At 64.6% G+C, this 454,540-nt stretch carries 413 protein-coding genes, 5 tRNA genes, 1 other RNA gene, 5 pseudogenes and 1 riboswitch (2 of these 425 running past the window's edge); of the genes and pseudogenes, 224 read left to right on the forward strand and 200 right to left on the reverse strand.

The genetic code is table 11. The features are described 5' to 3' along the window. The 3 genes from FNA67_RS02535 to FNA67_RS02545 all read left to right on the forward strand — a co-directional run. Nucleotides 1–330: the 3' portion of an FAD:protein FMN transferase gene (locus tag FNA67_RS02535; RefSeq protein ID WP_147654943.1), read on the forward strand. 411 nt of this gene lie to the left of the window's left edge; the window shows 330 of its 741 coding nt (coding positions 412–741); its start codon lies beyond the left edge, outside the window; its stop codon occupies nucleotides 328–330. After that, nucleotides 327–1,838: an RnfABCDGE type electron transport complex subunit D gene (locus tag FNA67_RS02540; protein WP_147654944.1), complete on the forward strand. Its 1,512-nt coding sequence runs from the start codon at nucleotides 327–329 to the stop codon at nucleotides 1,836–1,838. Before FNA67_RS02535 ends, FNA67_RS02540 begins: the two co-directional genes overlap by 4 nt. A 76-nt stretch (nucleotides 1,839–1,914) precedes the next feature. Then, entirely contained in the window at nucleotides 1,915–2,775 is an 861-nt protein-coding gene (locus FNA67_RS02545) for a DMT family transporter (RefSeq protein WP_147654945.1), read from the forward strand. 6 nt (nucleotides 2,776–2,781) lie between these two features. On the opposite strand, the gene FNA67_RS02550 is transcribed toward FNA67_RS02545, so the two are convergent. The 5 genes from FNA67_RS02550 to FNA67_RS02570 form a co-directional block, all read right to left on the reverse strand. After that, complete coding sequence (locus tag FNA67_RS02550; protein ID WP_147654946.1) at nucleotides 2,782–3,117, reverse strand: Rdx family protein; 336 nt, start codon at nucleotides 3,115–3,117, stop codon at nucleotides 2,782–2,784. A 394-nt stretch (nucleotides 3,118–3,511) separates the two neighbouring features. Next, entirely contained in the window at nucleotides 3,512–4,138 is a 627-nt protein-coding gene (locus tag FNA67_RS02555; RefSeq protein ID WP_147654947.1) for a hypothetical protein, read from the reverse strand. A gap of 193 nt (nucleotides 4,139–4,331) precedes the next feature. Continuing rightward, complete coding sequence (locus FNA67_RS02560; RefSeq protein ID WP_147654948.1) at nucleotides 4,332–4,571, reverse strand: type II toxin-antitoxin system Phd/YefM family antitoxin; 240 nt, start codon at nucleotides 4,569–4,571, stop codon at nucleotides 4,332–4,334. Nucleotides 4,572–4,624: 53 nt separating this feature from the next. Then, nucleotides 4,625–5,821: a helix-turn-helix domain-containing protein gene (locus tag FNA67_RS02565; RefSeq protein ID WP_147654949.1), complete on the reverse strand. Its 1,197-nt coding sequence runs from the start codon at nucleotides 5,819–5,821 to the stop codon at nucleotides 4,625–4,627. A gap of 29 nt (nucleotides 5,822–5,850) precedes the next feature. Then, nucleotides 5,851–6,561 (reverse strand): hypothetical protein, encoded by a 711-nt coding sequence (locus FNA67_RS02570; protein WP_147654950.1) that lies wholly within the window; start codon nucleotides 6,559–6,561, stop codon nucleotides 5,851–5,853. A gap of 139 nt (nucleotides 6,562–6,700) precedes the next feature. Here FNA67_RS02570 and FNA67_RS02575 point away from each other — a divergent pair, with 139 nt between their 5' ends. Continuing rightward, complete coding sequence (locus FNA67_RS02575; RefSeq protein ID WP_147654951.1) at nucleotides 6,701–7,255, forward strand: dihydrofolate reductase family protein; 555 nt, start codon at nucleotides 6,701–6,703, stop codon at nucleotides 7,253–7,255. A gap of 27 nt (nucleotides 7,256–7,282) precedes the next feature. On the opposite strand, the gene lepA is transcribed toward FNA67_RS02575, so the two are convergent. Next, nucleotides 7,283–9,088 carry a translation elongation factor 4 gene (lepA, locus tag FNA67_RS02580; protein ID WP_147654952.1) on the reverse strand — a complete coding sequence of 602 codons (1,806 nt, stop codon included), beginning with the start codon at nucleotides 9,086–9,088 and terminating at the stop codon, nucleotides 7,283–7,285. A gap of 187 nt (nucleotides 9,089–9,275) precedes the next feature. Here lepA and FNA67_RS02585 point away from each other — a divergent pair, with 187 nt between their 5' ends. The 4 genes from FNA67_RS02585 (at nucleotide 9,276) to FNA67_RS02600 (ending at nucleotide 12,821) form a co-directional block, all read left to right on the forward strand. Further along, nucleotides 9,276–10,208: a LysR family transcriptional regulator gene (locus FNA67_RS02585; protein ID WP_147654953.1), complete on the forward strand. Its 933-nt coding sequence runs from the start codon at nucleotides 9,276–9,278 to the stop codon at nucleotides 10,206–10,208. 27 nt (nucleotides 10,209–10,235) lie between these two features. Next, a complete protein-coding gene (locus tag FNA67_RS02590; RefSeq protein ID WP_147654954.1) occupies nucleotides 10,236–11,015 on the forward strand; it encodes a DUF6228 family protein in 780 nt (259 codons plus the stop codon). A 323-nt stretch (nucleotides 11,016–11,338) separates the two neighbouring features. Beyond that, a complete protein-coding gene (locus FNA67_RS02595; RefSeq protein WP_147654955.1) occupies nucleotides 11,339–12,280 on the forward strand; it encodes an aldo/keto reductase in 942 nt (313 codons plus the stop codon). 1 nt (nucleotide 12,281) lies between these two features. Beyond that, nucleotides 12,282–12,821, forward strand: a complete 540-nt coding sequence (locus FNA67_RS02600; protein ID WP_049707595.1) for a hypothetical protein — start codon at nucleotides 12,282–12,284, stop codon at nucleotides 12,819–12,821. Here the strand turns inward: FNA67_RS02600 and FNA67_RS02605 are convergent. The 4 genes from FNA67_RS02605 to FNA67_RS02620 all read right to left on the reverse strand — a co-directional run bounded on the left by FNA67_RS02605 (nucleotide 12,806) and on the right by FNA67_RS02620 (nucleotide 16,221). Continuing rightward, nucleotides 12,806–13,546 (reverse strand): SDR family NAD(P)-dependent oxidoreductase, encoded by a 741-nt coding sequence (locus FNA67_RS02605; RefSeq protein WP_049707596.1) that lies wholly within the window; start codon nucleotides 13,544–13,546, stop codon nucleotides 12,806–12,808. The genes FNA67_RS02600 and FNA67_RS02605 overlap by 16 nt on opposite strands. 159 nt (nucleotides 13,547–13,705) lie before the next feature. Next, on the reverse strand, nucleotides 13,706–14,203 hold the full coding sequence (locus tag FNA67_RS02610) for a 2,4'-dihydroxyacetophenone dioxygenase family protein (protein ID WP_170267186.1): 498 nt from the start codon (nucleotides 14,201–14,203) through the stop codon (nucleotides 13,706–13,708). A 56-nt stretch (nucleotides 14,204–14,259) separates the two neighbouring features. Then, nucleotides 14,260–15,198, reverse strand: a complete 939-nt coding sequence (locus tag FNA67_RS02615) for a Gfo/Idh/MocA family protein (RefSeq protein WP_147654956.1) — start codon at nucleotides 15,196–15,198, stop codon at nucleotides 14,260–14,262. Between the two features lie 219 nt (nucleotides 15,199–15,417). After that, the gene (locus tag FNA67_RS02620; RefSeq protein ID WP_147654957.1) at nucleotides 15,418–16,221 is read right to left on the reverse strand and encodes an AraC family transcriptional regulator; all 804 of its coding nucleotides are present in this window, start codon (nucleotides 16,219–16,221) and stop codon (nucleotides 15,418–15,420) included. 153 nt (nucleotides 16,222–16,374) lie between these two features. Between FNA67_RS02620 and FNA67_RS02625 the strand changes: the two genes are divergently transcribed. Next, nucleotides 16,375–17,550 (forward strand): MFS transporter, encoded by a 1,176-nt coding sequence (locus FNA67_RS02625; protein WP_244616615.1) that lies wholly within the window; start codon nucleotides 16,375–16,377, stop codon nucleotides 17,548–17,550. A gap of 15 nt (nucleotides 17,551–17,565) precedes the next feature. Here the strand turns inward: FNA67_RS02625 and FNA67_RS02630 are convergent, their stop codons facing one another. Both FNA67_RS02630 and FNA67_RS02635 read right to left on the reverse strand, forming a co-directional pair. Continuing rightward, complete coding sequence (locus tag FNA67_RS02630) at nucleotides 17,566–17,928, reverse strand: VOC family protein (RefSeq protein ID WP_147654958.1); 363 nt, start codon at nucleotides 17,926–17,928, stop codon at nucleotides 17,566–17,568. Nucleotides 17,929–17,939: 11 nt separating this feature from the next. Continuing rightward, nucleotides 17,940–19,193: a glycerate kinase type-2 family protein gene (locus FNA67_RS02635; RefSeq protein ID WP_147654959.1), complete on the reverse strand. Its 1,254-nt coding sequence runs from the start codon at nucleotides 19,191–19,193 to the stop codon at nucleotides 17,940–17,942. Nucleotides 19,194–19,315: 122 nt separating this feature from the next. Between FNA67_RS02635 and FNA67_RS02640 the strand changes: the two genes are divergently transcribed. Genes FNA67_RS02640 through FNA67_RS02645 form a run of 3 tightly spaced genes read left to right on the forward strand, consistent with a single transcriptional unit; the run spans nucleotide 19,316 to nucleotide 20,417 of the window. Then, on the forward strand, nucleotides 19,316–20,014 hold the full coding sequence (locus tag FNA67_RS02640) for a DUF1045 domain-containing protein (protein ID WP_170267187.1): 699 nt from the start codon (nucleotides 19,316–19,318) through the stop codon (nucleotides 20,012–20,014). A gap of 54 nt (nucleotides 20,015–20,068) precedes the next feature. Further along, a complete protein-coding gene (locus tag FNA67_RS21815) occupies nucleotides 20,069–20,215 on the forward strand; it encodes a hypothetical protein (protein WP_049707604.1) in 147 nt (48 codons plus the stop codon). Continuing rightward, on the forward strand, nucleotides 20,208–20,417 hold the full coding sequence (locus FNA67_RS02645) for a hypothetical protein (protein ID WP_147654963.1): 210 nt from the start codon (nucleotides 20,208–20,210) through the stop codon (nucleotides 20,415–20,417). The genes FNA67_RS21815 and FNA67_RS02645 overlap by 8 nt, the downstream gene beginning before the upstream one ends. Before the next feature lie 14 nt (nucleotides 20,418–20,431). On the opposite strand, the gene FNA67_RS02650 is transcribed toward FNA67_RS02645, so the two are convergent. Then, nucleotides 20,432–20,824, reverse strand: coding sequence for a VOC family protein (locus FNA67_RS02650; protein ID WP_147654964.1), 393 nt, complete (start codon nucleotides 20,822–20,824; stop codon nucleotides 20,432–20,434). A gap of 190 nt (nucleotides 20,825–21,014) precedes the next feature. On the opposite strand from FNA67_RS02650, the gene FNA67_RS02655 reads away from it, so the two are divergent. From FNA67_RS02655 to FNA67_RS02675, 5 genes are all read left to right on the forward strand, one after another. Continuing rightward, entirely contained in the window at nucleotides 21,015–22,610 is a 1,596-nt protein-coding gene (locus FNA67_RS02655; protein ID WP_147654965.1) for an ABC transporter substrate-binding protein, read from the forward strand. 126 nt (nucleotides 22,611–22,736) lie between these two features. Continuing rightward, nucleotides 22,737–23,744, forward strand: coding sequence for an ABC transporter permease subunit (locus FNA67_RS02660; RefSeq protein WP_049707608.1), 1,008 nt, complete (start codon nucleotides 22,737–22,739; stop codon nucleotides 23,742–23,744). 3 nt (nucleotides 23,745–23,747) lie between these two features. Further along, nucleotides 23,748–24,677: an ABC transporter permease subunit gene (locus tag FNA67_RS02665; protein ID WP_049707609.1), complete on the forward strand. Its 930-nt coding sequence runs from the start codon at nucleotides 23,748–23,750 to the stop codon at nucleotides 24,675–24,677. Nucleotides 24,678–24,683: 6 nt separating this feature from the next. Further along, the gene (locus FNA67_RS02670) at nucleotides 24,684–25,520 is read left to right on the forward strand and encodes an ABC transporter ATP-binding protein (protein ID WP_053168176.1); all 837 of its coding nucleotides are present in this window, start codon (nucleotides 24,684–24,686) and stop codon (nucleotides 25,518–25,520) included. After that, nucleotides 25,520–26,350, forward strand: a complete 831-nt coding sequence (locus FNA67_RS02675; RefSeq protein ID WP_147654966.1) for an ABC transporter ATP-binding protein — start codon at nucleotides 25,520–25,522, stop codon at nucleotides 26,348–26,350. Before FNA67_RS02670 ends, FNA67_RS02675 begins: the two co-directional genes overlap by 1 nt. A 724-nt stretch (nucleotides 26,351–27,074) precedes the next feature. Here FNA67_RS02675 and FNA67_RS02680 read toward each other — a convergent pair. Next, the gene (locus FNA67_RS02680) at nucleotides 27,075–29,258 is read right to left on the reverse strand and encodes a heavy metal translocating P-type ATPase (RefSeq protein WP_147654967.1); all 2,184 of its coding nucleotides are present in this window, start codon (nucleotides 29,256–29,258) and stop codon (nucleotides 27,075–27,077) included. A 138-nt stretch (nucleotides 29,259–29,396) separates the two neighbouring features. Here FNA67_RS02680 and FNA67_RS02685 point away from each other — a divergent pair, with 138 nt between their 5' ends. The 10 genes from FNA67_RS02685 (at nucleotide 29,397) to trxA (FNA67_RS02730) (ending at nucleotide 44,525) form a co-directional block, all read left to right on the forward strand. Further along, entirely contained in the window at nucleotides 29,397–31,208 is a 1,812-nt protein-coding gene (locus FNA67_RS02685; RefSeq protein WP_049707612.1) for an ABC-F family ATP-binding cassette domain-containing protein, read from the forward strand. Between the two features lie 73 nt (nucleotides 31,209–31,281). Further along, nucleotides 31,282–31,686, forward strand: a complete 405-nt coding sequence (locus tag FNA67_RS02690) for a DUF1810 domain-containing protein (protein ID WP_244616444.1) — start codon at nucleotides 31,282–31,284, stop codon at nucleotides 31,684–31,686. Nucleotides 31,687–31,961: 275 nt separating this feature from the next. Next, nucleotides 31,962–34,370 carry a sensor histidine kinase gene (locus FNA67_RS02695; protein WP_170267188.1) on the forward strand — a complete coding sequence of 803 codons (2,409 nt, stop codon included), beginning with the start codon at nucleotides 31,962–31,964 and terminating at the stop codon, nucleotides 34,368–34,370. Nucleotides 34,371–34,373: 3 nt separating this feature from the next. Then, nucleotides 34,374–34,820: a tRNA (adenosine(37)-N6)-threonylcarbamoyltransferase complex ATPase subunit type 1 TsaE gene (gene tsaE, locus FNA67_RS02700; RefSeq protein ID WP_049707615.1), complete on the forward strand. Its 447-nt coding sequence runs from the start codon at nucleotides 34,374–34,376 to the stop codon at nucleotides 34,818–34,820. 55 nt (nucleotides 34,821–34,875) lie between these two features. Continuing rightward, nucleotides 34,876–35,571, forward strand: a complete 696-nt coding sequence (locus FNA67_RS02705; protein WP_147654972.1) for a nucleotidyltransferase family protein — start codon at nucleotides 34,876–34,878, stop codon at nucleotides 35,569–35,571. Beyond that, nucleotides 35,568–38,534, forward strand: coding sequence for a double-strand break repair protein AddB (gene addB / locus FNA67_RS02710; RefSeq protein ID WP_147654974.1), 2,967 nt, complete (start codon nucleotides 35,568–35,570; stop codon nucleotides 38,532–38,534). The genes FNA67_RS02705 and addB overlap by 4 nt, the downstream gene beginning before the upstream one ends. After that, nucleotides 38,531–41,944 carry a double-strand break repair helicase AddA gene (gene addA / locus FNA67_RS02715; RefSeq protein WP_170267189.1) on the forward strand — a complete coding sequence of 1,138 codons (3,414 nt, stop codon included), beginning with the start codon at nucleotides 38,531–38,533 and terminating at the stop codon, nucleotides 41,942–41,944. The genes addB and addA overlap by 4 nt, the downstream gene beginning before the upstream one ends. Before the next feature lie 77 nt (nucleotides 41,945–42,021). Continuing rightward, nucleotides 42,022–42,348, forward strand: coding sequence for a thioredoxin (gene trxA, locus FNA67_RS02720; RefSeq protein WP_049707619.1), 327 nt, complete (start codon nucleotides 42,022–42,024; stop codon nucleotides 42,346–42,348). 122 nt (nucleotides 42,349–42,470) lie between these two features. Continuing rightward, on the forward strand, nucleotides 42,471–44,141 hold the full coding sequence (locus FNA67_RS02725; RefSeq protein ID WP_147654976.1) for a glycoside hydrolase family 3 protein: 1,671 nt from the start codon (nucleotides 42,471–42,473) through the stop codon (nucleotides 44,139–44,141). A gap of 60 nt (nucleotides 44,142–44,201) precedes the next feature. After that, nucleotides 44,202–44,525: a thioredoxin gene (trxA, locus tag FNA67_RS02730; protein ID WP_049707621.1), complete on the forward strand. Its 324-nt coding sequence runs from the start codon at nucleotides 44,202–44,204 to the stop codon at nucleotides 44,523–44,525. A 101-nt stretch (nucleotides 44,526–44,626) separates the two neighbouring features. Here trxA (FNA67_RS02730) and FNA67_RS02735 read toward each other — a convergent pair whose 3' ends face one another. The 10 genes from FNA67_RS02735 to rpmH all read right to left on the reverse strand — a co-directional run bounded on the left by FNA67_RS02735 (nucleotide 44,627) and on the right by rpmH (nucleotide 52,680). After that, complete coding sequence (locus FNA67_RS02735) at nucleotides 44,627–45,919, reverse strand: bifunctional folylpolyglutamate synthase/dihydrofolate synthase (RefSeq protein ID WP_147654977.1); 1,293 nt, start codon at nucleotides 45,917–45,919, stop codon at nucleotides 44,627–44,629. A gap of 187 nt (nucleotides 45,920–46,106) precedes the next feature. After that, nucleotides 46,107–46,706 (reverse strand): recombination mediator RecR, encoded by a 600-nt coding sequence (gene recR / locus FNA67_RS02740; protein ID WP_147654978.1) that lies wholly within the window; start codon nucleotides 46,704–46,706, stop codon nucleotides 46,107–46,109. A 7-nt stretch (nucleotides 46,707–46,713) separates the two neighbouring features. After that, on the reverse strand, nucleotides 46,714–47,037 hold the full coding sequence (locus tag FNA67_RS02745) for a YbaB/EbfC family nucleoid-associated protein (protein WP_049707624.1): 324 nt from the start codon (nucleotides 47,035–47,037) through the stop codon (nucleotides 46,714–46,716). Further along, nucleotides 47,037–48,776 carry a DNA polymerase III subunit gamma/tau gene (locus tag FNA67_RS02750; RefSeq protein WP_147654979.1) on the reverse strand — a complete coding sequence of 580 codons (1,740 nt, stop codon included), beginning with the start codon at nucleotides 48,774–48,776 and terminating at the stop codon, nucleotides 47,037–47,039. Before FNA67_RS02750 ends, FNA67_RS02745 begins: the two co-directional genes overlap by 1 nt. Nucleotides 48,777–48,839: 63 nt before the next feature. Next, an RNA gene (gene ffs / locus FNA67_RS02755) (signal recognition particle sRNA small type) lies at nucleotides 48,840–48,935 on the reverse strand. Nucleotides 48,936–48,975: 40 nt separating this feature from the next. After that, the gene (locus tag FNA67_RS02760; RefSeq protein ID WP_147654980.1) at nucleotides 48,976–49,503 is read right to left on the reverse strand and encodes an AAA family ATPase; all 528 of its coding nucleotides are present in this window, start codon (nucleotides 49,501–49,503) and stop codon (nucleotides 48,976–48,978) included. 139 nt (nucleotides 49,504–49,642) lie between these two features. Further along, entirely contained in the window at nucleotides 49,643–50,290 is a 648-nt protein-coding gene (gene yihA, locus FNA67_RS02765; RefSeq protein ID WP_049707627.1) for a ribosome biogenesis GTP-binding protein YihA/YsxC, read from the reverse strand. Between the two features lie 7 nt (nucleotides 50,291–50,297). Further along, a complete protein-coding gene (gene yidC / locus FNA67_RS02770; RefSeq protein WP_049707628.1) occupies nucleotides 50,298–52,139 on the reverse strand; it encodes a membrane protein insertase YidC in 1,842 nt (613 codons plus the stop codon). Then, nucleotides 52,139–52,543: a ribonuclease P protein component gene (rnpA, locus tag FNA67_RS02775; protein ID WP_082202375.1), complete on the reverse strand. Its 405-nt coding sequence runs from the start codon at nucleotides 52,541–52,543 to the stop codon at nucleotides 52,139–52,141. Before rnpA ends, yidC begins: the two co-directional genes overlap by 1 nt. Nucleotides 52,544–52,545: 2 nt before the next feature. Then, the gene (gene rpmH / locus FNA67_RS02780; protein WP_049707629.1) at nucleotides 52,546–52,680 is read right to left on the reverse strand and encodes a 50S ribosomal protein L34; all 135 of its coding nucleotides are present in this window, start codon (nucleotides 52,678–52,680) and stop codon (nucleotides 52,546–52,548) included. A 383-nt stretch (nucleotides 52,681–53,063) separates the two neighbouring features. On the opposite strand from rpmH, the gene FNA67_RS02785 reads away from it, so the two are divergent. The 3 genes from FNA67_RS02785 to FNA67_RS02795 all read left to right on the forward strand — a co-directional run bounded on the left by FNA67_RS02785 (nucleotide 53,064) and on the right by FNA67_RS02795 (nucleotide 56,184). Beyond that, nucleotides 53,064–54,497 (forward strand): dihydrolipoyl dehydrogenase family protein, encoded by a 1,434-nt coding sequence (locus tag FNA67_RS02785; RefSeq protein ID WP_147654981.1) that lies wholly within the window; start codon nucleotides 53,064–53,066, stop codon nucleotides 54,495–54,497. A 48-nt stretch (nucleotides 54,498–54,545) separates the two neighbouring features. Continuing rightward, nucleotides 54,546–55,955, forward strand: a complete 1,410-nt coding sequence (locus FNA67_RS02790) for a sensor histidine kinase (protein ID WP_170267190.1) — start codon at nucleotides 54,546–54,548, stop codon at nucleotides 55,953–55,955. 152 nt (nucleotides 55,956–56,107) lie between these two features. Then, nucleotides 56,108–56,184, forward strand: a tRNA-Arg gene (locus FNA67_RS02795). 511 nt (nucleotides 56,185–56,695) lie between these two features. Here the strand turns inward: FNA67_RS02795 and FNA67_RS22445 are convergent. From FNA67_RS22445 to FNA67_RS02810, 3 genes and pseudogenes are all read right to left on the reverse strand, one after another. Next, nucleotides 56,696–57,712, reverse strand: a pseudogene (locus tag FNA67_RS22445) (recombinase family protein); the annotation flags it as partial. Further along, nucleotides 57,705–58,061, reverse strand: a complete 357-nt coding sequence (locus FNA67_RS22195) for a hypothetical protein (protein ID WP_244616447.1) — start codon at nucleotides 58,059–58,061, stop codon at nucleotides 57,705–57,707. The pseudogene FNA67_RS22445 and the gene FNA67_RS22195, both read right to left, overlap by 8 nt. 385 nt (nucleotides 58,062–58,446) lie before the next feature. Continuing rightward, nucleotides 58,447–59,457, reverse strand: coding sequence for a hypothetical protein (locus FNA67_RS02810; RefSeq protein WP_147654983.1), 1,011 nt, complete (start codon nucleotides 59,455–59,457; stop codon nucleotides 58,447–58,449). A gap of 295 nt (nucleotides 59,458–59,752) precedes the next feature. Here FNA67_RS02810 and FNA67_RS02815 point away from each other — a divergent pair, with 295 nt between their 5' ends. Next, complete coding sequence (locus FNA67_RS02815; RefSeq protein WP_147654984.1) at nucleotides 59,753–59,992, forward strand: hypothetical protein; 240 nt, start codon at nucleotides 59,753–59,755, stop codon at nucleotides 59,990–59,992. Nucleotides 59,993–60,024: 32 nt separating this feature from the next. Here the strand turns inward: FNA67_RS02815 and FNA67_RS02820 are convergent, their stop codons facing one another. The 3 genes from FNA67_RS02820 to FNA67_RS02830 all read right to left on the reverse strand — a co-directional run bounded on the left by FNA67_RS02820 (nucleotide 60,025) and on the right by FNA67_RS02830 (nucleotide 65,434). Next, entirely contained in the window at nucleotides 60,025–61,212 is a 1,188-nt protein-coding gene (locus FNA67_RS02820; RefSeq protein WP_147654985.1) for a hypothetical protein, read from the reverse strand. Between the two features lie 414 nt (nucleotides 61,213–61,626). Further along, nucleotides 61,627–64,209, reverse strand: coding sequence for a S8 family peptidase (locus tag FNA67_RS02825; protein ID WP_147654986.1), 2,583 nt, complete (start codon nucleotides 64,207–64,209; stop codon nucleotides 61,627–61,629). After that, on the reverse strand, nucleotides 64,202–65,434 hold the full coding sequence (locus FNA67_RS02830; RefSeq protein WP_147654987.1) for an AAA family ATPase: 1,233 nt from the start codon (nucleotides 65,432–65,434) through the stop codon (nucleotides 64,202–64,204). Before FNA67_RS02830 ends, FNA67_RS02825 begins: the two co-directional genes overlap by 8 nt. Nucleotides 65,435–66,028: 594 nt before the next feature. Here FNA67_RS02830 and FNA67_RS02835 point away from each other — a divergent pair. The 8 genes from FNA67_RS02835 to FNA67_RS02870 all read left to right on the forward strand — a co-directional run bounded on the left by FNA67_RS02835 (nucleotide 66,029) and on the right by FNA67_RS02870 (nucleotide 76,257). Beyond that, nucleotides 66,029–66,673 (forward strand): hypothetical protein, encoded by a 645-nt coding sequence (locus tag FNA67_RS02835; protein ID WP_147654988.1) that lies wholly within the window; start codon nucleotides 66,029–66,031, stop codon nucleotides 66,671–66,673. A gap of 2 nt (nucleotides 66,674–66,675) precedes the next feature. Beyond that, nucleotides 66,676–67,017 (forward strand): gamma-glutamylcyclotransferase family protein, encoded by a 342-nt coding sequence (locus FNA67_RS02840; protein ID WP_147654990.1) that lies wholly within the window; start codon nucleotides 66,676–66,678, stop codon nucleotides 67,015–67,017. A 118-nt stretch (nucleotides 67,018–67,135) separates the two neighbouring features. Next, the gene (locus tag FNA67_RS02845; protein ID WP_147654991.1) at nucleotides 67,136–68,692 is read left to right on the forward strand and encodes a DNA cytosine methyltransferase; all 1,557 of its coding nucleotides are present in this window, start codon (nucleotides 67,136–67,138) and stop codon (nucleotides 68,690–68,692) included. After that, complete coding sequence (locus FNA67_RS02850; protein ID WP_147654992.1) at nucleotides 68,692–69,108, forward strand: very short patch repair endonuclease; 417 nt, start codon at nucleotides 68,692–68,694, stop codon at nucleotides 69,106–69,108. The genes FNA67_RS02845 and FNA67_RS02850 overlap by 1 nt, the downstream gene beginning before the upstream one ends. Next, a complete protein-coding gene (locus tag FNA67_RS02855) occupies nucleotides 69,108–70,586 on the forward strand; it encodes an ATP-binding protein (protein ID WP_147654993.1) in 1,479 nt (492 codons plus the stop codon). Before FNA67_RS02850 ends, FNA67_RS02855 begins: the two co-directional genes overlap by 1 nt. Beyond that, nucleotides 70,583–73,231, forward strand: a complete 2,649-nt coding sequence (locus FNA67_RS02860) for a Z1 domain-containing protein (RefSeq protein ID WP_147654994.1) — start codon at nucleotides 70,583–70,585, stop codon at nucleotides 73,229–73,231. The genes FNA67_RS02855 and FNA67_RS02860 overlap by 4 nt, the downstream gene beginning before the upstream one ends. Continuing rightward, nucleotides 73,224–74,201 (forward strand): PD-(D/E)XK motif protein, encoded by a 978-nt coding sequence (locus tag FNA67_RS02865; protein ID WP_147654996.1) that lies wholly within the window; start codon nucleotides 73,224–73,226, stop codon nucleotides 74,199–74,201. The genes FNA67_RS02860 and FNA67_RS02865 overlap by 8 nt, the downstream gene beginning before the upstream one ends. Next, nucleotides 74,194–76,257 (forward strand): AIPR family protein, encoded by a 2,064-nt coding sequence (locus FNA67_RS02870; protein ID WP_147654997.1) that lies wholly within the window; start codon nucleotides 74,194–74,196, stop codon nucleotides 76,255–76,257. Before FNA67_RS02865 ends, FNA67_RS02870 begins: the two co-directional genes overlap by 8 nt. A gap of 17 nt (nucleotides 76,258–76,274) precedes the next feature. On the opposite strand, the gene FNA67_RS02875 is transcribed toward FNA67_RS02870, so the two are convergent. Further along, nucleotides 76,275–77,084, reverse strand: coding sequence for a dCTP deaminase domain-containing protein (locus tag FNA67_RS02875; protein ID WP_147654998.1), 810 nt, complete (start codon nucleotides 77,082–77,084; stop codon nucleotides 76,275–76,277). Between the two features lie 75 nt (nucleotides 77,085–77,159). On the opposite strand from FNA67_RS02875, the gene FNA67_RS02880 reads away from it, so the two are divergent. The 4 genes from FNA67_RS02880 (at nucleotide 77,160) to FNA67_RS02895 (ending at nucleotide 79,449) form a co-directional block, all read left to right on the forward strand. Further along, the gene (locus tag FNA67_RS02880; protein WP_147655000.1) at nucleotides 77,160–77,663 is read left to right on the forward strand and encodes a deaminase; all 504 of its coding nucleotides are present in this window, start codon (nucleotides 77,160–77,162) and stop codon (nucleotides 77,661–77,663) included. A gap of 89 nt (nucleotides 77,664–77,752) precedes the next feature. Next, nucleotides 77,753–77,826: transfer RNA gene (locus FNA67_RS02885), tRNA-Gly, on the forward strand. A 62-nt stretch (nucleotides 77,827–77,888) separates the two neighbouring features. After that, on the forward strand, nucleotides 77,889–78,266 hold the full coding sequence (locus FNA67_RS22200; RefSeq protein WP_244616452.1) for a helix-turn-helix domain-containing protein: 378 nt from the start codon (nucleotides 77,889–77,891) through the stop codon (nucleotides 78,264–78,266). Between the two features lie 307 nt (nucleotides 78,267–78,573). Next, nucleotides 78,574–79,449 (forward strand): ArdC family protein, encoded by an 876-nt coding sequence (locus FNA67_RS02895; protein WP_147655001.1) that lies wholly within the window; start codon nucleotides 78,574–78,576, stop codon nucleotides 79,447–79,449. 69 nt (nucleotides 79,450–79,518) lie between these two features. On the opposite strand, the gene FNA67_RS02900 is transcribed toward FNA67_RS02895, so the two are convergent. After that, a complete protein-coding gene (locus FNA67_RS02900) occupies nucleotides 79,519–79,728 on the reverse strand; it encodes a hypothetical protein (protein ID WP_147655002.1) in 210 nt (69 codons plus the stop codon). Nucleotides 79,729–79,806: 78 nt separating this feature from the next. Next, a complete protein-coding gene (locus FNA67_RS02905) occupies nucleotides 79,807–80,064 on the reverse strand; it encodes a hypothetical protein (protein WP_147655003.1) in 258 nt (85 codons plus the stop codon). A 290-nt stretch (nucleotides 80,065–80,354) separates the two neighbouring features. Between FNA67_RS02905 and FNA67_RS02910 the strand changes: the two genes are divergently transcribed. Further along, nucleotides 80,355–81,029, forward strand: a complete 675-nt coding sequence (locus tag FNA67_RS02910) for a tyrosine-type recombinase/integrase (protein ID WP_147655005.1) — start codon at nucleotides 80,355–80,357, stop codon at nucleotides 81,027–81,029. On the opposite strand, the gene FNA67_RS02915 is transcribed toward FNA67_RS02910, so the two are convergent. The 4 genes from FNA67_RS02915 to FNA67_RS02930 are packed head-to-tail and all read right to left on the reverse strand — an operon-like array spanning nucleotide 80,959 to nucleotide 84,888. After that, nucleotides 80,959–81,525: a hypothetical protein gene (locus FNA67_RS02915; protein ID WP_147655006.1), complete on the reverse strand. Its 567-nt coding sequence runs from the start codon at nucleotides 81,523–81,525 to the stop codon at nucleotides 80,959–80,961. The genes FNA67_RS02910 and FNA67_RS02915 overlap by 71 nt on opposite strands. After that, complete coding sequence (locus FNA67_RS02920; RefSeq protein ID WP_147655007.1) at nucleotides 81,518–82,897, reverse strand: type IV secretory system conjugative DNA transfer family protein; 1,380 nt, start codon at nucleotides 82,895–82,897, stop codon at nucleotides 81,518–81,520. The genes FNA67_RS02915 and FNA67_RS02920 overlap by 8 nt, the downstream gene beginning before the upstream one ends. Nucleotides 82,898–82,900: 3 nt before the next feature. Then, nucleotides 82,901–84,511: a relaxase/mobilization nuclease domain-containing protein gene (locus FNA67_RS02925; protein ID WP_147655008.1), complete on the reverse strand. Its 1,611-nt coding sequence runs from the start codon at nucleotides 84,509–84,511 to the stop codon at nucleotides 82,901–82,903. Next, nucleotides 84,508–84,888 carry a hypothetical protein gene (locus FNA67_RS02930; protein ID WP_147655010.1) on the reverse strand — a complete coding sequence of 127 codons (381 nt, stop codon included), beginning with the start codon at nucleotides 84,886–84,888 and terminating at the stop codon, nucleotides 84,508–84,510. Before FNA67_RS02930 ends, FNA67_RS02925 begins: the two co-directional genes overlap by 4 nt. Nucleotides 84,889–85,521: 633 nt before the next feature. On the opposite strand from FNA67_RS02930, the gene FNA67_RS22450 reads away from it, so the two are divergent. Together FNA67_RS22450 and FNA67_RS02940 are read left to right on the forward strand one after the other, a co-directional pair. Beyond that, complete coding sequence (locus tag FNA67_RS22450) at nucleotides 85,522–85,773, forward strand: LysR substrate-binding domain-containing protein (RefSeq protein ID WP_170267191.1); 252 nt, start codon at nucleotides 85,522–85,524, stop codon at nucleotides 85,771–85,773. 77 nt (nucleotides 85,774–85,850) lie between these two features. Then, entirely contained in the window at nucleotides 85,851–86,231 is a 381-nt protein-coding gene (locus FNA67_RS02940; RefSeq protein WP_147655013.1) for a nuclear transport factor 2 family protein, read from the forward strand. 70 nt (nucleotides 86,232–86,301) lie between these two features. Here the strand turns inward: FNA67_RS02940 and FNA67_RS02945 are convergent, their stop codons facing one another. The 7 genes from FNA67_RS02945 to FNA67_RS02975 form a co-directional block, all read right to left on the reverse strand. Further along, the gene (locus FNA67_RS02945) at nucleotides 86,302–87,276 is read right to left on the reverse strand and encodes an iron-siderophore ABC transporter substrate-binding protein (protein WP_170267192.1); all 975 of its coding nucleotides are present in this window, start codon (nucleotides 87,274–87,276) and stop codon (nucleotides 86,302–86,304) included. A gap of 25 nt (nucleotides 87,277–87,301) precedes the next feature. Continuing rightward, a complete protein-coding gene (locus FNA67_RS02950) occupies nucleotides 87,302–88,276 on the reverse strand; it encodes an ABC transporter substrate-binding protein (protein WP_147655017.1) in 975 nt (324 codons plus the stop codon). Next, on the reverse strand, nucleotides 88,276–89,124 hold the full coding sequence (locus FNA67_RS02955; RefSeq protein ID WP_147655019.1) for an ABC transporter ATP-binding protein: 849 nt from the start codon (nucleotides 89,122–89,124) through the stop codon (nucleotides 88,276–88,278). The genes FNA67_RS02950 and FNA67_RS02955 overlap by 1 nt, the downstream gene beginning before the upstream one ends. Beyond that, on the reverse strand, nucleotides 89,121–90,191 hold the full coding sequence (locus tag FNA67_RS02960; protein WP_147655021.1) for a FecCD family ABC transporter permease: 1,071 nt from the start codon (nucleotides 90,189–90,191) through the stop codon (nucleotides 89,121–89,123). The genes FNA67_RS02955 and FNA67_RS02960 overlap by 4 nt, the downstream gene beginning before the upstream one ends. Continuing rightward, the gene (locus FNA67_RS02965) at nucleotides 90,188–91,243 is read right to left on the reverse strand and encodes an iron chelate uptake ABC transporter family permease subunit (RefSeq protein WP_174851667.1); all 1,056 of its coding nucleotides are present in this window, start codon (nucleotides 91,241–91,243) and stop codon (nucleotides 90,188–90,190) included. Before FNA67_RS02965 ends, FNA67_RS02960 begins: the two co-directional genes overlap by 4 nt. After that, nucleotides 91,240–92,127, reverse strand: a complete 888-nt coding sequence (locus FNA67_RS02970) for a siderophore-interacting protein (RefSeq protein ID WP_147655023.1) — start codon at nucleotides 92,125–92,127, stop codon at nucleotides 91,240–91,242. The genes FNA67_RS02965 and FNA67_RS02970 overlap by 4 nt, the downstream gene beginning before the upstream one ends. Nucleotides 92,128–92,365: 238 nt before the next feature. Further along, nucleotides 92,366–93,970 carry a phytoene desaturase family protein gene (locus FNA67_RS02975; RefSeq protein ID WP_147655025.1) on the reverse strand — a complete coding sequence of 535 codons (1,605 nt, stop codon included), beginning with the start codon at nucleotides 93,968–93,970 and terminating at the stop codon, nucleotides 92,366–92,368. Nucleotides 93,971–94,161: 191 nt separating this feature from the next. Between FNA67_RS02975 and FNA67_RS02980 the strand changes: the two genes are divergently transcribed. The 3 genes from FNA67_RS02980 to FNA67_RS02990 are packed head-to-tail and all read left to right on the forward strand — an operon-like array spanning nucleotide 94,162 to nucleotide 97,135. Next, nucleotides 94,162–94,953: a cyclase family protein gene (locus FNA67_RS02980; RefSeq protein WP_147655026.1), complete on the forward strand. Its 792-nt coding sequence runs from the start codon at nucleotides 94,162–94,164 to the stop codon at nucleotides 94,951–94,953. Nucleotides 94,954–94,979: 26 nt separating this feature from the next. Next, the gene (locus FNA67_RS02985; RefSeq protein ID WP_147655027.1) at nucleotides 94,980–96,560 is read left to right on the forward strand and encodes a phytoene desaturase family protein; all 1,581 of its coding nucleotides are present in this window, start codon (nucleotides 94,980–94,982) and stop codon (nucleotides 96,558–96,560) included. Between the two features lie 32 nt (nucleotides 96,561–96,592). Then, on the forward strand, nucleotides 96,593–97,135 hold the full coding sequence (locus tag FNA67_RS02990; protein WP_049707643.1) for a MarR family winged helix-turn-helix transcriptional regulator: 543 nt from the start codon (nucleotides 96,593–96,595) through the stop codon (nucleotides 97,133–97,135). Nucleotides 97,136–97,267: 132 nt separating this feature from the next. On the opposite strand, the gene FNA67_RS02995 is transcribed toward FNA67_RS02990, so the two are convergent. Beyond that, nucleotides 97,268–98,812: an indolepyruvate oxidoreductase subunit beta family protein gene (locus FNA67_RS02995; RefSeq protein WP_147655028.1), complete on the reverse strand. Its 1,545-nt coding sequence runs from the start codon at nucleotides 98,810–98,812 to the stop codon at nucleotides 97,268–97,270. Between the two features lie 5 nt (nucleotides 98,813–98,817). Continuing rightward, nucleotides 98,818–100,971: an indolepyruvate ferredoxin oxidoreductase subunit alpha gene (locus tag FNA67_RS03000; protein ID WP_147655029.1), complete on the reverse strand. Its 2,154-nt coding sequence runs from the start codon at nucleotides 100,969–100,971 to the stop codon at nucleotides 98,818–98,820. Nucleotides 100,972–101,359: 388 nt separating this feature from the next. Here FNA67_RS03000 and FNA67_RS03005 point away from each other — a divergent pair, with 388 nt between their 5' ends. The 5 genes from FNA67_RS03005 (at nucleotide 101,360) to FNA67_RS03025 (ending at nucleotide 106,601) form a co-directional block, all read left to right on the forward strand. Further along, nucleotides 101,360–102,892 (forward strand): ABC transporter substrate-binding protein, encoded by a 1,533-nt coding sequence (locus tag FNA67_RS03005; protein ID WP_147655030.1) that lies wholly within the window; start codon nucleotides 101,360–101,362, stop codon nucleotides 102,890–102,892. A 111-nt stretch (nucleotides 102,893–103,003) separates the two neighbouring features. Beyond that, nucleotides 103,004–104,008, forward strand: coding sequence for an ABC transporter permease (locus tag FNA67_RS03010; RefSeq protein ID WP_147655031.1), 1,005 nt, complete (start codon nucleotides 103,004–103,006; stop codon nucleotides 104,006–104,008). A 10-nt stretch (nucleotides 104,009–104,018) separates the two neighbouring features. Then, on the forward strand, nucleotides 104,019–104,903 hold the full coding sequence (locus FNA67_RS03015) for an ABC transporter permease (protein ID WP_082202381.1): 885 nt from the start codon (nucleotides 104,019–104,021) through the stop codon (nucleotides 104,901–104,903). Continuing rightward, nucleotides 104,900–105,781 carry an ABC transporter ATP-binding protein gene (locus FNA67_RS03020; RefSeq protein WP_147655032.1) on the forward strand — a complete coding sequence of 294 codons (882 nt, stop codon included), beginning with the start codon at nucleotides 104,900–104,902 and terminating at the stop codon, nucleotides 105,779–105,781. The genes FNA67_RS03015 and FNA67_RS03020 overlap by 4 nt, the downstream gene beginning before the upstream one ends. Continuing rightward, the gene (locus tag FNA67_RS03025) at nucleotides 105,774–106,601 is read left to right on the forward strand and encodes an ATP-binding cassette domain-containing protein (protein ID WP_147655033.1); all 828 of its coding nucleotides are present in this window, start codon (nucleotides 105,774–105,776) and stop codon (nucleotides 106,599–106,601) included. Before FNA67_RS03020 ends, FNA67_RS03025 begins: the two co-directional genes overlap by 8 nt. Before the next feature lie 351 nt (nucleotides 106,602–106,952). Here FNA67_RS03025 and FNA67_RS03030 read toward each other — a convergent pair whose 3' ends face one another. Continuing rightward, the gene (locus tag FNA67_RS03030; protein WP_082202383.1) at nucleotides 106,953–107,435 is read right to left on the reverse strand and encodes an acyl-CoA thioesterase; all 483 of its coding nucleotides are present in this window, start codon (nucleotides 107,433–107,435) and stop codon (nucleotides 106,953–106,955) included. 195 nt (nucleotides 107,436–107,630) lie between these two features. On the opposite strand from FNA67_RS03030, the gene FNA67_RS03035 reads away from it, so the two are divergent. Beyond that, complete coding sequence (locus tag FNA67_RS03035) at nucleotides 107,631–108,140, forward strand: MarR family winged helix-turn-helix transcriptional regulator (protein WP_147655034.1); 510 nt, start codon at nucleotides 107,631–107,633, stop codon at nucleotides 108,138–108,140. A 139-nt stretch (nucleotides 108,141–108,279) separates the two neighbouring features. Here the strand turns inward: FNA67_RS03035 and FNA67_RS03040 are convergent, their stop codons facing one another. The 4 genes from FNA67_RS03040 to FNA67_RS03055 form a co-directional block, all read right to left on the reverse strand. Next, entirely contained in the window at nucleotides 108,280–109,035 is a 756-nt protein-coding gene (locus FNA67_RS03040) for a maleate cis-trans isomerase family protein (protein WP_371874363.1), read from the reverse strand. 25 nt (nucleotides 109,036–109,060) lie between these two features. Next, nucleotides 109,061–110,077: a carbon-nitrogen hydrolase family protein gene (locus FNA67_RS03045; RefSeq protein WP_147655035.1), complete on the reverse strand. Its 1,017-nt coding sequence runs from the start codon at nucleotides 110,075–110,077 to the stop codon at nucleotides 109,061–109,063. A gap of 38 nt (nucleotides 110,078–110,115) precedes the next feature. Next, nucleotides 110,116–111,027, reverse strand: coding sequence for a fumarylacetoacetate hydrolase family protein (locus FNA67_RS03050; protein WP_147655036.1), 912 nt, complete (start codon nucleotides 111,025–111,027; stop codon nucleotides 110,116–110,118). Between the two features lie 106 nt (nucleotides 111,028–111,133). Further along, entirely contained in the window at nucleotides 111,134–112,255 is a 1,122-nt protein-coding gene (locus tag FNA67_RS03055) for a cupin domain-containing protein (protein WP_049707653.1), read from the reverse strand. Between the two features lie 145 nt (nucleotides 112,256–112,400). On the opposite strand from FNA67_RS03055, the gene FNA67_RS03060 reads away from it, so the two are divergent. Continuing rightward, nucleotides 112,401–113,111: an FCD domain-containing protein gene (locus FNA67_RS03060; RefSeq protein WP_210246424.1), complete on the forward strand. Its 711-nt coding sequence runs from the start codon at nucleotides 112,401–112,403 to the stop codon at nucleotides 113,109–113,111. A gap of 5 nt (nucleotides 113,112–113,116) precedes the next feature. Here FNA67_RS03060 and FNA67_RS03065 read toward each other — a convergent pair whose 3' ends face one another. The 4 genes from FNA67_RS03065 to FNA67_RS03080 all read right to left on the reverse strand — a co-directional run bounded on the left by FNA67_RS03065 (nucleotide 113,117) and on the right by FNA67_RS03080 (nucleotide 116,077). Next, nucleotides 113,117–113,737 carry a flavin reductase family protein gene (locus tag FNA67_RS03065; RefSeq protein ID WP_147655038.1) on the reverse strand — a complete coding sequence of 207 codons (621 nt, stop codon included), beginning with the start codon at nucleotides 113,735–113,737 and terminating at the stop codon, nucleotides 113,117–113,119. Between the two features lie 62 nt (nucleotides 113,738–113,799). Then, nucleotides 113,800–114,306, reverse strand: coding sequence for a flavin reductase family protein (locus FNA67_RS03070; protein WP_147655039.1), 507 nt, complete (start codon nucleotides 114,304–114,306; stop codon nucleotides 113,800–113,802). Continuing rightward, complete coding sequence (locus FNA67_RS03075; RefSeq protein WP_147655040.1) at nucleotides 114,306–114,845, reverse strand: flavin reductase family protein; 540 nt, start codon at nucleotides 114,843–114,845, stop codon at nucleotides 114,306–114,308. The genes FNA67_RS03070 and FNA67_RS03075 overlap by 1 nt, the downstream gene beginning before the upstream one ends. A 119-nt stretch (nucleotides 114,846–114,964) precedes the next feature. Further along, nucleotides 114,965–116,077, reverse strand: coding sequence for an LLM class flavin-dependent oxidoreductase (locus tag FNA67_RS03080; RefSeq protein WP_049707658.1), 1,113 nt, complete (start codon nucleotides 116,075–116,077; stop codon nucleotides 114,965–114,967). Between the two features lie 155 nt (nucleotides 116,078–116,232). On the opposite strand from FNA67_RS03080, the gene FNA67_RS03085 reads away from it, so the two are divergent. Then, a complete protein-coding gene (locus FNA67_RS03085; RefSeq protein WP_244616453.1) occupies nucleotides 116,233–116,754 on the forward strand; it encodes a winged helix DNA-binding protein in 522 nt (173 codons plus the stop codon). Nucleotides 116,755–116,895: 141 nt separating this feature from the next. Continuing rightward, nucleotides 116,896–119,241, forward strand: coding sequence for an oxidoreductase (locus FNA67_RS03090; protein ID WP_147655041.1), 2,346 nt, complete (start codon nucleotides 116,896–116,898; stop codon nucleotides 119,239–119,241). Nucleotides 119,242–119,310: 69 nt separating this feature from the next. On the opposite strand, the gene FNA67_RS03095 is transcribed toward FNA67_RS03090, so the two are convergent. The 4 genes from FNA67_RS03095 to FNA67_RS03110 all read right to left on the reverse strand — a co-directional run bounded on the left by FNA67_RS03095 (nucleotide 119,311) and on the right by FNA67_RS03110 (nucleotide 124,857). Further along, nucleotides 119,311–120,267 (reverse strand): ABC transporter permease, encoded by a 957-nt coding sequence (locus tag FNA67_RS03095; RefSeq protein ID WP_147655042.1) that lies wholly within the window; start codon nucleotides 120,265–120,267, stop codon nucleotides 119,311–119,313. Then, a complete protein-coding gene (locus FNA67_RS03100; RefSeq protein ID WP_147655043.1) occupies nucleotides 120,264–121,202 on the reverse strand; it encodes an ABC transporter permease in 939 nt (312 codons plus the stop codon). Before FNA67_RS03100 ends, FNA67_RS03095 begins: the two co-directional genes overlap by 4 nt. Next, nucleotides 121,199–123,031: a dipeptide ABC transporter ATP-binding protein gene (locus tag FNA67_RS03105; protein WP_147655044.1), complete on the reverse strand. Its 1,833-nt coding sequence runs from the start codon at nucleotides 123,029–123,031 to the stop codon at nucleotides 121,199–121,201. The genes FNA67_RS03100 and FNA67_RS03105 overlap by 4 nt, the downstream gene beginning before the upstream one ends. An 86-nt stretch (nucleotides 123,032–123,117) precedes the next feature. Further along, complete coding sequence (locus FNA67_RS03110; RefSeq protein ID WP_244616454.1) at nucleotides 123,118–124,857, reverse strand: ABC transporter substrate-binding protein; 1,740 nt, start codon at nucleotides 124,855–124,857, stop codon at nucleotides 123,118–123,120. A gap of 380 nt (nucleotides 124,858–125,237) precedes the next feature. Between FNA67_RS03110 and FNA67_RS03115 the strand changes: the two genes are divergently transcribed. The 3 genes from FNA67_RS03115 to FNA67_RS03125 all read left to right on the forward strand — a co-directional run bounded on the left by FNA67_RS03115 (nucleotide 125,238) and on the right by FNA67_RS03125 (nucleotide 128,100). Then, the gene (locus tag FNA67_RS03115; RefSeq protein WP_147655045.1) at nucleotides 125,238–126,482 is read left to right on the forward strand and encodes a metal-dependent hydrolase family protein; all 1,245 of its coding nucleotides are present in this window, start codon (nucleotides 125,238–125,240) and stop codon (nucleotides 126,480–126,482) included. A gap of 20 nt (nucleotides 126,483–126,502) precedes the next feature. Next, a complete protein-coding gene (locus FNA67_RS03120; protein WP_147655046.1) occupies nucleotides 126,503–126,886 on the forward strand; it encodes a RidA family protein in 384 nt (127 codons plus the stop codon). 92 nt (nucleotides 126,887–126,978) lie between these two features. After that, entirely contained in the window at nucleotides 126,979–128,100 is a 1,122-nt protein-coding gene (locus tag FNA67_RS03125; RefSeq protein ID WP_244616455.1) for a pyridoxal phosphate-dependent aminotransferase, read from the forward strand. Nucleotides 128,101–128,105: 5 nt separating this feature from the next. Here the strand turns inward: FNA67_RS03125 and FNA67_RS03130 are convergent, their stop codons facing one another. Beyond that, nucleotides 128,106–128,831, reverse strand: a complete 726-nt coding sequence (locus FNA67_RS03130) for a GntR family transcriptional regulator (RefSeq protein WP_049707668.1) — start codon at nucleotides 128,829–128,831, stop codon at nucleotides 128,106–128,108. A gap of 122 nt (nucleotides 128,832–128,953) precedes the next feature. Between FNA67_RS03130 and FNA67_RS03135 the strand changes: the two genes are divergently transcribed. Together FNA67_RS03135 and FNA67_RS03140 are read left to right on the forward strand one after the other, a co-directional pair. Beyond that, entirely contained in the window at nucleotides 128,954–130,261 is a 1,308-nt protein-coding gene (locus FNA67_RS03135; protein WP_147655048.1) for an NAD(P)/FAD-dependent oxidoreductase, read from the forward strand. 33 nt (nucleotides 130,262–130,294) lie between these two features. After that, entirely contained in the window at nucleotides 130,295–132,364 is a 2,070-nt protein-coding gene (locus tag FNA67_RS03140; protein WP_147655049.1) for a S9 family peptidase, read from the forward strand. Nucleotides 132,365–132,412: 48 nt separating this feature from the next. Here FNA67_RS03140 and FNA67_RS03145 read toward each other — a convergent pair whose 3' ends face one another. Then, nucleotides 132,413–134,134 (reverse strand): M28 family peptidase, encoded by a 1,722-nt coding sequence (locus tag FNA67_RS03145; protein ID WP_147655050.1) that lies wholly within the window; start codon nucleotides 134,132–134,134, stop codon nucleotides 132,413–132,415. A gap of 228 nt (nucleotides 134,135–134,362) precedes the next feature. Between FNA67_RS03145 and FNA67_RS03150 the strand changes: the two genes are divergently transcribed. Genes FNA67_RS03150 through FNA67_RS03165 form a run of 4 tightly spaced genes read left to right on the forward strand, consistent with a single transcriptional unit; the run spans nucleotide 134,363 to nucleotide 140,358 of the window. Next, entirely contained in the window at nucleotides 134,363–135,079 is a 717-nt protein-coding gene (locus FNA67_RS03150) for a GntR family transcriptional regulator (RefSeq protein ID WP_049707672.1), read from the forward strand. 59 nt (nucleotides 135,080–135,138) lie between these two features. Beyond that, nucleotides 135,139–136,968 (forward strand): hydantoinase B/oxoprolinase family protein, encoded by a 1,830-nt coding sequence (locus tag FNA67_RS03155; RefSeq protein WP_210246425.1) that lies wholly within the window; start codon nucleotides 135,139–135,141, stop codon nucleotides 136,966–136,968. Between the two features lies 1 nt (nucleotide 136,969). Further along, nucleotides 136,970–139,003 carry a hydantoinase/oxoprolinase family protein gene (locus FNA67_RS03160; protein ID WP_210246426.1) on the forward strand — a complete coding sequence of 678 codons (2,034 nt, stop codon included), beginning with the start codon at nucleotides 136,970–136,972 and terminating at the stop codon, nucleotides 139,001–139,003. Further along, nucleotides 139,000–140,358 (forward strand): M20/M25/M40 family metallo-hydrolase, encoded by a 1,359-nt coding sequence (locus FNA67_RS03165; RefSeq protein WP_147655052.1) that lies wholly within the window; start codon nucleotides 139,000–139,002, stop codon nucleotides 140,356–140,358. Before FNA67_RS03160 ends, FNA67_RS03165 begins: the two co-directional genes overlap by 4 nt. Nucleotides 140,359–140,415: 57 nt before the next feature. Here FNA67_RS03165 and FNA67_RS03170 read toward each other — a convergent pair whose 3' ends face one another. Then, on the reverse strand, nucleotides 140,416–141,396 hold the full coding sequence (locus FNA67_RS03170; RefSeq protein ID WP_147655053.1) for an ABC transporter ATP-binding protein: 981 nt from the start codon (nucleotides 141,394–141,396) through the stop codon (nucleotides 140,416–140,418). Next, nucleotides 141,386–142,384, reverse strand: coding sequence for an ABC transporter ATP-binding protein (locus tag FNA67_RS03175; protein ID WP_147655054.1), 999 nt, complete (start codon nucleotides 142,382–142,384; stop codon nucleotides 141,386–141,388). The genes FNA67_RS03170 and FNA67_RS03175 overlap by 11 nt, the downstream gene beginning before the upstream one ends. Nucleotides 142,385–142,479: 95 nt before the next feature. Here FNA67_RS03175 and FNA67_RS03180 point away from each other — a divergent pair, with 95 nt between their 5' ends. The 11 genes from FNA67_RS03180 to FNA67_RS03230 all read left to right on the forward strand — a co-directional run bounded on the left by FNA67_RS03180 (nucleotide 142,480) and on the right by FNA67_RS03230 (nucleotide 154,220). Then, nucleotides 142,480–144,093, forward strand: coding sequence for an ABC transporter substrate-binding protein (locus FNA67_RS03180; RefSeq protein WP_210246427.1), 1,614 nt, complete (start codon nucleotides 142,480–142,482; stop codon nucleotides 144,091–144,093). A 6-nt stretch (nucleotides 144,094–144,099) separates the two neighbouring features. After that, nucleotides 144,100–145,062, forward strand: a complete 963-nt coding sequence (locus tag FNA67_RS03185) for an ABC transporter permease (RefSeq protein WP_049707679.1) — start codon at nucleotides 144,100–144,102, stop codon at nucleotides 145,060–145,062. A gap of 2 nt (nucleotides 145,063–145,064) precedes the next feature. Further along, the gene (locus FNA67_RS03190; protein ID WP_049707680.1) at nucleotides 145,065–145,967 is read left to right on the forward strand and encodes an ABC transporter permease; all 903 of its coding nucleotides are present in this window, start codon (nucleotides 145,065–145,067) and stop codon (nucleotides 145,965–145,967) included. A gap of 3 nt (nucleotides 145,968–145,970) precedes the next feature. Further along, the gene (locus tag FNA67_RS03195) at nucleotides 145,971–147,134 is read left to right on the forward strand and encodes a M24 family metallopeptidase (protein ID WP_147655055.1); all 1,164 of its coding nucleotides are present in this window, start codon (nucleotides 145,971–145,973) and stop codon (nucleotides 147,132–147,134) included. A 23-nt stretch (nucleotides 147,135–147,157) separates the two neighbouring features. Continuing rightward, nucleotides 147,158–148,006 (forward strand): alpha/beta fold hydrolase, encoded by an 849-nt coding sequence (locus FNA67_RS03200; protein WP_049707682.1) that lies wholly within the window; start codon nucleotides 147,158–147,160, stop codon nucleotides 148,004–148,006. Between the two features lie 195 nt (nucleotides 148,007–148,201). Next, nucleotides 148,202–149,242, forward strand: a complete 1,041-nt coding sequence (locus tag FNA67_RS03205; protein WP_049707683.1) for an ABC transporter substrate-binding protein — start codon at nucleotides 148,202–148,204, stop codon at nucleotides 149,240–149,242. Between the two features lie 79 nt (nucleotides 149,243–149,321). Next, nucleotides 149,322–150,146 (forward strand): ABC transporter permease, encoded by an 825-nt coding sequence (locus FNA67_RS03210; protein ID WP_049707684.1) that lies wholly within the window; start codon nucleotides 149,322–149,324, stop codon nucleotides 150,144–150,146. Beyond that, nucleotides 150,146–150,934 carry an ABC transporter permease gene (locus FNA67_RS03215; protein ID WP_174851668.1) on the forward strand — a complete coding sequence of 263 codons (789 nt, stop codon included), beginning with the start codon at nucleotides 150,146–150,148 and terminating at the stop codon, nucleotides 150,932–150,934. Before FNA67_RS03210 ends, FNA67_RS03215 begins: the two co-directional genes overlap by 1 nt. A gap of 9 nt (nucleotides 150,935–150,943) precedes the next feature. Next, nucleotides 150,944–152,005 (forward strand): ABC transporter ATP-binding protein, encoded by a 1,062-nt coding sequence (locus tag FNA67_RS03220; protein ID WP_147655056.1) that lies wholly within the window; start codon nucleotides 150,944–150,946, stop codon nucleotides 152,003–152,005. Beyond that, nucleotides 152,002–153,327, forward strand: coding sequence for an amidohydrolase family protein (locus FNA67_RS03225; protein WP_147655057.1), 1,326 nt, complete (start codon nucleotides 152,002–152,004; stop codon nucleotides 153,325–153,327). Before FNA67_RS03220 ends, FNA67_RS03225 begins: the two co-directional genes overlap by 4 nt. Beyond that, entirely contained in the window at nucleotides 153,324–154,220 is an 897-nt protein-coding gene (locus FNA67_RS03230) for a nucleoside hydrolase (protein ID WP_147655058.1), read from the forward strand. The genes FNA67_RS03225 and FNA67_RS03230 overlap by 4 nt, the downstream gene beginning before the upstream one ends. Here the strand turns inward: FNA67_RS03230 and FNA67_RS03235 are convergent. Then, the gene (locus FNA67_RS03235; RefSeq protein ID WP_147655059.1) at nucleotides 154,217–155,392 is read right to left on the reverse strand and encodes a M20 aminoacylase family protein; all 1,176 of its coding nucleotides are present in this window, start codon (nucleotides 155,390–155,392) and stop codon (nucleotides 154,217–154,219) included. The two genes, FNA67_RS03230 and FNA67_RS03235, sit on opposite strands and share 4 nt — an antisense overlap. A gap of 82 nt (nucleotides 155,393–155,474) precedes the next feature. Here FNA67_RS03235 and FNA67_RS03240 point away from each other — a divergent pair, with 82 nt between their 5' ends. The 10 genes from FNA67_RS03240 to FNA67_RS03285 all read left to right on the forward strand — a co-directional run bounded on the left by FNA67_RS03240 (nucleotide 155,475) and on the right by FNA67_RS03285 (nucleotide 166,176). Further along, the gene (locus tag FNA67_RS03240) at nucleotides 155,475–156,155 is read left to right on the forward strand and encodes a phosphoribosyltransferase (protein WP_147658129.1); all 681 of its coding nucleotides are present in this window, start codon (nucleotides 155,475–155,477) and stop codon (nucleotides 156,153–156,155) included. A gap of 433 nt (nucleotides 156,156–156,588) precedes the next feature. Continuing rightward, a complete protein-coding gene (locus tag FNA67_RS03245; protein WP_147655060.1) occupies nucleotides 156,589–156,921 on the forward strand; it encodes an STAS domain-containing protein in 333 nt (110 codons plus the stop codon). Continuing rightward, the gene (locus FNA67_RS03250) at nucleotides 156,918–157,286 is read left to right on the forward strand and encodes a response regulator (RefSeq protein WP_147655061.1); all 369 of its coding nucleotides are present in this window, start codon (nucleotides 156,918–156,920) and stop codon (nucleotides 157,284–157,286) included. The genes FNA67_RS03245 and FNA67_RS03250 overlap by 4 nt, the downstream gene beginning before the upstream one ends. Then, the gene (locus FNA67_RS03255) at nucleotides 157,283–159,286 is read left to right on the forward strand and encodes a chemotaxis protein CheA (protein WP_147655062.1); all 2,004 of its coding nucleotides are present in this window, start codon (nucleotides 157,283–157,285) and stop codon (nucleotides 159,284–159,286) included. The genes FNA67_RS03250 and FNA67_RS03255 overlap by 4 nt, the downstream gene beginning before the upstream one ends. Next, on the forward strand, nucleotides 159,283–159,783 hold the full coding sequence (locus FNA67_RS03260; RefSeq protein WP_049707693.1) for a chemotaxis protein CheW: 501 nt from the start codon (nucleotides 159,283–159,285) through the stop codon (nucleotides 159,781–159,783). The genes FNA67_RS03255 and FNA67_RS03260 overlap by 4 nt, the downstream gene beginning before the upstream one ends. Further along, nucleotides 159,780–161,879 (forward strand): HAMP domain-containing methyl-accepting chemotaxis protein, encoded by a 2,100-nt coding sequence (locus FNA67_RS03265; RefSeq protein ID WP_053168188.1) that lies wholly within the window; start codon nucleotides 159,780–159,782, stop codon nucleotides 161,877–161,879. The genes FNA67_RS03260 and FNA67_RS03265 overlap by 4 nt, the downstream gene beginning before the upstream one ends. Before the next feature lie 13 nt (nucleotides 161,880–161,892). Next, nucleotides 161,893–162,357 carry a chemotaxis protein CheW gene (locus FNA67_RS03270; RefSeq protein WP_049707694.1) on the forward strand — a complete coding sequence of 155 codons (465 nt, stop codon included), beginning with the start codon at nucleotides 161,893–161,895 and terminating at the stop codon, nucleotides 162,355–162,357. A 38-nt stretch (nucleotides 162,358–162,395) separates the two neighbouring features. Beyond that, the gene (locus FNA67_RS03275) at nucleotides 162,396–163,280 is read left to right on the forward strand and encodes a CheR family methyltransferase (protein WP_147655063.1); all 885 of its coding nucleotides are present in this window, start codon (nucleotides 162,396–162,398) and stop codon (nucleotides 163,278–163,280) included. A gap of 8 nt (nucleotides 163,281–163,288) precedes the next feature. After that, nucleotides 163,289–164,410: a protein-glutamate methylesterase/protein-glutamine glutaminase gene (locus FNA67_RS03280; RefSeq protein ID WP_147655064.1), complete on the forward strand. Its 1,122-nt coding sequence runs from the start codon at nucleotides 163,289–163,291 to the stop codon at nucleotides 164,408–164,410. Continuing rightward, entirely contained in the window at nucleotides 164,407–166,176 is a 1,770-nt protein-coding gene (locus FNA67_RS03285; protein ID WP_147655065.1) for a hypothetical protein, read from the forward strand. The genes FNA67_RS03280 and FNA67_RS03285 overlap by 4 nt, the downstream gene beginning before the upstream one ends. Nucleotides 166,177–166,179: 3 nt before the next feature. Here the strand turns inward: FNA67_RS03285 and FNA67_RS03290 are convergent, their stop codons facing one another. The 4 genes from FNA67_RS03290 to FNA67_RS03305 form a co-directional block, all read right to left on the reverse strand. Then, the gene (locus tag FNA67_RS03290) at nucleotides 166,180–166,650 is read right to left on the reverse strand and encodes an SRPBCC domain-containing protein (protein ID WP_049707698.1); all 471 of its coding nucleotides are present in this window, start codon (nucleotides 166,648–166,650) and stop codon (nucleotides 166,180–166,182) included. After that, nucleotides 166,647–166,964 carry an ArsR/SmtB family transcription factor gene (locus FNA67_RS03295; protein ID WP_049708300.1) on the reverse strand — a complete coding sequence of 106 codons (318 nt, stop codon included), beginning with the start codon at nucleotides 166,962–166,964 and terminating at the stop codon, nucleotides 166,647–166,649. Before FNA67_RS03295 ends, FNA67_RS03290 begins: the two co-directional genes overlap by 4 nt. A 47-nt stretch (nucleotides 166,965–167,011) precedes the next feature. Then, nucleotides 167,012–167,692 (reverse strand): glutathione S-transferase family protein, encoded by a 681-nt coding sequence (locus FNA67_RS03300; RefSeq protein ID WP_147655066.1) that lies wholly within the window; start codon nucleotides 167,690–167,692, stop codon nucleotides 167,012–167,014. A gap of 88 nt (nucleotides 167,693–167,780) precedes the next feature. After that, nucleotides 167,781–168,443 (reverse strand): TetR/AcrR family transcriptional regulator, encoded by a 663-nt coding sequence (locus tag FNA67_RS03305; protein ID WP_147655067.1) that lies wholly within the window; start codon nucleotides 168,441–168,443, stop codon nucleotides 167,781–167,783. A gap of 92 nt (nucleotides 168,444–168,535) precedes the next feature. On the opposite strand from FNA67_RS03305, the gene FNA67_RS03310 reads away from it, so the two are divergent. From FNA67_RS03310 to FNA67_RS03320, 3 genes are all read left to right on the forward strand, one after another. Next, nucleotides 168,536–168,916 (forward strand): VOC family protein, encoded by a 381-nt coding sequence (locus FNA67_RS03310; RefSeq protein ID WP_049707701.1) that lies wholly within the window; start codon nucleotides 168,536–168,538, stop codon nucleotides 168,914–168,916. After that, nucleotides 168,913–169,752 (forward strand): alpha/beta fold hydrolase, encoded by an 840-nt coding sequence (locus tag FNA67_RS03315; protein ID WP_147655068.1) that lies wholly within the window; start codon nucleotides 168,913–168,915, stop codon nucleotides 169,750–169,752. Before FNA67_RS03310 ends, FNA67_RS03315 begins: the two co-directional genes overlap by 4 nt. Nucleotides 169,753–169,854: 102 nt before the next feature. Next, on the forward strand, nucleotides 169,855–170,454 hold the full coding sequence (locus tag FNA67_RS03320) for a hypothetical protein (RefSeq protein ID WP_147655069.1): 600 nt from the start codon (nucleotides 169,855–169,857) through the stop codon (nucleotides 170,452–170,454). Here the strand turns inward: FNA67_RS03320 and FNA67_RS03325 are convergent, their stop codons facing one another. The 3 genes from FNA67_RS03325 to FNA67_RS03335 are packed head-to-tail and all read right to left on the reverse strand — an operon-like array spanning nucleotide 170,455 to nucleotide 173,137. Further along, nucleotides 170,455–171,255 carry a substrate-binding periplasmic protein gene (locus FNA67_RS03325; RefSeq protein WP_049707704.1) on the reverse strand — a complete coding sequence of 267 codons (801 nt, stop codon included), beginning with the start codon at nucleotides 171,253–171,255 and terminating at the stop codon, nucleotides 170,455–170,457. Next, nucleotides 171,252–172,130, reverse strand: coding sequence for an ABC transporter permease (locus FNA67_RS03330; RefSeq protein ID WP_082202388.1), 879 nt, complete (start codon nucleotides 172,128–172,130; stop codon nucleotides 171,252–171,254). The genes FNA67_RS03325 and FNA67_RS03330 overlap by 4 nt, the downstream gene beginning before the upstream one ends. Then, complete coding sequence (locus tag FNA67_RS03335) at nucleotides 172,127–173,137, reverse strand: ABC transporter ATP-binding protein (RefSeq protein WP_147655070.1); 1,011 nt, start codon at nucleotides 173,135–173,137, stop codon at nucleotides 172,127–172,129. Before FNA67_RS03335 ends, FNA67_RS03330 begins: the two co-directional genes overlap by 4 nt. Before the next feature lie 292 nt (nucleotides 173,138–173,429). Here FNA67_RS03335 and FNA67_RS03340 point away from each other — a divergent pair, with 292 nt between their 5' ends. Beyond that, nucleotides 173,430–173,858, forward strand: a complete 429-nt coding sequence (locus FNA67_RS03340) for a cytochrome c (protein WP_147655071.1) — start codon at nucleotides 173,430–173,432, stop codon at nucleotides 173,856–173,858. A gap of 54 nt (nucleotides 173,859–173,912) precedes the next feature. Here the strand turns inward: FNA67_RS03340 and FNA67_RS03345 are convergent, their stop codons facing one another. The 15 genes from FNA67_RS03345 to FNA67_RS03415 all read right to left on the reverse strand — a co-directional run bounded on the left by FNA67_RS03345 (nucleotide 173,913) and on the right by FNA67_RS03415 (nucleotide 193,770). Beyond that, a complete protein-coding gene (locus FNA67_RS03345) occupies nucleotides 173,913–174,779 on the reverse strand; it encodes a DUF58 domain-containing protein (RefSeq protein WP_147655072.1) in 867 nt (288 codons plus the stop codon). After that, a complete protein-coding gene (locus tag FNA67_RS03350) occupies nucleotides 174,776–175,801 on the reverse strand; it encodes an AAA family ATPase (protein ID WP_082202390.1) in 1,026 nt (341 codons plus the stop codon). Before FNA67_RS03350 ends, FNA67_RS03345 begins: the two co-directional genes overlap by 4 nt. 28 nt (nucleotides 175,802–175,829) lie before the next feature. Further along, nucleotides 175,830–179,897 carry a VWA domain-containing protein gene (locus FNA67_RS03355; protein ID WP_170267193.1) on the reverse strand — a complete coding sequence of 1,356 codons (4,068 nt, stop codon included), beginning with the start codon at nucleotides 179,895–179,897 and terminating at the stop codon, nucleotides 175,830–175,832. Nucleotides 179,898–179,899: 2 nt separating this feature from the next. Then, complete coding sequence (locus tag FNA67_RS03360) at nucleotides 179,900–181,201, reverse strand: hypothetical protein (RefSeq protein ID WP_170267194.1); 1,302 nt, start codon at nucleotides 181,199–181,201, stop codon at nucleotides 179,900–179,902. A 144-nt stretch (nucleotides 181,202–181,345) separates the two neighbouring features. Continuing rightward, nucleotides 181,346–182,206: a substrate-binding periplasmic protein gene (locus tag FNA67_RS03365; protein ID WP_147655075.1), complete on the reverse strand. Its 861-nt coding sequence runs from the start codon at nucleotides 182,204–182,206 to the stop codon at nucleotides 181,346–181,348. Nucleotides 182,207–182,291: 85 nt separating this feature from the next. Then, on the reverse strand, nucleotides 182,292–184,115 hold the full coding sequence (locus FNA67_RS03370; protein WP_082202394.1) for a pyrroloquinoline quinone-dependent dehydrogenase: 1,824 nt from the start codon (nucleotides 184,113–184,115) through the stop codon (nucleotides 182,292–182,294). A gap of 214 nt (nucleotides 184,116–184,329) precedes the next feature. Further along, complete coding sequence (locus tag FNA67_RS03375) at nucleotides 184,330–184,524, reverse strand: hypothetical protein (RefSeq protein WP_049707710.1); 195 nt, start codon at nucleotides 184,522–184,524, stop codon at nucleotides 184,330–184,332. 139 nt (nucleotides 184,525–184,663) lie between these two features. Further along, nucleotides 184,664–186,268 carry a L,D-transpeptidase family protein gene (locus tag FNA67_RS03380; RefSeq protein ID WP_170267195.1) on the reverse strand — a complete coding sequence of 535 codons (1,605 nt, stop codon included), beginning with the start codon at nucleotides 186,266–186,268 and terminating at the stop codon, nucleotides 184,664–184,666. A 16-nt stretch (nucleotides 186,269–186,284) separates the two neighbouring features. Then, nucleotides 186,285–187,295 carry an amino acid ABC transporter substrate-binding protein gene (locus tag FNA67_RS03385; RefSeq protein WP_147655077.1) on the reverse strand — a complete coding sequence of 337 codons (1,011 nt, stop codon included), beginning with the start codon at nucleotides 187,293–187,295 and terminating at the stop codon, nucleotides 186,285–186,287. Nucleotides 187,296–187,428: 133 nt separating this feature from the next. Further along, nucleotides 187,429–189,018, reverse strand: a complete 1,590-nt coding sequence (locus FNA67_RS03390; protein ID WP_147655078.1) for a peptide ABC transporter substrate-binding protein — start codon at nucleotides 189,016–189,018, stop codon at nucleotides 187,429–187,431. A gap of 38 nt (nucleotides 189,019–189,056) precedes the next feature. Continuing rightward, complete coding sequence (locus FNA67_RS03395; protein ID WP_147655079.1) at nucleotides 189,057–190,067, reverse strand: ABC transporter ATP-binding protein; 1,011 nt, start codon at nucleotides 190,065–190,067, stop codon at nucleotides 189,057–189,059. Beyond that, nucleotides 190,064–191,068, reverse strand: a complete 1,005-nt coding sequence (locus FNA67_RS03400; protein WP_147655080.1) for an ABC transporter ATP-binding protein — start codon at nucleotides 191,066–191,068, stop codon at nucleotides 190,064–190,066. Before FNA67_RS03400 ends, FNA67_RS03395 begins: the two co-directional genes overlap by 4 nt. Next, on the reverse strand, nucleotides 191,065–192,216 hold the full coding sequence (locus FNA67_RS03405) for an ABC transporter permease (RefSeq protein ID WP_210246428.1): 1,152 nt from the start codon (nucleotides 192,214–192,216) through the stop codon (nucleotides 191,065–191,067). Before FNA67_RS03405 ends, FNA67_RS03400 begins: the two co-directional genes overlap by 4 nt. Beyond that, entirely contained in the window at nucleotides 192,213–193,142 is a 930-nt protein-coding gene (locus FNA67_RS03410) for an ABC transporter permease (protein ID WP_049707714.1), read from the reverse strand. Before FNA67_RS03410 ends, FNA67_RS03405 begins: the two co-directional genes overlap by 4 nt. 133 nt (nucleotides 193,143–193,275) lie before the next feature. Continuing rightward, on the reverse strand, nucleotides 193,276–193,770 hold the full coding sequence (locus FNA67_RS03415) for a GAF domain-containing protein (protein ID WP_053168193.1): 495 nt from the start codon (nucleotides 193,768–193,770) through the stop codon (nucleotides 193,276–193,278). A 228-nt stretch (nucleotides 193,771–193,998) separates the two neighbouring features. Between FNA67_RS03415 and FNA67_RS03420 the strand changes: the two genes are divergently transcribed. From FNA67_RS03420 to FNA67_RS03450, 7 genes are all read left to right on the forward strand, one after another. Next, entirely contained in the window at nucleotides 193,999–195,198 is a 1,200-nt protein-coding gene (locus FNA67_RS03420) for an aminotransferase class V-fold PLP-dependent enzyme (protein ID WP_210246429.1), read from the forward strand. Nucleotides 195,199–195,295: 97 nt separating this feature from the next. Continuing rightward, nucleotides 195,296–197,116 (forward strand): DNA helicase RecQ, encoded by a 1,821-nt coding sequence (gene recQ, locus FNA67_RS03425; protein ID WP_049707716.1) that lies wholly within the window; start codon nucleotides 195,296–195,298, stop codon nucleotides 197,114–197,116. A gap of 43 nt (nucleotides 197,117–197,159) precedes the next feature. After that, nucleotides 197,160–198,785 carry an acyl-CoA dehydrogenase family protein gene (locus FNA67_RS03430; protein ID WP_147655082.1) on the forward strand — a complete coding sequence of 542 codons (1,626 nt, stop codon included), beginning with the start codon at nucleotides 197,160–197,162 and terminating at the stop codon, nucleotides 198,783–198,785. A gap of 46 nt (nucleotides 198,786–198,831) precedes the next feature. Continuing rightward, the gene (locus tag FNA67_RS03435; protein WP_147655083.1) at nucleotides 198,832–199,680 is read left to right on the forward strand and encodes a sugar phosphate isomerase/epimerase family protein; all 849 of its coding nucleotides are present in this window, start codon (nucleotides 198,832–198,834) and stop codon (nucleotides 199,678–199,680) included. Further along, entirely contained in the window at nucleotides 199,677–200,444 is a 768-nt protein-coding gene (locus FNA67_RS03440) for an SDR family NAD(P)-dependent oxidoreductase (protein WP_147655084.1), read from the forward strand. Before FNA67_RS03435 ends, FNA67_RS03440 begins: the two co-directional genes overlap by 4 nt. A 12-nt stretch (nucleotides 200,445–200,456) precedes the next feature. Continuing rightward, on the forward strand, nucleotides 200,457–201,437 hold the full coding sequence (locus FNA67_RS03445) for a sugar phosphate isomerase/epimerase family protein (protein WP_147655085.1): 981 nt from the start codon (nucleotides 200,457–200,459) through the stop codon (nucleotides 201,435–201,437). Between the two features lie 2 nt (nucleotides 201,438–201,439). Beyond that, on the forward strand, nucleotides 201,440–202,249 hold the full coding sequence (locus tag FNA67_RS03450; RefSeq protein WP_147655086.1) for an SDR family NAD(P)-dependent oxidoreductase: 810 nt from the start codon (nucleotides 201,440–201,442) through the stop codon (nucleotides 202,247–202,249). Here the strand turns inward: FNA67_RS03450 and FNA67_RS03455 are convergent. From FNA67_RS03455 to FNA67_RS03465, 3 genes are read right to left on the reverse strand one after another with little or no spacing between them, the layout of a single operon-like run. Next, a complete protein-coding gene (locus tag FNA67_RS03455; RefSeq protein WP_049707722.1) occupies nucleotides 202,237–203,283 on the reverse strand; it encodes a response regulator in 1,047 nt (348 codons plus the stop codon). The genes FNA67_RS03450 and FNA67_RS03455 overlap by 13 nt on opposite strands. Further along, on the reverse strand, nucleotides 203,280–205,088 hold the full coding sequence (locus FNA67_RS03460) for a sensor histidine kinase (protein ID WP_147655087.1): 1,809 nt from the start codon (nucleotides 205,086–205,088) through the stop codon (nucleotides 203,280–203,282). The genes FNA67_RS03455 and FNA67_RS03460 overlap by 4 nt, the downstream gene beginning before the upstream one ends. Further along, nucleotides 205,085–205,615, reverse strand: coding sequence for a putative pterin-binding protein (locus tag FNA67_RS03465; protein WP_210246430.1), 531 nt, complete (start codon nucleotides 205,613–205,615; stop codon nucleotides 205,085–205,087). The genes FNA67_RS03460 and FNA67_RS03465 overlap by 4 nt, the downstream gene beginning before the upstream one ends. Before the next feature lie 273 nt (nucleotides 205,616–205,888). Between FNA67_RS03465 and FNA67_RS03470 the strand changes: the two are divergent. Beyond that, nucleotides 205,889–206,350: pseudogene (locus FNA67_RS03470) on the forward strand (autotransporter outer membrane beta-barrel domain-containing protein); the annotation flags it as partial. A 79-nt stretch (nucleotides 206,351–206,429) separates the two neighbouring features. Then, on the forward strand, nucleotides 206,430–207,329 hold the full coding sequence (locus FNA67_RS03475; protein WP_147655089.1) for an alpha/beta hydrolase family protein: 900 nt from the start codon (nucleotides 206,430–206,432) through the stop codon (nucleotides 207,327–207,329). On the opposite strand, the gene FNA67_RS03480 is transcribed toward FNA67_RS03475, so the two are convergent. Further along, nucleotides 207,326–208,387, reverse strand: a complete 1,062-nt coding sequence (locus tag FNA67_RS03480) for a D-TA family PLP-dependent enzyme (RefSeq protein ID WP_147655090.1) — start codon at nucleotides 208,385–208,387, stop codon at nucleotides 207,326–207,328. The genes FNA67_RS03475 and FNA67_RS03480 overlap by 4 nt on opposite strands. Beyond that, nucleotides 208,384–209,169 (reverse strand): SDR family oxidoreductase, encoded by a 786-nt coding sequence (locus tag FNA67_RS03485; protein WP_145976870.1) that lies wholly within the window; start codon nucleotides 209,167–209,169, stop codon nucleotides 208,384–208,386. The genes FNA67_RS03480 and FNA67_RS03485 overlap by 4 nt, the downstream gene beginning before the upstream one ends. A 166-nt stretch (nucleotides 209,170–209,335) precedes the next feature. Between FNA67_RS03485 and FNA67_RS03490 the strand changes: the two genes are divergently transcribed. From FNA67_RS03490 to FNA67_RS03505, 4 genes are all read left to right on the forward strand, one after another. Next, complete coding sequence (locus tag FNA67_RS03490) at nucleotides 209,336–209,704, forward strand: RidA family protein (protein ID WP_049707728.1); 369 nt, start codon at nucleotides 209,336–209,338, stop codon at nucleotides 209,702–209,704. 248 nt (nucleotides 209,705–209,952) lie between these two features. Continuing rightward, complete coding sequence (locus FNA67_RS03495) at nucleotides 209,953–210,345, forward strand: hypothetical protein (RefSeq protein WP_147655091.1); 393 nt, start codon at nucleotides 209,953–209,955, stop codon at nucleotides 210,343–210,345. Nucleotides 210,346–210,401: 56 nt separating this feature from the next. Continuing rightward, nucleotides 210,402–210,998, forward strand: coding sequence for a QcrA and Rieske domain-containing protein (locus FNA67_RS03500; protein ID WP_049707730.1), 597 nt, complete (start codon nucleotides 210,402–210,404; stop codon nucleotides 210,996–210,998). Nucleotides 210,999–211,147: 149 nt separating this feature from the next. Continuing rightward, nucleotides 211,148–212,950: a pyrroloquinoline quinone-dependent dehydrogenase gene (locus FNA67_RS03505; protein WP_082202400.1), complete on the forward strand. Its 1,803-nt coding sequence runs from the start codon at nucleotides 211,148–211,150 to the stop codon at nucleotides 212,948–212,950. A 65-nt stretch (nucleotides 212,951–213,015) separates the two neighbouring features. Here FNA67_RS03505 and FNA67_RS03510 read toward each other — a convergent pair whose 3' ends face one another. Then, nucleotides 213,016–213,549 (reverse strand): thermonuclease family protein, encoded by a 534-nt coding sequence (locus tag FNA67_RS03510; RefSeq protein WP_170267196.1) that lies wholly within the window; start codon nucleotides 213,547–213,549, stop codon nucleotides 213,016–213,018. A gap of 23 nt (nucleotides 213,550–213,572) precedes the next feature. Between FNA67_RS03510 and FNA67_RS03515 the strand changes: the two genes are divergently transcribed. Both FNA67_RS03515 and FNA67_RS03520 read left to right on the forward strand, forming a co-directional pair. Beyond that, the gene (locus tag FNA67_RS03515; RefSeq protein WP_170267197.1) at nucleotides 213,573–214,379 is read left to right on the forward strand and encodes a hypothetical protein; all 807 of its coding nucleotides are present in this window, start codon (nucleotides 213,573–213,575) and stop codon (nucleotides 214,377–214,379) included. Continuing rightward, on the forward strand, nucleotides 214,376–215,131 hold the full coding sequence (locus FNA67_RS03520; RefSeq protein ID WP_147655093.1) for a pentapeptide repeat-containing protein: 756 nt from the start codon (nucleotides 214,376–214,378) through the stop codon (nucleotides 215,129–215,131). Before FNA67_RS03515 ends, FNA67_RS03520 begins: the two co-directional genes overlap by 4 nt. Here FNA67_RS03520 and otnI read toward each other — a convergent pair. Together otnI and FNA67_RS03530 are read right to left on the reverse strand one after the other, a co-directional pair. Beyond that, entirely contained in the window at nucleotides 215,128–215,916 is a 789-nt protein-coding gene (otnI, locus tag FNA67_RS03525; RefSeq protein ID WP_147655094.1) for a 2-oxo-tetronate isomerase, read from the reverse strand. The genes FNA67_RS03520 and otnI overlap by 4 nt on opposite strands. 53 nt (nucleotides 215,917–215,969) lie before the next feature. After that, nucleotides 215,970–217,553, reverse strand: a complete 1,584-nt coding sequence (locus tag FNA67_RS03530) for an aminotransferase class V-fold PLP-dependent enzyme (RefSeq protein ID WP_147655095.1) — start codon at nucleotides 217,551–217,553, stop codon at nucleotides 215,970–215,972. 263 nt (nucleotides 217,554–217,816) lie between these two features. Between FNA67_RS03530 and FNA67_RS03535 the strand changes: the two genes are divergently transcribed. Further along, nucleotides 217,817–218,794: an aldo/keto reductase gene (locus FNA67_RS03535; protein WP_147655096.1), complete on the forward strand. Its 978-nt coding sequence runs from the start codon at nucleotides 217,817–217,819 to the stop codon at nucleotides 218,792–218,794. Here the strand turns inward: FNA67_RS03535 and FNA67_RS03540 are convergent. The 6 genes from FNA67_RS03540 to FNA67_RS03565 all read right to left on the reverse strand — a co-directional run bounded on the left by FNA67_RS03540 (nucleotide 218,791) and on the right by FNA67_RS03565 (nucleotide 225,248). Next, nucleotides 218,791–219,873, reverse strand: a complete 1,083-nt coding sequence (locus tag FNA67_RS03540) for an ABC transporter ATP-binding protein (protein ID WP_049707738.1) — start codon at nucleotides 219,871–219,873, stop codon at nucleotides 218,791–218,793. The genes FNA67_RS03535 and FNA67_RS03540 overlap by 4 nt on opposite strands. Further along, nucleotides 219,870–220,964: a Gfo/Idh/MocA family protein gene (locus FNA67_RS03545; protein WP_049707739.1), complete on the reverse strand. Its 1,095-nt coding sequence runs from the start codon at nucleotides 220,962–220,964 to the stop codon at nucleotides 219,870–219,872. Before FNA67_RS03545 ends, FNA67_RS03540 begins: the two co-directional genes overlap by 4 nt. Then, nucleotides 220,961–221,965, reverse strand: coding sequence for a Gfo/Idh/MocA family protein (locus FNA67_RS03550; RefSeq protein WP_147655097.1), 1,005 nt, complete (start codon nucleotides 221,963–221,965; stop codon nucleotides 220,961–220,963). The genes FNA67_RS03545 and FNA67_RS03550 overlap by 4 nt, the downstream gene beginning before the upstream one ends. A gap of 157 nt (nucleotides 221,966–222,122) precedes the next feature. Then, the gene (locus FNA67_RS03555) at nucleotides 222,123–222,893 is read right to left on the reverse strand and encodes a carbohydrate ABC transporter permease (protein ID WP_244616621.1); all 771 of its coding nucleotides are present in this window, start codon (nucleotides 222,891–222,893) and stop codon (nucleotides 222,123–222,125) included. A gap of 106 nt (nucleotides 222,894–222,999) precedes the next feature. Continuing rightward, nucleotides 223,000–223,926 carry a carbohydrate ABC transporter permease gene (locus tag FNA67_RS03560; RefSeq protein ID WP_049708311.1) on the reverse strand — a complete coding sequence of 309 codons (927 nt, stop codon included), beginning with the start codon at nucleotides 223,924–223,926 and terminating at the stop codon, nucleotides 223,000–223,002. A 32-nt stretch (nucleotides 223,927–223,958) separates the two neighbouring features. Beyond that, nucleotides 223,959–225,248, reverse strand: coding sequence for an ABC transporter substrate-binding protein (locus tag FNA67_RS03565; protein WP_049707741.1), 1,290 nt, complete (start codon nucleotides 225,246–225,248; stop codon nucleotides 223,959–223,961). A 391-nt stretch (nucleotides 225,249–225,639) separates the two neighbouring features. Here FNA67_RS03565 and FNA67_RS03570 point away from each other — a divergent pair, with 391 nt between their 5' ends. After that, a complete protein-coding gene (locus FNA67_RS03570; RefSeq protein ID WP_147655098.1) occupies nucleotides 225,640–226,578 on the forward strand; it encodes a LysR family transcriptional regulator in 939 nt (312 codons plus the stop codon). Nucleotides 226,579–226,769: 191 nt separating this feature from the next. On the opposite strand, the gene FNA67_RS03575 is transcribed toward FNA67_RS03570, so the two are convergent. Next, nucleotides 226,770–227,465, reverse strand: a complete 696-nt coding sequence (locus tag FNA67_RS03575) for a TetR/AcrR family transcriptional regulator (protein WP_049707743.1) — start codon at nucleotides 227,463–227,465, stop codon at nucleotides 226,770–226,772. 116 nt (nucleotides 227,466–227,581) lie between these two features. Here FNA67_RS03575 and FNA67_RS03580 point away from each other — a divergent pair, with 116 nt between their 5' ends. From FNA67_RS03580 to FNA67_RS03590, 3 genes are all read left to right on the forward strand, one after another. Further along, entirely contained in the window at nucleotides 227,582–228,733 is a 1,152-nt protein-coding gene (locus tag FNA67_RS03580) for a Gfo/Idh/MocA family protein (protein ID WP_147655099.1), read from the forward strand. 153 nt (nucleotides 228,734–228,886) lie between these two features. Continuing rightward, nucleotides 228,887–230,053 (forward strand): dihydrodipicolinate synthase family protein, encoded by a 1,167-nt coding sequence (locus FNA67_RS03585; protein WP_147655100.1) that lies wholly within the window; start codon nucleotides 228,887–228,889, stop codon nucleotides 230,051–230,053. Continuing rightward, nucleotides 230,053–230,877: a sugar phosphate isomerase/epimerase family protein gene (locus tag FNA67_RS03590; RefSeq protein WP_147655101.1), complete on the forward strand. Its 825-nt coding sequence runs from the start codon at nucleotides 230,053–230,055 to the stop codon at nucleotides 230,875–230,877. The genes FNA67_RS03585 and FNA67_RS03590 overlap by 1 nt, the downstream gene beginning before the upstream one ends. Before the next feature lie 311 nt (nucleotides 230,878–231,188). On the opposite strand, the gene FNA67_RS03595 is transcribed toward FNA67_RS03590, so the two are convergent. Both FNA67_RS03595 and FNA67_RS03600 read right to left on the reverse strand, forming a co-directional pair. After that, nucleotides 231,189–231,929: a sugar isomerase domain-containing protein gene (locus FNA67_RS03595; RefSeq protein WP_170267198.1), complete on the reverse strand. Its 741-nt coding sequence runs from the start codon at nucleotides 231,927–231,929 to the stop codon at nucleotides 231,189–231,191. A gap of 23 nt (nucleotides 231,930–231,952) precedes the next feature. Next, nucleotides 231,953–232,687: a GntR family transcriptional regulator gene (locus tag FNA67_RS03600; protein WP_145976873.1), complete on the reverse strand. Its 735-nt coding sequence runs from the start codon at nucleotides 232,685–232,687 to the stop codon at nucleotides 231,953–231,955. 262 nt (nucleotides 232,688–232,949) lie between these two features. Between FNA67_RS03600 and FNA67_RS03605 the strand changes: the two genes are divergently transcribed. From FNA67_RS03605 to FNA67_RS03640, 8 genes are all read left to right on the forward strand, one after another. Further along, nucleotides 232,950–233,585 (forward strand): GNAT family N-acetyltransferase, encoded by a 636-nt coding sequence (locus FNA67_RS03605; protein WP_147655103.1) that lies wholly within the window; start codon nucleotides 232,950–232,952, stop codon nucleotides 233,583–233,585. Between the two features lie 105 nt (nucleotides 233,586–233,690). Then, nucleotides 233,691–234,968 carry an acetylornithine deacetylase/succinyl-diaminopimelate desuccinylase family protein gene (locus tag FNA67_RS03610; RefSeq protein WP_210246460.1) on the forward strand — a complete coding sequence of 426 codons (1,278 nt, stop codon included), beginning with the start codon at nucleotides 233,691–233,693 and terminating at the stop codon, nucleotides 234,966–234,968. 69 nt (nucleotides 234,969–235,037) lie between these two features. Continuing rightward, nucleotides 235,038–236,531 carry an ABC transporter substrate-binding protein gene (locus FNA67_RS03615; protein ID WP_147655104.1) on the forward strand — a complete coding sequence of 498 codons (1,494 nt, stop codon included), beginning with the start codon at nucleotides 235,038–235,040 and terminating at the stop codon, nucleotides 236,529–236,531. 214 nt (nucleotides 236,532–236,745) lie between these two features. Next, nucleotides 236,746–237,693 (forward strand): ABC transporter permease, encoded by a 948-nt coding sequence (locus FNA67_RS03620; protein ID WP_049707751.1) that lies wholly within the window; start codon nucleotides 236,746–236,748, stop codon nucleotides 237,691–237,693. Then, nucleotides 237,690–238,571: an ABC transporter permease gene (locus FNA67_RS03625; protein ID WP_082202405.1), complete on the forward strand. Its 882-nt coding sequence runs from the start codon at nucleotides 237,690–237,692 to the stop codon at nucleotides 238,569–238,571. Before FNA67_RS03620 ends, FNA67_RS03625 begins: the two co-directional genes overlap by 4 nt. Beyond that, on the forward strand, nucleotides 238,568–240,181 hold the full coding sequence (locus FNA67_RS03630; RefSeq protein ID WP_147655105.1) for an ABC transporter ATP-binding protein: 1,614 nt from the start codon (nucleotides 238,568–238,570) through the stop codon (nucleotides 240,179–240,181). Before FNA67_RS03625 ends, FNA67_RS03630 begins: the two co-directional genes overlap by 4 nt. Before the next feature lie 147 nt (nucleotides 240,182–240,328). Continuing rightward, on the forward strand, nucleotides 240,329–241,786 hold the full coding sequence (locus tag FNA67_RS03635) for an aldehyde dehydrogenase family protein (RefSeq protein ID WP_147655106.1): 1,458 nt from the start codon (nucleotides 240,329–240,331) through the stop codon (nucleotides 241,784–241,786). Between the two features lie 155 nt (nucleotides 241,787–241,941). Next, the gene (locus FNA67_RS03640; protein ID WP_147655107.1) at nucleotides 241,942–242,682 is read left to right on the forward strand and encodes an SDR family oxidoreductase; all 741 of its coding nucleotides are present in this window, start codon (nucleotides 241,942–241,944) and stop codon (nucleotides 242,680–242,682) included. A gap of 176 nt (nucleotides 242,683–242,858) precedes the next feature. On the opposite strand, the gene FNA67_RS03645 is transcribed toward FNA67_RS03640, so the two are convergent. Further along, nucleotides 242,859–243,644 carry an alpha/beta fold hydrolase gene (locus FNA67_RS03645; RefSeq protein WP_147655108.1) on the reverse strand — a complete coding sequence of 262 codons (786 nt, stop codon included), beginning with the start codon at nucleotides 243,642–243,644 and terminating at the stop codon, nucleotides 242,859–242,861. Nucleotides 243,645–243,733: 89 nt separating this feature from the next. Between FNA67_RS03645 and FNA67_RS03650 the strand changes: the two genes are divergently transcribed. Both FNA67_RS03650 and FNA67_RS03655 read left to right on the forward strand, forming a co-directional pair. Further along, nucleotides 243,734–245,089: a tetratricopeptide repeat protein gene (locus FNA67_RS03650; protein ID WP_147655109.1), complete on the forward strand. Its 1,356-nt coding sequence runs from the start codon at nucleotides 243,734–243,736 to the stop codon at nucleotides 245,087–245,089. 26 nt (nucleotides 245,090–245,115) lie between these two features. Further along, nucleotides 245,116–246,126 (forward strand): P1 family peptidase, encoded by a 1,011-nt coding sequence (locus tag FNA67_RS03655; protein ID WP_147655110.1) that lies wholly within the window; start codon nucleotides 245,116–245,118, stop codon nucleotides 246,124–246,126. Nucleotides 246,127–246,296: 170 nt separating this feature from the next. Here the strand turns inward: FNA67_RS03655 and FNA67_RS03660 are convergent, their stop codons facing one another. From FNA67_RS03660 to FNA67_RS03670, 3 genes are all read right to left on the reverse strand, one after another. Continuing rightward, complete coding sequence (locus tag FNA67_RS03660) at nucleotides 246,297–246,848, reverse strand: DUF924 family protein (RefSeq protein ID WP_049707756.1); 552 nt, start codon at nucleotides 246,846–246,848, stop codon at nucleotides 246,297–246,299. Further along, on the reverse strand, nucleotides 246,845–247,843 hold the full coding sequence (locus FNA67_RS03665) for a zinc-binding alcohol dehydrogenase family protein (protein ID WP_147655111.1): 999 nt from the start codon (nucleotides 247,841–247,843) through the stop codon (nucleotides 246,845–246,847). The genes FNA67_RS03660 and FNA67_RS03665 overlap by 4 nt, the downstream gene beginning before the upstream one ends. A 125-nt stretch (nucleotides 247,844–247,968) precedes the next feature. Continuing rightward, a complete protein-coding gene (locus tag FNA67_RS03670) occupies nucleotides 247,969–248,886 on the reverse strand; it encodes a VOC family protein (protein ID WP_147655112.1) in 918 nt (305 codons plus the stop codon). A 186-nt stretch (nucleotides 248,887–249,072) separates the two neighbouring features. On the opposite strand from FNA67_RS03670, the gene FNA67_RS03675 reads away from it, so the two are divergent. Then, on the forward strand, nucleotides 249,073–249,399 hold the full coding sequence (locus FNA67_RS03675) for a YARHG domain-containing protein (RefSeq protein ID WP_082202406.1): 327 nt from the start codon (nucleotides 249,073–249,075) through the stop codon (nucleotides 249,397–249,399). Nucleotides 249,400–249,402: 3 nt separating this feature from the next. Here FNA67_RS03675 and pncB read toward each other — a convergent pair whose 3' ends face one another. Then, complete coding sequence (pncB, locus tag FNA67_RS03680) at nucleotides 249,403–250,707, reverse strand: nicotinate phosphoribosyltransferase (protein ID WP_049708317.1); 1,305 nt, start codon at nucleotides 250,705–250,707, stop codon at nucleotides 249,403–249,405. 107 nt (nucleotides 250,708–250,814) lie between these two features. Then, the gene (locus FNA67_RS03685) at nucleotides 250,815–251,723 is read right to left on the reverse strand and encodes a helix-turn-helix domain-containing protein (protein ID WP_174851669.1); all 909 of its coding nucleotides are present in this window, start codon (nucleotides 251,721–251,723) and stop codon (nucleotides 250,815–250,817) included. 77 nt (nucleotides 251,724–251,800) lie between these two features. On the opposite strand from FNA67_RS03685, the gene FNA67_RS03690 reads away from it, so the two are divergent. The 7 genes from FNA67_RS03690 (at nucleotide 251,801) to FNA67_RS03720 (ending at nucleotide 259,589) form a co-directional block, all read left to right on the forward strand. Beyond that, nucleotides 251,801–253,072 carry an ABC transporter substrate-binding protein gene (locus tag FNA67_RS03690; RefSeq protein WP_049707760.1) on the forward strand — a complete coding sequence of 424 codons (1,272 nt, stop codon included), beginning with the start codon at nucleotides 251,801–251,803 and terminating at the stop codon, nucleotides 253,070–253,072. A gap of 107 nt (nucleotides 253,073–253,179) precedes the next feature. Continuing rightward, on the forward strand, nucleotides 253,180–254,070 hold the full coding sequence (locus FNA67_RS03695) for a carbohydrate ABC transporter permease (protein ID WP_049707761.1): 891 nt from the start codon (nucleotides 253,180–253,182) through the stop codon (nucleotides 254,068–254,070). Then, nucleotides 254,067–254,879, forward strand: coding sequence for a carbohydrate ABC transporter permease (locus FNA67_RS03700; protein ID WP_147655114.1), 813 nt, complete (start codon nucleotides 254,067–254,069; stop codon nucleotides 254,877–254,879). The genes FNA67_RS03695 and FNA67_RS03700 overlap by 4 nt, the downstream gene beginning before the upstream one ends. Before the next feature lie 12 nt (nucleotides 254,880–254,891). Beyond that, on the forward strand, nucleotides 254,892–255,977 hold the full coding sequence (locus FNA67_RS03705) for an ABC transporter ATP-binding protein (protein ID WP_147655115.1): 1,086 nt from the start codon (nucleotides 254,892–254,894) through the stop codon (nucleotides 255,975–255,977). 45 nt (nucleotides 255,978–256,022) lie between these two features. Then, complete coding sequence (locus FNA67_RS03710) at nucleotides 256,023–258,026, forward strand: aldo/keto reductase (RefSeq protein WP_147655116.1); 2,004 nt, start codon at nucleotides 256,023–256,025, stop codon at nucleotides 258,024–258,026. A 271-nt stretch (nucleotides 258,027–258,297) separates the two neighbouring features. Further along, complete coding sequence (locus tag FNA67_RS03715) at nucleotides 258,298–258,756, forward strand: L-2-amino-thiazoline-4-carboxylic acid hydrolase (protein WP_049707765.1); 459 nt, start codon at nucleotides 258,298–258,300, stop codon at nucleotides 258,754–258,756. A 53-nt stretch (nucleotides 258,757–258,809) separates the two neighbouring features. Next, a complete protein-coding gene (locus FNA67_RS03720) occupies nucleotides 258,810–259,589 on the forward strand; it encodes an SDR family oxidoreductase (protein ID WP_049707766.1) in 780 nt (259 codons plus the stop codon). On the opposite strand, the gene FNA67_RS03725 is transcribed toward FNA67_RS03720, so the two are convergent. The 6 genes from FNA67_RS03725 to FNA67_RS03750 form a co-directional block, all read right to left on the reverse strand. Beyond that, entirely contained in the window at nucleotides 259,586–260,494 is a 909-nt protein-coding gene (locus FNA67_RS03725; protein WP_082202408.1) for a sugar kinase, read from the reverse strand. The genes FNA67_RS03720 and FNA67_RS03725 overlap by 4 nt on opposite strands. 152 nt (nucleotides 260,495–260,646) lie before the next feature. Beyond that, nucleotides 260,647–261,804: an iron-containing alcohol dehydrogenase gene (locus tag FNA67_RS03730; protein WP_147655118.1), complete on the reverse strand. Its 1,158-nt coding sequence runs from the start codon at nucleotides 261,802–261,804 to the stop codon at nucleotides 260,647–260,649. Nucleotides 261,805–261,814: 10 nt separating this feature from the next. Then, nucleotides 261,815–263,197, reverse strand: a complete 1,383-nt coding sequence (locus tag FNA67_RS03735) for an aldehyde dehydrogenase family protein (protein ID WP_147655119.1) — start codon at nucleotides 263,195–263,197, stop codon at nucleotides 261,815–261,817. A gap of 80 nt (nucleotides 263,198–263,277) precedes the next feature. Continuing rightward, a complete protein-coding gene (locus FNA67_RS03740; protein WP_049707770.1) occupies nucleotides 263,278–264,642 on the reverse strand; it encodes a glutamine synthetase family protein in 1,365 nt (454 codons plus the stop codon). Nucleotides 264,643–264,724: 82 nt separating this feature from the next. Next, nucleotides 264,725–266,245 (reverse strand): amino acid permease, encoded by a 1,521-nt coding sequence (locus FNA67_RS03745; protein ID WP_049707771.1) that lies wholly within the window; start codon nucleotides 266,243–266,245, stop codon nucleotides 264,725–264,727. Beyond that, a complete protein-coding gene (locus FNA67_RS03750) occupies nucleotides 266,238–267,053 on the reverse strand; it encodes an N-formylglutamate amidohydrolase (RefSeq protein ID WP_147655120.1) in 816 nt (271 codons plus the stop codon). The genes FNA67_RS03745 and FNA67_RS03750 overlap by 8 nt, the downstream gene beginning before the upstream one ends. A 107-nt stretch (nucleotides 267,054–267,160) precedes the next feature. Between FNA67_RS03750 and FNA67_RS03755 the strand changes: the two genes are divergently transcribed. After that, nucleotides 267,161–267,997, forward strand: coding sequence for a MurR/RpiR family transcriptional regulator (locus FNA67_RS03755; protein WP_244616457.1), 837 nt, complete (start codon nucleotides 267,161–267,163; stop codon nucleotides 267,995–267,997). A gap of 50 nt (nucleotides 267,998–268,047) precedes the next feature. Here the strand turns inward: FNA67_RS03755 and phoB are convergent, their stop codons facing one another. From phoB to FNA67_RS03790, 7 genes are all read right to left on the reverse strand, one after another. Continuing rightward, on the reverse strand, nucleotides 268,048–268,749 hold the full coding sequence (phoB, locus tag FNA67_RS03760; protein WP_049707774.1) for a phosphate regulon transcriptional regulator PhoB: 702 nt from the start codon (nucleotides 268,747–268,749) through the stop codon (nucleotides 268,048–268,050). Between the two features lie 42 nt (nucleotides 268,750–268,791). Beyond that, the gene (gene phoU / locus FNA67_RS03765) at nucleotides 268,792–269,502 is read right to left on the reverse strand and encodes a phosphate signaling complex protein PhoU (RefSeq protein WP_049707775.1); all 711 of its coding nucleotides are present in this window, start codon (nucleotides 269,500–269,502) and stop codon (nucleotides 268,792–268,794) included. 10 nt (nucleotides 269,503–269,512) lie between these two features. Beyond that, complete coding sequence (gene pstB, locus FNA67_RS03770) at nucleotides 269,513–270,319, reverse strand: phosphate ABC transporter ATP-binding protein PstB (protein WP_049707776.1); 807 nt, start codon at nucleotides 270,317–270,319, stop codon at nucleotides 269,513–269,515. 9 nt (nucleotides 270,320–270,328) lie between these two features. Then, nucleotides 270,329–271,648, reverse strand: a complete 1,320-nt coding sequence (pstA, locus tag FNA67_RS03775) for a phosphate ABC transporter permease PstA (RefSeq protein WP_147655122.1) — start codon at nucleotides 271,646–271,648, stop codon at nucleotides 270,329–270,331. Continuing rightward, nucleotides 271,645–273,102 carry a phosphate ABC transporter permease subunit PstC gene (gene pstC / locus FNA67_RS03780; RefSeq protein ID WP_147655123.1) on the reverse strand — a complete coding sequence of 486 codons (1,458 nt, stop codon included), beginning with the start codon at nucleotides 273,100–273,102 and terminating at the stop codon, nucleotides 271,645–271,647. Before pstC ends, pstA begins: the two co-directional genes overlap by 4 nt. A gap of 91 nt (nucleotides 273,103–273,193) precedes the next feature. Continuing rightward, complete coding sequence (locus FNA67_RS03785) at nucleotides 273,194–274,219, reverse strand: substrate-binding domain-containing protein (protein WP_049707779.1); 1,026 nt, start codon at nucleotides 274,217–274,219, stop codon at nucleotides 273,194–273,196. A gap of 272 nt (nucleotides 274,220–274,491) precedes the next feature. Continuing rightward, nucleotides 274,492–275,763: a sensor histidine kinase gene (locus tag FNA67_RS03790; RefSeq protein ID WP_147655124.1), complete on the reverse strand. Its 1,272-nt coding sequence runs from the start codon at nucleotides 275,761–275,763 to the stop codon at nucleotides 274,492–274,494. Between the two features lie 84 nt (nucleotides 275,764–275,847). Here FNA67_RS03790 and ppk2 point away from each other — a divergent pair, with 84 nt between their 5' ends. Then, nucleotides 275,848–276,705, forward strand: a complete 858-nt coding sequence (gene ppk2, locus FNA67_RS03795) for a polyphosphate kinase 2 (RefSeq protein ID WP_244616459.1) — start codon at nucleotides 275,848–275,850, stop codon at nucleotides 276,703–276,705. A gap of 173 nt (nucleotides 276,706–276,878) precedes the next feature. On the opposite strand, the gene FNA67_RS03800 is transcribed toward ppk2, so the two are convergent. After that, entirely contained in the window at nucleotides 276,879–277,424 is a 546-nt protein-coding gene (locus FNA67_RS03800; protein WP_147655125.1) for a GcrA family cell cycle regulator, read from the reverse strand. A 377-nt stretch (nucleotides 277,425–277,801) separates the two neighbouring features. On the opposite strand from FNA67_RS03800, the gene FNA67_RS03805 reads away from it, so the two are divergent. From FNA67_RS03805 to FNA67_RS03815, 3 genes are read left to right on the forward strand one after another with little or no spacing between them, the layout of a single operon-like run. After that, on the forward strand, nucleotides 277,802–279,001 hold the full coding sequence (locus FNA67_RS03805; protein ID WP_147655126.1) for an aspartate aminotransferase family protein: 1,200 nt from the start codon (nucleotides 277,802–277,804) through the stop codon (nucleotides 278,999–279,001). A 49-nt stretch (nucleotides 279,002–279,050) separates the two neighbouring features. Further along, the gene (argF, locus tag FNA67_RS03810; RefSeq protein WP_147655127.1) at nucleotides 279,051–279,977 is read left to right on the forward strand and encodes an ornithine carbamoyltransferase; all 927 of its coding nucleotides are present in this window, start codon (nucleotides 279,051–279,053) and stop codon (nucleotides 279,975–279,977) included. After that, nucleotides 279,950–280,966, forward strand: a complete 1,017-nt coding sequence (locus FNA67_RS03815; protein ID WP_371874383.1) for an Hsp33 family molecular chaperone — start codon at nucleotides 279,950–279,952, stop codon at nucleotides 280,964–280,966. Before argF ends, FNA67_RS03815 begins: the two co-directional genes overlap by 28 nt. An 83-nt stretch (nucleotides 280,967–281,049) precedes the next feature. On the opposite strand, the gene FNA67_RS03820 is transcribed toward FNA67_RS03815, so the two are convergent. The 3 genes from FNA67_RS03820 to metZ form a co-directional block, all read right to left on the reverse strand. Further along, on the reverse strand, nucleotides 281,050–282,996 hold the full coding sequence (locus FNA67_RS03820) for a MacB family efflux pump subunit (RefSeq protein WP_049707783.1): 1,947 nt from the start codon (nucleotides 282,994–282,996) through the stop codon (nucleotides 281,050–281,052). Nucleotides 282,997–282,999: 3 nt separating this feature from the next. Continuing rightward, nucleotides 283,000–284,223, reverse strand: coding sequence for an efflux RND transporter periplasmic adaptor subunit (locus FNA67_RS03825; RefSeq protein ID WP_170267199.1), 1,224 nt, complete (start codon nucleotides 284,221–284,223; stop codon nucleotides 283,000–283,002). A gap of 184 nt (nucleotides 284,224–284,407) precedes the next feature. Then, entirely contained in the window at nucleotides 284,408–285,613 is a 1,206-nt protein-coding gene (gene metZ, locus FNA67_RS03830) for an O-succinylhomoserine sulfhydrylase (protein ID WP_147655130.1), read from the reverse strand. A 38-nt stretch (nucleotides 285,614–285,651) separates the two neighbouring features. Continuing rightward, nucleotides 285,652–285,730, reverse strand: a riboswitch (SAM riboswitch). A gap of 205 nt (nucleotides 285,731–285,935) precedes the next feature. Here metZ and FNA67_RS03835 point away from each other — a divergent pair. Both FNA67_RS03835 and FNA67_RS03840 read left to right on the forward strand, forming a co-directional pair. After that, nucleotides 285,936–287,051, forward strand: a complete 1,116-nt coding sequence (locus FNA67_RS03835; protein WP_082202411.1) for a 2'-deoxycytidine 5'-triphosphate deaminase — start codon at nucleotides 285,936–285,938, stop codon at nucleotides 287,049–287,051. Nucleotides 287,052–287,199: 148 nt separating this feature from the next. Then, on the forward strand, nucleotides 287,200–288,267 hold the full coding sequence (locus FNA67_RS03840; protein WP_049707785.1) for an NAD(P)-dependent alcohol dehydrogenase: 1,068 nt from the start codon (nucleotides 287,200–287,202) through the stop codon (nucleotides 288,265–288,267). Nucleotides 288,268–288,317: 50 nt separating this feature from the next. Here the strand turns inward: FNA67_RS03840 and FNA67_RS03845 are convergent, their stop codons facing one another. After that, nucleotides 288,318–289,205 (reverse strand): AraC family transcriptional regulator, encoded by an 888-nt coding sequence (locus FNA67_RS03845; RefSeq protein WP_170267200.1) that lies wholly within the window; start codon nucleotides 289,203–289,205, stop codon nucleotides 288,318–288,320. Between the two features lie 221 nt (nucleotides 289,206–289,426). On the opposite strand from FNA67_RS03845, the gene FNA67_RS03850 reads away from it, so the two are divergent. Then, the gene (locus tag FNA67_RS03850) at nucleotides 289,427–289,744 is read left to right on the forward strand and encodes a cupredoxin domain-containing protein (protein ID WP_147655132.1); all 318 of its coding nucleotides are present in this window, start codon (nucleotides 289,427–289,429) and stop codon (nucleotides 289,742–289,744) included. Between the two features lie 134 nt (nucleotides 289,745–289,878). On the opposite strand, the gene FNA67_RS03855 is transcribed toward FNA67_RS03850, so the two are convergent. The 4 genes from FNA67_RS03855 to FNA67_RS03870 all read right to left on the reverse strand — a co-directional run bounded on the left by FNA67_RS03855 (nucleotide 289,879) and on the right by FNA67_RS03870 (nucleotide 294,482). Continuing rightward, the gene (locus FNA67_RS03855; protein ID WP_147655133.1) at nucleotides 289,879–290,790 is read right to left on the reverse strand and encodes an aminoglycoside phosphotransferase family protein; all 912 of its coding nucleotides are present in this window, start codon (nucleotides 290,788–290,790) and stop codon (nucleotides 289,879–289,881) included. Between the two features lie 260 nt (nucleotides 290,791–291,050). Next, nucleotides 291,051–291,617, reverse strand: a complete 567-nt coding sequence (locus tag FNA67_RS03860; protein WP_147655134.1) for a hypothetical protein — start codon at nucleotides 291,615–291,617, stop codon at nucleotides 291,051–291,053. 1,011 nt (nucleotides 291,618–292,628) lie between these two features. After that, the gene (locus FNA67_RS03865; RefSeq protein ID WP_342211038.1) at nucleotides 292,629–293,414 is read right to left on the reverse strand and encodes a class I SAM-dependent methyltransferase; all 786 of its coding nucleotides are present in this window, start codon (nucleotides 293,412–293,414) and stop codon (nucleotides 292,629–292,631) included. A 153-nt stretch (nucleotides 293,415–293,567) separates the two neighbouring features. Continuing rightward, nucleotides 293,568–294,482, reverse strand: coding sequence for a transcriptional regulator GcvA (locus FNA67_RS03870; protein ID WP_147655135.1), 915 nt, complete (start codon nucleotides 294,480–294,482; stop codon nucleotides 293,568–293,570). A gap of 131 nt (nucleotides 294,483–294,613) precedes the next feature. Here FNA67_RS03870 and FNA67_RS03875 point away from each other — a divergent pair, with 131 nt between their 5' ends. From FNA67_RS03875 to FNA67_RS03900, 6 genes are all read left to right on the forward strand, one after another. Then, on the forward strand, nucleotides 294,614–294,856 hold the full coding sequence (locus tag FNA67_RS03875; protein ID WP_147655136.1) for a hypothetical protein: 243 nt from the start codon (nucleotides 294,614–294,616) through the stop codon (nucleotides 294,854–294,856). A 29-nt stretch (nucleotides 294,857–294,885) separates the two neighbouring features. Further along, nucleotides 294,886–295,341, forward strand: a complete 456-nt coding sequence (locus FNA67_RS03880; RefSeq protein WP_147655137.1) for a VOC family protein — start codon at nucleotides 294,886–294,888, stop codon at nucleotides 295,339–295,341. A 47-nt stretch (nucleotides 295,342–295,388) separates the two neighbouring features. After that, a complete protein-coding gene (locus FNA67_RS03885) occupies nucleotides 295,389–296,120 on the forward strand; it encodes an SDR family oxidoreductase (RefSeq protein ID WP_147655138.1) in 732 nt (243 codons plus the stop codon). Between the two features lie 31 nt (nucleotides 296,121–296,151). Beyond that, nucleotides 296,152–296,484, forward strand: coding sequence for a YciI family protein (locus FNA67_RS03890; RefSeq protein ID WP_147655139.1), 333 nt, complete (start codon nucleotides 296,152–296,154; stop codon nucleotides 296,482–296,484). A 72-nt stretch (nucleotides 296,485–296,556) separates the two neighbouring features. Continuing rightward, a complete protein-coding gene (locus tag FNA67_RS22455) occupies nucleotides 296,557–296,859 on the forward strand; it encodes a TM2 domain-containing protein (protein WP_210246461.1) in 303 nt (100 codons plus the stop codon). 68 nt (nucleotides 296,860–296,927) lie between these two features. After that, the gene (locus FNA67_RS03900) at nucleotides 296,928–297,983 is read left to right on the forward strand and encodes an ADP-ribosylglycohydrolase family protein (RefSeq protein WP_147655140.1); all 1,056 of its coding nucleotides are present in this window, start codon (nucleotides 296,928–296,930) and stop codon (nucleotides 297,981–297,983) included. 101 nt (nucleotides 297,984–298,084) lie between these two features. Here FNA67_RS03900 and FNA67_RS03905 read toward each other — a convergent pair whose 3' ends face one another. Together FNA67_RS03905 and FNA67_RS03910 are read right to left on the reverse strand one after the other, a co-directional pair. After that, the gene (locus FNA67_RS03905) at nucleotides 298,085–298,531 is read right to left on the reverse strand and encodes a carboxymuconolactone decarboxylase family protein (RefSeq protein ID WP_147655141.1); all 447 of its coding nucleotides are present in this window, start codon (nucleotides 298,529–298,531) and stop codon (nucleotides 298,085–298,087) included. A gap of 145 nt (nucleotides 298,532–298,676) precedes the next feature. Next, entirely contained in the window at nucleotides 298,677–299,294 is a 618-nt protein-coding gene (locus FNA67_RS03910) for an RrF2 family transcriptional regulator (protein WP_147655142.1), read from the reverse strand. A 54-nt stretch (nucleotides 299,295–299,348) separates the two neighbouring features. Here FNA67_RS03910 and pdxR point away from each other — a divergent pair, with 54 nt between their 5' ends. After that, the gene (gene pdxR / locus FNA67_RS03915; RefSeq protein ID WP_210246431.1) at nucleotides 299,349–300,797 is read left to right on the forward strand and encodes a MocR-like pyridoxine biosynthesis transcription factor PdxR; all 1,449 of its coding nucleotides are present in this window, start codon (nucleotides 299,349–299,351) and stop codon (nucleotides 300,795–300,797) included. A 90-nt stretch (nucleotides 300,798–300,887) separates the two neighbouring features. Here the strand turns inward: pdxR and FNA67_RS03920 are convergent, their stop codons facing one another. The 7 genes from FNA67_RS03920 to FNA67_RS03950 form a co-directional block, all read right to left on the reverse strand. Beyond that, the gene (locus tag FNA67_RS03920) at nucleotides 300,888–301,139 is read right to left on the reverse strand and encodes a hypothetical protein (RefSeq protein ID WP_147655144.1); all 252 of its coding nucleotides are present in this window, start codon (nucleotides 301,137–301,139) and stop codon (nucleotides 300,888–300,890) included. 167 nt (nucleotides 301,140–301,306) lie between these two features. Continuing rightward, a complete protein-coding gene (locus FNA67_RS03925) occupies nucleotides 301,307–301,825 on the reverse strand; it encodes an SDR family oxidoreductase (RefSeq protein ID WP_147655145.1) in 519 nt (172 codons plus the stop codon). A 101-nt stretch (nucleotides 301,826–301,926) separates the two neighbouring features. Then, nucleotides 301,927–302,094, reverse strand: a complete 168-nt coding sequence (locus FNA67_RS22090; protein WP_210246432.1) for a hypothetical protein — start codon at nucleotides 302,092–302,094, stop codon at nucleotides 301,927–301,929. A gap of 290 nt (nucleotides 302,095–302,384) precedes the next feature. After that, the gene (locus FNA67_RS03935) at nucleotides 302,385–303,722 is read right to left on the reverse strand and encodes a hypothetical protein (protein ID WP_147655146.1); all 1,338 of its coding nucleotides are present in this window, start codon (nucleotides 303,720–303,722) and stop codon (nucleotides 302,385–302,387) included. Between the two features lie 30 nt (nucleotides 303,723–303,752). Continuing rightward, nucleotides 303,753–305,489, reverse strand: coding sequence for a putative bifunctional diguanylate cyclase/phosphodiesterase (locus tag FNA67_RS03940; protein ID WP_147655147.1), 1,737 nt, complete (start codon nucleotides 305,487–305,489; stop codon nucleotides 303,753–303,755). A gap of 53 nt (nucleotides 305,490–305,542) precedes the next feature. Beyond that, the gene (locus FNA67_RS03945) at nucleotides 305,543–306,541 is read right to left on the reverse strand and encodes a GlxA family transcriptional regulator (RefSeq protein ID WP_147655148.1); all 999 of its coding nucleotides are present in this window, start codon (nucleotides 306,539–306,541) and stop codon (nucleotides 305,543–305,545) included. Nucleotides 306,542–306,777: 236 nt separating this feature from the next. Next, the gene (locus FNA67_RS03950; RefSeq protein WP_147655149.1) at nucleotides 306,778–307,536 is read right to left on the reverse strand and encodes an aminoglycoside adenylyltransferase domain-containing protein; all 759 of its coding nucleotides are present in this window, start codon (nucleotides 307,534–307,536) and stop codon (nucleotides 306,778–306,780) included. 340 nt (nucleotides 307,537–307,876) lie between these two features. Between FNA67_RS03950 and FNA67_RS03955 the strand changes: the two genes are divergently transcribed. Next, a tRNA-Gly gene (locus FNA67_RS03955) sits at nucleotides 307,877–307,950 on the forward strand. Between the two features lie 61 nt (nucleotides 307,951–308,011). Here FNA67_RS03955 and FNA67_RS03960 read toward each other — a convergent pair. The 5 genes from FNA67_RS03960 to FNA67_RS03980 form a co-directional block, all read right to left on the reverse strand. After that, the gene (locus FNA67_RS03960) at nucleotides 308,012–309,562 is read right to left on the reverse strand and encodes an MDR family MFS transporter (protein ID WP_049707789.1); all 1,551 of its coding nucleotides are present in this window, start codon (nucleotides 309,560–309,562) and stop codon (nucleotides 308,012–308,014) included. A 1-nt stretch (nucleotide 309,563) separates the two neighbouring features. Next, a complete protein-coding gene (locus FNA67_RS03965) occupies nucleotides 309,564–310,703 on the reverse strand; it encodes an HlyD family secretion protein (protein ID WP_049707790.1) in 1,140 nt (379 codons plus the stop codon). Then, nucleotides 310,703–311,161 (reverse strand): MarR family winged helix-turn-helix transcriptional regulator, encoded by a 459-nt coding sequence (locus FNA67_RS03970; RefSeq protein WP_082202413.1) that lies wholly within the window; start codon nucleotides 311,159–311,161, stop codon nucleotides 310,703–310,705. The genes FNA67_RS03965 and FNA67_RS03970 overlap by 1 nt, the downstream gene beginning before the upstream one ends. Nucleotides 311,162–311,341: 180 nt before the next feature. Beyond that, nucleotides 311,342–312,061: a LuxR family transcriptional regulator gene (locus FNA67_RS03975; protein WP_147655150.1), complete on the reverse strand. Its 720-nt coding sequence runs from the start codon at nucleotides 312,059–312,061 to the stop codon at nucleotides 311,342–311,344. A gap of 121 nt (nucleotides 312,062–312,182) precedes the next feature. Further along, nucleotides 312,183–314,027: a glycosyltransferase gene (locus tag FNA67_RS03980; RefSeq protein ID WP_147655151.1), complete on the reverse strand. Its 1,845-nt coding sequence runs from the start codon at nucleotides 314,025–314,027 to the stop codon at nucleotides 312,183–312,185. A 151-nt stretch (nucleotides 314,028–314,178) separates the two neighbouring features. Between FNA67_RS03980 and FNA67_RS03985 the strand changes: the two genes are divergently transcribed. Further along, a complete protein-coding gene (locus FNA67_RS03985; RefSeq protein WP_049707793.1) occupies nucleotides 314,179–314,994 on the forward strand; it encodes a transporter substrate-binding domain-containing protein in 816 nt (271 codons plus the stop codon). 103 nt (nucleotides 314,995–315,097) lie between these two features. On the opposite strand, the gene FNA67_RS03990 is transcribed toward FNA67_RS03985, so the two are convergent. Then, the gene (locus FNA67_RS03990) at nucleotides 315,098–316,714 is read right to left on the reverse strand and encodes a lysine--tRNA ligase (protein WP_147655152.1); all 1,617 of its coding nucleotides are present in this window, start codon (nucleotides 316,712–316,714) and stop codon (nucleotides 315,098–315,100) included. A gap of 151 nt (nucleotides 316,715–316,865) precedes the next feature. Between FNA67_RS03990 and FNA67_RS03995 the strand changes: the two genes are divergently transcribed. Then, the gene (locus FNA67_RS03995) at nucleotides 316,866–317,276 is read left to right on the forward strand and encodes a tellurite resistance TerB family protein (protein ID WP_147655153.1); all 411 of its coding nucleotides are present in this window, start codon (nucleotides 316,866–316,868) and stop codon (nucleotides 317,274–317,276) included. A gap of 6 nt (nucleotides 317,277–317,282) precedes the next feature. On the opposite strand, the gene FNA67_RS04000 is transcribed toward FNA67_RS03995, so the two are convergent. Beyond that, on the reverse strand, nucleotides 317,283–317,927 hold the full coding sequence (locus FNA67_RS04000; RefSeq protein WP_049707796.1) for a S24 family peptidase: 645 nt from the start codon (nucleotides 317,925–317,927) through the stop codon (nucleotides 317,283–317,285). 143 nt (nucleotides 317,928–318,070) lie between these two features. Between FNA67_RS04000 and FNA67_RS04005 the strand changes: the two genes are divergently transcribed. Both FNA67_RS04005 and FNA67_RS04010 read left to right on the forward strand, forming a co-directional pair. Next, entirely contained in the window at nucleotides 318,071–318,424 is a 354-nt protein-coding gene (locus tag FNA67_RS04005) for a DUF952 domain-containing protein (protein WP_147655154.1), read from the forward strand. Beyond that, nucleotides 318,421–319,530 carry a quinone-dependent dihydroorotate dehydrogenase gene (locus FNA67_RS04010; protein WP_053168203.1) on the forward strand — a complete coding sequence of 370 codons (1,110 nt, stop codon included), beginning with the start codon at nucleotides 318,421–318,423 and terminating at the stop codon, nucleotides 319,528–319,530. Before FNA67_RS04005 ends, FNA67_RS04010 begins: the two co-directional genes overlap by 4 nt. A 6-nt stretch (nucleotides 319,531–319,536) precedes the next feature. On the opposite strand, the gene FNA67_RS04015 is transcribed toward FNA67_RS04010, so the two are convergent. Continuing rightward, nucleotides 319,537–320,880 carry an MATE family efflux transporter gene (locus tag FNA67_RS04015; protein WP_147655155.1) on the reverse strand — a complete coding sequence of 448 codons (1,344 nt, stop codon included), beginning with the start codon at nucleotides 320,878–320,880 and terminating at the stop codon, nucleotides 319,537–319,539. Nucleotides 320,881–320,883: 3 nt separating this feature from the next. After that, the gene (locus tag FNA67_RS04020) at nucleotides 320,884–321,555 is read right to left on the reverse strand and encodes a nucleoside/nucleotide kinase family protein (RefSeq protein WP_170267201.1); all 672 of its coding nucleotides are present in this window, start codon (nucleotides 321,553–321,555) and stop codon (nucleotides 320,884–320,886) included. 89 nt (nucleotides 321,556–321,644) lie between these two features. On the opposite strand from FNA67_RS04020, the gene FNA67_RS04025 reads away from it, so the two are divergent. From FNA67_RS04025 to FNA67_RS04040, 4 genes are all read left to right on the forward strand, one after another. Then, nucleotides 321,645–324,131 carry a ligase-associated DNA damage response DEXH box helicase gene (locus FNA67_RS04025; RefSeq protein ID WP_244616623.1) on the forward strand — a complete coding sequence of 829 codons (2,487 nt, stop codon included), beginning with the start codon at nucleotides 321,645–321,647 and terminating at the stop codon, nucleotides 324,129–324,131. Next, on the forward strand, nucleotides 324,128–324,847 hold the full coding sequence (pdeM, locus tag FNA67_RS04030) for a ligase-associated DNA damage response endonuclease PdeM (protein ID WP_170267202.1): 720 nt from the start codon (nucleotides 324,128–324,130) through the stop codon (nucleotides 324,845–324,847). Before FNA67_RS04025 ends, pdeM begins: the two co-directional genes overlap by 4 nt. Nucleotides 324,848–324,851: 4 nt before the next feature. Next, a complete protein-coding gene (locus FNA67_RS04035) occupies nucleotides 324,852–325,202 on the forward strand; it encodes a glyoxalase superfamily protein (RefSeq protein WP_147655159.1) in 351 nt (116 codons plus the stop codon). Nucleotides 325,203–325,607: 405 nt separating this feature from the next. Continuing rightward, complete coding sequence (locus FNA67_RS04040) at nucleotides 325,608–326,180, forward strand: NADPH-dependent FMN reductase (protein WP_147655160.1); 573 nt, start codon at nucleotides 325,608–325,610, stop codon at nucleotides 326,178–326,180. Here the strand turns inward: FNA67_RS04040 and FNA67_RS04045 are convergent. The 3 genes from FNA67_RS04045 to FNA67_RS04055 form a co-directional block, all read right to left on the reverse strand. Beyond that, on the reverse strand, nucleotides 326,177–326,932 hold the full coding sequence (locus FNA67_RS04045) for a TIGR02186 family protein (protein WP_049703980.1): 756 nt from the start codon (nucleotides 326,930–326,932) through the stop codon (nucleotides 326,177–326,179). The two genes, FNA67_RS04040 and FNA67_RS04045, sit on opposite strands and share 4 nt — an antisense overlap. Beyond that, nucleotides 326,932–327,864 (reverse strand): sulfite exporter TauE/SafE family protein, encoded by a 933-nt coding sequence (locus tag FNA67_RS04050; protein ID WP_049703981.1) that lies wholly within the window; start codon nucleotides 327,862–327,864, stop codon nucleotides 326,932–326,934. Before FNA67_RS04050 ends, FNA67_RS04045 begins: the two co-directional genes overlap by 1 nt. A 135-nt stretch (nucleotides 327,865–327,999) precedes the next feature. Beyond that, complete coding sequence (locus FNA67_RS04055; RefSeq protein ID WP_147655161.1) at nucleotides 328,000–331,473, reverse strand: peptidoglycan-binding protein; 3,474 nt, start codon at nucleotides 331,471–331,473, stop codon at nucleotides 328,000–328,002. Between the two features lie 235 nt (nucleotides 331,474–331,708). On the opposite strand from FNA67_RS04055, the gene FNA67_RS04060 reads away from it, so the two are divergent. Continuing rightward, nucleotides 331,709–332,377 (forward strand): response regulator, encoded by a 669-nt coding sequence (locus FNA67_RS04060; protein ID WP_049703983.1) that lies wholly within the window; start codon nucleotides 331,709–331,711, stop codon nucleotides 332,375–332,377. Here FNA67_RS04060 and FNA67_RS04065 read toward each other — a convergent pair. Next, nucleotides 332,338–333,978 (reverse strand): ATP-binding response regulator, encoded by a 1,641-nt coding sequence (locus FNA67_RS04065; protein ID WP_049703984.1) that lies wholly within the window; start codon nucleotides 333,976–333,978, stop codon nucleotides 332,338–332,340. The genes FNA67_RS04060 and FNA67_RS04065 overlap by 40 nt on opposite strands. 215 nt (nucleotides 333,979–334,193) lie before the next feature. Here FNA67_RS04065 and mscL point away from each other — a divergent pair. Both mscL and FNA67_RS04075 read left to right on the forward strand, forming a co-directional pair. Then, nucleotides 334,194–334,619: pseudogene (gene mscL, locus FNA67_RS04070) on the forward strand (large conductance mechanosensitive channel protein MscL); the annotation flags it as partial. Between the two features lie 420 nt (nucleotides 334,620–335,039). Further along, the gene (locus tag FNA67_RS04075) at nucleotides 335,040–335,675 is read left to right on the forward strand and encodes a response regulator transcription factor (protein ID WP_049703985.1); all 636 of its coding nucleotides are present in this window, start codon (nucleotides 335,040–335,042) and stop codon (nucleotides 335,673–335,675) included. 52 nt (nucleotides 335,676–335,727) lie between these two features. Here FNA67_RS04075 and hemA read toward each other — a convergent pair whose 3' ends face one another. After that, nucleotides 335,728–337,008 (reverse strand): 5-aminolevulinate synthase, encoded by a 1,281-nt coding sequence (hemA, locus tag FNA67_RS04080; protein WP_147655164.1) that lies wholly within the window; start codon nucleotides 337,006–337,008, stop codon nucleotides 335,728–335,730. Between the two features lie 296 nt (nucleotides 337,009–337,304). Here hemA and FNA67_RS04085 point away from each other — a divergent pair, with 296 nt between their 5' ends. After that, nucleotides 337,305–338,789, forward strand: a complete 1,485-nt coding sequence (locus FNA67_RS04085; protein WP_049703987.1) for a methyl-accepting chemotaxis protein — start codon at nucleotides 337,305–337,307, stop codon at nucleotides 338,787–338,789. A gap of 70 nt (nucleotides 338,790–338,859) precedes the next feature. Here the strand turns inward: FNA67_RS04085 and FNA67_RS04090 are convergent, their stop codons facing one another. Continuing rightward, complete coding sequence (locus FNA67_RS04090; RefSeq protein ID WP_147655165.1) at nucleotides 338,860–339,759, reverse strand: helix-turn-helix domain-containing protein; 900 nt, start codon at nucleotides 339,757–339,759, stop codon at nucleotides 338,860–338,862. Nucleotides 339,760–339,870: 111 nt separating this feature from the next. Between FNA67_RS04090 and melA (FNA67_RS04095) the strand changes: the two genes are divergently transcribed. Next, on the forward strand, nucleotides 339,871–341,325 hold the full coding sequence (melA, locus tag FNA67_RS04095) for an alpha-glucosidase/alpha-galactosidase (RefSeq protein ID WP_049703989.1): 1,455 nt from the start codon (nucleotides 339,871–339,873) through the stop codon (nucleotides 341,323–341,325). Between the two features lie 63 nt (nucleotides 341,326–341,388). Here the strand turns inward: melA (FNA67_RS04095) and FNA67_RS04100 are convergent. Further along, nucleotides 341,389–342,419 (reverse strand): annotated as a pseudogene (locus FNA67_RS04100) (aldo/keto reductase). Between the two features lie 215 nt (nucleotides 342,420–342,634). Between FNA67_RS04100 and FNA67_RS04105 the strand changes: the two are divergent. After that, nucleotides 342,635–343,405 (forward strand): SDR family NAD(P)-dependent oxidoreductase, encoded by a 771-nt coding sequence (locus FNA67_RS04105; protein WP_049703991.1) that lies wholly within the window; start codon nucleotides 342,635–342,637, stop codon nucleotides 343,403–343,405. A gap of 73 nt (nucleotides 343,406–343,478) precedes the next feature. Then, complete coding sequence (locus tag FNA67_RS04110; RefSeq protein ID WP_049703992.1) at nucleotides 343,479–344,147, forward strand: OmpA family protein; 669 nt, start codon at nucleotides 343,479–343,481, stop codon at nucleotides 344,145–344,147. Between the two features lie 59 nt (nucleotides 344,148–344,206). Here the strand turns inward: FNA67_RS04110 and FNA67_RS04115 are convergent, their stop codons facing one another. The 7 genes from FNA67_RS04115 to FNA67_RS04145 all read right to left on the reverse strand — a co-directional run bounded on the left by FNA67_RS04115 (nucleotide 344,207) and on the right by FNA67_RS04145 (nucleotide 348,218). Then, a complete protein-coding gene (locus FNA67_RS04115; protein ID WP_049703993.1) occupies nucleotides 344,207–344,500 on the reverse strand; it encodes a hypothetical protein in 294 nt (97 codons plus the stop codon). 61 nt (nucleotides 344,501–344,561) lie between these two features. Then, nucleotides 344,562–344,765 (reverse strand): hypothetical protein, encoded by a 204-nt coding sequence (locus FNA67_RS04120; protein ID WP_147655166.1) that lies wholly within the window; start codon nucleotides 344,763–344,765, stop codon nucleotides 344,562–344,564. Continuing rightward, nucleotides 344,765–345,007: a hypothetical protein gene (locus FNA67_RS04125; RefSeq protein WP_147655167.1), complete on the reverse strand. Its 243-nt coding sequence runs from the start codon at nucleotides 345,005–345,007 to the stop codon at nucleotides 344,765–344,767. Before FNA67_RS04125 ends, FNA67_RS04120 begins: the two co-directional genes overlap by 1 nt. A gap of 76 nt (nucleotides 345,008–345,083) precedes the next feature. Beyond that, complete coding sequence (locus FNA67_RS04130; protein WP_147655168.1) at nucleotides 345,084–345,743, reverse strand: L,D-transpeptidase; 660 nt, start codon at nucleotides 345,741–345,743, stop codon at nucleotides 345,084–345,086. 163 nt (nucleotides 345,744–345,906) lie between these two features. Then, entirely contained in the window at nucleotides 345,907–346,170 is a 264-nt protein-coding gene (locus FNA67_RS04135) for a spike base protein, RCAP_Rcc01079 family (RefSeq protein ID WP_147655169.1), read from the reverse strand. A gap of 40 nt (nucleotides 346,171–346,210) precedes the next feature. Next, nucleotides 346,211–347,875: a tyrosine-protein kinase domain-containing protein gene (locus FNA67_RS04140; protein ID WP_049703998.1), complete on the reverse strand. Its 1,665-nt coding sequence runs from the start codon at nucleotides 347,873–347,875 to the stop codon at nucleotides 346,211–346,213. Between the two features lie 64 nt (nucleotides 347,876–347,939). After that, nucleotides 347,940–348,218, reverse strand: coding sequence for a hypothetical protein (locus FNA67_RS04145; protein WP_147655170.1), 279 nt, complete (start codon nucleotides 348,216–348,218; stop codon nucleotides 347,940–347,942). 405 nt (nucleotides 348,219–348,623) lie between these two features. Here FNA67_RS04145 and FNA67_RS04150 point away from each other — a divergent pair, with 405 nt between their 5' ends. The 3 genes from FNA67_RS04150 to FNA67_RS04160 all read left to right on the forward strand — a co-directional run bounded on the left by FNA67_RS04150 (nucleotide 348,624) and on the right by FNA67_RS04160 (nucleotide 352,114). Continuing rightward, on the forward strand, nucleotides 348,624–349,982 hold the full coding sequence (locus tag FNA67_RS04150; protein ID WP_147655171.1) for an ATP-binding protein: 1,359 nt from the start codon (nucleotides 348,624–348,626) through the stop codon (nucleotides 349,980–349,982). Between the two features lies 1 nt (nucleotide 349,983). After that, complete coding sequence (locus FNA67_RS04155) at nucleotides 349,984–350,937, forward strand: O-methyltransferase (protein WP_147655172.1); 954 nt, start codon at nucleotides 349,984–349,986, stop codon at nucleotides 350,935–350,937. Between the two features lie 472 nt (nucleotides 350,938–351,409). Beyond that, a complete protein-coding gene (locus FNA67_RS04160; RefSeq protein ID WP_147655173.1) occupies nucleotides 351,410–352,114 on the forward strand; it encodes a recombinase family protein in 705 nt (234 codons plus the stop codon). 90 nt (nucleotides 352,115–352,204) lie between these two features. Here the strand turns inward: FNA67_RS04160 and FNA67_RS04165 are convergent, their stop codons facing one another. Genes FNA67_RS04165 through FNA67_RS04175 form a run of 3 tightly spaced genes read right to left on the reverse strand, consistent with a single transcriptional unit; the run spans nucleotide 352,205 to nucleotide 354,861 of the window. Continuing rightward, on the reverse strand, nucleotides 352,205–353,458 hold the full coding sequence (locus tag FNA67_RS04165) for a DNA cytosine methyltransferase (protein WP_147655174.1): 1,254 nt from the start codon (nucleotides 353,456–353,458) through the stop codon (nucleotides 352,205–352,207). Between the two features lie 31 nt (nucleotides 353,459–353,489). Further along, complete coding sequence (locus FNA67_RS04170; RefSeq protein ID WP_147655175.1) at nucleotides 353,490–353,918, reverse strand: very short patch repair endonuclease; 429 nt, start codon at nucleotides 353,916–353,918, stop codon at nucleotides 353,490–353,492. 7 nt (nucleotides 353,919–353,925) lie between these two features. Further along, nucleotides 353,926–354,861, reverse strand: coding sequence for a hypothetical protein (locus tag FNA67_RS04175; protein WP_147655176.1), 936 nt, complete (start codon nucleotides 354,859–354,861; stop codon nucleotides 353,926–353,928). A gap of 266 nt (nucleotides 354,862–355,127) precedes the next feature. On the opposite strand from FNA67_RS04175, the gene FNA67_RS04180 reads away from it, so the two are divergent. The 4 genes from FNA67_RS04180 to FNA67_RS04195 all read left to right on the forward strand — a co-directional run bounded on the left by FNA67_RS04180 (nucleotide 355,128) and on the right by FNA67_RS04195 (nucleotide 357,954). Next, nucleotides 355,128–355,370 (forward strand): hypothetical protein, encoded by a 243-nt coding sequence (locus FNA67_RS04180; protein WP_147655177.1) that lies wholly within the window; start codon nucleotides 355,128–355,130, stop codon nucleotides 355,368–355,370. Nucleotides 355,371–355,419: 49 nt separating this feature from the next. Beyond that, nucleotides 355,420–355,935, forward strand: a complete 516-nt coding sequence (locus FNA67_RS04185; protein WP_147655178.1) for a ribonuclease H family protein — start codon at nucleotides 355,420–355,422, stop codon at nucleotides 355,933–355,935. 212 nt (nucleotides 355,936–356,147) lie between these two features. After that, nucleotides 356,148–356,570: a hypothetical protein gene (locus tag FNA67_RS04190; protein ID WP_147655179.1), complete on the forward strand. Its 423-nt coding sequence runs from the start codon at nucleotides 356,148–356,150 to the stop codon at nucleotides 356,568–356,570. Between the two features lie 97 nt (nucleotides 356,571–356,667). Next, nucleotides 356,668–357,954: a hypothetical protein gene (locus FNA67_RS04195; RefSeq protein WP_147655180.1), complete on the forward strand. Its 1,287-nt coding sequence runs from the start codon at nucleotides 356,668–356,670 to the stop codon at nucleotides 357,952–357,954. A gap of 6 nt (nucleotides 357,955–357,960) precedes the next feature. On the opposite strand, the gene FNA67_RS04200 is transcribed toward FNA67_RS04195, so the two are convergent. From FNA67_RS04200 to FNA67_RS04210, 3 genes are all read right to left on the reverse strand, one after another. Beyond that, nucleotides 357,961–358,380 carry a hypothetical protein gene (locus FNA67_RS04200; protein WP_170267203.1) on the reverse strand — a complete coding sequence of 140 codons (420 nt, stop codon included), beginning with the start codon at nucleotides 358,378–358,380 and terminating at the stop codon, nucleotides 357,961–357,963. Nucleotides 358,381–359,262: 882 nt separating this feature from the next. Then, nucleotides 359,263–361,047, reverse strand: a complete 1,785-nt coding sequence (locus FNA67_RS04205) for a site-specific integrase (RefSeq protein WP_147655182.1) — start codon at nucleotides 361,045–361,047, stop codon at nucleotides 359,263–359,265. A 79-nt stretch (nucleotides 361,048–361,126) separates the two neighbouring features. Then, nucleotides 361,127–361,201 (reverse strand) — tRNA-Thr (locus FNA67_RS04210). Nucleotides 361,202–361,609: 408 nt separating this feature from the next. Here FNA67_RS04210 and murA point away from each other — a divergent pair. From murA to yacG, 11 genes and pseudogenes are all read left to right on the forward strand, one after another. Continuing rightward, on the forward strand, nucleotides 361,610–362,902 hold the full coding sequence (gene murA, locus FNA67_RS04215) for a UDP-N-acetylglucosamine 1-carboxyvinyltransferase (RefSeq protein ID WP_049704000.1): 1,293 nt from the start codon (nucleotides 361,610–361,612) through the stop codon (nucleotides 362,900–362,902). 535 nt (nucleotides 362,903–363,437) lie between these two features. Then, nucleotides 363,438–364,229, forward strand: a complete 792-nt coding sequence (locus FNA67_RS04220; RefSeq protein WP_147655183.1) for a hypothetical protein — start codon at nucleotides 363,438–363,440, stop codon at nucleotides 364,227–364,229. Between the two features lie 55 nt (nucleotides 364,230–364,284). Beyond that, nucleotides 364,285–364,710 (forward strand): DUF3010 family protein, encoded by a 426-nt coding sequence (locus FNA67_RS04225; RefSeq protein ID WP_147655184.1) that lies wholly within the window; start codon nucleotides 364,285–364,287, stop codon nucleotides 364,708–364,710. A gap of 4 nt (nucleotides 364,711–364,714) precedes the next feature. Then, nucleotides 364,715–365,800, forward strand: a complete 1,086-nt coding sequence (locus tag FNA67_RS04230) for a serine/threonine protein kinase (protein WP_147655185.1) — start codon at nucleotides 364,715–364,717, stop codon at nucleotides 365,798–365,800. 193 nt (nucleotides 365,801–365,993) lie between these two features. After that, complete coding sequence (locus FNA67_RS04235) at nucleotides 365,994–366,422, forward strand: DUF2948 family protein (RefSeq protein WP_049704003.1); 429 nt, start codon at nucleotides 365,994–365,996, stop codon at nucleotides 366,420–366,422. A gap of 16 nt (nucleotides 366,423–366,438) precedes the next feature. Then, complete coding sequence (gene hisD / locus FNA67_RS04240; RefSeq protein ID WP_147655186.1) at nucleotides 366,439–367,731, forward strand: histidinol dehydrogenase; 1,293 nt, start codon at nucleotides 366,439–366,441, stop codon at nucleotides 367,729–367,731. Nucleotides 367,732–367,747: 16 nt separating this feature from the next. Next, a pseudogene (locus tag FNA67_RS22460) lies at nucleotides 367,748–368,215 on the forward strand (UPF0262 family protein); the annotation flags it as partial. 57 nt (nucleotides 368,216–368,272) lie between these two features. Beyond that, nucleotides 368,273–368,713 carry an arsenate reductase ArsC gene (locus tag FNA67_RS22465; protein ID WP_170267393.1) on the forward strand — a complete coding sequence of 147 codons (441 nt, stop codon included), beginning with the start codon at nucleotides 368,273–368,275 and terminating at the stop codon, nucleotides 368,711–368,713. Between the two features lie 75 nt (nucleotides 368,714–368,788). Then, nucleotides 368,789–369,007, forward strand: coding sequence for a translation initiation factor IF-1 (gene infA / locus FNA67_RS04250; protein ID WP_049704005.1), 219 nt, complete (start codon nucleotides 368,789–368,791; stop codon nucleotides 369,005–369,007). Nucleotides 369,008–369,019: 12 nt separating this feature from the next. Next, the gene (locus FNA67_RS04255; protein ID WP_049704006.1) at nucleotides 369,020–369,658 is read left to right on the forward strand and encodes a Maf-like protein; all 639 of its coding nucleotides are present in this window, start codon (nucleotides 369,020–369,022) and stop codon (nucleotides 369,656–369,658) included. A gap of 7 nt (nucleotides 369,659–369,665) precedes the next feature. Further along, nucleotides 369,666–369,866 (forward strand): DNA gyrase inhibitor YacG, encoded by a 201-nt coding sequence (gene yacG, locus FNA67_RS04260; RefSeq protein ID WP_049704007.1) that lies wholly within the window; start codon nucleotides 369,666–369,668, stop codon nucleotides 369,864–369,866. A gap of 497 nt (nucleotides 369,867–370,363) precedes the next feature. Here the strand turns inward: yacG and FNA67_RS04265 are convergent, their stop codons facing one another. Continuing rightward, on the reverse strand, nucleotides 370,364–371,125 hold the full coding sequence (locus FNA67_RS04265) for an SDR family NAD(P)-dependent oxidoreductase (RefSeq protein WP_147655187.1): 762 nt from the start codon (nucleotides 371,123–371,125) through the stop codon (nucleotides 370,364–370,366). Nucleotides 371,126–371,305: 180 nt separating this feature from the next. On the opposite strand from FNA67_RS04265, the gene FNA67_RS04270 reads away from it, so the two are divergent. From FNA67_RS04270 to FNA67_RS04285, 4 genes are all read left to right on the forward strand, one after another. Then, a tRNA-Phe gene (locus tag FNA67_RS04270) sits at nucleotides 371,306–371,381 on the forward strand. A 150-nt stretch (nucleotides 371,382–371,531) separates the two neighbouring features. Further along, nucleotides 371,532–372,215, forward strand: a complete 684-nt coding sequence (locus FNA67_RS22095) for a hypothetical protein (protein ID WP_210246433.1) — start codon at nucleotides 371,532–371,534, stop codon at nucleotides 372,213–372,215. A 116-nt stretch (nucleotides 372,216–372,331) separates the two neighbouring features. Beyond that, the gene (locus FNA67_RS04280) at nucleotides 372,332–372,784 is read left to right on the forward strand and encodes a hypothetical protein (protein ID WP_049704009.1); all 453 of its coding nucleotides are present in this window, start codon (nucleotides 372,332–372,334) and stop codon (nucleotides 372,782–372,784) included. Between the two features lie 50 nt (nucleotides 372,785–372,834). Further along, the gene (locus FNA67_RS04285) at nucleotides 372,835–373,971 is read left to right on the forward strand and encodes a succinylglutamate desuccinylase/aspartoacylase family protein (protein WP_174851693.1); all 1,137 of its coding nucleotides are present in this window, start codon (nucleotides 372,835–372,837) and stop codon (nucleotides 373,969–373,971) included. A gap of 51 nt (nucleotides 373,972–374,022) precedes the next feature. Here FNA67_RS04285 and FNA67_RS04290 read toward each other — a convergent pair whose 3' ends face one another. The 8 genes from FNA67_RS04290 to FNA67_RS04325 form a co-directional block, all read right to left on the reverse strand. Next, on the reverse strand, nucleotides 374,023–374,514 hold the full coding sequence (locus tag FNA67_RS04290) for a YciE/YciF ferroxidase family protein (RefSeq protein WP_049704011.1): 492 nt from the start codon (nucleotides 374,512–374,514) through the stop codon (nucleotides 374,023–374,025). 103 nt (nucleotides 374,515–374,617) lie between these two features. Further along, on the reverse strand, nucleotides 374,618–376,252 hold the full coding sequence (locus FNA67_RS04295) for an amidohydrolase (RefSeq protein WP_147655189.1): 1,635 nt from the start codon (nucleotides 376,250–376,252) through the stop codon (nucleotides 374,618–374,620). Between the two features lie 102 nt (nucleotides 376,253–376,354). Further along, the gene (locus FNA67_RS04300; RefSeq protein WP_147655190.1) at nucleotides 376,355–376,810 is read right to left on the reverse strand and encodes a methyltransferase family protein; all 456 of its coding nucleotides are present in this window, start codon (nucleotides 376,808–376,810) and stop codon (nucleotides 376,355–376,357) included. Nucleotides 376,811–377,069: 259 nt separating this feature from the next. Continuing rightward, nucleotides 377,070–377,273: a CsbD family protein gene (locus FNA67_RS04305; protein ID WP_049704014.1), complete on the reverse strand. Its 204-nt coding sequence runs from the start codon at nucleotides 377,271–377,273 to the stop codon at nucleotides 377,070–377,072. Nucleotides 377,274–377,352: 79 nt separating this feature from the next. Then, nucleotides 377,353–379,644 (reverse strand): glycoside hydrolase family 15 protein, encoded by a 2,292-nt coding sequence (locus FNA67_RS04310; protein WP_147655191.1) that lies wholly within the window; start codon nucleotides 379,642–379,644, stop codon nucleotides 377,353–377,355. Between the two features lie 2 nt (nucleotides 379,645–379,646). Then, nucleotides 379,647–380,432, reverse strand: coding sequence for an SDR family oxidoreductase (locus tag FNA67_RS04315; protein WP_147655192.1), 786 nt, complete (start codon nucleotides 380,430–380,432; stop codon nucleotides 379,647–379,649). Between the two features lie 146 nt (nucleotides 380,433–380,578). Further along, nucleotides 380,579–380,824: a hypothetical protein gene (locus FNA67_RS04320; RefSeq protein WP_049704017.1), complete on the reverse strand. Its 246-nt coding sequence runs from the start codon at nucleotides 380,822–380,824 to the stop codon at nucleotides 380,579–380,581. A gap of 282 nt (nucleotides 380,825–381,106) precedes the next feature. Further along, nucleotides 381,107–382,135 (reverse strand): LacI family transcriptional regulator, encoded by a 1,029-nt coding sequence (locus tag FNA67_RS04325; RefSeq protein ID WP_170267204.1) that lies wholly within the window; start codon nucleotides 382,133–382,135, stop codon nucleotides 381,107–381,109. Nucleotides 382,136–382,426: 291 nt separating this feature from the next. Here FNA67_RS04325 and FNA67_RS04330 point away from each other — a divergent pair, with 291 nt between their 5' ends. The 11 genes from FNA67_RS04330 to FNA67_RS04380 all read left to right on the forward strand — a co-directional run bounded on the left by FNA67_RS04330 (nucleotide 382,427) and on the right by FNA67_RS04380 (nucleotide 397,240). Next, the gene (locus FNA67_RS04330) at nucleotides 382,427–383,749 is read left to right on the forward strand and encodes an extracellular solute-binding protein (protein WP_049704019.1); all 1,323 of its coding nucleotides are present in this window, start codon (nucleotides 382,427–382,429) and stop codon (nucleotides 383,747–383,749) included. A 156-nt stretch (nucleotides 383,750–383,905) separates the two neighbouring features. Next, nucleotides 383,906–384,796, forward strand: coding sequence for a carbohydrate ABC transporter permease (locus tag FNA67_RS04335; RefSeq protein ID WP_147655193.1), 891 nt, complete (start codon nucleotides 383,906–383,908; stop codon nucleotides 384,794–384,796). Further along, on the forward strand, nucleotides 384,796–385,611 hold the full coding sequence (locus FNA67_RS04340) for a carbohydrate ABC transporter permease (protein ID WP_049704021.1): 816 nt from the start codon (nucleotides 384,796–384,798) through the stop codon (nucleotides 385,609–385,611). Before FNA67_RS04335 ends, FNA67_RS04340 begins: the two co-directional genes overlap by 1 nt. A 6-nt stretch (nucleotides 385,612–385,617) precedes the next feature. Beyond that, on the forward strand, nucleotides 385,618–388,803 hold the full coding sequence (locus FNA67_RS04345; RefSeq protein WP_147655194.1) for an alpha-mannosidase: 3,186 nt from the start codon (nucleotides 385,618–385,620) through the stop codon (nucleotides 388,801–388,803). Nucleotides 388,804–388,815: 12 nt separating this feature from the next. Next, on the forward strand, nucleotides 388,816–389,871 hold the full coding sequence (locus FNA67_RS04350; RefSeq protein ID WP_147655195.1) for an ABC transporter ATP-binding protein: 1,056 nt from the start codon (nucleotides 388,816–388,818) through the stop codon (nucleotides 389,869–389,871). Between the two features lie 325 nt (nucleotides 389,872–390,196). Further along, on the forward strand, nucleotides 390,197–390,814 hold the full coding sequence (locus tag FNA67_RS04355; protein WP_210246434.1) for a LysE family translocator: 618 nt from the start codon (nucleotides 390,197–390,199) through the stop codon (nucleotides 390,812–390,814). Nucleotides 390,815–391,132: 318 nt separating this feature from the next. Continuing rightward, entirely contained in the window at nucleotides 391,133–392,116 is a 984-nt protein-coding gene (locus tag FNA67_RS04360) for a BMP family protein (RefSeq protein ID WP_147655196.1), read from the forward strand. Next, complete coding sequence (locus FNA67_RS04365; protein WP_210246435.1) at nucleotides 392,113–393,663, forward strand: ABC transporter ATP-binding protein; 1,551 nt, start codon at nucleotides 392,113–392,115, stop codon at nucleotides 393,661–393,663. Before FNA67_RS04360 ends, FNA67_RS04365 begins: the two co-directional genes overlap by 4 nt. Continuing rightward, a complete protein-coding gene (locus FNA67_RS04370) occupies nucleotides 393,663–394,718 on the forward strand; it encodes an ABC transporter permease (protein ID WP_147655197.1) in 1,056 nt (351 codons plus the stop codon). Before FNA67_RS04365 ends, FNA67_RS04370 begins: the two co-directional genes overlap by 1 nt. Next, on the forward strand, nucleotides 394,715–395,665 hold the full coding sequence (locus tag FNA67_RS04375) for an ABC transporter permease (RefSeq protein ID WP_147655198.1): 951 nt from the start codon (nucleotides 394,715–394,717) through the stop codon (nucleotides 395,663–395,665). The genes FNA67_RS04370 and FNA67_RS04375 overlap by 4 nt, the downstream gene beginning before the upstream one ends. Nucleotides 395,666–395,881: 216 nt before the next feature. Then, entirely contained in the window at nucleotides 395,882–397,240 is a 1,359-nt protein-coding gene (locus FNA67_RS04380) for a hypothetical protein (RefSeq protein WP_147655199.1), read from the forward strand. A gap of 24 nt (nucleotides 397,241–397,264) precedes the next feature. On the opposite strand, the gene csgH is transcribed toward FNA67_RS04380, so the two are convergent. From csgH to FNA67_RS04395, 3 genes are all read right to left on the reverse strand, one after another. Then, nucleotides 397,265–397,555, reverse strand: a complete 291-nt coding sequence (gene csgH, locus FNA67_RS04385; RefSeq protein WP_049704030.1) for a curli-like amyloid fiber formation chaperone CsgH — start codon at nucleotides 397,553–397,555, stop codon at nucleotides 397,265–397,267. Nucleotides 397,556–397,743: 188 nt separating this feature from the next. Then, nucleotides 397,744–398,094, reverse strand: a complete 351-nt coding sequence (locus tag FNA67_RS04390) for a hypothetical protein (RefSeq protein WP_049704031.1) — start codon at nucleotides 398,092–398,094, stop codon at nucleotides 397,744–397,746. A gap of 90 nt (nucleotides 398,095–398,184) precedes the next feature. Next, nucleotides 398,185–398,610 carry a hypothetical protein gene (locus FNA67_RS04395; protein WP_049704032.1) on the reverse strand — a complete coding sequence of 142 codons (426 nt, stop codon included), beginning with the start codon at nucleotides 398,608–398,610 and terminating at the stop codon, nucleotides 398,185–398,187. A gap of 429 nt (nucleotides 398,611–399,039) precedes the next feature. Between FNA67_RS04395 and FNA67_RS04400 the strand changes: the two genes are divergently transcribed. The 3 genes from FNA67_RS04400 (at nucleotide 399,040) to FNA67_RS04410 (ending at nucleotide 402,192) form a co-directional block, all read left to right on the forward strand. Continuing rightward, nucleotides 399,040–400,272, forward strand: coding sequence for a helix-turn-helix transcriptional regulator (locus FNA67_RS04400; protein WP_145976660.1), 1,233 nt, complete (start codon nucleotides 399,040–399,042; stop codon nucleotides 400,270–400,272). 243 nt (nucleotides 400,273–400,515) lie between these two features. After that, nucleotides 400,516–401,250 carry a Crp/Fnr family transcriptional regulator gene (locus FNA67_RS04405; RefSeq protein ID WP_049704034.1) on the forward strand — a complete coding sequence of 245 codons (735 nt, stop codon included), beginning with the start codon at nucleotides 400,516–400,518 and terminating at the stop codon, nucleotides 401,248–401,250. Between the two features lie 69 nt (nucleotides 401,251–401,319). Then, nucleotides 401,320–402,192 (forward strand): NAD(P)-dependent oxidoreductase, encoded by an 873-nt coding sequence (locus FNA67_RS04410; protein WP_147655200.1) that lies wholly within the window; start codon nucleotides 401,320–401,322, stop codon nucleotides 402,190–402,192. A gap of 56 nt (nucleotides 402,193–402,248) precedes the next feature. On the opposite strand, the gene FNA67_RS21825 is transcribed toward FNA67_RS04410, so the two are convergent. Together FNA67_RS21825 and FNA67_RS04415 are read right to left on the reverse strand one after the other, a co-directional pair. Then, entirely contained in the window at nucleotides 402,249–402,410 is a 162-nt protein-coding gene (locus FNA67_RS21825) for a hypothetical protein (protein ID WP_170267205.1), read from the reverse strand. 101 nt (nucleotides 402,411–402,511) lie between these two features. Continuing rightward, complete coding sequence (locus FNA67_RS04415; RefSeq protein ID WP_049704036.1) at nucleotides 402,512–403,441, reverse strand: helix-turn-helix domain-containing protein; 930 nt, start codon at nucleotides 403,439–403,441, stop codon at nucleotides 402,512–402,514. A gap of 160 nt (nucleotides 403,442–403,601) precedes the next feature. On the opposite strand from FNA67_RS04415, the gene FNA67_RS04420 reads away from it, so the two are divergent. The 6 genes from FNA67_RS04420 to FNA67_RS04445 all read left to right on the forward strand — a co-directional run bounded on the left by FNA67_RS04420 (nucleotide 403,602) and on the right by FNA67_RS04445 (nucleotide 412,170). Further along, entirely contained in the window at nucleotides 403,602–405,695 is a 2,094-nt protein-coding gene (locus FNA67_RS04420) for an ABC transporter substrate-binding protein (protein WP_049704037.1), read from the forward strand. Nucleotides 405,696–405,773: 78 nt separating this feature from the next. Then, nucleotides 405,774–406,784 (forward strand): ABC transporter permease, encoded by a 1,011-nt coding sequence (locus FNA67_RS04425; RefSeq protein ID WP_049707804.1) that lies wholly within the window; start codon nucleotides 405,774–405,776, stop codon nucleotides 406,782–406,784. Continuing rightward, nucleotides 406,781–407,977, forward strand: a complete 1,197-nt coding sequence (locus FNA67_RS04430) for an ABC transporter permease (protein WP_082201829.1) — start codon at nucleotides 406,781–406,783, stop codon at nucleotides 407,975–407,977. The genes FNA67_RS04425 and FNA67_RS04430 overlap by 4 nt, the downstream gene beginning before the upstream one ends. Nucleotides 407,978–407,989: 12 nt before the next feature. Continuing rightward, a complete protein-coding gene (locus FNA67_RS04435) occupies nucleotides 407,990–409,651 on the forward strand; it encodes an ABC transporter ATP-binding protein (RefSeq protein WP_049704038.1) in 1,662 nt (553 codons plus the stop codon). A 35-nt stretch (nucleotides 409,652–409,686) separates the two neighbouring features. Beyond that, nucleotides 409,687–411,051, forward strand: a complete 1,365-nt coding sequence (melA, locus tag FNA67_RS04440) for an alpha-glucosidase/alpha-galactosidase (protein ID WP_049704039.1) — start codon at nucleotides 409,687–409,689, stop codon at nucleotides 411,049–411,051. 267 nt (nucleotides 411,052–411,318) lie between these two features. After that, entirely contained in the window at nucleotides 411,319–412,170 is an 852-nt protein-coding gene (locus FNA67_RS04445) for an aminoglycoside phosphotransferase family protein (protein WP_049704040.1), read from the forward strand. A 7-nt stretch (nucleotides 412,171–412,177) separates the two neighbouring features. On the opposite strand, the gene FNA67_RS04450 is transcribed toward FNA67_RS04445, so the two are convergent. Beyond that, the gene (locus FNA67_RS04450; protein ID WP_170267206.1) at nucleotides 412,178–413,002 is read right to left on the reverse strand and encodes a helix-turn-helix domain-containing protein; all 825 of its coding nucleotides are present in this window, start codon (nucleotides 413,000–413,002) and stop codon (nucleotides 412,178–412,180) included. A 60-nt stretch (nucleotides 413,003–413,062) separates the two neighbouring features. On the opposite strand from FNA67_RS04450, the gene FNA67_RS21830 reads away from it, so the two are divergent. Further along, nucleotides 413,063–413,455: a DUF3224 domain-containing protein gene (locus tag FNA67_RS21830; RefSeq protein ID WP_053167641.1), complete on the forward strand. Its 393-nt coding sequence runs from the start codon at nucleotides 413,063–413,065 to the stop codon at nucleotides 413,453–413,455. On the opposite strand, the gene FNA67_RS04460 is transcribed toward FNA67_RS21830, so the two are convergent. Beyond that, nucleotides 413,452–414,993, reverse strand: a complete 1,542-nt coding sequence (locus FNA67_RS04460) for a tryptophan halogenase family protein (protein WP_147655203.1) — start codon at nucleotides 414,991–414,993, stop codon at nucleotides 413,452–413,454. The genes FNA67_RS21830 and FNA67_RS04460 overlap by 4 nt on opposite strands. A 144-nt stretch (nucleotides 414,994–415,137) precedes the next feature. Between FNA67_RS04460 and FNA67_RS04465 the strand changes: the two genes are divergently transcribed. Further along, nucleotides 415,138–415,653, forward strand: a complete 516-nt coding sequence (locus FNA67_RS04465) for a CAP domain-containing protein (RefSeq protein ID WP_147655204.1) — start codon at nucleotides 415,138–415,140, stop codon at nucleotides 415,651–415,653. A 74-nt stretch (nucleotides 415,654–415,727) separates the two neighbouring features. Here the strand turns inward: FNA67_RS04465 and glpK are convergent, their stop codons facing one another. Both glpK and glpD read right to left on the reverse strand, forming a co-directional pair. Continuing rightward, nucleotides 415,728–417,215 (reverse strand): glycerol kinase GlpK, encoded by a 1,488-nt coding sequence (glpK, locus tag FNA67_RS04470; protein ID WP_147655205.1) that lies wholly within the window; start codon nucleotides 417,213–417,215, stop codon nucleotides 415,728–415,730. An 11-nt stretch (nucleotides 417,216–417,226) separates the two neighbouring features. Continuing rightward, entirely contained in the window at nucleotides 417,227–418,753 is a 1,527-nt protein-coding gene (gene glpD / locus FNA67_RS04475) for a glycerol-3-phosphate dehydrogenase (protein WP_147655206.1), read from the reverse strand. 179 nt (nucleotides 418,754–418,932) lie between these two features. Here glpD and FNA67_RS04480 point away from each other — a divergent pair, with 179 nt between their 5' ends. From FNA67_RS04480 to FNA67_RS04500, 5 genes are all read left to right on the forward strand, one after another. Continuing rightward, nucleotides 418,933–420,231, forward strand: a complete 1,299-nt coding sequence (locus tag FNA67_RS04480; protein WP_170267207.1) for a DUF3422 domain-containing protein — start codon at nucleotides 418,933–418,935, stop codon at nucleotides 420,229–420,231. Between the two features lie 89 nt (nucleotides 420,232–420,320). Beyond that, nucleotides 420,321–420,620 (forward strand): hypothetical protein, encoded by a 300-nt coding sequence (locus FNA67_RS04485; protein ID WP_147655208.1) that lies wholly within the window; start codon nucleotides 420,321–420,323, stop codon nucleotides 420,618–420,620. A 112-nt stretch (nucleotides 420,621–420,732) separates the two neighbouring features. After that, nucleotides 420,733–421,050 carry a PepSY domain-containing protein gene (locus FNA67_RS04490; protein WP_147655209.1) on the forward strand — a complete coding sequence of 106 codons (318 nt, stop codon included), beginning with the start codon at nucleotides 420,733–420,735 and terminating at the stop codon, nucleotides 421,048–421,050. A 139-nt stretch (nucleotides 421,051–421,189) separates the two neighbouring features. Next, nucleotides 421,190–421,480 carry a PepSY domain-containing protein gene (locus tag FNA67_RS04495; protein ID WP_049704048.1) on the forward strand — a complete coding sequence of 97 codons (291 nt, stop codon included), beginning with the start codon at nucleotides 421,190–421,192 and terminating at the stop codon, nucleotides 421,478–421,480. A gap of 2 nt (nucleotides 421,481–421,482) precedes the next feature. Further along, nucleotides 421,483–421,755, forward strand: a complete 273-nt coding sequence (locus FNA67_RS04500) for a PepSY domain-containing protein (protein WP_049704049.1) — start codon at nucleotides 421,483–421,485, stop codon at nucleotides 421,753–421,755. On the opposite strand, the gene FNA67_RS04505 is transcribed toward FNA67_RS04500, so the two are convergent. After that, nucleotides 421,752–423,401: an alpha-glucosidase gene (locus FNA67_RS04505; protein ID WP_147655210.1), complete on the reverse strand. Its 1,650-nt coding sequence runs from the start codon at nucleotides 423,399–423,401 to the stop codon at nucleotides 421,752–421,754. The genes FNA67_RS04500 and FNA67_RS04505 overlap by 4 nt on opposite strands. A gap of 132 nt (nucleotides 423,402–423,533) precedes the next feature. Between FNA67_RS04505 and FNA67_RS04510 the strand changes: the two genes are divergently transcribed. Further along, nucleotides 423,534–423,872 carry a cupin domain-containing protein gene (locus tag FNA67_RS04510; RefSeq protein ID WP_147655211.1) on the forward strand — a complete coding sequence of 113 codons (339 nt, stop codon included), beginning with the start codon at nucleotides 423,534–423,536 and terminating at the stop codon, nucleotides 423,870–423,872. A gap of 2 nt (nucleotides 423,873–423,874) precedes the next feature. Here the strand turns inward: FNA67_RS04510 and FNA67_RS04515 are convergent, their stop codons facing one another. The 4 genes from FNA67_RS04515 to FNA67_RS04530 all read right to left on the reverse strand — a co-directional run bounded on the left by FNA67_RS04515 (nucleotide 423,875) and on the right by FNA67_RS04530 (nucleotide 428,104). Continuing rightward, a complete protein-coding gene (locus FNA67_RS04515) occupies nucleotides 423,875–424,810 on the reverse strand; it encodes a 2-hydroxyacid dehydrogenase (protein ID WP_147655212.1) in 936 nt (311 codons plus the stop codon). Between the two features lie 21 nt (nucleotides 424,811–424,831). Then, nucleotides 424,832–425,767, reverse strand: coding sequence for an AEC family transporter (locus tag FNA67_RS04520; RefSeq protein WP_147655213.1), 936 nt, complete (start codon nucleotides 425,765–425,767; stop codon nucleotides 424,832–424,834). Between the two features lie 64 nt (nucleotides 425,768–425,831). Next, entirely contained in the window at nucleotides 425,832–426,890 is a 1,059-nt protein-coding gene (locus tag FNA67_RS04525) for an AbrB family transcriptional regulator (protein WP_147655214.1), read from the reverse strand. Nucleotides 426,891–426,931: 41 nt separating this feature from the next. Further along, complete coding sequence (locus FNA67_RS04530; RefSeq protein ID WP_147655215.1) at nucleotides 426,932–428,104, reverse strand: M20 aminoacylase family protein; 1,173 nt, start codon at nucleotides 428,102–428,104, stop codon at nucleotides 426,932–426,934. Nucleotides 428,105–428,284: 180 nt separating this feature from the next. Between FNA67_RS04530 and FNA67_RS04535 the strand changes: the two genes are divergently transcribed. The 10 genes from FNA67_RS04535 to FNA67_RS04580 all read left to right on the forward strand — a co-directional run bounded on the left by FNA67_RS04535 (nucleotide 428,285) and on the right by FNA67_RS04580 (nucleotide 439,395). Beyond that, nucleotides 428,285–429,043 (forward strand): electron transfer flavoprotein subunit beta/FixA family protein, encoded by a 759-nt coding sequence (locus FNA67_RS04535; protein ID WP_147655216.1) that lies wholly within the window; start codon nucleotides 428,285–428,287, stop codon nucleotides 429,041–429,043. Continuing rightward, the gene (locus FNA67_RS04540; protein ID WP_147655217.1) at nucleotides 429,043–429,990 is read left to right on the forward strand and encodes an electron transfer flavoprotein subunit alpha/FixB family protein; all 948 of its coding nucleotides are present in this window, start codon (nucleotides 429,043–429,045) and stop codon (nucleotides 429,988–429,990) included. The genes FNA67_RS04535 and FNA67_RS04540 overlap by 1 nt, the downstream gene beginning before the upstream one ends. Nucleotides 429,991–430,134: 144 nt before the next feature. Beyond that, on the forward strand, nucleotides 430,135–431,319 hold the full coding sequence (locus FNA67_RS04545; RefSeq protein ID WP_147655218.1) for an amino acid aminotransferase: 1,185 nt from the start codon (nucleotides 430,135–430,137) through the stop codon (nucleotides 431,317–431,319). 93 nt (nucleotides 431,320–431,412) lie between these two features. Continuing rightward, entirely contained in the window at nucleotides 431,413–432,066 is a 654-nt protein-coding gene (fsa, locus tag FNA67_RS04550; protein WP_049704059.1) for a fructose-6-phosphate aldolase, read from the forward strand. Beyond that, entirely contained in the window at nucleotides 432,067–433,155 is a 1,089-nt protein-coding gene (locus tag FNA67_RS04555; protein WP_145976661.1) for an Mrp/NBP35 family ATP-binding protein, read from the forward strand. Between the two features lie 123 nt (nucleotides 433,156–433,278). After that, nucleotides 433,279–434,586, forward strand: coding sequence for a GH1 family beta-glucosidase (locus tag FNA67_RS04560; RefSeq protein WP_147655219.1), 1,308 nt, complete (start codon nucleotides 433,279–433,281; stop codon nucleotides 434,584–434,586). 48 nt (nucleotides 434,587–434,634) lie between these two features. Beyond that, a complete protein-coding gene (locus tag FNA67_RS04565; protein WP_147655220.1) occupies nucleotides 434,635–435,456 on the forward strand; it encodes a class I SAM-dependent methyltransferase in 822 nt (273 codons plus the stop codon). Nucleotides 435,457–435,658: 202 nt separating this feature from the next. Beyond that, nucleotides 435,659–437,029 (forward strand): ABC transporter substrate-binding protein, encoded by a 1,371-nt coding sequence (locus FNA67_RS04570; RefSeq protein WP_049704062.1) that lies wholly within the window; start codon nucleotides 435,659–435,661, stop codon nucleotides 437,027–437,029. Between the two features lie 159 nt (nucleotides 437,030–437,188). Next, nucleotides 437,189–438,199: a carbohydrate ABC transporter permease gene (locus FNA67_RS04575; protein WP_049707809.1), complete on the forward strand. Its 1,011-nt coding sequence runs from the start codon at nucleotides 437,189–437,191 to the stop codon at nucleotides 438,197–438,199. Nucleotides 438,200–438,297: 98 nt separating this feature from the next. Continuing rightward, nucleotides 438,298–439,395, forward strand: coding sequence for a carbohydrate ABC transporter permease (locus FNA67_RS04580; protein WP_244616627.1), 1,098 nt, complete (start codon nucleotides 438,298–438,300; stop codon nucleotides 439,393–439,395). Nucleotides 439,396–440,142: 747 nt separating this feature from the next. Here FNA67_RS04580 and FNA67_RS04585 read toward each other — a convergent pair. Then, complete coding sequence (locus FNA67_RS04585; protein ID WP_049704063.1) at nucleotides 440,143–441,246, reverse strand: LacI family DNA-binding transcriptional regulator; 1,104 nt, start codon at nucleotides 441,244–441,246, stop codon at nucleotides 440,143–440,145. A gap of 195 nt (nucleotides 441,247–441,441) precedes the next feature. Here FNA67_RS04585 and bglA point away from each other — a divergent pair, with 195 nt between their 5' ends. From bglA to FNA67_RS04600, 3 genes are all read left to right on the forward strand, one after another. Further along, nucleotides 441,442–443,097: a beta-galactosidase BglA gene (gene bglA, locus FNA67_RS04590; RefSeq protein ID WP_147658136.1), complete on the forward strand. Its 1,656-nt coding sequence runs from the start codon at nucleotides 441,442–441,444 to the stop codon at nucleotides 443,095–443,097. Between the two features lie 73 nt (nucleotides 443,098–443,170). Next, nucleotides 443,171–444,181 carry an ABC transporter ATP-binding protein gene (locus FNA67_RS04595; RefSeq protein ID WP_049704064.1) on the forward strand — a complete coding sequence of 337 codons (1,011 nt, stop codon included), beginning with the start codon at nucleotides 443,171–443,173 and terminating at the stop codon, nucleotides 444,179–444,181. Nucleotides 444,182–444,245: 64 nt separating this feature from the next. Next, a complete protein-coding gene (locus FNA67_RS04600) occupies nucleotides 444,246–445,298 on the forward strand; it encodes a dipeptidase (RefSeq protein WP_147655222.1) in 1,053 nt (350 codons plus the stop codon). On the opposite strand, the gene FNA67_RS22375 is transcribed toward FNA67_RS04600, so the two are convergent. The 7 genes from FNA67_RS22375 to FNA67_RS04635 form a co-directional block, all read right to left on the reverse strand. Further along, complete coding sequence (locus FNA67_RS22375) at nucleotides 445,299–447,002, reverse strand: dipeptide ABC transporter ATP-binding protein (RefSeq protein ID WP_170267208.1); 1,704 nt, start codon at nucleotides 447,000–447,002, stop codon at nucleotides 445,299–445,301. Continuing rightward, the gene (locus FNA67_RS04610; RefSeq protein WP_147655224.1) at nucleotides 446,989–447,828 is read right to left on the reverse strand and encodes an ABC transporter permease; all 840 of its coding nucleotides are present in this window, start codon (nucleotides 447,826–447,828) and stop codon (nucleotides 446,989–446,991) included. Before FNA67_RS04610 ends, FNA67_RS22375 begins: the two co-directional genes overlap by 14 nt. Continuing rightward, nucleotides 447,825–448,778, reverse strand: coding sequence for an ABC transporter permease (locus FNA67_RS04615; RefSeq protein WP_147655225.1), 954 nt, complete (start codon nucleotides 448,776–448,778; stop codon nucleotides 447,825–447,827). The genes FNA67_RS04610 and FNA67_RS04615 overlap by 4 nt, the downstream gene beginning before the upstream one ends. Before the next feature lie 312 nt (nucleotides 448,779–449,090). Next, complete coding sequence (locus tag FNA67_RS04620) at nucleotides 449,091–450,572, reverse strand: ABC transporter substrate-binding protein (protein ID WP_308499095.1); 1,482 nt, start codon at nucleotides 450,570–450,572, stop codon at nucleotides 449,091–449,093. 71 nt (nucleotides 450,573–450,643) lie between these two features. Beyond that, nucleotides 450,644–452,248 (reverse strand): ABC transporter permease, encoded by a 1,605-nt coding sequence (locus FNA67_RS04625; protein ID WP_082201835.1) that lies wholly within the window; start codon nucleotides 452,246–452,248, stop codon nucleotides 450,644–450,646. A gap of 62 nt (nucleotides 452,249–452,310) precedes the next feature. Further along, the gene (locus FNA67_RS04630; RefSeq protein ID WP_147655227.1) at nucleotides 452,311–453,339 is read right to left on the reverse strand and encodes an extracellular solute-binding protein; all 1,029 of its coding nucleotides are present in this window, start codon (nucleotides 453,337–453,339) and stop codon (nucleotides 452,311–452,313) included. 77 nt (nucleotides 453,340–453,416) lie between these two features. Then, a protein-coding gene (locus FNA67_RS04635; RefSeq protein WP_147655228.1) for a sensor histidine kinase crosses the window boundary here: on the reverse strand, nucleotides 453,417–454,540 show its 3' portion. The gene runs 1,711 nt beyond the window's last position; the window shows 1,124 of its 2,835 coding nt (coding positions 1,712–2,835); its start codon lies beyond the right edge, outside the window — the gene reads right to left on this strand; the stop codon is at nucleotides 453,417–453,419.

Raw genomic sequence — 454,540 nt, forward strand, 5'->3', positions numbered from 1 at the left:
TGGAGCGTCGGCATTCGCCATCCGTTCGAGCCGGACCGGATCGTCAAGGTGCTTTACCCGCGCGGCAAGGGGGTCGCGACGTCGGGCAACTATGTGCGCGGCGACCATATCTACGATCCCCATTCGGGCACCCGCCCGGCCGACGAGATCGTCAGCCTCACGGTGATCGGGCCCGACGTGCTCGAGGCCGACCGCTTCGCCACCGCCGCCTTCGCCATGGGGCGCGCCGGCATCGGCTTCATCGAGAACCTGCCCGGCTTTGAGGCGTATCTCATCGACCGGCAGGGCGTGGCCACCATGACCAGCCGTTTCAAGGATTTCACGTCATGATCAAGGCAATCGACTATTTCCTGGATCGCACCACCATGTACCGGCTGGTGCTCTACTACCTGGCGGGCCTGGTCGGCCTCGCCTTCGTGCTGGGCCTGTTCAAGCTCGGCCAGAACGATCCGAGCGCGCTCGCCTTCTCGCTGCTGCTGGTGGGAAGCGTCAGCTTCCTGGGCAACTGGGTTTTCGCGCGCACTTTCAACGCCCCCGCCAATACCGACTCGATCTGGATCACCGCCCTCATCGTCGTGCTGATCATGGATCCGGTGATGGCCACCGACCTCGCCGGTGTCGGCGCCCTCGTCTTCGCCGCCGTCTGGGCCGTCGCCTCCAAGTATATCTTCGCCTTCGGCAAGAAGCACATCTTCAACCCCGCCGCCTTCGGCGTGCTGCTGCCGGGCCTCCTGCTCGACCACCCGGCGACCTGGTGGGTGGCCGGCAACGGCCTGATGTTGCCCTTCGTCCTCGTCGGCGGCATCCTGATCGTGCGCAAGCTGCGCCGCACGGACCTGGTCCTCGCCTTCATCGCCGCCACGCTCGCGACCTCGCTGGCCACCGCCGCGCCCGACGCCTACCTGATGACGATCCGCGAAACCCTCATCCACTCCCCGCTCTTCTTCTTCGCCTTCGTCATGCTGACCGAACCCCTGACGGCGCCTACCGGCAAGGCCCTTCGCATCGTCTTCGCGGTGATCGTCGGCTTCTTTTCGGCGCCCAACGTGCATTTCGGCTCGTTCTACCTCACGCCCGAAATGGCGCTCCTCATCGGCAACGCCTTCGCCTTCCTCGTCAGCCCCAAGCATCGCTACGTCCTCACCCTGCAGCGCATCGAGCGCTCGGCGGCCAACTGCTACGACTTCATCTTCTCCCCCGACCGCCGCTTCGCCTTCGAGGCGGGCCAGTACATGGACTGGACGCTCGGCCTCAAGCATGCCGACGATCGCGGCAACCGGCGCCAGCTCACCATCGCCTCGGCGCCCACCGAAGAGGATGTGCGCATCGGGGTGCGCTTCTATCGCGAACCCTCGACCTTCAAGCAGGGCCTGGCCGCGCTCAAGCCCGGCGACACCATCGTCGCCTCCCAGCTCTCGGGCGCCTTTACCCTGCCGCGAGACACCTCGCGAAAGCTGGTCTTCATCGCCGGCGGCATCGGCATCACCCCCTTCCGCTCGATGCTGCAATACATGCTCGACCGCGGCGAGAAGCGCCCCGTGATCGTGCTCTACGGCAATGGCCGGTTCGAGGACATCGCCTATGGCGACGTGCTCGAGCGCGCCCGCACCGAGCTGGGCATCCCCACCACCTATGCGGTGGCCGAGGGCGCCGAGCCGGGCATGTATTCGGGCTTCATCGACGAAGCCCTGATCCGCCGCGAGGTGCCCGATTTCGCCGAGCGGACCTTTTATCTCTCCGGCCCCCGGGCCATGGTGCTCGCCTTCGAAAAGACCCTGCTGTGGATGGGCGTGCATCACCGCCACATCAAGACCGACTTCTTCCCCGGCTTCGCCTGAAGCCCCGCTCCGGTTCTCCTTTGGATCGACCCGACCCCCGGCTATGATCGCCGGGGGTTGCCCGTGGGAGGATAAGATGTCGCGTGTGGGTCTGTGGACTGCGCTGGCCATGATCGCCTTCGCCGCCAACTCCGTCCTGGCCCGCCTGGCGCTGGGGGCACGCTCGATCGACGCCCTCGGCTATACCGGCATCCGCCTGGCCGCCGGCGCCCTGACCCTGCTGGCCCTTCACGCCCTGCGCGAGCGACGCCGGGGCGCCCGCCCCACCATCGCGGGCAACTGGAGCGGCGCCGGCGCGCTCTTCGGCTACGCCATCGCCTTCTCCCTCGCCTACCTGCTCCTGGGCGCGGGCAACGGCGCCCTCATCCTCTTCGCCACAGTGCAGCTGACGATGCTCGGCTGGGGTATTATGCGCGGGGATCTGCCCGGGGGGATTGAATGGCTGGGGATCGCCATTGCCTTCGGGGCGCTGGTTTACCTCGTCTCCCCCGGCCTCGTGGCGCCAGACCCCCTCGGCAGCCTGCTGATGGTTTTGGCGGGCATCTGCTGGGCCATCTATTCGCTGCTGGGGCGCGGTTCCGCCGATCCGCTGGCCGACACCGCCGGCAATTTCGTGCGCACCCTGCCTCTGGCGCTGGTGCTATTGGTCGCCGGATGCCTCGCGGCCGTCCCCGAGCCGGCCGGAATTGCCTATGCGGTGGCCTCGGGCGCCCTGGCTTCGGGCCTGGGCTACGCCCTCTGGTATGCGGCCCTGCCGCACCTGGCGCGCAGCCGGGCCGCCATCGTTCAGCTCACCGTGCCCGCCATCGCCGCGCTCGGCGGCGTCGTGCTGCTGGGCGAGGCGCTGACGCCGCGCCTCCTCATCGCCAGCGTCGCGATCCTGGGCGGAGTGGCGCTGGCGGTGGTCGCCGGACAGCGCCGCAAGCGGGCGGCCTGAGGGCCGCTACCGGCCGACCCGGTCGATATGGCCGAGGTCCCGGCTCGGATCGATGCGGTCGCGCACGATCTGCTTGAGTGCCTTCACGTCGGGGAAGCCGCCATCGCGCTTGCGTTCCCAGACGAGCTCGCCATCGAGGCGAATCTCGAAGATGCCGCCGGTCCCCGGGATCAGCGACACCTCGCCCATTTCGAGCGCGAAGGTGGAAAGCACCTCCTGGGCCATCCAGGCCGAGCGCAACAGCCAGCTGCACTGGGTGCAATAGGTGATGGTCAGCTTCGGCTTGGGCAGCCCCGTGCTTTCGCTCAGCGCGGCGGCCTGGGGCGGGTTCTGGTCGGTCATGGCGTGGTCCGGGACGTCTGGGTGTTCGTCCGCGACCCTACTCCAATGCCGCCCGGCGGTCAGTCCGCCGCCCATCGAAATTCCCCCGCTTTCGCGCAGCACCGAACCCCGCCCGGCGCGGAGCGGGGCGGTGGATCGGCAGGTGGAGCGGGCCCCGAGGCGACATTCGCCTCGATGGTTTTAGAATAGATGAGACGATCGCCGCCTCGGGGCGCCGGGGTTTTGAGGACCTGGCGATCGAATGCCCCGTTCCGGCCGGCTTGATCGTCGAGCCCCGGATTCGAGCAGCGTCCCATGGACCCATGCAGGAGAAGCGACGCCCCCGCACGCCCGGCTGTTCCTTGCGCCGCTGGTCGCTCTGCAGTCCGCCCCGTGCGCAAGCAATGGCACCAGTCTAGTCGAGCCCGTGAATGCGGGGATAAGTCCGCGGCTCCTGGCTCTCCCCGTCGCCATCGGCGTCCGCTTCGGCGGCCTTTTGGGCGTTGAGCCGCTCCATCCGCGCCGCGCGCTGGCTCTCCCTGAAGCGCTTCTCCCGATCGGTAAAGGCAAGCGACTGTATCAGCTTGACCAGTCCCTCCGTGACTTCCGCCGTTGGACCCCCGGCGCTCTGCTGCGCGGCGACGTGCGGATAGGTGACCGCAATCCTGGGCGCCAGCCGGCGCACCGGAAACGTCTCACGGACGGCGCGCCACATCCGCGCACCGATGGCCGGATCCCAGCCGGTATTTTGCGCCTCATAGGCCTCCAGATGCGCCAGCGCCTGCCCGAGCTGGGTCAGGAGCCCACCCCAATCGGGCGCCGCCTCCGGCAGTTTTTCACGCGTCGCGCGCGGCAGGAACACGCGGGCCTCGGCAAGGATGGCCTCGGCCTGGGCGCGGGTGATTTCGCTGGCGGGTTTTGCGGGATGGCGATGAGCCGTGGCCGCCACCTGGTCGAGGAGGGTTTTGAGACGAAGCCAGAGGGCTTCGTGGCGCTCGGCGAGAGCGTAGGTGACACGGGGCAGGCGGCGGGAAACGGACATGGGGCTCTCCTTGGTGTGGTGGTGGAGAGTTTGGGGCGTGGTGGCGGGGAGGGGATAAGGTGCGGCGAGGTTGCGACTCCCATCGCTCCTCCCCGGCGAAGACCCGGGGTCCGGGATGGCGCCACTCATGGGAGCGAAGCGATGGGCCCCGGCTCTGCGGCCCGGGAAGAGCGGAGGGGGAGGTAGGGGCGTGTTATCTGGCCAACGCTCTGTAGACCGCACCGCGTTTTGCAACAGTGCCCTTGAGGAGTTCCTCGACGCGCCGGCTCACATTGGGGCGGTCGATCAACTGTCGAAGTCGCTCGTACTCGGCGACGGAGACCACCACGGCGACATCGCGCCCGTGCCTTTGAATATGCACGGGCTCCTGCTGGGCCTCATTGAGGAGCTGTCCGAACTTGTTCCTGGCGGCGGTGGCAGTGATGGTGGGCATGGGGGAACTCCGCGATAGCCATTCTTATCCGACGGCGCTTGCTCATAGATTGCCTATCTCCTCGGAAACTGCAGGACCTCACCAGTACTACCCAGGCGCGAGGGCGACCGTGAGTCCGAGGTTCTTAGTTGAACTATCTCACCTTCCCTTTGAAGAAACCAACCTGATGGCAGCGAAGAAAGGTTCTCTATATCGGCAGCAGACATGGTGAATTCGAGGGATAGCAGGTCTTTTTTTGTTCTCACGCCCGAGGACACAATTAGATTCAGTGCATCTTTCAACGCCCTTGGAGGAGTTATCGCCCATTCCTGATCGAGAGGTTCTCCTCGATTCCAGCCTTTTGCTGAATAAAGTTTATAAAGATTGGTTGCGTGATCTTTTGGTATCATTTCCAGATCAGTTAGGCGGCGAATTTGGGCTTTAATAGACACCCTCCATCGCTCTTTTAGATAAAGAAATGAAGAAAGCGATAGAGAGTTTACTTCATATGGGTAGGTTGTGGATGGCATCAAGAACGCGCTCGCGAGGCGAAACGCCTGATCTTCAATCTCTTTTAGATTTTCTTCGAAATCCTCTGCCGAGACATTCTTATGCAGCACAGCATGAGCAAGCTCATGGGCGCCGTCCATCTGGCGGCGCGGAAAAGACATCTTGTCTGTAGCTAGCAAGATGTGTGGACGTACTTCTGATGAGGACCAACTGCAAAGGCCGTCAAGTCGTGACGTCCCCATCTCTATCGTGCCGACGATAATTCCAATTCGTTCAAGCAGCGGTACGATATCGCCGCAGGGCCCTTCGCCGACTCCCCAATAACGTCGAAGCTCCAAGGCGATGCTCTCAATGTCATCTTCTCTTAGTTGGCGCCATGATGCGCCGCCAAGTACATCGGGAATGTCGACCTCTGGGAAATCCACGTAGTGCTGGAGAGTCGAGCTAATCTCCTGCAACCAATTCATCTGAGCGCTTTGATAGCGAAGGTCCTGTACCGATGTAGACGTCAACTGCCGATGAAACATAGGCCGATCGGATTCGAAGGCTGGGCGCAAGAAATACTCTCGCCTGACCCCCAAAACGTGGGCAAGTGCAGAAAGGGCATCGGCGTCGGGTGCAATCTCTCCCTTCTCCCACCTGCTAACGCTACTTGACGCTACCTGCAGAAGCTCAGCTAATTGCTTCTGTGTCTTGATACGACGCGCGGCCCGGGCTTCTTGAAGCCGAGCCGGCACAAAGCCAAAGGTTCCGACGCGCATTGTGTACCTACCTACCCCGGGGAGGGGTGTTATTTAGTTCCCGTGTCTTCGTCAGGGCCGGCGGCCTCTGGGGGGACAAACGGAATTACTCGATCCCTAAGCTTCACCCCGCTCTCCGCGGCGTTGCTCGGCGGCAAGCCGTGGGCCTCCGGCGTTTCGTCTTTACCGGCCTTTAGGAATTTGTCGAGAGGCTCATAAAACAGGTAGCTGTCGTACTCGGCATCAATCACGCCAACAGCAATTTCCTCGATCCGACCTCCGCGAGCGCGATCCCTAGAGAAGAGCAGGAGGGCGAAAAGGTCGCCGATTTTCGGCCCATGATCGTCTAAGTCCAGCCTCGGCGTGAGATAATAGTTCAAGTTCACTGCCGCAGATCGAGATTTGTTCTTTGAGGGCAGGGTTCCAGGTTCGGGCATGGCGGCCAAACCAAGAATGATGCCTTGACCATCAATCTCACGCCGCAAGAACGGCTGAAAGACCTTAAGGTCGGTCCGTGGGATAATTCCCCCTTCCAGCAGGGTCCAACCCTGCTCCAAGCAGGCATCCTCAAACGCTTCTTCAAGCATGCGGAAGCGTAGCTGCCCTTCGCCGCCGCGAGCCCGCCGCTTGTCCTTAAGGCCGCAATGATCCCTGACGACTTCAAACGCCTTCAAGGCGCCAGCATGCAGTCGGTCTTCTATTCCAAGGAGAAGGTTCTTGGTAAGCGCCGGAGTGAGCCGGCGCCTGATATGCACGGTCATGTAGCGAATCCTTCGCAGATTGCGAGAGAGCCGATTTTGATCAGAAATTTTTGCGTAAAGCAAGGTCTGTCTGCGAAACGCGCCACGGCCACCGCCGCTGCACCTTCCCTTCCACCCCCGCCCATGCCATCTTCCCCCGATGGCCCCGCTCCGTTACTCCATAAATCTCACGCTCGACGGCTGCTGCGATCATCGGACCATTGAGCCGGACGAAGAGTTGCATCGTCGCGCGGCCGCGACGATTGCGCGGGCGGATGGGCTGCTGTTCGGGCGGATCACTTACGGGATGATGGAATCGGCCTGGCGGCTTTCGGGCGGGCGGCCGGACTGGATGGTCGACTGGATGATGCCGTTCGCCCAAACCATCGATGCGGCCAGGAAGTATGTGGTGTCGAGCACCCTGACCGAAGTGGACTGGAATGCCGAGCTCGTGCCCGCGGGCAGGCTTGAGGAGACTGTTCGGGAGCTCAAGCAGAAGTCGAGAACGGGCCTCTTTGTCGGGGGCGTCATGCTGCCGATGGCGCTGGCGGAGCTGGGACTGATCGACGAGTACGAGTTCGTCGTCCACCCCAGGATCATGGGGCACGGGCCGGCGCTGTTCGCGGGGATGTCAAAACCCCTCGATCTCAAGCTCGTGGATCGGCTGGAATACGGCTCGGGCGCGGTGGCGATGCGGTATGTGCCGAAGCGCTAGGCCCGGCGGGCGGAGGGCCTAAAGCCCTCACTCATCCCCCATCTTGAGCGCCTTGATAAACGCTTCCTGGGGGATTTCCACGCTGCCGAACTGGCGCATGCGCTTCTTGCCGGCCTTCTGCTTTTCGAGCAGCTTGCGCTTGCGCGTGGCGTCGCCGCCGTAGCACTTGGCGGTCACGTCCTTGCGCATGGCGCGCACGGTTTCGCGCGCGATGATCTTGCCGCCGATGGCCGCCTGGATCGGGATGACGAAGAGGTGCGGCGGGATCAGCTCCTTGAGCTTTTCGCACATCTGCCGTCCGCGCGACTCGGCGGCCGAGCGGTGCACCAGCATCGAGAGGGCATCCACCGGCTCGGCGTTGACGAGGATCGAGAGTTTTACCAGGTCACCCTCGCGGTAGTCGGCGAGGTTGTAGTCAAAGCTCGCATAGCCCTTCGAGATCGACTTGAGCCGATCGTAGAAATCGAACACCACCTCGTTGAGCGGCAGGTCGTACTCGACCATGGCGCGATTGCCCACATAGGAGAGGTTGCGCTGCACGCCGCGCCGGTCCTGGCAGAGTTTGAGGATCGCGCCCAGATATTCGTCGGGCGTCAGGATCGTCGCCTTGATCCAGGGCTCGCGGATTTCCTTGATCTTCATCACGTCCGGCAGATCGGCCGGATTGTGCAGGTGGATCATCTCGCCGCTGTTCATCTCGACCTCGTAGACCACCGAAGGCGCGGTGGCGATGAGATCGAGGTCGAACTCGCGGCTCAGGCGCTCCTGGATGATCTCGAGGTGCAAGAGGCCCAGGAAACCGCAGCGGAAGCCGAAGCCGAGGGCTGCCGAGGTTTCCATTTCGAACGAGAAGCTGGCGTCGTTGAGCCGGAGCTTGCCCATGGCGGCGCGCAGCTCGTCAAAGTCCGAGGCGTCCACGGGGAAGAGGCCGCAGAACACCACCGGCTGGGCCGGGCGGAAGCCGGGCAGCGGCTCGGCGGTGGGCTTCTTGTCGTCGGTGATGGTGTCGCCGACATTGGTATCGGCCACTTCCTTGATCGAGGCGGTGAACATGCCGATCTCGCCGGGCCCGAGCTCGGGCACTTCGATGAGCTTGGGCGTGAACACGCCGACCTTGTCGAGCTCGTAGACCGCGCCCGAGGCCATCATGCGGATCTTCTGGCCCTTCTTGATGGTGCCGTCGATGACGCGGATGAGGACCACGACACCGAGATAGGCGTCGTACCAGGAATCGACCAGCAGCGCCTTGAGCGGCGCGCTGACCTCGCCCTTGGGCGCCGGCAGGCGGGTGACGATGGCTTCGAGCACGGTGTCGATGCCCAGGCCCGTCTTGGCCGAGATCTCGAGCGCGTCCGAGGCATCGATGCCGATGACGTCCTCGATCTGCTGTTTTACGCGCGGGATGTCGGCGGCGGGCAGGTCGACCTTGTTGAGGACCGGCACGATCTCGTGGTTGGCGTCGAGCGCGTGGTAGACATTGGCCAGCGTCTGCGCCTCGACGCCTTGGGAGGCGTCCACGACGAGGAGCGAACCCTCGACGGCGGCCATGGAGCGCGACACTTCATAGGCGAAGTCGACGTGGCCGGGCGTGTCGATGAGGTTGAGGATATAGTCCTCGCCATCCTGGGCCCGGTACTTGAGGCGCACGGTCTGCGCCTTGATGGTGATGCCGCGCTCGCGCTCGATATCCATCGAATCGAGCACCTGCTCCTTCATTTCACGCGCTTCCAGCCCGCCCGTCATCTGGATCAGGCGGTCGGCGAGGGTCGATTTGCCATGGTCGATATGGGCGACGATGGAGAAATTGCGGATGTTCTTGAGCGGCACGGTCATGTGCGCGCTGATAGCAGGAAAGAAAGGGCCGCGCAAAGATGGTTTATGGCCCGTTAAGCGCGGAATTGCGCTCCATGCGCGCCGGTCACGCCCGCCTTGCGGCGCGCGCGGATTTTGCATCAAGATATGCGATGCTAAAGTGCGCCATGCGCCGGTTGGCGGCGCCTCGCATAAGTCTGGTTTATCCATGGACCTTGATCAGCTCAAAACCTTCGACCGCATCGCGCGCGACCTCAGTTTCACCAGGGCGGCGGCCGCGCTCAACGTCACCCAGGCCACGGTCTCCATGCGCATGCGCGCGCTCGAGGACCTTCTGGGCACCACGCTCTTCCATCGGGGTCGGCAGGTGACGCTGACCGACCAGGGCATGACGTTCCTGCCCTATGCGCGCAGGATCCTGGGTACGGCGCAGGAGGGGCGCGAGGCGTTGCGGCGGGTCGAGCGCGGGCGGGTGACGCTGGGTTCGCTGCGCACCATGGTCGCCCCGCTGATCACCGAGCCGCTGCTGCGCTTCCAGGAGGTCTACCCTGGCATCGACGTGGTGGTGACCGAGGGGCGCCACACCCAGATCATCGCCATGCTGCACGAGCGCGAGGTGGAGCTGGGCATCGTCTGCTGGCCCAATATCGACCCGCTGTGTCTCGATCTTGAGCCGCTGGTGGTGATGCGCGAGCGGGCGCCACTGGTGGTGTCGGCCGAGGTGGCCGAAAGGCTCGGGCCCAGGCCGGGCATCGAGGACGTGCTGGCCATCGTGCCGCAGGTGATTTCGCTGTTCTGGTGGCAGGTGGAACCGGACCAGGCCTCGGCACTGTGCCGCCGGGCGCGATCAAGCGTGGAACTCCCGGTCGAGCCGGCGCTGCGGCTGGTCGAGCGCGGCGAGGGCGTGGGGTATTTTCTGGACTCCTCGGTGCGCGAGGGGATCGCGGCGGGAAAACTCAAGGAGATTTCGCCGCCCGAGTTCGGGGAACTCTACCGCGACACGGCGCTGGTGGTGCGCTCGAAAGCCGTGCTGGAGCGGCCGATGCTGCGCGATTTTGCGCTGGAATTGGCCAAAGATTTCAGGTGCATGGGGCGGGTGATCGAGGATAGGCTTGTGGAGGATGTCGAGCGGGCGGCGTAAAGCTCGCAGGCAACATTGGAGGGGGCAATGGAAGTCGTACTTGGCAGCGAGGGCGGTAAGCTGCGGTTTGAGCAGGTGGAGACAAACACCGAGTTCACCTGCTTACTCGTGCGTCTCGACGATGGCGACTTCAGTGGATCTACGAACATCTGGGAGGGACGGGAAGTGCGGCCTACATTGGCCCCGTTCTTCGAAGAGCTGGCTCGCAATTGGCGAGGGTGGGCTGGTGTGCTGGAGTGGGAGGATATCGACCACCACCTGACGCTGAAGGCCAAACACGACGGCAGGGGGCGCGTATTGATGGCCGTGTCGTTGCGGCCCGATTTCGGTGAATTTGACCGCGAGTTACGCGGTGGCATCGTCCTTGATGCAGGGCAGCTCGATGCGATCGCTGCCGAACTCGGCAATCTCGTGCCGCAGCAGCAACAGCTGCTCATTGGCGTTGGGAGCGGCAAGCTCATATTCGGTTCGCCGACCTTGGAGGATGACACGACCGTTGTCGGGGTGACCTACCTCAACGGCACTATTTCCGGCACAGCGAATATCTGGGATGAACTCTATTGCATTCCTCCCGGTGGCCGGCCTCACGAGTTTTTCAGGGCGCTGGCAGATGATTGGCGTGGCTGGGAGGGCGAGCGCGTTTGGAGAGACACCTCAGGGAATTCCGTCTGGCGCGCGAGGAATGACGGTGTCAGTCGCGTCAGCCTGGCTTCTAGACTCGCCCGTCGATCTGAAGATCTCCGGAGGGCTGTATATCGAACTAGGTCAGTTGTCTCGCATTGCCGACCGAATGGAAGTGCTGTTTGACCGGCCGGATTGGGCCAACCTCGGGCCGAACGCCAAGAAAAGCTGAAACTCACTTGCATATTGCGGGATTCCATCAAGGCTCTTCCCCGGCGGAGGCCGGGGTTCAGCGATGGGTTGCGCGCGTGTGGGACCTCCAATAGGCCCCCGCTTTCGCCGGAGTGTCGGAGCGGTGCACAGCGACCGCTCGGCTCCCCCCCAATTCCAATCTCCATCGTATTTTAGCGATGGATTTTCCACTCCCCTGCTTGGCAAGGCGCCCCTGACCGGCTTAGCCTGACCGTCTCTCCAACTCCCCTCAACCACACGACTATTCGGAGACTTACATGACCAAGCGCCGCCTCGGCCGCTCTGAGCTGTTCATCGATCCCCTGGTGCTGGGCACCAATGTGTTCGGGTGGACGGCGGACGAGAAGACTTCGTTCGATATCCTGGATGCCTTCGTGGGTGAGGGGTTTACCGCCATCGACACCGCCGATGCCTATTCGCGCTGGGTGCCGGGCAATGACAGTGAATCGGAAAGGATCATCGGTCGCTGGCTCAAGGCGCGCGGGAACCGCGACAAGGTGCTGATCTTCACCAAGGTCGGCTCGGACATGGGCCAGGGCAAGCGCGACCTTTCGGCCAAGTGGATCGCCGAGGCGGTCGAGAACTCGCTCAAGCGCCTGCAAACCGACTATATCGACCTCTACCAGAGCCATTGGCCCGACCCGACGGTCACCCAGGAAGAAACGCTTTCCGCCTATGACAAGCTCATCAAGGCGGGCAAGGTTCGCTATATCGGCGCCTCCAACTACGACAAGGCTCTGCTCACCGAAGCGCTCAAGCTCGCCGACGAGCTGGGCCTGCCGCGCTACGAGACACTGCAGAACGAATACAACCTCGTCACCCGCGACAAGTACGAGGGCGAAGTGCAGAACCTGCTGATCAAGAACGGGCTTTCGGCCATCACCTATTACGGGCTGGCGGCGGGGTTCCTCTCCGGAAAGTACCGCAAGCCCGAAGACCTGGTCGGGGCGCGCTCGGGTTCGGTGCAGCGCTATTTCAACGACAAGGGCCTGAAGGTGCTGGCGGCGATGGACGATGTGTCCGGGCGCACCGGAGCGGCCCTGGCCGAGATCGCGCTGGCCTGGGTGGCGGCGCAGCCGGGCGTCGCGGCGCCGCTGGCGTCGGCAACCTCGACGACGCAGCTGCAGAGCCTCGTGCGCGGGGCGCGGCTGACGCTGGCGGCCGAGGACGTAAAGCTCCTCAACGACGCAGGCAAGTAAGATGCCGAGCCGGCTTCTCGCCTGGGTGGTACTGGTGCTGATGAGTACTGCTGCCGCCGCGGGCGAGGAGCCGGGCTGGCATTTTTCGCCGCTGGCCGGAGAAGGAGACCGCGCGGCCATGGGCTGTACGCTCGATACGACGAGCGTGAGCTATACCTGCCTTGTCGTCCGGTGCGCCGATGACTTTTCGGTGGCGCTGCATCTGCACACCAGCCGCGCGGGCGGCCCGGCAGGGCGCTGGGAACTGACGTTCGACCGGCAGACCTTTCCGACGATCGCGGTGCCCGATGCCTCGCCCTATGGGGCGCGGATCGAGGGTGACGTCGCCGGGATCATCGAGGCGATCGAGCAGGGCGCGACCGGTTACATCGAGCCGGTCGAGGGCGCGCGGGGCAACAGCTCGCGGCTGCCGCTAAAGGCCTCGCTGCTGACGATCCGGCAGGCACTCTATTTCTGCGCGCCGCGCACGGAAGCGGGGCAGGAAACGCCGCCCGATATCGTGCCGCCGATGCCGCGCGAGCGCCCTCACACCGAAAGATAGCCGCCGTCCACGGGCAGGATGGCGCCGGTGATGAAGCCGGCGAGCGGGGAGCAGAGGAAGAGCGCGGCGCCGGTCAGGTCGTCGGGCCGGCCCCAGCGGCCCATCGGCGTGCGCCCGAGAATGGCGCTGTTGCGGGCATGGTCCTCGCGCAGGGCATTGGTGAGCGGGGTCTCGATCCAGCCGGGCGCGATGGCGTTGACGCGGATTTCTTCGGGCGCATAGGCGATGGCGAGCGAGCGGGTGAGCTGGGCTATGCCGCCCTTGGAGGCGGAATAGCCGGGCACGAGACTGCCGCCGAGGAAGGACAGCACCGAGGCCGTGTTGAGGATGGCGCCGCCCCGTCGCGCCAGGAGCGGGCGGCAGGCCGTGCAGAGGCGCATCGTGCCGGTGAGGTTGACGTCGACCACCTCGGCGAAGACGTCCGGATCGTGCTCGTCGCCGCGCCGGATGATGCCGGCGCAGTTGACGAGCACGTCGAGGCTTTCGAGCTTGTTGACGAATTCGTCGATGGCGAGGTCTTCGCGCACGTCGAGTTCGGCGAAGTCGATGAAGGGTTTTTCGGCCTGGGCGGCCGCGAGTTCGGACTTACCGACGCCAGTGGCGAAGACCTTCGCGCCCGCATCGGCGAAAGCGCCGGCTATGGCCAGCCCAATCCCGGACGTGCCGCCGGAAACGAGAACGGTCTTGCCGTCGAAATAGTCCAGTGCCCAGGTGCCGGTAGTCATGGTGTCCTCGTTAGCGTTTGAGTCTGGGGCTGCCCCTCACCCGGCCTGTCGGCCACCCTCTCCCCGACGGGGCGAGGGCGTTGAGGCACGATCGAGCGACAAATCCCCTCGCCCCCTCGGGGAGAGGGTGCCCGAAGGGCGGGTGAGGGGACGCCACAATCACCGCACGAACTGGTCCACATAATCGGCGCCCAGTCCCACGTTCACATAATGTCGTCGGCACATGTCGATCTTGGTGAAGACGTCTTCGAGGCCGACCTGGCGGTTGTTCTCGTCGAGGTAGATCATGCAGCCGGAGATGTTGAAGAAGGTGATCATCTCCTCGCAGTCCTCGGGGACGGTGAGGGTGTGGATCTCGCCGGGCGGCTCGAAGACGTAGGAGCCCGTCTCGGCCACCCAGTCGTGTTCGAGATAGTGCCAGCGGCCCTTGATGACGTAGCCGTGGACGGGCGAGGGATGGAGGTGGCGCGAGAGGATGCCGGCGCGGCGGACGCGCAGGAGGTTGCACCACTGACCCTGGCGGGTGTTGAGCATAAGGGGGCGGAACCAGACGCCTTCGGCCTGGGGCACCCAGACACGCTCGTCGGAAGGCACGGCCACGACGGCGATCTCGGGGACCGCCAGCGGATGGGTCGAGCCCTTCATGTTGTCGTACATTGACAATTCCTCCCCGGAGCCTGCCGGGGAGGTTAAGCCGGAGAGCCGGTCTCAGTCTACCAGTGGAACTCGTCCACGTTGTAGCGCGAGGCGAGCAGGAACGCGTCGGCGGTGAGGCGCAGGGGCGCGTCTTCGACTTCGCTCTTGCCCTTCTTCAGGAGCTCGGCGAAGTGCTCGTAGATGCGCTCGTATTCCTCGGACGGGGCTTCGACCTTGGTCTTGCCGTTGACCTTGAGGACGGTGCCGCCCTTTTCGAGCTTGAGCTCGTTCCCATCGAGCGTCTGGATGGTAATGGTCCAGATCTCCCCCGATTCCTCGAGCCAGTTGAAGCCCGCGCTCATTTCCGGCTGGTGCGGCTCGCTGGACTTGAAGACGATCTCGGCATCCACCGGGCTCTGCCGGTTGGACGGGAATTTCAGCACCGCGCTTTTGACGAAGACCGGGAACGGCATGATCTTGGTGAAGATCGAGAGCGCGTTGATGCCCGGATCGCAGACGCCGAAGCCGCCGGCTTCCCACACCCAGTCCTGGCCCGGATGCCACTTGCGCACGCTCTCGCGCCAGTCGATGCGGACGGAAGCCACGCCCTGCTTCCTGAGGATCGACTTGGCCTTGTCGACGGCCGCGTTATAGCGCGAGTGCCAGGTCTGGAAGAGCACGAGGTTCTTCTTCTTGGCGTAGGCGCGCAGGTCGTCGAGTTCGGAAATGGTGGGGGTCGGCGGCTTTTCCATCAGCACGTCCTTGCCGTGGTCGAGCGCCTCGCGGACGATGGCGTGGCGGACGGAGGGCGGCGTGCAGACGGCGACGAGGTTGACCTCGGGCATGGCGCGGTAGAGCTCGGCGGCGGTCTTGAACACCGGGACATCGCCGTGGCCGATGCCGCGCGTCGAGACGCAGGCGGCGAGCTCGAAATCCTTGCTCTTGTCGATCACCGGCAGGTGCTGGTCCTGCGAGATCTTGCCGATGCCGATAACCGCGATCTTCCGTTTTGCCAAAGCATCCTCCCCTGGAAAGGCGGGGGTATGAAACAGGCTGCGTGTAACGATGCAAGGGGAATGTTGGCGGGGGATGGGGGATTTTGGGCGGGGCGGGGATGGGGCTCACCCCCACCCTCGGTCCCTCCCCACAAGGGGGAGGGATGCGATGGCGCGCGATCGTGGCGGTAGGGCTCCCTCCCTCCCGTGGGGTGGGGACGAGGGTGGGGGCGCGCGCCCTTAGCCGCTGCCGAAATACCCGCGCGGCGGGGAGCCGAGCATGCGCTTGAACATGGTGGTGAAGGCGGCGACGCTGTCATAGCCGAGGTCGAGCGCCACGCTCGTTACCGCTTCGCCGGCGGCCAGGCGCGGCAGGGCGGTGAAGAGGCAGGCCTGCTGGCGCCAGGTGGAGAGGCTCAGACCCGTTTCGCGCCGGAAGGCGCGGGTGAAGGTGCGCCGGCTCATGGCAAGCCGGTCGGCCCAGTCGTCGATGACCAGGTGCGGCGAGGGGTTGTCGATGAAGCGCCGGCAGAGGGCGATGAGCCGTGGATCGGCGGGGAAAGGCAGGCCGAGCGGCGCTTCGGGAAGGCGGGGGATGGAATCGAGGAGCAGCGCCATCACCATGCCGGCGCGGGCATCGTCCGGGCGACCATAGGGCTGCATGTTGGCTTCGACGACGAGGGCCCGCGTGAGATCGTCGAGCGCGACCACCCGCAACGCTTCGGGAAGGCCCGGCACGGCCCGGGGCTGGACATAGACCGAGAGCATGTTGACGCCGCCGAGCATTTCGACGGCGTGCTCGACCTCGGGCGGAATCCACATGGCGTGGCCGGGCGGCACCATCCAGCGGCCGATGGCCGAGGTGACCATGACGACGCCTGTGCGGGCGTAAAGGAGCTGCGCGCGCGAATGGTGGTGCGGCTTCACCCGGTAGCCGGACGGGTAATGCGTGGGGATGGCGAAGACGGGCCCCGACGCCGCCTCGATGGTGGCGATGCGCGAGGCGTGGAGGGCCTCGAGGTCCTTTTGCTGGGATTTCGTCATGCCGTGGCCCACTCGCGAAGATAATCGACCAGAGCACGAAAGCAGGACGCGCGCAATCGGCCTAAGGAGAGCGCTCGAATTGAGGAGTTTCCAATCGTGGCCGATACCACCGCGACTGCCCGGGAGACGGGCGCCCCACCCGCAGCCAACCCCATGAGCGAGACGGCCTTCGCCGTCATCATGGCGGTCAGCCTCGGCCATCTTCTCAACGACACCATGCAGTCGCTCATTCCCGCGCTCTATCCCATGCTCAAGGATAGCTACGGGCTCGACTTCACCCAGATCGGCATCCTGGGCTTCGTCTTCCAGGTGACGGCATCCCTGCTGCAGCCGGTGGTGGGCATCTATACCGACAAGCGCCCGCTGCCCTATTCGCTCTCGATCGGCATGGGCTTCACGCTCATCGGGCTGGTCTTCCTCGCCTTCGCCAACGCCTATTGGCTGCTGCTGGTGGGCGCGAGCTTCGTGGGCCTGGGCTCATCGGTCTTCCATCCGGAAGCCTCGCGCGTGGCGCGGCTGGCGTCGGGCGGGCGGCACGGGCTGGCGCAATCGCTCTTCCAGGTGGGCGGCAATATCGGTTCGGCCATCGGTCCGCTGCTCGCCGCCTTCATCGTGCTGCCGCGCGGACAGGTGAGCGTTTCCTGGTTCTCGGGCGTGGCGCTGGTGGGCATGCTCGTCCTTTACGGCGTGGGCCGCTGGTACGCCGCGCACCGGGCGGCCAATGCCGGGCGCAAGCCACCGGCCCCGGCGCTGGTGCTGCCGCGCCCGGTGGTGATCCGCACCATCGCCATTCTCGTGCTGCTCACGCTCTCCAAGCACCTCTACATGACCAGCATATCGAGCTTTTATACGTTCTACGTCATCGACCGCTTCGGGGTTTCGGTCCAGGACGCGCAGATCCTGCTCTTCGTCTTCCTTGCGGCCGTCGCCATCGGCACGGTCGCCGGCGGGCCTGTGATGGACCGGTTCGGGACGCGCTTCACCATCTGGTTCTCGATCCTGGGCGCGCTGCCGTTCACCCTGGTCCTGCCCTATGTCGACTTCACCTGGACGGTGATCCTGACATTCGTCATCGGCGTGATCCTGGCCTCGGCCTTCTCGGCCATCGTCGTCTTCGCCCAGGAACTGGTGCCGGGCCGGGTGGGCATGGTCGCCGGGCTCTTCTTCGGCCTTGCCTTCGGCATCGGCGGCATCGGCGCGGCGGTGCTGGGGATCGTGGCGGACCGCTCCAGCATCGAGTTCGTCTTCAAGCTGTGCTCGTTCCTGCCGTTCCTGGGCCTGCTGACCGTCTTCCTGCCGCCCATCGGCAAGGGACGAGCCCGCGCCTAAGGCCAGATGGCGGCCCTATTCGGGGCCGCCTTCGCTCGCCGGCTCCCAGAGCTCGATCGGATTACCCTCCGGATCGATGATGCGCGCGAAGCGCCCGACCTCCGGGCTCGCGTCCCACTCGGCCCGCGTCTCGATGGCGATGCCCCTGGCCTTGAGCCGGGCGATGAGCCCGTCGAGGTCCGAAACGCGGAAATTGATCATCCACTGCCGGTCGGCGGGAAAGTAGTCGGAACTGGCGTCGAACGGGGCAAAGACGGTCATGCCCGCCTGCTGCTGCCAGAAGTTGGTGACCCCCAGATGCGTCTCGTACCATTCGGCGAGCGCCTTTGGGTCCCTGGCCCTGAAAAACACCCCGCCGATCCCGTTGACCCCGGTCATGCCGGCCTCCCCTAGCGCACGATGATGGCGCGAAAATCGTTGACATTGGTGCCGGTCGGACCGCTGACCAGCAGGTCGCCGATGGCCGCGAAAGCCGAATAGGCGTCGTTGTCGGCGAGCGCCGCCAGCGGGTCGATGCCCGCCGCACGCATGCGCGTGGCGCTGGTGCCGTCGGCAAAGGCCCCGGCATTGTCCTCCGACCCGTCGATACCGTCGGTATCGGCAGCCAGCGCCGATATGCCCGCGACCCCATCGATGGCGATGGCCAAAGCCAGCAGGAACTCGGCGTTGCGCCCGCCCCGGCCATTGCCTCGCAGGGTCACCGTGGTCTCGCCGCCCGAAAGCATGGCGACCGGCGCCGTGAACGGACGGTTGCGCGACTTGACCTCGCGGGCGATGGCGGCATGGACCTGGGCCACGTCGCGCGCCTCCCCTTCGATGGCGTCCGAAAGGATCACCGGATTGACGGCAGCCTGCCGGGCGCGCCGGGCCGCCGCCTCGAGCGAGAGGGACGCGGAGGCGATGACGTTCACGCTGTTGCGCGCGAGGCGCGGATCGTCGGGGCGCGGGGAGGGGTTGTCGGTCGAGGCCAGCAGGGCCTGCGCCTCTTCGGGCAGGGCGATCCGATAGACATTGACCAGCTTGCGCACCATTTCGCGGGTGGTGGCGAGGGGCACGGTGGGACCGGAGGCAACGAGCGCCGGGTCGTCCCCGGGTACGTCAGAGACCACCAGCGTCGCCACGCGCGCCGGATAGGCCAGGGCCGCCAGGCGCCCGCCCTTGACCAGCGAGAGCTCGTTGCGGATGGCGTTCATCACCCCGATGGGCGCCCCCGACGCCAGAAGGGACTGGTTGACCGCCTGCTCGGTTTCGAAGGTCAGGCCGGCGGCCGGGGCGGGCAACAGCGCCGAGCCGCCCCCCGAGATCAGCGCCACGACCAGATCATCGGGAGAGAGCCCCGAGAGCCTCTCGATGACCCGGCGCGCCGCCAGGAACCCGGCATTGTCCGGCACCGGGTGGGCGGCCTCCACGATCTCGATGCGATCGCAGGGCGTGCCATAGCCGTAGCGGGTTACCACCAGCCCATCGATGGGGCCCTCCCAGGCCTCTTCGAACGCCCGTGCCATCTGCGCGGAGGCCTTGCCCGCCCCGATGACGATGGTGCGTCCCTTGGGCCTGGGGGGAAGGTGCGCCTTCACCGCCGGACCCGGCTGGGCCGCGGCCACGGCCGCCTTGAACAAATCCTCGAGCAGGGCGCGGTCCATTGTCTCTATCGTCTGGTTGGCGATGCCTCACCATGTCGCGGCTTTCGACGCATTGTCCAGTTGTCAAATCGCTGACATCAAAGTCTTCTACCGCCAGCGCAAAATTCCTGGACCGCCTCCCCATGACCGAACGCTACGCCATCTATTTCGCACCCGCCGTCAATGAACCGCTCTGGCGGCTTGCCTGCGAATGGCTCGGCCGCGACCCGGCCGGTGACGGCATTCGCCATCGCCCGCCCGGGATCGACGCGCCCCAGCTCGATTCGCTCACCATCTCGGCGCGCCGCTACGGTTTCCACGCCACCATCAAGGCGCCGATGCGCCTGGCCGAGGGCACCAACCGGGCCGAGCTGGAAGCGGCCATCCAGGCTTTCGCCCTCAGCCACGAGGTCTTCGAGGTCGGCGTTCCGGTGCTGCGCCTGATCGATGGCTTCCTGGCCCTGGTGCTCGAGCCGCAGCCGCACCGGCTCACCGACTTCGCCGGCACCTGCGTAACGCTCTTTGACCGCTTCCGCGCCCCCATGAGCGAGGAAGATCGGGCCGCGCGCGTCGGCAAGGGGCTCTCCGAGCGGCAGGTGACGCTGCTCGACCAGTACGGCTACCCTTACGTGCTCGAGCAGTTTCTTTTCCACATGACGCTCTCGGACCGGCTGCCTACAACCTGGCGCGGCCCGCTCAAGGACCTGGCCACCGACTGGTTCGCCCCGGTCCTGATCAAGCCGCTGGTCATCGACCGGCTCGCCCTGTTCCACCAGCCCGAAGCGGGGGCGCCATTTGCGCGCGTCGCCGACTTTCCGCTCACCACCGCGCACGAGATCTGAAACCTTCCAGCAAGTTCAAGCGTTTGCCCTCAGAACTCAATCCTGGGGCAATCCATGAGCAGAACCACCCTTTATGCCTTGATCGCGGTCCTTGTTGCTGTGGTCGTCGCTTTGGGCGTCTATATCTACCAGCAGCAGAACCGTCCGGGCGTCGAGATCCGGATGGACGAAAACGGATTATCGGTACAGGGCAATGGCTGAAACGGTCGGACTGGAAGCGGTGGAAGCCGCGCTCACGGGTGAACTCAATCGCCAGGCGGCGCTGCGCGGCGAGCCGCTGATCGTCGGCCTCATCGACGTCGCGGCGCTGGCCAAGGCCGTTGTCGGCGCGCTGGGCCTGCAAACCAACCCGCCCAACGAAGGGCTGATGCCCGAGGAACTGGACGCCAGCAACGACGGCTGACGGATCGCGCCGGCCTAGCCTTTCGGCTCGAGCAGGTCCCACTTGTTCCCGTAAAGATCCTCGAAGACAGCCACGCTGCCATAGGCCTCGTGACGCGGCTCTTCGAGGAAGCGGACGCCCGCGGCGCGAAAGGCCGCGTAGTCGCGCGCGAAATCGTCGGTGGTGAGGAAAAAGCCGACCCGGCCGCCGGTCTGGTTGCCGATGGCGGCCAGTTGGTCGTCCCCGTTGGCCTGGGCCAGAAGCAACTGCGCGCCGCGTCCACCCCTCGGCGCCACCACCACCCAGCGCTTGCCTTCGCCCATGTCGGTATCGGCCACGAGCGCGAATCCGAGCTTGTCGCGGTAGAAAACGATGGCTTCGTCAAAGTCCCTGACGACGAGGGCAACCGTGGCTATTGTCTGGTTCATTCTCACGCAACCGATTTACTAAGCTTTCTGAGAACACTCTATCGCGCGCTAAATCATTCTACCGTCATAAAATTGACCAACTGGAAAAACTCCCCCATTGCACCTTGCGGCAAAAAACGCTTTGTTGGCCGCCAAGCCGCGAGGGCAACGAAAAAGCTCGCGGCGCAAATATCAGGATTGGGAGATCCTTATGCGTTTGATGAAAACCCTGTTGGCAGCAACGGCACTCGTGGCTGTCACCGCTGGCGTGTCCGAAGCCAAAACCCTTGTGTTCTGCTCGGAAGCCTCGCCCGCCCATTTCGATCCCGGCCCGCTCACGGGCGGTAACGATTTCGACGCGTCTTCGCGCACCATCTACAACCGTCTGGTCGAGTTCGAGCATGGCGGCACCGCCGTCCAGCCCGGCCTGGCCGAAAAGTGGGAAACCTCGGCCGACGGCAAGGAAATCACCTTCCACCTGCGTCCGGGCGTCAAGTTCCACACCACGTCCTACTTCACGCCCACGCGTGACATGAACGCCGACGACGTCATCTTCTCGTTCGAGCGTCAGATGAAGGAAGACAATCCCTGGTACGCATACCTGCCCGGTATGACCTGGGATTACTTCCAGGGCATGGACATGCCCAAGTACATCAAGGAGATCCAGAAGGTCGACGACCTGACGGTCAAGTTCGTGCTGAACGAACCAAATGCTCCGATGATCGCGAACCTGGGCATGGACTTCGCTTCGATCGTCTCGAAGGAATATGCCGACAAGCTCGCCGCCGAAAACAACATGGCTGCGTTCTCGACCCAGCCGGTCGGCACCGGCCCGTTCCAGTTCGTCGACTACCAGCTCGATTCGACCATCCGCTACCAGGCTTTCGCCGACTATTGGGGCGGCAAGCAGCCGATCGACGACCTGATCTTCGCCATCACCACCGATCCGAGCGTGCGCGCTCAGAAGCTCAAGGCCGGTGAATGCGATATCATGGCCTACCCGGCTCCGGCCGACGTGGCCGGCCTGCAGGCCGACCCGAACCTGGTCGTCGCCGAGCAGGAAGGCCTCAACATCGGCTACATGTCCTACAACGTGACCGAGCCGCCGTTCGACAAGGTCGAGGTCCGCAAGGCTCTCAACCACGCCATCAACAAGAAGGCGATCATCGACGCGGTCTACCAGGGCGCCGGCCAGGTTGCGATCAACCTGATCCCGCCGACCATGTGGTCCTACAACAAGGACGTGAAGGACGACGAGTACGATCCCGAACTGGCCAAGAAGCTCCTGGCCGAAGCGGGCGTCACCGACCTGACCACGGACCTGTGGGCCATGCCGGTCTCGCGTCCCTACAACCCGAACGCCCAGCGCGTCGCCGAAATGATCCAGGCCGACTGGGCCGCTGTCGGCGTCAAGGCCAACATCGTCTCGTACGAGTGGACCGAATACCGCGAGCGCGGCAAGCAGAAGGACCGCAAGGGCCCGTTCCAGATCGGCTGGACCGGTGACAACGGCGATCCGGACAACTTCTTTGCCACCCTGTTCTCGTGCTCGGCCATTGGCGTGTCGAACTACTCGAGCTGGTGCGACAAGGACTTCGAAGATCTGATCCAGAAGGCCAAGGTCACTGCCGACCAGGCCGAGCGCACCAAGCTCTACGAAGAAGCCCAGGTTCGCTTCAAGGATCAGGCTCCGGCCCTGACCCTCGCCCACTCGAAGGTGTTCATGCCGATGAACAAGCGCGTCCAGAACTTCAAGATGGACCCGCTCGGCATCCACCGCTTCGACGGCGTGGACGTCACCGAGTAAGCCTTTGGATGGCGCCAGAAAAACTGGCGCCATCTGGCTTATTGCGCGACAATCAGCTCAGAAGCCTCATTCCGGGAGGACCGGAGTGAGGCTTCGAGCCATAAAATGAGGCTCTGGAACAGAGCAATGCTCACCTTCATTCTCCGCAGACTGGCCTATCTGGTGCCGACCGTGATCGGCATCTCGATCTGCGCCTTCGCCTTCGTGCGCCTGCTCCCGGGCGACCCGATCCTGGCCATGGCCGGCGAACACGGCGTCACCCCCGAGCGCTACGAAATCCTCAAGGAACAGTTCGGCTACAACGCCCCGATCTGGCAGCAGTATTTCCAGTATCTGGGCAATGTCCTCACCGGCAATTTCGGCGTGTCGCTCTCGACCAAGCGCCCGGTCTGGAACGAGTTCCTGACGCTGTTCCCCGCGACGCTCGAACTGGCGTTCTTCGCCATGATGTTCGCCGTGATCATCGGCATTCCGGCCGGCATCTTCGCGGCCATCAAGCGCGGCTCCTGGTTCGACCAGATCACCATGGGCATCGCGCTCACCGGCTATTCGATGCCGATCTTCTGGTGGGGCCTGCTGCTCATCATCTTCTTTTCGGGCACCCTGGGCTGGACGCCGGTTTCAGGACGCATCGCCCTCAACTTCTTCTTCAAGCCGATTACCGGCTTCATGACCATCGACAGCCTGCTCTACGGCAACTGGCCGGCCTTCGTCTCGGCCCTGCGCCACCTCATCCTGCCGGCCATCGTGCTGGGCACGATCCCGCTGGCGGTGATCGCCCGCCAGACCCGTTCCGCCATGCTCGAGGTGCTGGGCGAGGACTATATCCGCACCGCCCGCGCCAAGGGCCTGCCGCCCAGCCGCGTGACCAATGTCCATGCCCTGCGCAATGCCCTCATCCCCGTGGTGACCACGATCGGCCTCCAGGTCGGCATGCTCATGGCCGGCGCCATCCTCACCGAGACCATCTTCTCCTGGCCCGGCGTCGGCAAGTGGATGATCGATTCCATCTCCAAGCGCGACTACGTGGTGGTCCAGTCCGGCCTGCTGCTCATCGCGCTCATCGTGATGGCCGTGAACCTTCTGGTGGACGTGCTCTACGCCGTCATCAATCCGCGTATCAGGGTGCAGTAGGCCATGACCGAAACCACGACTACCGCAACGACCAAAGCGCCCCCGGCCAAGGCCAACGAACCCAACCCGCGTTGGGCCGCCCTCGCCGAATTCTGGCACTACTTCTCCATGAACAAGGGGGCCGTGATCGGCCTCGTCGTCTTCGTCCTCCTGGTTCTGATCGCCATCTTCGCGCCGCTCCTGGCGCCCCATTCGCCCGACCAGCAGTTCCGCGACGCCATCCTCGCGCCGCCGATGTGGCAGGAGGGCGGCCGTCCCGAATTCATCCTGGGCACCGACCAGGTGGGCCGCGACATGCTTTCGCGCCTCATCTACGGCTCGCGCTATTCGCTCTTCATCGGCTTCTTCGTCGTCATCGGCGCGCTGATCGTGGGCGTGGTGCTGGGCGTCCTCGCCGGCTACTTCCGCGGCTGGGTGGACGTGGCCATCATGCGCGTGATGGACATCATCCTCGCCTTCCCCTCGCTGCTGCTGGCGCTGGTGCTGGTGGCGATCCTGGGGCCGGGGCTCTTCAACGCCATGATCGCCATCGCCCTCGTGCTGCAACCGCACTTCGCGCGGTTGACGCGCGCGGCGGTGATGGCCGAGAGCAACCGCGAATACGTCACCGCCGCCAGGGTTTCGGGCGCCAGCCACTTCCGGCTGATGATGAAGACCATCCTGCCCAACTGCCTTGCCCCGCTGATCGTCCAGGCGACGCTTTCGTTCTCGAACGCGATCCTGGAAGCGGCGGCCCTCGGGTTCCTGGGCATGGGCGCGCAGCCACCGACGCCCGAATGGGGCACGATGCTGGCCTCCGCCCGCGAATTCATCATTCGCGCCCCCTGGGTCGTGACCTTCCCGGGCCTGGCCATCCTCATCACCGTGCTTGCCATCAACCTGGTCGGCGACGGCCTGCGCGATGCGCTCGACCCGAAACTGAAACGGAGCTGACGCAACATGGCTCTGCTTGAAATCAAGAACCTCTCGGTGGGCTTCGACACCTCGGTGGGCCTGTTCATGGCCGTCCAGGGCATCGACCTCACCATCGACTCGCGCGAAGTACTCGCCATCGTCGGCGAATCCGGCTCGGGCAAGTCGGTGGCCATGCTGGCGGTGATGGGGCTCCTGCCCAACACCGCCACCGTCACCGCCGACAAGATGACCTTCGAAGGGCGCGACCTGCTCACCATGTCCGATTCCGAACGGCGCAAGATCGTCGGCAAGGATATCGCCATGATCTTCCAGGAGCCGATCGCCAGCCTCAACCCGTGCTTTACGGTCGGCTTCCAGATCATGGAAACGCTGCGCCAGCACACCAGCCTGGGCAAGAAGCAGCGGCACGAGCGCGCGGTGGAACTTTTGCGCCTGGTCGGCATCAACGATGCCGCCGAGCGCCTGAGCGCCTATCCGCACCAGATGTCGGGCGGCCAGTGCCAGCGCGTGATGATCGCCATCGCCATCGCCTGCAACCCGAAACTGCTGATCGCGGACGAGCCCACCACCGCGCTCGACGTGACCATCCAGAAGCAGATCCTCGATCTGCTCATGAAGCTCCAGGAACGCCATGGCATGGGGCTGATCATGATCACCCACGACATGGGCGTGGTCGCCGAAACCGCCGACCGCGTCATCGTCCAGTACAAGGGCCGCAAGATGGAAGAGGCCGACGTGCTGACGCTCTTCGAGAATCCCAAGAGCAACTATACCCGGGCGCTGCTCTCGGCCCTGCCCGAGAACGCCACGGGCGATCGCCTGCCCACCGTCGCCGACTTCCACATGGAAGGGAGCCCGTGATGAGCGAGATCGTTCTCGAAACCCGCCACGTCACCCGCGACTATCACGTCTCGGGCGGCCTGTTCCGGCCCGAAAAGGTCATCCACGCCGTCAAGGACGCCAACTTCAAGCTCGAAAAGGGCAAGACGCTGGCCATCGTCGGGGAATCGGGTTCGGGCAAGTCCACGCTCGCCCGTATCCTCACGCTCATCGACCCGGCGACCTCGGGCGAATTGCTGATCGAAGGCCAGCCGGTCGACATCACCAAGGGGCTCTCCAAGGAGATGCGCCGCAAGGTGCAGATCATCTTCCAGAACCCCTATGGCTCGCTCAACCCGCGCCAGAAGATCGGCGACGTGCTGGCCGAACCGCTGCTGATCAACACCAGCATGCCGGCCGCCGAGCGACGCGAGAAGGCCATGCAGATGCTGCTCAAGGTTGGCCTCGGCCCCGAGCACTTCAACCGCTACCCGCACATGTTCTCGGGCGGGCAGCGCCAGCGCATCGCCATCGCCCGTTCGCTCATGCTCAACCCCAAGCTGCTGGTGCTGGACGAGCCCGTCTCCGCGCTCGACCTTTCGGTGCAGGCGCAGATCCTCAACCTGCTGGCGGACCTCCAGGACGAGTTCGGGCTGACCTATGTGTTCATCAGCCATGACCTCTCGGTGGTGCGCTACATCGCCGACGAGGTGATGGTGATGTACCTGGGAGAGGTGGTGGAATACGGCACGCGCGACGCGGTGTTCGACAATCCGCAGCACAGCTACACCAAGACCCTGTTCGCGGCCACGCCCAAGGCGGACGTGGAAAGCATCAAGGCCCGCCTGGCGAGAAAGCGCGCCGCGGCCTAGGGGCCGCGCGCGAAAGCGTGCTCGCGTGGGGGGCGATTGTTGCTGCCCCGCGCGCAGCGCTAGCTTGTCCGAAGGCAAGTTCGTCCTCCCCCCGGCCCACCGGTTACCCATCATACGTGGAGCCCTTCGCTGGCCCCCGGCCTTTGTCGGGAGGAGCGGTGGTGTGCGGCCGCGAGAAGCTGGCTTGAGTGCGCGTGGCGTGCGGGATGGTACCCCATCGCTTCCCTCCCCCTTGTGGGGAGGGATTGAGGGTGGGGGTGGCCTTGAATTCGGCGCCCGTTGCTCCCCCACCCTTGTTCCCTCCCCACAAGGGGGAGGGAGACCTGCTGGCTCTTGCCAGCGGAAGTCTGGAATGACGCGATGGCGCCCTATCGCCTCACTGCTCCTATGGGAGGGATTGGGGGTAAACCCTGGACTCGGCGGTGGTGCTCTCCAGCACAAGGCCCGTTCATCAGAACGACGGTTGTCCTCCCCCGCGAAGGCCGGCGCCCGAGAAGCTGGCTTGAGGGTGCCTGGCGTGCAGGATGGTACCCCAGCGCTTCCCTCCCCCTTGTGGGGAGGGATTGAGGGTGGGGGTGGGCCTCGAATTCGGCGCCCGTTGCTCCCCCACCCTTGTTCCCTCCCCACAAGGGGAGGGAGACCTGCTGGCTCTAGCCAACGGAAGTCTGGAATGACGCGATGGTGCCGCCTCTCTCCCCACAAGCCTGCGGGCCGAATGCGGGTGCTACTTGCCTTTCCAGCCGAGCAGCCGCAGGGCGTTGGCGGTTACCAGGACCGTGGCGCCGGTGTCGGCGAGGATGGCGATCCAGAGGCCGGTGATGCCGAGGACGCTCGTGACCAGGAACACGGCCTTCAGGCCCAGTGCGACAGTGATGTTCTGGCCGATGTTGCTCATGGTGGCGCGGGAGAGGCCGATCATGTTGACGACGTCGGTTAGGCGGCTGCGCAGCAGGGCGCCGTCGGCGGTTTCGAGGGCCACGTCGGTGCCCGAACCCATGGCGATGCCGGTCGCCGCGGCGGCGAGGGCAGGGGCGTCGTTGATGCCGTCTCCGACCATCATGACGCCCTCGCCCAGGGCCTTGATGGCGCTCACCTTGTCCTGCGGCATGAGCTCGGCGCGATAATCCATGTCCAGTGCCCCGGCGATGGCGGCGCCGGTGCGGGCGTTGTCGCCCGTCAGCATCACCGATTTGACGTTCATGGCCCGGAGTGCGCCGATCGTCGAAGGGGCGTCCTCGCGCGGTTCGTCCCGCAGGGCGACAAGGCCGATGATCGTGCCGTTGCGCTTGACCGCCGAAACCGTCTTGCCCTCGGCTTCAAGCCGCAGCGCTTCGGGGAGCGAGGCCTCCTCGCGCGTCGCGCCGACGAAAATCTCGGCCCCCTCGACATTGGCGGAGACGCCCTTGCCGGCCATCGCGGTTTCGTCGCGGCCCGGGGGGATGTTCAGCCCCAAAGACGTCGCGTGCGCGACGATGGCCTGCGCCAGCGGATGGCTCGAGCCGGCCTCGACCGCCGCGGCCAGCCGCAGCACCTCGTCCTGGCTGCCTGCGAGCGCGACCACGTCCGTGACCCTGGGTTCGCCCCGGGTCAGCGTGCCGGTCTTGTCGAAGGCCACGGTCCGCGTCTTGGCGACGGTCTCGATGACGATGCCACCCTTGAGCAGCAAGCCTTGGCGTGCCCCGGCGGCAAGTGCCGAGGCGATGGAGGCCGGAACCGAGATCACCAGCGCGCACGGGCACCCGATGAGCAGCAGGGTGAGGCCGCGATAGAGCCAGGTCCACCAGTCCCCGAGCCCGACGAGCGGCGGGACGAGCGTGACCAGGATCGCAACGCCCACGATGGCCGGCATGTACCAGCGCGAGAACCGGTCGATGAACCGCTCGGTGGGCGCGCGCGCCTCATGGGCCTCTTCCACCAGCTTGACGATGCGCGAGATGGTGTTGTCGGCGGCCGCCTTTTCAACCCGGATCCGCAGCGCCGCCTGGGTGTTGATCGAACCGGCGAAGACCTCGTCGCCCTCCGTGCGGGTGACGGGCACCGATTCCCCGGTAACCGGCGACTGGTCGACGCCCGAGGTGCCGGACACCACGATGCCGTCGGCGGGAATGCGATCGCCAGGCCGCACCAGCACGGTCTGGCCGATGCGTAGCGCCGAGGCCTCGACCTGGCGGGTCGCCCCGTTCTCCTCGATGAGCGCCGTCTTGGGCACGAGTTCGCCAAGCGCCTTGATGGAGGCGCGCGCCTGCGCCGCCGCCGCGCCCTCGAGCACTTCGCCCACTGCAAAGAGGAAGACGACGAGCGCCGCCTCCTCGGCGGCCCCGATGACCAGGGCGCCCGTGGCGGCGATGGTCATGAGCATTTCGATGGTGAAGGGCGAGCCCGCCCGCGCCGCCTGGAAGGCGCGCAGGGCAATCGGGGCCACCCCGATCAGCGTGGCGATGACGAAGGCCCAATAGGAGATGTCCGGCAAGGCGAGCTTGGCCGCCCACGCAAGAAGGTAGAGCGCGCCCGTGCCGATGACGAGCTGGCCCTTGCGGGTCTGCCACCAGGCCTTGTCGCGATCCCCCGGCTCCTCGCCATGCACATGGCCGACGGCGCCGTGATCGTGGTCGTGATCATGATCATGGTCGTGCTCCCCCTCGGCGTGGTCATGCCGGGGCGCGGTGGGCGCGGCGCCGGTGAAGGGCCGGGCGGCATAGCCGAGCTGGGAAATCTGCTTCTCGATGGCCTCGGGCGCGGCGCCGCCTTCGGCCAGCTTGAGCGAGAGCTTCTCGGTCGTGTGGGTGATCGCGACCTCCGATACGCCCGGCATGCGCTCGAGCGCGGTGCGGATCTTGGCCGCGCAACTGGCACAATCCATGCCTTCCACGCGCCAGTTCAGCGTCCGGGTTTCGGTTCCCTGGTCCATAACGGCCTCGACAAATCCATCTCGTCGAGTCTGGCGTACAACCTCCAGCCGCTAGAGCTTCAAGTGGTTTTTTCGCGAAAGTTGATCTCGCCCGCCCCCCGTGGTTTATGCGGCCCGAACCAGTCGGAAACTCCCCCCATGGCAGCAGCGCCTATCCTCGCGCTTCAGGATATCAAACTCACGCTCGGCTCGACGCTCCTGCTCGATGGCGCCGAACTCTCGGTGACGCCCGGCGACAAGATCGCGCTGGTCGGCCGCAACGGGTCGGGCAAGTCGACGCTCCTCAAGATCGCAGCCGGCGAGATCGAGGCCGATTCCGGCCTGCGTTTCGTCCAGCCGGGCGTCACGGTGCGCTATCTGCCCCAGGAGCCGGATCTTTCCGCCTTTGCGAGCACGCTCGCCTATGTCGAGGCGGGGCTGACCGAGGGCGACGATCACTATCGCGCCCAGTACCTGCTCGAGCAACTCGGGCTCACCGGCAGGGAAGAGCCGAAAAACCTCTCGGGCGGCGAGGCGCGCCGCGCCGCGCTGGCGCGGGTGCTGGCGCCCGAGCCCGATATCCTGTTGCTGGACGAGCCCACCAACCACCTCGACCTGCCGGCCATCGAATGGCTGGAAGAGGAAATCTCCTCGCTGCGTTCGGCCATCGTGCTCATCAGCCACGACCGGCGATTCCTGGCTGATCTCACCAAGGCCACCGTCTGGCTCGACCGCGGCATCACCCGCCGCCTCAACCAGGGTTTCTCGGGCTTCGAGACGTGGCGAGACAGCGTGCTCGAGGAAGAGGAACAGGCCCGCCACAAGCTCGACCGCCAGATCGTGCGCGAAGAGCACTGGCTGACCTATGGCGTCACCGCCCGCCGCAAGCGCAACGTGCGCCGGCTCGAAAACCTCTCGAACCTGCGCCAGCAACGCAAGGAAGGCCGCCGCGCCACGGGCGAGGTCAAGATGACCGTCTCGGAGGGCACGACCTCGGGCGCGCTGGTGGTGGATGCCGACACCATCTCCAAGAGTTTCGGCGACCGCCCGATCGTCAAGGACTTCACCACCCGGGTCATCCGCGGCGACCGCGTCGGCATCGTCGGCCCAAACGGGGCCGGCAAGACCACGCTGATCAAACTGCTGACGGGCGAACTGGCCCCCGATTCCGGCCGCGTGAAGCTCGGCTCGAGCCTCGAGCTCGCCACGCTCGACCAGGGCCGCAAGGGGCTTGCGCCCGAGACCACCCTCAAGGACGCCCTCACCCAGGGCGGCTCGGATACGCTCATCATCAACGGGCAGCCCAAGCACGTCATGGGCTATATGAAGGACTTCCTCTTCACGCCCGAACAGGCGCGCACCGCCGTCTCCAAGCTCTCGGGTGGCGAGCGCGGCCGCCTGACGCTGGCGCGGGCCCTGGCGCTGCCCTCCAACGTCCTGGTGCTGGACGAGCCGACCAACGATCTCGACCTCGAAACCCTCGACCTGCTCCAGGAATTGCTCGCCGACTATCCCGGCACCGTCGTCGTGGTCAGCCACGACCGCGACTTCCTCGACCGCGTCTCGACCTCGGTGATCGTGGCCGAAGGCAATGGCGAGTGGAACGAATATGCCGGCGGCTACTCGGACATGGTCGCCCAGCGCGGCTATGGGGTGCGCAAGCCCGAAGCCAAGGCAGCGCCCGCCAAGCCAAAGCCTGCCCAGCAAGTTCCTGCCGCTGCCCCGGCTGCCAAGCGCAAGCTTTCCTTCAAGGAAAAGCACGCGCTCGAAACCCTGCCGGCGCAGATCAAGAAACTCGAAAACGAGATCGCCAGGCTCCAGGAAGCGCTGGCCGACCCGGGGCTATACGCCAAGTCCCCCGAGGAGTTCGAAAAGAAGAGCGCCGCGCTCGGCAAGGCCGATGCGGAGCGTGCCGCGGCCGAGGAGCAGTGGCTCGAACTCGAAATCCTGCGCGAGGAACTGGAGGGGTAGGGCGGCCCCGGCGGGGCGGTGACAACGTCCCGCCAATCAGGCACTCTGGCGGCGAGCCAGGAGGATGGCGCGCATGCTCGAGCATTTCGTCGTCGCGCAGGAGCCAGTCTACGAGACCGTGCGGGCCGAGCTTCGCGCCGGCCACAAGCGCACGCACTGGATGTGGTTCATATTCCCCCAGCTTGCGGGCCTGGGCACCTCGGTGATGGCCCAGAAGTTCGGCATCGCCTCGCTCGATCAGGCGAACGACTACGTCATTCACCCCGTTCTGGGGCCGCGGCTGATCGAATGCACCAACATGGTCAACCGTCACCTGGGAATGCGCGCCGAGGACATCTTCGGGGAGATCGATGCCCTCAAATTTTGTTCATCCATGACTTTGTTTGCGGTGGCCTCGCCCGAGCATCCGGTGTTCGAAACGGCCATCAATGCCTTTTGCAACGGGCGGTTCGATCCGTTGACGCTCGCCCGGCTCTGACTGCTTCGCGACCCTGGCAAGCCCCGATTAGCAAAACTCTTGTCACACAGACTCTTTTTCCCGATTCCCCACCCCGGTATTGTGAAGTGATTCGGTGGTCATGGGTCACGGCCGCCGGAAGCGCGCATCATTGGCGCGTTGGGCAGTAGCAGGCGTTCTCCAGGGTTGTTGCGGTCCTGGAGCGATCAGCAAAGCGTTCTTTTAAGAGGTAGGGCATGGTGCCGGAAGATTTCCGGAAACGTCGGGGATTCGCATTGAGAGCAGCGCCGCTCCTAGTGGCTGCCCCCATAGCAATCTTCGCCGCCACGCCAGCCCTCGCCCAGGCCGGCAACGCCTATACGGCCAGCGCCCTTGTCGGCGCCCTGCCGCTGGCCATCGCCATAGGCGCTGGGGCCTTCGCGCTCATGGCCATGGTGGCCCTGCGCAACACCAAGCGCGACAACCGGCTCAACCAGAGCCGCACCTCCGAACAGATTTCGGGCCTGCGCGCGCTCGTCGATGAATACGAGGCCCTGCTTGCCGGCACGCGCGAGCTCACCGTGCTCTGGAGCGAAGCCGCGTCCGAACCGAAGTTCCTCGGCCAGGCCGCCGCCGTGCTGCCGCCCGGCCGTCGCGCTGAAACCGTTCTCAACCTCCATTCCTGGCTGCCCCCCGAAGAGGCGGCGACGCTCGCCAAAGTCCTCGAGGCCCTGCGGGTCGATGGGCAGGGGTTCGACATGGGCGTTACCAGCTCGGACGGCCGCCAGTTGCGGGCCACCGGCTGGGTTTTGGGCGGCGCCGTTGCCGTGCGGCTGCGCCCGACGCTCCTGCAGCGCCAGACCGCCGCCGCCCTCGACGACAAGACGTTGCGCGCCGACATCTCGAGCGCCCGCGCCATCTTCGCGCTCATGCCGTGCCCGGCCTTCGTGCGCGACGCCAGCAACAAGCTGGCCTATGCCAACCCGGCCTATCTCCAGCTCGCCCGCACGCTCGGCAAGCCCGTCGGCGACGGGGAGATTCCCGAACTGCTCGACAGCGTCGGGCTGGGGGACAAGCCGCAATCGCGCACCGTCTCGTTTCCGACGGCGGGCGGCGGCTACGAACTGGTGGAGTTCCCGCTCACCGGCGGTCGCGCCGGCTATTTCGAGCCGCACAAGCCGGCGGTCGCCCCGGCACTGGGCGAAGGCTTCGAGCCCGGCGTCAGCCAGCTCAGCGCCGTCATGGAAGTGCTCTCCACGCCCATCGCCATCTTCAACGCGGCGCGCGAACTGGTGCAGTTCAACGGCGCCTATGCCGAGCTTTTCAACCTCAACCCCAAATGGCTCAAGCTGGGCATGGACGAGCGCTCGATCCTCGACCGCCTGCGAACCGAGGGCATGCTGCCCAACGAACCCGACTATCACAAATGGCGCGCCAAGCACCTGACCTCCTACCAGCTCACCGAGCCGACCGAGCGCGAACCCTGGCACCTGCCGGACGGGCGCACTATCCAGGTCATCGCCGCCCCGGCCGGCCCCAAGGGCGGCGTCATCTATGTCTTTGACGACATCACCGCGCGGCTGCGGCTCGAAAGCCTCAACAAGTCGCTCTCCAGCGTTCAGCGCGAAACCCTCAACGCCCTCTCCGAAGGGGTGGCGGTGTTCGGCACCAATGGCCGCCTGACGCTTTCCAACCCGCAGCTTTCCAAGCTCTGGAAGCTGCCGATGAACGAGCTGGGCACTAACCCGCATATCGACCAGATCGCCGAGGCCTGCGGCAAGGTCATGCCCGAGGATGGGATTTCGATCTGGCGCGACCTCAAGCGCCGCATCATCGACCTCAACCCCATGCGTGCCGACACCACGGGGCGCATCGCGCGCGCCGACGGGTGCCTCATCGACTATGCCGTGACGCGCCTGCCCGACGGGCAGACCATGATGACCTTCATGGACGTCACCGACAGCGCCAATTACAGCCGCGTGCTCAAGGAGCGCAACGACGCCCTGGTGACCGCCGACCGGCTCAAGGACGCGTTCGTCCAGAACGTCTCGTACGAACTGCGTTCCCCGCTCACCAACATCATCGGCTTCGCCGACCTGCTCTCGTCCCAGGACATGGGGCCGCTCAACGACAAGCAGCGCGCCTATACCGATTATATCCGCGCTTCGAGCGTGACTTTGGGCGTGCTCATCGACAACATCCTCGACCTCGCCACGGTCGATGCCGGCATCGCCGAACTGCGGCTCGATGCCGTGGACATCCAGACCCTGGTCGAAAAGGCGCGGGCCGGGCTCGCGGCCACCTTCCCCGAGATCAACGGCGAGCGCCAGCTCAAGCTGGCGGTGGAGGTGCCCGAGGGCATCGCGCCGATCAAGGCGGACGCCACCCGCCTCGTGCAGGTGCTCTATAACCTGCTTTCGAACGCGGCACGCTTCTCCGAGCCGGGCGGGGAAATCCGCCTCCTGGTCCAGGAACGCGGCGAGCGCCTCCTGTTCATCGTCGAAGACGACGGGGCGCCCATGACCGAGGAAATGAAGGCGGCCATGCTCGACCCCGTGCACAGCTCGGGACGCCAGCGCGGCGCCGGGCTTGGCCTTGCCATCGTGCGCACCTTCGTCAATCTCCATGGCGGCACCATCACCATGGAAAAGCGCGAACCGCGCGGCAATCGTGTCGTGGTCAACCTGCCGCGCGACGCCGCCGCGCTTGCCGGCGCCGCCGAATAGGCCATGGTGTTCCTGCCCGACGATGCGGCGACGGCGCAACTGGGAGCGGCGCTCGCCGCGCTCCTGCGCCGCGGCGATCTCGTGGTGCTGGAAGGCGACCTTGGAGCCGGCAAGACCGCGCTCGCCCGGGCCATCATCCGCACGCTGATGGGCGATCCGCGCATGGACGTGCCTTCGCCGAGCTTCGCCCTGGTCCAGCCCTACGAGGGCAAGGGCCTTTCGGTCATCCATGCCGATCTCTACCGGCTGGCGGCGGCGGGCGACGTGAGCGAACTCGGGCTGCTCGACGATCCGGACGCCATCGTCATCGTCGAATGGGCGGAGCGCTCGCCCGAAATCGAGGCAGAGGCGAGCGTGCGCGTCGAGCTTTCCGTCCCGCACTCGGGCGAGGGGCGCGAGGCATCCGTCACCTTCGGCGACGAGCGGAGCCTCGAGAAACCGAACGGCTGATCGTGCCTGCCGAACTCCGCTGGACTTCCCCCTCCGGGCACGGTCAAATCCGGCCATGACCCGACTCAAACCCGATGTGATGCTGCTTGCCGCGGGCTACGGCAAACGCATGCTCCCGCTCACCGAAACCACGCCCAAGCCGCTGATCGAAGTGGCTGGACAGAGGCTGCTCGACCGGGTCATCGCCAATGCGCGCGACGAGGACCTCGACCGGTTCGTGATCAACGCCCACCACCTGGCGCCCCAGATCGAGGCCGCCGCCCGCGAGCGCGGGCTGACCGTGTCGAACGAGCCCGAGCTTCTCAACACCGGCGGCGGCGTGCGGCAGGCCCTCCCTTTGCTGGCCACCGACCCTATCCTCATCATGAATACCGATGCCTTCTGGCCCGAGGGCTCGGACGCGCCGATCGGGCGGATGATCGACCTTTTCGCCGAGAAACGACCCGAGATGGTGCTGCTCTGCGTGCAGCCCCGGCGCGCCCACGGCTTCCGCCGCAGCCACGATTTCTGCCTGGCGCCCGATGCGCACGTCACTCTCGATCGCGGCCAGCCGGTGATCTATGGCGGTGTCGCGCTGGTGGCGCGCTCGGTCTTCGAGGGGGCACCCGAAGGCGCGTTCTCGCTGGCGGCGCTTTTCGACCGTAACCTCGAGCGCAACCACCTCTATGGGGTAGTTCTCGATGCGCCCTGGTTCCATGTCGGAGACGTCCAGGGACTGGCCGAAGCCGACCATCTGCTGGCTTCGGCATGAGCCAGCCGAAAGTCTATTCCATCGCCCCCGATACGCCGTTCCTGCCGACCCTGGCCGAACGCATTCTCGATGGCACCCTGCTGGGCGACTGGCCGCGCGGCGAGGACAACCCCTTCTGGCTTTCAGATATCACCATCGTGCTGCCGACGCGGCGCGCCCAGCTTGCGCTCGCCCGGGCCTTTGCCGAGCGCGGCCATGGCTTGATGCCCGACATCCGCACCTTCGGCGGGGAAGCGCCCGAAGAGGAGCCGTTCCTGCCCCCGATCGAGGCCGATCCGCTCCCCCAGCCGGTGTCGCGCCTCGAGCGCCGCCTGATCCTGGCTCGCCTCATCGAAGCCTGGTCCAGGACCGAGCAGGGGGCCCAGACGCTCTCCACCCCGCCCAACGCCGCCGAAATCCTGGCGCTCGCCGACAGCCTGGGACAGGTGGTGGACGATCTCAATACCGAGCAGGTGCCGGCTTCGGCGCTCAAGGCGCTGGCGCCTGACGAACTGGCCGAGAACTGGCAGCGCGTGCTCGGCTTCCTCAACATCGCGCTCGAAGCCTGGCCGGCGATCCTGGATGGGCGCGGCAAGGCCGATGCCAGCGCCATCCGCAACCTGCGGCTCGAACGCCAGGCCGCGACGGCGCCGCTCGTCTTCGGCGAACGCCCGGTGATCGCCGCCGGCTCCACCGGCTCGATCCCGGCCACCGCGCACCTGCTGGGCGCCTTGAGCCGGCTGCCGCGCGGGGCCCTGGTGCTGCCCGGCCTCGATCCCGACCTCGACTACGAGGCCCTGCTCAGGACCGAGGAAGCTCCGCACGGCCATCCGCAATACGGGCTGGCGCAGTTGCTGCGCCGTCTTGGGACGCCGCCATCGACGGTCGTCGAGCTCGGGCGGCCCGGCGTGCGGGCCGAGGTCATCCGGCAATCCCTGGCGCTGGCGAACGGCACTGCCCGCTGGGCGCAGACCCGCGCTGCGCTACTGCCGCGCATGGCCGAGGCGGTCAAGGGCATCACGATCCTGGGCGCGCGGACGGCCGATGAGGAAGCGCGCGCCATTGCGTTGGCGGCGCGCGGCGCCCTGATGGCGCACAAAAGCGTAGGCATCGTCTCGCCCGACCGTAACCTGGCGCGCCGGATCGCGGCCGAACTGCTGCGCTTCGAGCTAGAAGTGGACGACGCCGCCGGCTCCCCCCTCTTCCACGCGCCCGCCGGACGACTGGTGCGACAGATTCTCAGCCTTGCCGCCAACGGCTTTGCACCCGTGGACCTGGTGGCGCTGCTGCGCAGTCGCGCCACGGTGCTGGGGCTCGAGCGGGCCCAGGTGGCGCGCCTCGCCGACATTCTCGAAACGCGGGTGCTGCGCGGCCGGCGTCCGGGTCCGGGGCTCGCCGGCATCCGGGCGCTCGTCGCCGAACGGCGCGAGGAGGAGCGGCTGGCCCCGCTCCTCGATGCCCTCGAGACGGCCATCGCCCCGGTCTGCGCCCTGCTCGAAAGCGACACGCGCTTTTCGGCCGCGCTCCTGGCGCGCACGCTGGCCGAGGCCTTCGCCCGGGTGGCCGCGCCCGGCCCGATGCCGGGGCGCAGCGAACTGGAAGCCTGGGCCGAAGAACTCGGCGGACGCGAGGGCGAGGGGCCGCTGTTGCCCGCAACCGGACTCGACCAGGTGCTCTATAAGCTCATGGCCGGCTTCGAAGTGCGCAATGCCCAGCCACGGCGCGACGACATCTCCATCTGGGGGCAACTGGAAGCGCGCCTGCAAAGCCCGGACCTGCTGATCCTGGCCGGCGTCAACGAGGACATCTGGCCGGAAACTGCCGATCCCGGCCCGTGGCTGAGCCGCGGCATGCGCCTGGCGGCGGGACTGGAACCGCCCGAGCGCAAGCAGGGGCTGGCCGCCCACGACTTCGAGATGGCGTTGGGCAATGGCGAAGTCATCGTCGCCTATGCGCAACGCATGGGAACCAGCCCCGCCTTGCCCTCGCGCCTGCTCCAGCGGCTCGAAGCCTTCATCGGCGAGGACGCCAAGGCGCTGCGCGAGAAGGGCCGGGTATGGCTGGAAGCGGCACGCTCGCTCGATACGGTGGTGAGCCCGCGCGGTGCGCTGCGTCCCATGCCCCGTCCGCCCGCAGCGGCACGGCCGCGCCGGCTCTCGGTGACGGAAATCGAAACCCTTTTCCGCTCGCCCTACGACATCTACGCCAAGCATGTGCTCGGGCTGCGCCGCCTCGACCCCCTGGGCGAGGAGGTGGGGGTGCGCGAGCGCGGTACCATGATCCACGAGGTCTTCGCCCGCTTCATCATCGAAGGACACGATATCCACGCCGCCGGAGCGCTCGCAACGCTCAACGCCATGGCGCGGGAAGCGTTTTCAGGGCTCGAGGCGGTGGCAGAGCGCCGCGATATCTGGCTGCGCCGGTTCGAGCATGCGGCCCGCGATTTCCTGGCCTTCGAGCGCGACCGCGACGGGCGCATCGCATCGCGCCATGCCGAGGTTTCCGGCGAATGGACGTTCACCCTCCTCGACAATTTCCGCCTCGTGGGCATCGCCGACCGGCTGGACGTGCTCAAGGACGGCACGCTCGAGATCATCGATTTCAAGACCGGCTCGGTTCCCACACCGGCTGACATGCGCAATTTCGACGCCCCGCAACTGCTGCTCGAAGCGGCGATGGCGCGGGAAGGGGCGTTCGAGGGCATGGAGCCGCGCGAGAGCAGCGCCCTCATCTATATGAAGATCGCGGCCGGCCCCGAAGCCTTCAAGCCCACCGACTTCAAGCCGGGCCAGGGCTTTTCGCTCATGGGCGCGGCCGACGAGGTGGGGCGGCGCTTGCAGCGCCACGTCACCGAATTCCTGCTTTCCGATGCCCGGCCCATGGCCGCCCGCATCCGCCCGGACGTGACGCGCCGCTATCGCGGCACCTATGACCACCTGGCGCGCAACGAGGAATGGACGCTGCTCGAGGGGGACGAGGAATGAGCCGGCAGGTCAAGGTCTCGACCCTCACGCGCGACCGCCAGCGGCTGGCGGCGGACCCATCGGCCTCCATCTGGGTGGCGGCCAATGCCGGCTCGGGCAAGACCTATGTGCTCACCCAGCGCGTGCTGCGGCTGCTGCTTTCGGGCGTGACGCCCGAATCCATCCTGTGCCTCACCTATACCAAGGCGGCAGCCGCCGAGATGCGGGCGCGCGTTTCGGACCGGCTGGCCAGTTGGGCGGTGGCCGAAGAAGCCAAGCTGCGGACCGAACTGAGCGAACTCGAGAGCGGTCCGGTGACCCCCGAGCGGCTGGAGCGGGCGCGCACGCTCTTCGCCCATGCGCTCGAAACGCCGGGCGGGCTCAAGATCGTCACCATCCACGCCTTCTGCGAAAGCGTGCTGCACCGTTTCCCGCTCGAAGCGGGGGTGCCCTTCGACTTCGCGGTGGTCGAGGACGAGGAGCGATTGCAGATGGTGCTGGCGGCGCGCGAGAGCGTGCTTTCGGACGGGCTCAAGGGCCACCCCGAGATCGCCGGCGCGGTCGCGACGCTTTTCGAGCTGATGACCGACCATGCCATCGGGCAGGCCATCGAGGTGGCGCTGGCCGATGGCCGCAAGCTGCGCCGGGTCCTCGCCGACCGCCCGCTGGCCAAGACGCGCCTGCGCGAGTTGACGCGCTTTGACGGGGAGGGGAGCGAGACGATCCTCGCCCGCATCGTCGACGGGCAACTGATCGGCCCCGAGGATGTCCAGCGCGTCTTCTCGATTACGCCCCCCAAGGGCGGAAAAGCCTTCGAGGACGAGCTCGCCCGTACCGACCTCGCCAACGTTTCGGCCAACCATCTCATCGGCCTTTATCTCACCGACAAAGGTCTGGTGCCGCAGCGCTTTCCCAAGGCCGACATCAAGAAGAAGGCGCCCGATCTCGCCGCGCGGCTGCTGGCCGAGGCTGAGCGCATCGAGGCGCTCAACGCCCGACTGACCCATGCGCTGCTCATCGAGCGCTCCGAAGCCCTGCTCGACGTTCTCGGGGCCATCTCCGACCGCTACGAGGCCGACAAGCGCGCCCGCTCGCTGCTCGATTTCGACGACCTTATCGAACGGCTGGGGACGCTGTTCCGCGACGGGCGGCAATCGGCCTGGGTGCGCTACAAGCTCGATGCCGGCATCACGCATATGCTGGTGGACGAGAGCCAGGACACAAATGCCGACCAGTGGCAGGTGATCGAGGCCATCACCGACGAGTTCTTTGCCGGCGAGGGCGCGGTCGAGCGGCCGCGCACGGTCTTTGCGGTGGGCGACGAGAAGCAGTCGATCTATTCCTTCCAGGGCGCCAACCCGCTGCTTTTCGGGGAAACAGGGCGCCGCTACGAACGCAAGGCGCGCGACGCCGGCAAGAGCTTCGAGCGCGTACCGCTCCAGACCAGTTTCCGCACGCTGCGCAATATTCTCCTCGCGGTGGACAAGGTCTTCGCGCGCGACGACATTCGTCGCGCCGTGCTGGCCCCCGAGGGCGAGCCGCACCACGATACCGCACGGCCGGACCTGGGTGGGCGCGTCACGCTCTGGCCCCCGGTCGCGCCGCCTGAGGACAAGACCGACGCTTCCGAATGGGCGCTCGAAGTGCCCCCGCGCGTCGAGCAGGATGCCGCCCGGCAGGTCGCCGAGCGCATGGCGCGCGAGATCCGCGGCTGGATCGACAACGGGCGGCCGCTGGGCACGCGCGGGCGGACGGTGACCGCGGACGACGTGCTCATCCTCGTGCAGTCGCGCAACGCGCTCTTCCGCGAGATCATCCGCGCCCTGGTGCAGCGGGGACTGCCCACGCCCGGCGCCGACCGCCTGGCAGTCACCACCCATATCGCCGTGCTCGACCTGCTGGCGCTGGGCGACGTCGTGCTCAACCCGGCCGACGACCTGCAACTGGCCGCACTTCTGCGCTCTCCGCTCTTCGATATTTCGGAAGACGCCCTCTACACCATCGCCCACGAGCGTGAGGGTACGCTCTGGGCGGCGCTAGAGGCCTCCCCGCTCGAACAGGCGCGCGCGGCCTATGGCATGCTCCACCGCTGGCGCGGGCGAGCCGACTTCGACCGTCCGTTCGAGTTCTATTCGCGCATTCTCTACGCCGAAGGCGGACTGCGCCTCTTCCACCGCCGCTTCGGCGGCGAGGTAGACGACGTCTTTGCCGAATTCCTCGACCTGGCGCTTTCCCACGAACAAGGAGGCCAGCCGTCCCTGCAGGGCTTTGTCGCCTCGCTGCGCCTGCGCGACATCGCCATCAAGCGCGAACTGGCCGAAAGCGGCGGGGGCGTGCGGGTGATGACGGTGCACGGGGCCAAGGGCCTGGAAGCCCCGATCGTGATCCTCGCCGACGCCACCAGCAAGCCGGACACCAAGCAGACCACCAAGCCGGTCTATGTCGTGCACGAGGGTGCCGGTCCGCTTCTCATCCACGCGCCGTCCTCCGACCAGCACGTGCGCGAAACCATGGCGCTGCGCGACGCCGACGAAGCCAACCTCAAGGCCGAATACTGGCGCAAGCTCTACGTCGCAATGACCCGCGCCGAGGACGAACTCTACGTCACCGGCGCCCTGACCAAGAACGGCAAGATCGAGGGCTCCTGGTATGAAGCCATCGAGGGGGCACTGGTTGCCGAGGCGGCCAGGGACGACGCCACCGGCACGCTCGCTTTTCCGGCCGAGGCGCCGCCCGTGGCGAATGTCAGGGGCTGGAAGGCGAGCCAGCCGCAATTCCCGCTGCCCTTCGCGCTGCCCCAACTGCCCGAACACCGGGACAGGGTGGTGGTCACCCCGTCCTCGGCCTACGAGCCGGCCGACATCGACCGCTCGTTCCGGACGACCCTCGAAGAGGCGGTGGATGCCGAGACCGCCCGCCGCTCGGGCATCGCCCTGCACGCCCTGCTCCAGCACCTGGTGCGGGTCGCACCGGGCGAACGAGACCGCGTGCTCGAAAAGGCGCTGCCGGCCCTGCTGCCCGGGGCGCCCGAGCTGCATGGCGAACTGGCCGCGCGCGCCCAGGCCATCCTCACGCGCCCCGAACTGGCGCATTTGTTCGGCCCCAACAGTCGTGCCGAGGTGCCATTCCTCGTCAAGGCGCGGCGCAATTCCACACCCATCTGGCTGGCCGGACGCATGGACCGGATCGTGGTCGAAAACGGCAAAGTCCTTGTGGTGGATTACAAATCCGACGCGCAGCCGCCGGCCGATCCCGATTCTGTCCACAGCGGCTACAAGACCCAGCTCGGCCTCTATGCGCTGGTTGCAGACCAGCTGTTCCCGGGCCATAATGTCGAAGCAGCGATCCTGTGGACAAGGTTGGAATCATTAATGATTCTTCCACGTCCCTTACTGGCGAAACCCGTCTCGGCTTTCACCTTGGAGCGATGAAGCTTGAACCAGGTATGGACTCTTCCTAGCTTTTGGGCTCAAACACGCGTCGCTTTTCAACCTAAAGGCAACCTCTAATGACCACACACGTTTCCGACGCCAACTTCGGCGAGGAAGTCCTTAACTCCAAAGAGCCCGTGCTCGTAGATTTCTGGGCTGAGTGGTGCGGGCCCTGCCGCGCGATCGCACCGGTCCTTGATGAACTCTCTTCCGAACTCGCCGGCAAGGTGAAGATCGTCAAGCTCAATATCGACGAGAATCCCTCGACGACCGTCAAGTACGGTGTCCGCTCGATCCCCACGATGATCCTCTTCAAGGACGGCGAAGCCGCTGACATGAAGATTGGCGCCGGGACCCCGAAGGCGGGCCTTTCCAAGTGGCTCGAGAGCCACGCCGCAGCCTGATCAGCAATCACGGCGCGTAAGAATTCGAAAACGCCATCGGCCCGGCCGGTGGCGTTTTTGTTTGCCTTGCCGACAGCCAGCGGCCACTCTCGCTGCCAGATTGATCCTGGGGGGAGAATCGATTGGTCAGCGTCAACCTGCGTGCAGCGCCGTTCAACCTCGATGACGAGGCCGTGGCCTGGGTGGAAAGCACCCTCGAGGGCCTGACGCCCGAGGAGCGGATCGGTCAGCTCTTCGTGCTCATTTCCATGGGCGAGCCGAACGAGGCGCTGGCCCAGCTCGAGCGCCTCCAGCCCGGCGGCATCACGCGCTTTTATGGTCCCGATCTCGAGACCGAGATCGGCTTTGCGCGCGCCTTCATCTCCTCGGCCAAGGTGCCGCCGCTGCTGAGCGCGGACCTCGAGGGCAGCCGGATGAGCCTGCCGTTCGGCACGCCGGTGCCCAATCCGCTCGGGCTCGCCGCGGTGGACGATCTTCAGGCGACCTCTGCCATCAGCTCGATCATGGCGCGCGAGGCGCGTGAAATGGGCCTTAACTGGTCGTTCACGCCGGTCATCGACATCAACAAGGCCTTCCGCTCGGCCATCGTGGGCACGCGCTCCTATGGCAGCGAAGTGGACCGCATCGAGCGCCATGCCCTGGCCCAGATCGCCGCCTTCCAGCACGAGGGCGTCGCCGCAACGGTCAAGCACTGGCCGGGCGAGGGGTATGACGACCGCGACCAGCACCTGGTGACGACCATCAATCCGCTCAACGTCGAGGAGTGGGAGAAGACCTTCGGCCGGCTTTATCGCGCCGCCATCGATGCCGGCGTGCTTTCGGTGATGTCGGCCCATATCGCCTTTCCGGCGTTCGTCCGCTCGATCGATCCCGATGCAGGCATCGAGGCCTACCGGCCAGCCTCGATCAGCAAGATCCTCAACCAGACGCTGCTGCGCGAGCGCCTGGGCTTTAACGGCCTCATCGTCTCCGATGCCACGCCCATGGGCGGCCTCGGCGCCTATTCGAGCCGGGACGAGCATCTGGCCGAACTGATCGCTAATGGCTGCGACGTGATCCTCTTCTCGGACGATCCGGATGCCGATTTCGCCCGCATCCGCAAGGCGCTTGCCGAAGGAACGCTGCCCCAGGCCCGCTTCGAGGATGCCTTGCGCCGGATCCTCGGACTCAAGGCGCGCCTTGGGCTCCACAAGCCGCATCGCATTCCGGATCTCGATCACGCCCGCGCCAACCTCGCGACCCCGCAGAGCCTCAAGGCGGCAGCGGAGGCGACGGCGCGCGTGCCGACGCTGGTCAAGGATACCCAGAAGCTCCTGCCGCTCGATCCGGCCCGCCACAAGCGGGTTCTCGTCTATTCCGGCGGCATCGTGCAGCCGCTCGCCCCCGCGCCCTTTGCCTTTTCGGTTCCTGACCTGCTCCGGGCCGAGGGTTTTGACGTGACGGTCTTCGAGCGCGGCTCGGACCTCGAACCCACCGATTTCGACCTGGTACTCTATCTTTTCGGGGACGAGACCCTGCTGACCCGCTCGAGCATCTTCATCGACTGGATGAAGCTGACCGGGCGCCTGCATGGCGCCATGTCGCGCCCCTGGCATGATGTCCCCACGCTGATGATCTCGTTCGGCTATCCGTACCTGCTCTACGATGCGCCGCGCGTGCCCACCTATATCAATGCCTATGGCACCTATGAGGGCATGCAGAAGGCGGTGGTCGAGGCCATTCTCGGGCGCGCGCCCTTTGCGGGCACCAATCCGGTCGATCCATTTTGTGGCCTGGAAGACGCGCGCTACTAGATGTTGCGGTCGTGGTCGACTCGGAGTAGCTTCCATCGGCTATCAACGATGGAAGCTACGATGTCTCTTGCCGTCAACGACTCCAATTTCGATGCCGAAGTCCTCAACGCCAGCGAGCCGGTGCTGGTCGATTTCTGGGCCGAGTGGTGCCCGCCCTGCAAGGCCATGGACCCGATCCTGGATGCGCTGAGCGTCGAGATGGCCGGCAAGGTCAAGATCGTCAAGCTCGACGTCGAGAACAATCCGCGCATCACCTCGCGCTACAATGTGCGCGCCATGCCCACCATGATCGTCTTCAAGGGCGGCGAGCCCGCCGACGCCAAGATTGGCGCGGGGCAATCCCGCGTGCAGCTGGTCAAGTGGCTGGAATCGCACGCTCATTGAGGGTGGTTTTGTCGGGCGTGACCCGCACGATCCAGCAGGTCTCCCTCCCCACAGGGGGGAGGGAAGCGGTAGAACTCCATCTCCGTAAAGCAGCGCTCCGCTTAAACCGGCGGCGTGCCGTTGAGGGCCAGCACGTGGCCGGCCAGATGCAGTGAGCCGCAGATCACCACCCGCGCATTCTTGATCTCGGCGGCCGCCTCGAGCGCCGCCTTGACCCCGCGCTTGGGGCTGGCCTTGAGCCCGAGGCTCCGGGCCAGGTCCGCCAGCGTCGAGGCTTTCCAGGCGGCTCGGTCGCCGGGGATCGGAACGGTGAACACCGCCACCGGCGTATCGCCGAAATGCCTGAGGTAGCCCGCCGCGTCCTTGTTGGCAAAGGTGCCCATGATCAGCACCAGCGGCCTCGGGTTGCGCGCATCCATGGCGCGCAGTGAATCGGCGAGTACACCGCCGCCCGCCTCGTTGTGCCCGCCATCGAGCCAGAGCTCCTGGCCCGGCGAGAGCGGGGCGGAGAGCTTGCCCTTGACTGGAGCGAGCCGCGCCGGCCAGTCCACGCTCTTTAGGCACTCGGCGACATCGGCATCACTGACCGGCAGGCCGAAATGACGGGCTGCCGCGATGGCGACGGCGGCGTTGCCGATCTGGTGGGTGCCGGCCAGACGGGGCAGGGGCAGGTCGAGAAGGCCGCTTTCATCCTGGTAGACGAGCCGCCCGTTCTGTTCGAACCCGTCGAAATCCTGGCCGGCGACAAAGGGCGTGACCCCGAGCTTTCGGGCTTCCGCCTCGATTGCGGCGAGTCCGGCATCGGTCTGCCGGGCGATCACGGCCCTGGCCCCGCGCTTGAGGATGCCGGCCTTTTCCCTGGCGATGCCGGCGACCTCCGGGCCAAGGTACTCGACATGGTCCACCGAGACGGGCGTGATAATGGTGCCCAGTGGGTGGTCGATGACATTGGTGGCGTCGTAGCGGCCGCCCATGCCCACCTCGAGCAGCAGGTAGTCGGCGGGCTCTTCGGCGAAGAGATAGAGCGCCGCGGCGGTGGTGATCTCGAAATAGGTGATCGCCTCGCCCTTGTTGACGCGCTCGCAATGTTCGAGTGCCGCGTTGAGGCGGCGATTGGAGACGAGCTTGCCGGCCAGCCGGATGCGCTCGCGGAAATGCACCAGATGCGGGGAGGTATAGACATGCACCTTCTTGCCCGAGGCTTCGAGCATGGCGCGCAGGGTCGCCACGGTCGAGCCCTTGCCGTTGGTGCCCGCCACATGGATCACCGGCGGCAGCCTGTCCTGCGGACGGCCGAGATCCTCGAGCAGCCGCAGGATGCGGTCCAGCGTCAGGTCGATGAGCTTGGGATGGAGCGCCAGGAGGCGCGAGAGAATGGCGTCGGTGCGGGACAAGGAGGGCTCCCGGGAATCAGGGACTTGGAAAATAGGCCATTGGCCGATGCGGGGCTACTGGGCAGAAGGGAGGGTGTCGCTCCAATGTGTCTTATCCGGCGAAGGCCGGGTCACATCGCAGTTTCGAGGCGCTCGCAGCAATCACGGGGCCCCGGACGCGACGAGGGGAACGAAGGCCGTGGGGCCGCTAGATCGCCGTGCGCGCTTTCAGCGCCTGGCTGAGCGTGCCCTCGTCCAGATAGTCGAGCTCCCCGCCCACCGGCACGCCATGGGCGAGGCGGGTCACCTTGACGCCGGACCCGGCCAGCCGGTCGGTGATATAGTGCGCCGTCGTCTGGCCTTCGACCGTAGCGTTGACCGCCAGCACGATTTCGGAGAACTCGGGCGCACGCCGGACGAGGGCATCGATCGAAAGATCCTCCGGGCCCACGCCATCGAGCGGGGACAGCACACCGCCCAGCACGTGATACTTGACCATGCCAACCCCGGCGCGTTCGAGCGCCCAGAGGTCCGAGACGTCTTCGACCACGATCAGCAACCCGCCCTCGGCGCGGCGCGGATCGGCGCAGATGCCGCAGGGCGAGCGCGTATCGATATTGCCGCACACCTCGCACACCCGCACCGCATCGACGGCCCGGTCCAGTGCCGCCGACAGCGGCACCATGAGGGCTTCCTTCTTCTTGATGAGCTGCAGCACCGCCCGTCGCGCCGAGCGCGGGCCGAGGCCCGGCAGGCGCGCCATGAGCTGGATGAGCTGCTCGATCTCGGGACCGCCCGAAGTGGCCATCAAATCCTCAGAACGGGAACTTCATGCCCGGAGGCAGCGGCAGACCGGCCGTGACTTCCTGCATGCGGCTGTTCATCTCGACCTCGGCCTTGCTCTTGGCATCGGCGTGGGCGGCCACGATCAGGTCCTCGAGGATCTCGCCCTCGTCGGCCTTGAGCAGGGACGGATCGATCTTGAGGCCCTTGAGCTCGCCCTTGCCCGAGAGCGAGACCTTGACCAGTCCCCCGCCCGACTGACCTTCCACGACCAGATTACCCAGCTCGGCCTGCATCTGCTGCATCTTGGCCTGCATTTCCTGGGCCTTCTTCATCATGTTCAGGAAGTCTGCCATCAATCGTCCTCGTCGGGTTCGGGTAGGGGATGTTCGGTTATGCCAAGCGGTATTTCGTCACGAACCTGGACGTTGACAACCTTGGCGCCCGGAAATGTTTCGAGAATGGCCTGAACCAGCGGGTCGTCATGGGCGTCGGCCACCTGCCGGGCGCGACGCTCCTCGCGCTCCTGGCGAATGGTGAGCCCCTCGACCTTGCTGGTGGAAACCGTCACGAGCCAGGGCTTGCCCGTCCAGGTCTTGAGCCGGGCGGCCAGCGTCTGCACGACGGTGGGGTTGGCTGTTTCGGTGAGCGCGATCTCGATGCGGCCCTCGTTGAACGAGACCGGTCGCATGTCGCTTTCAAGCGCATGCTTGAGGAGAATGTCGCGCTTCTCGCCGGCCAGCGCCACCAGTTCCGCATAGCTGCGCGGATTAGGCATCGCCGGCGCGGCCACCGCCTGGGGAACGTTGTCGTAGACCGGGGCGGGGTTCTCGTAGTTCGGCGCCGGGCTCTCCACACGCAGCGCCTGCGCCCCGCCGCCATTGCCGCCGCCGCGTGGCAGCGAAGGAGGCGCTGAGGGTGCCGAAGCCATGGGCTGGCGCGCCAGCTTGCTCAGCAGCTCGTCGGGCGAGGGCAGGTCGGCCGCGTAGGCCAGCCGCACGAGCACCATCTCGGCGGCCTGGAGCGCATTGCCGGCCTTGGAGACCTCCTCGTAACCCTTGAAGAGAATCTGCCAGGCGCGCGTCAGCGCCCGCATGCCGAGCTTTCCGGCGAGCTCGGAGCCGCGCTTGCGCTCGTCGGGCGTCAGCGACACGTCGTCGGCCGCCGCCGGCACGATCTTGATGCGGGTCACCAGGTGCGTGAAATCGGCGAGGTCGGTGACGATCGTCTGCGGATCGGCGCCGGCATTGTAGAGCGCCTTGACCGCTTCCAGCGCCTCGGCGATGCGGCCGGCCATGAGGTCTTCGAACAGGTCGATGGTCTTGGCACGATCGCCCAGCCCCAGCATGGCCTTGACCGTGTCCGCCGTCACCTTGCCGTCGCCATGGGCGATGCCCTGGTCGAGCAGGGACAGGCAGTCGCGCGCCGAGCCTTCGCCGGCACGCACGATCATGGCCAGCGCGTCCTCCTCGAACGGCACGCCTTCCTTTTCGAGGATGCCGGCAAGATAGGGCGTCATGACCTCGGGCGGAATGCGCCGCAGGTCGAACCGCATGCACCGCGACAGGATCGTCACCGGCACCTTGCGGATTTCGGTGGTCGCGAAGATGAACTTCACATAGGGCGGCGGCTCTTCGAGCGTCTTGAGCAGCCCGTTGAAGGCCGCGGTCGAGAGCATGTGCACTTCGTCGATGATATAGACCTTGTAGGGCGCCGAAACCGGGCCGTACTTCACCGAGTCGATGATCTCGCGAATATCGTTGATCGAGGTATTGGAGGCGGCGTCCATCTCGACGACGTCCACATGCCGCCCCTCGATGATGGCGCGGTCATGCACGCCCTCGCGATCGAGATCGAGCGTGGGGTGCCGGCCGGTCTCGTCTTCATAGTTGAAGGCGCGCGCCAGGATGCGGGCGGTCGTCGTCTTGCCCACGCCGCGCACGCCGGTGAGGATGAAGGCGTGGTGGATGCGGTTGGACTTGAAGGCGTTGCCCAGCGTCTGGACCATCGCGTCCTGGCCGATGAGCGTGGAAAAGCTCGACGGTCGGTACTTGCGTGCCAGAACGAGATAGGGGGATGAATCTGTGGTCGCCATGCCCAGCCGTTAAACCGTAATCCAGGGGAAATTGCCAGTGGCCTTAGCCGACTATGGGGCATGAGTAGGAGGCTGGCAACGACCCGTGAAGGTCTCGTTGGGGCTGCTTCCTTCCGGACCTGACCCGGTTGGCGAGGAACACGTCCGCGCCAACCTCCCGATGGCCTATATGGAAGAGGATTGGGGCAAAGGCAAGACCCTAGGCCGAACCAATCCGGCCGAGGAGGCTCTGCAGCCGGCTCTCGATGCTTTCGGGTTCCAGATAGAAGAGCTCGAACCCCTGCTCGCGATAGACCGCCTCGTGCATGGCTTCGAAGGCGCGCGCCTCCTCCAGGCTGATGCGCCGTGCCTCTGTGTGGGTTATGAAGCCGAGGAGGCGCGGAAAGAACACCAGAGGCTCGAACTGCGCCCTGGCCTCTTCGACCGCCTCCGCTAGCGCCACCGAGACCGGGTGCCCAAGCCAGCGCGCCAGTGCCAGCGTGCAAATGGCCGACCGATCATGGAACTGCGTGTCCCCGCCGGCGCGCGCAAGCCGCTGGCGCTGCAGCCGCGCGATCCTGGCGGTGAAGTCCTGCTCCGTCCAGGGTTCGGCGATTCCCTGGGCCTGATCGAGGGCGATGAGATCGGTCGCCGCTTCGTTGACCACGTCGTGCCCTTGCCATTCGAGGGCGCGGATGAGCACGGTCTTGCCGGCGCCCGGAGCGCCGGTAAGGATGTATTTGGGCATGGAACTCTCCCTTGGTGCCCTGATGATCGAGGTGGAAAACGGCGAGGGCGGCTGAGCCGCGCTATAGCACGGCTTTCCAGCCCTCTGGTCAGTCAGCGGGGGAAGGAGATCGGGGAGGGGTGGCGCTCGTTGCGGGCGCCTAGCTTTCCAGGAGCGCTGCGATCTCGGTGCGCAGGAGCTGGATACCGTCGCCCTTCTGGGACGAGGTGATGATGAGCTCGGGGTGCGCGGCGGGGCGCTTGGCGATCGCGGCCTTGGTGGCGGCGATGTTCTTCTCGAGCTCCCGGGCGGTAAGCTTGTCCGCCTTGGTCAGCACAACCTGATAGCTCACCGCGGCGCGGTCAAGCTCGTTCATGACGGTGAGGTCGTGGGCCTTGGGGCCGTGACGGGAATCGACCAGCACATAGACGCGCCGCAGCGTGGCGCGCCCGGTGAGATAGGCGTGGATCAGCCGCGTCCAGGCAGCGACCTTGTCCTTGGGCGCCTGGGCGAAACCGTAGCCGGGCATATCCACGATACGTAGCGGCTTGTCGGTCGATTCGAAGATGTTGAGTTCCTGCGTGCGACCCGGCGTGTTGGACGTCCGGGCCAGCGCCGAGGTGCCGGCAAGCGCGTTGATCAGGGAAGACTTGCCCACGTTCGAGCGACCCGCAAAGGCGATCTCGACGCGATCCATCTCCGGCAGGTCGGCGATGCGCACCGCGCCTTTGACGAAAGTGAAAGGCCGGGCGAACAGCAGTCGCCCGGTCTCGATGGTTTCCGGTGGGAAGTCGGAGAGCTCAGCCAATTCGGCCTCAACTCTTCTCGTTGGCGGGCTTGCGCTTGAACGTCGACATGATGTTGCCGAGCAGGTTCACCTCGGCGCCATGGCGCTTCATGATGAACCATTGCTGGGTGACCGAGAGCGTGTTGTTCCACGCCCAGTAGATCACCAGGCCCGCCGGGAACGTGCCGAGCATGAAGGTGAAGATCACCGGCATCCAGTTGAAGATCATCGCCTGCGTCGGATCGGGCGGCGGCGGGTTGAGCTTCATCTGCACCCACATGGTGATGCCCATGATGACCGGCCAGATGCCCAGGTGCAGGAACGAGCCCAGGAGCGGCAGCGCGGTCGGGTCCCATGGGATGAGGCCGAACAGGGTGAAGATATTGGTGGGGTCGGGCGCCGAGAGGTCGCGAATCCAGCCGAAGAACGGGGCATGGCGCATCTCGAGCGAGATGAAGATAACCGTATAGAGCGAGAAGAAGACCGGGATCTGGATCAGGATCGGCCAGCAGCCCGAGAGCGGGTTGATCTTCTCTTTCTTGTAGAGCTCCATCATCGCCTGCTGCTGCTGCACGCGATCGTCCTTGAAGCGCTCCTGGATCGCCTTCATCTCCGGCTGCACGCGCCGCATCGCCGCCATCGAGGCGTAGGAGCGGTTGGCCAGCGGGAAGAACAGCGCCTTGACGATGACCGTCACGGCCAGGATCGCCAGGCCGAAATTGCCGATGATCTGGTAGAGGAAGCGCAGCAGGTAGAACATCGGCTTGGTCAGGAAGTGGAACCAGCCCCAGTCGATGAGCAGTTCGAGCCGGTCGAACTTGTAGGTGGATTCGTAGTTGGCGATGACCGCCTCTTCCTTGGCGCCGGCGAACACGAACGACTTGTCGCTGGCCGTGGCGCCGGGCGCGATGACCTCGGGCTGCTGGTCCACGAAGCTCGTCTGGTAGATGTCCAGGTTCCCCGGGTTGGTCCAGGAGAAGCGCGCGCTGATGGGCGTGGTGATATCGGGCATGACCACGGTCGCCCAGTACTTGTCACCGAAGCCGAGCCAGCCACCGGTCGCCGAAGCGTCGATCTGCTGCTCGTGCTGCATGTCCGAGTACTTCTTGGAGATGAGGTTGTAGGACCCCAGGACTCCGTAAGGACCCTCGTGCTGGATGAAGAAGTTCTGAACCTTAGGCGTGCCGTGCCGCGCCACGCGCGAGAACGGGAAGAGCGTCACCGGCGTCGTGCCGTGGTTCTCCACGGTCTGGGTGACGGTAAAGAGATAACGCTCGTCCACCGCGAAGGTGCGGCGGAAGGTGAGACCTTCGCCATTGTCCCACTTGATGGTGAGCGGAGTCTTCTCGGTGAGCGTGGCCGCATCGCCTTCCACGGTCCAGACCGAGGAGGCATCGGGAACCTTGACGCTCCCCGCAGTCTGGGGAACCCAGCCCTGCTCGACGAAATAGGCATGCTCGACCCCTGCCGGGGTGAGGAGCGTGATGATCGGGCTGTTGGGGTCGACCGTCTCGCGGTAATTCTTGAGGTGCAGGTCGTCCAGGCGCCCGCCAGTGAGGTTGACCGAGCCTTCGAGCGACGCGGTCTCAATCTTGGCGCGCTGCGTGGCAGCGATGGCCGCGTCACGCGTCGCGAACGTGGTGCCCACTGCGTTGTCCGTTGCCGTGGGCGTCGTGCCCGGCGTGGCGTTGGCGGCGTTGCCATTCGGATGCGCCAGCCCGGGGTCGGCCTGCTTGGCCTGCTGGGCGGCGATTTCGGCCTGGCGCTGGGCGCGCTCGAGCTGGGGGCCGGCCACGAAGTATTGCCACCCGAAGAGGACAACCACGCTCAGGACGATGGCCAGGATCACGTTGCGATTATTTTCGAACATTATCTCGAATTCCGAAGGCCACCGGCCTTGTTGGGTCGCGCCTTGTCGGCATGCACTTTGATAAGGAGGGCGGAGAGGTCCTGGACCATCTGCCCGAACGGCTCGCTCAGCGCTTCGCGGCGGCCTACTAGCACATAGTCGTGTTGCGGCTGGAAGTCACCAGCGGAGGCTCTAACAACTTCTCGAAGTCGGCGCTTGATGCGATTGCGCTCGGGGGAGTTGCCGACCTTCTTGGTCACGGTGAACCCCACGCCCGGCGCCATGTCGTCGCTGGCGATCGCCTGCAACGCAAAAGCACGGCGCCCGGCGCGATTGCCCCGGGCTGCCCGTAAAAATTGGGAGCGTTTGTTGAGCCGGCGCAAGGAGAGTCCGGCCTCAGACTTGGCCGTGTCCGGCCCGGTCATGCTTAGGCCGACAGCTTCTTGCGGCCTTCGGCGCGGCGCATGTTCAGGATCTTGCGGCCATTCTTGGTGGCCATGCGGGCGCGGAAGCCGTGGCGGCGCTTACGCACAAGCTTGCTCGGCTGATAAGTACGTTTCATGTCGTCAGACCACGCCGGGCGCGGTTCCTCTAATATTCAGGTGCGCAAGAAAAACGCCACAATCCCGGAAAACTCCGGGTAGCGGCAGGTTGGCCGGGCTTATAGGAAAAACTCCGGGCCAAGTCAACGCGGGGCGCGCCGGATTCTGGCGCCAGTTTACCGCACCATGTCGCGACCCCCGGCAACCGGAGGGCGCCAGCGCCTCGCACCCTGTGTCTGGATAGGCGTTTGCGGGGTCCATTGGAAGGGGGCTCGCGCCCGGGCATTGCCGGAGAGGCCTTGTTTGCAGTGGCAAATTCGGGATCCGCCAATGGCTCGGGCGCCGCCCTTGTGCTAAGCCTGCCGCCAACGCCCCGCCACGACTTTTCTTTCAAAAGGTTTCCATGGCCGACTTCGCGACCCCCGATCTTTGCATCATCGGCGGAGGCACTGCCGGTCTTGCGGCAGCAGAGGCCGCCCGAGCGCGCGGCGCGAGCGTCATCCTGATCGAGCGGGCTGCACTGGGCGGGGAGGGGCTTTATTCGGGCGGCGCTGCCGCCAGGGCGCTGTCGGCCTCGGCCGCGCGCGCCCACGCCATGCGCACCGCCGCGCCGTTCGGCGTTGCCGATGCCGAAGCCAAGGTGAGCTTCCGGCAGGTTCACGACCACGTCCAATCGGTCGTCGCCCGACTTTCGCCAGAAGCGACCGCCGAGCGCCTCGCCGCGCTGGGTGTCGATATCGTCGCCGCCGAGGGAGCATTCCTCGATTCCCGCACCCTCAAGGCCGGCGAGCGCCTCGTCCGCGCCACCACGTTCCTCATCGCCACCGGCAGCCGCACCCTCGTCCCCGACATCGCGGGGCTGGCCGACGTTCCCTTTTTCACCACCGAAACCATCTTCGACAATACCCGCAAGCTCAGCCACCTGGTGATCGTGGGCGAAGGCCACGCCGCGCTCGAACTGGCGCAGGCCTATCGGCGCCTCGGCTCGGACGTGACAGTGCTTTCCCCCGCCGCGGCGTTGCCGGATGCCGATCCGGAACTTTCCGACCTCGCCCTGCGCCGGCTGCGCGAAGAGGGCGTGGCCATCATCGAGCACGCTGGCATCTCCGTGCAGGCGCGCAGCCAGGGCATCGGCGTGGTTGTGCGGACCGGCGAGCGCGAGGATCGGCTCGACGCTTCCCATATTCTGGTGGCCGGCAAGCGCCTGCCCAATCTGGATGGCCTCGGGCTGGAAAAGGCCCGCATCCGCCGCGACAAGGCCGATGCCACCCGTCTCGAGCTCACCCCGGCGCTGCGGACGAGCAATCCGCGTGTCTTTGCCATTGGAGATGCGGCCGGGGGTCGCCAGTTCGGCCACGCGGCCAGCGAGCAGGCGCGGCTGGTCGTCGATCACGCCGTTTTTGGCCTGCCGGGCGCCTACCACCCCGAGGCGATTCCCCTGGTGGCCTTTACCGACCCCGAGATCGCCGAGGTCGGCATGACCGAGGCAGCCGCCAAGGCGCGGCTCAAGACGCGCTACCGCATCCTGCGCGCCTCGTTCACCGAAAGCCACCGCGCCCGCGCCGACCGCTGTGCCCATGGTCTGGTCAAGCTTGTCATCGCCTCGGATGGCCGCATTCTGGGTGCTGGCATCGTCGGGCCGGGCGCAGGCGAACTCATTGCCCTTTTTGCGTTGGCCATGGCCGGCAAACTCTCCGCCCGCGACCTGGCCACGTTCGTCGCGCCGTACCCGACCTATGCGGAAATCGCCAACCGGCTGGGCCGTGCCTACATCAAGGACGACAAGCCCAGCCCCTGGCTGCGGCGACGCGCAGCGTTCAAGCGCTTGTTACCGTAAGCGCGCTGCACTACATAATACATTGAAATGGCAGCCGAACCCCGCGCAATGCCGGGCCCTTTTTCCGGCCTATCGGTCAAGCTCATCACGATCATCGTCGCGGTGATCCTGACGGCCGGCATCGTCATCTACCTGCCTCTTGTCGCCAATTACCGCGATAGCTGGCTGGCCGACCGGCTGCGCATCGGCATCGTGGCGGCGCGCGTCCTCGATGCCGTGCCCGACGTGATGGCGCTCCCCCAGACCCTGACCGACCGTCTGCTCAACTCGGCCGGCGCCAAGGCGATCGTCTATCGCCGTGGCGGTCAAAGCCAGCTCCTGAGCGTGGAAGGGGTGGAAATGCCCAAGGAGGTCGTGACCGCCGACATGCGGCTCGACGATCCCGTGACGCGTATCCTGGGGGCGCTCGACACGCTCTTCGCCGGCAACGGGCGAACCCTGCGCATCGTGGGCGACAGCGACGGCTCGGCGGATGGCGTGGTGGAGGTCCTCATGTCCGAGACCCCGCTCCGGCTCGGCATGCTGGCCTATTCGCGCAACATCGCGCTGCTCTCGCTGATCATCGCCGCCATCACCGCCATTGCGCTCTACGTCTTCGTCAGCCGCACCTTCATCGCGCCCATCCGACGCATCACCGCCAACATGGTGGCCTACCGGCAGGCGCCGGAAAACGCCAACCTCATCATCGCGCCCGAGCCGCGCAAGGACGAGGTCGGCATCGCCGAGCGCGAGCTGGCCGCGATGCAGACCGACCTCTTCACCATGCTGCGCCAGCGCCGCCACCTCGCCGATCTCGGGCTCGCGGTGGCCAAGATCAACCATGACCTGCGCAACACCCTGACTTCGGCGCAACTGCTCTCCGACCAGGTGGCTACGCTCGACGACCCCAAGGTGCAGCGCCTGGCGCCGCGCCTGGTGACCACGCTCGACAAGGCCATCGGCTTTGCCCAGTCCGTGCTCGACTATGGCCGCCAGAGCGCCACCCCGCCCAAGCCGGGCCCCGTGGACATGCGTCTCCTCGTCGAGGAATCGGGCATAGAAGCCGGCCTGATGGGGCATCCGGACGTGCGATTCTCCAACGGCATTCCGGACGGCCTCGTGATCAACGCCGATGCCGACCAGCTCGGCCGTGTGCTGGTGAACCTGCTCAAGAACGCCCGGCAGGCGCTGGAGGCCAATACGGGCGCGAGCCATCCCCCCGAGATCACAGTGACCTTCTCGGAGGCGCCGGACGAGCTGATCTTTACCGTTGCCGACAATGGTCCCGGCCTGCCGCCGCGCGCCAAGGAGAATCTCTTCATCGCCTTCGAGGGCTCGGCCCGCGCCGGCGGCACGGGCCTTGGCCTGGCCATCGCGCGCGAGCTTGTGGAAGCCCACGGTGGAAAACTCCTCTTCGTCGATCAGCCGCAGGGCGCGCGTTTCGACATCATCCTGCCCGCAACCGCCCGGCTTTCCTGATTTCCCCGCCGGCTGCCCCGGGCGCCAATCCTCCGCCTTGTCATTTTCGTGACGAAGGGCGCTTGCAAACCGAAAAGACCCCATGTATGGGTTGCCCCGCTTTCACGGCGAAGCGCAATTGCCCGCCGTGATCTGCCGTGAAAACGGCCTGCGCGCCCGTAGCTCAGCTGGATAGAGCACCAGACTACGAATCTGGGGGTCAGGAGTTCGAATCTCTTCGGGCGCGCCATTTCTCCTGAGACACCATTTCCCACACTTAGAACGTTGCCTAAAACCTTGAACGGCAAGGACAAGGTGGGCGTTCTAACACCATCTTTTCGGTGATATTTCGGGCGATCCCCAAAAACGAGTTTCATCACCATTCTGCGGTCCTCCAGCCGACCAGAACTCCAGAGAATCCAAGGGTTTGAGATAAAGTCGAGCGCCGTTCTAAGTGTCTCCTCGAAACTTAGCTTAGGACGGCCGACATTCTGAAGCTTCTCGGCTATCAGCCGACGTTTCGCCTGCAGCTCCTCGACCTGATCTTCAAAGGCTTTGATCACCGCAGGCAGACTCACGACGAGAATCTTGTCGAGCGTCCTCGCAACCTCCTGGTCGATAGCCTTCATCTCCTTCCGAAGCGACTCCGCTTCGGTTTCGGTGCTTGCGATGCGAAGGTCCCACAGGTCCTTGAAGATGCGACGCGCAACGCGGAACACGGCAGCGTGAGGCGTCACCGACTTCAGCAATGTCTCAAAGTCGCCTTCGATCCTCTGCCTACGAATGGACTTGCCGTAGCTGTCACAGCCTCGCTTAGGGCAAAGATAGTACGGGTGGCGCCTGTCCGCTCCCTTGGTCCAGCAGGCCGTCAGCGGCGTCCCACAGTCAGCGCACAGCACGAAGCCACGAAGCGGAAAATCTTCATCGAGATTTCTGCGTCGCGGAGTGTACGTGGCTCCGCTCATACGGGCCTGAATCCGGGTGAAGGTCTCGAAGCTGATCAGCGCATCGTGCCGCCCCTTCGTCTGAGGGATCTTCCACTTCGGCGATTCCACGTATCCAGCATAGAGACAGTTTGCGAGCATCTGGCTCACGCGACTATGCCGCACGACTCCGGTCGCATCTTTCGGGAATAGTGGGTTGTCCTGCAGAAAGCGCATGACGTCGGCCTGCGTCTCAAAGCGACCATCGGCGTAGCCCTGCAGGGCCTCGCGGACGATGCTGGCGGCGGGCTCCACGCGCTCCAGCATCTTCCCCTCGCCTGGCATCGGTCGGTACCTGTAGCCCGCAGGAGCCGCGAAAACTGCGTAGCCGTTCTGCAAGCGCGCCTTCATACGATTGACCGTGCGCTCTGCATTCTCCCTGCTCTCATATTGCGAAAACTCGACCTGGATACCTTCCCTGAAATCCGAGGCGGCATCATTGCCGTACTGCATGCCCGGTGAAGCGATCTTGCAGCCCAGCTCCGTTATCGCTCGGCGCAGAAGCCAATATACCTCGCGGTTGCGGGCCAGCCTCGAAACAGCGTCCCACACCACCGTGAGGTGTCGCCGCTTATTCTTCTTCAGGAAGGCGAGCATTTCATCCATGCCCTGCCGGCCGGCAACCTTGCCAGTCATGTCGTCCGAGAAGACGGCGACAACCGTCAGTCCAAGCGACGCTGCGTACTCGCGGCATCGCGTCTCCTGCCCCACGAGTCCCTGACCTTCGGTCTTTTGCCTCACGTGTGAAACACGGCAGTATATCACGCACTCAAGGCACTCGGCTTCGTCACTCACTCTGTCCTCCTTCCGAAGGACCGATCCCGCCTTCGTGTTGTTGTGGAAGCAATTGTAGCCCCGCAGGATTCGGGGTCGATGCTTCGGTGAAAGCTTCAAGAAGTTGTCCGCAAATTCCGACGTCAACGCCGTGGCGTACGCAGAATTCCATCATAGCGGTGACGACAAAGAGGAAGTTGAGCTTTTGTTCTTCAGAGAGAGGAAATTCCTCGATCTCGTTGAGGTAGACCGTCAGGTCCAGTCCGAAGGCTTTCGACGGTGCATCGATCGTCCCAAGCTGGCACGCGAATTCTAGGTGGGCCGACCCGACAGTGGCATCGCGATGGTCGCGACCGGCTTGCTTGTCCATTCCTCTATTCCCTGTTTGCGTCCTTCCTTGTTGTTGAACAAAACGTGAACAACAAGGTAGCACTGTTATCGTGATGCGGTCAAATTTCGACTACCTGATCTTTGAGGTTGGGTGGCCGACCCACCAGTGCACTTCTCGGCGAAACTGCTCATCCGACCGGTACTTGGCCGCGAACGCGCCTAAGGTTGGCGACACGGTGCAAGCGGCAGCTGGTCCGCGGACGAGGCCGACAGCGACCAATGTATCGAATTGCTCGCGGCTATAGCCGAGTTCCTCTGCCGCCGCGGCGGCTATCAGGTAGAGGTAAGGCGAACAAGACATGCTGATCTCCACTCGACGTGGAGATTCAGTAGCACGGCAAATTGTCAGTGATAATATTGGTGGTTCATTTTGTCTTCGGGCTGGGTTTCCCAGACCGTCGGCGATGGTCATGTTTAACCACAGCCTGTGCAATTTTCACGATCTCGTCCCACGGCGTATCAGGGCCAATCGAGCGAACCCGGCGCTCCAGCGGCGACATTCCAGGCAGCAAATCCTTGACACGATCCACTGGATGTTCGCCGATCCACTTCTTGTAGGCTCCGATCAACTCGGGATCGTGCAGGTCAATAATGTCCTCGGTCAGACGCCCAGTCGCCAGAGCGTCTGACCATTCTTGGCGTATGAATGCGGACGCGCTTAGAAACCCTTTGCCACGGCGCTCTTCCTTGGTTCGCATCACCCAGCGCCGCGCAGCTATCGGGACTTCAGCTTCGTCCTCTGGACTCACGATGATGCCTGCCAATTGCTCGGCTGGCATATGCTCTCGCACCGCTCGCTCCAGCTCTTTTATTGCTGGTTCGATTTTTCGCAGCACGTCCCGGGGCGCCGCATGCAGAGCCTGGGATAGAAAGTATCGTCTTAAATTTAGTGTCAGATTATCGTCTAGTCTATTCGAGAATAATTTCCCGGAATAAGCATCCTCCGCATAGTAACCGAATTGAGAGTACATAAGGATTTGGTTCTTATGCCAGAAAATTCTGCCCTCTCGACTATAAGGTCTCGGGCACAACCCTCTTTCGATGTCGCGAAGCACCCAGCGCGCTGTAGCCAGCCCACTCGGGCTGAGCTTGCCGAAGGTCACGTTCAAATTCTGAATAACCGTGCCGACGCTTAGGATGGAGTGGCCGATTTCGTGTGGTTCAACCAGGGCAAACTCTGCGAGTTCAAGAAGGAACGCTTCCGCGTCCGGGAAACCAACGTTCTTCAATGGCTCCGACTGCCCTACTCTTAGGGCCTCTAGCAAGTCTGCCAAGTCTTGGTTGTAGCTATCAGCTGCCCGTAGCGCGGCGACCTTTTCATCGCGTCGCTCGATCTCCTCTCGCATGCTGAACTTCGTTGAACTGTACGTCGTCATGTTCGGCGCTTCCGACTCTCGCTCCGCAAAACTGGGCCCACCACAAATGGCTAGCAGCTATTGCTGTTCATGTCCGCATCGCGGGATAGCTTTCGTCACGCTGTCTCGCGTTGCTTGCGAGAGACATTCAGCCGACTACGAGCACACCTAGTGGGCTGCGGCTGCCGGTCAATGGACTGCCCGCTCCATTCGGCTGCGTTGCAGCCTCCCGTGTTGTCCATGACCGCCAGCCTGATGCAGCCCACCTGGGAGCGCGTATCGGCCGGATGGTCCAGCCGCAACAAGGAGACTTCTAATGACCAACGCAATCGAAAAACCGCTCTACCGCCTCACCTTCTCCCGCATCACCGGCAGAGATGCCGACGGCAAGGACGTGCTGGCCCGCCCCAAAGAAATCGGCGCGGCATGGGCACGGAAGGGCGACAAGAAAGGCGCGATCCTCGCGCTGGATCTGATCCCTACGGACCTCGTGAACCGGAACGGCGTCCTGTTCCTGGTGCCGGTCGATGCCGGCGACGAAGCGACCGCTGACTGAAGCATCCGCCCGCCGGGGAACCGGCGGGCGTTTCACGCGGGCAGCTTCATCCGCGGATACGCCAACAACAGCGCTTCCTTGTGCTCCTCGGTCATGCCGGCAGTCAGGCCCTCCAGCCACGCAATGAATGCGTCCCAATTGGTCCGGCTGAAGATTCTCACGCCATAACGCTGTTCGAGGCCGACCTGGTCGGCGATCTCAGCCATTGGCGCGTCCATCAGGAATGCGTCGCAGTAAGGTGCGTAGGTGCTGATGTGTTTCACGTCGTAGTAGAAGCCGGACAGACGCTGGATGCTCTTCTCGCGGTTCGCATATGCGCCGCCTTTGACCATGGCCTTTAGCGTCGCATACATCCGCGCCTGAATGTCGTGATACGGCGTGGCCGCGAAGTGCGCCGAGTAGAGGAACTTCATCACCTGCTCCAGGGCGTCGGGTGGCGTCACATCCTTCCCGAAGTGGCCCATCAGGTTCTGCACGACCTGCGATATGATGGGTGAGTCCACGATCGCCATCCAGTCGCCCGCCCCGATGCGGCCAAGATATGTGCGGTAGGCGTCGATGTAGCCCTTGGCGGCGGCGCCGTGCTCCAGCGCTACATTCTGGTCGAATGTACTGGTGCTGGTACGCCAGCCTGGAAAGAGGTCGACAAGACCCTCGATGGCCTTCGCCTTGAGGGATCTGATCAGGTCGATGTCCCCTATGTACCGGCCTACCTCTATCCGCAGGTATCCGTCCCAGACGTCCAGCTTGTCCCTGAAGGCCTGATCGCGCGAAACCTTAAATGTAGTGCCTTCGCCCTTGCGGTAAGCGGCGAAGGCCTCGTGAAGCTGGTTCTGCTCCACGTCATACGCCGGTGAAAACTCATAGCCGCGCGACGTGGCCTTGATGAAGTCGAACAGCTCCTTGCTGTCCTTCCACTGGTGCGTCTCGTCCTCGTGCACGCTGGAATATGGCACCACCAGCAGCTGCCATGAGCAAAGCTTCCGAATGAGTTCTGCCGCCGCGACAAAGTTCGGCTCGTTCCCGCGCACCGCGTGGCTGAAGAAGAACTGGTCGAGGTACAGGACCTGCTTCTTCACAGGCGGGAGTGGGCGCCTTTCCTTGTACGAGCACCTGCCGCAACCGAGCGAAACCACCGTGTTGTACACGTCGATATTGCCGAAGGTGTTCTTCCCACCACAGCCTGGGCAGTCTCCGAGTATGTAAGTGACAAGGGCCATGGCCGCCTCCCCCAACAGGCACGATACTCCTGGCTGCGCTGCGCAGGAAGTCAGTGCACATCGGCTACGCCGACCGGGCTGTCGTGAACGGAGCCAAGCTTGAACCTGTCTCCGAACTCTGAGCTTCCATCCCTTGCGCAGGCTCGCCTTCCGAGAATTGTCGGACACCAACGACGGGTAATTGCCAGCGTGAACTAGAAGGCTGAAGCGCCAGTGGCGGAACCGGAAAGGTGCAAAACAGAGGCATGAACCGCGGCAGAACACGGAAAAAGAGAAAACCTGCGGTGCGCGCAAGATGTGTGCTGTCTTACAGATGCACTCTTGGCAAGGGGGCGCTGCGCACCCCCGTTGCATCCCCCAGCAGTGACACGCACTGGCACCACCCGCAAGCAGGAACACTGCCCCGACCCATTACTATGCGCCGCGAGAACGCACGCGCTGTGCGACGGTGATGTCGGCGAGCCGGAGGCCACGGCGAAGTATTTCTGCCCGCACCTCTTCATAGACGGGCGCGGCAGCACTCGGGTCCGAGATGGTCATAAGGAGCGAAAAGCGGACTCCCGCCTGAGGGAATATGGCGCCAGCTCGCGTTAGTGCCTTCAGCGAAAGGCGCCACTCACTCGCTGATCCGCAGCCACGAGGCATGTTTTTCTCGTAGCGCTTTATCGGGGTCCATTTCAGGCCGCTCTCCAGCAGGTAGCGCTCCGTGTATTCCAGATGCTCGGGCAACTGGCTGTCACAGTGATTGAGCATCGGTTGCGGATCGATAATGATCTCGCCCTTGGCGTTGATCTTCTCTTCCAGTTGGTAGAGTTGGGCCTGCAACTGCACACGCTGACACTCCGCGTCGAAGGCGGCATCGATGGGCGGTGTATGGGCAAGTGTGACATCGACTCTGCCACGGCATTTTCCAGTCGATGACGTAAGCGACCGGGGCCAGGTGAAGACGAACGACAGTTCGCGGCGTGGCGGAAGAATGTCGGAGAATACCAGGGTGATGCTATGCGGATCGTCGCTCAACGCCCGTTCGGCCTGCACAGGCACGCCGAAGCCCACAAAGTCACGCGCCACGGCGCGTAAAGGTTTTGCCTTCAGGATTTTGGGCCTTTGTGCCTTGTGGACGCTAAGCGCAAGCAGTGTTTCTCGCGCGGCGCGTCCCTCAAGGCGATGGTCCAAGGTCGCCAGGCTGGCAGTGGTCAGCGGTGTTGCATAACTAGTGCCGCTACCATCCGTGATCGCGCCTGTCGGCGTGATTGAGTAGAGACCACTGGTGTTCCCAGAACGCGATAAAGAACCGCCGTAATGCGCCAATTCTGGCTTTCGTGCACCTCCTGGACCGGGGCCTCTGCGAGAGTAGGCAGTCGGCACATCCGGCGTTACACCAAAAACGCCTTCAGGATTTAGTGCTCCCACCGTGAGACCGTATAAGTGCTCACCGGGTGCGGTTATGCGCTCTTCCGCAATTGCACGAGTCGCTAACATGGTAAGCGCATCTTCCGGCGCTTCCGGCCATTCGGGTCTCGCCTCAAGCCCCCGCAAGTTTCCTGCGGCGACGACAAAGATCACATCGTGCGCAAGTGCGATGCGGTCGAGGCTTGCCGCAAAGCTGCTATAACCGAGACCTTTCCTTATGCCCGGCGCTCCCAAGCTCATGTTGAAGATGCGGACGCCACTCTCGGATTTTGCTCGCTGAACTTCGGCCTCGAGCTGGTCAAAAAACTCGTCCGGAGTCTCGTAGTACTGACTTAGCATACCGCGGCGGGGCATAACGGTGATGTCAAAATGCCGACAAGGAACGGCCTCCAAGCTCGCGGCGAGCATCGGATTTAGGCTAGGGCCGCCGGCCAGCAGTCCTGCGATAAACGTGCCGTGGTCTTCGTCACGGTCGCCAGGCGTAATCGGTCCAGAGCCGCCCGCTCGCCAAGGCGACAGTTGGGCAACGTTGGCGACGCCAGCGTCCACCACGCCAACAACTGGGTAGGTTTCACTGCCCACGGGTGCGGGGATCTTCGCCTGTGCGTCGTCCACATTCGATGTTGCGGGACTCGCTTCGAGGCGCAACGGGAGTTCAATGCGCCTTACGAGCGCCTCTGATGCCAGGACATCGAGCAGTTGCTGATGGCGTGTCGCAGTTCTGTCGGGAACACCAATCCGAGCGCGAACAGGGGCGGTGTCGCCGTAATCAACAACATCGACTTCTGAACCGTCGTCACCTTCAGAACTCTGCCGCAAAGTGGGCAGTATGATCTGCGATGGTCCACCCACACGAAGGTCTACGCTTAGGGTTAGGCCAGGACTGGAGAACTCTACGCTTCTATCGCTAAAGGGAACGGCTATCACGCCGCCCAACTCCTCTAGTCGCTCCCGGAACCTGCTAATCATGCTCGTGACCGCAATGGGCGTAACGTCGACATTCGGACGGAATAATTCCACTACGTATCCGCCGATGACGTTCTCCGTCTCCAGCCATGAGATGGCGTCACGCGCTGAAAAGTCGAGCCGATCGGCCGCTATGGGAAGGCGAACTTCCTCGATAGCTCCGACCTCGCTGCGATAAGCGGTTACTCTCTCCTCGAACTCTCCGGTCTCTTCGTTCTCTACTAGGCGCGGCTCAATCTCTGCCTTTGCCTGAACTAGCGCCGCCAGCTCCTGAAGTGCCTCGGGTGTCGCTTGAAAATACATCTGGCCGATTGAGGCGCCGCCGATTAGCGCGAAGCGATGCTGGGCGGTGAACAGTGCACCAAGAGGACGGTAACTCTTGCCAAGCCCTTCCTCTCGCATCTGCACCATGACGAAGCCTGCTGGGTCGCCCCTTCCAGCCAGTTCTTTTCCGGCTTGCTCGATCTCCTTGACGATCTTCGCCTTATGCTTCTGGAAGCCAGCGTTGTCTCCAGCAAAGAAGTCCTTCTTTGGTCCGCGCGGTTTCGTCGGCTGAACCTGAATGAGCCGCTGCGTGTCCAGAAAAACCTGTATCGGACGTGTAAGAGGATCAGCCACCGCTTGCCCTGCCTTCGTCGTTGTTTGCTACGTTCCGTCTCCGGCGCGATATCGTACTCTGCGACATACCTACGAGCAGTCCGGCCTCACGCTGCGTTAGGCCCGCTTCCGTCACCAGTTCGGCAGCAAGATCGTCGTTCGTGCCCAACAGGAGACGCCTGCGCTCCTCACCGAATAGCTGCCCACTCAACATGGCCTGCCTGCGAAGCGCTGCCAGAAGCCCACGTCGACGGGAGCCGTTGCTTCCACCGGCCTCCTGCATGACGAGGAATCTCTTGCCACCGCTAATCAGTGTTTCGAGGTCAGCCCCGCTCATCCCTTCGGTCATCCACACAAGCATCTTCATTTCTGCGTCACCCAAAACGAGTGGCTGCAGGAAGCGCGACAACAGGGAATGACGGGCCTCGGCGTCGGGAGGCAGTATTTCGATGCGGCCCTCGAAACGGCGCCAGACAGCAGGGTCAAGAAGATGCTCGTGGTTCGTGGCCGCCAAAGTGAAGCCACGCCGACCTCTCGCATCAAGACACTGAAGAAGTGCGTTCACGACGCGCTTGATCTCACCAACTTCCTGCGAGTCGTCCCGGGCCTTTGCTATCGCATCGAATTCATCCAGGAAAAGAATGCAGCGATACCGATCCGCGAAATCGAAGAGCGCGCCAATGTTCCGGGCCGTCGTCCCAAGAAATGACGACACCAGGCCGTCGAGCCTTGCTTCGACGATGGGCAGCCCAAGCTTCGCGCCGATGTAGCGCGCCACCATCGTCTTACCCACACCAGGCTTGCCATACAGCAAGCAGCGCATGTTCGGCTGCACGCCCAACGCAGCCAATTCTTCGGTACGCCCCCACTCTCCGACAAGGTCATCGAGCGCGTCAGCAAGCACGGGCGCAAGAACTGGCACTAGTCCGGCATTGTCCTCAGGGAACACGATCCGGGCGAGCGGCGTCGCTGTTTCGCGATCATGCGGAAGGGGCGTCGCCCTTCCCAGCTTCTCGCCGGGAAGTATCGGTGACGGGGCGGCCGTGGCCCGCATCTGCTCCAATGCCATTGGAGCAACTTCCTGGCGCTTCGCCTCGCGTGTGAGCAGGCGTCCCAATCTGTCTGCCTGATCCGGTGCCGATTTCTCCAATGCCTGTACGAGGCGCTGAATCTGATGGCGGGCGCGCTCGGAGTCTCCGCTTGCGGCGGTCCTGGCAAGAGCAAGCACGATGTCAAATTGGTCCATTGGTATTCTCTCCTATATACTATATATGCACGAACTAAAGGAACGATGCAAGAATAAACGCATCTGATGCATCCTGCGGTGACATTATGCATGCGACCCCTTTAAGGTGTGCTAACCGCATCGGGGCGCGCGGCGCGCCTAGGCCTCGATGGCGCCTCGCAAGCTGGCAGCTCTGGAGACGCACAGGTGTCGTTAAACCAAGGGGTTCGGCGGGCCCTCCTCCGGACCTCCTCCGGCAGGACGGCAGTACAGGGCAGTACGGTCGCATGACTGGCAGGACAGCGCAGGACTGTCGGACCGCCCGCAACCTTTTGATAACTCTACGCTAATTGGACCGCTTCGGCATGGATATGCCCAGGGTCCTGTCCAGATGACCGCGTCTGTGTCATCTTTCGCCGCCGGATGCGCTACGTTCACGCCACTGATGGGTGATCCAGACACGACTAAGCCTTTGTTTTCATTGACGTCACGTTCTATGTTCGTTGGGCATTCGGTGTTTCGCCCTTCCAAAAGGCGAGGCAACTCCGGATAATGACCGGATGCAGGCCGGGGGGTCCAAACCCCCGGCCACCCAACCATCGAAAGGACGAGGCCATGGCTGCGAAGAATACAACCGTTACGGAAGGCGAGCTTGCATTACGCGAAAACATCTTTCCGGGGGCCGACAAGCGGCTCTGGGAAAAGACCCGGGATCAGGGCTTCATCACGATCCCGAAGACCATGCCGTACATCGTGATGATGCTCAACGAGATGTCGGAGAAGGGAAAGCCCCTTGGCGACATCTACCAAATTCTGTGGACCTACACCTGGAACAACAACGGCTTCATCCGCCTCGGGAACATGCGCGATCTGGCGTTTGTCGCAGGCTTCAAAGGTGAACGTGGCGAGCGTACCCTGCGCGAGCGTCTGCGCTCTCTGGAGGTGCTGGGCTTCATAGAACTTAAGCCTCACGGGAATAACCCCACAGGCTTCGCGTTCATTCCGAACCCCCACCCTGTGATCCTCGCACTTCACAAAGCTCACGCGGAGGCCGACTCGGCCAAGAAGGCGAAGCTTCCACCGCTGCGCGAAGAAACCTTCATGGCCTTTCTGGTCCGTGCAACCGACATCAAAGCGGTCGATGTTGCCCGTGTTCTGAAAGAGCAGAACGAACCACCCAAAGGGGCTGCCGAAGCGCCTGCGAAAACCAAGGTGACGTTCAAGATCAAGCCGAAGCCGGTGAAGAAAGCGGCGGCCTGACCATGAGTCAGATCGTCCACTTCGCCTACCGCTCGAACATGTTCACGCCGCGCCTGCGCTTCCGCATACTCGGCTGCGTACCGGTTGGGCGCGCGTCGCTGTCTGGCCACCGCCTTGCCTACCACAAGCTTAGCAAGAAGGACGGTTTAGGGAAGTGCAGCGCCGCGAGTTCCGACGCGCCTGACGTGGTGCACGGCGTCCTGTTCCACATCCCGGAGGATCAACTGCCCGATCTTCACCGCGCCGAGGGCAGAGGCCACGCTATGATGAAGAACCCATGGTGGCGATCCTCTGCGCCTCAGCGCATAAAACGGCAGCCCCTCATGGACCGCCTGTTGTCATAAGATAGTATTGAACGAACTGGTCTTTCATCATCTGAAAAGCTAGTCTGCACATCAGGGGGATTATCAGTCTGCCGGATTCGGAACGATCAGCATCTGCTGTCGGCACGCTGCTTTTGACATGAAAAAGATCACTGCACCACATCTGCTCGTAGACGTGTTCGCCGGGCCGGGAGGACTCGGAGAGGGCTTTCTATCGTACGCCCGACAATCGGATCAGCGGGCTTTCCGCGGGGCGCTGTCCATTGAAAAGGACGAGAGTGCGCACCGCACGTTGACCCTGCGGCATTTCCTGCATGCCTTCCCGCACGGAGCCCTGCCGGATGACTACTACACCTTTCTCAAAGGCGGCCTCACTCTTGAGGACCTGTACGCCAATCATCCGGATGAGCACCGCCATGCTGTTCACACAGCGCGACAGGTGACACTCGGTCCGGATTCACGTTCCGCCGTCAAATCTCTGGTCAGGACCCGTCTTAAACGCCGCGCCCGCTGGGCGCTCGTCGGAGGACCGCCCTGTCAGGCCTATTCGCTCGTAGGCCGCTCACGCATGAGCAATGACCCCGAGTTCGAGCAGGATGAGCGGCACTTCCTCTACCGGGAGTATCTGACTGTCATCGCCGATCACCGGCCCCCGGTCTTTGTCATGGAGAATGTCAAAGGTCTGCTGTCCGCATCGGTGGGCGGCAAGCCCATGATCAGCCGCATCCTGGCCGACCTGCGCAGTCCGCGCGCGGCGATCTCAGGGCGTGTCGCGTCCGCCCCCGAGTACCGTCTCTACTCACTGGTGGAGCCTGATCAGGCCGATGAACATGCCGATCCGCGTATGTTCTTAGTGCGCGCTGAGGATCACGGGGTACCTCAGGCCCGGCACCGCATGTTTATTGTCGGGATCAGGGCCGACCTCGATCTGAGGCCGAGCCTCCTCGAAAGAAGCAACGGCCCGACAGTACGTGAAATGATCGGCGATCTTCCCCCGATCCGCAGCACGCTTTCGCGCGAAACGGACAGTCTGCATTCATGGCGCAGCGCCGTCTCCTCAATCAGCACGCGCGATGTGGTGAAGCACCTCAACGGCTCAACCTACACGCCGCTTGTGCACAGCGCGATTGAGATCAACCTGGCAAAGCTTCAGGGGCCGGAGAGCAGTTCAGCACAGCACTTCATCCCGAGACCCGGTCGTCGCTCCCGCGCGCTTTCCATCGTCCACGATCCGGAGCTTGACGTTCTGACAGGCCATGAAGCCCGCTCGCACATGGCCTCCGACCTCAGGAGGTACATGTACGCTGCCGTCTTTGCCGAAGCCACCGGCCGAAGCCCGAAGCTCGCGGACTTTCCGCCGTCGCTTCTTCCCTCGCACGGCAATGTCGACAAGGGTGTTGCCGGCGAAATGTTCTCCGACCGCTTCCGTGTCCAGTTGCCCGACGCGCCGTCGACCACAATCACCTCACACATCTCGAAGGACGGACACTATTTCATCCACTTCGATCCTCTGCAGTGCCGCAGCCTGACCGTGCGAGAGGCGGCAAGACTTCAGACCTTTCCCGACAACTACTTCTTCCTCGGAAACCGAACCCAGCAGTACCACCAGGTCGGCAACGCGGTGCCCCCCCTGCTCGCCCGACAGATCGCGGCCATCGTTGCGGAGCTGCTCGACGCCGTACCTGAGGAGGACTGATGGACAGCCTGTCTCCCGAGCACCGCAGCTGGAACATGTCGCGCATCCGTGGCGGCGACACCAAACCCGAACTCCGCCTGCGATCACTGCTCCATCGGGCAGGCTACCGATTCCGACTGCATGCGAAGGACCTGCCCGGAAAACCGGATATCGTCCTGCCGCGCTTCCGGACGGCGATCTTCGTCAACGGCTGCTTCTGGCACCGCCACCCGGGCTGTCGTTTCGCAACCACACCTTCGACTCGCCCCGAGTTCTGGCAGACCAAGTTCAACGGCAACGTGGAACGCGACGCGCGCAACCAGGCCACGCTGGAAGCTGCCGGATGGCAGGTGATGGTTGTGTGGGAATGCGAACTCAAATCCGGGCCAGAAGCGGTTCTTGAACGCGTCCGCAGCGCGCTAAGGGAGGTGGCCTGATGGCGAGACCTCACCACCTACCGCCCAGCGCCGCCAGCCTGTCGGCGTCACTCCGCGACCTCGGATATTCCCTTGAGACTGCGGTGGCGGACCTCGTCGACAACAGCATCTCTGCGGAAGCGACCGACATCCACATCCTGTGCGATCTCAGCCGGAGCAGTCCGGTCCTTGTCATTGCGGACAACGGCTATGGGATGTCCGAGGAACAGGTTATCGCAGCCATGCGTCATGGTGCGACCGATCCCCGGAAGCAGCGCGGCCCGAAGGATCTGGGGCGCTTCGGGCTCGGCCTGAAGACCGCGTCGTTCTCGCAGTGCCGTCGCCTCACGGTTGCAAGCTGCAGAAACGGCGTCCGGGTGGCAGCCGAGTGGAACCTCAGGCAGGTCGAAGACGACGATGACTGGTTTATCTCCGTACTCGACCAGGACGATATCGCCGGGCTGCCCTTTATCGACGAGCTCGCCGACACGGGCACTCTTGTCATCTGGCGCGATCTGGACCGCCTGTTCGAGGACGAAACCGGCCGCAGACGGGACGAGATCGTCAACGAGAAGCTGGTCGTGGTCGACCGGCATCTCGCGCTCGTCTTTCACCGGTTCCTTTCGGGCGAGGTCAAAGGCCGGAAGAAGCTCGCCATCAGCCTCAACGGGCACTCCATCGCGCCCTTCGACCCATTCTGTCGGAAAAACAGCGCGACACAGGTTCTACCGGAGGAAACGGTGTGGATCGGCGATGTCCCCGTGCTGATGCAGCCCTACATCCTGCCTCATCACAGCCGCCTCACTGCGAGCGAGTACGACTACTATCAGGACCGCAGTGACTTCATCTCCAATCAGGGTGCCTATGTATACCGCAGCGGGCGGCTGATGGCGTGGGGAGACTGGTTCCGTCTTGTGCCGAAGGGCGAAGCCACCAAACTCGCCCGCGTCCAGATCGATTTTCCGAACAATCTGGACGAAGCCTGGACCATCGACATCAAGAAGTCCCGTGCCCGCCCGCCGCACGCGGTGCGCGAAAGGCTGCGCCAGATCATCGCCAAGATCACCGCACGCAGCGTGACCGTCCATCGCGGGCGCGGTCAGAGGCTCTTCCAGGAAAGCCGCGCGCCGCTGTGGGAACGCTACGCCGACGAGACAGGCATCCGCTTCGCCGTGAACATGCAGCATCCCCTGATTGTGTCCCTTTCGGCACGCATGCCGGCCGACGATGCGGCGGCCCTAGGCACCCTGCTCGAATCCATCGCGGCGTCGCTTCCGATCGAGATGATCTACTCCGACTACTCGACGTCTCCCCGCGAGGTGACACGGGTGGTGCCGGATGAAACACAGACGCTTGAACGTCTGAAAGGCCTGCACAGGGCGATCTATGGCGAGGGTCCCGGTGATGCCGCGGCGTTTCTGGACATCGTCCGTTCAACCCATCTGTTCGACGGTCAGCTTGAGACGGCCGAGAAATACGTCAGGGAGGCGTTTCAATGAGCACAGGTCCTGCAGAGGAAAAGAACATCGCAACGGCACTGATCTCGGGCCTGGGCAATCTCGCGGAGACTCCCACCCGCGAGCAGGTCGAGGAAAAGGCCAGGCAGATTGCGGCCATCTTCGGATATACGGGTGATCTGCGCAATATCATCACCGAGGCAATGATCTCGGTAGACACCCGCATGGGTGCCGGCGTGTCGCTTGTCGATGTCACGGCAAAGCACGATGACCAGTGGGTCCACAAGCGTGACAACATTGCCTGGACCTACACGAAAGCCTACGAGAATTTCCTCCGAATGGACGGCTGGCCGCCGCGCATGGTCCAGTCCCTGAGCGATGTCACGGGACGCGTCCTCGGACATCTTCAGGACCCAGCGAGCGAAGGGACCACGTGGAACCGCCGCGGCCTCGTCATCGGGCATGTGCAGTCCGGTAAAACCGCTAATTACACGGGTCTCATCGCCCGCGCCGCCGACGCAGGGTACAAGTTCATCATCGTCATCGCGGGCATCCACAACAACCTGCGGCGCCAGACGCAGGAGCGCATCGACGAGGCATTCATCGGTCGCTCAAGTGATCCGGAGGACCGGCACGACATCGGCGTGGGCCTTGAGAAAGGGTATCCTCATCCGGCCACCCTCACCAACGTAAACGAGGACTTCAACAAGAATACCGCGGCCAAGAGCGGCTGGAAACTCAACGACTTCAGCAAGCCGATCATCCTGATCATCAAGAAGAACGTGACGACCCTGACTGCACTTCACAAGTGGCTCAGGGAGCTCAACGCCTCAGGTGACGGCCGCATCTCCGATGTGCCGATGCTGCTGATCGACGACGAGGCTGACAATGCCTCAATCAACACCAATCGCGAAGACCTCAACCCGACCCAGACCAACGCGATGATCCGCCGCATTCTCGGGCTGTTCGCGAAGTCATGCTATGTCGGCTACACCGCCACGCCCTTCGCCAACATCTTCATCAACCCCGATGCGTATGACGACGATGTTCGTGAGGAGCTGTTTCCGCGCGACTTCATCTACTGCCTCGACGCGCCGACCACTTATTTCGGGGCGGAGAAGGTCTTCCTCAATGAAACGACCAGCCAGTCCATTGTCCGGCCCATCACGGACTGCGAGGAGCTGATCCCCTACAGCCATAAACGTGACGATCCCGTCGTGGAACTGCCGCCAAGCCTGTACCGCGCCCTCGACGAATTCATCGTGGCCCGCGCGATCCGCAATCTGCGCGGCCAGACGGCAAAGCACTGCTCGATGATGATCAACGTCTCGCGCTTCGTCCCCGTTCAGAAGACGGTGCGCGACTTCATCTCCCTGCGTGAAAAGGCAATCCGCGAAGCCGTCCGCGCCAACTACGCGATGCCGGAGGCCGTATCGTCTGCAAACGGGTATATGCAGTCGCTGAAGACCGCGTATGACCGCGAATACAGCAGCTGCGGCTTCAGCTGGAGTGAGGTCCGCACGGCCCTCAACGGCGTGTTCGATCACCTCCACACCTTCGTCATCAACAGCAAGAGCGACGAGGTTCTGGACTACAGTCGTTACGAGAAGGAAGGCGTCGGCCTCACGGCAATCGCAATCGGCGGTCTCAGCCTTTCGCGCGGCCTCACCATCGAGGGGCTGACAGTCAGCTACATGTACCGCAACACCAAGATGTACGACACGCTGATGCAGATGGGACGCTGGTTCGGCTACCGTCCGGGCTTCGAGGACCTGTGCCGCGTGCACCTCTCTCCGGACTCGATCAACTGGTACTCCCATATCGCGAACGCGGCCGAGGAGCTCACCCTCCAGGTCAAGCGCATGCGCCGCGACGGCCTCAGCCCGCGCCAGTTCGGTCTCTATGTGATGGCACACCCCGACAGCCTGCTGATCACGGCGGCAAACAAAATGCGGACGGGCGAGAAAGTCACCGTCCGTCAGAACTTCAGCGGGCGCATGCTGGAAAGCTACATTGTGTCCACCGACCGGAAGGTCAACGAGGAAAACTTCGGCCTGATCAGCCGCGCCTCCGAAGACAGTTTCGGCGGCACTTCGACGGACGATACCGGCAAAGGTCGTATCTTCCGGGACGTGCCGGTCGAGCGTATCGAGGATTTCCTCCTCGCCTTCCAGGCCCACAGTCAGTTCGCAGACCGCAAGGCCGACATCGTGGCCTATCTGCGTACCCTCGCCGACAGGCACCCCGTGGCGGACGTTCTCATGATTTCCCCGGCGGGCACCGGGGCCAGCGCAGGACTCAATCCCCAGATCCGAGCGGCCGAGGATGTCCAGGGTACCGCCTGGCGGCTGGCGAAGGACCGCGTCGCCTCACGCGGCGACGAGAAACTCGGCCTCAGCAGCTCTGAGCAGGATGCCGCCGAGGCCCTCGCCCAGTCCGAGGAAACGCCAGTCGCGGCTTCAGACACACATTACCGGGAAGTGAGGAACAAGCCGCTCCTCATGCTGCACAATCTGCAGCCGCGAACTCCCCTGAAGAGCGGTGCCACAGCGGTTGCGGCATTCGGCGTGAGCTTCCCGCCCGGCCACTACGAGACTGAAATCGAAGTGGTCGCAAACCGGGTGTGGCTGGAACGGATGCAGGGTCCGGAGGACGATCCCGAAAACGACGAGGACTACGATGCCTGAGGCTTCACCATGGGATGGGATCAGTGTCCCTGCGCATACCGACTACACCGTGCGGCAGGTACCGGGGCCGACGGCTGTTCCGTGCTTCTGGGGTCGTGACCGCAGCGGCGCATGCCTGTTCATCCTCGATCTCGACGGTGATCACACGGACCAGTACCGGAAGAACACCACCACCATCAACGGAATCGACGTCGACCTCCGTGGTGAAGCAGGCAGACAGCGGCTTGTGCTGACACTTGAAGAGCAGATCGACCGCGACCTGTTCGGGGGGCTGTGCAGCACACTGATCGCGGCGCTCGGCAACGCCTCTGATGCCCCGACCTCGCTTGCGGTTGCCCTTGCCCACATACGCAGGTGGAAGACGTTCCTGTCGGGTCGTGCCGCCCATCACCTCACGCCGGAGCAGGTACGCGGCCTGTTCGCGGAGCTTGTCTTCCTCGAGGAAATGCTCGATCGCGGCGGCACTGCGCCGGCGGCGGTTCAGGCCTGGCTGGGTCCGGAAATGTCGCATCAGGACTTCATCTTCGGCAACACGGCGGTCGAGATCAAATCCCTTTCGGGCACCGAGCGGAGCACCGTCCGCATATCCTCCGAAGACCAGCTTGAATCGCTGAACGACAATCTGTTCCTGCGCGTCTACCGCCTCAGCGATCTGCCCGACGCCGCGGGCGCCAGATCGCTCAACGATCAGGTGGTGCGGATACAGGCGCGGCTGGCCGCACCTGAACAGATCGAGTCATTCGACCGCAAGCTGGTGCTTCACCGTTACGCGCCGCTTCCGGAATACGACGCTCCCCTGCTCGTCGTAAGTGCGGTCCGCACGTTCAGGGTGGCGGGTGACAACTTCCCGAGGCTCGCCCGTTCGGGTCTGCCGGAGGGCGTCGCCCGCGTTGCCTACGATATCCGCATCGAAGCCCTGGCGCCGTTTGAATGCGACAATGATCTGGTCTTCGGAGGCGGCAATGGATGAGACACTCGAGGAGTTCTTCCACGACTTCCGTCAGGAAATGCTGGCCGACGCGGAAGCGAACAGCACCTATCAGCTCGAATCCTTCATGGAGTCCGTCTCACGCGAGCTTATCGAGACCGGGTTCGTCGAGGGCTACGAACACTGCCACTACCGTGCTCCGCGCGGCATGCGTGTCGACGGCTACTGGTTCAATGACGAGGGTGCACTCGATCTGTTTGTCACTGACTTCGACTGCCGCCGCTCGCTGGAGACACTGACCCAGACAGAGGTCGGCCAGATATTCAAACGACTGGTCAACTTCTTCGAGGCAAGTCTCGACGGCACGCTGGAGCCGGACGTCACCACGCCGGAATATGGTCTTGTACGGCAGATCGCCGACCGCCGCGCGATGATCCGTCAGGTCAACTTCTATCTGACGTCCGAGCGGGTTCTCAGTGACCGTTTCGAGGCGATCCCCGACGGAAACTTCGGCACGGTCAGAGCGACGTATCACATCTGGGACATCGCCCGTTTCCAGCGCCAGAGAAGTTCGCGGGGCCACAAGGAGCCGCTCGACATCAACTTTGTCGAGATGTTCGGACACGGCATCAACTGCCTTCCTGCCAATCTCGGGTCCGACACCTATCAGTCCTTTCTGATTGTCATTCCTGCCACGATCCTCGCGGCACTCTATGACCGCTACAGCGCCCGTCTGCTGGAACAGAACGTGCGGACTTTCCTTCAGGCCAGAGCCCAGGTGAACAAGGGCATCCGGGCGACAATCCTGAACGAGCCCCACATGTTCTTTGCCTACAACAACGGCATTACCGCCACAGCGCAGCATGTGGAAACCGTCAACTCCGCAACAGGCCTGCAGATTGTCCGAATGACGGACCTTCAGATCGTGAACGGCGGCCAGACCACAGCCTCGCTGTTCCATACAATGCGCCGCGACAAGGCCGATCTGTCCTCCATCTTCGTACAGATGAAGCTTTCCGTTATCGACAGTGAGGAGAGCGAAGCAATTGTGCCGCGTATTTCCGAATATGCAAACACCCAGAACCGGGTGAATGCGGCCGACTTCTTCTCCAACCATCCATTCCATGTCCGCATGGCGGAATTTTCACGCCGGATATGGGCGCCGCCCAGGCAGGGCGCGCCGCGCGAAACGAAATGGTTCTACGAACGGGCACGCGGTCAGTACCTGGACGCACAGGCGAAGCAGACTGCGGGCGAGCAGAAGCGGTTCAAGGCCGAATATCCAAAGCCCCAGATGTTCACCAAGACGGATCTCGCCAAATTCGAGAACGTGTTCGACGACCATCCGCGATGGGTCAACCTCGGCAGTCAGAAGAACTTCGCCCGCTACGCGGCCCGCATCGGACGGGAGTGGGAAAAGGGATCGGACGGATTCAACGAGTTCTACTTCAAACGCGCGATTGCGAGAGCCATCCTGTTCCGGACCACCGAAGCCATGGTCTCGGCGCAGCCCTGGTACAACGGCGGTCACCGCGCAAACATCGTGGCCTACACACTATCCATGGCGGGTGAGATCACAGCCAGACGCGGGCTGACCCTCCCATATCTCCGCATCTGGAATGCTCAGGCCGTGGACGATACACTGGCCGAAGCGCTCAGCATCATCAGCACCGAAGTGAACAGCAACATAACGGCTCCCCCTCAGGGCATTTCCGACGTGTCGGAATGGGCGAAGAAGGAGGGTTGCTGGACCCGTCTTCAGGCGGAAGCAGACCGCATTGCAGCGCTTCTTCCCGAAGAATTCTGGGAAGGCCTGCCGACACCGGATGACCAGCAGTCGGATCGCAGAGAAGCCAGGAAAGTCCAGAAGGTCGACAACGGCATAGAAATCCAGAAGCAGATATTCCAGGTGCCGAAAGCTCACTGGTCCCACATTCTGAAGGAAGGGACGATCCGGAAATTTCTGACGCCCAAGGAAAGCGACATCCTGCGGATCGCCGAGCAGATTCCGCTCAAGATCCCTACCGACAAGCAGAGCATCATTCTTGCGGGTATCCTCGACAAGGCCCGCCTCGAGGGGATCGTCCTTCCCGATTAGGTGAATGCTCAGCGTCGCTACTGGCCTGTGGCCGGGGCGGCTGACGATGCGGGTACTTCGGAATCTTCCGGAACTACAGCTGTCTGCGCTGCCGGCGCAGCCGCTGCGCGCGTACTCGCCGTCGCAGCCTCGAGCCCATCTATGCGGGCCTGAAGTGCCGCGAGCTTCGCCGTCATCTCAGTAACCGACGCCGGGGGGAACAGTCCGTCAAAGGCCCTGGAAAGCGGCGGCGCCATCACCTGGATAGCAGCAAAGAGGATGGCCGTGGCGCCGAACCACGCCAGTCCAACGTTCCGCATTTTCTCCATGACGGTGTCCGCCGCTTTTGATGCAATGTTTTCGCTGTCGAGAAAGGTCGACGGGAAATGCGCGGCCGCAAGCCCCTGTACCTCCCTCAGATACTGATCCAGCGGTGGCGCCCTTCTCGGTGTGAGGACGGCGCCATGCTGGAAAAGCGTTACCCGTAGAAAGGGCATACCGGTGTGGATCATATGATCGACACGGCTGAAATTAAGGAGCGTTGTTGCGATCGGCCCGTCCCAGCCAGGATCGACGATGCCCACGGTCAACGCCCAGATGCCTTCCCGCGTGAGCCCGGTCTTGTATGTCACATGACCGGTGACATCCTGTGGTAGGTTGAACACCTCAGCCGACGCAACCTGCACCATGGCGCCCGGCTTCAGCACGAACGGACCGTTTATCTCTTTCCCAGCGGAATCATAGATATGCCCGACAGACAGATCAAAGCTCGACCCCTGCGCAACCGGAAGGGTACCCGCCTTGAAATACAGTACGGGATCAAGTGCCGTGCCACTGATAATGCTCATCCTACCTCCATTCCGGATTGATTTGTCTTATTTATCAGATGAACTACCATATAACTACAAAAAGAAGGCGACTGCATGACTATAACTGAATCAGACCACAGAAACATCGCATTACTCTCGCATGTGACCGCCGACAGCCACGACCCCGACCGTCCTGTCGGAGTCATCATAGCCGATGATGCAGGCGTCCCAGTCGCTCAGGGGACAAATGCGCCACCCTCTTCTTATGGATATTCGCGCGAAAGCACGCACGCCGCCATATCGGCCGATCCGAAATGGAAATACTTCATGATGGAACATGCGGAGCGGAATGCGATCCTGGGCGCCCTTGCGAACGGGACACCACTGCAGGGAACCACCCTGTACGGGACGCTCTTCCCGTGTGCCGACTGTGCGAGGGCTATTGCGGCGGCGGGCATCGCACGCGTTGTTGTTCCCGCACCGGGCCTTCATCCGGCAAGAGATGAAAAGTGGCGGGACCACTACAGATATGCCCGAGACGTGCTGGCGCTTTCCGGGGTAGCCGTCGACTTCTACTCTCCTTCCGAAGCGCCTGTTCCAGCTTCCCGCGAAGGCTGACTAAGCGCGGATCAGAACCGTCCAAGACAGGCGCTGATGGTGGTATTTGTTTGAAATAACAATTAATTGCCTATAATAATAGACCCGTTGCGGGTATAGCTTAGTGGTAAAGCACCAGCCTTCCAAGCTGGCTATGAGGGTTCGATTCCCTTTACCCGCTCCAGTCCTCCACTTGAAACTTACGGATCACCGGCAATTTTCTTCCTTATACTTAAGGAGGCTGGAATGCAGGCATATCTACTTAGAAACTTGAGCGAGCTAGCGCAGCGGCGCGCAATGCTCATGCGCGAGGAGGCGCAGCTATGGGACATTCTCTCCCGCGACCTCACACGTGAGGCGAAACGCATGGAGGAGATTCCGGCCCGAAGGCCACCCTCCAGTGCTCCCAATCCGCTCCCACCGAACCCCACATCAGCCTCCCAGCCGAAACTGATGGTTGGCATCGCCGAGGCCGCGCGCATCATGGGCATCGGTCGGAGCAAGCTTTACACCGAGATCAGTGAGGCCCGCCTTAAAGTCCGAAAGGCTGGGAAAAGGACGCTCATCGCGGTGGCCGACATCGAGGCATGGTGCCGGGACCTTCCCAATACAGGTGACGTCTAAAAGCACGACAGGGCGCGCCCTTCGGGCCGGGCTCTCGCATGCGGAGCCCCGCTTTGCTTTGTCTCCGCCCTGCGGGCTTCCATCCCTCGCGCGATTCTTCTCTGCCCGCTTGATGCGGGCGGCTTGGGGCTCCGCCCCAGGCGCGGAGCAAGGGTTTCCCCGATCTTCGGCCTAGGGCCTGCAGATGCTTCGCCCCTTCGGGCGGGTGATCCCTCTCCCTTGCTCCTTGCACCCCCGCTGCTCGCCGCGAGGCAAGGGTTCAGGCGGCGCTTTGGCCGCTGGAACCCCAGCTCTCAAGGAGAAAACTATGAAAGGGCAAGACCTACATTCAGAGATTACCCGTCAACTCATTGCAGCCATCGAAGCCAATCCCGGCGAACCACAACTGCCATGGAGGCGCGGAGGGAGTGCCCTGTTCATTCCATCAAACGCGCTCACCGGTAACGCCTACCGGGGGATCAACATCGTGAGCCTGTGGGCCGCAGCTGCTACGCACAGCTACTCGCTGCCAGTGTGGGCGACCTATCGCCAGTGGGCCGACAAAGGCTGTCAGGTACGGAAGGACGAGCGCTCATCGCTGGTCGTCTTCTACAAGGAGTTCCGGGTAGAGCCGGACAAAGACATCCAAGGCGATGATGGCAGGCGCAGGCTTGCCCGCGCGTCCTACGTCTTCAATGCCGATCAGGTGGACGGCTTTGCTAGGCCGGAGCCTATTGCAACCCTTGGGCCCATAGAGCGGTTGGCGCAAGCTGATGCGTTCACGTCAGCTACGAAGGCAGACATTCGGCACGGTGGTGAAAGCGCGTACTACTCGACGGGCACGGATCATATCAAGATGCCCGACGAGGGGCTGTTCACCGGGACCGCATCAAGCGGCCGGACAGAAAGCTACTACAGCACGCTGTTGCACGAGCTGGTTCATTGGTCCGGCGCCAAACACCGTCTTGATCGCAACATGGGCAAGCGTTTTGGCGATCAGGAATATGCAGCGGAAGAGCTGGTAGCGGAACTAGGCGCTGCCTTCCTTTGCGGGGAGCTTGGCATCAGCCAGACGCCGCGCCAGGATCACGCACAGTATCTCGCGAACTGGCTCACGCTGTTTAAGAAGGATGACCGGGCAATCTTTCGTGCCGCGGCACGCGCCTCTGAGGCGGCGTCTTTTCTGTCAGGGCAGGCTGGATAGAGACAGCAGCCCGGTGCTGAAAAAAATCGCGTCCCCGGCTCCGGCCGGGGACGCTCGTCGCTTCGCGAACTACATGAACGGCAGCACAACGCGCGCCGCCGCGATGACGGAAACCACCGTGCCTAGCAGGCCGAGGATATAAGGCAGACGGTCGTTCGCCCGTCTCCCCGTGTTGTAGGACCGGATGCCTGCCAGCACGCCTGCGATGGCGACGGGAAGCCCAATGATAAGGGCGAGCAGCATCGAGAAAGCGGGTACCGCCGGGACCAGAAACGCCACTGCGGCGCTCACGCATGACAATATCCCAGCCGCAAGGCCGGGCCGCTTTCCGGATCGTTCGTCGGCGACTGGCGCCATCTACAATGCACCAGCCATGCCGATGGCATTGATGAAGCTCAGCGTGAAAACTGCCGCTCCGGCCAGTTTCAGCACCCAGCCGCCCAGGAAGCCCAGAGGGCCGCCGATGCCGTCGTGCCCGTCATGAGTGGTGAACACGCCGCCCCCATAAGTCCCGCCCGGAAGGAAGCCGGTAAAGGCAAAGCCGACTATGACCAGGGCGAAGCCGAGCAGGACGCCCCACCACCCGAGGCCGCCGACCCACATCCAATCTTTCATCTGTTTCTCCTGCAATGGCGCCAGAAGGCGCCCCTTGAATCAAAATGGCTTCGGGCACTTGCGCCCCCGAAGCCGGTGATCTGAACAAGTCCAGGAAATGGGCAGGACAGAATTGCGTAGAGTGTCCTGCAGCCAGCAAACGCGGGCGTTATGGTTGTCACTTCGCTGATGCGGTGATACGGTTTTGGCACTGAACGTAGGCGGAAAGAGCTGGATATCCGGCATCCGCCGTGGGCTGAACAGAATACGCAATACGGTCGCGTATTCGGCAGCAACAACAGCCGAAATCGATGACCGTTTTGAAGCGCGCGGTGCGCGCGACAATCTCGCTTTACTCACGCGACGGACGACGTAAATACCTCACGCCCGCCGAGCGCGAGGCATTTGTCTCAGCTGCGTGGCAATGTCCGCGTGAGGACGTTGGGACGCTGTGCCTGCTGATCGCGTTCACAGGCTGTCGCATAAGCGAGGCGCTCGCGCTCCGCGCCTGGTCCATCAACCTCGACGAGCGGTTCGTCGCTCTCAAATCCCTGAAAAAGCGCGGCGACATCGTCGTGCGCGAGATACCGCTTCCTGATGAACTGATCGCCCGCCTAACTGTCGTGCATCGGCTGGGATCAGTCGATCACGATACGCGTCTATGGAGATGGACGCGCGGACGAGCCTGGCTTCTCATCAAGCAGGTGATGGTGGCCGCCGCCGTCTCGCCAGGACCACACCAGACCGCCAAGGGGCTCCGGCACGCCTTCGGCATTCATGCCATCAGGTCCGGGGTACCTATCAACATGGTGCAGCGGTGGCTTGGCCATGCCAGCCTTGCCACCACTGCGATCTATCTCGGTGCGATCGGCGCCGAGGAGCGGGAACTTGCGGCCCGGATGTGGACCGCTCAAACTACGCCGCCGCGTTTCGCACATAGTTCGGATCAGCTGCCTCCTGACGCAGGTCGCCAAGAGCTTCGGTGAGCTGGACCGCCGCCCCGAACGCACTTTCCTCCGGGCAGTTATGCGACAACAGGACGATCGAGCCCCGCTTCGAGATCAGGACGACCTCGAACAACCTTCTTCCGCCACTCTGCGTCTGCTGCTGTGGACGGCTTTCGATACTCACGATCCGGTCGTGAGTGCCCTTGATCTCCGTCTCCCAGGGGCGCCACGGCGTCCCGCAGGGCGTGCCGATCGACCCGTTTGCGTACAAGACCATTGCACGCTGCTTGCCCGGTAGAGCGTACGACAACAGAAGACCGGCCAAGGCGCCGCCTGCGCCGAGCGCCATCATGAAGGTGCCGCCACCCATCAGGGAGACGACGTAGCCGATGCCGGTGCTCCCGGCCCCGGCGATGAACAACTTCCAGCCGATCAGCTCGACGAACGGTCGCGCTTCGTGCCAGCCGACATGTATCCAATCGATGCGTCCGTCTTCATCCTGGCTGACGGTCCTTCCCACTTCAAACCTATCCATAGTGATCCATCCTTTCGATGAAGACGGGTGGCTTGTGAGGTGTGATGATCAGTTGCCGATTAGTCTCCCGCGCAAAGGCGCGCATGATTTCATCGGGCTCGAGGAGTCGCGTTGTCCGCAGCGTCTCGCGCACCCCGCTGTCGCCGGCGCTCATGGCCTGGCTTGAAGTGCGGACGGAGTGGCGCTCGACTACCTGCGTCTGCCCGAGACGCTTCGACACATACTCAGCAGTCGTCAGGTCGTTGACCGCAAAGATCTGCAGCGTTCCGGCATTGCTCAGGAAGGTCTCCCAGGAATTGGGATAGGCCATTTTCAGTTGGTTCAGGTCCTGGACGATCGGCCATAGGCGAGCACCGGCGCCACCAAGCAGGCCAATGGCCATCTCGATGCTGCGCATGTGTCCAAGCGCCGCGAATTCCTCAAGCATGAACAGGACAGGCAGGTTTCCGCGAGGGACCGGGTGGCGCTCAACCGCAGCAAGGGCCGACTGCACCAGCATGCGAAGCCACCGAAAATGAGTGGCAAGCAGCATGCCGGGCAACACGGCATAGATCGTGATGCCGCCCTTCGGCAGATCAGCCAGCGAAAAGTCGCTCACATCACTGATGCGTCGGATATCATCGAGCGGAGCCGTCTGTTCCTGTGCGGTGGACAGGATGCTCGCGAACTCGCGTTCCGCGTCCCTCGCCTTGGCAAGAAATGACGATCCGGCGTTCGACACGACTTCGTCATAGTCGCCGGTAAGCACCATTCGCTCGAAGATGCTGGTCAGTTCACTGGACTGCAGGAGCTTGCGCAGCTTGCGTAGCGTCGCCTTGCCCTCGGTGGCCAGCGTGAACAGGACGATCGAGCGCACGAGGTTGCGTGCGCTGTCGGTCCAGTGCGGGTCTTTGTCGTTGGCCACGATGATCGCATCGCCGGCCAAGGCAGCGTCCGGGGCGATCAGGCGGGGCTTTCCGTACCCCAGCTCGCTGAACGGATTGTAGGCCGCCGATGTCACCCCGTGGTCCGCAAGGACATCGAACGGGTCGAGGACGAAGACCCGTTGTCCCAAGTCGCGACGCGCCTGGGCCGTGTGGAGCGCAAGCTCTCCCTTTGGGTCGGTCACAAAAACCGAGCCCGGGTATCTGGCCAGGTTGTGCAGGAGCACTGTCGATGTTTTGCCCGCACGCGACTTGGCTGCAATGAACGCGTGACTGTCGTCATCGAAGCCGATGAGACGATCCCGCTTGCGGCCGAGCAACAGCCGTCCGGGCCGCCAAGTCCATTCATCATACTCGTCAACATTGCCCCACGTCGCGGAGGGCAGCCACTCAGCTCGACCTTTTGTTCCCGAGCCGCGTGGGGGGAATGCTTCAGCATTCATATTCATCGCTTAGAGCTCCAGTGCCAGTTGGTGAGGTCTGTTTTCGCGGGCGTTACGACCGCGATCTTCTTTCAGCGCTTCGAGGGTCGCGGCGCGCCGCATCAGCGTCATGCGCTCTGCCATCTGGCGCGCGCGCGTTTTCTCGATGGCGTTATTGAGTGCGCGAAGCTCTTCGAGCTGAATGTCCAGTTGCCGCTGGACCTTGCGGCGGAACCGCATGTACTCGTCCCAGGACTCGTTGGCGTTCTGCTCGCGAATGAACGGCATCTGGTTGGTGAGGTGCAGGAGCGCACCTTGCTGCCAGTCCTTGAGCCTCATCACCCGCGCCCTGTTGGATGTGGACCTCTGCTGCCTGTGAGTATTGGTCAGCTGGAGACGCTCCGTGCGCTGTGCTCGCACGATACGACGGTGGTCCCACCGCATCTGCGCCAGCTCCCTTCGGTGCCTCCTGCGCATCTGCTTGTCCGCCCACTCGGCGGCAGGCTCCATGGCCCGTTGCGCAGCCGCGATGCCGGGCTGCAACGCCACCGCCGCAGCAGCCTTGACCTCGCCTCTCAACTTTCCCACCGCGTCGTTGACGCCGGGCAGGCTGTCCAAGCCGCGCCCGAAATGCCCGAGTGAATAATCCCGCCTCATTCCCAGCAGGTTGTCGACGCCGTAGTGAGTGCCTTCGCGGGTCACAGCAACAAGGCCACCACGTGGATGCATTGCCAGCGAGAAGCCACGTTCTTCTATCTTGCGACGAAAGGCATTCAGGTCGTCCGAGACTTCAAACGTGCCCCTCACAGCCGCACGTACGGAGTCTCTGTGGCTTGGACTCGCGTCCGCTGCCCGCGCCACACGGGCCCAACGAATGTCTTCAAGAGTGGGAAGCCTGTCGGCGCGACCAAGTCGCGCTTGCAGGTCCTTAGGTTTCACACCGGTGAAGCGAGAAACCGAGAACGGTTTGCCGTGGATATCGACTGCAACAAATCCGCGCCGGTCGCCCTTGGCGAGGGTGAATCCGATCTCGGACATAGCATGACTAAAGCTGGCCAGATCGACTGACCCGCTCCATGCGTCTTGGAACAGCCTCTTGATGTCCCGCGGATCGATACCTAACCGCTTTGCCTGCTGGGCCTCGACATGATCGAAATTGAGCGGATTGCTCTTGCCCTTCGCCTTGTGGCCTTCGGGAAGCTCCCAACCATGTTCGAGGTAGAGTTCCTTCGACAGTTCCACGAGCTTGCGCTTGTAGAACGACACAGGAATTGCCTTCAGCTGGCGGGCGTCGATGCGTGACCACACCACATGCGCGTGCCGATGGCCGTTCTTATCATGAAAGGCTACGGCACGCGGCTGAGCGCCTAGACCAAGGCGTTCTCCCGCTTTGTCGATCGCCGACATGAAGTCGTCAATCGTCGCGGTCTGATCCTTCGGCGGGCTTACGATCAGCGTGAAGAGGTACTTCTCGCAACGGGTGCCCTTCGCGATGGCAGCAATTTCCGCCATCGCTTCTGTCAGGTTGTGGGAAGCGAACCCGCGCAGTTCGGCCACTTCCACATGCTCATTCTCGCCAGCGGCCTGAAGGTACTGCCCAAGTTGGACCGAGCCGCTTCGCTCCTTGCCCTTGAGGATCACCTTTCTTGCACCCAGGTGCTGTTCAGCGAATTGAACAGGCCAGAGAGGATTTCCTCCTCTGACCGGTGCTTCGGCGCCACCGCTCCTGTCCCGAGCCCGAGCATCAGCTCGTTCCGCATCTCCCTGACATCATCACATGCCTGACGTAGCCGGTATGTGGTCTCCCCGTCGGCCAGCAGGTTGCCGCTCTCGGCCTCGCCCGCCAGTCGGTCGAGGTTTGGCGCGAGCCGGCTCGCTCCCAGGGTCGCCAGCAGGTGTGAGAGCATCTTGCGGTCGGCAATGGCCAGCCCTGTACCGGCAGTTGCGGATGCATCCGCCCCCTCGAACAGGACGTGTTTCACGTAGGCCGACACCGTCTTGCTGCCCGCTCGTGCCACCAATGCACTATGCTCAGCAGGCGTTAGCCGGACCGAAAGTAGCCTCGTTCTTGCTATGGGGTTGGACATGGGCCACCTTTGGTGAGCGACTGGTGACGCTCCAAGGTGGTGTTCCAGGTGGCTAGCACCTCGAACAGTTCCGCCGTTTCAGTCGGCGAAAAGTTCAAAGTTGCGCCGCTCGGGCGCGCCATTTCTTCCGCAAAAACGGGCACGATTGCCTGGGCGGAATCCTCTTCATTAAACGGCTTTCGAGAGCTGGTCCTTGGGGTCCGTAGATGTGGATCATGGCCGGTTTCGATCGTGGCTTGCTGACGGTTTGCCGCCGCTCAAGCGCGGCACTTGCATCCGAAACCCGGGTAGAACGGCCATGCGTTTGGACGACCGCAGTGGCCCGCAGTCGTCCAGCCTTTGGGCTCCTGTGCAGCGGCGACTGGTTCAGGTCGCGTCGCGCGTGGACATGAAGCGCAATATCTTCTCCGCGACGTCCCCGGCGCAGTCCTCCTGCAGGAAATGTCCGGCGTCGAGGCCGTCCCGAGGAACTAGGCGCGCACGAGTGCATTCGAGGCCTGCTGCGCCGCCCCCAAAACGGTCCGGCGCCTTGTCGGTCCTGGCGGCGCAGTCGTGGAGGCTCCTGTGTCGGGGCGCTTTGAGTGCGGCGACGTGCGCGCTCAGGCTGATGCGGGCTACGGCGGCTTCGGGATCGGGCTGCGCCCATCCGGCGAAGTCACGAGGGCGGTGGATGCCGGGACGCTGGTTCGGGTCCTGCCCCGGTGGCAGTTAGCGCCACTCTCCGTCCATGCTCTGCTCTCGCCACAGCGATCGCGCAATGCCCGCGTCGAGGCAGTACTGGAGCTCCTGCACACCACGATCGACCGACTGGCCTGAGCACGCGGCTCGCCTTTTCCGTACTCCCTGCCGTCAGATGCCCTATACTCAGGTGTCCGACCTGAGTGGAGGGACACATGGATATTCGTCTGACGCTCAAGGAGCTCTGCGAAGCCTTCAATAAACACGATCTCGATCGCATCATGGCGTTCTTTGCCGAGGATTGCGTCCTCGAGATGCCTCGGGGAAAGGATCCCTGGGGGTCTCGTTTCCAGGGCAAGCACGATGTTCGGCAGGCGCTGGCCACGCGCTTCGAAGGACTGCCTGACGTCCATTACGGCGATGACGTGCATTTCGTGGACGAAGCGGCCGAAACCGGAATTTCCAAATGGACCCTCACCGGCACGGCCCGCGATGGCACCAGGACCGAGGTCCATGGCTGCGACTTCTACGCGTTTCGCGACGGCAAGGTAATCGGCAAGGATTCCTACTGGAAGATCGTGGAACGGGCGGCCTGATATTTCGGCCGTCGGGCTCCCGCGCCGAAACAGGAAGGGGCAGCTTTCGCTGCCCCTACTGCCCGTATGATTACTTCTGCATGACCGCCGCCAGTTCGGGCACGAAGCGGTCCAACATCCAGGGGATGCTCAGAGGCGAGGGAGCCGAGGTGGCCATGACGAAGCTCTTGTCCTTGAGGCGCAGCATGCGGCCCTCGGCCACGGGCTTGAAGCGCTGCACCAGTTCGTTGGCATAGAGCGCGTCGGACGCCTCGTCGCCTTCATCGAGCGAGATGAGGACATCGGCATCGAGAGTGTCGAGCTGCTCGTAGCTCACGGTGGTGTAGTAGCTGTCGGTCGGCAGGGCCGCGACGCCCGGCGAGGGCTTGAGGCCGAGCTGGGTCACCATCACCACGCGCGGATCGGCGGTGGAATAGACGTTCATACCCGCCCCGCCGACCCAAAGCGCGCCGAAGGTGAAGGACTTGCCCGCAAACTCGGGATGGGCGGCGGCCGCTGCGGCGAGCCTTTCGTCGATGGAAGCGATGAGGGTTTCGGCCTGAGCCGGCTTGCCCAGGGCCCGGCCGGCGACGCGGGTGATCTCCTGCCAGCTGCCGGCCCAGGGTTTATCAGCATAGGCGACCGTCGGCGCGATGGCCGAGAGCCGATCGTACTGCTCCTGGGTGATGCCGCTATAGGGCGCGAGGATGAGGTCGGGCGCGACGGCGAGCACATCCTCATAGGGGACTTCGGTGTCGAAATTGATGATCCTGGGGGCCGCCTTGCCGCTGGCCGCGATGGCATCGGCTGTCCAGGGCAGGACGCCATTGGCGTTGCCGCCCCACTTCTGCTCGGGGATTGCCACCGGCACCTCGCCCAGCGCCAGCACGGCGTCCTGGGTGGTCCAGCCGATGGTCACGATCCGCTCGGGTTTCTTTTCGATCACGGTCTTGCCGTAGACGTGCTCGAGGGTCACCGGAAAGGCGCCCTCCTGCGCCTGGGCGGCGAGAGGCAGCAGGGCCACGAGGGCCAATGCGAATGCGCCAAAGGCGCGGCGGGTCAGCATGTTTTCGCTCCGTTCAAGAGAGTCGTTATTGAGCCGTGGTGTCCGGGTCGCCATCGAGGGCCGCCGCGAGCATCGGGGCGAACTGGTCGACGACGTAGTCGATGGAAAGCGGGGTCTGGAACCAGAGAGCCGCGGCCAGCGGGCCATCGGGATCCGGCCAGACCGAGCGACCCTCCCGGGCGAGGCGCAGGCCCTGGTAGACGGGCAGCGCCTCGATTTCGGCGCGCTTGCCCTCCGGCCAGATGACCACGTCGAGATCGATCATCCTGGCCTGCTCGAGGCTGAGATAGACCCAGCCCGCATCGTCCGCGAGGGCGTCGAGTTCGGCCGGGAAGGTGAAGCCGAGGCTGGTGAGGAAACGCGACGTAGGCAGGTCTGCGCTCCAGAGTGCGATCTGGCCTTCGCGGAACGCGGCCATCGTGGCCGACTTGCCGGCGAATTCGGGGTGCCGGGTCGCGACGGCGGCGGTCTTGGCTTCAAGGCTGGCGATGATGTCTTCGGCCTTGGCGGTGCCGCCCGAAGTTGCCCGGTCGATCTGGCGGAGCTGTTCCTGCCACGGGGTGCCCCAGAGCGGAAATTCCTTGGGCTGGAGGACGACCGGGGCGATCTGGGAGAGCTTGCGGTAGTTCTCTTCGCTGATGTCGGTGAAGATCGCGACGATCAGGTCAGGATTCTGCGCCAGCACCCACTCGATGTTGAGTTCGCGCGGGCCGACGGCCGGCTCGGCCTTGAGCGCGGCGCGTTCGTCTTCGGCCCAGGGCCAGGTGGCGTAGGGCTGCTTGCCCCACCATTCGGTGACGCCGACCAGCGCCAGCCCGAGGGCATAGACGAAGTCCTGGTCGTTCAGGCCGAGGGTAATGATCCGCCTGGGCGGAGCCTGGATGACCGTATCGCCATAAAGGTGCGGAACGGTAACCGGAAATTGCTGGGCGGACGCGGGAGGGGCGATCGCCAGCACGAGTGCCGCGAATGCCGCGGCAACGAGGCCTTTGGGTGTCATTACGCTTTCTCTGCGATGGCATGGACCTCGCCCGCGCCGCGCGGAACCACGAGCGGGGTGTGCGAGATCGGGTCTTCGATTACGAGGCAGGGCAGGCCGAAAACGGCCTCCACCAGTTCCGCGGTGACGATGCCGGTGGGTTGGCCTTCGGCCATCACGCGGCCCTCGCGCATGGCGATGAGGTGGGTGGCATAGCGACAGGCCTGGTTGAGGTCGTGAAGCACCGCGACGATGGTTTTGCCTTCATCGCGGTTGAGACGCCTGAGCAGTTCGAGCAGTTCGATCTGGTGGGCGATGTCGAGGAAGGTGGTCGGCTCGTCGAGCAGCAGGAGCGGCGTTTCCTGGGCGAGGACCATCGCCACCCAGACCCGCTGGCGCTGGCCGCCCGAAAGCTCGTCCACAAGACGCCCCGACAGGTCGGTGACCTTGGTGGCCTCCATCGCGCCGATCACCGCCGCTTCGTCGTCCTTCGACCATTGCTGGAGGAACTTCTGGTGCGGATAGCGGCCGCGGGCGACGAGGTCGGCTACCGTGATCCCGTCAGGCGCCAGCGAGGTTTGCGGCAGAAGGCCAAGTTTGCGGGCAACATCCCTGGCCGGATAGGACTGTATCGAGCGGCCGTCGAGAAGGACTTCGCCCGATGCCGGGCGCAGCAGGCGCGAGAGGGCGCGCAGCAGTGTCGACTTACCGCAGGCATTGGGGCCCACGATGACGGTGAACGAGCCATCGGGAATGGCGACGCTCAGGTTCTCGGCGATAAGGCGCCGGTCATAGCCGATAGTCGCGGCGCGCGCCTCGATGCGTGCGGGGGATGGCCTGGATGGTGCTGGCTTGATCTTGTTCATCATGGCTGGCGCCTGGCCTCGCGCATGAGGAGCCAGGCAAAGTAGAGGCCGCCCAGGCACACGGTGACGATACCCACGGGGAGCTGGCTCGGAGCGAAGGCGCGTTGGGCGAGGACGTCGGAAGCGGCAAGAAGCAACGCGCCCATCGCCGCGGCCGGCAGGAGCGCAACGCCGGCCGAACCGGCGAGGCGCCGCGCGATCTGCGGAGCGGCGAGCGCGACAAAGGCGATGGGGCCGGCAATGCCGGTGGCGATGGCGGTGAGCGCTACGCCCACCATCATGAGCCCTAGTCGCGTACGCTCCACGCTGACGCCGTGTGCGCGGGAGGCGTCGTCGCCCAGTTCGAGCTGGCGCATGGGGCGGGAAAGCAGGAGCACGAAGGGCATTACCAGCGCGAGCACGATGCTCGCTTGCAGCAGCCGATCGAGTCCTAGCCCGTTGAGCGAGCCCGAACCCCAGATTGACGCCATCATGGCGACCTTGAGATCGGCCCGCAGCATCAGCCAGGTGTTGAGCGAGGTGAGCATGGCGCTGACGCCGATGCCGACGACGATGAGACGAAAACCCTGCACGCCGCTCCGCCAGGAAAGCCCGTAGACCACGATCGCAGTCAGGAGCCCTCCGACCAGCGCGCCTCCGGCAACGGCATAGAAGCTGCCGCCGAGGAGCGTGATGACAATGAGGGCGCCCGTGTATGAGCCGGCGTTGAAGCCGATGATGTCGGGGCTGCCCAGTGGATTGCGGGTAAGCGACTGGAAGATGGCGCCGGAAACACCCAGCGCAGCCCCCAGAAGCAGTGCGAGAGCGGCCCGGGGCAGGCGCCACTCGACCACCACCATGTGCGCCTTGGGGGAGGCCTGGCCGAAGAGAGCGCCGATGACCTCGCCGACCGGCACCGCGAACTCGCCGCTGGCCAGGGCAAAGAGGCTCACCGCCAACGCCATGGTCACAAGCGCGAGCGTTACGACGAGCGCCTGCAGATCCAGCCGTTGGGTGATGCGTCCGTCCAGGAGGCGCACGATGCCGAACGGACGCCCGAATAACATGGTGGTGCTCGCAGGCGTCGTCATAGGCCGCTCGCCCCGCCGCGACGGGCCAGGATGATCAGCACCGGGGCGCCGATGAATGCGGTGACGATCCCGACCTGGAGCTCTCCCGGTGGCATGACCACACGGCCGACGATGTCGGCACAGAGCAGCAGGATGGGGGCAAGGACAAGCGTAAAGAGGATGATCCAGCGCTGGTCGGGACCCACGATCCAGCGTGCCACATGCGAGATCATGAGGCCGACGAAGGTGATCGGGCCAGCCGCCGCCGTGGCGGAACCGGCGAGGAGCGTCACGGCGACCACGACGATGGCGCGGGTGCGCAGGATGCTGGTGCCCAGCGATGCCGCCAGGTCGTCGCCAAGCGCGATGGCGTTGAGCGGACGGGCCACCAGGAGCGCCAGCAGGCCGCCGGCCAGCATGAAGGGCAGCGAGACGGTAAGGTTATCGAGCCTGGGCGTCACCAGCGAACCGGCAGCCCAGAAGCGCATGCGGTCGAAGGTCGCCGGGTCCAGGATCGCGAAACCCGACGAGATGCCGGTAAGCACGGCGCCGATGGCGATGCCGGAAAGGGTCAGCCGCGCCGGCGTCGCCGCGCCTCGGCCGACCGAACCGATGGCGTAGACGAGTACCGTGGCGCCAAGCGCTCCGGCAAAGGCGAACCAGATATAGGACTGGATGGTCGCAATCCCGAAGATGCCGACACCCAGCGAAACGGCGAAGGTCGCGCCGGCATTGACGCCGAGAATGCCCGGGTCCGCCAGTGGATTGCGCGTCAGGGCCTGGATCAGGGCTCCCGAAAGCCCGAGCGCTGCGCCGACCGACAGTCCGAGCAGTGTGCGCGGCACGCGCAGCGTCATGATGATGGCGTGGTCGTCGCTGCCCGCATAGGAAAACAGCGCCTCGAGAACGGTCGGGAAAGGGATGTTGCGCGAGCCCACGGCAATGCTGGTGAGGCAAACGAGAGCGAGCGCGACGATGACGACGATGAGGAGGGCGAAACGCCTGCCGTTGCTCTCGGCAAGGCCGGAAGGCCTCGTCCCATCATCGCGTCGCGCTGCGGCGAGGCTGGTCACAGGCCGAACTTCTCGAGTGTTGCCTCGACTTCGTCGGTCACTTCCTCGCCATCGCGCCCGGAGCCCCAGAGCGCGTCGATCTTCTTCTTGACGGCCGGGTCGAGCGCTTCCCAGCGCGCGTTCCAGTCGGTGCGCTTGTCGGTCCAGTAGCCGGTGGCGGAATATCGCGCCGAGGGCCAACTGAGTTCGTGGCGCAGGTATTTGCGCACGGCCCGCACCGCCTTCATCTCGGCGGCCACCCAGACATAGACGGATTTGTCGGCAGGAACGGCCACCGCGCGCACCGCTTCGGGTATTTGTGTCGGTCCGACGCCATTGCCGGCTCCATGGAGCCAGATGACCTTGAGGTTTGCCCGGGTCTCGAAACGCTGCTCGTGGCTGGCATCGGGCACTTCGGCAATGACGCTGACCTCCACATGCGGGGCCAGTTGCTCGACCAGTCGGCCAACGGCAGGGAGCCCCGTGGCGTCGCAGGCGAGCAGCAGCCAGTTCATATCGGCGGGCGCGTCATAGATGGGGTGCGGTTCGCGGATGACGATGGTGTCGCCAATTTTGGCCGACTGCGCCCATGCGCTGGCCTGGCCATGGTCGTGAACCACAAAGTCGAGATCGATCTCGCCGGGCCGGGCCTTGCGGATGGTGTAGCATTCGCAATGAGCCGGCGTCTTGCCCTCGGGGTACTTCCAGTGCCCCTTCTCGTCGATCTCGGGAAGAACGACGTCGCCGGTGTCGCTGTCGGGGAAGAAGAGCCGGATGTATTCGTCGCCAACCCCGGTAGAAACCAGGTTCTTGAGACCTTGGCCACCAAGGGTGATCCGCACCATGCCGGGCGTGACCATTTGCCGGTTGAGCACCGTGCCAGTGAGCAGCTTGAGTGGCGCCATTCGCCCGCGTCCATTTTTCCATGCGCCGTCAATGGGTTGACTGACGAGCAATCAACCCGGTGCATGGCCGGCGCGAAACTTCCTTGGTCTCGCACAGCTACAAATTATGATTATTAAAGTCAACTAATTTACGAGGACGGAACGGCCTTTGCCGACAACTTCCCTCGAACCACCAGGGGGCCGACATTTGAGCGGGGCGTCTTCCGCTCAAATGCGCCGAGACTTTCGCGCTACCCGCCTACTTGCCGGCCAGGGCCTTGCCGAGCATGAAGCCCGAGCCGGCTCCGGTGCCGGCGCCGGGCCAGGTCGAGGCGCCGACCATGTAGAGGTTGCGAACCGGGGTCTTGTGGCGCGACCAGCCGCCGGCCGGGCGGAAGAGGAAATTCTGGTCGAGGTGGTGGCTGCCCGACAGGCTGTCGCCGTGGACGAGGTTGGGATTGGCGCGTTCGAGGTCGAGCGGGGAGAGTATGTGGGTGCCCTCGATCTTGCCGCGCAGGCCCGGGGCGTAGCGCTCGATGATCGAGAGGATGCGCTCGGCATAGGCCTCCTTGGCGCTGTCCCAGTCGCGCGCCGTGATGACGCCTTCCGCGTCGCCCTTGATGTCATAGGGCACGACGCGCGCCTGTACCCAGAGCACATGCTTGCCGGCGGGCGCGCGCGAAGGGTCGAGCGCCGTGGGCTGGCCGACAACGAGCGCGGGCTCGGAGGGCAGGAGGCCCGAGGTCGCCTGCTGGTAGGCGCGTGACATCATCTGATAGTCGGGGGCGAGGTGTACGTAGGCGAAGCGCCGGAGCTCGGGGCTGGCCGTCCAGTCCGGCAGGTCCGAGAGCGCCAGGTGCAGCATCATGGTGCCGGGACCCGGGCGGAAATTCCGCACGGCGCTGGAGAGCGTTGTCGCGCCCGCCGACTGGCCGAGAAGCTTGTTGGCGAGGATTTGCGGGTGGACGTTGGCGATGACGGCGCGGCTAGCCGTTAGGCGGCTGCCGTCATCGAGTTCGACGGCGCTGGCGCGGCCGCTTTCCTCGACGATCCGGGTGACGGCGCGGCCGAAATGGATCTCTCCGCCCAGGGCGGTGAGGTAGGCCGACATGGCCTTGATGATGGTGTCGGCGCCGCCCTTGCCGATGACCATGCCGAAATTCTGGTTGGCCATGGATTCGAGATAGGGGAATACCGCCCCGCCGGCGATGTCGGGGCCGAAATCGAGATGGAGGCCCCAGGCCGCCATCAGCGCGCGCACCTGCTGGCTTTCGAAATTGGCGTCGAGATAAGCGCGTGGCGAGGAGATCAGGAGCTTGACCATGTCGCGCACCCAGGCATAGCCCTTCTTGCGCAAGGCCTTGACGAGCAATTGCACGACCTCGAACGAGGGCATGGGCGTGCCCATGACGCCGCCGATATAGGCGGCTTCCTCGGGGAAGGCCTGCGCCATCCTGCGCCATTGGGCGGCGTCGGCCTTCGAGAAGGCCTCGATGCGGGCGGTGGTGGCGTCAAGGTCGGTGCTGACGCCCAGCCATTTGCCGTCCGGAAAGGCCGAGGCGAAGCTGTCGGAGACCGGGACGAAGTCGAGGCCGTGGCGGAGGAGGCCTTCCTTGTGGGCGGCGAAGAAGGCCGAGCCGGCGAACATGGAAAGGTTCATGGCGAAGAGGTCGTGGCGGTAGCCGGGAAGCGTGACTTCCTCGGTCCGGACCGCGCCGCCGGCAGAATTGGCGCGTTCGACCACGGCGACTTTCCAGCCCTTGCTGGCCAGATGAACGGCGGCCGCCAGGCCGTTGTGACCGGCGCCTACCACGATGGCATCGTACGACAAATTTCCCTCCGAAATGCCCCAGGATGCGGGCATCCGCGCTGCTCCCCGCAGCGATTTCGCCCGCAATCAATAAATATGCATCTTGCGATATTTTGAACCTAAAGTATCGTGCACTTAACCGCAACGCGGCTGGAACGCATATTTGCACATGCATGAGAGTGTTCTAGCGTTGGGCTAAAGGGAGGCCCTCGGGCCTCAACAGGGACCTGAAGGAGAATTTGTACATGACTGCCATCCAGGCATTGGCTTCCGTCGCCACCGCCCTCGCCTCCGGCGACGTCCAGATCGTCGACCTGACGGCGCCGCTCGGCCCCAATACGCCGGTGCTCTACCTGCCGCCGGATTTCGCCAAGAACACCCCCAGCTTCAAGATGCACGAGATCTCCAAGTATGACAGCAACGGCCCGTGGTGGGCCTGGGGCTGGATGGAGCTTGGCGAGCATACGGGCACCCATTTCGACGCGCCGATCCACTGGGTTTCGGGCAAGGACGTCCCCAACAACACCACCGATACCCTGGAGCCGCAGACGTTCGTCGCGCCGGTCGTGGTCATCGATTGCCACGCGGAAGTTGCCAAGGATGCCGACTTCCTGCTGACCGCCGACATGGTGAGGGCCTGGGAAGCCAAGCACGGCGAGATCAAGAAGGGCAGCTGGGTGCTGATGCGCTCGGACTGGTACCACCGGAACGGCTCGACCGAGACTTTCCTCAATGCCGACGAGAACGGCTCGCACACGCCCGGCCCGAGCGTGGACTGCATCGAATACCTGGTTTCCAAGGAAGTGCTGGGCTGGGGCAGCGAATGCGTGGGCACCGACTGGGGCAATGCCGCCACGCTCAACCCGCCGTTCCCGGCACACTCGCTGATGCTGGGCGCGGGCGGCTATGGCTTGGCCAGCCTCATCAACCTCGACAAGCTGCCGGCCACCGGCGCGCTGCTGGTCGTTGCGCCGCTCAAGATCGTCGGCGGCACCGGCAGCCCGGTCCGCGCCTTCGCTCTGGCGCCGCGCGCCTGAGCGGACTGACTTAGGGGGGACGAGGGATGGCCGACGCCGACTACATCATCGTGGGGAGCGGCATCAATGCCCTCGTCGCCGCTGCAATGCTGGGCAAGAAGGGCCGCAAGGTCCTTCTGCTCGAACGGAACGATGTGGCCGGCGGCTGCATCCGCACCGAGGAAATTACCGAGCCGGGCTTCATCCACGACGTGATGGCCACGACTTTCGTGCTGTTCACCACCTCGCCGGCCTTCGGCGTGCTGGGCGCGGACCTGGCCCGGCACGGCCTCGAATTCGCCAATAGCGACGATCCCACCGGCGTGCTGTTCCCGGACGGGCGCAGCCTCGTGCTGTCGCGCGACCGCGCCAGGAACGTGGAAGCGTTCTCGAAGGCCCATCCCGAGGATGGTCCGGCCTTCGCCCGAGAAATGGGACGGTTCGGCGAGAATGCCGATTTCGTCTTCGGCCTGCTGGGCGGACGGCTGTGGTCGCTCGACATGATCAAGGTGGTCGGCAGGCAGGCGATGAAGCGCGGCCTGCGCGGGCTCGCCGCCTTTTTCGGGGAGGCGCTGGTGTCGGCGCGGCCCTATCTCGAGACGCGCTACAAGTCCGAGGAAATGCGCGGGCTCTTCGCGCCCTGGGTGCTCCATTGCGGACTTAACCCCGACAATTCCTATTCGGGCGAAATGCTCAAGGTCATCGGCTTCGCCATGGAGGCCGCCGGGGCGCCGATCGTCAAGGGTGGGGCGCGCAACGCGGTCAAGGCCTTCGAGGCGCTGATCGGCGAGCAGGGCGGCTCGATCCGAACCGGCGCCGATGTCGAGCGGATCGTGCTGGACGATGCCGGTCGCGCCATGGGCGTACGGCTGGCCGATGGCGACCTCTTGACGGCGCGGCGCGGGGTCATCGCCTCGGTGACGCCGAACCAGCTCTACGAGCGCCTGCTGGGCGGCGAGAAGCTGCCGGCCGCGGTCAGCGAGGGCGTCGCCAATTACCGCTACGGCAAGGGCGACATGCAGATCCACTACGCCCTCAAGGCGCCGCCGAAATGGCGCAGCCCGGGGCTGGAGAAGACGGCGCTCATCCATTTGACGCTTGGTCTGGATGGCGTCTCCAAGGCAGCCAACGAGGCCGAGCGCGGCATGCTGCCGGAAGTGCCCACGATCTGCGTGGGCCAGCCGACTGCGCTCGACCCCTCGCGGGCCCCGGAAGGCAAGGCCATCCTCTGGCTGCAGCTGCCCGAGGCACCGCGCTTCATCAAGGGCGACGCTGCCGGGGAGATCGCAGCGCCCGCCGACGGGCGATGGAGCGAAGACGTGCGCGAGAAATTCGCCGACCGCGTCGAGGCGATCCTGCGCAGCCATATCGAGAATTTCGACGAGGCGGTGATCAGGCGGAAGGTCTATTCGCCGGCAGACCTTGAGGCCATGAACGTCAACCTGGTCGGTGGCGACCCCTATGGCGGCTATTGCGGCATAGACCAGTTCTTCATCTGGCGACCCTTGAAGAGCTCGGTCAACCACACTACCCATGTCCCCGGCCTCTACCATATCGGGGCGTCCAGCCATCCGGGTCCGGGCCTGGGGGGTGGATCGGGCTTCCTGCTGGGCAAGGCGCTAAGCTAGCGCCACTCCATCTCCGACACGTGGAGGCAAGTGTGACCGACAAGTATTTCCTGGGAACGTCCCGCGAGGCCTCGGACAATAACCGTCTGCCGAGCCTGGGCGAGATCGGCCTTTCCCGCTTCGCGCCGCATCTGATCAATCGCCTGTCGGCCAGCTACAATGCGAACCTGCAGGAAGTGCTCAAGCCGCACGACATGACGACGGCCAAGATGCGGGCGCTGTCGCTCCTGACCATCGCGGCGGGGCTCACGGTCAACGAGCTTTCCTACCTGGCCGTGGTCGAGCAATCGACGATGAGCCGCACGCTGGATTCGCTCGAGGAGCAGGGCTATGTGCGCCGGCAATCGCGGCCCGACGACATGCGGGTGCGCGAGATCCACATCACTGAGGAAGGGCGTACGGCGTTCCAGGCGTTCTGGCCCACGCTCTTCGGGATGTTTTCGCAGTTGTTCGAAGACGTGAGCGCAGAGGAATACGACGCCTTCGTCACCACGCTCCACAAGGTACTGCGCAATATGGACAAGCACGGAATTTCCGCGCCTACGCCAGGAGGGCGAGGCGGGGAGGGGAAGTAGGCGGCGCTGGATTCGAGTGCCACCCCTGACGCTGCAATCCCAATTCCTACCAAAATGTGGGCGATGTCGGACTATCGTGCCGGCAGCTTCCCTCTCCCTTGCGGGGAGAGGACACGGCACGCCCCAACCAATCTAGTTCGCAAAACTCCGGATCGTCGCCAGCGCCCCATCCAGCGCTTTGCCCTTTTCATCGTGAAGCGCGGCCTGGACCAGGCGCTTGAGCCAGGCGCCGCCGTCTTCGCGCGCCTCGAGCATGGGCACGGCGCTCAGCACGCGGTCGAACTTGGCTTCGCCGCGGCTATGGGTGTCCGAATAGCCCTTGATGAGGCGGCGGGTGCCGATGACCGAGGTGGCCAGGTCGTAGTTGACCGGCAGCAGGCGGGTGGCGGTGTCGAGCCAGGCGGCGACATGGGCCATTTCGCGCTTGTGGCGCAGCATGGTGCGGCGCATGGGCTTGAGGGCGGAAACCATGTAGAGGCCGGCGAACCAGAACACAGTGCCCGTGCGCACGCGCCGGCCCTTGTTCACGAAGCGGTCCATGAAGGCGTAGAGGCCCTTGCGGTCCTCGATGAACTGGCCGAGCGCGGCGGGCATGGTGCCGCACACTTCCTCCATGCGCGGATGCATGTATTCGGTGGTGTAGACCAACTGGTCCTTGCCGGCGCCGACTTCCTTGCGCACGCGCTCGAAACGCGAGGCGCGGGTCTTGAGGTCGGCGACGCGGACGACGTCGTCATAGGCCATGGCATTGGCCAGGTATTTGGCGACTTCCTGGCTGAAGGCTAGGCCGTGGGCCTCGCCATTGGCCTTGCGGTCGAGCGCCAGCAGGTCGCGGGCGCGGTCGAGATATTCGTTGGCGTAGCGCACGTCCTGGAAATCGACGAGCTTCTTGATGCCGGCGAAGAGCATGGGGCCGAGCGCAGCGGGGAACTCGGAATGGATGCGGCCGAGGAGAGCGTCGAGCTGGGGCTGGCCGACCGAACGCGGCGGCTCGGGCAGATCCTTTTCGGGCTTCTTGGCAACCTTGTCGGGCTTGCCCTCGGTGGCGCGGTCGAGAGCGGCGCCGAAGGCGCGCAGGCTCGCTTCGATGCCCTTGCCACCGGCCTTGATGGCGCCTTCGAAGGCCTCGCGGCCGAAGGGCAGGGTGCCCGAGCCGGCAAGGGCGCCGAACATGGCGGAGGAAATCACCGAGCCGTTCTTTTCGGCGAGCGTCTGCATGTCGAAGACGATGGTCCGCTTTGCAGCGACGCCGAAGGCTTCGACAACCAGTTGCGGGTCGGCGGTGCCGTCGCCCGGCATCTCCTTTTCGCCCACGGCGTAGGAGCGGTGGGTGGAGGCGATGAGCGTGGTCTTGTCGGGGGTGACGATGCCGCGCAGCATCGAGCGCCCGGCTTCCATGAACTCGGCGGCGAGGACGATGTCGACGTCGCCGGGAGTCGGCATGAGCGAAAGGACGGGCAACTTGCCGTCCTTGGGGGCCAGCATTTCGACGTAATAGATGGTGGCGCCGGTGCGCTGGGCGACGCCGGGGACCGAGGTCGACTGGGCGATCCAGCCCTGCTGTTCGGCCATGGCGACGATCCAGTCGGCAAGCACGCCGCCGCCCTGTCCGCCCATGGCGAGAATGGCGATGGAGATGGGCTTGTCGAAGGCGGGTGCGGAAAGGGTGCTGGCCATGTCGATCACGCGAAAGCGATGCGGCGCGCCTGACGGCGGCGCTGGAAGAAGCCGATCACGGCATTGCGGACGCGCGCCATGAAGAGATCGGTCTTGGAGGGGTTGTAGATGATGTCCGCCCGGTAGAAGGAGGGGCAGAGCACAGCGGCCTCGGAGACCTCCCCGCAATTGCCGCAGCCGACGCAGGAATTGTCGATGGCCACGATCGGATCGTCGCGCAGCGGGTCGTTGGTGTGCTTGAGCGAAAGCGAAGGGCAGCCCGAGAGGCGAATGCAGGCGTGGTCGCCCGTGCAGGTATCCTCGTCCACCCCGAAGCGTTCGCGCACCATGCGCTTGCCGTCCTTGACGCCCTTGGAGAAGAGCGGCTTTTCGCGGCGCTGCTTGTTGAGCATGCACTCGGAGGAAGCGACGATGATCTTGGGGCCTTCCTCGTCCGAGGTCAGCGCTTCCTTCAAGGTGTCGCGCATCTTGCCGACATCGTAGGTGCGGTCGATCTGGCGCACCCATTTGGCGCCGATGCCCTTGACGGCCTTGGTGATGGAATTGTTGGTCGAGCGCAGCGGATTGAGGGCGCGCGAGGACAGGATGTCCTGCCCGCCGGTGGCGGAGGAATAGTAATTGTCCACCACCATGATGACGCCGTTGTGCTTGTTGTAGACGGCGTTGCCCACGGAAGTCGAAAGGCCGTTGTGCCAGAAGCCGCCATCGCCCATCACCGCGATGGAGCGCTTTTCGGCGTCGACGTTGAAGGCGGAGGCCGAGGCGGGCCCGAGGCCGTAGCCCATGGTGGAGCCGCCGATATTGAAAGGCGGCAGGATCGAGAAGAGGTGGCAACCGATATCGGCCGAGACATGGTGCTCGCCCAGTTCCTGCTCGACCAGCTTCATGGCGGCGAAGATCGGGCGCTCGGGGCACCCGGTGCAGAAGCCGGCGGGGCGGGCGGGCACGACATCGGCCAACGCCTTGACCTTGGGGTCGGCAAGGACGGCGTCGGCGCTCGGCAGGGGCGGGCGGTTGCCCAGATATTGCGGGGCATGTTCGCCCAGGAACTTCTCGACGCCCTTCATGAGGACGGCGGCGGTGTAGTCGCCGCGGATCGGCAGGGTGCCCTTGCCGGCGAGGACGGTCTGGATATCCCGGCGGCGCAGAGCCGTGGCGACGGCCTGCTCGAGATATTCCGGGTGCCCTTCCTCGACCATGAGCACGGCCTGCTTGCCGGCGCAGAAGGCCACCACCTCGTCATCGACGAGCGGGTAGGTGACGTTGAGGACGTAAAGCGGGATGGCCGAATTGCCGTAGGAATCGGCAAGGCCGAGCAGTTGCAGGCCACGGATGACGCTGTTGTACATGCCGCCCTGCAGGATAATGCCCACCGGGCCTTCCTCGGGGCCGAAGTGCTCGTTGAGCTTCCTGTCCTTGATGAACTGCAGCGCGGCGGGCCAGCGCTTCTCGATCTTGTCGCGGTCGTGAATGGTGATCGATTGCGGCGGCAGCACGATGCGGTCGAGCTCGCGCACCGGATTCTCGAGCGCTTCCTTGATGGTGTGTTTCGGCTTCTGGTTGTCCTTGGCGACGAACTGGCCGTGGACATGGCAGGCGCGGATGCGGACCTGGAGCATGACCGGGGTGTTGGAGGCTTCGGAAAGCTCAAACCCGTCCTCGACGGACTTGACGATGGATTCGAGGTTGGGGCGCGGGTCGAGCAGCCACATCTGCGACTTCATCGCGAAGGCGTGCGAGCGCTCCTGGGGAATGGATGAGCCCTCGCCGTAATCCTCCCCAAGGATGATGAGCGCGCCGCCGACGACGCCCGAGGAGGCGAGATTGGTGAGTGCGTCCGAGGCGACATTGGTGCCGGCGGTGGACTTCCAGGTGACAGCGCCGCGCAGCGGATACATCACCGAGGCCGAAAGCATGGCGGCGGCGGCGGCCTCCGAGGCCGAGGATTCAAAGTGAACGCCCAGATCGTCGAGCACGGGCTTGGCGTCGGAGAGGACGTCCATCAGGTGCGAGATCGGCGAGCCCTGGTAGCCGCCGACATAGGCAACGCCAGATTGCAGCAGCGCCTTGGTGATGGCGAGGATGCCCTCGCCGCGAAACAATTCGCCTTCGCTGAGCTTCAAGTCCTCGACTTCACGCGCAAACGACCGCTCAGCCATGGCTGACGTCTCCCCTCTAAGCAATGTCAAAGCTACCGGATTTTCCCTCGGCCGGTAGATTTATGCATTTGCATAGTTATCCAATCGCAGCGCGGAGTCAATCTGCGACTTAGGGATTAGGGCGTGGAAGTGCAACCTCAAGATGGCGAATAGACGACTCTCAAACTCTGGATTGCCTAGGGTAACTTGCGCCTTTGTTAAGCAAGGTGCCGCACTTAGCAGCAAACGCGCGGGCGGCGGCCGGGCGCGCGCCGGCACATTTCCACCGAAAGCTTCAGCCCTAAAATATCATCTAGATGCATGAGCAAGGATATGTTTAAGTATAAAATATCCGGGGTAGCGCGTTCCGGGATCCGGGGAATCGAAAAGCGCAAAGAGAGGGAACTACATGACTATCTCACGTCGTAACTTTTTGGCGGGGAGCGCCGCGGGCGTGATCGGCGCGATCCTGGCCGGCCAGATGCCGGCCTTCGCGCAGGACAGCGACACGCTCACCATTGCCTTCAACGTCAACCTGCCGGGCTTCGACCCGACGACCGGCGCTTCGGCCGTCAACCCGACCGTGCAGGCCATCTACCGCTCGGTCTTCGACCAGTATATCGGCCAGCGCCCGAACCTGGAGTTCGAGCCGGGCCTGCTCACCGCCTGGGGCTGGAACGAGGACAATACCAAGGTCTTCATGGACGTGCGCGAGAATGCCACCTGGCATGACGGCTCGCCCTTCACGCCCGAAGACGTCAAGTGGTCGATCGAGCGCGCCGCCGATCCGGCGACCGGCAACCCGGTCTCGTTCGTCTGGGCCTCGATCAAGAACCTCACCATCGACGGCAACCGCATCACCGCGGACATGCCGGTCTACGAACCGACCTTCTTCAAGTGGATGGCGTTCCTGACCGGCTACGTCATGCCCAAGGCCTATTACGAAAAGGTCGGCGCCGAGGAATTCAACCGCAAGCCCGTCGGCACCGGCCCCTACATGGTCGACCAGTACGAGGCCAATGCCTTCCTGCGCCTCAAGCGCAACCCGAACTACTGGGGCATCAAGCCGGTCTTCGAAACCGTCGTCTTCAAGTTCGTGACCGACGCCACCAGCCGCGTCGCCGAAATTGAGAGCGGCTCGTCCGACCTCACGCTCGACATTTCCTACGAGGATTTCGACCGCCTCAAGGAGAAGCCGGGTCTGGCCGGTGTCGCCACCCCGATCTCGGACGTGGGTATGATCTTCATCACCAACATCGATCCGATGCTGGACAAGAACGTGCGCCTGGCGGCAATCCACGCCATCGACAAGCAGGCGATCGTGGACCGTCTGCTGCGCGGCTACGGCGTGCCGCTCGACACGCTGCAGACGCCCGAATACCTGGCGTTCGACCCGACCATCAAGCTCGCCTACGACCCCGAGCTTTCCAAGAAGCTCCTGGCCGACAGCGGTTTCTCGACCGACAATCCGGTCAAGTTCACCATTCAGACCACCCGCGGTTTCAAGCCCAAGGATTACGAGATGATCCAGGCGATCGTGGGGATGTGGCGCAAGGTGGGCATCGAGGCCGAGATCGAAGTCTACGAGATCGCCAAGCACTACGAACTGCGCGCCGCCCACCAGTTGGCTCCCGCCGCCTTCTACAACTGGGGCAATGCCATCGCGGACCCGCTGACCTCGACCGGCCATTCCATGTTCGGCCCCTCGCCGAACTCGGCCTGGAAGACGGAAGACCTGGACGCCAAGATGATCCCGCTCATGACCGAGCAGGACGAGGAAAAGCGCATCGCCGGCTGGCGCGAAGTGGACAAGTACATCGCCGAGCAGGGCTATGTGATCCCGCTGCTCCAGTACGTGCAGCCGATCGTCTACAAGTCCTCGCTGGCCGTGCTCCCGAACGTCTCGGGCGCCATGCAGCCGACGCTGGTCGCCAAGGCCTGATCGCGCGATAAAGGGGTCGGGCCGGCAGGCCCGACCCTTCGGCGCCGATCCCGGACGGGGAACCGGATCGAGCGCTTCCAACCTTAGTGCAGCAGAGGGAGCGTGCGACCGATGATTTCGGCCATTCTCAAGCGCGTCGCGATGGGGGCCATAACCCTGCTCGGCGTCGCAATCGTAGTTTTCGTCCTGCTGCGGGTCGCCCCCGGCAACCCGATCGCCATGATGATCGGACCGGGCGCCAGCGAATCCGACATCCTGGCGCTCAAGGCCAAATACGGGCTCGACCAGTCGCTGTTCATGCAGTTCTGGATCTGGCTGACCAATTTCCTGCAAGGCGATTTCGGCACCTCGATCTCGCGGCAGGTGAGCGTGATCTCGCTGCTTTCCGAGCGCCTGCCGGCGACGCTGGAGCTGGCCATCGCCGCCCTCGTCATCGCGGTGCTGCTGGGCGGCCTGATGGCGGTGCTCAGCACGCTTTTGCGCAAGAGCTGGGGCGCCTCGGCGCTCGACGGGGCAAACAGTCTGCTCCTCACCGTGCCGGAATTCGTCTGGGCGCTGGCCTTCGTGCTGCTGCTCGGCGTCGCCTTCCCGATCCTGCCGCTTTCGGGCCGGAACGATCCGGCGGCGGGGACGGTGTTCGTCACCAATTTCTACCTTATCGAAGCCATTCTCACCGGCCGCTGGAGCGTGGCGTGGGACGTGTTCTCGCACATGCTCATGCCGGTCTTTGCCCTCGCCCTGCCGCTGGCGGCCATCATAGCGCGCGTGCTCAAGGAAGCGCTCGGCGAAGCCATGATGCAGGACTACGTGGTGCTGGCCCGGGTCAAGGGCATGAGCGAGCGCCGCCTGGTGCTGGGCGAGGCGCTGCGCAACGCGGTGGGGCCGACGCTGGCGCTGACCGGCGTGCAGTTCACCTTCCTCATCGGCGGCACCGTCATCATCGAGAAGATCTTTTCCTATCCCGGGCTCGGCAACATGGCGATCGATGCGGTCATCAACCGCGACTTTCCGCTGATCCAGGGCCTGATCCTGATGTTCGGCGTGCTGTTCATTCTCATCAACCTGGCGGTTGACCTGCTGGTCGTCGCCCTCAATCCGAGGCTGAGCCGTGGCTGACGCTGTGCACATGACCAATCCGGTGGCGGCGCCGACCCGGCGCGCCTTCGGGCCGACGCTGCGGGCCCTGCTGCGCGATCCCAAAGTCATCATCGGCGGCGGCTTCATCCTGGTGCTGATCGTCCTCGCCATCTTCGCGCCCTGGATCGCTCCGCACGATCCGCTCGAGCAGGACCTGATGCTGGGGCTCTATCCGCCGTCCTGGATGCAGGGGGCAGAGCCCGGCTACTGGCTGGGCACCGACGATCTGGGCCGCGACGTGCTCTCGCGCTTCATCTTCGGCACGCGCATCGCGCTCACCGTCGCCTTCTCGGCCGCCATCATCGCGGCCGCCGTGGGCACGCTTGTCGGGCTTCTCGCCGGCTATTTCGGCGGTTGGGTGGATGCGGTGGTCTCGCGCCTCATCGAGATCTGGATGGCGTTTCCGGCCGTGCTGCTCTCGATCCTCATCGTCGCCATCCTGGGCTCGGGCGTGCATTCGGTGATCTTTGCCATCGCCATCATCGACTGGACGCGCTTCGCTCGCGTGGTGCGCGCCGAGACACAGGCGCAGCGCAATGCCGATTACGTGACGGCGGGCCGGGTGCTGGGCTTCAACGACTTCAGAATCCTCGCCGGGGAAATCCTTCCCAACGTGCTCTGGACCGTGCTCGGTCTCTTCACGCTCGAATTGGGCCTGGCCGTCGTCATCGAGGCCATTCTCTCGTTCGTGGGACTTTCGGTGTCGTCCGACACCCCGACCTGGGGCGGCATGATCGCGCAGGGCCGCACCATCATCTACCAGGCCTGGTGGGTGTTCGCGCTGCCGCTGGTCGGTCTGTTTGCCACCGTCCTTGCCTTCAACCAGCTCGGCGAGGGACTGCGCCGCACGCTCGACCCGGTGATGCAGCGATGAGCAAGCCACTTCTCACCATTTCAAACCTTTCGGCGGTGTCGCGCCGCGACAACAAGCCGATCCTGCGCGACGTCTCGCTCAGCCTCGACAATGGCCGCATCCAGGGGCTGGTGGGGGAGAGCGGGGCGGGCAAGTCCACGATCTCCAAGGCGATCCTGGGCATCCTCGCCTCGAGCGTCACCATCACCGGCGGCAGCGTCATGCTCGATGGCCACGATCTCATCAACATGCCCGAGCGCGAAAAACGCCGCTTCGTGGGCTCGCAGATCGCGCTCATCCCGCAGGATCCGCTGACGGCGCTCAATCCGGGGCGCAAGATCGGCGACCAGCTCACCGACGGGCTCAGGATGTGGAAGGGGCTGAGCGGGAAGGCCGCCGCGGCGCGGGGGCTCGAACTCCTCGACCAGGTGGCGATCCGCGATCCGAAGCGCGTCATGGAGAGCTTTCCGCACCAGCTTTCGGGCGGCATGCGCCAGCGCGTGCTGATCGCCTCGGCCTTCGCGCTGCAGCCACGCCTGCTCATTGCGGACGAACCGACCACGGCGCTCGACGTCACTGTGCAGAAGCAGGTGCTCAAGCTCCTCAAGACCATGCAGGCCGAACACGGCACCGCCGTGCTGTTCGTGACCCATGACCTCGGCGTCGTCGCCCAGCTCTGCGACGAGGTGACCTTGCTGTTCCAGGGCAAGGTGATGGAGCAGGGCGTGGCCGAGCAGATCTTCTCGGCGCCGCGCCATGCCTATACGCGGGCGCTCATCGCGGCCAGCCCGCGCTACGACAATCCGTCGGCGGGGCTGCACCCCATCGACGACGCGGTGATCGCGGCCTGCCGCGCCGAGGTCGCCAGCTTCGACAATCAGGGGGCACGCCATGGCTGACAATCTTCTGGTCGAGACGCGCGACCTGGTGGTGGAATTCGGGCAGAAGCGCTCGTTCCTCGGCCGCGCCCCCCAGCCGCTTCGCGTGCTCAAGGGCGTCAATGTAGGCATAGGGCGGGGCGAGATCGTCGGCATCGTCGGCGAATCCGGTTCGGGCAAGACGACGCTGGGCCGTTCGCTGCTCGGGCTCCAGGCGGCGACGGGCGGCCAGGTGCTGTTCGATGGCAAGCCGCTGGCGGACTTCCCGGGTGGAGAGATCGCGCTGCGCCGGCAGATGCAGATGATCTTCCAGGACCCGATGTCCTCGCTCAATCCGCGCCAGACCATCGCAACCATCCTCTCCAAGCCCATCCTTCTGCACGGCATCGCGCCCGACAAGGCGTCGGCGTTAGCCAGGATCGCAGAGGTACTCGATCGCGTCGGCCTGCCGCAGGCCGTGCTGACGCGCTATCCGCACGAACTCTCGGGCGGGCAGCGCCAGCGCGTCGGAATCGCCCGCGCGGTAATGTTGCGGCCCAGCTTCGTGCTCGCGGACGAGATCGTCTCAGGGCAGGACGTTTCAACCCAGGCGCGCGTCCTGCAACTGCTGCGGGAGTTGTGCGCCGAGATCGGCCTTTCGATGGCGTTCATCAGCCACGATCTTTCGGTCATCCGCGCCCTTTGCCACCGCGTCTACGTGCTCAATGGCGGCGTTGTGGTGGAAGAGGGCGAGTGCGAAAAGGTCTTCGCCAACCCCCAGCACGCCTATACCCGCGCGCTGATCGACGCGATCCCCCTGCCGGTGGTTTCCCAGGACTGGCTGGAAACCACCGCCGCCTGACGACACCAAGCAGATGAGCGAGGCTCGATCGCATTGGTCGCCTCGCGCAGAACGGACCGAACGGCGGGGGCACGTTCGGTCCGTTCGTTTTTTGGGAGTTTGGGTTTGGCGTCGGCTCGTGGGTCCCGGATGCCATTCGAGCCGAGCCGAGCTAGGCCCAAATCGGGCCCGACGGTTGGGGCCGCCCCTCACCCGGCGCTGCGCGCCACCCTCTCCCCGAGGGGGCGAGGGTTGGGGCACTGGCCGGGCCACAGCGAAAACCCTCGCCCCGTCGGGGAGAGGGTGCCCGGCAGGGCGGTGAGGGGGCGAGACTTGTCCGCCTCCCAAGAGGGGAGAGGTGTATGGAGCGCGCTATTGCGCAGCGACCGCGACAAAGCCTTCCTGGGCGGCTTCGTAGCGGACCAGGGCGGTCTTGATGTCGTCGGGCATGCCGATGGGCTTGTGGGTTTCCAGCGAGGTGGTCACCGCCACGAATTCGCCGCGCACCGCTTCCTTGCCGCCCTTCATGGCGTGAAGGTTGAGCGTATAGGAGGCGTTGCCGACGCGTTTGACGATGACGAAGACTTCAAGGCGTTCGCCCATCAGCACAGGGATGAAGAAGTCGGAGGCAGCGTGGGCGTAACCCATGCCGATGCGACGATCGCGGATGATGGCGTGGTAGTCGATGCGCAGGTGCTCGGAGAACCAGTCCTCCATCACCGTGTTGAAGATGTCGAAGAAGTTGGGGGTGTAGACGATGCCGGCCGGGTCGCACTGGCCGAAATGGATCGGCACGATCTTGCTCCAGGTGCTGGTGGGAAGCTGGTCCTGGGTGATGGGGACGGCACGGCTCATAACGCTAACGACTCCGGTAGGCTCTCTGCCTGATTTCTCTCATCTTTGGCATATTACTTCAAGTCTAAACTATTTAGAAAACAGGGTGCAACTTGACCCGCGCTGTTGCGTTAGCTCGGGCAAGGCGAGAAATTGTTGAAGCTTCAAGCGAACCCGCCTACCTGACCTTCAGCCCAACCTTTGCGGAATGCCCTCATGGCCAGCGCCGACGACCAGTGGATCGATGCAGAAACCAAGATCGTGGATGCTCCCGCCGACCATCACGATCCGCTGCGGCTGTGGCTGCGCCTGTTCTCTGCCTCGCGCATCGTGGAAGCGGAGGTCCGCCGGCGCCTGACGAGGGAATTCGACATTACGCTGCCGCGCTTCGACCTGCTCTCCCAGCTTTTCCGCGTGGATGACGGACTGGTGCTCGGCGAAATCTCCAAGCGCCTGATGGTGTCCGCGGGCAATATCACGGCGATCGTGGATCGCCTGGCCAGCGAGGGCTACATCACGCGCACGCCCGACCCCAAGGACCGGCGCGTGCAGATCATCCGCATGACGGCCGAAGGGCGGGCGTATTTTGCCCGGATGGCGGCGGCTCATGAGGCGTGGATCGGCGAGATGTTCGCGGACCTGAGCGCGGAGGATACCCGGGCGCTGCTGGGGTTGCTGGGCAAGGCCAAGGTTTCGGCGCGCAAGGCGTTGCAGGACGGGGAATAGGCCGGCGGCTTGTGCTCTGGGCTATCCCCCCACCCCTTGTTCCCTCCCCACACGGGGGAGGGAGACCTGCTGGCTCGATCGTGCCCCATCGCCTCTCTCCCCCTTTTGGGGGGAAAGAGGGTGGGGGTGAGCCAAAGACTCAGTACTTGCCCGAGAGCAGTGCCCCGGCATTGGGAATGCGGGTTTCGAGGTTGAGGCTCTTGAGCATCTGGTAGGTGGTGGCGATCGAGGCGGAGAGCACGGGGATGCCGGCTTCCTGTTCGACCTGGGCGATGGCCGGCAGGGACGGCATCTGCACGCAGGCCGAGAGCACCAGGGCGTCAACGCCGGTGAGGTCGAGGCGCTTGTAGATTTCGAGGAGGTTCTTCGGGTCCTGGATGCCGACTTCCAGATTGTCGGGGATTTCGAGCGCGACGAAATCCTTCACCGCAATCCCTTCGGCCTCGATGTAGTCGACCACGAGTTGGGTCAGCGGCTTGAGGTAGGGGCAGACGACGGCGATCTTCTTGGCGCCCAGCGTATGCAGGCCCTCGACCAGCGCGCCGGCGCTGGTGACCACGGGAGCGTCGGCGCCGTTATCGGTAGTGACCTGGCGCAGGCGGGACTGGGAGGTGCGGTGGTAGCCGTGGCCCATGCTCATGATGGCGACGAGGCAGGCATAGCCGAGCACGTCGACGCGGGCGTCCGAGAGTTCGGCGGCGCAGCGGTCGCTGTCGCGATCCATGGCCTCGAGCTCTTCCTTGACCACCTTCTTCATGCGCATGCGCGAGGAGTGGAAGGTGAAGCGCTCGGGAAAATCGAGCATGCGCGCGTTGAGCAGCGCCGGAATCTCGGTTTCCATCGTGGTGTTGGACGACGGCACGATCTGGCCGATGCGGTAATTGAGCTTAGACAAGTTGGAGTGCTCCGGAAAAGAAGGATCAGGCTTCGTCGGGCGCGGGGTCGCCATTGGCCAGCCGCCAGTCGGCGGCGGGTTCGCCGGCCCAGGAGACGCGGGAATTGGCGCGGCGGTTGACCCTGAGGTCAAAGACGTCGAAGCGGTTATAGTGGCCGGTAATGTCGTGCATCTGCTTGGGCTGGATGCACTTGTTGAGGTCGATCTCGGCGTAGACGATGCCTTCCTCGTCCACGAGCCCTTCGCCGACCACGCGGCCATCGGGACCGAGAATGCCCGAGAAGGCGCTGCTCTTGCGTTCGAGCAGCGGGCGGGCTTCCGGGTGATTGACGGTCACCGCCTCGATGATCTCCTCGGAGATGGTCGAGCAGGCGACGACGGTGAAGACCTTACCCTCGAAACTATGCGCGGCAGCGCGCAGCTTGATGGCTTCGGCCATGTCGTAGTCGGGCGGGGCGACGGGCAGCGAGATGTAGCTGGCCACGTGCACCATCTCGCCCTGGGCGAGAAGGGTGAAGCGGGCCAGCGTATTGGTGTTCTCACCGCAGGCGAGCGAGCCGAGGCGGCCGATATCGGTATCGAGCACCTGGAGCGTCGAACCGTCACCGCCCGCCCAGGTGAGCTTTTCGGCCCAGGTGGGCACGAGCTTGCGGTGGCGATTGAGGATGGCGCCGTCCGAGCCGATGGTGACCAGGGTGTTGTAGATGGTGCCGTGGCTCTCACGGGTGCGCTCGTTGACGCCGATCACCACGTTGACCTTGCATTCGCGCGCGGTAGCGGCGATGGCGGCGATCTCGGGGCCGGGGATCTCGACCGAGGCTTCGTAGATCTTCTGGAACCAGGGGCCGCCCTCGATGGGCGACATGATCCAGCTCCAATAGGGATAGGCCGAGATGAAGACTTCGGGGAAGGCGACGAGCCTTGCCCCGTTGGCGGCCGCCTCGCGGATGAGGGCGCAGGCCTTTTCGGTCGTGGCCGCCGGGTTCATGAACACCGGAGCGGTCTGGACCGCGGCGGCGGTGAATTTGGGGAAGAGACCCATCTTGAGCGTCCTTATGCTGTGCGAGGCGGCGGGTTCAATCAGACGGCGACGATCGGGTGGCGCAGCTTGCCAAGGCCATCGACGCCGGCTTCGACCACGTCACCGGGCCAGAGCCATTCCTGCGGCGAGCGGCCGGCGCCGACGCCATCGGGAGTGCCGGTGGCGATGATATCGCCCGGCTCGAGCGTCATGCCCTGGCTGATGTCCGAGATCAGGGTCGGCACCTTGAACAGCATATGCTTGGTGTTGGACGACTGCTTGGTGACGCCGTTGACCGTGAGCCAAAGGTCGAGGTCATGCGGGTTCGGCACTTCGTCGGCGGTGACGATGCAGGGGCCCATAGGCGCGTAGGTGTCCTGGCCCTTGGAGACGATCCACTGGCCGGCGCGGCGACAATCGCGGGCCGAGAAGTCGATCAGGACGGTGTAGCCGAAGACGTAGTCGAGGGCGTCGGCTTCCTCGACGCGCTTGGCCTTGCGGCCCATGATCACGGCCAGTTCGACTTCCCAGTCGAGCTGCTGGGTGATCTTGGCGTTGTGTTCGATCGCGTCACCCGGGCCGCAGACGGCGGTGGGGGGCTTGGAGAAGATCACCGGCTGCTTGGGCAGGTCCTTGGAGGTGTCGAGCGAGCGCGCGGATTCGGCGACGTGCTCCACGTAGTTGAGGCCGATGCCGAAGATGTTTTTGCGCGGGCGCGGGATCGGGGCCAGGAGCTTCACGTTGGAGGCGTAGAACGCCGTGCCGACGGGGAACTCGCCTTCGCTGTCCTCGATGAGCTGACGGGTGGTGTCGAGCGCAGCGGGTCCCAGATCGATGAAGGTGAGCATGTCGTTGGGCAGCTCGATTTCATAGGCGGCGCCCAGCGCTTCGATGTCGATGACCAGGTCGCCGACGAGCGCACCAAGGCGGCCGGCGGCGGCGGGGCCGCTGCGGTAAGTAACGAGACGCATGTTCAATTGGACCTTGTGTTAGCCGGGGCGGGCGTCGCTTGCCCGGATGTCCCCGTTGATGTCTAGGGCACTTCCCGCGTGGGGAAGCGCCCATGGATAGAGGTGATTAGGCTTCGACCTTCTGGTGGCCGTCATTGTCGCCGAAGGCCTGTTCACGATAGAGGCCCAGCGCGTTCATCACCGGGAAGTCGTTGAAGGCGAATAGGCACGCATCGTCGCTGGACGAGCCGTTGGCATGCTCGTGGAAGGCCCAGGACGGGACGCAGAAGATGTCCTTCTCCTTCCAGTCGAAGCGCTGGCCGCCAATGATCGAATAACCCGAGCCCTTGGCTACCTGGTAGATGACGTTGCCGGTATGGCGGTGGGCCTTGGTCTTCTCGCCGGCACGCAGCAACTGCATGGACGCGCCGAGCGTGAGCATGACGGGGCCGTTGTTGCGCGGGTTGACGTAGTTCATCAGGATGCCGTCGTACGGCGAGCCGTCGGTGACCTTGGAATACTTGACCAGCGCCTCGTAGGTCGGACCCCACTCATACTTGTAGAGCGGCGAATAGGCCTTGTCCCAGGAGACCTGGGGCTGCAGGCCCGGGGCGCCGAAGGTGTACTTGGTGTCGTCCACCGCATAGCCGACCTTCTGGTGCATGTCCGGATGGACGGCATAGAAGTTGGCTTCGAGCGTGTTGACCAGCGGGATGTCGAGGCAATCCTGCCAGATGCAGGTGGTGCCCTCCGGGTCGATGCCGTGTTCGTGCCAGGTGCCGTTGGGGGTGAGAACGAGGTCGTTGGCGCCCAGGGTCATCTTGTGGCCGTCAACGATCGTATAGGCGCCGCGACCTTCCATGATGAAGCGCATGGCGGAGGTCGAGTGGGCGTGGGCCGAGGCGGTTTCGCCGGCCTTCATCACCTGCAGGCCCGAATAGATGCCGCCCACGCAGGCGGCGCGGTCACCGGCGCCGGGATTGTTCAGGTAGATCACGCGGCGGCCGGCCTTTTCAGGCGTCACCAGGTCGATGGCGCGCAGGACGTGGCTGCGCATCTTGTCGTAGGGCCAGAGCACGGGGCTGTAGCGCGACACCGGCTCCCAGGGCTCGATCTTGTTGGCCACGGTCCAGAGCGCGCCGGCCTTGAGGGTCTCGAGTTCCTCGTAATAGGCGAGCAGTTCGGCGGTGTCTTCCACGTCCGAACGACCGGCGACGGCCTCGCGGTGGTTCTCTCTAGCAGCGGTCATAAGCTGATCTCCCTTACTGGACCTTGGCATCGAAGAATAATGGTTGGCTTTCGAACGTCAACAGGATTTTATAAAATCCATCGACTTGCGCAAATTTCGTGCAATCGGGTAAAACCCAGGTGCCCCAATAGCGACGCGAATGAGCATGCCCAGTACCGACGCGCTGCGTGACGACGACGCCTCCCTTGCCGATCGGGCCTATCGCCTGATCCAGGACGACATTCTCAACGGCGTGTTTTCGCCGGGCGAACCCCTGCGTCTGGCTGCCCTCAAGGATCGGTACGGATTGAGCTTTTCCCCGCTCCGCGAGGCGCTGACGCGACTCGCAGGCGACCGGCTGACCGAGCTCGCCTCGCTGCGCGGTTTCCGCGTGGCGTCGGTCTCGCTCGACGAAATGTGGGACCTGATCGAGACGCGCACGCTGGTCGAATCGGAGGCGCTGCGGCGCTCGATCGCCAAGGGCGACGTCGATTGGGAGGCGCGCGTGGTCGCCAGTTTCCATGCACTGAGCAAGGCCATCGAGCTGCACGTGGCGGTCGAAGGGCAGTTCGACCAGGCGCTCGAGGATCGGCACCAATCCTTCCACCACGCCCTGATCTCGGCCTGCGGCTCGCAATCGCTGCTGCACATTGCCGGCCAGCTCTATACGCGGACCGAGCGCTATCGCCGTCCGGCACTTTCGGGCGAACTTCGTGGCGCGGGTGGCCCACGCGACGTGATGAAGGAACACGCCGAGCTGATGGATGCGACCCTCAAGCGGGATGCCGGCCTGGCGGTCGCGCGCCTCGACGAACACTATCGGCGCACCGGCGAATTGATAGAGGTTGGTCTGCGCAGCGCCGCTGCGGCCGAATAGGCCGCTCAGCGCGGGCGGATCATCTCGAAATAGCCCTCGGGCAGGATCTCGAAGAAGTCGCCACGCCCGCCCGCGCGCAGGATCGGCCGGGCGGAAAGCGTGTCGTAGACGCCGTCCTTGATGAGCGAGCGTTCGATATAGGCCGCCACCACTTCCCCGAACGTCACCCAGGTCGTGACCGGCGCGCCGGCAGCCGTCTGCAATTGCACGATCTGGGTAACCTTGCACTCGAAGACCACCGGGGCCTCGGCGACATGGGGAACCTTCACCAGGCGCGAAGGGGCCGGGGTGAGCCCCGACAGTGCAAATTCGTCCACGTCCGGAGCCACCATGGCCGACGTCATGTTCATGGCTTCGGCCAGAGGACGGGTAGCAAGGTTCCAGCAGAACTCCCCGGTCTCGCGCACATTGGCCAGCGTGTCCTTGGGACCCACCGTGGCAAAGCCGACGATCGGGGGCACGTAGTTGAAGGCGTTGAAGAAGCTGAAGGGCGCCAGGTTGAGGTGCCCCGCTGCGTTCATCGAGGAGACCCAGCCGATCGGGCGCGGCCCGACGATTGCGTTGAATGGATCGTGCTTGAGCCCATGGCCGCTGGCGGGTTCGTAATAATGATAGTCGCGGGGCATCGTCGGTGCCGCCTCCAGTTACGCCTGGGGGCGCTCTTAGCAGGTCCTTGCTCGGGCGTCTGCTAATTGTCCGATGCCACCCAGCCACCGAACCCACCCTTGAAATAGACCAGCGGATCGCCGTCGCCCGCGCGCGCCGCCACCGCCCGCCCGAGACAGATGGCGACCTTGTCGCGCTCGATGATCTCCACGAGTTCGCAATCGAAGGCGCCGATGGCGTCGTTGAGCACGGGCGAGCCGGTCTTGAGTTCACCCCAGTATTCGCCCTCGAAACGATCGGCGCCCTTGAGGCCGCTCCTGGGATGGAAGCGGTCGTGGACAGGGCGGTCGATGCTGGCGAGGAAGTTGATGGCGAAAGCCCCGGTGTCCCGGATGACCGAGAGGGCCGAGGTCGACTGGTCGACCGAGACCAGGAGCGTCGGCGGGGCGGCGCTGACATGAGCAGCGGAAAGGGCGATGAGGCCGGCACGGTTCTCGCCGCGGCCGGCAGTCACCAGCGTCATGCCGATGGCGCGCGACCCGAGGACACGCCAGAAGGCGCCCTGATCGAGTTCGGAAAAGTCCTGCATCAGTCCTGCTTGCCTCCGACCTGATCATAGATGCCGTTGCCATAGACGAGGGCAGGTGCATCCGGACGCACACGCAGCTCGATGACCTTGGCGATGATGATGGAATGGGTGTGCCTGTCGATGCGCTCTTCGAGCTCGCAGTCGAAGGCGACTAGGGCATCGGCAAGTATGGGGGCGCCGGTCGCGAGCGTCAGCCAGTCGGCGTTGGCGTAGCGTGCTGGGCCCTTGGCGCCGTCGCGGCCGGCAAAGCGGTCGGCTATGTGTTGTTGCTCCCCGGTAAGGGCATTGATGCCGAAGCGCTTGTATCTGTCGAGCAGCGGCCAGGCAGAGGCCGAGCGGTTGACGCAGAACAGCATGCGGGGTGGCTCGGCCGAAAGCGAGATCACCGAGGTGGCTGTGAGCCCGGACCGCTCCTCGCCCTCGCCGACGGTGATGACGCAGACACTGCCCACGAAGCCGCGCATGGCGCGCTTGAACTCGTCGTTGGGTACCTCCCAGTCGACCAGGTCGCGAATGTTGAACAACTCATCAAGAACCATGACGCCCTCCGCGTGCAGGTTCGGAAACCGGCCCCCTCAGGCCATGTTCCCGCAGGGTTGAATTCGGAATATGGGGACCGGGCGCGGAACCGGCGTGCCGCGCCCGGCCAAGGATCGCGCTATTGCCGTACGAACGGCTTGCGCAGGCCCTTGTCCTCGAGGATCGGCAGCACGTTGTCGCGGAAGTACGGGAACTCCTTGTTCCAGTCGAGGAACGCGATGGTCGTGCCGGAGAACCCCGCCTCGGCGAGATCGACGAAGCCCTGCGCCACCTGCTCGGGCGTGCCGATCAGCGGGTAGGCGCCGTGGCCGGAGGCCATGCGGTCGCGGATGAGCTTCAAGAGGTCGTGCGGGAACGACTGGGCGTGTGCGAACTGCAGGTTGACCAGATTGTCGACCGCTTCCCAATCCGAGTTCTCGTAGAAGTAGTTGTAATGGTCCTGCGCTTCCTTTTCGGTCGGCGCGCAGGAGACCAGGGCGATGGTGAGGATGCCCACGTCGCGCCCGGCAGCGGCGGACTGCTCTTTGAGTTTGACGATTTCCGCCTTGGAGCGCGCCAGGTCAATTGCCGGGGTGAAGAGGAAATTGGCGTTGCGCACCGCGAACTCGCGGCCTTCCGAGGAACCGGCGGCGTTCAGGATCGGCACGTTCACCTGCGGCTTGGGATCGGAGTGGACGGCCTTGAGCTTGAAATACTCGCCTTCCCAATCGAAGGTGCCGTCATGGCTCCAGAGCTTCTTAATGACGTCGAACCATTCCTGCGCATAGCCGTAGCGCGAGATGTGGTCTTCGGGGAGGTTGAGGCCGAGCGCCTCGTATTCCGGCTTGTTCCAGCCCGCTACGATATTGAGGCCGGCGCGGCCCTTGGAGATGGCGTCGAGCGTGGCGATCTGCTTGGCGACGACAACGGGCAGGTTGGCGACGGTGTGGATGGTCGAGAAAACCGTCAGGTTCTGGGTATTGGCCAGCAGGCCAGCCGCCCAAGTCATGGTCTCGAGCACGTGGCCGTGGAAATTGGTCTCGCCGCCATAGCCGATCCAGCGGGCGATGGGGAGCATGAAGTCGATGCCGGCTTCATCGAGCATCTTGGCGAGGGTGAGGTTGCTCTCCCAGCTTGCATCCCAGCGGTCGGGGACCTTGGTGACGGACATGCCGCCCGAGCAGTTGCTGGCGAACGAGCCGAGCAGGAATTGATCTCGTTCCAGAATCGGGGGATTCTTCTTTGTTGTCATATCGTTCTCCCTCCAAGAAGAATTTTATGATAGAAAGTCTATCGTAAAGTCCATTGGATCGCAATGCGACTTTGGGCGAGAAGCGGACGACTTCGCGGAGATACAGATTGGCGCGGCGCGATACCGGCAAGAAAAGCCCTTTAGAATCAGAGGCTTTGTTTCATCCTTGGCACCTGGCGCGCGACACGCATGAGTCGGCGCTCGCGGAGCTCGAGATTTCCATCATGGCGGCGTTCGAGAGTTTCGGGCGCTGGCAGTCGGCCTGCCTGTCGGCGGTAACGGATTTCGCCGCGACCGGCCCGGAGAATGCGCTGCTGCACATGATCCGCATGGACGACCGTCCCAAGAACATCCACGACCTCGCCGCGATCGGAAACCGCACCGACATCGCCAATATCCAGTACAGCCTGCGCAAGCTCATCAAGGCGGGGCTGGTGACGCGAAAGGGCAGCGGCCGCTCGGGCGTGCTCTACGAGGTGACCGATCTCGGCCGGCGGGTCACGGACGACTATGCCGATGTGCGACAGGACGAGATGATCCAGCAATATGTCGCCGATCCGGCGCTGGAGGCGGACGTGCGCAAGGCGCGCGACACCCTGATGAAGGTGTCCGAGATCTACGAACGCGCCGCCCGCGCCGCCGATGCCCGGCGGTTAGGCGTGACCCGCGGTACGTAAGACGCGGTTTTTCCTGCAGTTTCACGCGCCCGGCCCGCAAGGTCCGGGCGCTTTGTTTTTTGTGGCAAGAAACGGCTTGATCGGATTTTAGTTTAGACCTAAAGTAATTTGCAACGACCTATCCTGGAGCGAGTCTCGAGCATGAAGATCACCATTGTCGGCGGCGGTCCCGGCGGCCTCTATTTCGCGCTCCTCACCAAGCTGGCGCGGCCGGACTGGGTCATCGAGATCTACGAGCAGAACCAGCCGCTCGACAGTTTTGGGTTCGGCGTGGTGTTTTCCGACGAGACGCTGGAAGAATTCCTGTCGCGCGATCCCAAATCCTACGAGCGCATCCGCGACGAGTTCTCTTACTGGGACGACATCGGCATCCACTACAAGGGCAACGAGATCCGCTGCTCGGGCAACGGCTTCTGCGGCCTGTCGCGCAAGAACCTGCTCAGGACGCTCCAGGAGCGCTGTGCCGAAGAGGGCGTGGTGCTGACCTTCGGAGAGCGGATCGATGCGTCCCAGGTCAAGGCGCGCTTTGCCGATTCCGACATCATCGTGGCCGCGGACGGCATCAACTCGCCCATCCGTGAGCATTACAAGGAATTCTTCAAGCCGACGCTCGAGTGGAAGTCCAACCGCTTCGTGTGGATGGGCTCGACCCGGCCGATGGACGAGTTCAACTATTTCTTCAAGGAAACCGAGCACGGCGTCATCTGCGCCCATACCTACGAATACGAGGAAGGCCGCTCGACCTGGATCTTCGAAATGGACGAAGCCTGCTGGCAGGGCCACGGCTTCGTCGAGACCGACGAGGAAGGCTCGCGCGCCAAGCTCGAAGCCATCTATGCGGACGAGCTCGAAGGTCACCCGCTGCTGCTCAACCGGTCGCACTGGCGCAAGTTCCCGCGCATCTTCTGCGAGAACTGGTACCACGAGAACATCGTGATCTTGGGCGACGCCAAGGCTTCGGCGCATTTTTCGATCGGCTCGGGCACCAAGCTCGCCATGGAATGCGGCATCGCGCTTTCGGACGCTGTGGTGGCGCATGCCGAGAAGGGCGTGGAGCAGGCGTTCGAGGCCTATGACAAGGCGCGCCGCGCCCAGTGCCAGATCACCCAGCACAATGCCGACGTTTCGCTGGCCTGGTTCGAGCACATGAACCGCTCCTTCGACATGGACCCGATGCAGTTCGCCATGGTGGTGATGTGCCGGGCCAAGGCCATCACCTACGATAACCTGCAGGTGCGCGATCCCAATTTCATTCGCGAGGTGGACGACGCCTTCTATGCGCGCCTCAAGGCCGAAGGCGGCGGCGATTTCACCGAGACGCGCCCGACCGCGATGTTCACGCCCTACAGGATCGGCGAGCTGGAGCTGGCCAATCGCGTGGTGATGTCGCCGATGGGGCAATACTCGGCCGACGAGGCGGGCAACCTCACCGACTGGCACTTCGCTCATTACATGTCGCACGCTTTGGGCGGCGTCGGGCTGATGCTGGTGGAAACCACCGCTCCAAGCCCCGAGGCTCGCATCACCGCCAATTGCCCGGGCCTGTGGACGGACGAGCACGAGGCGCAATGGAAGCGCGTCGTCGATTTCGCCCATGAACGCTCCGACACCAAGGTCGGACTGCAACTGGGCCATGCCGGTCGCAAGGGCTCGACCCAGCGCGGCTGGGAGAAGCCTTTCCATCCGCTGGCGGAAGGCAATTGGCCGCTGGTCTCGGCCTCGGCGCTGCCCTGGATCGATGGCGTGAGCGCGGTGCCGCGCGAACTGGATCGCGCCGGGATGGACGCCGTCATCGCCGATTTCGTGCAGGCGACCGAGCGCGCGGCGCGCGCCGGGTTCGACCTGCTCGAACTGCAGGCGGCGCATGGTTTCCTCCTCGCCTCGTTCCTCTCCCCGCTTACCAACAAGCGCACGGACGAGTATGGCGGCTCGATCGAGAACCGCCTGCGCTTCCCGCTTGAAGTGTTCAGCGCCATCCGCGCCGCCTGGCCCAAGGAGCGGCCGATGTCGGTGCGCATCTCGGCCTCGGACTGGGTCGAGGGCGGCACCAGCGAGGAAGACACCTTCGCCATCGCCCGGGACTTCCAGGCAGCCGGTTGCGATATCATCGATGTTTCGAGTGGTGGCACCGTTTCCAGCCAGCCGCCGCTGCGCGGGCGCATGTACAACATGCACCTCTCGGAGGCGATCCGGAACGTCACCAAGGTGTCGACCATCCTCGTTGGCGGCGTCACCGAACCCGGTCAGGTCAACACGATCCTGCACACGCGCCGCGCCGATCTCGTGGCGCTCGCCCGGACCCTGCTCTGGAGCCCCTATTTTGTGCGGCAGGCGCAGGCCTGGTACGGCGCCAACGGCCAGCGCTGGCCCGAGCAATACCTACGCAGCCGCGACGTCGCCTTCGGCGAGGTCGGCAAGAGCCGCGCCAAGCAGGTATCGGCCCAGCGCAAGCTGCGGCCCGCGCGGCACATGAAGCAGAACGCGTGATCCGTAAGGCTTATGGACGGCGGCGACCGCCGTCCATACTCGGGTCGTGTTGAATGCGCCGAGTGGCGCCTAGACCCGCACGCGCGGATCGAGGAGCAGGTAGAGGAAGTCGACGACAAGGTTGGCGACCACGATGAAGAAGCCGGCCAGCATCACGACCCCGATGATCACGGGACGATCCTGGGTCTGCACCGACTGCACCGCCAGTGAACCGATGCCCTGAAGTCCGAAGACCTGCTCGGTAACCAGCGCGCCGCCGAGCAGGGCCGCGATGTCGGCACCCAGTTGCGTGGTGAGCGGGGTAAAGATCGAACGCACGCCGTGCTTGTAGATCACCTTGCGCTCCGAGAGACCCTTGGCCCGCGCGGTACGGATGTAATCCTCGCCCAGCACCTCGAGCATCTGCCCGCGCGTGAGCCGAGCGTAGATCGCCGCCGATGTCAGTGCCAGCGTGAACCAGGGCAGCAGCATGTGCCAGGCCCATTGGGCGGGATTGGCGAGGAAGGGCTTGTATCCGCCGGGCGGAAACAGGGTAAGTCCGGCCTGTCGCGGCAGGAAATAGAGGAAATAGAGCGCTGCCATCCCGAGTACGAACGAGGGAAAGCTGATCCCGATGAGGATAAAGCCCTGCCCGACGCGGTCGCGGAGGCTTCCCGGGTACCGAGCCGACATGATGCCGATCGGAATGCCGAGGCAAAGCCACATGATGACCGCCCCGATGCACAGCGAGATCGTCGCCGGCATGCGGTTCTGGATCAGCTGGATGACCGGCTGCTGGTTTCGGTAGGAGAAGCCGAGGTCGCCCGTCAGGCTGCGGCCCAGAAAACTGAAATACTGCTCGATCACCGGACGGTCGAGGCCGAGGTTTTCGCGCACCATGGCGACCTGCGCCTCGGTGGCGCGCTCGCCGGCAACCAGCCGGGCTGGATCGCCGGGCGCCACGAAGAATAGCGTGAAGACGAAGCCGCTAAGCAGCAGCAACACCAGCGCGGCAAAGCCGATGCGACTTGCAATGAAGCGGATCATGACGCGGCCGGGGCCTTCTGTTTGGAACGTTTGCGAAGGGCGCGCCTGGAGCTGTTTGGGTCCAGGGCATCGCGCAGGGCGTCGCCGAGGATGTTGAAGGAAAGCGTCGTGAGCAGCAGCGCCAGGCCCGGGAACAGCACCAGCCACCAGGCGAACATGTAGATCGAGTTGTTTGCAGCGTCGGCGAGCATGCCGCCCCAACTGGGTGCCGGTGGCACGATGCCCAGCCCGAGGAAGGAAAGCGTGGCCTCGAAGATGATGGAACTGGGGACCATCATGGTCGTGTAGATGATGATCGGCACGGTGAGGTTGGGCAGGATGTCCGTCACCATGATCGAAAGATGTCCCGCGCCCAGTGACCGCGCCGCGACGACGAACTCGCGTTCCCGGAGCGAAAGCACCTGCCCCCGAATGACGCGCCCCATGGTCGTCCACGAGAAGAAGACGATGACCGCGACGCTGAGCGGCACGCTGGGGCCGAACACGGCCACCAGCGAGAGCATGCACAGGAGCACGGGAATGCTCATGACCAGGTCCATGAAGCGGCCGAGAACCACATCGACCCAGCCGCCGAAATACCCCGACACCAGCCCGACCGTGACCCCGATCAGCGCCGCAAGAAGCGATGCGACGACGCCGATCGCCAGGGAAATGCGCGCCCCGTAGGCTAGGCGCACAAAGACATCGCGCCCCAGTTGGTCGGCGCCGAAGAAGAAGTCCGCATTGGGGCCTACCGGCAGGCCCGTGGGGGTCAGCGCCGTGTCGCGGAACTGGTCGATCGGGGAGTGTCCTGTCCAGGCCGCGATGCCGTCAGCGCCGACGGCGAACGCCACGAGCAGGAGGATGAAGCAAAGCGATATCAGCCCGGCCTTGTCCGAAAGCAGGCGGCGCATGGTGAGATCGAACGAGCTGCGTTGCTGGACTGGCTGGTTCATGCGCCGATCTCCAGGGCTGCCGGTCGGGCGCTTCGAAAGTCCGGGTCGGCGGCGGCGAGCAGCTCGCGCGTATAGGGGTGCTGGGGCATGTTGTAGAGGGTCTGGGTGTCCGCATGCTCGACGATCTGTCCGGACTTCATGACCACGATCTGCGAGCTGACGTGGCGCACGACCGCCAGGTCATGGGAGATGAAGAGATAGGAGAGCCCCAACTCGCTTTGCAGGCGCGCAATCAGGTTGAGGATCTGCGCCTGGATGGAAACGTCGAGCGCCGAAACCGGCTCATCGAAGATGATGAGCGAGGGATTGAGCGCCAGGGCGCGGGCAATGCCGATACGCTGCCGCTGGCCGCCCGAGAACTCGGAGGGAAACCGGTTATAATGCTCTGGGTTGAGGCCGACGATTTCCATGAGCTCGCGCACGCGTCGCTTGCGGTCGGCGCCACTGGCGATGTTCTGGATGCGGAACGGATCGCCGATGATGGATCCCACCCTGCGGCGCGGATTGAGCGAACCGAAGGGGTTCTGGAACACCATCTGCACGCGCTTGCGCATCTCGACCCACTGCCGGCGGTCGAGCCCGGTTATGCTCTCGCCCTCGATGACGACATCGCCCGATGTCGGCGGCAAGAGACCGGCGATGATGCGCGCCAGGGTGGACTTGCCACAACCGCTCTCACCCACGATGCCCAGCGTCGTGCCCCGGGCAAGGTCGAAGCTTATGCCCTTGAGGACTTCCACGCCGGGCGTAGCCCCGAAAAGATTACGCCCGCCATAGGTGAGATGCACATCCCTGACGCTGACGATGGGCGGCGCGTCCGGAGCTGGCTGCAAGTCTTGGATCGGCTCCGCCGGAACCGAGGGCGCAACGCTGGCCGCCTTTGTCTCCAGCCAGCAGAGCGAACGCGTTTCATCGTCGAACTCGCGCAGGGGCGGGCGCTTCTGTCCGCAGATTTCCATCGCGCTCTGGCAGCGGGCGGCGAACGCGCAGCCGACCTGTTCGGCAAGCAGGCTCGGCGGCTGGCCGGGGATCGAGGGGAGCGGGCCGCGGGTTTCCTGGGTCGGGGATGACCGCAGGAGACCCAGCGTGTAGGGATGAGCCGGCGCCTTGAGCACAGCCTCGCCCGGCCCTAGCTCCATACGGTTGCCCGCATACATGACCATGGCGTGATCGGCGATGGAGGACAGCAGCTCGAGATCGTGCGTCACCATGATGATCGCCGTACCCAGTTCGCGCCGCATCTGGTTGAGGAGCGCAAGGATCTGCGCCTGCACGGTGACATCGAGCGCCGTGGTCGGCTCGTCCGCTATCAGCAGCGCAGGGCGCAGCACGATGGCCATGGCGATCATGACGCGCTGGCGCATGCCGCCGGAGAACTGGTGAGGAAAGTCGAAAACGCGCTTCTCGGGGGAGTGGATGCCCACCCGGCCCAGGATATCGATCGCCTCCTCGAGCGCGGCGCGTTCGCTGATCCTGCGATGGGCGCGGATAGCTTCGGTGATCTGGCGACCGACGCTGTAGAAGGGATGGAGGCTCGAAAGCGGATCCTGGGAGATCATCGCGATCCGGTCCCCGCGAAGCTTCTGCATCTGGCGGGGCGTCAGCTCGAGCAGGTTCTTGCCTTCGAAGAGGATTTCCCCGCTGATGCGGGCCCCGGGCATGAGCCCGAGTATGGCCTGGGACAGAACGCTCTTGCCCGACCCGGATTCGCCGGCGATGCCGAACAGCTGTTCCGGCTCGACGCTGAACGAGACGTCCCGCACCGCATGCACGTCGCCGTCACCCGTCGGAATATCGATGTGCAGGTTGCGGACGGTGAGTAGGGGCATGGCCGGAACGCTAATGGGACATTCTATTAGTTGGACCGGAAATCCCGTCGGGACGTCCGGTCCTTTGGTTGGATAGACGCAATCTATCAGCGGTTCAGCCAGACATTGGTCCAGTCGCCGTTCCCGCCCGCAGCGAAGGGCAGGAAGTTCTCGACGGCCGTGCCGTGGTAGAGAACCGTAGTCAGCGACACCAGGGGCACGGTGGGAGCGTCGGCAACCACCATCTCATCCACTTGCTGCCAGAGCTTTTCGGATTCGGCCAGATCGGTCGTGGTCAGCGCGCGCGCGGCGACTTCACTGGCGGCGTCGTTGTTGTAGTCCGAGAAGTTGAACGTGCCGTGGGTGCCGTCATAGGTGTATTGCGGCTGGTAGATGGAGCGCGCTGCGCCACCCGGCCAATCCGGCGACCAACCCGACGGCACCAGGTCCCACACGCCATTGAGCGCGTTGTCGAAGTTGGTGATCAGTCGCGCATAGAAGTCCGAAGCCGGGGTCGGCACGAGTTCGATCGTGAAGCCCGCCTTCTGCAGGCTGGCCTGCAGCACCTGGGCGACAGCCGGGTCGATGCCGAGGTTCCGGAACGGCATCTTGAGGGTGAGGCCATCGGGATAGCCGGCTTCGGCGAGAAGCGCGCGGGCCTTTTCCGGGTCACCCTGGTTGTTCGGGGTCGGGTAGGGTGAGAAGTCGTGGTTGCCCAGGATGCCGAGCGGGAAGATGCCGTTGAGCGGCGTCGCGAACTCGGGTCCACCGTATTGCTGGACCACCGCGGCCTTGTCGATCGCGTAGTTGAGGGCCTGGCGAACCTTGGGGTTGCGCAGCGCGCCGTCATTGTTGTTCGAGACCGTGTTGATCCAGATCATCTTGGAGGCGCCCTCGGCCAGGGTCGAGAGCTTCTCGTCGCCCTGCATCTTGAGCATCTGCACGGTTACGGGCGGCACCGGGATATCGAACAGCATGTCGCCGTCGCCCGACTGCAGCTGCTGCATGGCCGCGTCGGCCTGGACGCCGGCAACCACCTCGATGGCATCGACATAAGCCTTGCGCAGCGGATCGTTCTCGGCCTTCCAAACCGGGTTGCGAACCAGGCGCACCATGGAATCGGGAACGTAGGATTCGATGGTGTAGGGCGCCGCGGAAATGAAGTTCTGGCGGTATTCCGGGCTATCGGGGAGATAGTCCAGCACTTCGACCGGCGCCGGCGAGGTGACGGGCAGGGTCAGAAGGTAAATGAAGTCATTGGCCGCGCGGGTGAGCTGGAAGACGACCGTATCGTCGGACGGCGTCTCGATGCCCTTGATGTCGCCCTGCTCGATATAGGCCTTCATCGTGTCGACCTTGGCGTCGACCTTGGCGAAGCCGGCGCAGAAATCGGCGAAGCCGACAATCATGTCCTCGAAATAGCTGGCCGATGGCGAGGGCAGGAACGGGTTGCACAGGCGCATGAAGCCGCGCTCGATGTCGGCCGACGTCACCTGGCGCGCGCCGCCAGGGGCATTCCAATCCACGCCCTGGCGCAGCTTGAAGGTATAGGTGAGCCCGTCATTGGTGGGCGTGGGCACGCTCTCGGCCAGGTCGGCCTGGGGCGCGATCTGCTCGTGCGGATCTTCCGAAGCGGCAAAGCTGATGAGTTGGCGCGTCACGGCGCGAAAGAAGCTGCCGGTGACGGCGGTCGCGGGCGGCACCGTATCGAAGCGGTCCACCTCGGCGGTGCCCAGGACCCGCAGGGTGCCGCCAGTTTTGGCCTCCTGCGCCTGCAGCGCCGTTGAGCTCATAAGCGACAGCGACAAGAGCCCCAGCATTATGGCGGCAGATGCGCGAACTTTCATTGGTTAAATCCCTTTCCGCTTGTGCGGCTGTTCCCTCGGATGACTGCTCCTTCCCAGGCCGAGCTTTTAACCCCTGAACGTTCCCGGAAAGTTGGTGAGCATTTGATCAAGCCTTGCAAACATTAGGGGCGTGATCCGGTTTCTGTCAACGCTCTATGATCGCTCCGTCCAAAATCCCCCGGCGGCCTGCACCTTCGGGGTTTCCGGGGTTTGGGTGCACCTGGGCGCCGGTTGCCTTCCAGCCCTCTCTGAGCAATGTGCCTGATGAGATTTTTTGATCAAATCTCTTTACAGCCTTCGTGGGCCTCGCCTAAACATTGGGCATCGAAGGCGGTTTTCGACGCCGCAGAGAACACTCATCCACATACAGGGGCAGAACCATGGCCGCAGTCCTTTTCTCCAACGCCACCGTATTCGACGGAGTGAGCGAGGAGGCGGTGCCGGGCATGAATGTCCTGGTCGTTGACGGTCGTATCGCCGAAGTCTCCGAGCAGCCGATTTCCGCCAGGGGAGCGGTCGAGTACGATCTCGATGGTCGCACGCTGCTCCCTGGTCTCATCGATGCGCACGCCCACGTGTTCGCCATCAACCTGGTCGAAGAGCGCAACCGCAATATCGCACTCACTGAGATGACCGCACGCGCCGTGCCCCGCATTCGCAAGATGCTGGATCGCGGTTTCACCGGCGTGCGTGACGTGGCCGGCGGCGATGTGGGTATCCGCAACGCCATTGAGCAGGGCTTCATTCCCGGCCCGCGTCTTTTCGTCGGCGGTCCGGCCCTGAGCCAGATCGGCGGCCACGGCGATCACCGCAGCCTCACCGACGACCGGCTCGATATCGACGTCAATTCGAGCGCCTTCACCTTCACCTGCCGGATCGTGGACGGCATCGAGAACATCCGTAGCGTCGTGCGCAACGAACTGCGCAAGGGCGCCGACCATATCAAGGTGCTGGCCTCCGGCGGCGTCGGCTCCCCGGCCGATGCCATCGAGGCGCTCCAGTTCACCGAAGAGGAAATCCGCGTCGTGGTGCAGGAGGCGGCGGTGCGCGGCAAGTATGTATGCGCCCATGCCTATGAAAGCGCCGCCATCGCGCACTCGATCCGTGCCGGTGTCCGCACCATCGAGCACGCCAATCTCATCAACGCCGAGACGGCTGCCATGGTCGCCGCCGCCGGCGCCTATGTGGTGCCCACGCTGGTCGCCTATGAGGTCACGGCCCAGCACGGCGAAGAGCTTGGCCTTTCGCCCTACGTCATGGCCAAGCTCAACATGGTCAACGATGCCGGCATCGCCATGCTCGGCCTGTGCACCGATGCCGGCGTCAAGCTCGGCTTCGGCACTGACCTGATGGGCGAGATGGAATTCGCGCAACTGCAGGAATTCACCATCCGTGGGCGCGTGCAGCGCCCGGTGGACGTCATCCGTTCGGCCACCTCGGTCAATGCCGAGATCGTGCAGATGGCCGGTGAGCTCGGCGTCATCGCGCCCGGCGCCATCGCCGACATCATCGTGGTCGATGGCGATCCGCTCAAGGATATCGCCATCCTCGCCGAGCCAGAGAAGAACCTGCGCCTGATCATGAAGGACGGTGCTGTCTACAAGACCGACCTGGTTGCAAAGTGAGCGGCGGGGAGGAGCGGGGGATGACGCGGCGTTCGATCTATTCGGGTTCCCGCTTCGAGGAACTGGCGGGTTATGCCCGCGCCGTCGTCGACGGCGAGTTCATCTTCATTTCCGGCACCTCGGGAAGCGATCCCGCCACCGGGCAATTCCCTGCCGGAGCAGAAGACCAGGCCCGCAATGCCCTGACCATTATCGGCAAGACCCTGGCGGACGCCGATGCCGGGTTTGAGCACGTGGTGTCGGTGCGTGTCTACCTGGCCGACCGCGCCGACGTCGTGCCGGTCTCCAAACTGCTCGGATCCACTTTCTCCGACCCACGGCCGACCAACACCACGATCATCTGCGGCTTCCCGGTCGAAGAGATCAAGGTCGAGTTCGAAATGGTCGCTCTCAGGCGGCGCTGACCCGCCCTCCGAGCCTAGCCAGAAGCACACAGGACGTTACGATGCGGCGCGTCGCAAAGCGAATTTCGGAAACTCCGGCCAAAAGTTTTGGCATGTATGAACGCGCCGCGCGCGCGGAAGCTACCGGCAGCCAGCCCATCCGCATGGAGTTCGGCCGCCCGTTCGCCGATACGCCCGAGCATATCAAGCAGGCCACCATCGAGGCCATCGCCGCCGGCCATGTGCACTATTCCCACCCCGCCGGCCTGCCCGAGCTGCGCGAAGCGGCGGCGATCAAGCTGCGCGAGCGCAACCGTCTGCCCGACGTGACCGCGGACGATGTGCTTGTCACCAACGGCATGTCGCACGCCGCGTTCATTACCTTCATGGCGCTGCTCGACCCCGAGGACGAGGTCATTCTGCTTTCGCCCTACTATCCCCAGCACCTGGGCAAAATCGAATTGACCGGCGGGCGGCCGGTGGTAGTCGACTTGGATGCGAGCGACGGTTACAGCATCGATCATGGCGCCATCGCTGCCGCGATCACGCCGCGCACCCGCGCCATCCTTCTGGTCAACCCCGCCAATCCGACCGGACGCGTCTATACGCATGCCGAGCTGCGCGGCCTGGCTGACCTCGCCATCGCGCACGACCTCGTGGTGGTCTCCGATGAAATCTATGAGGACGTGATCTTCGACGGCCTGCCCCACATTAGCATCGGCGCGCTGGAGGGCATGTCGGACCGCACGGTCTCCATGTATGCCTTCACCAAGTCCCACGCCATGGACGGCTGGCGGGTCGGTTATCTCACCGCTCCCCGTTGGCTGCTGCCGGCCCTGATGAAGGTCTCGACCAACGACATCACCCACGTGAATACCTTCGTCCAATACGGCGCCAAGGCCGCCATAGAAGGGCCCCAGGAAGTGCTCGAGCACCTGCTGGCCGAGGACAGGGAAAAGCGCGACTTCACGGTGGCGAGCCTCAACCAGATGCCGGGCGTGCGCTGCGCCTCGCCCCAGGCCGCGACCTTTGCCTTTCCCGATGTCTCGTCTCTAGGGATCCCCTCCCAGGAACTGGCCGAGCGGATACTCGACCAGGCCGGCGTTGCGGTGGAGGCAGGCAGCTTCCATGGCCATGCGGGCGAAGGGCACCTGCGCATCAGCTTCGGCTCGGTTTCGATGCCCGAGCTCGAAAACGCCATGCAGCGCCTCGCCCGTTTCTTCAATGCCCTATGATGGGCTCAGCCGTCATTGGCGGGCGAGCACAGCGGCACCAGCAGCGCCTGGGTCTCGCGAATGTCGGCCTTGATCTGCTCGACCGCCTCGGCCTGGTCGCCTTCCTTGAGCGCCGCGATCAGCCGCTGATGGTGGTCGCCGTAGACCTCGAACTTGCCGGCTGCCAGCTCGGGCTCGATATGGTTGGTCAGCATGCGCAGATAGGGGCCGAAGCGCAGCCAGAGCGTGTCGATCAGAGCCAGCAGCACGGGCGAGCCGGCCGTCTCGTAGATCATGAAGTGGAAGTCGCGGTTCTTGGCCAGCATCAGCTGGATGTCCTGATCGCGTCCCGCGTCCAGGTGATCCTCGGCAAGGTTTTCGATAGCGCGAATGATGCGTGGCGTCATGTTGCCGACCGCCTGGGCCGTGGCGGCCGTTTCCACGATCACGCGCGCATTGCACAGGTCGTCCAGCCGGTCGCGCGAGACTGCCGGTACATAGGCCGAGCCGTTGGACGCCGTTTCAAGCGCATTCTCGGCCACCAGCCTCCTCAAGGCTTCGCGCACCGGCATGTGGCTGGTGCGAAAGAGGGTGGAAAGGGAGGAGATGGTCAGCATCTGGCCGGGCTTGAAACGGCCGGTCATCAACGCGTGGCTGAGGCGCTGGTAGACCACTTCCTGTACGGTTCGGCGCTTGGAGACCGGCTCCAGTCCCGTTTCGTCCAGTTCGCTCGCCTTGCGTGGTGCCGCCATGGATGGCCTCTTTCGATAGCATCGTGCCCCGTGACCCGCTTCTACCGCGTCAGGCGTTTTGAGCAAATGATCAATTCGACACTTATAGATACTGCATCTGATTTCCCCGGGGGCAAGCGGCGATGAGCGCAAGAATGGAAGCGGAAAAGACGCTTTGGTGGGCAACGGCCAACCCCGCGCCAAAAACAGCGCCGCTGGCGCAGGACCTGTCCGTCGACGTTGCCGTGGTCGGCGGTGGCTTTACCGGCTTGACCGCTGCCTGGCACCTAGCACGCCGCGGCGTGCGTGTCGTCGTGCTGGAGGCGTCTGCACTTGGCATGGAGGCCAGCGGGCTCAATGCGGGCTTCGTCGTTCCCAATTTCGCCAAGGCCCCGCCTGAGGCCGTAATCGGCAAGTTCGGTGCCGAGCGCGGCGAGCGCTTGCTGCGCATGATCGGACAGGGGGCCGACCGTGTCTTCGAGACCGTCCGCCAGAACGGCATTTCCTGTGACGCCGAGCAGAACGGCTGGATGCATGTCGCTCACTCCCGGGCGGCGCTCGACCGGTTGGCCGGGCAGGCTGCAGCTTGGAGGAAACTCGGCCGCCCCGTGCACATGCTCGATGCGGGCGAGGCCAAGCGGCGGACCGGCCTGCGCCTCTGCGCCGGCGCGCTGATCGACCGGAGCGGCGGCATGCTGCATCCGCTCAACTACCTCTATGGCCTCGCTGGCCTGGTGCTGGGCGCAGGCGGGATCGTCCACACCCATAGTCCCGCCGAACGCATAGAGCCCGCCGGTTCGTCCTCGAAGATCATCGTCGGGGGACACACCGTCACGGCGGGCAAGATGCTCATGTGCACCCACGCCGGCAGCGTTGGCGCCGCACGGCCGCTTTCGCGCGTGAGCGTGCCGCTTTTCGTCTACCAGATCGCTACCGAACCGCTGCCGCAGGAGGTCGTGGAACGCTTCTCGCCCGAGCGCAACCCGATCGCCGATACCCGCGCCAATCTCTTCACCTTTCGCCTTGACCGCGACAATCGCCTGATCAGCGGCGCCATGGCCATGATCCCCTTCGGCGCCCACCAGCGTATGGCGCGCATGGTCGTCGAGCGCCTCGCCCGCGAACTCGACCTTGCCAGCGTGCCAAAGGTGGATTTCGTCTGGCGCGGGCGGGCCGCAATGGCACCCGATTTCCTGCCCCATCTCTATCAGATGCAGCCTGGCGTCATCGGCGCTGTGGGCTGCAACGGCCGCGGCGTGGCGCTGACGGCCATGCTCGGCGAGGTCCTGGCTGACGCCGCCTGCGGCACGCCACTTTCCGACCTGCCGGTGCCAAGCGGCCCACTCCGCCCCATTCCGTTTCACGCCCTGGTGCCGGTCGTTTCCTCCCTTGCCATCGGCCAGGCCCGGTTTGCCGATCGCAAGCTGACCGCCAGCCGCAGCGCCGAGTGATCTCGTAGCTCCCCTCTCATCAGCGAGCCAGACATGACCCCAGCCCACACTCCGCACGACGCCCTGACGCTCGAAATGCTCTACTGCGAGCCCAGCATCATCGGCACGAGGCCGATCGCCGCCACCTGGTCGCCCGACGGCAGCAGACTTGCCTATCTCTGGAATGAAACGGGGCACACGTTTCGCGACCTCTGGGTCTGGGATCGGCAAACCGGGACCAGCAGCCGGCGCACCAATCTGGGTGCCGGCCGAACCAGCGGCGAGCCCAAGGGCCTAACGGAACTGGCCTGGCTCGCCGGCGAGCGGCTGGCGCTGGTGCTCGACGGGGAACTTCTCGTGCTTGCGGCCGACGGAACGCTGACCCCTCTTGCCCCAGGGGTGCACGGCGCAAGCGCCATCGCCGCCTCGCCGGACGGCAAGCGGCTTGCTCTAATTGCCGGCGGCGCTCTCACGCTGATTGATTGCACCGCAACCGGCGCACCGACCAGGCTGGTGGGCGCAAGCCCCTTCGTCGGGGTCGAGAGCTTCCAATGGGCCGGTGAGCGCCTTGTCTTCGTCCAGGCCGACGATACGAACACCCGCAAGATCGAGATCGCCTACGATGCGCGCGGCGAGGCGCGCCGCGACCGCTTCACCCGCTCGTTCCCGGGCGATCTCATAACCCGCCGCCGCGTCGGCATCGTTTCGGTGGAGGGTGGCGAGCCGGCCTGGTTCGATAGGCCCGACGCCGAGGATGCCATCTGGGACTATGGCGTCTCGCGCGACGGCTCGACCCTCTTCGTCGACAGCAGCGACCTTTCGATCAAGAACCACACCGTCCTCACCTTCGATATCGCCTCGGGCGAGCGAACGGTGTTCTACGCCTTCCACGACCCGCTCAAGATCCGGCCCGACTGGCAGGTCGCCTTCGCGCCCGACGACAAGGGCCTGTTGCTGTTGACCGACCGGGACGGTTTCAACCATCTGCACCTCGTCGCATCGGCCGGCGCCGAACCCGAGGCGATAACGGGCGGCGACTGGGAAGTCGCCAACTTCGCGCTCGATGCCGGCAACGGGGAAATCTACTTCACCGCCAATATCGCCCACCCCGCGCAACGGCACGTCTACAAGGTCTCCGTGGAGGGCGGGGACGTCACCCAGGTGACGCGCGCGCCTGGCATCCACGTGCCGGTCTATTCACCCGGTTTCGAAGCGATCGCCGATCTCTTCAGCGACGACCTCACCCCTGCCGAGCTTTACGTCCAGCCGTTGATGGAGGGCGCCGAGCCAGTCTGCATCACCCATTCTCCCCTTCCTGCCTTCGCGAGCACGCAGTGGGCCGAGGTCCGCTACGTTCCGTTCCGGAGCAGCGTCGACGGCGCCGAACTCATGGCCCGGGTCATGATTCCACCCGGGTTCGAACCGGACGGCAAGCACCCTATGATCGTGGGTTCGGTCTATTCGGATGGGCTCCTCAACCAGTGGGGCGGCCGCGCCGCGCACCCGAGCTGGGGTATCGACCAGTACCTGGCCTCGCGGGGTTTTGTGGTCGTGAGCCCGGAAATCCGGGGCAGCTTCGGCCATGGCCGCGACTGGAACCGGCCGATGCTGCACAGCTACGGCACCCAGGACATCGAGGACATTGCCGACTGCGTCAAGACCTTGACGGCCCTCGGCTATGCGGACGCTTCACGCGTCGGCATCTGGGGGTCGAGCTATGGCGGCCTCATGACCCTGATGTCGCTGTTCAAGAAGCCCGGCTTCTACCGCGCCGGGGTCGCCGGCGCTCCCGCCACCAATGTCTGGCACGCCTATCCCGAGCAGGAATGGATTATGGGGCCGACGCACGGAGCGGACTACCCCAAGCGCTACGAGGATCAGTCCGCGCTCTTCCACACCGCCGGGCTGGAGGACGCGCTTATGATCATTCACGGCACGCGCGACGAAGTCGTGCTCTATGCCGATACGATGGCGCTGGTTGAACGCCTCACGGCCCAGGGCAAGTCGTTCGAGTTGGTGACGTTGCCGGGCACCGGCCACAGTTGGGCCAATCAGGACCGAACCTTGACCCGTTTCGCCTACGGCAAGTTGGCGGCGTTCTTCGAACGCGAACTCAAGGCCTGACGGTAGCTGGTCGCCGCCCCGCGGAGCGCAGGGGCGGCGACCTCTCACCTAGCGTGCCAGGCGGCTGGCCTGGCGCATGGCTGCGGCGGTGCGGTTGGCGCCCCGCATCAACTGCGTGCGCGCAAAGCCCACCGTCTCGGGCCCATGAGCGGCCAATTCGCCCGCGACCGAGAGCGCCGGCAACCCGGGGACCGGCAGCGCCGGATCATGGGTGAAACGCGGACCACGTGTGTAGTTGAGCGGCACGAGGATGCGGGCCAGGTCCTGGATCACGGCATTGGCGCGGTCTTCCTGGACCGAACCATCAGCGATGCCTGCATAGAACGTGTCGAGTGTCGCGGTCAGTTCGGCCAGCGCCGCGCTCACCTGATCGAGGAGCACGGCGTCGTCGCCGGCAGCCTTGCGGTATTTCTCGAGAGTTGCCGCGAACTCCCTGGTGGTCGCGCGCCAGTCGAAGGGCAGCACCGCCGCATTGGCCACAGCCATCACCGCGGCGAGGTACACCTTGATATCGCGGATGAGGATGTCGCGGTCGGCGATCTCCATCAGATCGTTCTCGGTGTGCCAGGCGATGTTCCCGCCGCAACCGCCGACGGTGTAGTAGTTCATCTCCTTGCGCTTCTCGACCGTCATGGTCGAGGAGAGCATGAAGAAGCTCGATAGGCCGATATTGTTGAACGAATAATCGCCTGCGCGCAGCGGGCGCTCGCCCTCGAAGGGCAGGTCGGCCACTTCGCGGATGACGCTGGTGCACAGGTCCGTCGCTTCGCTCATGCAGGCGACGTTTTCGTAGACATCGGCCCAGCGGCAGCCAGGGCTGTCGCAATTGACCTGGGCCACGCAGTTCTCGTCGAGATCGAGCGCGAAGGCGTCGGCGAACCAGGCCGAGCCGGCATAGCGTCCAGTCGAGTGACCGGGCCACCAGGCGATCCGCACCGAGCGGCGCAGGTTAGCGCGGTTGGCCCAGAGCACGCGGGCGATTTCAAGCAGCGCCGCGTCGCCCGTGGCGTTGTCGCCCACCCCGACGTCCCAGCTGTCATAGTGACCGGCCAACAGCACGAACTTTTCCGGCTCCACGGCGCCCGTAACGTTGACGACCGGCACCAGCGACTTGAACCATCCCTCTTCGAGGCGCGTGCGGATGGTGGCGCTGCCTCCGTCCTTGGCCAGCGCGATGAGCTTCTGGCCATCGGGATTGTTGACCACGGCTACCGGAATGGTGGGCTTGCGCGGCAGCCCGTCGAGGTCCGGCGTGCCCCAGATAGAGCTGCAGATGCCCCAGTGGCGGTCGACGCCGGGATTGACGGCGATGACGCCGATGGCGCCCTTCTCCTGGAATTCGAGCACCTTGTTGGGCGAGGCGAAGCCATCGGTCAGCACGATCTTGCCGCGGATGCGATTCTCGGCGGCGGCGGCCTCGTCGCGGTTCTTGTCGTAAAAGCTCGATACGGTCGCCGAGAGGTTCCCTGGCACATGTGCCAGCACCCCGGTTAGCCCTTCCGGGCAGCTCACCGAATAGGCCGGCGGCTTTGCGGCAAGCGTTTCCCCGCCGGCTTCGACCGAAGCTTCGTAGGGAATGGAGAGGTAGAGGTTGGCCTCCAGGAGCTCGACCGGCACGCCGACCTCCTTGAGGCGCCGGGCGATGTCGTGGGCTGAGGCCTCCACGTCTTCCGGCTTCCAGCGCGGCATGGTGGCGAAGGCCTCCACCAGAGACCAGGGCGCCTCTCCATTGACTTGATCGACCGCCTGCTTGATTGCCTTATCGAGCATCCCGTTCTCCACGTAGTATCATCTTCGCCTCATCCCCGAACGTGCGTTCAAGGTTGCGTCACGAAGCCACGATGCCCTATCAGTGATTGTACGACAATCCAGATTGTACGACAATTTTGCACTAGGCTTTGCGGGTCGCCATGGGTAGAGTTCGGCGGAATTCTGCGAGCGCCGATTTGCAGTTGCACGGTGCCGATGGGACCAAGGTACGATTTCGGGCGGAAACCGATGAATGACCTGCGCAAACTATTCGAGATAGACGCCGCGTCCGTCGCCGTTGAGGGCGAGGGGGAGCCGCAGGCGCGAAAGCTCGTGCGCGAGCGGGTGTTTGAGCAGGTTCGCAACGCTATTGTCGAGGGCCGTATCGCCCCGGGCACTCGCCTGACCGAGCGCGAACTCTGCGAAGCCTTCGGCATCAGCCGCACCGTGGTGCGCGAGATCGTGCGACGGCTCGAGGCGGAAAAGCTCGCCGACGTCATCGCCCATCGCGGCCTCACCGTGGCGACCCTCTCGCGCAAGCGCGTCGAAGAGATCTATGAGATCCGCACCGAACTGGAAGCCATTGCCGTGCGCAGCTTCCTCAAGGTGGCGACCGATGAGGACATCGAAGTCGCCCGCGAATACGGCGAGAAGCTTCTAGATGCCGGCCAGCGCGGCGACAAGGTCGGCATGGCCGAGATCATGTCGAGCTTCCTGCGCTTCATGGCCGAAACCGGCGACAACCGGATCGCCGGCGAAATCCTCGAACAATTGCGCACCCGCATCAACATGCTCCGCGTCCTCGCCATGGCCGAACCCGGCCAGCTCGAAACCGGCATGGAGGGCGTGCGGGCAATCATCGCGGGCATCGTCGCGCGCGATCTGGAAGCCTCGGAAAACGCGACGCGTGTCTATGTGCGCCGCTCCGGCGAAGCTGTGCTTCGCCACATGGATCGAGAGGGCTGAGCAGACCTGCCGCCCTTCATCCCAGTCCTGTTGATTTCTCTATACCTGGAAGGCCCTAGATGACACCGCATTCATCCGCCATGCCGGCTTCCCCGCCGGATGTCGCCCCGATCTGCGATCCGGTCACGCTCGAGATCATCCGCGGTGCGATCATGGCGACGCAGCGCGAGATGGAAGCGCTGATCGAGCGCACGGCCATCTCCGCGTTCATCCGTGAAAAGAAGGACTTCTACACCGCCCTCTTCGACGAGCGCGGCGTGATGGCCGTCGGCTCGATGGTTCCGATCTTCGGCGACCTGACCACGCCGGTCTTCGAGCATTTCCCGCGCGAGACCATGAAGCCGGGCGACCTCTATTGGTACAATGACTGCTATGGCTCCAAGGGCGCCGTGACGCACTCGAACGACCAGGTACTCCTCGCCCCCGTCTTCCACGAAGGGCGGCTGTGTGCCTTCGTGATGAGCTGGGCTCACTTCGCCGATATCGGCGGCCTGCACCCGGGCTCGATCAGCCCCGATGCCACCTCGATCTATCAGGAAGGCATCATCGTGCCGCCGACAAAGATGATCGACGCGGGCGTCGTTAACGAGGGCGCGCTGGCCATCTTCCACCGCAACTCGCGCTTCCCGGCCCAGAGCGAGGGCGACATGTCCGCGCTAGTCGCCGCCGTCAAGCTCGGCGTCACCCGCGTTGCCGAGATCGTTGCCCGTCATAGCCCCGACGTAGTTTCCGACGCGCTGGCGCAGCTTCTCGACCGCACCCGCACGCTGGTGCGTAAGCGCCTGGCCGAGAACTTCGACTACGGCACCTACAAGTTCGCCGACCAGATTGACAGCGACGGCCACGGCAATGGCCCGTTCACGCTGCGCTTCGCCATCACACGCGAGAAGGGCGCTGACGGCGAGGATCGTTTCATCTTCGACGCCACCGAGAGCGACGACCAGGCTCCGGGGCCCGTCAACTTCATCATGAACAAGGGCGTGCCCGGCATGGCGCTGGGCCTCTACTACCTGGGCGGCGATCCGTCCCAGGTAGTCAATGCCGGTGGCCCGCTGTCCATCGACGAAGTGCGCCTGCGCGAGGGTTCGATCGTCCAGCCGCGCTTCCCGGCGCCGCTTGGCATGCGCGGCCTCACCATGATGCGCATGCTCGCCGTGCTCAACGGCCTCGTCAATCGTGGCAAGGGCGGTGCGCCGGCGGCGCAGTCGGCCTATGTCGTGACCATCATGCGCGGCACCTTCGGCAAGGAAACCGGCGAGCCCAAGCCCTTCCTGCTGGCTGACGGCATCGGCGTCGGCTACGGCGCCCGCGACTTCGCCGACGGCATCGACGCTGTCTACTTCGTGGCCCAGGAAAACTATCCGGTCGAATTCCTCGAGACCGGTTATCCGATCCGTCTGCGCCAGTATGGCGTGGTGCCCGATTCCGGCGGCGCCGGACGCTATCGTGGCGGTACCGGCATCGTGCGCGAGTACGAGATTCTGGCCGACGAAGCGCTGCTCGCCATCCGCATCGACGGCGTCAAGAACCCCCCGTGGGGCTATGCCGGCGGCATGTCGGCCGGAGGCGGCTCGATCGTCGTCAATCCGGGTACTCCGCAGGAGCGCAAGATCGCGCCGCTCTCGGACGGGACCGAGCTCAAGAAGGGCGATATCCTGCGCATCCAGACTGGCGGCGGCGGTGGCATGGGCCATCCCTATGACCGCCCGGCCGAGCGCGTGCTCGAGGACGTCCTCGGCGGCTTCGTGACCGCCGGCGCCGCCCAGCGCCTCTACGGCGTGGCGATCGTCGACGGCGCCCTCGACCTCGAGGCCACGGCGCGCCTGCGTGCCGACCGCCCGGCCGTGAAGGCCTTCCACCGCAATACCTATATCGATGAGCTTGCCTGATATGGCCCTGGACTCCACTCGCCCCTCCCTCGCCGTTGCCGTGGATATCGGCGGCACCTTTACCGACGTGGCCCTGGTCGATGGCGCCGGCCGTTCCTGGCGCGCCAAGACGCCGTCGATCCCGTCCGACCCGTCCGAGGCTTTCCTCAACGGTATTCGCCTGGCTCTCGAGCAGGCCGGCGCTTCCGCCAAGGACCTCGACCAGGTGCTGCACGGCACGACCGTTGCGACCAACATGATCCTCGAAGGCAAGGGCGCCCGCACGGCGCTGGTGACGACGCGCGGCTTCCGCCACGTGCTCGCCATCGGCCGCCAGGACATTCCGCGCAAGGCCAACCTCTACACCTGGGTGAAGCCGGTTCCCCCGGTTCCGGCCAGCCGCATACTCGAGGTCGATGAGCGCATCGCCGCCGGCGGCGCCGTGCTCGAAGCCCTGAATGAAGCGAGCGTCCGCGCGGCCGCCGTCGGCATTCGTGGCATGGATGTGGAGGCGGTCGCCGTCTGCCTCATCCACGCCTATGCCAACCCCGACCATGAGCGCCGCGTTGCCGAAATCCTGCGCGAGGAGCTTCCGGACCTCGCCATCACGGTTTCGAGCGATGTCCTGCCGGTGGTGCGCGAATACGAGCGGTCGCTGACCACCGTGCTCAACGCCACCGTCATGCCGGGCGTCACGACCTATGTCGAAAGGCTCGAAAAGCGCCTGACCGACGAAGGCGCGGGCGTGCCGCTGATGCTCATGCAGTCCAATGGCGGCGTGGCCGGTGCCTCCAAGATCCGCGTGGCCCCGGCGCTGACCGCGCTTTCGGGCCCGGCAGCGGGTGTCGTCGGCGCACGCGCCGCGGCACAGGCTTGCGGCATCAACGATATCATCACGGTCGATATCGGCGGTACCTCGGCCGACATCTGCCTCATCAAGGACGGCGAAATCGGCCTTACCCAGCACGGCGCCGTCGGCGAATGGCCGTTGGCGCTGCCGATGGTCGACATGATCACCATCGGTGCCGGCGGCGGCTCGCTCGCCCGCATCAAGGACGGTGGCTTGACCGTCGGCCCCGAAAGCGCCGGCGCCCGTCCGGGTCCGGCCTGCTACGGCCATGGCGGCACCGAGCCGACCGTGACCGATGCCCACGTTGCCCTCGGCCAGCTCCCGGCGCGCCTGCTCGGCGGTCGCATGGTGCTGGACGTCGAGGCCGCCAAGGCGGCGGTGATGAGCGTTGCCGGCCCCCTCGGTCTCGACCTCGAAACCGCCGCGCGCGGTATCCTTGCCATTGCCGACAACCACATGGTTGGCGCTATGCGCGTGGTTTCGGTCGAGCGCGGCCACGATCCGCGCGACTTCACGCTGGTGCCGTTCGGCGGCGCAGGCCCGCTCCATGGCTGTGCGCTGGCCGACCTTCTCGGCATCCGCAAGGTGCTCATCACCCCGGCTCCCGGCGTGCTTTGCGCCGATGGCCTGCTCGCTGCCGATCTGCGTTCGGAGTTCTCCCGCGCCATGGCCATCGCCGGGCCGATGGACCCGGAAGCAACCGCGCCGATCATCGCCGAACTCGAGCAGCAGGCGTCCGAATGGCTCGATATCGAGGATGTGGCAGCCGAGGCCCGCGTCATCGAGTGCGTGGCGCTCATGCGCTATGTGGGGCAGGGCGGTGAGATCGCCGTGGCCTATGCGCCTGACCGCGCGGTGGTGGAAGAGAACTTCCGCAACGCCCACAAGGCGCTCTACGGCTTCAACCTCAGCGCGCCGATCGAACTGGTGACGCTGCGCGTCCACGCCACCGGCGTTGCGCCGACCCCGCCGGTCGTCAGCCTCACCCCCGGCCAGACACCGGCGCCCGAAGAGCACACTGCCGTCAGCATTGGCGGCGCCAGCGTCGACGTGCCGGTCCTTGATCGCGCCAAGCTCGGCGCCGGTGCGACCTTTGCGGGTCCGGTCATCCTCACCCAGCTCGATACGACCACGTTCGTGTCGCCGGGCTGGACCGGTGAGGTGCATCCCTCGGGCGGCATCATCCTGACGCGAGGCAAGGCATGACCTCGCCCACGCTCGATCCGGTCTTCGAATACATCAGCGCGCGCCACGACGAATACGTGGCGCGACTGATCGACTATGTCCGCAATCCCTCGATCAGCGCCCACAATATCGGCATCAGGGAAGTCTCCCAGTTGCTCGTGAAGATGCTGGGCGATCTCGGCCTTGAGGTCGAAGCCGTGCAGACCAAGGGCCATCCCTTCGTCCTCGCGCGCTACAACGTGGATCCTGCCAAGCCGACCGTGCTGCTCTACGGGCACTACGACGTGCAGCCGCCCGATCCTCTGGAACTGTGGGAGAGCCCGCCGTTCGAGCCGACCATCCGCAACGGGCGCATCTATGCCCGCGGCGTCGGCGACAACAAGGGCCAGCACTTCGCCCAGATCATGGCCATCGAGGCGCACCTCAAGGTGCACGGCACGCTGCCGTGCAACCTCATCTTCCTACTGGAAGGCGAGGAAGAGATCGGCTCGCCCCAGATCGCCGACTTCGTGCGAGACAACAAGGATCGGCTCAAGGCTGATTTCGTGGTTACCGCCGATGGGCCGCTCCACGAATCCGGCCGCTCGACTCTAACCTACGGCGTGCGCGGTATGGCCTCGTTCGAATTGCGCGTACGCACCGCTGCCCGCGACGCCCATTCGGGCAATTACGGCGGGGTGATGCCCAATGCCATCTGGAGCCTCGTGCACCTGCTGGCCTCGATGAAGTCGCCCGATGGGCGCATCACCATCGACGGGCTCCACGACCAGATCATTCCGCCCACCGAGGCGGAGATCGCGGCCACCAAGGCGCTGCCGCTCGACCTGCCCGAATACATGGCCGACATGGGCCTCAAGCGCCTCGACGAACCGGCCGACCGGCCGTTCTGGGATCGCCTGATGTTCCACCCGACGCTGACCATCAATGGTCTGCATGGCGGCTATGGCGGTCCGGGCACCAAGTCGGTGCTCCCCTGCGAGGCGGTGGCCAAGTTCGACATCCGGCTGGTCGACGCCATGACGCCCGAGCATGTGGATACCTGCGTGCGCGCGCATGTCGCCAGGCATGCCCCGGAAGTCGAGGTAGTCACCTATGGCAGCATGCTGCCCTCCAAGACGCCGCTCGACGATCCCTGGGGCAAGCTGATCCAGGAAGCCATCCTCGAGGCTCGCGGCGAGACCCCGCTGGTCTATCCGTCGGCGGGCGGCAGCCTTCCGGACTACGTCTTCACCAAGGTGCTCGGCGTGCCGGCCTTCGTCATGCCCTATGCCAATGCGGACGAAGCCAACCACGCGCCCAACGAGAACATGGAAGTCGAGCTCTTCCTAAAGGGCATCCGCACGGGCGCGGCGCTCCTCGATCGCCTCGGGCGCTGAACATCGCTCCGACAGAAATGAGAAGGGCCGGCGCATCGCACCGGCCCTTTCTGTTTCTCAGGCGGCTCCCGCCAGTTCGTGACTCGCCACCGGGTGGTAGCAGGCCACCGCGCTCAGGCCCGGACGGCTCTCCATGGCCGGCTCGGTCTGGCGGCACACATCGGTGGCGCGGCTGCAGCGCGGGTTGAACCGGCAGCCAGGCGGTGGATCGACCGGGTTAGGCGGCTCGCCACGGGCGGCAGTGCCGCGGGCCAGGCGCGCGCGGGCCGGATCGGGTTCGAGCGCCGAGCCGCGCAGGGCTACCGTATAGGGATGGTTCGGCGTCACCAGCACCTGGTCGGCGGCGCCTTCCTCGACCGCGCGGCCCAGATACATGACCATGACGCGCTGCGAGATGGCGCGCACCACGGCCAGATCGTGCGCGATGAAGATGATTGCGAGGTCGAGCCGCTTCTGCAGATCGATCAGCAGGTTCACCACCTGCGCCTGCACCGACACGTCGAGCGCTGAAACCGGCTCGTCGCAGACCAGCACCGAGGGCTCGGCAGCAAGCGCGCGGGCGATGCCGATGCGCTGGCGCTGGCCGCCCGAGAATTCATGGGGAAAACGGCTTGCCGCCGCCGGGTCGAGCCCCACGGCCGAGAGCAGTTCTTCCACGCGCTGCCTGCGTGCAGCGCCGCGGGCAAGGCCGTGGACGTCCAGCGGCTCGGCAATGATGTCGAGCACGGTGCGGCGCGGATTGAGCGACAGGTATGGGTCCTGGAACACCATCTGCACCTGCCGGCGCAGGGCGCGGTCGCGCCGGATGGGTTCGCCCTTGAACAGGATTTCGCCTTCGTCGGGCGTTTCGAGGCCCACCAGCATGCGCGCCAGCGTTGATTTGCCGCACCCGGATTCCCCAACCACAGAGAGGGTCTCCCCAGGCGAGACGGCAAGGCTCACGCCTTTCACAGCCTGGAACTGCTTGCCGAACATCGCCCCGCCGGCACGAAAGGTCTTGGTGAGGCCGCGGGCTTCGAGAATGGGCTTAGCCGGCATGGGCGATCTCCACGAGCGGATAGTGGCAGGCGTGGCTGCGGCCGTGAGCGCTGGTCACGAGCTCGGGGCGGATTTTGGTGCACAGTTCGCCCGCATGGGTGCAGCGCGGATTGAACGCGCATCCGGGCGGTGGGGCAATGAGGTTGGGCGGGCTGCCCTTGATGGGCTCGAGCCGCTCGACCGTTTCGATGCTGGGAGCGGAAGCCAGAAGCGCCGCCGTATAGGGATGGGCCGGCGCGGCGAACATGGCATCCACGCCTCCGGTTTCCACGATCCGCCCACCATACATCACCGCCACTCGCTCGGCCGAACGGGCCACGACGCCGAGGTCGTGGGTGATCAGCAGGATCGCCATGCCGAGTTCTTCGCGCAGTTCATCCAGAAGATCGAGAATCTGGGCCTGCACCGTCACGTCGAGCGCGGTCGTCGGCTCGTCGGCGATCAGGACATCTGGTCGCAGGGCTATGGCCGAGGCGATGAGAATGCGCTGGCGCATGCCCCCGGAGAACTGGTGCGGATAGTCGTCGATCCGCCGCTCGGCCGACGCGATATGCACCGAGCGCAGCAGTTCGATGGAGCGTTCGCGGGCCTCCTTGCGGGAGACGCCCAGATGCGTGCGGTAGAGCTCGCCGAGCTGGTCGCCGATGGAAAGCACCGGATTGAGGGCGGAAAGCGCGTCCTGGAAGACGAGGCTGATGACACTGCCGCGCAGCTTGCGCTTGGCGTCTTCCCCGAGCGTGAGCAGGTCGTTGCCCGCCAGTTCCATGCGCTTGGCGTTGATCATGGCGTTGCCGCGTACGATCCCCATGACCGCGCGGGTCGTGACGGACTTGCCCGATCCGGACTCGCCCACCAGGGCCAGCACCTCGCCGCGCCGCAGGTCGAAAGAAACGTCGCTCACCGCTTTGACCTCGCCTCGAAGCGTGCGGAAGCTGACGTCCAGGCCTGAAACCGAAAGGACGGGGCGCTGTTCTGCCTGTTCTTTCATCAGTGTTGGAACCTCGCTTGGAAATTGTACGACAATCCTTGACACGGCTTTGGCCAAGCCGCAACACTCAGGTGTCAAACAACAGCGAGACCAACATGATCCGCCAATTTAGGACTGCCTTGACCCGTCGTGCCATCCTGATGGGCGGCGTCGTGATGGCCATGGGGGTGGCCAGTCTTGCGTCGTCAAACACGTACGCACAGGACAAGACCCGACTGGTCATCGGCACAACCGCCGACGTCGTCAACTTCAACCCGCTCGTGGGCAACAGCCGCTCGGACACCTGGGTGACCAACCTGATGTATCCGCGCCTGATGCAGATGACGGCTGCCGGCTCCAAGGACCCGTATGTCGCCACCAAGTGGGGCTATTCCGAGGACGGCCTCACCGCCTGGCTCGAAATCCGTGACGATATGACCTGGAACGACGGTACGCCATTTACCGCCGATGACATCGTTTTCACGATCACCGCCGTCACCACCGAAAAGATCGGCGTGACCGCAGGCCTGATCCCTGCTTTCGTCAGCGCAAAGGCAGTCTCCCCGACGCGCGTGGAATTCACGCTCAGCCGTCCGGACAGCACCTTCCTGACCAATATCGGCTTCTGGATGCCGATCGTTCCCAAGCATGCCTTCCCCGAAGTCGGGTCGGTCGCGGCCTTCGCCAATGACAAGGATTGGGTCGGCGTTGGTCCGTTCCTCCTGAAGACCGTCGAGCCCGGCCAGCGCTATGTGCTCGAAGCCGTCGACAACTACCCGATCGTCGAAGGCGGTCGTGCCAAGGTCGACGAGATCGAGTTCCGCGTGTTCCCGGATGTGAATGCCGAGGCCCTGGCGCTGCGCGCGGGTGATCTCGACCTCATCGCCAACGCGCTGCCCGCCCCGATCGCCCAGACCCTCAAGGGTCAGCCGGGCATCACCGTGGCGCAGGCACCCTCGCTCGGCTGGTCGCACGTCCTCTACAACATGAAGCGTGCCCCGCTTGACAACGTTGCCGTCCGCAAGGCGCTTGCCCACTCGGTCGACTACGAAGCCATCCGCGCCATCGCCATGCAGGGCCTGGCCAACTCGACCAATTCCTCGGTCATCTCGCCTGTCCTCAGCTACTGGGCCGATCCGTCGCTCAAGGAATACACCTACGATCCCGAGCTCGCTAAGTCGCTCCTGACCGAGGCCGGCTACACCGACGCCAATGGCGACGGCTTCTTCGACAACCTCGAACTCTCGCTCCTTTACGAGCAGAGCGCCGCCGATATCGCCAACTGGGCGCAGATCATGAAGGACAGCTCGGCCAAGTCGGGCATCAAGATCAACCTGGTGGGCCTGGAGCGTAACACCTACCTCGCTCGCGGTCGTGAGAAGGACTTCGACATCTACGCCGGCAACTGGGCCGTGATGGAAGAGCCTGCCGCCTACCTCGGCCTCGCCTACCGCACCGATGGCTTCATCAACTACGCCTCGATTTCGGATCCAGAACTCGAAAAGCTGATCGACCAGGCCCAGTCGGCCACCACTCCGGAAGCCGTCAAGGTTCCGGTGCAGGCTGCCGCCAAGCTGATCCAGGATCAGGTCTACGACAACGTGCTCTATTACCAGACCTTCCAGTTCGCCTATAACAGCGACAAGTGGGATGGTTTCGTGGTGCAGCCGTCCGATCTGCTCTCGCTGGTCAATCCGCTCTCGCTCGCTTCGGTCAAGCCCAAGGACTGATAGCAAGTGCATCTTACCGGATACGTCCTGCAGCGTTTGCTGCGCGGACTGGTGACCTTCTGGTTCGCCGTTACAGTCACCTTCTTCCTCGTCCGGCTTCTGCCGGGCGACCCCGTGCTGGCGGTCGCAAGCCCCAGCATGACGGAAGAGATCCGCCTGCGCATGTTGCAGGAATTCGGTTTGGACCGCCCATTGGCGGTCCAGTACTTCTCTTATCTGCGGGAGCTCATCCAGGGTAACCTTGGCATCTCGTTCCTGCGCAGCCAGCCTGTGACCACTGTGCTGATGGAGCGTCTCCCATGGACGCTCCTGCTCACCGGCACCGCCCTGGTGCTGACGGTGCTGCTGGGGATTCCCCTTGGCGTGCTGTCGGCCACCCGGGCGCGTGGCTGGGTTGACCAGGTCGTGCAGGTGGCCGGCGTTATCGGCCAGTCCCTGTTCGTGCCCTCCATCGGCATCTTCCTGCTCTACACCCTCGGCCTCATGGCCGGAATCTTCCCCATCGGTGGCGCCGTCAAATCCGGTCTCACCGGCATAAGCTGGTACCTGAGCGTCGCCCATCACCTCATCCTGCCATGCCTCACGCTGGTCATGGCGCAACTGGCATCCTACGTGCTCACGCTGCGCTCCACGCTCATCGAGGCGCTGGGTGAGGAGTATTGCGATCTCGCCCGCGCCAAGGGCACGCCCGAGCGCAAGGTCGTCTGGAAGCACGCGCTGCGCAATGCTCTCCTGCCGACCACCACCCTTATCGGCCTCCAGATCGGCTTCCTCGTCGGCGGCGCCGTGCTGACCGAGACCATCTACGCCTATCCGGGCGTGGGCCGCGCCATCTTCGAGGCCGTCGGTCAGCTCGATTTCCCCGTGCTGCAAGGCGCCTTCGTGCTCCTCGCCGCCACGGTGGTTCTGGCCAACCTCCTCACCGACCTCGTCTACGGCCTGCTTGATCCGCGGGTTCGCGCCGGATGATCATGACCAATACCACCTCCCCAACACCCGCCGCCGAGCCGTCCGCTGGCCTCCTGGCGCCCGCCGACCTCTCGCCGGGACGCCGCACCTGGCGTGCCTTCTCGCGCAATCCGCTCGGTATGATCTCGGCCGCCATCATCGTGCTGATGGTGCTCGTCGCGATCTTCGCGCCGCTCATCGCCGAGTTTCCGGCCGGCTATGGTCGCGAGATCCTGGCTCCGCCATCGGCGGCCCACCTCTTCGGCACCGATGACATCGGTCGCGATGTCTTCGCCCAGGTCATCTGGGGCACGCGCATCAGCATGATCATCGGCATAGCCTCCTCGGCGCTGGCCATCATCATCGGCGTGGCGCTGGGCATTCTCGCCGCCTACGCGCGCCGTCTGGATGGCCTGCTCTCGATGTTGGTCGATGTGTCGCTGGCCCTCCCGGTGCTGCCGCTGATGATCCTGGTCGCCGCCCTCGTCGGTCCCTCGGTCACCACGCTCGTCATCGTCATCGCGCTCTTCTCCTGGCCCGAAGTAACCCGCATCGTGCGCTCGCAGGCACTCTCCGTGACGCGCCTTCCCTATGTCGATGCCGCCCGCACCATCGGCGGCTCGCACCTCTGGATCATGACGAGGCACCTGCTGCCGGCCGTGGCGCCCATCATCGTGGTGTCCGTGGTGCTCACCGCCTCGCGTGCCGTGCTTTCGGAAGCCGGTCTTTCGTTCCTGGGCCTCGGCGATCCCGAAAGCTGGTCCTGGGGCAAGATCCTCTTCAATGCGCAGCGCTCGGGCGCGCTCACCGTCGCCTGGTGGTGCACGCTCTTCCCCTCGCTCGCCATCCTTCTTCTCGTCGTCTCGGCCACGCTCGTTTCGATCGCCTACAACGACGCCCGCAATCCCAAGACCCGGGAGAACTGATCCGTGAAGCAACGTCTCTCGCGCGATACCTATGCGCGCATCCAGGATGGGCTGCGTGCCCGCATGGAAGCGCAGGGCCTGGATGGCCTGCTGGTCGATGACCATCACCATGTCGCCTATCTCACCGGCTTCTTCCATTTCCCCAACGAGCGCCCGGCCGCCGTCTGGCTCACCGCCGAGGAGTGCGTGCTTCTGGTTCCGGCCCTCGAGGCCGATCACGCCGAAAAGCAGAACACCGCAGCCGACTTCGTCGTCTACCCGGAGTTCCCGGGCCTCGAGGATGCCTTCTCGATCCTGCTTTCCACCAAGAACCCGACCGGACGCATCGCCTATTCGCCGACGACGCCGGTCGGCCGGGTCGAAAAGTTCCGCCGCTTCGCGCCCAATGCCACCTGGGTGATGTCGGAGATCGTCGAGGACGCCCGTCTCATCAAGTTCCCCGAAGAGATTGCCCTCCACCGCGAGGCGGCGCGCATCTCGGACGCCATGGTCGAATCCGGCCTCAAGCTCATCCGCGATGCGATGGCTGCTGGCAGTCCGCTGCCCACAGAGGCGGAGCTTGCCAGCCACGTCACCCGCTTCGGCGTCTCGACCATGTATGCCGAACACGAGGATGTCGTGGTCGGCCAGATGCTTGCCGGCGGCCTCGTCTATACGGGCAAGAATGCGGCCTTTCCGCATGGCCTTCCCTCGGCCGAGCGCGTCAAGCCCGGCGAGACCTTCATCCTTTCGCTCGGCTGCGCCGTCGGCGGACGCTTCGCCGAAAGCGAGCGCACATTCGTGATGGGTGAACCGAGCGACGAGCAGCGCCGCTATTTCGATGTCGCCGCGCGCGCCCAGGCAGTCGGCACCGATGCGCTCATTGCCGGCCGTCCGTGCTCGGAAGCCAACCGCATCTGCCTCGACGTCATCCGCGAAGCGGGCATGGAGCAGTTCCTGCGCCACCGGCAGGGCCACGGCATCGGCATCTGGCTCCACGAGCCGCCATGGATCGCCGACGGCGACGACAGCCCGCTCCTGCCGGGCATGATCGTCTCGTCCGAGCCGGGCCTCTACATCCCCGGCCACGGCGGCTACCGCATTTCGGACACCGTGCTCATCACCGAGAACGGCCCTGAACGACTGACCAAACGCCCGCGCACGCTCCAAGACTGCGTGATCGGCTGAGACCTGGAACGAGGAGAAAAGACATGGATGTGACCATCAACGGGGCGCGGCTCAACATCGAGGTGTTGGGCGCCGACAACAAGGACGCGCCGGTGATGATCGTCCATCACGGCGCTCCAGGACTCGGCAGCCACGCCGAGCCGAAGGCCTCATTCGGCCCGTTCGCCGATGAGTATCGCGTCGTGGTCTTCGATGCCCGCGGCAGCGGCGCATCGGAAGACAAGGCCCCCTTTACCCACGAACAATGGGCCGCCGACGTCGAGGCCATCCGCGAATGGATCGGCGTCGAACAGATCATCATGGCTGGCGGCAGCTATGGTGGCTTCATCTCGATGGAATACGCCATCCGCTACCCCGACCGCGTGCTGGCCATGGTCCTGCGCGATACCTCGGCCGACAACGCCCATCGTGAGCTCTCGCGCGCCAACGCGCTGGCCTCTCCGCGGATCGAGGTCGACCTTGAGCTCTTCAACCGCATCATGGCCGGCACCACGCGCGACAACGAAGACCTCAAGGCCGCCTGGGCCCATATCCTGCCGCTCTACGACCATGACCTCGACATGGACAAGGTGCGCTCGCGCATCGAGGCCACACCCTATCACTACGCCACGCACAACTTCGCGTTCGCCGTGAACCAGGAAAACTACGACCTCAAGGACAAGCTGCCGGGCATCACCGCGCCGACCCTTATCACGGTCGGTCGCCATGACTGGATCACCCCGGTTTCGGCTTCCGAGACCATCCATCGTCTGATTCCGGGTTCCGAACTCGTTATCTTCGAAAACTCCGGTCACTCCCCGCAGGTCGAGGAGGCGCCCAAGTTCCAGGCGACGGTTCGCGACTTCCTGCGCCGCGCCCTCGAACGCGCCTGACCAAAACCCCCGCGAGGCGCAGGCTTCGCGGGGGCACCGATTCCGGTGCGCTCGTGCCCATCGGGCGTCCAGCGCCGGGGAAAGCCTAAAGTTTGGCTTGCGATGGGTATGCCGCAAAAAGTACCTTTGGGCCCGGGTGGGATGCCACCATGTGGCGCGACGCCGGCCCCTCCGGCGATGCAAAAAGGAACAAAAATGCGAAATTCACTCGTCAAAGCGCTGGCGTTGGCCGTCTCGGCGACCACCATGATGTCGGCAGCGCCGGCGATGGCCCAGACCAAGACGCTGACCATCTCCTGGTGGGGCTTCAACGGCGAAAAGCTCGAGCAGTATCTGCTCGCTCCCTTCCGCGAACAGTGCGGTTGCGAGATCGTCTTTGAGACCGGCAACAACGGCGAGCGTCTCAACAAGCTCCAGATCCGTGGCGGCGCCGGCGTAGACGTCGCCTATTTCTCGGACAGCTTCTCCCAACAGGGCATCGAGGCCGGCCTCTTCCAGAAGTTCGACGCCTCCAAGGTCCCGAACCTGGCCAATGTCTATGACCTCGCCAAGGATCCGCAGGGCGGCTACGGCCCGGCCTACACCCTCGGTCGCGTCGGCATCGTCTATGACGCCGCCAAGGTGAACCCGCCGATCACGTCCTGGAACGATCTCTGGCGCGCCGACCTCGCCAAGTCGCTCTCGCTGCCCGGCATCACCACGACCGCCGGTCCGATGGTGGTCGTCAAGGCTGGCGAGCACCAGGGTGTCGACGCCTTCGCGGATGCCGATGGCGCCTTTGCCGGCATCGAGGCCCTCAAGCCCAACGTGGTCAAGAACTACAATACCGGTTCGGAGATGATTAATCTCTTCTCGACCGGCGAGATCACCGCGGCGATCGCCCAGGACTTCACGCTCGCCCAGATCAAGGCAGCGGTCCCGACCGTTGAATGGGCCGACCTCAAGGAAGGCTCGATCGCCACCGTCAACACCGTCAACATCCCGGTGGGTGCTGCCGAACCCGAGCTGGCCTACCAGTTCATCAACTTCCTGCTCTCGCCCGAAATCCAGCAGAAGCTCGCCGAGGAAGGCGTCGACGCTCCGGTCAACAAGGATGTCAAGCTCACGCCCGAGCAGGCTTCGCTCTGGACCTATGGCGCCGACTTGATCGCGGGCCTGCAGACGGTCGACTATGCCAAGATGAACGCCGCCAAGCCCGGCTGGATCGATCGCTGGAACGAGATCTTCGGCCAGTAAACCTATCGGCGCGAGGCGGACTCCGCCTCGCGCTCTCCGGCGAGCTCGCGCCGGCTATCAACGACCGAAGGCCGAAATCATGAAACGCTTTGCCGGCTGGCTTCTGGCATCACCCGCGACGCTCCTCGTCGTCCTGTTCCTGGTGCTGCCGGTAATTGCGACGATCGTCACAACCTTCACCACGCCCAACGGCCCTTTCGCCACTTATCAGGCCTTCTTCAATAGCGGCCTGCGCCGCACGGTGCTGCTGCGCACCATCTGGATATCGCTGGCCGTCACCGCCATCTCCCTCGTGATCGGCTTCGTCGCGGCCTATGTCGTCAGCAGGACGCCAGGCTGGCTCAAGTCCATTCTCATCATCGCGGCCGTGTTTCCGCTGCTGACCGGCGTCGTCGTGCGCTCCTTCGCCTGGCTCATCATCCTGGGCAAGAACGGCATCCTCAACGGCTTCCTCGTCTGGATCGGCGCCATCTCCGAGCCGCTTTCGATGCTCTACACCCCCGGCGCGGTCATCGCCGCCATGGTCTACCTCTTCACGCCGCTCATGATCCTGACCCTTGTCGGAGTGCTCGAATCCATCCCCGACGACCTGCTTCAGGCCTCCGCATCGCTGGGCGCCAAGCCCACGGCCACCTTCTCGCAGGTGGTGCTGCCGCTGGCCGTTCCCGGTCTCATCGTCGGCGCCGTCCTCGTCTTCACCGGCAGCTTCACCTCCTACGCCACCCCGCAATTGCTCGGCGGCGAGAGCGTGATGATGATGGGTACGCTCATGTACCAGCAGGCCATGGTCGTCTTCGATTGGGTCAGCGCCTCCACCATTGCCGCCGTCATGGTGGTCATCACCATCGCCATCGTGGCGCTGATGACGCGCCTTGCCCGCCGCCTCAACCCCATGGCCGTCTGATGACCCAGAAGCTTCACCCGGCTCTGATTGCCTTCACCGCTCTGGTCTTCGTCTTCCTCGTTGGCCCGCTGGTGATCGTCGTGGGCGCCGCGCTCAGCGACACCACCTACCTCACCTTCCCGCCCCAGGGCCTTTCGCTGCGCTGGTTCGAGAACATCTTCGCCATTGATGCCTTCCGCCGCACGATCCTGACGAGCCTGCAGATCGGCTTCCTCGCCACTTTCATCGCCCTCGTCATCGGCATTCCGGCCGCCTATGCGCTCAACCGCTACCGTATCGCGCTGCCCGGCTGGCTGTCGACGCTTTTCGTGCTCCCGGTGCTGGTGCCCGAACTGGTGTTGGGCTTCTCGCTTCTCAAGAACCTTGCTACCCAGATGCACGCGCCCATCTTCATCTCGCTCGTGCTCGGCCACTCGCTGCTCGTGCTGCCCTATGTGGTGCGCGTCATCAGCGCTTCGCTCGCCTCGTTCGACTTTTCGGTCGAGGAGGCCGCGGTGAGCCTGGGCTCGTCGCCGCTCAAGACGTTCTTCACCATCCTCCTGCCCAACGTGCGCTCGGGCGTCATCGCCGCCTTCATCCTGGCGTTCATCACCTCGATCAATGACGTCTCGATCTCGATCTTCCTGACAGGCCCGGGCCTGTCCACTCTGCCCATCCAGCTTCTCGCGCACATGGAGCAGTTCTTCGATCCCACCGTTGCCTCGGTTTCCGTGCTGCTCATGGTGCTCACCGTCGCTGTCATGGCGATCGTCGAGCGCACCCTGGGCCTGACCTTCCTTGCCAAATAGAGCCGCCCCGTGACCAAAGCCCTTTCCATCCAGTCGATCACCGCCCACTACGGCACGACCAAGGTGCTTGAGGATCTCTCGCTCGAAGTGGGGGAGGGGGAGCTCGTCTCTCTGCTCGGCGCCTCCGGCTGCGGCAAGACCACCACGCTCCGCCTCGTCGCCGGCTTTCTCGAACCGACCTCGGGCAAGATCGAACTCGGCGGGCGGGACCTCACGCGTCTCCCCGCCCACAAGCGCGACATCGGCCTCGTCTTCCAGAATTACGCGCTCTTTCCCCACATGAGCGTCGCGGACAATGTCGGCTTCGGCCTCAAGCAACGCGGCATTGCCGGCGACGCCAAGGCCAAGCGCGTCTCGGCCATGCTCGAGCGCGTTGGCCTTGCCCACCTTGCCGACCGTCTGCCCGGTGCGCTTTCCGGGGGCCAGAAGCAGCGCGTCGCGCTCGCCCGCGCCCTCGTCATCGAACCGCCCCTGCTCATGTTCGATGAGCCGCTGTCCAATCTCGATGCCAAGCTGCGCGTCGACATGCGGGTGGAAATCCGCCAGCTGCAGCGCGCCAACGGCACCACCTCGGTCTACGTGACCCACGACCAGGAAGAGGCCTTCTCGATTTCCGATCGCGTCGCCATCATGAATGCCGGCCGCATCATGCAGCTCGATACGCCCGAGACGCTCTACCAGCGCCCCGCCAACGCCTTCGTCGCCCGCTTCGTCGGCTTTGAAAACCTCATCGCCATGAAGGTGGTCGCCCGCGACGGCACAGCGGTCGCCGCCGAGGCCGCAGGCGGCGCTCGCCTTGTGCTCTCCCAGGAGGATTTCGGAGCGATCCCCGATAGCTTCATCCTTGCCTGCCGTGCCGATGGTCTCGCCGTCACAGATGATGCCTCGGCCCAGGGCATTCCGGCCGAACTGGGCCTGCGCACCTATCTCGGTCGCGCCTACCAGTACCAGTGCGCCACTTCCGCCGGGGCCCTCATCGCCAACAGTCCGCTGACCCGGCCGCTCGAGCCCGGGGGCAAGGCGAGCCTCGTGCCTGTCCCCGAGCAGTGCACGATCCTCCAGCCCGAATGACCATCCTTCTCACCAACGCCTGGCTGCTCACCATCGATGCGGCCATGAATGTCCACGAGAACGGCTGGCTCCGGATCGAGGGCGATACCATCACCGCCCTCGGCTCGGACGCGCCGCCCGAAGTGCCCGGCGCCCAGGTCATCGATTGCCAGGGCGACTTCGTCATGCCCGGCATGGTCAACACTCATTGCCACATGGGCATGACGGTGTTCCGCGGTCTGGGCGAGGACGTCGATGATCGGCTCTACCGCTACATCCTGCCGCTCGAACGCAAGTTCGTGGATCGGCAGATGGTCCGGGCCGGCACCGCGCTTTCCGCGCTCGAGATGATCCAGGGCGGCGTCACCACCGTCGCCGACATGTATTACTTCGAGACCGAGGTCGGTCGCGTCGCGGCGGCGTCCGGCCTGCGTGCCATCGTCGGCCAGACGCTGGCCGATTTCGACCCGCCCGACCACAAGAGCTTCGAAGAAGGCTTTGCGCTCATCGAGGAACTGGTGGCCGAGTTTGCCGGCCACCCGCTTGTGACGCCCTCCATCGCCCCGCACGCCCCCTATTCGACCGGCCTCGCCGTCATGGAACGCGTGGCGCGCTGGTCCGCCGATCATCCCGGCGTGCCCGTCCAGATGCACCTGGCCGAAAGCGACCTCGAGGTCAAATGGGCCCGCGACACCCACCAGACCTCGACAGTCGAAGTCACGCGCCAGGCGGGTCTGCTCAAACCCGGCCTGATCTGCGCCCACTGCCTGCAGCTCGATGACGCCGACATCGCCCTCATGGCAGAGGCCAGGGTCTGCGTCGCCACCAATCCGCGCTCGAACGGCAAGGCCGGACGCGGCATCGCGCCTGTCGAGAAGCTGCGCGCCGCCGGGCTACCCGTCGGCATCGGCAGCGATGGAGCGATGAGCGGCAACACGCTCGACCTCTTCTCCCAGTTCGCCCCCGTTTCTATGTTCGCCAAGCTCCTGGCCGGCTCGCGCAAGCCGCTGCCGGCTTCGAGTGTCATTCGCATGGCGACCATCGAGGGCGCCCGGGTGCTCGGGTTATCCGAAAAGATCGGCTCGCTCGAAGTCGGCAAGCAGGCCGATCTCATCCGCATCAGCCTTGCCGCCCCGCGGCTGCACCCGATCTATGATCCCTATTCCGCCCTGGTCTTTGCCGCCATGCCGACGGATGTGACCGACGCCATGGTCGCCGGCCGCTGGCTGATGCGCGACCGGTCGGTGGAAACGCTCGAACCGGCCAGGGTCGTGGCGGACGCGATGCAGGTTGCCGCCACGTTCAAGGCGGAAATGCGCGAAATCGATGGGGGAGCGCGATGAATCCGGTCGTGATCGACACCGATCCCGGGCTCGACGATGCCGTGGCGATCCTTTTCGCCCTGGCCTCAGGCCGTTTCGATATCCTGGGCATCACCACCGTTGCCGGCAATCTGGGCATCGATGTCACCACCCGTAATGCCGGCCGGCTGCTAGCCCTCCTGGGGCGTCCTGACATTCCGGTTGCTGCCGGAGCCACGGCGCCCCTCGACCGCCCGGGCATCGATGAGGCCGCCATCCACGGCGATGACGGTCTGGGCGGCACGCGCCTGCCCGAGCCACGCCAGCGGGCGCTTCCCGATGCCGTGACCTGGCTCGAAGAGACGCTCGTGGCCCATCCGGCTGGCGGCGTCGATATCCTGGCGCTTGGTCCCCTCACCAATATTGCCGCCCTCATCCGTCGCTCGCCCGAGGCGGCGCGGCGCATCGGCCGTATCATCGCCATGGGTGGCGCGGTCACCGAGCGGGGCAATGTCGGCCCGCGCTCCGAATTCAACTTCGCCTACGATCCGGAAGCTGCCGAAATCGTCTTCGCTTTCGGCCTCGACCTGACCATCGTGCCGCTCGACGTGACCCGCAAGGTCCGTGCCGATGCCGCCTATCTCGAACGCCTGCGTGCCGGCCCGATCGCCGCCCGTGCCGCCGGCGATCTCATCGCCGCCTACTTCCAGGACGGCCGCCAGAGCCGCCCGCTGCACGATCCGTGTGTCATGCTCTATGCTGTCGCGCCCGAACTCTTCGGCATCGACAAGCTCGCCATCGGCATAGATCTCGCCGACGATCCCGGTGCCCTCGAAGAGGTTGGAAGCGGCGCCCCGCTCAAGGTGGCCCTGGCCATCGATGCGGAAGCGGCCAAGGATCTCCTGGCCACGGGTCTCCTCAACGAGCCGGCCTAGCTCCGGGCCAGCTCCTGCTCGACGAGGGCGGTCCAGAACCGCGCGCCCGTCAGGATCGCCTCGTCGTTGAAGTCGTAGCGCGAATTGTGGTGCAGCGCCCCGTCCACTGCCGGGCCGTTGCCGAGCCAGACGTAGGCCCCGGGCACCTGCGCGCTGAAATCGGCGAAATCGTCGCCGGCTGTCGAGGGCGGAAAGTCCGTGACCACCGGGCGTGACCCGGTCGCCGCCTGCGCTGCCCGCAGTGCGCGTGCCGTCACATCGGCATCGTTGACCACGGGCGGGATCCTGCGCAGGAAACTGTACTCCGCCGCAATGCCGAAGGTCGCCGCCACGCCATGGGCGATCTTGCCGATCTCGGCCTCGATCTGATCGCGAACCTGCGGACTATAGGCGCGGGCGGTGCCGCCGATCCGCACCTGGTCGGGAATGACGTTGAGCGCCTTGAAATCGCCCGCCGCCAGCGCACAGGCGCTGATCACGACCGGTTGCAGCGGATCGACCACCCGCGCGGCAATGGTGTGGACCGCCACGAGAAAGTGCCCGGCGGCTGTGACCGCGTCCCGCCCAAGGTGCGGCTTGGCGCCATGCGTACCTACGCCCGTGAAGGTGACTTCCCAGGAATCTGATGAGGCGAGTTGCGGCCCCGCCACCACTGCCATCTCGTCGGTTGCCAGCCCCGGCATGTTGTGGAGCCCATAGACCGCGTCGACCGGAAAGCGTTCGAAGAACCCATCGCGGATCATGGCCCGGGCGCCGCCGCGTCCTTCCTCTGCCGGCTGGAAGACGAAATGCACCGTGCCCGAAAAACTCTTCTCGCGCGCCAGGTGCCGCGCCGCCGCCAGCAGCATGACCGTATGCCCGTCGTGCCCGCAGGCATGCATGACGTTGGGGACTTCGGACTTATAGGGGCGCTCCGCCAGTTCGGGCATGGCCAGCGCGTCCATGTCCGCGCGCAGCGCGATGGTGCGCGATCCGTCCCCGATCTTCAGTGTGCCGACCACCCCTGTCTTGCCCAGTCCGCGGTGAACTGAGATGCCTGCTTCCTCGAGCAGCCGGGCCACGATGGCGCTGGTGCGCTCCTCCTCGAACCCCAGTTCCGGATGGGTGTGCAGATCCCGACGCAGGGCCGTCATCATTTCGATTTCGAAGGGGTCGTTGTCGCCCGAGTGCATTGGCGGTCGTGCTCGTCGCGTTTAAAGAGGGGCGGACCATCGGCCATCTGCCCGGTTGCTTCAAGGAGAAGTTTGAGTGCCCATGTTGCCGCACACGTTCTGGCAGGAGATCGTACCGGAAGGAACCTATGATCGCGATCCCCCCGGCGGCTTCTCGGAGGGCTATCCCGCCCAAATGCCCGATGGGCGGCAACTGCTCCTGCCGATCCGCGTGCTGCCCGGCGATGGCTCGCGCGCGGTTGCTTCCCTGATCGTCAACCAGGCCAGCTTCGCCGTCGAGGATGCCCTGGCCGCCGCCATGACCGATCTGCTCTTGCCCTACGCGCCCGACGTGATCGTCGGCGTTCCGACGCTCGGCCTGCCGCTCGCCAACAACGTTGCTCGCCGCCTCGGGCACGCGCGCTCGGTCGCGCTCGGCACGTCGCGTAAGTTCTGGTACCGCGACGACCTGGCAGAACCGCTCAGTTCGATCACCAGCCCCTCGGCCGGCAAATCCATTTTCCTGGATCCGCGCATGCTGCCCCTGCTCGAGAACCGCCGCGTCGCTGTCATCGACGATGTCCTGAGTACCGGCTCTTCGATGAGCGCTGTGCTGCGCCTGCTGGCCAAGGCGGGGATCGAACCTGTCGCCATCGCCGCCGCCATGCTCCAAAGCGAGCGCTGGCACGCGCCGCTGGCGCCATGGGTCGGGCGAATTGTCGCACCCCTGGTCTCGCCAATCCTGGCGGCCACCGGCAGCGGCACGTGGCGCCCGTTGGTCTAGCGTTGTTCCCGTCGTTGCAGAGTCTATCGCTCACGCCTCTCACGCATTGGTGATCGGCAAATGAATCGAGCAGTATTGTCACTTCGATATTTGTGAATCGACTCGCGTTCGCTCTGAATCAATTGCGCGATGATTCAGTGCGATTCATTTGCCTTTTCTAAAAGTCAATTACAGCGTTAGCTAGAATTGTATCGTCCCTAGTAGTGTTCCGGTGAGCAAGTCGGGGTGAATAGCGTTGTGGTAAGAGTAAGTTAAGCGGTCTGTGGGAGCAATATTGTCGTAGCCTGCCTAGTGTGGGCGTACGTACGTCAAAACCAGCAGGCGGGGGCTCGCATGGCGGAGGCGGTTGGATTTCGTAAGTAGATGTCCGAGCGCATTCCGATCTGAGTAAGTAGAATGCGCCGACAGTTTAGTTCTGTTTCCGGTCATTGCCATGACTGAAGAACGATATTTTACGCTCATTTTGAACGGTGACGCGGGCATCAAGAACGCCCAGGACCTGGTCGCCGGCTTGCGCGACGCGCTTGGACAGCATGACACGGTCGGCATCGACACCCAGGCCGTGACGGCGGCGGACGTGACGACCGTCCAGTCGCTCATCGCGGCACGCAAGAAGGCCGATGCCGCGGGCAAGTCGCTCTTCCTTCTCGCTCCGCTCGCCACCCCGATCGAGCGCGTGCTCACCACCGCCGGGTTCTGCACCCCGTCGGACGTCGCCGACGACTTCTGGACCCCTGCAGATCAGCCAAAGGGAAACTGGGCATGAGCAAGACCATTCTGACCATCGACGATTCCGCATCCATCCGGCAGATGGTCGCCATGACCCTTTCGTCGGCCGGCCTGAACGTGATCGAGGCCGCAAATGGCGCCGAAGGCTACGACAAGGCCATCGCCCAGCACGTCGATGCGGTGATCACCGACCTCAACATGCCGGTGCTCAACGGCATCGAGTTTATCCGCAAATATCGCCAGCACCCCGCCAGCAAGGGCGTGCCGATCGTGCTGCTCACCACCGAATCCGACGATGACCTCAAGCGTCAGGCCAAGGAAGCCGGCGCCACCGGCTGGATCGTCAAGCCCTTCAAGCAGGACCAGCTGCTTGCGGTGATAAAAAAGGTCACGGGAGCATGACCCTTTCCGACCCCGCCGAGACCTTCCGCCAGGAGGCACGCGAGCTGCTTGAACAGCTTGAGAGCAACCTGCTCGACCTTGAGCAGAACCCGGGCAATTCCGACCTCATCAACTCCACGTTCCGCGCCCTCCATACCGTCAAGGGTTCGGGTGCCATGTTCGGTTTCACGGCCGTGGCCGAATTCGTCCACGAGTTCGAAACCGCCTTCGATCGCGTCCGCAAGGGTGAGACCGAGGCGACCCCGGCGCTCATCGGCATCGCCCTCGATGCCAAGGACCACATCCACCGCCTCATCGAGAGCCCGCAGGCCGGGGCAGCGGGCGGCGAAGCCATTCTTTCGGCCCTGCGCGTCATTGTCGGTGGAGGGGAGGGGGCCGCGCCGGTCGTCGCGTCGATGGCTCCCGCCGAAGCCGGGCCTGTTGAAGTCGGCAGGTGGCGTCTCACCTTCTACCTGCCCTCTGACGCCCTGGTCTACGGCACCAATCCGCTCCTGCTGCTCGACGAGTTGGCCGAGATCGGCCCATCGACCATCACCGCGCTGACCGACCGCATCCCGGACCTCGACGTCATCGAGGCCGAAACGCCCTATGTCGGCTGGCAGGTCGACATCACCGCTCCCGATCCGACGAGCGCCATCGACGACGTCTTCCTCTTCCTGCGCGACGGCATGGAACTGACGCTCGAGCCGCTCGCCGACGCCGCGGCAGAAGAGCCCGCGCCTGTCGAGCAGCCTCAGGCTGCGCCCGTCGCCGAGGCCCCCGCGGCAGCACCCCAGGCCCCGAAGAAACCCGCCGAAAAGTCCGAGGCGCCCGAGCGCGCCGCCACGTCCTCCCTGCGCGTGCCGGCCGAGCGGCTGGACGAGCTGATGGATCGCGTCGGCGAACTGGTCATCGCCCAGGCCCGCCTGAGCCAGATCGCGGCCCAGAGCTCCGATCTCAACCTCAAGGCGGTCGCCGAGGAGCTCGAACGCCTGTCTTCCGGCTTGCGCGACACCACCATGGGTATCCGCATGGTGCCGATCGGCTCGCTCTTCAGTCGCTTCCGTCGTCTCGTCCACGATCTGTCCCATGACCTCGGCAAGCCGATCGAGTTCATCACGGCGGGCGAGGACACCGAACTGGACAAGACCATGATCGAGCGCCTTGCCGATCCGCTCGTCCACCTCATCCGCAATGCCGTCGATCATGGCCTCGAAAGCGGCGAGCGGCGCCTGGCGACCGGCAAACCCGAAAAGGGCACGGTGCGTCTGTCGGCCGTCTATTCGGGCGCCGAAGTGGCCATTTCGGTCACCGACGACGGGGCAGGGCTCGATGCCGCGCGCATCCGCGCCAAGGCCGAGGAAAACGGCCTCATCACCCCAGAGACCAAGCTCACCGATGCCGAGCTCTACCACCTCATTTTCGCCCCCGGCTTTTCGACCGCCAAGGAGGTGACCTCGCTTTCGGGCCGCGGCGTCGGCATGGACGTGGTCAAGCGCACCATCGACGGGCTGCGCGGCACTATCGATCTGACCTCGCGCCCCGGCGAGGGCACGACCCTCACGTTGCGTCTGCCGCTCACCCTCGCCATCATCGATGGCATGCTGGTGCGCGTGGGGGACGGCCGCTACACCATTCCGCTGGCCGCGGTCGAAGAGTGCGTGGAACTTCCCGAGGGCATCCAGGCAGCCGCGCGCGGCCGCAACTTCCTCGATATCCGCGGCGCCCTCGTGCCTTACCTGCGCCTGCGCGAGGTCTTCGGTACGCGCGAGCCCGCCGAGCCGCACCAGAAGGTGGTCATCGTCTCCTCTACCGAAGGCAGGGTGGGATTGGTGGTCGACCAGATCATCGGCAACAACCAGACCGTCATCAAGCAGCTCTCCAAGCTGCATTCGGACATCAAGTCCTTCTCGGGCGCCACCATCCTGGGTGACGGCTCGGTGGCGCTGATCCTGGATACCGCCCATCTCGTGGCCGCCGGCCAGGGCTATGTCGACCGCAACCTGGGGAGGGCGGCATGAGCGCACCTGCCGACACCTCGATGACGGCGCTGACCATCCGCCTCCAGGACGAGCTGTTCGCCGTCGAGGCCGGACGGGTCCGTGAAATCCTCGATCTCGTCCCCTTCACCCACGTTCCCAACGCCCCGGCCTTTGTCGGCGGGCTCATCAACGTGCGTGGGCGCGTGGTGCCGCTGGCCGACCTGCGGGTCGTCTTCGGCATGGATCGTCCTGAGCCCGACGAGGACACCCGCATCGTGGTGATGGAAGTCGATATCGACGGCGAACCCACCATTGCCGGCATCCTCGCCGACAAGGTCCATGACGTGACCGACATCGAGACCGCCTCGATCGAGGAGACGCCCAAGGTGGGCATGCGCTGGCGGCCCGAGCTCATCAAGGGCATCGGCAAACGCAATGGCGACTTCATCATCATTCCCGACATGGAACGGATTTTCGAAACTCCGGGCGGCAGAACTCCGCTCGCGGCAGCATCAGAAGAAAGGCCTGCATCGTGAGACTTACCATCAAGACCAAGCTGACGGCGGTGTTCACCACCGTGGTGGCCCTGTCGGGGGTCAGCATGTTCATGGCGATCCAGAATTTGGGGACTATCAACGACTCCATGAGCTCGATCGTCAACGGCCCCGTTGACCGCTCCCTGCGGCTCAAGGACATGCAGTTCGACCTGGCCACGATCTCGGGCGACATGCGCGCCATGATCATCAGCACCGATGCCGCCGAAATGGCCAAGATGCGGCGCGAGATCGACGCCAAGCTCACCGACATCCAGGCCAATGCCTCCGACCTCGACGGCAAGTTCTCGGTCGCCGAATCCAACACCGACATGAAGACGATCGTGGATTCCCTGGGCGACTACCGCGCCGCCCTGACCCGCGTTCAGGACGAGGCCGTCAAGAACACCGATACCGAGGCCTTCGCCCTAACCACCACCAAGGGCAGCGCTGCCGTCACCGCGCTCGAAAAGTCCCTTGCGGCCCTGCGCCAGGCGGTGGCCAATCGCGTCAGCGCCGGCGATGCGGCGGCCTTTGGCGCCTACCAGGCAACGACCGACCTCTTCCTCAGCGCCAGCGACGTCTTCCGGCAGCACCGCAACGTGCTCCTGGCCTCCTCCGATCCGGCCAAGCAGGACGAGTGGTTCAAGGATTTCCAGGGCGTCATCGATGAGTTCCAGCCGACGTTCGAGCGTCTGGGCCGCCTGATCGCGCCTGCCGAGATGGGCCTGTTCAACCAGGTGCGCACCGACTTCGCCGCCATGGTCGAGGCTATGAACGCCGGCAACGCCCTGGCCATCCAGCGCTCGGGTTACACCAGCAACGTCCTCAACGCCACCGAAGCGGCCCCGCTGCGCCAGCACATCGTCGAACTGGTCGACGCGATCGTCGAGCGCAACGATGTCGTTCTGCGTGAAGCAACCGAGCATGCCAATGCCGTCTACGAGAGCAGCCGCATGCTTCTCATCGCATTGCTGGTCGGCTCCGCACTGATCGCCCTGGTCGCCGCGCTCTGGATCGTCATCTCGATCTCGCGCGCCCTTTCCAGCGCCGTGCGCCTTGCCGGCGAAGTCGCTGCGGGCAACCTGAGCGCCTCGGTCGCCGTCAAGAGCGACGACGAGGTGGGCGACCTGGTCAAGGCCCTCAACGCCATGACGCGCAAGTTGCGTGAAGTGGTTGCTGAAGTTACCGCCGCCACCCGCAACGTAGCGGCCGGTAGCCAGGAAATGTCGGCCACGGCCGAGCAGTTGAGCCAGGGTGCCACCGAGCAGGCGTCCTCGACCGAAGAGGCTTCCGCCTCGATGGAAGAAATGGCGGCCACCATCAAGCAGTCGGCCGACAACGCCACCCAGACCGAAAAGATCGCGCGCCAGTCCGCCGCCGACGCCATCGCCTCCGGCGACGCCGTCAACAACGCGGTCAACGCCATGCAGACCATCGCCGAAAAGATCATGGTCGTGCAGGAGATCGCCCGCCAGACCGATCTGCTCGCCCTCAACGCCGCGGTCGAGGCTGCCCGCGCCGGCGAGCATGGTCGGGGTTTCGCGGTCGTCGCTTCCGAGGTGCGCAAGCTTGCCGAGCGCTCCCAGGCTGCCGCAGCCGAGATATCGACTCTCTCGGGCACCACGGTCAAGGCCGCCCAGTCGGCTGGTGAAATGCTGGCCAAGCTCGTGCCCGATATCCAGCGGACCGCTGAACTGGTCGAGGAAATCTCGGCCGGCAGCCGCGAGCAGAATGCCGGTGCGACCCAGATCAACACCGCCATCCAGCAGCTCGACAAGGTGACCCAGCAGAACACCTCGGCTGCCGAAGAGATGTCGGCGACCTCCGAGGAGCTGGCCAGCCAGGCCGAGCAGCTCCAGGCCGCCATCAGCTACTTCCGCACCGACGGTTCGGCCGTTGCTCCGGCGGCGAACGAAGCCCGCCAGGCTCCCAAGGCCGATCTCAAGGAAGCCATCCTTGCCGGGGCGCCGCACATGACCGCCCCGCGCAAGCCCGCTCCCAAGGCCAAGGCCTCCTCCGGCGGCGGCTTTGATCTCGACCTCGATGACGGCCGCGACGAACTCGACAACGAGTTCACCCGCCGCGGCGCAGCCTGAGGGGACCACGGCCATGGCTGAACAGGCCCAGTACGTCACCATCGGTGTCGCGAACGAATTGTTCGCGGCTCCGGTCGCCAAGGTCCAGGAAATCCTGGACATGCAGGTCATCGCCCGCCTTCCACGTGCGCCCGACCACCTGCTCGGCATCATCGATGTACGCGGGGAGGGGGTGCCGGTGCTCGATCTGCGCCTCACCCTCGGGCTGCCTGCGGCAACGGACACCGAGAATACGCGCATCGTCGTGCTTGCCGTTACCGGCCCGGCCGGCGAAATGCGGGTTGGCCTGCGCGCCGACAGGGTCTTCGAGGTGACGGTTCTCGATAGCGACGCTCTCGATCCGCCCCCGGCCATCGGCCAGGCCTGGAGCGGGCATTGCGTCCAGGGCATCGGCCGCCGCAATGGCCGCTTCGTCACGGTGCTCGATCTGGATCGCCTGCTCGGCGACGCCGCGAGCGCCGCCACCATCGCTGCCTGAGGCCGGCGTTTCCCCGCTTACCGCCCGGAGTATATCCCTTGCCACCGTTCGCCCGCACCGCCGTTCGGCTCGACGACGATGATGACGATCACCTCTCGGTGCACGATTTCCAGCGCATCGCCAGCCTGATCGGCAAGGAAGTCGGCATCAAGCTGCCGCCCACCAAGCGCCTGATGGTGGAAGGGCGCCTGCGCAAGCGCATTCGCGTGCTCGGCCTGTCGAGCTTTGACCGCTATGGAGACCTGCTCTTCCGCAGCGACGGCGGACTCGAGGCCGAACTGCCCTTCCTCATCAACGCGGTCACCACCAACAAGACCGACTTCTTCCGCGAACCCGAGCACTTCGAGTGCATGGAAAAGGTGCTGGTGCCCAAATTGCTTGAGGCGCGCCGGAGCGAGCGCAAACCCTTGCTCAAGGTGTGGAGCGCGGCAAGCTCCACCGGTGCCGAGGCCTATTCCATCGCCATGCTGCTGGCCGACATGGTCGCCCAGCAGCGCGATTTCCGCTTCGCGGTCCTGGGCACCGACATATCGAGCGACGTGCTCGATCAGGGGCGCCGGGCCGTCTATCCGGCCGACCAGGTCGTGCCGGTTCCTCCTGCCATGCATTCGCGCTACATCATGCATGCCCGTCGCCCGGGCCTGCGTCCGGAGGTCCGCATCGTGCCCGAGCTGCGCCGTCTCGTGCGCTTCGAACGGCTCAATCTGATGGACGCCGCCTATCCCTTCGACAAGGATGTGGACATCATCTTCCTGCGCAACGTGCTCATCTATTTCGAGAAGCAGGACCAGGCCGCCGTCGTCACCCGCCTCGTCAACCACCTGCGCCCCGGCGGTTATCTTTTGCTTGGTCATTCCGAGTCCATGATCGGGACCTCGGTCACCATGCGGCAGGTCGCGCCTGCCGTCTTCCAGCGCGTTTGAGTAGTGTCATGAGCCAAAAGATCCGCGTTCTCATCGTCGACGACAGTGCGTCGGTGCGGATGGCCCTCAGCGAGATCATCGCCGCCGACCCCGATCTGGAAGTCATGGCCACCGCCGCCGACCCCTATGTGGCCGCCGAGCGCATTCGCCAGGAAGTCCCCGATGTGATCTTCCTCGATATCGAGCTGCCGCGTATGGATGGCCTGACCTTCCTGCGCAAGATCATGGCCCAGAGGCCCATCCCGGTCGTCATCTGCTCGAGCCTCGCCCAGGCTGGCTCGGAAACGCTCATGCAGGCCCTCGAGGCCGGCGCGGTGGACGTGGTGAGCAAGCCGCGCGTCGATACGGCCCATTTCCTTCAGGAATCGCGCATGCGCATCTGCGACGCCGCCAAGGCCGCCGCCCATGCCAAGCTGCGCGGGGTGCGCAAGGCCGCGCCCGCCCTCGCCATCGAGGCCAAACTGACGGCCGATGCCGTGCTGCCGGCGGTGTCCGAAACGCGTCGGACTTCCCTCATGGCGCGCCTTCCCGTCACCGAACCCATCGTGGCGATCGGCGCCTCGACCGGCGGTACCGAAGCCCTGCGCGAAGTTCTCGAAGCCCTCCCGGCGGCGAGCCCTGCCATCGTGATCGTCCAGCACATGCCCGAAAAGTTCACCGCGGCCTTCGCGCGGCGCCTCGATGCGAGCTGCGCTGTGTCGGTGCGCGAAGCCCAGGATGGCGATGCCGTGGTTGCGGGCAGCGTGCTCATCGCCCCCGGCAACCAGCATATGCAGCTTGTCCGCAACGGCTCGCTCTATTCGGTCAAGATCGTGGATGGACCGCATGTGTCCAGGCACCGTCCCTCGGTGGACGTGCTCTTCCGCTCCACCGCTCAGACCGCCGGCCGCAATGCCATGGGCATCCTGCTCACCGGCATGGGCGACGACGGCGCGCGCGGGCTGCTCGAGATGAAGCAGTTCGGCAGCCCGACCATTGCCCAGGACGAAGAGACCTCGGTGGTCTTCGGAATGCCCAAGGAAGCGATTCAGCGAGGCGCGGCCGGCAAGGTCGTGCCGCTCGGACGTGTCGCTCAGGAAATCATAGGCTTTGCCCGCAGCGCCCCGCAGCGGATCGGAGGCGCAGCATGAACCAGCCCCTTCCCGGCGTCCTCGACGTCCAAACCCGTTCCCAGCCCGCCGCAGCGACGGTTCGCCGCTTGGCTGCGGACCTCGAGCCGCCCCGCCGGCAGATCGAGACGGCATTCGTCGCCGTCGGCTCGCGCCTGACCGACGGCGCCGCCATGCTCGGCGCTCTCACCAAGGTTTTCGAAGCCCTGCCCGAGATACTCGAGGGTCCCCAGGTCCAGGAGGCCAGCGCCCATCTCGGGGCCGTCAGCGGCAAGGCTCGCGAGCTCTCCGATACCTTCGCCCGCGAAAAGGCCGATCTCGATCGCCTCGTCGAGGTGGTGGCCGCCGCCAACGCGCCCGTCGCCGACCTTTACCGGACCGTCAAGATGATGGGGATCGTGGCCATCAATGCCGGCGTCACCGCTGCCGGCATCCTTGTGGATGGCGACGAATTCGACGTCTTCACCAACGATATCGCCGGCCTTTCCGACAGTGCCGGCCGCACCATCCAGGAATTTGCCCAGGTCTACCGGCAACTCACCGCCGAGGTCGAGCGCGCCGTCGAGCAGCGCGCCCATTTCGAGCGCACCCATGCCCACACCCTGGAGTCGCTCGCCGACAGCCTCTCGCGCACCTTGGAGGCGCTCGATGAGCAGCGCCAGGGTGCGCTCGCGGGCAGCGCCGAGACCGGTCGTGTGTCGCGTCAGATCGTGGGCCGGATCGGCAGTGCCGTCATGGCGCTCCAGGTCGGCGATGCCACCCGGCAGCGGCTTGAGCATATCGAGGCGGCGCTGGACGCCCTGGCCGACCTCGTCGAGGGCGGAACTGCCGCCGGCCATGTCGTGCCCGCCGGGTGCACCGGCGATGCGGTTGCCGCTCTTGCCGCGCTCGAACAGGCCCAGTTGCGTCAGTCCGCCGAAATCTTTGCCGCCGAAGTGGATGAGGCCGAGGCTTCCCTCAAGGCTCTGGCCAGCGATGCTGGCATGATCATGGCGCACAGCCGCGAGATTTACGGCGACACCACGCCCGGCAAGCCGTCGGCCCTCGCAAGTCTGAGCGGGCAGTTGCGCGCCGCCGTGGCGGTCCTGCGTGATTGCGAAGCCGAGCGCGGCAAGCTCGAACGCGTCGCCCATGCCGTCCAGGGCACTGTCAAGGTGCTGCTCGGCCACGTCGAGGCCGTGCAGGAAATCGAGGCCAACATGCGCCTCGTCAGTCTAAACGCCGCCGTGCGCTGCGCCCAACTGGGGCCGCGCGGTGCGCCGCTGACGGTCATCGCCATGCAGCTGCGCGAGCTGACCACTCAGACCGTCGTTGCGGCGCAGGACGCCATGTCCCGGCTCGACCAATCCTCCGAACTCGCCAGCGCGTTCGGAGCCGCCGCCACGGGCGATGCCGCCGGCCAGATCGGCCGGCTCGAACAGCAGGCCAATCTCGCTCTCACGCTTCTGGCCGATCTCGACAAGCGCCTCGCCTTGGCGCTCCAGAGCCTCAATGCCGATGGCCCGCGCGTCATCCGCGAGCTCGAGGCCGCCGCAGCCGGCATCGTCGGCCAGGCCGATATCGCCGAAGTCATGCAGGACATCGCCATGCAGGTAGCTGCCCTTTCGAGCGTGGCGCCGCCGTCCTCGCCCGATCCGGCGCTGGTCGCCGTTCTCGAATGGCTGCGTGCTCAGTACACCATGGAGGCCGAGCGTCAGGTCCACTCCTCGCTCTTCGGCCCCAGGCCCGGCGCCGCAAGCCCGGCGGCCGAAGCCGAGGATGCCGGTCTCGACGACTTCATGCTCTAGCGCTCAATGCTGGACGGCCCCGTCCAGCTCCATCACCGCGATCAGCCGCTCGAAGCCATCCTCGGTGCCCAGCTTGCGCGTCGCGGGGTCGGAGCCATCGAGGAAAGCGGCCTGCTCGGTGAAGGTCATCCGCGTCTCCTTCCCGCGCGCCCGGAACTCGATGGTGACCAGCGAGGTCGAGATGCTCGCGCCCTCGAGAGTCATCTCGTAGGCGTAGACGATCCGCGCCGCCGGGACGATCTCGAAGTAATGCGCGCGAAAGCCCAGCTTGCGCGCGTCCGGCATGCGCCAGAGCGCCATCTCCTCCCCACCGCGCCTGAAGTCGAACCGCCCGTCGAGTTCGGTCCAATCCACGTGGCAGGAATTCCATTGGCGCTTGAGCTCCGCTTCCGACCAGAACCGGAAGGCATGGCGCGGGCTGCCGGGCAGGTCGCGCGCGATAGTGAATGTGGTGTGGCTCACCGCTTCGTTCATGGCTGGTCCTCTTCGTCTTCCGGCAATGCCGCCATCGCCGCCGCCAGGCGGTCGAAGCCGCGGTTGAGGGCGTTTTCGCGCTGCTTCACCCACGCGCCGATCGGGTCGAGCGCGCCCGGTTCCATCCGGTAGGTTCGCACCCGCCCCACCTTTTCGGAGGCGACCACCCCGCCTTCCTCGAGCACCCGCAGGTGCTTGAGCGCCGAAGGCAGGGCCATGGCCAGCGGCTCGGCCAGTTCCTTGACCGATGCCGGCCCGGCGCTGAGCCGCTCCACCATGCTGCGGCGCTGCGGATCGGCCAGGGCCAGGAACATGCGGTCGAGATGCTGGGGTGCCTGCAAGAACGGGGTCTCCAAAACGTCTAGAGGCAGAGATAGCGCTCCGGCATGGCCTCCCGATAGGGGAACATGTCAAAATAGGGCTGCGCTTCCCTGATCGCCCGCCGGAACGAGGGACGCTCCAGCAGGCGATCAAGATAGGCTTTGAGATTGCCCTGGTGCGGCGCGAAAGGGTGGATGATCGAAGCGAAAAACAGCGCCGGCGCTGCCGAACAGTCGGCGATGGTGAAGGCTTCCCCCACCACCCATCGGCGCTTATCCAGCTGCCGTTCGATCATCTCGTAGGCCGTGTCGAGCGTGCGGCGCGCGTCGGCCACGCCCTGCGGGTCGCCCTTTCCGGCCGGCCGGATACGGTCGAGCACCAGCTTCTGCATGGGCGTGCTGACGTAAAGATCGAAGAACCGGTCCCACAGTCGCGCCTCGAGCCGCCCATCCTCGTCCACCGGCAGCAGCGGCGTCGCTCCCGGATAGTGTCGATCGAGATATTCGATGATGATCGTCGTCTCGGGCACCGTGCGCTGGCGCGCCGCGTCATGAAGCACGGGGATCTTGCCGACCGGCCATAGCGCCAGTAGCGCGCTGGTGGATTTCTCGTCCGCCAGGTCCACGATCACCGGCGAGAATGCCGTGCCGTTCTCGTAAAGCGCCGTCAGCACCTTGTGGCAGTAGGAAGCCAGCGGGTGGATGTAGAGGGTCAGGTTCATTGCGCGTCCGATAATAGTTTCCGTTTGAAGAAACCATTATCAGCCAGCATCCTTCGGGACAACAGATAGTTGCAGCTCGAAGAAACTATCAGGCCTTGCCGTAAGCCGCCAGGAACACCCGCACGCCCTCCCGGACGCAGCGCTGCAATTCGGCGTCGTTGGGGATAGCATCGTCACCCAGCAGCATCGCCCGGTTGAGCGGTTCGGACATCACCAGCCAGTTGAAATGGGAGGCGGCCATCATGGAATCCTCGAACATCAGCAGGTCGCGCGCCGCCAGGTCCTCGAAAGTCCGTGCCAATGAGCGCATGGCGCGCGCCGGCCCGCGCTCGTAGAGCACGCGCGCCAGGTCGGGAAACCGTGCCACCTCTCCGATCACCAGCCGCCGCAACTGCATCAGGTGCGGCGTGACCACGATGGAAAGCTGCCTGTAGCCATAATCGAAGAGGAAACGCGCCAGGTCCTCGCGGTCCTGCAACTTCGGCAAATCGTTATGCACCAGGTCGCCCGCATGGTTGGTCATGCTCGAGACGATCTCGACGAACAGCCCCTCCTTGCTGCCGAAATGCTTGTAGACCGTCTGCTTGGAAACCCCTGAAAGGGCGGCGATCTCGTCCATGTTGGTGCCGAGATACCCGCCTTTGAGGAACACGGCTGTTGCTGCGTTGAGGATGGCGCGCCGCTTCTGCTCGGAGCGTCCGCCGCCCCTGTCGTCGCTCGCTTCGCTTGCCGCCGGAACCGCTCTCGTCATGTCAAATCACCTGCCAGTTGACTCTACAGTACTGGACAGTCTAGTTTGATGCAAATGGAGAACTGGACGGTCTAGTTCTCAAGGGAGTCGCCATGCACATTCAGTTTGCCGAACTGCCGGTATCCGACCAGGACCGGGCCAGGGCGTTCTACGTCACCCATTTCGATTGTCAGGTCGTTGCGGATGCCCCGATGGGCGCGGCCGATGGCTGGCGTTGGATTGAGCTGAAATTCCCCGGCAGCCAGACGGCGCTGCATTTCCTGCGCGCCAGGGAAAATCGCGATCCTGACGAACCCGTCCTGGTTCTCATCGATGAGCACTTGCACGATACCGTCGGCAGGCTCAGAGCCGCCGGGGTCGAGATCATAACCGAGCCGCAGGAAGCGCCCTGGCAACCGGGCCGCACAGTCGCTGAGTTCCGCGACAGCGAGGGCAATCGCATGGTCCTCGGCACCCCGGAGGCCTCCCGATGAGCTTTCCCGTAGAGTCCCAAACCATCAAGGTCCCAGGCGCCAGTCTCTATTACGAGGCGACGGGGCAGGGGCCATTGCTGCTCATCATTCCAGGTGGGCCGCAGGATGCCGGACTTTTCGCCGACATGGCGCAACGCCTGGCTCATCGCTATCGCGTGGTCGCCTATGATCCGCGCGGCAACTCCCGCAGCACCTTTGACGGCGAAGAGCAGCCGCTCGACCTCGACGTGCTCGGCGACGATGCCGCCCACCTCATCGCCTCGCTCGGGAACGGCCCAGCACATGTGTTCGGCACCAGCGGCGGCGCCCAGATCGGTCTCAATCTGGCGGCGCGCCATCCCGTTCGCGTGGCGACCCTCGTCGCCCACGAGCCGCCCACCGTCATGCTCCTTGATGATCCGTCCGAGGCCCTCGCCGGCAACCGGTCCATCGTCGAAACCTTCCATCGCGATGGCGTCGAAGCGGCGATGGGCCTCTTTTTCTCGATGAACGGTCTCGATATGGATGGCCCGCCCGACGCGCCGCCGCCTGAGGAAATGCCGCCTGAAGCAGTGGAAGCCTTCGCGCGCATCAGCGCCAACTTCCCCTATTGGCTTGCCCACGGCATCGAAGCCCTGTCGCTCTATAAGCCCGAAACCGAAGTTCTGGCCTCGGGCCGACCGCGCGTGGTGGTTGCCCTCGGCGAGCGTTCGCAAGGCCAGCCGATCTACGCCATGGGCTCGGCCCTCGCTTTGCGGCTGGGCATAGAGCCCACGCCCTTCCCGGGCGACCATGTCGGTTACGAGACCGATCCCGAGGCGTTCGTCGCGGCACTGGAGCGTCAACTGGCCCCGTGAGCGTGCAAGGTTGAGCAAAGGACGGCCATTGGCATTGCCATGCTTGCGCTTGGCCGTCCGCTCGGTAATACCGACTCGCTAACTGCATCGAAAGCCGGGCCATTGCTGAACCTTACCCTCTATGACCTCATCATTCGCTTCGGCGCCTATCTGTTGGTGGCCGCCATTGCCGGCCTCCTCGCGCAGGTGGTGCTGCGCGCCATGGGCGGCAAGGCGTCGCCCGAAGGTGGCGGCGCCGGTTACGGTGTCTTCGATGGTGTCGGACTGATCGGAGCGCTGATCTTCAAGCAGGGTTGGGGGCGCAGTCCACAGCCCGAGCCCGGCAGCATGTGGGGAGGGCGCCTCGGCCTCGTCGTCTGGGTGCTTGTGACGCTGGCCCTGACCCTGCTGGCCGTTTGGGGCCTGCGCTATCTCCGGCCCACAATTGCCTCGTTCGGCACCAACGTCTTCACGCAAGGGGCAATTTCCATCCTCAACGTCAGCACCGATATCGGCATCTGGTTCGCGCTCATCTCGCTCCTGCCCATGCCGCCGCTATTGGGTGGCAACATCCTTCTCGCCCTCTTTCCGGGCCTGCGGCCTGCCGCGCGCGGCTTCTACTGGCCGGGCACGGCTCTCGTCGCTCTCTTCGTCGGCCTCGGCTTTGCCGAAGCGACCCTCGCACCGGCCTGGGCAACTCTGCGCAACTGGATGCTGGCCTAGCTATTCGAGCGCGGCCTCGACGCCGTAGCGATCAGCGATCTGCCCCAGCGTGCCGTCGCTCTTGATCTCCCCCAGTACCTGCTCCAGCCGGCGCTTGAGCGTCAGGTCGCCGCGCCAGAGGCCGAGTACGACCGGATAACGCTCGAGCGGCAGTTCGCTCACCTGCCAGCCGTGGGCATCCGCCATCGCCGTCGTGGCCAGCACCTCGCCGATCCCCCCGGCCAACTCGCCCGTCTCGATCTTGGCAGCGATCGCCTCCATGCCCGGCACCAGCCTCACCCGCGCTTCGTTTTCCTTGAGATAGCGGCTGAGCGCAATGCGATCGAGGCCCGTGAGGCCCGGGTAGAAACCCACCAGCGCGCCCTTGAGCTCAAGATGGCCGCCCGGCGAGGCCACGGCCCAGCCCGTATGGAGATAGGGTTGGGTGACGTCGAGGAACGAGCGCGTCCGCGTCGAATCCACCGTCCCGCCCGCCAGGAGCTGGCAGGTCGTGCGCGTCACCCGCCAGTTGCGCGGGTTGAAGTCCCTGCCCATGGCCGCAATGCGGTTGAGGTCGAGCCGCAAATCCATGCGCGCCGTAATCTCTTCGAGCAGCTCGACGTCAAACCCCGGACGGCTCGCCTCCGCCGTCACCAGCGGCGGGTACGCCTCGGGCACGCAGACGCGCAGGACGCCACTTTTCTCCACCTCGGCCAGCGACGTGTCCGGCGGCAGCAGATAGAGCGCCGCCAGCAGCGCGAAGAGCACCGCCGCCGTGCCGATATCGCGCAGGAACCGGCGCAACCCCTTGAGCGCACTCATCCGCGGCGGAATTCCCAAACGGCGAGAAGGAAGAACGTCAGCGTCATGCCGCCCAGCACCAGGTAGTTCGTGGTGGGATCGAACTGGTGGAAGTTGATCAGCACCCCGCGCAGCGCGTCCACGCAATAGGTGATCGGGTTGATCCTGACGATCGCCACCAGCCACTCGGGATAGTTGACCACGCTCTGCGCCGCCGTCAGCGACGGGTCGAGCGGAAAGATCGAACTCGAAGTGAAGTAGAGCGGTAGGATCACGAGATTGGAAAACACCCCGAACCCCTCGAAACTCTTGATGCGGCTGGCGATGATGACGCCCAGCGACGTTAGCCCGAACGAGAGTACGAACATCAGCCCGAGCGCCGAAAGGATCGCCTGCGGCGTGATCGTCACGTCCACGAACCGCGCCAGCACCAGGACGAAGCAGCCATGGAACATGGCCACCGTCGCCCCGCCCAGGATCTTGCCGAGCAGGATCGTCTCGCGCGCCAGCGGCGACACCAGTACCTCACGCAGGAATCCGAACTGCCGGTCCCAGATCACCGAGATCGCCGACTGCACGGAGGTGTAGAGAATGTTGAGGACGATCACCGCCGGAAAGATGAACTGCAGGTAGGTGAACGGCACCACATAGCGCACCTCCCCATAGACCTCGCCCCGGAAATAGGGATTGAGGCCTATACCCATCACCAGCACCCACAGGAGCGGGCGGCTGAAGCCACCGAGCAATTGCCCCCTGTCGCGCAGTGCGCGCTTGATCTCCCGCAGCCAGACCGCATAGAGCCCGGCAACCTGGATCCATGCCAGGCGCTGCCAGGAATCATCGTTGTCTTCCGCCCAGATATCGGCCTCGAGGGCCGTCGCGCTTGCCTCGCTCATCGCGTGTGCTCCCCGCCCTGTCGCGCAAAACTGAGCGTCCGCTCGCGCGGGCTCGCCTCCTGGTCGCGTGGCGCCTTGCCCGTCAGCGTCAGGAATACGCTTTCGAGGCTCGGCCGCTCGACGTCGAGGCTCCGGATGCGCGTCCCGAAGCGTTCGAGGAAATCCTCGACCGCCGCATCGTCAACGTCCGAGATCAGGATGCCTTCCCCGCTGGTCGCCCCGCGTGGGCCGTAATGGGCTAGGATCTCGGTCTTGGCGGCGCTGTCCTTGGGGCGGATGCGCAGGTATTCGCGTCCGATCGTGTGCTTGAGTTCGTCCGGAGTGCCCATCGCCAGCACCGCGCCGTGGTCGATCACGCACACGCGGTCGCAGCGCTCCACTTCCTCGATATAGTGGGTGGTCACCACGATGGTGAGCCCGCGCAATTCCTGAAGCCTGCGCAGGTAGAACCAGATACGCTCCCGCGATTGCGCGTCTAGCCCCACAGTCGGTTCGTCCAGGAATAGCACGCGTGAATTGTGTACAAGCGCCCGGGCAATCTCGAGCCGTCGCTTCATGCCCGAGGAGAGCGTGCGCACCAGCCGTTCCTTGACCTCGCCCAGTTCCACCAGTTCGAGCAGCGCATCGATGCGCTTCTGGCTCACGGACATCGGCACCCCATAAGCGAGCGCGTGGAACTTGAGGTTTTCCTCAACGCTCAGCCGGTCGTCGAGGCTCGGTTCCTGGAACACCACTCCGATATTGCGCCGCGCGCGCAGCGGACTTTTGAGCACATCGACGCCGGCGATGCGCGCCGTGCCCGAATTGGGCTTGAGGATGGTGCAGAGGATGGAAAGGAGCGTGGTCTTGCCGGCGCCGTTCGGCCCGAGCAGCGCGAACAGTTCGCCCCGCCCCACATCGAAACTCACGCCGCCGAGCGCTTGGTGTTCGCCATAGCGCTTGGCGAGGTCCTTGACCTCGATGACGGGGGATGGAACGGCGGCTGGCCGCCCGGCTCCTGTGTTCATGCCTGTCTCCACGCTGAACGCGAGAACCATCGGGCGGAAATGCAGATGGCCTGAGAGTTTCCTTTCCCTATAGCGGCTTAGGCAGACCGGTCGAACGCTCAATCCTCAATTACATACATTGCGCCAACGTTGGGGGTGCTCGGCTTGACGCACCTCCGGGCGGCGCTGATAACTCGATGCGATATACTGAGTTCTTAGGGAATCTCCGACACGACTCTGGTTGACGATCCAAGGATCGGCAGCGTTGCCGGCCGCCAGGGCTCAGTTCGACTAAATTGTGTTAGGAACTGCTATGCGTAAGACATGGATGGGTCTGGGGATGTTCGTGGTGCTGGCCGCCGCGACCCCGGCTCTTGCAGAAGATGCTGCCACCAGGACTATCCAGGATGGCGTTTATACTGCCGAACAGGCCGATCGCGGCGCCGAGCTTGTGGGCAATGCCTGCTCGCTCTGCCACGGCAACACCCTGCGCGGTTCGCCCGCCGGTCCCTCGGTGATGAGCGGCTTCTTCGACAAGTGGGGCAGCAAGCCCCTGGCCGAGCTCTACACCTACATTTCCACCGAGATGCCCGCCGACAATCCGGGCGGCATGGAGCCGGCTGAATATGCCGACATCACCGCCCGCATCCTGAGCCTCGCCGGTGCCCCCGAGGGCAGCGAGGAACTGGTTCCGGACGAGGCCGTGCTGGCCAACATCACCATCGTCGACAAGGCCAAGTAAGCCGAGGTCGACGACCTGTCGTCAAGCGGCGGCGCCCCCCGGTGCCGCCGTTTGCTATTCGAGGATGCCCTGCACCCGCCATTCGGTCCGCACCGCCCGGTCGATGTCCAGGTCGCTGCGCTGCACGAGGAAGCGGCACCCGGCCCTGAGGAACCGGCTGCGCAGGTCCTCCCGCCACTGGCGATAGAGCGTCTTGTATTCCCCGATGGCCGCCCGGTCGGCGGTGAAGTCGAACTCGATGCCGCTCTCCCCGTCACGCAGCCGTACTTCGGACTGCCCGTTGAACTCGGGATCCTCCTCCTGCGGCGCGCCAACGGCGATGGCGAGCAACTCCACCCCCGCTGGCCGTGACAGGGCGTTGGCAGGTGCGGCCTCTCCCATCCAGTCGCTGAGCGCGATGATGAGCCCGCCTTGGGCCGAGCCCAGCACCTGCCGCAGTCCGCGCGCAAATCCACCCCCGGAGGGCTTCTGGCGCGCCAGCCACTCGAAGAGCGTCGCCGCACGCCCGACCCCGCTCACGCGCGGCGAGATATGCAGCCGGCCAGCCGACCACACGGCCATCTGCACCCCGTCGCCGCCGGCAAGACCCGCGAAGGCCATCAGGCTCGCCAGCGTCGTTGCGAACGCAAACTTCTCCGGTTCGCCGAAGGCCATCGAGGCGCTGCCGTCGATGAGGATGGTCACCCGCGCTGGCCGATGCACCTCATACTGGCGCACGTGATGTTCCCCGCGCCGGGCAAAGACCGCCGCATCGAGGTACCTGAAGTCGTCGCCCGCCTCGTAGGGGCGATAGTCGGCGAACTCCATGCCTGGCCCCTTCTGGCGCGAACGGCGCTCGCCGGTTCCGGCAGGGGCGGTGCTGCCGCCCAGGCGCAAGCGGCTGCGCGAAAGCTCCTGGAGCAGGGCGGGCGAGGGAGTCATTTCGAGCCGTGCGCCACCGAACGCCACGTATCGAGCAGCAGGCCTTCGGCGTCGATACCCTCGGCGATCCCTTCATAGTTCAGCTGGAACCGATGCCGCAGCGTTGCCAGCAACACCGCCTCGAGGTCGTCCAGGCTCACATTGTAGCGGCCCTCGAGAAGTGCCCGGCCCTTCGCCGCCAGTACCAGCGACTGGGCGCCGCGCGGGCTCACGCCGAACCGGACGTAATCGGCAATGCGCTTGCTCACGCCCTCGCCGTCCGGCTGCGTGGCGATGACGAACCGCGCCACCATCCGTCGCAGATGCGCCGCGATCGGCACGGCCCGTGTCAGACGCTGCAACTCGAGAATTTCGGCGGCAGAAAGCACCTGTTGCGGCTCGGCATTTCGCGTCCCTGTCGTCTGGTCGAGGATGGCATCCAGGTCATCCTCGCTCGGAAAGGCGACGACCGTCTTCATCAGGAAGCGGTCGATCTGGGCCTCGGGAAGCTGATAGGTCCCCTCCATCTCGATCGGGTTCTGCGTAGCCAAGACGAAGAGAGGCTCGGGCAGGCTCATGGTCCGGCCGGACACCGTCACCGTCCGCTCCTGCATCGCCTCGAGCAGTGCCGATTGCGTCTTGGGCGTGGCGCGGTTGATTTCGTCGGCAAGCAGGATCTGGGTGAAGATCGGCCCCGGGCGGAACTCGACCTCGGTGCGCCCCGTCTCGGCATTCGGGCTCAGCGCCAGGCCGCCCGTGACGTCGGCCGGCATCAGGTCCGGCGTGAACTGGATGCGGGCGAAATCGAGCCCGGTGACGGTTCCGAGCGTGCGCACCAGCAGCGTCTTGCCCACGCCCGGTGCCCCTTCGAGCAGTACGTGGCCGCCGCTGATAATGGCGGTCAGCAATTGCTCGATCACCGCCTCCTGGCCCACGACCGCCTTGCCGATCTCGCGCCGTGCCGCGACCAGCCGGTTCAAGAGCGCGTTGAGGCCATCGAGGCTTTCCGGCGGCAGCGTCGGGTGCTTGGTGATGTCGTTCATTGCACGCATTCCTTGGAGTGTATGTCTGTCATGCCGCCCGCTCGAATACGGGGGCAGAAACGGTTTGGCGGCGCCCGGCGACGAGTCCGGGCAAGTAGCGCAAGACGAGGCTGGCGAGGAACAGCGCCGCCGCCAGCACGGTCCAGGCCTGCCAGCCGGAAGCCCATGCCCACCGGCTCTCCGGCCGGGGCGCTGACCCTTCGCCGGCCATCACGCCCCCGGTAATGCGCACCAGGCTTTCGAGCGTGACGGCGTCCGTACCGGTCTGGCTGAGCGCGGCCGGGTAGGAGACGTGCAGGCTCTGGCTGCCCGCCAGCTCCCCGATGCGCGCCGTGATTTCGTAGTCGCCGTCTTCCGGCAGGCTCCAGCGCCCTTCCCAGTGTGCGGGCGCAGTTTCGATCATTCGCATCGTCCCCGCGCTCGGACCGCTCACCGCGACGCTCGGCAGGTCCGTGCTCGCTACCCGCGCCAGCGCTTGATCGCCCTCGCGCACCACATCGAGTTTTACTTCCGTCTGCGGAGGCGGCACGAGCCCGCGCACGATCTGTGCCCAGAAGCGCGGATAGTCGGGCAGGGCGTTCCAACCGGCGCTCCAGCGCCCCGTCGCCTGTGTCGCCAGCGAAAGAACCTGTCCGGCGCCATAGCGCCACGAGGCCATGATGGGCACCACATTGCCCTCCTCGTCGTTCGTGGCCAGATGCAGGTGCGCGCGTGGCTTGGCAGTCGTATCCACGTAGCCGTCAAGCGGCGGCACGTTATCCGGTGCCGCTTTGAGGAAGGCGTCGTTCCGGTTGAGCCATTGCGGCGTCACCGTGCGCTCCTTGACCGGAGACGTCTCGGAAAGCAGAGCCTCCTGCGCCAGGATCCCTGGCAGAGCGCGGAAGTCCCGTGACCAGTGGAAGGCGCCGCCGCCCAGTGCCGCGATGTTGGAAAGGCTCGTCGGATCGGCCGCATCCCCGATCGCAATCGCCGATACCGTGATGCCGTCGGCGCGGGCCTCCCCGAGCAGGCCCTCGAAATCGCCCGGTTGCGTGAGCCCGTCCGAGATCACCACGATGTGGCGCTTGGGCAGGTCGAGACCCCTCAGCATCGTCACCGCGTCCGAAAGCGCCGGATAGACCGCCGTCCCGCCATCGGCATCGAGCTGGCTGAGCGCGCTGCGGATCGCCGCGTCGGCGCCCGCTTCCTGAAGCGGCAGCACCGTGTGGGCGGAGGAGTCGAAGGCGACGATGCCCACCTGGCTTTGCGGGTTGAGAAGCCCCGTGGCGTTGAGCACGGCGGCCTTGGCGATCGAGAGCCTGTCCATGCCCCCCTCGTCGCGCTGCATGCTCCCGGATCGGTCGAGCACGAACACGAAGCCGGTTTTGGGGGCGTTGCGTGGCACTCGGCTGGAAAGGGGCGAGAGGGCTTCGAGCCGAGTTTCGAAATACCCGCCCGTTCCGAAGGAATTGGGGCCTCCCAGCAGCAACAGACCGCGTCCATGGTCGCGCACAGCGGTTTCGAGTTGCTCCTGCTGGCGCGGCGCCAGCGCCGTTGCCGGCACGTCCATCATCACCACCGCGTCATAGTCCAGCCAACCGGCCAGCGACGCGGGCGCGCGTCCCGGCGCCAGCGTCGTCACCGCCAGCCCCTGCAGCCCCAATGCCTCGGCAAAGCTGCTGGCAGCTGCGTCCTGACCGGCCAGCAGGGCCACCCGCGGGCCCGCGCTCGTGGCGATCCAGATGCCTGCCTTTGCAGTCGGCGTGTCGAGGCCGGCGACGCGCACTTCGTAGAAGTGTGTCCCCTCGGCTTGCGCCTCGACCGCCGCCTCGATGCGGTTGCTGCCGTTGGAAAGCTGCGCCTGCTGCGTCGCGATCACGGTGCCGTCCCGCACGATCTCGATGGTCTCGCCCCGGGCGACCCAGCTCTCCACCATCGCGTCGAGCACGAAAATGTCGCCCACAAATACGCGGCTGGGTCCAAAGACGCCTTCCACCGAGACGCCCAGCCTGGCTGGCGGCAGCGCTCCGTCGACCGCCACTCCGCGCTCCGCCAGGGTTCGGAGCGCCGGCGCCAGCATGCCCTCGGTCAGGTTGCCGTCCCACTCGAGAAAGATCCGTCCATCCCGCCCCGCCGGTACGCTTGCCGCCGCCAGCATCAGGGCGTCGCCCGCCGCGCCGCCGGGGCGCTCGCCGTGGCCCATCCCAATGGCCGTCGCGTGGCCGTCGATCTCCCTCGAGCGTTCCGGGGTAGCCGCGATGATCACCTGACGCCCGGCCACCGGCTGCGGCATCGGCACCCCGGCCATGGCCGCCAGCAGGAACAGCAGGCCAAGCGTGAAGGTGCCGACGGTCACCCGGCTCTGCAACCAGCGAGGATGGCGGCGGCGCAATGCCAGCCGCTCCGCGCGCATCGAAAGTGCGAACTCGCCAGCCATCGCCACCAGCGCCAGCCCCAGCAGGAGCCACCAGATCGCCAGCCCCGCGCTGACGGGAGCGACACCGCCTTCCGCAGTGTCCGCCGCTCCAAGCTCGGTCGGGGCAGCATTGACCGCGATCAGGGCGGCGCGGCCATCGGCCGTGCTCACCCGGTAGAGCCCGGCCCTTCCCGGCACGAATGCGGGCTCGAGGCCGGGCGCGAGCCAGCCATCCTCGCCCGTGAAGGCGTTCTGCGGCAGCAACGCGCGCGTTGCCTGCTCTCCCTCTGCCAGCACCGTTTCGGCCACCAAGCCGATCGCTCCCGACAGCAGTCGCGCGGGAACCGGGCAGGCGGCGCCGGTCACGCAGTCGGATGGCGCGGCTCCCAATCCCGACCAGTCGAGGACATTGCCCATCAGCGCCACATAGCCGGGCTCGTCCACCCAGGGCGTCGTCCGCAGATCGAGGCCGATCCGTACTTCGCGCCCGTCGCGTGTGGAGCGTGCCCATACCAGCGGCTTGCCGGCGACGCCGAGCAATTCCTGGCCGCCGTCCGGCATCGGCGCACTGAAACCGGCAATCGTGCCGAGGCCCGTCCAGTCCACCTCCCGCGAGAGCGGATGCGACGGCTGCCAGAACGTCGCCGCCTCTGCCTCGATGCGCTCCGGTGCAACCTCTCCGGCGACATGTCCGGAGCCGAGATAGAGCGTGTTGGTCTCCGGCCGCCGTGGCACGCTGGTGCCGTCGATGACTACCAGGTCGAATTCTCTGTCATTGTCCGGCAGTCGGTCGGCCTGGAAAAGGCTGGTGCCCGGCACGGCCTGGAAAGCACGCACCACCGCCGGGGTCGGCTCGCCGAGATAGAGCACCCGGCGGCTGGCGTCGGCGTGCAGCATCAGCCGCGCGCTCGCTTCCCCGCCCGGCGCCTGCAGCGAAAGTGCGCCCGCTCCCGGCAGGGCAAACTGCGTCGAGAACCGCGCGGTATTCTCCTCGAACGTCAGCGGCACGTCGGCCCAGTCGAGAAATCCGGGCGCCCCTTCGGGCATGAAAAGCGCCTTGAGTGCCGTCGGGTGGTCGCCTCCCTGCGGCACGGTGAGGGCCCCGGTGACAAGCCAATCCGCCCCTTCCCGCGTGGCTTGCGCTGCGAGTTGCGGGCGCGGCTCTCCCTCGATCCAGTCGACATTGGCGGCTTCGCCGTCGCGTTCGAGGCTTTCCAACAATGCGTCCGTGCGCTGCCGGTCGATTCCGCCATCCTGCGGTTCGATCCAGCCCAGCGCCGCATCCAGTGCCGCCCGGTCTTCGATCCAGGCGGCAACGATGCGCGGCGAGGGACCCGCCGCCACGATCGAAACCGGATTGTGGGCATCGGGCGGGGCGCCATCGATGAGGCGCTGTGCCGCCGCGACCGCCTCGTCGCGCGCGCCCGCATCGACGACCAGAATGCGGTGCGTGCCCTCGCTGCGGCCCAAATACGGCCCGGCCAGAGCCAGTGTCAGCGCTGCGATCACCAGCAGTTGCAGGACGAGTGGCAGCGTCCAGCGCGGCATGCGCATCGGCCGTCGCGTTGGCTTGCCGCTGGCCACTTGTGCCCACAGAAAGAGGCTCGGAACCGTGACCGTCGGCCGCCTGCGGACATGCAGGTAGAGCAAGACGAGGCCGGCAAGGGCCAACAGCAGCCAGAACGGCGAGGCGAAACCCAAGGCTAGAACTCCCCACCCGACTGCGGGAAATACCGCTTGAGAACCTCGATTTCGCCCACTGGCGCCGGGCGGTTGAATGGCGAGATGGCTCCCGCCGACCAACCTGCGGTTGGCGCCGAGCCGTCCACGGCCGCTCCCGGGCCGGCCTGTGGTGGCATGGTGTTGATCCGCACCCGCTGGCCCGCGCTCGCGTCGTTCTGCGGCAGGATCATGGTTTCGAGCGCGGCCGCGCTGGCTGCCGCCAGCTCGTCCATGCTCGCCACCAGCGGCCGCACGCCGTCGCCGGCCTGGTTGCCCCCGCGGTCGGCGTCGCGCGCCCCGCCCGCGGGCGCTCCGCCGTTCATCTGCGCCTGCGCGCGTTCGGCGATCTGGCGCGAAAGTGCGTGGGGATCGGGCGAATAATACTGAGTGCCTTGAGGCGGCTTCTGGTCGCCCTGAAGGCTTGTCTGCGCCGCGCCCGTCGTCGGCAACGGCGCACTCGGCTTGGGTGTGTCGGACGTCTGCGCCCTCGCTTCGCTCGCGGGTAGGTCCCTCTGGGGCAGCGCAGGCGTCGCCGGCTCCGCCTGCGGCCCGCGTTCGAGCGCCGCGGCCTGCTCGCCGAGCGCCGCCTCGATCCTGCCGACAAGGGCCGATCCGTCAGCGGCCTGCGCCGCCTGTGCAGCAAGTTCGGCGAGCGTCTGGGTCAAGGTTGCGCGCTCGGGTGCCGCATTCGCCAGGTCGTCGCGCACGGCTTCGACCGTGCGAGCCAGCGCCTCCAGCATCGGGGTGGCGGCGCCCGGTTCACGCCGGATCATCTCGACGATCTGCGTTAGCACCGTCTCGGTTTCCGCCAGTTCCTCCGCGGTCACCGCCACCGGCGCGGTCATGACCGCTGGCATAGGCACGTCGCGCCCCTGAAGCAACAATCCCAGCGTTATGACAACGGCCAGCAGGACCGGCAGCACCCAGACCCAGCGCCAGTCCCGCCGCGTCTGCACCGCAGCCGGCATGATCCCCTGGGCGACCTTCTCGGCGTCGCCGAAAAGCGCGCGCCGCAGCAACGCGTCCCCCTCCTTCTGACCAGCGACTTCGAGCGCCGTGCCCAGCCGGTTCTTGAGCCCCAGCCGCACGTCGATGCGCCGCGCCATCTCCACGCCCGAAGGTGCCAAAAGCGCGGCCTGCGTCCCGAAGCCGAGAACGCCCGCGCCAAATCCTGCCGCCCCCCAGAGCGCCAGCCTCGGCCAGAAATCGCCTTGCACCGGCCCCGCGATGCCGGCGAGCGCCAGAATCTCCGCCAGCGCCATCGCCGCTAGACCTGCCGCCACGCCCTTGAGCGCCACCGCGGCCGCAGCCTGCATCCGCTCGGAACGTTGCGCGGCTCCGACGAGCGCTCGTACGGCGTCGAGCCTCACCTCTCCCGCCATCGGCCGGTCTGCAATATCTGGATGAACCAAGCTCGCCATCGCGCCCTAGCGGTTAAGGCTGGTCTGCGCGGCGCTCGTCTCGCCGGCCAGGTGGTGTTCGCGCATAAGCGCGTCGATCGTGCCGTCCTCGACTAGCGCTTCGATCGCGTCCGCCAGCTCTTCCTTGAGGTAGGAATCGATGGTGCGGATGCCGATGCCGACCTGTGACGCACTGATGTTGAACGGCGCCGCGATCTGCCGGTAACCGGCCGCGGCGGGATCGCCCTTGGTGGCGAATTGCAGCGTCGGCTCCCAGATCACCCCCGAGGCGACCGTGCCGTCATCGAGCCGCTCGAGCAGTAGCGTGTTCTCGCCGTAGCCGAAGCGCTTCCAGCGCCGCGTCTCGGGGAGCGATTGCAGGTAGGTGATCAGGCTCGCGTCCCCCGCCGTGCCGAAGCGGCTGCCGATGGGGCGATCGGTCGGAATGTCCTCGAGCCGTTCGACCGTGGGGTCTTTGGTGATCAGGATGTTCTCGCCCACCAGGTAGGGGCGCGAGACGGTCAGCCAGTCCGGGTATCCGGCGGCGATCGAAAAGCCCATGAAGCCGTCGCACTGCTCGGCCATGAGGATATAGATTTGCTCGGCCGTATAGGAGAGAGCGGTGTCGAGCGGGCGCACCGGCGCGTTGGGCTCGATGTCGATGATCTTGACGTCCGTGAGCAGGATGTCGCCGATGGCCGAGGCCAGCGCGCGCTCGAACGGTGCCGTCATGGAAAGAGTGTTCACGCAGAGCGAAAAGCCGTCGCCCTGCTGGTGCAGCCGGTCCTCGAACAGTGGCCGGAAGCCTTCGATGTTCTGGGCCTGGGCGGCATGGGGCGCGAGCATCAGGAACGTTGCGGCCAGCGCCGTGGGCATCCGGGCAGTCATCGCCGTATTCGCCTTCGAGATGGTTCTGAACGGGGAGTGCCGGCGACGAAAGCGCCGCCGGCACGTTGATCGTGAAGCCTGGGCCTTACTTGGCTTCCGGCAGGGCGAAGACGTAGATGCCGTTGCCACCCTGGACCGCGTCCACGTTCGGAACGGCGGCCTTGAAGAAGCTGGTGCCGAGCGAACCACCGGCAACCACGGCGACGTACTGGCGTCCGTCGATCGAGTAGCTGGTGGTGTAGCCCGAGATCGCGCCCGGCAGGCGGGTCGACCAGACTTCCTTGCCGGTTGCCGCGTCGAGGGCGCGGAACACGCGGTCGGTGCTGCCCACGAACACGAGGTCGCCACCGGTGGTCATGACCGGGTCATAGAGGGCGGCGGTGGTCTCGAAGCTCCACTTGGTCTCGCCGGTGGCCAGGTCGATGGCGTCCACGCGGCCCATGTTGGTTTTGCCCGGAGCGAGCTTGACCGTGGCGTCGGTGTTGTAGACGTCGGCCGGGGTGGCTTCGGTGGTGCGTGCCGTCAGGTCGTAGCAGGCGTTGCTGAGCGGGATCACGTAGAGGTTGGACGCGGGCAGGTAGCCTGCCGACGGCCAGTCACGGCCACCCAGGAACGTCGGGCAGAAGTCGTAGTTCTTGCCGGGTTCCTTCAGGATCATGTCTTCGTTGACGGTGACCAGGCCCTTGTCGTCGATCGAGGCGACGGCATTCTGCGCCACGGTAGCCTTGGACCAGAAGTAGTCGCCGGTCTCGGCGTCGAACTGCCAGGCCACGCCGGTCTTGCACGGCACGCCCGTCAGCACCTTGCGGGTCTCGCCGCGCGGCAGCGTGGCGCCCACCGAGAACATGCCATCGGCGTCGGCATTCGGGTTGACGGTGGTCGAAACGACCATCATCTCGAACGTGCATTCCTGGTCCCAGTTGTCGCGGGGCAGGGTCTGGTGCTTCCAGACGACTTCACCGGTCTTGGGCTTCACCGCAAAGCGGGTATTGGTGCCCGCCAGGGTGCCGCCTTCGGTGCCGCGCTGGACTTCCGAGGCCGGGCCGGCGCCGGTCGAGCCGTAATAGACCAGGTCCAGTTCCGGATCGTAGGTGATCTGGCCCCAGGCGCCGGTCATCCAGCGGTTCTCGTAGGGCGCGCCGCCCCAGGTGTCGTCACCCTCTTCGCCCGGACGCGGGATGAAGGTGTTGCGCCACAGTTCTTCGCCCGATTCGGCGTCCGTGCCGGTCACATAGCAGCCGAAGCCGGAGAACTGGCAGGTCGAGCCGGCGATCACCACGCCATCGACCACGATCGGGCCGGAGGAGTTCGAGACGCCTTCTTCCACGCCCTGGCCGCGGTTGGTTTCCCAGGCGAGCTTGCCGGTCTTGGCGTCGAGCGCGACAACGAAGTTGTCCCAGGACACGAAGTAGACCTTGTCCCCGAAGAGCGCGATCGAGCGCTTGGCCTGGCCGAGCGAGTTGATGAACTTGGATGCTGGCGGCAGCTTGCGGCGGTATTCCCAGATAAGGTCGCCGGTCTTGCCGTCGATGGCCTGGATCACGTCGTTGGCGTTGCCCAGGTAGACCACGCCGTTATAGGCGATGGCCGCGCCTTCGTTGGAGCCCGGCTCCATGGTGCGCGACCAGGCGAGCTGGAGCTGGCCGACATTGTCCTTGTTGATCTGGTCGAGCGGGGTATAGCCCCAGCCCTGGTAGTTGCCGCGCAGGATCGGCCAGTTGGCCGAATTGGCTCCCGCGAGGTCGTCAGCCGTCACCGGTTTGAAATTCTCGATGGCGCTCTGGGCAGATGCCGCCTCGGTGGCGGCCCCATCGGCGTGCTGGGCGAATGCCGGCGCGCTCAGGGATGCGATCAGGGCAGTCGACAGGGCCAGCCCGACGACATTTTGCCGCAAACACTCAAATCTCATTGGTCACTCCCACTTGTTGAGTGACGCAACCCTTTAAGACTCGTGCGGTCGGGTGCCAGCGCCTGATGACCAATTTGGTACATAGGCTATTTGAGGAACATCAAGTCTTTGTAATTTATATGGAAAATCCGATTTTTGCCGCATGGCGAACACCTTCGGCCCACCGCTCCGGAGCGGCAGGCTGAAAGTGTTTCGGTGGCGTTGTGGAGCGTCGCTAGGCGGCGTTCCGGCGGCGCTTGGGCGAGCGCAGATGCACCAGCTCGCTCTCCATCTGGTCGGCCTCGCCGTCGCGGTACCGGCCCCAGCGGAAGCCGTTGGTGATCTCCTCGATGCGCTGCTTGCGCTTGTGGAAGTCCTCGATGGGCTCACCATCGAAGCGATTGCACTTGATCTCTCTCCACTGATGCATCTGGCAACTCCTGGACAAGGGCGCGCCTCCGATGCGCCCTGCCTCGATCTAGGCAGGCCAAGATTGGGAGAGGTTGAGAGGGGGGTTAGAATTTGGGAAGAGGGGGTGCGGCGGCTGCGCACACCGGGCGGTCGGCAAGTCACCAGGCGATGGACTTGCCATCCAGCGCCGCCACCAGCTTGGTGTCGTGCTCGTAGATATCCTTGCGGAAGTTGACCGTTCCGTCCTCCACCCAGGCCGTGAGGTACGTGATGTGGACGGGGAGCGGATTGGCCAGGGTCACCACGGTGTTGTCCCTGCTGTCCACCACCGCATCGATCTTGGCCGAGCTCCAGCCGGCCACCCCGCCATCGCGCAACACCGCATCGGCCAGCTCGAGGGGCCGCGACACGCGGATGCAGCCATGGCTGAAGGCGCGCTCCGCCCGTCCGAAGAGACTGCGCGAGGGCGTATCGTGCAGGTAGACGTCGTGGGCATTGGGGAACATGAACTTCACCCGTCCCAGCGCATTGCTCTCGCCCGGCCTCTGCCGCAGCTGGAACGGGAAGTTGCCGCTGCCGTAGCGCGTCCAGTCGATGGCGCGCAGGTCATAGGCCTGACCGCCCGCCACGGCCTCGAAGCCCTGTGCCGCCAGGCTCGAGGGATTGCTCTGCAGCTTGGGCAATTCCTCCTTGATGGCGATGCCGGTCGGCACGGTCCAATAGGGATTGAATTCGAGGTAACGGATGCTGTCCGAAAACACCGGCGTGCGGCTGTAGGGCTTGCCCACCACCACCGGCATGCGCTCGGCCACCGCGCCCGCTTCCACCCGCTTGAGCTCGAAGCCGGCGATATTGACCATCACATAGCGCGGTCCCAGGTCGCGCGGCATCCAGCGCCAGCGTTCCATCGCCAGCTCGATGCTGGCGATGCGCTCCTCGACCGGCACGTTGAGCGCGACCAGCGTCGCCGGGCCGACCACCCCATCCGCTTCCAGTCCGTGCCGCTTCTGGAAACGCTCGACCGCTTCCACCAGGGGCTGGTCGTAGAGCTGGGGATCATCGAGTGCCGGTTCGGCCGCGTCGGTAATGGCCAGTCGCGCGCGCAAGGCCGGCACGCGCGGGTCGATCGTTTCGGGCTTGAGCACATCGCCGAGCGGTACCGTGCCCCAGCCCCCATGGGCCGCCATCGCATGGTACTCGGCCAGCGCGTGCTTCAGCGCCCCGTATTCAGGGTCCGGCGGGGCCCAGGCATCGAGGAACCCTTTGATGTCCAGGGTCTGCGCCAGCTCGGAGAGCGCCTGGGCCTGGTCGATCTTGCGTCCCTGGATGAAGAAATTGGGGTCGACTTTTCCCGGCAGGAACCGCCCCACCGAAAGGTCCGAGGTATATTCGAGCAGCGCCGCAGAAAAGAAGAGCTCGATGATCCCCAGGCTGCGCAGGTCGGTCGAGTGCGCCACGTCGAGCAGTCGTCCCAGTTGCGCGCCCGGATAGTCGGCCGCGGTCAGCCCGTCCGATTCCGCATCCGCCAGCCGCGCGAGAAACTGCTCGCCGCGATTGGAATTGAGCCATAGCAGGTCGCCATTGGCGGCCTCGTAATAGGCCCGCAGCACCTCGCGCCGCTGCTTGATCGGCAGCGGCAGCCCGTCTTCGTTGGCCAGCAGGTCGATGATGTTGATGCGTACCGCCGCGACCTCGCGCGGTGTCTCCAGGATCTGCGCCTGCGCGGGCAGGGCGCCCGCCGCCAAGGCGAGCATCGCAACCATCAGCAGCGCGCGAAGGCTATTCCATGGGCGGCGCATAGAGGATCCCGCCTTCCAGCCAGAGTGCGTTGAGCCCGCGCGGTAGCGCCATGGGCGTATCCTCGCCCAGGTTGCGCGCGAAGATCTCCCCGTAATTGCCGACGCCCGCCAGGATGGTGCCGAGCCAGTTGGGCGTCAGCCCGAACGCCTTGGCCGCCGGGGCCCCCATTTCGATGAGGAAGGCGGTGGCATCGGTGCTCGATGTAGTGCTAGCCAGCTTGTTTTCCTCGGCGTCGATCAGCCCGAACAGCGTCCAGCGCACCAGGTTGATCCAGGTCGGATCGTCGTCGCGCACCACCGGCCCGAGCGGCTCCTTTGAGATGACGTCCTTGAGGATCACGTGGTCGTCCGGCTGCGCCAGCAGCGAGCGCTCCGCCGCCAGCGCCGAGCGGTCCGCCGTATAGGCGTCGCACTTGCCCTGTTCATAAGCCGCCCGCGCCTCGGGCCGCTCCTTGAAGGTGAGGAACGTCACCTTCAGTCCCGCGTGATCGAAATAGGCGGTGGCGTTGTCCTGGGTCGTCGTTCCGCTCACCACGCAGATGCGTGCACCGCCCAGTTCGAGCGAACTGGTGGCGCCGTAGAGCGCCGGCACCATGAACCCCTGGCCGTCGAAATAGCTTACGCCCACGAACTCGAGCGGCATGCCCACGTCCCGCGACATCGTCCAGGTGCTGTTCCGCGAGAGCAGGTCGATCTTCTTGTCGCCCAGCGCCGCGAACCGCTCCTCGGCCGAGAGCGGCACGTATTGCACCTTGGTGCCGTCGCCGAAGATCGCCAGCGCCACGGCCTTGCAGAAATCGACATCGAACCCGTCCCAGGTGCCGTCCGCGCTCTTTTCGGAAAAGCCTCGCAGGCCCTCGCTGACGCCGCAGACCAGCTCCCCGCGCGCTCGCACCTCGCTCAGGGTGTCCGCCCTGGCCGCACCGGCGCCACCCAGCGTGGCGGCGGCAAGCAGCAGCGGTAGCGCAAGCCGTCCGATTGATATCGCCATGCGAACATCCATCCTGCTCAAGCTTTCGTGCACGATAGCATTCGCGCCGCAACTGGCAAGACTTTGTACCGCCCAAGAAAAACGGCCGCTGCACAAGCAGCGGCCGCATCGCTTTCGCCATGAACCGGCGCGCTTACTTCTCGATGGTCACGCCCGAGAAATACGGCTGGTTGAGCGCCGAGCGCCAGAAGCCTTTCACATAGGGCTTCATCATCATGTAGTTGTTGCGGTGGTACTGCGGCAGGATCACGTGGTCGTTCATCATGATCGCCTCGGCCTTGCGCATGTCGTCCAGCGACACCTTCTCGTCATTGGTGGCCTTGGAGTCCTCGATCAGCTTGTCGTAATCGGGGTTCGACCAGTTGGCGAGGTTGTTGGGGCTGCCGGTGACGAAGTTCTCGAGGAACGTCATCGGGTGCGGATAGTCGGCGCCCCAGCCCATCTGGGCGATCTGGTACTCGACCTTCTGCACTTCCGGATAGAACACCTGCCACTCGGACGCCTGGATCTTGACGTCGATGTTGAGGTTCTTCTTCCACATCTGCTGGATGGCTTCGAGAAGCTTTTCGATCGGCGGGGACGAATAGGTCATGAAGACCGTCGCCGGGAAGCCTTCCCCGTTGGGGTAGCCGGCGTCCGCCAGCAGCTTCTGCGCACCCTCGACGTCAGCCGTCGTGGAGAGACCGAAATTGTCGGTGCCGTCACGGAAGTCCTCGCCCGCCAGGGTCATTCCCGGGGGGACGAGCGCGATGGCCGGCTGGTCGGCCGACTGCAGCACGAACTCGACGATCTCCTCGCGGTCGATCGCCATCGAGAGTGCCTGGCGCACGCGCACGTCGTCGAGCGGCTTCTGGTGCGGGTTGAAGAACGCATAGGTGGTGCCGAGTGCCGGCACGACCATGAAGCCGTTACCCTCCTCGGACGAGAGGCGCGGAATCTCGGGAGCCGGAACCGCCTCGATGCCGTCGACATCGCCCGCCTCGTAGGCGGCGAGCGCCGTCGCCTGCTCGGGGATCAGTCGCAGCGTCACCTTGTCGAGCGAGACATTGGCCGCGTCGTAATAGTTCGGGTTCTTTTCGAGAACGATGGATTCGCCGAACTTCATCGCCGACACGCGGAAGGGGCCGGTGCCGATATAGGTCTCGGGCTTGCGCGTCCAGCCATCCGGATCGGCCGAGACGATATCCTCGCGCACCGGGTAGAACACCGAGAACGGCAGGATCTGCATGAGGTAGGGCAGGCGCTGCTTGAGCGTGAAGCTCAGCGTCTTGTCGTCGACCGCCTTGACCTGCAGCCCCGATTCCTTGGAGGGATCGTTGAAGAACTCCTCGGCGCCGGCGATTGCGTAAAGGATCGGCGCATTCTTGGCGCCTGCGGCCGGGGTGAGCACGCGCTTCCAGGCATAGACGAAGTCGCCCGCAGTCACCGGCTTGCCGTCCGACCACTTGGCGTCATCGCGCAGGTGGAACGTATAGGTGAGGCCGTCCTCGGACACTTCCCACTTTTCGGCCAGGGCCGGCACCACGCTGCCGTCCTCGGCGAACTTGACGAGGCCCTCGAAGCTGTTGCCGATCACCGGCAGCGCGAAGGTCTCGGCCGTGGTCGAGGGGTCAAACTGGGCGCTTTCGTTGTTGACCACATAGGTCAATTCGCCCGCGGCCCAGGCCGGTGCAGCGGTGGCCAGCAGGGCTGCCGTCATGAGCGGCAGCAAACGTTTCATCATCTGTCTCTCTCCTTGTTCAAAGTGTCGTGCCGCCTCCCTCAGGCGGATCTCGGGGTCCTTCCGGACCTTATGTCTTCGGCATAATGGCAGGCGGCCGAATGGCCCTCGCCAAGCTCGCGCAGCGGCGGCTCCTGCCGGGCGCAGAGTTCGGTGGCAAACGGACACCGCGTCCGGAACCGGCAGCCCGATGGCAGGTCGATCGGGCTGGGTATCTCCCCCGTCATCGGCGCCGCGTCGCCGCGCGCCTCGGGGTCGGCCACCGGAATGGAGGCGAGCAGCGCCTGCGTGTAGGGGTGGGACGGGCGCGCATAGAGCGCATCGTTCGGCGCCAGCTCCACGATCTTGCCCAGATACATCACCCCGATCCGGTCCGAGATATGCCGGACCATGGAAAGGTCGTGGGTGATGAAGAGATAGGTCAGCCCCAGCTCGTCCTGCAGGTCCTCGAGCATGTTGACCACCTGCGCCTGGATCGAGACGTCCAGCGCCGAGATCGGCTCGTCGCACACCACCAGTTCCGGGTTGAGCGCGATGGCGCGCGCAATGCCGATGCGCTGGCGCTGCCCGCCCGAAAACTCGTGCGGAAACCGCATGCCGTGGTCGCGCGTCAGCCCCACGCGCTCTAGCAGTTCGTCCACCCGCCGCATCCGGCTTTCCGCCGTGCCGACCTTGGCGATCTCCAGCGGCTCGGCGATGAGATCCCTCACCGTCATGCGCCCGTTGAGCGAGGCATAGGGGTCCTGGAAGATCATCTGCATGCGCCGCCGGAACGGCATCAGCGCCCGCTCCGAGAGCCGGGCGATATCCTCGCCCTCGAACAGCATCTCTCCCGAAGTCGGCTCGTAGAGGCGGATCAGCGTGCGCGCCAGCGTAGACTTCCCGCACCCGCTCTCGCCCACCAGCCCCAGCGTTTCGCCGCGCCGGATTTCGAGATCGACGCCGTCGACCGCGCGCAGCACCGGCTTGGGCTTGAGGAATTCGCCCGGCAGCGAAAAATGCTTGGTCAGCCCCCTGATCTCCACCAGCGGCTTCGAGCTTGCCTCGTTCATCGCACCGCCTCCAGCTCGCCGGTGACCTTCGGCGCTTCGGGGTGATGCAGCCAGCACCGCGCATCATGCTCGGTGCCGATATCGAAGAGCGGCGGCATTGCTGCCTCGCATTGCAGCATCGCCTGCGGGCAGCGCGGTGCGAAGGGGCACCCCTTGGGCGGCCGCAGCATGTCGGGTGGCGAGCCCGGAATTGGAGTCAACCGCGCATGCATGCCTTCGCGCAGCTTGGGGATCGAGGCCAGAAGCCCGCGCGTATAGGGGTGGGATGGTCGCGCGAAGACTTCGCGCACCAGCCCCTGTTCCATGGCCATGCCGCCATACATTACCAGCACCCGGTCGGTAACCTCGGCGATGACGCCCAGGTCATGGGTGATGAGGATCACCGCCATCCCCAGTCGGGATTGCAATTCCTTGAGCAGCGCCAGGATCTGGCGCTGGATGGTGACGTCGAGCGCCGTCGTCGGTTCGTCCGCGATCAGAAGCTTGGGGTCGCACGAAAGCGCCATCGCGATCATCACGCGCTGGCGCATGCCGCCCGAGAACTGGTGCGGATAGGCCTTGAGCCGTGCGGCCGCATTGGGAATGCGCACCAGCTCGAAGAGCTCGATAGCTCGCTGCCGGGCCTCCGCGCGCGTTACCTTGCGGTGCCGCAGGATCGTCTCCATCACCTGCTCGCCCACGCTCAGCGTCGGGTTGAGCGAGGTCATCGGGTCCTGGAAGATCATGGCGATCTCGTTGCCGCGCAACTGCCGCAGGTCCTCGTCGTCAAGCTTGAGGAGATCACGCCCCTCGAACAGCGCTTCGCCCCCGATGACGCGCCCGGCGCTCTTGAGCAGCCGCAACACGCTCATGCAGGTGATCGACTTGCCCGAGCCGCTTTCACCCACGATGCCGAGGATTTCGCCCGGCCGCACGTCGAACGACACGCCGCGCACGGCCTGCACTTCGCCGCGGGAGGTAAAGAAGCTGGTCTTGAGGTCGCGAACGCTCAGCAGGCTCATTTGCGCAGCCTCGGGTCGAGCGCGTCGCGCAGGCCGTCGCCCAGGAAGTTGAAGGCGAACATGGTCAGGCTGATCGCCGCCGCCGGGAAGAAGAGCTGGTAGGGATAGGCGCGCAGCGTCTCGACCGCTTCGCTCGTCAGCGTGCCCCAGCTTGCCTGCGGCGGGGTCACGCCCAGTCCGATAAAGCTCATGAAGCTCTCGATGAAGATGGCGCTGGGGATGAGCATGGTGAGGGTCACGAGGATCGGCCCGATGGTGTTGGGCAGGAGGTGCCGTGTGAGGATACGCCCGGTCGAAGCCCCCATCGTCCGTGCGGCCGCCACGTAGTCCTGTTCCTTGAGCGTCAGGATCTGCCCGCGCACGATCCGCGCCATGTCGACCCAATAGACCGTGCCGATGGCGAGCACGACCGAGAAGAACCCGGAATTGAGCACCACCATCATCAGGATCACGTAGAGCGTGAGCGGAATGGTCGAGATCACCTCGACGATCCGCATCATGACGAGGTCGACCCGCCCGCCCAGATATCCCGAAATGCCGCCATAGAAGACCCCGATGAAGAAGTTCACCAGCGTCGCCACGAACGCCACCGTCAGCGAGATGCGTGCGCCATAGAGCTGGCGCGCCAGCACGTCGCGCCCGAGCTGGTCGGTGCCAAAAAGGTTGGAGCGGTTCCATTGCCAGCCGGTCGGCTCCAGCGGCGTCCCGTCGAGCGTCAGCGTCTGCTTGGCGGTGTCGAGGATCAGCGTCTCGTCGCCGAACTTGAACTGCTGCTGCTTCTTGATCAGGTCCTTCTTGCTCGCCCGCAGCAGCCCTTCGATCTCGCCTTCCGGGGAAACTTCATAGAGGTTGAAATTGCCCGAGTTGAAGAAGAAGCGCGTGTCGCCGACCTCATAGGTCTGGAACACCGGCGGGATGTTGGCGAACTTGAGGTTCTGGTCGTAGTAATTGTGCGGCGAGACCATCGGCCCGAAGATCGCCGCCAGCACCAGCACGATGATGAAGCCCAGCCCCAGCATGGCCGGACGGTTCTGCCAGAGCCGCTGGCGCACGTCCTGCCAGTAGGTGAGGCTGGGGGCCGCGATATATTCGGCCTGCGCCGCGTCGCGCCTGGCCGGAGCCCACATGTCCGGAGCGATATCGGTCATTTCCCGCGCGCTCCGTATTTGATGCGTGGATCGAGCAGCAGATAGAGCATGTCCACGATGAAGATCATGATCATCAGGATCGCCGCATAGAAGATCGTGATGCCCATGATGGCCGTATAGTCGCGATTGGTGATCGAGAGCACGAAGTGCCGCCCGATCCCCGGCAGTGCGAAGATCTGCTCGATGACGAACGAGCCCGTGAGCAGGTTCGCCGTCACCGGCCCCAGCACCGTCACCACCGGGATCAGCGAATTGCGCAGGCCGTGCTTGAACAGCACCTGGCCGCGCTTGAGCCCCTTGGCCTTGGCGGTGGTCATGTAGTCCTGGTCGAGCGTTTCGAGCAGGCTCGACCGCGACAGCCGCGCGATGAACGAGATCCAGAACCCCGAAAGCGCGAAGACCGGCAGCAGATAGCCGCGCCAGTCATCGAGCCCGAAGGTCGGCACCCAGCCGAGCCGCAGTGCGAACACATAGAGCGCAATGGTCGCGATCACGTAGGAGGGCACCGCCACCCCGACCGTGGCGATCACCATCACCAGCGTATCGGGCCAGCGGTTGCGGTTGAGCGCGGCCACCACGCCCAGCGGCACGCCGAGCGCCACCACGCAGATCAGCGCGAAAAAGCCCACTTTGGCCGTAACCGGCAGGCCTTCCATGATGATCTGGTTGACGCTCATCCCCGCATATTTGAACGAGGGGCCCAGATCGAGCGTCAGCACGCCCTTGAGGTAGTTGAGATATTGCAGCCAGAGCGGATCATCGAGGTGATACTTGGCGTTGAGCGCCGCCTGGATTTCAGGCTGCATCATCTTCTCGGACGTGAAAGGCCCGCCCGGCACCGCATGCATGAGGAAAAAGGTGAGGGTGACGATCGCCAGGAGCGTCACGAGCATCAGGCCAAGGCGCTGGAGTACATAACCGGTCATCGTGACCCGCCAATCTGCCTAACGCCGTCCAAATCCAAACTCGCCCCTGTAGCCCTAACTCATCACAGCATCTAAATTTTTTTGATGCAACAAAACTTTTTTGCTGTGATGTCGTTATCAGGGGAATGGTGTTTCAAATAGTGAACGCGCTGCGCAGGATAAGGAAACAGGCCATCGCCGGCACCACCAATTGCTCGACCAGTGCCACCCGCTCGGGCCCGTAATAGTGCTCGGCATCGAGCAGGTTGACCGAGCCCAGCATCTTGCCACCCGCCACCACCGGCATGTTGATCGCCGATCCGCAACCGAGTGACTTGATCAGGTCGAGGTCAGGGAAGTCGCCTTCCATCTCCTTGAGCGAATTGGCGACATAGGTCTTGCGATCCCTGGTCATCGCTTCGTAGTTCGCATCGAACACGATCGGCTTGGTGCCCAGGATCGGGTAAGCCGCCTCGTCGCTCGAATAGACCCGCCGCACATAGCCAGCATCGGGATTGTCGGCGGTCATGGTGAAGAGCTTGACCCCCACCGTCTCCTTGGCCAGCCGATGCAACGCACGCCCCACGTCCCGTTCGGTTTCATAGGCGGCAAGGGCATCTTCAAATCGCTTGAGCGCAGCGAAATCCATGAGACGAATCCAGTGGTTGAGAACGGCGCCAACATACAGCAACCCACAGCCCTGACCAGCGGGCCCGGCTTCGCCGGCTTCCGGATCAAATCCGGTCAAGAAACGGTAGGTCGCCGTTCCCCCTCATGGGGGAATAGAGGTGGGGGTGATCCCCGGCACCATCACCCCGCTTGCCTCCAGCCCTCAAAACCTGCCACATCCCACCACCCGCCACCGGAACCTGCCGCCGTGCCCTCCAATCTTGCCCGCCACTTCCTCCTCTTCGAGGATGTCCTCTTCCTCAACCACGGTTCCTTCGGCGCCTGCCCGCGTCCGGTCTTTGAGACCTACCAGTCCATCCAGCGCGAGCTTGAGTCCCAGCCGGTCGCCTTTCTCGGGCGCGAACTGACCGAACGCCTGCGCGTGCCCCGCGTCGAACTCGCCGCCTATCTCGGCACCAGCCCCGAAAACCTCGTAGGCGTCGTCAACGCCACCACGGGCCTCAACATCGTGGCGCAGTCGCTCGACCTGCAGCCGGGCGATGAAATCCTGACCACCGACCACGAATACTCCGCCCTCGAAAAGACCTGGGCCTACGTCACCGGCAAGACCGGTGCCCGCATCGTCACCGTCGATGTTCCCATGCCGCTGGTTTCCGAGGAGGCCTTCACCGACGCCCTGCGCGCCGGCATCACCGAGCGCACCCGCGTGCTCTTCCTCTCCCACATCACCTCGCCGACCGCACTGGTCTTCCCGATCGAGCGCATCGTCGCCGAGGCGCGCAGCCGTGGTATCGTCTCCGTCATCGATGGCGCGCACACTCCCGGTCACATCCCTCTCGATCTCGATGCCCTAGGCGCCGATTTCTATTCGGGCAACTGCCACAAGTGGCTCATGACGCCCAAGGGCTCGGCCTTCCTCTATGCCCGGCCCGAAATGCAGGATCGCCTCGATCCGCTCGTCGTCAGCCATGGCTGGACCGCCCAGTCCCGGCAGCCCGGCGCCAGGGGCGCCTTCGGTAATTCGCCCTTCATTGACGAGATCGAGATGCAGGGCACGCGAGATCCCTCCGCCTGGCTCGCCGTCCCCTCGGCGCTCGCCTTCCGGCGCGAGCACGATTGGGACGCCGTGACGCGCGCCTGCACGTCCCTCGCCCAGGAGACCGCCGCGCGCCTTTGCGCGCTCACGGGCCTCGAGCCTCTATCCGCGTCCGAATTCTGCGCGCCACAGATGGTCGCCATGCCCATCCCCGATTGCGATCCTCTCGTCATCCACGACGCGCTGCTTGAGCGCTATGCCATCGAAATTCCGGTGTTCAAGTGGAAGCAGCAGTCCATCGTCCGCGTCTCGGTTCAGGGCTATAATTCCCGCGAACAGATGGACGTCCTGATCGATGCGCTGACGGAGCTGCTGGATCTGGTTCAGGCTCCGTCCAGGATGCGTTCGTAATCCGTTCGCCGATACGGCGGCTTTACTGCAGAAGTCCCAATTTGGGTCACCCGTCGCCCTCTGCTATCAGTGGGGCGACAAGAGATTCGTTTCGCCCATGCTCGCCTCCGCCCCGCTGAAAGATCCCGCCGACGTCCTGCGTGAAGTCTTCGGCCACGCCGCCTTTCGCGGCCAGCAGGAGGATGTCGTGCGCCACGTCACCGGCGGCGGCGACGCGGTGGTGCTCTTTCCCACCGGCGCCGGAAAGTCCGCCTGCTACCAGATCCCCGCTCTCTGCCGGGCCGGCACCGGCATCGTCATTTCCCCCCTCATCGCCCTGATGCGCGATCAGGTCGAGGCCTTGCGCCAGGCCGGTGTCCGCGCCGCCGCGCTTAATTCGGCCCTCTCCCAGGACGAGGCTTTCGACGTGCGTCGCCGGCTCCGGCAGGGCGAACTCGACCTGCTTTACGTCACGCCCGAACGCCTTGCCACGCCCGGCTTCCGCCAGCTCCTTTCCGAATCCGACATCGCGCTCTTCGCCATCGACGAGGCTCATTGCGTGAGCCAGTGGGGGCACGATTTCCGCCCGGAATACAGGGAGTTGGCGATCCTCGCCGAGCTCTTCCCCTCGGTCCCGCGCATCGCCCTCACCGCCACAGCCGATCCCACGACCCGCGCCGACATCATCGAGAAGCTGGCGCTGGACGAAGCGCGTGTCTTCACCACGAGCTTCGATCGCCCCAACATCAGCTACACCATTGTCGAGCGCGACAATCCGCGCCGCCAGCTCCTGGCTTTCCTCGCTGGCCACAAGGGCAATTCCGGCATCGTCTATTGCCTGTCGCGTAACAAGGTCGATGAAACCGCCGAATGGCTCAACGGGCAGGGCATCCGCGCCTTGCCCTATCACGCCGGCATGAACGCCGACGCCCGCGCCGCCAACCAGGATGCCTTCCTCAACGACGACGGCCTCTGCCTCGTCGCCACCGTCGCCTTCGGCATGGGCATCGACAAGCCCGACGTGCGCTACGTCGCCCATCTCGACCTGCCGTCTTCGGTCGAAGCCTACTACCAGGAAACAGGCCGCGCCGGTCGCGACGGCCTGCCGTCGGACGCCTGGATGAGCTACGGCATGGCCGATGTCGTCCAGCGTCGCCGCATGATCGATGAAGGCGGCGCCCCCGAGGAAATCAAGCGCATCGAGCGCGGCAAGCTCAACGCCCTTCTCGGCATCTGCGAGACCGCGTCCTGCCGCCGCCAGGCCATTCTCGCCCATTTCGGCGAGACCCATGGGGGCAATTGCGGCAACTGCGATACCTGCCGGTCCCCCGTCGCCACCTGGGATGGCACCGACGCCGCCGTCAAGGCGCTTGCCGCCATCTTCCGCACCGGCCAGCGCTTTGGCGCCGGCCATATCGTCGATGTGCTCGTCGGCAAGGAAACCGAAAAGGTCACCCGCTTCGGTCACCACACCCAGAAGGTCTTCGGCGCAGGCAAGGACCTCGATGCCCGGACCTGGCAATCGGTCCTGCGCCAGCTCACCGCCTCCGGCTTCATCCTCATCGATCACGAAGCGCATGGCGCCCTGACCCTGAGCGAAGAAGCGCGCCCAGTCTTCCGCGGCGAGCGCAAGGTCACCTTCCGGCAGGATCGGCCCAAGAAGGCCGCCGATGTCCGTCGCTCGCTCCGGTCCACGGTCTTCGACATGCCACCCGAAGCAGCCTCGCTCTTTGACGCCCTGCGCGCCGAGCGCCTGCGTCTGGCCAAGCTCCAGGGCGTGCCGCCCTATGTGGTCTTCCATGACTCGACCCTCCAGGCCATGGCCCTGGTCCGCCCCGGTTCGATTTCGGACCTGGGCGTCCTGCCCGGCGTCGGCCACTCCAAGCTCGAACGCTATGGCGAGGCCTTCCTCGCGGTGATCGCCAACCACGCCGCTTGACAGCCCTCTGCTCGCAGCCGCCTAGTTGCTGTGGGAGGGTCAGATGGCATTCAAACCTGAGACGAACCTGGAAACCCATCGGGTTTTCAACCAGCCCGAGCCGCGCGAAAGCCTGGCGCTCTGGGCCGAGGACGCTCCCCTGCGCCAGACCGTCGAGCGCCTGGCTCCCGCCCATGCTGGCCATGTCGCCGGTTTCGCCGCCACCGTCGGCGCCAGCGAGTCTCTGCTTGAGGCGCGCCAGGCCAACCGTTGCCCGCCCGAGCTGAAAACCTTCGATCGCGCCGGCCGTCGACTCGACGAAGTCGAATTCCACCCCGCCTATCACGAACTCATGCGCAAGGGGCTGGAGGGCGGCTATAGCGCCCTTGCCTGGACCGCCGGAGATACCGGCGGCCACCTTGCCCATGCCGCCATGGTCTATCTTCTCACCCAGGTCGAGCCGGGCGTCTGCTGCCCCATGACCATGACCTATGCCGCCATCCCTGCGCTGGCGGCCGCGCCCGACCTTGCGGCCCGGTGGCGCCCCGGCCTCACCTCCGCCCGCTACGATCCCGCCGTGCTCCCGGCCCACGAGAAGGCCGGCCTCACCATCGGCATGGCCATGACCGAAAAGCAGGGAGGATCGGACCTGCGGGCCAACCAGACCCGTGCCGAACGCGACGGCTCCGGCTATCGCCTTTTCGGCCACAAATGGTTCTGCTCGGCCCCCATGTCGGACGCCTTCCTCACCCTTGCCCAGACCGGCGAGGGGCTCACCTGCTTCCTCGTGCCGCGCTGGCAGCCCGACGACACCCGCAACGCCATCCACCTGATGCGCCTCAAGGACAAGCTCGGCAACCGCGCCAACGCCTCCGCCGAGATCGAATATCATGGCGCCTGGGCCGAGCGCGTCGGCGAGCCGGGCAGGGGCGTTCCCACCATCATCGAGATGGTCCACCACACCCGCCTGGATACCGCCATGGCACCGGCCGGCCTCATGCGTCGCGCCCTCTCGGAGGCCGCCTGGTGGGCGCGTAACCGCATGGCCTTCGGCATGCCGCTCGTCGAGCAACCGCTGATGCGGTCTGTGCTCACGGACCTGACGCTCGACTGGCTGGGTTCGCTCGCCATCGGCCTGCGCGTGGCCCAGTCCTTCGATGCCGCCAGCGACAGCGAGCGCGCCTTTGCCCGCCTTGCGGTGGCCCTTGCCAAATACTGGTCCAACAAGCGCTGCCCGGCCTTCGTGGCCGAAGCCATGGAATGCCTCGGCGGCTCGGGCTACGTCGAGGAAGGGCCGATGCCCTGGCTCTATCGTGAGGCGCCTCTCAATGCCATCTGGGAGGGTTCTGGCAACATCGTGTGCCTCGACGTCCTGCGCACCATCCGCAAGCAACCCGAAGCTCTCGACGCCCTGGCTGCCGAACTTGCGGCAGCCCGTGGTGCCGACCGCCGGTTCGATGCCGCGCTCGATGCGACCCTGGCTCGCTACTCGACCGGCGTCCAGGACGAGGAAGCCCGCCATTTCGTCGAGCGGCTGGCTCTCCTGCTGCAGGCGAGCCTGCTGCTGCGTCACGGTGATCAGCTCGCCGCCTCAGCCTTCATCCGCACGCGCCTCGATGGCGAATGGGGACGCACTTTCGGCACCTTGCCGGAGGGCATCGACGCGGCGCGTCTTGTCGCTATGATCTGACATACAAGAACGATTCCTCAAGAGAGTCGCTGAGGGGGGACTTTCTTTGAAACTCGGCTTCAACTTCCTGCTCTGGACGACGCACGTCGCCGAGCAGCACCTGCCGATCCTCGACGCCATCAAGGCTACGGGCTATGACGGGGTGGAAATCCCGGTCTTCTCGGGCGAAGAAACCCATTTCGCATGGCTGCGCACGCAGATCGAGAATGCCGGCCTCCAGTGCACCGCTGCCGGGGCCATGCCTTCCGGCGGCAATCCGCTTTCCCCCGATCCCGTCCTGCGCGAAAAGGCGCTCGACCATCTCAAATGGGCCGTCGATTGCTGCGCGGCTCTCGGCGCCGAACTCTTCGCCGGTCCCTTCTTCCAGCCCCTCGGCGAATTCACCGGTCAGGGGCCCACTGAGGACGAAAAGTCCCGTTGCGTCGAAGTTCACAAGGCCGCCGCCCAATATGCCGGAAGGGCCGGCGTCAAGCTCTCGGTCGAACCCCTCAATCGCTTCGAGTGCTACTTCCTCAACACCGCCGCTGCCGCCGCCGAACTGGTCCGGCGCGTCGATGAGCCGGCTTACGGCTATCTCTACGACACCTTCCATTTCAACATCGAGGAGAACTCGCTGACCGACGCGGTCGCCCGCACCATCGGCCAGATCAACCACGTCCACATTTCGGAAAACAATCGCGGCATTCCGGGAGCCGGCCATATCGACTTTGCCGCTGTGTTTCGAGCCCTGCGTACTGCCGGCTATGATGGCTGGATGACGGTCGAGGCCTTCGGCTCCGCACTCCCCGACCTGTCCGCCGCGACCAGGATCTGGCGGCCCCTTTTCGAAGGCCCCGAGGCCGTCTATCGGGGCGCCTATGCGCTCATGCGCCAGGGTTGGGACGCCGCCGCATGAGCCAGTACGCGCGCTATCCCAGCCTTGCCGGCTGCGTCGTCCTCGTCACCGGCGGTGCCTCGGGTATCGGCGCCGACGTCGTGCGCGCCTTTGCCGAAAACGACGCCAGGGTCGCCTTCCTCGATATCCAGGACGAAGCCGCGGACGCCCTCGTCGCCGATCTGGCCACCGCCACGCACAAGCCGCTCTACCTCCACTGCGATCTCACCGATATCGAGGCCCTGCGCGCTGCCATCGAGACCGTCCGCACCCGCCTCGGCCCCGTTGCCGTCCTCGTCAACAACGCCGCCAACGACGATCGCCACCAGGTCGCCGATGTCACCGTCGAGTATTGGGACCGCGCCCAGGACATAAACCTGCGCCCCCAGTTCTTTGCAGCCCAGGCCGTCCATCCACACATGCGCGCGCTCGGTCACGGCTCGATCATCAATTTCTCGTCCATCTCCTGGCGCAACGGTGCCGACGCCATGGCCGCCTACGCCACCGCCAAGGCGGCGGTCCTCGGCCTCACCAAGGCCCTGGCGCGCGCGTTCGGGCCCGACAATATCCGCGTCAACGCCATCGAGCCGGGCGCCGTCATGACCGAGCGGCAGCGCCAGCTCTGGTACCGGACGCCCCAATCCATCGAGGCGATGGTTGGCCGTCAGCTCATCAGGAAGGTGCTCACCGGCGAGGAGATCGCCCGCATGGTGCTGTTCCTGGCGGCCGATGACAGCGCCATGATCACCAAGCAGAGTTTTATAGTGGATGCCGGGCTAGCCTAAAGGGGGGAATACATGCTGCGCACCGGACTGAACCCATACGGCCTTACCTATTACCTTGGCCTTCAGGGCGCCGGTACGCCGCGCGCCAATCCCGATCCGAAGGGGCTCGAGGGTTTCATTGCCCTGGCTGATGAACTCGGCGGCAAGACCCTCGAAATATGGGAAGGCTGGCTCGAAAAGCTCGGCCCCGACGACCTGGCCGCCCTGCGCGTCCGCCTCGAGGGCCTTGGCATGACGCCGGTCGTCAGCTCCGGCCTTCAGCACGGCAATATCGAAGCCTGCATCCGTGCGGCGATCACACTCAACGCCAAGACCATCCGTTTCGCGCTGACCCCTGTGCTCTGCGGCGATCGCAACGCCTGGGGTGCCAAGTGGTACGAGCTGGTCTCGATCGTCCACTCGCGGCTCGCCGACTGGGCCCTGCGCGCCGCCGAACACGGCCTGACCCTCGTCATCGAGAACCATCAGGATTTCACCAGCCACGAGCTGGTCAATTTCTGTAACGAAGCCGGGCCCAATGTCGGCATCGTTTATGACACCGGCAACAGCTTCCCGGTGGGCGAGGCTCCGCTCGATTTCACGCAGGTCATCGCCCCCCATGTGCGCCACGTCCACCTCAAGGACTATCGCGTTCAGTTCACGGAGGAGGGCTTTCGGCTGGTGCGATGTGCGATAGGCGATGGCGCCGTCCCTCTCGCCGAGATCGCCGCGATCCTCTCCCAGCATCACCAGCATCTCACTGCCGTGCTTGAGCCCGGCGCCCTCGAAGCCCGCCACGTGCGCCTCTTCACACCCGGCTGGTGGCGCGGCTATGCCCCGCGCGAAGCCGAGACGCTGGCCGCCTGCCTCCTCGCCGCCCAGCGCAATCGGCTTCTTCCCGACGCCGACTACCGCACGCCTTGGGAGCGTGAGGCCGACGGCGAACTGGTCGACTACGAACTCGCCATGATCAGGCGCTCCGCCGCCAATATGAAATCCATAGGGTTGATGTGAAAATGGAACAGGACCTCAAGGGCAAGGTCGCCCTCGTCACGGGCTCGGGCAGGGGGCTCGGTAACGTCATGGCCCGGCGCCTCGCCGAGCATGGCGCCGATGTCGCCGTCCACGATCTCTCGCTGACCGAGACCGGCAAGTACGGCGAGGCGGCCAGCCTCGATGACGTCGTCGGGTCCATCGAGGCGCTGGGCGTGCGCAGCGTCGGCGTCACTGGCAACATCTCGGATCGTGAGGCGGTCGCGAAAATGAAGACCGATATCCTCGCCGCCCTCGGCCCGGTGGATATCCTGGTAAATTGCGCGGGCGGCGATATCGGGGCATCGGGCGGCAAGCCCGTCCCCAACAACATCCTGGGCATCCCCTACGAGGATATCGTCACCCTCACCAACAACAATCTCCTGGGCACCATGGTCATCACCCAGGCCTTCGTGCCCGACATGGTCGCGCGCGGCTCAGGCGCCGTGGTCAATATCGGCTCGACCGCCGCCCATGCGGGTTTTTCCAACGGCGGCATCTACGCCACCTTGAAGGCGGCCGTGATCCATTACACGCGTTGCCTTGCCGCCGAGGTCATTGCCGACGGCGTGCGCGTCAATGCCGTGAGTCCGGGGCCCACCAAGACCGCCCGTTTCCAGGCCACCCGCACCGTCGATCCGGCCAAGATGGATTCCTCCGGCAAGAGCTTTGACCGCTATGCCGAACCCGACGAAATCGCCGACGCCGTTGCCTTCCTCGCCGGCCCCCATGCCCGCTTCATCCACGGCCAGGTGTTGCGCGTGGATGGCGGCGGCGGGCTCTACGCCGGCTGACCTGCCTCCACCGGCAAGGCGCTGCGCAGCATCAAGGCCACGAGGTCCGATTGCCGCGTGGTCTGGGTCTTGCGGAAAAGGTTCTGCAGGTGGAACGAGATCGTCGTGGCCGCGATCGAGAAGTCTTCGGCCAGCTCGTCCGTGCGCTTTCCGCCGGCAAGGGCGATGGCGAGCTTGGCTTCGGTCGGGGTGAGCCCATACATCTTGATTGCCACCTCGCTCGAAAGCCGCGGCTGGCGGTCCGGGTCGAGCAGCACCAGCGCCAGCCGAGCGGGATCGTCCTTGGAGAACAGCGATATCTGGGCAAGGAGCGGGCGCCGGTAAGGCCGCTCGAGCGCCAGCGCCTGTCCGGGCCGGCCGTTCTCGATGATCTCGGCGAAGGTTCGCCGCAAGGTCTGCGCTGAAACCCCGGCAAGCTTGCCGCCGCGCTGGCTCACACCATCTGCTTCCTCCAGGATCTCCGCCGCCGTCGAATTGGTCTGCACGATCGCCAGGTTCGGGTCGGCGAGCACGAAGCCGGCAGCCATGCGGTCGAGTGTCGAGGCCACGAGGGCAACCGCGTGCTCGGAGCGTTCCAGCACCGCGGCCGCCAGCTCGCGGCGCGTTTCGGTGATTTCCGCATCGATATTGCGCCGGATGCGGTGCACCTGCGCCAGCCGCGCCCGCACCGTGGCGAGCAGGATGTCGTAGTCGATCGGCTTGACCAGATAGTCGTCCGCGCCGGCCGCCTTGCCCTGGATCACGTCCGCCCGTCCCGCCAGCGCCGTGAGGAAAAGGAACGGCACGTCGGCCATGTCGGGGCGCTTGTTGCGCACCTCGCGCATGACGCCGAACCCGTCCAGGCCCGGCATGGTGATGTCGCACAGCACCAGGTCGGGCTTGTGCGCTTCGAGCATCTTGAGCGCGGCGTGCCCGTCCCCGGCCCCGATCGTTCGGTATCCGGCCGCCTCCAGTTCCTCGATGATGTCTCCACGCAGATCCCGTTCGTCTTCCACGCACAGGATCAATGCGCCGCTGTCGTCAAAATCGTTCATTCTGCTGCCTGCTGCTGATCGTCATGGGGGAGGGTGAGATGGACGGCCGTGCCTTCGCCCATGCGCGAAGACAGTGTCAGTTCGCCGCCATGCATGCGCACGATCTCGCGTGCCACATGCAGGCCTATGCCGGTGCCCGACACGCCCGTGGCCGTGCTGGCCCGGAAAAAGCGTTCGAACACCCGGGGGAGTTCTTCTTCGGGAATGCCCACGCCCAGGTCCTTGACCGTGAGCACCACCACGTCTTCGCGCGTCTCTCCCACCACATGCACCTGCGTGCTGTCGGGGGAGTATTTCGTGGCGTTCGAAATGAGGTTGGTGAGCACCTGGTCCATGAGCAGGGGGTCGAAGCGCACCGCCTGCGGCAGGCCCTCGAGTTCGAGCCGGAAGTCGCGTCCGGGGTGAAGCTCGCGCTGCCGCTCGCAGGCCTCGCGCACCAGCCGCACCAGGTCGCTCTTTCGCGGGTGGAACTCGATCTCGCCCGCGTCCATGCGCGCGCCGTCCAACGTGCTTTCAAGCAGCCGCGCCAGCCGGCCCGCCGCGGTGCGGATCTTGCCCGCCCGCATCTGGATTTCCTCGTCCGACATCTGTGGCCCGCGTCGCGCCATGCGCTGCGCGCTGGAGTCGATGATCGCTAGCGGCGTGCGGAACTGGTGCGACACCATCGAGACGAAGTCGCGATAGAGCTGGCGAAGCCGCTTTTCCTGGGTCAGCGCCTGTTCGGCCTTCTGGATGGCGGCGCGCAACTGCGCCTCGGTATGGCGCAGGTCCGCGGTTCGTTCCGCCACCAGGTCCTCGAGCTGGGAATGGTGTCTGGCGAGTTCGCGCTGGGCGGCGTAGCGCTCGGTCACGTCGCGCACGATCATGATGCCGCCCACCACCTTGCTGCCGTCGCGGACCGGAAAGCTCGCCTTCTCGAGGTACTTTTCGGTTCCCGGCAGAATGTGCTCGGGCATGTAGCTGTCTTCCCCGCGCAGCGCCGAGAGCAGCATTTCGGGCACCGCATGACCGTCCGGGAACGGAAACACGTCCCGCAGGTGCCGCCCCACCACGTCGTGGGTAGGCCGGTCGAAAATGCGCACCATCGCCTTGTTCCAGTGCGTGCACATCAGGTTCGTATCGAACGCGGTTACGCCTTCCCCGCTCGAATCGATGAGCATGTCCAGGAACTCTTTCTCGCGCCGCATCTTGGCGTCCGACTTGGCGAGCTGGTTCTGGCTCGCCATGAGCTGGATAGCCAGGATCACGCCGCTCGCAAGGATCCCCAGGATGCACACGATGATCTCGATGATCGTCGAGTTATAGGTTTCCCGCCGCTCTGAATCGCGCTCGCGGGTGGCGATCATCAGGTCGTTGCCGATATTGCGCAGGTTGGCGATAAACGGCCCCATCGTCGCCTGCACCCGGCCCGCATATGTGCCCGGCCGGTTATCGGGCTTGGTGAGGTACTGCTCGAGCCCCAGCAGGGAGTCGAGCGCCCGCTGCATCTCGCCCACATGGCCCACCGCCGCGATCTGCCGCGACATCTCACCTTCCGTCAGCAGCACGAAGCGGCTGATCGCAATGTCGTACTGGCGCATGAGCGCGCCCTGGGACATCTGCGTAGTCTGGGCAGCGGCGCTGATCAGCTTCTGCGTTTCGTACTGCGCCTGGCCGACCGCCCAGAGCAGGTATTCCCCGTGCCCCGCGGTCAGGTTGCGTTGCACTTCCACCAGCCGTGCCATGGCCACGGTCAGGAACGCCACGAAGGCGCAGATCGCCAGCACCGTGGCTATGACCGACAAGCGCTGGTTGGAGCTCTTCACGGCAGGATCAGCCTGTAGAGTTGCCAGACCCAGCGATGGTCGTATTTCTCGTCCTGCAACTCGGAGTGCTCCACTCTCGGATAGACGATCCACAGCGGTCCCTTGTCGCGCGCCGTCAGGCGCTTGCCGTCCATCGCCCAGGCGAAGATCACGTCATATCTCTCGAAATCGGTGACCGGGATCGAGACCTCGTACTCGTTGAGCGCCACTGCGCGCACGGTCTCGACGTCTTCCGCTCCCAGGGCCGCCATCACGTCGCGCGCCAGCACGCCCTCGAAAACGTGCATGCCGTCCGTCCAGGAGGTCGTGGTGCTCACGCTATGCGTGCCCAGCGCCTCCAGGCTCTCCCAGTCGAGTTTGACATGCACGCTGCGCTGCGCGACGCGGCCTGTGATCTCGAGGATCACGTCACCCTGCGGCTCGGGCAGCTTGAGCAGGTCCGGCAACACGCCCGCTCCGCCCTGGGATGGCGCCGGCACGGCCAATGCCATGGCGAGCATTCCCGCCACGATTGAAGTCAAGACCAACAAGGGGCGCTTGCGCCGCATAGACCCGTCTCCCAAACGCAAAATGCCTATGGCACCCGCCGGGCTGGGGCAATTAGGTCCGGCGAGCGCACATAGGTGGCGTTGCCCAAAAATGCGTGACGCATGGACAACTTGGCAATCCCTACCGTGCCCCGGGATCCCGCGCCCCATCTGAACGAATGGGGCATTCCCCGCCCCGTCAATCTAGACGGGAACTGCTCCCTGGGGCGCGACGGCGACCGGTCTGGAACGCAGGCCTAGACCGGCCAGGCGTTTGGCGAAGTGGACTACAGCCTCGCCCTCGGTCAGGTCCTGGTCGAGCCCTTTGCCGGGGTCTCGGTCGTCGGCGTGGGCGCTGACAGCTTCCGCGAAAGCGGTGGCGCCGCAGCGCTCAATGGTGCCGGCTTCTCCCAGTCCGCCGCCGTCACCACCCTTGGCCTGCGCGGCAACTGGACCGTCGATGCCAGCGAGACGAGCATTCTTTCGCTCAATGCGGGACTGAGCTGGCGCCACGCGTTCAACGCCAATCCCGCCGTCCGCGACCTCACCTTCAACAGCGGCGGCGCCGTCTTCCAGGTAGCCGGTGCTCCCGCCGCTTCCGATAGTCTCGCGCTCGAGGCAGGCCTCGATTTCGAGACGACCGCTGGCCTCAACTTCGGGGTGAACTATAGCGGACAGGTCGCCGGAGCCTTCCAGAGCCACTCCCTCAAGGCGGGCCTGGGCTTCACCTTCTAACTCGACCGTGATCGCTTCCCCCTGTTCCTGACCCAAAAAATCTGTTTGACTTCAATGGGTTTTGGTTTGGGGGGAAGCGATGGCCATCACTACCGAGCGTTTGCGCGCCCTCTTGGGCGTCTCCGATTCCGCCTTGCTGCTGCGCGGCGCGCGCACTGAGGAGCGCGGCGGCTATCGACTGGAGCGGCTGACCTTTTCCAACTGCGCGGGCGAGCCCATTCGTGGCCTGCTGACCCGCCCCCTCAAGCTCGACGGCTCGGCCCCCGCCATTGTCTACGCCCACGCACATGGCGGTCGCTACGACATCGGCGCCTCCGAACTCATTGACGGACGCCCCGAATTGCTCGGGCCGCTCGGCCCTGTCTTCGCCCATGCCGGCTTTGTGACCCTGGCCATCGACATGCCGACCTTCGGCGAGCGCGCCGGCGAAACCGAATCCGCCGCCGCCAAGCGCGCCCACTGGTACGGCAAGTCGCTGTTCGGGCAGATGCTGAGTGACCAGGCCGGCGCCCTGGCCTACCTGACCACCCGCAGCGATGTGGATGCTCGGCGTGTCGGCATGTTCGGCATGTCGATGGGTGCCACGCTTGCCTATTGGCTGGCTGCCGTCGAACCGCGCCTGGCGGCCATCGCCCATCTCTGTTGCTTTGCCGATTTCGCCACGCTGGTCGAAACCGGCGCCCACGACCTGCACGGGGTCTATCTCACCGTGCCGGGCCTCCTGGCCGAAACCTCCACGGGCGAGATCGGCGGGCTGGTCGCGCCGCGCCCGCAGCTGATCTGCCTGGGCGAGGACGATGCCCTCACCCCGCCGCTCGCCATCGAGCGCGCTCTCCAGGAAACCCGAGCCGCCTATGCCAATGCCAAAGCGGCCCGCGCCCTCGAGGTGCTCACGCAGCCGGGGATCGGTCATATGGAAACCCAGCCCATGCGCGAGGCCGTGCTGGCGTTCCTCGCACGTACCCTCAAGGCCGGTTAGTCGACGCGCCCGCGCGCCGCCACCGGCACCGTCTCGACCACCTCGTCGCCCGAGATCAGCGTTACGTTGTCGAAGAGGTTGCTCACCACGCAGGCGTGGTTGGGTATGATCCGCAGCCTTTCCCCGATCGCCGGTTTCTTGTCGGACCCGCTCAGGTCGATCGTGCCATGTTCCTCGGAAAGCCCGACGATGCGCGCGTCCGGATAACCCACGATGTAGCCGAACCCATCCATGCCCAGCGTGTCACTGGTGAGGGCCTTCGAGCCTGCATCGATGATCGCCCGGTTCTCGGTCGGCCGGCTGACCACAGTTGCCAGCACCGTCAGCGCGCAGTCGTCGAGCGTGCCCACGCCCTTGGCCACCTGGAAACGGTCGAGATAGATATAGGTCCCCGGGCGATGCTCGCTGGCCGCGCCGACGTCATGGGCGTGCCAGAGATCGGGCGTGCCCCCGTTCGAGATCACGTCGGGCGCCAGCCCCTGCGCCTCGAGCGCCGCCTTGGCCTTTTCGAGGAACTCTTCGTTTTCGGCGACCTTGCCTGCCGCCGGGTAGGTCATCAGCCCGGCAAAGTGCAGGCCCGGCGCCGCCGCGATCTGCTGGGCCAGTTCCACCGCCGCCCACGGCGTCTGCACGCCGCACCGGCCCATGCCCGTGTCGCACTCCACCAGCACCCGCAGCTTGTGGTTCGGGTCGGTAAAGGTGCGCGCGAGCCCATCCACCACATAGCTCGAATCCGCCGTCACGCTGATGGCGATGCGCTCGTGGAGCGCCTTGAGCCGCGCCAGCTTGGAGGCGCCGATGATATTGTAGGGCAGGAAGATGTCGGTGATGCCTGCATCGGCCATCACCTCGGCTTCGCCCAGCTTCTGGCAGGTGATCCCCACCGCGCCCAGCTCGATCTGGCGCTTGGCGAAACGCGGCAGCTTGTGCGTCTTGATATGGGGACGCAGCGGCAGCTTGTGGGCGTCCGCGTAATCCTGCGCGCGCTGGAGATTGGCTTCCACGCGATCGAGGTCGACGAGGACAATGGGCGTTTCCAGATCGTCGAGGGACATCATGCGCCTCCCTTGAGGACTTCGTTGACGAACCTGAGGTTGCCCGAGGTGAGGCCGGCGTCCACCGGAATGGCCGCCCCCGTGATCCCCGAGGCTGCCGGCGAGGCGAGGAAGAGCGCAGCCCGCGCCACTTCCTCGGGTGTCACCATGCGCCCCAGCGGATAGTGCGGCAGGACCTTGTCGAGCAGTTCCGGGTTCGCCGCGATGCGATGATCCCAGGCCGGTGTGCGCACCGAGCCGGGGCACACGACGTTGGCGCGGATGCCGCGATAGCCGCGTTCCACCGCCAGTCCCTTGGCAAACGAGATGAGCCCGGCCTTGGCGGCCGAATAGGCCGGGTTGCCATAGTGCCCCAGGCCATTGACCGAGGAGACGAAGACCACGCTCCCGCCGCCCTTCTCCTCCATCGCCTCGACCACGGGGTGGGTCACGTAGTAGGCGCCGTTGAGATTGATCTCCACCTCGGACGCCCAGACAGCGTTATCCACCTGCTCGAAGACCTCGCCGCGGGTGTAGCCGGCGTTGGAAATCAGGGCGTCGGGGGCGCCGTGGAGGGCGATGTGGCTGGAAATGATTTTCGCGATCGTGTCCGGCTCGGTCAGCTCGAACACCAGCCGGTGGGCGAGGTCCATGCCCTCCATCAGGGTCGGGTCGCGGTCGGCGCCGGTCACCACGGCACCGGCCTCGGCAAACACCTGCGTCAGCGCGCGACCTATGCCGCCACCGGCACCTGTGATGAGAACGTGCTTGCCGTCCATGCGAAAGGGGGAGGGGGTCTCTGCCATCTTGTTCCACGCAAAATTCGATCCGCAAACTAAACAAACCCATGGCCGTCAAGGCAATTGGGAATATGATCGGCCAGCCGCAAAAACCGATTGAATGAAATTGATTTTCATTCCATGGCAGTTATCCACCCCCGCACCACTCACGATGAACGGAGTCCTAACGCAGATGAACAAGCAGCATTTCGGCACCTCCCACGTCCCCCTCTCGCCCGCCGTCCGCGCCGGCGATTTCATCTACATCTCCGGCCAGGTGCCGGTCGGCGCCAATGGCGAGGTGGTCGTCGGCGGCATCGAAGTGCAGACCCGTCAGGTCATGGAGAACATCAAGGCCGCCCTGGCGCTCGCCGGCGCCGACCTCTCGGACGTCATCAAGACCTTCGTCATTCTCGAGGACGCGCGCGAGTTCGCCGCCTTCAACAAGACCTATGCTACCTACTTCCCGTCCAACCCGCCGGCGCGCACCACGCTCGAGGCGCGTCTGATGATCGATATCAAGATTGAGATCGAAGCGGTGGCCTATAAGCCCCTCAAGTAACCCCTCACGACCACTGCCGCCAAAACGCCCGCCATCGCGCGGGCGTTTTTTATTGCGCATTTTCAATGGATTGCGGCAATAGCGCGCCGATCCGTCTTATTGTATCCGGCATAGCGAATATAAGAGATTCCAATGATGTACTTTGATGGTCAATTACCTGAAAATCGTCTCAGGTGATCGTGTCGCGTCCGTTCGGACCAACTTCAAGAACCGGGGCCAGGTGCCCCTCAAGGCTTGGGGACGATCTTATGAGACTTGCCTGGACTATGCTGTGCGGCCTGCTGATGACGTCTGCAGTCGTTGCTGCGGAACTGCCCATCGAGCACGCTTACGGCACCGCCGCGGGCTGCGCTTCTGTTGCCAAATCCAATGACATACCCGGCGGCAAGGTCCTTGCCGTCACCAGCGAACACGTGCTCAGCGGCGAAGCCGTCTGCCCGTTCCTGGCCGTCACCGATGGCCAGTCCGATGACCCTGCCAACAAGGCCTGGGAGGCCGATATCAGTTGCGAGGCCGGCCATGAGGAGGCCGTTCCGGGCAAGCTGCTGATCGTGCACGACGCAGCCAGCGACAAGCTGGCCCTCTCGGTCCTGGATGGCGACGGGCCCAAGGGGAACCTCGCGGCCTGCCCGGCGCCCTGACCGGCGCCGCACATTGATGGCCGGGCGACCGGCGAGACATATTTTGAGGAGGAATTATGTCCGATACCAAGCAGCCGCCCCAGGCTCTTTGCGCTTGCGCGAAAGCCGCCATGCAGCGCCGCACCATGCTCAAGGGCATGGTGGCCCTGGGTGGGGTGGCCGTCTCCGGCTCGGCCTTCGCCCAGGCTGCCGAGGACATGCGCCCCCAGGTCGGCGACTTCCTGGTGCGCACCCGCGGTGAGCCCAACCCGCTTGGCCCCGACGATGTCGGCATCGGCAAGAAACCGATTCAGGCCTACGCCATGGCGCCCGATGGCACCGTGCGTTCGGGAGACTACGAGAACGGCCTGCTCCTGATCCACTACGACGAGGGCGACCTCGCCGACGACGCCAAGAAGATGTCGGCGAACGGCGTGCTTGCCTATTCGATCATCTGCACCCACGCCGGGTGCGAGGCGACCAACTGGATCTCGGAGGAAAACACCATCGAGTGTCCGTGCCACGGGTCGCACTTCGATGCCAAGAACAACGGGGCCGTGCTTTTCGGCCCCGCCAGCCGCAAGCTTCCCCAGCTCGGTCTTGAGGTCAAGGACGGCAAGATCGTGGTGGCCGCGGAATTCGACTCCCGCGTCGGCGGCGACGAGACCATGTGATCTCCCGCCGCCCGGGCACGCTCCCGGACGGCGGTTCGGCCCCACCCGTGCAGTGGCATTGCACTTGTGCACGCAACAACAAAACGCGACGTCGGATCCGCCGTGGAGCCCGCGAACGCGAACGCATTCCAGCACACTGAGGAGAGGAAATGCTAAAACGGAATCTGTTCGTTACGGGTCTGGCGACCATGGGCATTGCGGCGATGAGCAGCTTCGCCCTGGCGGCCGAGACCACCTCCGAGCGTTTGGTCAACGCCGGATCGGAAGCGGAGAACGGCAACTGGCTCATGGTGCACCGCACCTATGACAGCCATCGCTACAGCCCGCTCAACCAGATCACCAAGGACAACGTCAAGGACCTGAGCCTGTCGTTCGTCACGATCCTGGACAACGCCTCGCGCGGTGGACGCTATGCCAGCGCCCGCAACGAAGGAACCCCGCTGGTCGAAGACGGCTTCATGTACGTGCAGACGGGCTGGTCGGTGGTGACCAAGCTCGACGTGCGTGACGGCAAGGTCGGCAAGGTCGTCTGGAAATACGATCCGGAAGTGGATCGCCAGTGGATCTCCGACGCCACCTGCTGCGGCGCTGAAAATCGCGGCATCGGCCTGTGGAACGACGACGTGATCGCCCTGACCATGGATGGTCGCGTCATGTCGATCAACAAGGAAACGGGCGAACTCAACTGGGAGAAGCAGCGTGCCGACAAGGCCCGCGCCGAAAGCTTCACCGGCGCCCCGCTGATCATCGGCGATACGGCTGTCTACGGCCCCGCCGGTGGTGAATACGGCATCCGTGGCTGGCTCGAGGCTATCGACCTCAAGACCGGCGATGTCGCCTGGCGCACCTACACGGTCCCCGGACCGGGCGAACCCGGCAACGACACCTGGGAAGGCAATGCCTGGGAAACCGGTGGCGCCTCCATCTGGCAGACGGGCTCCTATGATCCTGTCTCCGGCATGACTTACTGGGGCACCGGCAACCCGGCGCCGCAGATCGACGCCGAATATCGTCCGGGCGACAACCTCTACGCGTCCAGCCTGCTTGCGCTCGACGCCAAGGACGGTGCCCTCAAGTGGCACTTCCAGTTCACCCCGAACGATCCCTACGATTATGACGAGATCGGCGACAACCAGCTGCTCGACGTCACGGTGGACGGCAAGCCGTCCAAGATGGTGGTCCGCGCTGCGCGTAACGGCTTCATGTACGGCTTCAACCGTACCGATGGCGCCATGACCTACGCCAAGCAATATGTGGAAGACCTCAACTGGACAACGGGTATCGACCCCAAGACCGGCAAGCCGCTCGAATACGATCCGAAGGCCCAGCTTCAGAAATACGTCGCTGGCACCGTCGGTTCGCGCGAGGGTACCCCCGGCATCTACTGCCCGACCCTGGGCGGTGGCAAGAACTGGCAGCCTGCTGCCTATAGCCCGCAGACCAAGCTTCTCTACATCACCTCTGCGGAAGGTTGCTCGGCCTATGTGCCCGAAGCCGCGCCCAATCCCACCATCACCGGTGGCGAGTACGACGTGGTCAAGGCCCAGCGCGAGTGGAACGGCCGCCTGCCGGCCCCCGAAGGCACCAAGCTCCCCGATGTCTTCAACGGTGGCTCGGTCAAGGCAATCGATCCGCTCACCGGCGAAACCAAGGCCAAGGTGCTCATGCCCCGTCGCCTGAACGGCATGCTCGCCACCGGCGGCGACCTCGTGTGGGGTTCGTCCACCAACGGCAACCTCTATGCCTACGATGCCGATACGCTCAAGGAAGTCTGGTCGTTCAACGTCGGTACCTCCCTTGGCGGTCCGCCGATGAGCTACTCGGTCGATGGCAAGCAGTACATCGCGGTTCTCGCCGGTGCTGCTCCCGCCGCCGCCGACAAGAAGACCGTCCCGGCTTCCGAGTTCTTCGTGCCCACCGACGCGCTCTTCGTGTTCGCGCTCGACAAGTAAGGCACCCCAAACCAAAAGGCGGCCGGGGAAACCCGGCCGCCTTCCTCGTTCGCAGCGATGGCGACCTATTCGGTCTTCATCCGGAATTCCCAGTCCGTCGGGTTCTCGAATTCGTCGGCGGACCAGATGCCCACCTTGGCCGCCTTGGCCTCGGCCTCCTGGGCGACGTAGTCTTGTGATTGATCGGAAAGAGCGATGGCCATGCCTAACCGGGCCTGCTCGGCTGACAGATCCAGGTCCCCCACCGTGCAGCGCGCCCAGCGCAGCATGCGCCGCCGCAGGTTCTCGGTGTCGCGCACTTCCTTGCAGACCACTGTCTGGTTGGCCACCAGCGTCTCGAGCGAGCGCTTGGCATCCCGGCCGCAGGCGAATTCCTGCCCGTCCTTGACGCAGGGCTGGATCGGCAGCGGCGCGTCGATCCCCCAGAGTCCGATCGTGCGGCCGTTGAGCGAAATGTGGTCGCCGTCGATCACCGTCGCCGTGCCGCTTTCCTCGAACAGCGGCTCGTTGGCGAAGGCCTGCGCCAGGGCCGGCGCACTTGCGCCCAGCGTGGCGGCGATGCCTAATACCAGGCCGGCCACTACCCGCGAACTCATCATGTTTCCCCCCTTAGGAGTTGGTTGTGCTGCGATTTGACGTGATGTCCCCCATGGTCGCAACCCTGCGAGAGGCGGTCGCATCGCAGGGGCGGCTTATGTGCAATATCGGATTTGCCTTTGCTGGCGCGCTGGCCCTGGTGGCGCCCGCCGCCGCTGCCGGGTTCGCGCCCGAGTTCCGCACCCTCGCACTGGGCCTTGAGGCGTCCGACATCACCACCGAGGGCTACGAGGGCTTCGCCTGCGGCTCCAATGGCGGCCCGCCCCTGGCGCCGATCTCCGGCTGGGTCGATTTCGCCAAATGCGCGCCCGAGGCCAATGGCCTGCACGAGGTCTATGTCGAATACGGCACCCGCACCGAGCGCCTTTCCCAGATGTTCCGCGACGAATATGGCGAGGAACTGTGGATCCAGCAGTTCGGCGGCACGCGTATCGCCAATTTCCCCGTCGTGCTCTCGCTGCTCTTTGACGACGAGGGCATCGTCCGCGGCTTCCGCGCCGTCACCGATTCCCGCGCCGAACTCGAGGATCGTTCCAAGAGCTACCTGCTGCGCTTCCGCGTCTATGCCCATTACGGGGAGGAGGGGTGGTCCTGCAAGGAACGTCCCGCGACCGGCGGCATCGAGCCGGTGGGCGAGATGTATGTCAACGAAGTCTGCCGCAAGCAGATCGACGGCAAGCGCGTTCGCGTGGAGGCCCACGTCTATCGCCGCCCCGGCCAGACCGGTGTCGACAGCCAGGGCATGTTCGTCCCCGGCCAGTTCGAAAGCATGACCCGCTGGGAGGTGTTCGACGCGACGCTTCCCATCTCGCCAGAGGAGGCGGCCGAATGAGACTGGCGCTCGTCCTGGCCCTCTGCGTGGCCCTGTTGCCCGGCGCCGCCCTCGCCGACGCGCGCCAGGATTTCCTCGACGGCAAGGCCCGGGATTGCCCGGGCTGCGATCTCACCGACAGGGATCTCAGCCGCCGCGACCTGGCCGGCGCCGACTTCACCGGCGCTACCCTTTCGGGCGCCAATTTCTATACGAGCGACCTCACCGGGGCGACGCTGGCCGGCGCCAACCTGACGCGCACCGACTTCACCCAGGCCAATCTCTCCAAGGCCGACCTCACCGGCACCAACACTTTCGAGACCATCTTCTACCGCGCCACCCTCAACAATGCCGACCTCACTGGCTCCAAGGGCCAGCGTGTCACCTTCCGTCGCGCTCTGCTGGGCGGGGTGGTGCTCGACGAGGCCACCATGCCCTTTTCACAGTTCGAGGATGCGCGGCTGGCCGGCGCCTCCGCCCGCAAGGCGGATCTCAAGGGCTCGACTTTCTCGGGCGTCAAGATGCAGCGCTTCGACCTCACCGGGGGCAATGCCGAGGGAGCCGACTTCTCCAATGCGGTGCTGAGCAAGGGCAAGTTCGGCGATGCGGTGCTCCGGCGCGCCGATCTTCTGCGGGCCGACCTCTCGGATGCCGATCTTTCCGGAACCGATCTTTCCGGCACCCGGCTCCTTGCCGCCATCCTCACCGATGCGGACACCTCGGGCGCCAATTTCGATGGTGCCCTGATGCCCGATGGGAACTGGCACGACTAGCGCCGGTCGGGTCTCAGCCCAGCCATCCACTCGATCGCCGCGCCCTTGTTGCCCGAAGGGCGGTATTCGCAGCCCACATAACCCTCGTAGCCGAGCCGGTCGAGTTCGGAGAGGACATAGCGATAGTTGATCTCGCCGGTGCCCGGTTCATGCCGGCCCGGCGCATCGGCGATCTGCACGTGCGCGATATGGTCCTTGAGCCGCCCGAAGGTGTGCATCAGGTCGCCCTGCATCACCTGCATGTGGTAAAAATCGTACTGCAGGTGGAGGTTGCTCAGCCCCGCCAGCGCCAGCAGCCGCTCGAAATGATTGGTGGTCGAGACGAAATAGCCCGGCATGTCACGCAGGTTGATCGGCTCGAGCAACAGCTTGATCCCCGCCGCGGTGCAGCGCTCGGAGGCATAGGCGAGGTTGTCGAGCAGGGTCTTTTCCAGCCGCAGGTGATCCACGTCATGGGGCGCGATGCCTGCCAGGCAGTTGAGCTGCGTGCAGCCGAGCGCCTGTGCATAGTCGAGCGCCATGGTCACGCCCGCCCGGAACTCGCCCACGCGCGCCGGGTGACAGGCGATGCCGCGCTCGCCCGCGTCCCACTTGCCCGCCGGAAAGTTGAAGAGTGCCTGCTTGAGGTTGTGCTGGGCGAGGAGCGTTGCGATCCGCTCCTTGGACTCCTCGTAGGGCGAGACATATTCGACCGCCCCGAACCCGTCCGCCGCGGCAGCCGCGAAGCGCTCGACGAACGGCAGGTCGGGATAGAGAAAGGACAGGTTGGCGGAGAACTTGGGCACGGCGCGACCCTCCTCGGGGCGCTAGAGATATAACGCCGCCCGCTCCCCTCCGGCTAGCCCGCCAGCGCAAACCACCGCGCGCGCTCTCCGATTTCGGGTTGCGCGCAGGGCGTTGCCCGCCGCGCCTCGTCGGCCAGCCGTTCGGCTTCGGCGAGGCACCGGGCAAAGTCGGGTGCCGCTTCGCCGGTGGCCGGACGCGCCGCGTCTCTCCAGCCGCAGAGGTCCTCGAACGCGTATCCCGCCTCGGTGACCTTGCCCTCCACCATCCAGCGTCCGCTCGCCGGGTCGGCCCGGTAGAGCCGAAGGAAATCGGCGCCGCGCCGCCCGAGGAAATCCACCGCGGCGATGATGTAGTCGATGACCGCATCATCGAAGAAATAGTTGAAGCTCAGCCGCGCCCAGCCCGGCCGGAAGAGGCTGCAGCCATCGGCCACCAGCGCTTCGTAGCGCTCGGCGCGCGCCGCATCGATATGGAGCAGTTCGTGCCCATAGGGCCCCGCACACGAGCACCCGCCGCGTGCCTGGATGCCGAAAAGGTCGTTGAGCAGCGCCACCACCAGGTTCGGGTGCAGCAACTGGTTGCCCACCCGGATGTTGAACGAAAAGATCGCCAGCCGCTGCGCCTGCCGGGGGCCCAGTACCTCGATCGCCGGGTTGCCGGTCCACGCCGCCATGGCCCGCGCCACCGCGCGCTGCTCGGCCGCCTCGATTGCATGGGCGCCCACGTCGGCCTTGAGCTGGAAGGCAAGGCCGGCCCGGATGTCGCCCATCACATTGGGCGTTCCAGCCTCCTCGCGCCGTTCGATATCGCTCACGTAGCGATGGTGATCCGCGGTCACATAGGAGACCGTGCCGCCGCCCGGCACCGTCGGCAGGCGCCCGAACAGGCGCTTGTCTGCCACCAGCACGCCCGATGCGCCCGGGCCGCCCACGAACTTGTGGGGCGAGAGGAAGATGGCGTCGATCCCGTCCGCTTCCATGTCGATGGCCGCATAAGGGCCGGCCGCCGCGTAGTCGGCCAGGAACCAGGCGCCGTGCGCCTTGAGCATGGCGCCGAGCGCGCGCATGTCGGTCTTGACCCCGGTGACGTTGGAAGCCGCCGAGAACGAACCGATGCGCGGCGCGTCCTTGGGTGCCGCCTCGAGTGCCGCCTCGAGCGTTCCCAGGCAGATCTGCCCGTTCTCGTCGAGCGGAATGCGCACTAGTCGCACGTTGGCTTCGCGCCACGGCAGGTCGTTGGAGTGATGCTCGTAAGGGCCGATGAAGACGGTCGGCCAATTGTCGCCGTTGTGACCGTCGCAAATGGTGGTGACCAGCTTGTTGACGGCCGCCGTCGCGCCGCTGCCGCAGAAGATCACGGCGTGGCGCTCGCCCGCGCCCACCGCCCGGCGCACCGCCGCGCGCGCCGCTTCGCGCAGCCGCGTGGTCTGCAGTCCCGTGTAGGAGGTCTCTGTATGGGTATTGGCATAGAAGGGCGCCGCGATGGCGCTCATGCGCTCCTCGATGAAGTCGAGGCTCCGGCCCGAGGCCGTATAGTCGGCATAGACCAGCGGTCGCATTCCGAAGGGCCCCGGTATGGAGGCGCCTGCGCCGATAAGGCCATTGCGGATGCGATCGATTGCTGACTGGCTGCTCATGGCGTCATTCTACGCCGATCAATCTTGTAAGCAAGCAATGCTATTCTAGGCGATAGAAGCAGAACTAAGTTCTAACATAGTGGCCTAAAATAGAACGATATGGCGCGCCAGGGCTTCGATCTGGCGCTCCTTCCCCGGCGGCCCCGGTTAAGCATCACCCGAACTCCCCGATCGCCCCGCGCCCCCGCCGTGTTATCGAGCCTGCCGACGACCACCGGGCGTGCCCGAAACGACCCGACTTTCCTGAGCAAAGGCTTCGTTCCGTGTCCGATCCCAACGCCCTTGCGCAACTCGGCAGGAGCCAGGTTCAGGTGACGCGCCTGGGTTTGGGAGCCGGCCCCCTGGGCAATGTCGCCGTGCCCGTTGCAGGCGAAGAGGCTGCGCGCACCATCGGCCTGGCACTGGGACCGGCCCCGCGCCTCATCGACACCGCTCCTTCCTATGGCTCGGGCCTTTCCGAAGCGCGCATCGGCGCCGCCCTGCGCGGCGTTCCGCGCGACAGTTTCGTGATTTCGAGCAAGGTCGGGCGCCTCCTGCACGGGGCCCGTGTCGAGACCGGCACCTATGACGTCCTGGGCCAGCCCATCTACCGGACCACCGACCGGCTGGAGCCCGCCTTTGACTTCTCTTATGACGGGGTCATGCGCTCCTACGAGGAGAGCCTCGAACGCCTCGGGCTCGACCGGCTGGACATCGTCCACATCCACAATCCCGATGCCCATTTCGCGCCCGCCCTGGCCGGCGCCTACCTGGCCCTTCACCGCCTGCGCGAAGCCGGGGCGGTCGGGGCGATCTCGGTGGGCATGAACCAGTGGGAAATGCTCTCGCGTTTCCTCGACTATGGCGACTTCGACTGCTTCCTGCTCGCCGGCCGCTATACGCTGCTCGATCGCAGCGCCGTCCACGACCTGCTCCCCAGGTGCCTCAAGCGCGGCGTCTCCGTCATCGCCGGGGGTGTCTTCAATTCCGGCATTCTCGCCAATCCCGTGCCGGGCGCTACTTACGACTATGTGCCCGCCGATGGTGTCACGCTCCGGCGGGCCCTGCGCCTCAAGCTTGTGTGCGAGGAATTCGGCGTGCCCCTCAAGGCGGCTGCCGTGCAGTTTCCGCTCCGCCATCCGGCGGTGGCGTCGGTCCTGGTCGGGGTCAAGAGCGCTGCCGAATGGCGCGAGAACACCGCGCTCTTCGAGGTCGAGATCCCCGATGCCCTGTGGTCGCGCCTCGAGGCGCTGGACGGCTAGAGCGCAGCCCCGTTCGTGCCGAACACGTGGCAACGCGCCGGGTCGACATAGGCCGTCACCGTCGCCCCGGTCTCGAGCCGCCGCTGTCCTTCGAGCGAGATCGTCATCGGCTGCCCGTCCTGGGTCGAGGCATAGAGCAGGGTGGAATCCCCCAGTTGCTCGACCAGGTCCACCCGCACGTCGGCGAGCTTGATCCCTTCGCTCTCGTTGACCCCGATATGTTCGGGCCGGACCCCGAAGGTCACTGCGTCCCCGTTCGCCGCCTTGGCGCCGGGCCGAGCCAGCGACACCTTGCTGCCGGCCGTGCTCACATTGATCGACTGCCCATCGGCATTGTCGAGCACGCCCTTGAGGAAGTTCATCTTGGGCGAGCCGATGAAGCCGGCCACGAAGAGGTTCTTGGGATTGTTGTAGAGATCGAGCGGCGCTCCCACCTGCTCGATATTGCCTGCGTTCAGCACCACGATCTTGTCGGCCATGGTCATGGCCTCCACCTGGTCGTGCGTCACGTAGACCATGGTGTTGCCCAGGTCGTTATGGAGCTTGGCGATCTCCACGCGCATCTGCACGCGCAGTTCTGCATCCAGGTTGGAGAGCGGCTCGTCGAACAGGAACAGCCGCGGCTCGCGCACGATGGCGCGCCCGATCGCGACGCGCTGCCGCTGCCCGCCCGAAAGCTGCTTTGGCTTGCGCGCCAGTAGCGGCTCGATGCGCAGGATCTGCGCGGCGCGCTTCACCCGCACGTCGATCTCGGCCTTGGGCACCTTGGCAGTTTCGAGGCCAAAAGCCAGGTTCTGGTAAACGCTCATATGCGGATAGAGCGCGTAGCTCTGGAAGACCATGGCGATGCCGCGCTTGGCCGGCGGCACCTCGTTCATGCGCTCCCCGTCGATCACCAGGTCGCCGCCGGTGATCGGCTCGAGCCCTGCGATCATGCGCAAAAGGGTCGATTTTCCGCAGCCCGAGGGACCCACGAACACCACGAACTCGCCCGGATCGATGGCGAGGTCGACCCCATGAACGACCTCGAAGTCGCCATAGGCCTTCACCACTTTCTGCAGTGCGACGCTGGTCGTCATTGCGCGGCCTCCTTGCGGAACTGGGCCGGGACCCAGCTCTTGTACTTGGGATGGTCGGGCGCGATCGGCAGGCGCACCTCGGTATGGGTTTCCGAGGAATGATAGAACGCCGTCACGATCTCGAGCGCCCGGCGCGAATCCGCGCTGGTCACCGGCACCGGCCCACGTCCCATCAGCGCGTCGTGAAACCGCGCCATCTGCGTCTGGAAACGCTCGGGCACATGCACCCAGTCCTTGAGCAGCGCATCGATCTGCGCCTGCACCTCCGGCGAAGCCGGAATGATCCGCCAGAGCTTGCCGCCCGGCGAATAGGGGGCGTGGTCGCTCTCGAACGTCACGTTGGAAAAGGCCAGGCGAATGCGGCTGATCTCTTCCTGGCTGCCGAGCGTCGCCGTCAGCGAAGCCAGGGCCCCGCTTTCCAGCTCGCACGAGGCCGAGATGCAGTCTTCCACCTCGATATCGTTGACCCGGGTCGCCACGCGCCCGAAGAGCCCCGAGATCGGGCCCATGAGATAGGTGATGATATCGTGGATATGGATGGCGTGGGTCATCAGCACCCCGCCCAGTTCGGTCGCCCACTTGCCGCGCCAGGGCACCGCGTAATATTCGGCTGTCCGCTTCCAGAGCGTCTCGGCGGTCGCCACGTAGGGCGTGCCGGCAATGCCGGAATCGATGATCTTCTTGACCTGCTCGATGCCGTCGCCATAGCGGTACTGGAAGATGGGCATGAGCTTGCCCTTGGCCTTCTTCTCGGCCGCCACGATCTCGTCGAGCTGGGCGAGCGAGCCCACCAGCGGCTTTTCGCACACCACGTGCTTGCCCGCTTCGAGGGCCGCGATGATCTGCCCGTAATGCACCATCGGCGGGGTGCAGATATCGATGATCTCGACATCGGTCTTGAGCAATTCGTCGAACGAGGTATAGCGCCCTTCGATCCCGAATTCGTCGGCCACGGCGTTGAGCCGTTCCGGGTTGAGGTCGCAAAGCGCCACGACCTTGTATTTGTCCGCGTTCGGAACATAGCCCTCGATCAGGTGCGAACGTCCGATGCCGCAGCCGACTACGGCCACCGTCTTGATTTCGTTGCTCATGAGTTAGCCTCGGCCATCTGTTGGGCGGTAAGGGCGAGTTCCATCGCCTTGAAGCAATGCGCCTGGCTCATCGCCGTCTCGGTGCGATCGCGGATATCGTTGAGCAACTGCCGTCCATAGGGCAGCTCGACCCCCGAGCAGTCGATATGCTGCACCCCGTTCTTGTCGACGAGGAACAGGTGATCGGTCCCCGGTCGCCCGGCGATGTCGATATATTTGCGCAACTCGATATAGCCTTCGGTGCCCAGGATCGTCAGGCGCCCGTCGCCCCAGGTCGGCAGCCCCTTGGGGGTGAACCAGTCGACGCGGATGTAGCCGGTGGTGCGCGGCGCCTTGAGGTGCACGTCGCCGACGTCCTGCAGTTCCGGGGTCTGCGGATTGTGCCGGTTGGCGACCGAGGCGGAAACGACTTCCACGTCCAGCGTATCGGCAAAGAACAGGAACTGCTCGAACTGGTGCGAGGCGATATCGCAAAGTATGCCGCCATACTTGGCCCGCTCGAAGAACCATTTCGGCCGCGCCAGGTTGTTGAGCGAGTGCGGTCCCAGGCCCACCGTGTTGACGACCTCTCCGATCGCCCCGGCCCGCACCAGCTCGCCCGCCTTGACGGTCGAGCGGGTTTCGAAATGCTCCGAATAGCAGATCGAATAGATGCGCTGGGTCTCGGCCTGTACGCGCTTGAGCTCATCGAGCTGGGCGAAGGTGGTCATGCCCGCCTTGTCGCTCATCACGTCCTTGCCGTGCCGCATGGCCTCGATCGAGATGCCCGCGCGCTCGCTGGTGATGGCCGAGGTCAGCACCAGGGCGATGTCCTTGTCCTCGAGGATGGCGGCCTTGTCGGCGACGCGCCTGGCCTGCGGAAACTTGGCCGAGAAGGCCTGAGCCAGGTCATCCTCGATGGCATGGAAGGCCACCAGCTCGGCGCCCTGCTTCAGCAGCAGGTCGCACTGGCCGTAGATGTGACCGTGATTGATGCCGATAGCGGCGAATTTGATGGTCATGAGATGCTCGAAAAGGAGAGAACGTGTTTTGGGCTCGCCCCCACCCGCGACCCGTCCCCGCACGGGGCAGGGAGGTCACGGTGGGAGGTCGAACCGGCAGGTCTCCCTCCCGCTTGTGGGGAGAGAACAAGGGTGGGGGAAGCTGGAGGCACAGTCCTCACCGCTTCATCCCCGTCGTCGCGATCCCCTCGATCAGCAGGCGCTGGAAGAAGAGGAAGAACAGGAACACCGGCACGAGGCTGAGCACAGACATGGCGAACAGCCCGCCCCAATCGGACTCCGCGGTCGAATCCACGAACGTGCGCAGCCCCAGCATCACGGTGTATTGCCGCATGTCGTTGAGGTAGATCAGCGGCCCGAAGAAATCGTCCCAGGTCCAGATGAAGGTGAAGATCGCCGCCGTCGCCAGCACCGGCTGGGAGAGCGGCAGGAGGATCTTCCAGTAGATGCGCCAGGGCGAGCAGCCATCCATCATCGCCGCCTCGTCAAGCTCCTTGGGAATGCCCCGGAAGAACTGCACCATCAGGAAGATGAAGAAGGCGTCGGCCGCCAGGAATTTTGGCACCACCAGCGGCAGGATCGAATTGACCCAGCCCAGGTTGAGGAACAGCACATATTGCGGGATCAGTGTCACCTGGTAGGGCAGCATGAGCGTGCCCAGCATCATGGCGAACCAGAACCGGCGCCCCTTGAACTCGAGCCGCGCGAAGGCGAACGCCGCCAGCGAACAGGCGAAGACGTTCCCCGCGATCGAAAGCAGGGAGATGATGAACGAGTTGATGAAGAAGGTGCCGAAGCTGACCTTGAGCCCGTTCCAGCCGCGGATATAGGCGTCGATGCTCCACGAGGAGGGCCACAGCCCGGAGTTGAAGATCTCGTCGGCCGGACGGAACGAGGCCGAGAGCATCCACAGCAGCGGATAGAGCATCAGGATCGAGGCGATCACCAGGAGCGTATGGGCGATCACCGAGCCGAACCGCTTCCAGAACTTGCCGAAGCCCGATTCCTCGGTCACCACCGTCAGGCGTTGCACATCAGTCGTCATAGTGCACCCAGTACTTTGACGTCAGGAACGAGAACGCTGTGAACAGCGCCACGATCGCCAGCAGGATCCAGGCGAGCGCCGAGGCGTAGCCCATGCGGAAGAACCCGAAGGCCTCCTGGTAGAGATAGAGCGTATAGAACAGCGTCGAATTGATCGGATTGCCCGTGCCGCCCGAAATGATGAAGGCGGGCGTGAAGCTCTTGAAGGCCTCGATGGTCTGGATGATGGCGTTGAAGAACACCACCGGCGTCAGCAGCGGCAGCGTGATCTTCCAGAACATCCGCCACTTGCTGGCGCCGTCCAAGCTCGCCGCCTCGTACATGTCCTGCGGTATCTGCCGCAGCCCGGCCAGGAAGATGATCATCGGCGAGCCGAACTGCCAGATCGAGAGCACGATCAGCGTCCAGAGCGAGAAGCGCGGATTGGAAATCCAGCTCGGTCCCTGGATGCCGAAGATCGCCAGGAAGTCGTTGACCAGCCCGTCGCCGGCAAAGAGCTGGCGCCAGAGCACCGCGATGGCGACGCTCGCGCCGAGGAGCGAGGGCAGGTAGAACACCGCCCGGTAGAGCGGCAGCCCCTTCATGCCGCGGTTGAGCAGCAGCGCCACGCCCAGCGCGAAGGCCAGCTTGAGCGGCACCGAGAACACCACGAAGAAGAAGGTCACCCGCATCGACTGGACGAACTTGGGGTCGGCCGTGAAGATGCGGGCGTAGTTGGCCATGCCCACCCATTTGGGCGGGTTGAGCAGGTTGAAATCGGTGAAGCTGAGGTAGAAGGACGACAGGATCGGCCCCACCGTCAGCCCGAAGAACCCGATGAACCAAGGCAGAAGGAACAGGTATCCCGGCCCGTTGGCCGCCCAGAGCCTTCGCCATGTCGATTGGACCGAGGCGCGCTCCTTCGGCGCCGTTTGCATGGTCTCGCCGTAGGAGCGCGTAGTCATCGCGGTTAACCGGCGCGGTTGAGGATTTCGGACGCTTCCGCGAAGAAGGCCGGACCCGCATCGGCAGGGGACTGCTGCCCGAACGCCACTTCCTGGCTCTTGGTCAGGAGCGCCGTCGCCACTTCACCGGCATTGGCCGGCGGGGACGGAGGCAGCGGCCCGAGCAGGTCGCCAAGGCCCGACACGAACTTGAGCGCCACCTGGCTGCTCTCGTCGAGCGTGGGGGTAATCGCCTCGCGTACGGCCGCCGAGCAGGGAATGCCGCGTTCGACGCCCAGTACCTTGCCTGCTTCCTTGTCGTTGACGAAGAAGCCGACGAACCTGGCGCCCTCTTCCTTGTTGGCCGACGAGCCGCCCAGCGAGAAGAACATCGAGGGCTTGCGGTAGTGGCCGCCGGTCGACCCCGCCTTGAGGCGCGGGAAGTTGGCGAGCGTCAGCTTGTCCTTGTTGATGGCCTGGAAGGCCACGAGCTGGTTGGAGTTGGCAAAGGTCACGGCGGCCTTGCCCAGGCTCACCATGGTCTGCTCCAGCGGCCCGGTATCGAGCGCCTGGTCGTCCGGCGACACGATGACGCCAGCGTCGCGCATGTCGGCCCAGAGCTGGAACCAGGCCGTCAGGTCGTCGGCCGTGAAGCCCGGCTTGCCGTCGGCGGTGTAGAGCGCCTTGCCCTGCTGGCGCAGCCAGTTCTCGAGCGCCGGCTCGACGCCCGAGCCGTCCTGGAAGGCCTTCATGCCGCCGCGCACGTTCTTGGACTTGAACGCCTCGCCCATGGCCTTGAGGTCTTCATAGGTGGTGTTGGGGCCCGGCACGTCCACGCCCGCTTCCTGGAAGGCGGCGGTGTTGACGATCAGCGCCACCGAGTTGGCGCCCAGGCTGATGCCGTAGAGCTTGCCGTCGACCTTGCCGCCGTCGAGCTGGTCCTGGTCGAAATCGGTGAGGGCCAGCTGTTCGGCCAGGTCGTCCAGCGGGGCGATGGCGCCGCGCTTGGCGTATTCCACGATATAGCGGTAGTCCATCTGGATGATGTCGGGCGCATTGCCGCCGGCGGTCTGCGTGGCGAGCTTGGGCCAGTAATCGTTCCAGGCGAGGAATTCGGTGTCGATGGTCGTGCCCGGATTGGCCTTGACGAAGAGGTCGGTGACCCCGTTCGTGCGGTCGGCGCGCGCCTGGCCGCCCCAGAAGATGAGGCGCATGCGCGTGTCCTGGGCCCAGGACGGCGAGACGCCCGCTGCCCCGGCAGCCAGCAGCGCGGTGCTGCCGAGCAGGAACTGGCGCCTGTCGATACGTATGGTCATTCGGTTTCCTCCCAAACGGTTGCGGCGTTCTTCTCGAACACCTGGATCCACGGCTCTCCCTGCCGCAAATCACTAGTTAGTTACATATCCCGGTAGCCCGCATACGATACCGGCTCCACATCATGCCGGATACAGCGCAAACGGCATCGCTAAATAACTAAGCGGTTACAACATGGCATAGCGGCATCGGCTGAGCAACCATCTTGTATGGCAGATTTCGGAGCGCCGTGGCGCCTGTCCGCGCCACAATGTCCGCGCAGCCCTCCCCGACTGCCTTCGGGCCTCCTCGCCCCCGGATCCATTCGTCTTTCCCGAACCTTGATCCAGTCTGGATCAAAAGGAAAATACGAAATAGCCTGCTCAATATAGAAGAAATCTATGGAGGCCGGCTGTGGACAAGCTGCTCAATCAATTTCTCGCGGTCGCTGAGGCGGGCACCATCAGCGGGGCCGCCGCCGCCCTCCTGGTCACCCAGCCCACGCTCACCTTCAACATGCGCAAGCTCGAGGAGAGCATGGGCGTGCCCCTGCTCATCCGCTCGCCGCGTGGGGTGCAACTGACCGAATATGGCGAGACGCTCTACCGCAACGCCCGCCTCATGCGCCGCCTCTATGACAACACCATCGATGCCATCGCCCAGCAGCGCGGGCGCACCGAGGAGGGCCTGCGCATAGGCACCGGCTATTCCTGGTGGACCGTGTTCATCCGCGATTTCGTCATCGACTATTCGCGCGACTTTCCCAATGCCGGCATTCACGTCAGCGTGGGCAACCAGCTCCGCTGCATGGACCAGCTCCTCAGCGGCGACATCTCGCTTTTCGCCGCCCACGAGATCGAGGGGCTCAGTCCCAGCACCGGCGCGCATTTCGTGCCGCTCACCACTGTCGGCCACGGCTATTTCGTGCGGCCCGGCCATCCGCTGCTCGATCGCCCGCGTACCATCGCCGAGATCGAGGCCTATCCCGCCGTCACCAGCTCGCTCCCCGAAACCCGCCACCAGCGCTTCTTCGAGACCTGGAGCCGCTCGCCGGCCGGCAGCACGCCGTTCGAGCAGGGCAAATACATCTTTGCCTCCAACTCGTTGACCGCCTGCCTCGAATACGTAGCCAGCACCGATGCCGTCATCGGCCACACCGAGGTGATGACCGACGAGTTCCTGCGCCGCGGCCTGCGCCGCATCGCCGTGAGCGATGCCACGCGCCGCAGCCGCATCGGCGTCTACGTGCTGACCGACCGCGTCAACGAGCCCCGAGTCGCCCAACTGATCCAGGCCCTGCGCACCCGCGCCGCAACCGTCCTGCCGCCACTCGCCGGCAGCGAAGCGGCTTAGTGCGGGGCGCTCGTCAGGTTTTTCGCGCTATGCGGGCGCCCACGCCCCGCATCTATCCCCCACCCGCCACCCGAGTGCCGCTACCCATGTGCCCCCGGTCTGTGCTGCGCGAGATCGGTGGTGGGGAGCTTTAGTGGTTCGGGAAATCCTCTTCCCATGGAAGGGCATAGACCAGCTTCAACGGCCCACCGCTACGCCCGCCGCGTCCGCAGGTAGTCGAGCACCATCTGCACCGCCAGCGCTTCGCGTTCCTGGATGAGGGCGAACTGGCTCAGGTCGCGACCGAAGATCACCGAGAGCGTCGTCATGTTCGAGACGTAGAAATAGCCCAGGCCCGCGATCGAGATATAGAGCTGCATCGGGTCGACATCGGCGCGGAACACGCCCGATTCGCCGCCTCGCCGCAGGATTTCGCCTAGTTCCGCCACCAGCGGGGAATGCAGCGCCGGAATGTCCTTGATCTGCTTGAGGAAGCGCCCGTTCTGCAGGTTTTCCACCGCCAGCAGGCGCGGAAACCAGGGGTTGGCGAGGAAGTGCCGGAAGGTGAAGCGCACCATCCGGTCCACCGCCTCGACAGGATCGTACTGGCTCAGCGTCAGCTGCTTTTCGCCCTGGCGGATCTCGCGATAGGCGTCGAACAGCACGGCGCTGTAGAGCGCTTCCTTGTTCCCGTAATAGTGATAGAGCAGGCGCTTGTTGGCCTTGGCCCGCGCCGCGATGGCATCCACCCGCGCGCCGTTGAAGCCCTGTTCGCAGAATTCGTCGCGCGCCGCCTTGAGGATCAGCGCCTTGGTCTTTTCGGCGTCGCGCGGGCGGGGCGTGGCTGGCGCCGCCGTTCCCTTGCGCCTGCGGCTTGCCGGCGCTGCGTCCGCCTGTCCTTCGCTCATTGCATCGTCCTCTTTGCCGTCGCTTCCCACAGGAAGTCGCGGGCTTGACGGGTCACTCTAGCGATGTGTATCTAAGTAACCAAACGGTTACAAACAGTGCTTGCGGGAGGAAACGGATGGCTGAGCGTCGGATTGGGCTAATCATGCATGGCGTCACAGGGCGCATGGGGTACAACCAGCACCTTGTGCGCTCGATCCTGGCGATCCGCGACCAGGGCGGCGTGGCGCTCTCGAACGGCGATCGTCTGGTGCCCGACATCATCATCGTGGGGCGCGACGGCGAAAAGATTTCGCGCATCGCCCAGCGCCATAACATCGCCCGCTGGTCGACCGATCTCGACGCCGCGCTCGCCAATCCCGACGACACGCTGTTCTTCGATGCCGGCACCACGCTCATGCGCGCCGGCCTCATCGAAAAGGCCATCGACGCCGGCAAGGCCGTCTATTGCGAAAAGCCGATTTCGGACGACCTCGACATCGCCGTGGCGCTGGCGCGGAAGGCCAAGGCCTCTGGCGTCAAGCATGGCGTCGTGCAGGACAAGCTCTTCCTGCCGGGGCTGCTGAAACTCAAGATGCTGCGCGATTCCGGCTTCTTCGGCAAAATCCTCTCGGTGCGCGGCGAGTTCGGCTATTGGGTGTTCGAGGGCGACTGGCAGCCCGCCCAGCGCCCCTCATGGAATTACCGCAAGGCCGATGGCGGCGGCATTATCCTGGATATGCTCTGCCACTGGCGCTACGTGCTCGATAACCTCTTCGGCGAGGTCAAGGCGGTTTCCTGCCTTGGCGCCACCCACATTCCCGAGCGCGTCGACGAGAAGGGCCAGCGCTACAAGGCCGATACCGACGATGCCGCCTACGCCACCTTCGAGCTCGAAGGCGGCGTCATCGCCCAGATCAATTCCAGCTGGACCACCCGCGTCCGCCGCGACGACCTGGTGACCTTCCACGTCGACGGCACCCACGGCTCGGCCGTGGCGGGCCTCCAGAAGTGCTGGAGCCAGCATCGCGTCAACACACCCAAGCCGGTGTGGAACCCCGACATTCCCCAGCCCATCGATTTCTTCGCGAGCTGGGAGGAGGTGCCCAACAACTGGCCGGCCGAAAACGGCTTCAAGGCGCAGTGGGAAATGTTCCTGCGCCACGTGGCCGAGGATGCCCCGTGGGAATATGGGCTCGATGCCGGCGCCAAGGGCGTGCAGCTGGCCGCGCTCGGCCTGCAATCCTGGGCCGAACGCCGCTGGCTCGACGTGCCGGCGCTGGATATCTGAGGAGATCGAGCATGCGGCCCACCCCCACCCTCTATCCCTCCCCACAAGGGGGAGGGAGGCCTGCCGGCAAGATCGTGCCCCCTTCCTCCCTCCCCCTTGTGGGGAGGGCCGGGGTGGGGGTGAGCCCTAATACTCGGCGCTCTGGGGTGGCCAATGGCTAAGATCTCGCTTCCGACCCCAAACCGGGCGCTGGAGGACTACACCCTCACCGGCACCCCGATCCCCTTCGTGCGCCACGCCGCCACCGATTTCCCGCGCATCGCCTTCGCCGCGGCCCATGTCGTTGCCGACCCGCTGGCCGCCAACGATCCCTGGCTCACCCCGGCCATCGATTGGGACAAAACCCTCGCCTTCCGCCACCGCCTCTGGGATCTCGGGCTCGGGGTCGCCGAAGCCATGGATACCGCCCAGCGCGGCATGGGCCTGGGCTGGCCCGAGGCGCAGGAACTCATCCGCCGCTCGCAGGCGGAGGCCCGCACGCGAAAAGATTCCCTCATCGCCTATGGCGCCGGCACCGATCACCTGCTGCCCGGTCCCGATGTCACCATCGACGCCATCATCGGCGCCTATGAGGAGCAGATCGGTTTCGTCGAAGGGCAGGGCGGCCGCATCATCCTGATGGCCAGCCGCGCCCTTGCCGCCGCCGCCAAAAGCCCTGACGATTACATCAAGGTCTATGCCCGCATCCTCACCCAGGTGAAGCAGCCGGTCATCATCCACTGGCTGGGCGAAATGTTCGATCCGGCCCTGGCCGGCTATTGGGGCGCTGCCGATCACCTCGATGCCATGGAGACGTGCCTCGACGTCATCGCCACCCATGCCGACAAGGTCGACGGCATCAAGATTTCCCTGCTCTCCAAGGAAAAGGAAATCTCCATGCGCCGCCGCCTGCCGCCGGGCGTGCGCATGTATACGGGCGACGATTTCAACTATGCCGAACTCATCGCCGGCGACGAAGCGGGGCATTCAGATGCCTTGCTCGGCATCTTCGACGCCATCGCCCCCGCCGCCTCGGCGGCCCTGGCGGCCCTGGGCCGGGGCAGCGAGAACGAGTTCTTCGAACTGCTCGAACCCACCGTGCCGCTCTCGCGCCACATCTTCGCGGCGCCCACGCGCTTCTACAAGACCGGCGTCGTCTTCCTCGCCTATCTCAACGGGCTGCAGGACCATTTCACCATGGTCGGCGGCCAGCAGAGCACGCGCTCGCTCCAACACCTTGCCGAGCTCTTCCGCCTCGCCGACAAGGCCCGCGTCCTCGCCGATCCGGATCTCGCCATCGAGCGCATGAAACGCGTTCTTGCCGTCAACGGAGTTGTCTGATGGCCAGGGGCCAGCTTTCCATGAACCTCGCCACTACCCGTGGCGCCTGGGGCTTTGCCGAGGCCGTCGACGGGTGCCTGCGCCACGGCGTCACCGCCATCTCGCCCTGGCGCGACCAGGTGGCGGCCATCGGGCTCGATGAGGCGGCGCGCATCGTCAAGGCCAACGGCCTGCGCGTCACCGGCCTCTGCCGTGGCGGCATGTTCCCCGGCGTCGACGCCGCCGACCGCCAGAAGCGCATCGACGACAATTTCCACGCCATCGATGAAGCGGCGGCCCTCGGCGCCGATTGCCTCGTCCTCGTCGTCGGCGGCCTGCCGGGTTCGTCCCGGGACATCGCCGAGGCGCGGAAAATGGTGGCTGACGGCATCGCCGCCATCGTGCCCCATGCCCGCTCGGCCGGCATTCCCCTCGCCATCGAGCCGCTGCATCCGATGTACGCGGCCGACCGCGCCTGCGTGAACACCATCGACCAGGCGCTCGACATCTGCGAGACGCTGGGCGAATCCGTCGGCGTCGCCATCGACGTCTACCACGTCTGGTGGGACCCCAACCTGGCCGCGGCCATCGCGCGGGCCGGGCGCATGAAGCGCATCTTCGCCCATCATATCTGCGACTGGCTGGTGCCGACGCGCGATCTTCTCAACGACCGCGGCATGATGGGCGACGGGGTCATCGACCTCAAGGCCATCCGCGCCATGATCGAGGCCGCCGGCTATCACGGCCCGCAGGAAGTGGAGATCTTCTCCACCGAGAACTGGTGGAAACGCCCCGGGGACGAGGTGGTGAAGACCTGCGTGGAGCGGTTCGAAACCGTGTGCTGAGCCGGCGCTGACAAGCCAAAGCGCATCGACAATTGCGAGGCGCCGACCTCGTCGGGCAATGGCCGCTGTCAAATCAGCTTACACTAACGCTCCGCTCCAACGCTTCTTCCCCCGGAAGAGGGATGCGGTGTTTGGGAATAACCGGCGAGTGTCCAGAGCGCCGTCGAGCAATGCTGCTTAACTGCGAGCGAAATGCCGCAAACGAGCAGGAATGCGGAGCCGACGGGCGACCCCACAACCTGATACCCGGCGAATGCCGGGGCCAGATCTCACCATTCCTCAGAATACGCGATGGCCCCCGGGACCGTCCGCTACAGCCCCTTGATCCGGCTCTGCCACCGCTTGATCATCGCCTCGGCAGCCGCTTCCTGGCCCTGCATGTTGGCGCTCTTGTAAACGTCCACCATCACCCCGCGTCCGGCCAGTTGCGCCACGGCTTCGGCCATGATGGCGTTGAGAATGAACACCCCGGCAATGGTCGAGGTCGGCCCCATCCGCTCGATGCGTCCGGGGATCTGCATGGCCGCGTCGCCATAGGCGCCGAAATTGTCGATGACGATGTCCGCCACCTCGAACAGCCGCTTGCCCGTCGTGTGGCGCGAACTGGTCTTGCGCGAATGCTCGAGCGAGGTGATGGCGATGGTCGTCGCCCCGCGCTCCTTGCCGATCAGCGCCAGCTCGATGGGGTAGGCGTTGCGCCCCGAATTGGAGGCCACGAAGATCACGTCGCCCCTGCCGATTGGATAGTCCGACAGGATCACCTCGGCATAGCCCTCCACCCGTTCGAGCAGCGTAGAGCGGCGTGCGCCCGTGTGCAGCATGAGGTTGGGGTCGAGCACCGCCTGGGCCGCGGCGATGCCGCCGGCCCGGTAATAGACCTCTTCGGCCAGGATATGGGAGTGTCCCGAGCCGGCCACATAGACCAGCCGGTTGGCTTCGAGCGCGGTAGCCACCACGTCGCGGGCCCTGTCCATCGCCCCGTTTTCGTCCGCAACGATCCTGTCCAGGATCGATACGATCCGGTCCCGGAACTCCTCGCGTAACTGACTCAACGCAACCCCCCAAGGCCGGTGGTTCAGCCCTTGATTTCGCCGACATATTGATAGCGGTCGCCGCGGTACCAACTCACCGCATCTTCGACCGCCGATCCATCCGCGCCATACCCGACTTGCGCGATTTCGAGCACCGCCGAGTTCGGCCGGACGCCGAGCAGCCCCGCGATTTCCGGGGAGGCTTCGATGGCCTTAAGGCTCTGCAGGATTCTCCTGGGCCGGCCGTTGCGCGAATCCATGCGCTCGTAAAGCGAGCCCATGCCGTCATAATCCTCGCCCACGCTCGCCAGCGGCACCACGGCCTTCTCATAGCAGAGCGTTTCCCCGCCCGCCTTGCGCAGCCGCACCAGCGTCATCGTGAGCGTGCCCAGCGGCAGGCCGGTACGAAAGGCCGTGTCGTGCGGCACCGGCCCCACCGTGCGTTCGAGCACGGTCGAGGTGGCGGTCATGCCGCGCAGCTTCATGTCCTCGGTAAAGCCCGATAGCTGGCTGAGCGCCTTGTGGATGCGCCCGCTCACCACAGTGCCGGCGCCCGGGCGCGTGCTGACCAGGCCCATATTGCCCAGTTCCTTCAGGCACTGGCGCAGGGTCGAGCGCGATACACCCAGCCCATCGGCCATTTCCCGTTCGGCGGGCAGGGCAGAGCCGGCCACCAGCAGGCCATCTTCGAATGCGGAGGCAAAGGCATTGCGCAGGCGGCTCGAAAGCGGGCCGTGCTCCCTTTGCAGTCGTCCGCTCAAGGCAGTGTAGAAATCCATGATTTCCTCCAAACCCTTGCCCCTCCTTTATAAAGGCAGTCCGACGCCGGACACAACAGCGGTCTGATTTTGGTCTGATCAATTTTTGCAGTTTGATGAACGACTGCGATGATGTTGAGATTTTCTCAGATTGCTGTCAGATGAGAAACGGGCCAAAAGCAAACCAACTGGTCTTGATTTCGCCGTCTGGCCGGAATTTATGACGATTACGCTTTGGCGCGCGATGGGCTATTGAGGGCCCCGGTTCGGAGGAATGGCCCTGATGGCACTGGATATGGGTGGTGGCTTCACGCTGCGGCAGGCAGGCGACGAAGACCACGACGCACTGGCGATGATCTGCCTCAAGACCGGCGACGCCGGCAAGGACGCTTCCGCGCGCGAGGACGATCCGCTCCTGATCGGCGCCATCTATGCGCTGCCCTATCAGGTGATCGAGCCGCTCTTCGCCTTCGTCATCGAGCACCCCGATCATGGCGTGTGCGGTTATGTGCTGGGCGCGCCCGATACCGATCGCTTCTATCGCGTCATCGAGCAGACCTGGTACAGGACCCTGCGCACCAAGGTGGCCGATCCCGGCCCGGACATGCGCGCCTGGCGCGGCAGCGACTGGGCCCGCCGGCTCATCCACCATCCGAAATACGTTTTCCCCAAGTCGCTCTATCCTTACCCCGCGCACGGCCATATCGACCTTCTCCCGGTCGCGCAGGGCAAGGGCTTGGGCGGCACCGCTCTGCGTTTCCTCATGGCGCAACTGGCGGCCCGCCGCGTCACGGGCATTCATCTGGGCGTCGATCCCAAGAACACCGGGGCCGTGCGCTTCTATGACCGGCTGGGCTTCACTCCGCTCGTCGCCGACGATCTGCCCAAGGGCTCGCTCTATATGGTCAAGAGCTTCTAGCGGGGCGAAGGGGGCTCGCTGCTCCCCGTTGACTCAAATTCTCTACCGTTTAACTGTGCGAAACCGGTTTCGTAATCTGGGTAGGGGCGTTTCTTTTTGACTGAGTTGCATACGCGGTTGCTGGCGGAGATCGAAGGCCGGCGGCAGGAACTGATCGCCCTGACGCAGGATTTGATTCGCATCCCCACCCTCAACCCGCCGGGCGAGGCGTATCTGGAAATCTGCGAATACCTCGCCAATCGCCTGCGCCCCCGCGGCTTCGAGATCGAGATGGTTCGTGCCTTCGGCACCCCCGGGGACAGCGAAAAATATCCGCGCTGGAACGTCGTTGCCCGCAAGGAAGGCGCCCACAAGGGCGAAACCGTCCACTTCAATTCCCACATCGATATCGTCGAGATCGGCTCGGGCTGGACCTTCGATCCGCTCGGCGGCGAACTCTCCGACGGCAAGATCTATGGCCGCGGCACCTGCGACATGAAGGGCGGGCTGGCCGCCTCGATCATCGCAGCCGAAGCCTTCATCGACGTCTATCCCGATTTCTCCGGTGCCGTCGAAATCTCGGGTACGGCCGATGAGGAAACCGGTGGTTTCGGTGGCGTTGCCTATCTCGCCGAGAAGGGCTTCTTCAGCCCGCAGCGCGTGCAGCACGTCATCATCCCTGAGCCGCTCAACAAGGATCGCATTTGCCTGGGCCATCGCGGCGTCTGGTGGGCGGAGATCGAGACCAAGGGCACCATCGCCCATGGCTCCATGCCGTTCCTGGGCGATAGCGCCATCCGCCACATGGGTGCGGTGCTCACCGAGATGGAAGCCACGCTCTTCCCCGCGCTTGCCGAAAAGCACACCGCCATGCCGGTGGTGCCGCCCCAGGCGCGCCAGTCCACGCTCAACATCAATTCCATCCATGGCGGCCAGCCCGAGCCCGAGGAGGGCTTTACCGGCTTCCCGGCCCCCGTGGTCGCGCACTCATCGCGCATGATCATCGACCGCCGCTACCTCATCGAGGAAACCCCGGCCGCTGTGCGCCAGGAGATGATCGACGTGCTCGAGCGCGTGAAGGCGCAGCGCCCCACCTTCGAATACGAGATCCGCGACCTCTGGACCATTTCGCCCACCATGACCGAGCGCGACGCGCCGATCGTGGCGGCGACGTCCCGGGCCATCACCGAAGTGCTCGGCATCGACCCGGCCTATGTGGTTTCGCCCGGCACCTACGACCAGAAGCATATCGACCGCATCGGGCGCATGAAGAACTGCATTGCCTATGGCCCGGGAATTCTCGATCTTGCCCACAAGCCCGATGAATATGTGGGCGTGGACGACATGATCGACAGCGCCAAGGTCATGGCCTTGACGCTCAAGGATTTGCTCGGCCCCCGCTAGAACGGGGCCGGCAGGGAGACGGGAGAGCGCTTCGGCCTCTCCAAGGGGACAACAAGGGAAAGGAAACCCATGCGCAAATCACTCGTGATGCTTGCCGTTGCCGGCGCGCTCGCGCTCTCGACGGCGATGACGCCGGTCGCGTTCGCCGCTGCCCGCACCGACATCAAGGTCGGCCTCGTGCTCGAGCCGCCGAACCTGGATCCCACCGCTGGCGCTGCCGCGGCCATTGACGAAGTGGTCTATGCCAACGTCTTCGAGGGCCTCACCCGCTTCGCCCCCGATGGCTCGATCGTCCCGGCGCTCGCCAAGACCTGGGATATTTCCGAGGACGGGCTCACCTACACCTTCCACCTGGCCGAAGGCGTCAAGTTCCATGACGGCACCACGTTCGATGCCGAGGACGTCAAGTTCTCGCTCGACCGCGCCCGCGCCGAAGGCTCGACCAACGCCCAGAAGGCACTCTTCGCCGATATCGCTTCGGTCGATGTGGTGGATCCGGCGACCGTCAAGGTCACCCTCTCCAAGCCCAACGGCAACTTCCTCTTCAACATGGCCTGGGGCGACGCCGTGATCGTGGCGCCCGAAAGCGCTGCCGACAACGCCACCAAGCCGGTCGGCACCGGCCCCTTCAAGTTCGACAGCTGGGTGCAGGGCGACCATATCGACCTGGTCAAGAACCCAGACTACTGGGGCACCCCGGTCAAGCTCGACAAGGCGACCTTCAAGTTCATTTCGGACCCGACCGCCGCCTTCGCCGCCGTCATGGCCGAAGACGTCGACGCCTTCCCGAACTTCCCGGCGCCCGAAACGCTGGACCAGTTCAAGAGCGATCCGCGCTTCACCGTCGTCGTCGGCTCGACCGAAGGCGAGACCATCCTCGCCATGAACAACGCCAAGCCGCCGCTGGATAACATCAAGGTCCGCGAAGCCATCGCCCACGCGGTGGACCGCAAGGCCGTGATCGACGGCGCCATGTTCGGCTACGGCACCCCGATCGGCACGCACTTCGCGCCGCACAATCCGGACTACGTGGACCTGACCGCGCTCTCCAACTACGATCCGGAAAAGTCCAAGGCCCTGCTCGCCGAAGCCGGCGTCAAGGATCTGACGCTCTCGCTCAAGCTCCCGCCGGTTGAAGGCTATGCCCGCAAGGGTGGCGAAATCATCGCCCAGCAGCTCGCCGCCGTCGGCATCAAGACCGAGACGACCAACCTCGAATGGGCGCAGTGGCTCTCCGAAGTCTTCACCAACAAGAACTTCGACCTGACCATCATCTCCCACACCGAGCCGCTGGACATCAACATCTACGGCCGCGACGACTACTACTTCGGCTACAAGTCGGACGCCTTCAAGAAGATCATGGCGGACCTCGACAACACCACCGACCCGGCCAAGCGTTCCGAACTCTGGAAGGCCGCACAGACGCAGATCGCCAACGATTTCGTCAACGTGTACCTGTTCGAGCTGGCCAAGGCCGGCGTCCAGAACGCCAAGCTCCACGGCCTGTGGGAGAACGCTCCCACCCAGGCCACGGACCTGACCGCGGTCTATTGGGACGAGTAAGCCCTTGGGTCTGGATCGAACCCCGGGTTTCGCTTGGAGTGTGGGGCTCACCCCCACCCTCGATCCCTCCCCACAAGGGAGAGGGAGGCCTTGGGGCACGATCTCGCAAAAGCGTCTCCCTCCCCCTTGTGGGGAGGGAACAAGTGTGGGGGGTGCCACACCCTCGCGCCATCCTCCGCGCCCGCGCGGCCTCCCGCGCCACGGAATCTACTGAATGCTCCGCTTCTTCCTCTCACGCCTCGTATCGCTGGCGCTCTCCCTGATTGCCGCCTCGATCGTGATCTTCCTCGTCCTCGAGGTGGTCCCCGGCGATCCCGCCCAGTTCATGCTGGGCATGAATACCTCGCCCGATGCCGTCGAGGCGCTGCGCGAGCAGCTCGGCCTCAACGCGCCCGCCATCCAGCGCTATTTCACCTGGGCCATCGGCCTGCTGCATGGCGAATTCGGCACCAGCTACACCTATAAGGTCCCCGTTGCCGAACTCATCGGCGCGCGCCTCTGGGTGTCGCTGCCGCTCGCCATCTATGCCCTGACGCTCTCGACCCTCATCGCCTTCCCGGTCGGCATCCTCGCCGCGGCGCGGCGCAATTCGGCGACCGATGTCACCATCATGGGCGCCACCCAGCTCGGCGTCGCCGTGCCGAACTTCTGGTTCGCCATGCTCCTGGTGCTGGCCTTCTCGATCACCCTGCGTTGGTTCTCGGCGGGCGGTTTCCCCGGCTGGGACGCCGGCTTCTTCGTCGGCCTCAAGGCCCTAACGCTCCCGGCAATCGCCCTGGCGCTCCCGCAGGCCTCGATCCTAGCCCGCGTCATGCGCTCTTCGCTCCTCGATACCCTCACCGAGGACTACATCCGTTCCGCCCGTGCCAAGGGCCTCACGCGCCGCCAGACCCTCTGGCGCCACGCCCTGCGCAATGCCCTCATCCCGGTGCTCACCATCATCGGGCTGCAATTCTCGTTCCTGCTCGCCGGGGCCATCATCATCGAAAACGTCTTCTTCCTGCCCGGCCTCGGGCGGCTCGTCTTCCAGGGCATCACCCAGCGCGACCTGATCGTCGTCAAATCCGTGGTGATGCTGCTGGTCTTCGCCGTGATCCTCGTCACCTTCATCGTAGACATGACCTATGCGCTGGTCGATCCGCGCCTGCGGAGGCAAGCATGACCGACGCCACGCTCCCCGCCGCGCCCTCCAGCCGCCGCGACAGCCTCATCTGGAGCGCGCTGCGCTCGCGCAATTTCGTCGTCGGCTCGATCATCACCCTGGTCTTCGTGCTGGCCGCCGTGGTGTCTTTCGTGTGGACGCCCTATGACGCCACGCTCCAGGACATCCCCAACAAGCTCAAGGGGCCGTCCATGGCCCATTGGCTGGGCACCGATCATTTCGGGCGCGACGTGCTTTCGATGATCATGGTCGGCGCCCGCACCTCGATCGCCGTGGCCCTTGTCGCCGTCGGCATCGGCGCCGCCATTGGCACCCCGCTCGGGCTCGCCGCCGCCGCCAGGCGCGGAAGCCTGCTCGATGAAGTCATCATGCGCGCCAACGATCTCGTCTTCGCCTTCCCCGCGCTCCTCATCGCCATTCTCATCACGGCGGTATTCGGCCCCGGCGCGGTCAATGCCATCATCGCCATCGGCATTTTCAACATCCCGGTTTTCGCCCGCCTCTCGCGCGGCGCGGCCTTAAGCCTCTGGCAGCGCGAATTCGTCATGGCGGCGCGCGTCTCGGGCAAGGGCGCGGTGCGCATTTCGGCCGAGCACATCCTGCCCAATATCCTCAATACGCTGGTGGTGCAGGCCACCATCCAGTTCTCGCTCGGCATTCTCGCCGAGGCGAGCCTGGCCTATGTCGGCCTCGGCGCCCAGCCGCCGACCCCGAGCTGGGGCAAGATGCTCTCGGACGCCCAGACCATGATCGGCCTCGCGCCGCACGTGGCTCTGGCGCCCGGCCTTGCCATCGTGCTCACCGTGCTCGGCGTCAACCTCATGGGCGATGGCCTGCGCGATATTCTCGATCCCCAGACCCGCAGGAGCCGCGCATGACCCTGCTCGTCGCAAAGAACCTGTCCCTCGCCATCGGCGGCTTCGATATCCTCAAGGATGTCGACCTCTCCGTCGACAAGGGCGAAATCCTCGGCGTCATCGGGGAGAGCGGCTCGGGCAAGTCCATGACTGCCCTTTCGATCATGCAGCTCCTGCCCTCGAGCGCCCGCACCGCCGGCTCCATCACCCTCGACGGCGTCGAACTGCTCGATAAGCCCGAGGCCGAGATGTGCGCCATTCGCGGCAAGGACGTGGGCATGGTGTTCCAGGAACCCATGACCGCGCTCAATCCCACCAAGACCATCGGCGATCAGGTTGCCGAAACCGTCATGATGCACCGCCGCGTCGGCCGCGCCGAAGCGCTCAAGGTCGCCCGCGAAACCCTCAACCGCGTCGAACTCCCCGAAGCCCGCTTCCCGCTCGACCGCTACCCGCACGAGCTGTCTGGCGGCCAGCGCCAGCGTGTCGTCATCGCCATGGCCATCGCGCTGCGTCCGCGCCTCCTCATTGCCGACGAACCGACAACGGCGCTCGACGTGACCACGCAGGCGCAGATCCTCAAGCTGCTCAAGCGCCTCGTCGATGAAGACGGCATGGGCATGATCTTCATCACCCACGATCTCGCCGTGGTCGCCGACCTTGCCGACAAGATCGCCATCATGAAGCTGGGCGAGGTGGTCGAAGCCGGCCCCACGCTCGAGGTCTTCCGCAAGACCGAGCATCCCTATACCCGCGCGCTCTTCGCCGCTTCCAGCCACGTCCCCAAGCGCCAGCCGCCGCCCGCCGCCGGGGCCGCCGACGTGCCGGTGCTGGCCATCGAGAACGTCGTGCGCGAATACAAGCTTCCGCGCACCTCGCTCTTCGGCCCGCCAAAAGCCTTCCGCGCGGTCAACGACGTCAGCCTCGTGGTCAATCGCGGCGAGAATGTCGGCCTCGTGGGCGAGAGCGGCTGCGGTAAGTCCACGCTCGCCCGCGCCATCATGGCATTGGAGCCGACCCAGTCCGGCGCCATCCGGCTCGATGGCGAACCCATCACCACCGGCGCCTCGTTCGAGGCCCGCCGCAAGATGCAGGTGGTGTTCCAGGACCCCTATGGCTCCTTCAACCCGCGTCACCGCGTCGATCGCCTCGTCTCCGAACCCTTCCACCTGCTCGCCGGCGAGGCCCCCAGCGGCGCCGAGCGCGACAGGCGCATTGCCGAGGCGCTGGAGCATGTGGGGCTCAAGGCGACCGACGCCGAAAAGTATATCCACGAGTTCTCCGGCGGCCAGCGCCAGCGCATCGCCATCGCCCGCGCGCTGATCATCAACCCGGCCCTCATCATCCTCGATGAAGCGGTGTCGGCCCTCGACGTCTCGATCCGTGCCCAGATCCTCGATCTGCTGGCCGAACTCTCCGAGCGCCTCAAGCTCTCCTACCTCTTCATCTCGCACGACCTCCACGTGGTCCGCGCCATCACCGATCGGGTGCTGGTGATGAAATCCGGCCAGATCGTCGAGAGCGGCCCCACCGAAGAAGTCTTCCGCAATCCGCAGCATGCCTATACGCGGGAACTGCTGGCTGCGACGCCGAATCTGGAGACGGCTTTGGCCGGAAGGACGGGAGGCTAGTTTCCGGTGGGTTCACCCCACCCTTGTTCCCTCCCCACAAGGGGGAGGGATACCTGCTGGCTCGATCTTGCCCCGATGCCTCCCTCCCCCTTGTGGGAGAGCCGGGGTGGGGGTAGGCCAGAACCTCAAACGACCGAGATGACCACCATGACCACCGACCTCAACCTTTGGTTCGACCCCACCCGCTGCTTCATCGGCGGCGAATGGGTCAAGCCCAACGGCCAGCGGACCCTCCCCATCGAGAACCCGTCGACGGGCGAGACCATCGGCGCCATCGCGCGCGGCGAGGCCTATGACGTTGACCGTGCCGTCACCGCCGCCCACGCCGCCCTCGATGGCGAATGGGGCCGCATGAGCGCGCTCGAGCGCGGCCGCATCCTCACCCGCATCGGCCAGAAAGTCCTCGAACGCGTCGATGATCTTGCGCGCCTCGAAGCCCTCGATGTCGGCAAGCCCCTCAAGCAGGCCCGCGCCGATGCCGTCGCGCTCGCCCGCTACATGGAATTCTACGGCGGCGCCGCCGACAAGGTGCATGGCGAGACCATTCCCTATCTCGATGGTTACACCGTCTACACCCTGCGCGAACCGCATGGCGTCACCGCCCATATCGTGCCGTGGAACTACCCGATGCAGATCATCGGCCGCTCGGTCGGCGGCGCGCTCGCCATGGGCAATGCCGCGGTCCTGAAGCCCGCCGAGGAAGCCTGCCTCACCGCCATCGCCTTCGCGGCCATCGCCGAGGAAGCGGGCCTGCCCAAGGGCGCGCTCAACGTCGTGCCCGGTCTCGGAGAGGAGGCCGGGGCCGCGCTCTCCTCCCATCCGGGCGTCAACCACATCTCCTTCACCGGTTCGGTCGGCGTCGGCATCCTCATCCAGGAAGCCGCCGCGAAGAACGTCGTCCCCGTCACGCTCGAACTCGGCGGCAAGTCGCCCCAGCTCGTCTTCGAGGATGCCGATCTCGATCGCGCCCTGCCGTTCCTCGTCAATGCCGGCATCCAGAACGCCGGCCAGACCTGCTCGGCCTCCTCGCGCATCCTCGTCCAGCGCTCCATCCACGATGAAGTGGTCGCCCGCATGTCCGAGCGCTACGCGGCCTTGAAGGTCGGCCCCGCCGCGTCCGACCTTGATGTCGGTCCGCTGGTCTCGGCCCGCCAGAAGGAAATCGTCTCCGGCTTCCTCGCCGATCTCGGCGGTGGCCGCATCGCGGCCCAGGGCCGGATCGTCGATGGCGTCCCCGCCGGCGGGCACTACCTCGCGCCCACGCTGGTCGCCGGCATCGATCCGTCCAACCGCCTCGCCCAGGATGAAATCTTCGGCCCCGTGCAGGTGGTGATCCCCTTCGATACCGAAGCCGATGCCATCGCCATCGCCAACGGCACCGATTACGGCCTCGTCGCCGGAGTCTGGACCCGGGACGGTGCCCGCCAGATGCGCGTCGCCAAGGCCATCAAGACCGGCCAGGTGTTCCTCAACAACTATGGCGCCGGCGGCGGCGTCGAGCTCCCGTTCGGCGGCATCGGCAAATCCGGGCACGGCCGCGAAAAGGGCTTTGAGGCGCTCTATGGGTTCTCGGTGCTGAAGACGGTTGCCGCCTACCACGGGTGACTCTCGGGCTCATCCCCTCCCCAACCCTCCCCGCAAGGGGGAGGGTGTTTCGATCGAGTTTGTAGCGCTCCTGACGCCCCACCTGCACCAGCACCTCCCCCCTTGCGGGGGAGGTTGGGAGGGGGGGCACGGGCGGCAGAATTGGAGAAATATCTATGAGACTTGCCAACAAAACCGCCATCGTCACCGGCGGCGCCTCCGGCTTCGGCGCCGGCATCGTCAAGAAGTTCATCTCTGAGGGCGCGCGCGTTATGATCGCCGACATCAACGGCGATGCCGCTCACGCCATGGCCTCCGAACTCGGCGCGCTGTCCCATCAGGTCGACGTCTCCAGGGCCGAGAGCGTCGATGCCCTGGCCGAAGCCGCCCTCAAGGCCTTCGGCAATCTCGATATCCTCGTCAACAATGCCGGCGTCAGCCACATGCCCGCCGCCATGGAGGAGATCTCCGAGGCCGATTTCGACCGCGTCGTCGGGGTCAACATCAAGTCGGTCTACCTCACCGCCAGGGCCCTCGTGCCGCACATGAAGGCCAACAGGAAGGGCGCCATCCTCAACGTCGCCTCGACGGCCGCCGTGAGCCCGCGCCCGCGCCTCTCCTGGTACAACGCGTCCAAGGGCTGGATGGTCACCGCCACCAAGTCCATGGCCATCGAACTCGCCCCGCTCGGCGTGCGCGTCAACGCCATCAACCCGGTGGCCGGCGATACCCCGCTCCTCAAGACCTTCATGGGCGAGGACACCCCCGAGATGCGCGCCAAGTTCCTCTCCACCATCCCCATCGGCCGCTTCTCGACCCCCGAAGACATGGGCAACGCCGCCTGCTTCCTGTGCTCGGACGAAGCCAGCATGGTCACCGGCGTGGCGATGGAAGTGGATGGGGGACGCTGCATCTAGCGGCGCGAGGTGGCGGTGTCCGAACCCGCCACCCCACCGCACTTCCCACGGATGTCTCCACTCGAGTGGCGCGGTGCAACAGGCCCTGGGGTCATCTCGCCCGGCGAAGATTAGGGTGGAATGGCGGGTGGAGTATCGAGTGGCGCTGGCTGCGCGATGCACTGCAGCCCGCCCCGCTACCCCTCCAGAAACTCCCGCACCACGCCCGCGACGCGATCGGGCTGCTCCCAGTGCAGCGAGTGCCCGGCGCCCTCGACCACCACCGTTACCGCTCCCGCGATCCCTGCATGCGCCGAGAGCACCGTCGATGGCGCCGCCAGCAGGTCCGCTCCGGCAGCAATCGCCAGCGTCGGGCACCTGACCTTGCTAACATCCAGCGGTGCGCCCGCCTCCAGCGCCCGCACCTGCCGGGCGAAATCTTCCGGGCTCTGCCGATAGGGATAGGCTGTCGAAGCCTCCGCGGCCGCCGCCACGTGGGCGGAATCGGCAAAGAACTCGTCCGAGAACAGCCACTGATAGAGCAGCCGGAACCAGATCTGTGGTGTCACCTGCCCGTATAGCGCCGCCATGTCGCGGAAAAGCGCCAGCTCCTTGGCCCCGAACCGGTCCCCGATCGCCATCGTCACCAGCCGCGACACCCTGTCGGGATATCGTTCGGCCAGTGACAGGCCCAGGAACCCGCCGAGCGAATGCCCGACCACGCCGACCCGCTCATGGCCCAGATGCGCAATCAGGCCGGCGAGGTCATCAACGAGATCGGCGATGCGGATTTCGCCTTCCGAACGCGTCCGCCCCGAGCCGCGATTATCCGGCAGGATCAGCGTGAAATGCCCCTTGAGCCGCTCGGTCAACGGCGCCCAACTCGCGCCGTCGCTGGCCGTCCCGGCGACCAGCAGCACCGGCGGCCCTTCGCCCACGATCTCATAGTGGACGGAGGCGCCATCGCTCTCGAATTGCGGCATGGTGAATTCCTGATCTGTGCGATCCCGGGAATCTAGACAAGCGTGCCGGACTTTGCAATTTTGAAGCCTGCCCAATAGGTTAAACGATCATGGCGCAAGACGCCCTCGGCAATTCCATCAGCGCCGCCTCCGATGCGGCCCTTTCCGGCATCAACGATTTCGTCTCCGGCTTCCTCGGTTACGAAAAGCAGGCCGCCAACGTCCTCGCCGCCGCCGACGCCGACCCCGATTGCACCCTGGCCAACATCTATGCCGGCTTCTCCTGGATGTTCCTCGAAGCAGCCGGCGCCGAGGACCAGGCCTCGCTCTACCTCGCCCGCGCCCAAGCCAGCGCCGCAGGCGCCAACCGCCGCGAAGCCATGATGCTGGCCCAGCTCGAACGCTGGATCGCCGGCGACATTCCCGGCGTCCAGGCCGTCGGCGAGCAGATCGTGGACGAGTTCCCCACCGATCTCGCCTCGGCCAAGCTCCACCAGTATTTCAGCTTCAACCGGGGCGATGCCGCCTCGATGCTGCGCATCGCCCGCAAGGTGCTGCCCGCCAATCCGGATAATCCCTATGTCCACGGCATGCTGGCCTTCGGCTACGAGCAGATGCACGAGATCGATAAGGCCGAGCTCGCCGCCCGCAAGGCGCTTTCCCTCAAGGAAAAGGAGCCCTGGGCCCAGCACGCCCTGGCCCATGTCATGCTCTCGCAGGGCCGCGTGCGCGAAGGCGCCGGCTTCATGGGCGAAGCCTCCAAAACCTGGGTCGATCTCAACTCGTTCATGTACACCCACAACTGGTGGCACAAGGCCCTGTTCCACATCTCCCTGGGCGACAACCAGGCGGTGTTCGACGCCTATGACCGGCACGTCTGGGGCCAGGAAAAGGACTATTCGCAGGACCAGGTCGGCGCCGTCTCCCTGCTCGCCCGCATGGAGATTGCCGGCATGGATGTCGGCAACCGCTGGGAAGACGTGGCCGACCACATGCGCAGCCGCGCCCGCGACACCATCCAGCCCTTCCTCACCATCCAGTATCTTTACGGCCTCGCCCGCGCTGAGCGCGCCGAAGCCGATACCCTGATGGCCGCCGTCGAGGAAAAGGCCCTTTCCTCCACCGCCTTCGATCGCCTCGTCTGGCACGATGTCGTCCTGCCCGGCTGCCGGGGCGTTCTCGCTCATGCGCGCGGGCAATACCAGGAAGCGGTCAGATACCTCTCGATCGCCAATCCGCGCATCGCCGAGATCGGCGGTAGCCACGCCCAGCGCGATCTTTTCGGGCAGATCCTGCTCGATGCGCATCTGAAGGCCGGCAACTGGGACATCGCCCGGCAACTGCTCGAAATGCGCCGCACCTGGGACCCCGATGGCGTACCGCTTAACCGCGCGCTCGCAATGGTCTATCAGAAGCTCGGCAAACCGGAGGAGGCCGCCCAAGCCGCCGCCCGCCACTACGACTGAATAAGAACACTGAAGGGGGGACGGCCATGCGCCAGGGTCCGCGCAATCTCATCACCGATGTCAAAGGCCTCTATGTGGGCAATGCCGAGGATCACAAGGTCAAGTCCGGCACCACCGTGCTCGTGGGCGACAAGCCCTTCATCGCCTCGGTCGATGTCATGGGCGGCTCGCCCGGTGCCCGCGAAACCGAGCTCCTCGCCCCCGACAAGATGGTCGAGGGCGTCGACGCGCTGGTGCTTTCGGGCGGTTCCGCCTTCGGCCTCGATGCCGCTGGCGGCGTCATGGATGAACTGCGCAGGCGCGGCCGCGGCTTCCGCGTCGAGAGCGCCACCGTACCCATCGTCCCCGGCGCCATCATCTTCGACCTTCTCAATGGCGGCGACAAGGATTGGGCCGAAAACCCCTACCGCGCCCTGGGGGCTGCCGCTCTCGCCAATGCCGGCGAGGATTTCGTCCTTGGCACGGCGGGCGCCGGCACCGGTGCCCTCACCGCCAACCTCAAGGGCGGCCTCGGGTCCGCCTCCATCGTCCTGCCCAGCGGTCACACGGTCGGCGCTCTCGTCGCCGCCAATCCCACCGGCTCCGTCACCATGGGCGACCACGCCAATTTCTGGGCCGCGCCCTATGAGATCGATGGAGAATTCGGCAATCTCGGCGCCTATCCCGGCCCCCTGAGCTTCGCCCAGACCGCCCGCTCCAAGCGCGACGCGCTGATGAACCCCATCGCCAACACCACCATCGCCATCGTCGCGACCGATGCCGTGCTGACCAAGGCCCAGACCAAGCGCCTCGCCGTCGCCGCCCAGGACGGCATCACCCGCGGCGCCAGCCCCAGCCACACCCCGGTCGATGGCGATCTGGTCTTCGCGGTCTCGACCTGCGAAGTTCCGCTCGAAGATCCCATCCTCAACACCATCCACCTCGGCCACGCCGCCGCGGTCTGCCTCGCCCGCGCCATCGCCCGCGCCATCTACCTGGCCACCCCCGCCGCGGGCGACGTCGCACCGACCTGGCAGGAGAAGTGGGGCAGGGGCTGACGCCCCAGGGCGCCGGGCGGGTTGGTGGCACGGTGACATCCCACCGGCCATAGGCCGATACCCTGATTGGCCAGCAAGTCTCCCTCCCCCTTGTGGGGAGGGAACAAGGGTGGGGGTCTTCCTACCCCCGGTGTCTCTGGCTCACCGCGAGGCGAACGGGCTCCCGCCCCCTAGAACATCCGGTCCCCGACCTCGGCGATATAGGCAGCCTCCTCGGGCGTGCTCTCGCGCCCCAGCGCGGCGTTGCGCTTGGGGAAGCGGCCGAACCGGCGCACCACTTCGGCGTGGTCGAGCTCGAACTGCAGCGTCTTTTCGTCCCCCAGCGCCTCGAACAGCGGACGTCCCGCCTCGTGCACCGCCAGCGATTCCGAGTGCATATAGGGCATGTAGAAGAACACCCGCCATTCGAGCGGCACGGCCATGTCGTGTCCGCCGGCCACGGCCTCCTGGGCCAGCACCAGCGCCATGCCGTCCTGCGCGAAAGCCTGCGGCTCGCCGCGGTGGAACTGGCGCGAGAACTGGTCGAGCACGATCACTTCGGCCAGCCGTCCCTCGGGCGTCGTCCGCCACGTCCAGCCTTCGCCCCGCGCCACGTGCTCGAAGGTCTCGTGGAACCGCTCCTTGAGCCGCGCGTCGAACTCGGCCTTGCCGCCGAACCAGTCCTCCACCGTGCATTCGTGAAACCAGAACTGGATCACGTCCTTGTCGCTGAGCATGGTCATACCGTTATGATCGCCTTGATGAGCCCGCTGCGGTCATGGGTCCAGACCGGCATGTCGCGGGTTACGTTGTCCAAAGTCGTGGCATGGGTCGCCAGCCTTTCGGTCGGCACCAGTCCCTTGCGGATCGAATCCATCACATGGTCGAAATCTTCCTTGGTGGCGTTGCGCGAGGCGCGGATCGTCAGCTCCTTGCGGTGTACGTCCGGGTCCGACCACACCAGGTCCCCCTTGATCACCCCCACCAGCGTATAGGAGCCGCCATTGCGCGTATGGGCGATCGAGGCGTTCATCGCCCTGATCGAGCCCGTCGCGTCGAACACCGCGTCGAACCCCGAGCTCTTCATGGCCACGAAGCCCGGGCTCTCGAGGTCTTCAAGCCCCACGGGCATGAACCCGAAGCCCTGCGCCGCCTCGCGCTTGTCGGCCGCCGCATCGAGCAACGCCACCTCGCCTCCCGCGATCCAGGCGAAAAACGCCACACCCAGCCCGATGGGGCCGCCACCCACCACCAGCACGCGATTGCCCGGCTTCACCTCCGCCCGCCGCACCGCATGGGCGCCGATGGCGAGGAATTCCACCATGGCCGCGTCGCGCAGGCTCAGGCCCTCGGCCGGGTAGAGATTGGCCGCCGGCATCACGATTTCCTCGGTCATGCCGCCGTCGCTGTGAACGCCGATCACCGTGAGCGTTTCACAGCAATTGGTCTTGCCTTCCAGGCACGCCGGGCAGTGGTAGCAGGGCAGGTAGGGGTTGATGACCACCGGCGTACCCGCCTTGAGGTCCGACCCGTTGGGGTCCAGCACCGTGCCGGAAAGCTCATGCCCCATGATTCGTGGATATTGCAGGAACGGGTGGGTGCCCTCGAGTATGTGGTAATCGGTCCCGCAGATGCCGATATGGGCAACGCGTACCTTCACCCAGCCCGGCTCCAGCACCGGCGGCGCAATATCGATCAGCGCCAGCTCGCCCGGTGCGACGCAGGAAACAGCTCTCATCCTCGACTCCCTTTTTGGGGCGATCATAGCCAGGCCCGCACGCCCAAACCAAGACCCAACCCCCAAAACGAGTCTCCCCGGCGCCGGGCCGGGGAGAAAAGATCTGGGATCTGGAAGGCGAGGGGTCAGCCCACCAGCACCTGCAGCCTGTTGCCGAACGGATCCTGCGTCTCGATCCCGCCCTCGACCGCGCTCACCGGCGCGCCCGCGCCTTCGAGCCGCGTTTTCACCCCGGCCAGCGTCTGCGCGTCGGGCACAACGATGGTGAACCAGCGCAGCCCCGCCGCGCCGGCCGGCGGCAGCACCGCGTTCGGGCCCGACCAGATGTTGAACGCCAGCGTATGGGGCATGTAGTCGAGGCCGACATCGCCCATGCCGAACGAATGGATCAGCAGGAACCCGGCAAAGCCGATGACGTCGCGATAGAACGTCATGGCCTTTTCGAGGTCGTTGACGTGCACATGCACGTGCCCGATCCGGGTGCCTTCGATCATGCGCGCTTCCAGCACCGGCTTCTCGCCCAGTTCCGCCAACAGCCCGTTGAGGTCGATCGGGTCGCGCCCCGAATGCGGCTTGCCTTCGGTGGTGATGGCGTAGTGGCCGGTCTCCGGGTCGCCCAGGTGGCCGCGCCACGGCGTTTCGAAAGTGATCTCGATGCCGTTGCCGTCGAGGTCCCAGAGATAGATGGCCTCCGAAACCAGGTGGTCGGTCGGCGAAATCTGCACGCGCCGCTGCAGGGCCCGCACTGCCATCTGCGCCAGCGCTGCGCGCGTCGGCACGTGGATGGCCACATGGTAGAGCCCGATCGTACGCGGCACGGACGGGCGGTTGGCCCCGGTCTCGAGCACGATCAGCACCTTCTTGCCCACGCCCAGCTCGAGCACGTTCTCATGCTCGGCCACGATGTCGAGCCCGACCACGTCCTGCCAGATGGCCAGGGCACGCGCACGGTCGGTGACCGCGATATGCACGGGGCCGAGCTTGGTGGTCAGCGGCAGGATCGGCTGGGAGCGGACTGGGGTCTGCACACTTGCATCAATCATGACTTGTCTCCTTTGGGCGGCAGCCTGGGCCGCCGCATCGTTGAACAAGATATAGCCCCGCCATCGCCGTTCGGCCATGTAGGCCAAACCGAAGGCATTGTTCGATAATCCGCACCACTGCGTTGCCGCTTCCCGCTCCGGCCTTTTCGTGCTCACTAATGGCGAGGGAACTTGGAGGAACCTGCGATGCGCATCAGGACCCTGGCGCTTGCCTTCTCGATGCTGGCCTTTGCCGGCCCCGCTCTGGCCAATTGCTATGAAACCATAGGGTGTGACGATAGCGACGCCTTCAGCAAGGCCGACCTGCGCCACTTCTCCTGCCAGGTCCTCTGGGACCTGCGCAACTCGATCTACAAGCAGAACGGCTATTGCTTCAAAACCCAGCGGGCCATCAGCTATTTCGGCAATGACGGCTGCTACATCGCCGATCAGGGCGCCGTGAAGCTCAACGCCTATGAGCGCCAGAACGTGGCGGCCATCCAGTCGGTCGAAAAGGCCAAGGGCTGCAACTGAGCGCTAGACCTTGACGGCATGGGCCACGCGGTCTTCTTCGCCGAAGACCCGCAGGTAGCGCTCGATCTCGCGCCGGTCCCCGGTCGCCTTTTCGGGATTATCCGATAGCTTGACCGCGGGGCGGCCATTGGCCGAGGTCACCTTGCACACCAGCGAGATGGCCTTGAGCCCGTCGGTCGGCACCGGCGCGCAGCCCTCGAAGTCGTTGGTGAGGTTCGTCCCCCAGCCAAAGCTCATCCGCACCCGGCCCTCGAAGTGCCGGTAGGCCTCGATGATCATGTCGACATCGAGCCCGTCCGAGAAGATCAGCAGCTTTTCGCGCGGATCCTTCCCCCTCGATTTCCACCAGGAGATGATCTTCTCCCCGCCCTCGATGGCCGGGGCGCTGTCGGGCCGGAACCCGGTCCAGTCCGCCACCCAGTCGGGCGCATCGCGCAGGAACGCCGCCGTGCCGAAGGCATCGGGCAGCACGATCAGCAGGTTTCCGCCATAATAGCTGCGCCAGTCCTGCAGCACCTCGTAGGGAGCCGCCTTGAGCGCTTCGTCGCTCGTGGCCAGCGCCCCGAGCACCATCGGCAGCTCGTGGGCATTGGTGCCCAGGGCTTCCAGGTCCGTGTCCATGGCCAGCAGCACGTTCGAGGTGCCGGTGAAGCTCTCCCCGATCCCTTCCTTGAGCGCTTCCACGCACCATCGCTGCCACAGGAACGAGTGGCGCCGGCGGGTGCCGAAATCGGAAATCTTGAGGTCGGGATATTGCTTGAGCCGCTCGGTCTTGGCCCACATCTTGGCCTTGGCCCGCGCGTAGAGCACGTCGAGCGCGAAGGGGCCGAACTGCTTCATGGCCGCCCGCGAGCGCAGTTCGTTGATGATGGCGAGGGCAGGGATCTCCCACATCGTGGTGTCCGTCCAGCGCCCGGCGAAGGTCAGCTCGTACTGCCCGTCGCGCCGCCGCAGGTCGTATTCGGGCAGCTCGAAATTCTCCAGCCACGCCAGGAATTCCGGCTCGAAGATCTGCTTGCGCCCGGCAAAGGTGTTACCAGCCAGCCAGATCATCTCCTTCTTGGAGAAGCGCAGCGTGCGCGCATGGTCGAGCTGCGCCCGCAGCTCTCCCTCGTCGATCTCGTCGGCGAGCCGCACCGAGGTGGTGCGGTTGATCAGCGAGAACGTGGCGTTGACATGGGGGTAGAGCCCCCAGATCATCTGCAACATCAAGAGCTTGTAGAAATCGGTATCCAGAAGGCTCCGGATGATCGGGTCGAGCTTCCAGGTGTGATTATAAACACGCCTGGCGATATCGGTTCTGGTCATGATGCGTCCCACCGCGCTGCGACGCCTTAATTAAGGGGCGAGCGCGCGAAAAGCTAGGGCGAGGGTGCCGTGGCGGATGGGCGGCTCAAGACGCTGGCCCGGAACCCTTAGCCGAATCGCTGCTCCGGAACCGCCCCCGCATCGCGCCGGAAGTCGGAGGGCGACATCCCCGCCATCTTGCGGAACGACTTGTTGAAGGCGCTGAGCGAGCCGAACCCGCTTTCCATCGCCACGTGCAGCACGTTGGCATCCTCGCGCAGCAGCAGCGCCTGGGCGTAGGAGAGCCGCAGGAGGTTCACGTATTCGTTGAGCGTCATGCCCGTTGAGCGCTTGAAGATCGACATGGCGTATTTCGGATGCAGGTCCGCCGCCGAGGCGATGTCGATCGAATCGATGTCGTGGAGGAAATTCTGCGCGATGAAATCGCACATCCTGCCCACCTTGCGCGAGGACTGCAGGTCGAACCCCTCGCTCTGGCTCGCCTCGCCGCTCTCCGCGCTCCCCCCGACCAGCGAATAAGGCTCGAACCGCACCCGTTCCAGCCGCAGCAGCAGTTCGTTGACGGCCTGCTCGGCCCGCACCGCGTCGCCCGAGCGGGCATAGGCGTTCCAGCGCGCGAAATTGTGAGCGTCCGACACGTCCGTCGCCTCGGTCAGGAGCGTGGCGCCCTGCATCAGTTGCTGGGGCACGTCCTGTGGCAGGCGCAGCCGGAAGAAGTGGATGAGCGGCAGGTGCGCCCCGGCATAGATGGTGTCTTCGGAAAGATCGTCCATCTGGTGGGCCAGTCCGCCCCAGAACAGGCACATCTGCCCGGCCTGCAACGTCATTTCGTGGGTGTGCATGCGATAATGCACCGTGCCGCGAACGATGAAATTGACTTCCACCTGTGCGTGCCAGTGCGGTTTGACCATCACCAGCGGCGTGTTGAGGAACATCTGGAAACTGGTCGGCAGCCCTTCGACGCTGCTCGCCCCGGGTTGGTAGATCGGACGCACCTTACTTTCCGGCAACTCCACATTCCCTTTTGCGCGGACATACCGTGGCTAAGAGGTAGTCTACTCATGCTCTTGGAGCAAAGAAAAGGGAGGAAACTATGGAACGCACCCATTCGCGGTGGCGCAAGACGCTCGGGCTCGTGCTCGGCGCGAGCCTGCTGTCGATCAGCGCTGCCTCGGCAGCCGAACTGACGGTCTGGTGCTGGGACCCGAACTTCAACATTCCCGCCATGCAGGATGCCGGCGCGCGCTATACGAAGGATCACCCGGACACGACCTTCAACATCAACAACATCTCGCAGGACGAGATCAACCAGAAGCTCCAGACCCAGCTTCTGGCGGGCGTCACCGACGGCCTGCCCGACATCGTGCTGGTCCAGGACGACAACATCCAGCGCTTCCTGCAGTCGTTCCCCGGCGCCTTCGTGCCGCTGTCCGACTCCATCGATATGTCCAAGTTCGCCCAGTACAAGGTTGCCGCCGCGACCTATGACGGCAAGTCCTACTCGCTGCCCTTCGACTCCGGCGTGGCGGGCCTCTTCTACCGCTCCGACTATCTCGAGCAGGCCGGCTACAAGCCCGAGGATCTCCAGGACATCACCTGGAACAAGCTGATCGAAATCGGCAAGGACGTGCTGTCCAAGACCGGCCACCAGCTCATCGACGTCGATTTCAACGACGATGGCATCATCATCATGATGATGCAGTCCGCCGGCCAGTGGTACCTCAAGAACGGCACCGAGCCCAACATCCTGGATAACCCGGCCCTCAAGCAGGCCCTGGTCACCTTCCAGGACCTCAACAAGGCCGGGCTCGTCAAGCCGATCTCGAACTGGACCGACTACACCGGCGCCTTCACCTCCGGTGAAATCGCCATGGTCCCGCAGGGCGTCTGGATCACCGGCACCATCAAGTCGGTTCCCGAGCAGTCCGGCAAGTGGCGCGTGGCGCCCATGCCCAAGCTCGATAACGTCGACGGCGCGACCCACTACACCAACAATGGCGGCTCGAGCTGGTACGTCCTCTCGTCCTCCAAGAATGCGGCCGAAGCCACCGACTTCCTCAAGACCGTCTGGGCCGGGGATGTCGATTTCTACCAGGGCATCCTGATCAACCAGGGCGCCGTGGGCTCGCTCCTCGCCGCCCGCGATGGCGCAGCCTTCAAGGCCAGCGACGACTTCTTCAACGGCGAGCCGGTCTGGCAGAACTTCTCTGATTGGCTGGCCAAGGTTCCTGCCGTCGATTTCGGCACCTTCACGCCCGAAGCGCGCCTTGCCGTCCGGGCCCAGATGCCCGGCATCGCCTCTGGCGGCAATATCGACGATGCTCTCAAGGCGATCGACGCGCAGCTGCGCCAGCAGATGCAATAATCGCGTTGCCGTCGGGGCGGGCTTCGGCTCGCCCCAACCCGGTGCTGTCGGTGCGGTTGGGGAGACCGTGCCGCCGGCGCTGTCGTCGTCCATGACTGGGAGGGAGCATGGCGCAGACTCGTTTGGACCGTAGCGAGCAGATCAACGGCTGGGCATTCGTCATGCCTGCACTGGTCCTGCTCGGCATCTTCATGATCTATCCGATCATCTGGTCGCTCTGGATGAGCTTCCAGGTCGGTCGCGGGGCCAACGTCTCGTTCGGGGGCCTCGCCAATATCCAGCGGCTGGCCAACGACGGACTGTTCGTCCAGGCGCTGACCAACACGTTCATCTTCTTCATCATCCAGGTGCCGATCATGATCGTCCTGGCGCTGCTCTTCGCGGTGGCGCTCAACGATCCGATGCTCAGGTTCCGGGGCCTGTTCAGGACGCTCCTGTTCCTGCCCTGCGTTACCTCGCTCATCGCCTATTCGTCGCTGTTCAAGTCGATGTTCTCGAACGACGGCATCATCAACCAGGCCCTGCTGGCGCTCCACATCATCGGCGCGCCCATTCCGTGGCTCTCCGACCCCTTCTGGGCCAAGGTCGTCATCATCGTCGCCATCACCTGGCGCTGGACGGGCTACAACATGATCTTCTACCTGGCTGCCCTCCAGAACGTGGACAAGTCCATCTACGAGGCCGCCCGCATCGACGGCGTACCGGCCTGGGCCCGCTTCACCAGCATCACTATCCCGATGCTCAAGCCGGTGATCCTGTTCACCACGATCCTGTCGACCATCGGCACGCTGCAGCTCTTTGACGAAGTCAACAACATCACGCAGGGCAACCCGGCCAACGCCACGCTGACCCTCTCGCTCTACATCTACAACCTGACCTTCCGCATGATGCCCAGCTTCGGCTATTCGGCAACGGTCTCGTGGGTCATCGTCCTCATCGTCGCGGTTCTGAGCTTCATCCAGTTCATGATCGCGCGCGACCGCAGGAGGCCCTCATGAACTTCGCGCTGATACGGCGAGCGGGGATCTATCTCTTCCTCTCGGTCGCCGCGTTCCTGTCGGTCTTTCCGTTCTACTGGATGGCGATCGGCGCCACCAACAAGTCGATCGACATCACCACCGGTCAGATGACCCCCGGCAACAACCTGGTCGCCAATTTCCAGAGCCTGGCGGCCCAGGTCGATCTGGTGCGCATCTTCGGGAACTCGTTCCTGATCGCCATCATCTCGACCATCCTGACGCTCGCCGTCTCCTCGATCGCCGGCTACAGCTTCGAGATGTTCCGCTCCCGCGTGCGCGAGCGCATCTTCCAGCTCCTGCTGTTGCTGCTCTCGATACCCTTCGCCGCCCTCATGGTCCCGCTCTTCGTCATGATCTCGCGGGCCTCGCTCACCAACACCTTCATGGCGGTGATCCTGCCCACCATCGCCTCGATCTTCATCATCTTCTATTTCCGACAGGCGACCAAGGCGTTCCCGGGCGAGTTGCGCGACGCGGCGCGGGTCGATGGGCTCAAGGAATGGCAGATCTTCCTCTTCGTCTATCTGCCTACCATGCGCTCGACCTATGCGGCGGCGACCATCATCGTCTTCATGAACGCCTGGAACAATTACCTCTGGCCGCTCATCGTGCTGCAGACGCCCGAGAACAAGACCATCACCCTGGTCATCTCGGCGCTCACCGCAGCCTACGCGCCCGATTTCGGGGTGATCCTCCTGGCCACCGTGCTGGCAACACTTCCAACCCTCGTCATCTTCTTCGTTTTGCAGCGGCAATTCGTGCAGGGGATGCTCGGTGCGGTCAAATAAGGGATACGCTTCATGAGCAGCCTTAAACTGAAGGGCGTGCGCAAGGCTTTTGGCACGCTGGAAGTCATCAAGGGCGTCGATCTGGATATCAACGCGCGCGAATTCGTGGTCTTCGTCGGCCCCTCGGGCTGCGGCAAGTCCACCCTGCTGCGCATGATCGCGGGGCTCGAGTCCATCACCTCGGGTGACATCGAGATCGGCGGCAAGCGCGTCAATGATGCCGATCCCTCCAAGCGCGGCATCGCCATGGTGTTCCAGTCCTATGCGCTCTACCCGCATATGACGGTACGCGACAACATGGGCTTCGCGCTGCGCTTTGCCGGCAAACCCAAGGACGAGATCGCCCGCCAGGTCGGCGAGGCCGCCCGCATCCTCGAGCTCGAGCCGCTCCTTGATCGACTTCCCAGGGAGCTCTCGGGAGGCCAGCGCCAGCGCGTCGCCATCGGCCGCGCCATCGTGCGCCATCCGGAGGTCTTCCTCTTCGATGAGCCGCTTTCCAACCTCGATGCCGAACTGCGCGTGCACATGCGCATCGAGCTGGCGCGGCTCCATCGCGAACTCAAGACCACCATGATCTACGTCACCCATGACCAGGTCGAAGCCATGACCCTGGCCGACAAGATCGTGGTTCTGCGCGGCGGCGAGGTGGCCCAGGTCGGCAGCCCGCTCCAGCTCTACGACGATCCGGACAACCACTTCGTGGCCGGCTTCATCGGCTCGCCCCGCATGAACTTTCTCGAGGCCGAGGTGCTTGATGCGGGCAATGGCAGCTTCACCGCCCAGCTCGTCAACCACCCCGGTGTTCGCCTTACCAAGACGCTGACCGGCAAGCTGCCCGCCAAGGGCGACAGGATCACCATCGGCGTGCGCCCCGAGCATTTCGGCGAGCCCGGCCAGGGCATTGCCGACCTCTCCCTCACCGTCGATGTCGCCGAGCACCTGGGCTCGACCACCTTCATCTACGCCAACACCGCCACCCCCGAACAGCTCATCGTCGAGCGCGAGGAGCGTCATGCCGGGGAAAGCGACACCCTCGTCGTTTCCATCCCGGCCGAGACCTCGCTCGTCTTCGACAGTGCCGGCAAACGCCTGCGCTGACCCGCCAGAAGCTTTCAAATTTTACCGATTGAAGAGGACCACCAAGTGACTTCCCAAACCCTGCGCTGGGGCATTATCGGCCCGGGCGCCATCGCCAAGGATTTCCGCCGCGGCGTGCTGGATTCCCGCCTCGGCAAGCTCGAGGCCATCGCCACGCGCAATCCGGGCAAGCCCGGCCTGGCCGAGGATTTCCCCGAGGCCCGCATCCTGGATGGCTATGACGCCATCCTCGCGGACCCGAACGTGGATGCCGTCTATATCGCCACGCCCCATGTCGGCCACGCCGAATGGGCCATCAAGGCCGGCGAGGCCGGCAAGCACGTCCTCGTCGAAAAGCCTTTCGCGCTCACCGCCTTCGAGGCCGACGCGGTCTTTCACGCCCATCGTAAGGCCGGCACCTTCGCGGGCGAAGCCTTCATGTATCGCATGCATCCGCAGACCAAAAAGATCTACGACCTCGTCGCTTCCGGCGCCATCGGGGAGGTCCGCTCGATCAAGGCCAGCTTCGGCTTCCAGATGCCGCGCTTCATGCCCGAGCATCGCCTCTTCGCCAGCGCCCTGGCCGGCGGCGGCATCCTCGATGTCGGCGGCTATCCCGTCTCCATGGCCCGCTTCATTGCCGGCGCCACCGTCGGCAAGCCCTTCCTCGATCCCGTCAAGGTTTCGGGCATGGCCAACCTCAATGCCGAAGGCACCGACAACTGGGCCTCGGCGCTCCTGCAGTTCGAGAACGGCATTATCGCCGAGGTGAGTTGCGCCGTCATGGCCAACCTCGACAACGTCCTGCGCATCATCGGCTCCGAAGGCCGCATCGAAGTCCCCGACTTCTGGTTCGCCGACGGCGACCGCAACGGCGGGGAAGGGCGCATCGACGTCATCAAGGGCGGCCAGACCGAGACCATCCGCGTCGGCAAGCAGCGCCATCTCTATTCCTTCGAGGCCGATGCCGCCGCCGAAGCCATCTTCGATGGCAAGCAGCAGTTCGATCCTCCCGGCATGACTTGGGCCGACACCCTCGGCAACGCGCGCGTCCTCGACAAGTGGCGCGCCGATGCCGGCATCGAGTTCAGCGTCGAAAAGGCCGCCGACCGCAAGCTCACCCTCTCGGGCCGGCCCCTCAAGTCCGGCGGCACCAAGGTACCCAAGCGCAAGCTCGCAGGACTCGGCAAGGATCTTTCGGTCGTCGCCCTCGGCTTTGAGGATTTCCGCACCTTCTCCTCGGGCGCGATCCTGCTCGACGCCTTCTATGAAGCGGGCGGCAATCTTTTCGATACCGGCTGGGTCTATGGCTCGGGCTATACCGAAAAGCTCCTCGGCGAATGGCTGACCAATCGCGGCGTGCGCGAACAATCGGTGGTCATCGGCAAGGGCGCCCATTCCCCGCTCTGCTACCCCGACGTGATCGGCAAGCAGCTCACCCAGACCCTCGATCGCCTGCAGACCGACTATGTCGACGTCTACTTCATGCACCGCGACAATCTCGACGTCCCGGTGGGCGAATTCGTCGATGCCATGGACGATGAGGTGAAGAAGGGCCGCATCCGCGGCATCTTCGGCGGCTCCAACTGGACGCGCGAGCGCTTCGACGAGGCCGTGGCCTATGCCGAAAAGCACGGCAAGCAGAAGCCGGGCGCGCTCTCCAACAACTTCGCTCTCGCCGAGATGCAGGACGTCATCTGGGCCGGCTGCGTGTCGTCCTCGGATGACGCCTGGAAGGCCTGGTTCAAGGAGCGCCAGGTGCCGAACTTCGCCTGGTCCAGCCAGGGCCGCGGCTTCTTCACCGACCGCGCCGGCCGTGACAAGCGCGATAACGAGGAACTGGTCCGCGTCTGGTATTCGGACAAAAACTTCGTCCGCCGCGACCGCGCCGTGGAACTGGCCGAAAAGCTCGGCAAGAGCCCTATCCACGTCGCCCTCGCCTACGTCCTCCACCAGCCCTTCCCCGTCGTCCCCCTGATCGGCCCGCGCACGCTCGGCGAACTCGACGACAGCCTCAAGGCGCTGGACATCAACCTGACGCCCGAACAGGTGAAGTGGCTGGAGGGCTGAGGCTCGATCGCTCCTCCTCACCTCGCCCCCTCGGGGAGAGGTCGCCGCAAAGCGGCGGGTGAGGGGAGGCCCCAACCGCCGAACCGCCTCCCTCCCCCTTGTGGGGAGGGACCGAGGGTGGGGGTGGGCAGGAGGCTCCGAGCGTTCCGTCACGATTGCCTGGCGTGATGGCCGGAATGGCATGTTCAACGCTCTCGTCCTGTGTTTAGCTTGCGAAAATCCGCAGGCCTGCCCATGGCTTGGCTCGCGGTCCATCGACTTGGAGACCCTAATGCCCGGCGAGCAGAAGCTCACCCCCTTCGAGCGCATCACCCAGGCCGTGCAGGCCCAGATTCCCATCGTGCGCGCCATGGAGCGCGAGCTGGGCAGGGAGCGCGCCCACCAGCTCGTGCGCGAGGCGCTCGACGCCGCCAACCGCAAGGCCGTCGCCGCCCGCGGGAGCCTGCTCGATATCCCGACCCTCGATGCCGAGTTCGCCGGGTTCGGCGAGGGCATCCGCTACGAATTCGAGACCGTTGAGAAGACCGATACGCTCCTGCGCAATACCGTCAGCCATTGCGACTATGCCGAGTTCATGGAGCAGATCGGCGCCCGGGACCTGGGCACGCTCCTCATCTGCGACGGCGATTTCGCCATGGCGGACGAACTCGGCCTCCGGCTCGAACGCACCAAGACCTGCATGGCCGGCGATGGCGAGTGTAACTTCTGCTACCACGTAAAAGGCGCCTGACCGGGAACGGACGCCTCGCCACGACATTACCTACCCACCACTTGGAGGCACGGATGGAGTTCGAGGGCAAGGTTGCGCTGGTCACCGGCGCGGGTTCAGGCATCGGCAAGGCCGCCGCGCTCACCATGGCCGGGCAGGGGGCCGACCTCGTCCTCGTCAGCCGTAGCCGCATCGAGCTCGAAAACGTCGCTGCCGAAATCCGCGCCATGGGCCGTCAGGCCCTGGTCGAACCCGCCGACATCGCCGATGAGGCGGCCATGTCCGCGCTCTACGCCCGCGTCCGCGAAACCTTCGGACGGCTCGATATCCTCTTCGCCAATGCCGGGATCAACGGGGTCTGGGCGCCCATCGAGGAACTGACCGTGGCCGAGTGGGACGAGACCATCCGCATCAACCTGCGCGGCACGTTCCTGACGGTTCAGGGCGCCGTGCCGCTGATGAAGCAGCATGGCGGCTCGATCATCATCACCGCGTCGGTCAACGGCACGCGCACCTTCACCACGGCGGGCGCCTCGGCCTATTCCACCAGCAAGGCCGGTCAGCTCGCGTTCGGGCAGATGCTGGCGCTCGAACTTGCGCGCCACCGCATCCGCGTCAACGTCGTGTGCCCGGGCGCCATCACCACCGAGATCAGCGAGAACACCACCAAGCGCAACGTGGAGGCTGCGCGCCATCCGGTGGTCTTCCCGGAAGGCAAGGTGCCGCTATCGGGAGGCAAGCCCGGCACGGCCCAGCAGGTCGCCGATGTCGTTGCTTTCCTCGCCTCGGATCGCGCCAGCCACGTCACCGGCACCCCGATCTGGATCGATGGTGCGGAGTCCCTGCTCGTCTAGGGCAGCAGCGCCGGATCGACCAGCGCGCCCTTGTGCCCGATGACGACGCCCGCCACCTGGTGCGCCCGCGCCATCGCCTCGGCGATATCGGCGCCGTTGAGCCGGGCCGAGAGATACGCTCCGTTAAAGGAGTCGCCGGCGCCCGTGGCGTCCACGACTTTCGCGCCGGGCTTGGGGGCCACCATTTCGCGCAACCCCTGCGTCGCTCCCAGCGCCGTCTTGGCGCCGTCCTTGACCACCACTTCCTCTACCCCCGCATCGAGATAGCGCTGCGCCGTCGCCTCCGGATCGGCGTCCCCGAAAAGCGGAGCCTCGTCCGAATGGGTCGGCAGCACGATATCGGCAACGGCGGCGGCCGCCATGATGCAGGCCTGCATGGCGCGCGGGCCGCTCCAGAGCGCCGGGCGCAGGTTGGGGTCGAACGCCACCCGCGCCCCCGCGTCACGCGCCTTGACGATCGCCTTGAGCAGCCTCCCGCGCATGCGCGGCGCCAGGATCGCCACCGTGATCCCCGAGAAATAGATGAGATCGGCGCCCATCAGCGCCTCTTCGACGCTGGCGCGGTCCTCCATCATCAGCTTGGCCGCCGAAGTGTCGCGCCAATAGGTGAAATGACGGTCCCCGTGGGCCTGGTGGATGAGGTAGAGCCCGGGCCGCTTGCCCTCGATGGTCTGGATATGCCCGGTGCCGATCCCGGCCTGCCCCAGGAATGCGCGCATCTGGCCTGAATAGAGGTCGTCCCCCAGCGCCGTGACATAGTCCACCGACCAGTCGTTGCCGAGCAGGGCATTGGCATACCAGGCCGAATTGAGCGTATCGCCGGCAAACCCGAATTTGTAGAGGCCCCCTTCGCCGCCCGACATCTCGAGCATGCATTCCCCAATGCTGACAAAGCGCCTGGCCACGGATTCGCTCCCCCTAGTTGCAGCAAGACTTATGCCGGGGAAGGGGGCTTGGGGCAATGGGAGGAGGTTCCTGGAGCTCTCATACCCACTCTCGATCCCTCCCCCTTTGTGGGGAAGGAACAAGGGTGGGGTAAGCCGCCAGATCGGTGGCCCTACAACCGTCCCTCATACGCCTTGTCGAACACGGCCAGCGCCAGTTCGCGCGTCAGCGTCACCGGATTGCCCCCCGCCGTCGGATCGACGATGGCCATGTCCCCGATAACGTCGCGCTTGTCCGAGGTAACGCCGAAATCCTTGAGCGCATGGGGCACGCCCAGCTTCTGGCGCAGCGCCAGCACGGCGTTGAGGAAGGCCTCAAAGCTTGGTGGCAGCCCGCAATAGGCCGCCAGCCGCGCCACCTTGGCTTCGATCGCCTCGCGATTGGCAATCAGCACATAGGGCATGAACACGGCATTGGTCATGCCGTGATGCGTGTCGAAAAGCGCCCCCACCGGATGCGAGAGGGCATGGATGGCCCCCAGCCCCTTCTGGAACGCCGCCGCGCCCATGGCGGCCGCGCTCATCATGTGCCCGCGCGCTTCGATATCGCTGGGGTTGGCCGCCACTTTGGGCAGGTTCTCGAGCACCAGCCGGATGCCTTCGACCGCTATGCCGTCCGCCATCGGATGGTAGCCGGGCGCGCAATAGGCCTCCAGGCAATGCGCCAGGGCATCGAACCCGGTGCCCACCGTGATGAAGTTCGGCATCCCCACCGTCAGTTCCGGATCGGCGATCACGATCTTGGGCATCATCAGCGGGTGGAAGATCACCTTCTTGGTATGGGTCGTTTCGTCGGTGATGACGCCGGCGCGCCCCACTTCCGAGCCGGTGCCTGCCGTGGTCGGCACCGCGATGATGGGCAGGATTCCCTTCGGGTCCGCCCGCGTCCACCAGTCCCCGATATCCTCGAAGTCCCACATCGGCCGCGTCTGGCCGGCCATGAAGGCGATGACCTTGCCGGTGTCGAGCCCGGACCCGCCCCCGAACGCGATCACCCCGTCATGCCCGCCCGCGCGCAGCACCGCGATGCCGGCATTGACGTTGGCGGCGATGGGGTTGGGCTTGACGTCCGCGAACACCGCCACCGGGATCCCGGCGTCCTCGATGATCTTCACCACCCGCGCCGTCACCGGCAGGTTGGCCAGCCCGGCATCGGTCACCAGCAGCGGCTTGCTGATCCCGGCAGCCTTGAGCGCCTCAGGCAGCTCCGCGATGCGGCCCGCGCCGAAACGCACGGAGGTGGGGTAGTTCCAGTTGGCTTTGGTCGTCATCGAAGAACTCTCAGATGTGCCGCAGGTGATAGGATTTCGGTTGCGTGAGATTGGCATAGCCGATCTCGGAAAGCGCGCCGCCCTTACCGGTGTCCTTGACGCCGGTCCAGACGAGCGCAGGGTCGAGATAATCGCAGCGATTGGCGAAGACCGTGCCGGTCTCGACCTTGGCGCCGATCCGTCCGGCGGCCTCGATATCGCGCGTCCAGATCGAGGCGGTCAGCCCATAGGGGCTGTCGTTCATGAGCGTGATGGCCTCGGCGTCGTCCCTGACCTTCATGATGCCCACGATCGGCCCGAAGCTTTCCTCGCGCATCACCGCCATCTGGTGGTTGACGTTGGTCAGCACCTCGGGCGCGAGGTAGGGTGAGCCGGCCTTGTCGAGCGGATGGTGCGTGCCCAGATGCGCCGTGGCGCCCTTGCGCAGGGCCTCCTCCTTCTGGCCGCGCACCACATCGGCGAACTGCGGCCGCGCCATCGGCCCGACGATCGTGCTCTCCTCGAGTGGATTGCCCAGCGTCCAGCCGCGCGCATTGTCGACGAACCCTTCCACGAACGCGTCATAGACGCCCTCATGCACATAGATGCGCTCGACTCCGCAGCAGCTTTGCCCGGAGTTGAAGAAAGAGCCATCCACGAGGTTTTCGATGGAATGGGCCAGGTCGGCATCCTCGCGCACATAAGCGGGGTCCTTGCCGCCCAACTCGAGGCCCAGTGTTGCGAACGTCCCTGCCGCCGCCTTCTCGATCCGCCGTCCACCTTCTACGGAACCGGTGAAATTGATGTGGTCGATGGCGCCCGAGCCGATGAGCTTTTCGGTATCGCCATGGCTCATGACGAGGTTCTGGAACAGCCCCTCCGGCAACCCCGCGCGCCGGCCCGCCTCGGCGAAGCGTTCGCCCACCAGCAGCGTCTGGCTGGCGTGCTTGAGCAGCACCGCGTTGCCCGCCATCAGCCCCGGCACGATGGAGTTGACCGCCGTGAGATAGGGGTAGTTCCACGGCGCGATCACCATCACCAGGCCCAGCGGCTCGCGCGTGATGTAGCGCGTAAAGCCTTCCTTGCCAGCCTTCACGGACGGCGCTAGCGCCTCCTCGGCAATCGAGATCATGTAGCGTGACCGCTCCTCGACGCCGCGCTTCTCGCCGCCGAAGCGGATCGGGCGCCCCATCTGCCAGGCCAGCTCTGGCACGATCTCATCGTTCATCCCGGCCAGCGCATCGACGAAATGCGTCATGATCTTGGCGCGCTCGGCCACGGTCACTTCGCCCCAGGCATTCCTGCCGGCCCTGGCGCGCACCACCGCCGCCTCGATCTCCACCCCGTTCGCCACCGGCCGCTCGGCATAGACGCTGCCGTCGATGGGCGAGATGATCTTGACCGTCTCGGTCATGGACTAGTTTCCTTGCTTGTCACGAAAGGGCGCGCTGTCGCGCCCGCTTGGGTTGCATGCGGATGTATCGACGTTCGAGGCTATGTCCGCTCGAACCCGCGCTTCAACTCCCAATCGGTCACCCGACGATCGTATTCGAACTGCTCCCACTCGGCCGTATGCACGTAGTGGGCGATCACGTTCTCCCCGAACGCTTCCTTGAGCATCTTCGATTTGCGCATCGCCTCGGTGGCATCGCGCAGCGTCTTGGGGACCTCCCGCAGCCGCTTGCCGAAATAGGCGTCGCCCGAATAGGCGGGCTCGAGCGCCATTTCCTTTTCGATCCCGTCGATGCCCGCGGCCAGGAGGGCCGCGAAGGCGAGATAGGGGTTGAGGTCCGCTCCGCCGATACGGCACTCGATGCGGATGCCCTTGGTTTCTTCCCCGCACAGGCGAAAACCCGCCGTGCGGTTGTCGCGGCTCCAGATCGCCTTGGTCGGCGCGAACGTGCCAACCTGGAAACGCTTGTAGGAATTGATGTAGGGCGCCAGGAAATAGGTGATCTCCTGGGCGTGGGCGAGCAGGCCCGCCACGAAATGCTTCATGAGCGCGCTCATGCCGTATTCGCCCTTCTCGTCGAGAAAGGCCGGCTTGCCCTTCTTCGCCAGCGACATGTGGATGTGGCTCGATGAACCGGCCAGCGCATAGTCCCACTTGGACATGAAGGTCACGGCCTTGCCCTGTCCGTGGGCGATTTCCTTGACGGCGTTCTTGAGCACCACGTGCCGGTCCGCCATCACCAGCGCCTCGGCATAGCGCACGTTGATCTCCTCCTGGCCCGGCCCCCATTCGCCCTTGGAGTTCTCGACCGGGATGCCCGATGCCTGGAGCTGGTTGCGCACCAGCCGCATCACGCCCTCTTCCTTGGTGGTCTGGAAGATGTGGTAATCCTCGATGTAGTAGCCGGCGGTGGTCAGGTTCCGGTAGCCCTTCTCGTAAGCCCCGCGAAAAGTCTCGTCGAACAGGTAGAATTCGAGCTCGGAGGCGAAATTGGCCGAAAAGCCCATTTTCTCGAGCCGGGCCAGTTGCGCCTTGAGGATGGCGCGCGGCGAGTGCGGAATGGGCGCGTGGTGATGGTGGTCGACGAGGTCCGCCAGGATGATCGCCGTGCCGTCCAGCCATGCCGCCTTCATGAGCGTTGTGACATCGGGCTTCATGACGAAATCGCCATAGCCCTTGGCCCAGTTGGCCGCCTCGTAGCCGGGCACCGGCTCCATGTCGATGTCGTTGGCCAGCAGGTAGTCGCAGCCATGCGTTTCGTCGATCGCGCCATCGAGGAAGAACTGCGCCTGGAAGCGCTTGCCGATCAGCCGTCCCTGCATGTCGGGAAAGGCGACGAGCACCGTATCGATCAGGCCCTTTGAAACATCCGATTTCAGCGCGTCGAGCGAATAGGCTCCGGCCATGAGTTTTGCTCCCTCTTCTTGTCGTTGCAGTTCAAGGTTGGGAGCCGCGGAACCCCACGCCCGCGGCCCCCCGGGAGGAAGGCTAGGCCTTGGAGCGATGCTCCAGGGCGAATTCCTCTTCCGGCGAGAGGATCAGCCGGTTCCTGCCCACCGCCGCAAAGTAGATGATGCCCACCACGCACCAGACGATCACCCACACCACGCCCTTGGAGAAGTTCGGGTCCTGCATCTGGTAGAACAGCGTCACCGCCGCGATGATGATGGTGACGATCGCGCCCGGAATGCCCACCGGGCTGCGGAACGGACGGGCGATGTTGGGCAGGTTGCGCCGCAGCAGGATGAAGCTGATCGCCTGCATGATGTAGCTCAGCATCGCGCCGAACACGGCCATGTTGAGCAGCACCGAGCCGATGATGTCGTCGCCCAGCTGCGTTTCCCCGTCGCCGCCCCCGCCATTGGCGAACCAGATGACGAGCATCACCACCAGCCCCAGCGTCGCGCCCGTGATCATGGCCACATGCGGGGTCTTGTGCTTGGAATGGGTGATCGAGAGCGCCGAAGGGAAGTATCCGGCGCGGCTGAGCGAATAGACCTGCCGCCCCTGCGCATAGAGGATGGTGTGGAACGAGGCGATGAGTCCCACCAGCGCCACCACGCCCAGCGCCGTCGCGCCCGCATCGCCGTAGATCTGGCGGAAGCCGAACAGCGCCGGCTCGAGCGAGGACGAAAGCGCGAACGAGCCCACGCCCACGATCGAGGGGTTGAGCAGCACGATCATGAAGGCGGAAAGCACCAGCGTGGCGAAGCCGAGCAGGATGCCGCGCGGCATGTCACGTTTTGGGTCGACCGATTCCTCGGCCGCCAGCGGCACCTGCTCGATGGCCAGGAACAGCCACACCGCGAAGGGCAGGGTCGCCAGCACACCCGAGAAGCCGAACGGGAACCAGGGGCCGTTGCCCTCCGGCAGTTCCACCGCCGCGCCGTCCGGGCCCACCCCGATATTGAGCGCCCAGCGGTTGAAGTCCATGTGCCCGAAAGCCGAGATCCAGAAGACCACGAGCCCCGCCAGCGCGATCAGCGTCACCGTCAGCGTCACCCGGTAGGAGAGCGCCACCCCGAAGATGTTGAGCCCCAGGAAGATGAGGTAGAACACCACCCAGAGCACCGGATAATAGGCCGGCTCGATTCCCGTGATGGAGCCGAAATAGGCCGAGATGAACGTCACGATCACCGCCGGCGTCAGCACGTATTCGACATTCTCGAAGAGGCCCGTGATGAACCCGCCCCAGGGTCCCATCGAGGTGCGCGCGAACGAATAGGCCGCGCCCGTATGCGGCAGCGCCGGGCTCATCTCGGCGATCGAGAAGACCAGCCCCAGATACATGATGGCGATGATGATGCCGGCCACCAGCATGCCGCCCCAGCCGCCCGTGGCGAAGCCGAAGTTCCAGCCCGAAAAGTGACCCGAGATAACCGCGCCCACGCCCAGCGCCCACAGCGACCACACGCCTGCATAACGCTGCAGCCCGCGTTTCTCGAAATACGACTTGTCGCGCGAGGCGTACTTGACGCCCCCGCGACCCACTAAGGGTGTCTCAGCCATTTGTCCCTCCTGATGGATGCCCCTGGATCGATGGTGACAGAACCGGTTGCCGTGCCGCCAACGTCCCTCGCGCGGCCTGTAGGCACCGGGCCAGCCGGTTCGACCACAAGGCCACCCCGGCGGGTTCGAGAATCTCGTCGTTTCGGATCTCGATCATGGTGGAATCGAGCCCGCGCCCGTCCCCGTGATGTTCGAGCGTATAAGTCACTCCGTTCAATGCTGCATAGGGTTCGTTCCAGCCGATGTTGAGCGCCCGGTCCTCATCGAGGAGCGCATCGCGCAATGCGGCCGTGAAAGCAGGGTTGGTGCCGTGGATGAGCCCGATCGGCCATGGCCGCGGCACGTCCTTGTAGACCGGTGTGAACGAATGCACCGTCACCAGGATGGTCTCCCGCCCGGCCGCCTTGCGCCGGTCCAGTAGCGCGCCGATGGCTTGATGGAACGGGGTATGGAACGCCACGATCCGGTGCGCCCGTTCGAGCGGGTCGATTTTCGCATTGCCCGGTATCGTCGTGCGTTCGCTGATGGCGGGGATGAGATCGGGTGCTTCATGGTCGCGGTTGGCGTCGATGATGAGCCGGCTCACCGTCGAATAGACCAGGGGCGCGTCCAGCGCCTCGAGTAGCCCCAGCGCCACCGAAAGTGCCCCCGGATCCCAGGCGATATGGCTCACCCGCTCGCTCGGCTTGAGGCCGAGATCGCCATATTCGGGTGGGATGCGGTTGGAGGCGTGATCGCAGACCAGCACGAAGGGGGAGGACCCTTCGGCGTTGTTGACCTGAACCGGCTGCAGTCTCGACCCATCCATGAGAGACACGCGATTTTTGTTCGGTTAACGTTTGCAACAGTTGTTCCGTATCGGCGATATCTGTCAATATTGAAATTGTCGTTTCAGCGTCTGCGAGGGGGATGACCGTGGAAAGTCCGAGCGTCGAGGCCCGTATCCACGAAGCCAACCACCGGCTCACCGCCGCCGAGAAGCGCGCCGCGCGCGGGCTGCTCGCCAATTACCCCACCATCGGCCTGGCCCCGGTCGCCGAGTTCGCCCAGCAAAGCGGGGCCAGCGCCGCCACCGTCCTGCGCTTCATCGCTCAGCTCGGGTTCAAGTCCTATCCCGATTTCCAGCGGTGCCTGCGCGAGGAGCTGGAGGAACGCGCCAAGTCGCCCCTGCAGCGCAGCCTCGCCGCCGTCCGTCACCAGACCGCCATCGGCGACTTCCTGGGCGATTTCTTCTCGCAGGTGACCTCCAACATGCACGCCTCTGCGGCGCGCATACCCACCTCCGAGTTCGAGGCCGCCAGCGCCCGCCTCGCCGATCTCAAGCGGGGCTGCCATATCGTGGGTGGCCGGTTCACCGATGCCATGGCCAGCTACATGGAAGCGCATCTGCGTCTCGTGCGCCCCGGCGTGCGCCGCCTCGATGGCCGTCCCGCCGCCCGCAACGACCAGCTGCTCGATATCCGCGCCGATGACACCGTGGTGCTTTTCGATATCCGCCGCTACGACGCCGACCTGCTCGAGGTCGCCGCCAGTCTGGCGGCGCGTCGCGCCTTCATGGTGCTCATCACCGATGAGTGGATTTCCCCGCTCTCGCGCTACGCCAAGATCGTGCTGCCCTGCCGCATCGCGGTCGATCGCACCTGGGATGCCAACACCGCCATCTTCGCGCTCACCGAGGCCTTGATCGCGCGCGCCACCGAACTGGCCTGGCCGAGCGCGGAAAAGCGGATGGGCTCGGTCGAGCACAATTAGCCTCGGCGGGAAGAAGCGCGCCGGCAGAGACCCACCAGCGCGCTTTAGTCTCAGCTCGCCGCCGCGAACTGCTCGTCGAAGGAATAGCCGGCGCCACGTACCGTGCGGATCGGGTCGGCGCTCTTGCCGCGATTGATGGCCTTGCGCAGCCGTCCGACATGCACGTCCACGGTTCGCTCGTCCACATAGACGTCGTTGCCCCAGACGCCGTCGAGCAGTTGCTCGCGCGAATAGACGCGGCCGGGGTGACGCATCAGGTATTCGAGCAGGCGATATTCCGTCGGCCCCAGATGCACCTCGCGGCCGGAGCGGCGCACGCGGTGGCTGGTGCGGTCCAGCTCCAGGTCGCCCGCCTTGAGTACGGTGGTGACGAGTTGGGGGTTCGACCGGCGCAGCAGCGCGTTGATGCGGGCCAGGAGCTCCGGGATGGAGAACGGCTTGACGACGTAGTCGTCCGCGCCCGTCGCCAGGCCGCGCACGCGCTCCTCTTCCTCGCCGCGCGCCGTGATCATGATGATCGGCACGCGGGCGGTTTCCTCGCGGGCGCGCCAGCGGCGGCAGAGCTCGATGCCCGAAAGGCCGGGCAGCATCCAGTCCAGGAGGATCAGGTCGGGGATCTTCTCGCGCATCTGGTCGGCGGCTTCATCGCCGCTCGCCGAGGAGAGCACGGTGAATCCTTCCGCCTCGAGGTTGTAGCGCATCATCAGCGCCAGATCGGCCTCGTCTTCGACGATCATGATCGTTGCAGGCATTTCAGCGGTTCCGGGTGGGGGAAAGGCTGGGGGTTCGCGAGATTACTCGCGAACCTGGGTCCGGTGGAGGTCTTCGACGTCGCCCGAGAGATACCGGCCGGTGTCGAGATAGAAGGCGGCCTCGGCGATGTTGGTGGCGTGGTCGCCGACGCGCTCGAGGTTCTTGGCGCAGAACAGCAGGTGCGTGCACTGCGTGATGTTGCGCGGATCCTCCATCATGTACGTGAGCAGTTCGCGGAAGATCGAGGTGTAGAGCGCATCGATCTCGTCGTCGCGGTTGCACACGGCAATCGCGGCCGCCCCGTTGCGGGTCGAATAGGCATCGAGCGCCGCCTTGAGCTGGGCCAGGATCAGGTCCGTCATGTGCTTGAGCCCGTTGTAGAACTTGGGCGCGAGCGACAGGCCTTCGATCTGGAGGGCGCGGCGCGAGACCTGCTTGGCCATGTCGCCGACGCGCTCGAGGTCGTTGGCCACGTGGATCGAGGTGATGATCGAGCGCAGGTCCGTGGCCATGGGCTGGCGGCGGGCGATCATGGAAACCGCGGTTTCGTCGATCTTGCGCTGCATCTCGTCGATGCGCTTGTCGGCGGCGACCGTCTGGCGGGCGAGGTTATGGTCGAGCTTGAGCAGCGCCGTGGTGGCGTTCAGCACGGCCGCTTCCACCTCCCCGCCCATCTCGGAAATCGACCGGGCCAGCTGGGTCAGCTCATCCTCGTAGGAGGAGACGATGTGTTCGCTCTGTAGGGTGGGCATCTAGGGCTCCTTAGCCGATACGGCCAGTGATGTAGTCCTGGGTCTTCTTGTTGACCGGATTGGTGAAGATCTCTTCGGTGACGCCTTCCTCGATCAGCTTGCCGAGGTGGAAGAACGCCGTCTTCTGGGAAACGCGGGCGGCCTGCTGCATCGAGTGCGTCACGATCACGATGGTGAAGTTCTCGCGCAGCTCGTCGATGAGCTCTTCGATGATGGCGGTGGCGATCGGGTCGAGCGCCGAGCAGGGCTCGTCCATCAGCAGCACTTCGGGCTTGGTGGCGATGGCGCGCGCAATGCACAGGCGCTGCTGCTGCCCGCCCGAAAGCCCGGTGCCCGGGGAGTCGAGGCGATCCTTGACCTCCTCGAACAGGCCCGCGCGGCGCAGCGAGGAGACGACCACTTCATCCATCTCGGCCTTTGTGCGGGCCAGCCCATGGATGCGCGGGCCGTAGGCCACGTTCTCGTAGATGGACTTGGGGAAGGGATTGGGCTTCTGGAACACCATGCCGACACGGGCGCGCAGCTCGACCACGTCGATATTGCGGTCATAGATGTCGTCGCTGTCGAGCAGGATCTCGCCGGTCACTCGGCAGGAGTCGATGGTGTCGTTCATGCGGTTCAGGCACCGCAGGAACGTCGACTTGCCGCAACCGGACGGGCCGATGAGCGAAGTCACGCGGTTACGCTCGATGTCGAGGTTGACGTCGAACAGGGCCTGCTTCTCCCCGTAGAAGACCGAGACGTCCTTGCCGCGGATCTTGACGGGAACGGTGCTTGCGGGCGCCGGAGCGGTGTCGAGGGTCATAGCTTCACTCATTTGTCGGTCCTACCAGCGGCGTTCGAAGCGTTTGCGAAGGATGATGGCGGTGATGTTCATCACGGCAAGGAAGGCCAGCAGCACGATAATGCCACCGGAAGTGCGTTCCACGAAGGCGCGTTCGGCTTCGTTGGACCACATGTAGATCTGGACGGGCAGGGCGGTCGCCGGCTGCAGCGGGGTCGCCGGATAGTCCGCCACGAACGCCACCATGCCGATGAGGAGCAGGGGGGCGGTTTCGCCCAGGGCGCGGGCGAGGCCGATGATGGTGCCCGTGAGCACGCCGGGCATCGCCAGCGGCAGCACGTGGTGGAACACCATCTGCATGCGCGAAGCGCCCAGGCCCAGCGCCGCCGAGCGGATGGAGGGCGGCACCGAGCGCAGCGCGGCGCGGGTGGCGATGATGATGGTCGGCAGCGTCATCAGTGAGAGCACGAGCCCGCCCACGATCGGCGCCGAGCGCGGCATGCCCATGAAGTTGATGAAGACGGCCAGGCCGAGGAGGCCAAAGACGATCGAGGGGACGGCGGCCAGGTTGTTGATGTTGATCTCGATGATGTCGGTCACCCGGTTCTTGGGGGCGAACTCCTCCAGATAGATCGAGGCGGCAACCCCGATCGGCAGGGCGACGATCAGGACGATCAGCATCATGTAGGCCGAGCCGACCATGGCCACGCCCAGGCCCGAAGCTTCCGGGCGGCTGGAGGCGCCATAGGTGAACAGGCCCCAGTTGAAGGGCGTCGAGATCCGGCCGTGCTGGCGCAGCTCCTCGAGCCAGGCGATCTGCTGGTCGGAAACCTTGCGCTTGGCCTCGGGCACGGAGAGGTCGATCTGGCCCTTGTTGGCGCTGTCGATATCGGCCCCGGCCAGCAGCGCCACCGTCTGGGTGGTGCCCACGATCGAGGGATCGGCCTGAACCATGGCGCGCAGCTGCCCGCGCACCGAATCCGAGACCATGCCCGAAACCTGCTTCATCGCCTTGCTGTCGCTCGGGTCGACCCCGAGCACGGCGGCCAGCGAGAGGCGGGCCACCTGCGGGTAGTTGGCGGTCACCAGCACCTTGGGGTCGCTGGCGCGCTTGTCGCCCTTGTCGATGATGTCGGCAGAGAAGTTCACCGGAATGGTGATGGCCGTCTGCACGAACGCCGTATAGCCCTTGCTGACGATCGAGCCGAGCAGGATCACCAGGAATATGACGCCGAAGGCGATGGCGGCGATACCCATGGCGCGGAAGCGCTGTTCGGCGGCGTAGCGGCGCTTGAGGCCGATATCGCGGCGGGCCGGAACGTCTGCGGCGGAAGCCTGCGTATCCATGACAGCTTGGCTCATTCGTACTGCTCCCGATAGCGGCGGACGATCCACAGGGCGAACACGTTCATCCCCAGGGTGATCACGAAGAGGGTAAGGCCCAGGGCGAAGGCCACCAGGGTCTGCGGCGAGTTGAACTCGAGGTCGCCCGTCAGCTGGTTGACGATCTTGACCGTAATGGTGGTCATGGCCTCGAAGGGATTGATGGTGAGCCGCGCGGCAACGCCCGCCGCCAGCACCACGATCATGGTCTCGCCGATGGCGCGCGAGGCGGTGAGCAGCAGTGCGCCCACGATGCCCGGCAGCGCCGCCGGCAGGATGACGCGCTTGATGGTCTCCGAGCGGGTCGCGCCCAGGCCGAGCGAACCGTCGCGCATGGCGCGGGGCACGGCGGTGATCACGTCGTCCGAAAGCGAGGACACCAGCGGGATGAGCATCACGCCCATCACGAACCCGGCCGTGAAGACCGACTGCGCCTGGATGAAGGCGGTGCCGCCGGCAAGGGCCGCCGAAAGGTCGCGCAGGAAGGGCCCGAGGGTCACCACCGCGAAGATACCGTAGACGATGGTCGGGATACCGGCGAGCAGTTCGAGCACCGGCTTGACGATCGAACGCACCTGCGGGGAGGCATATTCACCCATGTAGATGGCCGACATGAGCCCCACGGGCACGGCGACCAGCATCGAGACGAGCGCGATGTAGAGCGTGCCGGCGAGCAGCGGGATGAGGCCGAACTGGCCTTCGCTGTCGGTCGCGCCGGCCGCGGCGAAACGCGGGTCCCACACGGTGCCGAAGAAGAAGTGCATCGGATTGACCTGGGAGAAGAAGGTCATGGTTTCCGAAAGCATCGAGAGCACGATGCCGATGGTGGTCAGGATCGCGATGCCCGAGGCGCCGAACAGGGCCCAGAGCATGACGCGCTCCACATTGTTGCGGGCGCGGGCGCGCGGCTTGACCATGCCCAGCCCGATGGCGGCCCCGGCGAGCGCCAGGATGATGGCGATGCCTCCGCCCAGGCGGCTGGCCAGCGTGGCCGTTTCATTCACGCTCAGCGCGATGGGCAGCATGTAGTCCTGGCCCTGGCTGGCGAGCAGGATTCCCTGCTCGGCGGCGACGGGCACGAAATCGGCATAGGATTTCGGCAGGTCGGCGGCGGTATGGATATCGAGGGCGCCCAGGGCGCCGGCGGCGCGGTCGATCATGCCGAGCGCCAGGCTGCGCTCACCGACGCTGATATCGGCCGGGAGCTGCGCATTGATCATGTTGTCGGTGTAGATGCTGGCGCCGATCGCCCACACGACAAGGAAAAGCACTGCGGGAACGGTTGCGAGCAGGAACGCCCACCAACCGTGGTAGTTGGGCAGGGAGTGCGGCTTGGCGGCCCCGTCGCGCTGTGCTGCGGCGCGCTGGCGTCCGATCACGAACGCGACCACACCGATCGCGGCGATGATGGCGAAGACTATGGTTGCCGACATCTTGCTTCCCTGTATTGCGCCCCCTGTGCCGGGAGCTGCCGTTGAAGAGGTGGAAGGCGCGATCCCTTTCGGAGCCGCGCCTTCCCGCTGATTACATCGTGGTGCCGGCGGCGAACTTGTCGCGCTGGGCCTGACGCTCGGCGTCCGGAGCGGCAACCAGGCCGTACTGGGCCAGCGGGCTGTCAGGGCCGGTCATTTCGTCCGACAGGAAGAACTCGACATATTCCTTCAGGCCCGGGATGACGCCCAGGTGAGCCTTCTTGACGTAGAAGAACAGCGGACGGGAAACCGGGTAGGTGCCGTCGGCGATGGTCTCGGTCGAGGGCGTGATGCCGCCAACGGTCGCGACCTTGAGCTTGTCGGCGTTGTTCTCGTAGAAGGCCAGGCCGAACACGCCCATGCCGGTCTTGTTCGAGTCGATGCGGGCCAGGGTCTCGGTGTAGTCGCCGTCGATATCGACAGCCTTGCCGTCCTTGCGGATGGCGATGCAGGTCTTGGCGACATCGGCGTCGGCGACGCCGGCGGCCTTCAGGCCATCCTTGTCGCAGCCGGCGGTCATGAGCTTCTCTTCGAAGACTTCACGGGTGCCGTGCTTTTCGCCCGGGATGTAGGCGGCGATATCCCATTCCGGGAAAGCCGGGTTCACTTCGCTCCACTTGGAGTAGGGGTTGTCCACCAGCTTGCCGTCGACGACGACCTTGGCGGCCAGGGCCTTGTAGATGTCGGCCGGCTGGATGGCGAAGTCCGGGCCGTTGATGTCGGTGGCGAACACGATGCCGTCGTAACCGATCTTGACCTCTTCGACGTCCGCGACGCCGTTGGTCTTGCAGGTGGCCAGCTCGTCGGCCTTCATCGCACGCGAAGCGTTGGCGATGTCGATCTTGTCTTCACCCACGCCTTCGCAGAACTGCTTGATGCCGGCGCCCGAACCACCCGATTCCACGACCGGGGTCTTGAAGTCCGGATAGGTCTCGCCGAAAGCCTCGGCAACGATCTTGGCATAGGGCAGAACGGTGGAGGAACCGGCGACCTGGATCTGGTCGCGGGCAAAGGCAGAAGTGGCGCCGAGAGCCGACAACGCAACGAGCGCAACGCCGGCGTAGAGAGCGGTCTTCATGAGGTCTTCCTTTCAGGAAACTTGTGGGTCCCCAAACCCGGGCGGTCAGCCGGTCATTCTGGCTCGACCAGACCGGGGTCCCGTGTTTGACGGGGGCAACCTATGGGCCTGCCGCTATGGTTTTATGTCAGTTCGATTGCAGTTCTGTGACAATTCAAGTCGCTGAATACAAAAGGGATTTTATCAGCGCACATCAAAACTGCGGTGGAAAATGACAATTTCCCCCGCCCTCGTGCACTTGCTCCCGGCGAGTCCCCGAGGGGATTCCCGCCCTAGCGCGGCAGCAGCACTTCCACGCGCGTGCCTTCGCCGGGCTGGCTCTTGATCGTCAGGTTGCCGCGATGGCGCTGCACGATGTGCTTGACGATGGCCAGGCCCAGCCCGGTGCCCTTTTTCTTCTTGCTGTCCGCATCCGCCCGGTAGAAGCGTTCGGTCAGGCGCGGCACATGCTGCGGCTCGATTCCGGGGCCGTAATCGGTCACCGTCACCGCGAAATCGTAGCCGGGACGGTTGCTCACGGGCGCCAGCACGATATCCACCTTGCCGCCGTCCCCGCCATAGCTGATGGCGTTCTCGAGCAGGTTCTCGAATACCTCGTAGAGTTCGTCGCGCTCGCCCGTCACATTGGTCTTGCCCTCGGGCACTTCCACGCTCACCGCCACGCCCGCTTCCTGGGAGAGGCTTTCCAGCCCCTCGCTGACTTCGCGCAGCAGGATGCCCAGGTCCACCGTGCCCTTGGGCAGCACGTGCTGGCGCATTTCGATGCGCGAGAGCGAGAGCAGGTCGTCGATGAGCTTGGACATGCGCTGCGCCTGTCCGCGCATGATGCCCAGGAACCGCTCGCGGGCCGCCTGGTCCTTGGAGGCAGGACCGAGCAGCGTGTCGATGAAGCCGATCAGCGAGGTCAGCGGCGTGCGCAGCTCGTGGCTGGCATTGGCGATGAAGTCCGAGCGCATGGCCTCGACCCGCTTCTGGTCGGTCAGGTTCTGCAGCGTCAGGATCGTCAGCGTCGGGTCGGCGGTCGGCCCGCCCATGCGGAACGGGGAGATCATCACCTTGTACCAGGTCTCGTTGGGCACGGTCAGGTGCAGTTCCACCGTCTGCGCCACACCCGTCTGCATCGCCGCGTCGATTGCGGTGAGCATGGCCGGGGTCCGGAACGAGAAGGCTACGGGGTCGCCGAGCCGCGCGCTGGGGAACTCGCGCGCCGCCACCGAATTGCGATGCACGATCACGCCGCGCCGGCTGAGCAGCAGGCACGGGTCGCCCAGCGCATCGGCGAACGCGATGATATGGGCGTCGCGCTCCGTATCGGCCCCGTTGGCCGGCGCCGCCTTGCCGATGGCCGGCGCCGAGGGGATGAACGCGGCCGCGATGGCGATGGCGAGGAACGCGATGGCCATGCCCCAGTAGGAGGCTCCTCCGGCAATGGCGATGACCAGTAGCACGATGGCCACCACGAGCAGCAGCGCCCGCCGGCGCGAAAGCATTTCCTTCCAGCCCGGGAGCGGGTTGTGGGAATTGCCGGAAGTGTCGTTGGTCATTGTGAATTCCTGGTAGGCGGGGGGCCGCCGTCTTGCGCGCCTTCCGGGTTCATAGCACGGTGGCGTTCTTATAGGAGGATCAGTGTGGCAGACCCGTACGACAGTTTCGATATAGAGAACCCCGATCTCCCCAAGGGTATCAAGAAGGCCGCCATGGAGTCGGGCGGCTATCCCTATTCCAGGAAGCTCGATGACGAGCAATATGCCGACGAACTGCTCGGCGTGCAGAAGCAGCTCGTCCTGCTCCAGTCGCACCTGGCCAAGAACGGGGACCGCATCATGCTGGTCTTCGAGGGGCGCGACGCCGCCGGCAAGGGCGGCACCATCAAGACCTACCTGGCCAACCTCAACCCGCGCTACAACATCATCGCCGCGCTGCCCAAGCCCAACGACCGGGAGAGCACGCAGTGGTATTTCCAGCGCTATGTCGACTGGCTCCCCGCGGCCGGGGAGACCGTGCTCTTCGATCGCTCATGGTATAACCGCGCCGGCGTCGAGCCGGTCATGGGCTTCTGCAAGCCCGAGCAGACCGCCGAATTCCTCATCGAGGCGCCCCGCTTCGAGCGCATGCTGGTGGCCGACGGCATTCACCTGCACAAGATCTGGCTCGATATCGGCCGCGAAATGCAGCTCAAGCGTTTCCACGACCGCCGCCACGATCCCCTCAAGGTCTGGAAGCTTTCGCCCATCGACATGGAGGCCCTGCCGCGCTGGCAAGCCTATTCGAAGGCGCGCAACACCATGCTCGAGGAAACCGACACCGACTACGCCCCCTGGACGATCGTGCGCGCCAACGACAAGCGCCGCGCCCGCCTGAGCGTCATCCGCCTCGTCCTCTCCGGCTTCGACTACGCCGGCAAGGACGAAAAGCAGATCGGCCAGATCGACCCCCAGATCGTCCTCACCGCCAAGGACTTCCTAGCCCACTACTCCGGCACCTGAACCGCGGGGCAGGGACCACCCCCAGCGCCTCCCTCCCCCTTGTGGGGAGGGACCGAGGGTGGGGGTAAGTCAGAGGCACCGGGCAAACAATAGATCCGGACACCCGGCCACCACCCCCAAAAACAAAAACGGCCGGAAAATCCGGCCGCTTGTTCGTCTCTCGCTGCTGGCGCCTAGCGCTTGCGCTTCTCCACCTGGTGGTAGGCGCGGCGCGAGTGGAACTCGCAATAGGGGTGGCCTTCTTCCGATTCACGGCCGCAGAAATAGAAGTCCGGGGTCAGCGGATCGCCGATCGGCCACTTGCAGGTGTGTTCGTTCAGGCCCAGCAGCCCGATGCGCTCGGACTCGGGAATGAAGATCTCGGCGGCCGGGGGCACGTAGCTCTCCACTTCCATTTCCTCGGTCACGGCCAGCGCCGTGGCGCCCACGACCTGGGTGCGTACCACCGTCTGCCGCCGCGCCATGCCCGAGGAATGCCCTGCGCCGGCCGAGCCCGTCGAGGGGCTGGCCACGCGGCGCGGAGCCGGACGGGCGGTGGTGCGGGCGCGCGGCGCCGTGGTTGCCGGTTTGGCGCGGGCCGAAAGCTTGAGCCGGTGCACCTTGCCGATGACGGCGTTACGGGTGACCCCGTCGCCAAGTTCCGCTGCGATCTGGCTGGCGCTCAAGCCTTCCATCCAGAGCTTTTTCAGCAGTTCTACCCGCTCTTCGGTCCAGCCCATCGACATTAGCTCCTAGCCGCTTAAATTCAGACAGAATCTCTCTTCGCACTGCCGGGACGAGCCGGCAGCCAATACGCTATGCGTCGTATGTTGAGTGGGTCCGCCACACGAGATATCGTGTTCCCAACGCTCAGGATACTACACGGCCCCAAGAATCGGGATCAAGAGTCCCCCAGCAAATTCCACCGGGAAAACCCTGCTTTAGCGGTGGAGAACCAAAGGCCGAGTCAAATCAGCGCCTTGGCCGGAGAACATTGACTTTTACGGCCTCTCAGGCCTATCTGGAACGCGTAACGCGCCGCCCAAGTGCAGCGCGTTTTTGGTTTTTATTGGGCCGTGCGCGGCCTTCCAGCAACACTTAGGAATGGGGAACAATCATGTCTGCGTTGTACGGCACCTACGCCCGGTCCGGTCTCGCCTTTGAGCGAGGCGAGGGTGTGCGCCTATACGCGCAGGATGGTACGGCCTACCTCGATTTCCATTCCGGCATCGGCGTCAACGCGCTGGGCCATGGCGACCCGCACCTGGTCTCCACCCTCAAGGCCGCCGCCGAGAAGGTCTGGCACACGTCCAACGTGTTCTCCATTCCCGAGCAGGAGCGGCTGGGCCAGCGGCTCGTCGACTCCACCTTTGCGGACTCGGTGTTCTTCACCAATTCCGGTGCTGAAGCGGTCGAGTGCGCCATCAAGACGGCGCGCCACTATTTCTGGGCCAAGGGCCAGCCGGAGAAGTACGAGATCATCGCCTTCACCGGCTCCTTCCACGGTCGCACCCTGGGCACCATCGCCGCCGGCGGCAACGAGCACTACATCGAAGGCTTCGGCCCGCCGCTCGCCGGCTTCAGGCATCTTGCCCCCGGCGACCTCAAGGCAGTCGAGGCCCTGATCGACGACAAGACCTGCGCCATCCTGCTCGAGCCCGTCCAGGGCGAGGGCGGCGTCACCGCCATGCCGGTCGAGTTCCTCAAGGGCCTGCGCGCGCTCTGCGACAAGCACGACATGCTGCTCATCTTTGATGAGGTGCAGTGCGGCTACGGTCGTACCGGGCGCTTCTTCGCCTATGAGTGGACTGGTATCGAGCCCGACATCATGGCCGTCGCCAAGGGCATCGGTGGCGGCTTCCCGCTCGGCGCCTGCCTTGCCAAGGGCCCGGTTGCCGCGTCCATGGTTCCGGGCACTCACGGCTCGACCTATGGCGGCAACCCGCTGGCCTGTACCATCGGCAACGCCGTTCTCGACCGTATCCAGGCCCCCGGCTTCCTCGAACATGTCGAGCAGGTCGGCCAGGTGCTGCAATGGCACCTCCAGCAGCTCGCCCAGAAATATCCGCAGTACATCGTGGAACTGCGCGGCAAGGGCCTGATCACCGGCATCAAGATCGTGCCGCCGGTGCGCGATTTCGTCGAGCGCCTGCGCGCCGACCACCAGCTCCTGGCCGTTGCCGCCGGCGACAACGTCCTGCGACTTCTCCCCCCGCTCGTCATCACCGAAGATGACGTCAAGGAAGCCATCGGCAAGATTTCCGATGCCTTCGCCGCCCTTGATAGTGAACCGGGCAACGTGCCGCCGATCGATTGATCGGCGGACCTTCCTCAAAGCCCTCAACAAAGGAAACCGGACCAATAAAATGACCGGCACCCCAAGGCATTTTCTAAACCTACTCGATTTCACCCCCGAACAGCTCCGGGGCATGCTCTCCCTGGCCAGCGAGCTCAAGGAGCTCCTCAAGAAAGGCGAGCGACCGCTCCTGCTCAAGGACAAGGTTCTGGCCATGATCTTCGAGCGCCAGTCCACCCGCACCCGCGTTTCCTTCGATGTCGGCATGCGTCAGCTCGGCGGCCAGACGCTCATGCTCACCGGCCAGGAAATGCAGCTCTCGCGTGAAGAGACCCTGTCCGACACGGCCCGCGTCATGTCGCGCTATGTCGATGCGATCATGATCCGCATCCTGAGCCACGACGACCTGCTCGAGCTTGCCGGCGCCTCCTCGGTGCCCGTCATCAACGGCCTCACCCGCCGCGCCCATCCCTGCCAGGTCATGGCCGACGTCATGACCTTCGAGGAGAACCGCGGTTCCATCGAGGGCGCCAAGATCGCCTGGGTCGGCGACAGCAACAACGTCATGGCCTCCTGGGTCCATGCCGCCAAGCTGCTCGGCGCCAGGCTCGATATCGCCGTCCCCGAGGAATACGGCCCGGACCAGGGCATGCTGGCCGACATCCGCGCTGCCGGCAGCGCCGTGCGCCTGATGGAAGACCCCCACGAGGCTGTCAAGGACGCCGATCTCGTCATCACCGACACCTGGGTGTCGATGGGCGACACCGACGAGGTGGAGCGTCGCCGCATCTTGAAACCCTACAGGGTCAATCCCAATTTAATGGCCGAGGCCGGCAAGGATGCACTCTTCATGCACTGCCTGCCTGCTCACCGCGGCGATGAAGTTACCGATGAGGTCATTGATGGGCCTCAATCGGTTGTCTTTGATGAAGCCGAAAATCGCTTACACGCACAAAAGGCGATCCTGTGCTGGGTGTTCGGGATCGAAACGCTTTAATGGCTGCTGAAACTCTGCTGTCCACGCTCGGCCTCGACCGCCCCGAAAGCGGCGACGATGTCGTGGTGCCGTTCACTCTGGAAGGTCTGGATTGCCGTGGCCGCTCCGTGCGGCTGGGCGAGGCGCTGGATTCGATCCTCAACCGCCACAACTACCCCGCTCCGGTGGCGCGCCTCCTGGGCGAGGCGGTGGTGCTCGCGGCGCTGGTCGGCTCCTCCCTCAAGTTCGAGGGGCGTTTCATCCTGCAGACCCAGACCGATGGCCCGGTCAACCTCATCGTCGTCGATCTCGACGCGCCCGATGGTCTGCGCGGCTATGCCCGCTTCGACCATGATGCGCTCGTCAAGGCTTCCGAACTGGGCAAGACCAGGCCGGGCGAACTGCTCGGCCATGGCCATCTGGCCATGACCATCGACCAGGGTGCCCACACCGAACGCTACCAGGGCATCGTCGCGCTCGAGGGGCAGTCGCTCGAGGAAGTGGCCCATACCTACTTCCAGCAGTCCGAGCAGATCCCCACCATGGTCCGCCTCGCCGTCGCCGAATACTCGGAGAAGGGCTACGTGCGTCCGCAATGGCGTGCCGGTGGCGTCCTGCTGCAGTTCCTGCCCGAGCACGGCATGGGCGTGGTTCGCGACCTGCCGGGCGACGGCAATTTCGAGAACGACGACACGCCGGCCGACGACAAGTGGGAAACCGCCCGCGCCCTTCTCGGCACCCTCTCGGATGCCGAGCTGGCCGACCCCGAGCTTTCCCCCGAGCGCATGCTCTTCCGCCTCTTCCACGAGACGGGTGTCCGCGTCTTCCCGGCCATGGACATGGAAGAACGCTGCACCTGCTCGGCCGAGCGCGTCGAATCCATGCTGCGCGAAAACTTCACCGCCGAGGAGCGCCAGGACATGGCGGTCGATGGCGAGATCGAAGTGGTCTGCGAGTTCTGCTCTGCGGCCTACCACTTCAAGCCGCACGAGTTCGAAACCGAACACTGAAAATGACAAGGCCCGGAGCGATCCGGGCCTTTTCGTTTCCATCTCAGAACCTCGCCTGACGAAATGGGAGGGAGCTGACGCCCTCACTCCCGCGCCAGCGCATCCACCGGGTCGAGCCGTGAGGCCGAGCGCGCGGGAAAGAACCCGAAGGCCAGCCCGATGGCGGTCGAGGACAGCACCGCCACCACGATCGAGAGCGGCGAATAGCTCAGCGTGATCGTCGGCACGAACTGCTTGACGATGGCGCCCACCGCAAACGACAGCCCGATGCCGGCGGCCCCGCCGATGAAACAGACCAGCACCGCCTCGACCAGGAACTGCTGGAGGATGTCGCCCCCGCGCGCCCCAACCGCCATGCGGATGCCGATTTCCTTGGTGCGCTCGGAGACGGACACCAGCATGATGTTCATCACCCCGATGCCGCCCACCACCAGCGAGATCACCGCGATCGCCGAGATCAGCAGGGTCAGCGTCTGCGAGGTTGACTGGATGGTGTCGCGGATGGTGTTCGAGTTCTGCAGAAAGAAGTCCTGCGTGCCCCCGTGCAGCGTAACCAGCAGGGCCGTTATCTCGGCTTCGGCCGTATCCATGTCATAGGTATCGGCCACCCGTATGGTGATGCCCGAGAGATAGTTCCGGCCCAGGATCCTGTCCATCACCGTCGTGTAGGGCAGGTAGACATTGGCGTTGCTCGCCCCCGGCCCGAAGCCCGAGGTCGTCGCCACCCCGATCACCCGCACCGGCACCTTGCCGATCACGATGACCTGCCCGATAGGGTTTTCCCCGTTCGGAAACAGCGCCGAAACCGCATTGGTATCGATCACCGCATCCTGGGCGCGTTCGTCCACGCTCTGCTGGCCGAAGCTCGATCCCTGGGAGATCGTCGTGCCGCTCACCCGGAAATAGTCCGGGCCTACGCCGGTGATCGAGGTCGTGACCGAAAGGTTCCCGAAGAGCGCGGTGCCGTTGCTCGAGACGCGCGGCGTCACGCTGTCCGCATAGGGCTGGCGCGCCAGTGCATCGGCATCGGTTGCCAGCAACGTCCTGATGCGGCCCGCCGTGCGATCGCCGAACCCGCTGCCGGGCGCGATGGTGATCGTATTGGTGCCGATCGAGGAAATCTGCGCCAGCACCGCCTGCTGGCTGCCCTGGCCGAGCGCCACCACCGACACCACCGAGGCGATGCCGATGATGATGCCGAGCATGGTCAGGAACGTGCGCAGCTTGTGCGCCCGCATGGCGCGCACGGCGGTGCGCACCACCTCCATGCCGCGGTCGAAGCCTTCGCGCCAGCCGGCCTTGGGCCGCGCCAGCGGATCGACCGAGCGCGCCGCGGCGCCCTCGTCCTGCCGCCGGTCGGCGATGATGCGCCCGTCGCTGATCTCCACGATCCGCTCGGCGCGGCTGGCCACGTTCTGGTCGTGCGTTACCAGGATCACCGTATGCCCGTCGGCATGCAGCTCCTCGAGCAGCGCCATCAGGTCTTCGCCGCTCTTCTTGTCGAGTGCGCCGGTCGGCTCGTCCGCCAGGATCACTTCGCCGCCGTTCATCAGCGCTCGCGCCACCGAGACGCGCTGCTGCTGGCCGCCTGAAAGTTCGCTCGGCCGGTGGTCGAGGCGGTCGCCGAGCCCCAGCCGCGTGAGGAGGTCGACGGCGCGCTCCTGGCGCGCGCCCGCTTCCATGCCGGCATAGATGGCCGGCACTTCCACGTTCTGGACGGCATCCAGGTCCGGCAGCAACTGGTAGCGCTGGAAGATGAAGCCGAAATGCTCGCGGCGCAGCTCCGCCAGCTCGTCCGCGTCCATCGCTGCGACGTCCCGGCCCTCGAACTCGTAGGTGCCCGCGCTGGCGCGGTCCAGGCACCCCAGGATGTTCATGAGCGTGGATTTGCCCGAGCCGGACGCGCCCATGATGGCGATCATCTCGCCGCGCTCGATGGTGAGGTCCACGTCCTTGAGAACGGCGACCACTTCCTCGCCGTTGCGGAATTCGCGCCGGAGCTTGGAGATCGAAATTAGCGGTGCGCTCATGGCTCAGAGCCCGAAGGGGGAGGGTGGGCCGCGGAACCGGCCGCCGGTCGTGTTCGTCCCGCTCTGGCGCGCCAGCCCGCTGACGCCGGTGGCCACCACCAGGTCGCCTTCGTTGAGCCCGCCGGTGATCTGCGCATTGATGTTGTTGTTGATGCCCACGGTTACCTCGTGCGGCGTCACTTCCTCGGTCTTGGGGTCGAGCACCCGCACGAAATACTTGCCCTGCCGGTTCGCCGTTCCGAGTACGGAAGAGGGGAGCAGCAGCGCGTCCGGAGCGTCCTGCAGCACGATGGTGATCTTGGCCGTCATGGCGATACGCAGCTTGTGGTCGGAGTTCTTCACCTCGAACCGGCCATTGTAGTAGATGGCGTTGTCGCTCGAGGAGATGCCGCTGTCGGCCGTGCTGATGGCGTCGGGCGCCGGCTCGATCGAGCGTAGCGTCGCCTCGATCTGGTTGTTGGGTTCGCCCAGGATGGTGAAATAGGCCTTCTGCCCCGGCTGCACGCGGGTCACGTCCGCTTCCGAGATCTGCGCCTTGATCACCATGGTGTCGAGATCGGCGACCTTGACGATCGTGGGCGAGTTCTGCGCCGAGGAAATGTTCTGTCCCTCGCTCACCAGCACCGCCACCACCGTTCCGTCCACCGGCGAGGTGATCTTGGTGCGGCTCAGGTTGAGGTTGGCGGAGTCCACGGCCAGTTCGGCCTGGCTGATCTGCGCATCGAGCGCGGCGAGCGAGGCCGCCGCCGCATCCACCGCAGCCTTGGCGCTGTCATAGTCCGCCTGCGACTTGAGGTTCTGCTTGAGCAGCTGCTCGGTGCGGGTCAGCGTCTGCTGGGCCTGAGTCTGGTCGGCAAGCTTGCCCAGCCGCTGCGCCTTCATGTTGGCGAGGGCGGCCTGGGCGGACTTGACCGCGTTTTCCTGGTCGAGGGAGTCGATGTCGGCGATCGGGTCGCCCTTCTTGACGGTATCGCCCAGCTTGACGTGCAGCGTCTCGATCCGCCCGGAAACCTGGGCGCCCACGCTCGTTACCGAATTGGCCTCGAGCGAACCCGAAGCCAGCACCGTCTGCTGGATATCGCCGCGGGTGACCGCCACGGTCGGCGGCGCCGGTTCGGCCTGGGAGCGCCCGAAGTAATACCACGCGCCTCCGGCCAATCCTGCCAGCACCACTATCGCGATGATCCACCGCCACCACGATTTCCGCTTGCGAACTTTGCCCGCCAACTTCCCGATCCTCTCGCCCGAATACTACGTTCTATATAGGCACTTGAACGTTGAGCGTCGCGTTAGCGGTCGGTAAGCCAGCTTAAATCTTGGTAATGCGCAATATTGCGCATTCCGGCGTTCCAAAAACAAAGGGCGGGGAACCGTCCCCGCCCTCGTTGTTTCCAGTCGGCCTGCGGCGCGCTCAGATCTGGTCGAGCCCGTAGCCGAGGTCCGCGATCAGGTCGTCGGCATTTTCCAGCCCCACCGAGATGCGCAGCATGCCCGGGGTGATGCCGGATTCGAGCCGCACTTCCTCGGTCAGGCGCTGGTGCGTGGTGGTGCGCGGATGGGTGATGATCGACTTGGCGTCGCCCAGGTTGTTCGAGATCAGGATCACCGCCAGCGAGTCCGCCAGCTTGAACGCGGCTTCCTGCCCGCCCTTGACCTCGAAGGCCACCAGGGTCGAACCCGCCTTCATCTGGCGCTTGGCCAGCTCGTATTGCGGGTGGCTCTTGTGGTGCGGGTAGATCACCCGGTTGACCTTGGGGTGATCGCCCAGGAAGTCGGCGATCCTGGTCGCGTTCTCGGTCATCTGGCGCACGCGCAGCGGCAGCGTCTCCAGGCCCTTGAGCATCACCCAGGCGTTGAACGGGCTGATCGAGGGGCCGGTCTGGCGGATGAACGTATGCACGTCCCCCGTGATCAGCTCCTTGCTGCCCAGGATCAGGCCGCCCAGCGCCCGGCCCTGGCCGTCGATATGCTTGGTGGCCGAATAGGTCACCAGGTCCGCGCCCAGCTTGAGCGGGCTCTGGTAGAGCGCGGTGGCAAAGACGTTGTCGACGATGAGCTTGGCCCCGCCCGCATGGGCGATCTTGGCCACCGCCTCGATATCGACCAGTTCCAGCGTCGGGTTGGTCGGCGTCTCGATGAAGATGAGCTTGGTATTGGGCCGCATCGCCTTGAGGAAGTTCTCGGGGTCACGCCCGTCGACCAGCGTCGAGCTCACGCCCCAGCGCGGCATGAAGTCTTCCACCACGAACCGGCAGCCGCCGAACAGCGCGCGCGAGGCCACGATATGGTCGCCGGCCCGCACCTGGCTCTGCACCGCGCAGGTCACCGCCGCCATGCCCGTTGCGAGCGCGCGCGCATCCTCGGCGCCTTCGAGCAGCGCCATGCGCTTCTGGAGCACGTCCACGGTCGGGTTGGAGAAACGCGAATAATTGTGCCCGACGATCTCGCCCTTGAAGAGCTTCTCGGCATAGGCGGATTCCGGATACGTGTACCCGGACGTCATGTAGATCGGCTCGGACGTCTCGTTGAACTGGCTGCGCTCGATGCCGCCATGCACCAGCGAGGTTTCCGCCGAGCGGTTCTTGGGGTCGAAAAGGGGGTTGTTCTGCTTGGTCATGGACTAGTCCCGCAAAAACAAAAAGAGCCGGCGCGAGTGGCCAGCTCCCTACGGTTCCTTTAGCAACTTGTTTTAGGTGGCTGCAATCAGACCGGCCAAATCACCACCGAGCCGTTTGTTATGCCTCTTGCCGCCGAGGGTCAAGCACTCCGAAAATCGGTGCGCGAACGAAACCACCCGTCTGGCTGGCGGTTTTTCCTCCCCTCGTGGAACAAGAGAGTGGGGGTATTGCCCCGTCCGCCGGCCCGTGCGGCACCTGCCCCCTTGCGGGGGAGGCGGGGAGGGGGGTATCCACAAACTTCACATCTGCAGGCGGGGACCAATGACCACCGATAAAAGCTGGCCAGAGGGCATTTTCACCGCCCGTCTCATCGAATTGCTGGCCGCCGACGGCGCCATCGCCCTGCGCCGCCCCTTTGATGTCGACCAGGTCCAGCCCGCCAGCCTCGACCTGCGCCTGGGCGAAGTCGCCTATCGCATCCGTGCCAGCTTCCTGCCGGGGCCCGATCATGCCGTCGCCGACCGCATCGAGGAACTCAAGCTCCACGAGATCGACCTGCGCCACGGCGCCGTGCTCGAGCGCAACTGCGTCTACCTCGTGCCGCTCCTCGAAAGCCTCGATCTGCCCGAGGGCGTGAGCGCGGCGGCCAATCCCAAGAGCTCGACCGGGCGCCTCGACGTCTTCACCCGCGTCATCGGCGACCGCGCCCGCGGCTTCGACATTCTTCCCGCCGGCTATTCCGGCCCGCTCTTCCTCGAGATCAGCCCGCGCACCTTCCCGGTCCGCGTTCGCACCGGCTCGCGCCTGTCCCAGATGCGCTTCCGTTCCGGCGAAACGCGCCTGGGCATCGCCGAGCACAAGGCGCTGCACGCCGCCGAAACCCTGGTGATCGATGCCAACGAGGAAGTGGGGGAGGGCGTCGCCCTCTCCATCGACCTCAAGGGCGCCGAGCGCAACGGCCTCATAGGCTTCCGCTCCAAGCGCCACACCTCGGTGATCGATGTCGACAAGAAAGATGCGCTCGACGTTCTCGATTTCTGGGAGCCGCTGATCAATCGCGGCTCGGACGAGTTCATCCTCGATCCCGACGAGTTCTACATCCTCGTCAGCCGTGAATCCGTCCACGTCCCGCCCAACTACGCCGCCGAGATGGTGCCGTTCGATCCGCTCGTGGGCGAGTTCCGCGTCCACTATGCCGGTTTCTTCGATCCCGGCTTCGGCCACTCGGCCGCCGGCGGCACCGGCAGCCGCGCCGTGCTCGAAGTGCGCAGCCGCGAGGTGCCGTTCCTGCTCGGCCACGGCCAGACCATCGGCCGGCTCATCTACGAGCGCCTCGCCGAGCCGCCCGACCGCCTCTATGGCGCCGGCCTGGGCTCGAACTACCAGGCCCAGACCCTCAAGCTCTCCAAGCACTTCAAGGCCTATTCGGCCAGCTAGGGGCCGACGCCCGGGCGAGATGATCGCCCCGCCACCAAAACCCTTGATCGGCATCTGCCGATGGTTATGCTGCTGCGCGAACCGGTCGCGTCGCCCGACGCGCTACGGCCGGGCCCTCATCCGAACCAGCAGTTACAGGGAGACAGTCATGCCGCATGCTCTGGCCTATGGCTCCAACTCGGCCACCACCCCGCTCGTGCCCCTCACCATCACCCGCCGCGATCCGGGCCCCACCGACGTGCGCATCGACATCGTCTATTGCGGCGTCTGCCACTCTGACCTGCACACCGCGCGCGGCGAATGGGGCGGCGTCAAGTTCCCGGCCATTCCCGGCCACGAGATTGTGGGCAAGGTCATCGCCGTCGGCGACAAGGTCGCCAAGTTCAAGGTCGGCGATACGGTCGGCGTCGGCTGCATGGTCGATAGCTGCCGCGAATGCGCCTCCTGCCGCGAGGGCCTCGAGCAGTATTGCGAAGCGGGCAACATCGGCACCTACAACGCTCCCGACAAGCACCTGGGTGGCCACACCTTCGGCGGCTACACCTCCGAGATCGTGGTCGACCAGGATTTCGTGCTCTCCATCTCCGACAAGCTCCCCCTCGATGCCGCCGCCCCGCTTCTCTGCGCCGGGATCACCCTCTGGTCCCCTCTCGTCCACTGGGGCGCCGGTCCCGGCAAGAAGGTCGGCATTGTCGGCCTGGGCGGACTCGGCCACATGGGCGTCAAGCTGGCGCGCGCGCTCGGGGCTGAAGTGGTGATGTTCACCACCTCGCCCGGCAAGGTCGCCGATGCCGAAAAGCTCGGTGCCCACGAGGCCGTAGTCTCCACCGACAAGGCCGCCATGGCCCGTCACCGCAAGAGCTTCGATCTGATCATCAACACCGTCTCGGCGCCTCATGATCTCGATATCTTCATGGCCCTGCTCAAGCGCGACGGCGCCCAGGTCCTGGTCGGAGCCCCGGCTTCCCCGCACGCCCCGATCAATGCCGGCCGCATGATCGGCAACCGCCTGACCCTGGCCGCCTCCACCATCGGTGGTATTCGCGAAACCCAGGAAATGCTCGATTTCTGCGCCGCCCACGGCATCGTTTCCGAAATCGAGATGATCGACATCCAGTCGATCAACGAGGCCTATGACCGCATGGTCAAGGGTGACGTCAAATACCGCTTCGTCATCGACATGGCCTCCCTCAAGAACGGCGCCAAAGCCGCCTGAGTGCAAGGCACCACCGGCGGCCAGGCCGCCGGTGTCCCGCCTTCGGGCGATCATTTCAGCGGCAGGTAGAGTTCCACCACGACCTCATGCGCCTGCATGTTGGGTACGGGAACCAGCGCGCGGCGGGCGTAGATGGGAAAGTCTCGCGCCTCCTCCCCGCTTTGCGGCAGCCAGTCGCGGTAAAGATAGAGGGCCGCCGGCTCGAGGTTGTTGCTGTTGCCCGGATAGCGCAGCACCGCGCACCGACCTCCGGGGATGACGCCGGCCGTCACCGGCGCATCCGCCGCCGCGATGGCCCTGTCGGTGCCGATGCATAGATCGACGCTATAGTCCTCGGGCACATCCGGCTCCCTTTCGGACCGGAAGACCATGAAGTTGGGCCGCCCGGTTTCGGGGGCCAGGCCCGCCGCCGCGCTCCAGGTCCTGAGCCGTTCCGAGGACTCCCTCAGTTTCGCCCGGTCGCCCCGGTGCGCCAGCAGGGCCACCGGTGTGTCGGGCACCGTGAGAACGGCGACGTCGTTTTTCTCGAAGATGATCTGCATGATTTTGTCTTTCGCGTTGTCCAAAGGCCCGAAGGCCGCAAGCCACGAGGACCAGTCGGGTGACTTCCTGAACGCGGAAGGCGACTGAGCGAGCCGTTGCCGAAAGGCGCGCGCGAACGCATCGGGCGCGTCATATCCGGCATCCATCGCTATGTCCGTAACGCTGGCATCGCGATCCCAGGCGAGCGCCTGCGACGCCCGCCTGAGCCGGGCCAGCTGGACATAGCGATGCACCGAGAGCCCGAAAATCGCCGAGAACTGCCGGTGAAAGTGAAACTTGGAAAAGGCGGCGACCGCACTGAGCGCCGCCAGATCCAGCTCGCTATCGAGATGGTCTTCGACATAATCCAGCACGCGCTGCATGCGCGCCTGGTAGTTGGGCCGTGTTCCGGTCATTGCATTCCCCATGGCCCCCCTTCTATGCCCCTCCCGCGACCGGCCCCGCTCGACCGATCTTGCTGAGTTTGGGGGAGGCCGTCCCCTCCCAAGGCAGCCCTGTTGTTGCTCCGTGCATCTCTGCTCGCGCCGCGTGCAACGGCGGCGAAACTCCATTGTCCCGCTCGGGATGGTTGGCTACCGCTGAATGCCCGATAAACCTTCGCTCCAGGAGCGCGGACTTGCCCCTTCGTCACATTCTCGCCAGCGCCACGGCGCTCGTTCTTTGCCTCGCCACCCCGGTCCTTGCAGCCGACCATGCGGTCGAGATCAGGAACATGTCCTTCTCCGTCCCTGCGCTCGAAGTCGCTGTCGGTGATACGGTGACCTTCACCAATTCCGACGCCGCGCCGCACACGGCAACGGCCGAAGATGGTTCGTTCGATACCGGCCGGCTGACCAAGGGCCAGAGCGCGACGGTCACCATTACCGGGGCCGGTACGTTCGACTATTTCTGCACCTTCCACCCGATGATGAAAGCGACGATCGTCGCACGGTGACAGTCTGTGTCTCCTGCGTCGCTAGATGAGCGCAGGAACCCCGCACACTTTGCCGAACGCCTTGGGAGCTTGCTCCCGGGGCGGCGGATTCGGCATGCAGAACCCGGACGACGAACGTGCTTTCGGCCGCGACCTCAAGAGGCGGTGAGGCGCTGTATTGCGGCCAGCGCGGGCGGTCCCCATGTGGCCTTGCCGCCGGGGCGTCCATGCACTCCATCATCGCCGATGATCAGGCAGACCAACGCCTTGCCCAATGCCCAGCCGCGCGCCCGCCGCCGCGTCGCGCTGTCCGCGCTGGGACTGTACTTTTCATAGAACCGATCGGTGGCGCCATCTGGAAGCAATAGCCATGCAGCGCCCAGGTCACAGGCGGGGTCGCCTGCACACAGGTCGCCGAAGTCGATGACGCCACAGAAGCTGCCGTCGTGGGTCAAGACGTTGGCCGGGTGCAGGTCCGCGTGGATCCACGTTGCCGGCCCGGTCCAGTCGGGAGCACCCGCTGCATCTTCCCATGCCTCGCGTACGATTTCCGGGTTGGCTATCAGCCCGCGTTCGGTAGCCAGCTTGAGGAAATGAGTCACGCCCCCGCCTGATGCTCGCAGCAATTGGCCCCGCCCGTGGCGCCCCACGGGCGCAGATTGAGGCGCAGGTTCATGGAGGGCAGACAGAAATGCCGCCAGGCTGTCGGCCGCCGCATCACCATCAACGGCAGGCGTTCTATCTGCCGGTTCACCAGGGACCCAGGTAGTCACTATCCAGCTGCGTGGGAATAGTTCCGATGGTCGCCCGAGCCTGGTGGGGACCGGTATGGGAAGGGGCAGGCGTAACGACAGGTCCGGCAGAAGGCTAAGCTCCTTGAGAAGCAAGTCATCCGCATCATCCGTTGCCCACGGCAATCGCACAGCAAGATCATCTCCCAGCCGCCAGAGCTGGTTATCCCAGCCACGCGCGCCGAGAGAGAGCGGTAGATCGGCAAGGTCGGGATGCTGTTCGCGGAGCAGTGCGGCTATGAGGTCGGCGGTGATTTCAACCCGCTCACTATCCATTCCGACGCTCCCTCTCTTTTCCAGATGACAGCGAAGCAATCGGACTTAATTATGTTTCCCGATGCCCTTGCCTGTGATGGGCGAGTGTCACTTCCAGAGGCTCCGAGGGAGAACGCTCGATGACGGCAATGCGGTGGATTGCGGACGTTGCGGTTGAACAGCGCAAACGTCCGCTTCGCGCCAGGAAGCGGACGTTCTGTGATGACGCTTATCGCACGCCCGAGGCAGTCTCCCATTTGCCAGCGGCGTGCTGGGAACGACTAATTCTCTGTAGGATCTGCAGCCTGCCTAACGGATAACGACTTGTGTCGCTCCCAGAGTTTGGCGATGCGATCATCTCCAAAACCAAGGCCGAGTATCTCACCCAATGCCACAATCGAAGCGATCAGGGCCATTGAGAAGTAAACTTTCGTGAGTTCGATCTCGTGCTGTCTGGGTGGCGGATCAAGGTCAATATCGACGTCGTCATCGAAAGGTACGTAACGAGAAAGCGAGTCGATCGATGGATGCGCTGAATCCTCGGACATCTCAGCATACGCCACATAAGCGTCAGCGACGTCGCCACGATGCGCCAGCCGCTTAGGCTCGAGGTCCGGCCTGCGTCCTGTCAACTCGGACCGAAAGCGTGCGAGGGCGGCCTGCAAATGCTTACGAGATTCCTCGTCTCGAATGATGGCCCGCGAGATTAAGAACTCGCCTCGAGCCTTGCGCCTGGCGTGGTGATCTTCCCTCATCTCACTCAGGACAGGCTCGGAGTCCTTGCTCAGCGCTGCTAGCAAGAACAAATTCTCGATGGCACTACGCGCAACCATTCTGCCTTCAACCACGTGGCCCTCCCCCAAGGAGGGCCTTTAGGGCGCGCAGATGGGAAAGGGTTCGGGCCAAGGCAGCAATCCCAGTCGTCTGGACTGCAGTTACACGAGGCACGGACGGTTGCTGCACGAGCTCGATGGTCTCGACTGCCACGACGTAAGCATCCTCAAGAAGTCTATCGATGTCGTCTACCGCTTGACTTGTCATGGTTGCTGGAGCCTAGGGGCGCGCCTCACTGCAAAACGATCCAATAGAGCGCCAGGAAATCAAATATGCCAGGTGACGGCAACAGAGCCCCCATTTGCTTCTTCAACTTACCGGCGAATGGCCCCTTCGGGGTGGTTTTCAGACTGGCAGCTTTAGTGCAGGATGCGTCAAAAGCGGACTGCGAAGATGCCTGATTTGGATCCCCAACGTCTCACGATTTATGCATACATGATAGAAGGTGTGCACCATTGTGCTGCTCCGGCCGGTGCTGTGATTAAGACCTTCGGGGAGACTGAGAAATTCTTTTCATACTTCGCAGGTGGCTTGTCATATGGCCTCCCTTCCGCTCCCCAATTTCTAGGCGTGTGGGGCGGACGTAACTGTGCGCGCTTTCGGCGGCTACTTCGGGGGGCGTTTGCGAAGATTGAGATAGTAAAAGCTGAACCTCCGGCCAGGCTGAGGTTAGCCAGCAAGCTAGGCGAACGCCTCAATCATCCAGCGCGAACGGCTCTAGAAGCTAGTCTTGCACGACCAAGGGATGCGGGTCCGCGCTGCTGATGGTGTCGGTCCGCTTTGGCGCGATCGAAAAGCTCAACCGAGTGGCCGAAAACGGGGTCGGAACCTGTCCAGCAGCAACGCGCCCCTTTTCGGTCATCCAGTACCTTACTGCGGTTTCCAAAAGCTGCCATCAATGAAAGGGCTGGTCGGGCGTCTCAAATGCGGTGGAGGGCTGCAAGTCCGCTTCCGAGTCGAAAGATGGCGGAAGCGGGCTTTCAATATCGCTAAAGTCTGTCGCTCTTACGCACTTCCTGACAGGGCTATCCTGCTCGCCGGGCTTCGAAAGTGAAGATTCCATCCTCCGGCTGCGGCGCCCGCGCAGTTTGATAGTCGCCTGACACCTGCACGTCCTCAAATCCGGCAGCCTCTAACGCCAGCCGGAACTCATTGACCCCCCACCAACGCAATTTGAACAGATCAAGCTCGGTTGCGATCAGGGCCCCATCCCGCCAGTGCTCATAACGACTGTGCGAAAGAGTTGTCTGCGCGAGGTAATTGGTCTCTACCCGGCTGTCAGTCAGCGTCAGCAGATCGCCATCTTCGGTCGTCCAACTCCGAGCGGGGCCGGACGGAGCAAGAACGCTGCCGATCGGATCGAGGTCGATGATCAACCGCCCCTCCGAGGCCAGATGATCATAAAGGCGTTTCAATACGGCGGCTGCGGCAGCCTCATCGGTCACTAGTTGAAACGACCCCGCGGGAATGACGATGGCGGCGAAGCGCTTGTCGTAGGAGAACTCTTCGAACGTCTGTCGGGTCAAATTCGATGGAAGATTGCGCTTGTGGCACTCGTCCCGGCAGTAGTTCAACATCTCCTCAGACAGATCGAAGCCTTCGATTTGGAAGCCCTCTTGCAGCAGCGGCACGAATATCCGGCCGTTGCCCACGGCGGGCTCCAGAATGGGACCGTCGCAGTGTTGGAGGCGTTGCCGATAATACTCAAGGTCTCCAAACGACCGGCCGATAGGCTTGTCGAGATTGTAGACCCAGGACGAAAGCTTCCCGTACCGATTATATCGCATTTTATTCAGGCCTCGATTTTTCATCACGAAATCGACTGTCTTGGCGCTGCCGCTGCATGCGTCAAAAAGCAGCTTCCAGGAGTTTTCACTTGGATCGAAACGACCGTAATAGGAGCGATGCCGGCCAGGCAGCCAATTAGGACCGTAAGCGGACGTCGTGCAGGCGAACCTCAAGGACTAACGCGGTGTCAGACTTCCCCTGGCTGCGTCCGCTCGACTTTCCTCGTGGAGCCAGTCGCGGAACGCTTTAACTTTTCGCTGCCGCAGGGCATTGGCGAGGTATACGACGTAGTATCGTGAGCTCGCCTTGAGCTCAAGGCCGAAGGGGCGCACCAGGCGTCCCGCGGCAAGATCCGCCGACACCAGAGTACTCCGCCCCAGCAGGACCCCTTCGCCGTGTACTGCTGCTTCGGTCGCGTAGGTCGCCGAGTCGAACCGCACTCCACTGTTGGGATTGATGTCCGTCACGCCGGCCTTCTCGAGCCACGTCGCCCAATCGATTGGGAAGCCGTCATGGATCAGCGTGTGAAACCGCAAATCAGCCGGCATGCGCAGCGGATGCTCGCCCTGCAATAACTCCGGGCTGCACACCGGGAACACGTCCACTTCCGACAGCAGTTCCGACACCACGCCCTCGTACTCGCCGCCTCCATAGCGTATCGCGATGTCGATCCCGTCGCGCACGAAATCGGCGAGCATTCCTGACGTCGAGATACGCACATCGATATCGCGATGTGCGCGGTGGAACCGGTAGAGCCGCGGCACCAGCCATCGCCCCGCAAATCCATCCGACGTGCTGACCGTGAGCACGCCCGCCGAGCGCGGTGCCGTCGCCACCAGCGTTGCGCCGCTGATCTGGTCGAGCGCGGCCCCGATTTCGGCGGCATAGGTCGCCCCCGCCGGCGTCAGGCTCACCGAACGCGTCCCGCGCTCGAACAGCTGCACCCCCAACTGGTCCTCGAGATTGCGGATCGCCCGGCTGATCGCGCCATGCGTCAGGTTCAGCTCACCGGCCGCATTGGTGAAGCTCAGGTGACGGGCCGCCGCATCAAAGGCGGGCAGCGTCGTCAGCGGCGGCAGTTTGCGAGGCATCCTCTCACCTGTGAGTTCTACTCACCCATGCTCGACCATTACTCGTTTGTCGTCCGCGGCGCCAGCACGCAGATTAGCGCCATGGAAAGAGCGATTTCCACCAACCAACGAGCAAGCGAAAGGAACAGCCTGTGAGCATCCATCACATCCCCGACACCCGTACCGACGTGCTAGCCGCGCCGCACCGCGCGACGGTCGAAGCAGACGGCGCCGTCCGCACAGCCATCTTCGCCATCGTTGGCATCGTGCGCAGCGTCATCGTCAACCGCTGGACGGAGCGCCGCCTGACCCACCTGTCGGACCACATGCTCCGCGACTTCGGCTTCGAGCGCGAATGGGACGGCACCATCCGCCCCCTGCGCGACGCCGACTGATCGGCCCACCCAGCCAAAGGAGAAAGCAAATGCCCAAAGTCCTTCCCCATTTGTGGTTCAAGAACCAGGCCGAAGACGCGATGGCCTTCTACATGTCCATCTTTAAGGACTCCAAAGTCCTCTCCCGCGATGTGATGCCTGACCCCGAACTTTCGGTCGTCCGCTTCGAGCTTGCCGGCCAGCCCATCGTCGCCCTCAACGCCAACTCGCCGGCGCATTACAACGAGTCGTTTTCCCTGCTCGTCGAGACCGACGACCAGGCCGAGACTGATTACTTCTGGAACGCCCTCATCGCCGACGGCGGCAAGGAACAGCCGTGCGGCTGGCTCACCGACAGATTCGGCATCTTCTGGCAGGTGACACCCAAGCGCCTGCTTGAACTCGTCGCGGATCCGGACCGCGTGAAAGCCGGGCGTGTGCTGCAGGCCATGTACAAGATGAAGAAGATTGTCATCGCCGATCTCGAGCGCGCTTATCGCGGCTAAGCCGCTTCCAACAACCTCGTTCCACATCGAAACAACGGAGAACTCCCATGGCATCGCTTATGGGCACGAAAATCGTCGTCGTTGGCGGCAGTTCGGGCATCGGCCTCGGTGTCGCCGCAGCCGCCCTCGCCCACGGCGCAGAACTGGTCATCGTTGGACGCTCGCAGGACAAGCTGCTGAAGGCGCAGCACATTCTTGGCACCGACGGCCGCGTCAAGACCGTTACCGCCGACATGACGCACGAAGGTGAAATCGCCACCGCCTTCGCCGGCATCGGCGCCTTCGACCATCTCGTCTCGACCGCCGGTGCCCTACCGCCGGGCTCACCCATCGGCGAGACCGACGCCGACGAAACTCGCCTCTTCATCGACAGCAAGTTCGTCGGCGCCGTCCTCCTCGCCAAGCACGCCGCCCGCAGGCTCAACCGTGGTGGCTCGATGACCTTCACCTCGGGCATCAACAAGGACAAGCCGCCCGTCCCCGGCGGCGCCGTCGTCTCGGCCGTCGCCGGCAGTTTCAGTTACTTCGCCCGCGCGCTGGCACTCGAGCTCGCACCGAGCCGCGTCAACATCGTCTCCCCCGGCTGGGTCGACACGCCCATGTTCGACGAACTCGTCGGCGACGCCAAAGCCGGCTACTTCGAAGCCATGGCCGCCCGCCTCCCCATCGGCCGTATCGCCTCTCCCGCCGACATTGCGTCCGCCTACATCCACGCCATGGAAAGCGACTTCACCACCGGCGAAACCCTCCATATCGATGGCGGCCAACGCCTCATCTAGCGACCCGCAAAATCAAGAAGGATGATCTGTCATGAGCACCCAAGTTACCGATGACGACGTTCGCGCATTGGCAACGACTGCCCGTCCCTACAGCCTGGCAGTTCTGCGATGGGCTCGTAGACATCAGCGCACTGCAGTTGAAAAAGGAGAAGCGCATCAGCGGCGGATGGTACAGCTCCGTCGCGACGGAAAAATCGCGATCCTCTGTCCTGTCGAGTCCGACATCATCTGCGGAGTCGCCATCCTCACAATTCCACTCGAGGAGGCGATCGCCATCATGGACGGCGACCCTTGCGTCCAATCGGGTATCATGACTGTCCAAGTCCTACCGTGTCAAAGCTTTGCGGGCGATGCTCTGCCGTAAGACGACCGCGGGCAGCAGAGAGTTGTGTCAGGTCCGGCGGCGTCCGCTTAGGGTCGAAACCGGTCATCGGAGATCGGCGCGGAGGAGGAGTATTCCAGGAAGCGCCGCAACGTTGCGCTGTACGGCCTGCTGGCTATCTTCTCGATTATCTTTCCAGTTCACTTCTTCATGGAGGGAAGGCCAGGCCAAGCTATCCTCTACTGGCTGACAGGCGGTGGCCTTGGCATTTGGTGGCTGATCGAGATCTTTACGGTCTGGGGTAGGACCGGTCGTCACAATGAGGATGCTGCGATCTCCGTTCTTCGCGACATGAAGATCATGAACAGTGGCAATAGCAATCCTACCGTCATTATCGACCAGCGTGTGACTGGCTAGTTCGTTGCCTCAGCATTGAGGTATCGAAGAAAGGGGCTCCGTCAAAAAGAAAGACGGAGCCCTTTTTTATGTTTGAACCTGCTGATCCCGTTGCCCGAAAATCTGCCGCTCTTGGTTGCTTCCTCGGCGGAGCATGCGGTGATGCACTTGGTTCGCCAGTCGATTTTCTAACGCTTGAGCAAATCCAGCTGCAGTATGGGCCTACCGGCATCCACGACTTCGCTTTTGCCTATGGACGTCGTGGCGCGGTCACGTCGTCAACGCAAATGATGTTGTTTACTGCCGAGGGCATCATCGATGCCTTCGACAAGAACCATGCGGCCTCGGATGGCGATATCACTCGTCGGGTTCATCTGGCTTACCTTCGATGGTTGGCAACGCAAGAGGACCTTGATGACATCCTTGTTCCTGCTGATCAGCCCAAAGGGTTGATTTCGACGTCAGAACTTCACCAGCAGCGAAATCCGAGCTTCAGTTCGCTGCAATCGCTGAGGGGAACTCGACCCTTGGGAAGTTTGGCAGCCAATACGTTTGGCGGCCCCAGTGCGGTCGCGAGGATCGCTCCGGTCAGTATCGCCTTCATAGGCGACACGATGAGGGCCTTTGCCGTCGCATCCGCCTTGGCCCGACTGACACACGGTCACCCCTCTGCCTACGTTCCTGCTGGAGCGTTTGCGATGATCCTGGCGTTCATCTTGGAGGGAATGGCGCTCGATCCCGCTATCGAGAACACGCTGGATCTCCTGCAAACGGTCGAGGATCACCAAGAAACGACCAATGCTCTAATCTATTCTCCATGGCCGGATTCTGATCCAAAGCCACGAGCTTCATGGATGGGCTGGGGCTGGACGGGAGCGGAAGCGTTGGCGGTCGCGCTGCACTCCGTCGCCTCAACGAAATCGCTGGAGGCCGCCATTATTGCTGCCGCCAATCATGACGGAAATTCAGGTGTCACAGCCTGTTTGGCCGGCCAACTGGCCGGAGCAATTTATGGTGCAGAGGCCGTTCCCACTCGCTGGATAAAAGACATTGAGTTGCGCGATGTTACAATCGAACTCGCGGGCAACGTGGCCTCGATGTCAAATTCGTCGTTTGACGTGGAGGGGATTGATAGCGCCCTCTAGCCGATGTCTGCAATGGGGTGGGATGCGGACTGTCCGGAATTGTCTCCAGCGTGACGAAAGCTGACGTAAAAGGGGGCTGCATGGCCCCCCTTTCTTTTGGGTCAGGCTTTGGCAGACACCGGAAGGCGGAAAGGTGCGCCCAGCCGGTTGAAGGCATTCATAGCGGCAATCGTAATGGTAAGATCGACCAGATCCTTTGGCTCGAACGCCGCCGAGGCCGCTGCGTAAGCCTCATCCGATGCGTGCGTCTCGCTCACCATCGTGACTTCCTCTGCCCATGCCAAGGCAGCACGCTCCTGGTCGGAAAACAGGTGCGGAACTTCATCCCAGACCGGTAGCAGCGAAACCTTATCGACCGACATCGTTTTGCGCAGGTCGCGGCCATGCATGTCGATACAATGAGCGCAGCCATTGATCTGCGACACGCGAAGAAAAACGAGGTGGATGAGTTCTTCGGGAAGGTTCGTGCTCTTGGTCACATAGTGATGGACGCCGTATAGTGCTTTCGCGCCCTCGGGGGCGACTTGATGCCAGGTTAAACGCGTCATATTGCATTCCTTTGCTTGCTGTGAGGTCGCAGTTGACCGTTCGCAGACCGCAGGCCTGCGTTCGGGATTCGTGGATTTGTGTGAAGCCAGCTGGCTGGGGAGCCGAGTGCTTGCCTGAAGTGTAAAGGTTGGATGCCGGGAATGCTTACTGTTGAGGTCGGCGCCCTGCCTTCATCCCCGAAAGACGAGCCAATTCGCGCTCAGCACGTTTCTCGCTGAACCAATTGGCGACGCTGTCCTCGAACTTAGCCGGACGCCCTTGGGCGAGCTCAGCCAGATTTGTCTTTGCAAGCTCGGCCCTCATTCGCTTCTCAGCTCGCATCATTACGGCATGGATCCGACAGACGCCGTGGATCGACCATGGCGGCGGGGAACCGCCAAACAGAACGCATCCCCGTCGCACGTCCTTGCAGTCAAAAAGCTTACGATCGCCCTCGATTGCGTCCACGACGTCAAGAACCGTGATGTCCGATGCCGCTCTCGACAATTCGTATCCACCCGCAATGCCGTCACGGGAGACAACGATGCCGGCTCGTTCAAGCTTGGGCATGATTTTGGCAAGCGATGCAGGCGGCACACCCTGCATTTCTGCCAGATCGCGGCTGCTTGCACGCTTTGGTCGTTCCGATAGCAGCCACAGCAGGACATGCAGGCCATATTCCACCGACACACCATAGAGGCTCACACCACCCTGACTGCCAACCAAGGCACCATCATCAGTTTCGCCGCTGTCTTGCTCGACAATGTGTTTATCGCTTGCCATAACGCAACCAATAGCTTTCCGCGTTATTTCCGCATAGGCCCAAGAGGTGACGAGGTGACTGACCCAAACGAGGAAGCGACTCTGCAGATCAAGATCGACAGAGGGTCCAAGGTTGGCATTGGAGAGCAGATCTATGCCGGTTTGCGGGGAGCGATCCTCAGCGGGGTTCTCTCCTCTGGCGCACGCCTGCCGTCGGGCCGAGACCTAGCAATTCAGCTCGGCGTCTCCCGGGGAACGATCCGGTCGACCTATGATCGTCTCGCTGCCGAGACCCTTGTGTCAGGCGCAGGGTCTGCGGGCACGCGCGTGAACCTGGAACTGCCCGGCGCTCCTTTAAAACATAACGATCCGCTGGACGCCCCGCTTGCGGTTTTCACACGTCCCTATTCCCGCCATCCGCTCCCGTTTCAGGTCGGCGTACCTGCCAATGATGCGTTTCCGGCGAAAACGTGGTCGCGATTGCGCTCGCAGGCCGTTCGAGCCGATGGACTGGGCTTCACCACCTATGCCGACCCCCGCGGAGAACCCGAGCTACGCAGCCAGATTGCTCGGCACCTCGCCGTAAGCCGGCAGGTGCAATGCCATCCTGACCAGATCATCGTCACCAGCGGCTACAGACAGGGCATGATGCTGTCGCTAACGGCGATTGGGGCAACCGGCAGAAAGGCATGGTACGAGAATCCGGGTTACCCGATAGGCCGTAAGGCGCTGGAAATTTTGGGTATAGCGGGGCAACCGGTCACAGTAGACGGGGAAGGCCTTTGCGTTGCTGAAGGCATACGGCTTTCACCCGATGCTGTCGTTGCCCTGGTCTCACCCGGCCAGCAGGCACCGCTGGGCATGACGCTATCGCCTGCGCGACGGCAAGCGCTGCTGTCCTGGGCAGAGGCGAACGGTTCCTGGGTCATCGAGGACGATTATCTCGGCGAGCTGCAGATCGACGGTCGAGCAACGCCGGCATTGGCGTCGGGTGTTGGCGCCGAGCGCGTCGTGCACATTGGTGTTCTGAGCAAGACAATGAGCCCAGCGTTGGGATTGGGATACGTTGTAGCTCCAAGAGCTTTGACCGAACGTATTGTCGAGGTGGCGGCCTTCCTGGCGCCAGCCCCGAACCGGACCACCCAACTAGCCCTGGCAAAATTCCTGGCCGATGGGCATTTTCTCCGCCACCTGCGCCAGATGAAAACACTGTACGCTGAGCGAAGAAACACAGTGTTGGCGCGCCTCAGCCATTCTTTGTCGAATATCGAACCCGCGGGCCTGAACTTGATTGTCCACTTGGCCAAGGGAGTCGACGACATTGCGCTCGCTCGAGATGCTCGTGATCGTGGCCTGGCGCCGGCTGCATTGTCGTCCTGGTATGTGGACAAGGATCACGCCAGATCAGGGCTTCTGCTGAGTACCACGAACATCCGCGAGGACAATCTTCGCCCATCCTGCGAAGCCATCGTGGAGCTCATCAGGATGACTGTCGGTCGTGTCGCTCCCATCGAGCCATATTAATGCGATACGCGGCCTACTCAACAAAGAGGACGTTACACCGCGACAAGTGAGATGCGGAACTTACGTTCGGAGCTAACAGCAGCATCAAGTTCAGCGCGTCGAACCATCATCCGCCAAGAGGTGGATGAGGAAGGCAGCGTTCGCGCTGATAATGGGCCACGAGGATCGTTGACTCTCCGCTTCGGCTTGCGGAGCCAGTGGCGCTGCTTTTCCGGCTTCGGCGTCAGCCTCCTGTTGTTTGCGGAAATAGTCGACTGTCTCCTGCGGAATGGAGGCGCTTTTGACCGAAATTCCCAACCGTTCAAATGCTGAGGATTTGAAGCGCGAACTGTCTATGTTCATGACATACCTTCTCTAGAGCATGTTTCTGTTCAAGCAATTTGCGGGCCACCACAAGCGGTGCCAAATGCTGGAGTTCGCTGGGATTGAACTGGAGGCGCACGGTTCGTGGCCGGCAAAACTTGCCGCCCAGTGCGAACTATCTGCCCGCTGTAATGAGGTTCAGCGCGTCATTGCGATCGTTTGGATTGATCGTCGACCCACTGGGACCAACGCCTCCCGCCCATTGTGCCGGAAACCGCGTGAAGTGTCGCAAGTGCTTTCAACGGACCAAAGCTGGGCAAAGGAAGCTGAAGCACGCGGAGCTTCAGCATTCGCAGCCACGGCCGCGCAATGTCCCCCAAAGTCAGCATTTCGGGGCCCGCCAGCGTTAGCGGCTCTGTCCTGGCGTCAATAGCGGCTTCTACGGCTATTTGCGCTGCAAACCTCACATCCAGAGGCTGTAAGGTCATCTTTGGTTTGAGCAGCACCGGACCTATGCTCAGGGTATTCAGTATCGTGTTCGCGAACTCGTGAAACTGCGTCGCCCTAACGATCGAATGAGCGACACCGCTTGATTCGAGCGCCGCCTCGCATTCCAGCTTCACCCGATAATAGGGCAGGTGCCGCGCCGCATCTTCTATGCCGGCCACACTGATGAAGGTGATATGGAGGGATCGGCTACGCGCTACTTGGATGAGGCGTTGCAACGCGATCAGGTCCTGCTCGGGGTTTGCCTGGCTAGTCGCACAATGAATAATGCCGGTGCGGGTGGCGACGGCATCGAACAGCCCGTCGCCGGTTTGCAGGTTTACGATATGCCATTCATGGAGATGGCCAGCTCGGGCCGGATGTCTGCCCGCACCACCGCAAGCAATGCCGCGCCGAGAGAGAGCGGTAGATCGGCAAGGTCGGGATGCTGTTCGCGGAGCAGTGCGGCTATGAGGTCGGCGGTGATTTCAACCCGCTCACTATCCATTCCGACGCTCCCTCTCTTTTCCAGAATGACAGCGAAGCAATCGGACTTAATTATGTTTCCCGATGCCCTTGCCTGTGATGGGCGAGTGTCAACTTCCAGAGGCTCCGAGGGAAAACGCTCGATGACGGCAATGCGGTGGATAGCAGCTGTACCGATAGCCAATGGCTAACGGCAGCTAAGCGCAGAAGCGGGGCTTCAACTCACTGAGCCTGTTCATGGCGCGACCGAGTTACGACTTCGCGCTAGATTCTCTCCGAAAACAGCCTGTGAAAATCTCAGGCTTAGGATGGCTACGCCCCACCAAACTCCTTCCGATGCGTCGTTGTGACGGCGGCCGTGCCTCGGTCAAGCGGCGCAACTAGGAGGGGCGGCTTAGGTAAAGCCGACGCGGGGTACACCGCCGGCCCGTCAACCGCGTGGAAGCCTGCCTTTTGGGCCAGGAGCGCAAGTCCGAGCGAATTAGCACCATGGCCGATAGTGGCCAGTCCTTCCCCCGCCGCCCATTGAACATACCGTCTGAGCAGGGCCGGAAGCTCAGGGTCGATGCTGGTGCGACCGTACAAGGAGGTCGACACGCCCCAAACTGGAATCCGGCCTAGGGCAAGGCTGTCGACCAATTCAAGACCGACCTCGAGCACCAGTCGTTTCACCCGCCTCTGAAGCTCCGGCGCGATAAACACAAGTTCGAGGCAGTCTGCGGCTGTCGTCGCGCCGGTTATCTCCAGCAGGATGAAGCGGCTATAGGCTTCGGGTATGGCGTCGAGGAGCTTGACGAATTCATGTCTTGCCGGCCGGTCACGGAGGCTGTCGAGGTGCACCGGGACAAGAAGCGGACAGCAACCTCGATGCTTGCTTGACAGGTGCAGCGCCTGGACGGCGGAAACGAGCAGTGTGTGGTCCAGCCGACAAAGCGTCTCCTGATACTGCTCCGGGTCGGCCATGGCGCGGAATGTGGACAGCGACGGAAAAGCCAGAGCCACATTTGCGGCGCAGGTATTGAAGACGATGCGGCGTTTGCTTGGGCTGACGGCTGGAAGATACTGCGCATTGAAGGTCTGGATCACCTTGGATCGATGATCCTTGGCTACCCTCTTGATGTCGTCGCGGACGTTCTGCAGCAACGCGACAAGGCGAGCAGAAATATCGACGGCATCGAGAAAGTCCGCAGCCTTCACGACGGCCGTGGCAGCTGAAACGGATATGAGTCCGTCCGTTGCCGGAATATCCGCGGCAATCCGCTCTCGGATGGCGGTGGATATTTCACGCGTCAACCGCGCCGCGGCCCGCTCGTCGCTGCTGCCAAAGCAAACAAGGAATGTGTGCCTGTTGTAGCTCCGAAATGCGTCCCGTTCCGACAGGCGTGCACTGATCTCCTCTAGCGATATCTGATGGATCTGGTCGGCAACATGTTCCCAACGGCCGCCGAGGCTCAGTTTGACATCGTCTAGGCCGATCAGCTGGAGTGACCCCGCAAGGACAGCCTTGTCGTCCGCATTAGGGGAACTGAGCCGCAGATCGAGCAAGCGATCGAAGTCCTTCGGAGGACTTGCGCTTGGCCCCTGACTCTCGTGACGCGTGTCCACCGGGCCCGACGGACCGCGCAGCAGGGCAAGTAGCCGCTCAAGCATTGATCATCCTCTGGACCACCAGACTAGTGCTCATTGCGAGCCGAGGTTTTTCACGAAGCTCTCGCCGTCGCAGGGGCGGCCAAACAAATAACCTTGCCCGATGGGGCAACCCATCTCGGCAAGCAGTGCGCGCTGCGCCTCGGTTTCGATGCCCTCTGCCACGACGGTCAGACCCAGCGCGCGGCCGAGGTCGATGACGGCCCGAACAATGACCATCTTTGATTCACTCGAGGGGAGTTCGCCGACGAAGCTCCGGTCGATCTTGATCTCAGTCATCGGAAACGTCTCGAGAAGCCTCAGACTCGAGTATCCGGTCCCGAAGTCGTCGACAGAAAGACCGACGCCGAGACGCCGCAGGCGTCGGAATGCGTCAAGCACACCGGGGGTGTCATTGAGCAACATGCTCTCTGTCAGTTCCAGCGTGAACCACCGTGGGTCTGCACTGCTCTCTCCCAGGATTCGATCAACAACCTCCGCCATGTCCCGGTGCAAAAATTCGGTAGCCGAGGTGTTGATGGAAAACCGCAACTGACGATCACGCCCCGCGTTGACGCACCGGGCAAAGGCTGCAACGGCGGCCAGTCCACGTTCACCAAGATTGAGGATCATGCCAGTTTGTTCGGCCGCGTGAATGAAGCGGCCCGGCAGTTGACTGCCGAACAGGGGATGGTTCCAGCGGACCAATGCTTCGGCGCCCACACACCGGCCCGTCGTCAGATCGATCTGGGGCTGGAAGTGATAGACAATCTCATCATTGTCGAGGGCGGCCTTCAACTCATGGGTCATGCGAACCCTGCGGCGGGCCTCCTCCGCGTCCGTTTCGCGAAAGCGGCGGGGGCCACTGAGCGGGTCCAGCTTGGCAGCCTGCAGCGCGGCACCGGCGCTGCGGACAAGGGACACCGCGCTGGTGCCGGGTTCGCCGACCGCATAACCAATGGCGAAACGTAGAGGGACACTCGCACCGGGAACGATGAAGTCGAGCGACAGCGAAGTGACAACACGCTCGATCAGCACTGACCCGCTCGTCTCATCGGCGCCTTCAAACATCAGCGCGAACTCGTTTGCTCCCATCCGCGCAACCAGAGCGGCCCCTGTGGTACGGAGGCGGCGGCCGATTTCGAACAGCAGTGCGTCTCCGACATCGAAGCCGTAGCCGGCATTGATGTCGTGGAAGCCGATGGCGTCGAGCTTGAGGATCAGGACAGGTCCGACTTGCCGCGCCACAAGGTCTTCCGCCGCGATCATGAACGACTGGCGGTTGAGGCATCCGGTCGACTGGTCCACATTGGCGGCACGTTCGAGTGCAATTTCGGTTTCCCTGATCGCCGACACATCGCGGAGGATCCCGAAATAGAAGAGTTCCCCGCCGACCGAAATCGGCCTCAGGCTGAGAGCGTTCCAGAACAGCGACCCATCCCTCCGGTAATTGCGCAGGGTGACGTCCACCGGCTCGGCGCACTTGATGGCCTCCCGTATCCGCACCACCTCAGCCTGGTCGCGCTCATTGCCCTGCAAGTACCGACAATCTTTCCCGATCACCTCGTCGCGCTCGTAACCCGTGAGCCGCTCGAAGGCGCTGTTCACATAGAGGAGCGGGCCGCTTGTTCCCACAATCCGGGCAATCGCAATACCGTCGGACAGGGCCTCGATCACGCCGGGTAGGATCGGGTGAAGCTCAGCGTCTGCGCCCAGCTCGTAGGCGCCAATCGTGGAGTGATCACCACTCGCAGAGTTAGGCGTCGTCGGCTGTCCCTTGAAGTCTTTCATCGCCAAGCAATGGCGCGGATAGTGACATGCCGCAACTCACGCAGAGGGCCGTTTCAAGACAACCGTCGTCCGTTATCGGACAAACTTGCCCGCGCTCCATCGCCTGAAGTCCGGAAGCGGTCTCGATACTGCTTGGGCGTTGTCCCCATGTGGGTCAGGAAGGCACGGCGCATCGCCCGCGGCGAACCGAAGCCACTCTTGGCGGCCACTGCTTCGATTGATAGCCGGCTTCCTTCGAGCAGGGAGCGGGCGACGTCGACCCGCGACTGGTCGACATAGGCGGAGGGTGGAAGTCCAACTTCGCGAGTAAACACCCGCGTGAAATTTCGGGGACTCATGGCGGCGATCTTGGCCAGTGCGTTGACGGAAAGATCAGCGGCCGGCTGATTGAGGATGTGCTGCTGCACATCGTAGAGCCTGCTCCGCTTAACGGCTTGCGCTGCCAGATGTACGCTGAACTGCGATTGGTCCCCGGGCCTCTTCAAGAACACCACGAGACGTCGGGCGACATGGAGTGACACCTCGCGGCCGAGATCCTCTTCTACGAGCGAAAGCCCAAGGTCGATCGCCGCACTCGACCCGGCGGAAGTGATAAGCGCCCCCTCCCGAACGAACACGCGGTTGCCGTCGACCGTCGCATTAGGAAAACGTTCGGCCAGAAGAGACGCATACTGCCAGTGCGTGGCTACGCGGTGACCGTCCAGGAGCCCACCTTCGCCAAGCAGGAAGGCCCCGGTGCAGACCGAGCCGTGGCGACGAGTGTGCGCGGCGATGCGGACGATCCAGTCGGTGATTTCCCTCGGCGGAGCCGCGGGGACGCCAACACTCCCAGCGGCGAGAAAAGTGTCAGGACTGTCCGTGACGGCCAAATAAGATACATCGGGAACGATGCGCAATCCTGAGCCGCAAACGATGGGTTGGTCGTCCTCGGCAGCTATCGCCACCTCGTAAAAGATCTCACCGACACGGGTATTCGCCTCCGCGAACACGTCCATCAGCCCGGCCAGTTCCAAGGAGTGAACGCTCTTTGGCGCGAAGATGACGATCTGCATGTGTGACCCTCCGGTAGGGGCATAGGGGAATGCAGTCAGCAGCAAGCTTGCCGCCAATGTCCACCGCTCGTCCGCGAGGGGCTCAGCCAGGATCGAGTGTCAACGTAGATCAGACGGTGCGCCGGCCGGCTGAGCATAGCAAGAGCGGCCCTGTTCTCTCCCTGACGAATGTCCGCTTCGGGGGTGGGTTGCGGACTGTCGGCTTTTGGAGGATTGGCTGTAAGAAGCAGACTTGGTTATAGCAGGTCCAACAGCTTTCCTTCGAGGTGGTCCGATGCTTTCTGTGCTTCCACTGCGCGAGCAGACCAATCATCTACTGCCTTGCCCAAGTAGGCTTCCGCCGCGACACCTAGAGTCTCGCCGATTTCAATCGGCACGAGTGGGGCCACCCAGCTAACGGCCGCGTCCTTACTGACGAACTCCCCAGTTGCAGCAGTCCGCCACATCCGAGCCAGCGTGAGCAGGACGTTTCGTTCATCGCCCTGTAAACCGCTTACCAAAGAGGGAATGGCGTCCCGCATCGCTCCGCGAACGTGTTGGGCTGGAATTGGAGTTAGGACGTCTGACAGTTCGGGGCCTTTTATCGCCACGGACTCTAGCCGAGCCTGAGCGAGCATCAGGGTCACACCAGGATCCAAAAATGGCTCAGGAACGAGTCCCCGCTCGAAGTCAGCGCGCAACCACTCCCCGTATAGAAACTCGCATCGCCCCGGATAGCTCGGCTCCGCAAGCTCAGACTTGAGGACAACGGAGAGCTCAAGGCACCGTGGTTCACCGGGCAGGTTTGGGTAGCGGCCCGATGTCCGGAGCAACGATGCCGCGAGACTTAGCCGTGTTTCAGCAAACATTGGACGTTCGACGACGACCAAAAGGTCGATGTCGCTTAATGGCTTCAATGCGCCCGAGGCACCTGATCCATATAGATAGACACCAACCAGGTCTTGTCCAAAGATTTGAGACGCGATCGAACTCACGGTCTCCGCTTCTTTGAGCATTTGAAAGGTCCAGTTCTGGCGTTCAGGCAGGGTAGACGTTCCCTAAGCTGACCGCTTGGCCGCTGAAGATCAACGTCCGCTTGCGGCGGAGTTCGGAGTGGTAGGGAATGGCCGAAATGGGGTCGAAACCGGTCATCGGAGATCGGCGCGCAGTAGACCAATGTGGAGATGTTGCGACCTGAACGCCGCCAGGCTGCGGAACTGACCAAGCACCTCAAACGGTCCGACCTGCAACTATCTAGCCCGCTGGCAGCGACTTTCCGCGCCCAACTCCCATTCCGCCCATACCCCCTCCCACGATCTTGACGCCATCGCCCTTTTCCAGCAAAAGAAGCGCGTCGCGGGTGTAGCTCAATGGTAGAGCAGCAGCTTCCCAAGCTGAATACGAGGGTTCGATTCCCTTCACCCGCTCCATCTCTTCTTTCCCAAGCGCATGCAAAAAGGGCGGCTGCCGTAGCAACCGCCCCTTGAAGGCTTATTCGGAGATGTGGGTCGGATCGACCTTCACCTGCGCCTTGGGCCGGCGCAGCAGGAAGATGATCGGGATCGACGCCAGCGTGATCCAGAGCATCAGCTGGAAGTCGTCGAGATAGGCCAGCATCGCCGATTGCTGGCTGACCAGGCTGTTGAGGATCGACTTCATCAGCCCCGGCGTGCTCGGCACGCTCAGCAGGTCCCGCACCGGCTGGGAGTTGAGCGAGATGCGCTCGGCCAGCTCGGCATGGTTCACCTGGTTCATCTGCGCCAGCACCGTGGTCACCACCGAGATGCCCACGCCCGAGCCCACGTTGCGCACCAGCGAGAACATCGAGGTGGCGTCCAGCCGGTGTTCCGGCTTGGTGGTCACGAATGTCAGCGTCGTCAGCGGCACGAACACCAGGCCCATGCCCACGCCCTGCAGCACGCCGCTCCAGATGATGGGGCCGGTGCCCATGGAGATGTCGAAGCCCGTCATCCAGTAGAGCGAGCCGGCCATCAGCAGCGTGCCCGAGAGCACGAGCAGGCGCGGATCGACCCGCGACACCAGCCGGCCCACCAGGATCATCGAGAACATGGTGCCGAAGCCGCGCGGCGCCATGATCAGGCCCGTGTCGATCACCGGATAGCCCATCAGGTTCTGCAGCAGCGGGGGCAGCAGCGCCAGGCCCGAGAACAGCGTGATGCCCACGATGAAGATGAAGACCAGCCCCATCGAGAAGTTGCGGTCCTTGAACATCGCCAGGTCGATGAACGGCTTTTCGGCCGTGGCGCAGTGGACGATGAACACCCACACGCCCGAGATGGCCAGGCCCACATAGATCCAGGTCTCGATCGAGTTGAACCAGTCCACCTGCTGCCCGCGGTCGAGCAGGAGCTGGAGCGCGCCTACCGCGATGCCCAGCATGGCGAAGCCGAAGAAGTCGAACGGGCGGTCCTTGGTGTCGCTCTTGGGCATGAACACGATCATGGCCAGGGCGGCGACGATGCCGACCGGCAGGTTCACCAGGAACACGGCGCGCCAGTTGAAGCTCTCCGTCAGCCACCCGCCCAGGGTCGGCCCGATGATCGGCCCCACCATGATGCCGGCGCCATAGATGGCCATGGCCTGCCCGAGCTTTTCGCGCGGGTTGATGTCGAGCATGATCGATTGCGCCAGCGGCGCGATCACGGCGCCGCAGATACCCTGCATCACGCGGAACGCCACCATCTGCGGCAGGCTGGTCGCCACCCCGCAGAGTAGCGAGGCCACCGTGAAGCCCACGATGGCGATGATCATCACGTTCTTGCGCCCCAGCCGGTCCGAGAACCAGCCGGTGAGCGGCGTGGCGATCGCCGCCGCCACGATATAGGAGGTGAGGACCCAGTTGATCTCGTCCTGGGCCGCATTGAGGCTGGCCGCCATGTGCGGCAGGGCGACATTGGCGATGGTGGTGTCGAGCACCTGCATGACCGTCGCGAGCATGATCGCGACGGTGAGCATGGCCTTGTTCCGGACGACGAGCGTCGGGGGGCTCAAGTGCTCGGGTGCTGCCGGAGCGCGTGCCATTTTAGAGCATCTTGTCCAGGGTTGACTTGCCGGTATCCACGGCCACTACCGCGCTCATGCCGGTGCGCAGCACGTCGGCCGAATCCTCGTCCACGCGGATCTTGACCGGGATGCGCTGCACCACCTTGATCCAGTTGCCCGTGGCGTTCTGGGCCGGGATCAGCGCAAATTCGGCGCCGGTGGCGGCCCCGATGCTGTCCACGTGGCCCTTGAGCTTGAGGCCCGGATAGGCGTCCACCGTGATCTCGGCCGGCTGTCCGGCGATGAGGTCGGCGAGCTGGGTTTCCTTGAAATTGGCCTGGACCCACGTGTCGCCGGTCTCGACCAGGCTGGCGATGGTGGTGCCGGCGCCCACGAACTGGCCGACATTGAGGCTGGCCACCTGGCTCACGATGCCGTTGGCCGGCGCCACGACCGTGGTCTTGGCGAGGTTGCGCTCGGCATTTTCCTTGGCGGCGAGCGCGGTGCGCACGGCCGGGTGGTCTTCGGTCTTGATTTCCGGATCGCCCCCGAGCGCTGCGGTGGCATTGGCCACTTCCTGCTGGGCCAGGGTCACCGCCGACTGCGCCGTCTGGAAGGCGAGGGTGGTGTCATCGACCGTTGCGGCGGTCGAAACGCCCTTGCCGGCCAGGCTGCTCTGGCGGTCCAGTTCGCGCTGGCGGATCTCGAGGGTTGCCTGGGCCGAGGCGAGCTTGGCCTGCGCCGTGCCATAGGCGACGCGCAGCTGCTCGACATTGACGCGGGCCGAGGCCAGGGCCGCATTGGCCTGGTCGAGCGCGATCTGGAAGGGTTCGGGATCGAGCTTGAAGAGCGTGTCGCCCGCCTTGACCGCCTGGTTTTCGTGCACCGACACCGAAACGACGCGGCCCGCGATATCGGGCGAGATCGACACCTTGGACTGCTGCACATAGGCATTGTCCGTGTCGATGTAGCGGCCGCCGGTCAGGTAGAAATAGCCACCGCCGACCGCCAGGATCACCGGCAGGCCGAACATGAGCAGATACCGGCGGCCCTTGTTCTTGGGCTTGGCCGGCGGGGCAGCGGGAGTAGCGGCAGGGGCAGCGGTCGCGGCGGCGGCCTGTGCGGGATTGGTCACCGGTTCGGCTTCGCCGGGCTTGGGCGTTTCAACACGGGCGTTCATTATTGCATTTCCTTCACAGGCACGGGCTGGGAGTTCAGGTTTTCGCGGATCCGGCTCAGGGTCCGGATGGTCGCTTCAATGTCTTGGTCGCTTATGCCGGCCATGGCGCGGTCGCGGATGGGGCCGGCAAGCTCTTTCATCTGTTCGACCAGGGCGCGGCCCTCGGGCGTGAGGCGGATGAGCTTGGCGCGATTGTCGTCCGGGTCGGGCACGCGCTCGACCAGGTTCTTTGCTTCCATGCGGTCAATGATGCCGCTCAGGGTCATGGGATCGGCCTCGACCAGTCCGGCCAGCGTCACCTGCGAAAGGCTGTCGCTGTGGGCCAGCTGCGCCAGCGCCCGCCATTGCGGCAGGGTGAGCTGGTGGTTGCGGGCATGCTCGTCGAACCGGCGGCGCATGAGGCGCGCGACGTCGTGGAGCAGGTAACCCAACGGGGCGTAGGTGGACGTTCCGGGCATTTGCGAGGAGCCGATCTCTGATTAATAAGCGCACATATAATAAGTGCACTTACTAAATCAACGAACTTCGACGCATGGATGACGCCATTCCTATGCACTCAGTGCATTGGTTAACGCCCTCTTGAACACTGAAATGCCGTGAAATCAGCACCCTTCGGTGCCGCTGGATGGGCTTTCCGGCTAGAGCGTGATCAGGTTGTGCCGGAAGGCCTTGACCACCGTCTGGACGCGGTTGACCGTCCCCAGCTTGCGCGCCGCGTTCTCGAAATGCTGGTCCACCGTGCGCTTGGTGAGCCCCAGGATGTCGGCGATATCGTCCGACGTCTTGCCCAGTGCCGCCCATCTGAGCGTTTCCTGCTCGCGCTCGGTCAGCCGCAGCGTCTGGGCCCTGGTCATGATGTCGTGACACAACTCGCCCACCCGCGCATGCAGCACGAGCCCGAGGATTTCCAGTTCCACCTTTTCCTTGGCGCCGAACTTGGAGCGCTCCCCCGCAAAGGTCACGCTGCCCCGCAGCCCCTCGAACCCGCGCACGGGCATGGTCATGCCATTGGGCATTCCGAACTCGGCGGCTTCCGAATAGATGCGCCTGACGATCGGTGTCTGGTCGCGCAGGGCCAGCGTTTCTTCCCAGATGAAGGGCGTCGTCGTGCGCAGGCAATATTGCGCCAGCGGATCGAGCAGGAAGTAGTCGCGTTCGGCGTAATGGGCCAGGAACTCGGTCGAGATATTGGAGAGCGGCACGAACTCGGTTGCCTCCATCCCGTCCTGCTTGACGTAGGCGACCGCGAATTTATCCACTTCGTGGCGTTGCGCGAACTTTTCGGCAATCTCCGAGATGACCTGAAGGCTGTTGCTCGATTGTATGGCCATCGCGGCGGCCATGACGCTCTCGTCCATAGGAACCCCCACTTATTCTTAAATTAACAAACGCCATCTGCTCCAAAGACGGCGAAGAAAAAAGTATTCCGGAACACTACCTATGAGAATGGGGAAAAATCCCATTTGCACTTTAAGCAAATTAGTGCTTGGGGGCGCTCTCCATTGCAAGTTGCGCATTCTGTCGTTCTACGCGGGTGCGTCCGTGCTCGGTTTTGGCCCAGAAGAACGGGCGCACAACCAGTTCATGGGCCGCGCGCAGCGTCGCCGCCGAATGCAGGATCCAGTAGATTGGCAGGGTCGGCACCAGCAGCAGGTGATGCCACCGGCCCAGGCGCGCCACCCCTGCGCTCATCAGGAACAGCGCCCCGCCATAGCCGGTCAGCAGCGCCGCCACGCTAACCGCCCCCCAGATGTCGAACTGCTCGCCGAACACCGGCGCGCCCATCGCCAGGCGCAGGCAGACGATGGCGAGGAACGCCGTATGCAGCAGCGCCGAGACGATGAGGCTCCCCACATAGATTTCGAAGGCGAGGAAACTGCGCCAGCCGGCATCGCGGATGAACGCCAGCGGATGGCGCGAGTGGACGATGAAGGTCTGCATCCAGCCCTTCATCCAGCGCGTGCGCTGCGCCATCCAGGCCCCGAGCGTGATCGGCGCCTCTTCGCCCGTGTGCGAGGCGAAGGTCGCCGCCCGGTAGCGCAGGCGTGAAAGGCGCACCCCGAGGTCCGCGTCCTCGGTGACGTTGAAAGCGTCCCATCCCCCCAGCTCGCGCAGCGCCCTGGTGCTGAAATGGTTGCTGGTCCCGCCCAGCGGCATTGGCAGCCGCCAGTGCGAGAGCGCCGGCATCATCAGGCCGAACTGGCCAGCATATTCGGCCGCGAACATGGCCGTCAGCCAGTTCTCGTCGGCGTTGTCCACCAGCAGTTCGGCCTGGAGGCAATCGATCTCCGGATGCGCGGCGAAAAGGCTCGCCGCCAGCCGCAATTGCCCCGGCTCGGGAATATCCTCGGCATCGAACACCACCACGTGCTCGCCCCGCACGAAGGGCAGGGCGTAGTTGATGGCCTTGGGCTTGGTGCGGGGGCGTTCGTCGGGCACGGCGACCAGCTCGAACCGCGGGTCGCCGAGTTCGCGCGTCACCGCCTCTATCGTCGCCGGGCTGCGCGCCTCGACCACGAATTTGACGTCGAGCTTTTCGGCCGGATAGTCGAGCGCCCGCATCGCGCGCACCAGCGAAGGCACCATCGAGGCCTCGTTGCGCAGGGGGATCAGCACCGAATAGACCGGCAGCTCCCCATCCGCCAGGCGTGTCGCTGTCTCCAGTGGCGGCGCCACCGCCCCGGGCAATCCTGCCGCCAGGCGCAGCACGCCGGGCACCACCAGCAGCAGCGCCGTCAGCGGAAAGAGCAGGGGGCGCAGCACGAAGGGCGCCGCCAGCACCATCACCAGGATCGCAAGCGTGGCGGCGAGGAACGCCAGTCGTGCCGTCAGCGTCACGTCGAGGTCCGCCGCCGATCCCGGCCACCGGCGCGCGAGGCGCTGGCGCGCTTCGTCCATCAGCGCTTCGGCATGGTGCCCCGCCAGCGCCGCGCGCAGCGCCGGGGGCGGGACGACGCACATCGTGTGCACCAGTTCCGGCTTGCGCCCCAGGCTCGCCCGCAGCGACACGAACTGCCCCGCGCTCGGCGCCGCCATCACGATCTCGCGGTCGAAGACCCGGGCGCGGCAGGTGCGCACTTCGGCCAGCGCATCGAGCCGGCTGGGTGTCTCCGCCACCAGCACCGATGCCGGGCATTCCGGCGAAAAGGCCAACCCCGCCCAGTGCGCGGCGCGCTCCCAGGTGAGACGTGTCCCCAGCCCGAAGCGCTGCGCGCAGAACTCGAGCGGGTCGACGCCGAGCGCCCGCGCTGCCGCGGCGATGCGCTCGCCCTGCTCGTGCGTCCTGCCGGTGACATGGGCCAGTAGTTCGGCCAGCTCTGCCATGCGTCGACCTCCAGGGCCCACTCTAGCCCAGGCCGGGGAGGCGCGAACTTGGCATAAGTCACAGGGTGCGGCCCGCCCGCTCTCGCCTTTCGGCGCGAATTGGGCGATAAGCCGTGCACTCTCGACGGCAACCGATAAAGTCCTAGGGCGCATGCGAATCCTGTCGATCCTCACCGCCGCCGTGCTGGCCCTCACCGTGTCGATGGCCTCAGGCCAGACGCTGCCCAATCATGCCGATCCCCAGGCGCGCGACATCGTCCCCAACCTTTCGGCCGTGCCGGCGATCCGCTTCCTCACCACCGCCGATTTCCCGCCCTTCAACTATCGCGACAAGAACGGCCAGCTGGTCGGCTTCAATATCGATCTGGCGCGCGGCATCTGCGCCGAACTCAACGTTGCCTGCACCATCCAGTCCTGGCCGTGGGATCAGGCCGCCAAGGCGCTGGCCGACAACCAGGGCGATGCGCTCATTGCCGGCTTGGCCCTGACGCCCGAGACCGGCGAGGAATTCGATTTCTCCTCGATCTACCTCATGCTGCCCGGACGGTTCGTGACCCCGCGCGCCGCCGCGACGAACTTCGAGCCGGCGACGCTTGCCGGCAAGAGCGTCGCCGTCCGCAAGGGATCGGCCCATGAGGAGTTCGTGAAGCGCTACCTCCCCACCGCCACCCCGGCCGAGTTCGACAGCGAGACGCTCGCGCTCGAGGCGGTGCGCGAGGGCAAGGCCGACGCGTTTTTCGGTGACGCGATGCGCGCCTCGTTCTGGCTCAACCAGAACGATGGCTGCTGCAGTTTCGCCGGCGAGCCCTACTTCCGGCCGGACCTGTTCGGGGAGGGGCTGGCCATCGCCCAGCCCGCAGGGCACGACGCCGTGCGCAGGGCCATCGATTACGCCCTGGTGCGCCTCAACCGCGACGGCAAGCTCGACGAGTACTACCTCAGGTGGTTCCCGGTCAGCTTCTACTGACCGTCTGTAACGATTTCGCGAGCGCAAACAGCCACAAAGAAGGCGCCGGGTTTTCCCCGGCGCCTGCCTGTGAATTGTGTGAATAACGGGGATATGCGCCCCGTCAGGCGGCCTTGACCAGCTTGCCGGCCAGGGCGTCGGCGATCAGCCGGCGCGTCTCGGCCACGCCGTAGAGCGCGATGAACGAGCCGAAGCGCGGCCCCTGGTCTGCGCCGAGCAGCACCTGGTAGATCGCGGTGAACCAGTCGCGCAGCGGCTCGAACTGATGGTTCTTGCCCACTTCGTAGACGAGGTTCTGCAATGCCTCGGCATCGGTCGAGCCTTCCATCGGCGCCAGTCCGTCGGCCAGGTCCTGGAGCGCGGCGCGCTCCTTGTCGGTCGGCTCGCGGAACACCTTGGTCGGCTTGACGAAGTCGTTGAAGTAGCGGACCGCATAGGTCGCCAGCTGGTCGAGCGCCGGATGCGTCTGGGGCGTCGCGCCCTCGACATAGCGCGAGATGAACCCCCAGAGCACCGACGGGTCCTCGGCATTGGCGGCGGACACCAGGTTCATCAGCAGCGAGAACGTCACCGGCATCTCGGCCGCCGGCGGGTGGCCGAAATGCACGTGATAGGCCGGGTTTTCCAGCCGCGCGGCCTCGTCCTGCTTCTGGTAGGACGACACGAACGCGAAATAGTCGTCCACCGCGCGCGGGATGACATCGAAATAGAGCCGCTTTGCCGTGCGCGGCTTCTGGAACATGAACAGCCCCAGGCTCTCCGGGGAGGCATAGGTCAGCCACTCGTCGATCGTCAGGCCGTTGCCCTTGGACTTGGAAATCTTCTGGCCCTGGTCGTCGAGGAAGAGCTCGTAGACGTAGTGCTCCGGCGCCTTCCCGCCCAGGATCTCGCAGATGCGGTCGTAGATCGGCGCATTGGTCTGGTGGTCCTTGCCGAACATCTCGAAGTCGACCCCGAGTGCGGCCCAGCGCATGCCGAAGTCCGGCTTCCACTGCAGCTTCACATGTCCGCCCGTCACCGGCACCGTGGTGTCGCGGCCGTCTTCGCCCACAAACGTCACCGTGCCCGCCTTGGCGTCCACTTCCTTCATCGGCACGTAGAGCACCCGCCCGCTGATCGGCGAGATCGGCAGGAAGATCGAATAGGTCTCCTGGCGCTCCGCGCCCAGCGTCGGCAGCATCACGCCCATGATGTCGTCATAGCGTTCGGCGGCGCGCAGCAGCACTTCGTCGAACTTGCCGGACTTGTAGTATTCGGTGGCGCTGGCGAATTCGTAGTTGAACCCGAACGTATCCAGGAACCGGCGCAGCATCGCATTGTTATGCTCGCCGAAGCTCGCATACTCGTTGGTCCAGGGATCGGGGACCGAGGTCAGCGGCATCTGCAGGTAAGGCTCGAGGAACGCGCGGCTCGGCACGTTCTCCGGGATCTTGCGCATCCCGTCCATGTCGTCCGAGAAGCACAGCAGCCGCGTCTTGATCTGGTCGCGCGTCAGCAGGCGGAAGGCCGTGCGCACCATGGTGGTGCGGGCCACTTCGCCGAACGTGCCGATATGGGGCAGGCCCGAGGGACCATAGCCGGTCTCGAACAGCACCTCCGTCTTCCCCGATTTCTCGATCCGCGCCACCAGTTTGCGCGCTTCCTCGAACGGCCAGGCACGGGCGTTCTGGGCAGCGTCGTACAACGCGGGGTCGAGTTCTGGGAGCGGGGCGGGCGGCAAGGTGGTGAACCTTCGTTGGTTTGTGCGAGAAGAAAGGTGTGTTGCACCAGACGCATCGTGGCGTCAATGCCGCGTCAGGCTGGCCGCCGCGCTTGTCATTTCCGTGGCGTCTTCTTAGTTATCGCCTCAACCCTCTTCTAGGAAAGCTCAAATGGCCCTCTCCACCCAAGACGCCCTGATCTATCTGATGATCGTTTCGGCCTGGTCCGATACCGCCATGAGCGAGGTGGAGCTGCAGCGCATCGAGGATCAGATCCTGCGTCTGCCGGTGTTCGCCGGCTTCGATACCGAGCGGCTCGAAGAGGTCGCCAATTCTTGCGTGGATACCCTGAACGGCCCGCAGGGGCTCGACGGCGTGCTCGATGCCGCCGTGGCCGCCATTCCGCACCGCCTCCAGGATACCGCCTATGCGCTGGCTGTCGAAATCGCCGCCTCCGACCTCAGGCTCGAACAGGAAGAGCTGCGCTATCTCGAAATGGTCCGCGACCGGCTCGAGATCGATCGCCTGACCACCGCCGCCATCGAGGCATCGGCCCGCGCCCGCTACCGCCGCGCCCACTGACGCCCGTTACTGGCTCGCCCACACGATCCGCGCCACCCATTCCACGTCTCCCATGTCGAGCGTGCGGTTGGGGTGGTCCGGGTTGACCGAGTGCAGTTCGAGCACCTTGGGCGTCTGGCGCTGGAGCAGCTTGACCATCACCTCGCCGTCCCGTGTGCGCACCACCACGCGGTCGCCGCGGCGCAGCTGCGCATTGGGCGAGACCACGATGATGTCTCCGTCCCGGTAGAGCGGCAGCATGGAATCCCCATGCACCTCGAGCGCATAGGCGCCTTCTTCCTGGGAGGGCAGGCGCACTTCGTCCCAGCCCTGTCCGGCCGGAAAGCCGGCGCTGTCGAAAAAGCCGCCCGCGCCCGCCTGCGCCAGCCCCAGTAGCGGCACCGAGCGCACCGGCACGAGGGCGCCCGCATCCGGTTGCAGGAAGGCGCCCGTCCCCGACAGGAACGTCTCGAAACCCTCTCCCGTCGCCTCCAGGATCTTGGAGATGCTTTCGGTCGAGGGCCAGCGCTCGCGCCCGTCCTTGCTCACGCGCTTGGACGGGTTGAACGCCGTCGGATCGAGCCCGGCAAGCTTGGCCAGCGCGGAAACGCTCAAGCCGTGACGCTTGGCGACTCCATCGATGCCATCCCAGATTGCCCGGTGCGAGAGCATGGTCGTCGGCCTTGACTTAGGAGAATTATCCCAATTGGGAAGATAGTCCCATTTCTAGACCCTGCCTCCCCCCCTGTAAAGTGTGCCCTCTCTCGCTCCACAGCCTTGCGGTGGCACCCCGCTTTGACTAGCTTTCGCGCGCCATGACCGACCCCGCGCTGATCTACAAAATCTCGACCCGTTCCGCCTACGAGGCCGCCACCCCCACCGGCCGCTTCGAGGGCATGCCCATCGACTTCCAGGATGGCTACATCCACTTCTCGACCGCCGGACAACTGGCCGAGACCCTCGCCAGGCATTTCGCCGGTCAGGACGATCTCGTCCTCATCGCGGTGCGCACCGCCGATGTCGCGGCCGACCTCAGGTGGGAGGTGTCGCGCGGCGGCGCCCTCTTCCCCCACCTCTACGCCCCCATGCCCCTGGGCGCGGTCGAGTGGACCGCCCCGATCGCGGTGGCCGCCGATGGCTCCTGCGCCCTGCCGGAGGGCGTACAATGATCTTCTCGCGCCTTTCACCGCTCCTGCGCATCCCGCTGGTCGCCAATCTCGGTCGCGACACGCTGCTCAAGATGGATCCCGAGACCGCCCACGGCGCCACCATCACCGCCCTGCGCATGGGCCTGGCGCCCGAGCAGGACTATGCCGATCCCAGGGAACTGCGCACGACGCTATGCGGTCTCGACCTGGCCAATCCGGTCGGCATGGCCGCAGGCTTCGACAAGAACGGGGAAGTCCCCAAGCCGCTGGCCCGTGTCGGCTTCGGCATGGTCGAGGTCGGCACCGTCACGCCGCGCCCGCAGTCGGGCAATCCCAAGCCACGGCTCTTCCGCGTCCCCGAGGCCGAGGGCGTCATCAACCGCATGGGCTTTAACAACGAGGGGCACGAGGCCGTCTTTGCCCGCCTCAAGGGCGCCCATGTCGGCGCCATCCTCGGCGTCAATATCGGGGCCAACAAGGATTCCGAGGATTTCGTGGCCGATTACGTCCTGGGCGTCGATCGCTTCTCGGCCGTTGCCGACTACCTCACCGTCAACATCTCCTCGCCCAACACGCCCGGCCTGCGCAACCTGCAGGCCGAGGAAGCGCTGGCCCGGCTGCTCGATGCCGTGCTCAAGGCGCGCTCGAAGGCCTCCGTCCGTGTCCCGGTCTTCCTCAAGATCGCCCCCGATCTCGACGAGAAGGCCATGGACGCCATTGCCCGCACCGTCCTCGCCACCGATCTGGATGGCCTCATCGTCTCCAACACCACCATCGGGCGCGAGACGGTCGCCAACATGACCAACGCCACCGAAACCGGCGGGCTCTCCGGCAAGCCGCTCTTCAACCTGGCCACCCGTCGCCTCGCCCAGATGCGCCAGCGCGTCGGCGCGCTCCCCATCATCGGGGTCGGCGGCATCCATTCGCCCGAGACGGCCCTCGCCAAGTTCGAGGCGGGCGCCAATGCCGTCCAGCTTTATTCCGCCCTGGTCTTCGGCGGCTTCGACATGCTCGACCGGCTCAAGCGCGGCCTCGCCGCCGGCGTCCGCTCGGCCGGCAAGACCAGCATTTCCGAACTCACCGGCCGCACCAGCGCCGACTGGGCCGCCGGCAAGCTCTCGCTCTAGGCGCCGCTAGGCCGCAAAGAGCGCCGGCTTGCGCCGTTCCAGCGACCACCAGTAGATGGCGCCGCGGAAAAGGAAGAAGAGGTTGAGCGCCACCCAGAGCCCGGCATTGCCCATCGCCTGCTGCAGCACGATGGCGGCGGCGAGGAAGAAGATCAGCGCCAGCACCATGCCGTTGCGCATGGCGTCGTTGAGCGTGGAGCCGGTCAGGATCCCGTCATAGACGAAGGCCGGCATGCCCGAGATGGCGCAGAGCGCGGTGAGCCAGAGATAGTGCCGCGCCGCCTCGCGCACCTCCCCGCTGGTCGTCATCAGGTCGATGATGGTGGGGCCGGCGAAATAGAGCACCAGCGCCAGCGCCGTCGAAATCCCGATCCCCGCCAGCAATGACAGGTTCGTTGCCTTCTCGAAGGCCGGTCGCCAGTTGGCGCCCACGGCCTTGCCGCACAATTGCTCGGATGCCTGTGCCAACCCGTCGAGGAAGAACGCCGAAACCATCATCACGTTGAGCAGGATCGCGTTGGAAGAAAGCGTCACCTCCCCGGCGCGCGAGCCCTGCGCGGCGAAATAGGCATAGGCCGTCATCAGCGCGCCAGAGCGGATCATCAGGTCCCGGCTCAGCCCGAACATGCGCCTGAGCGCCACCGGGTCCACCAGTTCGGCCGGCACGATCCTGGCCAGCGTCGCCCGCAGCCCGCCGAAATGGCGCGCCACGAGGTAAAGTCCCACGATCGCGGCCACCACGTGCCCCGCCACCGTACCCGCCGCCGCGCCCGGCACGCCCCAGCCCAGCCCGTAGACGAAGGCGATGCTCAGCGCGATGTTGAGCCCGTGGATGAGCAGTTGCAGCATCATGCCGGTCCGCGCCGCGGCGCGGCCATAGAACCAGCCGAGCAGCGCGTAGTTCACCAGCGAGAACGGAGCCGACCATACGCGCACGTAGAAATACTGCCCCAGCGCCGCCTCGACGCCCGCATCGGGCTTGAGCGCCAGCACCGCGACCCAGAGCAGCGCTCCGCTCAGCACGATCATGGCCAGCCCGATGACGACGGCAAGCGCGATCGCCCGGGCGGCGTGCATCAGCCCGTCGCGGGGGTCCCGCGCCCCGATCGCCTGCGCCGTCAGCCCGGCAGTGCCCAGCCGCAGGAAATAGGCCAGCGAAAAGATGAAGTCGAAGACCAGCGCCCCCAGCACCAGCCCGCCCAGCAGCGCCGGGTCCCCGAGGCGCCCGATCACCGTGATATCGACGATGCCCACCATCGGCTCGGTGATGAAGGCCACCGAGGCAGGGAGCGCGATCTTCCAGACGTCCGCGCTGCGAACGTCGAAAGGGTAGGTCGGTCGTGAGGACATGTGTCAGGTATCGGTATCGAGGGAGATGACGAGGTCGGCGCGCGACCGCGTCGTGGATACCAGATCGTAGTTGGCCAGGTCCACTCGCTCGATGTGCTCGCGGTTGCGTTCTTCCGAAAAAAGCCCCTCTTCGGCATGGCGCTTCATCAGGCGTCGGCGCACCGTCTCGCGCGGCACGTCGATGAAGACCGCCAGGTCGAGCAGCGGCCGCACCCCGTTCCAGGGCGCTTCGGCCAGCAGCAGGTAGTTGCCCTCCGTCACCAGCACCTGCGTTTCCGCCAGCACGGTGAAGGCGTCGTCCACCACGTCCTCGATCTTGCGCGAATAGCCCGGCCCGCTCACCGGCCCCTTGGCGGTCCTGAGCTCGGCGAGAAACGCCACGAACGCCGCGCCCTCGAACGTATGCGGCGCCCCCTTGTCGCGCACCAGTCCCAGGTGCTCGAGCTTGGAGTGGCGCATGTGAAAGCCGTCCATCGGCACGAGAGCGGCCGCCCCCGGCTCATCCTCGTTGAGCGTCGCCACCAGTTCGGCCGCCAGCGTCGATTTGCCTACGCCCGGCCCGCCCGCCAGTCCGATGACGATGCGCCTCTCGGTGCGCCGCAGCAGTTCCACGCGCTCGGCGAGCTGCAGGCGCGCCGCATCCGGGGTGAGAATTTCTGAAACGGGTTCGGTCATGGCGACGTTCTCGCATTGGGCAGCCAGAATAAGCCTCTTCCCAGCCATCCCCACAAGGGGGATAGATAAAGCCACGCCCCGCCATCGGAATTCCGCTTTTGCCGTTACAGCCCGTCCTCGCAAATTGGTTCGAAAGCAAGGGCTGGGCCCCGCGCAGGCATCAGCTCGATGTGCTCGACGCCTGGAACGAAGGCGCCTCGGCGCTACTCATCGCCCCGACCGGCGCCGGCAAGACCCTGGCCGGTTTCCTGCCCACGCTCGAAGACCTGATCGCCCACCCCATGGAGGGGCTGCACACCCTCTATGTCTCTCCCCTCAAGGCCCTGGCGGTCGACGTCCACCGCAACCTCGTCGATCCGATCGAGGAGATGGGCCTGCCCATCAAGGTCGAGACCCGCACCGGCGACACCCCCGCCGGCCGCCGCCAGCGCCAGCGCTACGATCCGCCCCACATCCTGCTCACCACGCCCGAGCAGCTCGCCCTGCTCCTCAGTCACGGCGATGCCGAGCGGCTTTTCGGCAGTCTCCGGCGCATCGTCCTCGACGAGTTGCACGCGCTTGTCACCTCCAAGCGCGGCGAGCTGCTTTCGCTCGGGCTCGCCCGTCTTGCCCGCCTGGCCCCGGCCCTGCGCATCACCGCGCTCAGCGCCACCGTCAAGCAGCCCGAAACCCTCAGGGAGTGGATTGCACGCCCTGTCCCCAACGCCCCGGCGAAACTGCTGGTGACCACCGGCGGAGCAAGGCCCGAGCTCTCCATCCTGCGCAGCGACGAGCGCGTGCCCTGGGCCGGTCACTCGACCGCCTATGCCGTGCCGGACCTCTACCGGGTCATTAAGGAGCACACCACCACGCTCCTCTTCGTCAATACCCGCAGCCAGGCCGAAATGCTCTTCCAGTGGCTCTGGTCGGTCAACGAGGATGGCCTCGCCATCGCCCTGCACCACGGCTCGCTTTCGGTCGAGCAGCGCCGCAAGGTCGAAAGCGCCATGGTCGCCGGCGCGCTCCAGGCCGTGGTCTGCACCTCCACGCTCGATCTCGGCATCGACTGGGGCGATGTCGATCTCGTCGTCCAGGTCGGCGCCCCCAAGGGCTCCTCGCGCATGCTCCAGCGCATCGGGCGCGCCAATCACCGCATGGATGAGCCCTCCAAGGCCCTGCTCGTGCCTTCCAACCGTTTCGAGGTGCTCGAATGCGAGGCCGCGGTCGAGGCGGTGCACGAGAACCACCAGGATAGCGAAGACCCTCATGCCGGCGGCTACGACGTCCTTGCCCAGCACATCCTGGGCATGGCCTGCGCCGCCCCGCTCGATCCCGACGACCTCTTCGGCGAGATCACCCGCGCCTGGCCCTACCGCGACCTGCCGCGCGAAAAGTTCGATCGCATTGTCGATTTCGTCGCCACCGGCGGCTACGCCCTGCGCGCCTATGAGCGTTTTGCGCGCCTGCGCCGCACGCCCGATGGCCTCTGGCGCGTCGCCAATCCGCAGGTCGTCCAGCAATACCGGCTCAATGTCGGCACCATCATCGAGGAGCCCATGGTCAAGGTGCGCCTCGTGCGGGGCAGGGGGCAGCGCAAGGGCGCCACGACCGGTCCCGTCGGCCGCATGGGGCGCGTGCTCGGCGAGATGGAGGAGTATTTCTTCGATACCCTCACCATTGGCGACACCTTCATGTTCGGCGGCGAGGTCGTCGCCTTCGAGGGCATGCACGAGACCGAAGCCTACGTCTCGCGCAGCTTTTCGAGCGACCCGAAGATCCCCTCCTACATGGGCGGCAAGTTCCCGCTCTCGACCTACCTCGCCGAGCGCGTCCGCCGCATCCTCGCCACGCCCGGCGAATGGTCCAACCTCCCCGACCAGACCGCCGACTGGCTCCGCCTCCAGCGGGATTTCTCGATCCTGCCCGGCCGCGAAAACCTGCTTGTCGAGACCTTCCCGCGCGGCGCGCAGAACTACATGGTCTGCTACCCTTTCGAGGGGCGCCTGGCGCACCAGACCCTGGGCATGCTGCTCACCCGGCGCCTGGAGCGGGCCCGCGCCCGTCCCCTCGGCTTCGTCGCCTCCGAATACGCGCTGGCCATCTGGGGCCTGGGCGATATCTCGGCGCTCGTTCGCACCGGCCGCCTGTCGCTCGATGAACTCTTTTCCGAGGACATGCTGGGCGAGGACCTCGAGGATTGGCTCGACGAATCCGCCCTCATGAAGCGCACCTTCCGCAATTGCGCCATCATCGCCGGGCTCATCGAACGCCGGCATCCGGGCAAGGAGAAGACCGGGCGGCAGATCACCATGTCGGCCGATCTCATCTACGACGTGCTCTACCAGCACGAGCCCGATCACATCCTCATCCAGGCCACCCGGCACGACGCCGCGCGCGGCCTGCTCGACATCGAGCGCCTGGGGCATTTCCTCAAGCGCATCAGGAAACATATCGTGCACAAACCCCTCGACCGAATCTCGCCGCTCGCGGTACCGGTAATGCTCGACATCGGTAAGGAGCCGATCTTCGGCGAGGGTCGCGAAAGCGCCATGGCCGAAGCTGCCGACGAATTGATGAAAGAGGCCTTGGGCAAGTGACGAGCTTGGGAGCCTTGCGCTCCGACGACCGCGAGGAGGCTGAAACGGCCTTTTTGCGCTTTGGTGGCCACATCTTCGAACTGCTGCCCTCGGGCGCTGCCTATTGGCGCGCCGAGCGCGCGCTGCTGGTCGCCGATCTGCACCTCGAAAAGATGTCGTCCTTCGCCCGCACCGGCCAGTTGCTGCCGCCCTACGATACCGGCGTCACCCTCGCCCGGCTCGAGGCCGATCTCGAGCGCACCGGCGCGCAGACCGTCATCGCGCTCGGCGACAGCTTCCATCGCGACGAGGGTACCCGGTCCCTGCTGGACGCCGATCGCGCCCGCCTGCACGACCTGACCCAACGCGCTTCCTGGCTCTGGCTCTCGGGCAATCACGATCCCTCGCCCCATGGCCTCGGCGGCCTTTGCCTTGCCCAGCTCGAACGGCAGGGGCTCGTTCTCACCCACGAGCCGGTCCGTGGCGCCAACGGGCTCATCGCCGGCCACCTCCACCCCGCCGCTCGCGTCATGATCAACGGCCGCTCCGTGCGCCGTCCCTGTTTCGTGCATGACGGGCGTATCCTCCTGCTGCCGGCTTATGGGGCCACCACGGGCAGCATCAACATTCTCGGCCCCGCCTTCGCCGGGCTCTTCCGCCGGGAGGCCCTTGAGGTAACCATGCTCGGCCGCGACCGGCTCTATCCGGTCAGTCCGCGCCGTCTCATCAACGGGTAGACCCATGGCCGTCCTGCGCGTCATCTCCAATCTTGCCACCGGCGACGTCGCCGCCGCCCAGGCCTTCTATGGCGATTTCCTGGGCCTCGACCTGGTCATGGATCACGGCTGGATCCAGACCTTCGCCTCCGATGCCCGCATGGCCCCGCAGGTCAGCATCGCCACCGAAGGCGGCTCCGGCACGCCCGTGCCCACGCTTTCCATCGAGGTCGATGATGTCGACGCCTACCGCCGCCGCGCCGGCGACCTCGGTCTCGAGATCGTCTACGAACTCACCGACGAACCCTGGGGCGTCCGGCGCTTCTACGTCCGCGATCCCTTCGGCAACGCCATCAACATCCTCTCTCATCGCTGAACTCCGGATATCCCCTCGCGCCTCCTTCGCTCTAGAATGGTCGGGGCTCTATCCACGGGTGCCCGACCCGGCGAAACCCGCTGTCCGAAAACATTCCCCGAGAAAGCCGACAAACCCCGCAAAACTGCGCGGCATCGCCGAACCATGCCCGAAATTGATTCAAATTTTATCGATTTGCCAACCGAGCAACGCCTCATTGCAGTTAAATATCAATGATTTAGCGGAAATATGGGTCCCGCAAGACCGCCAAAAGCCCCGCATTTCAGCCCCGGGGGACCCCCTTTCGGTCGCAGCCGAATCGATCGGCGTCGGCGACCCTTCCCAATCTTGCCGATCTGCGGGCATAATCCCCGGCGGGGGCATGCCCGGCGGCTCTCGGCCGCCGTCTCAACAAGGGAGACGTCCATGCCGCAGTTCAAGGTCGGCTATCTCATCGGCAGCCTGTCGAGCCAATCGATCAATCGCAAGCTGGCCATGGCGCTGGTCAAGCTCGCGCCCAGCCAGCTCACCATGAGCGAGATCAGCTTTAGGGACCTGCCCATCTACAACCGGGATTTCGACGCCGACTACCCGAAGGTCGCCCGCGACTTCAAGCAGGCCATCGCCGACGTCCAGGCAGTCCTCTTCGTCACGCCCGAATACAATCGCTCCATCCCCGGCGGCCTCAAGAACGCCATCGACTGGGCCAGCCGCCCCTGGGGCCAGAACGCCTTCACGCGCAAACCCTCCGCCGTCATCGGCGCCTCGACCGGGGCCATCGGCACCGCCATCGCCCAGCAGAGCCTGCGCAGCGTCCTCTCCTTCTGCAACTCGCCCCAGATGAACGCGCCCGAGGCCTATATCCAGTTCAAGCCCGATCTCATCGCAGATGACGGCGAGGTCACGGTCGAGAGCACGCGCGAGTTCCTCAAGCAGTACATGGCCGATTTCGGCATGTTCATCGAGCGGGTCCACAGCGTGGTCCCGCCGCTGCACTAGCGCTTGAAGACGACGCCGCCCAGCCAGCCGGTGAAGAGCGCCAGCGCCACGCAGACGAGGCCATAGAGCAGGGGGTACTGGTTGGCCGACTGGCCGACGAAGCGCTCGAACCCACTCTTGCGCACCGAGAACCCGTCCGACTTGCGCGCGATGATCTGCCCGTCCTTGAAGACATAGGTCCGCGCCACGAAAGCGCCGTTGGGCACGTTGGCGGGCAGTGTGAGCTGGGCCGAGTAGAAGGTGTTGGAGAGGAACTGCACCCCGTCCTCGCGCACGGCGAACGCGCCCTTCTCGGTCAGCAGCCGCACGGTCTGGTTGGCGAACACCACCGAGTCCCACCACCCCGTCTCGATCGCGGCCTGCGCCTGGTACTCGGGCCGCAGCTTTTCCTCGGCGATCACCACCGGGGTGGTGATTTCCTTGAGCTTGGCGTCCGAGAGCACATGGAAATAGGTCGGCATGGCGTTGAACTGCACCTGGACCGTGTTCATCCAGATGCCGAAATTGTTGGTCTTGAGCCGGGTGACCCGGTCCGAGAGCGGCCCCTCGACCACGATCACCACATGGTACGGCCCCTTGGCCGGCTGGCCCGTCCCCAGCTCCGGCTCGATATTGCCGAACATGGTCAGCGTCTCCCCGTCGAACGAGGAACTGATCAGCACCGTGGTGTTGGAAACGCTCGAGACCACTCGCTCGGCCTGAACCGGCGAGGCCATGAGCACCAGCGCGAGGACGAGGAGCAAGGCGCGCATCAGAGAGCTCCCCCCGGTCCGAGCAACGCCGTACTGAAGATGTCGCTCGGCGGCAGGATCAGCGAGAGCCCGAAGCGGATCGCCACGGCCAGCACCAGCAGCGCCAGCAATGCCCGCAACTGCTCGCCGCGCAGGTATTGCCCCGCCGACGCCCCGAACTGCGCCCCCACCGTTCCCCCGACCATCAGGCAGAAGGCAAGAAGGATATCCACGCTCTGGCTCTGGACGGCGTGGAGCACGGTCGTCACCGCCATCATCGCTACCACCTGCAGCAGCGAGGTGCCGATCACCACGTTGCCCGGAACGCGCAGCAGATAGACGAGTGCCGGCACCAGGATGAAGCCGCCCCCGATGCCCAGGAGCGAACCGATAAAGCCGATGCACACCCCGATCGCCAGCACCGGCAGCACCGAGATATAGAGCCGCGACTTCTTGAACCGCACCCGCATCGGCAGCCCGTGCATCCAGGTATGCTGGTGCGGCATCCGCTCGCGCACCACCACGCCCGAGCGCGTCTTCATGATGGCCCGCACCGCCTCGATCAGCATGATCGTGCCCATCGAGCCCAGCAGCACCAGGTAGCTCACGGAGATGAAGAGATCGAGCTGGCCGAGCGAGCGCAGCAGCGAGAACGAGAACACGCCCGCTATGGCGCCCAACGTACTGGCGAGGATCAGATACATCGCCAGATGCAGGTCTATCCCGCCACGCCGGTAGTAGGAGAGGGCGCCCGAAGTCGACGCCGCCACGACCTGCCCGGTCACCGATGCCACCGCCACGGGGGAGGGGACGCCCGTAAAGATCAGGAGCGGCGTCAGCAGGAAGCCGCCGCCCACCCCGAACAACCCCGACAAGAACCCGACCGCCCCGCCTATTCCCACCAGGAAAAAGACGTTCATCGAGAGTTCCGCGATCGGCAGGTAGATCTGCACGGCCCTGTCCGCTTCTATGGTCCCGGATTACAAGTGCTTATCGGGGCCACTCTTTTTGGCAAATAATATGGAGCAAGGGGACGCTTATGCGCCCCCTCACCAAACTGTCAACGTCGATCAGCCTTTCCTTGCGTTTCAGACAGGCTGACTGCCCAGAACGGCCAACAATCGGGGGTTTACCGTTCCCGTTTCACTCATGCCGGTAGCCGTTTCGAACGCCTTGATGGCGTCGGCGGTCTTGGGGCCGGCCTTGCCGTCGGGGGTACCCACGTCATAGCCCAGCTTGGCAAGCACAGCTTGCACCTTCATGACAACTTTCTGGTCGTTGATCGCCTGGCCGGCATCGAACTTGTCCGACCACGTGCCGATCGGCGCGAAGTTGGCGGCCAGGTCGATCGCCTGCGGCTTCCACGAATGCACCTCGCCGGTCAGCCGCGTCACGGTCGGCGCGTCGAGCGACTTGGCGATGTCGTCGCGCGCCTTGCCCGCATCGGCATCCCCGCTCGCCGCGGCCAGCGAGAACCACTTGTAGGAGGTCTCAAGGTTCTGCGGCACGCCCAGCCCGCGGGCATAGAGCATGCCCAGGTTGAACTGGCTGTCGGTGAGCCCGCGCATGGCGGCCTGCTCGAACCATTCCGACGCCGCCGCGAAATCCTGCTTGCCGAGCTGCCCGCCGGCATAGAGCGCGGCAAGGTTATGCATCGACATCCGGTTGCCCGCCTCGGCGGCGCGCTGGTACCAGAGCCGCGCCTGCTCCAGATCCTTGGCCACGCCCTTGCCGGCCTCGTAGAGGCTGCCAAGGCGGTATTCGGCCGGCACGAAGCCCTGCGCCGCGGCGCGTTCGTACCAGACGGCGGCGGCCGAAAGATCCTGCGGGACTGCCCGGCCTTCGGTGAGGATCGCCGCCACCTCGAACTGGGCGCGCGCATCGCCGTCGGCGGCCGCCTGACGCAGTTCGATCGGGCCGATCGCCTCGGGCGGCAGCTCGACCTTGACCGGGCTTGCCAGCGGTTCGGGCGCCAGTTCGTCCTCGGTCAGCGTCGTCGCCTTGAGCGCGGCGGGGATCGCCGCCACCTGGGTGGGGCTGGTGAAGTTCATCGCCGCCTGCGGGTTGATCGAGCTGACCGTGGTGGCGTCGAGCGTCGGCACGATATCGGGATTGTCCGGCAGCGTGGCGAGGGCGGTAGGCGTCGCGTTGGCCTCCGGCAGCACCAGCGGGGAGGCCTCGCCGGTCGTCTGCGGCGCCGGCGTTTCGGGCTGGGCCTCGGGCGTGGTCGAAGCCGAAGCCGGCTGGTCGCTCTGCGCCGGTGCCGAAATGCGCTGGGCCACCAGGTTCAGCGCCAGCACCGAAACCGCCACCAGCAACGCGCCGAGCAGGAGCGGGCGACGGTTGCGGCTCAGAAAGCTCTGTCGGGGCTGAAGGGCTTCCAGCCCAGGCATGTGGTCCGCGTCAGCCTCGGCCTTGCGAGCCTTCTTGGCAGCAGCCTTTTCAGCCTTCGCCGCCTTGCGCAGCTCTGCCTTGCTCGGCTTGGCGTCTTCTGCCGGCACTTCCGGCTCGAGCGAGATCGATTCACCAGCGACAGCGTTCCCGCCCTGGAAGCGGGCCAGGGCCCTCGCGATCACCGAATTGCTTTCGGCTTCGATCTTGGCGGCGTTCTGACGCTGTGCGCGCCGGGCCGCTTCGATGAAGGTGCTGCGGCTGCTCGAGACCACCGGTTCAGCCATCGGCTCGGGCTCGGGTGCTGCCGCCGCTTCGACCGGCATCGGCGCTGCCGTCTCCTCGACGAAGCTTTCGCGCACATTGTCCAGGCTCGACGCCGGCTTGGGCGGACGCACGATGGAATCCGGATCGATAAAGCCCGGAGCATCCATGCGCGGCTTGCCGGCCCCGAGCCGGTTGAGGATCGCGTCGGAAGGCGAGCGCTTCTCTTCGAGCGCGGCCCGCACGGCATTGTCGTCGCCAAATCCGGGATCGGTCAGCGGCCGGTCCTCGGACGGGTTGTTGGGCATGTCGTCGCGTTCGGGCGGGCCGGGAATGCGCACCGTCGGCTTGCGCGCCATGGCGGGAACCACCAGGTCGCTGTCGAGGCTTGCAAGCGCTGCTGGCGCCGCAGGCGCGATTGCGGCCTTGGGCTCCGGCTTGGCCGGCGCTTCGGGCTTGTCGCGGTTCGACAGCATGGCTTCGAGCCGGTCGAGCCGCTCATCCACCCGCCGGATGGAATCGTGCATGCCCGAAAGCTCCTCGGACGCCGGCGCCGAGGCGAAAAGGCGCGAGACGCGCCGCTCGATCTCATCGAGTCCATCCGCGTCCAGGCCCGCGTTGCCGCCCGAAACCGCCTCGGCGGTCTTGCGCGCCACCATGCCCGCCAGCGCTTCGAAATCGGGCTCGGCGCGATCTTCCTGCTGTGCGTAGAGCTTGGCCAGGTGCGAAAGCTGCTCGCTGGTCTGGTCCATGCGGGCGACCAACTGGCGGATCTGCGCCTCGATATGGCCGATGCCGGCCTCGGACTTGCCCTCGCCGAGCCGTCCGCTCAAGGCCTCGATCTGCATCTCGATGGCCGCGAAGCGCGGCTCCATCGCTTCCATCACCTTGTTGCGCAGCGCGCCGATATCGGCCTTGAGCCCGCCGATGACGCCGTCCTTGCCTTCAAGCCCGGCGATGCGGTCGTTGATGGCTTCGATGATCGGCACCATCGCGTCCGGTCCGGAGCCGTTCCCGCGCAATGCCTCGGTGAACGAAGCCATTTCCTCGGTGAGCCGCTCGAACTCGGCGCTCGGCATGGCCAGCGTTTTTTCGATGGCGTCGATCCGGTCGTAGACCGAGCGCACGCTTTCCTCGATCGCCGTCATGCCGTTCTGGACAGCCGCCGCCCGCGCGGTGCCGTCCTTGGCCTCGTGGCCGAAATGCTGGATCTGGATGTCGGCCAGCCGTTCGACGGTCTTGGCCAGGTCGTCGATGCGCTTGGTCATCGCCGACAGGTCCGGCGCCTGCGGCTGGGCCATGGTCTGCGCCAGGTCGGCGATCTGCGCCTCGAGCCGCTTGACCTGCCCGGTCTCGCCCACTGCGCCCGCCAGCAGTTCCACCACATGGGTGAGCTGGGCCACCTGCTCGCCGATTTCCTTGACGCTGCCGTTGCTGCTCCGCTGCGTGCGCAACTCGCCTTCGAGCCGTTCGAGTCGGCCGGAAAGCCCGGTCACCGAGTGCGCCAGCGCCTCGATCTCGCCTGCGCCGCGCGGCGCGGCGATAGGTGCGCCCTGGCGGACCCGGATTTCATTGATCGCCGATTGCAGGACGTGCTGCGGGTTCTGGCGCGTCTCGCGCCCCTCGAAGCCGTCCCCGTCACGCTCGCTGGAGAAACGATCGACCGCCCGCTGCACCGAGCGCAGCGCTTCCCGGTGACGGCTGCCGCCGCCCTCGCCCACCTGGTAGCGCAGGTCTCGCACGCGCTCGGCCAGGGCATCGTAGCCCGGCTCGGGCGTTCTGACGCGGGCATACTGGGTTTCGACCTGGTCGAGGAGTGCCACCAGCTCGCCACGCAACGCCTGCCACTCGCCCGGCTGCGCGTCGCGATGGTCTGAGAGGTCGGAGGCTGATAGAGCGCGGGCCATAGGTTGTTCCCAAGCCTAAAGTTGAGAGCCTCCGCGATGCTGATGCGGAGGTTTGCGCCCTACTCTTGGAAAAACATAGTAAACAACCGGTTAAGTACCGGTGCATTTGGCAACAGGATGGTAAATTTGCTTAACCCTTCCGTATCCGCCGGTCTCAAAGCGGTGTGAACCTTGTTTGGCCTGCCTTGATGCGTTAAAGCCCGGTCACTGAGTTCAGCGTAAGGGCGTAAGGCCGATGTCCAACCGCCGCATCATCATCGTGGATGACCATCCCCTGTTTCGGGCGGCGTTGCGCCAGACTCTGGCCGGAGAAGGTTCGCAGTATTCCATAGCCGAGGCCGGTGACCTGGAAGGGCTCGCTGCCGCCCTCGAAGCCGATCGCGACTGCGATCTGGTGCTGCTCGATCTCAACATGCCCGGCGTTCGCGGCTTTTCCGGGCTGCTGCTGCTGCGCGCCCAGTATCCCGATGTACCGGTCATGATCGTCTCTGCGGTCGAGGACGCGACCGTCGTGCGCCGCGCCTTCGAGCTGGGGGCGTCCGGTTACCTTCAGAAGTCGGTGGGCCCGGCCGAGATTCGCGCCGCCATCGAGACGGTCCTCGCCGGCGGCGTTGCCGCGCCTGAGGGGGTCGAGTTGACCCAGTCCGATGACCAGTCGGAGCTGATGCGCCGCCTCGCCAGCCTCACGCCCCAGCAGGTGCGCGTGCTCATGATGCTGAGCGATGGCCTGATGAACAAGCAGATCGCCTACGAGCTCTCGATTTCCGAGGCGACCGTCAAGGCGCACGTCTCGGCCATCCTGCAAAAGCTCAATGTCGACAGCCGCACCCAGGCGGTGATCGCCGCCGCCAGGATCGAGGAAGGTCAGTTCGAGGCGCTGCTGGCCGGACGCGAGTCCGCCTGAAGTCCGCGCTGCCCGGCCAGGCTCGAAATGGTGGCGCGCAGCGCCGCCGGCTTGACCGGTTTTGTCACCACCGCGATGCCGCGTTCTTCGGCCAGCGTCCGCACCGCCGGGCTGCGGTCGGCCGTCACCAGCGCTGCGGGCAGGTGCCCACCCACATTGTGGCGCAACCATTCGATGGCATCCAGGCCCGAGGTCTGGTCGAGGTGATAGTCCATCAGCACCAGGTCAGGCATCCAGCCCACCAACAGGTTGTCGCGCGGAATGTCCTTGAGCGATCGCGCCGTGCGGACGTCGCACCCCCAGCCGCGCAGCAATCCCTCCATCGCATCGAGGATGGCCCGTTCGTTGTCCACGCACAGCACGCGCAGGTTCATGGTGCCGCCTGAAGCGGAAGCCGTCTTGCGCTCGCCATCCACCACCGCGCGCACGATGCGGCTCTGCGGCAGGTAGAGCGAGAAGCGCGATCCCTTGCCCTCGGTGCTGTCCAGTTCGAGTGAAACGCCGAGCGTCGCCACGAGGCGCTGCACGATCGAAAGGCCGAGACCCAGCCCCTGCGCCATGCGCGCACCCTGTTCCAGCCGTGAAAACTCGGCGAACACCAGCGCGTGCTGGTCCTTGTTGAACCCGATCCCGGTATCGATGATGTCCAGGCGCACCCGCGCGCCGCGCCGCCGGCAACCGACCAGCACCTTGCCGCCTGGCCTGGTGTATTTGATGGCGTTCGATACTAGGTTCTGGATGATGCGGGCCACCAGTTGCCGGTCCGAAATCACCGCCAGTGACGTTCCCACGATCTTGAGTTCGATCTCCCGCTCCTGCGCGAGGGGCTGGAACTCTACCTCGATCTTGCGCATGAGGTCGCGCATCTGGAACGGCGCCGGAACCGGTTTCACCGCGCCACTATCGATCCGTGAGATGTCGAGCAGGGCCGACATGATCTCCTCGACCGCGTTGAGCGAGGCTTCGATCGAATGGGCCAGCGATGCCATTTCGCCCTCGCCCGCCCGCTCGATAAGGGTTGCCGTATAGAGACGGGCGGCGTTGAGCGGCTGGAGCAGGTCGTGGCTGGCCGCAGCCAGGAACCGGGTCTTGTCCAGGTTCGCTGCGTCCGCCTTGGCACGCGCGATCTCGAGCTCGGAATTGACCTGCGTCAGTGCCGCCGTGCGTTCCTCCACGCGCCCTTCGAGCGAGAGGTTCATCCTCTCCAGTTCGCGTTCGGCCCTGACCCTGGCGGTCACGTCGAAGAAGCTGATGACCAGTCCGCCATCGGGAAGGCGGCTGGCGTGGAATTCGAGCGTCCCGCCCTCCTGGCCGGCCCGCTGGCTGATGCTCGTTTCGTTGCTGGTCAACTCGCTCAGGCGCAGCGCCGCCAGCCGCGTCGGCTCGCCCGGGCCAAGATCGCCCCGGCGCGCCAGGAACAGCGCAATCGTATAAAGCGGCACGCCACGCGCCACCAGGTGCTCGGGCAGGTCGAGCAGGGTGCGGTATTGGGGATTGGATGTGACGAGCGAGAGGTCGCGGTCAAACACCGCCAACCCTGTCGGTATGTAGCCGATGGCCAGCTTGAGGCTGGCTTCGGCATCGATCGTGGTCTCGCTCATGACTTGGGTAGTTGCTCTCATCTGACCGCCCAGTATCGGTCCGGCACTCGGGCGGGGCAAGTTCGCCGAAAGTCCAACACCACTTTGCCGCACGCACCATCGGACGTTGCAAAGTCCATAAAAGTGCGTGAATCTCAGTGGCATGTTGCGCGTTGGCGCATACAGCTCCGGACTAGGGTCGGTCCGTTTCCTGCAGCGAACACTTGCGAGGCACCATGTTCAAGGAATTTCGGGATTTCGCCATCAAGGGCAATGCCATCGATCTCGCCATCGGCGTGATCATCGGCGCCGCTTTTGGCGCCATCGTCTCCTCGATCGTCGATGACATTTTCATGCCGATCATCGGCCTGATCCTGAACGGCGTCGATTTCTCCAATCTGTTCATCGTTCTGAACAACCCCAACAACGTGCCTGTGCCCTCGCTGGCCGCAGCCCGGGCCACCGGCGTCGCCACGCTCAACATCGGCCTGTTCATTAACGCGGTGGTCAAGTTCGTCATCATCGCCTTCGTGCTGTTCCTGGTCGTGAAGGGCATCAACTCGCTCAAGCGCGAAGAGAAGAAGGAAGAGGCGGCTGCGCCCGCCGCCCCGAGCAAGGAAGAGCTGCTGCTTACCGAGATCCGCGATGCCATCAAGGAGCAGGGTACGCCTCGTACCGCTGCCCTGGCCGCCCCGCGAGCCGCCTCCACGTCCACCCCCGCAGCAGCGCCAAAGGCCGCAGCCGCCAAGCCGGCTGCCAGGAAGCCAGCAGCCAGGAAGCCGGCCAAGCCGACCGAATAGCCGCCCCGCAGCGGATTAAGTTGAATGGGTGCCCGCCGGGGCGCCCATTTTTTTCGCCGGGCCCTAGGAATATTGTCCGTCGAACTACGTATAGCCAGCCAATCGTTCGCGTGATAGGTATTTTATCCTAGGTGTTCGGGCGAGCTTACGCAGCCAACTACCTAGCGCAAGCTACGAGAGCGATTCACCTGAGGCTTTGTGGCGAGCGGGCTACTATTGGGTCGAGTGCTGCCTTGCTGACACGCCGTGTCGAGCCGTTCCTTTTGCCATTGGGAGGGCAATGTGAGCGACGAAGTTTATTATCATTCATTTTTGAACCGGGACCGTCTCGTCCACATTCTCGATTCCGATCCATCCACCTGCGAGGCTCTGAGCATTCTCTTTCGCCTCGAAGGCTTCCAGACGGCGTTCTCGCTGGATACTTCTACTTTCTTCACCGGCATCGAGCGGCGGCGACCCGACGTAGTGGTTCTCAACCTGCGGGTAGGGGCCGACGACGGGCTCCAACTGCTCAAGCGCATCAAGTCCCTGCGCACCGGCGTGCCGGTCTTCATGCTGGCCGAGGAGAACCAGGTCGATCAGGCGGTGCGGGCCATGAAGGCCGGTGCCTCCGATGTCATCACCATGCCCATCGATACGGAGCGCTTCATCCGCTCGGTCCGTGACGTGCTGCGCCGCGACGTGCACCTGGGAGCGGCAACGGGTGGCTATCGTCCGGTCGAGGTGCGTGGATTCTCCCAGCTCACCCCGCGCGAGCGCGAAGTGCTCCAACTCATCACCAACGGTCAGTCCAACAAGGAGGCAGGGCGCGAACTGGGCATTTCGCCCCGCACCATCGAGGTGCATCGCGCCCGGGTGATGGAAAAGTTAGGCGCCCGCAATACAGCCGACCTTTTGCGGATCGTTCTGACGAGTTGACGGCCCCTTCGCCCCAAAAAACAAAGGGCGCCTCGCGGGCGCCCTTTTCGTTTCAGCCGCCGGTGGTCGGCAGCGTCAGGTCGCCCGAGGTGAGCTTGCTGGCGGTCAGTGCCGCCGGAGCGCGTTCGCGCGGCAGCTCGAGCTGGGCCCACACGCTTACCAGCGCATGCCGCAACTCGATGATCATCTCGTCCGTGTGCATCGGGGTCGGTGTAATGCGTAGCCGCTCGGTGCCCTTGGGAACCGTCGGGTAGTTGATCGGCTGGATGTAGATGTTGTGCTTTTCCAGCAGCAGGTCGCTTGCCGCCTTGCACAGACGCGCATCGCCCACGATCAGCGGCACGATATGCGTGTCGGTCGACATCACCGGAAGGCCGGCCTCGCTGAGGATTTCCTTGGTGAGCTGGACCTGCCGCATGTGGCCGGCGCGCTCCTCCTGGGAGGTCTTGAGGTGCTCGATCGAAGCCCGGGCCGCCGCACACAGCGCCGGGGGCAGGGCGGTGGTGAAGATGAACTCGGGCGCATAGGAGCGCACGGCATCCACGATCGACTTGTTGGCCGCGATATAGCCGCCCATCACGCCAAAACCCTTGGCAAGCGTGCCCTCGATGATATCGATCCGGTGGGCCAGCGCATCGCGATCGGTGATGCCGCCACCGCGTTCACCGTAAAGGCCCACGGCGTGGACTTCATCGATATAGGTGAGAGCGCCGAATTCCTCGGCAAGGTCGGCGATCTGCTCGATCGGGGCCACATCGCCATCCATCGAATAGACGGATTCGAACGCGATGAGCTTGGGGCGCTTGCGATCCACAGCCGAGAGCAGTTCGCGCAGGTGCGCGATGTCGTTGTGCCGGAAGATCTTCTTTTCCATGCCCGACTGGCGCACGCCCTGGATCATCGAGGCGTGGTTGAGCTGGTCCGAGAAGATGATGCAATCGGGCATCAGGCGCGCGATCGTGGAGATCGCCGCTTCGTTGGAAACGAAGCCGGAGGTGAAGACCAGCGCCGATTCCTTGCGGTGCAGGTCGGCGAGCGAACGCTCCAGCTCGACCAGCGGGCGGTTGGTGCCCGAGATGTTGCGGGTGCCGCCCGCGCCGGCGCCGAGCTTGCCCGCGGTTTCCTGCATGGCGCCCACCACCTTGTCGTGCTGGCCCATGCCCAGATAGTCGTTCGAGCACCAGATCGTTATTTCGCGAGCATTGTCGGAATCGTCCCGGTAGACGGCCCGGGGAAACTTGCCGGCGATGCGCTCGAGGTCGGCAAACACACGATAGCGCTTCTCTTGCCGCAAGGCGTCGAGCGCATCCTCGAAAATGCCGCGATAATCCATGATTTCAACCTTCAGTCTGCCCAATGAGGAGCCGGAGGAGCCGGCTGCATTTGGTCGCCGGCGACCATAGTCCTGGCCGTCGGGCGTACACATGGGTCAATTCGCCGCGCAGGGCGGGGCGGCGTGGACCCGGCTAGATTAGAACCATGATAAAGCGCGTCGCCTCGAATTCCAATCGCCACGCAGATTTTTTGCGTTCACTGCGACAATCCGTGCGTCGCTAACCGACTGTGACGAACCGATAATTAACCATCGCACGTCCATGGATTACCTGCGTCATTTCCAGGAGGATTTCCATGACGAGCGCCAAACCCGCCAAGAGCCTTGAACAACGTTTGAATTTTGTGGGGTTTGACGCAGCCGCCTCCACCCGCATGCAGGCCCTGGCGCCCGATGTGCTCAAGCATCTGGGCCCCGCGCTCGACCGCTTCTACGGAAAGGTGCGCCAGACCGCCGAAGTGGCCAGGTTCTTCGGCAATGACGAGCACATGGCCAAGGCGCAGGCCGCTCAATCCAACCACTGGCAGTCCATTGCCGTCGGTCGCTTTGACGACGCCTATGCCGCCGCCAGCCATGCCATCGGCAATCGCCACGCCCGCATCGGTCTCGAGCCGAGCTGGTACGTCGGCGGCTACGCCCTCATCGTGGAGACGGTCGTCAAGGGCGTCATGCACGACTGGATGGAGCGCCAGGCCCAGACCGCGCGCAAGCGCAAGCCGGCCGAACTCATCGGCGAAGCCGATGCCATGGGCGCCCATATCGCCGATCTCATCAAGGCGGTGATGATCGACGTCGATATCGCCGTCACCACCTATTTCGAAAAGCTCCGCTCCGATGCCGAGGAAAAGGAACGCCAGGCCGCACAGCGCCAGCAGCGCGTCATCGACGCGATGGGCGCCGCTCTCGCCCGCCTCGCCCAGGGCGACGTTTCCGTGCGCATCGATGACGAGTTCGATGGCGCGCTGAACCGCCTCAAGGCCGACTTCAACTTTGCCGTCGAGAGCATCGACCGGACCATCTCGGCAATTGGCTCGGCCACCGATCTCATCGGCTCCAATGCCGGCGCCGTGGCCGAGGCCGCCCAGGATATTTCCGACCGCATGACGCGCCAGGCCGCCGCCATCGAGCAATCGGTGGCAGCCCTTGATGGTGTCACCGCTTCGATCAACAAGACCGCCGAAGGTACCAACGCCGCCAGCGGCGTTGCCGCAGAGGCCGACCGTGCCGCCGTTCAGGGCGGCAGCGTCGTCCAGGGTGCCGTCGAAGCCATGGGGGAGATCGAACAGTCCTCCACCAAAATTTCGCGCATCATCTCGGTCATTGACGAAATCGCTTTCCAGACGAACCTGCTGGCCCTTAACGCGGCCGTCGAGGCGGCGCGCGCCGGCCAGGCCGGCAAGGGCTTTGCCGTGGTCGCCACCGAAGTGCGCGCCCTGGCCCAGCGCAGCGCTCAGGCAGCCAAGGATGTCGGCATGCTCATCAAGGAATCGGAGACCTCCGTGGAAGGCGGCGTGTCCCTGGTCAACCGCACGGGCGATGCCTTCAACGCCATCGTCGGGCAGGTCGCCGAAATCTCCCGGCAGGTCGGCAATGTCGCCGAGGCAGCCACCCAGCAGGCCAGCGCCATCAACCAGATCAACGCGGCCATCATCGATATGGAACGCCTGACCGAGGAGAATGCCGGCTTCGTCGATCGTTCGAGCGAGGCCAGCCGCAACCTCGCCAACCAGGTCGACGAACTCGTCCAGCGCGTCAGCCGTTTCCGCACGTCCGCGGCCTAAGCCGACAAACGTCGGCATCGGGGCGGTACCGCCCCGACGAACCTGGTCTGTCCCCTACGAGTGGCGGACCTCACTCTCCTTCGGCTTCGTCCGCCCCACGACGCGGCAGCAGCGTCGCGCCGGCTGCCCGGTAAGCAGTGGGGCTCAGGCCGTAGTGACGCCGGAACGCCTTGGCGAAATAGTTCGCATCCGGAAACCCGCAGGCCCTGGCGATCGCCCCAACGGCGCCGTCGGTGGCCAGCAACAGGCGGGAGGCGCGCTCCATGCGCTGCTCGAAGACGAAATCGGAAGGCGGCATTCCCACGGCCTTGGTGAACTGGCGCACGAAATGGGCCCGGCTGACCTGGGCGGCCCGCGCCATCCTGTCGACATTGACCGGCTCGGCCAGGTGCGCATCGATATAGTGCCGGGCTCGCTGCACCGCCTGGGGCGTGGTGGTTTCCTCCCCGGTTTGTGCTCCGAACACCCCGTCCTGAAGGGCCATCACAGCGCCATAGGCCGTCGCCGAGGCTTCTCCCGGTAGCATTTTCTCACCCCTGACCAGCGCGAGACAGGCCTCGGCGAGCCTGTCGATCGCCGCCGTGGGCAGATGCAGCACCGGCCCCGCCGAGTCGATGACCGCCCGTGCCACCCGCAGCGCTTCGCGGCCGTTGAGCACCAGCCAGAAGTATTCCCAGCTATCCCCGCGCGCCAGCCAGTAGCGGTTGGCATGGGGAAATGTCAGCACCATCGTTTCTCCGGGGGACAGGACGGAATGGGAGCCGGCATAATCGAGTTGCCCGCGCCCTGCGATCGTATGCTGGATGACCATGAACGGGTCCGGCCCGCGCTTGAGCCCGTCCCAGGAGTAGGCCTCGTTCTCGCGCTGCTCCAGACCCGCTCCGCCGGGCATGCAATGGAGGCTCACCGGCCCCTTGGGCAATGTGAAGCTCCTGACCATATGGCCGTGTTCGATCAGATCCGTGAGCACAGAATTACCCGCCTTCGCACGAACTTTCTCTACACGGGGCAGGATCGCAAGGCTAGAAATTCCGGCAAGAAATACTGGCGCGACCACCTGCGCCACCAAGAGGAGAACAGCATGTCATTCAAGGTTGCCATCATCGGCGCCGGTTCGGTGGGTTTTACCAAGACCCTGATTTCGGACCTGCTCAAGGTTCCTGAATTCGCCGGCGTCGAGTTCGCGTTGACCGACATCAATGCCCATAACCTGGACATGATCCGCCAGATCATCGAGAAGATCGTGGCGGTCAACAACCTGCCGGCCAAGGTCACGGCCACCACCGATCGCCGGGAGGCGATTTCGGGCGCGCGCTACATCATGAGCTGTGTGCGCGTCGGCGGGCTCGAGGCCTTCGCCACCGACGTCAATATCCCGCTCAAATACGGTGTCGACCAGTGCGTGGGCGACACCATCTGCGCGGGCGGCATCCTCTACGGCCAGCGCAACATCCCGGTCATCCTCGATTTCTGCAAGGACATCCGCGAGGTCGCCGAACCGGGGGCGCTGTTCCTCAACTACGCCAACCCCATGGCAATGAACACCTGGGCTGCGCTCGAGTATGGCGGGGTCAATACCGTAGGCCTCTGCCACGGGGTGCAGCATGGCGCCCATCAGATCGCGCAAGTCCTGGGCGTCACCGATGACGAGCTGGATTATGTCTGCTCGGGCATCAACCACCAGACCTGGTACATCGATATCCGCGCCAAGGGCCGCAAGATCGAGAAGGACGAACTGATCGAGGCCTTCGAGAAGCACCCGGTCTATTCCCGCCAGGAGAAGGTACGCATCGACGTGCTCAAGCGCTTCGGCGTCTACTCCACCGAGTCGAACGGTCACCTTTCCGAATACCTGCCCTGGTACCGCAAGCGCCCCGAGGAGATCGGCCGCTGGATCGACATGAGTGACTGGATCCACGGCGAGACCGGCGGCTACCTGCGCTACTCCACCGAGCGCCGCAACTGGTTCGAGACCGACTTCCCGAAATTCCTCGAGGAGGCCGCCAAGCCGCTCAGCCAGCACAAGCGCACCAGTGAACACGCCAGCCACATCATCGAGGCCATCGAGACCGGCCGCGTCTATCGCGGGCACTTCAACGTGCGCAACAATGGCGTCATCACCAATCTGCCGGCAGATGCGATCATCGAAAGCCCCGGTTTCGTCGATCGCTTCGGCATCAACATGATCGAAGGCCAGACCTTGCCGATGGCGTGCGCCGCGACCTGCTCGGTTTCGATCTCGGTGCAGCGCATGTCGGTCGAGGCCGCCATGAAGGGCGATCTCGATCTGCTCAAGCTTGCCGTGCTGCACGATCCGCTGGTCGGCGCCATCTGCACGCCCGACGAAGTCTGGCAGATGGTCGACGAGATGGTCGTCGCCCAGGCCCAATGGCTGCCCCAATACGCAGACGCCATTCCGGGCGCCAAGGAGCGGCTGGCCAAGGGAACGGTCAAGACGCGCGACTGGGAAGGCGCCGCACGCAAGCGGGTACGCTCAGTCGAAGAACTGCGTGAGATCACCGGCGGTCACCACTGACCCGGTGACAAGAGCGGGAAGCGTTTCCTCCCTGGCGCTTCCCGTCCTCTTCTTGGGGACCGCCTAGCGGCCTCCTTCCATCTTGCGGAAGCGCTGGCTTACGCCACGCTCGCCATAGGGATAGTCCGACATCTGCGGCATGCTGATCCGGGTGAGCTTATCGGTCTCTTCGGCACTCAGCTTCACCTTGCTCGCGCCCAGATTGTCGGCGAGCTGCTCGCGCGTCCGTGCGCCGAGGATCACCGAAGTGACCGCGGGTCGTGCTTCCACCCAGGCCAGCGCCACCTGTGCCGCGCTCGCGCCGCGATCCTTGGCGATCTCAGCCACCGCGTCGATGATCTGCCAGGTGCGCTCCTGGGCATTGCGCGGCCCGAACGATTCCATGCCCCGGTTCGGGTTTTCGCCCAGGCGCGTCGCCCCGCTCGGCATCACGTCGCGCTGGTACTTGCCCGCCAGCCAGCCGCCGCCCAGCGGCGACCAAGGCAGCAGCCCCATTCCGGCATCGAGGCAAGCCGGCACGATTTCATGTTCGATGTCGCGCACCAGCAGGTTGTACTGCGGCTGCAGTGTCACCGGCGCGCTCCAGTGATTGGCCTTGGCCACGTGCACTGCCTTGGTGACCTGCCAGCCCAGGTAGTTTGAGAACCCGTAATAGGCGATCTTGCCCGCGCTCACCGCGTCATCGAGAAAGCGCAGCGTTTCCTCGATCGGGGTCAGGGCGTCCCAGGCATGCATCTGGTAGAGGTCGATCTGCTCGACCCCAGCCGCCGCAGCGAGTCTTCGAGTGCGCGGTTGAGATGCTTGCGCGATAGCCCGATGTCGTTCGGACCCGCCCCCATCGGAAAGCGCCCCTTGGTTGCCAGCACCACCTGACTGGCCGCCTCCGGGCGCGCCTTGAGCCACCGCCCGACGATCTCTTCGGAAACGCCCAGGCTATAGACGTTGGCGGTGTCGATGAAATTGCCGCCCGCCTCGACATAATCGTCCAGGATGAGGTGCGAGGTGGTTTCGTCGGCCTCCGCGCCGAACGTCATGGTTCCAAGGCAGTAGGACGTGACGATCGTGCCGCTGTTGCCAAGCTTGCGGTATTCCATGGAAATCTCCCTCATGCCCCATGGCGCCTTTCGGGCGGTGGGAACTTTGTCTTGGATTGTCGGGTTGGCGATGGGTGGGAGCAAGCGCTCGGCTCGCTTCATCTGGTATACTAGATCGTCCGGTGCCGATGGGTCAACGCCGCGCTACTTGCCGATCCCCTCATCGCTGCGCTACCACCGGCGCGACGATGCACTATGAGTTTTGAGGGGACTGCATGAGCGCGTTTGCCAATTATCCCAGCCTCGCGGGCCGGCCTGTCGTGATTTCCGGCGGTGCCTCCGGCATCGGTGCCTCGCTTGTCCGCGAGTTCGCCGCGCAGGGCGCCAGGGTGGGCTTTGTCGATATCGCCCGCGATCAGGGTGAGGCACTGGCCGCCGAACTTTCCGCCGCCGGCGCCCGGGTGAGCTTTGCCCATTGCGACGTCACCGATATCCCGGACTACCAGGCGGCCATTGCCGGCTTTGCCGAGGTGCATGGCGACGCGCTCGTGCTCGTCAACAACGCCGCCCACGACCAGCGCCACGAATGGATGGAGATGACGCCCGAATATTGGGACAATCGCATCGCGGTCAACCTCAAGCACGCCTTCTTCGCCATCCAGGCGGTAGCGCCGGGCATGATCAGGGCAGGGGGCGGTTCCATCATCAATTTCGGCTCGATCAGCTGGATGATCATGAGCCCCAAGATTCCGGTCTACGAGACCGCCAAGGCTGCTGCGCATGGCATGAGCCGCGCTATGGCGCGCGAGCTGGGTAAGCACAATATCCGCGTCAACACTCTGGTTCCTGGCTGGGTGATGACCGAACGCCAATTGACCCATTGGGTCGATGACGCGGCCAACCGCCAGATCGATGAGAATCAGGCCCTTGCCGGGCGCGTCCAGAGCGAGGATCTGGCACGCATGGCGCTCTTCCTGGGCGCCGACGACAGCCGCATGATCTCCGCCCAAGATTTCATTGTCGACGGGGGCTGGGCCCACGGCTAAAACGCCGCCTTTCGACACTGTGCTGCCGCATTCAGTGTTAAGAACGGGCCACCAATTTGGGGACGAAATGTTGATGAAGTCGAAGATTCTCGTAGCGGGCATCGCCGCCCTGGCGCTGAGCGCCTGCACCACCACCAATCCCTATACCGGCCAGACCCAGGTTTCCAACACCGCCGGCGGTGCGCTGATCGGCGCGGGCGGCGGCGCGGTGGCTGGTGCCATCATCGGCGCAGCCACCGGTGGCGATCCGCGCGTTGGCGCCCTGATCGGCGCTGGCGCGGGCGGGCTCGCCGGCGCGGCGATCGGCTCCTACATGGACCAGCAGGAAGCCGAGTTGCGCGCGCAACTGCAGGGCACCGGCGTCTCGGTGACGCGCGTGGGCAACCAGATCATCCTCAACATGCCGTCCAACGTCACCTTCGATGTGGACAAGTCCACCATCCGTCCCGAGTTCAACCAGACGCTGGTCTCGGTGGCCCTGGTGCTCCAGAAGTTCAACAAGACCACCGTCGACGTCTACGGCTACACCGACTCCACGGGCGACGATAACTACAACCTCAATCTCTCGAACCGCCGCGCCATCGCCGTGGCCACCGTGCTTTCCAACCAAGGCGTGAGCCAGCAGCGCTTCCATATCGAAGGGCGCGGCGAGGCCGACCCGATCGCGTCCAATGCCACCGAGAACGGCCGCGCGCAGAACCGCCGCGTCGAAATCCAGCTTTCGCCGGTGGCGAACGGCTGACCGAGATTTCCTGGAGGAAGTTTTAGCCCGCGGAACCGGCCGGTTTCGCGGGCTTTCCCTTAGCCGGTCATAGAGCGTGAGATGGCCTGGAGCAGGCCGAGAACGGCGATCAGGCCGCCGAGGGCGAAAATGCCCCAGCCGAACCAGGCCGACGGCGAAGTGGCCTCTACGGCCTCCTCGATCTCTTCTTCGATTTCAGGAGCCTGCGACTCGGGCAGTTCGACGACATCGCCTTCTTCGTCGACGAGGAAATCCACGCGCTCCACGCCTGGCTCGATCACCGGCTTTGCCGCAGCCTTGCGCGTGGCAGGCTTGCGGGGTGTTGCGGGTTTGGGTGCGGGCGCCTTGGCCAAGATAGTCCTCCAGCGATGTTTGCTCGCGCCATAGTGCAGCCGATCAGGCCGGGCTTCAAGCCTAGCCGGGCTGGCTGGACACCAGTTGCATCACGATGAGCAGCAGCCCCACGATAGCCACGCCGAGGATCACGTAAATCCACGAATTAATGGGCGCCGCAGCGTCGGTCATGAGGTCCGCCTCGGGGTCGAACTGGTCGGCGTCTTCGGCGTCCAGGCGCACCCGCGCCGAAGCGGGGCTGTCGGCACGTGCTTTTCCATCCATCAGCCCGCCGCCTTGTGGTTGGGCCGGATGAATGGCGCGCCTTCGACGTCCGAGATCGCCTCGTCGATGTCCTCGCAGGCAAACCCGTAGTCTTCGCTGTCGACAATCCCCGTCGCCACCGCCCGCAGGTCTGTGAGCAGTTCGAGCTTTTCACCGCGTGAGAGGTGCGGATGGTGCGCGATCTGCATCGGGGTGAAGCGATCGAGGTCGCGCGGCCCCAATCGAGAGAAATCGAAAGCCATTCGTCCCCTCCGAACTCGTGGTCCCGAAGGCACTAAATGCGCGAAGGCTGGTGGAAGTTCCGTTTTGGCGGGCGGACTAGACCACGACGACCGGCGTTCCGGTGGGTACGCGCTGGTAAAGGTCGATCACGTCCTGGTTGATCAGCCGCACGCAACCGCTCGAAACCGCCATCCCGATGCTGCGCGGATCGCTCGTCCCGTGCAGGCGATAAAGCGTGTCGCGCCCGTCCTGGTAGATGTACATCGCCCTTGCACCGAGCGGATTTTCTAGGCTCGGCGGCATGCCGTTGCGATACGGCTCGATCTCGGGCTGGCGCGCGATCATCTCTGCGGGTGGCGTCCATGTCGGCCACTTCTTCTTGGCGGCGATCTCGGCCCGACCCGACCAGGCAAAGCCCTCGCGCCCGATGCCGACCCCGTAGCGCATCGCCGTACCATCGTCGCCCACGAGGTAAAGATAGCGCTGCGCGGTGTTGACCACGATGGTCCCCGGGCGCTCCCCGGTTGGGTCGGGAACCACCGTGCGCCAGTAATTGGGGTTCATGGCCCGCAGATCGACCGCCGGCACCGGAAACTGCTCGTCCGGGCGAGGCCCGTACATCTGCAGATAGTAGTCCGATATCGTCGGTTCGATCGGCTGCTGGGCGGTGGTGGCGCAGCCTGCCAGGGACAGACCGGCTAGCCCCGCCGAGCCAATCAGGAAGCTGCGGCGGGAAAGTGTGGTGCTTGAATTCATCGTGTTACTCGGTGCTACGCCGGATCGGGGAGAGGCCTGTACAACCCGGCTTGCGGGCCTTTGGTTCCGAAAAGCACATAAGCCCGGAATGGTTAACGCCCGGAAACGGTCCTGATCACATTTGAGTCAGGCCGGCAATGCGTCCTGCGCACCCCGGCTCAAATTAGACGAGTCCCACGATCTCTTCGGCCGTCGTGCCGCTCGCCAGCACTTTGGCCACCCGTATCGGCAGCAACGTGCCTCCGGGCACGCCTGCCAGAAGCGCGTTGGCCCCCGAGACGAACTCCACGCTCACGTCTCCATCCACCCCGACATAAAGAGCCCGCGTGATCTCGGGCAGGGCAGTGGCATCGTCGGGCGTAACCGAAAAACCATGCGCGGCCGGCCCTTCGAGGTTTTCCGCCCGGTTCCTGTAGCGACCTGGCATCTCTTGCTCCTTTCCTGGTTCAGGAGCGCCAGTGTGCGCCCTAACGCGCGGAGGGGGATAACTCGCGCGTCGTATAGACCGAGGCGCGATATCCTTTCGCTACGCCCGGCTCGGGGTGGAGGTTGAGCACGCCCACCAGCGCCGATCGGCCATCGCGCGAATTCTCGAGCGCCGCCAGCGCCTGCACAGCGGCCGCGCGCGGGGTCGAGCGGTAACGCATGACGAAGGCCACCACATCGGCAAACGGGGCGAGGTAGAGGCCGTCCACCACCGTCCCCATCGGTGGGCTATCCAGGATTACCAGCTCGAAACTGCGCTTCGCCGCCGCGATGAGCCTGGCGAACGCCGGGCCGGCGATCAGGTCGTCCGTGGCCTTGTGTGCCCCCAGGCCCCCCACGGCCAGGTGCGCCCCACTGATATCGTCGGGAATGAGCATGGCCTTGAGCCGGCTGGGCTCGGAAGGCCCGGTCAGATATTCGAAGAGGCCACAACAGGGCTCGAGCCCGAGATGCTTGTGGAGTGACGGATTGCGCAGGTCGCAATCGATCACGAGGCTCGAGTGTCCGGCCAGCGCGTAGGAGCGGGCAAGGGCCAGGGCCAGCGTGGTCTTGCCTTCGCCGGGCGTGGCCGAGGCCATCATCACCACCGTGCCGGCATGGTCGAGCCCCTCGCGATGTCGCGCCTGGTCGATGCTGACGCGCAGCCGCCTCACCGCTTCGGGGAATTCAGCCAATGGGGCGCGGGTCAACTGGTCGGCAGGGCTCAGGCACCATTCTCCGTCCACGCCGCGCTGCAGCTTCTGGCGCGGCACGCTCAGGATCGGCTTGACGCCGAGTGTGCGCACAGCCTCCTGCTCGTCCACGAACCCGGTGGTGGTGCGCTCCCTGACCAGTGCCACCAGCAGCCCCAGCACGGTGGCGAACCCGGCTGCCAGGGCAAGGGCGAGGTTCGACCTGGGCGCGGCGGCGTAGAGCGGTGCGGTCGCCTCGACCACGATGCGGGTCGAGGGGACCTGCAGGAACGCCTCGGTCTCCACCTGCTTGAGCCGCCCGAGCAGCATCTGGTATTGCGCCTGTGCCGCCTGGGCTTCCTGGCGAGCCTCGTAGCCCGGCTCGGCCGTGGCATCGAGAATGCCCTGGGTGCGATCGACGGCTACGCCGGCGGCGATGACCCGGTCGCGCAGCGCTGCCTGTTCGGCCAGGATGTCGTCGACCTTGCCCTCCACCTCGATGCGCAGGAAGGCGTTGGCCACGCCGTTGGCGAGCCGGGCCGCCATCAGGGGATCGCCGGCGCTGGCCCGCACCGAGATGAGATAGGTCTGCCCGCGCCGCTGCGCCTTGATGCGTTCGCCCAGCCAGCGGATCGCCTGATGTTCGCGCTCCATCGCCGTGGCGCCCGGCATGCCGACCGCAAGCCCGAGATCGCGAACCACGGCCTGGAGCGTCCGCTCCGAGCCGATCAGTTCCACCGCGCTTTCGAGCCGCGCCGTATCGTTGAGCGGGGCGCTCCCGCGGCTTTCGCCGGGGAGGATGGTCCTGACCGTAGGGTCCGAGAACAGCCATGTCGTGGCCGTGAACGAGGCCGGCATGAGTGTCAGGGCCAGCGCGGCGGCGGCCACGATCCCCACCCAGATCAGCGCGATCATGCGCCACTGGCGCCGGATCAGCCCCTCGAAACTGTCAAATCCCCAGGCGTCTTCCTGCATGACTGCGTCCCTCGCCCAAAGCCATAGGCAAGACCAACGCGGCCACGTTGCAAATTGGGATAAATTACGGGTTCATGAAGCTCTGCTGGGCGTCGCGCATCTGCCGCTGCATCTGCTGGAGCTTCATGTCCATCTCGATGCGCGCCATGGCGGCATCGGTCTGCGCCTGGATCTGCTGGCGCAGGGCAAGCTGCCCGGCCAGTTCCTGCTGCAGGCACAGCGACCGCTGCGTGCCGTTGTTGACGTAATCGGACGAACTCCCGTCCGGCGCCGTCGGACACGCGGCCTGCGCCGCCCCTGTGGCCAGAAGGCCGATGACGCCGGCAACAATAATCGCTCGCATTTGGCTCTCCCGACTGGTGTTCCACCTCAAGGTGGTCACTCGCGCACCGCGCTGCAAGTCACAATTGGAGCACTGCCACGCTATAGGCGTTCCATCATGCCGGATCATGCGGGGGAGGGGAGAAATGGTGCTGCCGGACAGGATTGAACGCCGTCCACACCGCCTGAAACCCTGGTTTTCCGGGCTTCTTCGATAACGTTTTGTAGCTACATTTTGTAGCGCTCGCAATGGGCCCACGGTGGCAGAATTTTGCTGAGACCTCTCTTAGTCGGCGCTTGTTGATTTCGCTTCGCACGCCTCGAACCCGTTTACCGTGATAGCCCACAACTTCCTCGTGGGGCTTCTAAATAGAAAGTAGGAGTGCTCTAATTCCAGTCTGAAACGGTGCTGCACTGTGGGGGGCTTATGGCAGACAATGTGGCGGCAGGCGATGGACTGCCCGAAGACGAAATCGACGTTACGCCTACCCGAGCATTGTTCGTCGACATGCTAACTCGCGATATCCAGTTAACACGAGCGGTAATCGATCTCGTCGACAACTGCATCGATGGTGCTAGACGGCTGCGTCCCGGCACTGACGATAGCTTGGAGGGACTCTTCGTTGACCTCACGCTCAACGGCGATCAGTTCATAATCCACGACAATTGCGGCGGTATTCCAATCGACACTGCGCGGCACTACGCGTTTCGCTTCGGAAGACCAAAGGGGCACGAAGCAACTCCCAACTCCGTCGGCCAATTTGGTGTGGGGATGAAGCGTGCACTGTTCAAGTTCGGGCACAAATTCGAGGTTGTTTCGACGACTACGTCTGAGCACTTCGAGCTGCGGGTAGATGTAGACAAATGGGTCGAAGAAACCGGAGCTTGGCGCTTTCAGTTCGATAGCAACGATACGGGGCTGAACAACCCTATCGAAAAGACTGGCACGACAATTACGGTAAAACCACTGCGTGCCAACGTGGCCTCCCAGTTCGCTCTGGAATATTTCCAGAACTCTCTTGCCCGAGAAATACAGGCGGCACAGCAGCAATACATCGACCGCAAAATGCGCATAAGCTTCAACGGCAAAGGGCTGATTGCTACCGCATGGCGACTCGCCTCCGGAGGAGGAATTGAACCCCTTTACATCGACGATGTTGTTCCGACCCCGGGCGGAAACGTACATCGCCGGATCTTTGCTGGTGTAGCGGAATCTAGCCCACAGGCCGCTGGCTGGTACGTATTCTGCAATGGACGGATGATCTTAGAAGCTGATCAGTCGCCGGCCACTGGTTGGCAAACATCTGGCGACGAAGGCGTGACGATTCCCAAGTATCATGGGCAGTATGCTCGCTTCCGGGGATATGTATTCCTTGACGCTGCCGACGCATCGTTACTCCCGTGGAACACCACCAAAACCGGCGTCGATTCAGACTCTGCTATTTGGCGGAATACCTTCACTCAAATGCAGCTTGCGACCCGGCCGGTCATCGACTTTCTCAACCGACTGGATTCTGAGAATGACAACGAGGAAGAGGGCGAGCGCTACCTAACTGCGGCTTTGAGACAAGCTCCTCCGAAGTCAATAAGGGCAGTCGCCAAGCGAGAGACTTTTACTTGGCCCCAATTGCCGCCACGACCGAAGGCGCCACCCGTTTCAGTAGTTCAGTTTCGTAGACCGAAGGATAAAGTAGACGCGCTTAGGAAAGAACTCGACGTCAGTTCCAACAAGCAACTGGGCGAAGTTCTTTTCGACGCTGCTTATAGCAAGCACCTGGGGGAATAAGGTGCCAGCTAGCTATCGCGAGATCGACTACCGCATCCGTCCGGGAAAGTATGTCGAGAGGATGATGATGATAGAGGCTTTTCGGCGTCTGCGGTTTGCGAGCGTCGAGAGCTACCAATATGTTGGACTTGGCAGCGTGTACTTTAGCGACTTTATGTTGGTACACAGGGCGCTTGGCATTCACAAGCTTGTCAGCATCGAACGCGCCGTGCACGACAAGAATCGTTTCCTAGGCAACATACCGTTTTCGTCGGTTGAAATGCTCTGGGGCGACACAGCAACAGAACTGGCTAAGGTCGACCTATCGTTAAGATCAATCGTCTGGTTAGACTATGACGGTAGACTAAGCGCGTCTATGTTGAACGATATAACCAGCGTGGCGTCGCGTGCGACGAGTGGTTCAGTTCTTGCCGTAACAGTACAGTGCAAATTTGACCGGGTCGCGGGTGAACATGGCGAAGACGCGTCAGTTCAGACACTTGTAGATGCATTAGGTGCTGACCGAATTCCCTACAATCTCAAGACCGAAGACATAGAAGGCCAAGGAACTGGTCGTCTATTTCGAAAGGTTATCGTGGAGGAGGTGGATCGCGCACTAAGCGCGAGGAATGCAATTCTTCACAAGACCCACCAGTTTCAAGCTCGCCAAGTTTTCAACTTCCGCTACGAAGATGGCGTCCCAATGATGACCGTGGCAGTCGTGATCTTTGATGCTGGGCAGCGTGGCTTGCTCGACCTATGTGCATTCGAGGCCTTGGACTTTGTCAGGAATGGAGAGGAAGAGTTTAAGATAGCGATACCTAAGTTGACTCCTAGGGAAATTAAGCTCTTAGAGGCGCAGATGCCTAACGATGACCCCAGCAAGATTGTATTGGGTCCAATACCGCCCAAAGACGCGGCGCAATATACAAAGCTGTATCGCTTCTTCCCCAATATTGCTTTCGTGGAATCGTAACCCTCCTGCTAGTCACCCGTGACCTCCGATTAGTGGAGGGTTTGGGCCGCTTGCGGATTGTGCCCTAATGGAGAACGCTGTTCATCCCGCCTTACGCTCGGGACTTTTATTCCGTCACTACCTTGTGCGTCTACCTCACCTAGCCTTTTAGGGTCTTGGCGCATGCCGTCATAATATTTTGCTGTTGGACTGCATGTTTTCATGCTCGATCCGATTAGGTCGCGCCGGACACTGACACTGGACGCCAAGCTCCCCGGTCTAGAATTTGGGGTCGGTCGCTTAACATGAGCAATCTACGTTGCGGCGGCGCAAATTCCCCCCTAGGGGGCTGCCGAAATGCTGAACCGCTTCCGCGCGGCTGCATTGTACCACCTAACGAGACTGCGTCCATAAATGTCAGGCACAACGAACGTTGACATTAGACAAATGGCTTGACTAGAATCGTCCTCGCCGACCAAGAGGAACTACGCCTATGCGCCAGTACGTCATCTACACCCGAGTGAGTACGAAGGATCAGGGACGTAGTGGGCTAGGTTTGGAGGCCCAACAGCGGGACATTAAGCTGTTCTTAAATAACTACTCTGAGGTGCCTTGGGAGATCGTTGGAGAGTATCAAGATGTGCAATCAGGCGGGGACGATGACCGCCCGCAGCTTCGAACTGCCCTAGAGCAATGTCGTCGGGTTGGGGCGGAGTTACTTGTGGCCAAGTTAGATCGTCTCAGCCGCAAAGTTTCCTTCATCGCCCAGCTCATGGACGACCCCAAGCTAAGGCTTCGAGTTGCCACCATGCCTCAAGCCGACAAGTTTCAGCTTCATATCTATGCCGCTTTGGCGGAACAGGAGCGTGACTTCATATCAGCCCGCACCAAGGCCGCCCTAAAGGCCGCTAAGGCCCGTGGGAAAGCATTGGGCGGGCTTCGTGATGCGACGATGAAACGTAACGTCGCTATCCAGCACAAGGCTGCTCTGGAGGCTGCGAGGCTCCTACAAGTCATTGCGCCTATGCGCGATGCCGGGAAGACATTGGCCTCGATAGCGGATGCCCTGGACAACATGCAGATTGCGACCTCAAGAGGCGGCAAATGGACTGCGAAGCAGGTCTCCAGAGTTATCGGCAGGGGTGGGCCAGCCATCCCCCCATCTCTTAGCCCTCGCGCCCCTGATGATAAATCCTGAAAACGCGCTGGCACGACAGCCTGCTAATTCTCGGATCGTGGTGGCTGTACCGCTATGGAGCCACCACCTGCAGAAAGTGACTCTATAGCGCTATTCAGCTGGTATTGCGAAAGTCTCGGACGACCGTCGTCTCTGAGCAATAGGAATGGCAATCCCAAAATGGGAGGAGGCTTGGCCCATGTCAAAACTTAACCAAGCTTCGTCACCTAGCTTGATCGCACCGGACGGGCGTGTTGGGGACATTCCCAGTGCCCGTAGAACCTCTGACGCCACTGCACGCGCAAGCGGAGGTGGGACAGAGTTCCCAACCTGTCTAGCGCCGTGCCATTTGGTTTTGTGCATCCTGAACCAATCGGGGTAGCCGTGAAGCCTCATCATTTCCCGGACAGTAACGCATCGATTGAACGCATAATGGATAGGTCGGGGCGATGTAAAAGCTCCGCGGGCGCTGTCGGTTCCAGCCCTAAGCGTGTTGCTTACACCGAGTGCGTCGAGTTTGAAGAAGCGACTAACCGGCTCTACACTGCCTCCGCTTGCGGCAGCAAACCGTGCCCGAGATTCTGCGGTGTGTTCAGTCCTGAGACTCGAAGTCAGCGCACCAGGTGTCCACTCGCGCGTGTACCCATAGTGCCACGCCTCGTTCGAAAGAGCACGAAGCTCCTCAGCGTAGCTGCTGGGGGTGCCGTATGGCGCTCGGCTGATATGGTCAGTTTCCTGAAGCTCCGGAAATAGTTCCGCGTCGGGTAGATCCCCCAGCGCCTCATGGCAGTTGACGGCCTTGCTAGTGCCCGCATCCGGATATGACACGCCCGGTTGATCTGACCGGCTAGCCAAAAGAAATAGTCGCTCGCGGCTTTGTGGGACGCCGAAGTGCTTGGCGTTCAAAACCTTCCAAGGCAGCGTTACGCTGTAGCCGTTGGCGCGAAATTCTTGGATAAGTTCTTCAAGCAGCCTCTTGTGCTGACCTACGGTCAGTCCCTTCACGTTTTCAAAGACTGCGTGCTTAGCGCCTAGCTCTACCACTATCCGGACGAACTCTTTGACCAATCGGTTTCGGGGATCGTCAAGCTGTCTCTGGCCGATGAGGCTGAAGCCCTGACAAGGTGCGCCGCCAAAAACTACATCAACGTCCGCATCGCCGATGTTTGCTTGCTGACGTATTTCCTGACCGGACAGGCCAATGACCGATCTTGCCAGCGTGGCTGTCTCGGGAAAATTGAACTGGTGGGTCGAGGCGTGAATAGGGTCGATCTCGACAGCGGCGACTACGTCAAAACCGGCCTGTTCAAAGCCCAGCGACATGCCTCCGGCGCCAGCAAATAGATCGATAGCAATAGGGCGCATGGATGTACCATTAGGTTAGTGCGTAGTGAAGCTACCGCGTATCAGAAGGAAAGTCGATCGAATTTCTAAGCGACGGCAAAAGTGTCAGCTCGAATTCCTTAGACTTGACCTCACATTCCCAGATCACGAGCACGTGCCAGCCAAGCGCCTGTAGCGCTTCTCGGGCTCTTGCATCTCGAATCACATTCGCTTCTCGTTTGGGGCCCCAATAGTCCAACTTGGATTTAGGTGCACGGCCCTTCGGACAATCGTGAGCATGCCAGAAGCAGCCGTTGACGAAGATCGCAAGACGAAACTTGGGCAAGACGATGTCAGGACGCCCGGGCAAATCCTTCCGGTGGAGCCTAAAGCGATATCCCTCCCTGTGCAAAATCTGCCGCACCAGAAGCTCGGGACCGGTGTCTTTCGTCTTCACCGCCTTCATAATGGCGGTTCGCTGAGCCGGACTCCGGGTATCCATCGAGCAACTAGATTCCAACGAGTTTAGGTCGAAGCAAATAGAGAGCGTCACGGAAGACTTTGAGACGGGGCGGGACTTCGTCACCACGCTTGATCATCTCAAACTCTACGACATAAATGCCCTCACCGCGCACAGCTGCTAGCGCCAGAGGAACGACGTAATCTGCCTTTTGGTTCTTCAGGGCAGCCTCCGCTTGCCAGCCCACCTGCTCGACCACGATCCTTTGATTATGCTGCTTGGCCTCGACCGTGACGTGCGCGAACCCACTCGGCCGCGCGGCCCCCTGATCGTACTGCAGGAGATACAGAGCGTCGATCTGCGTTTTCCGGAGCTTCAAGTCCATTTGAAGGTGAGTAACCGACAGAGCGGGCAGTTGAGACTTTTCAGCAGTCGAGAAGTGCGTCTCGACCACTCGAAGGTTCACCGCAGACTGGAGCAGCCACGGCTCATCGTTGCGCCCTAACTCCTTCGTCCAAAGAGGAATACTAAGAGTTTGAACGATGAACCTGGGCGTATCCTCAGTTGGCCCGTAGTCAATCTGGAGGTTATCAGGCCATTCCTCGGTGATCCGGACAAACTCGAAGACCTTGCCGTCGCCTGTCCGCTGCTCTCCGGTCCAACCCTTATCGCGTAGCGAAGCAGGCCAGAGCCGGTAGGCTGCTTTCTTGCGAACAATATCTTTGAAGAAATTATTGGGATTACCAACCTTGATTTTCAGAGGAATGAGTTTTCCCAACTCGACCCTCGCTGTTCTCAGGTCTTCATCTATAATGATGGTTTTCTTGAGAGAATTGGTTTCCTCGATCCACAGATCATCGAAGATATGCTTAATTAGAAGAGCCTTTTCGCCCTCGTCCCAGGTCTCGGCATCCTCTTTCATTGCTTCGTTCAAATCGAGCTCAGTCAATACGAGGTCGTCAATATCTTCGTCGTCTTGCTGCACCGTGTACCCCCTAGAATCGCTACCGCAAGTTTAACCTGGAGAGGTGCCTTGACCTAAGTGTCTTTGGGTGTCGCCGTTCGTGCATTGAACGAACCAGTTGGTCAGGGGGGCCCCAAAGACAAAAGTGAATCTCGATCATGGACGAGGGTGTTGGACAGCGGATGCTATCGACCACACTTGAAGCCTTGAGGAAGGAAGGTTCTTGGACATCGCCTCATTGCTGGCATTTGGTTTGCGTCAGTGCCGCAGGGCGGAGGCGAAACGCGATGCTGTCACACATGCTGGCGACGATTGCCCGGAAAATTACGGGGATCGCCGCAGGCGGCAGGCTCACGGTGGCGAAAGAAAAGACGAAGGCGCATGTGCTGGCCGCTCCGCAAATCATAAAACGCCACAAGACCACCACCCGTGATCGCGGCCAGCCAAATCTGACCGCAATTGTTCGAGCCACAGGATGCTCAGAACGGTCATCTGGCAAGACAACCAAGCTCAACACTCCAAACTCTTGAATCTGATTGGAGTTTCGTTATGTCAGCGTAATCGGTGAAGGAGCGGCTAATGGAAAATGACATCGTCATCCTGAAGAGCGTTGGGCGATACTTTTCAAAGCAAGTCCCGCCAGTAGGAGTCTGGTTATGGAGCCTAATGTGGCACGACGACGAGCGCGGGCCGATGCACCTTGTTCGGAACGACGTCTCCGAAATGTTTGAAGCGAGGGGCCATAACATCGGGGCGGATATCTACGCCGTATTGATGGGGCTTAGAGAAGCAGAGTCTCTAGGGTTGGCTGTAGAAGTTCATACCGCGAATGAGCCGAACGCAAAGACAATTCCCGAGTGGTTCGATGCTTGGGAGAAGAACGGCTGGAAGGCCAAGTCAGGTAGGACACCTGAAAACTTGGATTGGTGGCGGGAGATTAAGGAGATCACCACGCGTATTCCGGTCACTTGGCACAAGCGGGAGAAGGGGCCTATCGATACCGTCAAGGAATATGAGCTCCTCCTCGACATGATTGAGGATCGAGATAACGAGTTTTGGATGCAAAGGGCGTTCGATAGAGACCCATGGAAGTGACCTCCCAGGGGCAAAAGTGCAGCCTTCCTGGCTGCCGTCGACTGACACAATCGTCTTCGGGTATCGGACACTCACAACGCTACTGCAAGCACCACGTTGAGTTTCACCGTAGGCATGGCTCGTACTGGTTCGCCAGCCTTTCCGCTCGTGAGCTTCAGCCGTTCCGCGCTTCTGCGACCCGCTGGTTAAGTGAGAATGCGGAGGACGTAAGGGTGCAAAAATCGCTTCAAGGCATCGCTTCCTACCTCACCGGAGCAGGCGAAGCGGCCAATGCGTACAGTTTGAGGGATAAGTCGGCGAAAGAGCGTGCTCTCATCGCATTTGCGCGGCTGAGAGATGCCTCAATTCCTCCTGAACGCATTTTGCAACGGGTGATTGCGGTTTCGGCTTGCTGCGATGCAAAGGGGATCGACCAGAGGCAGAGAGAGTATCGTCAGGTCCAGTATGCAAAGGCGGTGCATCGCCTTGCCAGCGGCACCCACAAGACAACGTCAGGGTTCCCAATGCCTTCCAAGTATCCTCGATCTGAGGGGCAGGTGCTTCGCCACATGGGTGCCTGGTTGGAGGACATTGAAAGCCTTGCCCTCAACGGTCGTGATATCGGCAATCATTCGCAAACGAGATCGGGTCCGTGAGCACATATTGGCTACATCCCGCTAGTTTGAGCCGTTATTGGTCATCACCGAAAAAGTCCCGCTATACCCCTCCTAGTAGCCTCCCCCTGGTAGCTGCATGGGGGTAGGTGACTTTGATGTATGGGGAGAAGAGGAGGACGATCATCCCCGGTCCCTCAACGTCCATATGGACGCCTGGGCGACGCTGGCCGATGGAGTCATGTCGCAGTTGCGCGGAGAGATGGTGGATGAGGTGCTCTGCCAAGTTGGAAGTCCCAACCGTAGGCCTAGGATCGACTTGCTGCGAAACGTTGAGGCAATGGTGTCCAGCATTGTCGCCAATCTTGTCCTCCTTCACCGCCTCCGACCGTCAGAAGCGCGGCTGGCCGTGCCACTGGCAAACACCAAAAAGACGAAGTACGACCGCAAAGGCTTCCAAAAGCTCTCGCCAACGATAGATGCATTGGCGTCTGCGGGCTTGATCGAAAAGTTCGCTCCGAAATTCAAGCAGACACGGACGACCATTAGGGCGGTGGATCGACTGCATGATGCCGTTATGGCAGCTGACGTGAAACTGTCGGACGTTGTTCGAGCTGGCGGACAGCAGAACCTTGTCCTCACGGCTCGCCCTCCGAGACGGTACTCATATGGCATCCGGGTAGCAAACTCCCGAGTTGACTACTTAGAGACGGCAGAAACGCGATTGCTACGAGCTGAGATCGACGAACTAAACGCGTTCCTCTCGTCTCAGGCGATTACGCTGAAGGGAGAGCCGTCGTCGGCGTTCAACCTCTGGCGCAACTTCACCATCCGCTCGACGGCAGACCCGGAGGCTTTTCGCCTGCACGGCAGATTGTACGGGGGCTTCTGGATGATCCTCCCGGAGGCTGAGAGGCAGCACCTCAAGATAAACGGTGAGCCTGTTGCCGATCTCGACTTCAGCGCAATGTTCCCGAGCTTGGCGTACATCCGGGCCGGACATCCTCCGCCGGATGGTGACCCCTACGCAATTCGTGGTCTCGAAACACATCGTGCCGCAGCCAAGGCCGCCATGTCCGCCCTGCTTTCCAGCGGGCCCTTACGCAGTCTGCCTCCTCGCGTTCGCGATGAGCTGCCAGCAGGCTGGACGCTTGCTAAGTTGAGGAAGGCAGTAATTGAACTACACCCCGTCCTCGCTAGCTCGTTAGAGCAAGACCTGTCGCTTGAATTCATGTTCACCGAGAGCTGCATCCTAATGACCGCTCTGTTGGACCTGATGCGGCGAGGGGTACCGGCTTTGCCAATGCATGACGGGATGATGGTGCCAGCTGCAAATGTCGAGATTGCCAGCGTCGTTATGAGACGGGCCTCTCTTGAGGTCTGTGGGCAGACGCTTGGCGTTACGCAGAAGACCTTGCTGCCATGATGGTCGCTAGTCTTCCACGGGTTCGCCCGGATTGTCGGTGAACCGGGGGGCATAAATCTCTTCCGGTGTTTTCCAAGACCGGAAAAAATCAAGTGGGTCTGTTGTGCCGACAAACTTCTTTGCCAGGTCCAATCTGCCTTCCATCTCCTCTCGCTCGACGGCTGACAGCTGCCCGATTGTTTGCGATAGCTCGTCGAAGAAGCTGACGATGGCCCTGCGTTTAGCCCAAAGCTCTATCACCTCGGCGAGTCGACTGTTGCTTTCCAAAAAGGACTGCTTGATCCGCTCGCGGTCCTCGTTGCGCTTGCGCCGGTCTTCTGCCGCATTCCATTCCTGGCGCCGAATTTCGGCCTGTCGTTCTGCTTCTGCAACAAGCTCCCGAATGTCGGGAAGAGCGCGATAAATCTCCTTGGCGATTGCCGACAACATGGTCCCTAAGGGTGCGGAGCCTCTCTCTTGCCAACTGGACTTCCATTTAACGCCCTCCGCGGAAGTTGCTACAATCCGGAGCCTATTGCTCGGTAGCGGCTTGGTAACCTGGTGATTGTACCGGCCACGATACATTCGGGCGTTGGCTTGAAATTCGGTCTCCCGGATGTAACCGCCGTCGACATATCGGAGCGGGACTTCTTCAGTCATCTCAACGACTACCAATGCAATTGGCGTGGTGTCGAAGTAGACAAGCGTAGGCCGTCGTGGAGACCACTTGGAGCCGTACTGATAGTCTGCCTGCCTGTCTTTGGTAACCACCTCCCGCTCGTCTATCTCGCTGTCATACCAACGAAGATCGATTGGCCCTAGAACTACCCTCCCTCCGACCGACTCAAGTTCTTTGTAAAGCTTGCTCGCGATTTCTAGCGCCCGATCCAAGCAGGTCGGTGAGCATCTCACGTCGGGCAATAACTGCTTGAATGGCTTGAGGTAGCCCCAACCTTCTATAGGCCTACTGCGCAAAAATTCTGCCTTTGTGCCCCGGATCAGCGAATGCTCCAGCCACTGTTCAGATTTAAGGGCAGCACGCCGAGAGGAGCGCCTGGGCTTGGGAGTTGCGAGCTGTGAACGCGGTTGCTGAAGACGGTCCGTCTTTGCCGTCCCACGTCAACTGGTCGCCGGGTTGAGCGGCTGGAAGCTTAGTCTGTTCTGGTGCACGTCCTACCGCAAGCTTCGCCCAGTAACCCAATGGAGGTCTGGGGACGTTCAATGCAACGCAAACGCGGGTGAGATAGCTTCCTGACACACCGTACCTTGCAGAAATTATCGTCATCGGCTGAGACCAAACCTCAGCATGTAGCTCTTCCCTTGTAACAGTCATGGCCGCCATCCTTCGTCGATGACGTCGAGACGCGGCAGTTTATTTATCTCCCGATCTAGCACCGCTGGAGGCCAGTCGCCGTAACCCTCGCGTGCGTCCGCCGTGTTTCGACTGCCCATCATGTAGTCTCGGGCCTCTTTGTCCATTCCGCAGTCGCGGCTTCTCGTGGTGAACATGTGACGCCAAGCGTGATTGGGGCGCCCCAGGGGCGCTATGAGCCCGACTTCTTCCCTCACCCACTCCGAGACACGCTCGGCAGCATCTTTAGACCTGTGCCGGCCATCGGGCTTGGGCGGGGTCTCGTCTTTGTCGTAGGCCTCGTAGAATAGTGGCCCGTCGCCGATCTCCTTCACCAACTCCAGGAAGCCCATTTCTATGAGGTGCTGATGGATACCGACCGCCCACGCTTTCCCGCTCTTGGTGTTGCCGTCCAGCGGCGAAATTATGAGGTGGGGAATGCCACCTTCCTCGCTCAAATGACGCCCCTGAAATTGGGTGACTTCGGACGCTCTTAGGCCTGTATAAGCGAGTATCCATGGCACCCAGAACAATGCTCGCTTGTGCGGTGTGGATAGCGCTTTGGAGGAGCCCTTAAAGGTCGCCTTGAGTATCTGCAGGGCTTCTAGTTGGCTCCAACCTTTAGACCTCGTAGGGGCAGGGGAGGGCCGAGTGTCCCGGATATTGGAAGCTGCGTTCGTTGGCAGGTCAAACTCTTTGACGCCATGAGCCAACACCGATTTTACCGCCGAAATGTATGAGTCATCTATGGTCTTTGGAAGCAGCGCGGGCGAGGTTTGTTCCATCAAGCTGTCGCGCCATCTACGCACATCCGACTTAGTCACTCGGCCAGCATCGTCGTGCCCCAGAAACGCGATGAACTTGTTTAGGTAACTACGGGTAGTGGCGACCGTCTTCGGCCTGATGCTCGTTGTCTTGGCCTTGTGGTTGAGCAGCTCGGTCAGCGAAAGGTATTCGGTCTGTGCGGTCTGAGCCGGAGCGGGTAAGGGTGCGGCGGCAAACGAGGGAGCGCGGTCCAGTTCCACTATAGGCCCGTAGTCGCCAAGTTGCCTCGCCTGCAGGCCTAGTCTGGCTGTGGCCATGTGGTTAGCCATGGCGAAATTCACCAGCCCTCGTGTTGCAGCATTAGTATGGACACCCCGAGACTTCATCGCTTCGTCGGTCTCTGCACCGTGCATAGCGTCAAGCGCCGTCGCAAAATCGGCCCCGATGATCGCTGCGTACTCAGGATGTCGCTCAAGAAGGTGCCGGCTGAGCATCCGTCGCTGGTCGGGTGTGGCCTTGAGGTAGGCTATGAGGTCGGCCTTCAAGGAATCCGACTGAGCGACCGACATCCCAGACACCATCTTCTGCAATGGGCCTTCATCGAGGTTATCAAGCGATGGAATAGGGAGAGGAGCAGGGACTTCAAATGGGTCATCCTCATGCCGAGCCAAGAAGGCCCGAGCATGATCTGCCGCTAGGCCGTTAATTTGCTTGTGGGTGAGCGGTTGAGGGCCATGACGCAGGAGGTCTCGCCACTGCTGCCATTTGGTTTCCTGGTCGGCAGCAAGCCGCAAGTAAAGCTGTTCCGCTGGCCGCTGGTCCTTGGTGCCAAGCGACCGATGGACTTCCCTGGTGACCTTGATGCCAAATTCTTTCAGGCGGTCTCGCGCTGCCCAGAGATCAGGCGGCGTCGCCTTCCGATAATAGAGGATGCCAGTCTTCGGATGTGCCCACGGTCCCGCCATCAGCCACCTTTTACGTGCTGTGAATCGTGACATGCTTTGTAGCTCCGTTGTTAGCGGAAGCCACGGAAAACACTAAGTATTTGGAGTTTCAGGCAAAATTTCCAGAGGAAACTGGTGCTGCCGGACAGGATTGAACTGTCGGCCTCTCCCTTACCAAGGGAGTGCTCTACCACTGAGCTACGGCAGCGTGCCGGGGCGGAGAAGCTCCGTCCGAAGCGAACGGCGCTCTAGTGCCATAGGCCTTTTCTCGACGCAAGGCCAAAAAACGCCTATCACAGGGTTCAGTTCTTCCGGTTCGTTTACCCTCCAATGTCAAAATCCGATTCAGCCAAGGCACGCGAGCAAAGATTAGCCGCAAAGCTTCGTGAGAACCTCAAGCGACGCAAGGGACAGTCGAGGGCACGCGATGAAGCTGGCGAACGGCTCGCCTCCTTGCCGGCCGGCCACAAACCGGAGGAATCGGGCAAAGCGTGATCGGGAAGCCAGGGGCTTCGCCTTGAACGCCGATCCCGGTTCGGATACCTAACGCGCTTCAATTTGCGGGCCCGGCCCGCGCCCGGCTCCCTTTTCGATTCGGGCTTTTTGGGAAATCGATATGGATCGCATTCGTTTGGTGGGCGGCAACGAGCTCAATGGGGAAATCCTCATCTCGGGTGCCAAGAACGCCGCATTGCCTCTCATGATCTCCTCGCTGCTCACGCACGAGCCGCTGGTCCTCGAAAACGTTCCGCGCCTGGCCGACGTCAAGCAGCTCGAGCGTATCCTGGAGAATCACGGGGTGGATATCGCCGTGCACGGCCGCCGTCGCGGCGAGGCCGAGGGCGGCGGGCAGCGCATGACCTTCCACGCCAACGACATCGTGGACACCACCGCGCCCTACGATCTCGTCTCCAAGATGCGCGCCAGCTTCTGGGTCATCGGCCCGCTGCTGGCCCGCGAGCACAACGCCCGCGTCTCGCTCCCCGGCGGCTGCGCCATCGGCACCCGCCCGGTCGACCTCTTCCTCTACGGCCTCAAGGCCCTGGGCGCCGACATCGACATCGATGAAGGCTATGTCGTGGCCAAGGCGCCCAAGGGCGGGCTCGTCGGCACCACCATCACCTTCCCCAAGGTCTCGGTGGGCGCCACCCACACGATCCTGATGGCGGCGACCCTGGCCAAGGGCACCACCATCATCGAGAACGCCGCCCGCGAACCCGAGATCGGCAACGTCGCCGAGTGCCTGGTCGCCATGGGCGCCAAGATCTCCGGCATCGGCACCGAACGCCTCGTCATCGAGGGCGTCTCCGAACTCCACGGCGCCACCCACGAAGTGCTGCCCGACCGCATCGAGACCGGCACCTATGCCATGGCCGCCGCCATGGCCGGCGGCAACGTGCTGCTGCGCGGCGCCCGCCCCGAACACCTCCAGGCCGCGCTCGATACCCTCTCGGCCTCCGGCGTCCACATCACCAGCGAGGCCGACGGCATCCGCGTCTACCGCAACGGCAACGGCATCCAGCCGGTCGATATCGAGACCCAGCCGTTCCCCGGTTTCCCGACGGACCTGCAGGCCCAGTTCATGGCGCTGATGACCATGTCCACGGGCACCTCCCACATCCGCGAGACCATCTTCGAGAACCGCTACATGCACGTGGCCGAACTCGCCCGCTTCGGCGCCGACATCTCCGTGGATGGCCAGTTGGCCACCGTCCACGGAAAATCCCAGTTGAAGGGCGCCCAGGTGATGGCCACCGACCTGCGCGCCTCGGTCTCGCTCGTCATCGCGGGCCTGGCCGCGCGCGGCGAAACCATCGTCAACCGCGTCTATCACCTCGACCGCGGTTTTGAGCGCCTCGAAGAAAAGCTCTCGCGCTGCGGCGCCGAAATCGAGCGCCTGGCGAGCTGACCGGCCCGCCGCCTCCCGCTCTTTCCTTACTCCAGCACTTCGCGCCGCGCGGCCCCCGGGTCGCGCGGTTTGCTTTGGTCGGGCGGGCCCCGAGGCGGAATCCGCCTCATGGGTGAATTAGAAACGAGACGCATTCCGCCTCGGGGCGCCGGGATTTTGAGGACCTGGCGATCGAATGCTCCGTTCCGGCCGGCTTGATCGTCGAGCCCCGGATTCGAGCAGCGTCCCATGGACCCATGCAGGAGAAGCGACGCCCCCGCACGCCCGGCTGTCCCCACCGCCGCTGGTCGCTCTGCAGTCCGCCCGATGCGGTGGGGATGGGTGGAGTGTAGGCTGGGTGGGGAGTGGGGGGATAAGTTCTTGTGGGCGGACGCTACCTTAATCCAACCCAGCAGAAACCAAGATCTTACGATGTGCGCGACGACCAACTATGGCAAGGTATTGAACATCTTTATGTAGGGGCATCACAATGAATTGGAGGTTGCCACTGGTAACTCTAACCTTGGACGCTAGGGGCGTAGGTCTACCTGCTCAGTTGGCCGCCAAGGAGGTGTACAGCATTTTCGCCTTAACCTACCCGGCGATCCAAAAAGCAGATCTGTCGAATGTCCCTTCATTAGCTCACGAGACTGTTCACTATCACATGGAGTTGCTTGGTCGCTCGCCACAGGAGGAACTCGCATCCATCAACCGGCGACTTACCGCCATGTGCGTATCCGACCTCGCGCGGGGTGTCAGGCAATCTTTGGAAGATGCAGCAACGCATATCGACATCGTATCCGAATTGTCGCCAGACAAGTTCCGCGAGGAGATAGGGGATGGGCCCGAAGACACTATGACGGAAGCGATCCGGGCAGCTGTAGTCGCACGTCAGGAAGCAATACGGCGGCGAGCACAAGGCATGAGCCACCCAAAACTGGTACAGAAAGTGGTCAGTAGCCTTCGGGCGCCGTTGTCGTGGACACCTGAACTCGCGTCTTTTCAGAAACTGCGGAATTGCCTCGAGCATCGCGGCGGCATCGTGGGCCGCCAGGATGTCGACGAGACAAATACGATGAGCCTTCGGTTGCCGTACTTGAAAGTTAATGTCATCGGCGCCAGCGGCTCGGTCGCGCCGCTTGAAATTGGCAGGGAGCTTCGAGAATCGTCAAGCATCGAAGTGGAGGTCGCCGTCAGAACCACCAGGTTCAACCTGGGAGAGACCGTCGATATCGAGCCGGTGCGCGTCGGTGAAATAGCGTTCGCATGCTGGGTGTTTGCGGTCGATATTGTCGATAAGCTAGTTCCGGCTGCGGCGCAATCGAGTAAACACAAGATATACATTTAGATAGGATCGTCGGTATACTTTCATAAAGGGCGCAATGATTAAGTGATTCGCGGAAATGAAAATGAAGATATGTGGTGTAGCCATTACCGGCTCTACGGCAAATTTGGCGATCGTGTTCCTTGATGAGAACGGCAGCGCCCAGCATTATCCGTGTCAGACCCGCAAGATTTCTTTAGATGATGAGAAGTCCTACCAGTCGTTAGCGGCCTTTGCACAAGCCATTGCGGCTTTCGCGCACGAGAACGGGGTAGACGCCTTCTGCATCAAGGAGCGCGCCCTGACCGGGCCGATGGCCGGAGGTGGAACCACTTTCAAGATAGAAACGCTGATCCAGTATTGCAGCGGCAAGCCCGTCCACTTTGTCCATGCGAACACTCTGAGAAAATTCGAGAAAACGAACCTTGCTGGATTGCCGGCTGGGCTGCAGGCCTACCTGCATGATCCATACCGCGCCGGGGCTTACCACCTGAGTTTAGGTTAATCTGGTGCCTTTCGATATCAGTCTCTTGCCGGAGAATGTTCGCCCGACTGTTCAGCGGCTGCAGAAAACGATCACATTCAGCGACAACATAACCAAGGGTGCCAACGGCTACGTGTTGATCGGTCATAATAACCTACTGGATCGCCCGCAGGTTATGAAGATCTATTATTGGGGAGGGGGAGCTCATATCGAGCCCACGCTACTGGCGAAGCTCGAGTTCCCCAATATTCTGAAAGTGGACAGCGCAGAGCCGATAGACGAAGATGACGCCTATTTCATAACACGTTTTTGCGGCGGCGGTGACCTTGACGATCAACTCGCCGAAAAGGCTTTTGGTCCGCGAGAAGGAATAGATATTCTGCTTCAGATCGCCTCAGGCGTGAGCTACCTACACGGCCAAGGGTACCTCCACCGAGACTTGAAGCCGTCGAACGTGTTCTGCACAGATGGTGGCGTCTGGGTTGTAGGTGATTTCGGCTCGGTAGTGACCATGAACGAGGAGGGTTTCGCTTCCACGCAATCGAAGCACTCGATCATCTACCGACCGCCCGAAGATTTTGAGGAGGCAGCCCGCTTCTACCGCCAAGGCGACATCTACCAACTAGGCTTGCTCCTCTACCAAACCCTCGGTGGCCGCTTGGACTACGAGCAGGACAGCTGGCTGTCGCACGCCCAGATGAAGCAACGAGAGACATTGGGCGGCATCGAAGGTCACGTATACGCGCAGAGCTGTATCGGGTCAGTGATCCGCAAGGGCAAGGTACTCAAACTTGATACGCTTCCCGCGACGGTCCCCAAGCACCTGCGGCAGCTCATTCGTCAAGCTTGTCGAGTTGATTACAAAAGGCGTCCCGAAGCGGCTTCGGATTTCATCACTAAGCTCAACAACCTCCGGAGGAAAACGTTCGACTGGAAGGTAGTTGATGGCCTTTACCAACTAGATGTAAAGGGCAGGTCATTTCGACTCACTCCTGTCGATGGTGACCTGCAGGTCGAAAAGCGCGTTGCGGGGGGGTGGAAGAAGCAGCATGGTTTGCGGTTTAGTGATCCGCTACTGGCGGTTGGCGAAGTAGAAGACCTAGCAAGTTAGGCGCTCTCACCAGGGGTGTCCTCTGTGTCCACGGGTGTGACGTCAATCTGTCGCATGCTCGTAACGCACTCCGACCGAATCGACCCACCCCCCATTTCCCCTAACGCCCTAGCCTCGCCCCGCAACTTCTTGTAGATCGAACCGCAATCACCAGATTACCGTTACCCGTAGACCCTTCGGAATCAGGAACGACATGGCCGATCTCAAGCTGCTGGCGCTTGATAGCGACGATCTGGCGGTAATCTCCGCCCACACCCAGGATGCGGTCGTCCGCGTCGGGGACATGGGCTATGCCCAGCGCGACAAGCGCTTTGCCCTGCTGATGAACCGCTATGACTGGGAAGCGGGCACCGTGCGCAACAAGGGCGTGCGCAAGCGCGCCGCGCTGCATTTCGATCGCGTGCTTTCGGTCGCCAGCGCCGGCATCGATACCAATGCGCGCGAGGGCGTGCTTGAATTGCTCGCCATTTCCTTTACCGAAACCGATGCCCCCGCGGGCATCGTGGAACTGACTTTCGCCGGCGGCGGCACGGTGCGGCTCGAGGTCGAAGTCCTCGAAGCGCGCCTGCAGGACCTCGGCGCCGCCTGGGCCGCCAAGGCCCAGCCCCAGCACAGCCTCTAACCGGATCCTCTCGCCCATGCCTTCGTTCCTCGATACCCGCGACGCCGATTTTGCGGCCCGCTTCCAGGCGCTGCTCGAAGGCAAGCGCGAAAGCTCCCAGGAAGTCGGCGACGTCGTCAACACCATCATCGCGGACGTGCGGGCGCGCGGCGATGACGCCCTGGTCGAACTCACCAACAAGTTCGACAAGGCCAATGTGACGCCCTCCACGCTGCGCTTCACCCAGGAGGAGATCGAGGCGGCGGCCGCCCGCGTCACCCCCGAAGTGCGCTCGGCGCTCGAAACCGCCCATGCCCGCATCAAGGCCCACCACGAAAAGCAGAAGCCGGCCGATCACATCTATACCGACGAGATCGGGGTGACGCTGGGCACGCGCTGGACGCCCATCGAGGCGGTGGGCATCTATGTGCCTGGCGGGCTCGCCTCCTATCCCTCCTCGGTGCTCATGAACGCCGTGCCCGCCAAGGTCGCCGGCGTCGAGCGCATCGCCATGGTGGTGCCGACCCCGCGCGGCGAGATCAACGCCGCCATCCTCGCCGCCGCCAAGATCGCCGGCGTCACCGAGATCTATCGCGTCGGCGGGGCCCAGGCCGTCGCCGCGCTCGCCTATGGCACCAAGACGATCGCCCCGGTCGACAAGATCATGGGGCCGGGCAACGCCTATGTCGCCGCCGCCAAGCGGCAGGTGTTCGGCAAGGTCGGCATCGACATGATCGCCGGCCCCTCCGAAGTGCTGGTGATCGCCGATTCCTCGGCCAACCCGGCCTGGGTCGCGGCGGACCTCCTGGCGCAGGCCGAGCACGGGGCAGGGGCCCAGTCCATCCTCGTCACCACCGATCCGCGCCTCGCCGATGCCGTGGCGAAGGAAGTCGACCGGCAACTGGCCGTGCTGCCGCGTGAACAGCTCACCCGCGAGGGCTGGGAGGAGTTCGGCGCCATCATCACCGTGGCTTCGCTCGACGAAGCGGTGGAACTGGCCAACCGCATCGCCTCCGAGCACGTCGAACTGGCGGTGGACGATCCAAAAGCGCTGATGCCGCGTATCCGCAATGCCGGGGCCATCTTCCTCGGCCACCACACGCCTGAGGCCATCGGCGACTATGTCGGCGGCTCCAACCACGTGCTGCCCACGGCGCGCTCGGCGCGCTTCGCCTCCGGGCTCGGCGTGCTCGATTTCGTCAAGCGCACCTCGATCCTGGGGTGCGACCCGTCCTCGCTCGCCATCCTGGCGCCAGCGGCGGTGACGCTGGCCGAGACCGAAGCCCTCGACGCGCACGGGCGCAGCGTCTCCATCCGGCTCAACCGCTAGGGGAGGGCGCGGCTTCTTGCGTGACTTCGATGCCACGACCGACCGGATCGTCACCGTCACGCTCGATCCCTCGACCATCACCTCGATCGATCCCGACGAGGTGCACGAGTGGCGCATCGCCATCTATGACCTGGTCGAGGACAACCGCTTCCGGCCCGCGCGCGTAAAGGCCACCGGCCCCTATGCGCTGCACGTCTCGATCGTCGCCAACTACATCGTGCTCGACGTGCGCGATCCGGAAACCTTCGAGCCGATCGCCGCGCACTACCTCTCGCTCACCCCGTTCCGCCGCCTGATCCGCGATTACTTCCGCATCCGCGACAGCTATTACGAAGCCATCCGCTCGGCTTCGCCCTTCCAGATCGAGACCGTCGACATGGCCCGGCGCGGGCTTCATAACGAAGCGGCCGAGCTCTTGCGCACCCGGCTGGTCAACAAGCTCGAGATGGATCTCAACACCGCGCGGCGGCTCTTCACGCTCATCTGCGCCGTCCAGCCCTACGCCAAGCGCATCGACGAGCGCGACAGCGAATTGCCCACGGTGCTCTTCGTCTGCTCGATGAACTCGGTACGCTCCCCCATCGCCGCGGCGCTGGCGCGCAAATACTTCCCGGGCCGCCTCATCGCCCGCTCGGCCGGCGTCCAGTCCGGCAAGGCCGATGCGTTCGTCCACGAGGTGATGGAGGAGGTGGGGGTGGATATGTCCGTCCACACGCCCCATACTATGGATGAGCTTGTCGCCAATCGTTTCGATCTGGTGGTGACGCTTTCGCCCGAAGCCGACGAGGCCGTCCGCAAGCGCGGCCTGGAAATGGGTGCCCTCGAACACTGGAACGTCAGCGATCCGACCCTTGTCGAGGGGAACCGCGAGGCCGTTCTGAGCGCTTACAGGACGCTGCGCGACACCCTTCAGCAGAAGGTTCGCGAGCGTCTGGAGCCGCTTGTCGCGACCGGTTCGGCGGCTAGTTCACAAAGCGCCTGAATTCCTATAGGTTGCGCGCAATTTCGGCTTGGGACTGGGCATTTAGCTCCCCTCCCGGCCTTTTCAGGAGAAAGTATGGCAAAGGAAGAAGTGCTCGAATTCCCGGGCGTTGTGATCGAATTGCTTCCCAACGCGACCTTCCGGGTCAAGCTGGAGAACGGCCACGAGATCATCGCCCACACCGCTGGGCGCATGCGCAAGAATCGCATCCGCGTTCTGGCGGGCGACAAGGTATTGTGTGAAATGACGCCCTATGACCTGACCAAGGGCCGCATCACCTACCGCTTCAAGTAACGAGTTTCGCGATTGGCCAGCCGCCCCGAACTGATTCTGGCTTCCGCTTCGCCGCGGCGCCTCGCGCTCCTTAATCAGATCGGCATCGAGCCCGAGCACCTGGTTCCCGCACACGTCGATGAAACGCCCGAAAAGGGCGAACTGCCGCGCAAGCTGGCAGCGCGTCTGGCCGACCTCAAGGCCATCGCCGCCCAGCAGAAGGCGCGCCAGGCCGGCATCGGTGGCAATGCGCTCGTGCTGGCTGCCGATACGGTGGTGGCCGTCGGCCGCCGCGTGCTGCCCAAGGCCGAGATGATGGAAGAGGCCGCCGACTGCCTGCGCCTCCTCTCGGGCCGCGCCCACCGCGTCTATACCGGCGTCTGCCTCCTGACGCCCTCGGGCCAGGCGAGGCGGCGCCTCGTGGAAACCCGCATCCGCTTCAAGCGCCTTTCCAACCGCGAGATGGAGGCCTACCTGGCCTCCGCCGAGTGGAAGGACAAGGCAGGCGGCTACGCCATCCAGGGCATTGCCGGCTCGTTCGTGGTCAAGCTCGTCGGCTCCTATTCGAGCGTCGTTGGCCTGCCGCTCCACGAGACGGTGGCCTTGCTTTCGGGCGAAGGATATCCTGTCACCTTCAACTGGCTCAACCAGTCCAACCTGACCTCCGTCTGAGGCAGCAATGGCCGACGCCAAAGTCACCCGCCTGCGCCCTGTGCGCCCCTGTCCCATTTGCGGAAAGCCCTCCACCCAGGCCTTCCACCCCTTCTGCTCGGCCCGCTGCGCCGACATCGACCTCAACCGCTGGCTGACCGGCGCCTACGCGATCCCCGAAGAGGCCGATGAAGAGAGCGGCAAGCAGGACGAAGGCGGGGAAGACTAGGCTGGGGTAGGGGCCTGCCGGCGCGTTCGCGCAAGCGGCACTCGGACGATCGTCGCGGCCGCGGAAGCCTCCCCAACACGAAGCCTCCCCCAAGCGCCTTCCACCCGCCCCGATCTTCCTCGGGCGAAGACCCGTGGCTCGTTGCCACTCTCCACCCGGGTGTTAGCCATCCGTGGCCCTCGGCTCGGTGTAGTGGAGCGTTCTGGGGGGCGTATCTCGACTCAGGGCCGCACCCCCACCCTTGTTCCCTCCCCACAAGGGGGAGGGAGACGTGCTGGCACGATCTCGCCCCAACGCTTCCCTCCCCCTTGTGGGGAGGGATTGAGGGTGGGGGTGAGCCAGGGGATCTGACTTATGATGCTGGATTGATGACACTCAACGCTACCCACCCCGATCCCCGGGCGAAGATCCGGGGTGGAGCCATCCATGGTCCCCGGCTCTGCGGCCGGGGAAGGGTGGTGTTATGGCCGGTAACGGCTAGCCCAAGCCGCCCCGACCTACGGCATCAACTGCCCGCCGTTCACATCGATGATCTGACCGGTGATGTATCCGCTCATCGCTTCGGAGGCCAGGAACACGTAGGCGCCCACGCAATCCTCGGCGGTGCCCAGCCGCTGCATCGGGATTTGCGCGCGGGCCGTTTCGCGCACGCTCTCGGGCGTCCGGTCATGGAAAGGGGTTATGATGAAGCCGGGCGCCACCGTGTTGACGCGTATCCCGTCCATGGCGAACTCCCGCGCGGCATTGCGCGAGATCGAATGCACCGCGGCCTTGGCCGCCGCGTAGACCGTCGAGCCTGAGAACCCGCCGAACCGCCCGGCGATCGAGCCGGTATTGATGACCGAGGCCTTTCCCGAAGCCTTCAGGTGCGGGTAGGCGGCCTTGGTCATGGCCAGGATCGAACGTACGTTGAGATCGAACACCCTGGTGAACATCTCCTCGTCGAACCCGGCATTGGTGACCCGCTCGAGAATGCCCCCGGCATTGTTGACCAGCACGTCGAGCCCGCCGAGCCCGGCCACTGCCTCGCCCACGATTCGCTCCGCTTCGCCCGCGTGGCTCACATCGCCCGTCACCACCACGGCCTTGCCGCCGCCGGCAATTATCCGGTCGGCGATCCCCTTGGCTGCATCGGCGTTCCTGTGCCCGTGCACGGCCACCGCCGCACCCAGCCGTCCCATCTCCAGCGCCAGGGCCGCCCCGATTCCGGTGGAGGACCCCGTGATGAGTGCGCGCTTGCCTTTCAAATCCTCGAGCATCGTTTTTCCAATCTACCATACCAGTTGTGCAAGCCTAGCGCGGCCAGCCAAAACCGCAATGGGCGGCGCGATTTGAGTTCCTCACAGCCACTTCGGAAAATCGTCGCTTTCGCCCTTGCCAGCCCAAATCTCATTGCCTATAAACCGCCAGCCTTCGGCACGCCGAAGCGCCTTAAAGATGCCCGGGTAGCTCAGTTGGTAGAGCAGCGGATTGAAAATCCGCGTGTCACTGGTTCGATTCCGGTCCCGGGCACCACTTCTTTACCCCAAATGACGACAGGCCACCGCTCGAGCGGACGGAACGCCGTCTGCACTCATGGCTGGGCACCGCTTGCCGAACTTGACCGAGCCATATTTGTGGCCTCTGGATCACCGCCATAAAGCCTATCGCAGTGGAGAATGAGCGATGACTTCCAGAGTTTTGCAGTTGCGACGTGCCTTCTCGATCCTGGCAGGCCTGTTCCTGGTCCTGGCCGCCGCTGCCGCCCAGGCGCAGACTGTGGATGTCCGGTTTCCGCGCGGCGCGTCCGGCACCACGATCGATGGCTCGATCAAGGGGAACCAGAGCGTCAAGTATCGCATCGGCGTTTCGGCCGGTCAGCGCATGAGTGTCCAGCTCGACACCGACAATGCGAGCAACTACTTCAACGTCACCGCGCCCGGTGCTTCCGAGGCGCTCTACAACAGCTCGATCAACGGCAATGGAACGAGCTTCGTCATTCCCTCGAGCGGCAACTACACCGTGACCGTCTATCTGATGCGCAACGCGGCGCGCCGGAACGAGCGCGCCAACTACCAGCTCTCCGTCTATGTCGAGAACGCGGCGGGCGCGCCTGCCCAGCGCGCACCCAAGCCGAAATCGCCGCCGCCCAACCCGGCGCCCGCCAACCTCTCGACCTCGCAGATGTCGCGGTTCTGCGCCGGCGAGGCTTCGGCCAGCTTCGGCGTGCGTCCCCAGGAGATCACCACCAATGCCGCTTTCAAGAGCGGGGACCGCTACGTGGTGCAGGGCTATTTCGATGCGTCAGACGGCACGAAGTTCTTCAATTGCTGGTTCGACCTGGACGGCAGCTTCCAGTCCGTGAACTGACGAGGGCGCCGGCACAAAGGCTGAGACGGATGGCCCAGCTTTTGGGACGCCGTGCCAATCCCAAAGCCGCCGCGCCATGACACGATGGGACAACGCCACCCCCGGAGTTGTCCCCCATGCGCCTCCTTGTCCTCGCCTGTCTCGCGCTCTTCCTCCTGGCCCAGCAGAGTCTTGCCCAGGAGACCCGGGTCATCGTGCCCGATCATCCCAACGGCATCCCGGTCAATGGGTGCTTCCGGGCGAACCAGAACCTTTTCGGGCCCTATCGGCTCACCTTCTGCCTCGACCGTCGCGGCACCTACCAGGTGCGCGGCGGTGGCGTCAGTTGCGACGGCCGGCTGACCTGGCGCGTCTCGGGACGCGATATCCGGGTGGACCTGCAGCGCACCTCATGCGGTCGCGGCCGCGCCTGGGAGGCGGCCTCCATGGAGTGCCGCCAGGTGGGCGGCGTCCTCGGCGCCATTGCCGGGCGCCTGCTCGACATCCCCGTGCTCTCCTCGCTCCGCTGCACCTACCACCCTACCGTGGCAGGCGTGGGCCCGCGCACCTTCACCGCTACCCGCCAGTAAGGAGTCCTGAGGTGACGAAATCTGCTGACGGCGTCGATCGCCGCGACTTCATGTTCCTGGCCGCCGCTGCCGGAGCCGGGCTCGTTGCCGGAGCCGCGCCTGCCGCTGCGGAGGCGGCGGCTGCCGGCGCAGGCGCCAGCACCGGAACCGTCTATACGGGCGACGTGGTGCAGGGCAAAAAGGTCATCTCGGCGCTCGACGTCGCCGACCTCGAGCCAGGCCGTCACCACTTCTTCTTTGAAGGCGTGCAGATGGTTTCGGGCAAGGCCTGGTACGTCTCGATCGTCGTGGTCAAGGGCGCCAGGCCCGGCAAGCGGGTATTGCTGACCAGCGGCGTCCATGGCGACGAGATCAGCCCCATGCACACCATCCACCTCGTGCTCGACCAGCTCGATCCCCAGAGCATGTCCGGCACGGTCGTCGCCGTCACCGACGTCTCCAGCCCCGCCATCGAAGCCATGGCGCGGCGCTGGCCCAATTCGGGGCGCGGCATCGACCTTATCGACATCAACCGGGAATGGCCGGGCAACCCAAATGGCGGCAGCGCCGCCGCCCGGCACGCGGCCGCTCTCTTCGAGCGCGTGTTCAGGCCGAACGCCGATTTCGCCATCGATTTCCACACCGCCGCCACCGGCATGGACATGACCGCCTTCCACCTGGCCCGCATGGACCTGCCCGAGGTCAAGGCGATGGTCGATCTTTATCCGGTCGAGCAGGTCTTCGATGATCCGGCCTATCCGACCCTGCTCGCCAATGCGCTGATCGATGTGGGCATCCCCAGCTTCACCCCCGAAGTGGGCAAGTCGCGCAGCCTCGAGCCTGAGCGGATCGCCATGTTCGTGGAGGGCACGATGAACGTGCTCAAGCATCACGGCATCGTCGAGGGCGCCCTCGGCAGGACCGCAGCCGATGCCGGCACCTTCGTCGCCACGATCACCGCGGCGATCCTCACCACCCATGGCGGGTTCATCGAGCTTCTGGCCGACCTCAACGAAGAGGTGGCCGAGGGCCAGGTCGTCGCCCGGCAGCGCAACACGTTTGGGGAAGAGGTTGCGAGCTACGCCAGCCCCGTCGCCGGCAAGGTCGCCGCGCGCCGCACCGATGCCACGGCCGAGCCCGGCACGCCGCTGATGTTCTTCCTCGTCAAGGCGCCCGAGCACGCCATCGATCCCTCGTTCAGCGAATAGTTCGCGAAAAGAGAGGTGGTGGGGCCGTTCGGCCCCACCCCGCATTTCCCGTCAGGCGGCCTTGAGGTTCACCTTGGACATGGCGAGCTTGGTAAGCTTCTGGTCGGTCTCCACTTCCTCCTGGAGCGTGGCATCGAGAAGCTTGACCGCATCCTTCATGCCCAACTCGTCCGCCCAGGTCTTGAGCGTGCCGTAGCGGGTGATCTCGTAGTGCTCGGCGGCCTGCGCCGCCGCCACCAGCGCCGCATCGAGGGCCGGGGAGCCCTTGTAGTCCTCCATGGCCGACTTGCCTTCCTCGATGATGCCGAGAATGGCGTCGCAGGTCTTGCCGCGGGCCGGCTTGCCGAGCAGGTCGAAGATCTGCTCGAGCCGCTCCACATGGCCCTCCGTCTGGGCGAGGTGCTCCTCGAAGCCGGCCTTGAGTTCGGCCGACTGGGCGGCCTTGGCCAGCTTGGGCAGCGTCTTGGTGAGCTGCCGTTCGGCGTAATAGATATCCTTGAGGGTATCGAGGAACAGGTCGTCGAGTGTCTTTTCGTCAGGCATCTGTCGATCTCCTTGTTTGCGGGAGATCAACCAGCATGGGCCCGACTTGTTCCAGCACAAATGCAGGGGGCGGCGCGGCTTTCGCCACCCCACCCCGGAGCGGTCAGCTCGTGCGGGCCGGCGGGGCTTCCACCTCGCCCTCCTCGTATTCGTAGACCTCCTCCACGATCTCCCCGCTGCCGTCGCGCAGCAGCAGATGCGGGGGAATGCCCGAGGGCCGCAGCTTGTCGGGCGGCAGCGGCGAGATATAGGGCCGGCCCTTGAGGCGCTTCTCGAAATCGGCCCGCACCTGGGCCCGGAACTCGGGATCGGTCAGCACGTCATGCCCCACCCCGGCCATCACCATGGCCGAGTAGAGCGAGGTCTTGTCCCCGATCGACATGCCGCCGCACGCCGTCACCGGCCAGGTATGCAGGCCCACGCCCACCGGCATGGTGGCGATGGCGAAGATGCCCACCGGCGTGTTGTAGCTCACATCGCCCACATCGGTGCCCCCGCCCATCGAGACTTCGGGAAGGATGGGGAGCACCTGGTCGGTGATGCCGGCCTCGGGCAATTGCATTTCGCGCTGGCACGCCTTGGCGAAGGCCTGTTCCTCCTCGGTCCATTCGATGGGCGTGGCGGTGATGTGCTGGTGCAGGCGCTTGACCATCGGTTCGTTGGGCAAAAGGTCGTGCAGCCCGAAAAACAGGTCGATCTCCGCCTCGGTGCGGGTGCTCATCGCCGCGCCCTGCGCGACCTGGCGCACCCAGTCGGTCACCGCGCGCACCTGCTCGCGATCCGCGTCGCGGATCATGATGAAGACCGAGGCATGGTCCGGCACCACGTTGGGGGTCTCCCCGGCTGAGGTATAGACATAGTGGAGGCGCGTCGTGGGCCGCACGTGCTCGCGCATGAACTGCACGCCGATGCCGAACATCTCCGCGCCCTTGAGCGCACTGCGTCCCTCCCAGGGGTCCACGCCCGCATGGGCCGTACGTCCGCGGAAGGTGACGTTGATCATGTCGACCGCCGCCGTGCGCAGGAGCCCGGTCCCGTTGGCGGGGGCAGGGTGCCAGGCCAGGCACGCGTCCAGGTCGTTGAAAAGCCCGTCGCGCGCCATGTAGACCTTGGCGCCCTCGGTCTCCTCGGCCGCGCAGCCGAAGACGCGGAGCGTCCCGGGCGTGCCGTCGGCGATCATCATCTCCTTGAGCGCCAGGGCCGCCCCGGTGCAGCCGGCGCCGAGCAAGTTGTGTCCGCAGCCATGCCCCACCTCGATGCCACTGGGTCCCGGTGTCTGGCGCGGCTCGGCCGCGTTGCCGAGGCCGGGCAGGGCGTCGTATTCGGGCAGGAACCCAACCTTGGGCCCGCCCTCGCCCTGCGACCATTCGGCCACGAACGCGGTGGGTATCCCCGAGGTGCCAGTGCTCACGATGGCGAAGCCTGCCGCTTCGAGCTCACGAATATGGATCTTGGAGGAGAGCTCTTCGTGCAGCGAAAGTTCAGGCGTCTCCCAGACCTCGCGCGAAATCCGCAGGATGGTGTCTTCCACCTTCTTGACCGCGTCCTGCGCCGCCTTTGCCGAGGGTGGGGGCGCGGCCGGCGGCGCAGAACCCGATGCCCCACCGCCCGCGTCGGGGGCGGCCGGAGCGGCCTGGGCCATCGCCAGGCCGCTCGCGATCGGCCATGCGCCGGCCGTCGCCAGCGAACTCAGGATCAGGTTGCGCCGCGCAATCTTGAACTCGGTCTGTTCGTACATCTGCAAGTCTCCTGATGTGACTTCTGGAAACCTTAACAGCCATGCCCGCCCAGCCATGTGCTGAGCGTCCCCGGACTTGGCCTCACGTGCCTTTCGGCCCGGTCAGAGCCACCGGCGCGTGTGCGCGCGATAGCTCTGGAAGTCGGCCCCAAAGGCTTCGGCCAGAAGGCGTTCCTCGCCCGGCACGACCCAACGGTTGAGGGCCAGCCACAGGGCGGGAACGAGGACGATCAGCCAGTCGAGGCTAAGGACGAGCAGGAGGCCGCCCACGAGCAGCAGCAGGCCGCAGTAGAAGGGATTGCGGCTCACAGAGAACACCCCGTCCGTCACGAGCGCCGCCGGTCTTTCACCCGGCCGCGTTGTCGTGCGGGCCCGCACGAGCGCACGCGCGGCCACGATTTCGAGCCCGAGGCCGGTAACGGCGAGCAGAAGACCGATCAGGGTGGAAAGACCCGGCGGCCAGGCCCCGGGGAAAATATGGAGCGGCACGAGCCACTCGAGCAGAACCGCCAGCACGATGGCCACGGCCACAAAGGCATCCGGCGGTAGTTTCCTCATGGCATCCTGGCGCTGTCCCCAAGATGCAGTCTAGGCGGCAGGCCGGCCGCAAGCCAATGGCTTACCTCAGGTCGGCATCCAGATTACCAGCAGGAGCAGGAAAGCGGCTGCGCCGAGCCAGGCGATATACTCACCCTTCTGCGTCATGATTGTCCCCTCGTTTCGACCCAAGCCGGAAACGGCTCAGCCGCCGAGGGGTTCCCTGCAATTTTACGGAAAGGCGCAAAAAAAGCCCCGCCGAAGCGGGGCCAAATGGATGTTACCAAGTCTGACGGTCGTACCAGGTGTCGATTTCCTTTCGGACCTCGTCCTTGGCCTTGCCATAGCGCTCCTGGATTTTCCCCTCGAGCTGCTCGCGGTTGCCGTCGATCTGGGTCAGGTCGTCATCGGTGAGTTTGCCCCACTGCTCCTTGACCCGGCCCTTGACCTGCTTCCAACTGCCTTCAACGCGGTTCCAATCCATCGTCGTTCTCCTTTTTTGTGTAAGGACATAACGAGCGTGAAGGGGTCTGGTTCCGGCTCAAATCGAGGCCATTTCGGGGTCATCCCAGGGCAATGGTGAGATCGCCGCCCTCGCTTGCGTCGTCCGCAAACGAGAAGGAAAGCGTGGCCCCGGCCGGCAGGTCGGCGGGGGCGAACAGCACCCCGTGCATCCCCAGCTGCGTCGGCGCGGAGGGCTTTTCGCGCGGCTGCGCCCCATCGGCCAGCCGGTAGCGGAGGATGAACGGGGCGCCGCGTTCGATCAGCAGGGCGCGCCCGGCGGGCAGCGCGTCGAACGGGCTGTTCTCGCGCCAATGCCATTGCGCGGCAGTCGGGCGCTTGCCGCCATAACGCTGCTCGACCACCGCCAGTGCCTCGGAGGGGCGGCCATCGGCCTGAGCGGCGAGCAGCTTGAGGAACTCGGCATGCGCCCAGATCAGCGGCATGGCGCTGCCCGATGGCTTGCCCGGCCAGAGCCCGCGCTCCGGAATGGGGTCGCTGTCCCAGATCTGCTCGGGCAGCAATCCGCCCGGTCCGGTCATGCGCGACATGGCGTCGAGATAGGGCCGCGCATCGCCATCGGCGGAAATGGCGAAATGTCCGCGCTCTCCGGTCAGCAGCGGCCAGAGCCGCCCGATGCCCTTGCCGTCATAGGGGCTGCCATCGGCATGCTCGCCATAGCCGTCCCCGTTATAGCGATGGTAGGAAGGGCCGCTCGGCGTTTCGCGCCGCAGCACGGCATCGATGATCTTGACCGTGTTGAGGATGCCCGGATCGTCCGCCGCGCGCAGCCCGCTGCGCACGAGCGTGAGGAATTCGAGCCCGACCAGATCCGCCGCCGCCGTCTCTTCGCCGCCGACATTGCGGATTTCGACCACCCCGCGCAGCCCTTTCTGGTCCGAGCGCGGCGCGATGCGCACGTAATAGCCGTCCACCCCGTGCGGCGCGCACAGCGGCCCGCCGGTCGTATAGGTCCAGTCCTCGATGCGCTCGTTCCAGCAATCGGCGAGCGAGAGCACGTAGTCGCGCTCTTCCGGCGCCATCAGGTCGGCCGCCGCCACCAGCGCGCAGATCGTCGCCGTCAGCGTGAAGGGGCTGGCGCCCGAGTTTTCCTCCCAGCGGTCCTGGTCGGTCATCGGCCCGTTGCGCACCATGAAGCCGACCGCCTTCTCCACCATCGTTTCGATGGGTCGGGCGATGGTGAGGTGACCAACGGCGCGCAACTTGGCCATCAGCAGCACCGGCAGCGCCACCTCGTCGAGCTGCTTGCCCTCCCAATAGCCCTGTCCGTCCGGAAAGTAGTTCTGCGCCCAGCTTCCGTCCTCGGCCTGGGTGCCCACGAGGTAGGCGAGCGTGCGCGCCGCATCGGTCAGTTGCCCTACCGCGATCATGGCGAATGCCGCCTCGACCGCGTCGCGCGTCCACACCAGGTGATAGCCGCCCAAATCGTCATGGCTGCTGCCCCAGGGTACGCTCAGGCTTGCCACCATGGCCCCGGCATAGGTGCGATCCTCGTGGATCTTGATGACGGCAGCGGACAGTTGCGCCTCGTGCTTGATCTCGGGGGAGGCATGGGGAATGTCGAGCGTGCGCCCCCAGTCCTCCCACTGCCCGGTAAAGATGCGGACCACGTCGTCGTAGTCGTCCGCGAGGCTCGAGCGCGCCAGCGTGCGCGCACCTTCCACCGTTTCGGCGAAACAGAGCGCCAGCGTGCCGCTGTTGGCCGCCAGTTCGCCCATCAGCGCCACATTGCCTTCCCCTGCCTCGGGGTAGGTCCAGGTCATCTTGCCGTTCTTGTCGAAATCCTGCCAGCCGTCCGAGAACCCGACATAGCCCGCGCTGGCGCGCGAGAAGCCGCTGTCGTTGCGCAGGCACAGGGCCGCGTAGCCGAGCTGGGCCGAAAGGTCCTCCCCGGCCCAGGCGGTATTGTCATGCCGCTCGCCGTTCAGGTGCGGCGAGATGAGGCTGTAGAGCTTGAGGTCGTCGCCATCGAGCTTGTAGCGGATGAGCAGCGCATCGCGCAGCGGATGCACCAGGTATTCGAGTTCGAGCCGGTAATTGTCGCCCCGGTGCACCACGCGCGGCAGCGGCACATAGGGTTTGGGCATCGAGATCGAATAGCGCTGCGCCCGCTTGACCTCGGTCCATCCGTCCGGCCCCGCGATGATGAAGCCCAGGTCCCGGATCTGCGGCTGGCCGGTCGAGGGCCAATAGACCTCGTTGACGATGCCGTAGCCGAACGTCGCCCACAGCCGGCTGGCGCCCAGCGCCGTGCTCACCATGTCCTTGGCGCTCGATGACCAGGTGGGATTAATGCCCGGCTTGCCGGGTGGCTCGTTGCGGGTGTCGCCCATCTTCAGCCCCCATGCGCGAAGGAGGCGAAGTCGGTCATGCCTCCGTCAACGAATACCGTCGTGCCCGTGACGTAGCTCGCCAGGTCCGAGGCGAGCACGGCCACCATGCGCGCGATCTCGTCCCGGTCGCCCATGCGCCCCATCGGGATCTTGCGCTCGAGGTCGGCCAGCCCCGCCGGGTCGCCCCAGACGCTCTGGTTGATCGGCGTGCGGATGGCGCCGGGCGCGATGGCCAGCACGCGCACGCCATGGGGCGCCGCCTCCTGCGCCAGCGTCTTGGTGAGCATCGAGACTGCCGCCTTGGACGAGGTGTAGGCGCTGTACCCGCTCCATGGAATGGTCTCGTGCACCGAGGACAGGTTGACGATGACCCCGCTCTGGCGCGGCACCATGCGGCGCAACGCCTCCCGGCTGCACAGGAACGTGCCGAAAAGGTTGACGTCGAGCACCCGCCGCCAGGCGGCCAGGTCGGCCTCCCAGGCCGGTGCGGCGGGCCCGTCCATGCCCGCGTCGTTGACCAGGATGTCGATGCCGCCCAAGGTGCCTTCCATCGCCGCGAACATGGCGCTCACCTGGTCGGGATCGGAAATGTCGGCCTTGGCCGTCATGGCACGCACTCCGGCCTGCCGCGCCCTGGCGGCCACAGCCTCGGCCGCATCGGACGGACCGAAATAGTTGATGGCGATGTCGGCGCCGGCCTGAGCCAGCATCCCTGCAATGGCCTCCCCGATCCCCGAACTGGCGCCCGTCACCAGGGCGCGTTTGCCTGAAAGATCGACATTCAGCATGACCGCCCGCCAATCCGCGGGAGGCTCGACGCAACGACGCTCATTTGCGTGTTCTCCAGTGCTGGAGAAACAACGGACGAAAGGGGCAATAGGTTCAAGCCCTTGCGGGCGGGCTGCACTACACTTGCGCGTGAGTGCCTCCGCGATCAGGCGCTGCCGATGCCGCGCTTGAACTGTGGCTTGGCGCGTGGGGCGCGCCGCTTGGCCGGGGCCTTCTCGACCGTCTCCGCTTCACTTTCCTTGGCGAGGCGCAGCGCACGCAGCCGGGCGGTGTTGGCATCGATGGCCTGCTGCTCGGTGGTGTGCTCGCGCATTCCTGGTGAGGTTGCGAGGGTCAGTTTCTGGCCCGGCTTGGCGCCGCCGGAGGCGTTCGATTCTTGCTTGAAAGGCACGAGGTATTCCTTGGTTGGGTCGAAAGTACGCGGCCGAAGGAGCGCGGAACGCCGCTGCTTTAGTGCGGCCATGATGTCGGAGCGAATGCGAGCAACGCCCCCAACACCACGAGGAAACTGAGGACCAGCGTCAGCGGACCGGCATATTTGCGGGACGGCACAGCCGCCGGCGCCGTAGGAGGGTCGACGGGCATAGTGGCGTGCTTTCGGGTTGAGCGTGCGGGTGCGCACTGCGCCAGTCTACACTGGCGAGGCCTCCAGTACCAACGATTATCGGCGCGATCAGTCCCGCCAGTGCGGAATCGGCTCGGCCAGCGTCTGGAGCGTTTCTGCGGGCTCACCCTCGATCCGGCGCAGCAGCAGCCGCGTCAGCTCGAGCCCGGCCGCATAGACATCCTCCTCGATCGTGTCGACCTGCGGAAACAGCGACCACAGGATGTCCGAGGTCTGCTTGGAGATGAACTGGATGTCCTTGCCCACCTTGGCGCCGGCCGCGGTCAGCCCGGCGACCACCGAGATGGCGCGCATCTCCCCGCCGCACACGATGCCGTCCGGCCGGTTCGGCCCGTTGGCCAGCTCCTGGGCGAAGGCGCGTGTATCGGCCGCCGTAATGCCGGTCGAGTGATCCATCACCCGCGTCTCGACCTTGAGCCGGGCCGCGGTGCGCTCGAAGGCCGTCACGATGTTGTGGTAGTTGTTGGTCCGGTCGTCCCCGATCAGCAGCATCAGGTTGGAGCACCCCTTGGCCACCAACCGCTCCACCGCCATCTCGGCGAAGAGCTCGGAGTGGAAGTCGTGATAGGGGTGGGGCGTGAAGAACTCGGTGCGCCCGTGGCTGACGAAGGGGAAGTCGCTGTCCATCAGGAGCTTCACCCGCGGGTCGCGCGCCCCCGTATGGGTGATGATCACTCCGTCAGCGGTGCGATTGTCGAGGATGTAGCGCACCGAATCGACCGAATAGTTGCGCGCGAACTCGGGGATCACCGTCAGGTGGTAGCGCGTGCCCTTGATGGCGTGGCCGATGCCCTGGATCAGGTAGCGCGAGAAATCGATCGAATCCTCGGCCCCGTCCAGCACCAGCGCGATGACGTTGGTCTTGCCCGTGCGCAGGCGCACGCCGGCCCGGTCGGGCACGTAGCCCACGCTAGCGGCCGCCTCGGCGACCTTGCGGCGGGTCTCCTCCTTGAGCGTGGTTCCGCCGCGCAGCGAGAGCGAAACGGTCGAAAGGCTCAGGCCAGTCAACTCCGCAATGGTCTTGAGGGTGGCGCGCTTGGTCGCGCCGGGTGCAGGGGGTGTTCGGGTCTTGGTCATCTTGCTCGGCATGCCGGTCCGCACATGGGCCGGTGCGCTCGGTATATCTAGAATTTGCAACGATACAATATGTATTGCAACGTGGTCAAATGCCTGTCTGTGGCGGTGGATATCTCGTAACACACTGAAGGTAAACGTAAAAACGCGATGCGTTCGCCGGAATTGCATCTACCTGAATCCTTTCTATTGCAACGTTGCAAAAATTCGGCTTAGCTGACCGGGCACTTGGAGGAGTGTGCCGCGCCAAGCCTGGGAGGGTGGCGACGCGGTCCAAAAACTGAGGAGGAATTCATGTTCAGACGAAATCTGCTCGCGTCTGCCACGGCCATTGCGCTGATGGCGGGGGCGGCAATGCCTGCCAAGGCCGAAGTCTCCATCATGTATGCCGAATGGCTCGCTTCGCTGGTGGAACCCGGCATCGCCGCCTACGAGAAGGAAACCGGCGAGAAGGTCAACGCCATCAAGCTGCCGGGCGCCGGCTACGACCAGCGTATCGCGCTCGACCTCTCGGCGGGTACCGCGTCCGACGTCGTGCAGATGGACAGCTTCATGGTGTCCGAGCTCGCCTCGTCCGGCTACCTGATGCCGCTCGACGAGAAGGCCGCCGCCTGGGACCAGTACCAGTACTACATGAAGGGCCTGCTGGAGGTTGCCTCCTACGACGGCCACGTCTACGCGCTGCCCACCGATACCGACGTGCGCATGCTCTGGTACTACAAGCCCAATTTCGAAAAGGCCGGCATTGCCATGCCGTGGGAGCCCAAGACCTGGGCCGACGTTCTCGACGCGGCCCAGAAGCTCAAGGACGCGGGCGTCGAATACGCCTTCCAGATTCCGGCCGGCACCAAGCAGGGCGAGGCCACCACCATGCAGGGCGTCTACATGGCCCTGCTCGGCGCCGACAAGCCCGATGACGACCGCAACCGCCTGCTCAACCGCAAGACCGGCCAGTGGATCGGCGACAGCCCCGGCCTGCGCCGCACGCTCGACCTCTACCACCAGATCTATATCGACAAGCAACTTGCGCCGGCCGATCTCAACTACGCCACCGACCCCGGCGCCGCCGTGCGCCAGGCGCTGGCCGACGGCAAGCTGGGCATCCTCGCCTCCGGCTCCTGGGAAGATGCGTGCCTGTGGGATTGTAACGGCGTCAACCTGCCCAGCCGCGAAGAACGCGACAAGCTGGTCGGCTGGACCCCGTGGCCCGGTTCGGGCGAACCCGGCGCCAAGGCCACCACCAACATTTCCGGTGGCTGGACGATCGGCGTCAACGCCAAGGCCGCCGATCCCGACGCTGCCTTCAAGCTCGTGACCACCATCTTCGACGTCGCCAACTTCAAGGCCTGGACGCTGGCCAACCACCGCATGGCCGTGCGCACCGACATCTCGGAATCGCCCGAGTACATGGCCGATCCCTACCTCGCCAAGGCGACCGCGCTTGCTGCCGATACCACCGGCCGCGACACGGTTCCCGGCTACCAGACCGTCTCGGCCCTGGTGCAGCAGGCCACCTCCGACATCCTGGATGGCGCGAGCGTGGATGAGGCGATCAAGACCTACCACGATGCTCTCGTCGACGAGTTCGGCGAGGACAAGGTCATCACCTACCAATAAGCCCGTTCCTCCCCGCGCGGCGGCGTCACTCGGTTCGTCCGGATGCCGCCGCGACGGAAGGTTCCGCCGCAAGGCAGGGTCAGGCGCCTCGGGCAGTGATGCCCGCGCTCCCTTGCACCCTGCCGCCCCGACGGCATCGAGCGCGAGAACACCAGTATGAAAAATCAGGCCAACCCCTGGCTGACCAACAACCTCGTCCTGCTCGGGGTGGGCATGCTGCCCGCTCTGCTCCTGATCGGCCTGCTGCTTTACTTCACCGCCTGGGCCTTCGCCTTCAGCTTCACCGACCTGGCCCTGGTCGGCCGGAAATCGGTGGAATGGAGCTGGGTAGGTTTCGAGAATTTCCAGCGGCTCTTCACCCGCCGCGGCTTTCTCGAATCCCTCTGGACCACGGTCATCTTCGTTTTCTTCTCGGCCATCGTCGGCCAGTCCGTGCTTGGCTTCCTGCTGGCGGCCCTGCTGCGCGGACGCAATTCGACGCTCAAGACCGTCATCGAAGTCTGCATCATGCTCGGCTGGCTGCTGCCCGACATCGTGGCGGCGTTCCTGTGGTCGGCCACGACCGCCCAGACCGGCCTCATCAACGCGCTCATCGTCGTGCCGCTCGGGTTCGAGCCGGTCAACTTCATCAACGATTACGCGCTCCCCGTCGTCATCATCGCCAATATCTGGAAGGGCACCGCCTGGTCCTACCTGCTGTTCTCGGCCGCGCTCGATTCCATCTCGCGTGAGGTGGTCGAGGCCGCCAAGGTCGATGGCGCCACCCCGTTCCAGCGCGTCTGGCTGGTGATGCTGCCGATCATCCGGCCGCACATCGCCACCAACATGCTCTTCATCACCATCTGGACCTTCACCTACTTCCCGCTGATCTTCGCCATGACGGGCGGCGGGCCGGGTACCCAGACCACGACCCTGGCGGTCTTCCTCTACAACCAGAGTTTTTCGCGCGGGAACCTCGGCTTCGGCAGCGCTATCTCGGTGGCCATGCTCGTCATCGTCGGGCTCCTGTCCCTGGTCTATCTGCGCATGCTGCGGGAGCCCAAGTAATGGAAACCAATCCCGCCCATTCGCGCCTGACCTCGCTGGCGCTCGCCTTCATGGCCATCATCTGGGTGAGCCCGTTCTCCTGGCTCATCCTCAACGCCTTCAACCCGGCCTCGACCGGACGGCTTGAAATTCCGCAGTCCATCGGGCTCGACAACTTCGCGCTCGCAGTGAGCGGGAAGGCCGGCATCCAGTTCCTCAATTCGGTGATCATCGCCGCCGGCACGGCGACGCTGAGCGTGCTCGTGGGCATTTCGGCGGCCTATCCGCTCTCGCGCCTGCGCATTCCGGGGCGCAATGCGTTCCTGTGGACCCTGGTGCTGCTGCGCATGCTGCCTTCGGCCGGCGTGCTGGTGCCGCTCTACTTCGCCGCCCAGCGCTCGGGCCTGCTCAACCAGCTCGGCGTCATCATCGCGCTGACGGTCCTCAACCTGCCGTTCACGCTGCTGCTCCTCAAGAACTTCTTCGACACCGTACCCATCGAGCTCGAGGAAGCCGCCTACGTGGAGGGCGCCAACCTTTTCCAGATCCTGACCAAGGTCGTCCTGCCCATGTCGCGGGCCGGCATCGCGGTGGTCTGGTTCTTCAGCTTCACCGGCGCCTGGAACGAGTTCCTGCTGCCGCTGATCTTCTCGCGCGTCGAATCCGGCTTCCCCATGTCGGTGGGCCTTTACGCCGCGTTCGGCCAGCAGGGCGCCGTGCAATACGGGTTCCTGGCGGCCTTCTCCATCATCTACGCCGCCCCCGCGGTCGGCGTTTATTTCCTGTTGCGGCGGAACATGAACACAGGTTTCGCCGGCGTTGGTGTGAAGGGATAAATCCAAATGAACGCGCTGGCCGGAAAGCTCGGGCTTCTCGACGACGACATCAAGCAGGAGAACAAGCTCCTGCGCCTCGCCGAGGACCTGCGCACCAAGATCCTCACCCCCATCCAGGGTGACTTCCAGTGGCATTACAGCGAGGCGGACCTGAGCGCGGACGAGGCCCTGAGCGCCGATTGGCGCAAATGGGCCTCGTTCGGCCCGCGCTCGGTCTGGTCCAAGAAGCAGGGCCACACCTGGTTCGCCGCCGAGGTCGTGGTGCCCGAAGCTGCGAAGGGCAAGGTGCTCGTCCTCAAGTTCACCTCGCAATGGCAGGACCGCCCCGGCACCACCGACCCGCAATGCCTGGCCTATCTCGATGGCCACATCGCCCAGGCGATCGATGGCAACCACACCGAGCTGGTCGTCGCCCGCAACGCCAGGCCGGGCAGCAAGCGCACGCTTTTGGTCAACGCCTTCACCTTCTTCGATCGCCCGCTCGTCGGGTTCAAGGTCGAGTTCATGGTGCGCAACGAGCGCGCCGAAAAGCTCTACTACGACATCATGACCCCGCTCGAGGTCGCCACGCGCCTGCCGCAGAATGACGGGCGCCGCCACGCGGTGTTCAACCTCGTGGACGAAGCCCTGCGCGCCCTCGACCGCCGCGACGGCGTCACCCCCGAATTCGAGGCCTCGCTCGGCGCCGCCGAAAAGATCGCCGCCCGCATCTACAAGCTCGTCGATACCGAAACCCAGCCGACCGTCTCGGCGGTGGGTCACACCCATCTGGACGTGGGCTGGCTCTGGCGCGTCATGCACACCCGCGACAAGACCGGGCGTTCCTTCGCCACCGTCCTCGCGCTCATGGAGGAATTCCCCGACTTCGTCTTCATGTACAACCAGTCGGTGCTCTTCGATTTTCTCAAGAGCGACTATCCCGAGCTCTGGAGGCGCCTAAAGGAGCGTGTGAAGGGCAAGCAGTTCGAGATCGAAGGCGCCATGTGGGTGGAGCCGGACGTCAACATCGTCTCGGGCGAAAGCCTCGTGCGCCAGATCATGCGCGGCCGCCGCTTCCACCAGGAAGAGTTCGGCGTCACCCCCAAGGTGGTCTGGCTGCCCGACACCTTCGGCTATTCCGCCAACCTGCCGCAGGTGATGGAAAAGTCCGGGCTCAAATATTTCGTCACCTCAAAGCTCTCCTGGAACGACACCGACCGGCACCCCTACGACACCTTCTTCTGGAAGGGCATCGACGGCACAGTCACCAAGGCCCAGCTCATCACCGCGCAGCGCTTCGAGAGCGAAGCCATTTTCACAACCTATAATTCCGACCTCTCGGTCAGCGAAGTGATGGGCGCCTGGAAGCGCTACGAGCCCAAGGCCGTCAACGACGAGGTCCTGGTCTGCTACGGCTATGGCGATGGCGGCGGCGGACCGACCCGCGCCATGATCCAGCGCGGCGAGCGCCTGGCCCGAGGGATACCGGGCGCGCCCAAGGTCAAGCTCGAGGGCATCGTTCCCTTCCTCGATCGGCTCGGCAAGCGCATGGAGGCCGAGGCCGCCCGTTTCCCGGTATGGAACGGCGAACTCTATCTCGAATACCACCGCGGCACCCTGACCTCCGTTGCCCGCAACAAGGCCAACAACCGAAACGCCGAGCGGGCGCTGCGCGAACTCGAATACCTCTCGGCCCTCGCCGCCGCGACGGAAGGCGCCAAATACCCCAGGGACGACATCAACGCCTTCTGGGAGACCATCCTCATCAACCAGTTCCACGACATCCTGCCGGGCACCTCGATCCCCGAGGTCTACGTGGATTCGGACGCCGAATATGCCGGGCTCTTCTCGACGCTCGCTTCGGCCAACGGTCCCTGGCAGACCGCCGCGCGCACCATCGCCAAACCAGCGGCGGGTGAGATCAAGCTCTTCAACTTCACCGGTCACGACCGCGCCAATGCGCTGGTCTCGCTCGATGGCGGCGACCTCGCCAGCGCGGCCCTGTCCTCGGATGGCCAGGTCGCCCCGTTCCAGCAACTGACCGCCGCCAACGGCGAAACCAGCTTCGCCGCCCCGGTCGCCAACGTGCCTTCGCTCGGCTGGTCCACCGCATTGCTCGTCGACGGCCCTGGCCCCAAGCTGCGCACCAGCCTCAAGGTCTCGCCCACAAAGCTCGAAAACGACCTCATAAAGGTCACCTTCGACAAGTCGGGCGAAATCACCTCGGTCATCGACAAGGCCTCCGAGCGCGAGCTCATCAAGGCCGGCGAGAAGGCCAACCGCCTCGTTGCCTATGAAGACAAGCCGATGAACTGGGACGCCTGGGACATCGACCGCTATTTCGAAGAGCAGTTCTGGCCGCTCGCCGACGCCAAGGCCAGGATCGAAGTCGTCGAAACCGGCCCCTATCGCGCCGCCATCCGCATCGAGCGCCCCTACCACAATTCCAAAATCGTGCAGGTCGTCTCGCTGGAGGAGGGCGCCCGCCAGGTCACGTTCGATACCTTCATCGATTGGCAGGAGCGCCAGCAGGTCTTGAAGGCCCTGTTCCCCTTCGATCTCAACGCCTCGGAAATCCGCTCGGAAATCCAGTTCGGCCACGTCAAGCGCGCCACCCACCGCAATACCAGCTGGGACCGCGCCCGCTTCGAGGCCTCCATGCATCGCTGGGTCGACATCTCGGAAGCCGATTTCGGCGCCGCGCTTATCAACGACGCCAAATACGCCTATGACGCGCTCGAACAACTCGTCCGCATCACCCTCGTGCGCGGCTCGACCTTCCCCTCGCCCGAAGCGGACCTCGGCGAGCACCACTTCCGCTACGCACTCTTCGTTCACGAAGGCGTCTCGGACCTTGAACAGGTCCAGGTCGCCGCCGAGCGCTTCAACAATCCCGTCGCCGTCATCGGGGATACCACGCGGCGCGCCGAACCGGCCGGCACCGGGCCATCGTTCTCCTTTGCCAGCGTGGACACCGATTCCGTCACCCTCGAAACCGTCAAGCAGGCCGAGAACGGAGATGGGCTGATCCTGCGCGTCTTCGAGCACGCCAACCGCCGCGCCAGGCCGACCATCGGCTTCGGCCTGCCGGTGAAATCGGTGGAACTGGTCAACCTCATGGAAGAGGGCGGCGAGAAGATCGCGGTCAAGGACGGCAAGGTGACGCTCAGCCTGCGCCCCTTCGAAATCGCCACCCTGCGCATCCGCACGTAAAGGAAAGACACCATGACCAATGTCCTTCTCAAGGATGTGAGAAAGTCCTACGGCCCCCTCGAGGTCATCCACGGCATCGATCTCGAGATCAACTCGGGCGAGTTCGTGGTCTTCGTCGGCCCCTCGGGCTGCGGAAAGTCGACTCTGCTGCGCATGGTGGCAGGTCTCGAACACATCACCGGCGGGCAGGTCGCCATCGACGACCAGGTCGTCAACGACGTGCCCTCGCCCCAGCGCGGCATCGCCATGGTGTTCCAGTCCTATGCGCTCTACCCGCACATGACCGTCTACGACAACATGGCCTTCGGCCTCAAACTCGCCAAACGTCCCAAGGGGGAGATCGACAAGCGCGTGCGCGAAGTCGCCAAGATCCTCCAGATCGAGGACTACCTCGAACGCATGCCGCGCGCCCTGTCGGGCGGACAGCGCCAGCGCGTCGCCATCGGCCGGGCGCTGGTGCGCAACCCGAAGGTATTTCTCTTCGACGAGCCGCTTTCCAACCTCGATGCCGCCCTGCGCGCCCAGACCCGCATCGAGATCGCCAAGCTGCACAGCCAGCTCGACGCCACCATGATCTACGTCACCCACGACCAGGTCGAGGCCATGACGCTGGCCGACAAGATCGTGGTCCTCAATGCCGGCCGCATCGAGCAGGTGGGTAGCCCGCTCGAACTCTACCGCAACCCGGTCAACACCTTCGTCGCCGGCTTCATCGCCAGCCCCAAGATGAACTTCGTCACGGTCCAGCCCCGGGGCCAGGAACTGCTGCTCCCCGGCGGTCGCGCCATCACGGCGCCCGGCGCCGTCTCGCAGGCCGCGACCCTCGGCATCCGTCCCGAGCACATCAGCCTGTCGAGCCCCGACACGGCGCTGCTCTCCGGCTCGCTCGAGGTGCTCGAGCATTTCGGCGAATACGCCCTGGCCTACGTCGCCATCGCCGACGGCTCCCAGATCACCGTCAAGCTCGAAGGCGCGCCCGAACTGGAACTGGGCACGACCCTCCACGCCACCTTCGACATCGCCCACGTCCACCTCTTCGACGCCGAGGGCAGGGCGCTCGCCCGGTAAAAGCGGGCACGCGGATGCTTCCCTCCCTGTGGGGAGGGATTGAGGGGGAGCCCGACACGCAGCGGGTGTGAAACCCCCACCCTTGTTCCCTCCCCACAAGGGGGAGGGAGACCTGCCGGAGCGATCGGGTGCTGGGGGTGCCTGTTCAGCGGAACTGTCCTTTCTCCCTCCCCACCCTTATCTTCCCCGGACTTGATCCGGGGCCCACGGATGCCTCCTCCCGAGTGGAGCGGTGCAATCACTCACCCCGGTCGCCGCCCGCGATTGCGGCTTCGCCCGACCCGCGTCTATGCTCCCCGGAACCACCAGTCAGAAGGCCTCGCCCATGACCCTTGCCGGTTCGCTATCGCTGTTCCTCGCCATGCTCGCGCTTGCCGCGCTTCCCAGTTCGAGCGTTGCGCTGGTCGTGGTCAGGTCGGCAACCCATGGGGTCAGGCACGGCATTGCCGCCGCCCTCGGCATCGCTCTGGGCGATCTCGTCTTCGTGGCGCTGGCGATCGCCGGGCTTGCCGTGATGGCCGAGATGATGGGCGCCGTCTTCGCCATCCTGCGCTATGTCGCTGCCGGCTGTCTCGTCTGGTTCGGCCTGGGCCTCATCCGGGGCGCGGCGTCCCGGCAGCGGCACGAGGACACGGCTCCTGCCCGCGGCGTGTGGATCAGCTTCCTCGCCGGCATCGCCCTGACCCTGGGCGACGTGAAGGCGATCCTGTTCTATGCCGCGCTTTTTCCCGTCTTCGTCGACGTGCCCGCCATCACCGCCTCTGACATCGCCCTCATCGCCGCGATCACCCTCGTCGCGGTAGCCGGCGTCAAGATCGCCTACGCACTGGCCGCAAGAACGATTGCCAACGCCTCGCGGGCATGGCCGTTCCAGCGCGCAGCCCGGACGGTTGCGGGAGCCGCAATGATCGGCGCGGGCGGCTACCTGGCACTCAAGCCATAGGGGTGAAGCGCCAATGTTGCCGAGGGCCCGGGCTTCCCTCCCCCTTGTGGGGAGGGATTGAGGGTGGGGGGTGAGCCCACACTCGGCGTCTGTGCGGACCCCCACCCTTGTTCCCTCCCCACAAGGGGGAGGGAGACCTGCTGGTGCACTTCATGTTCTGGCACGCCAGCCCCTCCCCGCCGCCAGTTCCGCCCAATCCCTATGCACTGCTACAAATTGCCCAAGACGTGATCGTTGACAGCGTTGTCAGCCGGGGCTTATCTCCGGCCATCGGGGGCAGCCGGTATCGCCCCCACGGCTTGAAAGGACTGCACGGCCATGAGCAAGGGTTGGGGTATCGTACGGGGTTTGGCGGCCGCTGCCGCTGTGAGCATTGTGGCGGTCACCGCCAGCGCCGCCTGGGCGGCCGACGTCAAGATCGCCATGATCCTGCCGGGCCCGATCACCGATAACGACTGGAACTCGGTCGGCTACAATGGCCTGCAGGAAGCGGCCAAGGAACTGGGCGTCGAAGTCGCCTACGCCGAGAACGTCACCGACGCCGACGCCGAGCGCCTGCTTCGCGATTTCGCCTCGCGCGGCTATAACCTGATTTTCGCCCACTCGTTCTCGTTCGGTGACGCGGCCCTCAATGCCGCCGAGGATTTCCCCAACGTCACCTTCATGGCCGGCACCGCCGCCAGCCTTGCCGACAACCTGGGCACCTATTCGAACCCCGACTACCAGGGTGCCTACCTGGCCGGGATGCTCGCCGCCGGCGCCTCCAAGTCCGGCACGGTCGGCTGGGTCGGCGGCATGCCCGCTCCCAACATGCTGGCCAACCTGCACGCCTATGAAGCGGGCGCCGAAGAGGGCAAGCCCGGCACCAAGGTGCTGCACACCTTCATCGGCTCGTGGTTCGATCCCCCCAAGGCCAAGGAAGCCGCCATCGCCCAGACCGAGCAGGGCGCCGACGTGCTCTCCGCCCAGGGCGTGGGCGTCATCGATGCCGCCATCGCCAAGAACGTCTGGGCCCTCGGCGCCATGACCGACCAGAACCACCTCGGCCCCAAGAACGTGCTGACCAGCGTCACCTGGAACCTCGGGCCGCTGGTGGTCGATGTCGCCAAGGCCGTAGAGGCGGGCACCTGGAAGAGCGAGAACTGGTCCTACGGCATTGCCAAGGGCTCGGTCGGTCTCGCCGATTTCCACGGCCTGGACTCCAACGTCGACCCCGTGGTCATGAAGCGCGTCAACGACAAGATCGAGGCCATCAAGGCCGGCTCCTTCGAGGTTCCGCTCGATACCTCCGCGGTTGAATGAGTTCCGCTGACCAATCCGTCCCAGCCGCCGGCCTCGCGCCGGCGGCTGTCGACATGCGCAATATCCGCGTGCAGTTCGGCCCCGTCATCGCCAATGACGCGGTCGATTTTGCCGTGCGCCCCGGCGAGATCCACGCCCTCCTAGGCGAGAACGGCGCCGGCAAGACCACGCTCATGCGCATCCTCGCCGGGCTCCTGCAGCCGCAGGCCGGCGAAGTCCTCATCGATGGCAAGCCGGTTCACCTCGCCTCTGCGCTGGATGCGCAGGCCCATGGCATCGGCATGGTCCACCAGCATTTCATGCTGATCCCCACCATGACCGTCGCCGAAAACATTTCCATCGGTCTGCCGGGCGTCCGCCGCTGGTTCCCGCGCCTCGGGGACCTCGCCCGCGAGATCACCGCCTTCGGCAAGGCGCGCGGCCTCGAGATCGACGCGAACGCCCTTGCCGGTTCGCTCTCCGTCGCCGGCCAGCAGCGCGCCGAAATCCTAAAGGCCCTCTATCGCGGCTCCAAGATCCTCATCCTCGATGAGCCCACCGCGGTCCTCACCCCGCAGGAAGCGACCGGGCTTTTCGAAGTCCTGCGCGCACTCGCCGCTTCGGGCACTGCCATCATCTTCATCAGCCACAAGCTGCACGAAGTCATGGCCGTCACCGACCGCATCACCGTGCTGCGCCGCGGCAAGGTCGCCGCCAGCTTCACCACCCGCGACACCAACGAGCGCGAAGTCGCCCGCGCCATGGTCGGGGCCGACGTGACGCTGCCCCAGCTCGATGAACCCGCCAACCAGAACGCCGCCCCGATCCTCGATCTCTCCGGCATCACCCTCAGGGACGATCGCGGCCTCACCCGCCTCGACGACGTGTCGCTGACCATCCGATCCGGCGAAATCGTCGGCATTGCCGGCGTCGATGGCAACGGCCAGCAGGAACTGGCCGAAACGGTGGTGGGCCTGCGCCGCGCCGAAGCCGGCGCCATCTCCATCGATGGCAAGCCGCTGGCTGCCGCGCCCGTTGCCGACCGCATTGCAGCCGGCCTTGCCCATATCCCCGAGGATCGCCACCGCACCGCGATCTTTTCGCCCATGTCCATCGCCGAGAACGCCGCGTCCGAAACCATCGGCGCGGCCCCGCTCTCGCGCTCCGGCCTCATCGATAACGGCGCCTTACGCGCCAATGCCCAGTCCATCGTCGACAATTTCGACGTCCGCTGCTCGGGCATCGAGCAGCCCATCGGCGAACTCTCCGGCGGCAATCAGCAGAAGGTCGTGCTCGGCCGCGCCATGAGCCGCGATCCGCGCGTCGTCGTCGCCGTCCAGCCCACGCGCGGCCTCGATATCGGCGCCACCGCCTTCCTCCACAACCAGCTGCTCGAAAGCCGCCGCAAGGGTGCCGCGGTTATGCTGGTCTCCACCGAACTCGATGAAATCCTCGCGCTTTCCGATCGCATCGCGGTCATGTTCAAGGGCCGCATCATCGGCATCATCGCGCGCAAGGACGTCACCATGGAAAAGCTGGGCCTGATGCTCGCCGGCGAGTCTGCCTGATGATCGAAACCGTCCGCCGCACGCTCGTCGCGCGCAATCTCCTCTCGGGTATCCTCGCCGTGCTCCTGGCCCTCCTGGCCGGCGCGCTCCTCATCCTCGCCCTCGGCCGCGATCCCGTCGCCGCCTATGGCGCGCTGTTCTCGGCCTCGCTCGGCTCCACAAATGGCCTGGCCGAAACCGCCATCCGCACCGTGCCGCTGGCGCTGTGCGGCATCGGCATCGCGCTGGCCTTCAGGGCAGGGGTGTTCAATGTCGGCGCCGAAGGCCAGCTCTTCATCGGCGGCATCAGCGCCGCCTATGTCGGCACGCTTCTCGATGGCCAGCCGCAATTGCTCGCCCTCTCGCTCATGGCCGTAGCCGCTGCCATCGGCGGCGCCCTCTGGTCCGGCATCGCGGCGGTGCTGAAACTCCGCTTTCGGTCCGACGAGCTCATCACCACGATCATGCTCAACTACATCGGCATCTTCTTCGTGGGCTACCTGCTTCACGGCCCGCTGCACGATCCGGGCTCGGCCCTGGCGCAAACCGTCCGACTCGGCGCCGAAGCCCGTCTGCCGGTGCTCGTGCCCGGCACGCGCCTGCATTTCGGCATCGTCATCGCGGTGGCCGCCGCCTTCATCGCCCAGCTCTATCTCTGGCGCACCGTCGCGGGCTTCCGTCTGCGCGCCACCGGCCAGAACCCGCGCGCCGCCGAGAACGCCGGCATCAACGTGCGCCGCGTCATCGTGGTCGGTTTCCTCACCTGCGGCGCCCTGGCGGGTCTTGCCGGCTTCACCGAAGTCGCCGGCGTCCAGCGCCGCATGATCGAGAACCTGTCGCCCGGTTATGGCTATACCGCCATCATCGTGGCGCTGCTCGGCCAGACCAACCCTATCGGCGTGCTCTTCGCCGCCGCGCTTTTCGCGGCGCTCCAGGTCGGCTCCACCACCATGGAGTCCGCCGTCGGCGTGCCGTCCTCGCTCACCATGATCATCCAGGCCCTCGTCGTGCTTTTCCTCCTGGCGCAGAACGTCATGCCGCGCTTCCGGCGCAAGAAGACGGGAGCGACCGCATGATGGACCTCCTCAACAACGCCGTCCTCGCCGGCTTCATTGCCGCCAGCGTACGCATGGCCATCCCCATCCTGCTGGCCGCGATCGGCGGCATGTTCTCGGAGAAGTCGGGCGTCCTCAATATCGGCCTTGAGGGCATGATGCTGCTCGGCTGCTTTGTCGGCTTCGCCGCCGCCTATGCCTCGGGCTCGCTCCTCGTCGGGGTCCTCGCCGCCATCGTCGCGGGCGCGCTACTCGGCCTCGTCCTCGGCGTTTTCGCCGTCACCATCGGCTCCAACCAGGTGGTGGTCGGCATCGCAATCAACCTCCTGATGGTCGGCGTCACCGGATTCTTCTTCCGGCTCTTTTTCGGCTCGGGCACCTCGTCCCCGCGCATCACCAATTTCCAGCCCATCGATTTCGGCGTTCTTGGGCAAATCCCCATCATCGGGCCGCTGCTCTTCCAGCACGATCCCTTGACCTATCTGGCGCTGCTCATCGTCGTCCTTGCCTGGGTGGTGATGCACCGCTCGACCGTCGGCCTCGCCATCTCCGCCGCCGGCGAACATCCCGAGGCCGCCGAAACCCTCGGCCTCAACGTCCCCCGCATCCGCTACCTGTGCCTGCTCGCAGGCGGCGCGCTCGCCGGCCTCGGCGGCGCCTTCCTCTCGCTCAGCGCCACCGGCCTTTTCATCGACAACATGACCTCGGGCCGCGGCTATATCGCGCTCGCCATGCTGATCCTCGGCCGCCGCTACCCCTTCGGCATCCTCGCTGCCGCCCTGCTTTTCGGCGCCGCCGATGCGCTGCAGCTAAGGACTCAGTTGTTGCCCTGGAACATCCCGCTCCAGTTCCTGCTGATGCTGCCCTATGTGCTCACCATCGTGGTCCTGGCCATCGCCGCCGGCCGCACAGGAGCTCCGGCAGCCCTTGGCGCCCCTTTCCGGCGCCATAAGTCCGATGGCGCTTGATCGGCTTTAACTGCCTGCTCTCAAAAGAGAATTTCGTCGCGGTGTTAAGTCGTCGCGGCGGATATACTCATTTTGGGTGGGTAGTGATTATTGTAAAAAGGATACACAACTATGGTTACCGATTGCATTGCTCGTGTTTCCTGGGGACCATCTCAGTGACTTGAGTTAGTGTTTCGGCGGGGGCATTTCACGCGAACATCCTCTTGCGTAGGAACCATGCGTAAAAGTGTCTTAGGCCAGATATCGACCTGGGCCGTCCTTCCTGTGCTCACGGCAATGCCGGCGGCAGCGCAGGAGCAGCAGACCCAGGACGCCCAGGAAGCAGCACCGCTGATCTACAGTCAGTCCGGCGGTTTGATGCTCCTGACGCTGCCGGACCTTCCGTCCGGCGTGGTCGATAATGGCAACCCGACAGCCGGCACCGGCAACGAGACCATCGTGGGCATGATGGTCGGCATGGACCTTGGCAAGAAGCTGGGCAAGTTCGCCGGGTTCGATGTCATCGGAAACCTCTCCTTCTTCATCGGCACGGGCGAGCGCAACACCACGACCACCTCGGTGGTCAGCGGCTCGGGCACGGTGCAGATCGCATCCAACACGCAGAGCACCGCGGCGATCACGCTCGCGACCGATCCCAACGCCACCTCGGCCAGTTCGCAGGTGACGCTCAGCCTGCCGGGCGGCGGTGTCACTCAGACGCAGGCGGCCAAAACCATTCCCGGTGGCGGGGCGCAGACCGCCTTTGCGGTCGCGCTGACCACGGACAACACCGGCGCCGTCTTCAGCGGCGTCTCCACGGACGGCACGAACTCTCAGGCCTTTGCCTTCGGTGGCGCCGCCGATCCGAGCGGGCTCACCATCGTCGGCACCGGCGACCTGTCGGGCCTGCGCATCACCCAGCAATCGCTGCGCAGCGTGGTCTATATGGGCGCCGACGCCTCGGTGGGCCTGTCCCCGCCGAGCATGGATTCGACCTCCTATACGCCCTACCTCTCGGTGGGCTATCGCATGCTCAACCAGGAGATCAGTTCGCTGACCTCCTTCGACCTGCCGGCGCCATCGGGCACCAACGGGTTCCCGTTGCTCGGCCTGCAGCGTTACGAGCACCTCGATACCAACTACCTGGGTGGCGGCGTCGGCCTGTCGGTTTCCCATACGCTCGACAACAACATCACCTTCACCGGTTCCGCCGAGGCGGGGCTGCGCGGGTTCGACGCCAAGTACAGTGGTCGCGACCTGGCGCTCTTCCCCATCAACAACGCCGGGCTCGAGTTGCAGCGGTTCGATGTGGGCCGCGCCACGGCCGAGGAAAAGGGCGTCGCCTGGTATGCCAAGGGCGAGGCGGGCCTCAACTTCCCGCTGGCGCCCAACCTGCTGCTCGGGTTCACCGGAACCGTCGAGTACCTCTCCAAGGTCCCGACCCTCGAGCGGTCGGCCCCGGTCGTGCAGGTGTCCGAATCGGGCGGCAGCTTCAATGCCACCTATCCCTCGGGCGCCGGCCAGCAGTCGACGTCGATCTCGTTTGTGGATTCCTGGAATTTCGGGCTCAAGGCCACGCTCAGCGGCGCCTTCTAGGGGCGCGGCGGCCGGCTCGGTCGCTCAGTTGCGCGAGTCGTAGCGGCAGTCGATCTCGCCGCCATTCCACTCGATCACCAGATGCGCCACATAGAAGGCGCTCGGATCCATGTCGAGTGTTACCCGCCCCACTTCTTCCTCGCCGTCTCCCGCTCCGATCAGGAAATCGCCCGACTGCGTGATGTCCGACCGTCCGCTTGGTCCCTGCTTCTCGATCACGAAATGATAGGAGCCCTCGGCCGGTTCGGACGAGGACACCTTGCCCACAAGCTCGATCGATGAAGGTGTCTCAACCTTGACGATGTCGCAGTTCATGCTCTCAGCTCCGCTTGCTGACGCCAGGGGAGCGCTGAGGATGATGGTTGCGAGAGCGGCTCTTAGACTGGCGTGGTGCATCATCTTGTTTTCAACTCCGCCCACGGTTGCCGCCGCTGTCCGGGGGATCTTAGAGCATTGGGCCCGCCACAGAGGGACGCCGGGCCGCAAAAAGGAAGTCCGAGCCCCTAGTCGGGGGCTCGGGGGGTTACCTGGATGGTATAGGTCGAGCTGCCCGAAGGCGTCGTCGAAGTCATGGTCCGGGTGCCCTCGTAATTGTGCGAGTTCATCTGGATCACCGACAGGGTCTGGTTCGAGCCGGTAATGGACTGGCTGAACGTGTGGCCTTCGCCCGATTGCGCGACGGTCGTGAAGTTGAATGCGCCCGTCACGTTCACCGATGCAGCGTTATTGGTGCCGCTTTGCACGGTGACCGATACATTGCCGCCGAAGTTTCCCTTGACCGGAAGGCTGCCTGCGAAGGCCGGGATCACTGGAAGACCCGCGGCCAGAACCGCAGCTAGAATCAAACGCCTCATAGCACTTCTCCGTTTGAACTTGTCGGCTGGGAAGAAGCGGGAGGATGCGGGGGGAATAGCGGGGCGCGCTACCGCATCCTCCTGCCCAGGCTAGAAGTTCACCTGGACTGTGCTCGAGGTGTTTCCGGCACCAGACTGCGAGGTCTCGGAATAGTTGCCATGGCCCATCTGGGTCGTGGAGGCACCATTACCGAACCCGCTCTGCCAGGTCCCGGACGCATTGTACTTGCCGGCCTGCACCGTCATGGCCTCGTTGCCCAGGCCTTCCTGGCCCGTATAGGTGTCGTTGTACTTGCCGACCTGGATGCTGCCAGAGGCATTGCCCAGGCCGTATTGTTCCACGGTGGCGTTGTTGCGCTTGCCGGTCTGATCGATGCCCGAGAAGTTGCTGCCAGCCTGGAAGGTCTGCTGGTTGTTCTGCCAGCCATGCTGGTTGACGATCGAGATGTTGCCAGCATAGGCGGCGCCCGAAGCGACCGCAAGGATGGCGGCGGCGCCGATAATGGTCTTGATCATTGGAAGTCTCCCTCAGGTGAAAAGCTGATGTGCCGAAGGCTTCGGCCACACCCAGAGGGCGGCAAACGCGCTGATTTTTCGAGCCGGAAGCCATACCGGCACAGTGGCGTAAATCCCCGGCGGCTAGGGCGTTTGCGCCGGTTGCGATCACATTCGTGGGATAGGTCCGTCATCTTCGCCGTCGCCCGGTATGACGTCCGGTGGAGGCATTACCCTTTGGCAGCCAGATGGTTGAACGGCATTCCGCCCCTGTCCGATGCCTCAAACCATGGGATACCCATACTAGACCAATCGGTCTGTTTGGCCCGAAACCGTTGATACAGCGCAATGACAGGCGTTTTGCCCCGTCCTAACGTCACCATACCCGAGGGCCGACAAAGAGCGGCGGGGTGGGGAAGGCGATACGACATCTCAGGGATGGGGGTTAAAATGAAGGCAATGTACGAGCGCGCACGGCTGTCCATGCCGCCGTTGGCCGAACCGCCCGCGGTTGCCGGCTGGGGCAAGGATGAAAGTGCCACCCGACACCTTCTGGTGCGCAGGGTTTCCAATTATCCCTACAACGCACTGATCAGTTGCATCTACGATCTGGCGCGCGGCAAGGCGGTCTGGGACAATTTCCTCGATACGCTCGCCACAGCCTTTCCGGGGTGCCTGATCCTGGTTTCCGGCGACGACCTGGCCACGCACCGCAACGTGGTCTTTGCCCATCGCGGGCTCACCCCGTCGGCGGCCGCCGCCTACGTCAACAGCTTCGCCTCGATCAATCCTTGGCGCGAGGCGCTCGGCAACTGGCCTCCGGGGCACCTCTACCAGGACGAGGACCTGCTCGAGCGCAGCCAGGCCATGGCCTCGCCCTACTACACCCAGTGGCTGGGCAAGCAGGGGACCTACGACGCCGCCACCGGCTTCATCGTCATGCGCTCGGGCGCGCGCCAGCTCACGCTGGAGCTGCGCTACAACTCCCAGGACGCGCGCATGGTCCGCGATCGCGCCGGTACGATCCTGGGCGACGCCGCCTTCCACTTCAACCACGCCTTCGAAAGCGCCGGCTCGGGCAAGGATTACCTCGCCCGCATCGTCGACGACCTCTCCTTCCCGGTCTTCCTCGTCGGATCGGACATGCGTGTGGTCTACAGCAACCACCACGCCGATACGCTCCGCCGCGATGCCGCCGGGCCCTTCATGGGCGATCGCGGTGTCCTGCGGGCCGGCGACGAGGCGGTGGATTCGCAATTGCGCAACCTGGTGGCGCGCGCCTCCTCGCGCCGCTCCACCACCTCGATCCTGGCCTTCGGCGGACCCCAGAACCGCTATTTCGCGGTGGCACGGCCCGCCATCCCGGCCGGGGAAGCGAGCTACCAGCTCCACGAGACGCTCTTCGATAACGGCCCGATCACCATGCTGATCATCCACGGCGCCTCGGGCATGGCCTCGCTGCCGGCGGACCTGCTCTGGCGGGCGTTCGGCTTCACCGAGGCCGAGGCCGAGCTTGCCGAAGCCCTGCTGGCGGGCGATACCGTTGCCGAGTATGCTCAGGCCCGGCTGGTCTCCAAGCAGACGCTGCGCAACCAACTGGTTGGGCTCATGCGAAAGACCGGCACCCATCGGCAGGCCGAACTGGTCGGATTGCTGACCCGCCTGGCGCTCACCTCTACCTAAAGCGGTACGTTTACCTCAAAAGGCGTAAAGCCGGTCTCCGTCTAAGCCCTTCGGCTACCCCGCCGATTATGGTAAGGTTCGGGCAATGCCGGATTTTTCCAGCGATCATTTTTGCGGGTGATCGATTTTGGGGCGGCCCGACCAAAGCCACTGGTCCGGACCGTTGATCTCTCCAGAGCAAATAACTCGTGTCGTTTTTGATCAGGCCTTTGCTAACGGGCAGAGACGCGATGAGGTTATGGCATGGACATAGTTGCTTTCGTTCCGACTTCCCCGCTTCCTGATTGGGTCGAGCGCGCCGCCTCGGCCGGTTCGGCGCCACGCCCCCCTGCGCCGCCGGCCTTTGGCGACGCGTCGGGCGGCGCGGCCGCCGAGCTCATGGCCTGTTCGATGCTCCGGCGCTACAAGGCCGGGCAGGCCATACTGGTGGAAGGCGAGATGGCCGAATATGTCGGGGTCGTTGTCTCCGGCGTTCTCAAGGTCACGCGCACCTTCGGCTCGGACCGCCAGCAGATCGTCAGCCTGCTGTTCTCGGGCAGCTTCTTCGGCCGCGCCTATGAGGCAGTCTCCCACTTCTCGGTGGAGGCGGCGAGCGATGTCGAAGTCCGCTGCATCCGCCGGCACGACTTCGAGGCGGTGCTCGAGCGCCATCCCGATTTCCAGCAATACATGCTCTCCATCGCCCTCGACGAACTCGAGGCGGCGCGGGACTGGATGGTGCTCCTGGGGTGTCAGGAGACGCTGGAGCGGGTCGCCTGCTTCTTCGCCCTGCTGCTCCAGCGCGGCGAAGGGCAGAGCCAGAACACCGTGACCTTTCCCATCGGCCGGCGCGATATCGCCGGCTACCTGGGGACCACGGTGGAGACGCTGAGCCGGCATGTGCAACTGCTCTCCCGCCAGGGCGTCATCCAGATCCTGGACGGCAAGAGCTTCCGCATTCTCGATTACGACCGCCTGCAATCGCTCTCGGGGGCCTGAGGCCCTTGTTCAGCCCCGCCGTTTCACGCTACCCCACCTGCCAGCATAGCGTGACGGAGGGCGAACAGCATGGCGAAGGTTGCATTCATCGGATTGGGCGTCATGGGCTATCCCATGGCCCGCCACCTGGCGGCCAAGGGCCACCAGGTTACGGTCTATAACCGCACCGCCGCCAAGGCCGAGCGCTGGGTGGGCGAGCACGGCGGCAAATCCGCCCCCACGCCCGCAACCGCCGCGCAGGGCCAGGATATCGTCTTCGCCTGCGTGGGCAATGACGATGACCTGCGCCAGGTGACCCTCGGCTCCGACGGCGCTTTTGGCGCCATTGGCAAGGGGGCGCTCTTCGTCGATCACACCACCGCCTCGGCCGGCATCGCCCGCGAACTGGCCGCTGCGGCCGCCAAGGGCGGCTTCGGCTTCATCGATGCCCCGGTCTCGGGCGGGCAGGCCGGCGCCGAGAACGGGGTCCTCACCGTCATGTGCGGCGGCTCGGATGCGGATTTCGCCCGGGCCGAGCCGGTCATGGCCAGCTATGCCCGCGCCAGCCGCCTCCTGGGCGAGGCGGGGTCGGGCCAGCTCGCCAAGATGATGAACCAGATCTGCATTGCCGGCATCGTCCAGGGGCTGGCCGAAGCCATCCATTTCGGCAAGCGCGCCGGCCTCGATATCGGCGCCGTCATCGACACCATCTCCAAGGGCGCCGCCCAGTCCTGGCAGATGGAAAACCGCGCCGCCACCATGACCGAGGGCAAGTTCGAATTTGGCTTTGCCGTCGACTGGATGCGCAAGGATCTCTCGATCGTGCTGGGCGAGGCCCGCACCAACGGCTCGACCCTGCCGCTCACGGCGCTGGTCGATCAGTTTTACGCCGATGTCCAGTCAATGGGCGGCGGCCGCTGGGACACATCGAGCCTGCTCGCCCGGCTCGAGCCCAAGGGCTGACGGACCGTTCGCCGGTCCCCGTACCCCCGGCGGGGAGAAAGGCGGAGCACGCGGCGCTAAAGGATCACCATCACCACCGCTGCGGCGGCGGAGACGATGGTCAGTGAAGCGACCATGGCGGCGACCAGCATGACCTGCGTATGGACCGTGTGTCGGTCCAGCGCGCTCTTGGCGTAGCTCTGCTTGCGGTAGAAATTCTCAGGCTCAAGTTGCGTCATCGACTGCCTCCCTTGCCCCCGGGGGAGACGCTAGCACCGACGCGCCATCGCGGCGCCGCAATGCCGCCATTGCAGTTAATTTTGCTTAAAATCTTACCGATTCAGCCGTGGAGGTTCTGCCGCATCTCGCGCGGGGTCATCCCGTATGCGGTCCTGAAATGCTCGTAGAACTGGCTGAGCGAGGTGAAGCCGGACTGGAACGCCACATTGGCGATCGAGATGTTGCCCTCAAAGAGCAGCGAGCGCGCCCGGATCAGGCGCATGCGCACCACGAACTTGCGCACCGACACATGCATCACCTCGGTGAAGAGGTTGAGCGCATAGTTGGGGTGGAGGCCCACCACCTTGGCGACATCCTCGGCCGTCAGCGGTTCGGAGAGGTTCTCGATGATGTGCCGCACCATCGCCACCACATAGCGCACCGGCGTCGCCGCCTTGGTGGTGGGGGTCACCGATTCAATCCACGGCGGCAGGAGCTCGTCCCATCCGATCAGCGCCGCTCGCCGCAGCATGTTGTTGATCTCGGACTTGAGGATGTCCGTGCGCTCGGCATTTCCCGAGCGATAGTCCTGGTACCAGCGGCGCAGCGTATGCTCGTCGATGGCGTCGGGCGTCAGCGCGATGACGCCGCCACCCATCATGGTTTCGGTGAGTCGGCCCAGGGTCTGCATGTGCAGGAACGAGTCGAGCGGCAGGTAGACGTTGCACTGCCGGGAGTCGCTCTCCACGCCCCGGTCGAGCGCCACCGTCTGGTGCGGGATACCGGCCCAGAACATGATCAGCCGTTCGGCCGGCACGTTGACCTGGCGGCCGTCATAGACGTACTCCATGGCGCCCGCCGTGAGCCAGTTGAGCTCGATATGCCCGTGGCTATGCTCCTGTGGCATGATCTGCGGATCGAACCAGCGGATGCCGAAACGCCCGAAGGCGGCAGTGTTGGCATAGAACCGCCGGTCGGGGCGAGGCACCGGCAAAGGTGCCTGTTCGCGCCGCTTGCCGGGCGTTTTGCTGAGCTTGATGGACTGCTCCATGGCCGTTTCCAACGATCTTTAAAAACCGGAATAACTGATTAAAAGATCGGATTGCGCGGCTTTTTGCAAGCACTACCATTCAACATGCAGGCCCGGGATGGAGGGAGGAGACCCCCATTGCAGTCGCATGTGCGCGGGCTTGAAGTCTGAGGGAGGAAATATGCGTAGACAATTGATTGCCCTTGGCGGGGCAGGACTGCTGCTGAGCGTGTCCATGCTGGCCGTGCAAGCCCAGGAGGTGGCGCCTACCACGCCACCCGATCCGCCGAAATTCGAAGCCCAGGGCTTCCCGACATTCGTGGGTGTCAAGGACATCTTCGAGTTCAAGGCCCTTCCCGAGTACCATGAGCCCGATTGGGTGACCAAGCAGTTCGTCGACACCGGCAAGCTGCCCCCGGTCAAGGACCGTCTCCCCAAGGAGCCAATGGTCTACAAGACTGCCAACATGCCTGACGGCGTGGGTGTCTATGGCGACGTCATGCGCCACGTCATCGGCGGCCGTCCGGAAGGCTGGAACTACATGGCCGGCCAGTCCCAGGGTTGGGGCGGCATCGACATCGGCACCATGGAATGCCTCACCCGCACCGGCCCTCTCTTCGAGGTCAAGGCCGAGGAACTCGAGCCGCTTCCGAACCTGGCCAAGAGCTGGGAATGGTCCGAAGACGGCCACAAGCTGACCATGCACCTGATCGAAGGCGCCAAGTGGTCGGACGGCGTGCCGTTCACCTCCGAAGACGTGATGTTCTACTGGAACGACAACGTCCAGGATCCCAACGTCTCCCCGCTCAACGGCGCGACCCCGGAATCCTTCGGCGAGGGCACCACGCTCAAGGCCATCGACGATTACACGATCGAATGGACCTTCAAGGAAGCTTTCCCCAAGCAGTACCTCTACCAGATGGCCTACGGCACCTTCTGCCCGGGCCCGGCCCACATCTTCAAGCCGCTGCACCCCAAGTATTCGTCCAACACCTATGACCAGTACAAGAACGCCGTTCCGCCCGAATACCTCAACGTTCCGGTGATGGGCGCCTGGGTGCCGGTCGAATACCGTCCCGACGACATCGTCGTGATGCGCCGCAATCCCTACTACTGGAAGGTCGACGAGAACGGCAACCAGCTGCCGTACCTCAACGAAGTCCACTACCGCCTGTCCACCTGGGCCGACCGTGACGTCCAGGCCGTGGCCGGTACCGGCGACTTTTCCAACCTCGAGCAGGCCGAAAGCTACGTCGAGGCGCTCAAGCGCTCCGCCGATCCGTCGGCTCCCTCGCGTCTCGCCTTCGGTGCCCGCACCATCGGCTACTCGCTCATCCCGAACCTCTCCGGCAACGGCTGGGGCGAACCCGATGACCGCGGCCAGGCCGTGCGCGAGCTCAACCGCAACCTCGATTTCCGCAAGGCCGTGTCCTACGCCCTCGATCGCCAGCATCTGGGTGAATCGCTGGTGAAGGGCCCGTTCACCGCCATCTATCCGGGCGGCCTCTACGCGGGCACGACCTATTACGACAAGGATTCGACCGTCTACTATCCGTACTCGCTCGAAACGGCCAAGGCGCTGCTCGAGAAGGCCGGTCTCAAGGACACCGACGGCAACGGCATCGTCAACTACCCGGCTGACGTGAAGGGCGTCGGTGGCAAGGACGTCGAAATCACGCTCCTGGCCAATTCCGACTACCAGACCGACAAGAGCCTCGCCGAAGGCGTGATCGCCTCCATGGAAGCGCTCGGCATCCGTGTCGTGGCCAACTTCCAGGCCGGCAACCAGCGTGACGCCAGCTACCAGGCCGGCAAGTACGACTGGCAGGTCTTCCGCAACGGCTCCGAGCTGATCTCGGTGGTGCAGGGCACTGTGGGCCTGGCCCCGACCGGCCCGCGCATCTCCAACAACCACCGCGCCGGCACCGACGGCACGCTGGATCTGCTCCCGTTCGAGCAGGAGATGGTCGATACGGTCAACGCCTTCATCAACACCACCGATCCGGCCGAACGCGTCGACCTGATGAAGAAGTACCAGAAGCTCTACACCGAGAACCTCTACACCATCGGTCTGACGCAGTATCCTGGTGCGCTCATCGTCAACAAGCGCTTCGCCAACATCCCGCCGGGTGCCCCGATCTTCATGTTCAACTGGGCTGAAGACAACATCATCCGCGAGCGCGTGTTCGTGCCTGCCGACAAGCAGCAGGGGTACGAGCTGCACCCGAACACCCTGCCTGGCGCGCCGGGCAAGGGTAACGGCCCGATCAGCTGATCGATCGTCCTCCAATCGTGACGGACAAGGGAGCCGCGGCCCCCTTGTCCCCTTGACCAGACCGGAGACGAACCCGTGATCCTGCGCTTCCTGATCGTCCGAATTCTATCGGCCATACCTGTCCTGTTCCTGCTGAGCGTCGTGACGTTCGCCATCATCCAGGCCCCTCCGGGCGACTATGGCGACTACATCCGCTCCCAGCTCATGAACCAGGGCGGCGCCACCGCCGAGGAGGCGGAAATCCAGGCCGAGGCCTACCGTCAGGCCAATGGCCTGAACGATCCGCTGCCCGTCCAGTATTTCAACTGGGTCAAGGGCATCGTCACGCGCTTCGATTTCGGCCACTCGCTCTACTACAACAAGCCCGTCGGCGATGTCGTCGCCGAGCGGCTGCCGCGCACCATCGCGCTGGCGCTGACCTGCCATATCCTGGCGACGATCCTTGGCATCACCCTCGGTGTCGTGGCGGCAACCCGCCAGTACAGCTGGGTCGATACCCTTTTCGGCTTCGTATCCTTCCTCGGGATGACCATCCCCAGGTTCCTGCTCGCCATCATCATCATGTACATCCTGGTCTTCAGGATAGGCGTCCAGGAAATCGGTAGTTTCAATTCCGTCAAGTTCGGCGGACAACCCTGGTCCTGGGCCAAGTTCGTGGATCTTCTCGCCCACGTCTGGCCGGTGATCTTCATCGCCACGCTGGGCGGCCTCGCCTACAACATGCGCGTCATGAGGGCGAACCTGCTCGACGTGCTCAACGCCCAATACGTGGAAACCGCGCGGGCCAAGGGCCTCCCCGAGCGCGCCGTGATCATGAAGCACGCCGTACCGAACGCCCTCCATCCGCTCATCGCCTACCAGGGCGTGGCGCTGCCCTACATGCTCACCGGCGAAATCGAGGTCGCCATCGTCTTCGGCCTCGCTACCGTCGGCCCCGCGATCGTCGGTTCCATGGCCGTGGGCGACGTCTGGGTCACCGCCACCTTCGTGATGGTCCTCGCCGCCACCCTTATCGTCGGCAACATCATCGCCGACCTGTTGCTGGCCCTCGTCGACCCGCGCGTTCGCCTGGGAGGTGCCCGCGAATGACCGACATTCACACCCGCTCCTCCATCCCCCTGCCGCCCGATGCCGGCGAAGGCCCCGCGCCCACCGGCGCGGAAGAAGCCGAGGCCGCCACGGCGCCCGTCGTCAACCCGCGCTTCGCCCATGGCAACGAGGGCTATCTCGCACTCGTCTGGCGCCGCTTCCGCCGCTCGGCCATCGGCATGGTCGGCCTGGTGCTGGTGGTCATGCTGCTCGTCATTGCCGTGTTTGCCGATTTCTTCGCGCCGGTCGATCCCAAGCAGCCCAACCTCGCCTTCGCGCCGCCCGACCAGATCACCTTCTCGGCGCCCGACGGCAGCTTCAGCCTCATCCCCTACGTCTACCCGATCATCGAGACGGGCGAACTCGACCCCATCACCTACCAGCCCCTCACCGGGCCGGATAAGGAGAACCCGACCCCGCTCGGCTTCTTCGTGGAGGGCTACAGCTACTACATCCTCTGGGTCATCCCCTCCAACATCCACTTCTTCGGCTCGACCAACGGCAAGCCGGTGAACTTCCTGGGCACCGACAAGTTCGGCCGCGACATCCTTTCGCGCGGAATCGTCGGTTCGCGCATCTCGCTCACCATCGCGCTGATCGTGGTGTTTCTCACCACCACCGTCGGCACGCTCGTGGGCATCACCTCCGGCTATATCGGGGGCCGGGTGGACGTCTGGGTGCAGCGCTTCGTCGAATTCGTGCTGATGTTCCCACAGCTCCCGCTCTACCTCGCCCTGACCAGCCTCATCCCGGTGACAGCGCCTTCCAACGTCTTCATCGCCTTCGTCATCGGCGTCATGGCGGCGCTCGGCTGGGCCCAGCTCGCTCGCGAGGTGCGCTCGAAAACTCTCTCGCTGGCCCGCATCGAATATGTGCGCGCCGCCATCGCCGTGGGGTCGGGCGACTTCCGCATCATTACCCGGCACATCCTGCCCAACGTCATGAGCCACATCATCGTGGCAGTGACGCTTGCCGTGCCCTCGGTGGTACTGCTCGAGAGCTTCCTCGGTTTCCTCGGCTTCGCCGTGAAGCCGCCGCTGATCTCGTGGGGCCTCATGCTCCAGGATACCGGCTCCTTTTCGGTGATCGGCTCCTATCCCTGGATCCTGAGCCCCGTCGTCTTCGTCCTCATCACCGTGTTCGCCTTCAACGCGCTGGGCGATGGCCTGCGCGACGCGGTCGATCCTTACTGAGCGAGCAGCATCATGTCCCCAACAGCCCTTGCTCCCGCCGAACGCCACGATCTGGGCACCCATGGTCGCGAACTGATCCTGGACGCCCGCAATATAGCCGTCGACTTCAAGGTCGAGGGTGGCATCGTCCACGCCGTCGAGGATGTCTCCTTCCAGCTCCACAAGGGCGAGACCATCGCGCTCGTGGGCGAATCCGGCTCGGGAAAGTCGGTGACGGCGCGCACCGTCATGCGCCTCCTCACCAAGCGCGCCCGCATCGGCAAGCAGACGCGCATCACCATGGACGGCCAGGACGTCGTCACGATGAGCGACGCCCAGATGCGCAAGCTACGCGGCAACAAGGTCGCCATGATCTTCCAGGAGCCGATGTCCTCGCTCAACCCGGTCTACACCATCGGCCAGCAGATCTGCGAAATCCTGCACCTGCACAACAAGATCTCCAAGAAGGAGGCCATGGAGCGCGCCCGGGCGCTGCTCGAGGAAGTGCAGATTCCCGAGCCAGCCGCGCGCCTGCTCCAGTACCCTCACCAGCTTTCGGGCGGCCAGCGCCAGCGCGTCATGATCGCCATGGCGCTTGCCAACCGCCCCGACATCCTCATCGCCGACGAGCCCACCACCGCGCTCGACGTCACGGTCCAGGCCCAGATTCTCAACCTGATCAAGGACCTCAAGTCCAAGTACGGCATGGCGGTGATCCTCATCACCCACGACCTGACCATCGTTCGCCAGTTCTCCGACTACGTCTATGTCATGCAGAACGGGCAGGTGCAGGAGCACAACCGCACCGAGGCGATCTTCGCCAATCCGCAGCACGCCTATACCCGGCACCTGCTGGCCTCCGAGCCCAAGGGCATCGCCAATCCGCTCCAGGGCGAGGAAAAGACCATTCTCGAAGGCAGGGACGTCAAGGTCGCCTTCACCCTCAAGCGCGGCGGCTTTTTCAAGCCGGGCTTCTTCGAGCTCGTCGCCTGCGACAATCTCAGCCTCAACCTCAAGCGTCACGAGACGCTCGGTCTCGTGGGCGAATCCGGCTCTGGCAAGACCACCTTCGGGCAGGCCCTCATCCGGCTCATTTCGAACCAGGGCGGGGAAATCCTCTTCGATGGCGAGCGCATCGACGGCAAGGATCGCGGCGCCATGCGCCCGCTGCGCAGCCGGATGCAGATCGTCTTCCAGGATCCCTTCGCCTCGCTCAACCCACGCATGTCGATCCGCCAGATCATCGAGGAAGGCCTCATCGTCAACGGCATCGGCGCCAACACCCGCGAGCGGGTCGATCGCGTCCGCCAGGCGCTGATCGATGCCGGCTTGCCCGACACCATCCTCTCGCGCTTCCCGCACGAATTCTCGGGCGGCCAGCGCCAGCGCATCGCCATCGCCCGCGCCATCGCGCTCGAGCCCGAGTTCATCCTTCTGGACGAGCCCACCTCGGCGCTGGACCTTTCGGTCCAGGCCCAGATCATCGACCTTCTGCGCAAGCTCCAGGACGAGAAGGGCCTCTCCTATCTCTTCATCTCGCACGACCTCAAGGTCGTCCGCGCCCTCTGTCACCGCGTCATCGTCATGCAATATGGCAAGATCGTCGAGCAGGGCCCGGTCAACGAGGTGCTCACCAACCCACAGACCGAATACACGGCCCGGCTCGTCCGCGCCGCGTTCGAAATCGCTGCCTAGCGGCAGCGGCAAGCCCCAAGCGGAGAATTCTTTCAATGGCCAACCCCAAGATCACCTTCATCGGTGCCGGTTCTTCGGTGTTCATGAAGAACATCGTCGGCGACGTCCTGCAGCGCCCGGCGCTCGCCGGCGCGCGCGTGGCGCTCATGGACATCAATCCCCAGCGCCTCGAAGAGAGCGCCATCATCGCCGGCAAGCTCATCAATACGCTCGGCGTTCCGGCCACGGTCGAAACCTATACCGACCAGCGCAAGGCGCTCGACGGTGCCAACTTCGTGGTCGTCTGCTTCCAGATCGGCGGCTATGAGCCCTCCACGGTCGTCGATTTCGAGATTCCCAAGAAGTACAACCTGCGCCAGACCATTGCCGATACGCTCGGCGTCGGCGGCATCATGCGCGGACTGCGGACCGTGCCGCACCTCTGGAAGATCTGCGAGGACATGCTCGAGGTCTGCCCGGAAGCCATCATGCTCCAGTACGTCAACCCGATGGCCATCAACACCTGGGCCATTGCCGAGAAGTACCCGACCATCAAGCAGGTGGGCCTGTGCCATTCGGTGCAGGGTACCGCCCACGAGCTCGCCCACGATCTCGACATTCCCTATGACGAGATCCGCTATCGCGCCGCCGGCATCAACCACATGGCGTTCTACTTGAAATTCGAGCACCGCCAGCCGGACGGCTCCTATCGCGATCTCTACCCGGACCTCGTCCGCGCCTATCGCGAAGGCCGCGCGCCCAAGGCGGGCTGGAACCCGCGCTGCCCCAACAAGGTGCGCTACGAGATGCTGACGCGCCTGGGCTATTTCGTGACCGAAAGCTCCGAGCACTTCGCCGAATACACGCCCTATTTCATTAAGGAAGGCCGCGAGGACCTGATCGAGAAGTTCGGCATCCCGCTCGATGAATATCCCAAGCGCTGCGTCGAGCAGATCTCGCGCTGGAAGACGACCTCCGAGGAATACCGCAAGGCTGACCGCATCGAGGTCAAGGAGAGCAAGGAATACGCCTCCGCCATCATGAACTCGGTGTGGACGGGCGAGCCCTCGGTGATCTACGGCAACGTTCGCAACAACGGCTGCATCACTTCGCTGCCGGACAATTGCGCTGCCGAAGTGCCGTGCCTCGTCGATGCCTCGGGCATCCAGCCGACCTATATCGGCGCGCTGCCGCCCCAACTCACCGCCCTCATCCGCACCAACGTCAACGTTCAGGAACTGACCGTTGCCGCGCTGATGACCGAGAACAAGGACCACATCTACCACGCCGCCATGATGGACCCGCACACGGCCGCCGAACTGGATCTCGACCAGATCTGGCACCTTGTTGACGACCTCCTGGTCGCCCACGGCGACTGGCTCCCCGAATGGGCGCGTTCCAACCGCAAGAAAGTCGCCTGAGGACAAGTTCCCTCCCTGTATCCCCGGCGAGCAATCGCCGGGGTTTTTTGCTTTTTGGGGGGACGTTGGAGGGACTGGTAGAGCTAGCAGGTCTCCTTCCCCCTTGTAGAGCGGGAACTCGGTGCCGTGTCTCCGCCCACCCGCACCCTCAATCCCTTCCCCACAGGAGGCTGAGGCCTATGGAGCGCATCGAAGTTCCCCGACTCACTCCTGCCGCATTCCACGCCCCCTATCGAAACTCCCCGGCCAATCTGCTCTAATGCTGCCATGATGAATCAGTCCCCCGCCGAGACCGCGCTCAGTCGCGCCATGATCCGGTGGTCGCTGACCAAGGCGACGCCGGTCACCGAAACGCCGACCAGCACGATCTACAAGGTCGAGCAGAACGGTCGCGATCCGGCTGCGCTCAAGGTTCTCAAGCCCGGCAGGTCCGAGGACGAGCGGCGCGGCGGTGCGCTGCTCGCCTGGTATGGCGGGGAAGGGGCAGTGACCGTGTTCGACAGCACGGACGATGCCGTCTTTATGGAATGGGTCGAGGGCAAGACGCTGGGGGATCCGGCGCGCCAGGGCCGCGACGAGGAGGCCACCGAGGCTTTCGGCCATGTCGTCCAGCTACTGCACAAGCCGCGCGACGACGCTCCCGAGGACCTCATCCCGCTGCGCCAGCGTTTCCAGGCGCTCTTCGAGACCAATGTCCGTGCCTGGCCCTATACCGCCCGCGACCTCTATGCGCGCGCCGTCGGCATCGGCCTGGCCATGTTCGACAAGCCCTCCCGTGTGGTGCCGCTGCACGGAGACCTCCATCACGACAACATCCTTTCGTCCTCGCGCGGCTGGCTGGCGATCGATCCCAAGGGCCTGCTGGGCGACCCGACCTATGAGGTCGCCAACGCCTTCATCAACCCGCTCGGAGCCCAGAAGCTGACCGCCGATCCGGGCCGTATCGCCCGCCTTGCCGACAGCTTCGCCGTGCGTCTCGGCTTCAACCGCAAGCGCATCCTCGGCTTCGCGGCCGCGCACGCGGCGCTTTCGGCTTGCTGGGATATCGAAGATGGCAACTCCATTGCCGGCCAGCTCGACGTGCTGCCCCATCTCCTCACGGCCTACGACAAGGCCTGAGGCGAGCCTACTCTGCTGCCCGGCGATAGCTCGAGGGCGGCTTGCCGGTCAGCGCCGCGAAGGCCTTTGAAAAATGCGCCTGGTCGAAATAGCCCAGGGCGTGGGCGAGCGCGGTGAGGCTGGTTTCCTCGTTCCGGTTGAGGGCCTCGACCGCCTCGATCATGCGGTAGCGGTCGATGACCCATTTCGGGCCGACCCCGACATAGTCCTCGAAAAGCCGCTGCACGCTGCGGGCGGTGACACCGGCGAGCCCCGCCAGCGCCGCGACGCTGAAAAGGTCGGGGGCGCGTGAAATCTCGGCGACGAGACGCCGGGCCTCCTCGGCGCGCGGATCGGGATCGGGCAGTCTCTCGCGCAGGATGTCTTCGACCCGGTCCGCCATCGTCGCCGGATCGTTGGCGCCGCGCAGTTCTTCCTTCAGTATCCGCTCGTCTACGCCGAAGACCGACTGCACGGGGACGGTGCGGTCCGTGATTTCGTGCATCGGCCGGCCGAGGAAGCCGCGGAACATTCCGGGCCGGAACTTCGTCCCGACCACCGCGCCGCGCCCTTCAAGCCGATAGGTGAACTTGGCGCGCTGCAGCCCGAAAATGCCGGTGCCGCCGACCGGATCGATCACCAGGTGCTGGCTGGGATGAGGCAGGTTTTCCTGAGTATAGGGCGCTTCCAGATCCCAGATCACCAACCAGAAATGCTCGATGAACGGTTCCAGGTCCTCGCTGGCCGCCAGCCGCAAGAGCTCGAAGTTCTTGAAGCTTTCGGCCCGATGCAACAAGCCGCGCGCGGGATCGTTCTGCTGGTCGATGACGATGCGTTCGAGCGTCTGTCGCAAATCTACAATTCCCCTCGCCGCACCCGCGCTAGGCTGGTCACATCAATAAAGGAGGCGATCATGAACAAGGCCAAGGGCACCATTCTGCACAACAACTGGGACGAAAAGCCCTACCACGAGGCTCCGCCGCAGAAATCCACCAAGGCCAGCATTGACGTGGTCTTCAAGGGCGACCTCGCCGCCGATGCCAAGACCGATTTCCTTATGCAATACCCCAATGATTCCCTTTGCCACTATTCCGGTTACCTCTTGGTCGACGGCACCCTGGCGGGCAGGAAAGGCACCTTCATGATCTACGAGGTCGGCACATGGGAGAACGGCGTGGCCAGCTCCAGCTGGGAGATCGTCAAGGGCTCGGGGACCGGCGAACTCGCCGGGATTTCCGGCAAGGGCAGCTACGCGGCCGAGCACGACAAGACCGTCCACTACGAAATCGACTACACCTTGCCCTAAGCCATATCCCTCACGGCCTGCAGGAATTCGGCATGCCCCATCGCCCGGGTGGCGGCCTGCTTGTATTCCTTGACCAGTTCGTCATGGGTCTTCTTGGCGAAGGCCCGCAGCTTCGGATCGCGCGCCATTTCGGCCCTGGCCACCGCGGGGTCGAGAAGCCCCAGCCCGTCCAGCACCGGATAGTGCAACTGCGTCTCGATATGAGGTAATCCACCCAGATAGTTGGGAAAATGCTCGGCGCGCGGCATCTCCGTGCGCCAGCGCGCCAGCCGCTCCTGCGTTTCCGGATGCAGCCGCTCCGCCCGCACGTTGCGCCAGAACGGGGTGTCGTCGCGCTCGGTCGCATAGTGAGTGTTCACGAACGTGCGGAAGTCGTCGACCTGCCGGCCAACGCGGCGGTTGTAGTCGTCGCGCTCCGCCGGGGTCATCCTGCCCGGTTCCTTGAGGTAATGCTCGGCGAACAGCATCATCTGCACGATCGTGCCGTGGATCGAAGTCGATTCCAGCGGTTCGAGGAAGCTCGAACTCAGCCCCACCGCCACGCAATTGCCCATCCAGGCCTTTTCCAGCCGGCCGATGCTGAAGCGGATATCGTCGCGGACTTCGATCTCATGGCCCAGGGCCCGCTCGACTTCGAGCTTGGCCTGCTCGGGCGTGGTGAACTCGTCCGAATAGACATAGCCGCAGCCATAGCGGGTCTGGGTTGGTATCTGCCACATCCAGCCATTTTCCTGCGCCCAGGCAAGGGTGTAGTTGGCGATCTCGTCGCCTTCCTTGATGTCGAGCCAGAAGGGCAGGGCGCGATTGACCGGCAGTTCCCTGGCATATGAGATCCAGGGCGCCTGCAATTCCTGGACGATGAGGCGCTTGCGGAACCCGGTGGCGTCTATGAAGAAGTCGCCTTCCAGCCGCTCCCCGCTGTCGAGCTTGAGCGCGGTGATGTCCCCGCTTTCGCCGTCCCGCTCGACGCCTTCCACCACGGCATCGACGATCTCGACCCCGTTGGACTTGCGCTTGAGATACTTGCCTACGAGCGATTGATCGAAATGGTAGGCATGGTGGAACGGTCCGAGACGGACCAGCGACCCATCCGCCTTGCGCGCATAGGGCGCTTTCCTGCGCTCGAGCAGCGGCCCGAAAAGGTGCATGTCCTGCACCTTCTTGCCCACCGAAACCGCATAGACATTGAGATAGTCCGAGGGCGCGCCCTGCGGCGGCTGCACCACCTGGTGCGGATCATCGATCGGGCCGTAATAGGTAAATCCCTTCCGCCGCCAGTCCTGGTGCCGAATGCCCAGCTTGAAGGTCGCCTCGGTCTCGCGGAAGAATTCGAACTCATCGATGCCGAAGTGCTGGAGGAAGACGCGGAAAGCCGCCGTCGTCGCCTCGCCTACCCCGACGGTGCGGATTTTGGAGGACTCGACCACCGAAATCGTGGCGTCCAGCTTCATGCGCCTGGCGCTGTCCTGGATGATGAAGGCCGCCAGCCACCCGGCGGTCCCGCCTCCCACGATCACGAAACGCGACGGCTTTGCCATTGTCCTGCTTCCTCCCCTGGCCGCACTAAACAGGGGCGGTCGGCGCCGCGCAAGGCGCGCCCCGTTCGGATTTCGAGCGAACTCTTCCTGATTTCGCCGCGATCGTCCTACATTGCCGTTGCAGCACGAATCGGGACCCCAGACATGCTCGTTCTTTCCCGCCGCGGTTTTCTCGTCGCGGCCGCGGCCACGACCCTTTCGGCCTGTACCACCACCATGCCGGCCATCGCTCCGGCGGATAATTCTCCCGAGGCCCTGACGACGGAGTCCATCCTGCGCCAGGTCAACGAAGTGCGCGCCGCCAACGGCCGCCCCGCCTGGACGTGGAATCCGCAACTGGCCGAGGCCGCCCGCAGCCAGGCCCGGCTGATGGCCTCGAAGGACAAGCTCTCGCACGATCTGGGCGTCACGCTGCGCGAACGCGTCACGGCCGCCGGCTATGCCGGCGCGGTAGGCGAGAATGTGGCCGGTGGCCACAAGTCGCTTCCGGCGGCGCTCGAGGGCTGGCTGGCCTCTCCCGGCCATCGCGAGACGCTGCTGAGCACCAAGTTCGTCGAGTTCGGGCTGGCCTTCGCGCGGACGCCGGGCAAGAGCCGCATGGGAATCTACTGGGCCCTAATCGCCGGCGGATCGTTCGATGCCTGGCGGGTCTATCTCTAGCGGGTGAGTTTCTCGGGTGGGATGGGCCGCGTCGGTCACCCGACACAGCGCACCCCCTCAGGCAACCGAATGTCTTAGCTCAGCGTCCGCCGCACGGCGTCGTCCCATCCCTTGAGCTTTGCTTTGCGCACCTTCGGGTCCATCTTCGGCTCGAACCGCCGGTCGCGCGCCCAGCTCTTGGCGAAAGCTTTCGCGCCGGGCCAGACCCCGGCCTTCGAGCCGGCGAGCCAGGCCGCGCCAAGCGCGGTAGTCTCGAGGATCGTCGGCCGATCGACCGGCGCATCGAGGACATCGGCAAGGAACTGCATGGTCCAGTCCGAAGCCACCATGCCGCCATCGACTCGGAGCACCGTGTCCTGCCCGGATCCCTTCCAGTCCTTGCGCATGGCCTCGAAGAGATCGCGCGTCTGGTAGACCACCGATTCCAGGGCCGCCTTGGCGATCTCGGCGGCGCCAGTGGCGCGTGTCAGCCCATAGATGGCCCCGCGGGCTTCGGCATCCCACCAGGGCGCGCCCAGCCCGACAAAGGCGGGCACCATGTAGACATGCTGGCCCGGATCGGCCGTGTGCGCCAGCGCCCCGGTCTCAGCGGCGGTCTTGACGATCTTGAGCCCGTCGCGCAGCCACTGCACGGCAGCCCCTGCCACGAAGATCGAGCCTTCTAGCGCATAGGTCGTCTTGCCGTCGAGCCGATAGGCGATGGTCGAAAGCAGCCGGTGCTTGGACTTGACCAGTTCGTCGCCGGTATTGAGCAACGCAAAGCACCCGGTGCCGTAGGTCGATTTGAGCATGCCGGGCTCGAAGCACGCCTGACCGATCGTGGCGGCGTGCTGGTCGCCTGCCACGCCCAGGATGGGGATGGCCGCGCCGAACAGGCCGGCATCGGTAACGCCGAAATCGTCGGCGCAATCCTTGACCTCGGGCAGCAGTTCCTTGGGCACGCCGAGCAGGTCGAGAAGCTCCTCGTCCCACCTGTTCTTGGCGATATTGAACATCAGCGTGCGGCTGGCATTTGTGGCGTCGGTCGCGTGGACCTTGCCGCCCGTCAGGCGCCAGATGAGGAAGCTGTCGACCGTGCCGAAGGCGAGTTCGCCTGCCACGGCGCGCTTTCGCGCGCCTTTCACCTTGTCGAGCAACCAGCGCACCTTGGTGCCCGAGAAGTACGGGTCGAGCAGCAACCCGGTCTTGCGGGTGAAGACCTTTTCCTTGCCGGCCTTCTTCAAGGCATTGCAGAGCGGGGTCGTACGCCGGTCCTGCCATACGATGGCGTTGTGGATGGGCTTGCCGGTGGCGCGCTCCCAGATGAGGCTGGTCTCGCGCTGGTTGGTGATGCCGATCGCGGCGACTTCGGCGGCCGAGATGCCGGCCTTTTCGAGCGCGGTGCGTATGGCCCAGACCACGCTCTCCCAGATCTCCTCGGGGTCATGCTCGACCCATCCCGATTGCGGGAAGATCTGGGTGAACTCCTTCTGCCCGACCCCCGCGACGGCCTGCTTCTCGTCAAAGACGATGGCGCGGCTCGATGTCGTGCCCTGGTCGATGGCCAGCACGTATCCGCTCATGTAACTCCCCCTTAAATGCGCGTCGCGAGGCGCTTGGCCATGTAGGCTGCCAGCCGCGCCTTCTCATCCTCTGTAACAATCAGGCCGAGTTTGGAGCGACGCCACAAGACGTCCTCCGCCGAGACCGCCCACTCCTCCTCCATGAGGTAGTCGACCTCGCGGGCCGAAAGGTCCGCTCCGAACATCTCGCCAAGCTCGGCGACGGACGAGGCTTCGTTCAGGATGAAGCGGGCCCGTGTACCGTAGTGCCGCATCAGGCGCCTGAGGAGCGCCGCGGGCAGGGCAGGGTAGTCGCGCTTGAGCTTTTCGACTTCCGCATCGAATGCCAGCGGCTCGAACTCGCCACCCGGCAGCTTGGCCGATTTCGTCCACGGTTCGCCACGCTTGCCGAGGACGCCCTCGATCTTCTCGAGCACCGACTCCGCCAGCCGGCGCGAGGTAGTGAGCTTGCCGCCGAAGACGTTGACGACCGCCCCTGTCGCCGCATCGCCCTCGACCTTGAGCACGTAGTCGCGCGTCGCCTCCTGGGCGGCGCTGGCGCCGTCGTCGAAGAGCGGGCGCACGCCCGAATAGGTCCAGACGATATCCTCGCGCCGCACCGGCTCCTTGAAATATTCGCTCGCCGCCTTGCAGAGGTAGTCGGTCTCCTCCTCGGATATCTTCACCTTGGCAGGGTCCGCCTTGTAGTCCTGGTCGGTGGTGCCGATGAGCGTGAACTCGCGCTCATAGGGAATGGCGAAGATGATGCGGCCATCCGGGTTCTGGAAGAAGTAGCAGCGGTCATGCTCGAACTTCTTGCGGATGACGATATGGCTGCCTTTGACCAGCCGCACGTTGTGCGCCCCGTTATTGCCCATCGCTTCCACGATCACGTGGTCAACCCAAGGGCCGGCGGCATTGACGAGGAGCCTTGCCCGCACGGCTTCGCGCACGCCGGTATCGATGTCCTCGATATCGATGGTCCAGGCGCCCTGGCTGCGGCGGGCCGAGGTGACCTTGGTGCGCGTGCGGATTTCCGCGCCCCGTTCGCGGGCGTCGAGCGCATTGAGCGCCACGAACCGCGCATCATCCACCCAGCAGTCGGAATATTCGAACGCCGTCTTGTAGCCCGGCTTGAGCGGCTTGCCGGCCTCGTCGGTGCGCAGGTCCAGCGTGCGGGTCGGGGGCAGGAGCTTGCGGCCACCCATATAGTCGTACATGAACAGGCCCGTGCGCAGCACAAAGGCGGGCCGCAGGCCCTTCTGGTAGGGCAACACGAACCGCAGCGGCCGAATGATGTGCGGCGCGGCCGCCCACAGGACTTCCCGCTCGGTCAGCGCCTCGTGGACGAGGCGGAACTCGTAGTGCTCGAGATAGCGCAACCCGCCATGGATGAGCTTGGTCGCCGCCGATGACGTGCCCGAGGCCAGATCGTTCATTTCGGCCAGCATCACCGAATAGCCGCGGCCCACCGCGTCACGCGCCACCCCGGTGCCGTTGATGCCACCGCCGATGACGAAAATATCGTGGATCCCCGGCTCGTTACCCGCCTCGGACATGGGCGTATTCTCTCCCGTTTTCTTTGTTCTTTAGCCCCTTGGAAGGCACGAGGCTAGCCGCTGCCGGGTGACGAAAGCATGAAGGTCGCGCCATGGCTACGCCCATTGTTCCTGCGACCAATTTATCCCTCTCCGGCTTGGCTTTTCTGCACTATGGTCCGGGCTTTGAAGAGGGCGGAATGACCGAACAACTGACCACCGACATCCGGCTCGCCGGTTTTGAGCGCGATCCCCGCTGGCAGGCGGTATCCGATGAGTCGAATCGGCGCCCGCCGCTGCCGCTGCCCTTGCCCGGAACCTTGACCCATCTCGTCTTCCGCACCGACGACATCGGCTCGGACCGGCACTACGAACACGTCCACGCCCTGCTTTTCGCCTGGCAGGCCAAGGTCGATCTCGACCGCCCCGACCAGGTCCTGGCGCAGACCGATGCCCTTTCCATCAAGTGGGAGCGGCACACCGAGTTCTGCTCGCTCACGGTTCTCACCAGGGAAGGCGTCAGCCCGCCCGTCGAACCCGACTTTCCGCAGACATGGCGCGAAACCGCGCCGGCCCCGCTCCTGCTTGCTTTGCGCGTCACCGCCGAAGCCACCACGGCCGATCTCGCCCGCCTCCTCACCGAGCGCCAGCAGCGCGGACCCGAGCACATGGCCTCGCTCGTCAATGGCGGGGAGGCGCTGGTCGAGACCGATTTCAAGCCCGGGACCGATGGCTTCACGCACATCGCCATCCTCACCAGCGACCCGAGTCACTACCGCGCCGGCCGGCTGGCCCAACGCCTGACGGAGGTCGAGACCTATCGCCTGCTCACGCTCTATTCCTGGCCCGATGTTCAGAGTGCAGGCCCCAAGCTCAACGAGATCGATCGCGGCCTAATGGACCTGACCGAGGAGCTGAGCGATCCCAAGCCGGGCGCCGACAGCGAATTTCTCAAGCGCCTGACGGCCCTTGCCGGCGAACTCGAGCGCGTCACCGCCCAGACCCATTTCCGCCTCAACGCCTCGAGCGCTTATTACGACCTGGTGCAGCGGCGCCTCGAGGACCTGCGCGAAGATCGCGTTTCCGGGGCTCAGCGCATTTCGAGCTTCGTCAACCGCCGGCTCAATCCGGCCGCGCGCACCTACCGGTCCATCCTCAACCGCCAGCGCGAGATGTCCGATCGGGTGGCGAGAACCAGCCAGTTGCTGCGCAGCCGCGTCGACGTCGAGCTGGCCGAGCAGAACCAGGCCATCCTGCGCTCGATGAACCAGCGCTCCGAGCAATCCTACCTGCTCCAGCAGACGGTCGAGGGGCTCTCGGTGGTGGCGGTGAGCTACTACGCGCTCGGCATTCTCACCTACGTTCTGGGCATTGCCGCCGCCTACGATCATGCCATCGACCCCAAGCTCTGGGCCGGCATTCTGGCTCCGGTCGTGGTCATTCTCACCTGGTTCGGCATCCGCCACCTGCGCGAGCGGGTGCACAAAGGCGGCCATTGAACTTTTCGCGCCCCGATAGTGGCGGGGTGGAAATTCGGGCACATTCCTCCCAGATAGTGCACCAACGCGATTCACGAGGCCCGAACCCGATGAACCTCAAAGTCTTGACCCTGGCCATGCTCGCCCTATCGGCCACCGTCATCCCGGTAGCGGCGGCGCCTTTCTGCACGGGTGGCACCGGCGTCAACCTCAGCTTCGGCTTCATGATCGGCCCGCAATATTCCGAAGAGGACCGCGCGGACCTGGCCCGCACGCAACTGCGCCGCCACGGCGTGGATGCAACCCGGGTCGAGTTCTGGAACGGATGCCTGCGTGCCTTCGTGCGCCAGCCGGATGGCAGCGAGAAGATGGAGTTCTACGATCCGGATACCTTCCAGCAGGTCTATTGAAACCTGTCCGGACAATTGCGCCGATTTCACCCTGATTGCCGGTCTTTAACTGGCCTCAGGGCACCGGCCGGCGGAGACTCCAAGGCATGGATCTGAGCCAAGGAGTCCACCAATGTTTACCCGACTTACCCTTGCCGCGATCGCCGTCGCCGGATGCGCCGGCCTGGCCCTGCCCGCACAGGCGGCAACAACTCCGGTGAAAGCCGCCGACGACATGGCGGCCTGCTACAATACCGGCAATTCCAAAGACATCAACGATGATACCGAGGCCATTGCCGCCCGCCTGGGCGAGCACGGCTATAACGTCTCGGGCGTCGAAGAATGGGGTAGCTGCATACGCGCCTATGTGACCGATTCCCACGGCCGCACGAGTATGGAGCTGTTCGACCCCGACACGCTCAAGCCGATCAACCCGACCAATGTCGGCTAGCTGCCGGGGGAAGGGGCGCGGCCTCATCCCTGCGCCCCTTACCAAACTTGCCAATAATTCATGCGCTTGCGCCCTCGCTCGCCGGAACGTGAACCCCCATATCCACGTTGTTCGAATTTAGAGCTTTGGAGCGTCCCTCATGCAAAAGTTGTTGCTTCCCGTTTTGCTGGCCGTCAGTTCGGTTGGCGCCATGGCCCTTCCGGCGCAGGCGGCAAGCGTGCCGCGTTGCGAGATCGGCAGCTCGACCGACCATTTCGACGCTGACGAGAACGAGCTGCGCGTCCGCGGCCTGGGCCTCAATGTCCAGCGCGTGGAAGAGTGGAACAACTGCATCCGCGCCTATGTCCGCAATGCGGACGGCTCAGAGAGCGTCATGTATTTCGATCCCGTCTCCCTGCGCCAGGTAGGCGGGGATTATCAGGGGTTCTGATCATGAAACCTCTCGCCCTACTGGCGTTGACCCTGGTGGGACTGCCCTTGGCGGTCCCCGCCCAGGCGAGCCAGCCCAGTGTCTGCACGACCCAGACCGGTTCGGTCGACCTGAGCGACATCAAGACCCGACTGCAGGGCCCGAACATCACCAGCGTCGAGCAATGGGGCGGGTGCGTGCGCGTCACCATCCGCAAGCCCGATGGACGCCTCTCCGAAATGCTGGTCAACCCGCAGACCCTGCAGGTCGTCCCCGGCGGCGTGATCGTCCGCTAGCCCTTGCGGGCCGCCTTGCCCTTGAACGTCACCTCGATCCCCGAGCCTGCGACGAAATAGGCGAAGCCGTTCGGTCCCAGCGAGAGCCGCTTGCCCTGTAGTTCGGCATTCTGGGAAATCGGATCGGGATCCGACGACGCGCCTTCCACGGTAACGGTCAGCGCTTCGGGCGAGAGGTTGAAGACGCACACGACATCGCCATCGGCACTCTTACGCCTGAACGCTAGCACCGGCTCGCCGGTCTTGAAGAAGGCGATGTCGCCATCGACCAGCGCGTCGTGCTGTTTGCGCCAGTTGAGGAAGCGCCGGTAGAAGTTGAGGAGCGAGGCCTCGTCGGCATTCTGGCCGGTGACGTTGAGCGCCGAATGCTCGGGCTTGACCGGCAGCCAGGGCTTGCCGCTGGTGAACCCGTTCGGCGTCTCGCCTTCGTCCCAGGGCATGGGCGTGCGGCAGCCGTCACGTCCCTTGTATTCGGGCCAGAAGCGCTTGCCTGGCGGATCGGTCAGTTCCTCGTAGAGAATGTCGGCCTCGGGCAGGCCAAGCTCTTCGCCCTGATAGAGGCACACGCTTCCGCGGAACGAAGTCAGGAGCGCCACGGCCTGCCGCCCAAGTTCTGCCGGGCTCCGGGCGTGTTCGGCCCAGCGCGTCATGTGCCGGTTGACGTCGTGGTTGGAAAAGCTCCAGCAGGGCCAGCCATCCTTGCCGGCCTTGAAAAAGGCCTCGATGCGGCTGCGGAAGTGCTCGGCGGTGAAGGCATTGCCCAGGAATTCGAACGAATAACACATATGGAGCTTGTCGCCGCCCGAGGTGTATTCGGCCATGAGCGGCACCGCCTTGTGGCTGTCGCCGACCTCGCCCACCGAAGTGGTGTTGGGATAACGGTCGAGCAGCTTGCGCACCTTGCGCATGAATTCGACGTTCTCGGGCTGCGACTTGGAGTAGCGATGCTCCTGCATGTCGTAGGGGTTGACCGCATAGGGCAGGTGCTCGGGGCGCCGCGCCGGCGGATTGTTCCGCAATTGCGCGTCGTGGAAATAGTAGTTGACCGTGTCGAGCCGGAACCCGTCCACGCCCCGTTCCAGCCAGAAGCGCATCACATCCAGCACAGCATCCTGAACCTTCGGGTTGTGGAAGTTGAGATCGGGCTGCTCGATGAGGAAATTATGGAAGTAGTACTGCCCACGCGATGGGTTCCATTCCCACGCACGGCCGCCGAAGACCGAGGGCCAGTTGTTGGGCGGCGAGCCATCCTTCTTGGGATCGGCCCAGACGAACCAGTCGGCGCGGGCATTGGTGCGGTTGAGCCGGCTTTCGCGGAACCAGGGGTGCTGGTCGGAGGTGTGGCTGAGCACCTGATCGATGATCACCTTGAGGCCCAGGGCATGGGCGCGATCGATGAGGGCGTCGAAATCCTCCATCGTCCCGAACAGGCGATCGACCGCGATGTAGTCCGACACATCGTAGCCCATGTCGGCCTGCGGGGACTGGAAGATAGGGGAGAGCCAGATGGCGTCCACGCCCAGGCTCGCTATGTGGTCCAGCCGACGCATCACTCCGGGAAGATCGCCTATGCCGTCGCCATTAGTGTCCTGGAACGAGCGCGGATAGACCTGGTAAATCACGCCGCCGCGCCACCATTCCCGCATGACCGTCTCCCTGTTCGAGCTTGGGTAACTCTTTCTATTCAGATCGGTTCCTGCTTCGGACGGCAAGTGGCAAAGCGCTTGCGTCACCCCATCGGCTTGCGCAAACTTGCGCCCTCACAGGAGAGCACGAGCATGGTTCACGTCCTGCGCTTCGCAGATCGGCCTCCGGCCAAGAGCCGTACGATCAAGTTCGAGGGCGGTCCATACGGTACCGGCGTTTCCTTCTTCGCCGTCGACAACAATCCAGGCGAGGGCCCGCCCCTGCACGTCCATCCCTACTCGGAGACCTGGATCGTCAAGCGCGGGCTGGGCCGGTTTACGGCCGGCGATGAGGTGCTAGAGGCCGGACCCAACGACATCGTGGTCGTCGGGCCCAACGTGCCGCACAAGTTCCTCAATATCGGCACCGACCGTCTCGAGGTCCTCTGCATCCACGACGCCCCCGAGATCGACCAGACCAATCTCGAATAGGCCTAGACCACGGGGCTGGGCAGCGGAGCGCCCTTGAACTGGGCAAGGAGGTTTTCGACGACCAGCGCGCCCATGGCGTCGCGGGTCTGCTGGGTTGCACTGCCCAGGTGCGGGGAGAGCACGACGTTGTCCATGCCCATGAGGGCTTCGGGCACGTTCGGCTCCCGCGCGAAGACATCAAGGGCCGCGCCGCCGAGCTTGCCCGATTGCAGCAGGTCGACCAGCGCTTCCTCGTCCACCACCGAGCCGCGCGCGATATTGACGAGCATCCCCTTGGGGCCAAGGGCTTCGAGGACTTTTCGCGAGACGATCCTCTCGGTGCCCTTGCCGCCCGGCGTCATGATCACGAGCCAATCGCTGTCGCGGGCCATGTCCTCGAGCCTGTCGTAGTAGACATAGGGCACTTTCTCCTGTCGGTGCCGGCCATGATAGACGACCCGCATCTTGAGCCCCTGGGCGCGGCTGGCGATTTCCTTGCCGATCCGCCCCAGCCCCAGGATGCCGACCGTGCGCCCGGTAAGTTCGAATGAGAACGGAAAGCGCTCTCCCTCGGCCCATCGCCCGGACCGCACGAAGGCGTCCGCCTGCACGATGCGGCGCGAGAGGGAGAGCATGAGCCCGATCGCCAGCTCCGCCACCGCGTCGTCGAGGACGTCGGGCGTATTGGTGACGTGGATGCCGCGCTGCCTGGCGGTCGCGACGTCGATGGAATCGTAGCCGACTCCGAAACTGGCGATGATCTCGAGATTGGGCAGCGCATCCATGAGCGCCGCATCGACCTTGCCGCCGGCCGCGACGCCGCGGATGCGCGGCCCGACTTCCCTGAGCAGCGCCTCGCGGTCTTCGGCTTCGAAGAGCTTGTGGACGACGAAGTTGCTGGCCAGCGCGTCCTCGCAGGTGGACAGGAGCCGGTGGGCCTGAAGGATTTCGACGGTCATGTTGCCTCCGTTTGCGGGCGGTCAGGAGCCGAGCAGCCAGAGCCACCCGGAGATCGTGAAGATGGAAAGCCCCGTGGTGATGAGGATCGTGCTGTTGGCCACGCTGATCCCGCGATTGTAGTAGGTCGCGAAGATATAGGCATTGATGCCCGTGGGCATGGCCGCCAGCAGCACCCCGTACCGGGCCATTTCCAGCGGAACGTGAAGCACGTGCACCATCAGCACGTAGGCGATCAGCGGATGGAACACCAGCTTGAATGCCGACATGGCACTGGCCTGCACCCAGCTTTCGGAAATCTTGTATTCGTTAAGCGCGCCACCCAGCCCGAAGAGCGCGGCGGGCAGCACCGCCTGGGCCATCATCGTGACGAAGGCCGTGGCGGGTTCGGGAAGCTTGACGTGCAGCAGGTTTCCCACGAGGCCCAGCCCGACGCCCCAGAGCAACGGATTCTGGACGATCCGCATGCCCGCGACCGCCAGCACCTTGTGCAGCGGGGCAGCATCGCGCCGGACCAGTTCCATGACCAGCATGCCGATGGTGATGAGGCAGGGCGCGTGGAACGCGATGATCGAATAGACCACCGGCATCGCCTCCTGCCCGTAGGCGCGCTGGATGATGGGGATGCCGATCAGCACTGTATTGGTGAACATCGCCGCGAAACCGGAGGCCACGCCTTCGCCCGGCCGGTTCTTGAACACCTTGATGGCGATGATCGTGCCCACCGTCAGCGAGGTCAGCGCGCCGATATAGAAGGGGGCGATGATCGCCGGGTTGAAGGTCGTCGAGAAATCCGCCGTCAGCATGGCCTCGAAGAGCAGGCACGGGGTGGCGAAGTTGTTGACGAACGTCACCAGGCCTTTGACGCCCTCGGTCGGGTAGAGCTTGAAGCGCACGGCCCCGTAGCCCAGCGCCACGATGGCGAAGACCGGAATGACGACGTTGAATATGGCGAGCACGGGCGGAGGTCCGTTGGGCGGGTAGTATGGTAGTGGTACACAGCCCCGTCCCCGAGGGGAAGGGCTAAGCGGGCTGACTGTCGCTCGCTGACACCATCATTGCAACGACCGGAATGGCGATGGTGAGCATGAGCAGGCGCGAAACATGGTGCGCCGCGATGAAGGCGGTATCGTAGCCAAGGGCCACGCCGAGCGCTCCCATGCCTTCCAACGCCCCGGGCGAGAGGCCAAGCCAGATCTGGCCGAAGGGCATGTCCACCACCAGACTGGCGCCATAGGCGATGGCGGTGACGACGCCGACGCTCATGGCCGTGGCGATGAGGCCGCCGATGGCGGCCCGGCGGAATTCGGTGACGGTGATGCCCGCAAAGCGCGAGCCGATGAGGGCCCCCACCAGCACGAAGGTGGCGCTGGCGAGCGGCACCGGCATGGCGCCTTCGAACAGCCCACCCAGCTTGGCGGCGGTAGCGGCGGCCATTGCGCCCAGCACCATGCCGGCCGGAACCCGCAACCGGCCAAAGACGACGCCGGTGACGGCGCAGGCGAGGGCGAGCAGCACCAGGGTCGGGAGATCCATGAACTTGACCGGCGCCGCCACCGCGAAATGCTCGATGGGCAGGAACAGCGCACCCAGGGGAACGCACAGGGTCAGCATCATGATGCGGATGACCTGGATGATGGTGATCTGGCGCGAATCGCCCAACCCCGTTGCGGCAATTCCCATCACGAACGACAGATGCCCGGGGAAGGAACTGAGATAGGCCGTGGCCCGATCGAGGCCGAAGAGCTTGCGCAGCATGTAGCCGGTGGAGGCGATGATGATCACCAGTTCGAGCACCAGCGCCAGCAGCGTGATCGGCCACTGCACGATCAGCGAGAGGCTGTCGCGGGCGACGCTCGCACCCATGGACATGCCGGTGAGAACGAACGTGATGTCGCGCAGCCAGCCGGGCATCGCGACCCTGACCCCTGACAATGCGGCCACGGCAACCGCCAAAGCCCCGCCCATCAGCCAGCCGGCAGGCAATTGCAGCGCGGTGGCGACCAGCCCGCCAGCAGCCGAAATCGCCAGGGTCAGCAGCGTGCGGAAGAGGACGTTGGCGCGGAGAGGCTGGTTGGTCATGATAGTCCGGCGGCGCCGTCGGGCGCCGCTTTGAGGGAGAGCTAGGCGCCGGCCGGCATGGCCATTTCGGCGAGCTTGACCCAGTAGCTCGTGCCCTGGGGGATGACGTCGTCGTTGAAATCGTAGGTGTCGGTGTGCAGTTCGGAAGTGTCGCCGTTGCCCACGAAAATATAGGCGCCCGGGCGAGCCAGGAGCATGTAGGAGAAATCCTCCCCACCCATGCTGGGGGCTACGTCGGTGTCGACCTTGTCCTTGCCCACGACCTCGGCCGCCGCCCGCGCCGCAAAGGCGGTCTGCGCCTCATGGTTGACCGTGACCGGATAGCCGCGCCGGAAGCCGATCTCGACCTTGGCCCCGAAGGCGACCGCAACGTTGGTGGTGATCTCGCGCAGGCGCTTTTCGGCCAGGTTGCGCACCTCTTCGTTATGTGCGCGAATGGTGCCGACCACCCGGGCCGTGCGCGGAATGACGTTGAAGGCCTCGCCGGCCTGGATCATCGTGACCGAAAGCACCGCCGGCTGGAGTGGGTCGATATTGCGGGCGACCACGGTTTGCAGCGCCGTCACGATGTGAGCGGCGGTCGCGACCGGATCGATGGTCATGTGCGGCTTGGCCGCGTGTCCGCCCACGCCCTCGATCATGATATTGAATTCGTCGGTCGAAGCCATGATGCCGCCGTTGCGGATCGCGAAGGTGCCGGCTTCGATCCCCGGCCAGTTGTGCATGCCGAAGACTTCCTGGATCCCGAAGCGGTCCATCAGGCCATCGTCGATCATGGCCTTGCCGCCGGCGCCACCCTCTTCGGCGGGCTGGAAGATCACCACGACCGTGCCATCGAAATTGCGGGTTTCGGCCAGGTACTTGGCAGCGCCGAGCAGCATGGCGGTGTGTCCGTCATGGCCGCAGGCGTGCATCTTGCCCTGCGTCTGGCTGGCGTATTCCTTGCCCGTCCGCTCGTTGATCGGCAGCGCATCCATGTCGGCGCGCAGGCCGATCACCTTCCCGCTCGTATTCTTGCGGCCCTTGATCACGCCCACCACGCCCGTGCGCCCGATGCCGGTCGCCACTTCGTCCACGCCGAACGACTCCAGCAGTTCGGCCACTTTGCCGGCGGTGCGGACGACGTCGTACTGAGTTTCGGGGTTTGCGTGGAAGTCGCGTCGCCAGGCGGCGATTTCAGGATGAAATTCCGCAATACGATTGATGACAGGCATGAAAAGTCTCGGTCGGTTAAGCCGCAACTCTCGCCTGCCGGAAGGTGATTGGTCAACCTCCCAAGGGCAGGGGAGGGCAACAGATTTTCCTCGCCGCGTCCGCCGCGGAGTTCAGAATTCCTTGTCCCCGCCTGCGATCTTTGCCAAGACAGCCACCAAATAGACGGGAGCCCGAACCCCATGAAAATCCTCGTCGCGGTCAAGCGCGTGGTCGACCACAACGTTCGCATCAGGGTGCGCCCGGACCTGTCCGGCGTGGAAACCGAAAACGTGCGCATGTCGATGAACCCGTTCGACAAACACGCCGTCGAGGCCGCCGTGCAACTGGCCGAGGCGGGCAAGGCGGACGAGATCGTCATCGTCTCGATCGGTCCCAAGCAGGCCAATGACGTGATCCTCACCGCCCTCGCCATGGGCGCGCATCGCGGCATCCTGGTCGAGGCCGCCGAAAAGCTCGAGACCCTGGCCATCGCCAAGCTGCTCAAGGCCGTGGCCGACGAGGAAAAGCCCGATCTCATTCTCCTGGGCAAGCAGGCGGTTGACGACGATTCCAACCATGTGGGGCAGATGCTCGCCGGCCTCCTCGACTGGCCGCAGGCGACGTTCGCCTCCGAGATCAAGGCGGGCGACGGCGCCCTGGAGGTGACCCGCGAGGTCGATTTCGGCCGTGCGACCGTCTCGGTATCGCTGCCCGCCATCGTCACGGCCGACCTGCGGCTCAATACGCCGCGCAACGCCGCGCTGCCCATGGTCATGAAGGCCCGCCAGAAGCCGCTAGCGGTGCGTCCGCTGGCCGACTTCGCCGTCGATGTCGCACCGCGTCTCGTCATCGAGAAGGTCTCGCCGCCGGCCGAACGGCCGGGCGGGCGCAAGGCCGGCGATGTGGGTGAACTCGCCGGCATTATCGCCGCCGAACTCAAGGAACTGGAGGCGCTCTGATGGCCACGCTCGTTCTCGCCGACCACGACCTCGGCCAGCTTTCCCCCGCCACTGCCCGCATCGTCGCCGCGGCGGCTCAACTCGGCGCGCCCGTCGATGTGCTGGTGGCCGGCGCAGGCGTCGACGCGGTCGCGTCGTGCGCCGCCGCCATCGAGGGTGTCGCTAAGGTCCGCGTGGCGCAAAGCCAGGCGCTGGCTACCCTTTCGCCCGAGGCACTGACGACGCTTCTTCTCACCCTGGCCCCGCAATACGACGCCATCGTTGCCGGTTCGGCTGCCGTGGGCCGCGATGCCATGCCCCGCCTCGCCGCCAAACTCGACCTCATGCCCGTCACCGACATCGTGGCCGTCCATGGCCCCGGCCGGTTCGACCGCCCGATCTACGCCGGCAATGCCATCGAGACTGTCGCCTCCAGCCAGGCCAAGAATGTTCTCACCATCCGCGCTGCCGCCTTCCGTCCGGCAGGGCAGGGCGGTCCAGCGCCGATCGAAGCAATCGATGCCTCCGATGTTTCGGCCCTCGCCAGGTTCGTGGCAGCCCATCGCACCGAAAGCGACGTGCCCGACCTCGCTACCGCCCAGATCGTGGTTGGCGGCGGCGTCTCGGTAGGTTCGGCCGAGGGCTTCAAACTCATCGAAAAGCTGGCCCATCAGCTCGGAGCCGCGGTCGGCGCCACCCGCGCCGCCGTCGATGCGGGCTACGCGCCCAATGACTGGCAGGTGGGCCAGACCGGCAAGATCATCGCGCCCGACCTTTACATCGCCATCGGCATCTCCGGGGCCCTCCAGCACCTGGCCGGCATCCAGGGCGCCAAGAAGATCATCGCGATCAACACCGACCCTGAAGCGCCGCTGGTCAAGATCGCCGATGTGGCGCTGATCGGCGATCTCTTCACGATCGTGCCGGCGCTGATCGCCGACCTCGAAAAGCAGGGTATTCGCCCCTAGCGGCACCCGAAACCGCGACGCCGGGCGCGCACCCGGCGCTGCGACCAAACCGCGCCACCGGCCCGAGTTTCCATTGCAAATCCTGCGCCGCCGCCTATAAAGACGGCGCGCCTTCGCGCCCTTCATCCCCTCTGGACTAGCCCGATGTTCGAGACCCTCACCAAAGCCCCTGCAGACAAGATCCTGGCCCTGATGGGCGAATTCGCCGCGGACCCGCGGAAGGAAAAAATCGACCTGGGCGTGGGCGTCTACAAAGACGAGGCGGGCGTTACCGCCATCATGACCTCGGTTACCAAGGCCGAGCAGCGTATCCTCGCCAATGCCAAGACCAAGACTTATGTCGGCATCTCCGGCAACAAGGGCTTCAACGCTGCCGTGCGTGAACTCGTGCTGGCCGACACGGTCGACGCCAAGCGTGTTCGCCTGCTGCAGGCACCCGGCGGCACCGGCGCTCTCGCCGTGCTGATGGAACTGCTCTATCGCGCAAAGCCCGATGCCACGCTCTGGCTGTCCAACCCGACCTGGCCCAACCATGCGCCCATGGCCAAGCATGCCGGCTTCAAGTTGGATTCCTATCCCTATTTCGACGCCAAGACCCGCGCCGTCGATTTCCCGGCCATGCTCGCCGCGCTCGACAAACTCGGGCCGAACGACATCGTGCTGCTGCACGGCTGCTGCCATAATCCGACCGGCGCAAACCTCACGCCCGCCCAGTGGGACCAGGTGGCGGCTTCGCTCGCCCGGACCGGAGCCTTCCCGTTGATCGACCTGGCCTATCTCGGCTTCGGCGATGGCCTGGAGCCCGATGCCTACGGCACGCGCGCCGTGGTCAAGGCCGTGCCCGAGAGCGTCATCGCGTTCTCGGGTTCCAAGAACTTCGGCCTCTACCGCGAGCGCATCGGCGCTGCCATCGTCATCGCCCGCGACGAGGCCCAGGCCGATGTCGCCAATTCGCAGCTGATGAACATCGCGCGCGTCACCTATTCCCAGCCCCCCGATCACGGCGCGGAAATCATCCGCACCATTCTCGAGGACAAGGACCTGCGCGCCGAGTGGGAAGCCGAGCTCGCGACCATGCGCAACCGCATGATCCGCCTGCGCGAAAAGCTCTCGGAAGCCATCAAGGCCAAATCCAACGCGGCCGATTTCGACTTCATCGCCGAGCACCGCGGCATGTTCTCGCTGCTGGGCCTGCCCGGTGAGGCGGTCGAAAAGCTCAAGACGGACGGCGGCGTCTACATGATCGGGGACAGTCGCATCAATGTCGCCGGAATCCCCGAAGATCGCGTCGGCGATCTCGCCAGCGCCATTCTGGGCACCATGAAATAACGGCGGGCGGGCGAGATAATGCCCGCTCCAAGTCTTGTGCGTCGGCCCCAAAGCCCGCACATATAAGTGAAAAGAATTCCTAGGAGGAAACCGATGAAGTTCTTCGTGGACACCGGTGATTTCAACGAGATCAAGGATCTGTCCGAGACTGGCCTGCTCGACGGCGTGACCACCAATCCGTCGCTGGTCGCCAAGTCCGGCCGCAACTTCAAGGAACTGATCGCCGACATCTGCAAGGTCGTGCCCGGCCCGGTTTCGGCCGAGGTCGCCGCGCTCGACTATGAAGGCATGGTCGCCGAGGGCAACGTGCTCTCCAAGATCGCCGACAATGTCGTGATCAAGCTGCCGCTGACCCTGGCGGGCCTCAAGGCCTGCAAGCATTTCAGCGATGCCGGTATCAAGACCAACGTGACGCTCTGCTTCACGCCCAACCAGGCCCTTCTGGCCGCCAAGGTCGGCGCCACCTACATCTCCCCGTTCATCGGGCGCCTGGATGACATCAACCTCGATGGCGTCGAACTGATCGAGAACATCCGCCAGATCTACGACAACTACGCCTTCTCGACCGAGATCCTGGCCGCCTCGATCCGCAGCCCCAACCATGTGACCCAGGTCGCGCTGGCCGGCGCGGACGTCGCCACCATGCCGCCGGCGGTGATCCGCAAGCTCGCCGATCACCCGCTGACGGCTTCGGGCCTCGAGGCCTTCTCGAAAGACTGGAAGGCCACCGGCCAGTCGATCCTCTAAGTGGCTGATACCCGGATTGCCGAGGCGGTACGAGCCGCCTTGGCCGGCGTGGAAATTCCAGGTGGCGGCGATCTCGCCACCTATGGCGGACTTTCCGACATCATCGTGACACCCAGCGCCGTTGCCATGGCAATCTCCGTGGCTCCGGGCATGGAAGCCGCTTTCGGTCCCGCCCGCGAGGCGGCACAGCGCGTTGCCGAAGCTGCTGCGGAAGGCCGCAAGGTCATGGTCTCGGTGACCTCTGACCGTGCCCCGGCCAATGCTGCGCCCACCGGCCAGGCCGCGGCACAAGGGCGTCCGGGCCCTGCGCCCAAGCAGCCGGTACCCGGCGTGCGCAACATCATCGCCGTCGGGTCGGGCAAGGGCGGCGTCGGCAAATCGACCACCGCCGTGAACCTGGCCCTGGCCCTGGCGGCCGAGGGCCTGCGTGTCGGCATCCTCGATGCCGATCTCTACGGTCCCTCCATCCCCAAACTCCTCGGCATCGAGGGCAAGCCCGCCGTTCGCGAAGACGGCATCTTCTCGCCCCACGAGGCCTACGGCCTCAAGGCCATGTCGATCGGCTCGATGCTCACGCCCGGCCAGGCCGTGGTCTGGCGCGGCCCGATGGCGACCTCTGCCCTGCGCCAGCTCCTGCGCGAAAGCGACTGGGGCACGCTCGACGTGCTGGTGGTGGACCTGCCGCCCGGCACGGGCGATATCCAGATCTCGCTCTTCCAGCAGGCCGAACTGGCTGGCGCCGTCATCGTCTCGACCCCCCAGGATCTGGCGCTGATCGATGCACAGAAGGCCATCGACATGATCCGGCGCATGAATATTCCGCTGCTGGGCCTCGTTGAGAACATGAGCTACTTCGTGGCGCCCGACACCGGCACGCGCTACGACATTTTCGGCCATGGCGGCGCCCAGGCGGCAGCCGAACGCATCGGCATGCCCTTCCTGGGCGAGGTGCCCCTGCACATGGCGATCCGCGAGACGTCCGACGGTGGAAAACCCGTCGTCGCCACCGACCCGGAAGGGCCGGAAGCCAAGGCGTTCCGGGCTATTGCGCAAACGATCCTGGCGCAGAACGCGACGTTGCGGCCCTGATTTTCGCGCGCCCCTGTCGTGACATCGTGGTCGGGCACTGCTACATGCAATCGATTTCATAAGCACGCGCCGGGCGAATCCAGACTGATCCGGCGATCCAGAAACGACCAATCGGGAGGGCACATGTTCTCTGTTGACCGCAAGGACTTCGGGCCGAATTTCGTATTCGGCGCCGCTACCGCCGCCTACCAGATCGAAGGCGGCCAGACCGACGGCCGCGGCACCGCGATCTGGGACACGTTCTCGGCCACCCCGGGCAACGTCAAGAACGCCGAATCCGGCCTGATCGCCTGCGACCACTATCATCGCTGGCCCGGCGACCTGGATCTCATCCGCGACGGCGGGTTCGATGGCTATCGCTTTTCGCTCTCCTGGCCGCGCCTCATCCCGGATGGCACCGGCACCGTCAACGACCAGGGCGTCGCCTTCTACGACCGCCTGATCGACGGCATGCTCGAGCGCGGTATCAAGCCCTTCGCGACCCTTTATCACTGGGATCTGCCCAGCCCGCTCCAGGACAAGGGCGGCTGGATGAACCGGGACATCGCCGGCTGGTTCGCCGACTACGCCGCGCTCGTCGCCCACAAGTTCGGCGACCGGCTCGCCGCCACCGCGACCATCAACGAACCCTGGTGCGTGGCCTTCCTCAGCCATTTCCAGGGCATCCATGCCCCCGGTTACCGCGATGTCCGCGCCGCCGCGCGCGCCATGCATCACGTGCTTCTCGCCCACGGCACCGCCATCGACGCGCTGCGCGCCGAGGGCGCCAAGAACCTGGGCATCGTGCTCAACCTCGAAAAGTCCGAGCCGGCCAGCGACAAACCCGCCGATATCGAGGCGGCGAACCTGGGCGACGCCATCTTCAACCGCTGGTACCTGGGCGGCGTCTTCAAGGGTCAGTACCCCGATGAACTGACCTCGATCCTGGCGCCTTATCTGCCCAGGGACTGGCAGAAGGACATGCCGATCATCTCGCGCCCGCTCGACTGGGTCGGCATCAACTATTATACGCGCGGCCTCTATCGCGCCTCGCCCGAAACCCCAATCTTCCCGATCGCCAAAGCCGAAGGCACGCTCGAGGCAAACGACCTGGGCTGGGAAATCTACCCGCAGGGCCTGACCGACCTGCTCGTGCGCGTTTCGACCGAATACACCAAAGTGCCGATCTACGTGACCGAGAACGGCATGTCCGAGGACAATGACGAGCGCCGCGTCGCCTATTACGATGCCCACCTCCAGGCGGTGAACGCCGCCCAGAAGCAGGGTGCCGACGTTCGCGGCTATTTCGCCTGGTCGCTGCTCGACAATTACGAATGGGCCGAAGGCTACTCGTCGCGCTTCGGCATCGTCCATGTCGACTACAAAACCCAGCAGCGCACCCCCAAGGGCAGCTACCGCGCCTTCCAGGGCATGCTCCACAACACGCGCTGAGCCCGGCTTTCGTGCTAATATCCCCTTCCTCACCCGAGGGAGGGGAAAATGGCGCAGGATCAGAACGAGGTTGTCTTCAACTACGGTGACGATGCGATCATCGAGCGCATCGACGCGGCGCTGACCCGGGCCGGGCACGATCCGGCCCACGTCAAGCCCGACGACCTCTACCCCTTCGACCAGTTGCATGGCCGTCAACTCGCCGCCACGCGCGAGCATGTGGCCCGGCTCGCGCCGGACCTGCACATGCATGTGCTCGATATCGGCAGCGGGGTGGGCGGCCCGGCCCGTTACATCGCCACCGCCATCGGAGCGCGTGTGACGGGCATCGACCTCACCCCGCAATTCGTTGCCACCGCCCGCGAACTGACGCGACGATGCGGGTTGGAGCGCCGCGTGGAGTTCGTCGAGGGCAACGCCGCCCACATGCCCTTCGCGCCCGAGACATTCGACGCCGCCATATGCCTCTATGTGGGCATGAACATCCCCGACAAACCCGCCGTCCTCGCCGAGGCGTTTCGCGTGCTCAAGCCCGGCGCGCGGTTGCTCTGGAGCCAGGTCGTGGCGGGGCAGGGGACGCCGCATTACCCGCTCCCCTGGGCCCGCAACGCCCAGGCCAGTCATGCCGGTCCTCCCGATGAACTGCGCGCGGCGCTCACCGGCGCGGGCTTCGAGATTCTCGAATGGGTCGACGAGACCGCGGCATTGCTGCCGGCGGGTGGCGCCGCTCCACCGCCGGGCGCCGACCCTTCGGTCAACCAGCTCGTGATGGGCGCCGACTTCGTCGAACGGCGCAAGGATTTCATGGCGAGCCTTGCCGAAGGCGCGCTTCGCAGCGTCGTCGTGCTGGCGCGCAAAGCAGGTCCGTAACGCCAGCGCAATCGATTCAACCGGGGCTTTAGCCAAAACCCGGCTTGGCAATCGACCGGCTTTATGCCAAAGGTGCCCAACCGCTAACTGCCTAGCGACGTGACATATTCAAAAGCCAAAACGTTTTGGCAAAACGTTTTGGAAGGCAGTGGCGAGTAATGGCGCTCAGCGCCGACCAAATTGTGCGATGGGAGGACAACATATGCACAAACTTCTCCTGGCGGGCGTCTCCGCCATTGCTCTCGCTCTCACCGGCATTTCGGGCGCCTCGGCGCAGGACCTGAAGTTCCCCAAGGGCGAAGGCGCCTTCAGCTGGAAGGCCCTGGACGACTTCGCCGCAGCCCATAAGGGCCTGGAAGGTCAGAAGCTGACCATCTGGGGTCCCTGGCGCGAAGGCGGCGACAAGGAGCAGTTCGAGACGGTTCTGGCTTACTTCAAGGATGCCACCGGCATCGACGTGAGCTATGCCTCGTCCGAAAACTACGAGCAGCAGGCCGTGATCGACACCGCCGCCGGCTCGGCCGCCAACATCACCATTCTGCCCCAGCCCGGCCTTCTGGCCGACCTCGCCTCCAAGGGCTACCTGACCCCGCTCGGCGATGACCTCGCCGCCAGGGTCAAGGAAGAATACGCCGCCGGCGATTCCTGGGTTTCGCTGGGCACCTACAAGGGCAAGGACGGCAACCCGGCCTTCTTCGCCGTGCCGTACAAGGCCGACCTCAAGTCGCTGGTCTGGTACTCGCCCGACAACTTCGCCGAGAAGGGCTACGAGGTCCCCCAGACCTTCGAAGACATGATGGCCCTCTCCAAGAAGATCATCGCCGATGGCGGCACCCCGTGGTGCATCGGCCTGGGTTCGGGCGGCGCCACCGGCTGGCCGGCGACCGACTGGATCGAGGACATCATGCTCCGCACCCAGTCGCCTGAAGACTACGACAAGTGGGTCACCAACGACCTCAAGTTCAACGACCCCAAGGTCGTCGGCGCGCTCGACATCTTTGGCGAGATCGCCAAGGACGACAAGATGGTCGCCGGTGGCGCCAAGGCCGTAGGCACCACGGACTTCCGCGATAGCCCGAAGGGCCTCTTCACGGTTCCGCCCCAGTGCTACATGCACCACCAGGCTTCGTTCATCCCGTCCTTCTTCCCCGAAGGCACGCAGCTGGGCACCGACGCCTCGTTCTTCTACTTCCCGCCCTTCGCGGACAAGGACCTCGGCAAGCCGGTCCTCGGCGCTGGCACGCTCGTGACCATCACCAAGGATTCCCCGACCGCCAAGGCCTTCATCGACTTCGTCCAGAACCCGATCTCCAACGAGATCTGGATGGCCCAGTCCGGCTTCCTGTCGCCGCTCAAGTCCGCCAATATCGAGACCTACGGCAACGACACCCTCAAGGGTGAAGGCAAGATCCTGCTCGACGCCACCACCTTCCGTTTCGACGGCTCGGACATGATGCCCGGCGCCATCGGCGCGGGTGCGTTCTGGACCGGCATGGTCGATTTCGTGAACGGCAAGTCCAGCCAGGACGTCGCCGACGAAATCCAGAAGGCCTGGGACTCGATCAAGAAGTAAGCCTGCAAAGGCCATCACATCCCGGATCCGGCGCCCTGTGCCGGGTCCATCCATCCCAACGATGGGCGGCACAGCCCCCACGACCGGAACAAATCCGGCTATGTACATTGCGCGGCGGACGCTAAGCTCGCCGCAACGGGAGGCGGAGTACACAAGATGATCGAGCAGATTGTCGGCGCCATCCTCACCGTGCTGATCGGTGTGGCGGGTTGCGTCGTCTACTTCTGGGGCACGAACTGGCTTCTGGACCGGTTCCTGGCCACCAACCAATCGATGACCGGAGAAGTGGTCACGCGCCGCGACTACCTGCGCTCGCAAGTGCGGCCCTGGCTGTTCCTGGCGCCCGCGCTGGTGTTTCTCACCGTCTACCTCATCTATCCCGTGTTCGAGACGGCCAGGTTAAGCCTCTTCGACTCGCAGGGCATAAACTTCGTCGGTTTCTCCAACTACCTCTGGGCCTTCCGCGACTCGACCTTCCTGCAGTCGGTGTTCAACAACATCATCTGGCTGCTGATCGTGCCCGCCGCCTCCACCTTCTTCGGGCTCGTGATCGCCGTGCTGGCGGACCGGCTCTGGTGGGGCAATATCGCCAAGTCGCTGATCTTCATGCCCATGGCGATCTCGTTCGTCGGCGCTTCGGTCATCTGGAAGTTCATCTACGATTATCGCGGCCCCGGCCAGGAGCAGATCGGCCTCCTCAACGCCATCGTCACCGGCTTCGGCCTGCCGCCGCAGGCCTGGATCACCATCCCCTTCTGGAACTCGATCTTCCTGATGGTCATCCTCATCTGGATCCAGACCGGTTTCGCCATGGTGATCCTGTCCGCTGCCCTGCGCGGCATCCCCGAGGAAACGCTCGAGGCCGCCCGCATCGACGGCGCCAATGACTTCCAGATCTTCTACGGCATCATGATCCCGCAAATCTGGGGGACGATCGTGGTGGTCTGGACCACCATCACCATCACCGTGCTCAAGGTGTTCGACATCGTTCTGGCCATGACCAACGGCCAGTGGGACACCCAGGTGCTGGCCAACCTCATGTTCGACTGGATGTTCCGCGGCTCCGACTTCGGACGTGGCTCGACCATTGCAGTGATCATCATGCTGGCGGTGACCCCGATCATGGTCTGGAACATCCGCCGCGCCAACGCCGAAGAGGGGACACGCTGATGACCTCGATCGCATCCGACATCGACGTGCCGCGCGGCGCCGAAGGGCGGGCCAAGCCCGCCATCCGGCTCGATCTCGGCCGTCTCGCCGCCCACCTGATGCTGTTGGCATTCGTCGTGGTCTGGACCATCCCGACCGTGGGCCTGCTGGTTTCCTCGATCCGTGACAAGGACCAGCTGGCCGTGTCCGGCTGGTGGACCGCGCTCACCCCCTCGGTTTCGACCGGCGCCTCGCGCGTCGGCCTGCCCGCCGACGCCGTCCACGAGAACGGCAAATACGTCATCCGCGGCAACCTGCTGGGCTCGGATACCAACAAGACCGTCCAGAGCTTCGGCACCACCAATGCCGATGTCAGCGCCGCGCAGGCCGGGGCAAGCCTGCCCATGCGCGACGGCGGCACGATCACGGTGGAGACCAGCGGTGAATACCAGTGGGTCTCGGACACGCCCTTCACCCATACGGCCGGTCCGCGCATCTACTACACCGCCGGCATCGCGCCGCGCTTCACGCTCGAGAACTACGCCTCGGTGATCAACGCCAACGGCATCGGGCGGGCGTTCATCAACTCCTTCACGGTCACGGTGCCGTCCACCATCATCCCGATCCTCATCGCCGCCTTCGCCGCCTACGCGCTGGCCTGGATGCGGTTCCCGGGCCGCGGCTGGATCGTGGCGCTGGTGGTGGGCCTGCTCGTCGTGCCCCTCCAGATGTCGCTGATCCCGCTGTTACGGCTCTATAACGGGGTCGCGACCACCTTCGGGACGGAGAGCAAGACCTACCTGGGCATCTGGCTGGCGCACACGGCCTTCGGCCTGCCGCTGGCCATCTACCTGCTGCGCAACTACATGGCGGGCCTGCCCAAGGAGATCATGGAATCGGCCCGCATGGACGGCGCCAGCCACTTCAAGATCTTCACCACCATGGTGCTGCCGCTCAGCTTCCCGGCCCTCGCCAGCTTCTCGATCTTCCAGTTCCTCTGGGTGTGGAACGACCTGCTGGTGGCCCTGGTGTTCCTGGGCGCCCAGGACGACAAGCTGGTGCTGACCGGCAAGCTGGTGAACCTTCTCGGTTCGCGCGGCGACAAGTGGGAAATCCTCACCGCCGGCGCCTTCATCACCATGATCGTGCCGCTCCTCGTCTTCTTCTCGCTCCAGCGCTACTTCGTGCGCGGCCTGCTGGCGGGGTCGGTGAAGTAAGGTTCGGCGACGACAGGACGCGTTCAAGCGCCGCCCGGTGAAAGCCGGGCGGTTTTGCTTTTGGTCTTGGCGGCTCGGGGCGAGGTTTGCCTCAAGTCTATGGATGCTAGCGGTAGTGCGAGGCATCGCCTCGCCCCTTGAGCGTTTGGGGTTTCTACAAGCCCGTCCACGCAAGTTGCCCGCGAGCGCACTCCGGGCCGGTCACGTCACACTTAGGCCGTAAGCCCAGGCGCCCCCAGGCTTCCCCCAACTCCCAAATCCTGGCGGCAGGGCAAGATGCAGGCTGTCGACTTTCCTGCACCCAGTCCTGACGCCAGCCGCCGCAGCACCGCGTACCGTGCCTCGCCGTTGGCGGAGGGATCGGGAAAGTATGCCGGAGGGGTGGTGTGCGGGGATAAGTGTTTTTGGAGCTTTGTCGAGATTGGGGTGGCACGCGCTCTCTCCGCCCATTCCCCGGTGGCTTCCCCGGCGCAGGCCGGGGTCCAGCTTCACGGCCTCGGGGCGGGGATAGATTTCCTGGGCCCCGGTCTTCGCCGGGGAGGAGGGATTGGGGTGGTGGGAGATATCGAAAATGCGCGAGCGCGCTTGGAGCGACGTATTGGCCGGCAGGTCTCCCTCCCCCTTGTGGGGAGGGAACAAGGGTGGGGGTAAACTTCACCCTCGGTGTCTCTTGCCACCTCCACCCTCGATCCCTCCCCACAGGGGGGAGGGAGGCGATGGGGCGGGCGGGGCGCTTCGTCCCAGCCTTCAGTACATCCCGGCGCGTTCGGGGATGGGCAGGTCGAGGCTTTGGGCGTCCCAGCCGGGGAGGACGTGGAAGGTGGAGGGGATGATGGTGCCGCTCGGGGCGCCGTGGCGGTCGCATTGGCGGCTGATTTCCTCCACGATCGCCACGCCCGCCTCCTGGAGCGAGGAGCGCACGAAGGTGAGGCTTTCGGCGACATGGTCGATGTCGAGATAGTGCAGAACGTCGTCCATGGTGGCGATGGCGATGTCCTTTTCCACCGTGCGGCCGGCGCGCACCACCGCGTTGTGGCCCTCGATGGCCATCAGGATCGAGGAATAGAGCACTGCCGTCACGGCCCCGTCGCGCAGGGCCTCGGTGGTGAGCTTGAAGCCCACTTCGCCCATGGGATGGAGCGAGTTGTAGACCCGCAGGCCCGCAGTGCCGATGCCGAAATCGCTCAGTGCATCCTCGACGGCGCGGCGCCGGGTATCGGCGTAGATGAACCGTTCGTCGCCATTGATGAACGCGATATTGCGGTGGCCATTGGCTGCGAGCAGCCGGGCCAGACGATAGAAATTGGCGTAGTTGTCCACGTCCACCCACCCGTAGCGCGCATGGCGCGACTCGCGCCCGTGCACGACGAAGGGACGGCCGGCCTCGAGCAGGTAGTCGATGCGCGGATCGCCCTCGCGGGGCAAGTCGACGATGAAGCCGTCGACGCTGTTGTCCTTGACGTACCGGTCGTAGGTGGCCATCTCGTGGTCGGCCGTGGCACTGGTCATGACGATATCGTAGTTGCGCGCCCGGGCGCCGCGCAGCACCCCCGCCATCACTTCCACGAAGTGCGGATCGAGGAACTTGCGCTCGTTGTCGGGCTGCACCCAGCCGATATTGTGCGTGCGGCGCGTGACGAGGCGCTGGGCGTTACGATTGGGCCGGTAGCCCAGCCGCGTTGCCGCTTCCTCGACGCGCTTGCGCGTATTTTCGCCCACATCGGTATAGCCGCTGAGCGCCCGCGAGATGGTGGTGATGGAAAGCCCGAGCTCGCCGGCCAGGTCCTTGATAGTCACATTGCGGCCGGAATTGACCGCGAGCGGTCCGGCCTTGTTGCTCTTCTTGTCCATAAGATATTGAAACTGAATTCCTTTTTGGCGCGCAACACTTTGCGCTCCATCCCCTCCCGGAGTTGACGCAAGGTCCTCTCCTTGGGTAAACAATAGCCTACTAAAACGTTTTGGCAACCGCCGCTGCGTGCCTCCCCGGGCCGGCGGCGGTTCGCGTGTCTGGGAAAGGAAACGGCAGTGGCCGATGCGTTCGTAATGACCGAAACCAAGCCGGTGGAACCTGCGCCGGTGGACAAGGACTGGTGGCGCGGAGCGGTGATCTATCAGATCTATCCGCGCTCCTTCCAGGACCACAACGGCGATGGCATCGGCGATCTCGTCGGCATCACCGAACGTCTCGAGCACGTGGCGGACCTGGGCGTGGACGCCATCTGGCTCTCCCCGGTCTTCACCTCGCCGATGAAGGATTTCGGCTACGACGTTTCTAACTACCGCGACATCGATCCCTCCTTCGGCACGCTCGGCGATTTCGACCGGCTGGTCGAGAAGGCGCACCGGCTCGGCCTCAAGGTCATCATCGACCAGGTGATCTCGCACTCCTCGGACAAGCACCCCTGGTTCGCCGAAAGCCGCCAGTCGCGCACCAACGAGAAGGCGGACTGGTACGTCTGGGCCGACCCCAATCCCGATGGCACCCCGCCCAACAACTGGCTCTCGATCTTCGGCGGCTCCGCCTGGACCTGGGACAGCCGGCGCATGCAGTACTACCTGCACAATTTCCTGGTCTCCCAGCCGGACCTCAACTTCCACAACAAGCACGTGCAGGACGCGCTGCTGGGCGAGATGCGCTTCTGGCTCGACCGCGGCGTCGACGGCTTCCGGCTCGACACGGTCAATTTCTATTTCCACTCCGAGGGACTGGAATCGAACCCGGTGGTCAAGCCCGAGGACTTCAACGCCTCGACCGCTCCGGCGGTGAACCCCTACAATTTCCAGGAACACCTCTACGACAAGAGCCGCCCGGAAAACCTCAAGTTCTTGAAGCGCCTGCGCGCCCTGATGGACGAGTATCCGGGGACGACCACGGTCGGCGAGATCGGCGACAGCCAGCACCAGCTCGAAGTCATGGCCCAGTACACCACGGGCGGCGAGCGGCTGCACATGGCCTATACGTTCGACTACCTGGGCGGCACCTTCTCGGCCGAGCACTTCCACCAGGCGATCGCCAATACCGAGGCCCAGGCGCCCGAAGGCTGGATCTGCCTCGCCTTCTCCAACCACGACGTGGTGCGGCACGTCTCGCGCTGGGCCACGCACGGCCAGCAGGAGGCGTTCACGCGTCTCGCCGCGCAACTGCTGCTGACCATGAAGGGTTCGGTCTGCCTCTATCAGGGCGAGGAACTGGGCCTGACCGAAGCCGAACTCGCCTTCGAGGACCTGGTCGATCCCTACGGCATCGAGTTCTGGCCCGAGTTCAAGGGCCGTGACGGCTGCCGTACGCCGATGGTGTGGCAGGCCAACGCGCATCTGGGTGGTTTCTCGACCGCGCCGCGCTCCTGGCTCCCCGTACCGTTCGACCACCTGACCCGCGCGGTGGATACGCAGGTCAACGACCCGGATTCGGTGCTCAGCTTCTACAGGGCCTTCGTCGCCTTCCGGAAGAAGCACCCGGCGCTGGTCAAGGGCGAGATCGATCTGGTCGACGCCCCCGAGGGCGTGCTGGCCTTCGTGCGCACCGTGAGCAACGACAAGCTGCTGTGCATCTTCAACATGAGCGAGAAGCCGGTGGTGTTCGCCATCCCCGAGGGCATGGCGCCCAAGGGTGTGGATGCGCCCGGCGTTGTGGCGCAACCCGAGAATGGTTCGTTGAGCCTGGCGCCCTTTGGTGCCTATATAGGCTCACTGCTTTGATCATGCGCGCAACGGCGGCGGTCACTTGCCGGCAGTCAGGGACCCTCGCCACCCGGACAGGGAGGTATTCTGTTTGTCTGACTTGAAAATATCCAACCTCTACAAGAGGTATGGCTCGGTTGAGATTCTCAAGGACGTGAACCTTGAGATCAAATCGGGCGAGTTCATTGTGTTCGTCGGCCCGTCCGGTTGCGGTAAATCCACGCTTCTGCGTTGCATTTCCGGTCTCGAGACGATTTCGTCGGGGACCCTGGAGATCGACGGCCGGGTGGTCAACGAGGTTGCCCCCTCCAAGCGCGGCATCGCCATGGTGTTCCAGTCCTATGCGCTCTACCCGCATATGAACGTCTTCGACAACATGGCCTATTCCCTCAAGCTCCAGCATGCGAGCAAGGAAGAGATCAAGAGCAAGGTCGAGGCGGCAGCCGCCAAGCTGCAGCTTACCCCTTACCTCGATCGCCTGCCCAAGGCCCTGTCGGGTGGCCAGCGCCAGCGCGTCGCCATCGGCCGCGCCATCGTGCGTGACCCCAAGGTCTTCCTCTTTGACGAGCCGCTCTCGAACCTGGACGCCGCGCTGCGCGTGGCCACCCGCCTCGAGATCGCCCGCCTCAAGGAAAGCCTGCCCAACACCACCATGATCTACGTGACCCACGACCAGGTCGAGGCGATGACCCTTGCCGACCGCATCGTGGTGCTCAACGCCGGTCGCGTCGAGCAGGTGGGCACGCCCATGGAACTCTACGACAACCCGCAATCGCTGTTTGTCGCCGGGTTCATCGGCTCGCCCAAGATGAACTTCCTGACCGGCAAGTATGCCGAAAAGTACAAGGCCGCCACCGTTGGCGTGCGCTCGGAACACCTCGAGATCACTCCGAACGGCAATGGCGACTGGCACGGCAAGGTGATCTATTCGGAGAACCTGGGCTCGGACAGCTACATCTATGTCGACATCGGCGAGGGCGAGCCGATCGTCGTGCGCCAGAACGGCAAGGCGACCTATCACTCCGGCGATACGCTCAGCTTCGCGCCGGTGGGCGAGCAGTTCCACCGCTTCGACGCGGACGGCCGGCCCCTGGCCAACTAAACCATTCGGCGGCGGGGTGCGAACCCCGCCGCTTTTCTTTGCTCTCACTTCCTCCCGGTAAGCCATGACGCCCATCCCGGTCTTTGACGGCCACAACGACGTATTGCTGCGACTGCTCAACGACTACGCGGCCGACCCCACCAAGGCTTTTATCGAGGGAACCCGGGACGGGCATCTCGACCTGCCGCGTGCCCGCCAGGGCGGCTTCGTCGGCGGCTTCTTCGCGATGTTTCCGCCCAACCCCAAGAAGACCGATTTCACCGCGCCGGGCGCCATCGGCGGCAACCCGCCGCTGCCCGCGCCGCTGACGCTCGAGGAGGGCCGCGCCTCCACCCTGGCCATGACGCGGATCCTGCTCGACCTGACGCGCGCCGAAAATAGCCCGGTCGCGCTCTGCCGCAGCCGCGCCGAGATCGACGCCGCCATCGCCGCCGGCAGGATTGCCGCGCTGATGCACATCGAAGGCGCCGAGGCGATCGACGCCAACCTCGACATGCTCGAAGTGCTCTACGCGGCGGGCCTGCGCTCGATCGGTCCCGTATGGAGCCGCGCCAACATTTTCGGCACCGGCGTGCCCTTCCACTTCCCGGCCTCTCCCGATGTAGGCCCGGGCCTGACCGAAGCGGGCAAGGACCTGGTGCGTGCCTGCGACCGGTTGGGCATGGTCATCGACCTTTCCCATCTCAACGAGGCGGGGTTCTGGGACGTGGCCAAGGTCTCAAAGGCGCCGCTCGTGGCGACGCACTCGAATGTCCACGCCATCTGCGCCTCGGCGCGCAACCTCACCGACAAGCAGCTGGACGCCATCGCCGAAAGCAACGGCATGGTGGGGCTCAACTTCGCCACTGGCTTCCTGCGCCCCGATGGCGCCATGCGGGCCGATACCGACATCGAGATCATGGTGCGCCATCTCGACTACCTGATCGAAAAGCTCGGCGAGAACCGCGTCGGCTTCGGCTCGGATTTCGACGGCGCCAACATTCCGGCGGCGATCGGCACGGTCGCTGGCCTGCCGGTGCTGATCGACGCGCTCAAGGCGCATGGCTATGACGAGGCGCTGATCGGGCGCCTGGCCTGCGGCAACTGGCTCGACCTCATCGAGCGCGTGATCGGCTGATCAGGCGACGTCGGGCAGGCGCGCGGCAAGCAGTTCGCGCGTCAGCCGATGCTGCGGGTGCGCGAAGATTTCGGCCGGGCGGCCTTCCTCGACAATCTTCCCCTTTTCCATGACCAGCACGCGGTCGCTGACCGCCCTGACCATATCGAGGTCATGGCTGATGACGACATAGGCCAGCCCATAGTCGGCGCGCAGCCGGTTGAGGAGCGCCAAGACGTCGCCGCGTAGCGAGACGTCGAGCGCCGAGACCGGCTCATCGAGGATCACGAGGCGCGGCCGGGTCACCAATGCGCGGGCGATGGCGAGGCGCTGGCGTTGCCCGCCGGAGAATTCGTGCGGGTAGCGCCCGAGGAGCGCGGGCGAGAGCCCCACGGCTTGGACCGCTTCGCTCACACGGCGCAGTCGGTCGGCGGGCGCAAGTCCACTTTCGAGTCGTAGCGGTTCGCCCACGGCACGGCCGACTTCGAGCCGCGGATCGAAACTGCCATAGGGGTCCTGGAAGACCAGCGAGATGTCGCGGCGCAGGGCGCGGGGGAGGTCCGAGCCGTGATAGGTGCTGGTGGGGAGCGTCCTTCCGCTTCCCCGCCATTGGATTGCCCCGGACGTGATCCGAGGGTCATCCCCCCGTTCCTCGTTGGTGGAGGGACCCGTGGGCCCCGGCTCTGCGGCCGGGGACGTGCGGGGGTAGGGATGGACGGGGCGGTGCGCGCCTGCGTCGAGAATCATCTCGCCGCCGGTCGCACGGTCGAGACCGGCGATGATGCGGGCCAGGGTGGTCTTGCCGCAGCCGGAGGGCCCGACGATGGCGACGGACTCCGAAGCCGCGACCGAAAAGCTGACGCCGTTGACGGCGGCCATCGGCTGGCCGGGCGCGAACCAGGCCGCGCCGGGCTGGCGGAAATGGCGCGAAAGGTTGCGCACTTCGAGCAGCGGCGGCGCGCCTGCCGGGGCGAAGACTGCGCCGATGGTCGGACGGGCGGCAGCGATGAGCTGGCGGGTGTACTCGGCCCGGGGCGCGGCGAACACATCGGTCGCAGGACCCGTTTCCATCACCTCGCCCTGCCGGAGCACGAGCACGCGGGCGCAAAGCGCCGCGACCGCCCGCAGGTCATGGCTGACGAAGATCAGGGCCATGCCGCGCCGGTCGCAGACGGCGGCGATGAGGTCGATGATGGTGCGCTGGGTGATGAGGTCGAGCGCCGACGTGGGTTCGTCCGCGATGAGCAGGTCCGGCTCGCCCGCCAGCGCCATGGCGATCATGATGCGTTGCCGCTGGCCGCCAGAAAGCTCATGCGGATAGCGCCGGGCATGGACGGGATCGAGCCCGACCTCGCCCAGCAGGGCCTCGACGGAGGCGTTGGTTCTGCTTAGCGCGACGGCTTCGGCGATCTGTGCGCCCACGCGCATCAGTGGGTTGAGCGCGGTCATGGGCTCCTGGAACACCATCGCGATCCGCCGTCCGCGCAACCGGGCCAACTCGCGCTCGCCCTCGGGCAGGCGCTGGCCGTCGAAGGCGATGGCGCCGCCGCGCCGCGCGCCTTCCGGCAGCAGCCCGGCAATGGCGAGCGCCATCATGGTCTTGCCCGAGCCGCTCTCCCCGATGACGCCGAAACGCTCGCCCTTTTCGAGCGCGAAGCTGACGCCGGCGAGGACGGGCGGTCCGTCGAAGGCCACCGAGAGGTCATCGAGCTCAAGCAGCGGCATTGGCCAGGCCCTCCCGCTTGAGGCGAGGATCGAGCATGTCGCGCAGGCCATCGCCGGCCAGGTTGAGCGAGATCACGATGAGCACGATGGATAGGCCGGGCACGTAGGTGAGCCAGGGATGGAGCAGGAAGATCGACTGCGCGTCCTTGAGCATCAGCCCCAGGCTCGTTGCCGGCGGCTGGGTGCCCAGGCCCACATAGCTCAGGCCCGCCTCGGCAAGGATGCCAAGCGCAAGCTGGATGGTGGCCTGCACGATGATGAGGCTGGCGACGTTGGGGAGGAGGTGCCGCAGGGAGATTTCCCAATTGCCCATGCCGGCGAGGCGCGCCGCCCCGATGTAGTCGAGCGACTTGAGGCTGAGGGCTCCCCCGCGCGCCACGCGGGCGAAGACCGGGATGTTGAAGATGCCGATGGCGATCATGGCATTGGTGGCGCCGGGGCCGAAGAGCGCAGTGATGAGGATGGCCGTGATGATGGCCGGAAAGGCGAAGAGGAAGTCGTTGACGCGCAGCACCAGCCATTCGACCGGGCCGCCCCAGGCCGCAGCGATGAGCCCCAGCGGCACGCCGATGACCATGCCGATGGCGACCGCAATGGCGGCGACGACGAAGCTCGTCAGGGTGCCCGCCATCACCAGCGAAAGCATGTCGCGTCCGAAGAAATCGGTACCCAGCCAGTGCTCAGGGCTAGGGCCGGCAAACTTGCGGGCGAGGTCGATCTGGTCGATGGGGTAGGGCGTCCAGAAGAGCGAGGTCAGCGCCAGCGCGAGGAAGATCGCGGTGCCGACGAGGCCGATGACAAGGCTCGGGTGCCAGCGGCGGTTCATGGCTGCTGACCTCCGCGCAGGCGCGGATCGACCACGGCATAGAGCACGTCGACGATGAACATCGAGGCGGTGACCGCTACGATCAGGATGATGACGGCGCCGCGCACCAGGATGAGGTCGCGCTCGGAAATGGCGGTGAAGATGAGGCGCCCCAGGCCCGGCAGGTAGAAGACGTTTTCGACCACCACCGTCCCCGAGATGAGGAAGGCGAACTGCAGCCCGAGGATGGTGAGGATGGGCAGCAGTGCGTTGCGCACGCCATGCCGCCACACGGCCTCACCCAGCGTCATGCCCTTGGCGCGGGCGGTGCGGATGAAATCGGCATTCTGGACGTCGACAAGGGCGGTACGCATTACGCGCGCGAGGATGGCGGCCTGCGGCAGGGCGAGAGCGAGGCTGGGAAGAACCATGGCGCGCAGGGCGGCCCAGAAATCCTCCTGCCAGGGCGTGAAGCCGCCTGGCGGCAGCCAGCGCAGGGTGATCGAGAACAGCAGGACGAGCAGCATGCCGAACCAGAAATTGGGCACGGCGATGCCCATCTGCGCCAACAGCATCAGGCCGGTATCGAGCCACGACCCGCGCCGGCGTGCCGCCAGAATGCCGATGGGGAGGCCGATCGCCATCGAGAGAACCATGGCAAAGCCGGCCAAGGGCAGGGTGACCCAGAGGCGCTCGCCGATGAGGGCGGCGACCGGGGCGCTCTGCGTGTAGGAGACGCCGAAATCGCCCCGGAACATGGCAAGGAGCCAGTCGGTGAAGCGCTGCCAGAGCGGCAGGTCGAGGCCGAGCTGGTTGCGCAGGGACGCCACCGCGTCCGGGCTGGCATTGATCCCGAGGATGAACTGGGCCGGATCGCCCGGCAGGCGGTCGAGCAGGAAGAACACGGCCGCCGCGGCGACGACGAGGGTGATCGCAAAGCCGAGGAAACGGCGGAGGAGGTAGAGGCTCATGCCACCAACCCGGTGGTCGGTGGGCGAGTCAGGGTGCTGGCGGGGAGCGCGTGGCTACCCCCACCCTTGTTCCCTCCCCACAAGGGGGAGGGAGACCTGCCGGCTCGGTCGCGCCCCAAAGCCTCCCTCCCCCTTGTGGGGAGGGATAGAGGGTGGGGGAGGGCTGCAGACGCCGTGGCCCGTTGGTGCCCCAAAACCTCCCTGGGGAGGGACCGAGGATGGGGGAGGGCCGGAGGCTCTGTGGCGCAGTCGTGCAACCCCTTGGGGGGACGGCTGGAGTTGGGGTGTTGCATCGAGGGGCGGGAGTTGGCCTCAGTCCACCCAGTGGATGCCCTTGAGGACCACGCCTTCGATGGGAGCATTGAGCCAGTAACCCTCGACCTTGCTGTTCCAGACGCCGACCTGCGCCAGCTCGAACAGGAAGCCGTTGACGGCCTGGTCGGCGAGGCGCTTCTGGGCCTGTTGTGCCAGGTCCTTGCGCTGGGCCTCGTCGGTCGTGGCGTTGAGCTTGGCAATGATCGCCTGGAATTCCGGGTCGTCGTAGCCGAAATAGTAGTTGGGATTGGCATAGATGCCAATGTCGAAGGGCTCGACGTGGCTGATCACGGTCAGGTCGAAATCATGGTTGGTATAGACGTCCGTCAGCCACTGCGCCCACTCCACGTTGATGAGCTGCGCCTTGATGCCTATGGCGGCGAGCTGCTGGGCGAGGATCTGGCCGCCGAGCCGCGCATAGGGGACCGGCGGCAGCTTGATCGTGGTCGAGAAACCATCGGGATACCCGGCCTCGGCCAGGAGCTTCTTCCCGGCGGCCGGGTCGAACGGATAGGTGTTGGTGAGGTCGATATAATAGGGGTGCGCGGGAGCGAAGTGCGAGCCGATCGGCACGCCGAAGCCGTGGCCCGCGCCCTCGATCAGCTCCTGCCGGTTGATGGCATGGGCGATGGCCTGGCGCACCTTGAGATCGTCGAAGGGCTTGCGCTTGTTGTTGGTGGCGAGGATCGTCTCGCCCTCGGTGGTGCCAACCGCGACGGTGAAGGCGGGATTGGCCTTGAAGATATCCACCGCTTCGGGCGCGGCGAAATTGTTGAAGCCGTCGACATCCCCGGCGAGAAGCGCGCTCACGGCGGTGGCGGGATCGCCGATGAAGACGAAGGTCGCCTTTTCGAGCGCCGGCGCCTTGCCCCAGTAGCCGGGATTGCGCTCGAGCACGACGCGGCTGCCCTTGTCCCACTGAACGAAGCGGAAGGGGCCGGTGCCGATGGGCCTGGTGGCGTTGGTCGCCTCGCTCTTGGGCGAGACGATGACGGCAGCGCCGCGGCCGATATCGAAGAGGAAATTGCCCGAGGGCGCCTTGAGCTTGAACTCGACGGTCGTGGGATCGATGACGGTGACCGTATCGATGGCATCCACATAGAGCTGCTTTTGCGAATTGGTGCTGTCGGGCGCGAGGAGCCGGTCGAACGTGAACTTGACGTCGTCAGCCGTGAACGGGGTCCCGTCATGGAACTTGACGTCGGGCGCCAGCTTGAAGGTGAAGACGGTATTGTCGGGCGAGATGGTCCATGACGTGGCGAGCAGCGGCTGCACGGCGCCGTTCTGGTCGATCTGCGTCAGGCCCTCGAAGATGTTGAGATAGGTGACTTCCTTGGTGGCCGCGCCTGCCGCGGTGGTGGGATCGAGCGCGGTGGGCTCGAGCACGAGTCCGATGCGGATATCGGTCCGGGCGGCCATGGCCATGCCAGTGCTGGCCAGGAGCGCCAGCGCGGCGGCGATCAGTGTCTTTTTCAACATCATTGCTTCTCCGTGGACCCTTTTCCTACCCTTATAGGCGATTGCCGATCACGAGAGGCGTGGCCGCCGTGTCAAACCTTTCTCCTTGCACTCAAATGCGTAGCAAGAATGACCGGCACCAGCCCCGCCAGCACGATGGCGAGAGCGGGCAGGGCCGCGTCGGCAAAGAGCGCGGCATTGGCCTTGGCATAGACCTGGGTCGATAGCGTCTCGACGCCCAGCGGACGCAGCAGGAGCGTTGCCGGCAGCTCCTTGATGATCTCAACGAAGACCAGCGTCGCCGCAGAAAGCAGGGCCGGCGCCAGGGTCGGCAGATCGACCCGCACGAGCAGGTCGATGCCCTTGGCCCCCAGCACGCGCCCGGCATCGAGCATGGACTGTCCGCGCTTCTTGATGGCGGCATCGAGCGTGGAATGGCTGACCGCAAGGAAGCGGATGGCATAGACGTAGAGCAGGGCAATGGCCGAGCCGGAAAGCACGAGCCCCGGCATCCAGTCGAAGGCCCAGCGCGTGAAGTAATTGAGCCAGCGGTCGCCCAGGCCCAGCGGCTGGAGCAGACCCAGCGCCAGCACGGTGCCGGGCATGGCATAGCCAAGGGTAGCCAGCCGGATGACATTGCGCGCGGTCTTGCCGCCATTGCTCTTCTTGGCGGCGTAAAGCCCGATGGCCACGGTGATCAGCGCGCCGCCGGTCGCAAGCCCCACGGTGGTGGTAAGCGCGCCAAGGGTCGGCGCCAGATCGGCGACGCTGGCCTGGCGCAGCGACAGATCGAGCAACTGGAAGAACGGCACGCCGAACCCCGCGCCGAGCAGAACCAGGCAGAAGCCGAAGGCGATGGCGGCGCGCCCCCCGCGCAGCCGCTCGCGCGGCGGCGGGGTGCGGCTGTCGCGATGGGCGAGGTAGATGCGGTTGCGGCGGGCCCATTGCTCGGCGAGGATCAACACGCCGATGACCAGCACGATCATCACCGCCAGCTGGGCGGCGCCGCCGAAATTGCCGCGATTGATCCAGGTGGCGTAGATGACGGCGGTGAGGCTGTTGACGCCGAAATACTGCACTGCGCCCAGATCGTTGACCACCTCCATCATGGCGAGGGTCACACCTACGATGAGCGCCGGACGCGAGAGGGGCAGCACGATGGCGAAGAACGTGCGCAGGCCGCTGGCGCCCAACACGCGCGAGGCAGCGGTGACCGCTCCCGACTGCATGAGGAAGAAGGCGCGGCAGCTCGTATAGACGTAAGGGTAGAGCACCAGGCTCATCACCAGCACCGCCCCGCCATTGGAGCGGATATTGGGGAACCAGTATTCCTTGATGGTGCTGGCGCCGGTCAGCGCGCGTATCGCCTGCTGCACGGGCCCGGTGAAATCGAGGAACTCGGTATAGCAATAGGCCGCCAGGTAGGTGGGGACCGCCAGCGGCAGGATCAGGGCCCAATCGAAGAACCGCCGCAGCGGAAAGTCGAAATGCGTGGTGAGCCAGGCGGCGACGAGGCCGACGATGCCGGTGATGAGCCCCACGCTGACCATGAGCACCGCCGTCTCGCGGAAGGCCACGGGCAGCATCGAGGCTGCCAGCCCGTTGTCGCCGGAAAACCCGGCCATCACCGCGGCCCCGATCAACCACAGCAGCGGCAGGCCCATGATGAGGAGCAGCCCGAATGCGGAGAGCGGCACGCTGCGCAGCCTCGCGGCCAGCGATACGGCCTCACCTGGTTCGGAGGGAGTGATGGCGGGCCTCAGTTCTGCGGGCCGTCGTCGAACTTGAGCTCGTCCACCAGTGCGCTCGCCTCCTTGCGGTGGGCGGCGATCTCGGTCAGCGGCGTCTTGTCGGCCTTGAGCTCGCCCCAGCTCGCCACCAGCTCGGACGGCTCGACGCCGGCGACCACGGGGAACTCGTAGTTGCTGCTGGCATAGATGTGCTGGGCCTCGTCCGAGAGCAGGAATTCGACGAGCTTGTCGGCATTGTCCTTGTTGGGAGCGTATTTCGTGATGATGGCGCCCGAGACGTTGACCTGGGTGCCGTCGCCATCGGCGTCGGGGTAGATGATGCGCGCCGAGGCCGCCCATTCCTTCTGCTCGGGCTGGGCTTCGTTATTGAGCATCAGCCCCATGTAATAGGTGTTGCCGATCGCCAGGTCGCAGGTGCCCTGGAGGATCTGCTTGACCTGGTCACGGTCGGCCCCGGTGGGCTTGCCGTTGAGGTTGTCGCGCACATGGGTCAGCCAGTCGCGCGTCTTGTCGACGCCCCAATGGGCGATGCGCGTGGCGATGAGCCCGATATTGTAGACATGCTGCCCCGAACGGGTGCAGAGGCGCCCCTTCCATTCCGGCTTGGCGATATCCTCGTAGGTGAGGGCGGTTTCGGTGACGCGATCCTTGCTGGCGTAGAAGACGCGCGCACGCAGGGAGAGCGCCACCCACTGCCCGTCCGGATCCTGATAGGCGGCCGGCACGCGGGCCAGCGCCTCGGCGGGAATGGCCTGGGAGACACCCAGGTCCTTGGCATTGGCGAGATTGCCGATATCGACGGTGACGATGACGTCGGCGGGCGAGAGCTCGCCCTCGGCCGCCACGCGCTCGATGAGGCCGTCGCCGGCAAACAGCACATTGGTCTTGATACCGGTTTCCTGGCTGAACAGATCGAGCAGCGGCTGGATCAGGCCCGGTTCGCGATAGCTGTAGACGTTGACCACGCCGCTCTGGGCACACACGGGCGTGGCGGCGATGAGAGCCAGCAGGCCAAGGGCGGTGGCGAAGGTCTTCATGACGCGCTCCGTTTGAGACGCCGATCCGGTCGGCGACCCGTTCTGCAAATTGTGACGTGAGGTGTCAAGAAATACCCTCAGGGGGCGGGATCGGCCTCGTCGGCGGGCGCGGGCAGGGCGTCCCGGGTGACCAGCTCGCGCGGAATGAGCAGCGAGAAGATGGTGCCCACGCTCCCCGCCGGATCGACCGAAAGCGAGCAGGCGTTGACCGCCAGCAGCGAGCGCGTCAGGGCCAGCCCGACGGTCGAACGGATGGGCGTGAGGGTTTCGCCATCCTTGCTGACCCCGTCGCGGAAGACGACGAAGCGCTCGGACTGGTCGACATGGCGGTTGGCGCTGTCGCGCACATGGACGGAAATCGACCCGTCGTCCTCGAGCTGGGACGAAAGCACCACCGCGCCGCCAACCGGGGTCTGGTCGATGGCGCTGGCCAGAAGGTTGAGCACGGCCTGCCCCAGCGAAGCCCGGTCGGCGCGGATGCGGGGCAGGCGCTCCGAAATGGCCGAACGCACCAAGACGCGCGCGCCATTGGCCTGGCCGCGCACGCGGATGACGCAGGATTCGAGGAGCGCTCCGAGATCGACATCGGAAGGACGCGGCGCATAGCGCCCGTCGCGCAGGCGCGTGAAATCGTCCAACTCGTCGACGAGCGCGGTTATCTCCTGGCCGGCGGTCTTGATGTCGAGCGCATATTCGCGATAGCGCGGATTGCCGATCTCGCCGAACGCGGCCGAACCGATGAGATCGGAAAAGCCGATGATGGTGTTGAGCGGCCGGCGCAGGCCGCGGCTGAGCCGGCCGAGCAGAGCCGGATCGCTGTCGCCGCCCTTGGGCGTCGGCAGGGTGCTCGCGCCCTCGCGCCGACGCACGAAGCCGAAATAACCCGTGACGATGCCCGCCTGGCCCTGGGCGAACAGCATGACCTCGACGCCCGGTTCGATGCCGCGTGCCACCAGCACCGGCCGTGCCGTCTCGGCGAACCGCGCGGGGCGCTCGAGGAAGGCCTGGAGTGCCGGGTGGTCTTGGCGATCGATGATCGCGGTCAGCGGCCTGCCGACCAGCTGTTCGGTGCCGCGTTGCAGGGCGACCAGCGCGTGGGGCGTCGCCCCGCTGATGACGCCGGCGCGGTTGGCTTCGACAAAGCCGTCCTCGCGCGTTTCCGCCAGCATTTCGGCAAAGGCGCGCACCGCGCCCTCGTGGC

The sequence above is a fragment of the Youhaiella tibetensis genome, from assembly GCF_008000755.1.
GTDB classification, from domain to species: Bacteria; Pseudomonadota; Alphaproteobacteria; order Rhizobiales; family Devosiaceae; genus Paradevosia; species Paradevosia tibetensis.

Coding starts and splice junctions, on each gene's coding strand:
- FNA67_RS02540 (WP_147654944.1), top strand. CDS start 327: ATGATCAAGGCAATCGACTATTTCCTGGATCGCACCACCATGTACCGG.
- FNA67_RS02545 (WP_147654945.1), top strand. CDS start 1,915: ATGTCGCGTGTGGGTCTGTGGACTGCGCTGGCCATGATCGCCTTCGCC.
- FNA67_RS02550 (WP_147654946.1), bottom strand. CDS start 3,117: ATGACCGACCAGAACCCGCCCCAGGCCGCCGCGCTGAGCGAAAGCACG.
- FNA67_RS02555 (WP_147654947.1), bottom strand. CDS start 4,138: ATGTCCGTTTCCCGCCGCCTGCCCCGTGTCACCTACGCTCTCGCCGAG.
- FNA67_RS02560 (WP_147654948.1), bottom strand. CDS start 4,571: ATGCCCACCATCACTGCCACCGCCGCCAGGAACAAGTTCGGACAGCTC.
- FNA67_RS02565 (WP_147654949.1), bottom strand. CDS start 5,821: ATGCGCGTCGGAACCTTTGGCTTTGTGCCGGCTCGGCTTCAAGAAGCC.
- FNA67_RS02570 (WP_147654950.1), bottom strand. CDS start 6,561: ATGACCGTGCATATCAGGCGCCGGCTCACTCCGGCGCTTACCAAGAAC.
- FNA67_RS02575 (WP_147654951.1), top strand. CDS start 6,701: ATGGCCCCGCTCCGTTACTCCATAAATCTCACGCTCGACGGCTGCTGC.
- lepA (WP_147654952.1), bottom strand. CDS start 9,088: ATGACCGTGCCGCTCAAGAACATCCGCAATTTCTCCATCGTCGCCCAT.
- FNA67_RS02585 (WP_147654953.1), top strand. CDS start 9,276: ATGGACCTTGATCAGCTCAAAACCTTCGACCGCATCGCGCGCGACCTC.
- FNA67_RS02590 (WP_147654954.1), top strand. CDS start 10,236: ATGGAAGTCGTACTTGGCAGCGAGGGCGGTAAGCTGCGGTTTGAGCAG.
- FNA67_RS02595 (WP_147654955.1), top strand. CDS start 11,339: ATGACCAAGCGCCGCCTCGGCCGCTCTGAGCTGTTCATCGATCCCCTG.
- FNA67_RS02600 (WP_049707595.1), top strand. CDS start 12,282: ATGCCGAGCCGGCTTCTCGCCTGGGTGGTACTGGTGCTGATGAGTACT.
- FNA67_RS02605 (WP_049707596.1), bottom strand. CDS start 13,546: ATGACTACCGGCACCTGGGCACTGGACTATTTCGACGGCAAGACCGTT.
- FNA67_RS02610 (WP_170267186.1), bottom strand. CDS start 14,203: ATGTACGACAACATGAAGGGCTCGACCCATCCGCTGGCGGTCCCCGAG.
- FNA67_RS02620 (WP_147654957.1), bottom strand. CDS start 16,221: ATGACGAAATCCCAGCAAAAGGACCTCGAGGCCCTCCACGCCTCGCGC.
- FNA67_RS02625 (WP_244616615.1), top strand. CDS start 16,375: ATGAGCGAGACGGCCTTCGCCGTCATCATGGCGGTCAGCCTCGGCCAT.
- FNA67_RS02630 (WP_147654958.1), bottom strand. CDS start 17,928: ATGACCGGGGTCAACGGGATCGGCGGGGTGTTTTTCAGGGCCAGGGAC.
- FNA67_RS02635 (WP_147654959.1), bottom strand. CDS start 19,193: ATGGACCGCGCCCTGCTCGAGGATTTGTTCAAGGCGGCCGTGGCCGCG.
- FNA67_RS02640 (WP_170267187.1), top strand. CDS start 19,316: ATGACCGAACGCTACGCCATCTATTTCGCACCCGCCGTCAATGAACCG.
- FNA67_RS21815 (WP_049707604.1), top strand. CDS start 20,069: ATGAGCAGAACCACCCTTTATGCCTTGATCGCGGTCCTTGTTGCTGTG.
- FNA67_RS02645 (WP_147654963.1), top strand. CDS start 20,208: ATGGCTGAAACGGTCGGACTGGAAGCGGTGGAAGCCGCGCTCACGGGT.
- FNA67_RS02650 (WP_147654964.1), bottom strand. CDS start 20,824: ATGAACCAGACAATAGCCACGGTTGCCCTCGTCGTCAGGGACTTTGAC.
- FNA67_RS02655 (WP_147654965.1), top strand. CDS start 21,015: ATGCGTTTGATGAAAACCCTGTTGGCAGCAACGGCACTCGTGGCTGTC.
- FNA67_RS02660 (WP_049707608.1), top strand. CDS start 22,737: ATGCTCACCTTCATTCTCCGCAGACTGGCCTATCTGGTGCCGACCGTG.
- FNA67_RS02665 (WP_049707609.1), top strand. CDS start 23,748: ATGACCGAAACCACGACTACCGCAACGACCAAAGCGCCCCCGGCCAAG.
- FNA67_RS02670 (WP_053168176.1), top strand. CDS start 24,684: ATGGCTCTGCTTGAAATCAAGAACCTCTCGGTGGGCTTCGACACCTCG.
- FNA67_RS02675 (WP_147654966.1), top strand. CDS start 25,520: ATGAGCGAGATCGTTCTCGAAACCCGCCACGTCACCCGCGACTATCAC.
- FNA67_RS02680 (WP_147654967.1), bottom strand. CDS start 29,258: ATGGACCAGGGAACCGAAACCCGGACGCTGAACTGGCGCGTGGAAGGC.
- FNA67_RS02685 (WP_049707612.1), top strand. CDS start 29,397: ATGGCAGCAGCGCCTATCCTCGCGCTTCAGGATATCAAACTCACGCTC.
- FNA67_RS02690 (WP_244616444.1), top strand. CDS start 31,282: ATGCTCGAGCATTTCGTCGTCGCGCAGGAGCCAGTCTACGAGACCGTG.
- tsaE (WP_049707615.1), top strand. CDS start 34,374: ATGGTGTTCCTGCCCGACGATGCGGCGACGGCGCAACTGGGAGCGGCG.
- FNA67_RS02705 (WP_147654972.1), top strand. CDS start 34,876: ATGACCCGACTCAAACCCGATGTGATGCTGCTTGCCGCGGGCTACGGC.
- addB (WP_147654974.1), top strand. CDS start 35,568: ATGAGCCAGCCGAAAGTCTATTCCATCGCCCCCGATACGCCGTTCCTG.
- addA (WP_170267189.1), top strand. CDS start 38,531: ATGAGCCGGCAGGTCAAGGTCTCGACCCTCACGCGCGACCGCCAGCGG.
- trxA (WP_049707619.1), top strand. CDS start 42,022: ATGACCACACACGTTTCCGACGCCAACTTCGGCGAGGAAGTCCTTAAC.
- trxA (WP_049707621.1), top strand. CDS start 44,202: ATGTCTCTTGCCGTCAACGACTCCAATTTCGATGCCGAAGTCCTCAAC.
- recR (WP_147654978.1), bottom strand. CDS start 46,706: ATGGCCACTTCGGGCGGTCCCGAGATCGAGCAGCTCATCCAGCTCATG.
- FNA67_RS02745 (WP_049707624.1), bottom strand. CDS start 47,037: ATGGCAGACTTCCTGAACATGATGAAGAAGGCCCAGGAAATGCAGGCC.
- FNA67_RS02750 (WP_147654979.1), bottom strand. CDS start 48,776: ATGGCGACCACAGATTCATCCCCCTATCTCGTTCTGGCACGCAAGTAC.
- FNA67_RS02760 (WP_147654980.1), bottom strand. CDS start 49,503: ATGCCCAAATACATCCTTACCGGCGCTCCGGGCGCCGGCAAGACCGTG.
- yidC (WP_049707628.1), bottom strand. CDS start 52,139: ATGTTCGAAAATAATCGCAACGTGATCCTGGCCATCGTCCTGAGCGTG.
- rnpA (WP_082202375.1), bottom strand. CDS start 52,543: ATGACCGGGCCGGACACGGCCAAGTCTGAGGCCGGACTCTCCTTGCGC.
- rpmH (WP_049707629.1), bottom strand. CDS start 52,680: ATGAAACGTACTTATCAGCCGAGCAAGCTTGTGCGTAAGCGCCGCCAC.
- FNA67_RS02785 (WP_147654981.1), top strand. CDS start 53,064: ATGGCCGACTTCGCGACCCCCGATCTTTGCATCATCGGCGGAGGCACT.
- FNA67_RS02790 (WP_170267190.1), top strand. CDS start 54,546: ATGCCGGGCCCTTTTTCCGGCCTATCGGTCAAGCTCATCACGATCATC.
- FNA67_RS22195 (WP_244616447.1), bottom strand. CDS start 58,061: ATGGACAAGCAAGCCGGTCGCGACCATCGCGATGCCACTGTCGGGTCG.
- FNA67_RS02810 (WP_147654983.1), bottom strand. CDS start 59,457: ATGACGACGTACAGTTCAACGAAGTTCAGCATGCGAGAGGAGATCGAG.
- FNA67_RS02815 (WP_147654984.1), top strand. CDS start 59,753: ATGACCAACGCAATCGAAAAACCGCTCTACCGCCTCACCTTCTCCCGC.
- FNA67_RS02820 (WP_147654985.1), bottom strand. CDS start 61,212: ATGGCCCTTGTCACTTACATACTCGGAGACTGCCCAGGCTGTGGTGGG.
- FNA67_RS02830 (WP_147654987.1), bottom strand. CDS start 65,434: ATGGACCAATTTGACATCGTGCTTGCTCTTGCCAGGACCGCCGCAAGC.
- FNA67_RS02835 (WP_147654988.1), top strand. CDS start 66,029: ATGGCTGCGAAGAATACAACCGTTACGGAAGGCGAGCTTGCATTACGC.
- FNA67_RS02840 (WP_147654990.1), top strand. CDS start 66,676: ATGAGTCAGATCGTCCACTTCGCCTACCGCTCGAACATGTTCACGCCG.
- FNA67_RS02845 (WP_147654991.1), top strand. CDS start 67,136: ATGAAAAAGATCACTGCACCACATCTGCTCGTAGACGTGTTCGCCGGG.
- FNA67_RS02850 (WP_147654992.1), top strand. CDS start 68,692: ATGGACAGCCTGTCTCCCGAGCACCGCAGCTGGAACATGTCGCGCATC.
- FNA67_RS02855 (WP_147654993.1), top strand. CDS start 69,108: ATGGCGAGACCTCACCACCTACCGCCCAGCGCCGCCAGCCTGTCGGCG.
- FNA67_RS02860 (WP_147654994.1), top strand. CDS start 70,583: ATGAGCACAGGTCCTGCAGAGGAAAAGAACATCGCAACGGCACTGATC.
- FNA67_RS02865 (WP_147654996.1), top strand. CDS start 73,224: ATGCCTGAGGCTTCACCATGGGATGGGATCAGTGTCCCTGCGCATACC.
- FNA67_RS02870 (WP_147654997.1), top strand. CDS start 74,194: ATGGATGAGACACTCGAGGAGTTCTTCCACGACTTCCGTCAGGAAATG.
- FNA67_RS02875 (WP_147654998.1), bottom strand. CDS start 77,084: ATGAGCATTATCAGTGGCACGGCACTTGATCCCGTACTGTATTTCAAG.
- FNA67_RS02880 (WP_147655000.1), top strand. CDS start 77,160: ATGACTATAACTGAATCAGACCACAGAAACATCGCATTACTCTCGCAT.
- FNA67_RS22200 (WP_244616452.1), top strand. CDS start 77,889: ATGCAGGCATATCTACTTAGAAACTTGAGCGAGCTAGCGCAGCGGCGC.
- FNA67_RS02895 (WP_147655001.1), top strand. CDS start 78,574: ATGAAAGGGCAAGACCTACATTCAGAGATTACCCGTCAACTCATTGCA.
- FNA67_RS02905 (WP_147655003.1), bottom strand. CDS start 80,064: ATGAAAGATTGGATGTGGGTCGGCGGCCTCGGGTGGTGGGGCGTCCTG.
- FNA67_RS02910 (WP_147655005.1), top strand. CDS start 80,355: ATGACCGTTTTGAAGCGCGCGGTGCGCGCGACAATCTCGCTTTACTCA.
- FNA67_RS02915 (WP_147655006.1), bottom strand. CDS start 81,525: ATGGATAGGTTTGAAGTGGGAAGGACCGTCAGCCAGGATGAAGACGGA.
- FNA67_RS02920 (WP_147655007.1), bottom strand. CDS start 82,897: ATGAATATGAATGCTGAAGCATTCCCCCCACGCGGCTCGGGAACAAAA.
- FNA67_RS02940 (WP_147655013.1), top strand. CDS start 85,851: ATGGATATTCGTCTGACGCTCAAGGAGCTCTGCGAAGCCTTCAATAAA.
- FNA67_RS02945 (WP_170267192.1), bottom strand. CDS start 87,276: ATGCTGACCCGCCGCGCCTTTGGCGCATTCGCATTGGCCCTCGTGGCC.
- FNA67_RS02950 (WP_147655017.1), bottom strand. CDS start 88,276: ATGACACCCAAAGGCCTCGTTGCCGCGGCATTCGCGGCACTCGTGCTG.
- FNA67_RS02955 (WP_147655019.1), bottom strand. CDS start 89,124: ATGATGAACAAGATCAAGCCAGCACCATCCAGGCCATCCCCCGCACGC.
- FNA67_RS02960 (WP_147655021.1), bottom strand. CDS start 90,191: ATGACGACGCCTGCGAGCACCACCATGTTATTCGGGCGTCCGTTCGGC.
- FNA67_RS02970 (WP_147655023.1), bottom strand. CDS start 92,127: ATGGCGCCACTCAAGCTGCTCACTGGCACGGTGCTCAACCGGCAAATG.
- FNA67_RS02975 (WP_147655025.1), bottom strand. CDS start 93,970: ATGCCCGCATCCTGGGGCATTTCGGAGGGAAATTTGTCGTACGATGCC.
- FNA67_RS02980 (WP_147655026.1), top strand. CDS start 94,162: ATGACTGCCATCCAGGCATTGGCTTCCGTCGCCACCGCCCTCGCCTCC.
- FNA67_RS02985 (WP_147655027.1), top strand. CDS start 94,980: ATGGCCGACGCCGACTACATCATCGTGGGGAGCGGCATCAATGCCCTC.
- FNA67_RS02995 (WP_147655028.1), bottom strand. CDS start 98,812: ATGGCCAGCACCCTTTCCGCACCCGCCTTCGACAAGCCCATCTCCATC.
- FNA67_RS03000 (WP_147655029.1), bottom strand. CDS start 100,971: ATGGCTGAGCGGTCGTTTGCGCGTGAAGTCGAGGACTTGAAGCTCAGC.
- FNA67_RS03005 (WP_147655030.1), top strand. CDS start 101,360: ATGACTATCTCACGTCGTAACTTTTTGGCGGGGAGCGCCGCGGGCGTG.
- FNA67_RS03010 (WP_147655031.1), top strand. CDS start 103,004: ATGATTTCGGCCATTCTCAAGCGCGTCGCGATGGGGGCCATAACCCTG.
- FNA67_RS03015 (WP_082202381.1), top strand. CDS start 104,019: ATGACCAATCCGGTGGCGGCGCCGACCCGGCGCGCCTTCGGGCCGACG.
- FNA67_RS03020 (WP_147655032.1), top strand. CDS start 104,900: ATGAGCAAGCCACTTCTCACCATTTCAAACCTTTCGGCGGTGTCGCGC.
- FNA67_RS03025 (WP_147655033.1), top strand. CDS start 105,774: ATGGCTGACAATCTTCTGGTCGAGACGCGCGACCTGGTGGTGGAATTC.
- FNA67_RS03030 (WP_082202383.1), bottom strand. CDS start 107,435: ATGAGCCGTGCCGTCCCCATCACCCAGGACCAGCTTCCCACCAGCACC.
- FNA67_RS03035 (WP_147655034.1), top strand. CDS start 107,631: ATGGCCAGCGCCGACGACCAGTGGATCGATGCAGAAACCAAGATCGTG.
- FNA67_RS03045 (WP_147655035.1), bottom strand. CDS start 110,077: ATGGGTCTCTTCCCCAAATTCACCGCCGCCGCGGTCCAGACCGCTCCG.
- FNA67_RS03050 (WP_147655036.1), bottom strand. CDS start 111,027: ATGCGTCTCGTTACTTACCGCAGCGGCCCCGCCGCCGCCGGCCGCCTT.
- FNA67_RS03055 (WP_049707653.1), bottom strand. CDS start 112,255: ATGACCGCTGCTAGAGAGAACCACCGCGAGGCCGTCGCCGGTCGTTCG.
- FNA67_RS03060 (WP_210246424.1), top strand. CDS start 112,401: ATGCCCAGTACCGACGCGCTGCGTGACGACGACGCCTCCCTTGCCGAT.
- FNA67_RS03065 (WP_147655038.1), bottom strand. CDS start 113,737: ATGCCCCGCGACTATCATTATTACGAACCCGCCAGCGGCCATGGGCTC.
- FNA67_RS03070 (WP_147655039.1), bottom strand. CDS start 114,306: ATGCAGGACTTTTCCGAACTCGATCAGGGCGCCTTCTGGCGTGTCCTC.
- FNA67_RS03075 (WP_147655040.1), bottom strand. CDS start 114,845: ATGGTTCTTGATGAGTTGTTCAACATTCGCGACCTGGTCGACTGGGAG.
- FNA67_RS03080 (WP_049707658.1), bottom strand. CDS start 116,077: ATGACAACAAAGAAGAATCCCCCGATTCTGGAACGAGATCAATTCCTG.
- FNA67_RS03090 (WP_147655041.1), top strand. CDS start 116,896: ATGAAGATCACCATTGTCGGCGGCGGTCCCGGCGGCCTCTATTTCGCG.
- FNA67_RS03095 (WP_147655042.1), bottom strand. CDS start 120,267: ATGATCCGCTTCATTGCAAGTCGCATCGGCTTTGCCGCGCTGGTGTTG.
- FNA67_RS03100 (WP_147655043.1), bottom strand. CDS start 121,202: ATGAACCAGCCAGTCCAGCAACGCAGCTCGTTCGATCTCACCATGCGC.
- FNA67_RS03105 (WP_147655044.1), bottom strand. CDS start 123,031: ATGCCCCTACTCACCGTCCGCAACCTGCACATCGATATTCCGACGGGT.
- FNA67_RS03110 (WP_244616454.1), bottom strand. CDS start 124,857: ATGAAAGTTCGCGCATCTGCCGCCATAATGCTGGGGCTCTTGTCGCTG.
- FNA67_RS03115 (WP_147655045.1), top strand. CDS start 125,238: ATGGCCGCAGTCCTTTTCTCCAACGCCACCGTATTCGACGGAGTGAGC.
- FNA67_RS03120 (WP_147655046.1), top strand. CDS start 126,503: ATGACGCGGCGTTCGATCTATTCGGGTTCCCGCTTCGAGGAACTGGCG.
- FNA67_RS03125 (WP_244616455.1), top strand. CDS start 126,979: ATGTATGAACGCGCCGCGCGCGCGGAAGCTACCGGCAGCCAGCCCATC.
- FNA67_RS03130 (WP_049707668.1), bottom strand. CDS start 128,831: ATGGCGGCACCACGCAAGGCGAGCGAACTGGACGAAACGGGACTGGAG.
- FNA67_RS03135 (WP_147655048.1), top strand. CDS start 128,954: ATGAGCGCAAGAATGGAAGCGGAAAAGACGCTTTGGTGGGCAACGGCC.
- FNA67_RS03140 (WP_147655049.1), top strand. CDS start 130,295: ATGACCCCAGCCCACACTCCGCACGACGCCCTGACGCTCGAAATGCTC.
- FNA67_RS03145 (WP_147655050.1), bottom strand. CDS start 134,134: ATGCTCGATAAGGCAATCAAGCAGGCGGTCGATCAAGTCAATGGAGAG.
- FNA67_RS03150 (WP_049707672.1), top strand. CDS start 134,363: ATGAATGACCTGCGCAAACTATTCGAGATAGACGCCGCGTCCGTCGCC.
- FNA67_RS03155 (WP_210246425.1), top strand. CDS start 135,139: ATGACACCGCATTCATCCGCCATGCCGGCTTCCCCGCCGGATGTCGCC.
- FNA67_RS03160 (WP_210246426.1), top strand. CDS start 136,970: ATGGCCCTGGACTCCACTCGCCCCTCCCTCGCCGTTGCCGTGGATATC.
- FNA67_RS03165 (WP_147655052.1), top strand. CDS start 139,000: ATGACCTCGCCCACGCTCGATCCGGTCTTCGAATACATCAGCGCGCGC.
- FNA67_RS03170 (WP_147655053.1), bottom strand. CDS start 141,396: ATGCCGGCTAAGCCCATTCTCGAAGCCCGCGGCCTCACCAAGACCTTT.
- FNA67_RS03175 (WP_147655054.1), bottom strand. CDS start 142,384: ATGAAAGAACAGGCAGAACAGCGCCCCGTCCTTTCGGTTTCAGGCCTG.
- FNA67_RS03180 (WP_210246427.1), top strand. CDS start 142,480: ATGATCCGCCAATTTAGGACTGCCTTGACCCGTCGTGCCATCCTGATG.
- FNA67_RS03190 (WP_049707680.1), top strand. CDS start 145,065: ATGACCAATACCACCTCCCCAACACCCGCCGCCGAGCCGTCCGCTGGC.
- FNA67_RS03200 (WP_049707682.1), top strand. CDS start 147,158: ATGGATGTGACCATCAACGGGGCGCGGCTCAACATCGAGGTGTTGGGC.
- FNA67_RS03205 (WP_049707683.1), top strand. CDS start 148,202: ATGCGAAATTCACTCGTCAAAGCGCTGGCGTTGGCCGTCTCGGCGACC.
- FNA67_RS03210 (WP_049707684.1), top strand. CDS start 149,322: ATGAAACGCTTTGCCGGCTGGCTTCTGGCATCACCCGCGACGCTCCTC.
- FNA67_RS03215 (WP_174851668.1), top strand. CDS start 150,146: ATGACCCAGAAGCTTCACCCGGCTCTGATTGCCTTCACCGCTCTGGTC.
- FNA67_RS03225 (WP_147655057.1), top strand. CDS start 152,002: ATGACCATCCTTCTCACCAACGCCTGGCTGCTCACCATCGATGCGGCC.
- FNA67_RS03230 (WP_147655058.1), top strand. CDS start 153,324: ATGAATCCGGTCGTGATCGACACCGATCCCGGGCTCGACGATGCCGTG.
- FNA67_RS03235 (WP_147655059.1), bottom strand. CDS start 155,392: ATGCACTCGGGCGACAACGACCCCTTCGAAATCGAAATGATGACGGCC.
- FNA67_RS03240 (WP_147658129.1), top strand. CDS start 155,475: ATGTTGCCGCACACGTTCTGGCAGGAGATCGTACCGGAAGGAACCTAT.
- FNA67_RS03245 (WP_147655060.1), top strand. CDS start 156,589: ATGACTGAAGAACGATATTTTACGCTCATTTTGAACGGTGACGCGGGC.
- FNA67_RS03250 (WP_147655061.1), top strand. CDS start 156,918: ATGAGCAAGACCATTCTGACCATCGACGATTCCGCATCCATCCGGCAG.
- FNA67_RS03255 (WP_147655062.1), top strand. CDS start 157,283: ATGACCCTTTCCGACCCCGCCGAGACCTTCCGCCAGGAGGCACGCGAG.
- FNA67_RS03260 (WP_049707693.1), top strand. CDS start 159,283: ATGAGCGCACCTGCCGACACCTCGATGACGGCGCTGACCATCCGCCTC.
- FNA67_RS03270 (WP_049707694.1), top strand. CDS start 161,893: ATGGCTGAACAGGCCCAGTACGTCACCATCGGTGTCGCGAACGAATTG.
- FNA67_RS03280 (WP_147655064.1), top strand. CDS start 163,289: ATGAGCCAAAAGATCCGCGTTCTCATCGTCGACGACAGTGCGTCGGTG.
- FNA67_RS03285 (WP_147655065.1), top strand. CDS start 164,407: ATGAACCAGCCCCTTCCCGGCGTCCTCGACGTCCAAACCCGTTCCCAG.
- FNA67_RS03290 (WP_049707698.1), bottom strand. CDS start 166,650: ATGAACGAAGCGGTGAGCCACACCACATTCACTATCGCGCGCGACCTG.
- FNA67_RS03295 (WP_049708300.1), bottom strand. CDS start 166,964: ATGTTCCTGGCCCTGGCCGATCCGCAGCGCCGCAGCATGGTGGAGCGG.
- FNA67_RS03300 (WP_147655066.1), bottom strand. CDS start 167,692: ATGAACCTGACCCTCTACATCCACCCGCTGGCTTCCTACTGCCACAAG.
- FNA67_RS03305 (WP_147655067.1), bottom strand. CDS start 168,443: ATGACGAGAGCGGTTCCGGCGGCAAGCGAAGCGAGCGACGACAGGGGC.
- FNA67_RS03310 (WP_049707701.1), top strand. CDS start 168,536: ATGCACATTCAGTTTGCCGAACTGCCGGTATCCGACCAGGACCGGGCC.
- FNA67_RS03315 (WP_147655068.1), top strand. CDS start 168,913: ATGAGCTTTCCCGTAGAGTCCCAAACCATCAAGGTCCCAGGCGCCAGT.
- FNA67_RS03325 (WP_049707704.1), bottom strand. CDS start 171,255: ATGAGTGCGCTCAAGGGGTTGCGCCGGTTCCTGCGCGATATCGGCACG.
- FNA67_RS03330 (WP_082202388.1), bottom strand. CDS start 172,130: ATGAGCGAGGCAAGCGCGACGGCCCTCGAGGCCGATATCTGGGCGGAA.
- FNA67_RS03335 (WP_147655070.1), bottom strand. CDS start 173,137: ATGAACACAGGAGCCGGGCGGCCAGCCGCCGTTCCATCCCCCGTCATC.
- FNA67_RS03340 (WP_147655071.1), top strand. CDS start 173,430: ATGCGTAAGACATGGATGGGTCTGGGGATGTTCGTGGTGCTGGCCGCC.
- FNA67_RS03345 (WP_147655072.1), bottom strand. CDS start 174,779: ATGACTCCCTCGCCCGCCCTGCTCCAGGAGCTTTCGCGCAGCCGCTTG.
- FNA67_RS03350 (WP_082202390.1), bottom strand. CDS start 175,801: ATGAACGACATCACCAAGCACCCGACGCTGCCGCCGGAAAGCCTCGAT.
- FNA67_RS03365 (WP_147655075.1), bottom strand. CDS start 182,206: ATGACTGCCCGGATGCCCACGGCGCTGGCCGCAACGTTCCTGATGCTC.
- FNA67_RS03370 (WP_082202394.1), bottom strand. CDS start 184,115: ATGAGATTTGAGTGTTTGCGGCAAAATGTCGTCGGGCTGGCCCTGTCG.
- FNA67_RS03375 (WP_049707710.1), bottom strand. CDS start 184,524: ATGCATCAGTGGAGAGAGATCAAGTGCAATCGCTTCGATGGTGAGCCC.
- FNA67_RS03380 (WP_170267195.1), bottom strand. CDS start 186,268: ATGGTTGCGATGCTCGCCTTGGCGGCGGGCGCCCTGCCCGCGCAGGCG.
- FNA67_RS03385 (WP_147655077.1), bottom strand. CDS start 187,295: ATGGCGATATCAATCGGACGGCTTGCGCTACCGCTGCTGCTTGCCGCC.
- FNA67_RS03390 (WP_147655078.1), bottom strand. CDS start 189,018: ATGATGAAACGTTTGCTGCCGCTCATGACGGCAGCCCTGCTGGCCACC.
- FNA67_RS03395 (WP_147655079.1), bottom strand. CDS start 190,067: ATGAACGAGGCAAGCTCGAAGCCGCTGGTGGAGATCAGGGGGCTGACC.
- FNA67_RS03400 (WP_147655080.1), bottom strand. CDS start 191,068: ATGAGCCTGCTGAGCGTTCGCGACCTCAAGACCAGCTTCTTTACCTCC.
- FNA67_RS03405 (WP_210246428.1), bottom strand. CDS start 192,216: ATGACCGATATCGCTCCGGACATGTGGGCTCCGGCCAGGCGCGACGCG.
- FNA67_RS03410 (WP_049707714.1), bottom strand. CDS start 193,142: ATGACCGGTTATGTACTCCAGCGCCTTGGCCTGATGCTCGTGACGCTC.
- FNA67_RS03415 (WP_053168193.1), bottom strand. CDS start 193,770: ATGGATTTCGCTGCGCTCAAGCGATTTGAAGATGCCCTTGCCGCCTAT.
- recQ (WP_049707716.1), top strand. CDS start 195,296: ATGCTCGCCTCCGCCCCGCTGAAAGATCCCGCCGACGTCCTGCGTGAA.
- FNA67_RS03430 (WP_147655082.1), top strand. CDS start 197,160: ATGGCATTCAAACCTGAGACGAACCTGGAAACCCATCGGGTTTTCAAC.
- FNA67_RS03440 (WP_147655084.1), top strand. CDS start 199,677: ATGAGCCAGTACGCGCGCTATCCCAGCCTTGCCGGCTGCGTCGTCCTC.
- FNA67_RS03445 (WP_147655085.1), top strand. CDS start 200,457: ATGCTGCGCACCGGACTGAACCCATACGGCCTTACCTATTACCTTGGC.
- FNA67_RS03450 (WP_147655086.1), top strand. CDS start 201,440: ATGGAACAGGACCTCAAGGGCAAGGTCGCCCTCGTCACGGGCTCGGGC.
- FNA67_RS03455 (WP_049707722.1), bottom strand. CDS start 203,283: ATGAACGATTTTGACGACAGCGGCGCATTGATCCTGTGCGTGGAAGAC.
- FNA67_RS03475 (WP_147655089.1), top strand. CDS start 206,430: ATGGCCATCACTACCGAGCGTTTGCGCGCCCTCTTGGGCGTCTCCGAT.
- FNA67_RS03480 (WP_147655090.1), bottom strand. CDS start 208,387: ATGATGTCCCTCGACGATCTGGAAACGCCCATTGTCCTCGTCGACCTC.
- FNA67_RS03485 (WP_145976870.1), bottom strand. CDS start 209,169: ATGGCAGAGACCCCCTCCCCCTTTCGCATGGACGGCAAGCACGTTCTC.
- FNA67_RS03490 (WP_049707728.1), top strand. CDS start 209,336: ATGAACAAGCAGCATTTCGGCACCTCCCACGTCCCCCTCTCGCCCGCC.
- FNA67_RS03495 (WP_147655091.1), top strand. CDS start 209,953: ATGAGACTTGCCTGGACTATGCTGTGCGGCCTGCTGATGACGTCTGCA.
- FNA67_RS03500 (WP_049707730.1), top strand. CDS start 210,402: ATGTCCGATACCAAGCAGCCGCCCCAGGCTCTTTGCGCTTGCGCGAAA.
- FNA67_RS03505 (WP_082202400.1), top strand. CDS start 211,148: ATGCTAAAACGGAATCTGTTCGTTACGGGTCTGGCGACCATGGGCATT.
- FNA67_RS03510 (WP_170267196.1), bottom strand. CDS start 213,549: ATGATGAGTTCGCGGGTAGTGGCCGGCCTGGTATTAGGCATCGCCGCC.
- FNA67_RS03520 (WP_147655093.1), top strand. CDS start 214,376: ATGAGACTGGCGCTCGTCCTGGCCCTCTGCGTGGCCCTGTTGCCCGGC.
- FNA67_RS03530 (WP_147655095.1), bottom strand. CDS start 217,553: ATGAGCAGCCAGTCAGCAATCGATCGCATCCGCAATGGCCTTATCGGC.
- FNA67_RS03540 (WP_049707738.1), bottom strand. CDS start 219,873: ATGACGACCAGCGTCGCACTGCAGAAAGTGGTGAAGGCCTATGGCGAC.
- FNA67_RS03545 (WP_049707739.1), bottom strand. CDS start 220,964: ATGAGCAACGAAATCAAGACGGTGGCCGTAGTCGGCTGCGGCATCGGA.
- FNA67_RS03550 (WP_147655097.1), bottom strand. CDS start 221,965: ATGACCATCAAATTCGCCGCTATCGGCATCAATCACGGTCACATCTAC.
- FNA67_RS03555 (WP_244616621.1), bottom strand. CDS start 222,893: ATGCTCTATCCGCTGCTGTGGATGCTCTCGGCCTCGTTCCGTCCGGCC.
- FNA67_RS03560 (WP_049708311.1), bottom strand. CDS start 223,926: ATGCAAACGGCGCCGAAGGAGCGCGCCTCGGTCCAATCGACATGGCGA.
- FNA67_RS03565 (WP_049707741.1), bottom strand. CDS start 225,248: ATGACCATACGTATCGACAGGCGCCAGTTCCTGCTCGGCAGCACCGCG.
- FNA67_RS03575 (WP_049707743.1), bottom strand. CDS start 227,465: ATGAGCGAAGGACAGGCGGACGCAGCGCCGGCAAGCCGCAGGCGCAAG.
- FNA67_RS03580 (WP_147655099.1), top strand. CDS start 227,582: ATGGCTGAGCGTCGGATTGGGCTAATCATGCATGGCGTCACAGGGCGC.
- FNA67_RS03585 (WP_147655100.1), top strand. CDS start 228,887: ATGGCTAAGATCTCGCTTCCGACCCCAAACCGGGCGCTGGAGGACTAC.
- FNA67_RS03590 (WP_147655101.1), top strand. CDS start 230,053: ATGGCCAGGGGCCAGCTTTCCATGAACCTCGCCACTACCCGTGGCGCC.
- FNA67_RS03600 (WP_145976873.1), bottom strand. CDS start 232,687: ATGGATTTCTACACTGCCTTGAGCGGACGACTGCAAAGGGAGCACGGC.
- FNA67_RS03605 (WP_147655103.1), top strand. CDS start 232,950: ATGGCACTGGATATGGGTGGTGGCTTCACGCTGCGGCAGGCAGGCGAC.
- FNA67_RS03615 (WP_147655104.1), top strand. CDS start 235,038: ATGCGCAAATCACTCGTGATGCTTGCCGTTGCCGGCGCGCTCGCGCTC.
- FNA67_RS03620 (WP_049707751.1), top strand. CDS start 236,746: ATGCTCCGCTTCTTCCTCTCACGCCTCGTATCGCTGGCGCTCTCCCTG.
- FNA67_RS03625 (WP_082202405.1), top strand. CDS start 237,690: ATGACCGACGCCACGCTCCCCGCCGCGCCCTCCAGCCGCCGCGACAGC.
- FNA67_RS03630 (WP_147655105.1), top strand. CDS start 238,568: ATGACCCTGCTCGTCGCAAAGAACCTGTCCCTCGCCATCGGCGGCTTC.
- FNA67_RS03635 (WP_147655106.1), top strand. CDS start 240,329: ATGACCACCGACCTCAACCTTTGGTTCGACCCCACCCGCTGCTTCATC.
- FNA67_RS03640 (WP_147655107.1), top strand. CDS start 241,942: ATGAGACTTGCCAACAAAACCGCCATCGTCACCGGCGGCGCCTCCGGC.
- FNA67_RS03645 (WP_147655108.1), bottom strand. CDS start 243,644: ATGCCGCAATTCGAGAGCGATGGCGCCTCCGTCCACTATGAGATCGTG.
- FNA67_RS03650 (WP_147655109.1), top strand. CDS start 243,734: ATGGCGCAAGACGCCCTCGGCAATTCCATCAGCGCCGCCTCCGATGCG.
- FNA67_RS03655 (WP_147655110.1), top strand. CDS start 245,116: ATGCGCCAGGGTCCGCGCAATCTCATCACCGATGTCAAAGGCCTCTAT.
- FNA67_RS03660 (WP_049707756.1), bottom strand. CDS start 246,848: ATGACCATGCTCAGCGACAAGGACGTGATCCAGTTCTGGTTTCACGAA.
- FNA67_RS03665 (WP_147655111.1), bottom strand. CDS start 247,843: ATGAGAGCTGTTTCCTGCGTCGCACCGGGCGAGCTGGCGCTGATCGAT.
- FNA67_RS03670 (WP_147655112.1), bottom strand. CDS start 248,886: ATGATTGATGCAAGTGTGCAGACCCCAGTCCGCTCCCAGCCGATCCTG.
- FNA67_RS03675 (WP_082202406.1), top strand. CDS start 249,073: ATGCGCATCAGGACCCTGGCGCTTGCCTTCTCGATGCTGGCCTTTGCC.
- pncB (WP_049708317.1), bottom strand. CDS start 250,707: ATGACCAGAACCGATATCGCCAGGCGTGTTTATAATCACACCTGGAAG.
- FNA67_RS03690 (WP_049707760.1), top strand. CDS start 251,801: ATGGAACGCACCCATTCGCGGTGGCGCAAGACGCTCGGGCTCGTGCTC.
- FNA67_RS03695 (WP_049707761.1), top strand. CDS start 253,180: ATGGCGCAGACTCGTTTGGACCGTAGCGAGCAGATCAACGGCTGGGCA.
- FNA67_RS03700 (WP_147655114.1), top strand. CDS start 254,067: ATGAACTTCGCGCTGATACGGCGAGCGGGGATCTATCTCTTCCTCTCG.
- FNA67_RS03705 (WP_147655115.1), top strand. CDS start 254,892: ATGAGCAGCCTTAAACTGAAGGGCGTGCGCAAGGCTTTTGGCACGCTG.
- FNA67_RS03715 (WP_049707765.1), top strand. CDS start 258,298: ATGCCCGGCGAGCAGAAGCTCACCCCCTTCGAGCGCATCACCCAGGCC.
- FNA67_RS03720 (WP_049707766.1), top strand. CDS start 258,810: ATGGAGTTCGAGGGCAAGGTTGCGCTGGTCACCGGCGCGGGTTCAGGC.
- FNA67_RS03730 (WP_147655118.1), bottom strand. CDS start 261,804: ATGACGACCAAAGCCAACTGGAACTACCCCACCTCCGTGCGTTTCGGC.
- FNA67_RS03735 (WP_147655119.1), bottom strand. CDS start 263,197: ATGACCGAGACGGTCAAGATCATCTCGCCCATCGACGGCAGCGTCTAT.
- FNA67_RS03740 (WP_049707770.1), bottom strand. CDS start 264,642: ATGGCCGGAGCCTATTCGCTCGACGCGCTGAAATCGGATGTTTCAAAG.
- FNA67_RS03745 (WP_049707771.1), bottom strand. CDS start 266,245: ATGGCTGAGACACCCTTAGTGGGTCGCGGGGGCGTCAAGTACGCCTCG.
- FNA67_RS03750 (WP_147655120.1), bottom strand. CDS start 267,053: ATGGATGGGTCGAGACTGCAGCCGGTTCAGGTCAACAACGCCGAAGGG.
- phoB (WP_049707774.1), bottom strand. CDS start 268,749: ATGCCTGCAACGATCATGATCGTCGAAGACGAGGCCGATCTGGCGCTG.
- phoU (WP_049707775.1), bottom strand. CDS start 269,502: ATGCCCACCCTACAGAGCGAACACATCGTCTCCTCCTACGAGGATGAG.
- pstB (WP_049707776.1), bottom strand. CDS start 270,319: ATGAGTGAAGCTATGACCCTCGACACCGCTCCGGCGCCCGCAAGCACC.
- pstA (WP_147655122.1), bottom strand. CDS start 271,648: ATGAGCCAAGCTGTCATGGATACGCAGGCTTCCGCCGCAGACGTTCCG.
- pstC (WP_147655123.1), bottom strand. CDS start 273,102: ATGTCGGCAACCATAGTCTTCGCCATCATCGCCGCGATCGGTGTGGTC.
- FNA67_RS03785 (WP_049707779.1), bottom strand. CDS start 274,219: ATGAAGACCGCTCTCTACGCCGGCGTTGCGCTCGTTGCGTTGTCGGCT.
- FNA67_RS03790 (WP_147655124.1), bottom strand. CDS start 275,763: ATGACCAACGACACTTCCGGCAATTCCCACAACCCGCTCCCGGGCTGG.
- FNA67_RS03800 (WP_147655125.1), bottom strand. CDS start 277,424: ATGGGCTGGACCGAAGAGCGGGTAGAACTGCTGAAAAAGCTCTGGATG.
- FNA67_RS03805 (WP_147655126.1), top strand. CDS start 277,802: ATGTCTGCGTTGTACGGCACCTACGCCCGGTCCGGTCTCGCCTTTGAG.
- argF (WP_147655127.1), top strand. CDS start 279,051: ATGACCGGCACCCCAAGGCATTTTCTAAACCTACTCGATTTCACCCCC.
- FNA67_RS03820 (WP_049707783.1), bottom strand. CDS start 282,996: ATGAGCGCACCGCTAATTTCGATCTCCAAGCTCCGGCGCGAATTCCGC.
- metZ (WP_147655130.1), bottom strand. CDS start 285,613: ATGACCAAGCAGAACAACCCCCTTTTCGACCCCAAGAACCGCTCGGCG.
- FNA67_RS03835 (WP_082202411.1), top strand. CDS start 285,936: ATGACCACCGATAAAAGCTGGCCAGAGGGCATTTTCACCGCCCGTCTC.
- FNA67_RS03840 (WP_049707785.1), top strand. CDS start 287,200: ATGCCGCATGCTCTGGCCTATGGCTCCAACTCGGCCACCACCCCGCTC.
- FNA67_RS03845 (WP_170267200.1), bottom strand. CDS start 289,205: ATGACCGGAACACGGCCCAACTACCAGGCGCGCATGCAGCGCGTGCTG.
- FNA67_RS03855 (WP_147655133.1), bottom strand. CDS start 290,790: ATGGATAGTGAGCGGGTTGAAATCACCGCCGACCTCATAGCCGCACTG.
- FNA67_RS03865 (WP_342211038.1), bottom strand. CDS start 293,414: ATGAAAAATCGAGGCCTGAATAAAATGCGATATAATCGGTACGGGAAG.
- FNA67_RS03870 (WP_147655135.1), bottom strand. CDS start 294,482: ATGCCTCGCAAACTGCCGCCGCTGACGACGCTGCCCGCCTTTGATGCG.
- FNA67_RS03880 (WP_147655137.1), top strand. CDS start 294,886: ATGCCCAAAGTCCTTCCCCATTTGTGGTTCAAGAACCAGGCCGAAGAC.
- FNA67_RS03885 (WP_147655138.1), top strand. CDS start 295,389: ATGGCATCGCTTATGGGCACGAAAATCGTCGTCGTTGGCGGCAGTTCG.
- FNA67_RS03890 (WP_147655139.1), top strand. CDS start 296,152: ATGAGCACCCAAGTTACCGATGACGACGTTCGCGCATTGGCAACGACT.
- FNA67_RS03900 (WP_147655140.1), top strand. CDS start 296,928: ATGTTTGAACCTGCTGATCCCGTTGCCCGAAAATCTGCCGCTCTTGGT.
- FNA67_RS03905 (WP_147655141.1), bottom strand. CDS start 298,531: ATGACGCGTTTAACCTGGCATCAAGTCGCCCCCGAGGGCGCGAAAGCA.
- FNA67_RS03910 (WP_147655142.1), bottom strand. CDS start 299,294: ATGGCAAGCGATAAACACATTGTCGAGCAAGACAGCGGCGAAACTGAT.
- FNA67_RS03920 (WP_147655144.1), bottom strand. CDS start 301,139: ATGAACATAGACAGTTCGCGCTTCAAATCCTCAGCATTTGAACGGTTG.
- FNA67_RS22090 (WP_210246432.1), bottom strand. CDS start 302,094: ATGGATAGTGAGCGGGTTGAAATCACCGCCGACCTCATAGCCGCACTG.
- FNA67_RS03935 (WP_147655146.1), bottom strand. CDS start 303,722: ATGCTTGAGCGGCTACTTGCCCTGCTGCGCGGTCCGTCGGGCCCGGTG.
- FNA67_RS03940 (WP_147655147.1), bottom strand. CDS start 305,489: ATGAAAGACTTCAAGGGACAGCCGACGACGCCTAACTCTGCGAGTGGT.
- FNA67_RS03945 (WP_147655148.1), bottom strand. CDS start 306,541: ATGCAGATCGTCATCTTCGCGCCAAAGAGCGTTCACTCCTTGGAACTG.
- FNA67_RS03950 (WP_147655149.1), bottom strand. CDS start 307,536: ATGCTCAAAGAAGCGGAGACCGTGAGTTCGATCGCGTCTCAAATCTTT.
- FNA67_RS03960 (WP_049707789.1), bottom strand. CDS start 309,562: ATGGCACGCGCTCCGGCAGCACCCGAGCACTTGAGCCCCCCGACGCTC.
- FNA67_RS03965 (WP_049707790.1), bottom strand. CDS start 310,703: ATGAACGCCCGTGTTGAAACGCCCAAGCCCGGCGAAGCCGAACCGGTG.
- FNA67_RS03970 (WP_082202413.1), bottom strand. CDS start 311,161: ATGCCCGGAACGTCCACCTACGCCCCGTTGGGTTACCTGCTCCACGAC.
- FNA67_RS03975 (WP_147655150.1), bottom strand. CDS start 312,061: ATGGACGAGAGCGTCATGGCCGCCGCGATGGCCATACAATCGAGCAAC.
- FNA67_RS03980 (WP_147655151.1), bottom strand. CDS start 314,027: ATGGCAGAGCTGGCCGAACTACTGGCCCATGTCACCGGCAGGACGCAC.
- FNA67_RS03985 (WP_049707793.1), top strand. CDS start 314,179: ATGCGAATCCTGTCGATCCTCACCGCCGCCGTGCTGGCCCTCACCGTG.
- FNA67_RS03995 (WP_147655153.1), top strand. CDS start 316,866: ATGGCCCTCTCCACCCAAGACGCCCTGATCTATCTGATGATCGTTTCG.
- FNA67_RS04000 (WP_049707796.1), bottom strand. CDS start 317,927: ATGCTCTCGCACCGGGCAATCTGGGATGGCATCGATGGAGTCGCCAAG.
- FNA67_RS04005 (WP_147655154.1), top strand. CDS start 318,071: ATGACCGACCCCGCGCTGATCTACAAAATCTCGACCCGTTCCGCCTAC.
- FNA67_RS04010 (WP_053168203.1), top strand. CDS start 318,421: ATGATCTTCTCGCGCCTTTCACCGCTCCTGCGCATCCCGCTGGTCGCC.
- FNA67_RS04015 (WP_147655155.1), bottom strand. CDS start 320,880: ATGTCCTCACGACCGACCTACCCTTTCGACGTTCGCAGCGCGGACGTC.
- FNA67_RS04020 (WP_170267201.1), bottom strand. CDS start 321,555: ATGACCGAACCCGTTTCAGAAATTCTCACCCCGGATGCGGCGCGCCTG.
- FNA67_RS04035 (WP_147655159.1), top strand. CDS start 324,852: ATGGCCGTCCTGCGCGTCATCTCCAATCTTGCCACCGGCGACGTCGCC.
- FNA67_RS04040 (WP_147655160.1), top strand. CDS start 325,608: ATGCCGCAGTTCAAGGTCGGCTATCTCATCGGCAGCCTGTCGAGCCAA.
- FNA67_RS04045 (WP_049703980.1), bottom strand. CDS start 326,932: ATGCGCGCCTTGCTCCTCGTCCTCGCGCTGGTGCTCATGGCCTCGCCG.
- FNA67_RS04055 (WP_147655161.1), bottom strand. CDS start 331,473: ATGGCCCGCGCTCTATCAGCCTCCGACCTCTCAGACCATCGCGACGCG.
- FNA67_RS04060 (WP_049703983.1), top strand. CDS start 331,709: ATGTCCAACCGCCGCATCATCATCGTGGATGACCATCCCCTGTTTCGG.
- FNA67_RS04065 (WP_049703984.1), bottom strand. CDS start 333,978: ATGAGCGAGACCACGATCGATGCCGAAGCCAGCCTCAAGCTGGCCATC.
- hemA (WP_147655164.1), bottom strand. CDS start 337,008: ATGGATTATCGCGGCATTTTCGAGGATGCGCTCGACGCCTTGCGGCAA.
- FNA67_RS04085 (WP_049703987.1), top strand. CDS start 337,305: ATGACGAGCGCCAAACCCGCCAAGAGCCTTGAACAACGTTTGAATTTT.
- melA (WP_049703989.1), top strand. CDS start 339,871: ATGTCATTCAAGGTTGCCATCATCGGCGCCGGTTCGGTGGGTTTTACC.
- FNA67_RS04105 (WP_049703991.1), top strand. CDS start 342,635: ATGAGCGCGTTTGCCAATTATCCCAGCCTCGCGGGCCGGCCTGTCGTG.
- FNA67_RS04110 (WP_049703992.1), top strand. CDS start 343,479: ATGAAGTCGAAGATTCTCGTAGCGGGCATCGCCGCCCTGGCGCTGAGC.
- FNA67_RS04120 (WP_147655166.1), bottom strand. CDS start 344,765: ATGGATGGAAAAGCACGTGCCGACAGCCCCGCTTCGGCGCGGGTGCGC.
- FNA67_RS04125 (WP_147655167.1), bottom strand. CDS start 345,007: ATGGCTTTCGATTTCTCTCGATTGGGGCCGCGCGACCTCGATCGCTTC.
- FNA67_RS04130 (WP_147655168.1), bottom strand. CDS start 345,743: ATGAATTCAAGCACCACACTTTCCCGCCGCAGCTTCCTGATTGGCTCG.
- FNA67_RS04135 (WP_147655169.1), bottom strand. CDS start 346,170: ATGCCAGGTCGCTACAGGAACCGGGCGGAAAACCTCGAAGGGCCGGCC.
- FNA67_RS04140 (WP_049703998.1), bottom strand. CDS start 347,875: ATGCAGGAAGACGCCTGGGGATTTGACAGTTTCGAGGGGCTGATCCGG.
- FNA67_RS04145 (WP_147655170.1), bottom strand. CDS start 348,218: ATGCGAGCGATTATTGTTGCCGGCGTCATCGGCCTTCTGGCCACAGGG.
- FNA67_RS04150 (WP_147655171.1), top strand. CDS start 348,624: ATGGCAGACAATGTGGCGGCAGGCGATGGACTGCCCGAAGACGAAATC.
- FNA67_RS04160 (WP_147655173.1), top strand. CDS start 351,410: ATGCGCCAGTACGTCATCTACACCCGAGTGAGTACGAAGGATCAGGGA.
- FNA67_RS04165 (WP_147655174.1), bottom strand. CDS start 353,458: ATGCGCCCTATTGCTATCGATCTATTTGCTGGCGCCGGAGGCATGTCG.
- FNA67_RS04170 (WP_147655175.1), bottom strand. CDS start 353,918: ATGGATACCCGGAGTCCGGCTCAGCGAACCGCCATTATGAAGGCGGTG.
- FNA67_RS04180 (WP_147655177.1), top strand. CDS start 355,128: ATGCTGTCACACATGCTGGCGACGATTGCCCGGAAAATTACGGGGATC.
- FNA67_RS04185 (WP_147655178.1), top strand. CDS start 355,420: ATGGAAAATGACATCGTCATCCTGAAGAGCGTTGGGCGATACTTTTCA.
- FNA67_RS04195 (WP_147655180.1), top strand. CDS start 356,668: ATGGGGGTAGGTGACTTTGATGTATGGGGAGAAGAGGAGGACGATCAT.
- FNA67_RS04205 (WP_147655182.1), bottom strand. CDS start 361,047: ATGTCACGATTCACAGCACGTAAAAGGTGGCTGATGGCGGGACCGTGG.
- murA (WP_049704000.1), top strand. CDS start 361,610: ATGGATCGCATTCGTTTGGTGGGCGGCAACGAGCTCAATGGGGAAATC.
- FNA67_RS04225 (WP_147655184.1), top strand. CDS start 364,285: ATGAAAATGAAGATATGTGGTGTAGCCATTACCGGCTCTACGGCAAAT.
- FNA67_RS04235 (WP_049704003.1), top strand. CDS start 365,994: ATGGCCGATCTCAAGCTGCTGGCGCTTGATAGCGACGATCTGGCGGTA.
- hisD (WP_147655186.1), top strand. CDS start 366,439: ATGCCTTCGTTCCTCGATACCCGCGACGCCGATTTTGCGGCCCGCTTC.
- infA (WP_049704005.1), top strand. CDS start 368,789: ATGGCAAAGGAAGAAGTGCTCGAATTCCCGGGCGTTGTGATCGAATTG.
- yacG (WP_049704007.1), top strand. CDS start 369,666: ATGGCCGACGCCAAAGTCACCCGCCTGCGCCCTGTGCGCCCCTGTCCC.
- FNA67_RS04265 (WP_147655187.1), bottom strand. CDS start 371,125: ATGCTCGAGGATTTGAAAGGCAAGCGCGCACTCATCACGGGGTCCTCC.
- FNA67_RS22095 (WP_210246433.1), top strand. CDS start 371,532: ATGACTTCCAGAGTTTTGCAGTTGCGACGTGCCTTCTCGATCCTGGCA.
- FNA67_RS04280 (WP_049704009.1), top strand. CDS start 372,332: ATGCGCCTCCTTGTCCTCGCCTGTCTCGCGCTCTTCCTCCTGGCCCAG.
- FNA67_RS04285 (WP_174851693.1), top strand. CDS start 372,835: ATGTTCCTGGCCGCCGCTGCCGGAGCCGGGCTCGTTGCCGGAGCCGCG.
- FNA67_RS04290 (WP_049704011.1), bottom strand. CDS start 374,514: ATGCCTGACGAAAAGACACTCGACGACCTGTTCCTCGATACCCTCAAG.
- FNA67_RS04295 (WP_147655189.1), bottom strand. CDS start 376,252: ATGTACGAACAGACCGAGTTCAAGATTGCGCGGCGCAACCTGATCCTG.
- FNA67_RS04300 (WP_147655190.1), bottom strand. CDS start 376,810: ATGAGGAAACTACCGCCGGATGCCTTTGTGGCCGTGGCCATCGTGCTG.
- FNA67_RS04305 (WP_049704014.1), bottom strand. CDS start 377,273: ATGGATTGGAACCGCGTTGAAGGCAGTTGGAAGCAGGTCAAGGGCCGG.
- FNA67_RS04310 (WP_147655191.1), bottom strand. CDS start 379,644: ATGGGCGACACCCGCAACGAGCCACCCGGCAAGCCGGGCATTAATCCC.
- FNA67_RS04315 (WP_147655192.1), bottom strand. CDS start 380,432: ATGCTGAATGTCGATCTTTCAGGCAAACGCGCCCTGGTGACGGGCGCC.
- FNA67_RS04325 (WP_170267204.1), bottom strand. CDS start 382,135: ATGACCAAGACCCGAACACCCCCTGCACCCGGCGCGACCAAGCGCGCC.
- FNA67_RS04330 (WP_049704019.1), top strand. CDS start 382,427: ATGTTCAGACGAAATCTGCTCGCGTCTGCCACGGCCATTGCGCTGATG.
- FNA67_RS04335 (WP_147655193.1), top strand. CDS start 383,906: ATGAAAAATCAGGCCAACCCCTGGCTGACCAACAACCTCGTCCTGCTC.
- FNA67_RS04340 (WP_049704021.1), top strand. CDS start 384,796: ATGGAAACCAATCCCGCCCATTCGCGCCTGACCTCGCTGGCGCTCGCC.
- FNA67_RS04345 (WP_147655194.1), top strand. CDS start 385,618: ATGAACGCGCTGGCCGGAAAGCTCGGGCTTCTCGACGACGACATCAAG.
- FNA67_RS04350 (WP_147655195.1), top strand. CDS start 388,816: ATGACCAATGTCCTTCTCAAGGATGTGAGAAAGTCCTACGGCCCCCTC.
- FNA67_RS04355 (WP_210246434.1), top strand. CDS start 390,197: ATGACCCTTGCCGGTTCGCTATCGCTGTTCCTCGCCATGCTCGCGCTT.
- FNA67_RS04360 (WP_147655196.1), top strand. CDS start 391,133: ATGAGCAAGGGTTGGGGTATCGTACGGGGTTTGGCGGCCGCTGCCGCT.
- FNA67_RS04365 (WP_210246435.1), top strand. CDS start 392,113: ATGAGTTCCGCTGACCAATCCGTCCCAGCCGCCGGCCTCGCGCCGGCG.
- FNA67_RS04370 (WP_147655197.1), top strand. CDS start 393,663: ATGATCGAAACCGTCCGCCGCACGCTCGTCGCGCGCAATCTCCTCTCG.
- FNA67_RS04375 (WP_147655198.1), top strand. CDS start 394,715: ATGATGGACCTCCTCAACAACGCCGTCCTCGCCGGCTTCATTGCCGCC.
- FNA67_RS04380 (WP_147655199.1), top strand. CDS start 395,882: ATGCGTAAAAGTGTCTTAGGCCAGATATCGACCTGGGCCGTCCTTCCT.
- csgH (WP_049704030.1), bottom strand. CDS start 397,555: ATGAACTGCGACATCGTCAAGGTTGAGACACCTTCATCGATCGAGCTT.
- FNA67_RS04390 (WP_049704031.1), bottom strand. CDS start 398,094: ATGAGGCGTTTGATTCTAGCTGCGGTTCTGGCCGCGGGTCTTCCAGTG.
- FNA67_RS04395 (WP_049704032.1), bottom strand. CDS start 398,610: ATGATCAAGACCATTATCGGCGCCGCCGCCATCCTTGCGGTCGCTTCG.
- FNA67_RS04400 (WP_145976660.1), top strand. CDS start 399,040: ATGAAGGCAATGTACGAGCGCGCACGGCTGTCCATGCCGCCGTTGGCC.
- FNA67_RS04405 (WP_049704034.1), top strand. CDS start 400,516: ATGGACATAGTTGCTTTCGTTCCGACTTCCCCGCTTCCTGATTGGGTC.
- FNA67_RS04410 (WP_147655200.1), top strand. CDS start 401,320: ATGGCGAAGGTTGCATTCATCGGATTGGGCGTCATGGGCTATCCCATG.
- FNA67_RS21825 (WP_170267205.1), bottom strand. CDS start 402,410: ATGACGCAACTTGAGCCTGAGAATTTCTACCGCAAGCAGAGCTACGCC.
- FNA67_RS04415 (WP_049704036.1), bottom strand. CDS start 403,441: ATGGAGCAGTCCATCAAGCTCAGCAAAACGCCCGGCAAGCGGCGCGAA.
- FNA67_RS04420 (WP_049704037.1), top strand. CDS start 403,602: ATGCGTAGACAATTGATTGCCCTTGGCGGGGCAGGACTGCTGCTGAGC.
- FNA67_RS04430 (WP_082201829.1), top strand. CDS start 406,781: ATGACCGACATTCACACCCGCTCCTCCATCCCCCTGCCGCCCGATGCC.
- FNA67_RS04435 (WP_049704038.1), top strand. CDS start 407,990: ATGTCCCCAACAGCCCTTGCTCCCGCCGAACGCCACGATCTGGGCACC.
- melA (WP_049704039.1), top strand. CDS start 409,687: ATGGCCAACCCCAAGATCACCTTCATCGGTGCCGGTTCTTCGGTGTTC.
- FNA67_RS04445 (WP_049704040.1), top strand. CDS start 411,319: ATGATGAATCAGTCCCCCGCCGAGACCGCGCTCAGTCGCGCCATGATC.
- FNA67_RS21830 (WP_053167641.1), top strand. CDS start 413,063: ATGAACAAGGCCAAGGGCACCATTCTGCACAACAACTGGGACGAAAAG.
- FNA67_RS04460 (WP_147655203.1), bottom strand. CDS start 414,993: ATGGCAAAGCCGTCGCGTTTCGTGATCGTGGGAGGCGGGACCGCCGGG.
- FNA67_RS04465 (WP_147655204.1), top strand. CDS start 415,138: ATGCTCGTTCTTTCCCGCCGCGGTTTTCTCGTCGCGGCCGCGGCCACG.
- glpK (WP_147655205.1), bottom strand. CDS start 417,215: ATGAGCGGATACGTGCTGGCCATCGACCAGGGCACGACATCGAGCCGC.
- glpD (WP_147655206.1), bottom strand. CDS start 418,753: ATGTCCGAGGCGGGTAACGAGCCGGGGATCCACGATATTTTCGTCATC.
- FNA67_RS04480 (WP_170267207.1), top strand. CDS start 418,933: ATGACCGAACAACTGACCACCGACATCCGGCTCGCCGGTTTTGAGCGC.
- FNA67_RS04485 (WP_147655208.1), top strand. CDS start 420,321: ATGAACCTCAAAGTCTTGACCCTGGCCATGCTCGCCCTATCGGCCACC.
- FNA67_RS04490 (WP_147655209.1), top strand. CDS start 420,733: ATGTTTACCCGACTTACCCTTGCCGCGATCGCCGTCGCCGGATGCGCC.
- FNA67_RS04495 (WP_049704048.1), top strand. CDS start 421,190: ATGCAAAAGTTGTTGCTTCCCGTTTTGCTGGCCGTCAGTTCGGTTGGC.
- FNA67_RS04500 (WP_049704049.1), top strand. CDS start 421,483: ATGAAACCTCTCGCCCTACTGGCGTTGACCCTGGTGGGACTGCCCTTG.
- FNA67_RS04505 (WP_147655210.1), bottom strand. CDS start 423,401: ATGCGGGAATGGTGGCGCGGCGGCGTGATTTACCAGGTCTATCCGCGC.
- FNA67_RS04510 (WP_147655211.1), top strand. CDS start 423,534: ATGGTTCACGTCCTGCGCTTCGCAGATCGGCCTCCGGCCAAGAGCCGT.
- FNA67_RS04515 (WP_147655212.1), bottom strand. CDS start 424,810: ATGACCGTCGAAATCCTTCAGGCCCACCGGCTCCTGTCCACCTGCGAG.
- FNA67_RS04525 (WP_147655214.1), bottom strand. CDS start 426,890: ATGACCAACCAGCCTCTCCGCGCCAACGTCCTCTTCCGCACGCTGCTG.
- FNA67_RS04530 (WP_147655215.1), bottom strand. CDS start 428,104: ATGCCTGTCATCAATCGTATTGCGGAATTTCATCCTGAAATCGCCGCC.
- FNA67_RS04535 (WP_147655216.1), top strand. CDS start 428,285: ATGAAAATCCTCGTCGCGGTCAAGCGCGTGGTCGACCACAACGTTCGC.
- FNA67_RS04540 (WP_147655217.1), top strand. CDS start 429,043: ATGGCCACGCTCGTTCTCGCCGACCACGACCTCGGCCAGCTTTCCCCC.
- FNA67_RS04545 (WP_147655218.1), top strand. CDS start 430,135: ATGTTCGAGACCCTCACCAAAGCCCCTGCAGACAAGATCCTGGCCCTG.
- fsa (WP_049704059.1), top strand. CDS start 431,413: ATGAAGTTCTTCGTGGACACCGGTGATTTCAACGAGATCAAGGATCTG.
- FNA67_RS04560 (WP_147655219.1), top strand. CDS start 433,279: ATGTTCTCTGTTGACCGCAAGGACTTCGGGCCGAATTTCGTATTCGGC.
- FNA67_RS04565 (WP_147655220.1), top strand. CDS start 434,635: ATGGCGCAGGATCAGAACGAGGTTGTCTTCAACTACGGTGACGATGCG.
- FNA67_RS04570 (WP_049704062.1), top strand. CDS start 435,659: ATGCACAAACTTCTCCTGGCGGGCGTCTCCGCCATTGCTCTCGCTCTC.
- FNA67_RS04580 (WP_244616627.1), top strand. CDS start 438,298: ATGCTGTTGGCATTCGTCGTGGTCTGGACCATCCCGACCGTGGGCCTG.
- FNA67_RS04585 (WP_049704063.1), bottom strand. CDS start 441,246: ATGGACAAGAAGAGCAACAAGGCCGGACCGCTCGCGGTCAATTCCGGC.
- bglA (WP_147658136.1), top strand. CDS start 441,442: ATGACCGAAACCAAGCCGGTGGAACCTGCGCCGGTGGACAAGGACTGG.
- FNA67_RS04600 (WP_147655222.1), top strand. CDS start 444,246: ATGACGCCCATCCCGGTCTTTGACGGCCACAACGACGTATTGCTGCGA.
- FNA67_RS22375 (WP_170267208.1), bottom strand. CDS start 447,002: ATGCCGCTGCTTGAGCTCGATGACCTCTCGGTGGCCTTCGACGGACCG.
- FNA67_RS04610 (WP_147655224.1), bottom strand. CDS start 447,828: ATGAACCGCCGCTGGCACCCGAGCCTTGTCATCGGCCTCGTCGGCACC.
- FNA67_RS04615 (WP_147655225.1), bottom strand. CDS start 448,778: ATGAGCCTCTACCTCCTCCGCCGTTTCCTCGGCTTTGCGATCACCCTC.
- FNA67_RS04620 (WP_308499095.1), bottom strand. CDS start 450,572: ATGTTGAAAAAGACACTGATCGCCGCCGCGCTGGCGCTCCTGGCCAGC.
- FNA67_RS04630 (WP_147655227.1), bottom strand. CDS start 453,339: ATGAAGACCTTCGCCACCGCCCTTGGCCTGCTGGCTCTCATCGCCGCC.